Consider the following 450,943-nt stretch of genomic DNA (forward strand, 5'->3'; position numbering starts at 1 on the left):
CACCGATCGTCCCATAGTGTTGGAATTTCCGGCGATCGAAGCACCTTCCCCTGTGTACCGGATCCAGAAATGCAAAAAACGGCAGGTACAGACCTGCCGTTTTTTTGTCTTGAGAGATTGGTCCGCTTAAAGGCGGTAAGCGATACTGTCGTTCCAGAACCGGTCCAGGCGCTGCATCAGCTTGTTGAGTTCCTCGAACTCGCTGGCGCCAATGCCGCCAACCTTGGCGATCGAGTTGATGTGGCGGTCATAGAGCGCGCCGACGGTTTCGGCGATCTCGGCGCCGTGCTCGGTCAGGCTGATGCGCACCGCGCGGCGGTCGACCCGCGAGCGCTGGTGATTGATGTAGCCGAGATCGACCAGCTTCTTGAGATTGTAGGACACGTTGGAGCCGAGATAGTAGCCGCGGCTGCGCAGTTCGCCCGCCGTCAGCTCGGAATTGCCGATGTTGAACAGCAGCAATGCCTGGACGGCGTTGATGTCGGTGCGGTTGGCGCGGTCGAACTCGTCCTTGATGACATCGAGAAGACGGCGGTGGAGCCGCTCGACCAGTTGCAGCGATTCAAGATAGAGATCACGCAGGGCCTCGGACTCGTCGTTTGCAACGGCGGTTTTGGAGCCGGTCGCTACGGCTGAATTGGTATATGACATGATGACTGCCTCACTGTTTGTTATGGCGGATTTTGTTCCCGCCTTGAGACAGACCCTATCGAATACGCATAAAATTCTACTTAAACTGCAGGCTTAACAGGGGGTTACCGGAGACCAAGCGTCAATCAAAGTGAATCAGGTGTTACCTGCCTGGCGTCGTAACGCTGCTTGACGAAGAGCGCGACACGGAACCCGACATAGACCGCGATCACCACGGCGTGCGCCATGACCAGCAACGGCCGCTCGCCGAACCAGAGCGGCAGGCCCTTGTGCATGATGATTTCCGAACCGGCCGCCACCACCCAGAGCACCGGGCCCCAGGAGACCTGCATCCACAACCCGACAGCCGCCACCGGCAGCAGCACGGCGAGCGACGCCGAGGCCAGCTGCCAATAGGACGGGATCAGGTCGAAGCGGTAGGCGCCGCCGTCGGAATAGCCGATCAGCCGTCCCCAGTACTGCAGGCCGGCGAGAAGGCAGCTCAGCGCCACCAGCCGCGTGAACAGCCGGAAACTGGCCTCAAGCGCGCCTGTGCCGACTTCCGGGGCGGTTCCGATCTGCAATATCGCCATCATTGGGACCTCGTTGTCCGGGGCGCGGAGATCATGAGACCTCCCTCGCGGGCCCCTGTCATAGCCAATGCGCAGCCTGCGGTGCAAGCCCGCGCGTGCCTCGGGGAGGACGTGAGATGATTTGTCTGGCTTGACCGCCCGACCTCTGGTGCGGTCTAAAGCGACTGACACCAGCGCCGGCGAGCCTCTACGGGGAATCGGGCGCGAGAAAAGCCAGAGGATGGAAAGATCATGGGCGAGGGCTCGAAGAACACGGCTGCGGGACTGAAGGCGGCGGCAGCCTCCGATGTCGACGAGATCACCGGCCACCGGCGCATGCGCCGCACCCGGATCGCCGACTGGTCGCGCCGGCTGACCCGCGAAACGCGGCTGACGGTGGACGACCTGATCTGGCCGATCTTCATCATTCCCGGCACCGGCATCACCGAACCGATCGACGCCATGCCCGGCGTCAACCGGATGAGCGTCGACAAGGCGGTGGAAGCGGCCAAGATGGCGGCCGATCTCGGCATTCCGGCGCTTGCCACCTTCCCCAATGTGGAGATGGAAAAGCGTGACGAGACCGGATCGCACATTCTCGACCCGGACAATCTGATCAACCAGACCACCCGCGCCATCAAGCAGGCGGTGCCCAATATCGGCATCATCACCGACGTGGCACTCGATCCGTTCACCAGCCACGGCCATGACGGAATCCTGCGCGACGGAGAGATCGTCAATGACGAGACGGTCCGCCAGATCGCCGCGGCCGCCGTGCACCAGGCCGATGCGGGGGCCGACATCATCTCGCCGTCCGACATGATGGACGGGCGCATCGGCGCGATTCGCCGGGCGCTTGACGCGGCCGGGCATCAATCGGTCAGCATCATGTCCTATGCGACCAAGTTCGCGTCCGCCTGCTACGGCCCCTACCGCGAGGCGATCGGCACCTCGGGGCTCTTGAAGGGCGACAAGCGCACCTACTATCTCGATCCGTCCAACGCCATGGAGGCGATCCGCGATGCCGGGATGGACGTCGAGGAAGGCGCCGACATGCTGATGGTCAAGCCCGGCCTGCCCTATCTCGACATCTGCCGGGCGCTGAAGGACACCTACGGCCTGCCGACCTTCGCCTACCAGGTGTCGGGCGAATACTCGATGATCAAGGCCGGCGCTGCCGCCGGCTATATCGACGGCGAACGGATCATGATGGAGAAGCTGCTCGCCTTCAAACGCGCCGGCTGCGACGGAGTGCTTACCTATTTCGCGCCCGAAGCGGCGCGGCTGCTCGCCAAGGGCGGCTGGTGAGCGGGGCGCGCGCGCCTGAAGCCCACGACCTCGTTCCCGGATGGCAACTCCCCCGCCTCCGTCATGCGGGGTTCGACCCGGCATCCAGCCACCGCGCGTCGGCGCGGTGGGAGACTCTCTAAGTCAAGCTGGCAGACTGGAGTGCGGACAAGTCCTCCGGCTCGCGGACGCTCGCCTGCTGGATCCCGGCTCAAGGCCGGGATGACGGAGGAGAGATGTCAGTCCACGGCACCAGACAATCTTGCGCCTTGGTATGTGGGCCTTGGAGTCAAACCACCGGCAAACCCTTTAAGTGCAGGGCCTGACTTCCTACATCTTTCCCGACGCGGCAAAAATGCCCGTGCCTGTGACAGGAGAAACCGATGAACCAGCCGATCCGCGAGAGCGCCGACAATCACGCCATGGGCGCCTACGACGACATCGCGCTCTATGACGGCGTGCGCACCAAGCGCGTGCTGGCGTTCTTCATCGACTACGCCATCGTGCTGGCGCTGTGCGTGCCGGTGGCGGTGCTGATCTTCTTCATCGGCATCTTCACGCTGGGCTTGGGCTTCTTCCTCTACCCGATCCTGTTCCTGCTGGTCGCCATTCCCTATATCGGCATGTCGATGGGCGGACCGAACCAGGCCACGCCCGGCATGCGGATGATGGGCATCCGCGTCGCCCGCCTCGACGGCCGCCCGGTCGATTTCATGCTGGCCGTCGTCCACGGCGTGCTGTTCTGGGCCTTGAACGCGGTGCTCACCCCGTTCATCCTGCTCGCCACGTTGGTGCTCGACCGCAAGCAGACCGTGCACGACTGGCTGCTGGGGACGGTGGTGGTGCGGAGCTAGTTCACACCTCCACCCGCGTCTCGTGCTTCAATTGCCGCAGGATCAGGTTGGTCTTCACCGTCGAGACGCCTTCGAGCGCGAACATGAAATCCTCCAGGAACGCGTTGTAGGCGCTTAGATCGCGGCAGCGGATGCGGAGGTGATAATCGGCGTCGCCGGTGGTGGCGAAGCAGTCGAGCACTTCGGGGCGGCCCATCACCGCCTGAATGAAGTTCTCGACGTGGCCGGCCTGATGGCGCGAGAGCACCACGTGCACCATGGCGTGGAAGTCGAGCCCGACGGCCTCGGGATTGACCAGCGCCGTGTAGCGCTCGATGACGCCGCCCTCCTCCAGCGCCTTGACCCGCCGCCAGCAGGCGGACGCCGACATGCTCGCGCGCTCGGCCAGGTCCTGGTTGGAGATGCGGCCATCGTCCTGCAGCGCCTTGAGGATCTGCCGGTCTGCCGGCTGCATTTCGAATTCCCTCGCCACGAAGGGTAATCCTTTCTCTATCTAAGCAGTTCATGGATATTTCTTTCATATTCATGACTGAAGCCGGCCAATCTGGCAAGACCTGCCAGCGCCGGAGTGGTATATTGGCGGGCAGAGGAGCTGCCCATGACATTCCATACCCCTGCCCCATCCGCCTACACGCTCAACGACCGCTATGCGCTCGCATCCGGTCGGGTGTTCATGACTGGCACGCAGGCGCTGGTCCGCGCGCTGTTCGACCAGGCGCGGCGCGACCGCGAGGCGGGGCTGAAGACCGGAGGCTTCGTCTCGGGCTATCGCGGTTCGCCGCTCGGCGGCCTCGACATGGAATTGTGGCGGCAGAAGGCGCGGCTCGCACAAGGCGGCATCGAGTTCCTGCCGGCGGTCAACGAGGACCTTGCGGCGACCGCGGTGCTCGGCTCGCAGCAGGTGGAAACCAATCCGAACCGGCAGGTCGAGGGCGTGTTCGGGCTCTGGTACGGCAAGGGACCCGGCGTCGACCGGGCCGGCGATGCGCTCAAGCACGGCAACGCCTACGGCTCCTCGCCGCGTGGCGGGGTGCTGGTAGTGGCGGGCGACGACCATGGCTGCGTCTCCTCGTCGATGCCGCACCAGTCGGACGTGGCCTTCATGGCCTGGTTCATGCCAACGCTCAACCCGGCCAGTGTGGCCGAATATCTGGAATTTGCCGAGTACGGCTACGCGCTGTCGCGCTATTCGGGCATGTGGGTCGGCTTCAAGGCGATCTCGGAGACGGTCGAGGGCGCCAGTTCCTTCCTGCTCAAGCCCGACCGCGTCTTCGAAAAGCCTGATTTCGAGATCCCGGCCACCGGCCTGCACTACCGCTGGCCCGACCTCCCCGGTCCGCAGATCGAGGAGCGGATGGAGGCCAAGAAACATGCGGTCTTCGCCTTTGCCGAGGCCAACCCGATCGACCGGGCGATCTATGGCGTAAGCGATGCGCGGTTCGGCTTCGTGACCACCGGCAAGGCGCATCTCGACCTGATGGAGGCCCTGAGGCTGCTCGGGCTCGACGAGGCCCGCTGCCGTACGCTCGGCATCGACATCTACAAGGTCGGCATGGTCTGGCCCTTAGCACGGCGCGATGCCCTGAACTTCGTCCGCGGCAAGCGCGAGGTGGTGGTGATCGAGGAAAAGCGCGGCATCATCGAGAGCCAGTTCAAGGAGTATTTCTACGACTGGCCCGGCGACAAGCCGCAGCGCATGGTCGGCAAGCATGACGAGACCGGCCGGCGGCTGATCCCCTGGACCGGCGAGCTGTCGCCCCGCCAGCTGGTGCCGCTGATCGCCAAGCGGCTCGACGGGGTGTTCCGGGGCGAGAATTTCGCCGCACGCGCAGTCGAGATCACCGGCCAGCCGGTCGTAGCCCTTTCCGATCCCGGCGCGACGCGCACCCCCTATTTCTGTTCGGGCTGCCCGCACAACACCTCGACCAAGGTGCCGGAGGGCTCGAAGGCGCTGGCCGGCATCGGCTGCCATTTCATGGCGAGCTGGATGGACCGCGAAACCTCGTCGCTGATCCAGATGGGCGGCGAAGGCGTCAACTGGGCGGCCTCCTCGCGATTTACCGGAAAGGATCACATTTTCCAGAATCTCGGCGAAGGCACCTGGTACCATTCGGGCTCGATGGCGATCCGCCAGGCGATCGCCGCAGGCGCCAACATCACCTACAAGATCCTCTACAATGACGCGGTCGCGATGACCGGCGGCCAGCCGGTCGACGGGCCGGTCAGCGTTCAAGCCATTGCCCATATCTGCCGCGCCGAGGGCGTCGAGCGGATCGCGCTGGTGTCTGATGATCCGCAAAAATTCGCGAGCGCCGACTTCCCGCGCGGGATCACCATTCACGCGCGCGCCGAGATGGATGCCGTGCAGCGCGAGCTGCGCCAGGTTCCGGGTGTCTCGGTGCTGATCTACGAGCAGACCTGCGCCACCGAGAAACGCCGCCGGCGCAAGCGGGGCGAGCTGCCCGATCCGAAGACATTCGCCGTCATCAACGAGCTTGTCTGCGAGGGTTGCGGCGATTGCTCGACCGAGTCCAATTGCCTCAGCGTCGAGCCGAAGGAAACCGAATTCGGCCGCAAGCGGCAGATCAATCAGTCCAACTGCAACAAGGACTTCTCCTGCCTGAACGGCTTCTGCCCGAGCTTCGTCACCGTCGAGGGGGCCGAGCGGCACAAGCCGAAGCCGGCGGATCTCGACATCGAAAACCTGATGCAACGCGTTCCCCTGCCCGCGCTTCCCACGCTCGACGCACCGTTCAACCTGCTGGTCACCGGCGTTGGAGGCACCGGCGTGGTCACCGTCGGGCAACTGATCTCGATGGCGGCGCATCTCGAGGGCAAGGGTGCCAGCATTCTCGATTTCACCGGCTTCGCGCAGAAATTCGGCGCGGTGCTGAGCTTCGTGCGGATCGGCCGCGATCCCGACGCCATCAACCAGGTCCGCATCGACACCGGCATGGCGGACGCGGTGATCGGCTGTGATGTGGTGGTCTCGTCCTCGCCGAAGGCCTCCGGCACCTACCGCCCCGGCACGTCGGTCGCGCTCAACCTGGCCTCGATGCCGACAGGCGACCTGGTGCTCCGGCGCGATGCCGATCTCAACATCGACGCCCGCGCATCGGCAATTGCTGCAGTCGTCGGCGCCGGCAATCTGGGTGCGTTCGACGCCAATGCAGCCTCCGAGGCGCTGTTCGGCGACGCCGTCTATGCCAATGTGATGATGCTCGGTTTTGCCTGGCAGCGCGGCCTGGTTCCGGTGACGCTCGACGCCCTCAATCGCGCGATCGAACTCAACAATGTCGCCGTAGACGCCAACAAGAGCGCGCTTGCCTGCGGCCGGCTGATCGCGGCCAATCCCTCGGCTCTCGAGGCGCATCTCAACCCGAAACCGGATTTTGCCGCCTTGCCCGAGCACATCATCGCACGGCGGGCCGAATTCCTCGAAGGCTACCAGAATGCGGCATGGGCGGATCGTTATCGCGGCAGAATGGCAGAGTTCGAGGCGAGGATGCCGGTCGACAACCGGGCCGAACTGGTCAGTGCCGCGGCAAAATCGCTGTTCAAGCTGATGTCCTACAAGGACGAATACGAAGTTGCGCGGCTGCATGAAGACCCTGCCTTCCGCAAGAGCCTTCATGACCGCTTCGAAGGCAACTTCCGGATCGTGCATCATTTCGCCCCACCGCTGCTCGGCGGCAGCAAGGACGCGCGCGGGCGGCCGCTCAAGCGCGCCTTCGGGCCAGCCATCCGGCCGGCGCTGTCCCTGCTCGCGCGCCTGAAAGGCCTGCGCGGCACGGCGCTCGATCCCTTCGGCTACACCGCCGAACGCCGGATGGAGCGCGAGCTGATCACCTGGTTCGAAGGGCTGATGGCGCGGTGCGAGCAGGAGGTCGCTCCCGCCAATGCAGACCTTTGGCAGCAGGTCTTGTCCGCGCCGATGGACATCCGCGGCTACGGCCCGGTCAAGCACGAGGCCGTTGACAAGGCGAAAGCCCGGGTGGAAGCGCTTCTGGCCGGATAGGCCACCTTCCACGCCTGTCCGTTACATCTGTCCCCGACACAAGACGGGAACGTTCGTTTCAGGTTTTGACAACCATCGCGGCATCCGTTGCGCCGGATATGCATGGCCTGAAATATTCGCCCTAGGCGCGTGAGCGAACGGCGCGGTAAAGTGGTGTTCCGATCGCGCCACCGGAGTCGCACCGCGTCCATGCCAGATTTCCATCTCATCGCCACGTTTGTCATCATCGCGGCCACCATCATCGCCTATGCGACGGAGCGCTGGCCGATGGAAACGGTTTCGCTGGTCTCGCTTGCCGCCGTGCTGGTGCTGTTCGGCGTTTTCCCTTTCACCGGGCAGGATGGCACGCCGCTGGAACCGGGGCAGCTTCTGGCCGGGTTTTCCAATCCGGCGCTCGCCACCGTCATCGCGCTGCTGATCGTCGGACAAGGCCTGTTTGCCACCGACGCGATGGAAGCGCCGGCGCGCAAGCTGGGGCGGATGGGCGGGGCGGCCACCTTCCGGCCGATCCTGTTCATCCTGGTCGGCGCGGCGCTGTTTTCGGCGTTTTTGAACAACACACCGGTGGTGGTGATCTTCATTCCGATTCTTGTGGTGATCGCGGCGCAGCGATCGATTTCGCCAAGCCGGGTGTTCATGCCGCTGTCCTTCATCACCATTCTGGGCGGCATGACGACGCTGATCGGCTCGTCGACCAACCTGCTGGTGGCCGGCGTGGTGCGCGACTACGGCTACGAGATCGGCTTCTTCGACATTACCGGCATGGGCGTCATCCTGGCGCTGGTCGGCGGCGCCTATGTGCTCGGCGTTTTGCCGCGGCTGCTGCCCGAACGCGTCGCGGAACTCTCGGCGGGGGCAAAATCCGGCGCGCAGTTCATCGGCGAGATCACGCTGACGCGCGATCACCCGTTTGTCGGCATCTCCGCCAAGGCGGGCATGTTTCCCGGTCTGGGGGACCTGACGCTCAGGCTCTTGCAGCGCCGCGACGTGCCGGTTCTGCCGCCGTTCGAGGATCTCACCCTGTCGGTCGGCGACACGCTGGTGGTGACGGGAACACGCAAGGCCTTTTCGAAGGCGCTGGCGCGCGGACGCGCCGGGCTCGAGGCCGATGACGGCCCCACCGAGGACACCCAGCAGGATCAACCGCCCGGCCCGGATTATCATCTGGCCGAAGCGGTGATTTCGCCGGGCTCGCGCTATGCCGGACGCACCATCCAGCTCTCGGGTCTCAGGCCGCAATTCGGCATTTCCGTGCTTGGCGTGCAGCGCAAGAGCCGCATGGCCCGCTCGGCGATGTCGGATATCCGGCTTGAACCCGGCGACACGCTGTTGATCGGCGGGCCGATGGAGGCGATCAAGCTGTTGCGCGGCAATCACGACCTGCTGCTGCTCGAGCACTCGGCCGAAGCCGTGCCGCAGTCGCGCAAGGCGCGCATCGCGGTGGCGATCTTCGCGGCGATCGTGCTCTTGTCGGCGTTCTCAATCGTTCCCATCGTCGTGGCGGCGATCAGCGGCGCGGTGCTGATGCTCTTGACCGGCTGCCTGTCGATCCTGCAGGCGGGGCGCGCCTTTGACCGGCAGATCTTCCTGCTGGTCGGATCTTCGGTGGCGCTGGCGACCGCACTTGAAGCCACCGGCGGGGCGGCGCTGATTGCCTCGGCGTCGCTCAGCCTGATGGAAGGCGCCTCGGCGGGCATCATCCTGTCGGGCCTGTTCCTGGTGATGGCGGTGCTGACCAACATCCTGTCGAACAACGCCACAGCGGTGCTGTTCACACCGATCGCGCTGGGGATCGCCAAGGGCATGGGCGCGCCACCCGAACCCTTCATCGCAGCCGTCATCTTTGCATCGAACGCGTCGTTCGCGACACCGATCGGCTACCAGACAAACCTCCTGGTCATGGGCCCCGGGCACTACCGGTTCAGCGATTTTCTTCGCGCCGGCACGCCGCTTGTGGTTATCATATGGTTGACGTTTTCGTTACTTGCGCCATGGTATTACGGACTGTGACAGGCTCCGAATCCAAAACATGATGAACCAACCGATCAATTCTCCGCAGTTTTTCCTGACCGCTCCCTCGGCCTGTCCGTATCTCGAGGGGCAGAGCGAGCGGAAGGTCTTTACCCACCTGGTGGGAGAAAAAGCCTCGGAATTGAACGACCTTCTGACCCAGGGCGGATTCCGCCGGTCGCAGAACATTGCCTACCGGCCGGCCTGCGAATCCTGCCGCGCCTGCGTTTCGGTGCGCATTCTTGCCAGCGAGTTCAACCCCACCAGATCCATGCGCCGCATCAAGGCGGGCAATGCCGACCTGGTCGCCGCCGAATATCACGCCGAACCCTCGAGCGAACAATTCAAGCTGTTCCGCCGCTATCTCGACAGCCGGCACCAGAGCGGCGGCATGGCGGACATGAGCATCGGCGACTACGCCATGATGGTCGAGGATTCGCATGTCGACAGCCGCATCATCGAATACAGGGTGAGAGCCGAGGGTGACGGGCTGCACCAGCATCCCGCCGGCGAGTTGCTGGCCGTGGCGCTCACCGACCGGATGGGCGATGGGTTGTCGATGGTCTATTCGTTCTACAACCCGGATGCGACGGCGCGGTCGCTCGGCACCTACATGATCCTCGATCACATCGAGCGCGCCCGTACCCTTGGCCTGCCGCATGTCTATCTCGGCTACTGGGTCAAGGGATCGCGCAAGATGGAATACAAGACCCGCTTCCAGCCGCAGGAACACCTGATGGCGCAGGGCTGGCAACGCTACCAGCCGTAGCGTCCGGCAACCGGTTCAGCGGACGGTCGCGTTCCGCGCAATTCCCGCAACATCCGTTTTCACCAGCAAGGCCGCTTTCATGCAGGATTACATTCAACAGGCGGCCGACCATCGCAAGGGTCTGGCAATCACCGCGTTCGGCGGATTGACCCTGACCGTCGACATTCCGCTGATCCGGCTCTCACAAAGCGACGCCTGGTCGGCGCTGGCGGTCAGAAGCGCGCTCACCTTCCTTGCCGCCGTCGTCGCCTGGAGCTTCATCCGCTTCGTGCTCAAGCGCGCCATCCCGATCATTCCGGGCCGGGCCGGGCTGCTGGTGGTCACGCTCTACGGCATTGCCTCGATCACCTTCATCCTTGCCGTCTACAACACCTCGACCGCCAATCTGGTGTTCATCCTGGCGTTCAATCCGATGTTTTCGGCGCTGCTTGCCTGGTGGCTGGCGGGCGAAAAACCCAAAGCCCAGACCTTCGCGGCAATGATCGTGATGATCCTCGGGGTCACGCTGATCGTCGCCGATGGCATGAAGGCCGGAAACCTCACCGGCGATCTGCTGGCGCTTGCCTCGAGCCTCATTCTCGCCGGCGCCATCACCGCCAGCCGCAAGGCCCGAGTCGACATGGGGTTCGCGCCGCTGTTCGCGGCCATCGTGCCGTCGATGATCGGGCTTGCGATGGTGGGCGGACCAGCAGGCCTGGTGCTGGGCGAACCCGGCTGGCTGGTGCTCAACGGCCTCGTCATCATCCCGATCGCCTTCTGGTGCCTGGCGACGGGACCCAAATACATCTCAGGCCCTGAAGTGGCGATGTTCTACCTGCTCGAGACGATCCTGGCGCCGGTATGGGTTTGGATGATCTTTTCCGAAGCGCCGACCCGGCTGGGACTGATCGGCGGCGGCGTCATCGTGCTGGCGCTGGTGGCGCATTCGGTCTGGCAATTGTCGGCGCATCGGCGCGCTGCCCGCAGCCTGGCGCCGCGCCATCCCGTCTGACGGTTGTGCCCATCGGCCCTGCCCGCCGTTCGCACTGGCAAAGCGGTGTTCGCGCCCTATTCTCGTCTCATGGCAGTGATTGAGTGCCACTGACGAAACCGCCTGGAACCGCTGGTGCCCGCATTGAAGAAACTCGTTGTGTTTGTGCTCCTGTGCTTTGTCGCACCGTCGCTGGCCTCGCTTGCGGTCCGCGCCGCCAGTTCGCAACCCGGCTCCTGGCGCACCGCCGACTGGTCGTCGTCCGGCCTGTTGCCCGCTGCCGTCAACCAGCCCGAGGCCGCCGTCTATGTGATGGCGGCGCGAACCGGAGGCCTCAAGGGCGCGCTGGCGGTTCACAGCTGGATCGTAACGAAACCGGCCGGCAGCGCGATGTACACCCGCTACGACAAGGTCGGCTGGGGCAACCCGATCCGCACCAATGCCTATCCCGCCGACGGGCGGTGGTACTCCAACCCGCCGCAAGTGCTTGCCGAGGTGCATGGCGCGGAAGCCGCGCGGCTGATCCCGACGATCGAGGCCGCCGTCAGGTCCTACCCGTTCTCGGGCCGCGGCGACTACACGATCTGGCCGGGTCCGAATTCCAATTCCTTTGTCGCCCATGTGCTCAGGCAGGTGCCGGAGCTGCATCTGGCGCTGCCGCCGGAAGCGGTTGGCCGCGATTTCCGGACGTTTGGCGAATTCGTCACGCTCTCGGATGACTGGCGCAACCTCGAAATCTCGCTCGGCGGCTATGCCGGCCTGGCGGTCGGCACGCTCTATGGCGCGGAAGTTCGGCTCGGCGGACTGGTGTTCGGCGTCGACATCGCGCGTCCTGGCCTGAAACTGCCGGGATTCGGGCGGATCGGGCTGTAGAGGCTCAGGCGCTATTGCCCGGGTGTCAGTTTCTTGTGCAGGCACATGGTCTCGGCGGTAAAATGACCTGTCCCGCCTTTCGGCATCCACAGCGGATAATGCCGACGGTGATCCTCGACCCAGCCGGTCCTGGCATAGAACTTTTCCGCCGGCACATTGCCCACCTGACACAGTAGCCGGGCGACCGCAAAACCGCTCTCGGCAATCTTCCTCTCGGCGAAGTACATCAGTTTCTCGGCGATCCCGGAGCCCCTGGCGTCGCGGGCGATGAACAGCTTGGTCAGTTCATCGCCGTTGATGGCCACAAATCCCAGGATCCGCGCCTCATCCTCGGCGACAAAGAACGTGTCGGTCGATGCCCCGAAAATATCGTCGATGCACTCGAGCGTGCGCAGCGGCAGAACCTCCGGCGGCACCAGGTGGGCATGTCCATCGTGCCAGCCGTGATGCAGGATCTCGACGATGGCGGCGCGGTCGCCTGGCTCTGCAGGCCTGATATCGATCATGACGGGACTTCCGAAACTCCGTGGGGACAAGGCAGCCACGCGCGAGCGCGGGGAGCGGTCGAGATGGGTCCGGTCAGCTGAACTTGCCCGATCGCGGGAAGCCCTTGGGGACAAGTCGGCCGGCTTGGGCGCGGTCGGCGATCCACTCGGTCAGTTCTTCCTTCTTGCGGTTGTGCATGCGCCCGGCGCTGTCTTCCCAGGTCAGCCCGTCCTCCATCGCGAAACAACGGATGTCGGCGACACCGCCATCCTTGTAGCGCTGCAGGCGAACGCCCTTGCCGCGGCTCATCTCGGGCAATTGCTCGAGCGGGAAAATCAGCATCTTGCGGTTCTCGCCGATGACGGCGACATGGTCGCCGCTAACGGGCACGCACAGCCGCATTTCGTCGGGCAGGCTGACATTCATGATCTGTTTGCCCTTGCGGGTGTTGGCCACAAGGTCGCTCTCGGCAACGATAAAGCCGTTGCCGACGGTGGAGGCGACGAGCAGCTTGCGCGCCGGATCATGCACAAAGGCGGTCAGCACGGCCTGGTCGTTGTCCATGTCGACGATGATCCTGAGCGGCTCGCCATGACCGCGCCCGCCCGGCAGCTTGTCGGCGCCGAGCGTGTAGGCCTTGCCGCCGGTGGTAACGATGACCAGCTTGTCGGTGGTGTTGGCGTGGAAAGCCAGCTTCAGCTGGTCGCCGTCCTTGAACTGCAATCCGGCATAATCGGCCATGTGGCCCTTCATGCCGCGGATCCACCCCTTCTCGGAGATCACCACGGTGATCGGTTCCTTCTCGATCATCGCCTGCTCGATGGCTGCGAGATCGGCGACGGGTGCCTCGGCGAATTTCGTGCGGCGGGCGCCAAGCTCGGTTTCCTTGGAGAAGGTCTTGCGGACATTGCCGACTTCCCAGGCGACCGTCTGCCACTGCTTCGCATCGGAGGCGAGCAAGGCTTCGATCTCGGCCTTCTCGCTGCTCAGGCCGTCGAATTCCTTGCGGATTTCCAGCTCTTCCAGCTTGCGCAAGGAGCGCAGCCGCATGTTGAGGATGGCTTCGGCCTGGATATCTGTCAGCTCGAAGGTCTTCATCAGTTCGAGCTTGGGCTCATCCTCCTCGCGGATGATGCGGATCACCTCGTCGAGATTGAGATAGGCGATCAGAAAGCCCGACAGCAGCTCCAGACGCCGCTCGATCGCCGCCAGCCGGTGACGCGAACGGCGCTGCAGCACCTCGCGGCGATGCGCCAGCCATTCGGTCAGAACCTCGGCGAGGTTCATCACCTTCGGCACCTTGCCCATCGACAGCACATTGAGGTTGAGCGGGATGCGGTTTTCGAGATCTGACAGCCGGAACAGCGATTCCATCAACAGGTTCGGATCCACCGTGCGGCTCTTGGGGATCAGCACCAGGCGGACGTCTTCGGCGGATTCGTCGCGGATATCATCGAGCAGCGGCAGCCTGCGGGCGATCAGCAGTTCGGCGATCTTCTCGATCAGCCGCGACTTCTGCACCTGGTAGGGCATCTCGGTGACGACGATCTGGTAGCCGCCGCGGCCGGTGTCCTCGACCTCCCACTTGGCGCGGACCCGGAAACCGCCGCGACCGGTCTGGTAGGCCTCGAGAATGGATTCGCGGCTGTCGATGACCACGCCGCCGGTCGGGAAATCCGGTCCCTCGACATATTGCAGCAGATCCTCGACCGTGGCGTCGGGCTTGCGGATGAGCGCGAGCGCCGCATCGCAGAGCTCGGCGGCGTTGTGCGGCGGGATCGAGGTCGCCATGCCGACGGCAATGCCGGTGGCGCCATTGGCAAGCAGGTTCGGGAACGCGCCGGGAAGCACCACCGGCTCGCTGTTTTCCTCGTCATAGGTGTCGCGGAAATCGACAGCGTCCTCGTTAATGCCCTCGATCAGCAGTTCGGCGACCGCGGTCATCTTCGATTCGGTGTAGCGCATGGCGGCGGCGCTATCGCCGTCGATGTTGCCGAAATTGCCCTGGCCGTTGGCGAGCGGATAACGCACGGCGAAATCCTGCGCCAGTCGCACCAGCGCATCATAGATCGACTGGTCGCCGTGCGGATGGAAGTTACCCATCACCTCACCGACGATCTTGGCGGACTTCTTGAAAGAACCGTTCGACCGCAGCCCCATCTCGCTCATGGCGTAGACGATCCGCCGGTGCACCGGCTTCATCCCGTCGCGCACATCGGGCAGCGCCCGGTGCATGATGGTCGACAGCGCATAGGCCAGATAGCGCTCCTCGAGCGCCTTTTTCAGGTCAACGGCTTGAATGTGGTCGCCCCCACCGGGCGGAAGCAGGCTTTTTCCCATGGGGTGGGGTTAAAGGAAGCACTGATTCGGGGCAAGGGGCAGGCCGCAACAGCGGGCCTTGCACAAATTTTGCCGCTGGCCTCACCCGCACCACAAAGCTGTGGCCGATGACAGGACCGGCGCCGCCCTGTACAATGTCCGGCGCGCGCACCAGATCAGGATGCCTGCCAAGCCGCATCGCCAGCAGAAGGAAGCCCCGATGACGATCCAGTTCAGTTCAATGCGCCTGCTTTCCGCGTCCGCACTCGTGGCGGCGCTTTCGGGACTCGCGACACCGGCCATGGCGCTTGATGCGGATGATTTTGCCACCAGGCTGTCCGCCATGACCAGCCAGACCGGCACCAGGCTGAGTTTTGCGGCGGTCGAACCGGAGGGCAGCACGATCGTGCTCAGGTCGGTGCGCGTGGATTCTCCCGGCCAACCCTCCTTCACTCTGGGCGACGTCACCTTCAAGGGCGTCGAGGAAGAGGACGACGGCAGCTACTTTGTCAACGAGGCGGTGTTTGCCGATATCGAGACATCGGAGGGGGAGAACACGGTCTCCATCGACGGGTTGGAGATAAGCGGCCTGACGGTTCCCGTCGATGGCGCTGCCGGCGGGCTCGACAGCATGCTTTGGTACGAGGGCTTGTCGACCGGCGAGATCAGCGTCGAGAACAAAGGCGTCACCGTGTTCTCGATGGCGGGCCTCGACCTCGATGTCAAACGGGCCGAGGATGCGTCACAGGTCAAGGTCACGATGACCGGATCGGACCTGGAGATCGATCTGAGCAAGGTCGACGACCCGAAGGCTAAGGATGCCTTGAAGCAGCTTGGCTACGAGACCGTGACGGGCGACCTGAAGCTCGATGGGTCCTGGGACAGTCAGTCCGGGATCATCAATCTCGAGGAATACTCGCTTGCCCTGGACGACGTCGGGCGGCTGGCCCTTTCGCTTGAAATCTCCGGCTACACTGCCGAATTCATCAAATCGATGCAGCAGGCACAGAGCGCGGCGGCAGCCAATCCCGACCCGCAGGCGGCTCAGCAGGCCATGGGATTTGCGATGCTCGGGATGCTGCAGCAACTCAGCTTCAAGTCCGCCTCGCTGCGTTTCGACGACGCTTCGGTCACCGAACGGGCGCTGGAATTTGCGGGCAAGAAACAGGGCGTCACCGGCGAGCAGATGCGCCAGGCGGTGAAGTTCATGATGCCGCTGGCGCTGGGACAACTGGGCATTCCGGCCCTGCAGCAGCAGATTTCGGCTGCGGCAAGCGTCTATCTCGATAATCCGCAGAACATCACGATCACGGCCACGCCCGCCGAGCCGGTCGCCGTGCCGGTGATCATGGGCGCCGGCATGGGCGATCCGCGCACGCTGGTCGACCTGCTCAACGTGCAGGTCAGCGCCAACAAGCCGGTCGAGATCTGCTGCAAGCAGTAGCGATGGCTGCCGCCCGGGAACGGTCGGATCAAGGGAGCTTGGCGGCGGATCGTCACGGCCGATGCGATTGGCCGGTCATTCGGGTTGCTTGTTGACCGCCTGGGGCGCAGGGTGATTCTTGAACGCTCAGCGAATTGCTGCCCGATCCGGAGCGCCATTCGCACACCTCTCACCCGCACTGGACCCGCTACATGATCCGTTTCAAGGCCAACGCGCCGGCTGAAAAGCCTGCGCCCGCATCCGCCGCCAAAGCCGAAAAGCCCGCCGGCAAGACCAAGGCGGGCAAATCGGCTCCGAAGGAGGACCTGCTCGATCTCGGCCAGGACGCGCCGGACGCCAAGGACTGAGCGGGAATATCCCGAGACATATCCAGCGCAAGAAAAAGCCCGGGAACCAGATGGTTGCCCGGGCTTCTTGATAATTTGAGTCGGCTAGCTGCCTACTCGGCCTTTGCCGGAATGGCGCGCAGCGACAGTTCGCGCATCTGCGCCGGCGACGCCGGGCTCGGAGCGCCCATCAGCAGGTCCTGGGCCTGCTGGTTCATCGGGAACAACGCCACTTCGCGCAGGTTCTTGGCGCCGACGATGAGCATAATCACCCGGTCGACGCCGGCCGCCATGCCGCCATGCGGCGGTGCGCCATACTGGAAGGCGCGGTAGAGACCGCCGAAACGCTCCTCGACATCGGCCTGGCTCAGTCCGACCTTCTCGAAGGCCTTGACCATGAGCTCGGGCGACTGGTTCCGGATCGAGCCGGAGGCGATTTCGAAGCCGTTGCAGACCAAGTCGTACTGGTAGGCCTTCAGCGTCAGCGGATCCTGGGTTTCCAGCGCTTCCATGCCGCCCTGCGGCATCGAGAACGGGTTGTGGGCGAACTCGACCTTCTTGGCGTCTTCGTCCCATTCGTAGAACGGGAAATCGACGATCCAGCACAGCTCGAAGCGGTCCTGGTCAACGAGGTTCAGCTCCTCACCGGCACGGGTGCGGGCGTCGCCGGCGAACTTGGCGAACTTGGCCGGATCGCCGGCGGCGAAGAAGCAGGCATCGCCATCGTCAAGACCCATCTGCACGCGGATCGCCTCGGTGCGTTCCGGACCAATGTTCTTGGCGATCGGGCCGGCGCCTTCCAGATTGTCGCCTTCCTTGCGCCAGAAGATGTAGCCGAGACCCGGCTGGCCCTGCCCCTGCGCCCAGGAATTCATCCGGTCGCAGAAGGCGCGGGAGCCGCCGGTCTTGGCCGGGATCGCCCAGACCTCGACCTTCGGGTTGTTGGCGATCATGCCGGCGAAGACCTTGAAGCCGGAACCGGCGAAGTGTTCGGTCACCGACTGCATCTCGATCGGGTTGCGCAGGTCGGGTTTGTCGGAGCCGTATTTGCGCACCGCCTCGTCATAGGGAATGCGGCGGAATTTCTGCGTCACCGGCTTGCCTTCGGCAAATTCCTCGAAGACGCCGCGCATCACCGGCTCCATCGTGTCCCAGACGTCTTCCTGGGTGACGAAGCTCATTTCGAGGTCGAGCTGGTAGAATTCGCCCGGCAGCCGGTCGGCGCGCGGGTCCTCGTCGCGGAAGCACGGCGCGATCTGGAAGTAGCGGTCGAAACCGGCGACCATCAACAGCTGCTTGTACTGCTGCGGCGCCTGCGGCAGCGCGTAGAACTGGCCGGGATGGATGCGGGAGGGCACCAGGAAGTCGCGCGCGCCCTCGGGCGACGAGGCCGTCAGGATCGGCGTCGCGTACTCGGCGAAACCGATCTCGGTCATGCGGCGGCGCATGTCGGCGATCACCTTGGTGCGGGTGACGATGTTCCGGTGCAGCGTCTCGCGGCGCAGATCGAGGAAGCGGTATTTCAGGCGCACGTCTTCGGGATAATCCGGCTCGCCGAACACCGGCAGCGGCAATTCCTTGGCCGCCGACAGGATTTCGATTTCCTGGGCGAACACCTCGATCTCGCCGGTGCCGAGATTGGGATTGATGGTTTCGGCTGTGCGTTCCTTGACGAGGCCGTCGACGCGGATCACCCATTCGCCGCGAACGGTTTCAGCCGCCTTGAAGGCGGGCGAATCCGGATCGGCGACGATCTGGGTCAGGCCATAATGGTCGCGCAGGTCGATGAACAGCAGGCCGCCATGGTCGCGTACGCGGTGCACCCAGCCCGAAAGCCTGACGGTGGCGCCTGCATCGCTCTTGCGGAGCGCGGCGCAGGTGTGGGAACGGTAGCGATGCATGGCATATCCTCGGTGGCTGGAAACGGTGGCTCGGCAGGGTGCGAAACAAACGCACATCGCCGCCTCGGCGCACGGTAAAAATCGCGCGGAAAAGCGCATGACCCACCCGGTTTGTCAAGGTGAAACGGCGCAATCGGGCTGTGCATTGGCGGGATTTCATCACGACGGCCAGACAAATTCGATGTAGGACTTGCGTTCGTGTTTCTCGCATCCGGCATGTCATGCATTCGCTTCGTCCCCTGATCCCGCTCCTGACCACCGCCGGCGTCCTGCTGGCGGGCAACGGGTTGCAGGGCACGCTGATCTCGCTGCGCGGCTCGGTCGAGGGGTTTTCGCCCACCGTCATCGGGCTTTCGGGGGCAGGTTATTACCTCGGGTTCATCATCGGCTGCTGGATGACGCCCTGGCTGCTCAGGACGTCCGGCCACATCCGCGCCTTTGCCGCCATGGCGGCGGTCGCCGCCTGCGCCTCGCTTGCCATGGTGATGGTGATCGACCCGTTCTTCTGGTTCCTGATGCGGCTGGTTACGGGCGTCTGCTTTGCCTCACTGTTCGCCAATGTCGAAAGCTGGATCAATGCGCAGACCACCAACACCAACAGGGCCAGAACACTGGCGATCTACCGGTTTGTCGATCTGGGCGCAGTGACCCTGTCGCAATACATGCTGCCGGTGTTCGGAATCGGCGGCTTCGAGATCTTCGCGGTGATGACCATGCTGATCATCCTGTCGATCGTGCCGGTGTCGCTCGCCGACCGCTCCAATCCGGAGGCGCCCGCTCCGTTCTCCTTCAGCCCGAAACGATTGTGGCTGGTCTCGCCGCTGGCCTCGGCAGGCGCCATCACCGTCGGGCTCACCACGGCCTCGTTCCGGGCGGTGGGGCCGCTTTATGCCGAAAGCCTCGGCTTGGGTGTCTCCGACATCGCCTCTTTCATGAGCGCCGGGATCATCGGCGGCATCGTGTTGCAATATCCGCTCGGCTATCTCTCAGACAGCATCGGCCGCCGCTCGGTGCTGCTGCTGGCGACCACCGGCTCCACCCTGTGCGGGCTTTTCATGGTGCTGTTCGCAGGCAGCGGTGTCGGCCTCAATCTGATCGGCATCTTCCTGTGGGGCGCCTTCACCCTGCCGCTCTACTCGCTCTCGGCGGCGCACGCCAACGACAAGGCCGAGCCCGGCGAGTATGTGCAGATTGCGTCGGGACTGATGTTCTTCTGGGCCATCGGCGCGTCGATCGGGCCGCTTTTGTCGGCCGTGCTGGTCGACTGGTTCGGCGCATCGGCGTTCTTCAGCTTCATCTGTGCCATGCACGGTGCCTTCGTGCTCTACACCCTGGTGCGGATCATGCGGGGGTCCCCGGATGAACCCGAACGCGGCCGGTTTGCCGGATTGCTGCGCACATCGCCGGTTTTTGCCCGCATGGCGGCGCAGTCGGTCAACCGCCACATCGAGCCCGGCGCGAAAGACGCCTCCGGGGGAGAAGACAAACCGGAAAAATCCCGCTAAATGCCAAGCATGGACATGATTACAACGACCGAGGCGCTTGCCGCCTTCTGCGCCCGCCTCGCCAAACACGACTTCGTCACCGTTGACACCGAGTTCCTGCGTGAGACCACCTACTGGCCCGAACTATGCCTGATCCAGATGGCCGGTCCGGACGACGAAGGCATTGTCGATCCGATGGCCAAAGGACTTGATCTTAAACCGTTTTTCGAGCTGATGGGAGACCCCTCGGTGATCAAGGTGTTCCATGCGGCACGCCAGGACATCGAAATCGTGGTCAAGCTCGGCGACCTGGTTCCGCATCCGATCTTCGACACGCAAGTCGCGGCGATGGTCTGCGGATTCGGCGAATCGATTTCCTATGACCAGCTGGTCTCGCGGATTACGGGTGCTGCGATCGACAAGTCCTCGCGCTTCACCGACTGGAGCCGACGGCCGCTAAGCGACAAGCAGCTCGATTACGCGCTCGCCGACGTGACCCATCTGCGCGACGTCTACCTGGAGCTGGTCTCACGTCTTGAAGCAGAAGGCCGGGGCGACTGGGTGGCCGACGAGATGGCCGTGCTGGAAGCGCGCTCGACCTACGAAATTGAACCCTCGGACGCCTGGAAGCGGCTGAAGATGCGGGTGAAGAAACCAGCCGAGCTCTGCGTGCTGCAGCATGTGGCTGCCTGGCGGGAGCGCGAGGCGAAATCGCGCAACGTACCGCGCGGCCGGGTGATCAAGGATGACGCGATCTACGAGATCGCCCAGCAGCAGCCCCGGGATGCCGAAGCGCTGTCGCGGCTCAGGACAATCCCGCGCGGATGGGAACGCTCGCAGCAGGGCGCCACGCTGGTCGAGATCGTCAACGAGGCGCTCGAGACGCCGAAGGAGGCGATGCCGCGCCTGCCCCGCCAGAAGCAGACGCCCGAGGGCGCGCAGGCCTCGATCGAGCTGTTGCGCGTGCTCCTGAAGCTGACGGTGGAAAAAGAAAACGTCGCAGCCAAGATCATCGCCAACGCGGATGACCTTGAAGCCATCGCGGTGGACGGCGAGGATGCGGATGTGCCTGCGCTCAAGGGCTGGCGCCGCGAGTTGTTCGGCGAACGGGCGCTCAAGCTGATCCGCGGCGAACTGGCGCTGAGGTTTGCCAACAAGAAGGTCGAGGCAGTGGAGCTGTAGGCGACCACTTGTCATCCGTGACCATCCCGGAAGTCGGGTGCGGCTGGGACGCTGTTAGTTGAGCGTCCTCGTGTGGTGGCGCGCGCGCTGAGGCGATACGCCCGGCCCCTTCCCCCCAGACTTGGCAGAAACAACACGATTGCCGCGAGGCCGATCGCCTTGGCGATCGACTTTGGTTTCCCCGAAGCCCGCCAAACCAGGCATCTCTAGTGCAATTCCAGCGAAAGTGGGAACCAGTTTCGCGTCCGGAATTGCGTGAAAACAATAAGATGGAGCATTTTTCGGTGACTCCGTTTTCACCGGAAATGCTCTCCCCCCCGAAGAGCCCCCCTCCCAAATGGCGCAGCGAAGCCCCATCTTCATCCGGGCTTGACGACATACCAACCGGTTGGTATTTTAACTTCAGAAAAGGGTCCCATATGCAAGCTCGCCCCTCCCAAGCCAGAGAGAAACTGCTGACCTCCGCCCTGTCGGTGATCAGGACCAAGGGTTTTTCGGCCACAAGCGTGGATGAGCTGTGCGCCAATGCCGGAGTTACCAAGGGCGCTTTCTTCCACCATTTTCCGAGCAAGGAAGCCCTCGGGGTCGCCGCGGCCGACTACTGGTCCGAATTCACCGGCGCGCTGTTTGCCTCGGCCCCGTATCATGATCTCGCCGACCCGCTCGACCGGGTGCTGGCCTATATCGAATTCCGCCGCCAGCTGCTGGCCGGAGAACTTCCCGATTACACGTGTCTCGTCGGCACCATGGTACAGGAGACCTACCTCACCGCCCCTGCGATCCGCGACGCCTGCCATGCCTCGATCGAAGGACATGCGCTGACGCTGGCGCCCGACATCCAGGCGGCGATGGATGCGCGCGGCATGCGCGACGTTGGCTGGACCGCAGAAAGCCTGGCGCTGCATACCCAGGTGGTGCTGCAGGGCGCCTTCATTCTCGCCAAGGCGAAGGATTCGGTCTCGGTTGCCATCGACAGCATCAACCATCTCACGCGTTATGTGACGTTGCTGTTTTCAAGGCCACAGGAGGAAGCCCGATGACCAACCCATCCGATTACAAGCGCCTGATGCGGGGCGTGATCCCCTACGCCACCGTCGAAGGCGTCGACAAGGCGATCGAATTCTACACCCGTGCCTTCGGCGCGGTGCTCATGGGCCAGATCGTCCGCAGCGACGACGGACGTGTGCTCAATGCCAGCATCGCGATCAATGACGGGATCGTGATGCTGATGGACCCCTTCCCCGAACACGGCAGCAACCCATCATCGGGCAGCAATTTCCTGCTGCAACTGATCATCGCCGACGGCGACATGTGGTGGAACCGGGCCGTGGAGGCCGGCTGTGAGGTGGTGTCACCGTTCAAGCTCGAATTCTGGGGCGACCGCTTCGGCCGCGTCCGCGACCCGTTCGGGCTGGAGTGGGCCTTCAACGAACCAGCCATCGAAAAGCAGCAGGCCGGGTGAGAGCCTGGCGAGAAGTTTAACAGGGCCCAGACGGCCTCAGGTTACCCGTCGCACCGCGCCGCAAAACACGCCTGGGGCCGACACAACCAAGACAACGGACAACCAAAGAAAACGGCAATGAGCTTTCAAGCCTATCTCGACACCATCAAGGCACGCACGGGCAAGACGCCTGACGATTTCCGCCAGCTTGCCGAAGAGCGCGGACTGCTGGAGAGCGGCAAGGTCGCAAAGGGCGTCAAGGCGGGCGACGTGGTTGCCTGGCTCAAGGACGACTTCGACCTCGGCCGGGGCCACGCGATGGCAATCTGGGCGCTGTTTTCCAACATCAAGCAGATGCCGGAAAAATAGCGGCATCGAATGGGAGAACCTCAATGCCGACCTCTGCCCCTGTTTCAGCACAGAAGATCACACCCTTCATCTGGTATGACCGCGAGGCGGAAGACGCCGCCAAGCTCTACACCAGCCTGTTTGCCGATGGCCGCATCACCCATGTCAGCCGCTACAGCGAGGCCGGACGGGACGCGCACGGACAACCGTCCGGCAAGGTTATGGTGGCAGGCTTTGAAGTCGCCGGATTGCGCATTTCGGCGCTGAATGGCGGCCCGGCGTTCAAGCCAACCCCGGCGCTCTCGTTCTTTGTCCGTCTCGAGAGCGAAGCCGAGGTCAACGCCCTTTGGGAAGGCCTTGGCGAGGGAGGCTCGGTGATGATGCCGCTTGACGGCTATCCGTGGAGCCGATGCTACGGATGGCTGCAGGACCGCTACGGCGTGTCATGGCAGATCGCCGTGCACGAGACAGCGGCCCAGGGCACGACGATCACGCCGTCGCTGCTGTTTACGCAAGGCAACATGGGCCGCGCCGCGGAAGCCATCGAGCTCTACACAAGCGTCTTCCCCGGCTCGGCGAAAGAGCATGTCGAATTGAGAGGCGCGGCTGACGGCGAAGCAGCCGGCACGGTGCTCTTTGGCAGCTTCACTCTTTTCGGACAGCAGTTCAGCATCATGGATGCCCCCGGCGCCCATGATTTCGGCTTTACCGAGGGCCTCTCGCTGATGGTGTCGTGCGAGACCCAGGCCGAGGTCGACCACTACTGGGAAGCCCTGACTGCAGAAGGCGGACAGGAAAGCCAGTGCGGCTGGCTCAAGGACAGGTTCGGCGTCTCCTGGCAGATCACGCCAACCGTCATGGAGGGACTGATGGCGTCGTCCGACCGTGCTGCGGCAGACCGGCTGATGACCGCAATGCTGAAGATGAAGAAACTCGACATCGCCACGCTCGAGGCTGCCGCCCGAGCCCAAACATGACAAGGGAGAATGACCATGACTTACGTGCAAGGATTTCTGCTCGCCGTTCCCAATGCCAACAAGCAAGCCTATACGGAGATGGCCGAGGCTGCTGCCAAGGTGTTCCGTGCCCACGGGGCGCTTTCGGTCGTCGAGACCTGGGGCGTCTCCGTTCCCGACGGCAAGGTGACCTCGTTTCCGATGGCTGTGAAACTGGAGAAGGACGAAACCGTGGTGTTTTCCTGGATCACATGGCCCGACAGGGAGACGGCCGACGCCGCCATGGAGGCTTCGATGAAGGAGTTGGAGGAAATGATGGGCGGCGACATGAGCAAGATGCCGTTTGACGGCATGCGGATGATCTGGGGCGGTTTCGAAACCATCGTCGAGGCCTGATCCAGTTGGAATGGCGTTCATGCCCCTCCCGTGTCCGGATAATTCCCTCCAGGTCCGGGCACGGGAGGGTGGTGCCACCGGGGAACCGCTTCACCTGCCGAGAAATATCGTGAGCCACCCCTTGCATTGGCGCAGGCAAACCCCATATGGTGATCAACAAGGAAATTTGTCTCCACGCTGACCACGGATGTACTGGCAGATGTGTCGAGGCAAGTCAGGAAGGTCGGTGCGAATTTCGCCCGGCCTTTTTCTTTGTCCGCTTTTTGTTCAATGGCCCGGCCTGTCCCGTACCGAACCCGGCGCTGCCGATGATCCGCGTGTCCTGCTGCCGGCAGCGACGATCCGGCAGCCCTTCCGCAACAGACCCAGAACTCAGCCGATCCTGAACCCGAGGCGCTTGCCGGTCAGCTTGGCCAGTTGCTGCAGGCGGCCATCGAGCCGTTCGCCGACGAAGGCTTCGGAGGATTTCGGCACCTTGAGAACAAGGTCGACATCGCCATCGGAGGCCGTGGCAGGCACGAATTCGAGTTGCGGCACCATGCCTGGCATCGAAGCCGAAAACAGGTAGACGACCCGCAGCATGCCGCCCAGCAGCTTGGCGTAATCGAGGTATTTCGGCCCGGCGATCGCCGCCAGTTCCGACGACATGCCGTCATCATTGAGGCCTTCGAAGCGGAAATAGTTTGCCAGCGCGATGTAGGCGCGGCCTGCGTGGCTGATCCCGGTGAAGGTGCCGTGGGCAATGATGTTGAGCGCTTGCGGGCCCCGGTAATCGGGATGCGCGCGCCAGGAGATGTCGGCAAGCAGGCAGGCTGCCTGGCGATAGCGGGACTCCTCCTCGCTTTCCCGCACTCCGAACACCGGGAACATGCGGCCGGTCCAGGCTGCGAGCTCACGGGCATGTTCGGGTGAGCGGGCACGCAGGATTGCAAGTTCTCCAGCTGCGGTCAGCAGCGGATCGCGGGCGGCTTCGGCAGCACCGAGCAGGGAGTAGAGATAGCCTTCGCGCACGCCGAGCGCCGAGAAGCTGACCCGCGCTGCCTTCATGGCGATCAGCGTTTCCTGCAGCGCCACGGCGCCATAGGGCAGCAGGCCGCGGCGGTTCCTGGAGATCGCCTTGATCGCGCTGATCCGCGATTGCTTCATCGCCGCCACTTCGCCGAGGAAGTCGATCGCCGGCTTTGCGTCGATCTCGTAGGCCTGCATCATGTGCAGCGGGTAGCCGGTGATTTCCATGTGCAGCTTGGCGATGTTTCGCCAGGTGCCGCCCACTGCGTAGAAGGTCCGCCCTGCCCCACCCGGAAGCACCGTCGATTGCTTCAGCGACCGCTTGGCGATCACCCTGGCCCTCGAAATAGAGTTGCCGGACATCTCGGCCAGCCTGAGGCCGCCCAGCGGCAAGGTCTGGCCGCCGGAATGGACATTGCCCCTGACATCGACGAGTTCGAGCGAGCCGCCGCCAAGGTCGCCGGCGATGCCATCGGGCTTGTAGTAGCCGGAGATCACCCCGAGAGCCGAGAATCGGGCTTCCTCCTCGCCCGTGAGCACACGGATCCGGCATCCGAGAATGATTTCGGCCGAGGCGATGAAATCGGCGCCGTTTGCGGCTTCCCGGGCTGCCGCGGTGGCGAGCACATGCATCTCGAAGGCACGGGCCTGTTCGGAAAGCGCCCGGAACCGCTTGAGCGCGGCCAGCGCCCGCGCGATGCCGGTCTCGTCCATTCGTCCGGAGGCGGCAAGCCCCTTGCCGAGACCGCACAAAACCTTCTCGTTGAACAGCACGGACGGCGCGCGGTTGAGCCCTTCGTAAATGACGAGACGCACGGAGTTGGAACCGATGTCGATGACAGAAACGGGATGTATGCCCGGCAGCCGGCCTTGCGCTTCCGATTCCACCATATCTAAGGCGCTCTTCGGTTAAGGCGACGCGTTCCGCCTGTGCGGAGCGAGACCAGGGTCAACGAATTCAGCGACCTTATATCTGGCATTAGCCGGAACTGAAACCCGGCAGCACCACTTCTGTAGTGGTTGTCCCACATCAATTCACATAACTTTAGGCACAAGTGACAGCCTGCCTGCAGCCTCTTGATGAGCCGGGCCGCACCATGTGAAAAGGAGACCGCCGGCCCCGGTTCCGGGCCGACGACGACGCGTGACAACAGCTCAGCGCTTGCTGCGGGACGCCCGGGCCAGCCGGTCGGCGATCAGTTTCGGGGCGTTGGATTTCAGGGCCTCACCGCGACCCGAAAGGCTGGGATTGGTCATGAAATAGACCTGCGCATTGAAGGGCTCCTCATCAACACCGGGTTCCACCCGGCGCGAGGTTCCGTCCGGCAGGATCTCGTAGCTCTGCTGGTTGTCGATCATGTTGCCCAGCATGATCTGCGAGAGCACCTGTTCATGCACGGTTTTGTTGACGATCGGCACAAGCGTTTCGACCCGCCTGTCGAGATTGCGCGGCATCAGGTCGGCCGAACCTATATAGACCATGGCTCCCGACGACGGCAGGCCATGGCCATTGCCGAAGCAATAGATCCGGCTGTGTTCGAGGAAGCGCCCGACGATCGACTTGACGTGAATATGCTCGGAAAGACCCGGAACCTGCGGCCTCAGGCAACAGATGCCGCGGACCACCAGATCGATCTCGACGCCGGCCTGGCTGGCGCGATAGAGCGCGTCGATGATTTCGGGATCGACCAGCGAGTTCATCTTCATCCAGACCGCCGCCGGCCGCCGGGCCTGCGCGTGACAAATCTCGGCCTCGATATTTTCGAGGATCTTGTTTCGCAGGTTGAGCGGCGACACCGCGAGCTTCACCAGCCCCTCGGGCTCGCCGTAGCCGGTGATGAAGTTGAAGACATGGGCCATGTCGCGGGCAATGACCGGATCGCAGGTGAAATAGGACAGGTCGGTGTAGATCTTGGCGGTGACCGGGTGATAATTGCCGGTGCCGAGATGGCAGTAGGACACCAGCTTGCCCTCCTCGCGGCGGACGATCAGCGACATCTTGGCGTGCGTCTTGAGCTCGATGAAGCCGAAAACAACCTGTACGCCGGCGCGTTCGAGGTCGCGGGCCCAGCGGATGTTGGCTTCCTCGTCGAAGCGCGCCTTGAGCTCGACCAGGGCTGTCACCGACTTGCCGGCTTCCGCTGCATCGACCAGCGCCCGGACGATGGGGCTGTCGTTGGATGTCCGGTAGAGCGTCTGCTTGATCGCCAGAACGTCGGGATCGCGCGCAGCCTGGAACAGGAACTGAACGACGGCATCGAAGGATTCGTAGGGGTGATGAACCACCAGATCCTTTTCGCGGATCGCGGCGAAGGTGTCGCCGGCATGCTCGCGGATGCGTTCGGGAAAACGGGCGTTGTACGGCTCGAACTTGAGATCGTCGCGCGGCGCCTTGGCGATTTCCGACAGCGTGTTGAGCGCCAGCAGGCCGGGCAGCACCGCCACGCGGTTCTCCGGCACGTTGGTCTCGTGCACCACGAATTCGCGCAGGCTTTGCGGCAGTTCCGAATCGAACTCGATCCGGATCACCGAGCCGCGACGGCGGCGCTTGAGCGCGCTTTCGAACAGGCGGACCAGATCCTCGGCTTCTTCCTCGACCTCGATATCGGAATCGCGAATGATCCGGAACGTACCCGAACCGCGGACCTCATAGCCGGGATAGAGCGAAGAGATGAACAGGCTGACCACATCCTCGAGCGTGATGTAGCGGATGGCGCCATCAAGGTCGGGCAGCCGCAGGAAGCGGTCGAGCGCCACCGGCAGGCGGATCAGCGCGGTCATCGGCTCGTTTGCCGCCTTGGAGGCGAGCTGCAGGCAGATGGAAAACCCGAGGTTCGGAATGAACGGAAACGGATGGGCCGGATCGATCGACAGTGGGGTCAGAACCGGGAAGATCGACTGCAGGAACTCGTCCTCAAGCCAGGCCATGTCGCCCTCCACCAGCACGGAAGGACGCACGATATAGATGTTTTCCGCTGCCAGGTTCTGCTGAAGAATGGCCAACGACGCCTGCTGCTCGAGTTGCAGCCCGTCGATTTCCTCGAGGATCTGGTCGAGTTGCTCGTTCGGCGACAGACCGTCGGGCGAGCGATTGACGATGCCTTCGCGCACCTGGCCCTCAAGCCCGGCGACGCGAACCATGAAGAACTCGTCCAGGTTGGCCGCCGAGATCGACAGGAATCGCACCCGCTCAAGCAGCGGATGGGCGGCGTTGAGCGTCTCCTCGAGCACCCGGCGATTGAACTGCAGCCATGAAAACTCGCGGTTGATGAAGCGTTTCGGACTGGTCAGCAGGTCTTCCGCCGAGATATCCGCCGTGGTCGGATCAATCCGCAGTTCACTTCCGCCCGCACCCTCGTAGTCGACCATCATGCACTCCAACGCCCCGGTTATGGAATCCACCGTCTATAGCACAACAACGAAGGAACTATGACACTTCCGTGTCGCCCGCTCCGCTGTCCATTTCAGCCAGCACCTCGGCCGCGAGCGCCCGGGTGATTTTTGATCCACGCGCCAGCGCCAGCTGGTCAAGACGAGTGACGACCGTGCGGGCGGCGGCGAGCGAACGCTCCATGCGGGCGACAAGCCAGGCGATGATCCTGTCATCGACCACGACCTGACGGTCGGCGAACAGCTTGACCATCACCTTGGCCAGCAGCTCCTCGTCCGGTTCGGCGATCTCGACCACTGTGGCCGCCTTCAGGCGGGAGGCAAGATCCGGCAATGTCACCCGCCAGCCGGCGGGCCAGAGCCGGCTGGTGATCAGGATCGCGGTGCCGTTCTGGCGCACCGCGTTGATGAGATGGAACAGCGCGGTCTGGTCAAAACCCGCATGATCGATGTCTTCGATCAGCACCGGGCCGCGGGCGGCGGTTTCGAGCACCATCGGATCGGGTCTGTCGATATCGATCCTGGTTGCGCCAACGCGGTTGGCCCAGATGCTGGCGAGATGGGATTTTCCCGATCCCGTGGGGCCGGCCAGAATCACCACCGGCGAGGGCCAGTCGGGCCAGCGGTCGACAATCGCCACCGCCGCGTTCAAGCGGTCGGAGACGATCAGGTCATCCCGGCCGGAAGCGGGGTCATGATCGAATTCCAGCGGCAATTGCCGTGTGGCAGGCGGTTTGGCCATCAGTATCCCGGCGTGTCGTCAGCGGATTGGCCCGGCCGCGGAACCGGACGTTGCGTGCCGTGATAGAGATCGCTGTCGAGGTAACGGGCAATGGCAAAGCGCACCAGCACGCCGACCGAGGCGGCCGCCGGCACCGCGATCAGCATGCCGACAAAACCGAACAGGGCGCCGAACGCGAACAGCGCGAACATCAGCCAGACCGGATGCAGGCCCACCGACTTGCCGACCAGCCGCGGCTGCAGGATGTTGCCTTCGAAAAACTGTCCCACCGCAAAGACGGCGATCACCGCGCCGATCATGACGAAATCCGGCCAGAACTGCACCACCGCGACGATCAGGGCAAGCACCAGGCCAACCAGCGAGCCGACATAGGGGATGAAGCTGATCAGGCCGGCGAAAAGCCCGATCAGGAGACCGAAGTTCAGTCCGACGATCGACAGGCCGACGGCGTAGATCAGGCCCAGGATGATGCAGACGCTGCCCTGCCCGCGGACGAAACCGGCAATGGTTGCGTCAATCTGCCGGGCTAGGTGCCGAACGGTGCCGACATGATCGCGCGGCACCCAGTCGTCGACCTTCTCGACCATCCTGTCCCAGTCGAGCAGCAGGTAGAAGGCGACAACCGGGGTGACCACGAACAGGGCGGCGATGTCGAGAAGCGCCATGCCGGAATTCCAGATCTGCTGGAAGATGGTGCCGACCAGACCGGCGCCTTCTTTGAGAAGCGCGGCAAAGCTGTCCTTGATCTGGCCCAGCTGGTCGCCGATCCAGCTTGGCAGCAAGGTGGAATCCGCCGTCAGCAGCGCCTGGAGCTGGGTGATGTAGCCCGGGATCCGGGTTCCGAGGTCAGCCGCCTGCGTCACCAGGATGGGGATCAGGACGACCAGCGAGATGGCAAACAGCGCGACGAACGCGGCCAGGATGGCCAGGGTCGCCATCATCCTGGAAAATCCGCGGCGCTCGAACCAGTCAGCCACCGGATCAAGAAAATAGGCAAGCGCCATGCCGGCGATGAACGGCAGCAGGATGGAACGGAACACCATCAGGAAGGCGATGACCACGGCCAGCGCCAGCAACCAGAAGAATATCTGCCGGCGAAGCGCCGCCCGGTCTATGTGAATGGTCATGATCACCTCGCTTGCGGACCGGCCGCTACCGGCATTTCCGCGCCCAAAATCAATCGGCTTGTTCCACGCCGGCCATGTGCCTGAGCCAGGTGACGAGATAGGCGCTGGCCGAAGCGATGGTCAAGCCTGCAACTGCATAGATCATCCATCCTATGACAGCGTCAAGACGGGCAAGCCCGGCGAGGTCGGCCAGCACCAGGATGAGCAGCATGATCTGGACCATGGTGTTCGCCTTCGAGATCAGCAAGGGCCGCATTTCGACCGGGTTTTCCAGCAGGCTGGACAAGACCACGGCGCCGATGATCAGCGCATCGCGCGAGACGGCAAAGATCACCAGCCAGTTGGGCAAGACGCCCAGCCATCCGAGCATGACAAACACGCTGACCAGCAGGAACTTGTCGGCGACCGGATCGAGCCAGGCCCCAAGCTCCGAGCGCTGATTGAAATTGCGGGCAATGAAGCCGTCCAGGCCATCAGACACGCCGGCCAGCAGGAACAATACGAAAGCCGCGAGCATCTCGCCGTTGATCATCGCAAGAATGACCAAGGGAACCATGATGAACCGGGCAACCGTGATGAGATTGGGCAGTGTCATGAGCTACAAACGATCCTGAACGGTCTGGATATGGCGACTGGTGAGCCCTTTTCCAATGGCTTGCGGCAGGAATAGCACGACCGGGCACAGTTTTCCCGGCGTTTGTGGCATCCCAGCCCAAGCTCCGGCTTGCGGAATTGCCCGCAAAATGCCATCCCCCGGGCATACACAGCTCCTTTGTAACCCGAGAGAGGGGAAGCCAGGATGGCGGATCCGAAGAACGGCCTTACCTATGCCCAGGCAGGTGTCGACATCGATGCCGGCAACGAGATGGTCAACCGCATCAAGCCGCTGGTGCGCTCGACCCGGCGTCCGGGCGCAGACGGCGAAATCGGCGGCTTCGGCGGCCTGTTCGACCTGAAGGCAGCGGGCTTTTCCGACCCGGTTCTGGTGGCCGCCAATGATGGCGTCGGCACCAAGCTGAAAGTGGCGATCGAAGCCGGCATTCACGACACCGTCGGCATCGATCTGGTCGCCATGTGCGTCAACGATCTGGTTGTCCAGGGCGCCGAGCCGCTGTTCTTTCTCGACTATTTCGCCACCGGCAAGCTCGACCCGGAACAGGGCGCGGCGATCGTCGCAGGCATCGCCCAGGGCTGCCTGCAGGCCGGATGCGCGCTGATCGGCGGGGAAACGGCGGAAATGCCGGGCATGTACCGCGATGGCGACTACGATCTCGCGGGCTTTGCGGTGGGAGCGGCCGAACGCGGCCAGTTGCTGCCCTCGGGCGCGTTGTCGGAAGGCGACGTGGTTCTGGGCCTCGCCTCCTCAGGCGTACACTCCAACGGTTACTCGCTGGTGCGGCGGATCGTCGAGCTCAGCGGGCTCGATTACGATGCCCCTGCCCCGTTCGATGCCTCGCGCAGCCTTGGCGCGGCGCTGCTCGAACCGACCCGGATCTATGTGAAATCGCTGCTGGCTGCGATCCGCGAAACCGGTGCGATCCAGGCGCTGGCCCACATTACCGGCGGCGGCTTTCCCGAAAACCTTCCGCGGGTTCTGCCCGAAGGGCTTGCCGCAGAAATCGATCTCGACGCCATCAAAGCGCCGGCGGTGTTTTCATGGCTGGCCCGGACCGGCGGCGTCGCGCCCGAAGAGATGCTGCGCACCTTCAACTGCGGCGTCGGCATGATCGCGGTCACGCCTGAAGCGGACGCAGACCGCGTTGCCGCCGCGCTGGAAGCCGAGGGCGAGGCGGTCATCCGCCTTGGACGCCTGACCCGGCGCGCCGACAACGGCCCCGGCGTTGTCTACAAGGGAACGCTGTCCCTGTGACCGATCAGCCGAAAGTGCCTGTTGCGGTGCTGATCTCCGGCCGGGGATCGAACATGGGCGCGCTGATCGCCGCCTCGCTGCACGGGGATTATCCGGCGAAAATCGTTGCGGTGATCTCCGACAAGCCGGATGCCAAAGGTCTCGACCATGCCCGCGAGTTCGGCATCAAGGCGCTGGCAATCCCGCGCGGAGAGTACGGCAGCAAGGCCGAGCACGAGGCCGCCGTCATCGCCGCTCTCGATGCCTCTGGTGCCCGGATCATCGCACTTGCGGGCTACATGCGGCTGCTGTCGGGCGATTTCGTCCGCCGCTATGCGGGGCGGATGATCAACATCCACCCGTCGCTGCTTCCCGCCTTTCCGGGGCTCGCCACCCACGAGCGGGCGCTGGCCGCCGGCTGCCGGGTGCATGGCTGCACCGTCCACTTCGTCACCGAAGGCATGGACGAAGGCCCGATTATCGAGCAGGCGGCGGTACGGGTCGAGCGAGACGACACGCCCGACACGCTTGCCGCCCGGGTGCTTGAAGCCGAGCACCGTATCTACCCCGCCGCGCTTGCGATGCTGGCACGCGGCGAAGTGCGCATGGGCGGCGACGGCCAGGCAAGGTTCACCAGGTGAAGCCGATGGGGCTTGTCCATCATCATGGCAATCATTTAAAACTGATCAACGGCCCGTTCCCGGGCAGGGTCTTTGGATTTATGTGTCGGCCGTTTTTTATTGAGAATTACTGAGGGAACTTTTTCGATCGGTGAACGTTCCCGCTTTCAATATCGGAGACGTCATGGTTTCGCTGTACGGATTTCTCGACAAGGCCATCAAGACGGGCCGGCTGACGATGACCGACGCCAAGGGCGCGGTGCACGTGTTCGGCGGCAGGGAGCCCGGTCCCGAAGCCGCCATCCGCTTCACCAGCAAGGCAGCCGAGTGGAAGATCCTTCTCAATCCGGAGCTCCACGCCGCGGAAGCCTACATGGATGGCCAACTGGTCATGGACAACGGCAGCATCCATGACCTGATCAATGTGTTTTACGCCAACAAACGGCAATTCGATCGCAGCCCGGGCCAGATCTTCTGGAGCGGGCTGTCGCGCAAGGCCCGGCGGTTCCAGCAAAACAACGTGCTGTCACGCGCCCGCGCCAATGTGAAGGCACATTACGATATCGGCGAGGATCTCTACCGGCTGTTTCTTGACCGGGACATGCAGTATTCCTGCGCCTATTTCCCGGATGGCACCGAAACCATCGAGGAAGCGCAGACGCTGAAGAAGCGCCACCTTGCGGCCAAGCTGTGCCTCAAGGACGGCCAGCGGCTGCTCGATATCGGCTGCGGCTGGGGCGGTCTGGGGCTCTATCTCGCCCATGTCGCCGACATCGAGGTGCTCGGCGTCACGCTGTCGGAGCGGCAACTGGCGGTCGCCCGCCGGCGGGCGGTGATCCTCGGGGTCAGCGACCGGGTGCGCTTCGAGCTGATCGATTACCGCGAGGTCAAGGAGACCTTCGACCGGGTGGTCTCGGTCGGCATGCTCGAACATGTCGGCGCACCCTATCTGCCGTCCTATTTCCTCAATGTGCGCGACCGGCTCGGACCTGGCGGGCTGGCGCTGATCCATTCGATCTCCAGCAAATCGCCGCCGGGCGTGACCGGGCCATTTATCCGCAAGTACATCTTCCCCGGCGGCTACGCGCCGTCACTGTCCGAGACAGTCGCGGCCATCGAGCCGACCGGGCTGTGGCTGCTCGATTGCGAAATCTGGCGCTGCCATTACGGCTACACGCTGGCGCAGTGGCGCGAGCGGTTTCTGGCCAACCGGGACAAGGCCGTAGAGATCATGGACGAGCGCTTCTGCAGGATGTGGGAACTTTATCTGTCGATCGCCGAATGCGTGTTCCTGCAGGGCTCGAGCAACGTGTTCCAGCTGCAGCTTGGCCGCGAACGCGACGTGGCGCCGATCACGCGTACCTACATCGAAGCCGAAGAGGCGCGGATTGCCGATCGCGAGACCGGGTTTCTCGAGCGCGTGGTAGCGAGCGCGCACCAGGCGTTGGGTGAATAGCGAAGACATTCACGCAACGCAGGCCATCCCGGTTTGTGAAGGACTAACTTGAGTCGTCCATACGGTGTATCTTCAATCGCCGCTCAAGCAGGCGCAAGGCTTCTTCGGGGCAGGAACAAAATGCATCCTGGGTCTTGTCCCGGGTGTCACCCTCGCAATAGCCACTGATCGCGTCTTGGGGGGTCAGTTCGCCCGAGAGCACGCGTCTCTCCAATTCCGATACATCCGATTGCGCGAGCACAGGCATGCTGGTCACACAGGCGGCCAGACCGACCAGTGCCCAGCCCAGTTTCATTCGGGTGTGGCCATGATCGCCCGCATGGCCTTGTTGGCCATATAGCTCAAGCCGCTTCGGCTGGCCTTGTTGAAATGGACGATGCTGGTAAAAACGTTTCGGTTGTAGGGCGTTACATTGTTTTGCAGATCCACCTCTATGACAAGCCGCGCGCCCGGAACCGCGCCGGCCTGCATGACGTGAAGCAGACCCATCTTGGGATGCGGGCAGATTTCATAGGGCGTGCCATCAGCAGTCACTATGTCGAAATGGGTATGACCTCCCTTGACATGGTCCGACGCATAGCCGCGGGTTTTCTGCAAATGCGCGGCCCGTTCCAGCACATTCGCCACGTCAAACTGCTCAGCATTGGCAGATGAGCACAGCAACACCATGAACTGTGCAGCGCTGCAGGTCAGCTTCCATGCCATGATCAATCACCGTCGCACGAGTAGGATCAACTTCCAATTGTGAAGTATGCCACATCACAGCTTCAACGCAACCGTGCATACGCAAGCTCTAATGCAGATCACATGCCCTCGGCCTCCCGGAGACGTGCGCGACCTGCTTCAAAGGGCCCAGCGCAAGTGATCCGAGCATCGAAAAACCCGGGCCGCAACCGGCCCGGGCTTTCCATCCCTCACAAGAACCGGGGCGAGCCGTCACGCAAGTTCCGGCGTGATGTTGAGCGTACCTGACGTGGCGTGCGAATAGGGGCAGACCTTGTGGCCGCCGGCGATCAGGTCCTCGGCCACATCCTTGTCGATGCCCGGCAGATCGACCTTGATCTTGACGTCGAGGCCGAAGCCCGGGTCCTCGCGCGGGCCGATGCCGACCGTGACGGTCACCGTGGCATCATCGGGCACCTTCACCTTCTTCTGGCCGGCATAGAACTTCAGCGCACCGAGAAAGCAGGCGGCGTAACCGGTGGCGAACAGCTGTTCCGGGTTCACCCCACCGCCGGGGCCGCCCATTTCGGTGGGAACGGCAAGGCTGACATCAAGCGCGCCGTCGTGGGTCTTGGAGCGCCCATCGCGGCCGCCGGTTGCGGTGGCCGAGGTGCTGTAGACGACTTTCGTTACCATGATCAATTTTCCTTGTTTACGATTTAATCGTGCACGATATATATGACGGAGATCCGCTTGTTGCAAGTGATTGCGCTTCACGATTTGGCGAAATAGGTTCCCACAGACAGGAGAGCGCCAAGATGACCGATGGTAAATTGCCCAATGGCTTCAGGCTAAGGCCCGAGTCGATGCTGTGTTTCGACATCTACGCCACCCACCACGCCGTCGGGCAGGTCTACCAGCCGCTCTTGTCGAAGCTGGGGCTCACCTACCCGCAATACCTGGTCATGATCGTGCTGTGGGAGCAGGACGGTCAGACGGTGGGTCAGCTCGGCGACCGCCTTGATCTCGCCTCCTCCACCCTCACCCCGCTGATCAAGCGGCTCGAGAGCCAGGGGCTGGTTACGCGCAAGCGCGACGCGGCGGATGAGCGCAAGGTCCGGGTTCACCTCAGCCAGGACGGCATTGCGCTGGAACAGGAGGCAAGCCACGTTCCCCGCTGCGTCGCCGAAGCCTTCGGGCTGTCGATGGAGCAATTCGCCCAGATGCATGCCCTTCTCGGGCAGATGCGGCGATCGCTCAAGGCGCGTGCCGACAGCGAGGCCGCCTGAGCAAGCCGGAAACGGGTGTCGGTGACTGAAAGCCGACCATAAACAGAGCGTCCCAACAATGGAGACGCGAAAATGAGACTGCAAGACAAGACAATCATTATCACTGGAGCCAGCAGCGGAATTGGCGCGGCGGCAGCAGACCTCTTTGCCGCGGAAGGTGCCAATCTTGTGCTTGGCGCGCGCCGGGAAACCGAACTGGCGTCGATCGCCGGCAAGATCGGCGAAACCGGACGCAAGGCGAAATGGCTGGCCGGAAACATCGCTGACGGCGGTTATCACAAGGCGCTCGTTGACCTGGCGATCTCCGAATTCGGCGGACTCGATGGCGCGTTCAACAATGCGGGCACGACCGGCGAGATGGGTCCGGTACCGGACATGAAGACGGAGACCTGGGAGATGGTCATTGCCACCAATCTGACCGGCGGTTTTCATGCCGCGCGCTATCAGATTCCAGCGATGAAACTGCGCGGTGGCGGCTCGATCGTTTTCACGTCCTCCTTCGTCGGCCACACCATCGGGCTTCCCGGCATGGGTGCGTATGCGGCCTCGAAGGCCGGTCTGATCGGCCTTGTCCAGGTTCTCGCCGCCGAGCATGGGCCAGACGGAATCCGTGCCAACGCCTTGCTGCCCGGGGGCACCATGACCGCGATGGCGGGAGATGATCCCTCGTTTCACGAATGGGTGAAGGGGCTTCATGCGCTCAAGCGGATGGCCGAACCGGAAGAAATCGCCCGCGCGGCGCTTTTTCTCGTGTCAGACGACGCATCGTTCGTCACCGGCAGTGCTCTGGTCGCAGACGGTGGCAATTCGATCAACAAGACCTGAGCGCATCCGGAGACTCAAGCGCGTGCAGGCCACGTCCGCCCCGGCACTGCATTAAAACCATCGTGCCCATGGCCGCTAAACGGTCATGGGTTGCCTTTCAATCGGGGGAACTGCCATTCATCATGGCACGGTAGGACCGGGGCTCGATCCGCGATGCATCAAGCCCCAGTTTCCGGGCGAATGTCTCGACACGGGTAGCCCATAGCGGCAGGCTATCCGCATCATCGGTCATAACGGCAACTTCCGCGAAAGATCCCAGGCCATCAAGGTGATCAAGCGTCACGTGAAAATCCCCGGCGAAATAGATATCGCGGTTCTTTGCCAGTCGTCCGGTTTCGACATAGCCAAGCGCCGAGAGCATCTCGAGCGCCTTGTCAGAACCATCGAGATCCATGGCCACGCAGCGATCGGCTCCGGGGCCCTTGCAGATCCAGAGGACACGACCCGAAGGCTGCATCAGGCGCAGCACCTGCTGCTGATCGTTTGACGCCAGCCGGCCGTCGGACAGATCCAGGAAGATATCGGTTTCGACGTTGCCAAGGGTGAAGGGGACAGCGCCCATCGACAGGATTTTCGACCGGACCGGTTCGAGCAGGTCGACGCGGTACTTGCGTTCGACCTCATAGCGCCCTTTGAAATGGTCGCCCGGATCGCAGAGCATGCCCCTGATCTGCAATGCCGCAGTCGATGATGTCGGCGCCGCCATGTTCCAGCCTTTCCCGATCGATACCGGCACGAAGTGAACGCGGGGCCGTCATGGACGACGGCACAGGAGCCGGTTCAGCAAGCATTTGCGCCCCGCGCGTTGCCGATACTCACGGACGGCATTCTGCACCTGGCGCTCGGTTTTTCCAGAGCCTTCAGGTCGCGATGAAGAGGATTCTTGTACCCCAGGGATCGAGCGTCTCAAGCGTCTTGCCGGATTCCCGGATATCGGAGCCATGAGCTCTCAACCGCTCGCGCAAGCCGTCCATCAGCGCGGGCTCGATGGAAAAGGCGGCATCTTCGAGCCCCGACATGTTCTGCGGACGCTTGCCCGCATTGCGGCTGTGCCAGATATTGGCGCCAACGTGATGATGATAGCGACCGTTGGAGAAGAAGGCGGCGCTTTCATTGGGTATCAGCGCGGTCAGATCCAGGCCGGTGGCCTTGACATAGAAATCCTGCGCCAGCCGCGTGTCGCCGACGCGCATATGGATATGCCCGATGCGAAAGCCGCTGGGCGCACGATAGGGCAAGGCCGACTCATCGGGCAGACCTGCAACCAGATTGTCGAGATCGAGTTGCTGGCTACCCATGACGATCCGGTTGTCGACCCATTGCCAGCCCTCACGCGGGCGGTCGGCATAGACCTCAATGCCGTTGCCTTCCGGATCGTTGAGATAGAGCGCTTCGGAGACGCGATGGTCGGAAAAACCGGTGAACGGGATGCCATTCATGTAAGCCATGATCAGCCAGCGCCCCAGATCCTCGCGGGTCGGCATGAGAAAAGCGGTGTGATAGAGACCGGCTGTCGCCGGATCGTCGACCTCGTCACCCGGGTGGCGGATGAGCGTGACAAGCGTCCTTCCATCCTTGCCCAGGGCCGTTAGTCCAGGCTCGGTGCTCAGAACATCAAGACCGATGACCGCATTGTAGAAATAGGTCATCTTCTCGAGATCGCGCACCCGCAGCGACACCGAATGGATATGGATCGGCGTGGTGACCGCATAGGAGGGTGCAACCGGCGCGGCCTTTGCCATTGCCGAGTTGGCCATGACCGGCGCGGCGGCCAGGAAATTCAGGGCTGCGCGGCGGGTCATGTCAAATGATGAGGGCATGGTCGGAACTCGACTTTGTTGCGTTGATCTCACCCCAATATCGCAATGGGGCACCGGACATTAAAGCCCACGGTTCAGCGTAACTTCGTTCACAAATGCCGAACAACGGCTTTGCAACGGAACCGTCAGGCCTTCCTGATCCACACCCGCGTGTCGTGGAAGGCGGCGCCGCCATAGGGAGCGCAGGAATCGGCGCCGGTGAGCGTGTTGATGCCCTCGCCGTTCTCAAATGCCGAATTCGGCCACAAGCCTTCATGGATGACAACGCCGCGGCGCTGTCCGGCGTCGAGCTTCGCGTGCATCGAGACTTCGCCGCGGGTGTTGCCGAGTCGGACCCGGTCGCCGTCTGCGATCCCCAATGCCTCGGCATCTTCTGGATGGATCATCAGGTCCGGACGCTTCTCCTTCGCCTTTGACGATGACGTCTCGGCGAAGGTGGAATTGAGGAAGGAGCGCGACGGCGATGTCGCCAGCCGGAAGGGATGATCCGCGTCGGCGCTTTCGATGAGCTCGACGTGATCGGGAAACTCCGGCAATTGCTCCACCGGCCCTTGCGGTCCCATGCGTTTGGGCGGCTTGTTGGCGGCAGGCGTTCCGGTCCAGTCGGGCCGGAAACGGTACTTGCCATCCTTGTGGGCAAAGCCGGTGAGAAAGTGCGCGGTCTCGAAATCGGACTGCACATCGGCCCATTTGTCGGCCTTGAAGCTGTCGAAATCACCCAGGCCCCGCTTGCCCAGCATGATGTCGATATGCTGGCGCTCGCTGAGACCAAAGCCTTCGCGGTCAGCGACGCCAAGACGCTTGCCAAGTTCCTCGATCACATGGTGATTGGGTTTGGGACCTTCCGGCGGATCGACCAGCTTGGGCCCCAGCACGATGTGCTGGTGGCCACCGCCGCGGTAGATGTCGTCATGCTCGAGAAACATGGTGGCCGGCAGCACCACATCAGCGAGTTGCGCGGTGTCGGTCATGAACTGCTCGTGGACGGCAAGGAACAGATCCTCGCGTTTCAGCCCCTCGATCACCTTGCGCTGCTCGGGCGCGACATTGGCGGGATTGGTGTTCTGGACCAGCATGGCGGTGACCGGCGGGCCGCCATTCAGCGCTTCCGCATCGCCGGTCAGCACCCGGCCGATCTTGGACTGGTCGAGCCAGCGCAGCCCGGGATCAAAATGCTTGCGGCCTTCGAGCAGCGACTTGTCGAGACGAAAGATGTCCGAGTTGGAGTGAAACGCGCCGCCGCCCTCATACTGGTAGCTGCCGGTGCAGACCGCGAGCGATAGCGCCGCGTGCATGTTGACCGCGCCGTTGCGCTGGCGGGTAAAACCGTAGCCGAGACGGAAGAAGGTTCGTTTCGTCGTGCCGACCAGCCGCGCAAATGCCTCGATCTCGGCCACCGGCACGCCGCAGATGGCTTCCGCCCATTCCGGCGTCCGGTCCTGCAAATGTGATTCAAGACCTGCCGGGTCGTCGCTGAATTTGCTGAGATAATCCCGGTCGGCGAGCCCTTCGCGGAACAGCACATGCATCACCGCGCAGGCAAAGGCGCCGTCGGTTCCGGGCTTGAGCAGCACCTTGATGTCGGCCTGCTTCATCGTCGGGGTGTCGTAGATGTCGATGACCACGATCTTGGCGCCGCGCTCCTTGCGGGCGCGGATGGCGTGGGTCATGACGTTGACCTGAGTGGAGACCGCGTTGGTGCCCCAGATAACCACACAGTCGGATTTGGCCATCTCGCGCGGATCGGAACCACGCATGGCGCCCGCTCCCATGGCAAAGCCGGTCCAGGCCATGTTGGTGCAAAAACTGTCGAACTGGTTGGAATAGCGCTTGGCGTGCCGGAGCCGGTGGATACCGTCGCGCTGCACCAGCCCCATGGTGCCGGCGTAATAATTGAGCCAGACGGTCTCGGAACCATGGGCTGCCTCAGCCCGGTCGAAACTCTCGGCGATCAGGTCGAGCGCCGCCCCGAAGCTCGCCTCCTTCCATATCCCCTCGCCTTTCGCGCCCGCGCGGACCAGCGGCTTGAGCAGCCGCTCGGGGTGGTGGATGCGCTCGGCATAGCGCGCCACCTTGGCGCAGATCACGCCCGCGGTGTAGCTGTTGTCCGCGTCGCCGCGCACCCGGCCGATGCGGTTGCGCGAGAGCAGTTCCACTTCCAGCGCACAGGTCGACGGGCAATCATGCGGACAGGCCGAATGGCCGATGGCGGTGACCGCAGCGGAATCGAGTGCGGCGGAATCAATGGGGGTCGCGTCGTTCATGCTTTCTCTATAAGAGAATTCGCACCGCCGCGCCACGCCGCGCAAGCGTTGATCAGATCAAATCAGGGACGCATCACGCCAGACGATGAATTATCGCCACAGCTATCACGCGGGCAATTTCGCCGATGTGCTCAAGCACGCGGTGCTGGCCCAGATCATCACCTATCTCAAGCGCAAGGACCAGGCGTTCCGCGTCATCGACACCCATGCGGGCATCGGGCTTTACGATCTGTCCTCGGTCGAGGCGCAGAAGACGGGTGAATGGCGTGAGGGAGTCGGACGGGTGACCGGTGCCGAGCTGTCGCCTGAGCTAAAGGCCTTCCTGGCGCCCTGGCTCGAGGCGGTCGAGGCGCTCAACCCGGAGGGCGGCCTGCTTCACTATCCCGGATCGCCGAAACTCACCCGGCAGCTCATGCGCAAGCAGGACCGGCTGACGGCGATCGAACTGCACCCCGAAGATGCCGCGCAGCTCAGACAGGTGTTTGAGGGCGACTACCAGGTGCGGGTCATCGAGCTTGACGGCTGGCTGTCGCTCGGTGCGCATCTGCCGCCCAAGGAGAAGCGCGGAATGGTGTTGATCGACCCGCCGTTCGAGGAAGCCGGCGAATACGACCGGATGATCGACGGGCTGGCGCGGGCGACCCGGCGGTTTCCCGGCGGCACCTACATGCTCTGGCACCCGATCAAGGCCGACAGTCCGCTCGGCGCCTTCGACAACAAGCTGATCGCGCTCGGCCGTCCGCGAACGCTGACCGTGCGGATGCTCGCGCGCGCCAACCAGACCGCGCCGGGGCTCAACGGAACCGGGCTGGTGATCATCAACCCGCCCTACACGCTGGAAGCCGAACTGCGGCAGGTCCTGCCGGAACTCGCCCGGCTGCTGGCGCAAGGCCCGGGCGCCGGATCGGAAGTGCGGATGCTTGTTGGCGAGAACTGACGCCCTTCCGGCTTGCCCAAGACCAGTGGCACGCCTTATACCGTGACTCGCATCCTGTTTGGAGGACCGGTCATGACCATGAAAAGCCTGATTATCGCAATCGCTGCAACGCTTGGTGTCTCGCTTTCAAGTTTTGCAAGCCCTGCCCTGGCCTTCAGTGGCGGGAACTTCCCGGCCTGCGATGCGCCGCAGGTGCTCAGCTACATCCAGAACCGGTTCGTCTGGACCGATCGCCACGTGCTCAAGCGGGGGCTGGCGATCGACCACATCGAGCGCGTGCACACCAACCATAGCCGCGCCGGGCACCAGTACTGGTCGATTCCCCGGCTTTACTGTCACGGCACCGCGCGGATGAATGACGGTCACAAACGCCAGATCTGGTGGCTGATCGAAGGCGGCATGGGCTTTGCCGGGCTCGGCGACAATCTCGAGTTCTGCATTTCCGGGCTCGATCCGCTCAAGGTTCACGGCGCCTGGTGCAGGTCGGTTCGCTGACCGCGTCATGACGACCGGCCATCGGCTCAGGATCCTGCTGGCCCTGCCGGTGCTGGCGCTTGCCGCCGCGTGCTCAGATCAGGGCGCGCCGCCGGCTCAGGCAGGAACAGGCACGGCCGCGTCCGGCATGACCGGCGTGCCGCTCGGATCCGGGTTCGATTTCTATGTGCTGGCCCTGTCCTGGTCTCCCGCCTATTGCCTCATCGAAGGCGACCGCGCCAACAGGCAGCAATGCGACGAGGACCGGGACCTGGGCTTCGTCGTGCACGGTCTGTGGCCACAATTTGAAACCGGCTATCCTGAATTCTGCCCCTCCCGCGAGCCCGACCGCGTGCCTGCAAGCTTGGGCCGCGCCTATCTCGACATCGTACCAACGATGGGGCTGATCGGGCATCAGTGGCGCAAGCACGGATCTTGCTCGGGACTTTCGCAAGCCGACTACCTGAAAGCGTTGAGGGCGGCGCGGGCGCGGGTGACCATACCGGCGGCGTTTGCGCCCGAGAAGCTTCCGGCCGAGATCGACGCGCTTGAGGCAGAGGACGCCTTCATCGCAGCCAATCCCGGCATGAAGCGCGACACGATCGCTGTCAGTTGCGAGCGCGGCTACCTGCGCGAAATCCGCATCTGCATGACCCCGTCGCTCGACTACCGCGCCTGCGGCGAGGTTGACCGCGCCGGCTGCAAGATCGACAACCTCACTGTTCCCGAGCCGGGCTGAGCGCAGCAGGCCAACTCACGAGAAAAAGAGAAAGAACACCATGAAAATCCTCTATTCGCCTGCCTCTCCCTATTCGGCCAAGGTCCGCATGGCGGCAAAGTTCGCCGGTCTCGACGCGCAAGCGGTGCTGACCGACACCAACGCGGCACCGGCCGAACTGGTCGACAACAATCCGCTCGGCAAGATCCCCACCCTGATCACCGACGAGGGACAGGCGATCTACGACAGCCGCGCCATCATGCAGTTCATCGACCGGGCCGGCGGCAAGCGGATCTTTCCGCGCAACGCCGCCAAGCGGACTGAAGCCGAGGTGATGGAAGCCCTGTGCGACGGAATCTGTGACTGCCTGCTTGCCGTCATCTATGAGCGGCGCTTCCGGCCGGAGGAAATGGTGTATCAGGGATGGATCGACAAGCAGTGGACCAAGGCGACCCGGGGGCTCGATCACCTCGAGGCAAACCTGCCGCGGATTACCAAGGCGCCGAACGGCGGGCACTTCGCCGCTGCCGCGATGATCGGCTATCTGACGCTGCGGTTTCCCGGGCAATGGGAGCGCGGCCGGCCGAAGCTCAAGCGCTGGTATGCCAAGTTCGGTGCGAGCTTTCCCGAACTCGCGGACATGCTGCCGAAAGCGTGACCGAGCGACCGGACAAGGAGGTCGGGATTGCCCACATGTTTGCCGCCGCCCGCTATTCGCTGGGCGGCGTCAGGCGGCTGTGGGGCGAGACCGCCTTCCGGCATGAGGTCCTGGCCTTCGTGCTGATCTCGGTCGTGTTCCTGCTCTCCGGCGCACCGCTGTGGGCCTATATCGGATCCACCCTGCTCTTCCTGCTCACGGTCTCGATCGAAGCCTTGAACACGGCGGTGGAGGAAATCACCGATCACGCCTCTCCGAACTATTCCGAAATGGCCAAACACGCCAAGGATCTGGGCTCGTTTGCGGTGTTCTGCCTGCTTCTGGCCAACGGCATATGGGCGGCATATGTTCTGGCAACGCTCTGGCTGCCATTCATCGCCTGAGCGCGCCGATCGTGCGCAGGCATGAAATCCTGACCGTTGCCGGCCGGCTGAAATACTCGCCGCGGATGCTGGCAATTTCCGATCCACGCATTACCTGAGACCGAACCCACCGATCAAACCCTGGAAAACTGGACCTGTCATGACGGATCAAACCCAACCGCTGCGGATCGATTTCATTTCGGACGTCGTTTGCCCGTGGTGCGTCGTCGGCTACCGGCAACTCGAGCAGGCTCTCAAGAGCACGGCCACCGACTACGAGATCCACTGGCATCCGTTCGAACTCAATCCGGACATGCCGGCGGAAGGGCAGAACCTGCGCGAACACCTTGCAGAGAAGTACGGAGCCACTCCAGAACAATCGCAGGAAAACCGCGCCCGGCTGACCGATCTCGGCGCCACCCTCGGCTTCAAGTTCGCCTTTACTGACGACATGCGCATGGTTAACACCTTCGATGCGCACCGGCTGATCCACTGGGCGGAAACCCAGGGCCTGGGCCACACTCTCAAGCAGGGGCTTTTTGCGGCCTATTTCAGCGAGCAGCGGGATGTGTCCGACGCCGCGGTTCTCATCGACGTGGCCGAGAATGCAGGGCTCGACGCCACCGAGGCCAAGGCCGTGCTCGACGGGCAGCGCTATGCGGCGGAGGTGCGCCAGCAGGAAAACGTCTGGATCCAGAACAACATCCGCGGCGTGCCGGCGATCATTTTCGACAACAAGCACCTGGTCACCGGGGCGCAAGGCGTCGAGAACTACACGCGCATTCTCACCCAGCTTGCACAGATGCGCGCCGCCTGAAGCTGGACGCCCGAAGCAAAGCCGCGCACTGTGATGTGACGGCGGTTCGAAAGCCATGAAAAAAGCCCGGACGGTTTGCCGTCCGGGCTTCTTTTTTCCTTGGTTCCGACTGATCAGAACTTCATGCCGATACCGACACGGACCGAATGATCGTCGAAGCCGGACGACACGTTGGTGCCGCCAAGATTGTAGTTCTTCGACTGATAATCGGTGTAGCGGTACTCGATGCGGGTGGTGATGTTTTCGGTCAGGAACGCTTCCGCGCCCGTGCCGACGGTCCAGCCGACATGGGTGTTGCTGTCGGAACCGGCCGCATTGCTGAGCTTGGCCCTAGTGGCCGCGACACCGCCGGTGGCGTAGATCAGGAACGGATTGATATCCACACCCATACGCGCGCGCAGCGAGCCGTTGAAGCCCTGCTTGCCGGTCAGGGCGCCGGCTGAGAAGTCTGCGCCCGAATAGCCGAGGTCAGCTTCCGCACCATAGACAATGTTGTCGGACTGCCAATTGTAGCCGCCATAGACGCCACCGCCGAAGCCATTGGCGTTCGCAGCCGGAGCAGCGCTGAACTCGCCCCATTTGTACTCGCCGTAACCACCGAGGTAACCGCCGGACCACAGATAGGCCTGTGGAGCAACCTCCGCCACCGGCGGCTGAGGTGCCTGCTCGACGATAGCGTCCGCGGCCAGCACGGGGCCGGCGAGCGGCACGGAAAGGGCTGCGGCCAGCAGTGCCAGTTTACGAATACGCATGTCATTCTCCTTGTTTTTTCCGGCCCGACACGAAACAGCGGGCCTTGAGTACCGGCGGCACTGGGATGCATGCCTCCGACGAGATGCAAGATGGCGATCGAATGCGGCGGACAAGAAGCAGGAATGTGGAAACACAGCGGCCAAAAAAGGGCACAAGGAAGTGTTGTTTTCAGGCAACATTTTTGTCCCTGCCCGTCCCCCGCCTCCATTGCGGATTTGAGCTTACCGCCTATATGGGCAGTGGGCCCACACAAACCGCGAGCGTTGATTCCATAGCATGTTGAGCATTCTGATCCTGATCGCGGGACTGGTCGTCCTTGTCTTTGCCGGTGACTACCTGGTTCGTGGCGCCGTCGGCCTGGCAGAGAAGCTCTCGATCGATCCCCTCATCATCGGACTGACAATTGTGGCGTTCGGCACCTCGGCGCCGGAACTGTTCGTCTCGCTGCAGGCCGCCTTTGATGGAGTGGCCGGCATCGCCATTGGCAATGTGGTGGGATCCAACATTGCCAACGTGCTTCTGGTGCTGGGCGCTCCGGCCCTGCTGATGACCATCAACTGCCGCGAAAACGGATTGGCCACTTCACTCGCGGTCATGGTCGGCATGTCGGTTGTTCTGATGGTGATGATGTGGTTCGGGCCGTTGAGCCGGATCGACGGCGCTATCCTGCTCGCGCTGATCGCCGCCTATCTTGGCTGGCAGATCAGGGCGGCAAAGCATTGCGGATCGGTCAGCGTCCCCGATTATCATGATGAAGTGGCCGACCTGCCGCAGGAAACCTGGAAGACCACGCTGTTCATCATCGGCGGCCTGATCGGGCTTCCGATCGGCGCGTGGCTGACGGTGCACGGCGCCTCCGACATCGCCCGCATGTTCGGCGCGTCGGAAACCGCCATCGGGCTGACCGTCGTCGCCATCGGCACATCACTGCCCGAACTCGTGACATCGATGATGGCCGCATGGCGCAAATCCGGCGCGGTTGCGATCGGCAACGTGGTCGGCTCCAACATCTTCAATATCGGACTCATTCTCGGCGGCACCGCGGTCATCCTGCCGCTCGATGTCGATCCGCGCATCGTCTCGATCGACATGTGGGTGATGCTGGCGGTCAGTCTTCTGGTAGTGGGGCTGGCGCACTGGAACGTGCCGATCAAAAAGCTCGGCGGCACAGCTATGCTTCTGGTTTTCGCGATCTATATCATCTCGGTATTCTGAAACTGAAAGCATGGCTTGCAGCCCTGCCAGCATGAACCGGGACACAGCATGACACATTCCATGGGCACAGTTCTGGTAACCGGCGCCGCGCGCCGCATCGGCAAGGCGATCGCGGTGGACCTTGCAGCTCACGGCTATCATGTCGCCGTCCATGCCAACCGCAGCGGCGCGGAGGCCGAGGCGGTGGCCGGCGCGATCCGCGACGCGGGCGGCGTGGCGGAGGTGTTTCTGGCGGATCTCAGCGATATGAAGGCGGTGAGCGACCTGCATGCGCAGGTGGCCGACCGCATGAACGTACCGGAGATCATCGTCAACAATGCATCGATGTTTCAGGATGACGACGTCCGCGACTTCGATGAAGAGCTGTTCGACCGGCATTTCGCCATACACGTCAAAGCACCGGCGGTGCTTGCGGAAGCGATGGCCGCGGCGTTGCCCGAAGGCGGCGAAGGCCTGATCGTCAACATCATCGACCAACGGGTCTGGAAGCTGACGCCGCGGTTCTTTTCCTACACACTGTCAAAGGCGGCGCTCTGGACGGCAACTCAGACCATGGCGCGGGCTCTGGCGCCGCGCATACGGGTCAATGCCATCGGCCCCGGCCCGACGCTCGCCAATGAACGCCAGAAGGCCGAGGATTTTGCCCGTCAGGCGGCAGCCGTGCCGCTCGGACACGGGCCTGAGCTTGCCGAATTCGGCGCCACCATCTGCTATCTGCACGGGGCCCGCTCGGTCACCGGCCAGATGATCGCGCTTGACGGCGGCCAGCATCTCGCCTGGGAAACGCCGGATGTGACCGGCGTGGGGGAATAGGCTCTCCGCGCTTGATAAACCGCGCTGCTGACGCCAGATGTCATGATCTCAAGAAAACACTCTCTTGCCCCTTCGGGGCTCGAAGTTGATAAGATCGCCCGATGACTCGCACGCCAAATCCGACCAACGCAAAATCCACCAAGACCGCGGCGCCAGCCGATGGCGGCGTGATCTATGAGGAAACCGATGCGGACGAGGACGAGCAGGATGCGACCGATGCTCCCCTGCCCGCCGATGTCGCCTCCGTCGCCGGCATCGAATGGAACGAAAGTCCCGGCGTCACGCCCGGCCTGAAGGGCGCAGAAGTCATCCAGGCCTTCGTCAGGCACCTGCCCAACCAGCCCGGTGTCTACCGGATGATGAACGAGTCCGGCGACGTCCTTTATGTCGGCAAGGCGCGCAGCCTGAAGAAGCGGGTGACGAACTACGCGCAAGGGCGCGGCCATTCCAACCGCATCACCCGGATGATCGCGCAGACGACGAACATGGAGTTCGTCACCACGCGCACCGAAACCGAGGCGCTGCTGCTCGAGGCCAACCTGATCAAGCGGCTGAAGCCGCGCTTCAACGTGCTGATGCGCGACGACAAGTCGTTTCCCTACATCCTGATCACCGGCGATCACGAGGCGCCGGCGATCTTCAAGCACCGCGGCGCGCGGTCCCGGAAAGGCTCCTATTTCGGTCCCTTCGCCTCGGCCGGCGCGGTCGGACGGACGATCAATGCGCTGCAGCGGGCGTTCCTGCTCAGAACCTGCACCGACAGCGTCTACGACAGCCGCACCCGGCCCTGCCTGCTCTACCAGATCAAGCGCTGCTCCGGCCCCTGCACCGGCGAGATCGACGCCGAGGGCTATGGCCGGCTGGTGGACGAAGCCAAGGATTTTCTCTCCGGCCGCAGCCAGGTGGTGAAAGCGCAGCTGGCCACGGCGATGCAGTCGGCGTCCGAAGATCTCGATTTCGAACGGGCGGCGGTCTACCGCGACCGTCTGTCGGCGCTCAGCCACGTGCAGAGCCATCAGGGCATCAATCCGCAGACCGTCGAGGAAGCCGATGTGTTTGCCATCCACCACGATGCCGGCATGGCCTGCATCCAGGTGTTCTTCTTCCGCACCGGGCAGAACTGGGGCAACCGCGCCTATTTTCCCAAGGCCGATCCGTCGCTGGCGCCGGGCGAGATCCTCGGCGCCTTCATCGGCCAGTTCTACGACGACAAGCCGACGCCTCGGATGATCCTGGTCTCCGACGATTTCGAGGACCGGACGCTACTTGAGGAAGCATTGAGCGTGCGGATGGAGCGCAAGACCGCGATCAGCGTGCCGCAGCGCGGCGAAAAACGCGAACTGGTCGAGCAGGTGCTCAACAACGCGCGCGAGGCGCATGGCCGCAACCTGGCCGAAACGGCGTCACAGGCACGGCTGCTGCAGGGGCTTGCCGAGACCTTCAACCTGCCGCATCCGCCACGCCGCATCGAGGTTTACGACAACTCCCACATCATGGGCACCAATGCCGTGGGCGGGATGATCGTGGCCGGGCCGGAAGGGTTCGTCAAAAACCAGTACCGGAAGTTCAACATCAAATCGACCGACATTACCCCCGGCGACGATTTCGGCATGATGCGCGAGGTGATGCAGCGCCGGTTCTCGCGGCTGCTCAAGGAGCATGGCGATACGGGTCCGACCCTGCCCGACAATGCCGACGATCCGGATTCAGCGAGCCCGTCCGGCATGCCGGCCTGGCCGGACCTGGTGCTGATCGATGGCGGCAAGGGCCAGATGAGCGCGGTGCGGACCATCCTCGAGGAGCTCGGCATCGCCGACAAGATCAAAGCCATCGGCGTCGCCAAGGGCATGGACCGGGAAGCCGGGCGCGAACGGTTCTTCGTCGAAGGCAAGCCGGACTTCACGCTGCCGCCACGCGATCCGGTGCTCTATTTTATCCAGCGGCTGCGCGACGAGGCGCACCGGTTCGCAATCGGCAGCCACCGGGCCCGGCGCAAGAAGGAAATGGTGACCAATCCGCTCGACGAGATCGCCGGGATCGGGCCGACTCGCAAGCGGGCGCTGCTGCACCATTTCGGCACCGCCAAGGCCGTCTCGCGCGCCGGAATCGACGACCTGGTCGCAGTCGAGGGGATCTCCCGCACGGTCGCCGAACTGGTTTACAATCATTTCCATGAGGAAAACCGCTGAAAGGCGCCTGCCGCGGCGTCTATCTGCCGCATTCTGGCGTAATGTTGTGCTGCGGCGGTTGACCTTTGAGCTTGCCAGCGCGCATCTTGCGCAAAATCCGGATACCGACGGGGTGCTCCATGGCGTCACGCGCGCTTAACATACCGAATATGCTGACCTATGGGCGGATTCTCGCTGTCCCGCTGATCGTGCTGTGCTTTTTCATCGAGGGCCGGCTGCACGGGTCCGACTTCGCCCGCTGGAGCGCGCTGGCGATCTTCACCATCGCCTCGATCACCGACTTTTTCGACGGTTACCTCGCCCGGATCTGGGACCAGACCTCGAACATCGGCCGCATGCTCGATCCGATCGCCGACAAGCTGCTGGTCTCCGCGATCCTCTTGCTGGTCGCCGCCGACGGCACCATCGCCGGCTGGTCGATCTGGGCGGCGATCATCATCCTGTGCCGCGAGATCCTGGTTTCGGGCCTGCGCGAATACCTGGCCGCGCTGAAAGTCTCGGTGCCGGTCACCTGGATCGCCAAATGGAAGACAACCCTGCAGATGGTGGCGCTGGGGTTCCTGCTTGCCGGACCGGCGGGCGACAAGGTGCTGCCCTACACCACCGAGATCGGCATCGTGCTGCTGTGGATTGCGGCGATTATCACGATTTACACCGGCTACGACTATTTCCGCGCCGGGCTGAGACATGTGGTGGACGAATGAGAGTACGGATCGTCTATTTCGCCTGGGTGCGCGAGCGCATCGGCAAGGGATCGGAAGAGATCGAGCTTCCGGCGGACGTCAAGACCGTGGGCGACCTGATCGCGCATCTGGCGACGCTGGGCGAGGAGTATGCCGCGGCATTCGAGGTGCCGCAGGTGATCCGCGCCGCCATCAACGAGGAACATGCCGAGCATGACGAGGCCATCGGCGATGCGAGGGAAATCGCGCTGTTTCCGCCGATGACCGGGGGCTGAGATGGCGGCGGGCGGCACGATTTCCGGAGATACGGCTGCATTGGTATCCGTGCGCATCCAGACCGGCGATTTCGACATCGCGCAGGAGATCGAAGCGCTCACCGGCGGTCGTGCCGACATCGGCGCGGTGGTGAGCTTCACCGGGCTGTGCCGCGACGAAGGCGGACGGTTGTCGGCGCTCGAGCTCGAGCATTATCCGGGGATGGCCGAACGCGCCATCCGGGCGATCGCCGAAGAAGCGGTGAAGCGCTTCGGCCTCACCGGCATCACCGCCATCCACCGCTACGGGGCGATCCCGCCTGGCGGCAACATCGTGCTGGTGGTGGCGGCCGCGCCGCACCGGCAGGCGGCCTTCGACGGCGCCTCCTTCCTGATGGACTTCCTCAAGACCGACGCGCCGTTCTGGAAGAAGGAACATCTGAAAGACGGCGGTTCGGGCGAATGGGTTTCGGCCAAGGATGCCGACGACAAGGCCAAGCTGCGCTGGCGGACCCCGTGACGGGCGAAGCGTTCGAGCTCGAGGGCAGCTGGAAGACGGCGCTGTCGGCGGAGCTTTCGGCTCCCTACATGGCCGCGCTCCGGACGTTCCTGGAATCCGAGGCCGATGCCGGCAAGCAGATCTTCCCGAAGGCTGCGGACCGTTTCGCTGCACTTAACCTGACTCCGCTCGGCCAGGTCAAGCTGGTCATTCTGGGCCAGGACCCCTATCACGGCGACGGACAGGCACACGGCTTGTGTTTCTCGGTACAGCCGGGCGTGCGGGTGCCGCCGTCGCTGAAGAACGTCTACAAGGAGCTCGAGAGCGACCTCGGCATCCCCAAGGCCAGCCACGGTCATCTCGATAGCTGGGCGCGGCAGGGCGTGCTGCTGCTCAACAGCGTGCTGACCGTCGAGCGCGGACTTGCCGCCTCGCATCGCGGCCGCGGCTGGGAGCGGTTCACCGACGCGGTGATCGCCCGGGTCAACGATCTTCCGCATCCAGTGGTGTTCCTGCTTTGGGGCTCTTATGCGCAGAAAAAGGCCCAGTTCGTCGACGCCAGCCGGCACCTTGTGCTCAAGGCCACCCACCCCTCGCCGCTGTCAGCCCACAACGGTTTTCTCGGCTGCCGGCATTTTTCCCGGGCTAATGCGTTCCTTGAAAAGAACGGCATGGAGCCGATCGACTGGCGCTTGCCGCAAAATCCCTGACAGACTTCCTGCCGCTCGATTTTGTTCAGCCGAAAGGGAGAATCGGCTGGACTTGATCTGAGACAAGTCCTTATGGCGCCAATCATCTTATGACCGGACTGGTTGTGAGCAATGGGGGCCGAGCTCACGATCTCCTCGTCGCTTTACGAGATCTGGGAAAGGACCCTTGCAGTGAAAAATATCAAACTGGTCTTCTGGGGCATGCTGGCTCTTGTCAGCCTTCTCTGGTTCGCCGCCGATCCAGCGGTGTTCGAGGCCCGCAGCGTGTTCGCGCTGCGCGGCTTCATGATGCAATACAGCGGTGTGCTGGCGATGGCCGCGATGAGCGTCGCCATGGTTCTGGCGCTGAGACCGCGCTGGCCGGAGCCCTGGCTGGGCGGGCTCGACAAGATGTACCGGCTGCACAAGTGGCTGGGCATTTCCGCGCTGATTTTCGCGGTCGTCCACTGGCTTTGGTCCGAGGCGCCGAAATGGGCCATCGGCCTGGGCTTGCTTGGGCGGCCAGAGCGCGGTCAACGGCCGGCGTTGACCAATCCGGTCCAGCAATTCCTGTCGGGATTGCGCAGCCCTGCCGAGGGCCTGGGTGAATGGGCTTTCTATCTGACTGTGCTGCTGATCGCCGTGGCGCTGATCACGCTCATTCCCTACCGGTGGTTCTTCAAGACCCACCGGATTCTGGCCGCAACCTATCTGGTGCTGGCCTTCCATTCGGTTGTGCTGACAACATTCGACTACTGGACCACGCCGCTGGGGGGCGTTCTGGCCCTGCTGCTGGCCGCCGGCAGCTTCTCGGCCGTGATCGTGCTGTTCAGGCAGGTGGCGGTGGGACGGCAGGTGACGGGCAAGATCGTGGATCTTGTGCATTTTCCGGGCGTCCGTGTGCTTGAAAGCCGGATCGAACTGCAGCCGGGCTGGCCCGGCCATCAGCCCGGCCAGTTTGCGTTTGCCACATCAGACAGCCAGGAAGGCGCCCATCCCTACACCATCGCCTCGGCCTGGGACCCGGCAAACCCGTCGATCACCTTCATCGTCAAGGCGCTGGGTGATCACACCAGCCGGCTCGCGGAGAAGCTGCAGATCGGCCAGCAGGTCAAGATCGAGGGACCGTATGGCTGCTTCACCTTCGATGACGATGCCCCGCGCCAGATCTGGATCGGCGGCGGCATCGGCATCACCCCATTCGTGTCGCGGATGAAATACCTTGCGCATACCAGAAAGCACGCTCCGGATGCAGCAAGGCCGGTTATTGACCTCTATCACACCACGGCCGATCTTGATGAGACGGCGCTGGAGCGGCTGGCCGCCGATGCGGTCGATGCGGATGTGCGGCTGCATATCCTGATCGACGCCAGGCACGGAAAGCTCACCGGCGCACGCATCCGCGAAGAGGTGCCGGACTGGCGCGAGGCCAGCTTCTGGTTCTGCGGTCCGGTCGGTTTCGGCGACGCGCTGAGGGCGGACTTCGCCGCCCACGGCCTGGACATCGGCTCCCGGTTTCACCAGGAGTTGTTCAGCATGCGGTGAGCGATGGCAGTCAAGCATTTAAGCATCTTGAGGCTACACTGGATTCAAAATTCAACTTTGAAATTCAGCGCGGATGGAAATGTTCTTCGGGATCTCCTGTAAACTACAATTTTTGTAAAACTGATCGATTTGCGAGATATCAAAACAGCGGCCTACCACCAATATAAGTGCACTTTTCCTCGAAAAGCTCACTAATGTGGATATCAAATATTCTTAGGAACGAGACATGGCGGACGAGCAAGACACCCACGGATCCCTTGCTGGCTATCAACAGGCCTTAGGTCAAGAATTCGGTCGCCTATTTTACCACTGCATTTCTGAATGGGTCGATCTAAGCTTAACTTGGCAACAATACGAGCAGCTTTTTGGCCACGGCCCTGAGCGTGTATCCATGCTAAATGAAGCTGGAGCTGCATTCTTTGGACGGGTGCAAAGACATTTTTTCGACGTAGTTGTCCTCGCCATTTGTCGACTGTCTGATCCGGTCAAGTCACGTGGAAAGAAGAACCTCACCGTAAATTCATTTGAAGATTACATGGATACTGATGAACGCCGCAACGAGATGAAAAAGCTCCTAGCCGACATTCGCGAAAAGACACAATTTCATCGAGATTGGAGAAATCGGCGTATCGGACACAATGACCTTGATCTCAGATATGGCACCGCAAAACCGTTAGAATCTGCAACTCGCAACCAAATGAATGAGTCAATTACTGCCATTCATCAGGTTTTCTTTTATATCTTGGGCGAATTTGAAGATTCACATCTTGTAGAGGAGGTGATCGAGCCCCTCGATGGCCCGATGGTGACGCTGCAATTGATCTATGATGCGCGTACACTTCGGGCTAAGGAACAGGACGGTCCATACTCAGTTCTTCAGGACAGGATTGCCTCGTATCCGAAGTGGCTAATGGATCAATAAAAAAGGCGGCCCGCGAAGGCCGCCTTTTGCATGTGGGTCAGGCGCGCCGGAGAACCAGCAGCGCCAGATACCGGTCTCAGCCGACGATTTCGGTGCCGGAGAACCAGTAGGCGATTTCCTCAGCCGCGGTTTCCGGCGCATCCGAGCCGTGCACCGAGTTCTCGCCGATCGAAAGCGCGAAGGTCTTGCGGATGGTGCCTTCGTCGGCGTTGGCCGGGTTGGTGGCGCCCATCAGTTCGCGGTTCTTGAGGATGGCGTTCTCGCCTTCGAGCACCTGAACGACGGTCGGGCCGGAGGTCATGCCTTCGACCAGCTCGCCGAAGAAGGGACGTTCCTTGTGCACGGCGTAGAAGCCTTCGGCTTCGCGCTTGCTCATCCAGACGCGCTTGGATGCGACGACGCGCAGGCCGTTGTCTTCGAAGACCTTGGTGATCGCGCCGGTCAGGTTGCGCTTGGTAGCATCGGGCTTGATCATCGAGAAAGTGCGTTCAATCGCCATTGGAAACTGTCCTGTCATCTGGTTGTGGTTGCGAGACTTGAGCCTGGCACTGGCCTGCGCAAGAATTTCGGGTGCAAAAATCCGCGCTGGACGTTGTCCGGCCCGGAGTTGGCGCCTAGATAGCTGCATGCCCGGCTCTTCGCAAGGGGCACCGGCGTTCTCATGGCCTGTTGCCCTCGTGGCTGGCTGTGTTCCGATCATCCTGCTCTCGCCCTGCCGCCGTACCCGCGTTCCGGGCGTGACTTGGAACAATCACGATTGCGTTGTAGATTTATGACATGACTGACGCGGTGATAGCTTCCGGAGTTGTCGCGGTCGCGGTTTTGGGGTTTGCGCCCCAGAACAACGCGATGCTGACGGCTGGGGCCGAGCGAACCTTCAGGCCGGTGATCGACGGCATGGTCTCGAGCATCTGCGGCTGGCTGTCGCTATTCGCGCTGGCGCTCGGTGTGCTGCATTTGTTGCCGCACTGGGTGAGCGGCACGGCGATGGTGCTGGCGTCGCTGTTGCTGGCGCTGTCGGGGTTGACCCGCTACATGGCCGATCCCGGCAATCCGGCTCAGCCGGAGGCCGGTTTCGTGCACCCTTCCCTGCCGCTGCAGCATCTCAAGAGCCCGGAGAGCTGGGCAGTCGCCTTTTTCCTGGCCGGATCGGCGCTCAGCGGATCGATGACGCTGGCGGCGGCCTTTGCCGGGCTGACGCTGCTGACCGCGTCAGGCCTGGCGCTGTGGGCCGTGGCCGGATGGTCCGGCTGCCAGTACCTGACATCCGGCTGGCACCGGCGTCATCTCGACTGGGGATTCGGCATCCTGATGTTCGTCGCGGCCATCGCCTCGCTGGCGCCGGCAGGCTGAGCCGGATCAGCCCGCCGCGGGCACCGCGCGGCCGATACTGTCATGGAGATCGAGGCAGCGCTCGAACCAGTCGGTCACCGCATCCCCCTCCTCGAGAAGCCTCGCGCCGGAGACAACCCGCGCCCATTGCAGCGCGCCGAAAACGATGTAGTCGGCAAACAGCGGCGACGAGCCGCCGATCCAGGGCTGGGATTTCAGCATCACCCGCAGCGGCGTCAGCCTCGCGGAAAAACCCGCGATCTCGGCATCGCGGCGGGCGGCAACTTCGGCGAAGGTCTTTCCAAGGCGCTCTTCCCGGCTCGGTCTGAAATAGGCCCGGTCTTCCGGCAACAGCAGATCGTGGATTTCCTGGAGCGCGATCACGTTGAGGCCTGGATGCAGCGTCGACTGGGTCCAGGATTCGACGAAGCGGGCCATGGCCTGCCCTCCATCGCCCCCGAACAGCGAAGGCTTGTCGGGGTAGCTCTCCTCAAGATGGGCGGCGATCATGAAACTGTCGGCCACCACCTGGCTGCCGTCACGGATCACCGGCACGGTCTTTGAGACACCGCCCTCGATCGTGGGCACCTTTGTGAAGCAGACCGGCTTGCGCTCGAACGGCAGGCCTTTGTGGGCCAGCGCCATCACCACCTTCCAGCAGTGCGGGCTGAACGGGCGCGCCGGGTCGGCTCCCACGAGTTCGTGCAATATGATGGTCATCGGACAGGCTCACGTTGGAATGACCACATTCCTATGCCGGATTGCCGGTCGTGCCAACAGTCTTTCCGCCGCTCGAAAGGCCTGACCTTTGGCCGGATCATCGAACAGTTTCAGACTTGGCACCGGTGGCGCTGCATCAGCCAACTCAGAGGCACCTTTATTTCAGAACAATCTCATAATTCTTTCACCACAAAACACTGAGTTTCGATTTTCCTTTTGAATTCAACTGTCCTGTCCAGGGCGGCAGCTTCCGGTGGCCTGTATTGAGAAGGGCATCCTAAGTCTTCGTTCACCATTTTCCCATCGTCGCAGGGAACCATCCCTTCCGCGCCAGCATTGTCGGTTCAGTTCCCCGCGTCGAGACCGGGAGCGACCAACAAAAAGATTATCGTGAACAAGGAACAGCGTCATGAAGAACTTCAGGAACAAAATCGTCATCGGACTTTCCGCAAGCGTGTTTGCACTGGCGGTTCCCTATTCAACCCTTGCACAAGATGCCGGCGTGAGTGTTGGCGGCAACGGCACTGGCGGGATCGGTGCGTCCGTGGGCGCCGCCGGCGTCAGCGCAAGCGCCAGTGTCGGTGGCAGCGGCGGCGTGAGCGCCAGTGCGAGCGTCGGCGGCGGTGGTGCGGATGCCAATGCCAGTGTCGGCGGATCCTCCGGCGCCAATGCGAGCGCGAGTGTCGGAACGAGCGGCAATCCCAGCGCCAATGTCGATGCCAATGTCGGCGGCCTGACCGGTGACGTCGATGTGAACACCGGTCCGGGCGCGGGCATTGCCGCGGCGTTGGGCTTTACCAGCGACGACGACGCATCCGGCACAACCGGGTCCAGCGGCACGGCCGCATCGGCAGGCACCGCTGCACCCGGAATTGACCCTGGGACGACGAGCGCGATCAGCGCCATGAGCAATGCAGAACTCGCCGCCTACAAGAAGAAGTGCATCAACGTCCTGCGCTCGCCGGCCAGTTTCGAAAGCGATCTGGTCGACCTGTGCAAGCTGGTCCAGGAAGCTGCCGCCCGCTGACCGGGCAGACCTTCCAAGTTTTGGGCGGCCCGTACGACGGGCCGTCTTTTCGTGCGCGCAGGCGGCGATTGCGACGTCCTCCGAAGCCACCCCCCCATATTTGAAGACTTTCTTCATTGGACTTGCCTGATGGGTCCAACTTCATCAAAGTCCGGCGGAAGCATTCCCGTCCACTGAGCCGAAAAGCGTCCACCCAATGCCTCAGATGAAAAGCGTTGCCTGCACCAACCCCGGCCACCTCGAAATCCGGATGGCCGACCGCCCCGCACGCGGCGACGCCGAGGTTCGGGTCAGGATCCGGCGGATCGGCATCTGCGGCACCGATTTCCACATTTTCGAAGGCAAGCATCCGTTTCTGGCCTATCCCAGGGTCATGGGTCACGAACTGGCGGCGGAGATCGTCGAGACCGGACCGGACAGCGCCTTTGCCGTCGGCGAGCATGTGATCGTCAATCCCTATCTCTCTTGCGGCCAATGTCGGGCGTGCCGCAGAGGCAAACCCAACTGCTGCACGGCAATTGCGGTTCTCGGCGTGCATCGCGACGGCGGCATGTGCGAGGAAATCTGCCTTCCCGAGATCAATCTGGTGCGCTCGGAAGGCCTGTCGCTTGACGCCTGCGCGACCGTGGAATTTCTGGCCATCGGCGCCCATGCCGTGCGTCGCGGCGCCGTCGGGCCTGAAGACCGTGTGCTGGTGGCCGGCGCCGGTCCGATCGGGCTGGGCGTTGCCATCTTTGCCAAACTTGCGGGCGCCGAGGTCTCGATCCTGGATCTGGATCCCGGCCGGCTGGCGGAAGCCTGCCAGATCGCCGCGGGATGCCACCCGATCCGGGCCGGCGACGGGGCCGAGGCGGAAGTCAGCCGCATCACCAGCGGCGACGGCTTTGATGCGGTGTTTGATGCCACCGGGAACCTGGCGTCGATCCAGGCCGGATTTACGAGGGTGGCGCATGGCGGACGCTACGTGCTGGTCAGCGTCGTCAACGAGACCGTGGCGTTTTCCGATCCGGAGTTCCACAAGCGGGAAATGAGCCTGATCGGCAGCCGCAACGCGACGTCGGAGGATTTCCGCACCGTGATCGCGGCGCTCAAGGCCGGCAAGATCCCGCTTGGGCAGATCATCACCCACCGGACCGACTTCGAGAAGGTCATAGAGGATCTGCCGCGCTGGGCACATGACAAGCATGGGCTGATCAAGGCCATGATCACGCTCGACTAATGCATGTCGCGCTCAATTGGATTCAATTGAGCGATAACGAACATGCATCATTTCAAAGTGCTACAGCGTCCTTTGCGCATCCAATTGGATGCGCGGCGCTGTAGGTAATCGGACCGGCGGCGCAGGTCGAATGCGTTGCCGGACGATCACACCGGACGCCGGGCAGCCCGGCTTTTTTCCGCAAGTTGCGCCGCCTCGCCCATCTTTGCTTGCAAATCGGCACAGTTACGGCCAAGAAGCCGCCATGCTTACGATTACAGACCTTTCCGCACGCATCGCCGGGCGGCTTTTGATTGACAGTGCGTCGCTGGCGCTGCCCGCCGGCATCAAGGCCGGGCTTGTGGGCCCGAACGGCGCCGGCAAGTCGACGCTGTTCAAGATCATCACCGGCGAGATGGCGAGCGAGACCGGCCATGTCTCGATCCCGAAGAACACCCGCATCGGCCAGGTGGCGCAGGAAGCGCCGGCCGAGGACACCGCGCTGGTCGAGATCGTGCTGCGCGCCGATCTCGAACGCAGCCGGCTGATGAAGGAAGCGGAAACCGCGACCGACCCCAACCGCATCGCCGAGATCCAGACCCGTCTGGTCGACATCGACGCCCATTCGGCCGAAGCGCGCGCCTCCTCGATCCTGGCGGGTCTCGGCTTCGACCAGGATGCGCAGCAGCGGCCAGCGTCAAGCTTCTCGGGCGGCTGGCGGATGCGTGTAGCACTGGCCTCGGTGCTGTTCTCGGAACCGGACCTGCTGCTGCTCGACGAGCCGACCAACTATCTCGACCTTGAAGGCACCTTGTGGCTGGAAGAGTATATCCGCCGCTATCCGCATACCGTGCTGATCATCAGCCATGACCGCGATCTCTTAAACACCGCGGCCAACGCGATTGTTCACCTCGACCAGAAGAAGCTGACCTTCTACCGCGGCGGCTTCGACCAGTTCGAGCGGCAGAAAGCCGAACGCGACGAACACCAGATGAAGGCTCGCGAGAAGAGCCTGGCTGCTCGCAAGCACATGGAAGCCTTTGTCGAGCGTTTCCGCGCCAAGGCCTCGAAGGCGCGCCAGGCGCAGTCGCGGCTCAAGGCGCTGGAAAAGATGGGCACCGTCGATGCGGTGATCGAGAACAATGTCCGGGGCTTCTCGTTTCCGCGGCCCGACCGCGGCGTCGCCTCGCCGATCATCGCCATCGAGGGCGGCTCCGTCGGCTACACGCCGGGTTCACCGATCCTCAAGCGGCTGGACCTGAGGATCGACGCCGACGACCGCATCGCGCTGCTCGGCTCCAACGGCAACGGCAAGTCGACCTTCGCAAAGTTCATCGCCGGGCGGCTCGAGGCCGAAGACGGCCTGATCCGCACCGCGCCGCAGCTCAAGACCGGCTTTTTCGCCCAGCACCAGATGGACGATCTGAGGCCGAATGAATCGGCTGTCGCCCATGTCAGGGCGCTGATGCCGGACGCGCAGGAAGCCCGGGTCCGCGCCCGGGTGGCGCAGATGGGCCTGACGGCGGAAAAGATGAACACCCCGGCCAAGGATCTCTCCGGTGGCGAAAAGGCGCGGCTGCTGATGGGCCTTTCGGCGTTTCACGCGCCCAACCTGATGATCCTCGACGAGCCGACCAACCACCTCGACATTGACAGCCGCGCGGCGCTGATCCGGGCGCTCAACGACTTCCCCGGCGCGGTCATCCTGATCAGCCACGACCGGCACCTGATCGAAGCCACGGTCGACCGGCTGTGGATCGTCAAGGACGGCACAGTGAGTGCGTTTGACGGCGACCTGGAAGACTACCGCCAGGAAGTGGTGGGATCTTCGGGCAAGGGCAAGAAGGGCGGCGACAGCGACGGCGGCTCCAAGGCCGAGAAGCGCAAGCAGGCGGCCCAGGCCCGTGCCGATCTCGCGCCGATGAAGAAAAAACTCAAGGATTACGAGGCCTTGGTCGAACGGCTTGGCAAACAGATTCAGTCTCTTGACGCCGAGCTTGCAAACCCGGCGCAGTTCGCCGATGCGCCCTACAAGATCGCCCAGAAAACCAAGCAGCGCGGCGAACGGGCGGCGGAACTGGCCAAGGCCGAGGAAGACTGGCTGCTGCTGACCAGCCAGGTCGAGGAAGCCGAAACGCCGGAATAAGGCGCAAGCCAGCTTCCCCGACCGCCATGGCGACAGGGCGGAAGAAATCCGAATAGGCGCCCGAAATCAGGCTGACGGACGGCAGCGGCGGCGTTAGGCTGCCGCCATGTTGTTCGACCTGCCCGATCCCGCCACCCTTTACCAGGCGCTGCTGCAGCGCGACCCGGCTTATGATGGGCGCGCCTATGTCGGAGTGTCGTCGACCGGCGTGTTCTGCCGGCTGACCTGCCCGGCACGCAAGCCGCGGCCGGAGAACTGCACCTTCTATGCAAGCGCCGGCGCCTGCATCCAGGCCGGGTTCAGAGCCTGCAGGCGATGCCATCCGCTGGCGCCCGCCGCCGAAGCCGATCCGGCGGTCAAGGCGCTGCTTGCGGCACTCTCGGAGCGCAAGGGCCACCGCTGGAAAGAACCCGACATCATCCGCATGGGGCTTGATCCCTCCAGGGTGCGCCGATCCTTCAACCAACATTTCGGCATGACCTTCCTGGAAATGGCAAGGCTCGAGCGGCTGCGCAACACGCATGTGGCGCTGTCGGGCGGCGGCAAGGTGATCGAGGCGCAGATCGATGCCGGCTTCGGGTCGGCAAGCGCCTTTCGCGAGGCCTTCGCCCGGCTGATGGGCAAGCCGCCGGGCAGTTTCTCCTCCGAGGCGCTGGTCAGGGCCGACTATATCGATACGCCGCTCGGAGCCATGATCGCGCTCGGCGACCAGACCCATCTGCACCTTCTCGAATTCGCCGACCGCAAGGCCCTGCCCGCCGAACTGCGCCGGATGCACCAGGTCTTCAAGGGCAGGATCGGGTTTGGCCGCCAGGCGCCGCTGGACCGTCTGGAGGTCGAACTCGACGCCTATTTCTCCGGCCGCAGCGCCCGTTTCAGCGTGCCATTGGCCTTTCACGGCAGCGATTTCACCAAGACCGTCTGGCATGCGCTCGTTGACATCCCGGCAGGTGAGATCCGAAGCTACAGCGAGATAGCAACGGGTATCGGACGACCATCCGCAGTCCGGGCGGTGGCGCGCGCCAATGGCGCAAACCAGATCGCGCTTCTGGTGCCATGCCACCGCGTGCTTGGCGCCGACCGATCTCTGACCGGTTACGGCGGCGGATTGTGGCGCAAGCAGAAGCTGATCGAGATCGAGCGCCAATACGCCTGAGCATTGCCGATCGACCGGCGCCAACGAGAGAAGGATCATACGGGCTTCCCGGGCATCATTCGTTTCTGGGGATTGAAAGGGCACGCCAGCGACCTCCGCGGCGCCAGTCGCCGGAAATGCTCCGCCCACGCCGTTGCGGCCGTTGTTTTTCTAGACGTCTGCCGCTTCTCGGCCGCTGCATATCCGGCAGATCAAACACCGATCTTCAGCTTCGACGCGGAGTGCATGCTTGCAGGGGCCAAACGCCATTAAATGGCAAGCCGGATCCGCACCTCCATCAAATCGGTTGCGAGCACAACTTGTCTGCCCCCTAAAACACACCTCAATATTTAGCATTTCTAATATGATATCTCATTAACTTTTCGGCAACTGATGCATGAGACAAATGCAATATTACTGATGCATGAAGCATCGAACGCCGCCCCCGATACAATTCACCGATTTCCACACGGCAGAACGCCGTGCAGGTCACAAGGCTAGTTGTAACTTCTTAGGATCAACGCAATGAGCTTCCCGAGCATCGTCGGCTCTGACGACAAGAATATCATCAAGGCACTGAAAAAGTCACTGGCCGTGATCGAGTTCGATTTGACCGGCAAGGTGCTCGACGCCAACGAGAACTTCTGCCAAGCACTTGGTTACGAATTGTCGGAAATCAAAGGCAAGCATCATCGGATCTTCGTCGATCCCGAGGAAGTGTCCACGCCTGCCTATGCGGAATTCTGGAAGAAGCTTGGCCGGGGCGAGTATGACAGGGCGCAGTACAAGCGCATTGCCAAGAACGGCGACGAGATCTGGATCGAGGCCACTTACAACCCGGTGTTCCGCGGCGGCAAGCCCTACAAGGTGATCAAGTTCGCCACCGACGTGACAGCGCAGAAGCTCAAGGCAGCGGAAGACAATGGCAAGATCAACGCCATTTCCCGTGCACAGGCGGTGATTGAGTTCGAACTGGACGGCACGATCATCACCGCCAACGACAATTTCCTCAAGACGCTGGGCTACAGCCTTGCCGAGATCAAGGGCAAGCATCACCGGATGTTCTGCGAACCGGCCTATACACGCAGCGCCGACTATGTCGAATTCTGGAAGAAACTCGGCGCCGGGGAATTTATCTCCGACGAGTTTCTGCGGATCGGCAAGGGAGGAAGCCATGTCCATATCCAGGCCTCCTACAATCCGATTCTCGACGCGGACGGAAAACCCTTCAAGGTCGTCAAGTTCGCGACCGATGTGACCGAGCGCGTCAACAATGTCATTTCGCTATCACAGGGGCTTGAACGCATGGCCGAGGGTGACCTGACCGTTCAGATCAGCACTCCTTACCAGCCTGCGCTGGAACCGTTGCGCATCAACTTCAACAAGGCCAGCAAGGGGCTTTGCGACGCGATGCATTCGGTTTCCGAAAACGCCAGAATGATCTCCAACGGCTCGGAAGAAATCCGCGCCTCAGCTGACGACCTTGCCAAGAGAACCGAGAACCAGGCTGCTTCCGTCGAGGAAACCGCAGCGGCACTCGAGGAAATCACCAAGACGGTCGCCTCCTCCAGCCAGCGCGCCGAGGAAGCCGGAGCACTGGTTTCCAAGACCAAGAAAGATGCCGAAACGTCGGGCGAAGTTGTCGAGAAGGCCGTGGTCGCCATGGCGGAAATCGAGAACTCCTCGAAGGCGATCACCAACATCATCAACGTGATCGATGACATCGCTTTCCAGACCAACCTGCTTGCGCTCAACGCAGGCGTCGAGGCCGCCCGTGCCGGCGAAGCGGGCCGCGGCTTCGCGGTCGTCGCCCAGGAAGTGCGTGAACTGGCCCAGCGCACAGCAACGGCCGCCAAGGAGATCAAGGGCCTGATCACCGCCTCGGGCGACCAGGTCAAGACCGGTGTGACGCTTGTCGGCGAAACCGGCGAGGCTCTCGCCAACATCGTCGAACAGGTCAAGCAGATCAACGCCAATGTCGAGGCGATCGTCACCGGATCGCGCGAGCAGTCGACCGGCCTTAACGAGATCAACACCGCGGTCAACGCGATGGATCAGGGAACCCAGCAGAATGCCGCGATGGTCGAGCAGTCGACGGCGGCAAGCCACGGCCTCGCCCAGGAAGCCGCCTCGCTGTTCCAGCTGCTTTCGCGGTTCAAGCTTGACGCCGGGGCTGTTCAAAGCGCTCCAAGGGTTGCCAGCGCAGACCGCGCATCGCCTGCCCCGAAGGCAACCGCTCGGCAGCGCCCCGCCTTCAACGGCAACGCGGCTGTCGATATGTCGGATTGGGAAGAGTTTTGAGCATGGCCTGAAAGCCTGCAAAAGACTCTGGACCGAAGACTCACAAAGGCTCCTGGATTGTCGTCCAGGGGCCTTTTCCTTGTCCTGCCTGCCAACACCAGAGTGGACAATGGCGACATCGTCCGATGTTGCCTCAAGACGGCTCCAAACGGGGGAAGGCACCAAAACGCCCGAATTGACCCATGTCAACGGCTAGCGCAGACTGGGATGATAAGGAACTCGCAACAACGGGATTTCCACATGGCACCCTCCAAAACCGACATTGAGACAATCGTCAAAGCTGCAAACGGCGGCCCATCGCTCTGGCGCCGGGCAGGATGGGGACTGGTACTGGTTGCCGTCGCTGCCGGACTGTGGTTGTGGTGGAATTCCGGTTCCAGGCAGGCCCAGCCGCTCTACATCACGCAGCCGGTCGTACGGACCGACATTGTCGTTCAGGTGACCGCCACGGGCACGGTGGAGCCGACCGACCTGGTGGAGATTTCAAGCGAGCTTTCCGGGACAATCCGGTCGGTGGAAGCCGATTACAATGACCTTGTCACGAAGGGCCAGATCCTGGCGCGCCTCGATACCGACAAGCTGGAAGCCAATGTCGAACTGAGCAAGGCCTCGCTGACCGCCAGCAAGGCCCGGATGGCCGAAGCGACAGCCACGCTCAATGAAATGAATGACAATTACGAGCGCGCGCTGCTGCTCGAACAAAAGAAGGTGACCACGCTCGAGGGGCTGCTCAAGGCGAAAGCCGCACTCGATCGCGCCAAGGCCGCGTTGAAGAGCGCGGAAGCCGATATCCGGGTGTCCGAGGCCAACCTGAAAATCAATGAAGCCAACCTGGCCAAGGCCTGCATCTGTTCCTCGATCGATGGCGTGGTGCTGGGGCGCAATGTCGAAGTCGGCCAGATCGTCGCCTCGTCGCTGCAGGCGCCGGTGCTGTTCACGCTCGCCGCCGATCTCAAGAACATGGAGCTGCGGGTCGATATCGACGAGGCCGACATCGGCAAGGTGAAGGTCGGAAACGAAGCAGCTTTCACCGTCGAAGCCTATCAGGGGCGGACATTCCCCGCGGTCATCTCCGAATTGCGGTTTGCCCCGAAGACCGTCGATGGCGTTGTCACCTATGAGGCGATCCTGTCGATCGACAACGCGGATCTGCTGCTGCGCCCCGGCATGACGGCGACGGCGGACATCAAGGTGGCTGAAATCAGGGATACGCGGGCCATTGCCAATGCCGCGCTGCGGTTCGCGCCTCCGGCCGTAGAGGAGCAGAACGGCGGCAGTGGCTTGCTGGGAATGCTGTTCAGAAACGCGCCGGGGCGGCTCGCCTCCCCGGCCGGCCAGACCGATGCAGATGGCCATCGCAGCATCTGGATACTGCGCGACGGGCAAGCCGTTGCAGTGCCCGTTCTGCCCGGCGAAACCGATGGCGAGAAGACCGAGATCCGCGAAGGGGATGTAGCCGAAGGCGATCTGGTGATCACAGATCTGGCGCAGGAATGAACACGGTCACGGCTTCGGCCTCCCGACCGCTGATTCAGCTCCAGGGGATCACGAAGATCTACGGCGCGGGCGACGCTGAAGTCCGGGCCCTGCGCGGCATCGACATGGACGTCAATGCGGGTGAATTCGTCGCCATCATGGGGCCAAGCGGTTCGGGAAAGTCGACCGCCATGAACATCCTCGGCTTCCTCGACAAGCCAACCGCGGGACACTATTTTTTCGGCGGCGCGGCGGTCGACCACCTGAGCCGCGACCAGCTGGCGCTGTTGCGCCGGAGCTTCCTCGGCTTCGTCTTCCAGGGCTACAACCTGCTGGCCCGGACATCCGCACTGGACAATGTCGAGCTGCCGCTGATCTATCAGGGCATGGCCGGCACGAAGCGAAGGCAGCTGGCGCGGGAGGCGCTCGCCAAGGTCGGCCTCGCGGGGCGCGAGGACCACTACCCCTCGCAATTGTCGGGTGGCCAGCAGCAACGCGTGGCGATCGCCCGGGCGATCGTCACCAATCCGGACGTGATCCTGGCGGACGAACCGACAGGCAACCTCGACACCGCAAGAAGCCATGAAATCATGGACCTGCTGACTGGCCTCAACCGCAACGACGGCATCACCATCCTGATGGTCACGCACGAGCCCGACATGGCCGAATATGCCGACCGGATGGTGCATTTCCTCGACGGACGGATCGAATCGGACAACAAGAACAAGAAGGTGGCAGGCGATGCTGTATGAAGCCATACGGCTGGCATTGCAGGCCATCCTGCGCAATGCGTTCCGGTCCTTCCTGACGGTGCTGGGCATCGTCATCGGCGTCGCGGCCGTCATTGCCATGGTCACGGTCGGGCAAGGCTCGACCGATCAGGTGGAGGCCGACGTCTCCACGCTGGGAACCAACCTGCTGATGATCCGGCCCGGGCAGCCATCGCGCGGTCCAGGCTCTGGTGTGGGCGGCAGTACTGCAAGCCTGACAATGAAGGATGTCGATGCGATCGAACAGCAGATCGCCAGCGTCGCTGTGGCGGCCCCGAGCAATTCGCGATCGATGACGGCCATCTTCGGCAATGTGAACTACACGACCACGGTCACCGGGACTGACAACCGCTACCTGACCGCCCGCGACTGGGCGCTCGGCAGCGGCCGGTCGTTTTACGAGAGCGAACAGCGAACCGGCTCCTCCGCCTGCATTCTCGGAGACACCGTGCGGCAGAAGCTGTTCGGCAACGGCAGTCCGCTGGGCGCCAGCATACGGTTGAAGCAGATTTCCTGCCGGGTCATCGGCACACTCGAGGTCAAGGGCGCTTCAAGCTTCGGCACAGACCAGGACGACATCGTCCTGATCCCGATCAAGGCCTTCCAGCGCCGGATATCGGGCAACCAGGACGTCTCGATGATCTTTGCCTCGATCCGTACCGGGATTTCCACAGAGAAGGGAAAAGCCGACATCGAAGGCCTGATGCGCGAGCGGCGGCGGATCGGTCCGTTCGAGGAGGACGATTTCAACGTCTTCGACATGAAGCAGATCAGCTCGATGCTGACCGGAATCACCAGCGTGCTGACCGGGCTGCTTTCGGCCGTCGCCGCCGTCAGCCTGTTGGTCGGCGGCATCGGCATCATGAACATCATGCTGGTCTCGGTGACCGAACGCACCCGCGAGATCGGCATCCGGCTGGCCGTGGGCGCAACCGAGAGCCAGGTGCTGCTGCAGTTCCTGGTCGAGGCGATCGTGCTGTCGCTGATAGGCGGGCTGATCGGCATCGTCTTGGGGCTGGCGCTCGGGCTTCTGGGCTCGCGGCTTCTGTCGATCCCCTTCGCGCCGGACGCGACCATCGTGCTGGCCGCCTTCCTGTTCTCGGCGCTGGTCGGCATCCTGTTCGGCTACTTCCCGGCGCGCCGGGCCGCGCGGATGGACCCGATCGAGGCCCTGCGGCATCAATAGGCGGCCCTTGCGGGGATAAGCCCGGAGCCGGGAGACCTAAGCCTTCTTCTCCCAGCGGCGGTCCGGTGTCTGCTGCCAGTAGGTCAGCGTATGGCCACCGGCCTTGAGGATCTTCCACTGGGCGCGGGCCGCGTCGAGCTGGACCTGGTCATGGCCATCGAACATCATCACCAGCCGCTCCACGCCCTCAAGTGCGGGAACGTCGGCGCCATCGGCGACGAAGCGGACGGTGGCGCCATTCGCAGCCTCGGCCTCGAGCGTGAGGAGCACCGGCTGCCGCTCGGCATGGGGCGATTGCGCGTTGCCGTGCGGCAGGAAGCTCTCCTCGCGCCAGGTCCACAGGTGCGCGTCGAGCGCCGCACAGCGTTCCTCGCTGCTCAGGTGCACCGACACCCGCCAGCCGCGCTCAAGGCTTTTCTCGAGCAGCGGCGGCAGCGCGTCCTCGAGCCGCGACTCGGTCAGATGATAGAACAGCACCTCGGCCATGAGCTGCCCTAGGTCCTGTGGACTGTTATGGTTGTGGTGATGACGAGGCGTGCAAGCCCGACTTGCGTGGGATTTGGCCAGAATCGCCCATGGCCGCAGCCTTCGTCGTCGAATATGCTCGGCATGTCCTTCCTCCTCAGGCTACGACCCTGACCCATTCTGACCAAACCAGCACCGCAACCATAACTGTCCACAGGACCTAGCCCTCGTAGTTGGCGCGCACCAGCTCGTCGAGAAGCCTCACGCCGAAGCCCGACGCCCAGGACTGGTTGATGTCGGTGGACGGCGAGCCCATGGCGGTACCGGCGATATCGAGATGCGCCCAGGGCGTGTCGCCGACGAAGCGCTTGAGGAACTGCGCCGCGGTGATCGATCCGGCGTAGCGGCCGCCGGTGTTCTTCATGTCGGCGAACTTGGAGTCGATCATCTTGTCGTAGGCCGGATCGAGCGGCAGGCGCCAGACCCGCTCCTGGGTCACATCGCCCGCCTTGCTCAGCGCCTCGGACAATTTGTCGTCGTTCGAGAACAATCCTGCATGATGCTGGCCGAGCGCCACCATCACGGCGCCGGTGAGCGTGGCCAGGTTGATCATGATCTCGGGCTTGAAGCGGTCCTGGCAATAGGTCAGCGCATCGCACAGCACCAGGCGCCCTTCGGCATCGGTGTTGATGATCTCGATGGTCTGGCCCGACATCGAGCGGACGATGTCGCCCGGACGCTGGGCGGCGCCGTCGGGCATGTTCTCGACCAGCCCGATGATGCCGATGGCGTTGACCTTTGCCTTGCGGGCGGCGAGCGTGTGCATCAGGCCGGTGACGGCGGCCGCGCCGCCCATGTCACCCTTCATGTCCTCCATGCCGGCGGCGGGCTTTATCGAGATGCCGCCGGTGTCGAAGACCACGCCCTTGCCGACGAAGGCCAGCGGCTTGTCCTTGGGCTTGCCGCCCTGCCATTTCATGATCGCCATGCGCGGCGGGCGGACGGAGCCGAGTGAGACGCCGAGCAGCGCCTCCATCTTGAGCTTCTTCATTTCCTTCTCGGTGAGGATCTCGACCTCAACGCCGAGCGCCTCCAGATCCTTGGCGCGGGCGGCGAACTCGACCGGGCCGAGCACGTTGGCCGGCTCATTGACCAGATCGCGGGCCAGCTTCACCCCATCAGCGACGGCCTGCCGGCTGGCGAAGGCCTTCTTGCAGCCAGCCGCGTCATCGTGCTGAATGACGACGGTGAGCTTGCGCGAGCCGTTCTCATCGTCCTCGGACTTCTTCGTCTTGTAGAGATCGAACGAATAGGCCCGCATCAGCAGCCCCAGCGCCATGTCGGCAGCCGCCTCGGGCGACGTTGCGCCGGTGTCTCCCAGGACCACCGTCATCTTTTCGGCCTTGCGGATCAGGGCGACCATCTTGCCGCCAACCCGCATCCATTCATGCGCGGTCAGCTTGCCGGGATCGCCTGCCCCCACCAGCGCGATGCGGTCAGCCGGCGCATCGACCGGAGCGATGATGTCAGCGGTCGAAAACAGCTTGCCGGTGAAACCAGCGACCTTGACCGCCTTGTCGAGTTGGCCGGCCGGATCCACACTCCGGGCAGCAGCGGATACGGGCTCGGTCAGGGACCCGAGGGCAACGACCAGTCCTCCAGATATCTTTGCTGTTTTGGAAAAACTGATTTCAATGCTCATCGACATGACGGCTCCAATGGATTCGGATGGTTTCGCGTGGCTGGCGATCTTGGCGTTTTCGCGGAAGAAGGCAAGAGCGGAGGGGCGGAACCGGCGGGAAAGGCCGGTCAACCCATGACGAACCGGATTTGCGTCGAAAATTGGGCAATTACGCACAACCGCACGGCCGCACGCTGCAAACCGTCAACCGCCAGGCGCAGCCGGCATTGCAATTGCGATACACCCCGCAACAAACCGTTAACCGCGTTTGTTTGCCACACATTATCCAATTTGCGATTTGATAAGGCCGGTGCATGGTTGGACTGGTCGAACCGGGACACTAACGTGCCGAACGAATCGCGATTCTGCTCGGCCTGCTCCGGAAAGGCGCAATGAAGCAGATTGAACGTTACATATTCCGCCGCATGAGCATGCTGACGTTCTGGTCGCTGTCCGCGGTCACCCTGCTTGTGATGACCACGCAAGTGGTGGTGCGCGTCAATGTGCTGACCACCACAGGACAGGCGTTTGGCGCGTTCGCGCTGCTGGCCGCCACGCTCATCCCCTCGGTGCTGTCGATCGTGGCGCCGTTCGCCTTGCTGATCGGCGTCAGCCAGGTCCTTTCGAGCATGAATTCGGACAGCGAACTGGTTGTTGTGGAAGCGGCGGGGGTTCCGCCGGCAACCGTTCTCAAGCCTGTGCTGCTGCTGTCGGCACTGGTCTCGCTGATGGTGCTTGTCGTGAGCAATTTCGTCGAGCCCTGGTCGAACAACAAGCTCTACGATGTCCTGGCCCAGGCCCAGTCGGACCTGTTTTCGGTCGCCGTGCGCTCCGGCGCCTTCATGAAGCTCGAGGACGGGCTCTACGTTCAGGTCAACGAGAAGCTCGCCGGCGGGCAACTGGGCGGGATCTTTCTCTCCGACAGCCGCGCGGACGACAACGAGACCATCTATTACGCGCGCAGCGGCGTCATCCGGAAATCCGAATTCGCCGACACCAACATTCTGCTTCTGGTCGACGGCGAACTGCAGCAACGCGACCTGTCCAACGACCGCATCTCGATCGTGACGTTTTCTTCCTATGCGCTGGACATGGCGGCCTTCGTGCCGGCCGGCAGCTCGGCGGCGCGCAGGCCCAGCGAACAACCGACATCATACCTGCTCGATCCGGCCCCGGACGACCATTACTTGACCTCCTCGAAAAACCTGATCGCCCAAGAGCTGGTCAAGCGGTTTTCGGGGTGGATGTATCCGCTGGCGTTCGGCCTGGTGGCATTCTCGTTTCTTGGCAAGGCCCGCTCGAACCGTCACGAGCAGGTCCAGAACGGCGCACTTGTCGCGGCAATCGCCCTGGGAAGCCGGGGATTCGGGTTTTACAGCAACGAAGCGTCGGGGATCAGTTCGACCATGGAGGTCCTGTCATACGTGATCCCGGCCGTCATCATTGCGGTGTTCGGTTTTCTCACCCTGACCGGCCGGACACTGACCATCCCCAAGAGCTGGGCCCAGTTGAACGACCGGCTGATGGACATAAGCGCGCAATGGTTCGACCGGCTCCAGGGCGGGCGCGGCAAGCCGGATCAGGGGCCGTCGACATGAGTGTCCCGGTCTCCACCCTTTCACGCTATTTCTTCCGCCGGTATGTCACGACTTTCCTGACCTACTGCCTCGGATTGCTGCTCGTGATCCTGCTGGTGGATTTCAACGAAACCAGCCGGCGGCTTTCCAGGGCCGAGGATTACTCCGTGGCGCTGGGGCTGCTGATCTCGGCCTTGCGGCTGCCCACCGTGCTGCAACTGATCATCCCCTTTGTCGTCCTGGTCGCCTCGATCGCCACTCTGATGCAGCTCAACCGCAAGTACGAACTGGTGGTGACGCGGGCGGCGGGAATTTCGGCCTGGCAGTTTCTGGCCCCGCTGATCATTGCAAACCTGCTGATCGGGGCACTGTCGGTCACCGTTTTGAACACACTTGCGGCCAAAGCCATGCTGAAGGCGGAGGACATCGTGGTCGAACGCAACCTGGGCACCCAACGTCCGACAAATGTCGCCCCCTGGCTGCGGCAGCGCACCGAAGAAGGCGACACCGTGCTGGGCGCCCGCGCCAGTTCCGAGGGCGGCACCAAGCTGTCAGGCGCAACCTTCTTCCTGTTTGACAAGGACCAGCGGATCAAGGAACGTCTGGAAGCAGAGAGCGCAGTGCTCGGGGATGGGGTCTGGCAACTGACGAATGTGAAGAAAATTCGCGGATCGCAGCCGGTGGAGCTTCTGGACTCGGTGAACGTACCGACCACCCTGAAGGCTGAATTTGTTGGCGAATCATTGGCTTCACCGGAGACTGTGCCGTTTTTCGAATTGCGTGGGAAAATTGCAACGGCCAAATCATTCGGCCTTCCAGCGACCAGTTACGAGATGCAATTCCACCGTTTGGTGGCTCTTCCGGCGCTTTTGGCGGCCATGACACTGATAGCGGCAATGGTGTCGCTGAAATTTGTTCGCTTTGGCCAGTCTTTAACGGTCATCCTGGGTGGAATCCTGGCGGGCTTCGTGCTTTATGTCGTCTCCGAGTTGATCCAGGCGTTCGCGAACGCCGGAACCATTCCGCCTGTCGTGGCGGCATGGCTCCCGGTGTTGGTCGCCTCGGCATTGGGGACAACAGTGCTTCTCCACAAGGAGGACGGGTAGTGGCGGGTGTGCGCCGGTCTAGAGTTCATGCGTTGGCTGGCGTCCTGTGCGCCGGCGTGGCCTTTTGCACCATTTTTTCCCTTGCTGCGCCGCGGGCCGCGGCCCAGATCGTTGCGCCCGGCGGCGTCAGTGTGGCCGAAGACGCAAAGATGCTGCTGGCAGCCGACGAACTGATCTACAACAACGATACGGGCGTCGTCATCGCAAGCGGCGGCGTTCAGATCGACTACGGCAACTACAAGCTGGTTGCCGACAGGGTCGAGTACGACCAGAACACCGGCAGGGTGCAGGCCTTCGGGTCCGTCGAGATGGTCGAGCCGAGCGGCAACCGTATCTACGCCGACAATCTCGACGTGACCGATGATTTCGCCGATGGATTTGTCAATGCGCTGCGAATCGAGACGCCCGACAATACCCGCATCGCGGCGGAAAGCGCCGAACGCGGCGGCGGACGGACAGCCTTCAACAACGGCGTCTACACGGCCTGCGAGGCTTGCGAGAAGCATCCGGAGCGCGCGCCCTTCTGGCAGGTCAAGGCCAAGCGGGTGATCCAGAACGGCGAGACCAAGACAATCCGACTGGAACAGGCAACGTTCGAACTTTTCGGCATGCCGATCGCCTACCTGCCCTTCCTTGAGCTTCCGGACTATGATTCCAAACGCAAGAGCGGTTTCCTGACGCCCAGCTACCAGACAGCCGAGAATCTCGGCACCGGCGTTTCCATCCCCTATTACTGGGCCATCTCGCCCACCATGGACGCGACCTTCACGGGCACCGGCTACACCAACCAGGGTTTTCTGGGTGAAGTCGAATTCCGGCAGAATTTCGCCAATGGCGAACACACTTTGCGCATGGCGGGCATCTCCCAGCGCAATCCCGGTGATTTCACTGTCGGCACCTATGACTCGCTCAACACCCGACGCGGCATGATTGCCTCGAAAGGCCAGTACCGCTTCAATCCGCGCTGGACTTTCGGCTGGGACGGCATGCTGCAGACCGACAACAATTTCTCCCGGACCTACGGGATTTCCGGGTATTCGGGCAGCACCGTCAAATCCGAAGCCTACCTGACCGGCGTTTCCAACCGCAGCCATTTCGACCTGCGTGCCTACAGGTTCGATATTCAGAACGCGCTGACGACCAATCTCACGGAGAAGCAGCAGGCCAGGGTTCATCCGTCGCTCGACTACTCGCGCACCTTCTCCGACCCGGTCGCCGGGGGCGAATTGTCGTTCAACGTCAATGGCTACTCGCTGTCGCGCAAGGCCGACGACATCACGGTCCGGACCGGAGCCGCGACAATGGATCCGCTGTTTGCCGACCGTTACAAGGGGTTTGCCGGCACCAATTCGCGACTGAGCACGGAACTTGAATGGAAGCGGACCTTCACTGCGATGAACGGCCTGCGCCTGACGCCGATCCTGGCGGCGCGCGGCGATCTGAATTCGGTCAATGTGGACACGCTGCCTACCGACTACAACGGCGTTTTCGCCGGCAACGGAACGCATGCACGCGGCATGGTGACGGCCGGTGTCGAAGCAAGCTACCCCGTGCTGGTGACCGCGGCTGGATCAAGCCATGTGTTCGAGCCGATTGCACAGGTGTTCGTCCGTCCCGACGAGCAACTGGCCGGCGGCATTCCGAACGAAGACGCACAGAGCTTCGTTTTCGACACCACGTCGCTGTTCGAGCGCGACAAGTTTTCGGGCTTCGACCGGACCGAGGGCGGAACCCGGGCCAATGTCGGCTTTCGCTACACCGGCAGCTTTGACAATGGCCTGCAGACGCAGGCCGCGTTTGGCCAGTCCTATCATCTGGCCGGTCTGAACTCGTTTGCCACGCCGGATCTTTCGCAGGCAACACGGAATGCCGGTCTTGAAGGCCGTGTCTCGGATTTCGTCGGCATGGGCGGGGTGTCCTACAACGGCTTCTCGCTGGCCGCCTCAGCCCGCTTCGACAAGGATGACTTCCGCGCCGAACGCACCGATGTCCGCGCCGGTTTCAGCAGGGACCGGGTCAGCACCTCGATGACCTACACCGAGATCAAGGCGCCGCGGCCCTATGTTGCCGGCGACGAGGACCGCAAGGAAGTCACCGGTTATGCGTCGCTCAAGGTCCATGACTACTGGCGCGTCGCGGCCTCGGCCAGCTACGACCTGGTCGACCGGAAGTTCAACAGGAACGCGTTCGGCCTGTTGTACGAAGACGAGTGCTTTGCTTTTGCGCTGGCCTACGAAAACACGCGGGACGACAGCAATGCCAATGCCCGTGACTGGAAAATTGGCGCCCGCTTGAGCTTCCGTACCCTTGGCGGCCTGGGCGCCGGCGGCATTGAAAGCCCGTTGGTGCAACCCAGTTTCTAGACCGATGCGAAGCAGAACAGGCGCGATGCTGCCGTTTTCGCCTCGTTTTCGCCGCATGCGATGGGCATTTACGTGCGACTTCGGATTTGCAAGACTGCCGACATCCCGTGTGACCGGATAAAAGGACTAGAAAGCATGAACTTTCCCGCGATCTTTCGCCTTACCGGGCTGCTGTTGTCGTTCGTCCTGGTGCTGCCACTGCTGCTTGTGCCGACGAGCGCCGCGCGTGCCGCAAGCGAAATCAAGATCATCGTCAACAACCAGGCGATCACCAGCGTCGATATCGCGCGCCGGGTGGCGTTTCTCAGGCTGCAGCGCACCGGCGGAAACCTTGGCGAGAAGGCCCGGGAACAATTGATCGAAGAAGCCCTGAAGCTTCAGGAAGCCGCGCGCATTCGCGTGCTTGTCTCCGATGAGCAGGTCGATGCCTCGTTTGAACGTTTCGCGGCCTCCAACAAGCTGTCCACCAAGCAGCTTACGCAGGTGCTCAACCAGGCCGGAGTCACGCCCAAGCATTTCAAGAACTTCATCCGGGTCCAGATGAGCTGGCCACGGGTCGTCGGTGCAATCGGCGGCGGCGGCATGTCGACCCAGGACCTGGTTTCCAAGATGCTGGAGCGGGGCAACGACAAGCCGACCACCACGGAGTATTTCCTGCAGCAGGTGGTGTTCGTGGTCCCCGCCAACAAGCGGTCCCAGTCCCTGCTGAACGCCCGCAAGCGCGAAGCCGACCAGTTGCGCGGCCGAATCCAGGGCTGCGACAGTGCCGCCTCGATGATCACCGGCCTGCGCGACGTTTCGCTGCGTCAGCTCGGCCGCATCATGCAGCCGCAATTGCCGCCCGACTGGAAACCCCTGATCGAACGGGCCAAGGCGGGCGGAGCGACAACGTCGCGGATTACGGAGCGCGGCATCGAGTTCATCATCATATGCTCGGCGAAGACCGTTTCCGACGACAAGGCGGCTGAACTGGTGTTCCGCTCCGAGAATGAAGAGACAGGCGACTCCGAAGAAGCCAAGAAATATCTCGCCGAACTGCGCAAGCGTGCGGTTATTGCCAACAAGTAAGGATCTCCCCGTCATGACCGGGCACCGCCGCGCGCTGGCTTTGACCATGGGCGATCCCGCTGGAATAGGCCCGGATCTTGCTCTTGCCGCCTGGATAGACCGCACCCGGCTGGAACTGCCGCCCTTCCTGATGATCGGCGATCCGGCAATGCTGGCGGACCGGGCGAAGCTGCTCGGTCTCGATGTGCCGCTTGTCGAAGCCTTGGCCGAAAATGCCGCGGCGAAGTTCGCCAGTGCCCTGCCCGTGCTGCCGGTGGCGCTTACCAGGCCCGCGGTACCGGGTCAGCCGGATTCGGGCAATGCGGAGGCGGTCATCGAAGCCATCCGGCTGGCGGTGGAGCTGACCACAGCGGCGAGAACCCACGCCGTGGTGACCAACCCGATCGCGAAATCGGTGCTTTACGAGTCCGGCTTCGGTTTTCCCGGGCACACCGAGTACCTCGCACATCTGGCAAGCGAAACCGCGGGCCATCCGGTCATGCCGGTGATGCTGCTTGCCGGGCCGAAGCTGCGGGTCGCGCCGGTCACCATCCATATTCCGCTCAGGCAGGTTGCCGACGCTCTGACCACACGGTCGATCGTGGAAACCGCGCGCATCATCGCGCAAGATCTCGCGTCCCGCTTCGGCCTGAGTGCGCCGCGAATCGCCATCTCAGGGCTCAACCCGCATGCGGGCGAGGATGGCGCGCTGGGCCGCGAGGACGCCGAGATCATCGCGCCGGCAATCGCCGAGCTGCAGGCGGACGGAATCGATGCCTTCGGGCCACTCCCGGCCGACACCATGTTTCACGCCGAAGCCCGCGAAAGCTATGACGCGGCCATCTGCATGTACCATGACCAGGCGCTGATCCCGGCCAAGACCTTGGGCTTTCACGATTCGGTCAATGTGACACTGGGCCTGCCTTTCATCCGCACCTCGCCGGATCACGGGACCGCGTTTTCGCTTGCGGGCAAGGGCCAGGCGCGCTTCGACAGCCTGGTGGCGGCGCTGAAGCTTGCCGCCAGGATGGCCAACACCGAAATCGAATCCGCAACCCTTCAAGCATTGAGCAGGGCATAATGGCCTCGACACCCGACGGCTTGCCGCCGCTGCGCGACGTTGTCGCCACCCACGGCCTGGCGCCGAAGAAAGCGCTTGGTCAGAATTTCCTGTTCGACCTCAACCTGACCGCCAAGATCGCCCGGTCGGCAGGCCCGCTGGAAGGCTTTACCGTGTTTGAAATCGGCCCCGGCCCGGGCGGTTTGACGCGGGCGTTGCTGGCGCAGGGGGCAACCCGCGTGGTGGCGGTCGAACGGGACCCGCGCTGCCTGCCGATTCTCGCCGAAATCTCCGCCCACTATCCCGGACGGCTCGAGGTGGTGGAGGGAGATGCGCTTGAGACCGACCTGGCGGCGCTGGCCGACGGCGCTCCCGCCAAGATCGTCGCCAACCTGCCCTACAATGTCGGCACGCAGTTGCTGATCAACTGGCTGACAGCCGATGTCGATCATCCGTTCTGGACGTCGATGACGCTGATGTTCCAGAAGGAAGTCGGGCAGCGGATCGTGGCTGCGCCGGGATCGAACCATTATGGCCGCCTCGGCGTGCTGGCGGGATGGATCGCGCACAGCGAGATCCTGTTCGACGTGCCGCCACAGGCCTTCACGCCGCCGCCGAAGGTGACCTCGAGCGTGGTCCAGCTCGAACCGCTGAAAGAGCGCCTGCCCTGCGATCTCGCGAAACTCGAGCGCGTTACCCATGCCGCCTTCGGCCAGCGCCGCAAGATGCTGCGCCAGAGCCTGAAGCCGTTGGGCGGGGAAGCCTTGCTGGAACGGGTCGGAATCGAGCCCACGCGCCGCGCCGAGACGCTCAGCGTCGCCGAATTCTGCGCACTGGCCGAGGCGTTGTAGCCATCGGGCGATGCCGCCCGTCAGGCTGCCAGGTTGAGCTTATGACGGCAGCGCCGGAAACACGCCGGTTTTCTTGATGGTTCCGTAGACGATGCTCGTATCGATCGACGCGATGCCGCCGATGGCGTGGATGCGGTTGCGGATGAAGTCCTCGTAATGGTCGAGACCGGCGACCACGACTCTCAGCAGGTAATCCGCCGGTCCGGTCATCAGATGGCATTCCAGCACTTCGTCGATTGCCCTGATTCGGGCCTCGAACTCCTGGATATGGCTGCCGGTATGGCGCTCGAGCCGGATACGGATGAACACCATCATTGGCAAGCCGTAGGCCTTGGCGTCGACATCGACGCTGTAGCCGCGGATCACACCGCTGTCCTCGAGGTTGCGAAGCCGGCGCAGGCATGGCGAGGGTGACAGGTTCACCGCAGCGGCGAGATCCTGGTTGGTCATGCGGGCATTGGCTTGCAGCGCCCGGACGATCTGGCGATCCTTGCCATCCATTTTAAAACTCCTTGGCAGATAATGCCAATTCTGAACTCTATCCGGGCATAAATAGCAATCAAATGCCTTTCGAGATAGGGCAATCTTGCTGCATCACCGGAAAGGATCCCGTCATGAAAACCAGCAGCAAGAACTTCTCCACCCGCGCCATCCACCACGGCTACAATCCGATGGATCACCAGGGCGCGCTGACGCCGCCGCTGCACTTGACGTCGACTTTTGCCTTTGACAGCGCCGAAGCGGGTGGAGAGATGTTTGCGGGCGAGCGGCCGGGCTACATCTATTCACGCATTTCCAACCCGACACTCGACCTGCTGGAGCAGCGCATCGCGGTGCTGGAAGGCGCGGAAGCCGGGCTGGCGCTGGCTTCCGGCATGGGTGCGATCACCGCGGCCCTGTGGACGCTCCTGTCTCCGGGTGACGAGGTCATCGTCGACAAGACGCTCTATGGCTGCACCTTCGCCTTCATGCGCCACGGTCTCGCAAAATTCGGCATCACCATCACCCATGTCGACATGACCGATCCGGCCAACCTGACCTCGGCGATCTCCGAGAAGACTCGGGTCGTCTATTTCGAGACGCCGGCCAATCCGAACATGCGGCTCGTCGATATCGAGGCCATATCGAAGATCGCCCATGCGAGCGGTGCGACGGTGGTTGTCGACAACACCTACGCCACCCCCTTTCTCACCCGCCCGATCGAACTCGGCGCCGATATCGTGGTGCATTCGGCCACCAAATATCTCGGCGGTCACGGCGATGTCGTCGCCGGCCTGCTGGTCGGCAGCGCCGAGCAGGTCTCGCAGATCCGGCTGTTCGGCATGAAGGACATGACCGGCGCAGTGATGGCCCCGTTCAACGCGATGCTGATCCTGCGCGGGCTGAAGACGCTGGCGCTCAGAATGGAGCGGCATTGCGCCAATGCGCAAAAGGTCGCGGCCATGCTGGAAGCGAGCGAAGGCGTGGCGAAGGTCTATTACCCAGGACTGCAGAGCTTCGAGCAGCACGAGCTTGCGCTCCGGCAGATGCCCGGATTCGGCGCGATGATCGCCTTCGAACTCGATGGCGGCATCGAAGCCGGGCGACGGCTGATGAACCGGCTGACCATGATCGGACGCGCGGTTTCGCTTGGAGACGCGGAATCGCTGATCCAGCACCCGGCGAGCATGACGCACTCGACCTACACCGAGGAAGAGCGGGCCGAGCACGGCATTTCCGACGGGCTGATCCGCTTGTCGGTGGGGCTCGAAGATGTCGACGACATCATCGACGATCTGGCTCAGGCGCTGGCCGATGACGCAGTCCGTGCGGCAGCCTGAATCCGCCCGGATGCCAGAAGGTTGAGGCCGGCAGATGATATGGCGATCAACGTGTAGCCAGGTCAGGACTCCTGGGCAAAGAACGGCTAGTCTCCCCGCATTGCAACCAGGGACCCGGAATTGATGTTTTCCATAAATGAGATCGAAGACGCCGCAGCACTTGTTCACCGCCACATGCCGCCGACGCCGCAATACAGCTGGCCGTTGATCAATCGGGAACTCGGTATCGAAACCTGGGTCAAGCATGAGAACCACACGCCGACCGGCGCTTTCAAGGTGCGCGGCGGCATCACTTTCATCGACTGGCTGAAACGGAGTGAGCCGCGGGCGAGCGGGATTTGCACCGCCACCCGGGGCAATCACGGCCAGAGCCAGGCACGGGCCGCGACGGCTGCCGGGCTGAAGGCCAAGATCTACGTGCCGGAAGGCAATTCGCCCGAAAAAAATGCCGCAATGAGCGCATTCGGCGCCGAAGTCATCATCTTCGGCAAGGACTTTGACGAGGCGCGCCTCGAAGCCATGCGGGTGGCCGAAGCGGAAGGCCTTGCGGTTGTGCCGCCGTTTCACCGCGAACTGGCCCGCGGCGTCGCCACCTATGCCTACGAGCTGTTTTCGGCCCAGCCGGAGCTGGACACGGTCTATGTGCCGATCGGCTGCGGCTCCGGAATTTGTTCGACGATCGCGGTGCGCGATGCGCTCGGACTCAGGACAAAAGTCGTCGGCGTTGTTTCAACCGAGGCACAGGCCGCGAAACTGTCGGTCGAAGCCGGAAGGCTGATCGAGACAGAGAGCGCCCGGACCTTTGCCGACGGCATGGCGGTGCGGGTGCCGGTGCAGGCGGCATTCGACATCTATTCGACCGGCGCGGAACGAATTGTCGCGGTCAGCGACGACGAGGTCGCCGAGGCTATCCGCACCTATTTCCGCTGCACCCACAATGTGGCCGAGGGCGCAGGTGCGGCGCCGCTGGCGGCGCTTCAGCAGGAAAAGGCGCGGATGGCGGGAAAACGCGTCGGCGTCATCCTGTGCGGCGGCAACATCGATACCGACAAGCTCATCACAGTCATGCAGGGCGGGACCCCGGAACCATGAACACCACGCATCTCAAGACCATCGAACAGCGGCTGCTGTGGCTGTCGCACTGGATGATCCACAACGCCAACCACATCCGCCCCAAGGTCGATGGGATCAAGATCGGCGGCCACCAGGCGTCGTCGGCCTCGATGGTGTCGATCATGACGGCGCTCTATTTCTCCGCGCTGAGGCCCGAAGACCGGGTGGCGGTCAAGCCGCACGCCTCGCCGATCTTCCACGCGATCCAGTACCTGATGGGCAACCAGACGCGCGAGAAGATGGAGAATTTCCGGGGGTTCGGCGGCGTGCAGTCCTACCCGTCGCGGACCAAGGACATAGACGACGTCGATTTCTCCACCGGCTCGGTCGGGCTCGGCGTCGCCATCACCTCCTTCGCCTCGATCGTGCAGGATTACATCAAGGCCAAGGACTGGGGCCAGGACCTGCCGCTCGGGCGCATGGTGGCGCTGGTCGGCGACGCCGAGCTTGACGAGGGCAATATCTACGAGACGCTGCAGGAGGGATGGAAGAACGACCTGCGCAACACCTGGTGGATCATCGACTACAATCGCCAGTCGCTCGACGGCATCGTGCACGAGGGCCTGTTCCGCCGCGTCGAGAAGATCTTCGAAGCCTTCGGCTGGGACGTGGTGCGGGTCAAATACGGCCATCTGCAGCGCGCCGCCTTCACCGAGAAGGGCGGCGACAAGCTGAAAGACTGGATCGACAACTGCCCCAACCAGCTCTACGCGGCGCTCACCTTCATGGGGGGCGCGGTGTGGCGCAAGCACCTGATGGACGATCTCGGCGACCAGGGCGACGTGACCAGGCTGATCGAGGCGCGCTCCGACCGGGAACTGGCGGAACTGATGGAAAACCTCGGCGGCAACTGCGTCTCGACCATGGCGGACGCCTTTGCCTCGATCGACCATGACCGGCCGGTCTGCTTTCTCGCCTACACGATCAAGGGCTGGGGCACGCCGATCGCCGGTCACAAGGACAATCATGGCGGGCTGATGAACAAGGCCCAGATGGCCGAGTGGCAGCACCATATGGGGGTTCCTGAAGGCGAGGAATGGGAGAAATTCTCAACCGTCGCGGATCCGGCAGCACTTCAGGCGTTTCTCGACCGGACGCCGTTTTTCGCCAAGGGCCGGAGGCGTTATTCCGATCACGTGATCGCCACGCCAGCGATAGAAATCGCCTCGGATCGCGAGATTTCCACCCAAATGGCATTCGGCAAGATCCTCGACGATCTGTCCAAGACCAACAGCGAGCTTGCGGCGCGGATCGTCACCACCTCGCCTGATGTCACCGGCACCACCAATTTGGGCCCCTGGGTCAACCGGCGCAAGCTGTTCGCCCGCGAGGCGCGCGCCGACACCTTCAAGACGCACAACATTCCCTCGACCGCCAAATGGGAGTTCGCGCCCGACGGCCAGCATATCGAGCTCGGCATTGCCGAAATGAACCTGTTTCTGCTGCTCGGAGCGGCAGGCCTGTCGCATTCGCTGTTCGGCAAGCGGCTGATCCCGATCGGCACGGTCTACGATCCCTTCGTCGCCCGCGGGCTCGATGCGCTCAACTATGCCTGTTACCAGGATTCGCGCTTCATGATCGTCGGCACGCCCTCGGGCGTGACGCTGGCGCCCGAGGGCGGCGCGCACCAGTCGATCGGCTCGCCGCTGATCGGCATGAGCCAGGACGGGCTGGCGGCGTTCGAGCCGGCCTTTGCCGACGAGCTGGCGGTGATCATGAAATGGGCCTTCGATTACATGCAGAAGGATGGCGAAGGCGATCCGGATGAACGCACCTGGTTGCGCGACGAGACCGGAGGCTCGGTCTATCTGAGACTTACCACCAACCCGATCGAGCAGCCGGGCACCCGCGCCGACGAAGATTTCCGCCAGGGCGCCATCGACGGCGCCTACTGGCTGCGCAAGCCCGGTCCGAATTGCGAGGTCGTCATCGCTTACCAGGGTGCTGTGGCGCCGGAAGCGATCCGCGCGGCCGGCCGCATTGCCGAGACAAGGCGCGATGTCGGCGTGCTGGCGGTGACATCCGCCGACCGGCTCAACGCCGGCTGGACGGCGGCGCAACGCGCACGGTCACGCGGCAATGCGAACGCCGAAAGCCACATCGAAACGCTGACCGCCGCCCTGCCCCGGCACGCAAAGATTGTCACGGTGATCGATGGCCATCCGGCAACCCTCGGCTGGATCGGCTCGGTGCAGGGCCACCAGACCATCCCGCTCGGCGTCGAACATTTCGGCCAGACCGGGACGATCGGCGATCTCTACCATCATTTCGGCATCGACGCCGAGGCAATCGTGCAGGCCGCAATCGGACTGACGGATGGTCACCGGGGGATGCCAAGGCTGATGCAGCGCAAGGGGTGACAGGCAGCCGTCACGATGCGCCCGTTCAGCTTTAGCCTTCGAGCAGGCCCTGGACGAAATCGAACAGGCCGGGGCGGCGGTCGCGGCGCAGACGCTCGGCCTGGACGATGGCGCGCACGGCGGAATAGGCGCGGTCGAGATCGTCATTGACGACGACATAGTCATATTCGCGCCAGTGCTCGATTTCCGAGCGGGCGTTGGCGAGCCGCTGCTCGATCACCTCTTCAGTGTCCTCGGCGCGGCGGTGCAGCCGGGCGCGCAGTTCTTCCATCGAGGGCGGCAGGATGAAGATCGACACAACGTCGGCGCTCATCTTCTCCTGCAATTGCTGCGCACCCTGCCAGTCGATGTCGAACAGCATGTCGCGGCCCTCGGCCATCGCCACCTCGGCAGCCTCGCGCGGCGTGCCGTAACAATTGCCATGCACCTCCGCCCATTCGAGCAGCGCCTCCGAATCCCGCATCCGCTCGAAATCGCGCTTTGACTTGAAATGATAGTGCACACCCTCGATCTCGCTGCCGCGACGCGGACGCGTGGTCACGCTGACTGACAGGCTGAGACCGGTGTCATGTTCGAGCAGATTGCGAGCAATGGTGGATTTGCCGGCACCCGAGGGCGAGGAAATCACAAGCATGAGGCCGCGCCGCTTGATGCGGGCCGAGGGAAGATGGGCGGGCGGCTGGCTCATCGCTACTCCAGATTCTGAACTTGTTCGCGAAACTGGTCTATCAGGACCTTCAGATCAAGTCCGATCGCAGTGACCGATGCCGCATTGGATTTCGAACATATGGTGTTGGTTTCGCGGTTGAATTCCTGGGCGAGGAAATCGAGCCTGCGGCCGGCGGCGGCCTCGCCTTCGATCAGCGCCCGGGCCGCATCGACATGGGCTTTGAGCCGGTCGATTTCCTCGCGCAGGTCGGCCTTGGTGGCCAGAAGTGCGGCTTCCATGTAGAGCCGGTCGCGATCGAGACCGGCGCCGGTGTCCATCAGGCTTGCCACCTGCTCAGTCAGCCGCGCGCGAATGGCTTCGGGCGAGCGCGACGGATCCGCCTCGACCGCAAGGGTCAGCGCGCCGATGTGATCAACCTGGGCGCCGAGCACGCGGGCCAGGGCCGCGCCTTCCGACAGCCGCATCGCCTTGAGTTCCTCAAGCGCGCTCATGAAGCCGTCGAGCACAGCCTTGTTGCGCGCTTCGCGGACCTCATCGGACAGTTCGGGATCGCGGAATTCGAGTACGCCCTTGATGTTGAGAATGCCGTCGAGCGCCGGCTTGCGGGCGTCGATCCGGTCTTCCAGCCGGTTGACAAGGTCGATGACGGCATCGAGCGCCGCCTCGTTGACCACGGCTTCCACCGCCGTGCCGGTGACGCTGGTTGAAAGCGACACCTGCAGGTTGCCGCGCGTCAGCGCCGCCGCGACGGCCTTGCGGACCGGCTGCTCGAGCGCCTCGAAGCCCTGCGGCAGCCGCAACCGCACATCGAGGTTCTTGCCGTTGACCGAGCGGAGTTCCCACACGAAGCGAAGCCCCGAGGCTTCGCCCTCATGGCGCGCAAACCCCGTCATCGACTGGACAGCCATGCCTCATGCCCCCTTTTCCCCTCGACCTTGGCCCGGACAGGCCACGGTGCTCACACAATCAATTGCCTTGCGTAGTGGCGCCCTGCGTGTTGGCCTCGGCCTCGGCGGCCTTCTCGGCTGCCAGCGCCTTTTCGCGCTCGGCCTCAAGTCTGCGCCAGCGCGCAACATTGGAATTGTGGTCGTCCAGCGTTTCGGCGAACGCGTGCCCGCCGCTGCCGTCGGCCACGAAGTACAGATCCTTGGTCCGCGACGGATTGGCGACCGCCTCCATTGCCTCGCGCCCCGGATTGGCAATCGGCGTGGGCGGCAAGCCGTCGATCACATAGGTGTTGTAGGCCGTCGGCTTGTCGATATCCGACTTGTAGATGGGACGATCCGACGGCTTGCCGGCTCCGCCGAACAGGCCATAGATGATCGTCGGGTCGGACTGCAGGCGCATGCCCTTCTCGAGCCGGTTGATGAAGACACCGGCGACGCGCGGCCGCTCGTCGGCGCGCGCGGTTTCCTTCTCGACGATGGAGGCGAGGATGACCAGTTCCTCGGGGGTTGCAAGCGGCAGATCCGGCGCGCGGCGGGCCCAGACCTGCTCCAGCGCCCTCGTCTGGGCCTTTGCCATCTGTTCGACGATTTCCGCCCGGGTGGTGCCCCGGGAGTATTTGTAGGTTTCCGGCAGAAGAGCGCCTTCGGGCGGCATTTCCGCCGGCAGGTCGCCCTGCAGCATCTCGTCGGCCCTGAGCCGGTCGAAGACCTGCTGCACGGTCTGGCCTTCCGGCACGGTGAAGGAATGCAGGATCGATTTTCCCGACTGCATAAGCTCGATGATCTCGAGCATCGACGAGCGTGCCTTGATCTCGTATTCGCCGGCCTTGAGCGTGTCGTCGCCGAGAACGCCCTTGGCGCCGATCGAGAAGATCCGCTGATTGGTGATGATGCCTTCGCGTTCGAGCCCTGCGGCGATCTGGTTGAGGCCGGCGCCTTCGCGCACCATGAAATCGGTGGTGCGGTCGAGCGGCCCGCGGCCTTCGAACTCGGTCTTGCCGTACCAGAACACGCCAATACCGACGATGGCGACGAAAATGACCAGCGAGAGAATGAAATTGAGGAACACCACGACCTGGTTGCGGGCGCGGCGCGAGCGCTTGGGCGGAGGCGGCGCCTTCTCCGGCTTCAAGGCCTGCGAGGGCGATACCGGTATGATCGGACCGGACGGTGCAGAGCCATTGTCGCCAGCGCGGCCAAAAATACCCTTGCCTTGATTATTGCGGTCGTTCACGGGGTCAATCTCCGCAGGAATTGGATAAGGGGCAGAGCCCGATGCTTCGTTCTTGCCGCTCAATGTGGCGAAATGCCGGATCCTGAGAGGAGCTTCTCAAGCCGGTCGCACCGTCATTGGCCCTCAAAGCGCTTGAGCACAAGCGATGCGTTGGTTCCGCCAAATCCGAAGGAATTGGACAGGGCGACATCGATCTTGCGCTTGCGCGCCACCTTGGGAACCAGGTCGATCCTGGTCTCGACTTCCGGATTGTCCAGATTGAGCGTCGGCGGAGCGACATTGTCGCGGATGGCGAGCGCCGAAAAGACCGCCTCCATCGCGCCGGCCGCGCCCAGCAGATGGCCGATCGACGACTTGGTCGACGACATCGAAATCCCCGACGCCGCGTCGCCCACCAGCCGCTCGACGGCGCCCAGTTCAATGGTGTCGGCCATGGTGGAGGTACCATGGGCGTTGATGTAGTCGATGTCGGCGGGCGTAATCCCGGCGCGCTTGAGCGCCATCTGCATGCAGCGGTAGGCGCCGTCACCGTCTTCCGAAGGTGCTGTGATGTGATAGGCGTCACCCGACAGGCCGTAGCCGACCACTTCGGCGATGATGTTGGCGCCGCGGGCAAGAGCGTGATCCAGCTCTTCGAGAACCACGGTCGCCGCGCCCTCGCCCATGACGAAGCCGTCGCGGTCGCGGTCATAGGGACGCGAGGCCTTTTCCGGGGTGTCGTTGTAGGAGGTGGACAGCGCCTTGCAGGCGGCAAAGCCCGCCAGTCCGATTCGACAGATGGCCGCTTCCGCGCCGCCCGCAACCATGACTTCGGCGTCGCCCAGCGCAATCAGCCGGGCAGCGTCGCCAATGGCATGCGCTCCGGTCGAGCAGGCCGTCACAACCGCATGGTTGGGGCCGCGCAAACCGTGCCGGATCGAGACCTGCCCGGAGATCAGGTTGATCAGGCGGCCGGGAATGAAGAACGGAGACACACGGCGGGGACCCTTGTCGCGCAAGGTGTAGCCGGCTTCGACGATGCCCTCGAGTCCGCCGACGCCGGAGCCTATCATGACGCCGGTGGCGATCTGGTCTTCGCGGGTCTGCGGATGCCAGCCGGCATCCTTCAGCGCCATGTCGGCCGCGGCCACGCCGAAAAGAATGAACTTGTCGATCTTGCGCTGTTCTTTGGGCTCCATCCAGTCATCCGGATTGAAGCCGCCCTCCATCGAGGTGTCGGTGGGAACCGAACAGGCAATCTGGGCAGCGATGTCGCTGACGTCGAAAGCAGTGACGCGGGAGGCACCGTTGTGGCCGCCGATGAGGCGAGACCAGGTGATCTCGGTACCGCAACCGAGCGGAGAAACCACACCTGTGCCGGTTATGACAACTCTGCGCATCTTCTCAAATCCCAGTCATGTCATAAAGCAAACAAACCGGCGCAGGTGCTGCGCCGGTCCGGACAGCGGAATTGGATCCGCCGGTCAATTGAAGTCCAATCAGGCCTGAGCCGACGAGATGAACTTGACTGCATCACCAACGGTCAGGATGGTGTCGGCTGCATCGTCAGGGATTTCGACGCCGAATTCTTCTTCGAACGCCATCACCAGTTCGACCGTATCGAGCGAATCCGCACCGAGATCGTCAATGAAGCTTGCGCCTTCGTTCACTTTATCAGCGTCAACGCCCAGATGTTCGATGACAATTTTCTTTACGCGGTCTGCGATGTCGCTCATGTCGGATTCCTCGACCTGTTTCACATTGTTGTTGCGCCTCGTTACCTGCGCAAGCATGGGTAATCAAGCTCGTTGCGTGTTTTTATGCGCTATGCGTGGTTCCGTCAAAGCCGAAGCTGTGGATTTCAGCATATTCAGCCTTAAAAAACAGGCACGCACCGCGCTTGCAGCGAGGGCGAAGTATCACGGTTTGGCAACCGGGCAAAGCCGGAAAATGCGCCGCAACAGTGATTCCCACCCGCATGGCCAAGGCGCTGTCCGTGCCCGCGCCGCAAGGCCGCGGATCAAACCATCAGCATTCCGCCGTTCACATGGATGGTCTGGCCTGTCACGTAAGATGCCTCGTTCGATGCCAGCCAGGTGACGGCGGAGGCGATTTCCGCGCCATTTCCCATGCGGCGCATCGGAATGGCGCCCATGATCGCCTCTTTCTGCTTGTCATTGAGCTTTTCGGTCATGGCGCTTTCGATGAAGCCGGGCGCCACGCAATTGACCGTGACGTTGCGCGGGGCGATTTCCTGGGCGAGACTCTTGGAAAAGCCGATCATGCCGGCCTTGGCGGCGCAGTAATTGGCCTGCCCCGGATTGCCGGCAACGCCGACCACCGAGGTGATGTTGATGATGCGGCCGTTGCGGCGCTTCATCATCGGGTGGGCCAGTTCGCGGGTGAGGCGAAACACCGCGGTCAGATTGACCTCGAGAACCTGGTCCCAGGCATCGTCGCTCATGCGCACGAACAGCCCGTCCTTGGTGATTCCGGCATTGTTGACCAGGATATCGACGCCTTCGAGCTGCTCTTCGGCCTTCTTGCCCAAGGCCGAGACCGCGTCGCGGTCCGACAGGTCGGCGGGGAACATCATCACCCGGTCGCCGAGTTCGGCGGCAAGCGCCTCGAGCCGCTCGACACGGGTGCCGTGCAGGCCGACGGTCGCGCCCTGGGCATGAAGCTGGCGCGCGATTGCCTCGCCAATACCGCCGGACGCACCGGTCACGAGAGCCTTGCGGCCTGTCAGATCGAACATGGAAAGTCCTTTCGGGATATTTTCAGGTTGAGCCTGAATGCAGGCCGTGAAGTCTTGCGCGCTCGCAAGGTCTATGAAGAGATTGCGGCCAGAAACGGATCGATGTCGTCCGGGCCGGCGACGTTGATGCCGGTCACCGAGCGGTCGATGCGGCGGGCGAGACCGGTCAGGACCTTGCCCGCGCCGATTTCCGCCAGCGTGTCGACGCCGTTTGCGGCAAACCAGGCCACCGTCTCGCGCCAGCGCACCTGGCCGGTCACCTGCTCGACCAGCAATTGCGCGATCTCGTCGGGATCGGACACCGGTGCCGCGCGGACATTGGCGATGACGGGAACCACGGGAGCGGATTTGGTCACGCCCGCCAGCGCCTCGCGCATGGCGTCGGCGGCGGGCTGCATCAGGCTCGAATGGAAGGGTGCTGATACCGGCAGCATCAGCGCACGCTTGGCGCCCTTGGCCGTGGCGGCGGCCGCGGCGGCTTCAACGGCGGGCTTGAGACCGGATATCACCAGCTGGCCGCCGCCATTGTCGTTGGCGATCTGCACGGCTCCGTGAGCCCGGCCTTCGGCGCAGGCGGCCTCGACGTCCTCGGCTTCCAGACCGATGATGGCGGCCATGGCGCCCTCGCCCGCGGGAACCGCAGCCTGCATGGCGTTGCCGCGAATGCGCAGCAGCCGGGCCGTGTCGGAAATCGAGAACATGCCAGCGGCGCACAGGGCGGAGTACTCGCCCAGCGAATGGCCGGCGACATAGCTTGCGGTCTTCGCCAGATCCAGGCCGCGGGCCTCGAGCACCCGGATCAGCGCCATCGACACCGCCATCAGCGCCGGCTGGGCGTTGGCGGTGAGCGTCAGCGTGTCCTCGGGGCCTTCGAAGATCACCGCCGAAAGTTTCTCGCCAAGCGCCGCGTCAACCTCGTCAAAGACGGCTCTCGCTTCGGGGTAGGCTGCGGCAAGATCCTTGCCCATACCGACCGTCTGGCTGCCCTGCCCCGGAAAAGTGAATGCTATGGCCATGTTTCGGCTCCGATGATTGATGTCCCGTTGCCGCTTCAATTCACATTCGCACCGCCAGTGTCAAGGTTGCGACCTGTTTGAAGCCTCGGGCGGGGGCCGTCTGCGGCTGCATCTGCCCGTTTTTCTGGGAGAATCGCCCTCCCCGGCACCGCTCTCGGGCAATTCGCCCAAGGCGGCAGCAAGCAGCCGTCAGCGAAGCAGTCCAAAAATATTTTCCGGATGCGCAAGCCGGCATCTTGAATTCGCCACGGATAGCGATCAGATCTTTCTCGTCGCGCTCGGTATCAGCAGCGCCTTTTTCGGACACAGCAAGATGTCGCATCCCGCGTCACATTCCGCACAGGCCACGTCCGGTGGAAGTTCTGCCACGCCTGCTTCTAAAACAAAATTTGTCGCCTTCCTCACCGCAATCGGCGCCATCGTGCTGATCGGCGCGGAAATCTGGCTCGCAGCGCTTGCAGCGATCTGGGCCGCCGACGGTTTCTTCGACCTGGCGACGGTGGGCGACCTGATCGCGATCGCGATCATCGTCCCGCCCGCAATCTGGGCGACCTGGATGACCGCGAAGCTAGCCATTTCTGCGGAAATGAATCCCGAAAACGCCGACTGAACCGGCGGCGCCCTGCCGCCGCCCTGTCTCCAGTCAATAATGGCAGCGTTGTGCATCGGGCACACGCCCGACAGATGGACTGCGCCTTCAATCCGGTCTGTGACCGAAGGAAAAACCAATGCTGCTCAATCTCCTGTCGCTCGCCGCCGGGCTGGCGCTGCTGACATTTGGCGCCGACTACCTGGTGCGCGGCGCGATTTCGCTCGCCAACAGGCTGGGCATGCCGCCGCTGCTGATCGGGCTGACGGTGGTCGGCTTCGGCACCTCCATGCCTGAACTTCTGGTGTCGCTGCAGGCGGCGCTCGGCGGTGCGCCGGCCATCGCCGTTGGCAACGTGGTCGGATCGAACATCGCCAACATCCTGCTCATCCTCGGCGCCGCGGCGGTCATCTCGCCGATTGCGGCGCGCATTCCCAATCTCGGGCGCGACATGACGGTCATGCTCGGCGCCGCCATCTTCATGCTGGGCATGGGGTATTGGGGCGTCGTCGGCTTCTGGCCCGGCCTGATCATGTTCGCGCTGCTTGCGGCCTATCTCGCCCGGGTTACCTATACCGACCGCCGCAGCCTGACCGAGGAAGAAGCGGAGCTGGTGACCAGGCTCACCGGCTGGAAGGAAGCGCTCTTCATTGCCGGCGGGCTGGCCGGTCTCGTCTTCGGCGCAAACCTGCTGATCGATGCCGCAACGGCGATCGCCCGCGAGTTCGGCATCTCCGAGGCCGTGATCGGGCTGACCATCGTCGCCGTGGGAACCAGCCTGCCGGAACTTGCAACCTCCGTCGTCGCCGCCTTCCGCCGTCACGCGGAAATCGCGCTCGGCAACGTCGTCGGCTCCAACATCTTCAACATTCTGGGCATTCTCGGCATAACCGCCATGGTGGTTCCGGTGCCGGTCGAGGATTCGATTGCCGCCTTCGACATCCCCTTCATGCTCGCCGTGTCGGTCGCGCTGATCGCGCTGATCCTGATCAGCGGACGCATCGGCCGTGGCGCGGGCACCGTGATGCTTGCGGTCTACACGGGCTATGTCGCCTGGCTGTTCTGAGCCCGCTCAACCTGCATCGAGTCACTTGTTTCGACGGGGGTGGGTTGCGCACCGCAATGCCCCCGGTATTGTGCGCGCAACTTACCAGCCAAGGGATACGACGGCATGAAAATGAAGCGGCTCGGACGCACGGACATGATGGTCAGCGAGATCTGTCTCGGCACCATGACCTGGGGCGAACAGAACAACGAGGCGGAAGCCCATGAGCAGATGGATTACGCCCTCGCCCAGGGCGTCAACTTCTTCGACACTGCGGAGATGTACCCGACCCAGCCGACGCGGGCCGAAACACAGGGCCGTACAGAGGAGTATATCGGCAGCTGGTTCCGGGCCTCGGGCAAGCGCGACGAGGTGATTCTCGCAACCAAGATGGGCGGCAGCGGCGTGAGCTGGATTCGCGACGGACAGGGCTTCACCCGGGACTCGGTGATGCAGGCGGTCGAAGCAAGCCTCAAACGCCTCGGCGTCGATCACATCGATCTCTACCAGCTGCACTGGCCCAACCGCGGTTCCTACCATTTCCGCAAGCACTGGGCGTTCGATGCCTCGACGCAGGACAAGACCAGAACCGTCGACGACATTCACCAGACGCTTGAAGGCCTGGGCGACGCGGTCAAGGCGGGCAAGATCCGCGCCATCGGGCTTTCCAACGAAAGCGCCTGGGGCACCATGCAATTTGTCCGGCTGGCGGAGGAGCACGGCCTGCCCCGCGTCGCCTCGATCCAGAACGAGTACAATCTGATCTGCCGCCTGTTCGACACGGATCTGGCGGAAGTGGCGCATCACGAGGACGTCGGCCTTCTGGCATTCTCTCCGCTGGCGACCGGCATTCTCACCGGCAAATACCAGGGCGGCGTCATTCCCGAAGGATCGCGCCGCGCGCGGGTTGAAAATCTCGGCGGCCGCTGGGGGCCGGAGGCGGAAGCCGCGGCACAGGCCTATCTTGATGTCGCCCAAAAGCACGGGCTCGATCCGTCACAGATGGCGATCGCCTTCTGCATGACGCGGCCGTTCATGACCTCGACGATCATCGGCGCAACGACGATGGACCAGCTCAAGACCGCCATCGGCGCCAGGGACGTCACATTGTCGGATGCGGTTCTCGCGGACATCGCCACCGCCCGTCGCGCCCACCCGCTGCCCATCTGACCGCATACGCGTGACGGAGCCGCCCGGGAGGTGCTCCGTCACGCTCAGAGATGAAGCCGCTCTCCCCCTGCGGCGCCTACGGGCTACATCGCCCCACCATCGTGCATTGCCTCACCGGCCTTGTACCGTTTGCTGTTGAATTCCCGGATTGCCTTCTCACATTCCGCCGCCGAGGTGCCGCAATACACTTTCATACCCGGGCCTACGACGGTGTAGACCGCGAAGGTGTCGTTCGGGCTCTTCCGGTCGGGAGCCCTGTTCTCGGTGGTGCGCGAGAGTTCGAAAACCTTGTATGTCGTGCCGCTCACCTTGATCGGCGGCAACTGCTCGTATTCGGCGCCCCGCAATTCGCTCCAGTTTTCGATCCGGGCACAGCCATGCGCCAGTCCTGTCATCAACAAAAGCAAACCGAGTTTTTTGATCATGTCTTCATTGCCTCTGGTTGTTGGGACAGCCGATACTGGTCCACCCGCGCCGGCGCGTAATCATCAGATGTGATGAGGAGGCCAGGTATCAGGCAGTGCCTTTTCAGCTTCATGCGCTGGCCTACAACCTTGCCAACTTCCTGCGCGCGCCGGCAACGCCCGAAGCCATCGAGCGGTGGTCGCCAGCCAGTCTCCGGGAACGGCTGATCAAGACCGGCATCCGGCCTGTGCGACACGCCCGCTACGCCGTCTTCCAGATGACCTAGGCGGCGCTGCCGCGGCAAGTGTTCGCCGGCATCCTTGTAATGCTGGCTAGACGGAAAAGCCCGGACAGTGCTGCCCGGGCTTTTTCTGTCCGTCCTGACATCCGTCGCGTCAGTTGAGGATGAAGATGCCGCGCACCGGGTGCTTGATGCCCAACTTCTTTTCCATAGTGCGGATCGTGCGCTTGTAGTGCTTGATGTTGCGCTCGACCGACTTGATCTCGGCCAGATGCTTGCGAACGTCGGAATTCGTCTTCCAAACCTTCGTCTTGCGCTCCCTTTCGAGCCTTTTAAGTTCTTTTTCGAGGTGCGCCACGTTCTTCTTGGCATCGTTCAGGCGCTTCTTGTCTTTGGCCGTCTGCTTCGCCTTTTTGGCCTCGGCCTCGGCTTTCGCCTTTGCTTCTTTCTTCGCAGCCTGCTCGGCCCGCCGTTCCGCGGCGCGCTGTTTGAAGGTCTTCTTCGCCTTTTTCTTCGCAGCCGGCCGGTTTTCGTTCAGCGATGGGCCGCCGCCTTCATTCGCCATCGTTGGGGCGGCAAACTGAATGCCGGCAACGGCGATGGCAAAAGCGAGAGCAGTTTGTGTAATTCGCTTGGCTATCATGGAATGTCCCCTTCTTCGTTGCTTTGTGGGTCCTGAGGACCGTTGCGATCCTTTCATTGGGTCGTCCGGGCTGATCATCTCATCCCTGCCTCTTGTCGTTGCGATACCAGATACTGGTCCACCCGCGCCGGCGCGTAATCATCAGATGTGATGAGGAGGCCGGGTATCAGGCATTGCCTTTCCGGCGGGCCCTCGCCTTCGCCGGTCGCTGCCGGAACGCCGCTACCAGTACGAGGGAGTTTCGCTGTGCCTGTTCACAATGTCCTCGAGGAGCCGGATAAGAGACCCCCGGGCGGCGTTCTCGTCCTGCATCGTATAAAACTGCTGGACGAGCGGATCGCTGCTCTTCTGGCCGCGAACAAGGTTTCCGGGTGGATTCACGAGCCGCTGCTCTGCTCGTAAGGATCGATAGAGTCTCTCGATCAAGTGCCGCTTCTTGATGTGCGTGCGAGCATGGGTTTCGAGCAATCCTGTTGCTATCTTCAGTCTTGCCGCATCGCTCGTCGCATTTTCCAGCCTGTCAATCAGCCGGGCGGTCGAAACCGGTCTGTCGATAATGGCCGCAATAACGCGACGCGTGTTGTATTCGCCCATCACCCCCTGAATCTTCAACCGGTAGGAATCGTGGGACAGATCCCGCAAGGCCGTCTTGCTCATGCGCATGAGAGACTGGATGGAAACAACCATCCGGCTCGGGCGTTCCCCGCCAGAACCTGAATGTCCATTGTTGGCCAAGGCGGGCCAGGAGGCGGCAAGCATCGCAAAGCTCACCAGGATCACGGCAAGGATCATTGGCCGCTCCCCTGTTCTCTCTGATAAGTTCGTCATCTCTTTTCTCCCGTGAGGTCACGTTGGAACCGGAGAGTGGCGGTGGACTGGCCCCCTCACAGGAATGATGTGGCGAAGAAATCAGGAGGTAATCATCACATGTGATGATCCGCGCCAGCGTGATACGGGGACCGGTGCCTCCCGTCCCCACCGGATCAGGATTTGTGATGAGCCAGACGGATCAGATCGAGTTGACCGCCGCTGCCGGTTTTCTCCAACAGCCGCCGCATATGGGTCCGAGCGGTATTGACGGAAATGCCCTCCCTTTCGGCATGGGCAACCACCGTGAGCCCCTCGATCAGGCTTTCGAGCAGCTTCTGCTCCGCCGGGGAGATGCCGTGCTTGCCTGAAAATGCCGCAAGATCCGGCTGCTTCTCCGCCATCAGCGAACCAAGGCGCTGCGACAAATCCAAAACAGCCTGGTCCGGAAGATGTTCAAATATCTGCTTCATGCGCGCCAGTTCGGAGGGATCGTAGTCGAGATCGAACATCCCGGTGTCACGGACCAACCCGGGAAGCGCCGCGCGTGCTTCAAGCATTTGTTCCTTGCCGACCGGCTGTTGTCCGCCCGGCAAGCCGCCTCTCGCGCCGGTCCGCTTTTCCCGCATGTGTATTCTCGCTCCAGAACCGCGGTTTTACAAACACTTCGCCACTAACTAGAGTGATCGAATAGGTTTGCAGTCGCATTGATCAGATGAACATCCTGCGGGCGATAGAATGTCACAAACTGGGATTAGCGCCAATTCCGATATTCTGAGCACTCTCACGGGCCCGCGCCTGGCGATGCTGGAAGCCACGGATCTGGCCCGCCGCTATACGATCAAGACCGGCCTGTTCGGACGCGGTCTGGAACACCTGATCGCCCGGGCCGAGAACCGGATCATCGAGCGCATCCTGATTTCAAGGCTGAAATTCGCACTCAGGCAAGCCGGAAGCCTTGAAGCAGCCGAACTGCACATCTCCCAGATGCGGGGCGGCTATGAAAGCGGCGCACTTGAAACGCTACCAAGCTTCCTTCCGCGCGGTCTGACGGCAGGCAACCCGGACCTGCCGCGCAAGCCGAACGACAATCCATCTCATTCCAAGCACGCGGCCAGCAACAGGCCCATCATCCTCTATGTCGCCGGTGGCGGGTTCATCATGCCGCCGTCGCGGAAGCAGAAGACCATGGTCCAGCGGTTCTCCGAAGCCGTCAACTGCGAGATCCTGATGGTGGCGCACAGGCTTGCGCCGGAACATCCCTTTCCCGCAGCGCCGCTTGATTTTGCCGCCCGTTACCTCGATCTTCTCGAGCAAGGGTACAGGCCGGAAAACATATTTCTAGCAGCCGACACTGCAGGGGCCTCGATCGTGCTCGGCGCCCTGCAATTGCTTCTTGAAGACGGAACCGATCTGCCGGCCGGCATCATCCTGTTTTCGCCCTGGTGCGACCTGAGTCTCAGCGGCTGGTCCTACATCACCCGCTCGATGTCCTCGCAGTCTCCGTTCCGGATGGAGACTGCGGCGTTTTGCGCCCGGCTTTATCTGCGGGACGAACCGGTCACCTCGCCGCTCGCTTCGCCGGTTTTTGCCAGCCAGTCAGGATGGCCACCGATCCTGATCCACACCAGCGAGAACGACCTGCATTTCGACGACGCAATCCGCATGGCCGAAAACGGCCAGAAGCACGGATGCGACGTCCGCATCAACTATTGGGATTCCCCAAGGCATCACCTGGAGCGGCTGTCGTCAGAAGCAGCGGCGCAGTCGTTCCGCGAAGTCAATACCTTCATCAATCGCCACTGGCGGCCCGGAACCGCCTGAGCCCGCGTCGCGATCAAGCCAGGCGGAGCCGGCTCAAACGGCGGGGCCGGTTATCGGGCCCTCGAGGTGGCCGGTCTTGATGTAGATTGTCGCGGCATCCGGCGCCGACAAGGTGACCGCCATTCCTGCCGGGTAGCGGGCCCAGCCGCCTTTCGATAGCGTCTGCCGCTCGACCTGCAGCCTGCCGTCTAGAACATAGAGTTCCACGCCGCCGCTCTCTTCGGGCAAGCCTATGCTGCCGCCATCGGCAAAGCGCAGCAGGGCGACCTTCTCGGACCGGTACCGGTGCAGTTGCAGCCGCTCGATGCCCTGCCCGACGGCCTGCCAGTCCGCCGTTGCCGTATCGATCACCACCGGCGCGGTATCGCCATCCTCAAATTGCCAGAGCTTGACCAGGATGACGCAACCGTCGCGGCTGCCCGGCGCATGACTTGTGCCGACCGGGTTGCGGACATAGGTGCCCGGACCATAATCGCCGTGCTGGTCGGAGAAGATGCCTTCGACGACCAAGAACTCCTCGCCGCCGGCGTGAACATGGCTCGGGAAGTCCGATCCCGGCGCATAGCGCACCAGGCTCGTCGCCCGCGCCACTTCGCCGCCGATGCGGTCGAGCGGCTTGCGGTCGACGCCGCCAGAGGGAGAAGGGATCCACTCCATGGCCGCGGTGTCGACCAGTTCGATCCTGGAGAAATCGTTCCGGATAGCGGTTGGCGTTGTCATCGGAATCCCCTCATCGATCAATCCACAGGCCCGGCCAACACATGGGGCGGCCGCACAGGGCTGTCAATCGCCGGCGTCCGCTTTGCCGGTGACCGGTCTCAGCGGCGGCGTCTTCCGAGCGCCGGATGGGTGCGCCGCGCCACGAGCGCGCAACCGAGAAGCACCAGGCCCGTGGCGGCGAAGACCCCCTGCACCGAGGTAAAGGCCAGCACGAGCCGGGCAAAGGCCGGCGACCCGACGGCCGCGACATCGCGGAAGGTGGAATAGACCGCCGCCATCTCAGTGCGCTCGGAGGGCTTGACGGTCAGCAGGAACGGCAGGCCCGCACTGACATCGAGCAGGATCAGAAACAGGGTTGCCGAAACCAGAAGCGCGATCGCCGGCCATGCGTAGCCCGAGATCAGCGTTGCCGTGACGAACAGCGCCGCGGCGCCGGCAAACCCGGTGAAAATCGTATTGCGGACGCTGGTCTTCTGCAGGAAACCGAGCATGATCGGCGTGAGAAACAGGAAGCCGTTGGAAATCGACAGCGCCAGCCCGCCAACCTGGTCGCTCAGGCCGGACTTCACCGCGAAGATCGGCACGTAGATGATGTAGATCGACCAGCCGACCGAGCGCATGGTGGCGAAGAACCATCCCGCCACGAGCGAGGGCTGGCGAAAGAACCGCGGGATGTAGCGCAGCGGATTGGTTGGCGGCCTGCGGGCCTTGGTGATGACCTTGCCGTCGCCCAGGCGGAGATGCCAGAAGAATCCGAGCATCGCCAGGCAGGCAGCGATCGAAATCAGGAACGGTATCTGCGGGTGCACATCCATCAGCAGTACCCCGAGGAACGGCCCGATGCTCCATGGTATGCCGCTGAACAACAGCCGCCGGCTTTCATTGCGGCCCATTGATGCGCGCTCGACATAATCCATGACATAGGCGTTGAAGCACACCGCCAGGATCACCAGCCCGACCGAGTTTGCCGCAACAGCGTAAGGCACGAAGACCGGATCAAAGAAGCCGCCGAGCACACTTCCGGAGATCATGATGAGGGCGCCGAGCGTGTAGAGCCAGCGCCGAGGGATATGGCGGGCCAGCATGGGCACGCACAACGCAGATACGAGCCCGGAGAAGCCGATGAGCACGTAGGCCTCCGACACAGAGGCGGCGGTGTCCAGCGCCCGGTACATCAATACCGGATAGACCGAAATCAGCGTCGCCCGTGCGGACGCTTCGCAGGCAGCCAGGATTGCGAATGAATTCACCCCGGGCCTGGCCGGCGGGAATTCGACGAGCGGAAGACGGTTCTGAACCAAAATGGATGCCAATGAGAAAGGAAATGCGAAGCAGACAGGTCAACGGAAACCACCGTCTGCCCGATTTTCGATTCTGGCAAGATACCCGCAAGACTTGCCCCCATCCGCGCGGGCGGTTCGAGGGCGACCGATCCGATGCAGCGCGGGGGCATGGCGCTCGTCCCGTTGACCACGGGACAGGCACAGGTGCACTCAGGCGCGCTCAGGCGCTCAGCGGCGGACTGTATCGACCCGGTTTGCCTCCGTCGACCGGCGTCCGTTCCGCCAGCTTCGCCGCGGTCGCCACGCCGTGAAGAATCGAGACCGTGAAATCGCCGGCAGGAACGGGCCGGCCGAAATGATATCCCTGGATGGTGTCGCAGCCGGCATCCCGCAATATCTCGATCTGTCCGAAGGTCTCGGCACCTTCGGCCGTCACCCTGATCCCGAGCATATGCGCCATCGAGACGATGGAGCCGACAATGGCCCCGGCCCGGTCATCGGTCTCAAGCTCCATGACGAAGGAGCGATCAATCTTCAACTCGTCCCACTCGAACTGCCTGAGATAGCTCAGCGCCGAATAGCCGGTTCCGAAATCATCGAGCGCGATGGATATGCCCATCGCCCTGAACCGGGACAGGGTTTCGACCGCGCGGTCGGCTTCCGAGATCATCAGCGATTCTGTGACCTCAAGCGTCAGCCGGTTTGCCGGAAACCCGGTTGTTTCGAGAACCTCCTGCACGGTCTTGAGCAGATCGTCGCGGACGAACTGAACGACCGAGAGATTGACGGCAATCCCCATATCGGACGGAAAGTTCAGCGCATCGCGACAAGCCTTCTCGAGGATCTTGCGGCCCAGGGGAACGATCAGACCCGATTGTTCGGCGATCTGCGTGAACTCGCCAGGGGGAACCGGCCCCAATGTCGGATGGGTCCAGCGGGCCAGCACCTCGGCCCCGGTGACGCGCCCGGTCGCGACGTCGACCTTGATCTGGTAATGCGGCTTGATGGCGTCGTTCTCGATGGCGCCGGCAAGCTCGGCCTGTATCAGGGCGCGCCTGAGAAACACGTCGTGCATTGCCGGATCGAAGAGCATGACGCGGTCCTTGCCTGATGCCTTGGCCTGCGACAAGGCGATGTCGGCATCAATCAGCAGATTTTCAGGATCCCGCTCCGGCACACTGACCGCTACACCGACCGATGCGCCGACAACCAGAGCGGCGCCATGGATGTCATAGGTTGCGGAGAGGACATTGCGGAGTTCCTCGGCCTGTTCCAGAATAGCTTGAGTTCCGTCCGCCGCATCGAGCATGACAACGAACTCGTCACCGCCAAGGCGGGCCGTCATGATGGCGTTGGCAAAGTTCGCGCCGGTTGCGGCCATTCGTTCGGCCACCTGCTTGAGCAGGGCGTCACCCGTCGCATGCCCAAGCCGGTCGTTGACGGCCTTGAAACCATCCAGATCGATCGCCAGAACCGCCATTTTACCGGCGTCAGGCTGCGCGCACCGTGCGGCTACGCGGGCGAATTCATTGTTGAAGGCCATGCGGTTCGGCAGACCGGTCAGGCTGTCGTGATGGGCGAGATGGGAGAAACCATCGGCATTGCGGACCGCCTCGCGATTGGCTGCGCGCAGAAAGCGGTTCTGCACGGCGGCAATTCCGAGCAACAGCGCGATGGAGCCGAACAGGCCGGAGGCAATCCATTTTTGAAGGTCCTGCTGCCGTTTCAGATCAGTGCGGATCCGGGCCACCTCATTGACCGAATCCGTCTGCGCTTCCGCACCGATGCGGTCGATGGCAGCGAAGATCCTTTCGAGTTCCACCCGAACAGTCTCGCGATGCGGCACGGGAAGCGCGTCGATGGTCTTGAGATCGGCGGCAACAGCGGCATACCGTTCACGCGCCTCATCAAGCAGAGCTCTGCGCTTGGGCTTGCGGTCTAGAAAGGTCTGGAATGCCGGTGCCTCGTAGACATTGAAACGGTTGGCCAGAATGTCGGAGAACAACCCGACGCGGGAAGCCTCGGCCGGATCTGCCGAGACCATGAATCCGGCGAGCGCCTTCTGAAGATTGAGAACCTCCATCCGTCCTGCAGCGCCCACCCAGGCGACATCGTAGCGGGAGGAGCGTTCAACGGCATCGTCGGTAGCGGTCACGAGATTGGAATGAACCGCATAGATCGCCAGGAATGCGACCGCCAAGCCGACTGCAAGCAGATTGAAGACGTTGGTCAACGGACGCATTGGTTCACTCCGGGCCGGGCGCAGTTTCAGTCTTCGACCGTGATCGAACGGACCGGCCAGGCGGAACGCGCGTAATACACCTCGTTGTTCAAGGCGGGGTCGGCGTCGAACGGATAGACGACGAACAATGGCCCCTTGTCGCTGACCGGCATGTAGGCGCCGTCCTGCTTGTAGGCGAGAATGACGCCATGTTTGGCGACGTCGGACACCGGTATTTCCGAGCGGTAATTGTTAAGAGCGAACACGGAGAGGGTCTGGCCATTGGCGCCGGCCTTTTCCAGTAGAGCGGCCAGAGGAACGCCTTCAAAGCTGACCGCCGTCTCGTGCCAGGGCGTCTTGGTGACAATGGTTGCCGAGCCCAGCGCCTCGATGTCCGCAAGGGTCATGTCGACCGGAGCCTGCCCGGCGATGTCGCCATCAATTGTCAGAATGGTATCAGCGGCAGAAGCCGGCATGACAGTCACAGCAAGAAGCGTCGCACAGGCGACCATGGCGGAACGGATATTCGAGTGAATTGCGTGCATATTGTAGCCTTTCAGGAAGTGGCAGCTTGGCCATCATCGATCCTCAAGATTTAGCAGGGTTGCTCTAAGGCGCTGTTAAATGAATATATACAATTTTTCTAATTCATAATTTTCTTTTACAAATCAACAAAGCCGACTCGGCCCGTTCGCGAGACTCCCGGCAAAGCCCTCAGGCGAGGCCGATCCAGCCACCAGCAAGCCGATACCGCGTAACTTGCCGCAGCCGGCAAGCCCGCCCCCCGGAGAATGCGGCTGGCCAGTTGGCTCTTGCAATGCAGCGAAAACCGCGTATAAGCGCGGCTGTTCGAACACCCGGTCATCTGGCTGGTGGCTGAACGGAGGGTGCGATCCGAAAGGATCCTAGGGGCAAAAGCGCTCCGGCCTCCCGTGTCTCCGCTCACGACCGTCTCGATACTACGTCTTTCTTGCCCGGCTACATGCCGCCAGGACAAGTCGCTGGGGCTTAGCGCCGGATCCGGGTGATGTTAAAGCAAGAAAGGCAAGTCAATCATGGCTCTTTATGAACATGTATTCCTTGCCCGGCAGGATGTCTCCAGCCAGCAGGTCGAAGCCCTCGTAGAACAGTACAAGGGTGTGATCGAAGCTAATGGCGGCAAAGTCGGGCGCATTGAACACTGGGGTCTGAAGTCCCTCACCTACCGCATCAACAAGAACCGCAAGGCGCATTACGCGCTGATGGACATTGATGCTCCGGCACCCGCCGTGAAGGAAATGGAGCGCCAGATGCGCTTCAACGAAGACATTCTTCGCTTCATGACCGTTTCGGTTGAAGCTCATGAGGAAGGCCCGTCGGCCATGCTGCAGAAGCGTGACCGCGACGACCGTCCGCGTGGCGGCGACCGTGACCGTGGCGACCGCGATCGCGGCGACCGTGGTGATCGCGGCGACCGTGGCCCGCGCCGTCCGCGCGAAGACCGGGAATAGGAGTTTAGACAATGGTTGATATCAATCAGATCCCGACGCGCCGTCCGTTCCATCGCCGCCGCAAGACCTGCCCGTTCTCGGGTGCGAATGCGCCGAAGATCGACTACAAGGACGTTCGCCTGCTGCAGCGCTACATTTCCGAGCGCGGCAAGATCGTTCCCTCCCGCATCACGGCCGTGAGCCAGAAGAAGCAGCGCGAACTCGCCAAGGCGATCAAGCGCGCCCGTTTCCTCGGCCTTCTGCCTTACGTGCTGAAGTAGGACTGTTTATGGACCCGGCGTTTCGGCGCCGGGTCCACTTCCCATCCCGCGACGGGCGCGGGGTCTGGGCCACCAAAATCCCGGGTTGGGGCGAACATGCCTCTAACTGCGTGACGCAGGACAGCGACTGAGATGACACAGCAAAGCACATCGCTCCTCGTGGGCCTGCTCGCCGGCGTTTCCGCCGCGTTTCTGCTTGTCAGCGCCGGTTCCCCCTCCAGCCTCTCCTTCATTCTTTTTGCCGCAGCGGCGCTCCCGGTGATGATCGCCGGGCTCGGCTGGTCCAATCTCGCCTCGATCGTCGCGGTCCTGAGCGCAATGGCCGTCATCGGCATCGCCACCGCGCCGCAGGCTGCGCTCGTTTCCGGCGTCACCACGCTGGCTCCCGCCGCATGGATCGCCCATCTTTCCAACCTCGCGCGTCCTGCCGAGGAAATCGGCGGTCCCGAGGGTGCCGTCGCCTGGTATCCGCTCTCCGACATCTTCGTCCGCATCGCCTTCTGCGTCTGCATCGGCCTTGTCGGTGTCGGGCTGGCGATGGGATACGGCACGGAATTCGTCAGCGAGCTGGTGGAAGTGTTTGTCGCGTCGATCAAGGACAGCAATGCAGCCTACGAGCCGACGCCCGAGGGCATTGCGGAGATGAAGCAGTTCTTCCTCTACGCCCTGCCCGCCATCCAGGCGGCGATGTGGGTGCTGATCCTGTTTTCCGGCTGGTATGTCGCCTCTGCCATCGTGCGCATGTCGGGCCGGTCGAAACGGCCCAAGGACGACATTCCCTCGCAGCTCAGAATGCCGCGCATGGGCGTGATCGCATTGCTTGCGGGCGTGGCGATGAGCTTCGTCGACGGCGGCATCGGCCTGATCGGCTGGACCATGAGCGGCGCCTTCGGCATCGGCTTCGTGGTCGCCGGCTTTGCCATCGCGCATCACCGCACCCGCGGAAAGCCGGCGCGCGGCCTGCTGTTGTGGACCGCCTATCTGGCGACCGTGATCTTCACCTTGCCGCTGGCATTTTTCCTGTTCCTCGGGCTGTTCGACACCGCCCGCACACTCACGGTGACCGGATCCGGTCCCACTTCCAAACCCTGACAACCCCCTCGAAAGGACAACACCATGGACGTCATTCTTCTTGAACGCATCGCCAAGCTAGGCCAGATGGGCGAAACCGTAAAGGTTCGCGATGGCTACGCCCGCAACTACCTGCTGCCGCAGGGCAAGGCGCTGCGCGCCAACGCCGCCAACAAGACCCGTTTCGAAGCCGAGCGCGCCGTGCTTGAAGCCCGCAACCTCGAGCGCAAGTCGGAAGCCCAGCAGATCGCCGAGAAGCTCGACGGCAAGACCTTCGTGGTCGTGCGTTCGGCCGGCGAAACCGGTCAGCTCTACGGTTCGGTTGCCGCCCGCGACGTCATCGCCGTTCTGGCCGAAAACGGCTTCACCATCGGCCGCAGCCAGGTCGACATGAACAACCCGGTCAAGACCATCGGCCTGCACACAGTGCCGCTGGCGCTGCATGCCGATGTCAGCGTGTCGGTCACCTTCAACGTTGCCCGTTCGGCTGACGAAGCCGAACGCCAGCTCAAGGGCGAAGACCTGTCGTCGGCCGACGCCATCTACGGCATCGACGAGGAAGCCGCAGCCGAAGCGGCCGAAGCCGCCGCCAACGATCCGGACTATCTCGACGACGAAGACGGCGGAGAAAACGCCTGATCCTGCCGTCACCCAAGAGCAGTCAAACAAGCGCCCGGGATGTTCATCATCCCGGGCGTTTTCATTTGATCCTTTCGGCCAAGCTGCTTTCACCGTCCGCCGCTTTGCGGTAAAACCCAAGCATGACCGCCACCGCAGCCGACATCAATCCGCAGGCGCTTGCAGCGCTCCTGTATTTTTACGCCGAGAGCGGCGTCGATGAGTTGTGTGAGGACGCTGCCATCGACCGGTTCGAGCAGTCGGCGAAAATACTTGAGGCACGCAGCCGGCCGCAGCCGAACGCCGCCGCACCGGGCGAAACCGGCCGGACTCCCGCCGCCAAGCCGCCTCTGGCGTCACTTGGCGATGGGCGCAAGAATGCTGCACCACCACCGGTCGCGGCCGCACCGCAAGCCTCGCAACTGACGATCCCCGGCGCAGCCGCATTCGAGGATGCCCGCGCGCTGGCCGCAAGCGCCAACACGATTGCCGAGCTGCGGGCAGCGCTCGAGGGCTTCACCGGCTGCAACCTCAGGCACAGCGCCAAGACGCTGGTGTTCGCCGACGGCAATCCGGACGCCGACATCATGTTCATCGGCGAGGCGCCGGGCCGCGAGGAAGATCTCCAGGGCATGCCGTTCGTCGGCCGCGCCGGACAATTGCTCGACCGGATGCTGGCGGCGATCGGGCTGAGCCGCGACACCGCCTACATCACCAACATGATCCCCTGGCGGCCGCCCGGCAACCGCACCCCGGCGGCGCACGAGATCGAACTGTGCCGTCCCTTCATCGAACGTCACATCGTGCTTGCACAGCCGAAGCTTCTGGTAATGCTCGGAAATGTGGCGAGCAAGTCGCTGCTGGACACGGACAAGGGCATCCTGTCGCTGCGCGGGACCTGGATGAGCTGCAAGGCCGGTGAGACGGAGACCCCGGCGCTGCCGACGCTGCATCCGGCCTATCTGCTGCGCAACCCGGCGCAGAAGCGGCTGGCCTGGGCGGATTTCCTGTCGCTCAGGGAGCGGCTCGACCAGATCAAGGACAGCTGACACGTCAGCCCCGTTGCGGTGCGATGACGGAAATATTTCGGATACGTCGCAATCGGGCCTTGCTGTCGCTTTCGGACATGACAAGGTCATTTCAGGAATCGCTTTTGCAATCTGGTCTGCATGATCCGGGATCACCGGAGATTGGGCAGGCCGCGCTCCGTTGGCAGGGAGAGCCGCCATGATCCAGTCCGTTCGATCGGTGGCGTCGCTGCTGCTTTCGACCTTCTTCCTGCTGACCGCGATGGGGCTGTCGGGGTACCTGATTCCGATCAGGGCCGTGGCCGAGGGATGGTCGACCTTCACCATCTCGCTGATTGCGACAGGCTACGCCATCGCCTTTACCGCCAGCTGCATCATCACGCCGCGCCTTGTGCTCAAGGTCGGTCACGTGCGGGTGTTCGGCGCGCTGACGACGATCATGGCGATGTCGTATCTGCTGCACACGCTGATCGTCGATCCCGTCGTCTGGGTCCTGACCCGCGCGATGGCCGGCTTTTCGATCGCCGGCGGCTACATGATCATCGAAAGCTGGCTCAACGAGAAGGTGGACAATGAAAACCGCGGCGCGCTGTTCTCGGTCTACATGGTGGTAAGCATGTCGGCGGTGATGGTCGGGCAGTACATCGTACCGCTCGGCGACCCGCTCGGAGCCGGTCTGTTCATGGTGTGCACGCTGATCTGCTCGATGGCGGTGATGCCGACGCTGTTGTCGAGCGCCCAGTCGCCGCAACCGCTGACCCAGGTGAAATTCGATGTTCCCGCGCTCTACAGGCGGTCGCCGGCAGCCGTGATCGGCACGCTGCTGGCCGGCCTGATCGCCAGCGCCTGGGGCGGGCTCGGCCCGGTCTACGCGTCGCAGCTGGGGCTTTCGACAGCGGAAGGGGCATCGATGCTCGCCATCGCGATGATCGGCGGGGCGATCTTCCAGTATCCGCTGGGCCGCGCTTCCGACCGCATGGACCGCCGCCGGGTGATGATCGTCGCCGGCCTGATTGGCATCGCCGCCTGCGCCCTCACCGTCTCGTTCGGCGTCGACAACCGGATCATCTTCTTTGCCGGCATGCTGTTTCTCGGCACCGTGCTGTTTCCGATCTACTCGCTCAATGTCGCCCACGCCAATGACCACGCCGAGCCCGACGAGTTCGTCGAGGTGTCGAGCGGGCTGATGATCACCTATGGCGTCGCCACCATGGTCGGCCCCGTGGTCACCGGTGTTGCGATGGACTGGTTCGGGCCGCACGCGCTGTTCGTGGTGATCGCGATCTGCTTTGCCGCCTATTCCGGACATGCCGCCTGGCGCATCAGCCGCCGCGAGCAGCCCACGGAGGACATGCGCTCGGACTTCCTGCCGATGGCGGCCTTGCCCGACCTGACCCCGCAGACAGCCGAACTCGATCCGCGCTCGGACCCGGCCTGGGGCGAGCAAAGTTCCGAGGAAGAGGACGAGAGCGCCGCCTCCTGAAAGTCCGCCGACAACAAACAGGATGGCTGACTGACCAGGGATCTCAGCCCTGAGGCGTCACCAGCTTGCGCTGCGCCTTGCGCTCGAGACCGAGCGCATGCTCGCGCAGGATGACGAACAGCCCTGCCCCGACCACGATCGTGGTGCCGGCGAGCATGGTCCATGTGGGCACGTCGCCGAAGATGAAATAGCCGATGAGAATGCCGAGCACGATCGAGGTGTACTCGAACGGCGCGATCGTCGACACGTCGGCATGGCGGTAGCTCTGGGTCAGCAGGATCTGCCCGAGACCGCCAAAGAAACCCGCAAGCGCCATGAGCGCCAGCGTCTGCCAGTCCGGAACGATCCAGCCGAACGGCAAGGTCGCGAGCGAAAGCACGGTCGCCGTCAGCGAGAAGTAGAGAACGATCGTCGGGGTTTTTTCGGTCAGCACCAGTTTGCGGACCAGGATCATGGCCGTGGCGCCCAGCATCGCGGAGGCCAGCAGCGCCGCCGCACCCAGCGCCTCGTCGGAGCCGAAGCCGTTGCTGAACAGGCTCAGGCGCGGCCAGGAGATGATCATGACGCCGCCGAGACCGACGGCGACCGCGGTCCACCGGAAAACGCGCACGGTCTCGCCGAGAAACAGCGCTGCAAAAACCACCGCCACCAATGGCATCGCGTAACCGATGGCAATTGCATCGGGCAGCGGCAGCCGCATGATGCCGAAAAAGCTCAGTCCCATGGCGGTGACGCCGACCAGACCGCGCCTGACATGCGACAGCGGGCTCGAGGTCCGCCAGGCGGTATCGAGCTGACCCCGCACTGCCAGGAAAATCAGGATCGGAACGATGGCGAAGGCCGAGCGGAAGAAGACTATCTGGCCGGCCGGCATGCCTTCGGCGGAAGCCTTGATCAGAGTAGACATGGTGACGAAGACGGAGACGGAGGCAACCTTGAGGGCGATCCCGATCATCGGCGATCCGGTTTGCTCGCCGCCGGTGGTCTGAGGCTCTGTCTGGCGGGAAGCAGTGGGCGTGGGTTCGGTCACCTGGCTTCTTTCACGATCGGAATTGCGGGAATGCGGCAGTCCACTCTTCAGAATTGCTTCATGGCGGCGACCATAGCCCGATGAACGGTGATCGTCCGATCAAAAATGCTGATGAACGGCCACGCCGCGCTGATGAACGCGAGCAGCCGGTCGCGCGCCGGTTCAGCCGTTCAGGGCTTCCCATACGCGTTGCGGGGTGGCCGGCATCTCGATGTGGCGCACACCGCGGGCGCGGTCGAGCGCGTCGACCAACGCGTTCATGGCCGCCGGGCATGCCCCGATCGTACCGGCCTCGCCTGCCCCCTTGATGCCCATGGCATTGGTGGTCGAGGGAACGTTGCGGGTCTCGAAATCGAAGAACGGCATGTTGTCGGCGCGCGGCACCGCGTAATCCATCAGGCTTGCGGTCAGCAGCTGGCCGTCCTCGGAATAGACGACACCCTCGCTCAGGCATTGAGCGACGCCCTGGACCACGCCGCCATGGATCTGGCCGAGCAGCAGAACCGGGTTCACGGTCATGCCGAAATCATCGACGATGGTGTAGCGGGCGATCTCGACCTGACCGGTCTCGGGATCGATCTCGATTTCGCAGACATGGGTGCCGTTGGGATAGGTGGCCTCGTCCTGTACCACATCGGCAAGTCCGGTGCGGTCGTCCTCGGTCTTTGCGGCCCTGGCCATGTCGGCATAGCTGATCACCCGGTCGGTGCCGACAATGCGGGCTTCTCCGTCGACGAGCTCGATGTCGGCGGCGGAGGCTTCCAGCTCGTCGGCGGCGAGCTTCTTCATCTTTTCGGCCAGAACCTTCGAGGCCGCCGACACCGACACCCCGCCAAGCGGGATCGAACGCGAGCCGCCGGTGCCGCCGCCCTTGGCCAGCTCGGCGGTATCGCCCTGGCGCACCGTGATCCGGTCGAAGTCGATGCCGATCTGGTCGGCGACAAACTGGCTGTAGGCGGTGGCATGCCCCTGCCCGTTGGTCTGGGTTCCTATGTAAAGCGTAATGCCGCCATCGGCATCAAGCGTCAGCTTGGCCGGTTCGGAGCCGGCAAAGGCGCAGGCCTCGATGTAGACCGCCGTCCCCAATCCGCGCAGTTTTCCGCGCGACCGGGCTTTCTCGGCGCGGGCCGGGAACCCGGCCGCATCGGCCTTTTCCAGCGCCCGGGTCATGTGCCCGTCAAACTCGCCGACATCGTATATGCGCCCGCCGGGCGTCTTGTAGGGAAACTGCTCGGGCCGGATGAAGTTGCGGCGCCTGAGCTCGGCGACCGGCATGCCGGTCTCGCGCGCGGCGGCGTCGATCAGCCTCTCGATCAGAAAAGCGGCCTCCGGCCGGCCGGCGCCGCGATAGGCGTCCACCGGCGTGGTGTGCGTATAGACGCCGCGCAATTTGAAATCGAGGTTCTGGATATCGTAGACGCCGGTGGCCATGGAGGCGCCGAAAATCGGAATGAACGGGCCGAACTGGCTCAGATAGGCGCCCATGTTGGCGAGCAGATCAATCCTGAGCCCGAGAATCCGGCCATCCTTGTCAAGCGCCAGCGAGGCCGTGACCTTGTTGTCGCGGCCATGGGCGTCGGCCAGGAAGTGCTCGGTTCGGTCCGACACCCATTTGACCGGGCGGCCGAGCCGGCGTGCCGCTTCCAGCGCCAGCGGATATTCGCGGTAGGTGAACACCTTGGTGCCGAAGCCGCCGCCGACATCGCGGGTGATGACCCGGAAGTCCTCAAGCTCCATGCGGAAGATGTCCTTGGCGATGGTCTTACGGATACCGTGGACGCCCTGCGACCCGAGCGTCAGGGTGAACTTCTTCGCCTCCCCGTCCCATTCGGCCAAGCAGGCCCGGGTTTCCATGTAGTTCGATACCAGCCGGTTGTTGAGATAGTCGATGGTGGTGACGTGGGCGGCCTGAGCAAAGGCTTCATCGGTCTTGCCGGCATCGCCATTGCGATAGAGATAGGCCTGGTTGGTGCCCAGGTCCGCCCAGACCAGCGGGGCGCCTTCCTCCAGCGCCGACTCCAGGCTGGCCTGCGCGTCATCAAATTCCCAATCGATGTCGATGAGTTCGGAAGCTTCCTGCGCCAGGGCGAGACTGTCGGCCACGATGAAGGCCACCGCGTCTCCGACATAACGGACCTCGCCGTCGCACAACAGCGGTATGTGCTTTTGCGCGTGCCTTGTGCCGTCTGGCTGCGTGACGGTGGCCTGGTTCGGCACGGGGCCGAGATGAGCGACGTCGCTTGCGGTCAGGACCAGATGGACGCCGTCTGCAGCCCGCGCCGGTTCCAGATCATTGATCCTGAACCGCGCGGCGGCGTGGGCGGAGCGCAGCACATAGCCGCGCAACTCGCCTTCGGCCCGAACGTCATCGGTGAAGCAGCCCTCGCCCCTGATCAGTTTGAGGTCTTCCTTGCGCAACGCCGATGCGCCCACGCCGAATTTAGGTGTCGCGATGTTCATGGCAGGTCCCGGTGAAGGATTGGATTTGACGGTCGCGGGCGCGACTCTCCCCTCATAATTAGCTCCGGAGGCCGGAATGTCGAGTGCCGTCTTCCGAACTGGCCGGGCATGCCGCCAGCCGCATCCGCCAGCCTGCCGGACCGGGCGCGGGAATCCGCACATGACTTGCAACAATTGGTATCAAAGGATTAAGCATTACCATCGCATATGCACCGGCATGGTTGTGGACAGAGGCGACCGCCTGCTCACGGCCTCCTGGCCGATAGAAAGCAACAACGTAAAGAGAACACGTCCTCTCACCTCATTTTTCCAATAGAACTATATAGACTTTCGAATCACCGCGTACTTTTCATAAAATAATAGTCCTATTTTCGATAGCTGACTGGAGAACACTGAGTTCTTATCAACCGATCAAATCAATAATGGACTTTTATATTATATCATGACTGATTTTACAGTGATTTCCGCTGGCGACCCGCAATCATTCATACTGCTTTTCCAGCCTCGCCAAAAATTGGCTCCCGTCGATTGATGCGGGGATATCTTAACCCGATGTCAGGATCCAACGTGATAGCGTCCCGTCCCATAATGGGAAATTGCGGGGCATAAAGCATATGCGGACTGAAACGGGACAAGTCTACAAGCTCAAGGATTACAAGCCGACCGACTTCGTGGTGGAGCGGATCGATCTGACCTTCGAGCTTGATCCTAAGGAGACAACCGTTGTCTCCCGCGTGATCCTGCATCGCCGCGAGGGCGTTGCGGCAGACGCGCCCCTGGTGTTTGACGGAGACGAACTCGCACTCGACAGTCTGCAGATTGACGGCAACGATATCGATCCGTCGCTCTATGACGCCACGCCCGACAGCCTGACCATTCGCGGCCTGCCCGAAAGCGGCCCGTTCGAGGTCACCGTCACCACGACGATCTCGCCCGAAACCAACACCAAGCTGATGGGGCTCTACCGCACCAACGGCGTCTACTGCACCCAGTGCGAGGCGGAAGGGTTCCGCCGCATCACCTATTTCTATGACCGTCCGGATGTGCTTGCGGTCTACACCGTCACCATCATTGCCAGCAAGGAAGACACCAAGCAGCTTCTGTCGAACGGCAACTTCCTGGGCGGCGGCAATTACGATGAAGGCCGGCATTTCGCCGCCTGGTTCGACCCGCACCCGAAACCGTCCTACCTGTTTGCGCTGGTGGGTGGGGATCTCGGCGTCGTCGAGGACACGTTCACCACGATGAGCGAGCGTGAAGTGGCGCTCAAGATCTATGTCGAGCACGGCAAGGAAGGCCGCGCCGGCTACGCCATGGATGCGCTCAAGCGCTCGATGAAATGGGACGAAGAAGTCTTCGGCCGCGAATATGATCTCGACATCTTCCAGATCGTCGCGGTTTCGGATTTCAACATGGGCGCCATGGAAAACAAGGGGCTCAATGTCTTTAACGACAAGTATGTTCTGGCAGACCCCGACACCGCCACCGACGCCGACTATGCCAACATCGAAGCCATCATCGCGCATGAGTATTTCCACAACTGGACCGGCAACCGCATCACCTGCCGCGACTGGTTCCAGCTGTGCCTGAAGGAAGGGCTGACGGTCTACCGCGACCATGCGTTTTCCGCTGATCAGCGCTCCGCCGCCGTCAAGCGCATTGCCGAAATCCGGCTTTTGAAAGCGCACCAGTTTCCCGAGGATGCCGGCCCGCTGGCGCATCCGGTGCGCCCGGAAACCTACAAGGAAATCAACAATTTCTACACGGCGACCGTGTATGAAAAAGGTTCTGAAGTGGTGCGCATGATCCGCACCATTCTGGGCGCGGAGGATTTCCGCAAGGGCATGGACCTTTACTTCGAGCGGCACGATGGCGACGCCTCGACGATCGAGGACTTCCTCGCCTGCTTCGCGGAAGCCAGCGGCCGCGATCTCAAGCAATTCGCGCTGTGGTACAGCCAGGCCGGCACTCCTTCGGTGTCGGTCTCGACGGACTGGAACGAAGCGGCAAAAACCTTCAAGGTGACGCTCGAGCAGTCGCTGGCGCCGACGCCGGGCCAATCCCGCAAGGCGCTGATGCACATTCCGCTGGCCTACGGGCTGATCCTGCCCGACGGCTCGGAGTTCGACGGAAACCCGGACAGCGGCGACGCCGAGAACGGCGTGTTTCACCTGACAAAGCGCAAGCAGACCTTCACCTTCGCCGACGTGCCGGGCCGGCCGGTGCTGTCGATCAACCGCGGCTTCTCCGCCCCGGTCAACATCGCCATGGAACAAAGCGCTGCCGACCTCGCCCACATTGCCCGTCATGACAGCGACGGCGTCTCACGCTGGCAGGCATTGAACGAGCAGGCCATGCGGCACCTGGTGGCAGTTTCGAAACTGGCACGGGACGGACGCAACCTGCCCTCGGCCAGGGAGCTTGCCGACATCCTCGTCGCCACCGCGGCCGATGAAAGCCTGGAACCCGCCTTCCGCGCCCAGGCGCTGATGCTGCCGGCGGAAAGCGACATCGCCCGCGAGATCGGCTCCAACATCGATCCCGACGCCATCCATACCGCGCGCGAGGCGGTGCTGTCGGAAGTTGCCGGCGCCGGGCTCGAAGTGTTCGCCCGGCTTGCCGACAGCGCGCCGAAGGGCCCCTACAACCCCGACGCCACGGATGCCGGTCTTCGCGCCCTTGCCGGCGTTGCCCTCGCCTATGCCTCGATTGCCGAAGGCCGGCCCGCCCGCGCCAAGGCCACCTACGACAACAGCGACAACATGACCGTCATGGCCCAGGCGCTGCAGGTGCTGGCGCACCAGTTCCCCAACTCGGCGGAAACCGCAGATGCGCTGGCCGCCTTCAAAAGCCGGTTTGCCGATGACCCGCTGGCGCTCGACAAGTGGTACTCGATCCAGGCCATGACGCCGGGCGCAGAGACCTGCGCGCGGGTCGAGAACCTGCTCGACAGTGCCGATTTCGACCGCACCAACCCGAACCGCATGCGCTCGCTGATCGGGTCCTTCTCGGCCGGCAACCCGACCGGCTTCAATGCCGCCGACGGCGCAGGCTACCGGCTGCTGGCGCGCGAAGTCATCGACATCGACAAGCGCAACCCGCAACTGGCAGCGCGGCTGCTGACCGCCATGCGCTCCTGGCGTTCGCTCGAGGCAGGCCGGCAGGAGCTTGCCCGCCTGGCGCTGGTTTCGATCCGCGAGGCCGGTGAACTGTCGCCCGATGTCGGCGATATCGTCGACCGGATGCTGGCCAACTGACAATTCCGCGATTGCCCGATCCACAAGCTCATGCTTCGCCGCAGCCTGCGCGCGGTGAAGCATGAGCTTGTGATCATTTAAGGGCATGCTTTTTCGGCTTCGAACTGCGAAGCCCGAGTTCCGGCATCGGCCCGCCGACTCGAATCCGCCAAATAATAAGCAAATTCAAATTCTTAAAGAATGATTACTTTTAGGACTGGACAAGCCGAATCACCTTTGATTCATTAGGGCAGATTCGGAGATGCGGTAGTCCGGATCCTAACGGGGATTTACGATTAATATGACGGATGCGCAGCACCTACCTGCGGCCGAAGGGTCGAATCATGCTCGCGAGGCCAGTGTGAAGCCTGCTGTTGCAGGAGGAATGTCAGGTCACGCAAAACTGTTTGCACAGCCTGCCTATGAACGGCTGATCGGTGCCGAGCCCTTTCTCAAGCGCCTGATCCCGGTGCTGATCGTCTGCTTTCTGGTGGTAGTCGCTGCCGCGCGCTACATGAACATCAGCGACAACCGCGACCGCCTGTTGGTCGGGGCAGAGCAGCTGACCGCGATGTCGCTCGCCGCGGCGCACGCAACCCTGTCGACGGACCTGGCGCCGGTCGGACAATCGCTCAGATGGGAAACCGAGGCGCGGCTCAACCGCGTGATCAGCGCAATGCCGGACACCGCCGGCCGCTTCCTGCTGGTGTTCGATGCCGATGGCCGCGCGTTTGCAGCCACCGCGGGCGGATACGAGCATGTCGGCAGGCAGATTTCGTCGCTGCTCCAGGAATCCTCGCCGCTCAGGCTGTTCGGCGAACGCGCGGGCGTGCAGACGATCGAATTGAACGGCGAGCCCGTCCTGGCGGCGATGTCGCACCTGGCCGATGGCGTGGGGTCGATCCTCTCGGTCACGCCGGTCGCCGACATGAACGCGGCCTGGCGGCAATCGGTATCGGTCAATGTGACGCTGTTCATCGCCACCTCGTCGATCCTGCTTGTCATTCTCTATGCCTATTTCAGCCAGGCCGGCCGGGCACAGGAGGCCGACGACATCTACCAGGAGAGCCATCGCCGGGTCGACATGGCGCTGTCGCGCGGACGCTGCGGATTGTGGGACTGGGACATGGCGCGCGGCCGGGTCTACTGGTCGCGCTCGATGTACGAGATCCTCGGCCTGCCGCCCCGCGACAGCGTGATCTCGTTCGGCGAGGCCTCGCACCTGATCCATCCCGACGATGGCGATCTCTACGAGATTGCCCAGAAAGTGGCGAGCGGCGACATAAGGCAGGTGGACCATCTGTTCCGCATGCGCCATGCCGACGGGCACTATCTGTGGATGCGGGCCCGGGCGCAGGTCGTCGACCCGAGTTCGGCCCAGACCCACCTGATCGGCATTGCCATGGATGTCACCGAGCAGCGCCACCTGCAGCAGCGCACAGTGGAGGCAGACCAGCGCCTGTTCGACGCCATCGAGAGCACATCCGAAGCCTTCGTGCTGTGGGACCGCGACGACCGGCTGGTGCTGTGGAACAAGCACTACCAGGAGATCCATGGCCTGCCGGCGGAATGCCTGGCGCCGGGAACGCCGCGGTCGGCGGTCGAGGCGGCGGCAACCCGCCCGGTGGTGGAGCGGCGTCTGGCAGTCCCCTGCTCGAAGGGACTGGCGCAAACCTATGAAGTCCAGCTCGGCGACGGGCGCTGGCTGCAGATCAACGAGCGCCAGACACGCGAGGGCGGACAGGTGTCCGTGGGGACCGACATCACACCGCTCAAGCGCAACCAGGAACGGCTGCGCGAAAGTGAGAAACGCTTGATGGCCACCATCGGCGACCTCACCACCTCCCAGGCCGAGCTCAAGCGCAAGGCGGCGGAACTGTCGGCGCTCAACCGCGACTATCAGATCGAGACAGAGCGTGCGGAAGCCGCGAGCAAGGCCAAGTCCGAGTTCCTCGCCAATATGAGCCACGAGCTGAGAACCCCGCTCAACGCCATCATCGGCTTTTCCGAGGTACTGCAGGCGCGCATGTTCGGGCCGCTCGGGTCGGACAAATATGTCGAGTATGCCGACGACATCCACAATTCCGGCATCCATTTGCTCACCGTGATCAACGACATTCTCGACATGGCCAAGATCGAGGCCGGGCAGATGCAGATCGATTGCGAGAATGTGGACCTGGCGCCGCTGCTCGACGAGGCGCTGCGGCTGGTGGCGATCCAGGCCGAGAAGAAGGGCATCGAGGTCGAGCAGAAGATTTCCAAGCACCTGTCGCTCAATGCCGACCGCCGGGCGATGAAGCAGATCCTGCTCAACCTGCTGTCCAATGCGGTCAAGTTCACCGAACCGGGCGGCCGGATCATGGTCAGGGCGCGCCGGACGTCCAGCGCCGTCACCCTGACCATCGAGGACACGGGCATCGGCATTCCGAAGGCGCAATTGAGCCGGATCGGCCAGCCTTTCGAGCAGGTGCAGAACCAGTTCTCGAAATCCACCGGCGGTTCCGGTCTCGGACTGGCGATCTCGCGCAGCCTCGCCGAACTGCACGGCGGCGCGATGAAGGTCCGCTCCGTCGAAGGCGTCGGAACCATCGTCAGCGTGCGGATGCCGGTCGAGTGCTCCCAGAGCGAACCGGCCGCGGCCGAATAGGCGTCAGCGCCGGGCTTGCTTGCGGCAATGCCTCGGAGCCGCCCAATACCGCCGGAGGGCTGATTGCCCGTCTTCAGCCGCGGTCGTGAATCAGGCGGTGGATGAACTCGAGCTTGGCGAAGATCGTGTCCGAGAGCACGAAGGGATAGAAATCCCCAAGCCCGATCGAGCGGTTCATGGCGTTCATCGCCACCGTCAGCGGCACCCAGGCGTCCATCAACGGCTTGAATTCGGCCGCGCCATAAGGACCGGCGTCGGACCAGCCACCCGGCGTGCGGTGCTGCCCCGCATCGGGCGCATGGCCGTCCAGCCCGTACCATCCCGCCGTTTCCAGCCCATCGACGATATGGAAGTAATGCGCCCAGGTTTCGGCGAAATCCTCCCAGGAATGGGCGCAGGCGTAGGCGCTGACATGGGTGGTTTCCCAACCCCGGGGCGCGCCTTGGTCGTAGTGCCGCCCGAGCGCCTCGCCATAGTCGTCGCGCTCGTCGCCGAACAGGGCGCGGAACGGTTCGAGCTTCGGCGTGTCGAACACCAGGTGGTCCCAGTAATAGTGGCCGACCTCGTGACGGAAGTGGCCGATCAGGGTGCGGTAGGGCTCGCCCATGGCCTTGCGGTATTTTTCGCGGGTGGGATCGTCGGCTTCGGCGACATTGATAGTGATCAGGCCGTGCTCGTGACCGGTCAGCACGCGCTTCGTTTCTCCGCCGGGCGAAGGCATGTCCGCCTTGAACTCGAAGCGCAGGGCGGTGGCCGGCTGAGTGACGAGATCTCCGACGCCGAGCCGGAATTTCGCGATCGAGTAGAACAGCCGGCGCTTGGCCTCCTCGAGAGCCGCCCAGTGGGTGCGATTGTCATCTGACGACAGGTCCGGGATGACCAGGGTGTGACTGCAGCTCAGGCAATGCTCTTCCCCCTCCGCATCCCCTTCCTGGACAAGCCAGTTGCAGGCGATCACCTGGCGGTTGGCGCAGGCTTTGTAGGCAGAGGCACCGTCGTGCCAGCGGATGTCACCGGCAGCCGTGGAGAACATTTGATCGCGCCCGGGCACATAGCCAAGCCGCGACCGGCAATTGACACATTCGGTGTTGCGGAAATGCACTTCATTGGCGCAGGTGGGGCAGGCATAACGGCGCATTGGACATTTCCCTTGGACTGGATGGTCTTGGCGTTCCTGTCAGGCCGGCAGGTCGGGCGAGCATGTCACGACGGACCTTTTTTCACCGGCCGGTCGTGCCCTCCCCCGCCAGAACGCGCGGCCACGCAAACCGTTCCCGCCCCGCTTCAGCTTTCGTCACGGGCATTGGCGTCAACCCGCCGGAGCAGATCAAACAGCAGCTGTGCATCGCGTTCATCAATGCCCTTGAGCAGCCGGGCATTCACCCGTTCATGAAAATCGCTGAGATGGGACAGGCTTTCGCCGCGTTCAGTAACATGGACGCGCACCACGCGCTTGTCATCGGGCGACGGCACGCGCCTGACCAAGCCGGCCTCCTCCATCCGGTCGATGATGCGCGAGGCGGCCGGCGCGTTGTTGCCGCTGTAATCAGCGATCTCGCTGATCAGCATGCCATCCTGGCGCCACAGGGCCGACAGGATCACCCATTGGGCCAGGGTGAGATCATGCCGGGCCAGCATGTCCTGACACATCGCCACCGTTGCCCCGGTGGCGAAACTCAGGACCTGGCCAAGCGAGCGAGGGCGATCCAGCGGTTTTTTAGTTGCCATGTAAATATTTCCATGTAAACATTATCGTGTTCCGGCCCGTAGCGCAAGCGCGAACCGGACGCCGGACGACCGACAGGGCGATGGCCTTCCCGGAGATGCAGGATGCGCAGACTAATGGGACCAACTTGCGCCGTGCTGGCGACGGCAGGTTTTCCCGCCAAATCCGCCACCCCGGCATTTCCGGCCGCCGGACCGCCGATCTGCCGGGCGCATGCTCATAACTCCGGATTTTCAGTCAAATGCACATTTACACGAACCGAAGGAACATCACGATGACGAGCAAAAGCAGTTCAACAGCCTATGGCACGGTTGCCGTGAGCCTCCACTGGCTCACCGTCCTGCTGATCATTGCCCTGCTGGGATCGGGCATGCTGGCCGATGAGACCAGCGACCCTGCGGCCAAGGCCCGGATTCTGACCGCCCATGCACCGATGGGGATCGCCGTGCTGCTCCTGACATTGGCGCGGATCGTCTGGTGGTGGCGTTTCGACACCCATCCCGATCCGCTTGCCGGAGACCCCGCCTGGCAGATCAAGGCCGCCAAGGCGGTGCACGGTCTTCTCTACCTCGCCATCCTTGTCATGGCGGCTAGCGGCATCGGCCTGTTCGTGCTGTCCGGCGCGGGCGATATCATCTTCGGCGGTGCACCCGGCCCGCTTCCCGACTTCGGCGACTTCGCCCCGCGCGTCCCCCACGGCATCGTCGCCAAGCTGTTGCTCGCGCTGTTCGTACTGCACGCCGCGGCCGCCCTCTTCCACCATTTCGTCAAGCGTGACGCCACGCTCCGCCGCATGTGGTTCGGCAGCTGACGGAATCAAAAACCGGCGCCTGCGTTTGTCGCAGGCGCCGGTTCTGTTGTTCCAGTCCGGTTGACTGATGACCGGTGTCAGGCCGCGCGGCGGCTTTGCTGACCACGTCCGCCCGACTGCGGCAGACGGAAGTTGCGCAGCATCGAGTTGAGCTGGGCGCTTTCCTGCGTCAGCGTCAGGCTGGCCGCACTGGTCTCTTCCACCATGGCCGCGTTCTGCTGGGTCATCTGGTCCATCTGGTTGACGGCGGTGTTGACCTCGGCAAGCGCATTGGCCTGTTCGCGGGCAGCCGTGGCGATCGAGTTGACCTGCTCGTTGACCTGGGTGACGAACTTCTCGATTTCAGAGAGCGCCTCGCCGGTCGACTGGACAAGCGACACACCGTTCTGGACCTCGTTGGCGGAGCTTGAAATCAACTGCTTGATTTCCTGGGCTGCCGTTGCCGAGCGCTGCGCCAGTTCGCGCACTTCCTGGGCGACAACCGCGAAGCCGCGGCCGGCTTCCCCTGCTCGGGCGGCTTCGACGCCGGCGTTGAGGGCAAGAAGGTTGGTCTGGAAGGCGATCTCGTCGATCACGCCGATGATCTTGCCGATGCGATCCGACTCGTCCTTGATCCGGGTCATGGCCGAGATCGCCTCGGTGACGATCTTGCCGGACTTGTCGGTGCTCTGGCGGGTCTCGCCGACCATGCGGTTGGCTTCCGCCGCACGCTCGGAAGAGCCGCGCACGGTCGAGGTGATCTCGTCGAGTGCAGCCGCGGTTTCCTCGAGCGAGGCCGCCTGCTGTTCGGTGCGCTGTGACAGGTTGTTGGCAGCTTCCGAAATGCCGTCGGCGCTGGCGTTGACCACGTCGGTGGACTGGGCGATCGCAGTGATGACGTCGCCGAGTGCGGTAACCGCGCGGTTGAAATCGTCCCTGAGCTTTGCGTATTCCGGTGCAATGTTGTCGATCTGGACCGTCAGGTCGCCGCCAGCCAGTCGCTCAAGAGCGCCGCCAAGCTTGGCCATGACATCCGCCTGGGACTGGCTGATGTTTTCCTGACGGCGGATGCCGTCTTCGCGCTCGGCATCGAGCTGCCGCTGCTGCTCGGTTTCGCGGACCCGCATCTGGGCACGTTCACGCACCGAGTCACGCAGAACCAGAACCGAGGACGCCATTTCGCCGACTTCATCCTTGCGCTCGGCTTCGGGCACTTCGCCGCTAACGTCCTCGCGGGCAATGGCCTGCATGGTAGCGTTCAGGCTGCGGATCGGACCCACAACGCTGCGCACCGTTGCATAGGCGATGAGCAGGATTGCCAACGCGCCAAGTCCGAGAGTAACCGAGGTCGTGGTCGCATTCTGGCGGAAAAGGGCCGCAAGATCGTCGGCATAGACGCCGGTGCCGACAACCCAGCCCCAGGGCTTGAAGCCCTGCACATGGGAGTATTTGAGCGCCGGCTCTTCTTCACCGGGCTTGTTCCAGTGGTAGTCGACAAAACCCTGGCCATCAGCCTTCACGATATCGATGAATTCCTGGAAGAATTTCTTGCCATTGGCGTCTTCAAGGCCGGACAGATCGCTTTTCTCCAGCGTGGCGCTGAACGGATGCATCAACATGAAATTCGCCATGTCGTTGACCCAGAAATAGCCGTTGCCCTCGTAGCGCATGGGGCGGATCGCGGCCAACGCCTGGGTTTGTGCTTCCTCGGTGGTCAGGGCACCCGACGCTTCCTGCTCCTTGAAGTACTCCAGCATGGTGACGACGGTTTCGTTCATCGCCTTGAGCTTGGCCTTGCGCTCGATCACCATCGAGTTGTGGGAATCATAGAGCTGGTAAACGGCGGCTGCGGTGAAGACCGCCAACGCCAGACCGACAAGGAAATACAGCCGCGTTGAAATTCTAAAGTTCTTCATCATTGCTAATAACCAACCTTTGGAGGAATGCCGAGATTGATAACCAATTGCCCATGCCAATGTTAACAATGGCTAAAAAGGTGATTCCCAAAAGTCATAGATAAAACGGAATATTTCCATTATCGGACATCTGGCCGCGGTTTTGCCGGCCAGGAGTTCTCCCGTCCCGGCTGCTCCAGGGCCGCAGACTGGGCTGCGTGTTCCGAAGTGATCCAATCGATGGCTGTCCGCGTCAGCCGGTGACCTGTTTGAAGATCGCCCGAATCCGTTTCGAGGTGGCTTTGAAATCGGCCTCCAGGCTTGCCAGATCCGGCGCCTGGCCAGCGCGCACGACAAGGTCAATCAGGCCCGCGGGCGCTTCCCTCGGAGCGAAATCACCCTCGGTGCAGAGCCGGACAATCTGGGCGTGACCGCTCCACAGGGCCAGCGCGGTCCTGAGGCTTTCCGTCACCTCGTCGCCCAACGCATCGGGGCCAAGGGTTTTGAGCGTGGCGTCGGTGCTGGTGCATTCATTGTGGTCGATGCCCGCAGCCGCTTGATCGGGAGCGGATCCGGCCAGCAGTCCGGCCGCCTCGTCGTCTTCGGGAGCCGGCAACCAGCCGCTGGCGCGGGCGCTGAGCGAGAGATACTGGGCAATGAATTCGATGTCGATCAGCCCGCCGGGGATCAGCTTGACGTCCCAGATATCACGCGGTGGCTTCTCCTGCTCGATCAGCCCGCGCATTTCGGTCAGGTCGCCGAGCAGCTTGGCCTTGTCGCGCGGCCGTGCCAGCACTTCGTCGATCAGCGCACGGGCTTCGTCGCGCAAGCTTTCGTCCCCCGCCACGGCGCGGGCCCTGGTCAGCGCCATGTGCTCCCAGGTCCAGGCCTCTTCCGCCTGGTACTTCGAGAACGCCCGGACCGAGGTCGCAACCGGCCCCTTGTTGCCGGACGGGCGAAGCCTGAGGTCGACTTCGTATAGGATGCCTTCGGCGGTCGGCGCCGACAGCGCGGTGACCAGTCGCTGGGTCATGCGGGTGTAATAGCGAACCGGATCGAGCGGCTTGGGCCCGTCGGATTCATCGGCGTCGGGAACGTGATCGTAGAGCAGGATAATGTCGATGTCGGATCCGGCAGTCAGCTCGTAGCTGCCGAGCTTGCCCATGCCGAGCACGGCGACGCGTCCGCCGGACACCTTGCCATGCGCCTCCTCCATGCCTTCGCGCACCGCCTCCAGCGCCGCGCCGATGATCAGGTCGGCCAGATGCGAGAAACTGCGCGCGGCGCGTTCGGGCGAGATGGCGCCGGTTAGCAGGCGCACGCCGATCAGGAATTTCTGCTCCAGCGCGACAATGCGCAGCCGGTCGAGGATTTCCTCATAGGCGCTGGCACCTTCCAGAAACGTCGCGAGCCTCTCGGCGAGATAATCGCGGGTCGGCAATTCCGCCATCAGCCCGGGGTCGAGCATCCCGTCGAAGACGTGCGGCTTGTGGGCGATGATGTCGGCGAGCCGCGGTGCAGAGGCCATGATCGTCACCATCAGCGCCATCAGGCCGGGATTGTTGCCGATCAGCGAGAACAGCTGGATGCCCGCCGGCAATCCCGACAGGAAGGCATCGAAGCGGATCAGCGCCTCGTCGGCGCGCTTGGTGGCGCCGAACACCTTGAGCAGTTCCGGCGTCAGTTCGGTCAGCCGTTCGCGCGCTTCGACCGACTGGGTGGCGCGGTAGCGGCCGTAATGCCAGGTGCGGATGATGCGGGCGATGTCGGACGGCCGCTCGAAACCGAGTTCGGCGAGGGTCTTGAGCGTGCCGGGATCGTCGTCGTCGCCGGTGAAGACCAGGTTGCCGACGCCGCCTGAAAGCCCCTGCTCCTTCTCGAACAGCTCCGCATAGCATTCCTCGACACGGGCGAGCACGGCGACATAGGTCTTGCCGAAACTCGCCGTGTCGGCGTCTCCCATCATCAGCGCGATGCGGGCAAGCTCGGCCTCGCTTTCGGGCAGCGTGTGGCTCTGCTCGTCGCGCACCATCTGGATGCGGTGTTCGACGTCGCGCAGATACCAGTAGCTTTCCACCAGCAGCCGGGCGGTCGCCGGGTCGATCCAGCGGGCCCGGGCCAGCGCTACCAGCATCTCGTCGGTGCGGCGCAGCCGGAGCTTGGGCATGCGGCCGCCGGCGATCAGCTGCTGGGTCTGGACGAAGAATTCGATCTCGCGAATGCCGCCGCGCCCGAGCTTGACATTGTGGCCCTTGACCGCGATGTCGCCGAAGCCGCGATGGGCGTGGATCTGCCGCTTGATCGAGTGAATGTCGGAGATGGCGGCGAAGTCGAGATACTTGCGGAAGACAAACGGCACCAGTTCCTTGAGGAACCGCTCGCCGGCATCGATGTCGCCGGCCACCGGGCGGGCCTTGATGTAGGCGGCGCGCTCCCAGTTCTGGCCACGGCTTTCATAGTAGTTCATCGCCGCGTCGACCGGGAACGCCAGCGGCGTCGAGCCGGGATCGGGCCGCAGCCGCAGATCGGTGCGGAAGACATAGCCGTCGCCGGTGCGCTCCTGCATGATCCGTACCAGCCGCCGCACCATGCGGGCGTAGATCTCGCCTGCCTCGTCGCGGTCGCGCACCACGCCGGCGTCAGGATCGAAGAACACGACGATATCGATATCGGAGGAGTAGTTGAGTTCGCGGGCGCCGTGCTTGCCCATGCCGAGCACGATCAGGCCCGAGTTCCGGAACGGCTGGTCCGGATCCTGCAGTTCGAGCTTGCCCGCATCGTGGCCGCCGCGCAGCAGATGATCGAAGGCTGCGGCAAGTGCCGCATCGGCTAGATCGCTCAGCGCTGCCGTGGTGTGCCTGGCATCGATCAGCCGGGCAAGGTCATGCAGGGCCAGCGTCAGCGAAACCCGCCGCTTGGCGCGGCGCAGGTCCCGCATCAGGTCAGCCTCGCTGGCGAGCCCCCCATCAGCGTCGCGCCAGCAGGCGCGGGCTTCCTCGATGGTCCTGGCAACCAGGTACGGCGCAGGCAGGGATACGGCAAGCGCCAGCGACTCGGGGTCGATCAGCGCGGTTTCGCGCAGATAGGGCGACAGGGCGAGCGCCGCGAGCAGAAAATCGCGCGGCGGACCATCAGACGCCAGGATCGCGGCAATCTGGGGATACTCGGCGGCAAGCGGCTTGAGATCAGCCGCCACGGACTTGACGGCGTTCTGGGATGGCGCCCGGATCGGGCTCTGGCCGAGATCTGCAAGCAATCCCGTTTCTGGCGTGTCTGTCATTTCCCCCCCGGCAGCACCATGGTCGCGGCAAGACCGGGATTGTCCCCGGCCTCGGGCTGCGCGTCATCGAGCAACAAGTGCCCACCATGCAGCGCCGCAACGGCATGGACAAGGCTCAATCCGAGCCCGGTGCCGGGTTTTGAACGGCTTTCATCCAGACGCACGAAGCGCTTGACCACGTCCTCGCGCCGGTTGGCGGGAACGCCGGGGCCGTTGTCGGTCACCGCGAGCCGCACCTTGTCGCCGAACCGGCCGAGCGTGACGCCGATCTCGGGCGCGGGCGCGTCGCCGACATACTTGATGGCGTTGTCGATCAGGTTGGACAATGCCTGCGCCAGCAGCTCGCGGTTGCCGCGGATGGTGATGCCGGGAGCGATCTGCGCGGTGAGCTTCACGCCCTGCTCTTCGGCCACCGGCTCGTAAAGCTCGCTGGCGTCCTGGGCCAGTCGGGAGAGATCGACATCGCTCATCTGCGCCGTCGACGATCCGGCCTCGACGCGACTGATCATCAACAGCGCATTGAAGGTCCGGATCAGCTGATCGCTGTCGGCGATCATCTGCTCAAGCGCCTCCTGCTTGGCAGCAAGACCGCCATCATCGACGAGCGCCGCCTCGGCCCGGTTCCTGAGCCGGGTGAGCGGGGTCTTCAGATCATGCGCGATGTTGTCGGAGACCTGCCGCAGCCCCTCGTTGAGCCGCTCGATCCGGCCCAGCATGGTGTTCAATGACAGGCTCAAGCGATCAAATTCGTCGCCCGATCCGTTGACGGGCAAGCGCTGCGACAGGTCGCCGGCAAGGATCTTCTTACTCGCTTCCGACATGTGATCGATGCGCTTGAGCGCCCGTCGTCCGACAAAGAACCAGATCGCCAGCGCGCCTGCGAACATGATCGCCAACGCCATCACCAGCGCCTGGCGAACCAGGCCGCGCACCTGCTCGCGTTCGCCCAGGTCACGGCCGACCATCAGCCGCATGCCATTGGGCAGGAACACCACCTGCGCCAGCGCCCGGTGATTTTCATTGGAGGTTTCGCCGATACGCTGATAGCGGAAGGGAAGCGCGCTCCAGCCTTCGGAATCGAGAACGCCGGGCTGCAGCGATGCGATGTTGCCGGCGATCAGATCGCCGGTGGGCATGGCGATGGCATAGAGATTGGCGCCGGGCTGGCGCGAGCGGCGCTCGATGATGCGGACCAGTCCGGCCACTCCGCCGCCGCGATAGGCTGCCGCCACGATGCGCAACTCGTTGGCAATGGCATTCTGGGTCCGGTCGCGCTGCATGCCTTCGGAGATCGCGGTGACGTAGAACACCAGCGCCACCGCGCAGAGCGCGAACAGGCCGAGGTAGAGGGCCGACAGGCGGACAGCCGTCGTCGAAAGCATGGCGCGAAGCCGGGACACGACCGATCAGCCTCCGGCTTTCATCATGTAGCCGGCGCCGCGCACGGTGCGCAGCAGCGGTTCGCCGAAATCCTTCTCGATCTTCGACCTGAGCCGCGAGATGTGGACATCGATGACATTGGTCTGCGGGTCGAAATGGTAATCCCAGACATGCTCGAGCAGCATGGTGCGGGTGACCACCTGGCCGGCATTCTTCATCAGGTATTCAAGCAGCCGGTACTCGCGCGGCTGCAACGGGATCGGCTGGCCGGCGCGGCGAACCTCGTGGCTCAGCCGGTCAAGTTCGAGATCGCCGACACGGTAGGTGGTTTCCTGTTCGCGTCCGCCCTTGCGCCGCCCGAGGATCTCAATCCGGGCAAGGAGTTCGGAGAATGCATAGGGCTTGGTCAGGTAATCGTCGCCGCCGGCGCGCAGGCCGGTGACCCGGTCGTCAACCTGGCCCAGGGCAGACAGGATGAGCGCCGGCGTCTCGTCGCCCTTGCTGCGCAATTCGCTGATGATCGACAGCCCGTCGCGCTTGGGCAGCATCCGGTCGACAACCAGCGCATCGTAGCTGTTCTCCGACGCCAGGAAGTAGCCCGAATCTCCGTCGCTGGCATGATCGACGGTGATCCCCGCCTCGCGAAAGGCTTTCGACAGGTAGGCGGCAGTTTCCAGGTCGTCTTCGATGATGAGAATCTTCATGGCGCAATCCTACCGGTTCCCCCCCGTCCCGCAAGCCTCCGGCAACGGACGCCGGCTGGCAGGCACACAATACAAAAAACAAAAACGCGGCGGCTATAGGGGCGGCCGCCGCGTCGTTGCACCCGGCCTCTTGCGAGGCCGGATGCGACAAGATCAGGTATGAACTCAGCCCTGATCTATCGGCAGGGCGACGAAGCGCGAGCGGTTCTCGTTCTCGACCTGGAACAGGGCTGCCTTGCGGCCATCCTTGGCGGCGGCATCGATGATGCCCACCACGTCGGACGGCTTGGACACATCCTGGTTGTTCACCGCGACGATGACGTCGCCGGCGCGCAGACCGCGCTCTTCGGCGGCGCTGTCGGGCGCGACCGAGGTGATCACCAGGCCGCTTCCGGTTTCAGACGGAACCACCGTGAGGCCGAAGCTGTCGAGCGTTGCCTCGGCTTGCGGTGCGGACGGAGCCTGGTCCTGGTCCGGGGTGACGGCTGCCATTTCGGTCGGCAGGGTTCCGAGTTCGACCTTCAGGGTTTCGCTCTTGCCATTGCGCCAGACGGTGATGTCGACGGTCTTGCCGGGATCCATGGCGGCGATCTTCTTGGCGAGATCGCGGGGATCCTTGACCATGTCGCCATCGACGGAGGTGACCACGTCACCGGCCGCGATGCCGGCCTTGGCAGCAGGGGCGTCATCCTGTGGTGCAGTCACAAGCGCACCCTTGGCTTCGGCGAGACCGAGCGATTCCGCGATGTCTGCGGTGACCGGCTGGATCTGCACGCCAAGCCAGCCGCGCTCGACCGAACCGTCCTTCATCAGGTCGGTGATCACCGCACGGGCGGTCGAAGCGGGGATGGCGAATGCAATGCCGACATTGCCGCCCGAGGGCGAGAAGATGGCGGTGTTGATGCCGATCACTTCACCGTTCAGGTTGAAGGTCGGGCCACCCGAGTTGCCGCGGTTGACGGCGGCGTCCACCTGGATGAAGTCGTCGTAGGGACCTGCGCCGATGTCACGGCCACGGGCCGACACGATGCCTGCCGTCACACTGCCGCCGAGGCCGAACGGGTTGCCCACGGCAACCACCCAGTCGCCGACGCGCACCTTGGTGTCGTCTGCGAAATCGACATAGACGAACTTGCGGGCTTCCTCGACCTTAAGCAGGGCCAGGTCGGTGCGGCTGTCGCGGCCGACCAGCTTGGCGTCGAGTTCGGTGCCGTCATCCATGATCACGGTGAAAGCGGAGCCGTCTTCGACAACGTGGTTGTTGGTCACCAGATAGCCGTCTTCGGAGATGAAGAAGCCGGAACCCTGGCTGACCGGACGCACACGGCCAGGGCGGCGATTGCCGTCCGGACCGCGACGGTCACGTTCTGCGCGACGGTCGCTGTCTGGTCCGCGCTTGTCGCCGAAGCCGCGGTTGAACTGGTCGAAGAACCGCTTCATCGGGTGATCGTCCGGCAGATCCTCGAAGCCGCGACCGTTGAAATCGAAGCTGAACCCACCGTCATCTGAAACCGGCTTGACTTCCGCCTGCACCCGCACCGAAACGACGGCGGGCGACACGGCCTCAACAACATCGGCAAAGCTCGGCGCCTGCGGGGCCTCAACGCGGACAGCGTCGGCAAAGGCGCCGGAGATCGGCGCGGGAACACCCGTGGCAAGAAGCGCCGCCGCGATACCGGCAATAGCGGTCGTGCTCAGGAATCCCTTGGAAAATCTACGTGGCGTTTTCGACATGTCTCAACCTCTTGTTTGGTGGCAAAGCCGTTGATCCGGCTCTTGAGGTGAAGAGATAGGCCGATTGCAGTTACGGCAAGCTTTCCGGATCATTAAACCTTTGTAATGTTTGCCGCCTTGTCTTCGCCACAATCCGGTTCGCCTGCCCTCCGACAATAGGAAAACACCCGGAATATCACAACGACAACGCCCTTCCGCCGCATGGGTGGGCGCGGCGGAAGGGCGATGGCAACAGAGGCGGATAAAGCGGTCAGCGGACTTTCGTCACCACCTTGGCGCCATGTTCCAGCGTCCGGTGGACCGGACATTTTCCGGCGATCTCCACGATCTTGTCGGCAAGCGCTTCGGGTGCGCCGCCATCGATCGAGATGATCCGCTCGAACCGGTCGATCTTGCCGCCATTGGCGCGTTCCTCGTCGGTGCATTCCAGGCAGTCGGCCGCATGTACCTTGTTGTGACGGACGGCGACCGTCACCAGGCCGAGATCGAGCTTCTTCAGCCGCACATACATGCGCAGGGTCATGGCGGTACAGGCGCCGAGCGCCGCCGACATCAGGTCATAGGGCGACGGTCCGGTGTCGGCGCCGCCGACATCGGCAGGCTCGTCGGCGAGAAACCGGTGCGGCCCGGCCTGGACCGAGACCTGGAAACGCCCCTGCCCGGTTTCGCCGACCACCACATCCTCGACCGGCTCATCCTCGCGCCGCGGCGCCTCGGCCGGCAGGTAGCGCGCCACCCAGGAGGCAATGACGCCGGCCACATAGTTTGCGTCCGCAGGATCGGTCAGCAGGTGATCGGCGCCATCGAGCGAGACGAAGCTCTTGGGATGTTTGGCGGCGGTGAAGATCGCCGCGGCGTTGTCGATGCCAACCACCTGATCGCGCGGCGCATGCAGAATCAGCAGCGCCTTCTTCATGTGGCCGATGCGGTCGGCCAGGCTGGTGGCGCTCAGATCTTCGACAAACTGCTTCTGGATGGTGAAAGTCCGGCCGCCGAGACTGACCTCGGCCTCGCCCTGGGCATGGATCTCGCCGACCTGGTCGCCGAAGTTCTCGATCACGTGTTTCGCTTCGGCGGGAGCACCCAGGGTGGCGACGGCCTTGACCGAGGGAAGTTCTCCGGCAATCGCCAGCACTGCGGCGCCGCCGAGCGAATGGCCGACGAGGATCTCCGGCGCGTTGTAGTGGGCGGCCAGCCAGTCCGCGGCGGCACGCAGATCGGCGAGATTGGAGGAGAAATTGGTCGAGGCGAACTCGCCGTCGCTGGAACCCAGCCCGGTGAAATCGAAGCGCATGACGGCAATGCCGGCACGCGCCAGTTCGCCCGAGATGCGCTTCGCCGCGAGACTGTCCTTGGAGCAGGTGAAGCAATGGGCAAACAGTGCCCAGGCACGAATCGCGCCGGCGGGAAGATCAAGCCGTGCGGCCAGTTTAGCGCCGGAATGGCCCTCGAATTCCGCCTTGATCGTGTGTGCCGTCATGTGATGCCCCTTTCAAGATAATCGGAGCCGTCATATCAGGCTTGCTGATCACGGTCTTTCAACAGTTTCGCGAGCTCGGCCTGTTCGGCGTCCGTGAGCGTGCTGCCACCGGCGGCGGCGACCGACTTGCCGCGGCCGCGGCTGTTGATCAGCATGACGCCCGCACCGACCAGAAAGATCGCGATCGGAGCGCCCCACAACAGCAGCGTCTGCACAGAAAAGCGCGGCTTGAGCAGCACGAATTCGCCATAGCGCGAGACGACATAATCGATCACGTCCTGGTCGCTGTCACCGGCCACCAGCCGCTCGCGCACCAGCAGTCGCAGATCGCGGGCGAGTTCGGCGTTGGAATCATCGATCGACTGGTTCTGGCAGACCAGGCACCGGAATTCGAGCGACAGGGTGCGCGCCCTCGCCTCGAGCGCCGGGTCGTCCAGCACCTCGTCCGGGTTGACCGCAGCAGCCGGGCCGATCAGGCCCAGCATCAGCACGAAAGCGGCAATCGCCTGACGCAGCATCATCACGCCGCCGCCTCTGCGGATTTCTTCGCGCGGGCCCGGTTGGGTGCGCCGATGCGCAGGCGCCGGTCGGACAGCGACAGCATGCCGCCGATCACCATGACGATGGTGCCATACCAGATGAAGGTGACCCAGGACTTCCACCAGATCCGCACCACCAGCCCGCCATTGGCCTCGGGATCGCCGAGCGCGATGTAGAGCTGGCTGGCACCGAAGGTCAGAATGCCGGCTTCGGTGGTAGGCATCCTGCGCGCCTGGTAGAACCGCTTGGCCGACGCGATGTTCGCCACTTCGACGCCGCCACGCAAAACGGTGAATTCGCCGGACTGGGCGGAATAGTTCGGACCGTTGTAATCGCGGATACCGTCGAAGCGCAGCTCATAACCGCCTGCGCTGGCCGTGTCGCCGGGTTTCATGGCAATGACGGTTTCGGTTGAAAACACGCTGGCCGCGACAATGCCGATCACGGTGACGCCCAGGCCCATGTGGCCCAGCGCCGAGCCGAAGGCCGACCGCGGCAGTCCGACAAGGCGCGCAAAGGCGATCCCGGCGCCGACGCGACCGATGCCCGCGCGCAACGCAAGGTCGGTCAGTCCACCCAGGATCAGGAACACGCCGAGCGCGATCCCGAGCCCCGCAAGAACCGGCGCGCCGGTCTCGAGGAACACCACGCCCAGACCGACGAGAAGCGAAATGCCGACGGCGAAATAGAGCCTGTGGGCGGCGCCGGCGAGGTCACCGCGCTTCCACGCCAGCAGTGGCCCGAACGGGACGGCCAGCAGCAAAGGCACCATCAGCGGGCCGAAGGTCAGGTTGAAGAAGGGAGGACCGACGGAAATCTTTGTGCCGGTGACGGCTTCCAGCAGCAGCGGATAGAGCGTGCCGACCAGCACCGTCGCCGCAGCGGTGGTCAGGAACAGGTTGTTGAGGACCAGCGACCCCTCGCGCGAAATCGGCGCAAACATGCCACCGGCCTTCAATGTGCCGGCGCGCAAGCCGAACAGCGCCAGCGCGCCGCCGATGAAGACCACCAGGATGCCCAGAATGAACACGCCGCGCGCCGGGTCGGTGGCAAACGCATGCACCGATGTCAGCACGCCCGAGCGCACGAGGAACGTGCCGAGCAGCGAGAAGGAAAACGTCAGGATGGCGAGCAGAACCGTCCAGATCTTCAGCGCCTCGCGCTTTTCCATCACCAGCGCCGAGTGCAGCAGAGCGGTGCCGACGAGCCAGGGCATGAAGGAGGCGTTCTCGACCGGGTCCCAGAACCACCAGCCGCCCCAGCCCAGCTCGTAATAGGCCCAGTAGCTGCCCATCGAGATTCCGGCGGTCAGGAAGATCCAAGCAGTCAGCGTCCAGGGGCGGACCCAGCGGGCCCACGCAGCGTCGATACGGCCCTCGATCAGCGCCGCAATGGCAAAGGCGAACGAGATCGAAAACCCGACATAGCCGAGATAAAGCAGCGGCGGATGGATCGCCAGGCCGATGTCCTGAAGGATCGGGTTGAGGTCGTTGCCTTCCGCGGGCGCCGGATCAAGACGCAGGAACGGGTTGGAGGTCAACAGCACGAAGAGGAGGAACGCCACGGTGATCCAGGCCTGGACCGAGAGCACGTTGGCCTTCAGCGTGTCGGGCAGATTGCGACCGAACAGCGCCACCAGGGCCGAAAACAACACTAGGATCAGCACCCACAGCAGCATCGAACCTTCGTGATTGCCCCAGACGCCGGTGATCTTGTAGAGCATCGGCTTGAGCGAATGGGAGTTCTCGACCACGTTCTGGACCGAGAAATCGGACACCACATATGCGTGGGTCAGGGCGAAGAACGAGATCGCCACCAGCATCAGCGAGGTCAGCGCCGCCATCGGTCCGACCGCCATCAGCCCCGCGTCACGGCGGCGGGCGCCGATCAGGGGGACGACCGACTGGACGACCGCAGTCGCCAGCGCGAGGATCAGGGCGAAATGGCCGATTTCAGTGATCATGGCGTCATCTCCTCCAATGCCGGGCCCGGTGCCGCGGCGGCATCCGTTTCAGGCAGACCTATTGCGTTTGCGTCCCGACGCCGGGCGTGGGATCGCCTTCCTGCCAAACGCCCTGCGCCTTCAGCGCATCGGCGACTTCCTTGGGCATGTAGTTCTCATCATGCTTGGCGAGAACCGTATCGGCCAGGAAGGTGCCTTCTTCCGGCGAGAACGTGCCTTCGGTGACCACGCCCTGCCCCTCCCGGAACAGATCGGGCAGAATGCCGACATAGCGCACCTTGACCGAGGCATTGGTGTCGGTCACCTGGAATGTCACCGACGAGTTCTCGCCGCGCTGGACGGTTCCCTCCTCGACGAGGCCGCCGAGCCGCACGCGGGTGCCGGGCGCCAGCGGCTGGGCCAGCACGTCGGTAGGCGAATTGAAGAACACGATCTGCTCGCGCAGTGCGGAGGTAACCAGCGCTGCGGATGCGGCAAGAAAGACCGCGCCGGCGGCGATGATGGACAATCGTTTTTGCTTGCGGGTCATTGGCCCTCCAACACAGGTTCCAGGCCGAGCTGAACGGCAAGGTCGGCCAGCACGCGGCCGCCTTCGCTGCCGCCGGGAAATGTTACACTGGCCCGTTCAAGGGCCGTTTCCGCTGCCGTGCGATCACCCAGAACCGCGTAGGAACGGACCAGGCGCTGCCAGCCCTCGAGATTGTCGGGGCTTTCGGTCAGCTTCGCGTCGAGCGATTCGACCATGGTGCGGATCATCGCCGCCCGGTCCTCGACGGACATCTCCGCGGCCGCTGCGACATCTGCCTGCGTCGGTCCGCCCGGAGCCGCGGCAGGAACAGCCGCGTCGCCCGGAGCCTGCTGGGCTGCGGAACCGGCGCCGGTGGCCGGCAGGATGAAGGGTGTCTTCGCCGATGCCGACGGCTCGGCAGCCGGCGCCTGCTCAGCGGGAACGGCGGGCGTCATCGGGACTCCGCCCAGCGTCGACGTGACGGTCAGGCCGAGTTCATTGGCGAGCGCGCCCAGTTGCTGGCTTTCCGGACCCGAGGGTGCAAACACGGCGAAGGCCCGGTCGAGCGCGGCCTGCGCCTTGTCGGGGTTTCCGGTCACCACATGCGAGCGCACGAGCCTCAGCCATCCGGCGACATTGTCCGGATTGTCGGCAAGCTTGGCTTCCAGGCCGTCGATCATCGACGCTATCATCGCCTGCCGGTCTTCCGGGCTCATGTTCTGGGCAGCAGCGATGTCGGCTGCGGTGGGATTGCCCGGTGCTGCGGAACCGGCGCCGGACAGTGGCGCGGTTGCACCGCCCTGCTGCAGCGCGGCAAGCTGGCTTTCGACTGCCGGGATCCATGGCGCATCGGGCGGCGCGGTTTCCAGCATGCCGGAGAAGGCTGCGCGGGCTTCGGTGGTCTTGCCGGCCTGGGCCAAAGCCACGGCCAGGAAGAATTGCGGTCTCGGATCGGTCGAATCAAGCTCGCGGGCGGTCTGGAACGCCAGGCTGGCTTCCTCGGTGACGATCCCGCCCGCAGCGGAGAACAGGGCCTCGCCAAGGCTTGCCAGCCGCGTCGGCGACGGGCCCAGAATGGAAATCGCCTTCTTGAAGGCTGTCGCGGACTCCTCGTAGCGCCCCGTCCGCAGATAGATCGGACCCAGCACGTCCCAGCCGCGCCCGTCCTCGGGATTGTCCGCCAGATGCTGCTCCGCCCGGGCGATCAGCATGGCAATGTCGTTGGTCTGCGGATCCGCCTGCAGCCGCGCCGAAAGCGGCAGTTGCGGCAAGTCCGGGCTTCCCAGTTCGAGATAGGCTGTCAGCGCCGCGAGCGGCATGAAGAGAGCGACCACGATCGCCGCCGCACGGCGCAAACCACTATTTTGCGAGAGTTTGCCCTTGGCATCCGCCGCCTCGCCCTTGCGCGCGGCCGCCAGCAGCCGTCGGGAAATTTCCGTCTTTGCCACTTCGGCCTGCACCGGGTCCACGAGGCCGTCGGCCAGGTCGCGGTCGACCTCGGTCAACTGGTCGCGATAGACCTCGACATCATGCAATTCGGGAGCGTCCGGCGCCTCCTTACGAGCGCGCAGCACCGGCCCCAGCAGGGCCAGGGTCGCAATGGCGGTCATGACAGCGGCGATTACCCAGAACAACATGTCGCTTCAATATCCGAGCATTGTCTGTTTTCCAACATCAATCGGCCGCGAAAACCAGATTGGGGCGTTTGGTCGCGTGTTCGGGTGCCAATCCGCCAGTTTCTGATCGAAACCCGCCGGAAAACCCGATTTTCCCCATGCAATTACATGTAGGTCGCTGAATGGACGATCTCAATCAGGCCTGACCGGTTTGACTACTGGGCGCCCATCGGGGGCAGCGAGGGCAACCAGCGGCTCACTCAGCTGAGCGGGGTCCAGCTGCCATCCTCATTGCGGCAGGCGGCTCCCTGCCCTTTCACCGCCACACCCCTGATTGTGGCATTGTGGACATATTGACGGCAGTTCTGCTGGCCCACCTGGTACGGCGTGCCCGCGGAAACCTGGCCGGCCGTGCCGCTGGTCTGGCTTTGCCAGGCAACGACCTGCCCGAGCGGGGCCTTTTCAAGCGCCTGGTATTCGGCTTCGAGAGCACGCAGCCGGTCAGGTCCGGTCAAGCCGCCGGCGGCGTCAGCAGGCAGAATCCCGCCATTGAGCGAGGCAAGGATCGAATCGCTGCCGGCCGCGGCCGGTGTCGAAACCGGAGCGAACGACAAGGGCCGGACAGTGCCGGTACCGGTGCAGCCGGCGACCGCCGCCGACAGGCCCGCAATAATGCCGAACTTCACCAAACTGTTGACCGAGTGTGCCATGTTGCCGCCGTCCTCATATGTCGCGCGGATGAATTACAGGGCCAGAAATGTCCACGCACATGGTTCTTGCCTCGTTCCTGTGGCGGCATTGTGACGCAACACAGCCTTCCAAAACGAACCTAGCGGAAACCGAACCGGAAAGCCCGCCACTTTGGTTCAAGCCTCCGTGATCAGCGCCGGCAGGGTCAATCGCGCCGACAGGCCGCCGATCTCCGCCCGCGCCAATGCAAAACCGCCCTTGTATTCGGACGCGATCTCACCAACGATCGACAGTCCGAGTCCGGTGCCGGGCTTGGATTCATCAAGCCGCCGTCCGCGTTTCATCGCCTCGCGCATCCCCGCCTCGTCGAGGCCGGGGCCGTCATCGTCGATGTCGATGCGGACCATCGGCCGCTCGGCTTCGGCGGCGGGTTCCGGGCGCAGTCTTACCACCACCTTGTGGCGCGCGAACTTGGCGGCATTCTCCACCAGGTTGCCGAGCGCCTCCTCCAGATCCTGGCTTTCCATGGCCAGCACCGCGTCGCGCGGTTCGATGTCGGTGGCAAAATCCAGGTCCCGGTTGAGCTTGGCCATCACCCGCACCAGCCGCTCGATGACGGGAGCCGCCTCGGTGCGCGCCAGAACGCTGCCGCGCTGGGCGGCGATGCGGGCCCGGTCGAGATAGGTCTGCACCTGCGCCTGCATGGTCTCGGCCTGGGTGCGGACCAGGGCCGAATGCGCCGGCGTCATGTCGCGGGATTCGTTGATCAGCACGGCAATCGGCGTCTTGAGCGAATGGGCCAGGTTGCCGACCTGCATGCGGGCCCGCTCGATCACCCGGTGGTTGGCCTCGATCAGCGCGTTTATCTCGCCGGCCAGCGGCGCGATCTCGCGCGGAAAGCTGCCGTCGAGTTGCTGCGCATCGCCGGCACGAATCCGTCCGAGCGCCTGCCGGGCATGATCGAGCGGCCTGAGGCCATAGAGAATGGCAATGGCGTTGACGATCAGGCTGCCGATGCCGAACAGCGCCAGCGCCAGGTAGAGATTTGCCGAGAAATCGGCGATGTCGGCTTCCAGCACCTCGCGGTTGCCGGCGACGCGAAACCGCGCCGCATGTCCCTGATTGTCGAGTTCCACCTCGGTCTCGATAACTTCCAGCCGGTTGCCGAAACCATCATCGGCGGAATAGCTGCGCTGATAGCGCGCGCCGAACGGCAAGGTCTCGAGTGATGGCGAGGGGATCGTCTCGTCGCCGGCCGAGATCGAGGCCAGCCGCGCCCCCTCCAGGCCGCCCAGCGGTTCAACCAGCCAGATCCAGCCGCTTCCGGGCTGGTCGAACACCAGGTCGCCCAGTTGCGGATTGCCGGCCAGCCGGCCCTGGTCGTTGATCGTCACCGCGTTGATGACGCTGTTGAGGTGGGCGCGAAGCAGGTCGGCGAAGGCGCGTTCGCTGCCGGCGCGGTAGAGCTGGGAGATAACAATGGCGATCGCCACCAGGGCGATCACCGCCCAGACGGATGCAAACAGCAGGACGCGGGCGGTGAGCGACGCTCCCTTCATCCGGACTTGCCGTTGCTATCGCCGTCGGGCGCCACCATCCGGTAGCCCAGGCCGCGCACGGTCTCGATCAGGTCGACGCCGATCTTCTTGCGCAGGCGTCCGACGAACACCTCGATGGTGTTGGAATCGCGGTCGAAATCCTGGTCGTACATGTGTTCGACCAGTTCGGTGCGCGACACCACCTCGCCCATGTGATGCATGAGATAGGAGAGCAGCCGGAACTCGTGGCTGGTCAGTTTCAGCGTTGTGCCGTCGACGCTGGCCTTGGAGGCCTTGGTGTCCAGCCGCACCGGGCCGCAGGTGATCTCAGAAGAGGCATGACCTGAAGCGCGGCGGATCAGCGCGCGGATCCGCGCCAGCACCTCCTCGACGTGAAACGGCTTGGTGACGTAGTCATCGGCGCCGGCGTCGATGCCGGCGACCTTGTCGCTCCAGCGGTCGCGTGCGGTCAGGATCAGCACCGGCATGACGCGGCCGTCGGCGCGCCATTTCTCCAGCACCGTCACGCCGTCCATTTCCGGCAGGCCGATATCGAGGATCACCGCGTCGTAGGGCTCGGTGTCGCCGAGGAAATGGCCTTCCTCGCCATCATGGGCGCGGTCGACCACGTAGCCCTGCTCCAGCAGCGCTTCGGCCAGCTGGCGATTGAGATCCTTGTCATCCTCGACGATCAAGATGCGCACTTGAACTGCTCCCGCTGTTTGTCCAGGCGCCGGCCGGACAAAATTCCCGGCGCGCGCCCTCTTACCATGCACCGACTCGCGCGATCCGCACAGGCCGGGATGACTCATGCATGTCGCGTTCAAATGTATTCATTTGGACGATAACGTACATGCATCATCTAAAAGTGATACAGCGTCCTTTGCGCATCCAATTGGATGCGCGGCGCTGTAGGCCGGCATCGCTTGCGCGCCAGGCCTCGCCGCGATTGGGCGACCGTTGCCTTACTGTGGAACCGTGACGGTGACCTTCTTCGGGCGTTCGCTACCGTTGCCCGGCACCAGCACCGTGACCACGCAGACGGTCTGGCCGCCCTGGGTCTGGGGGGAAGCCGAGAGCAATTGCCCGCCGGTCTGGCCGACAACCTGGCTGGCGGCGCCCGAACAGTCTCCCGCGGTGCGGACAATGGCGGTGCCGTCGGGCGCACGCAGATCCTGCGACACGGTGGCGACCGGCATCATGGTGGCGGCCTGGGCGGCGACTAAGCCTATGCTGAGTAAGTTCATGATCATGGTCAGCCCTGGAGCGGTTCGTATTTCATCTTGGAGCCAGTGATACAAGATCCTGCCTGAACCGCAAATGAATGGAAACCATCATTGCCGCCGACCATCCGGCACAAACTCAGCCGATCCGGCTCTTCGCCTTCAACCGCCCGACAATGGCGATGATGCCGCCAAGAACCACCCCGAGCGAGGTCAGCAGGCCGGTGAGCGTTTCGGCGTCCGCGTCGCCGAGTTCAAGCCCGGCAAGGCCGAACACCGACGAGGCGATCGCGACGATGGCACCCCACAGGGTTTTCGATTGCCACCAAGGTTTCATGTCGGTCATGGCAGAGGTCCTTTCAAGATTTTGGGTCAAGGTTTCGGATATCGGTCGCGGAGGATCAGAGACTGCAGGTCGCGGTTCGGGGTATCCCCCAGGGAACGCGCTTTCCGGCCTGGGCAGCGCGAAAGGTCAGCGACGCAATGGGGGTGCCGAAATCGGCAAGCTCGTCGGCGGCCGGGTAGAGCCACTCCGATGCGGTTGTTTCCACCGTCCGGATCACCGTGGCGCCATCGAGGATGTCGACGCGGTAGCGTTCGAAGCCCTCGTCATTCGCAATCTCGGCGGGCGTCCAGCTGTCCGCCGACAGCCTGCCGCGGCGGATCCAGGACAGGTTCACGCCTTCCGCCCGCCTCTCGGCCCGCAGATGCACCGGCGACAGCGGCGTCAGCGCCCGCTCTCCGCCGGCGAAAACCGCCGGTGCCGGCGTGCCCACCAGTCCGCCGGTTGCCTCGGCGATCCAGTTGAAGGCGCGTCCGGCCTCGTCGATCGAAAGCCCGAGCGATCTGACCGTGCCGTCGAGCACGATGAAAGCCGCGCCGGATGCCGCGCCGGCGCGCATGGCGTCGTCGGTTCCCGCCTGTCCGCGCAACAGGCTGTCAAGCCGCCAGCGGCCCGATGCGATTTCCTCGGCGCTCTCGAACTGGATGATCTCCCAGCTCCCCGCATCCGAGCGCACCGCCACCGCGTTGGCGCCGTTGAGCACCGCCAGTCGGCTGGCGCTCGACAGGCCGCCAAAGCCAAGATCGACGACGAGCACCGCGCTACGATCAAACCGGCCTTCGATGTCCCCCGGCGGCAGGGCCTCGGCCAGTGCGCCGATCCGGGCCGGCGCATCGATGGTCGTGCGCGCGGCGTAGCCTTCGGCCTCCACCGAGCTTGACAGAACCATCTGCCGCCATGGGATCGCCAGCGCCCCTGCCCTTGCCCAGCCGGTCTCCTCGACGCCCGTCAGCACCGGCAGATCGAGAAAGACGATTTCCGGCACGAAGGCCGCATTGGCGTCATTGCCGGCGCGGTCGGCATAGGTCTCAGTGTTGAAGGCCGCCCCGGCTCCGGCATGCGCTACCGCCTCGATGCGGCGGATCTCGCCATCCTCGATCCGGGTGATGCGGAAACGGTTGTGCGGGGCGTTCTCTATTGCGAACCGAAGCGTGTCGCCGGGCTCAATCCCGACGGCCTGAGGCGGCAGCGCGAAGCGCAGCTGGCGGCGCTGCAGCCGATGGTCCTGCAACCAGCGGTCGGCGGTCACACGGGCCAATCCCTGCTCGATCGCCAGACTCAAAGGCAGGTCACGCTGTCGCGCGGCCTCGCCTTCCAGCCTGCGCGAACGTGCCGAGGCCGGGGCATAGTCGCCCATCGGATCGACCGAGAGCAGAACCGCTTCATTGGCGAATTCGCCCTGTTCGCCACGGATCTCCTCAAACAATGGTCCCTCGTCAGGATCGGCCACTGCCTCGATCTCGAGCGGAGCCGCGCCGAAACTCAGCCGCGAGCTAAATACAAGGCCCTCTGGGCCTTCGCGGACATCAATGGCAAACGCCTCGATCAGCGGCTCGAGCACCGCCCGCACAGAGGCGGGGTTCGATATCACGTGGCCGGTCAGCATGCCGTCGACGCGTTCGACATTGAAATCCGTCATCCCGGCCCGGGTCAGGATCGCGGCAATCAGGTCCTTCAGCGCCACCGTGCCCAGGCGCCCGTTGAGCCAGTGGCCGGTGCGCCAGTTGGGACCATCGGACCAGACTTCGGTCGACAGCGGAAAGGCGGGAAACGGTCGTGCATCCCAGGTCCACAGGTGAATGCGGTCGGCCGAAACCATGCCGTCGGCATTCGCCGCCCCGTTCCAGTGATCCAGATGCGCCTGCAGGAACGCCCGCTGGGCCAGGTCGTCGCGCCCGCCCGAGGAGTACCAGGGGATCGCACCTTCCGAGGATTTCGGATCGGGAAACAGGTTCGGCTGGCCCGCCCCCTTGTCGACCGCCGGACAGCCAAGCTCGGGAAACCAGAACGGTTTCGCACCTGGCACCCAGGGGCTGGGGTTCGAAGCCTCGGCTCCCCCGACGCGGTCATAATGCTCATTCTGCCACCAGCCGCGCAGATCCTTGACCCGGTAGACCCAGTGCTTGCCCGCCAGCCCATCGGTGATCGGCAGCCGTTCCCGTGCATCCCGTCCCGCCTTGCCGGCATAGTACCAGTCGTAGCCCTCGCCGCCTTCAATCGCGGCGCGCATTGCCGCCTGATCATTGGCAAAACCCGCCCCGTCGGGATTGCCGGTCGACAGATCCGCGTCACGCCAGTCGCTCAGCGGCATGTAGTTGTCGATGCCGATGGCGCCGATCGCCGGATGCGCCCAGAGCGGATCGAGATTGAAAAGGACATCGCCCGAGCCGTCATCGGGCCGGTGACCGGCATATTCGGTCCAGTCGGCGGCATAGGTCACAGTCGTCGTGCCGCCCAGCATCGCCTTCGTGTCTGCAGCGAGTTGGACGAGATGATCGACAAAGGGAAACGCGCCGGCCTCGTCCCTTAGCCGGGTCAGGCCGATCATTTCCGAGCCGATGACAAAGCCGTCGACGCCACCCGCCGCGATTGCCAGTGCGGCGTGGTGCAAAATGAAGCGCCGGTAACCCTCGTCGCCACCCATCCAGGCAACGCTGTCGCCCGAGACGGCGAGATTTGAGGGCAGCGTTCCACCGCACAGCGCATTGATTTCCGCCCGCATCGCCGCCGTGCCATCGGGCGTTCCCCGCTCTCCCGGTGCGATGCTTGCCGTCATCCGCCCGCGCCAGGGATAGACCTGCTGGCCGGTACCGCCGGTCGGACTTGGCAGGCCGTTGCCGGCGGGCACGTCCATCAGCACGAAGGGATAGAGCACCACCTTGAGGCCGCGGGCCTTGAGATCGCGGATCGCCTCGACGAGCGAAGCGTCGTCCGGCGTGCCGCCATAGGCCGGGCCGCCATTGCTGGTGGAAACCAGATGAGCGGTGGCGCGGCTGAGCCCGCCCACCTTCCATGGCCGGGTCTCGCCGTTGCGGGCGACCACCTCGACACCGGGGCGGAAACGGCAATGGCTGGCGCGCAGATCGTCACCGAACCAGGCCGAGACCAGCGCCACCGATTTTAGGTTGGGGCACAGCGCCTGCAACTCGTCGATCGACTGCCTCCAGTCGGTCGATGCCTGGCGCATGTTGCGGTTGAGCGTGCGGGCTGCACCCACCCCGGTGGTCTCGCGCACCTGCGTCGTCGCATAGCCGTGCTCGGTCGAACCGGGGATCAGCGCCACCGCCTCGATTGCCGGTTCGAGCCCGCCCACCGGCCGTACCACTTCAAACTGTAGCGCCGGGATACGGTTGCCGAAATCGTCGAGCGGCAGCCGTTCGAACACCACATAGGCCAGCCCGCGCCAGGCCGGCGCCCGCCCGGCACCCTGTTTGGCTTCGATCAGCGGGTCGGGCAATTGGCTGGCAGTTCCACGGTGGATCCGCATGTCGAGCGTTTCGAGATCGAGCTCGCGCCCATCCGCCCAGATCCGCCGGATGAAGGCGATGGGGCCCTCGCAGAGCCCGAGCGCGAAATTGGCGTGATAGTGATAATGCTCGACCTTCGGCCCGCCGCCTTTGCCACCCTGGCGCTCCTGGGTCACGGTTTCTTCGAACCGGGTTGCCCAGATCAGCGCTCCGGCGATCCGCATCGAGCCGTGCACGCGCAGGATCGGCGAGCCCTCGTCGGCGGAGGGAATGCGCGCGCCGCTCAAGCCGCGCCCGGCAATGGTCCGGGTGGAGTTGATGAGCGCGGTGTCGAGCATGCCGCCGACGGTTGCGCCGATGGCCGACCCGATCGCCGTGCCCACCGGCCCGAACACGCCGCCAAGGGACGCGCCCGCGACCTGAAGAAGAATTGTCGCCATGGGATGATCTCGCTCTTCAGCCGGTCAGCCGGCCTGGGGAATGCGGTGGACGGCGGCGATCCGCCGCCGCCAGGAGGGAACCAGCGCGCTTTCGATCACGCCCGCGGGCTCGTAGGCGTGGATGAAGCGGTCCGGGCCGGACAGAATGCCTGTATGTTTGGCGGACACGCCGGCGCGCCAGCGAAACAGCACGATGTCGCCGGGCATCGCTTCGGCCGGCGGCACCGGATCGCCGCAATGGAGCCGCGCGGCCGCCATCAGCCGCTCGGTTCCGGATCGTTCGGCCCAGTCCGGCGCGTAGGCTCCAGGCTCCTCGGTCAAACTGCCGGTGACCTCGGCCCAGACCCCGCGCACCAGCCCGAGGCAATCGCAGCCGACGCCCTTGCGCGATCCTTGGTGCCGATAGGGTGTGCCGATCCAGTCACGCGCTGCCGCGACGATGCGTTCGGCTTGAAGATCAGCGCTCATGGCACGATCGGCCTTCCGTCATGAACTGTGTCGGCATCGGCATAGCCATAGGCAAAGTCGCTGCCTGGCAGATAGGGAAAGCCCTGGAAATTGAATCCGTTGCCGAACTTGGCTGAACAGGTTTCAAAACCCTTGTCACAGCCCGCAGTCACGGTCAGCTGATCGCCCGGCGCGGGCTGCCGCGCCAGCGGCGACCACAGTGCTAGCCGTGTACCACCTGCCTCCGTCCTCTGGCTGGAGATGTCTGCGGTCAGCCCGCCCAGGAGCCCGGTCATGAACCGGACCCGGCCATTGTCGAACCAGCCCCCGGGCCGGTCATCGAGGCCGCTGACGATCAGCGTCATCTCGTCTGGCACCTCAACGATGGTTCCAGCCAGCGTAAACGGCGCGCCCGAAACATCCTTGCTGCAGCGCGTGTCCCCAAGGTCGGCATCGCAACGCCTTCCGTAGAGCCGCCCGTGCGGCTGGTCGAGCGAAGCTGCAAGACTGCGAAGCTCCACCGTGAAGGCCTGTCCGGCCGTGCGGACCTCGCCCAGTTCCCGCGTCGACAGCAGCACATGGTCCCCGGGGCTCTGCCAGTTGACCAGGAAGGTCTCGACCCGCGCCCCGTCATAGCGCCCGAGCGCGAGGTCATCGGCGCTGATCGCCGCGTCTGAAAAGGCGCCCGCCACATTGGCGGCATCGGCTTCCAGCCCGAGACCGGTTTCCACCTCGCTGGCGCGAAAGCCGGTGGCGGCGGAAAACACCGTGCCGGCGAATTCGAGATCATGGTCGTGCTCGGTAAAACCCAGCACCAGCCCATCGGTCCGCGTCAGCCGCCAGGCGTGGCAGGTGGTGGTCGAGGTCTGCGCCAGATGGGCTGCGAGGGTTGAGGGTATGTCTCTCATGGCCGGATCTCCACCAGCGGCACGCTCGGCACCGAGCCCGCCTTGAACGCAGCGAGGCTGATCTCAATGCGGTCGGTGTCGAAACGAACAGGAATGTCGAACTCATAGCCGGCGGTCACGATCGCCCCGGGCGCCGGAACGGAACCCGGCTCAATCGTCACCATTCCGGCCGCGTGATCGACGGCATAGTCGCCCGGGTCCAGCGCCAGGCCATCGACAGCCAGCACGACGCTGCCCTCGGTCGGCTTTTCGATCCGGCGGGTGGTCGCGCCGCCCGCATCGGCATAGGTCTTGGTGAGGTCGAACAGGACCTTCACCCCGTCTCCCACCCCGATCTGCTGGTCGATGGGGGTGACCGCCTGCCCCGGCGGGGCGGAAGAGTGATCGACAGGATCGCGGAAGCGGAAGCCGTAGAGCTGGCCACGCCGGGCCTCGAAAAACGCAGTGAGCTGGTAGAGGTCATCGAGCCCGCGCAGGCCGGTGCCCACATCGTAGCGCCGCCGCGCATCGGCCCAGCGAGCGTTGCGGGTTTCGCCGCCATTCGACAGCGCGACGATGTCGGTACGCCGGCCCGGCCCGCCGCTCGCTCCAAGCGACAGCCGGAGTGGAAGCCGCACCTCGTGAAATCCGCTGGTCATGTCTGCCTCCTACAAACCACGGCGGCCGCGGCCGACCGCGCGGGCCAGCATGGCGGTGACCTGGGCCTCGGATTTGGAAAAACTCTGCGCGTCCGGCGTCGTTACGTTGAAGGTGACCTGCACCGGCTGTACCGACCCGCCCGAGGCGACGCCCAGCCGTCCGTCCGGTCCGCGGGCGAGCGGCAGGATCGCTTCCGCCCCGGCCTCGCCCATCAGCCCGACATCGCCACCCTGCATCGGAAAATAGGATGGCCCGCCGACGACACCTCCGTCGGCAAAGGCGTGCATCCGGCCCGGCACGCCGCCCCTTGCGAACGGCAACAGCCGGCCAAGGCTGCCGGTCAGGCCGGCGATCGAATTGCTCATCAGCCGGTTGAGCGGCCGTGTGCCGGCATCCACCGCAATGCCGACCATGCGGGTGCCAAGCGTCCTGAGCACGTCGTCCAGGCCGCGGCCGTCCACCGTCGCGGATTTCAACGCACCCGACAGGGCTCCTCCAAAGGCGTCGGCCTTGCGCGTCAGCTCATCGAGCGCCCGGTCGGCGCCGTTGAGATCGAGGTCGACATTGACGTTGAGGTTTGGTTCATCGGCCATCGGAGTGGTCCTTTCCAAGATCTGGCCCGTGGTTGCGGGCAACCTCCCCCTGCGCGTCCGGGTAAAGCGCCATCAGCGCCCGAAGCGTCGGCCTCGTGGTCACCTCCGGTACCGCGCTTGTACCGAGGAACGCATGGAGTTCGAGGAGGCTCAGGCGCCAGAAGGCATCGGGAGAAAGCCGCAGGTGGCCGAGGCCGAAGCGAAGCACGGACGCCCAGGGGAATAACGTCCGGTCCGTCATCGTCACCTTGCTGCCACCTACGGCACGGGAGGGTTTTCGGGCCTGTCCGGAGCCCCGCCCTCCCGATCTGAAATTGGTCTCTCGGCCCGGTCGGCGTCTGTGCCGCCGAAACTCAGCCAGAGAAGCTCGGTGGCGATCCGGGCAAAGCCTGCCACACCGCCCTCGGTCGACATTTCCGCCACGTCCTCGTCAGTGAGCCGGTTGCCCGCGCCGCGCAGCCCGGCGCCGACGATGCGGATGATGTCGCCCGCCGAGAGCTTTCCGGCCTCGAAGCGCTGCGCCAGTTCGATGAGATCGTCGACGCCGAAGGCGCTTTCGAGCTCGGCCAGCGCACCGAGCGTCAGGCACAGAAGCCGGGTCTCACCGTCAAGCTTCGCGGCGATTTCACCGCGATGGCGGTTGGGATGAATATTCATGGTGCTTCTCACGCGGCCGCGAAGACGAGCGCACCGGCGGATTCCAGAGCGATCTCGAATGTCATCTCGCCGTCATGGCGGCCGGCATATTCAAGGGCGGTGATCTGGAACGGTCCGCTCACGGTTCCGAAATCGGGGATCGCCACCTGCCAGGCGCGGATCTCGCTTGCAAAGAACACGGCCCTGGCGAGTGCATCGCTGGCCTGGTCCTTGAACAGCCCGCCACCCGACAGCGAGGCGCGCTGCATTCCGGCGCCGCCGAGCAGTTCGCGCCAGCGCCCGGCCGATTCCGCATCGGTGATGTCGACTGCTTCGGCGTTGAAGGCCAGCCGCCGGGCGCGCAATCCGGCGATGGTGACGAAACTCCCGCCATCGTCGATCTTGATGAGCAGGTCCTTGCCTTTCTGGGCGGTCATGGATGTGTCCTTTCTGCGTGTGGGATTGAACTGCCGGCGCGAACCGCGATCACGGCTCTGTCACCGCACGGAACCTGAGTCGCGCCACATGCAGCCCGCTCCTGGGCGCTCGGCGGCTGACAGTGCGTTCGTGGCGGAGATTGACCAGCACCACACCGTCAAGCGTCAGATCCGCATCATGGAGTGCGGCGCGGACGGCGTCGGCCAGTTCCACCGCCTGCTTGCGGCCGTTCTGCTTGCTCCAGGCCTCGACCTCGAAACGGTGCTCGCTGGCCGCCTCGTCACCGGTGGAAAAGTCGCTGCTTATGATCTCGCCCAGTACCAGGTAGGGCGGCTCGGCACGGGTGATCAGCCGGTCGAAGATCCGGCCCGCTCCGGTGATTGCGACAATGGCCGGGTCGGTCGAAAGACGCTCGACCACAGCCTGCTGCAGTTGATTGGCGCTCATGGCCGGTTCTCCTCGCAGTCGCAGACCAGGTAGCGGCGGCTCTCGTCGGGATCGCGCACCGCGCGGATCAGAAGCGCGCGGCCGCGATAGACAAAGCGCATGGCATGGCGGACATCGTCGCGATAGCGGATAGTGACCCGGTGGGTGACAGGCGCGAGATCCGCGCCCGCCGCTTCGGCGGAGACGGCACGCAGCGGCTCGATCCGCGCCCAGAGGGCGGCAACGAACGGCCACGCTCCCGCGATGCCACCCTGCCCGTCGTCCGTATCCGGCGGCGTTTCCAGAGTGAGCCGGGCATTCAGCCGCCCGGGATCGACAGATATCCCGGCCATCACAGCGACCTCCGCTGCCAGGGTGCGATCAGCCGGTCATAACCCGGCGGGATCGCCGCAGGCTGCATGTCCGGGGTCACCGCCCCGCGGAATTCATACAGATAGGCGGCATGGATCAGGACCGCGCGCTTGAGCTCGGGCGGCACCTCGGCACCGGACCCGAAGCCTGCGGTAAACTCGATCTCGATGCCATTGATCGGCTGGCCCGGAGAGGGCCGCTGCCGGATCATGAGCCGCGCCGGATGCGCGGTGCCATCGAGCACCAGCCCCGACAGATCGAGATTCTGTTCCACGCCATCGGCGTCGTAAACCAGAATCGCATCAATGGTTTGAACCGGTGTCCTGAGCAATTGAATCACCCCGCCGCGCGGCCAGTCGTCGAGAGCCAGGCGAAAGCCCTGGCTGATCAGCGCCACGCCGGTGACCGCTTCGAGATGGGCGCGGGCAACGCGGATCAGGCCTTCAAGAAGGTCGTTTTCGTCGTCCGCATCGATGCGCAGATGCGCTTTCAGTTCGGCAAGCGTCACCGGTTCCGCCAGCGGCGGGGCGGTCGAAATCAGGGTCATGGCGGTCTCCGGGGCGGGGTCGTGTCGGGGGTTCGAGTCCCTCCCCCGGAGGCCGGGAGAGGGGTTTGCAGCGAGGACCGGAAGATCGGTCAGGCGGCGAATTTCAGCAGCTTGATCGCCTCGAAATTCTGCACACCGCCGCCAACGCGCTTGGTGGTGTAGAACAGCACGTAGGGCTTGGCCGAGTAGGGATCGCGCAGGATGCGCACCCCGGTCCGGTCGACCACCAGGTAGCCGCGGCGGAAGTCGCCGAAGGCGAGTGCCAGTGCGTTGGCCGCCACGTCCGGCATGTCCTCGGCCTCGACCACCGGAAAGCCCATCAGCGAGGCGGCCTGGCCGGCGCCCGCAGGCGGCATCCAGAGATAATTGCCGTCGGCATCCTTGAACTTGCGGATCAGCGCCTGCGTCTTGCGGTTCATGACGAACCGCCCGTTCTGCCGGTGCCCGGCCTTGAGCGCATAGATCAGCTCGACCAGCCGGTCGGACGGATCCGCACCGAACGCGCCCGCAGCCCCCGTGGCGACGAAGCCGAGATTGCCCCAGCTCCAGGTATCGTCGGCGACGCTCGGATAATCGAGGAAACCGCGCGGCTTGTTGACGCCGTCGCCATCCACGAAGGCCGCGCCTTCCTGCTCGGCGAACGCCGCCTCGACCTCGCTTACGATCCAGCCCTCGATGTCGACCGCGCTGTCCTCGATCAGCGAGGCGGTGGCGGCAGGCATGGCGTACAGCTCCATGGTCGGAAACTGCAGCTCGGCCAGTTGCGGCGCGGCGGTCTGCGGCCGGTCGTCGGTCTCGCCGACCCAGCCGGTGGCCATGCCGTTCAAGGCGAACGGCTTCTTCAGCACCGCGCCAGAGACCTGGCGGACGGTGGCGATCGAGCGGATCGGCGAGAGTTCCGACAACCGGCGGCCGATCTCGCTGTCGAGCTCGTCGGGCACCAGGTAGCCGCCGTCGGGGTCGCTGCCCGCCGACATGGCCTTGAGTTCGCCCTGGCGCAGCGCCGCCTCGTCGCCGCGGCGGACATAGGCGTCGAAGGCCTGGCGCACGGCGGACGGCTGTGCCGCGCCACGCCCGAGATCGGGCCGCGCGCGCTTGACCAGCAGCGCGTCGAGCGTGCGTTTCTGCTCGTCGAGCGCCAGGTCGATGCGGGCCATCTTTTCTTCGGTGATCACGTCGGCGCCGCCGCGGCGCTCGATCTCGCTCAGCCGCTCGTCGTTGGATTGCCGGTAGTGCTCGAAGGCGGACATGAAATCCTCGAAGGCGGCGGAAACGTCGGCGTCGACGCTCTTGGTTTCGGGTGCGCGCCCGTTCCTGATGTTGGGGGTCATGCTGTGTCCTTTCAGATGATCGGGTGTGTCAGGTGAAGCGGAATGCGCCAGCGCGGCCGTCAGCGCGCGCAGGTGGCGTTCCATGCGTTTGAGATCCTCCGGTCCGGCATCCCGCCTGTCCGAAAGCGCGCCGTAGCCGCGGGCGATCAGCCCGCGCGCCTGGCGTCTGGTCAGCCCCGCATCCCGCGTGAGCCGGCGTTCGAGTTCGCGCTCGGTCGGTTGCGCCTTCATCCCGGATGCCGCCTTGACGGCGGTCACCCGCGCGCCCGGCTGCATCGGGAAGGTCACCACCGAGATCTCCCAGAGATCGGCGCTCAGGATCCTTCGCACTCCTGCCTTGGCCTCGTTGCGGGCGCGCAAAGTCTGGAAGCCGATCGACAGGCCGTCGAGCGCGCCGGATTTCATCAGCTCGTGCACCTCGCGGGCGCGGGCCACGCCGAGCGCAAGCTTGCCCTCGACATGCAGGCCGCGCTCGTCCTCGCGGATCGACAGCCAGCGGCCGATCGGCTGGTCCGGGTCGTGCTGGTAGAGCATGCGCACATCGCCCGCCCCCCTTCGCTTCAATGAAGCGGCAAAGGCGCCGGGCTCGATCACGTCGCGGCCGAGATCGACCGCGCCGAACAGGCTGGCATAGCCGGAAAAGCTGCCGTCGCCGCTCACATCCTCCAGGGCCAGATCGACGCGTTTTCGCTGCCGTCCGGATGCGCTCCAGTCCGTTGTCATGGTGATGTCCTTTTTGATGTCGAAGTCTGTTTGGCCGCGAGGTGCGCGCTCACGCGCTCTGCGGCGACCCGGCAGTCAGCGTGTCGGGCCGCGGCCGGTCCGGTCGGCGATGCGGGCGAGCGCGCCGAGCACCCACCAGGCGGTCATGCTGGCGGCGGCCGATCCGGCGAGCAGCGTCTCGGCCGGCGACAGCATGTGGCTCACGCCCATCCATTGCGTCAGCGCCACGCCCGCCGGGCCGCCGAAGACCAGGCCTGAGACGATGCCGGCAGTGGCGCGGGCCACGGCTTCGCGCGTTCCCCTGGGCATCATGTAGGCGAGCGAGACCAGCGCTCCTGCCAGCGCACCGGCGATGCGCGTGGCCAGCATCGCCGGATCGGGATCGATGTTGGGCATCGCTTCACCTCCGCCTTTGACGGTCCATTCCGCTTCACAGATTGATTCATCTCGCTGCCGGACTGAATCCGGATCAGCCCGCAACATCTTGATATCCCACGGCTTCCCGCTTCTCCGCATCGGTGAGGAAGTCGGCGGCACCGAGCCGCGCCCAAAGCGCATCGCGCTCGGCAGAAAGCCCCGGCAGCCGGTCGGCGTCGTAGTCGATCTTCAGCCCCGCTCCGTAGACCGGCTGCAGCCAGGCGGTCAGCGCCTGCGCCGTGCGCGCCACCAGCGGCAACACGGTCAGGCGGCAGAAGGCGCGGTTGGCTTCCTGGTAATTGGCGTAGGTCAGGTCACCGGGGATGCCCAGAAGCATCGGCGGCACGCCCAGCGCCAGCGCGATATCACGCGCCGCCCCGTTCCTCGCCTCGATGAAATCCATGTCGCGCGGGGTCAGCCCCATCGCCTTCCAGTCGAGCCCGCCCTCGAGCAGCATCGGCCGCCCCGCCCGCCGTGCCCCCTGGTAGCCGTCCTCGAGTTCGGCCTTCAGCCGCTCGTATTGTTCGGGCGTCAGGTTGCCGCCTTCCTTGGGCTGGTAGACCAGCGCGCCCGAGGGCCGGGCGGAATTGTCCAGAAGCGCCTTGTTCCAGCTCATCGCGGCATTGTGCAGATCGAGCGCCATCAGCGCCGCCTCCAGCGGGGCGAAGCCCAAGTGATCGTCGAGCGGATGAAACAGCTTGAGGTGCAAGAGCCCCGGCCCTTCTTCCGGGTTGGCGGCAAAGCGCTGCCGCCGTCCGCCCGACTGGTGCTCATAGGCAACCGGCCAGCCGTCCGCTCCTTCGATCACCCGCATCCGGTCCGGTCTGAGCAATTGCAGCCCGGCGATGCGGCCGGTTGCGCCGACCGGGTTGATCCAGGCATTGCCCGACAGCACCAGGTGTCCGTAGAGCGTCTCGAAGAACCCGTCGCCGGCGCCCGCCGGATCGGGCCGATTGAGAAGATCCAGCACCGGATGCCGCTCCTGTTCGCGGCCGCCGTCGAACACCACCCAGGGCACCGAGGCGGCGGCCTCGCCGATCATCCGCACCGCGCGATGCGCCACCGGGTTGCGCATGAAGCCTTCGCGCGCCAGCGCCGCGTAGGAGCGCCCGCTCCAGCTCGCGCCCGCATCACCCGAAAGTGCCGCGATCGCGCCGGGCAGCCAGCTCTTGGCGGCGGGCGCCGTCCTGGCCTTGCCCCGCGTGAAGGGAAGCCTCAATCCGAATGCCATGGTCAGATCCTTTCAAGATCGAAAAGCAAAACACTGCCTGTGGTTCGCCGCGGCCGTCCCACCCGTCCGTCACCCCGGACCAGATCCGGGGTCCAGCGACCGCGCGTCGGCGCGGTGAGAGGCCCATGTCGGTCTCGCGCCCGGTATAGAGACTTCCGACTCGCGGACGCTCGCCTGCTGGATGCCGGATCGGGGTCCGGCATGACGGAGGAGGAGACGTTGCCCAGAAGAGATGATCAACCGACCCGCCTTGACCTGCCTACCGCCCCGCTCACAGATGCCGCACCTGCGGTTCACTCCTGCGCCCCAGCAGCAATTCGGTCAGCGCCCAGACCAGCGCGTCGAGCCGGTCGGGAGAGCGGCCGGAGGAGAGCCCGTCGGGGCCGAAGTCGCACATCTGGTCCTCCAATGCCGCGAAGTGCCCGGCGTGGACCACCCTGCCCTGCTCGTAAAGCGCTGCCACCGGCTCGGCGCGCAGCCATTTTCCGCGCGTCGCCCGCACGGTCCTGACCGGCAGCGTCGGCTCGACGGTCCTCAGCACGCTCGTCACCATGTCGCCGCCCTGGTTGATCTCGGCCACCACGCAATCGGCGTCGAAGCGGCGGTAGAGCCGTGCCGCAGCTTCGGCCCAGGCCGTGGGGCTCGCACCCTCGACCGAGCCGTCGGCCAGCACCACCGCGCGACCCTCCGCATCGAGGCCGACGGCGACGATGCCGCAGCAAGAGTGTTTCGCCTCGCCCGAGGCCGGCGGGTCGACCGCCACGACGATGCGGGCGAGCGGCCCGTGGCTGCGCACCACCAGCGCCTCGATCTGGTCGCGCCGCCACAGCCCGTCCTCGCGGTCGGCGATCAGCTCGCCGTCAAGCTCCTGCCGCCCCAGCCTTGTGCCGCCGTAGCGCGCCCGGATCGTCTCCAGAAACCCCGCCGCCAGGTTCGCCGCATTGTCCTCGGTGCGGATCCGCGTCACCCGCGTGGCCTTGTCTTTCACCAGCGCCAGCATCAAGGGCGTCGCCCTCGGCGTCGTGGTGATCAACTGGCGCGGGTGCTGCCCGAGCCTCAGCGCGAATTGCAGCATGTCCCAGGTCTCGCGGGCATGGCGCCATTTGCCCAGTTCATCGCACCAGGCGAGGTCGAATTGCGGCCCACGCAGGCTCTCGGGATCTTCGGACGAAAACATCAGCGCCACCGCACCCGAGGGCCAGACCAGCCGGCGCCGCGTCGCCTCGAAGGCGGGGCGGTCGATCCGCGCCACGCCCATGATCCCGGAAATCCCGTCGATCATCACCTCGCGCGCATCGCCGAAACTCTCGGCCACCAGCGCAATGCGCCCCGTCCGCCCGAGCCCCGGCAGATCGCCGGAGGCGAGCGCATGCACCCATTCGGCCCCGGCGCGAGTCTTGCCCGAACCGCGCCCACCCATCATCAGCCAGGTCCGCCACGCCCCTTCGGGCGGCAGCTGTTCGGGCCGCGCGGCAAGCCGCCAGTCGTGGGCATGTGCGATGAGCGCGCGGTCATCGAAGCTGGCGATACGGGCGGCCAGCAGTTCCGGCAGGTTCAGCCGTTCGCTCGCGTCAGCCGGGGTAACCGGATCAACCGGATCGGCGAGGTCCGTCGGATCGGCAGCGGCAGCGGCAGCCGGATCGGCCGGATCAGTCAGGTCAGAAACCGATTCATCCCTTCGACCCAAGATATTGTTTTCCTTCATGTCCGTGCTCTGGACCGGCGCCGCTTCCGCCTCGAATTGCATCTCCCGGTCCGCCAGTGCTGTCGCATCCGGCAGCCTGTCCGACCGATCACCGTCATCAAGCCGTGTGACCATTTCCGGCGCATCCCCGGACCCGGACACGGGTTCCTCAGTGGCCTCCGCTCGCCGCGGCCTCCGCCCCGGCACATATTCGAGAAGCGATGGCACCCGCCGCCGGCGGCGGGCCGGCCTCGCCCACACGCCGCATTTCAGCGCCGCCGAGAACTCCCGGATATCCATGCCAGGCCTCCTGCCGATCCACGCCTCACGCCTCATGCCTCATGCCTCGCGTCTCAATGAAGATCGTTCCGCGGCACGGTTGCCACTGCCAACCGCCACTGCCGGCCGCGCAGCCTTGCCAATTCAGAGCCACCTCCCCGGAGTTCCCGGGGCACACTCTGTCCCCCGTCATCCCGGCTCCCGAGCCGGGATCCAGCCACCGCGCGTCCGCGCGGTGAGAGACTCACATCCACAATGCAGCCTGCGAAGGGTCTCCCGGCTCGCAGACGCTCGCCTGCTGGATACCGGCTCAAGGCCGGTATGACGGGCCGAGAGACACTGCCAAAGGCACCTGCTGCGTTTGCTTTGCGCGCAGCGCATCCAACGCTTCACCTCGTTTCAGCATCGGTCCGATCCGAAAAATCCTCTGCGACGTCTTCGCCGCCGGACATCGCCACCGCGCCCTCGCCACACTCCGCCACTTCACCAAGCTCCGCCGCCTCACCGGCCTCCTCCGGCCCGGCTGCCCGCTCAACCGCCAGCCGCTCGGCGGCGGCGAGAATGAGTTGCCGCACCGTCTGCCGCAGCTGCTCGCGTTCCTGCGGCCCAAGCCGCCCACCCGCGGCGCGGGCCTGATCCTCGGCGATCAGACGTTCCATCTGGTCGATCTTCTCGAGCGTGCGGGCGATCAGCGCCACCTGATCGACCGCCGCCTTGCCCTCGAGTCCGTCCTCGCCCAGCCGCGCCGCCTCGCGGTCGAGGACAGTGCGCATCCGGGCAAGCATGGCGCGGGTGCTCTCGACCGAGAGCTTCGCTGCATGGTCCTCCGGCTGAGGCCCGGCATCCGCCGCCCCCGCCGCTGCGACCACCGCATCCAGGGCGGCCCCGTTTTGCGCACCCGGCGCGGTCATTGGCGCATCGATTTCGCCGCCCGCAGCCGCGTCGCCGGCTCCCTCACCGGCGCCTTGAGCCGACGCTGGACCGGCCGCTTGCTCCAAAGGCACGACCGACTGCTTGATCTCGAACGGCTCGAGCGCCATGAGCAGATCGATTAGCCGGTCGACCAGCGCCGCCTCGCACACAGAAGACGGGTCCCCCGCCGCAAGCACCTCGTCTGCGGACAGCCCCAGCCGGCCGGCGGCAGCATATGCCTCGGTCATCACACGCCTCGCAAAGATCGAAAAACCCGGCCGCGCCACCAGGCTCCGGCCAACAAAAAAGCGCCCCGGAAAAACCGAAGGCGCCTCGCGCATTCATCCAACTCTCAAACCGGCGCACCCGAAGGCGCCACCGCCCTCGCCGCCGCACCGCTCCCGGCGCAGTTCTGTGACGATGACATAACCCTACCAGAGGACCGTGACACCGTCAAGGATTATTTTCCTATCTTTGCAATCAACATTGACCGATTAGGCGATATCGGACTGACAAATCGGCTACCAATGTCGCGGAGTGATCCCTCTTGTCGCAGACCTAAAAGGTCTTGGCGTCGAATTCGCGATGGAAGAGGTTTATAGTGTTGACGACACCGGCCAGCATCTTTGGCAGTTCGTCAACGACGGATACCATTTTGGTGTTTCCGCATTGCGCGAATGCTATCGTCGGGGCGATGTCGGTCTTTGCCTCAAAGTCCGGCTCAGGACTGCCGAGACGGATCCGAAAGAACTCTTTATTTTCTTTACCAATGGCGACAGCCGCAGCTTCTCCAAAGCCTACGATGGAGGGTACGTTACCGGAGGCGTCCTTTCCGCTCCCCCCAACAGTGACTTGGCTGCCGAGCCTCCCGGTCGAGGCAAGCAGGATCGGAAGTCGGTGTTTGTCTATGGCGTTGAGCTCACGGACTACGGCGAGGATGGTGTCTCTAGGCTTCGAAGCCGTGTAAGGCTGTACGGAGCGTATGATGTCTTGGGCAGAGGGGCTAACATCTTCTATCGCGCCCTTCTTACAGGCTTTCCTGAATTCCTGCGCTTTGGTGTAGACGGGGAAGTAGTGCCGTTTCTCAACCGTTTTGCCATTAATGGTCACGAGGGCGCAGAAGAGATGGTCCAAGCTCGACGCGAGTTGGTGGAGGATTTCTCCGGCGAGCACGGCGAACCGAAGAGGCACTGGCTTAGCCTCCCTGACCAGAAAAATATACTCAGTGAAATTCTTCTGGAATTCGTGGGAGACGATGTACGGTGGAGGGTCGGATGCGAAGAACGCAGAGATCTCAGTATTGAGATTCTTGATCAATTCGTCGGCCCGCTCAATTTTCGCTCGAATTCCGAAAAGCAGTTCATGCATGGCTTACCACGACAAGGACAGAGAGAGACGGAGCAGCTAAGGGACGACACCCTGAGTCGTGCGCAAACCACACCTCCGAAACCTAAACGGGAATTGGACAAGGCGAAAGCCGACAACAACATGGAAGAGCTTTCTTAGTGGGAGGCCCTAACCCTTGCCTGTGTAGTCGGACAAGAACGGATCCTGCTGTCCGTTAACAAAGTCAAACCCCGTGAGAAGGGATCTGGTCCATGACAATAAAGTCAGTTCCTGCATCACGTCCCCATCAGTGTTATCCCGAAACTCCCCGTATGCCGCACGGAGCCTTTCTAGAAACCGTTCTTTAAAAGATGGATCGGTTTCAGCGAGAGTTTGAACGATGCAAGCGGCAAGGACAGCCGTACCCCGCATGGAGTGATCTAGAGCAGTTTTCTTCACCATCGCGTCTTCATCTCTACCCGAAGAATAGAAGTATATACCTTTTTTACCTATACGTAACCAGATTGACTAGTTCGGTTAGATTTCAACAACTTTTCCTCTGCCACCCGTAGCACAACTCGGAACGCTCAGATTTTCTAACAAATCTTGTTAATTCCTATCAACCCGGTTAAACTGCCCACATGAAACACGAGCCGATGAAGACCCTCACCATCTCGCTTTCCGCGCAGCAGATCGCGCGGCTGCACGAGGCCGTCGCGTCGGGGGCCTATGCGTCCAACAGCGAGGTGATGCGCGATGCGCTGCGGCTGTGGGAGCAGCAACAGGAACTGCGCGCGCTCGAAATCAGTCGGCTGAAGCGCGCCTATGACGAGGGCATGGCCAGCGGCGAAGGCCGCGTGGTGGATGCCGGGTCTCTGCTCGCTGAACTGAAAGCGGAGCGCCGTGGCTGAGGCCCGGCTCAGCCCCCGGGCCGAGCAGGATATCCGCGACATCTGGCGCAACATCGCCATCGACAATGAACCGGCGGCGGACGCTGTGCTGCGGCGCATGCTGGAGAAGGCCGATCTTGCCGCAACGCAGCCGAAAATGAGCGTGGCGCGCCCGGAATTGAGTCCCACGGCCCGTATCCTCATCGAAGGCAACTACATCCTGATTTACGAGCCCATGCCCTACGGCATCCTTGTCGTTGCCATTGTTTATGGTGGACGCGATCCCGAGAGCTGGATTTAGTAGCGAGACATCCCCCCCTAATGTCTCGCATCCCCGGCGATCCGCATCGCCTCGTCCATCTCGTCGCGCAGCACCGCGAGGTCGCCCTTGGCGAGACCGAGCGTCAGCTGGCCGCCGCCTTCGACTTCCGGCGCCAGCGCCAATTCGTCGGCTGCGTTCATGGCCAGCCCCATCGTGGTGGTCTTCAGCACCTGAAAATTCGGCCACTCCTCCTCGGGCAGGCTCGCCATCACCTGGCCCAAATGGCTCGCGAGCGCGGCAATCGTCGCCAGCACGACCTTGGCGTCGAGTTCGAGGCCGATCTTCTGCCCACCGGCCAGCGCCTAGGCGGCGCGATCGATGCCGGATCTCTGCTTGCAGAACTTGCGGCAGAGCGCCGTGGCTGAGGCCCGGCTCGGCCTCCTACTCAAGAATCCGGCATTTCATCTTGCCGCCATTGGTGCCGTATTTCACCTCCCATTCCTTGCAATATTTCATCGCATTGGCCCGGGAGGTTGCTGCGCTCTTGCTGTACCAGAAGCCGCAGCCCCTGAGGCGTTTGCCGGCGGCATCGCTCCTGCCGGCAAAGGCCCATTCCCACTCCGGATACTCCTTGCGGTACTGGCGGAACTTCCTTCGCACCTTGCTGCAACCGTTAAACGAGTTGGCCATTTTTTTCAGATCGTCGTCAAAGGCCTTGTCCGCATGCGCCGGCGCCGATTGCGACAGCGCAAGAACGGCGCAAGCCAACAGGATCTTCAGTATCTTCATGATGCCCCCCTGCAACTCTGCGTCCCTCACCCGCCCCAACGGTGACTGGTTTCCCGATCGCCGCCGCCGCATGAGCTCAAGATACGCAAAGGCTACCGCCGCGAGGCCGTTCGGGCAATACTCTGGCATGGCCTTAATGCCGCGAACCCTCCGCGATCCGCATCGCCTCGTCGATCTCGTCGCGCAGCACGGCCAGGTCGCCCTTGGCGAGGCCCAGGGTGAGTTGGCCGCCGCCCTCGAGTTCCAGCGCCAGCGCCAGTTCGCCCTGAGGGTTCATGGCAAGCCCCATGGCAGTGGTCTTGAGCACCTGGAAATTCGGCCACTCCTCCTCGGGCAGCGTCGCCATCACCTGACCCAGATGGCTCGCGAGCGCGGTGATCGTCGCCGGCACGACCTTGGCGTCGAGTTCGAAGCCGACTTTGCCGCCGCCCGCCACGCCGAAGGCAAGCGCCACCGAGCGGTTGCGCGGCCGCGCCTCCCCGGCGAGAAGGATTTCGAGTTTCGGCGGCGTGTCGATTGTGTCTGCCACGGTGCATTTCTCCTCAATTCGGGTCCGAGCCTGGTGGCGTTATAGGTGGGGGCTGCAGGCGCCATCGCAAGCACTTGGGATCCCCCCTCCGTTTAACGCACGAAAAAACCGCCAGAGAGAAAACTCTCCGGCGGTTCGAGCTGTGCTTCAGCTGAAGGATGAAGAACGTGTGGCTCTGGAGCGCCGTGCATCACTTGGACGCACAAAGGCCGCTCTAGCACTTTGAATCCAGAGCATCTTGTCTGCATTCAGACGGTTCCGCCCGAACGCAGGATGCTCTAGGCAATGGCGACGATGCCGAGAACGGCAAGCAGGAACAGGACCAGCACCAGGCCGATCAGGAATTTCGCGCCGGTGAGCGCTGCGCCCGACAGCCGGCCGAAACCGAGCAGGCCGGCGACGGCAGCGACAATCAGCAAAATCAGGATCCACTGGATCATGGAACAACCCTCCGTTTCATTTCACCAAGGCTCAACGCCGACATCGGAAAAAGGTTCCCGCCACCACCTGCTTGTGCCGGGCGTCGCCACCGCCGCGCCGCCTCAGCCGGCCGGCAGCAGGCTCATACCGTCGAGAAGCCCGAGCACGGATCAAACGGGCAGTCCGGTTCAGGGAACCGCCACCGTCTCTCCGATCGGCAGCACCGTTACCTTGACGCCGATCTCGCGTCCGGCCTGCCGGAACCGGCGCACGGTATCGCTGGGCCGCTCCGGCGAGAGCTTGAAGGTGCCCCAGTGGATCCCGATCGCCAGGCGCGCACCCACCTCACGCGCGATCCGCACCGCTTCCTCGGGATTGACATGCATGTCGGCCACCAGCTCGCGCGGTTCATAGGCGCCGATCGGCACCAGCAACAGGTCGACGGGGCCGTGCGACCTGCCGATCTGCCTGAATGCAGGCCCGTAGCCGGTGTCGCCGATGAACAGGATCTTCTTGCGTCCGTCGGTTATCACCCAGGAAAAGGCGTCGCCGGTCTTGAGCGCGGTGAGATTGCGCCTGGTCTCGTGGTGGGCGGGTTCGGCGGTGATCGTCAGGCCCTGGAATTGCGTCGGCGCACCCAGCCGCGGGCGGATGATGCGCACGGGGCCGGCCTGCCGCACGATCCCGGTCACGCCCGGAGGGACAAGGACTTCCAGTTCCGGAAACCGGCGCGCCAGCGCGGTCATCGTCGGCAGGTGAAGGTGGTCGTAGTCGCCATGCGAAAGGACGACCGCGTCGATCTCCGGCAGATCGTCGACGCGAATGGGGATGTCCACGAGCCTTTGCGGCAGGGGGCTGACGGTCGACGGCCTGGGTTCGAGCACCGGGTCGGTGAGGAGGCACCGCCCGCCGATAGAGATGATGGCCGAGGAATGGCCGAGCCATGTCACGGCCGCCCGGTCGCCGCTGCAGGCATCGCTCACCCGCGCGGCTGCGGTGGGCACGATTTCGGCCGCATCGCCCACGCCCCAGTGGTAGCGGCCGAGCGCTATGTTGACATGATGGTGGGCCAGGCCAAGCGCCCTGACGGGTGCTGTGGCGACCTCGCCGCGGCGCTCGCCCGGCCCCTGCCCGGTTCCGGACGCGGCGCACCCCAAAAGCAGCGCGGGCAGCACCAGCATGGCGGCCAGCATCATGCTCATTCGCCGTGTGAGGGGACTTGCCGCCCGGTCCGTCGGTGGACTCAATACACAACTCCGTTCCGGTCCCGCACCGTCACCGGTGACGGAAAATTCCGTTCGCAGCGATCCGAGGTTGGCTGTCGGCCGGATTTTCCACCTCGATGCTCCGGCGCCAATCTGCGGTCATTCCGCCCTCCGATCAAGCTGAATTGCGCCTTGCCCATCGGCCGGCAGGCATATGGCTGTTGCTGTCACCGCAGTGCTGCTGCCTGGTCCGGGCTCACGGCTCCTCGCCCGGCCAGTCGACCAGGTAGTCCTCGAAATCCTCGACATCGATGCCGACCTCGCTCACCGTGCGGCCGCGCACCGAGACGCCGGCCTCGTGCACGGTTTCCGGATCGCCCGAGACCAGCGGATGCCACCAGTAGAGATCGGCGCCCTCGGCCACCAGCCGGTAGCCGCAGGTCGGCGGCAGCCAGGTGATGGTGTCGACCTGCGCCGGCGTCAGGCCGATGCAGTCGGGCACGGTGGCCTGACGGTTTTCATAGTCCTTGCAGCGGCAGCTCTCGCCGTCGAGCAGGCGGCAGGCGATGGAGGTCCAGGCGATCTCGCCGGTGTCCCAGTCCTCGAGCTTGTTCAGACAGCAGCGGCCGCAGCCGTCGCACAGGCTTTCCCATTCGGCCTTGGTCATCTGGGAGAGCGTCTTGGCTTTCCAGAACGGCGTGGCGTCCATGAGCGGCTTCCTTTTTGTCATCTCGGCGCGCGTGCAGGCGCGCTGGCGGCTTGTCCTTTGACTGAAAATGCGCCAAAAGCATAGGCCACAGGGGCAAAAACTGTGGTGACATCATGCACCGCGGGAACAGCAACGCGCGACGATGCAGGTCGCCAACGCCCGCAATGGACCAAGACCCGTGCAAGACCCGTTCAATCAGGAAAACCGGCCGCGCAAGCGCTCCAACATCCTTCTCCGCATTGATTCCTGGATCGATTCGTCGATCTGGAACGCCGGATTCCGCGTTGGCGAGATCTGGGAGGAGATCACCATCTTCTTCCGCCGCTTCCGCACCCGCGGGATCTGGAAGGCGGTGTTCGAGATCGCCGGCGAAGGCATGAACGCCGGCACCGCGGGCTTCGTGCTGCTTCTGGCGCTGGCGCTGCCGGCGTTTGAGGAAACGGCGGGCAACTGGCGGGCGCGCGACGATTTCGCCGTCACCTTCCTCGACCGCTACGGCAACGAGATCGGCCATCGCGGCATCATCCACGAGGATTCGGCCCCCGTCGACCAGCTGCCCGACCATTTCGTCAAGGCGGTGCTGGCCACCGAAGACCGGCGCTTCTTCGAGCATTTCGGCATCGATTTTCTGGGCCTCGCCCGCGCCATGACCGAGAACGTCAAGGCCAACTCCGTTGTCCAGGGCGGTTCCACCATCACCCAGCAGCTGGCCAAGAACCTGTTTCTGACCAACGAGCGGACGCTCGAGCGCAAGGTCAAGGAGGCGTTCCTGGCCTTCTGGCTCGAGGCCAACCTGTCGAAGAAGGAAATTCTCAGGCTCTATCTCGACCGCGCCTACATGGGCGGCGGCACCTTCGGGGCGGCGGCGGCGGCGCAGTTCTATTTCGGCAAGGACATCACCGAAGTCTCGATCGCCGAAGCGGCGATGCTGGCGGGCCTGTTCAAGGCCCCTGCCCGCTACGCGCCGCACATCAACCTGCCGGCCGCGCGGGCGCGCGCCAACGAGGTGCTGTCCAACCTGGTGCAGGGCAATCTGATGACCGAGGGCCAGGTCATCGGCGCGCGGCGCAATCCCGCCAGCGTCATCGACCGCGGCGATCACGAGGCGCCCGATTATTTCCTCGACTGGGCCTTCGACGAGGTCAAGCGCATTGCCGCCAAGTTCGACCAGCATTCGCTGATCGTGCGCACCACCATCGATCCGGGCATGCAGGAAGCCGCGGACGCGGCGGTGGAAGCGGGCTTGCGGCAATATGGCAAACAGTACCGCGCCAGCCAGGCAGCCATGGTGCTGATCGAGAACGGCGGCGCCGTGCGCGCCATGGTCGGCGGCCGCGACTACGGCGAAAGCCAGTTCAACCGCGCCAGCCGCGCGCTCCGGCAGCCCGGCTCCTCGTTCAAGATCTACACCTATTCGCTGGCCATGGAAAAAGGCATGACGCCGGACAGTCCGATCGTCGACGCGCCGATCCACTGGGGCAACTGGAACCCGCACAATTATTCCGGCGGCTATTCCGGCCGCATCGACATCAAGACCGCGCTGGCGCGCTCGATCAACACCATCCCCGTACGGCTCGCCAAGGAGCGGCTCGGCGAGGACCCGATCGGCCAGATCATGGCGCAGGCAAAGAAATTCGGTGTCGAAACCCCGATCCGCCGCGACGTGACGATCCCGATCGGCACCTCGGAAGTCACCGTGCTCGACCAGGCCACGGCCTACGCGGTGTTCCCCACCGGCGGCTACCAGTCGCGCCGCCACGGCATCGCGCAGATCCTGAACTACAATGGCGACGTGCTTTACGATTTCAGCCGCGACGAGCCGGCGCCCGAACGGGTGCTGTCTGAAACCGCCGGCGCCTACATGAACCAGATGCTGACCCGGGTTCCCTATGTCGGCACGGCGCGGCGCGCCGCCGTCGACGGCGTTCTGACCGGCGGCAAGACCGGGACCACCCAGGCCTATCGCGACGCCTGGTTCTGCGGCTTCACCGGCAATTTCACCGCCGCGGTCTGGTTCGGCAACGACGACTACACCTCGTCCAACCGGATGACCGGCGGTTCGCTTCCGGCCATGACCTTCAAGCGGGTGATGGACTACGCACACCAGGGCATTGAGCTGAGGGCCATTCCCGGCGTCGAAAACCCGTTCCCGGAACCCAAGTCCGCGCCGCAGGTGGCCAGATCGGCCACCGACGAGAACGGCAACCCGGTGCCGGCGCGGCAGCGCTCGCGCTCGCTCAACCGGGACACCACCGAGGTCCTGCGCGGGCTGGTGGAGAAGTTCAACAGCGCCATTCCGCTTGGCGCGCCCGAGCGGCTGGCCGCTGTCAGCGACCAGCCGGAACTTGTGCCGGCCACCGCCGAGCAATGATCGGCGGCAACGGGCTCGGGCAGTCGTGCATATCCCGATCTTTTCAGGACGGGTGACTGGTTATTGGCGCGGTATTGTGCTTTTTCGTCACGCGCGATGCGGTTTGCGCGCACCATGAATCCCAAGGCGTGGCCGCGGCCACGCACCCGATCTGACGAAGGAAGCCAAGCCACGTGTTTCGTCTGCCTGCCCTGGTTGCTCTGACGCTGGCGATCGCTTTTGGCGGTGGCGCCTGGTCGGCCTCGTGGATGCTCAAGGCCACCTCCGGCTTCGGCGCCATCACGCTCGGATCGTGGAGCGCCTATCCCGACCTGCAGACTGCCGACGCCGATCCCTTCGCCAAGGCGCACCGCGCCGGCGACGGCAAGATCCTGCTCGGCCGCGCCGAAGGCCTGGTGTTCACCGCCCGGAGCGATGAAACCGGCGCGGCGCTGTCGGGGCGCTGCAGCTATGAAATCTCCGGATCGACACCGCCGTCGCGGTTCTGGACACTCAGGGTCGCGGACGCCGACGGCATGCCGCTTGAGGCGCCCGAGCGGGTTCCCGTCAGCCTGAATTCCTGGACCACGCTGCGCAACATCGACGGCAGCTTCCGCATCCGGCTCGGCGCCGCACCCCATTCAGGCAACTGGATCTGGCTCGATTCGCCAGGCGGGGTCAGCTTCGTGCTGACGCTGATCGACACGCCGACAGCCGCCTCGGTCAGCATGGTCGAGCTCGACATGCCGAAGATCTCGCTCATCGGGTGCGCCGATGCGTAGCGCCCTGCTGGCCATCGTCATCGGCCTCGTGGGTGCTGCGATCATCCACATCGTCATCATTCTGGCGCTGCCAATGTGGACCGGCAAGGATGCCTGGACCCGTGTCACGATGCTTGGCGCGATGAACCGGTTCTATGCGCTCGCCAACGAACCCAACACGACCGGGCTTCACAACGAGGATCCGCATATCCGCAGCGCCGTCTGCCGGTTCGACATTTCCGATGGCCCGGTCCGGATCATCGCTTCGGGCGACGTTCCGATGTGGACGGTCTCGGCCTACGACACCGCGTCAAACGAGACCTACTCGATGAACGACCGCTCGGCCATCGGCACCGGCGTCAACATCACCTTCGTCACCCCGACCCAGATGCTGCAACTGCGCCGCGTCATGCCGCGGGCGCTGGAACGGGCGGTGCTGGTGGAACTCGGCCAGCCCCAGGGCTACGTCGTCCTGCGCGCCGTAGCGCCGACCCCGAGCCAGCAGCCGGCCGCAAGGGCCTTTCTCGACACAGCAGTGTGCACGCGCATCACCATCGATCCGGCCTGACGGCCATCCCATCGGCGCGAGCTGACCGCGGCGCTCAGCCGCGCTCTCTCCAAAACCCGGTCAGGGCAGTCTCAGCAGGACGGGCACATATCCCGCGGCCTGAAGAAGCGCCACGCCTTTGACAACCGGAATGAGCGCAAGAAAGTAGAGCGAATCCCCGAACGCGCGCACAAGCACCTGGGGTGAAAAGGTAATCTCGGAGGGAGTGTGGTAGAGCCTGACATTCGGCCAGAACTGCGGAGTGCCGCTCTCATAGGCCGGGTAAACGTCGGCAAACTGTGTTCGCAGGAACGCGGCCTCCTTTTTCGCCGTGATCGAGAACACCAGATAGCTCATGCCCGCCAGGAAAAGCGCGACCACGATCGAGCCGAACACCAGGCCGACCCCGAAGACGCCGATCGTCGAGAACAGGTAGAGCGGGTTGCGGGTCATCGAATAGGGACCCGCCATCACCAGTTCGCTGTTCTTGCGCGTGCCGACGTAAAGCGTGCTCCACAGCCTGCCGAACATGCAGACCAGAATGAAAACCACCCCGGCGGTTTCGAAGGCGGCACGCAGCAAGGAAGCATCATCCCACTTCGGCCCGGCGACAAACAGCAAGGCGATTGCAGCGACTGCGAGGAACTTGACAATCACCTGCCGCCTTCTCTGGTTGAAGGGCTGCATTGGGGTTGAATCCGTCATGGGGGCATCCTGAATAAAGGCTCGAGTTTCGTGGCGTCTAGCTTTTGCGACACCTGAGCTTCAATGGCAACCAGATTACGGCTTGCCCGATGGTGAATTAAGACGAAAGAACCGCTCATAGGCCTGGCCGGCGCGTCGGTCGATGGCCGTCTGGTCCAGTGGCGGTTCGCGGCCGATGACGCGGCGGATCTGGAGATCCCCGACCAGAAGGCTGAGATAGAGGACGACCGCCTCGCCGGTGTGGTCGAAGGCGAGCGCGCCTTCCCGCCTGGCGCGCTCCAGAACCTCGCCGATCAGCGGCGCGATCGTCTCCCTGCCCCGCTGAGAAATCGCCGCCCCGAGTTCGCCGGTGGGATCGGCCGCGGCGGCGCGGTTGAGCTGGATGGCGCGCGGGCTGACCAGCAAGGCCAGCAGGCGCGGCCCCAAAGCCCTAAGGATATCCAGAGGCGGCCTGTCGCCGGCCAGGCCGTCTTCCAGCAGCTGCCTGACCTCTTCGGCGTTGCGCACGACCAGCGCCTTGAACAGGCCGGTCTTGTCGCCATACCAGTTGTACAGCGTCTCGTTCGACGCCCGCGCAGCCCTGGCGATCGCCAGCATCGAGGTTCCGGCATAGCCCCTGGATTCCAGCACCGCATAAGCCGCGTCTTCGATCTTCTCCTGACGGGACGCCTTGTTTTCATCGCGCATGGGACACTCCGGGTGGTTGACGAAAACCGTAATTCAAATTACGGATAAGCGCAACCGTACACTCAATTACGCTTTTGGAGACGCCTCATGCCCCACCCGACCCAGACCTCGACCGCCGCGCTGGCCGTGCTGATCATCCTGCAGGCCGTCATGCTCGGCGCGCTTTATGCCGGCGTGCCGCCGCATCCGCCGACGGCCACGCCATTGTTCGGCATAGCGCCGTTTCTCGGGGCATCCATGGGCGCGGCCGTTGCGGCCGTGCTGCTCGGCGGCGGATCAAGCCGGTCCGGCCAGGCGCTGTGTCTGCTGGCCGCGTTGATGGCGCTGGTGTCCTTCGGACCGCAGAAGTATCTCGATGCCCAGTTCGGGCTGATCTGGCCTGCGGTGATCGCCGCTCAACTGGCCTGCCTGGCGCTGTTTCGGGACATGCTCCGGCACGCAAGGTCCGCAACGGTCACGGGCCGGCAGGAGGACCAGGCATGATCTCTACCCGGATCCTCCCCCTGACCTCGCTCCTGCTGACAGCGGCCATCTTCGGCTTCTTCTATGCCTGGGTCTGCTCCACCATGTGGGGGCTCGATGCCGCCGATTCGGCGGTTGCCATCAAGGCCATGCAGGCGATGAACGCCTCGGTGCGCAACGCCGTGTTCTTTCCGGCCTTCTTTCTGACGCCCGTGGTGCTTTCGATCACCGCCGCCCTGCTGGTCCGCAGCGGCCGGCGCGGCGCCGCTATCTGGTTTGCGCTGGCAGCCGGCGTCTACCTGGTGGGGGGGCTTGGCGTTACTGTGATCGTCAACGTTCCGATGAACGAGGCTCTGGCGCTGGCCGCAGTGCCCGACGCAACGGAGGCCGCCAACCAGCTTTGGCAAGCCTATTCCCTGCGCTGGCAGGACTGGAACCAGATCCGCACTGCCGCCAGCGGGCTGTCGGTCATGCTGACGGGCTTCGGATTGTTGAAGATCGCCTGACGCCCGGGCCGCACGCCATCAAGACCGCCCGATGCCAGCGGGCATCGAAGCGGATTGATTTCAATCAATGAGTTTCGCTCCGCCTCCCTATATATATTGAACATTGTATATATACGCCGGAGTGGATTTTCCGGCCCAAGGGAGGCTAAGTGCATGAAAAAGGCAGATATTGTTGTCCTCGGCGCCGGTCTCGGCGGCATCTCCATGGTGTTCGACCTCAAGGCCGAACTTGGCAAGGATCACCGGATCGTTCTGGTCAACAAGACCGAAAGCTTCCAGTTCACCCCATCCAATCCATGGGTGGGCGTCGGCTGGCGGACAAAGGGCGACATCACCATCGAGCTGGCGCCGCTGATGAAAAAGCACGGCATCGACTTCGTCCAGGCCTCCGCAAAGAAGCTGCACCCGGAGGAAAATCGCATCGAGATGGAGGACGGCAACTCGGTGGGTTACGATTACCTGGTGATCGCCACCGGGCCCGAACTGGCCTTCGACGAGGTCGAGGGGCTTGGTCCCCAAGGCCACACCCAGTCGGTCTGCACCGTCGACCACGCAACCCAGGCCAATGTGGCGTTCGAAGCTTTCTGCGCCGATCCTGGCCCGATCATCGTCGGCGCGGCGCAGGGCGCGTCGTGCTACGGCCCAGCCTATGAATACGCCATGATCCTCGACAAGGAACTGCGCAACCGCAAGATCCGCGACCGGGTGCCGATGACCTTCGTCACCGCCGAACCCTATGTCGGTCATCTCGGCCTCGGCGGCGTCGGCGACACCAAGGGCATGCTTGAGCACGAGATGCGCCAGCGCAGCGTCCGCTGGATCACCAACGCCAAGGTGGAAAAGGTCGAGGCAGGCATGATGACCGTGTCCGAACTCAATGACGACGGATCGGAAAAGACCAAACACGCGCTCGACTTCAAATACTCGATGATGCTGCCGGCCTTCCGCGGCATTACCGCCGTGCGCGACATCGAGGGGCTGGTCAATCCGCGCGGCTTCATCGTCGTCGACAAGCACCAGCGCAACCCGAAATATCCCAACATTTTCGGCATCGGCGTGGCGATCGCCATTGCGCCGCTCGAAAAGACCCCGGTGCCCACCGGCGTACCCAAGACCGGCTACATGATCGAGAGCATGGTGCTGGCGACCGCCAAGAACATCAAGGCGTTGCTCGAGGACCGCGAACCGAAGGACGAAGCCACCTGGAACGCCTTCTGCCTGGCCGATTTCGGCGACCGCGGCGTGGCCTTCCTGGCGCAGCCGCAGAACCCGCCGCGCAACGTCAACTGGGCCTCGGAAGGCATGTGGGTGCATCTCGCCAAGGTGGCGTTCGAGAAATACTTCATGCGCAAGGTCCGCAGGGGTATCACCGAGACCTATTACGAGAGCGCGATCATGAAGATGCTGGCGATGCACAAGCTGAAATAGAGCGCGCAGGCCAACCGCTCCGGTTTGACAACACTACGGTGGAGCGGCCCGGATTGCTGCAGCCAAATGCATACTCAAAGAGGAATTGCCGTTTCCTCCTTGGCCGTCCTTATGACGATCATCGTGAAGAAGCGCGCGACATTGGTCTGATCCCGGAACAGCCTGTCACAGAGCAGGTCGAACTCTTCCATGTCGCGCAGGCGCAGCATCAGGACCACATCGGTTTCGCCAGTCACGGCATAGGCGTGCGAAACCGCCTCCTCTGCGCTGGCGGTGTCGAGAAAACGGCGCATGTGCTGCTCGCCGTGCAGTTTCAGTTCCACCGTGACGACTGCCTTGATCACCCGCCCTGCCCTGGCCGGATTCAGGATCGCGACGATCTTGTCGATCACGCCGGATTTGCGCAGACGCTGCAGACGGCGCAGACAGCTTGAGGGAGACAGGCCGACTTCATCGGCCATGTCGACATTGGTGCGCGAAGCGTCGCGCTGCATCAGGTTCAGAAGCTTCCGGTCGATCCGATCCACTGCCACACTCCGTCGCATATCGCTGCATTTGCAATAATATTGCACAATATCACAATCTTTGACCACAAATTCGAAGCGGATCCGCCTAGGGAATTCAGGCAACCCCGAAGGAGCCGACGATGCTGCTGTTGATGCTGATGCCAAAGCGGACCGCCACCAAAAACACCGGAGATGAGCTCGAGCAGGAAGACGGGTTCATGCACCAGCATGGCGGACGGGGTCCGCGATTGACCTTCCTGTGCTTTGAAGCGATTTCCGACCTGATCATCCGTGTCCAGGACGCCCTTGCAAGGCGCGAGCGATAACCGCGCCACCCGCGCGCCAAGAGGAATTCCCCATGCCGCTTTTCAGGATCATCTCGCACAACACGCTGGCTTCACTGAGGATTTACTGGGTTCTCGCCCGGATCATGGTCCCGATCACGATCATGGCCGAGGTGTTGTCCCGCATGGGGGCAATTGAAGCAATGGCGCCCGGTTTCGCGCCTGTCATGAAGTTGGTCGGATTGCCGCCGGAACTGGGGCTGGCCTGGCTGACGGCAATGATCGTCGGGATATGGGGCGCGGTCCCGCTGCTGTTCACACTCGTTCCCGTGTCCTCGCTCAGCACGGCGGACGTGACCGTGTTTTCAGCGCTTATCCTGTTTGCGCACGGGCTTCCGCTCGAACAGAAGATCATCCAGATGGCAGGTCCGGGCATGATCGCAACGACGGTGCTGCGGGTCGCGGGAGGATTGCTGTACGCTTTCCTGCTGCACCACGTCCTGCTCGCCACCGGCTGGTTGCAAACACCCGTCAACCCGGCCTGGATCCCGATGACCGCCACGCCCGACTGGGCCGAATTCTTCCACGGTTTGGCGGAGACCATGATCTGGATGCTTGTCGTGCTGGTTGTGCTGTCATGGGGACTTGAATTGCTCAAGCTGACAGGACTGCTGGAGATGATGATGAAAGCTCTTTCGCCCCTGCTGCGTCTTGCCGGCATCAACGGCGAAGCAGGTCACCTCACCGCTGTCGGCTTGTTTCTGGGGATTTCCTACGGCGCCGGTCTTCTGATCCGCGAGGCGCAATCGGACGCGCTGTCACCACGGCAGATCTTCCTGTCCTGCGTGTTCATGGGTTTCGCGCACAGCGTGATCGAGGACACGCTGATCGTGATGGCACTGGGAGCCGACATGTATGGCGTGCTTGTCGGCCGGCTGGCCTTCGCCATCGTGGCCACGGCGGCGATTGCCGCCCTGCTTCGCCACCTGGCCGACGAGACTTTCTTCGCGCATATGTTCCGGCAAAAAGCGTAAATGTCAGCCGGTCTTGCCGCGACGCCTTTTCTTGCCTGTCGGCTTGTCGGGCGCGGTGTCGTCAAACATCGGTTCGTGCCGCACAGGTTGCGGCAGATCTGGCCTTGAAGACAGTGGTTCGCGGCGAATGCCTGTAAACAAGAGCACCTCGGCCGAAGAGCCTGCGGCTATGCTTGCGGTTGCCGCGGGGTTCGTCTTGCGGCATCTCGACTGATCGAAGGTCAATATTGTCGTCATATCTGGACTCCAACTCGGTGGAACAGGAATTACGCGCGACATTCTTCTCCTTATCAATATTTTTCTAATACTCACTTGGTTAACAGCTCGCTAACGGTTTCGGGATAAGTTGATGGGAGTATCCAGTAGCGTTTGAGTAAGGTGTAGCCCGTGTCAGACAGTTTCCGTGATCTCGAACGGCCAGATGGCGCCCGCCGCAAGGATGCGGTGCTGATGGCAGCCATCAGCGGCCTCGAGTGCCTCGACCATCCCACCCGCCAGGACCTGGCGCGGTTTTCCCGCCTCTTCATCCCGCTCTACAAAACCGCCAGCCAGGAAACCCGCCGCACCGCGTCGGCGACGCTGTCGCGGCTGTCGCGGGTTCCCGAGGACGTGGCGGAGATGCTGATCAACGAGCCGATCGCGATTGCCGCCCCCTTCATCGCGCATTACCCGCTCATCAACGAGAACGCGCTGACCCGGGCGGTGATGCGCCATGGCGCGCCGCATGCCCGCGCAGCGGCCCGGCGCTCCGACCTCTCGCCGCAGGCAATCGCCAAGCTGCAGCAGCTGAAGGATCCGTCGGTCGACGGGCTTCTGGTGCTGCGCGGGCTGATCCCCGATCCCGCGGCGACACCTGTGCAGCGACCGGCGCCCTCTCCGGCGGCAACCACGCGGCCGACGGTCGATGCGCCACCGCTCGATCCAAGCGAGCGGCTCCGGGCGCAGCTCAAGGCAATGGTGGCGGCCAGCCCGACGCCGAAATCGCCGCTCAACCGTCCGACAAGCGCACGCAAGCCGCTGGCAAGTGATGCGCTGACGCCCAACACCGCGCCGGCCGTCGCCAGGTCTGCCACCGACAGCGCAACCGCTGCGGCACGGCGCCGGGTCGGCGATGTGCGGCTGGCGCAGCTTGCCCGCCATGCAGCCACCGATCAGGAAAGCTGGTTCGCCACCGCGCTGGCCGACGCCATGGGCGCGAGCTACGCGCTTGCCGAACGCATCATGATGGACCTGTCGGGCCGCCAGCTGGCGACCGCCCTGATCGGCCTGGGCGCGCCCGAGAGCACCATCAAGTCGGCGCTCGAGAGTTTCTTTCCGCACCTCGCGAAACCCTCAGCCCGGCACACGCTTGCAACCGACCTGATCGAGGAGCTCGACAGGGAGAGTTGCACCGCGCGGCTGCAGGCCTGGCAGCGCGCCGATAGCTACACCAATGGCGCGGCCGCGCATGTGCCGGCGCTGGCGGATGGCAAGCCGGTGCGTCAGGACACCGACCGGCGGATCTCGCCGCGCGATGTCCGTCACCGGGTTTCCTCCGCGCGCAAGGCCGGCTGACCCCGGCCCTTGGCTCAAGTCGCGTTGAAAGATTGATTCAAGCGGCTTTCAAGGCGATTCACCAGAAAGGATCAACCTGTTGATCCTGAATGGTTTCTTGCCACAACCGCCGTTGACGCCAGAGACCGGGCGCCAACCGGTTTGACCGGATCGCCGACCGCGGCGTTCGCGATGAGATGGGAGTTCGAGCAGGCCCGTCTACATGGCTGCGAGACGAGGGTCTCGCATCCCGCGACGAGCCGATGAGCGCCATCGCCTTCGCCCACGGCTTCCAGAGCCAGAGCCATTTCCCGCGCGCCTTCCGGCAGAAATACGGATGTTCGCCGAACCAGTTGCGCAAAGCCGGCCTGAGCTGACCGGCTCCCGGCATGGGCCGCACCCAGTTTCCGGACGTAATCGCGACCTACTCTTCAGCGAAGGGAAGATAGGTTTCCGGGCTGTCGGTTTCGATTTCGACCACCCAGATGTCGGGATCGAACTTCGCTTCGCGGGCGATCAGTTCGGAGACTTCGGCCTCAGGAACGCGGGTCTTGCGGAATTCGAACAACCGCCCATCCGGATGGTCTTCGTCGAAGGCCGTCTGCGGTGCGGGGGCGGCCAGGCTTTCACTGCCGTCGCGGTGGCGAATGCGGACGAAGATCGCACCGGCCTCCTCCGATCCGCGCCGTTCGATCGCCGCCATGTTACCTTCAGCAAACAGGCGGCGCGTCAGGGCTGCGACAAAGATGCCGGCCTTGAGCCTCACAGCGCGCCGATCTCGCGCAGTTTCTTGAGCACCGTCTCGTTCGGCTCGCCGGTGACCGGCAGGCGATAGTGCTTCTCGAAGGCGCTGATGGCGGCGCGCGTCTGCGATCCGGCGACGCCGTCGACGGTAATGTCCGCATAGGCGATGTTGGAAAGGCCCGACTGGATCTGCCGCACCAGCTCGCTCGGACCATCGGCGATCAGCGCCGAGATGGTCACCGGTTCGCCGGCACGTGCGTCCGATGCGACAGCCGGCGCAGGCCGGGGTTTTGGCGTCGGGCGTGCCGCGGGCTGGCTGCTCGCCACCTCGACGGGTGCCGCCGGTGTGCTGGCCTTGTCCATGACCGCGAGCAGCCCCGGGCTTGCCTCGCCGGTCTCAACATAACCGTTGTTCTTCTCCCAGGTGCGGATCGCGGCTGCGGATTTGGGGCCCATCAGGCCATCGATATCGCCGGAATACAGTCCCTTTTTGGCGAGAATCGTCTGCATCCGCACAAGCACCGGATCAGCTGCGGACACAGGCCCGGGCGCGGCTTCCGCGACGCTGTCTGCAACCGCCGGCGCGGGCACGGCGTTGGGAACGGGAATGGAGGCGGTCGGCGTGTTGTCGCTGCGTTCGATCCGGTAGGTGGTCACGGTGCGGGACGGCACGCCCTTGATGAACGGCGTCTGCGGGGTGACAGGCCGGGCGGTGGCGACAGGCACAGCCGGCGACGCCGCTTCGCGCGTCTTGAGGATCGGCGCGGGATGCTGTCCGGGCTGATGCCAGATCGCGTTGCTCGCGACGAAGCCGAAGATCACCGCAAACGCCACGCTGCCCCCGGCAAGCGAGGGATGCGCCGACACCAGCGAGCCGAGCATTCCGAGAATGCCGTGGCCCCGGGCGGGTTCATCGTCAAACAAGTCAGGCGATACGCGCTGTCTCGACATAGTCTTCATTCCTGCTTCTTGCATCATTTCGGGCCGGATTTCCGGCCGGTTTGCGGACGGCCTTGGGCAGCAGCGGCGGAAAAACCACTGCGACCCCGTCCGGGCTGTCGCACGTCTGGCTGTTGGCGCCGGAGCCGTCGGCGGGCAGGTCCACGGTCACGACGGTGCCCTCGCCTTCGGCGCTTTCGATGGTGAAGCGGCCGCCGTGCAGGTCCACCAGTCCCTTGACCAGGGACAGTCCAAGACCGGTTCCCTCGTAATGGCGGCCGAGTTCGTTCTGGGCCTGGACAAAGGGTTCGCCGATGCGGGCGAGCTTGTCCGCGGGAATGCCGATCCCGGTGTCGCTGACGACGAGCTGCAGCCGGCCGTCGCGGATGGCCGCGTCGACATTGACCACGCCTCCGGGCTCGGTGAACTTGATGGCGTTGCCGACCAGATTGATCAGAATCTGCTGCACGGCACTTCTGTCGGCCACGACTTCGCTTGGCCCCCGGGCCAGCCTGCGGGTCAGCGTGATGCGGCGGTTGGAGGCCTGCAGACGCAGCATCGCGTCGCAGCTATCGATGACATCCCCGATCGGGAAGGCCTCGACGAAGACTTCATAGCGTCCGGCTTCGATCTTCGACATATCGAGCATGGTGTTGACGAGCGACAGAAGATGCTCGCCCGACTGGTGGATCAGGCCGACATATTCGCGCTGGCGTTCATCGCTGAAAGTGCCGAACATTTCGCGCGCCAAAATATCCGAAAAGCCGATGATGGCGTTGAGCGGCGTGCGCAATTCATGGCTGACGGCGGCGAGAAACCGCGTCTTGGAGGCATTGGCGCTTTCGGCCTCTTCGACAACCGCGTTGGCGCGCACGTAATCGGCAACCTCGGCGGAGATGTCGCGCGTCTGGATAAGAAAGCCCGCAAAGACGCCGTCCGCGTCGCGTTCGGCCGACAGCGCCACGGCGACATGGACGAACTGCGAGGCTTCGCCCGGGCAATCGAACCGCAGTTCGAGCTGGCTGCGGGATTCGCCGCGGCGAAGGCTGTCGACGGCGTCGAGGAAAGCGATGCGGTCGGCCACGTGGATGCGATTGACGAAGCCCTTGCCGGAGACATCGCCGATCTTGCGGCTGAACTCCGCATGATCGGCGCCGGAAACCCGAACCACCTCGCCACGGGCGTTGTGCAGCGTCACCAGTCCGGGCAGACGGTCAAGCACATCTGACGTGCTGATATCGGTCGCCGTGCGGGTTTGGTCTGGCTCCACCGTCCCGGCGGCGACCTGAGCCGGGCGCGGGCTTTCAAGCCCGAAGGCCAGGCCGCGCACCAGGGCATAGAAGGCAAAAGCCAGGACAGAAGCTGCAAGGGCGCCGGCGGGAACGGCTGCCGCGTGGCCGGCCGCGTCCATCGCCGCGACCGCCAGCATGGCCGCTGCCGCGGACATCAGCCCGAGGGTCAACCCCGACAGCCGCCGGGACTGCATCGCCGCCTCAAGCGGCAGCAAGGCCAAGAGCGGCAGAAACGGAGAGGCCAGGCCACCGCTCAGGACCGCGAGAATGCCGAGCGCCAAGGTGACGGCAAATAGCGCGGCGCGACCAGCAAGACGCGTCGACCCGGTGGCGGCCAGCAATCCCGCCGCGGCAACCGGCAGGGCGGCGGCGGCCAGCGCGCCGGCAATCGCATGCGGCCAGGAAAAGGCGATCAGCAGGACCGGAGCGGTGATCATCGGCGCCAGCACAATGCCGGACAGGCAGTGCGTCATGGCGCTGAGGCGGCGCTCGTGGGTTTGGGCATCGGACACAGCGGACCCCAGCCAGGATTCGGCGGTTTGCCGTCCAGCCAGCTTCATTCTGTCGATGAGGTTGTCCAGTTTTGTCACTGCCGAATCCGTACACGCCGCAGTTGTTTGTTGTTGTCGCAACATTGTCATTGCCGGCTTAAGGAAAGGATAAGCCAGCCGTCCGGACACGGCCAAAACCGGCCGAATTGCCGCGACGGCGGCGATGCGGGAGCGGCTTTGGCGATTATGGTTAATCGATGCTTTCCGGAATCTGCAAGGTGTGACAACTGGCCGGCAATCCGCTTCAGAGCCGATAAAACCGCCGAAAGGTCACGCCTGCGCGGTTGCCGAAGACACGCGCCCGCCATACCCGCCGGCGCCGGCGGACGGTTTGATGCGGCACCCGGCGGGGTGCGGACAATTGCCTAAAATTTTCGGCAAATTTGGCTCAAAACCCATCGCCTGCTTCAAATCCGCCTTGAAGAATTTGCTTCATGGTGTGCGCAAGTTCGGGACAACCCGGGCATCTCCGCCCAAAGATGGCGGGAAACAGGAAGGGCTAACACATGTGGTTTCTGATAAAGGGAAGTTTCTGGTTCTCACTGGTGCTGATCGCCTTGCCGCTGCTCGATTCGAATTCGCGGGAGGCGCTTGAAGATGCGCCGCCGCTGGAAGTCGGCCAGAGCATGGCCGCCGCTGTCGAGGCGCTGCAGGACATCAGGCAAATCTGCGTCCGCAAGCCGGATATCTGCGAAACAGGCAGCGAGACCTTCGCCGCTCTCGGAGTGCGCGCCAAGGAAGGCGCCCGCATTGCCTACCAGTTTCTCGATTCCAAATTCGCCGATGGCGAAAGCGACCTGGTAACGGGATCCCTGCCCGTCACCAACTGAGTTTTCCCGGCCGCCCGCTCCATCAACGGGGCACTGGCCGGGGATGTCCGCCGTAAGTTGCATGATGCTAAAAACTGCCAACTCCAGTCGCGTCTGACGCGCCGCCGCCGGGACCAGCCCTTCCCCCGGCGGCGTTTTCTTTTGGCCATGGCCTACTGCCGCCATCCGCACCTGCTCGTGCCCGCATGCAGCGCCCGCTCCACCGCCAGCTTCCTGAACCCCGACATGCAGACAGCGTGACAAATTGCACCCGGACGGGGTGCATAAGCTGTCAAATCCGCCTATATGACTGAGCAATTACAGGAAACACCGATGTCCACGCTGCAAACCATCATCGACGATTTCGAGTATCTTGACGATTGGGAAGACCGCTACCGCTATCTGATCGAGATCGGCAAGGCGTTGCCGGAGATGCCTGAGAGCGAAAAGATCGACGAGAACAAGGTCAAAGGCTGCGCCAGCCAGGTCTGGCTGGTGGCCGAAACCGAACCGGGAGACCCGGGCGATCCGGTGATGATCTACCGCGGCTATTCCGACGCCCATATCGTGCGCGGCCTGGTCGCTGTCGTTCTGGCGGCGACCTCGGGAGAAAAGGCGTCGGCGGTGGAGAAGCTCGACGAGGCGGCCCTGATGTCGCAGCTGGGGCTGGGCGAGCACCTGTCGACGCAGCGGGCCAACGGTCTGCGCTCGATGGTCATGCGGATCAAGGCGCATGCCGCAGCGGCGCGGGCTGCCGGCTAGAGCATTTCCGGTGAAAACGGAGTCACCGAAAACGCTCTATCTTGTTGTTTTCACGCAATTCCGGACGCAAAACCGGTTCCCAGTTTCGCTGGAATTACTCTACAGCATCGCGCATCCAATTGGATGCGCAAAGGGCGCTGTAGCACTTTGAAATGATGCTTGTTCGTTATCGCTCAATTGAATCCAGTTGAGCGCGACATGCATTGGGCTTTCGCCGCGGCGCCGCATAATGCCTGGCGAGTGCTGCGAGAGCCGTGCGCAGCATCAACTTGGCTGACCGGGCTGGCCATTGCCGTTCGCGCTCGACCTCGGCCAGACCTTTCAGAAAACAGCAGACATCGAGCAGGACGCCCGAGAGTTCCGGTCCTACCTCGGCCAGCGCCGCCTCAACGCGCAACCTTGCGGACAAGGCCGCCTCACCGAGTTCCGCCGCTCCTCCGGCGCCGCCCTTTGACCGTCCGTAGCGCACGGGCTCCCAGTTCTGGCCAAGCGAGGGCTGCATCTGACCGCGGGTGAAATCGAGCCTGAGCCTTTCGCCCGCCTCCACCTGCGCCGGCTCAAGGAACAGGGCACCGCCCCGGCCCCTCAGCCGCGTCAGCGCCGCCAGTGGCGATTCGTCCTGATTGATCCGCAACTGCCCGTGATCGGGATCGGATCCGGCCACCAGCGTCCGGTGCTGGTCCTGGAAGGCGCTGTCGGGGTCGGCGAGCCAGCGCTTGAGCGCTGCCCGGCCCTCGGGCGTCGCCGTGCAGGATTGCCCGGTTCGCGAGGATTGCGGCGGGGACGGATCGATGGCGACCAGACCGCGCTGCAGCGCCGCCCTGAATATCCGGGCATCGACCTTTCGGGACGCGCCGTCGTCGCGGATCAGTTCCACCCGACCGGGATGCGGGGGTATGCCCGCCACCGGCACGGTTGCGGGACCGCGCGCCAGGAAGCCGACGAGAGCGGCGAGCGCACGGCGCGACCGGCCTGCCTCAGAGCCCTGCATCATCATGCCCCAGCGGCGCAAAGACAGCCCCGACACAGCGCTCGCACTGTTCGACGAAGCGGTCGTAGCCGGCGTCGTCGCGGCGGTCCTCGACCACCGAGCAGGCATGCATGACGGTGGTACGGTCGCGGCCGAAGGCGGTGGCAATGGTCTGATAGGGCACCGAGAGCACCACGTGGCTGAGATACATGGCGATCTGCCGCATGTGGCAGCGCGGCCGGCGGCGGGCGGCGCCTTCCGGCAGGTCCCGGTCGCAGGCGGCAGCAAACAGTTCCGCCACCAGCCGCCAGGTGACGCGGCAGCGCAGGATATCGACAAATGTGGTCGCTCCGGCCGGTTCGCCCGGACGGGGCCTTGCGGCACCGCCGGCCGGGGCTGAACCGGGGACGCCCGAAAGCCCGAGCAGTGCGCTCAGACCGGCATTGCCGGCAAGGGCTGCCAGCGCCATCGCCGTTTCATCGCCAAGTACAGGGCCGCTCAAGGCATTGACCTGGGCGGCGCGGGCTGCCGGCTCGGGAACGATAGTGTCTGAATGGCCGCTGGTTGGGTTCTTGCGTCGGAAAGCCATGATGAAAATCTCCATTAATAGGAATATTTTCTTACATGATATGCAGATCATGGGGACGTGCAGCCACCCACACCCTACACCCTAGCGTTGATTCTGCATTGTTTTTGGTAATTTTGAACCGAAATGTGAGGATTTTTTTCCTCACATGTTCGCAGATCCCTGATCGCGGCGCCGGCAGCGGCCGGCCGGAACGCAGCTCTGCAACAGGAAGCAGGCAGGTTTGCATGAAAAAACCGTGGCCCCGGGGCCACGGTTTTTCAAGGATCGCATGTCCGGGCTGCCGTCCATGCAAAGATCCGAACTGGTTGGAGCTGTTCCCGGTTGAGGGTTGACGACCGAACCGGAAGAGCCGCCGACCCTTACTTGCCGCGCTTGCGCTTCTGACCGAGACCCATTTCCTTGGCCAGGCGCGACCGCGCTTCGGCATAGGAGGGAGCGACCATCGGATAATCCGCAGGCAGATCCCACTTCTCGCGGTACTGCTCGGGCGTCAACCCGTAATGGGTCATCAGGTGCCGCTTGAGCGACTTGAACTTCTGGCCGTCTTCAAGGCAGATCAGATAATCGTTCTGGATCGACCGGCGAACCGATACTGCTGGCTTCGGCTTCTCAACGACTTCTTCCGTCATCGTGGTAGCACCGCCGAGTGCGGCATGTACCTGCGAGATCACGTTCGGAAGATCATTAGCCGCCACGGAGTTGTTGCTCACGTAAGCAGCGACAATTTCCGCGGTCAGCTCGATGAGCAAATCCGCACCATTGTCCTTGTTTGCTTCTGTCATAGTCTGGTCCTAACTCTTTTTGAAATGCAAGCTGTGTGGGTTTCGGAACAAGATAGTTACAAATAACGCACATTCCGCACGACGTGCTGCAGCGTTGGATTTACATTGTTTTACACCTTAAGCAAGTACTAGTTCTTGTAGAATTTGCTCCCCATTAATACAAATTTACACAAATTTATAAAAAACATGTAATCATGGCGCGAATTTGGCCCCGTAATGAATTTTTAGGTTGCAGACAATATTCAACTACAATTACTTATCTCTATGCGTTATCTTTCGGCTTCATGTCATCCATTACCGCTGACGAATGCAAGCGGTATCCGACCGCATAGGCCGCCTTGGCAAGAAGATGCGAGGACACCGGAGCCGTAAGCAGGAAGAACACCACCCCGGCGAGCGCCCGCGACATGGTTCCGGTATCGGTGGCATGAATGGCCAGCGCGATCAGCATCAGGCAGGAGCCCATGGTACCGGCCTTGGAGGCGGCATGCATGCGGGTATAGACGTCCGGCAAGCGCAGCAGGCCGATGGAAGCAACCAGCGCGAAAAACGAGCCGATGACCAGGAACGCCGCCGATACCAGTGTGACCAGTTCACTCATTGTCTTGCCTTCCCGAAGTCTTGCCAGCCGCAGGCCCGGTATCCATTCCGCCGGATCCGGACCTGGCCTTTGCCGCAGCCTTTGCCTGCCGCCGCGCCGCCGACGCGGCTTCCCGCGCCTCGCTCAGGATATCGTCCTCGGTCTTGCCGCGTGAGAGGACGAAACGGGCAAAGGCCACGGTGGCAAGGAAGCCGACCAGCCCCAGCGCGATCGCCACATCGACATAGAGCGTATAGCCGGTCTTGATGCCGATGACCGCGATGAAGCCGATCGCGATGGCGACCAGCATGTCGAGGCCCAGGATCCGGTCCGGCAGGGTCGGTCCCTTGACAATGCGGTAGATGGTGACCAGGAACGACAGGCTCAGGATTGCGAGCGCAAGGGTGACGGCGTGATCGAAGATGGTTGCGACGCTGATCATCGGAACGCCTCCATGATCTTGCGCTCGAAGCCTTCGGCGATGTCGCGCCGGGCGCCGTCGGGATCGGACGCGTCGATGGCGTGCACGTAGAGAATGCGGCGGTCTTCCGACACATCCACAGACAGCGTGCCGGGCGTCAGCGTGATCAGGTTGGCCAGGATGGTGATCTCGAAATCGCGGTCGACCCTGAGCGGATAGGCGAAGATCCCCGGCTTGAGATCCATGCGCGGCGACAGCACCAGCACGGCAACCCTCCAGGCCGACAGCACCAGTTCATAGACAAACAGCAGCAGCAGCGAGATCACCCGCCGGGCGCGGGAGAAATAGCCGGTGGAGCCCACCTGCTCGCGGATCAGCGACAGGGCGAAGATCGCCAGCACGAAGCCGAAGGCAAAATTGAGGAATGTGAACGAACCGCTGACCGCCGACCAGGTCAGCGCCAGCAGCACATTGACCAGAAACAGGCTCATTGCGATGCCTCCACGGGAAAGACCGAAAGCACATAGGCGGACGGATCGAGAAGCCCGCGGGCGGCATCCTGGGCCAGCGCCATCACAGGTTCGGGCCAGACGCCGGCAGCGACGGTGATGGCGACCAGACCAGCCAACGCCATGGTTGCGCCGACCGGCAACGGGCTGAGGGCGGCCGCATCGGGGTCTCCGGCAGGTGCGGGACGCCAGTAGGCGAGCGCCCAGATCCGCCCGACGGTTATCGTGGTCAACAGCCCGGTCACCAGGATTGCGCCCGCAAGCCACCAGGCGCCGATGTCGAGCGAGGCCTTGACCAGCATGATCTTGGGCCAGAAGCCGGAGAACGGCGGCAGGCCGGCTACCGACAGGAACAGCATCAGCGTCATGGCGGCGATCGCGGCGTTCTTGGTGTAGAGCCCGCCGGCGGAGGTCAGCTCGAAGCTGCCGCCGAGCCGGGCGGCGACGCCGGCGGCGAAATAGAGCGCGGTCATCACCACCATGGAATGGGCGGCGTAGAGGATCGCGCCGGAAAGGCCGGCCGGACTGCCTAGCGCCAGTCCGGCCATCATCACGCCGATGCCCGAAATCACCAGGAAGCCGAGCGAACGGCGGATATCATTCTGCGCCAGCGCGCCCATGACGCCGAGGATCATGGTCAGCGCCGCGGCAATGGCGATGAGGAAGGACAGTTCCTCGCGCTCGAAGGGAAACAGCATGCCGAGGATCCGGAGCAGCGCGTAGATGCCGACCTTGGTCAAGAGGCCGGCGAACAGCGCCGAAACCACCAGCCGCGGCGTGTGATAGGAGGCGGGCAGCCAGAAATTGACCGGGAATGCGGCGGCCTTCATGGCAAAGGCCAGCAGGTAGAGCGTCACCAGCGTCATCAGCGGCGCGGTGCCGCGCAGTTCGGATGCCTTGATGGCGATATCGGCCATGTTGAGGGTGCCGAACAGGCCGTAGAGATAGCCGGTGGCGACCAGGAACAGCGTCGTGGCTATCAGGTTGAGGAAGGCATACTTGACCGCGCCGTCGAGCTGTTTCTTCTCGGAGCCGAGCACCAGCAGGCCGAAGGAGGAAATCAGCAGCACCTCGAACCAGACATAGAGGTTGAAGATGTCGCCGGTCAGGAACGCGCCGAGAATGCCGGCCATGATCAGCATCAGGAACGGGTAGAAGCCGTAGCGGCGGCCGGTGTCATCGACATCCGAGCGGCCGTAGATTCCGGCGCCGAGCGCCACCAGCGCCGAGGTGGCGGCGAAGAAGGCGCCGAGCAGATCGACCGTAAACGATATGCCGAACGGCGGCAGCCAGCGGCCCATGGTCATGCTCAGCGTGCCGCTCTGAAAGACATGCACGAGTAGTCCCAGCGTCATCAGCACCAGCAGCGCCAGCGCCGGAATGGCGATCAGCGGCTGCAGGTCGGTGCGCTTCCTGAGCATCAGCAGGACCGCGCCGATCAGGATGCACCAGATCACCGGAGCGACGATCAGCCAGTCGGCAGCCGCCACCGGCTGCATCACGTAAGCGACGGAAAGATCCTGGAGAGCTTCGCTTTTTCCAGCCATTGCCGGTCTCCCCTCAGTACCCGGCCGGCGGGGACTTGTCCCCCACCGGCTCGGCTACGCGCATGTCGTCGGAGCTGTCGGTCTCGAGTTCCTGGAAGGCGCGGTAACCCAGCACCAGGAGAAACGCGAAGAACGAGAACGAGATCACGATCGCCGTCAGGATCAGCGCCTGCGGCAGCGGGTTGGCGGCGGCCCCCGTCAACGCATCGGCATCGCCCGGAATGATCGGCGGCACTTCGCGGGTGACGCGGCCCGCGGTGAAGATCAGCAGGTTGACGGCGTTGCCGAGAATGGCAGCGCCCATCAGGATGCGGATGACATGCTTGGACAGGAACAGGTAGATGGCGACGGTAAACAGCGCGCCCACCAGGATGGCAAGGATCGGTTCCATCAGTCGCGGTCCCTTTCCTCAAGCGCCAGCGCTATCGACGAGATGGCGCCGACCACAACCAGATAGACGCCAACATCGAACACCAGCACGCTCGACAGCGGGATCTCCACACCGAAGAGGTGCGGGTAGATCCACAGGCCCGACATGTAGGGCACGCCGGCAAAGATCGACAGCACACCGGCCATGGCCGACATGAACAGGCCGAAGGCGGCGATCGCCATCGGATGGAAATAGATGGCGCGGCGGACAGGTGCTACGCCGCAGGCAATGCCGTAGATCGCCAGCGCCGAGGCCGCGATCAGGCCGCCGATGAAGCCGCCGCCGGGCTCGTTGTGGCCGCGCAGCAGAACGAAGATCGAAAACAGCACCATCAGGCTGGTGAGATAGGGCGCGATCGAGCGGAAGATTACCGTACGCATGTCATCTCACCTCCCTGCCCTGTGCAGGACCTTGTGCGGCGCGCCGGTCGGGGTCGTTGTCGGCCACCGTGGCGCGCGGGGTACGGATGCGGATCAGCGAGAGGATGGCAAGGCCGGTGACCATCACAACCGCGATCTCGCCCAGCGTATCCGTGCCGCGGAAATCGACAATGATGACGTTGACGACATTGGCGCCGTGGGCGACGACTTTCGAGTAGGCCGAGAAGAAATCGCTCAGCGCGGTGTTGAACGGCTGCTGGGTCACCGAAAGCAGGTAGAGCGTGAAGCCGCCGCCGCAGGCGATCGCCACACTCATGTCGACGACCTTCTGCAGGGTTGGCCGGTGATCCGAGGCGTGCAGTTTCAATCGGGTCATGACCAACGCCAGGATGACCACCGCCAGCGTCTCGACCATGAACTGGGTGAACGACAGGTCGGGCGCGCCGAACAGCATGAAGATCAGCGCCACGGCAAAGCCCTGGATGCCGAGCGAAACGATGGCCGTCAGCCGGTCGCGGGCATAGATGACGGCGGCCAGTCCGATCAGCACGATGGCCGCAACCACCAGTTCGTGGAACTGAGCGTCTTCGGGCCAGACCGGCATCGCCGGCCATTCGCCGTACCAGGCCATCGGTCCGATCAGGGCCGCGGCGATCATCAGGAAGGTGACGGTCATGTAGATGTCGAGGCGGCCGGGCTGGACAAGACGCGTCACCGCCACCGAGAGGCGCACCGCGCCGCTGATGAACTGGTCGAAGCCGCGGTCCGGGCCCCAGCCGATGGCCGCAAGCAGCCAAGCCATCCCGGCGCGAAGCCGGTCGAGCATGCGATAGGCGATGATGCCGAAGGCGATGGTGACCAGCGACAGGATCAACGCCGGGCCCATGTGCGGGATCACCGAGATGGTCACGGTTTCGGCCTCGCCGGCGATGGCGCTCGCCATCGGCGAGGAGATGAAGCGGTGGGTGACAGGCGAGATCAGCGCGGCAACCAGCGCGGCGATGCCCAGCGTCAGCGGTCCGAGCCAGAGCAGCACCGGCCCTTCATGGGCGTGCTTCGGCGTCTTGACCTCGGGGCCGAGGAACGGCTTGAGCGCGACGGCAAAGCCGATGACGAACATCAGGCCGTTGCCGATGACAGCCACTGCGACGAAGGCCAGCGACCAGGGATCGGTGTGCCAGAGCGCGTAGTAGATCTCCTCCTTAGCGAGGAAGCCCAAAAACGGCGGCAGGCCGGCCATCGAGATCGCCGCGGCAAGGGCTGCGACGAAGGTCACCGGCATGGCCCTGCGCAGGCCGCCGAGCCTGGTGACGTCCCGGGTACCGGCCTCGTGGTCGATCAGGCCAGCGACCATGAACAGCCCGCCCTTGAACAGCGAATGCGCCACCAGGTAGAGCACGGCCGCCGCGATGGCGTGTTCGGAGCCGAAACCGGTCAGCATGACCAGCAATCCTAACGAGGAGACCGTGGTGTAGGCCAGCATCAGCTTGAGATCGGTCTGGCGGATGGCGAGAGCCGTGCCGACGATCAGCGTCGTGCCGCCGAAGACCGGCAGAATGGTCCCCCACCAGACAGTGTCGCCAAGCACCGGATTGAGCCGCATCAGCAGATAGACGCCGGCTTTGACCATGGTGGCCGAATGCAGATAGGCCGACACCGGCGTCGGCGCTTCCATGGCGTTGGGCAACCAGAAATGCAGCGGGAACTGCGCCGACTTCGAAAACGCGCCGCCAAGCACCAGGAGCAGCGCCAGCAAGTAGAACGGGCTGCCGCGAAGCTCGTCGCCATAGTTCAAGAGCAGCGAGACCTGGCTGACGCCGGTGATGTTCCAGATCACCAGCAGACCGGCCAACAGTGCCAGTCCGCCGCCGCCGGTGACCACCAGCGCCTGGATGGCGGCGCGGCGCGAGGCCTCGCGGGCGTGGTCGAAACCGATCAGCAGGAACGAGGTGATCGAGGTCAGTTCCCAATAGACAAACAGCATCAGGAAGCTGTCGGAAATGACCACGCCGAGCATGGCGCCCATGAACAAAAGCATGAACGAGAAGAACCGGCCGAGCTGGTCGTGGCCTTTGAGGTAACCGCCGGAATAGAGAATGATCAGCGCGCCGATGCCCGAGATCAGCAGCGCGAAGGTCAGCGAAAGACCGTCGATCAGCCAGGAGAAACTGACATTGTAGGACGGAACCCACTGGAAACCGCCGGTGACGACACCGCCATCGGCGACATCGGCGGAAAAGCCAAGAAAATGGATGAAGATCGCCACCGGCGCCAAGGCCAGAAGCCATGCTGCATTGTGGCCGAGACGACGTGTCAGCCACGGGGCAATCAGCGCCGCCAGAAATGGCAGCATCAAGACAATAAAAGTCGTTCCAGGCGCGCTGGCGCTCATCAATATTCCCCGGGGGACAGCCCTCTGACATCCGCTTTTCGCGGTTTTGTGCTCGTCACTTAGTCATCAGCTTGGACAAGAACAAGGCAATCCTTTTCATTATTCGTGGAAAAGCAATGGTCTGGCGCGCGGATTTCGACACCTGCGGCAATCTAACCGATTTACCCACAGCAACACGGCCGCCGCACACGCTCCCGAGTCAGGCGAATTCAAATTAGGTCAGCATTATTGACATAAATTACGATTCGTGATCATTGTTGCTCGCAGGCCGTCATGAACGCATTTTTGTTGCGCCCGGACCGGCCCATCAGGCTGAAACGATCAGGACCTGCGGCAAACGGAATGGCATCGACGCGCCATCGCCTGCCGCACTTGGGAGGACGGGACATGAGCACTCAGATGCAGGCCGACGCAAACGGCACCGCGACAGCCGGGCACGGGCTCGACTGGCCGGGACTTTTCGCCACGCGGGCGGAACGGATGAAGGCATCGGAAATCCGCGAACTGCTCAAACTGCTCGACCAGCCCGACGTGATCTCCTTTGCCGGCGGCATTCCCGACCCGGCGCTGTTTCCGGCCGAAGCTTTTGGCGCGGCGCTGACCTCGGCGCTCACCGGCGACACCAAGGGCGCGGCGCTGCAATACTCGGTCAGCGAGGGCTACAAGCCGCTTCGCGACTGGCTGGTCACCCGCATGGCCTCGCTCGGGATCGAGTGCAGCGCCGACAACATCATGATCACTTCGGGTTCGCAGCAGGCGCTCGACTATCTCGGAAAGCTGTTCCTGTCGAAGGGCGATACGGCGCTGGTCGGGTGGCCGACCTATCTCGGCGCGCTGCAGGCCTTCAACGCCTATGAGCCCAATTACGACCGCCTCACCCCGCTCGGCAACCGCTCGGCGGATGACTATCGCGCGACCGCGGCGGCCAACGGCGGGCAGGTGAAATTCGCCTATGCCTCGGCCGATTTCGCCAATCCGACCGGCGAGACGCTGCCCGAAAGCGCGCGCAAGAATATTCTCGACCTGGCCGAAGAACTCGACATCGCGGTGATCGAGGACGCCGCCTACCAGTCGCTGCGCTATGACGGCGACGAGATCCCGCCGCTGCTGGCGCTCGACATCGAACGCTCGGGCTCGATCGAGGCGACCCGCACGATCTACTGCGGCAGCTTCTCCAAGACGCTCGCGCCGGGCCTGCGCGTCGGCTGGGTCTGCGCCGCAAAACCGGTGATTTCCAAGCTCGTCCTGATGAAACAGGCGGCCGACCTGCATTCGGCGACGCTCAACCAGATGGCGATCCACCGGGTTGCTTCCGACGGCTTCGAGGCGCAGGTCGGGAAGATCAAGGCCACCTACCAGGCGCGGCGCGACGCCATGCTGGCGGCCCTCGCCCGCCACATGCCCGACGGCGTGAGCTGGACAAAGCCCGATGGCGGCATGTTCGTCTGGGTCACCCTGCCCGAAGGGTTTGACGGCGCGGCGCTGCTGGCCGAAAGCCTGAAGACGGAACGCGTCGCCTTCGTGCCGGGCAAGGCCTTCTTCGCCGACGGCTCGGGCGCCAACACCATCCGGCTGTCCTTCTCCTGCGCCTCCGAGGTGATGATCGAAGAAGGCATCAAGCGGCTGGGCCGGGTGGTGCGCGGCGGTTAGGCCGGGCGCAAATTGGTGCTGTAAGTGGAGACATGGCAATGGCACTGGAACTGAGACCGAACTGCGAATGCTGCGACAAGGACCTGCCGCCTGATGCGACGGATGCGCGGATCTGCACCTTCGAGTGCACCTTCTGCGCCGATTGCGTGGAGACCGTTCTGTTGAACGTCTGCCCCAATTGCGGGGGCGGGTTTGCGCCACGGCCGATCCGTCCGGCAACGGAATGGCGGCCCGGACTGTCGGTCGCCAAGCGGCCACCGTCGGCAACCCGCGTGCACATGTCCTGGTCCATGGAAGATGCCGCGGTGTTTTCACAGCGGCTCAAGGATGTGCCACCCGAGCAGCGCTGAGGCCCACTCCCCTCACCCGCGCAGGGGATAAGGTCTTTCCGCCGGGATGGATTGGGGCTTGGCGGTATCCGCGCGCGACGGCTGCGACACAGGCGCCTTTTTCCGCCTCACGCCGTTGAACATCAGCATCAGGGCCGCGCTGCGGCTGACGGCGAGGTGGATGGCGTAGGAGATCAGGCCGGCGGAGGTGGCAATGATCGCGAATTCGAGCACCGGCGGCAAATCGACCATCAGGAACAACGTCGCCAGCACATAGATCACCGGGTGGTGAAACAGGTAGATGGTGAACGAGGCGTCGACCAGCTTTCGCACCCGCGCATCGGGGCGGTTGAAATGCCGGTGCGCCAGGTTCGAGATGTAGCCGACGATCATCAGCGCACCCAAAATCGCCGCCATCACCTTCAGGGTGTGATCGATCAGGTTGGCATGCGGCACCTGGGCGTAGAGGACCAGCGCCACGCCGGCGAGCGCGGCCAACGGGCCCGGCCTGAGCAGCAGGTCGTTGAGCTTGCGGCTCGAATAGACCAGCGCGCCGAAGCCGAAATAGATGACATAGAGATTGTAGTTGATCATCGCGTTTCCGTAGTAGGGGCTTGCCCCAACGACGATTTCCTGAGCGCGGGCGGCGAGCTCGCAGATGGCGGCGACGGCGGCGAGCGAGAGGATGCGGTTGTCGCCGACCCAGGCGACGAAGGCCTCCAGCCGGGCGCGCAAGGTTCCGCGGCTCAGCGCCTGCAGGATCGCGAGCCCGATGCAATAGGCGATCAGCACCCAGAGGAACCACAGATGCGCGATCCACGGCTCGCCGAAATGGCTGAGTTGAGCCGCGATCAGGCCCGGAACATCCGATGCCGGCACCGTGCCCTTGACGGCAAGCGCCACCTGCTGGACGGCGATCTGGAACGGCACGATCAGCAGCGTGGCGGAGAGCAGCGGCAGGCCGAGGCGGACCAGCCTTGACCTCAGCCAGGGCCAGGCGCCCTGCCGGTCAAGCAACATCATCGAGAACAGGCCCGCGAGCAGGAAAAAGCCGGGCATGCGAAAACTGTGCAGGAAATCGGCAAGCCAGGTGAGCAGCTGGCTCTTGTCGGGTGAGGCCACCGACCATTCATGGCTCAGCGAATAGATCACGGCGGCATGAAACGGAATGCCGAGCACGAGATAGAGCGCCCGGGAAAAATCCCAGTGGTGCAGGCGTTGTGCCCTTTCGCCTTGCATCAAAGTCATCCGCTATCCGATCGCATTGATTGCCATCCAATCGAGACCGCATTCTGCCTTGCGAAGGGTTAAGGCCAGGTTCGATATGCCGGATGAACTTGTTTCAAATTATTTCTGCCGGTCCCTTGTCCGACGACCGCAGGCCATTTTCACCTTCAAATAGAACCAAATGCACGATACACTCCACTATCGCATATCCGGGAAGACGTGCATTACGTGACGATCTCATCTCATTCCGTAACAGTGGATCAATGAGATGAAGACCGGTGACTTGAATGGGCGAACGCCGCCACTGATGGAGTGGAAGGCTGCACGAAGAGACTGCCGTTTTGTGAGGGGATTGGGAGCCTCGGAAGCCCCTATGCGTTTCACTGAAAATGCTCAACTTGGCATAAAGCAGAATGAGGTCACACAATGCAGATCGATGTTCTCGCGCTCGTTATATCAGTCGCACTTTTCGCCTGCCTGCTGGCACTTCTCATTGCATTCAACTGGCGGAAAATTGAAGTCTCGCCGACTGTAATAGGCGTGTTCCTGCTCCCCATCGTTTTCTACCTGATCCTCAGTGGAGCCATCTCAGAGTTCGCGGGAGGCGGCTTTTCTGTAAAGCTGCACGAGTTATCCTCCAAGCCAGTGGCAACCAAATCGATTGAGTTGGGAAGCATAGTCGGAACAAAGGCCCTTAATGCCGACATCGCTCGTTCGGCCTTTTTCCAGCAGGCCCAAAGGGTCATAGCGATAGATGCCGATGCTTGGGAAAAGGTCCCGGAAGACGATAGAAACGCCCGAGTGCTGGTACTGGCCACCTCAATTTACCAGTCACTACTAAGTGGCGGATTCCATGGCCTGATTGTTCTCGATGACGCGCATAAACCCATAGGATTTTTTGAATCTTCCTACTTTCTGGACCTCGTCCGATTGCCACTTGATGGCGGGGCCATTGATTATAAAGTCAAGCATCTGACGATTACGCCGGACCAAATCAAGGCAAGACTGCAAAAAACAAATTTTGCCGTATTGATGAAAAATCCGCGGATACGCGCAACAAGAGAAGGCAACAAGATCTGGCTGGATTACCGGTCAACATTGGCAGAACTGTTCGCGGCTGTTCGTAAGAACCGGCTTGACGCGGTTGTTCTTATCGATTTTCGGGGCGCCTATGTCGGCGTGGTTTCACGCGACAATCTGGTTGACCAGATTCTGGATGAATTGCTCGGAGCAGGTTCGACGCCTGCCACAAGCGAAACAGCTGACCTAAGATAGAACTTTTGAGACCATAGTAAGAAGCCGTAATCTGCTTGCCGGATCCGGTTGACTGGCAGCCTATAGCTCCATCCCTGCTACACACCGGCTTCCGGCATGAACATTGCAAAAAGGCCGGGATCGCTCCCGGCCCTCATCTTCACAACCCGTAAAGGCTCAGTTCTTCGACTTGTCGACCAGCGCGTTGCCCTTGATCCAGGGCATCATGCCGCGCAGCTTTTCGCCGACTTCCTCGATCTGGTGACGGTCGTTCATGCGGCGGATGCCCTTGAAGCGCGAGGCGCCGGCCTTGTATTCCTGCATCCAGTCGCTAGTGAACTTGCCGGTCTGGATGTCGTTGAGAACGCGCTTCATCTCGGCCTTGGTTTCGGCGGTGATGATGCGCGGGCCGGAGACATATTCGCCCCACTCGGCGGTGTTGGAGATCGAGTAGTTCATGTTGGCGATGCCGCCTTCATAGATCAGGTCGACGATCAGCTTGACCTCGTGAAGGCACTCGAAATAGGCCATTTCCGGCGCGTAGCCGGCTTCGACCAGCGTTTCGAAACCGGCGCGGATCAGTTCGACCAGACCGCCGCAGAGAACAACCTGCTCGCCGAAAAGGTCGGTTTCGCACTCTTCGCGGAAGTTGGTCTCGATGATGCCGGAGCGGCCGCCGCCGACGCCGCAGGCGTAGGAGAGCGCCAGATCATGGGCGTTGCCCGAAGCATCCTGGTGGATGGCGATCAGGCACGGCACGCCGCCGCCCTTCTGGTATTCGCCGCGCACGGTGTGGCCGGGGCCCTTGGGCGCGATCATGACGACGTCGACCGAAGCCTTCGGCTCGATCAGGCCGAAATGGACATTGAGGCCGTGGGCGAAGGCGATGGCCGCGCCGTCGCGGATGTTGTCGGCGATCTCGTTCTTGTAGATGTCGGCCTGCAGTTCGTCAGGGGTCGCCATCATCATCAGGTCGGCCCAGGCGGCAGCTTCGGCCACGGTCATGACCTTGAAACCGTCGGCTTCGGCCTTCTTGACGGTCGGCGAACCGGCCTTCAGCGCAATGGCGACGTTGCCGGCGCCCGAATCCTTCAGGTTGAGCGCATGCGCCCGGCCCTGGGAACCGTAGCCGATGATGGCCACCTTCTTCGACTTGATCAGGTTGAGATCGGCGTCGCGATCATAATATACGCGCATGAGACACTCCCGTTGGTTCGCGTTGTCGTTGTTGGCCGGATGCGGGGCGTTCCCCGCCGCCGGAAGTTCGTGTTTCACCCCCGGCCGTATAGCCTGAGGAATTTCGTCACCGCCTGGGCGGATATCGTGCCGATCTCGGCCTGGTCCGGATGGCTGTCCTCGCCCAGCAGCAGCCGGATCTGGGTGTCGGCGACAACCAGCCCGAAGAGGCTGCGGAAGGCGTCGGCCACGTCGGCGAAGTCAAGCAGTCCCGCCGCCCTGCCCGCCTCGAGCAGCGGCTCGATGCGCCGTTTCATCGCGAACGGCCCGTTGGTCAGCACGATTTCGCCGAGCCGGCTCTTGCCCGATCCCGCGTGGGAAACGGCGGCGCGGTTGAGCGCGATCGACAGATCGCCGGTAATCACCGTGAGCCAGCTCGCGGCAAATCCGGTGAGCGCCGCCTCGAGGCTTTGGCGCGTGAGCCGGTCTTCGGGCAGTTTCGGCATCCGCACCTTCGAGGCCTGCCAGCGCACGGTGGCGGTCAGCAGCCCGTCGCGGTCGCCGAACCACTTGTAAAGCGTCTCCTTGGAGCAGCTCGCCGCACGCGCCACGGCGGCGACCGAGAACCCGTCGCCTTCCGCCACCATCAGCTTGAGCACCGCATCGAGCACTTCGCGCTGGCGCTCAGACAGGGCTTCGCCCGCCGACGCGGCCATGGCGGCATCAGCGGGCGCTGCGGCCGGCCTGGGAGCAATATCTGGGGCAAGGGTCATGTTCATGCGCGGCATGTACCGTACCGTACGGTACTGCGTCAAGTGGAAACATGTGGCCGGGCCCTGGAAAGCAAACTCTACGCCGACCCCCGGCCGCGGGGTGTCGGCCGGCACCGGCACTCAGCGTGGAAGCGCTCAGTTCAGGACCTGGAAATATCGCGCAGGAGCAGAATGAACCCGGCGGCGAGCAAGGTCATGGCGGCGATGAAGAGGGTCGCGATCAGGTTCGAAATGTCGGGCACGAGGTAATCGCTGACAAAGATGGACACGACGACAGAGCAGATCAGGATGGCGGCGGTGGAGTTGCATCTGATGGCCCACCGGAGCCGCGATACACGGGCGGCAAGCAAGCGCGATACTGCCTTGTCCGGCCCAGCCACCGTTCCCTCACCTTCCGGACGCGCGCCAAGCGCGCGGATCTGATCCTGGGTCTGGGACAGGCGATTGAACAGGAGGGCCAACAGCGCGGCAATCGCGGTCAGCATGAAGACCGGCGCGACGGAGAGCTGGATTTCCTGGGCGATCGACAGCGAATCCGGCAAGGCTTGCATTCGGCGTATCCTTTGAAAACAGGTCAGTTCACATCATTTCAGGGTGTTCAGGCGGGAATCATGTCGAAGATTGCGTTGATCACCGCATCGACGGCCACGGCGGCAAGTATCATTCCCATGACCCGGCTGACAATCGCAGCACCGCCCTTGCCGATGACCTTCAGGATCGGGCCGGCGAGCAGCATGAGAACCAGAGCGCAGGCGAGCACAGCCATAAGGATGGCGGCCGTGACAACCTGCTCGGAGATGCTGAAGCGGTTGTTGTCGGTCAACAAAACAACCGCCAGCATGGCGCCGGGCGAGGCGATCGAGGGCACCGCAAGCGGGAAAATGGCCGGCGACGGGGCATCCTGGGCGACGGCCTCGGCCGTTTCGCGCTCGGGCTTGGACTCGCCAAAGATCATGGTCAGCGCAAACAGGAACAGGATGAGCCCGCCGGCAATCTGAAACGCCGGCAGACTGATTCCGAGCGCATCGATCAGGAACTGTCCGGCGACCAGGAAGAACAGAAGCACGCACGCGGCTATCAGCGCAGCTTGCAGCGCGACCCGGCGGTGCACTGCCGGGTCCAGCGCCGCCGTTACGGCAACGAAAACCGGTATCGTGCCGATCGGATCGATCACCACCCAGAGTGTTACAAACTGCTCGAATATACTGGCCATCATTCTGCCGTCCGCGGTTGAGGGATTGCGACACTCGTTCGACGCATCTTGCACCGGCAAAGCCTAACAGTGTCCTTGCAGCCTTGCACAGCCGGTTCGGCCTGCTTCCAGGCTCCCGGTGATGCAAGCCTCCAGCGGCCCCGCAAGCCTGCGGGCGGTCGCCGATGCAATGCCGCTCCCGGGCGAAGAATCGTTGCGCCGCCGGGTTCAGTTCGGCAGATGGCAGCGCACCAGGTTCTGGTCCGCGCCGTCGATGCTCAGCTGCATGGCGCTGCGGCTGAGCATTTCCATGGAGATGGCGCGCTTGATCGTCTTGCGCCCCACCTTGCAGCTTGCTTCACCCTGCATATACCCCTGCCCCGGCGCGCCGGGTTCGAAGCTGCAGGTTTCGCCCGGATGGCGAAGCGTGCCAGGCGTGATCACTGCGAAACCGTCGAAGGCGGTCTGGTCCATCATCGCGCAGCCATCGCCGGACCGGGCCCAGATTCCGACATAGGCGAGCCGGCTTTCATTGCGGTCGTGGGTTCCGGCCTCGATCGTGTCCTCGCGCAACAGGCTCCGCGGCGGCGTCAGCGATTCGAAATTCGGCGGCGCGACCGGCCGCGGCTGCGGCGGGCTGGATTGCGCGGCACAACCGGCCAGCGCCGCGGCGAGCAGGGCCGCGGATGCTGCCGCGATGATCGTGGAGGTGAGCCGACTCATTCTGTTTCCCGCGAAATTATCGGTGTTTTCTGACCGAGCGGCGTCACATTTTCAAGCACCATCGCGCCAAGCCGGACTGGATGCCGGCCGGGAGAGGCAAAAGCGCCTGATCAACGGTTCCTGATCATGCGCGACCGGGCCGCCGCCTGGGCGCGCCTCAGGCCTCCGCGCCGGCGTCGAAGCGCTTGCGGGCGGATTCGACGGCAGCGAAATTGTCCCCGGCCCAGACCACCAGGTCGTTGAGCGGGGTGAGCATTGAGGTTCCCAGAGCCGTCAGGCCGTATTCGACGCTTGGCGGCTTGGTGGCGTAGACCTTGCGGTAGACATGACCGTCACGTTCGAGATCTCTGAGCGTCTGGGTCAGCATGCGCTGCGAGATGTCGGGCACCAGGCGGCGCAACTCGCCGAAGCGGTAGGGCCGTTCGCTGAGCGCCAGCAGCAGCAAGGTGCTCCACTTGCCGAAGATCCCCTGCATGACCTGGCGCACGGGGCAGTTTTCGAAGGAACTATGCTGCTGCAGTGCCCGGAGCCGGTCGGCGAACGAGATATACGCATCCATGGGTGGTTCCCTCGAGGTAACTATAGGCGGCAAAACTGCCTTCTTTCGCATTCCTTTTACATACCATATGTGCAGTAACTCTCAATATGAGAGCTACTGTATTTTCGAGACAGCGCAGCCTGCGATGTCTCCCATGAAAGGAAAAGACATGACTGGCAAACTGCTTATAACGGGCGCTTCGGGAAAACTTGGCTCCGCAGTAGTGCATCACCTGCTCGACAGCTTCAAAGTGCCCGCTTCCAGCCTCATCGCCGGTTCGCGTGACACCGGCAAGCTCTCGGAACTTGCCAGCCGCGGGGTCGAAACCCGCCGGGTCGATTTCGACGATCAGGCTTCGCTGACCGAGGCGCTTGCCGGTGCGGATCGCGTTCTGATCGTATCCACCGATGCGATTGATGCGTCCGGCACCCGCTTGCGCCAGCACCTGGCAGCCGTCGAGGCGGCGAAAAAGGCAGGCGTTGGCCGCATCTTCTACACATCAATGCCAAGCCCGGATGACAGCCTGATCACCTTTGCCCCCGACCATCTGGGTACGGAGGAGGCAATTAAGGCCTCGGGGCTTTCCTACACCATTTTCCGCAATGGCTGGTACATGGAGAACCTGTTCATGGTCCTGCCCACCGCCCTTGCCAGTGGCCAATGGTACAGTTCCTCTGGCGATGGCAAGCTGGCCCATATCGCGCGCGATGATATTGCCCGCGCCATTGCTGCGGGGCTCGCCGCCCCTGCGGCCGAGAATGCCACCTACACACTGACCGGCGAGACCGCGCACACCACCGAGGAAATTGCGGCGCTTACCAGCGAGATTACCGGCAAGCCTCTGACGGTGGTGCATGTCACCGATGAACAACTGGCCCAGGGCATGGCCGGCGCCGGCGTTCCGGCCCCCTACATCCCGACCTTCGTCTCCTTCGACGCCAACACGCGCGAAGGCAAGATTTCCATGATCACCAGCGACGCCGCCAGCCTTTCCGGCAAGGAACTGATGTCACTGGAGAGCTTCCTGGAAGCCAGCAAGGCAGCGCTTGCGGGCTGAGGCCCGCCTCAGCTTCACCAAATGTCATGGTTCCGATCTCCTGCCATGACACTGGCGATGACACTGGCCATGACACCGGCCTCCCTTCATCTCCCGGTGATGCAGGGGGGCCGGGCTCAGCCGCAGGCGCGGACGAAGCGGCGGACGGTTTCGGCCATGCCGTATTCGAGCGCGTCAGCGGTCAGGCCGTGGCCGATCGAGACTTCGAGCAGATTGGGCAGCGCGCGGGCAAGGGCCGGCAGGTTGTCGACCGTCAGGTCGTGACCGGCATTGACGCCGAGACCGAGTTCGGCGGCGATCCTGCCCGAAGCTTCGAGTTTTGCGAGTTCTTCGGCAGCACGGGCGGGGTCGTCATAGGTGCCGCCATACGGCCCGGTGTAAAATTCCACCCGGTCGGCGCCGGTGGCGCTCGCGGCTTCGAGTGCGGCGCGGCTGGCATCGGGATCGCAGAACAGCGAGACGCGGGCGCCGCCCTTCTTCAGCCGCTGCACCACCGAGCGCAGGAAATTGCCCTTGCCTTCGAAATCCCAGCCGTGATCGGAAGTCGCCTGCGCCGGATCGTCCGGCACGAGGGTTACCTGCTCGGGCGCATTGGCGGCGACGAGTTCCATGAATTCGTCTGTCGGATAGCCTTCGATATTGAACTCGGCTTGAGGGAATTCATCGTCGATCAGCGCCCGGATCCCGGGAAGATCGGAGAAGCGGATATGGCGCTGGTCGGGCCGCGGGTGCACCGTCAGCCCGTGGGCGCCGTTCGCGAGCGCGATCCGCCCCAGGCCGGTGACGCTCGGCCATGGCAGATCGCGGCGGTTGCGGAGCATGGCCACGGCGTTGAGATTGACGGAAAGCTGAGCGGGCATGGCGGCCTCACGGACAAGGACAACTGGAAAACCTCAGGCGTTCAGGCCTCAGGTTGCTGCTGCCGTTATCTAAAGCATTGGCGGGCGATGTGAAATGAATTTCGGGAAAGTCCGCATTCCCGGCCTGAATGAATGGAAGGTGCGTCCTGCGAAAGGCCTCTCGCCCTGGCATGGAACAACGGATCCCAGCTCAGCAAGACGGGCTCAGGATCTGCCTTTGCGCAGCCGGCCGGAATAGTCCTGCAGCTGCTCATTGTAGGATTCGATCATCCGGCGCTGGCGTTTTCTTCCAATCCGTAGCGCGATCCAGAAGAAGCCGACCGTGAACAGAGCAATCAGGCCGAAGAGCGGCCAGCCGAGGTCTTTCAGTTCCGCGGAGCCGAAGACCTGGACGAGCAGGCGCTCGTAATCAAAGGCATGGGCAGGACCAGCCAAAGTGACACCGGCCAGGACTGCAATCACGGTCAGATAGCGCATCGAAGTCTTCCTTGTGCGAAACACCGGGATTTGTTCTAGCGCGCGGGCGTTAAGAAATCGCTCACCGGGCAGACGCCGGCGCAAGGCGGGAGACACACTGCGGCCGGCGGATCAATGTCAGAAGGTGTAGCGCTTTATTAGGATATATTACGCAATATACATTTAGCCCTCGCTAATTCCACAGCAACACTTCAACAGGGTTTGCAGGGGCCATTTCGATCCGGCCGGACCATGAGCGCCTCGCAACCAACCAGACGGACATGACATTGCCGACATACCCCCTTCCCGAGCACGAGACCGAGCGAATGGCCAAGCTGCGGGAGTTCGCTGTGCTCGACAGCATACCGCAGGATGTCTACGACCGGGTGACCCGGCTTGCGGCGCGACTTCTTGACGCCCCGATTGCAGTGGCCTCGCTGATCGACGAGGACCGGCAATGGTTCAAGGCATGCAGCGGCGTCGCTGCATCCAACATGCCCAGGGAGTGGTCGTTCTGCGCCCATGCCATCTGCCAGCACGAGGTGTTCGTCATCGAGGATGCCAGTCGGGATGAGCGGTTCAGCAACAATCCGTTCGTCACCGGGGAGCCGGGCCTGAGATTTTATGCGGGCGCGCCGCTCACCGCCAGCGGCGGGCTCAACATGGGCACGCTCAGCGTGCTCGACACAAGGCCACGGACGATCACCGACGATCAGAAGCGGATGCTTGCCGACCTTGCGGCCATGATCATGGATTCGCTCGAGACCCGTCTTATCATCGACCAGGAAGAGAGAACGAAGATCCGGTTCATCGACGCGATGGAATCCCTGCCCACGGGATTTGTGATGTATGACCGCCGCGACCGCCTGGTCGCCTGCAACCAGCGCTACCGGGCCATGCTTCCACGCGTCGCCGAATTCATCGTCGAGGGGGTGGATTTCGAGAGCATCCTGCGACGCGGGGTCGACAGCGGCCAGTTCCCCGAAGCGGCGGGGGATGAGGAAAACTGGATTGCCAGGCTGATGCGGGACCACCAGGCGCCAGGGGCGCGTCATGAACATGCGCTGCCCGGCAACCGATGGATCGCCTTCCAGGAGCGCCGCACCAGCGATGGCGGCATCGTCGGCTTCAGCTACGATATCACGGAGATAAAAAAGCAGGAGCGGCAGCTGGCCCAACTTGCCTGGACCGACAGCCTGACCGGCTGCATGAACCGGCATCGCTTCATGGAACTGGCGAGCATCGAGCTCGAGCGAACCAGGCGGAGCGGCGGAAGCGCCTGCCTGATGCTTCTGGATGCGGATCACTTCAAGCAGATCAATGATCGCAACGGACATGCCGCCGGCGACGAGGTTCTCAAGGGACTTGTGCAGCGGTGGCACAAGGTGCTGCGCTCGCACGATCTCATCGGCCGCGTCGGCGGCGAGGAATTCTGCGTCTTGCTGCCGGATGCGGGCATCGAGGCGGCTTCGGCACTGGCCGAACGGCTGCGGGCCTCGGTCGCGGACTTGCCGTTCCATTTCGAGGGCCAGTTGCTGCGCGTGACCGTGAGCCTCGGGGTGGCTGCGCTTGCCCCGGGCGACGACCTGAATTCGCTGATGCGGCGTGCCGACGTGGCGCTTTACGAAGCCAAGGAAGCGGGCCGCGACCGGTTCATCGTCAAGGCAGCCTGAGAGGCGCTCGCACACTGGCGCCCCCCGTCCGGGAGGACCGGTTGCCTGAGGTTCCGGTGCTTCGGAAATCCTTTTCGAGCGGTTGCCGAAGGGCAGCCTCGGATCGCTCGAAAGGCAAGCTTGCCCGCTCCCGTTGAGAGGCATACGCTGCTCGCCGTGGAGGCGAGCGATGATTTTCGTAGGCACGACGAAGAGCGGGGGCCGCATCGAGTACCGCGACCGGAAACGCGGGCTCTGGATCCTGTCGGTGCTGTCGCCTTCCCTGCCGGGCCTGGCAGCCCTGGCGCTGCTTACGAGCGGTGACGCCTGGTGGGCCGCCGTTCCGATCGTCTTCTATTATGGCGTCTTCGTCATCGGAGACCATCTGGTCGACGTCGATCCGAACAACCCGCCGGAAGAGGTTGTCGAAGCAATGGCCTCCGACCCGTATTACCGGATGCTGCTGTTCCTCGCCGTGCCGGTGTTCTGGTTTTCATTCCTGACTTGCGCGATTGCCGCCGGACAGCCCGGCACCCCCTGGTGGGCCTGGATTGGTCTGGTCGCGGCTGCGGGGGTGAGTTCGGGCACAGCCATCACCGTCGGGCACGAGCTCGGCCACAAGCCGAACCGGCTCGATCAATGGGGCGCAAAATTCGCGAACGCGGTCTCGGGTTACGGGCATTTCTGCATCGAGCACAATCGCGGCCACCATGTGCATGTCGCCACCCCCGAGGATCCCGCCTCGGCCCGGCTTGGCGAAAGCCTGTGGCGCTTCGCATGCCGCGAGATCCCGGGCACGGCGTTGCGCGGCTGGCGGATGGAACGGGCCCGGCTGGCGCGCAGGGGCTTGGGGTTCTGGCACTGGCGCAACGACATCCTGCAGGGCTACGCGATCACGCTTGCGGCGGACCTCGCGCTGATCGCCCTGTTCGGCTGGCCGATGCTGGCGTTTGTGCTGGTTCACAACCTGATCGGCTGGTTTCACCTGACCACCGCCAACTATGTCGAGCATTACGGGCTCAAGCGGGATCAGAAGCCCGACGGGCGCTACGAACCGTGCGAGCCGCGGCATTCGTGGAACACCAACCACATCATCTCGAACCTGATGCTGTTCCATTTGCAGCGGCATTCGGACCATCACGCCAACCCGCTCAGGCCCTACCAGGCGCTGCGCTCCTTCGACGAGTTGCCGACCCTGCCGTCGGGCTATCCCGGCAGCTTCCTGCTTGCGGTCATTCCATCGCTCTGGTTCCGGGTGATGGATCCGAAAGTGATGGCCTGGGCCGGCGGCGATCTCGCCAGGACCAATCTCGATCCCGCGCGGGCCGCCGAGTACCGGGCGCGGTGGCCCGCCTGGCGGACGGCTCAGGCCACCCTTGCGTAACCAGGCTGGCTGAGCGCCTGCGTGCTCTGGCCCGAGACGGTGAACCGGGACGCCAGTTCGGCGAGCGTCTGGTTGATGCCGAGCAGGTTCTGGGTGGCGGCATTGGTCTCTTCGACCATCGCCGCGTTCTGCTGGGTGATCTGGTCCATGGCGCTGACGGAGCTGTTGATCTCGGATATCCCGGTGGACTGCTCCTGCGCGGCCTGGGAGATCGTGGCAAAGTGCTCGCTGATGACCTGCACCTGGCCGCCGATGCTGCCGAGCGCCTCTCCGGTCTTGTTGACCAGTTCGACACCGGTCAGCACATCGGAGAATGAGGCCTCGATCAGTTCCTTGATCTCCTTGGCAGCCGATGCGGAGCGCTGCGCCAGTTCGCGCACTTCCTGGGCGACGACGGCAAACCCCCTGCCCGCCTCTCCCGCGCGGGCGGCCTCGACCCCGGCATTGAGAGCCAGCAGGTTGGTCTGGAAGGAGATCTCGTCGATCACCGAGATGATCTGGGTGATCTTCTTGGACGATTCCTCGATCTTGCCCATGGCGGCGATCGCATCGGTCACTGTCTTGCCCGATTGCGCGGCCTGCTCGGAGGTCTGGCTGACCACCTGGCGGGCTTCTTTGGTGCGTTCGGAGGATTGCCTTGAAATCGTGCTGATCTGCTCGATTGCCGCCGCGGTCTGCTCAAGTGCCGCGGCCTGCTGCTCGGTGCGCCGCGCCATATCGTCGGTTGCACCGGAAAGCTCGCGGGTATCGGACGCAGACTGTTTGATCGAGGCCGCGATGTCGAGAAACGCCTCGTCAAGCTTGGACACCGCGGTGTTGAACTTGCTCTTGAGATCATCGAAATCGGAGCAAAGGTCTTCCGTGATGGAGGACCGCAAGTCACCCTGCGCCAAGGTGGTGAGCGCACGGTCCAGCGCCGCCAGGGCCATGTCCTGTTCGGCCTTAAGGCGCGCGCGTTCGCGTTCAGCCTTGGCGCGTTCCTGGCTCAGTTCATCGAGGTAGACCGAGATCGCATAGTCCATGTCGATGAGCGCGGCCTTGACCACGGCGGACACGTCCTTTGCTGCCTTGTCGGCTTTCTTCCTCGTTCCGAATCCTTTCAGTTCCTTGGCGATGATACGGGTCACCAGTTCTTCAAGGATCAGCGAGTAGCCGCCGATGTACCATTTGGGTTCAAGACCCAGTTTGGCATGGACCTTGCCGATGCGGGTCACGCCTTCGATATAGGCATTGTCGAACTTTCCGGAGGCAATGATGCCCCAGTGATCCACCTGCTTCTGCTTGGCATGTTCGATATGGGAGGCATCGCGGAAATGCCGCGCGGTTTCCGGATTGGATTTGGCCTGACCGTAAAACCGGTCGAGCGCCGGCCCGACTGCTTCCGCTATCAAGGGCTTGAGGGCGCTCAGCGTCGTCATCTGCGCTGAATCCATGCCGACAAAGGTCAGTTTTTCCGATATTTCTTTTTCGCTCATTGCAGCTATTCCGATCCGAGGCCTAGAGGAGGAGCGGAAAATCCGCCGTTGTCAGGCTTGCAACAAGATCATCATGGTCTTGCCGTGATGTTTGTTCGTTTATTACTAAAAACTAATTAATCACTGCGGCAAGATCTCACAATTGGCGAATATAAAACTACAATGTAATCATATGTACGTTACAGTACATTTCGTGAGGACAAAAGAAAGACCAGGCCCTGTTGAAGCAAGAGTCAAGGTTCAGCGAACCTCAACAGCGCCAGGTGGGTCACGCCGCTCTGGCAGTTCCCCGGTGCTCCAACACTTGTCTGCTCTGCCCCGATAATGAGAAGCGCGAAACAAGCTGGCCAAGGGTCTGGTTGATGCCGAGCAGGTTCTGTGTGGCCGCGTTGGTCTGCTCGACCATCGCCGCATTCTGCTGGGTGATCTGGTCCATGGAGCCAACGGCTGCGTTGATCTCGGATATTCCGGTGGCCTGTTCCCGTGCGGCCATCGCGATTACGCCAAAATGTTCGCTGATGACGCGGACCTGGCCACCGATGCTGCTCAACGTCTCTCCGGTCTTGTTGACCAGCGACACGCCCCTGAGAACATCATCGAAGGAGGCGTCGATGAGATCCTTGATTTCCCTGGCGGCTGAAGCCGAGCGCTGGGCCAGTTCACGTACCTCCTGTGCCACCACCGCAAAGCCCCTGCCCGCCTCGCCGGCTCGGGCCGCCTCGACCCCGGCATTGAGCGCCAAGAGGTTGGTCTGGAACGAGATCTCGTCAATCACGCTGATGATCTGGGTGATCTTCTTCGACGATTCCTCGATCTTGCCCATGGCCGAAATCGCGTCGGAGACCGTCTGGCCGGACAGCACCGCCTGTTCCGATGCCGCATCGACAACCTGGCGCGCCTCGGACACACGCTGTTCAGACTGTTTCGAGATGACCGAAATCTGCTCGACCGCCGCCGCGGTCTCCTCGAGCGCCGCGGCCTGCTGTTCCGTCCGCTTCGCCATGTCTTCGGTGGCGCCCGAAAGTTCACGGGTGTCGGCCGTCGATTGGCGGATGGAATCGATTATCTCGCCGAATGTCTGGCTGAGCTTGGCGACGGATGCGTTGTAGTTGGCCTTGAGCTGATCGAAATCCGCAGACAGCGGCTCGGAAATGGTGGAGCCGAGATCGCCTTCGGCCAGACCGCGAAGCGCCTGTTCGAGCGCCTCAAGCGCCTTGTCCTGGTCGGCCTTGAGCTGCGCGCGCTCCTGTTCTGCCTTTTGACGCTCCTCGTTCAGCGCATCGAGATAGACCGAGATCGAGTAATCCATGTCGATCAGCGCAGCCTTGACGACGGCGGCCACGCCCTCTCCGGTGTCCCGGGCCTTGCGGCGCGCTCCGAAACCGCCGAGTTCGCCGGCGACCACCGTTTTGATCATCTCCTCGAGGATCAGCGAATAGCCGCCGATATACCACTGCGGCTCCAGCCCCAGCCTGGCGTGAACCCGGCCGATCCGGGTCACACTCTCGATATAGGCGTGGTCAAACTTTCCGGTCATGATCGTCCGCCAGTGCTCGACCTGCTTCTGCTTGGCGTGATTGATATGGGATGCATCACGGAAATGCCGTCCGGTTTCCGGATTGGCCGCGGCCTGGGCATAAAACCGGTTCAACGCCTGGTCGATCGAACCTTCGATTTGCGGGGCGCGAGCTGCAAGTGCCGCCAACTGCGCTTTACCCATTCCGACGAAATCGAGCTTGGCCGCGATATCGCTGCGCTTGGAAGCGTCATGATGCATGATTGTAGTCCCCGGTAATCAATGATGAGCCGGGGCGGTCATCCGCCGGTTTCAAAGCTCGCAATCAGACCCTCATGATCTGCAGCACATGCCTAGTTTCAATCAGCTAACACCGACTAAACAGCCTTATGCAACATCTTGATATAAGAGAGCATTTTCTAATTTACCACTCTCTCATGCCTGAGGTTTCACGGGCTTTCACCGATGCCGTCTTGCCTCGGGGGGAGCAACATGTGCGCCAAGCCTGTGACAGCCTGTCACGGAGTTCCGCGTGACAGGATCGGACTTATGGACAAGGCAGCCGCCAGCTCCGGTCCGGGTTCAGGGTGTCAGCGGATTGCGGCTGTCGGTGAGGATCCTGCCGCCTATGGCGACGAAGCAGACGCCGGCCGCACGTTCGATCCAGTGCTGGGCATTCTCGAAGCGGGCGATGACCGGGCGCGAGGACATGAACAGGGTGACCACCGCGTACCAGATGGCGGCACTGGCCATCACCAGCGCAATCATCGCTGCCATCACCCACACCGGCATGGCGTCGGTTACCGCCGTGGCGAAGACACTTGCAAACAGCACAATGGCTTTGGGATTGGTGAGCGTCACCAGGAAACCGAAGACCAGCGGGTTGCCCGCCTCAGCGCCTGTCTCCTGCTCGATCGCGATGGATTGCGGCCTCGCCATGATCAGCCGGACCCCGAGATAGCCGAGATAAAGGCCGCCACAGATGCGTACGGCCCAGGCGAGCCATTGATACTGGACAAGGATGGCCGAGAGGCCAAGCAGACTGAGCCCGGCATATAGCCCCAGCCCCATGGTCACACCCAGCGTGGTCATCAGCCCCGCCCGCGTTCCGCGCGCCATCGAGGAGCGGACGACGGCGATGAAATCGGGGCCCGGCAGCATCAGGGCCGGGATGAAGATCGCAAACACGCTGACAAATGCAATGGTCCAGTCCATCGATGCTTTCCCTTTCCCTCGCCGGTACGCTCAGAGGCTCATGGCCAGCACCCGGCTGATCTCGGTCAGCGAGCGGCCGGATTGCTGCATCCAGGTGTTGAAGGCCGCCTGAACGTCCGCAAGGGCCTTCTTCGATGTCGGCGGCTTGTCGACCACGCCCTCGGCGATCAGCCGGTCAACCACGCTTTGCGACAGGATGAAGCTGTCCTTGCCCTGAAAACGCAAGCAATATTGGCCGCTGGTGCCGCCAAGCCGACTGCCGAGGGTCTTGAACAGCTCAAGCAGGCCGATGAAATCGGTCGAAGGCCAGTCGGCGATGGCCTTGGAGGCCGAGCCATGCTCGGCGGCAAGCGACCGCAGAAAAACGGCGTTTTGCTGCACCGAGCGGATCTTGGCGCCGTTGCGGATGATGCGCGTGTCTGAGACCAGCCGCTCGAAATCCTCGTCGGTGAGCATGGCGCAGCGGCCGGTGTCGAAGCCGTCAAACGCGGCCTCGAAACCGGGCCACATGCTTTCGACCACCTTCCAGTTGAAGCCCGCCTGAAACACGGCCCGGGTCATGGCGGCGAGCCAGCGGTCGTCAGGGATGGCGGCCACCTCCGCCGCCGGGAGGGGAGTGGACAGCATGGCCTCAAGCGCCTCGGCGCCACCCTTGCGGGCGGCTGCAATCTCGTAAATCTCATCAAATGAACGCATGGCGCCCTCCGGTGAAAACCGCCCGAACGAAAGACCATTCCGGCAAACTCAACTCTGCCTCCCCGCCGGCGCCGCATGAACGGATGCCGAGGGCTCGAGCCCCATCACTCTCCACAATGGCCATGACCGGACATGCATGTAGCGGCGCACGGGGGTCTTGACCACGATCAGCAGGAAGCCGATCGACAACAGGCACCAGACCGCGGGAACCTCGTTGGGGTTGTCGGTCAGCAATCTGGCCAGCAACGGCCCCATCGCAAGATGGTAGAGCACAATGCGCCACGATCCGAACACAAGCGGCACCACGAACATGGCGATCATGTAACTCAGGAACCCGTGACCGAGCGGCCCCCTTAGGAGCAGGCTTGAGTTGACCCAGGACGAATTGATCTCGCCAAGCGCGTTCAACGGAATTTCCCAGGCAATGTGCCAGTTCCCCGAGACAGAGCAAAGCGCCGGGCCGCAGAGCGAACGCCCCGGCCGGCAAGTCCCTGCCCATTCGAAAGGATAGACCTGCAGGATCATGAAGGCAGCAGAAGCCCCGGCGACAGCGATGGCCCACGGCATGGCCGCGCGCCGTACGTTTTCGGGCACAAAATAGAGCGCCAGCATGCAGCCGAAGAATGGCTGAAAGCAGATATGCAGGTAACCCAGCATTGTGGCGATCTGGTTGGACGGCAGCGCGCACTGGTCGATCACCGAATAGGTGAAGGCCTGCAGCAGTTCCATGCCGGAGAAATAGGCCAACGGTGTCCACAATAGCGGACTTTCGCGCTTGTAGGCCGCATAGGCGGTCGCGGCAAATCCCACCGCCGCCAGTCCGAAGGAGGCCTCGCCACTCCAACACATGCGCACTTCCCCCAATCTGGCCACCCCATCGGCACGTATTTATAATCCTCGTGCGGACCGGAATTCAAGGCAGCCGGAGACCTGCCCGTGTCCGCAAGAACACGCCGGCGCCGCCCATGGCTCGCCTCATCCGGGTCTGGTGGCCAACCAGATCATGTGCCGCGCGCCGCGCTTTTTCGTGCTGGCGCGGGTCGGCACTTCGGCGACCTGAAAGCCGGCCTGTTTCAGCCGCCGGGTGAAGGACGGATCGGGCGCGGAGGACCAGACCGAAAAGATGCCGCCCGGCGTCAGCGCACGATGGGCGAAGGCCAGCCCCTGGGCGGAGTAGAGCGCGTCGTTGCCCTGGCGGGTCAGGCCGTCGGGGCCGTTGTCGACATCGAGCAGGATCGCGTCCCAGGCGCGCTCACTGCTGCGGATCACCTCGCCGACATCGCCCTGATGAAGGCTGACGCGCGGGTCCTCAAGGCATCCGCCAAACACCTCGGCCATCGGGCCCATCGCCCAGGCGATCACCTCGGGCACCAGTTCGGCCACGGTGATGGCCGCATCCGGGCCGAGGCTTTTGAGCGCCGCGCGCAAGGTGAACCCCATGCCGAGCCCACCGATCAGCAGACGCGGCGCCTGCCTGTCCTGGAGCTTCTCCGTGGCAAGGCTGGCCAGCGCCTCTTCCGAACCGCTCAGCCGGCTGTTCATCAACTCGTTTGCGCCAAGCATGATGGAGAACTCGCTGCCGCGTTGCATCAGCTTGAGTTCGACACCGTCTTCAAGGCGGACGGCGTCAAGCCGGTTCCAGGGAATCATCGCGGTTTACCGTTGCTTCGGACAAAGTTGACGCTGCCTATAGCACGCCTGAGCAAAATGCGTAGCCGGTGGCGGCAAGCATGGTGTCATCCCCGCCGCTGAACGCTCACCACGAGGCCTGTGCACTACGGGACGGGCACGGGCCGCAGTGGTCGTCCGTGAGACAGCGGATCCCGCGCGCGGCGCCTGCCGGAAAATTCGAAATCCGGCGCGGTTTTCGACAAATAATGCTGCGCCGCACCCGCATTTGCGACCGGCGAAGACCTTTTCCGATCCGAACGGCGCCGGAATTCCGGATTTCGCGTTAAAATGGCGATCGACGCGCCCGAACGAGCAGTGTGGCAGAAATATGACAAGCCCGCGAATTTGGATGTTCCGCAGCCTTCGCGTTAAAATGGCGCTTGTGAACTCCGGTTTTTTGGCAATTGGATACTGCGTTGCACAATCGTTTTCCGGAGCTTCCCATGAAACCCTTTTCACTGCTTCTCGCCACCGGCCTGCTCGCTGCAGCCGGCGCGACTTCTTCATTTGCCGATGACGCCACGTTCGATGTCGCCTTCGGCGTCGGCGTTGCCAACAACTATATTTCCCGCGGCTCGACCCAATCGGCCGACAAGCCGATCATCGACGGCTACATGGAGGCCACATACGGCATCTTCTACGCCGGCGTCTGGGCTTCGCGCGTCGACATCGCGCCCGACGATGTCGAGATCGATTTATATGGCGGCATTCGTCCGGAATTCGGCCAGCTGTCGCTGGACCTGGGCTATGCCCGCTACATCTACGACACATCCGGCAATGTCAGCGGCGAACTCTACGCCAAGGGTTCGTTCGCACTGACCGACAGCTTCTCGGTCGGCGCCGACGTCTTCTGGGATCCGACCAACAAGACCAACTGGGTGGCGGCAAAGACCGAATTCTCCGGCCTGCCCTACGAGATCTCCTTCTCGGGCTCGGTCGGCTCCGACTTCGGCACACTCAATCTCGGGTCGGACAAGATTGCCTGGGACGCCGGCTTCTCGCGCAGCTTCGCCGATGACACCGTCACGCTCGACCTGCGCTACTACGATTCCAACAAGGATCCGGCACGCTTCGTCGCCCGTCTTGCCTTCGACACGAGCTTCTCGGCGCTCAAGGGCAAGTGATACTCACCAGTATCCCGCCGGATGACCGGCGGGATACCGTGGAAGAGGATTTCAGCTTCAGGCACGCCGATGCAGGCGAAGCTATGAACACTTTACCCGTCGAACCGGGTTATTCCACGCATCGGACTTCAACCCGCCGGTTCATGGACCGGCCGGCTTCATCGTCATTGCTGGCGATCGGCTCCTCCTCGCCATGACCCGATGCCGAGATCCTCGAAGGATCGAGGCCCCGCGCAACCAGTGCGGCGACAACGGCTTCGGCCCGCCGGCGCGACAGGTCGCGATTGTAGTCAGCAGCCCCCTCGCTCGAGGAGTGGCCGATGATCTGGATCGTTGCTCCGCTCTCCCGGTGCAGACCGTCATGCATTGCATTGAGGATCGGGGCGGACTGCTGGCGGATATGGTCAGAATCAAAATCAAAGCCGATACCGTGTACAACCGCTCCGCATCCGAGCGTAGCCGGCTCCGCGGGCAGGCAGACCGGTTCTGATTTCGACGCTTCCCCGTCATAGGGCTTGAACGGCGCTCCGTTGGTCGAGCGCAATCCGCGCAATGATCCGTCCTCGGCCGCCACGACGATGAATTGCGACAGAACGCCCGCAGCATTCTTGCCCAGCGCCCGCAGCACGTTGCCTTCAACTGTACCTGTCAGCAGACTTGTCTTGTCATAGCACCCGGTAACCGAGGCGCCGTCCTGGGCCAGTTCGATGGCGACGCCGCGCCCCTTCCAGACACCATTAAACCCTTTCGAGAGCTCCCGGACCTGCTGCGTGCCGTTGCCGATAAGTTCGGAGAATTCAAAATAGGTCTTGTCCCGCTCGACATTGATCCCGTCGCGGAGCCTCAGGCTGATCCAGAGCACTTCAGGCTGATCGGCAGCGAGCGTCAGCTCCGTCTCCAAGCCGCGTTCGGCATGGGTGGCTAACTGCGCCGATGCGAGGAGTGTATAGGGGCCTTCGACCGATTCCACTGCACCCAGAACCTCGACATGCTTGAAGAAGGTCTGCGACGGGCTCGGGGTTTCGGTTACATTGGGAATGGCAAACCGGTCGAACCGCGTGGGAGCGGGCAAGGCATAGACAATCTCGACGACATCGGACGGCGTACCGGGTTTCGGGGTCAGAATGTGGCTGCCGGCGTTGCCATCAATCACGCCAATCGCATCGGAAATTTTCATCCCCAACAAGGCATCTCCGGTATTGATCGAGACCGGGAGGACACCGTGCGCAAAAGTGACGAGATCATTCCGGGTCGAATCCTGCGCATGCACGGACTGAATGGAAAAAACTGCAAGCAACACAGCGGCCAAAGTCCGAGAGAATGCAAGTTCTATTGGCATCTATTGGTCCAAGCTTGTCTTGTTGTGGAGCTGTTGGACTTCAAACTAACCCAGGCAAGACGGGCCGCGCAAGCAAGTCCCGTCTAGCGGGCCTGAAATGAGCGGAACGATACCGTTGGCAGACTTCAAGGCGGCCTGTGAACCCGACCGGCTTTCTGACGGCTACCTGACAATCACCAGCCGCTCGGCGGCCCGGGTGATTGCGGTGTAGAGCCAACGTTCGCGGCTGTCGCGGAAAGCGAAGCTTTCGTCGAAGAGGACGACCGAGTTCCACTGCGAGCCCTGGGCCTTGTGGACGGTGAGCGCGTAACCGTAGTCGAAATCGTCGTAGCGCTTTTTCGTCTGCCAGGGCACCTCGAGATCGGGATCGTCAAAGGCGCTTTTCAAAAGCTTGATCTTGGCCGAGCCGCGGTCCATGTCGTCGTCCTCGGGCCGGACCAGCAGGTTGATGCCGGGCTTGACGGTTTCCTTGGACGAGGTCATCACCTGCCAGAGCGAGCCGTTGAGCAGGCCCTTGGCGGGGTCGTTCCTGAGGCAGACCAGCTTGTCGCCGGCCTGCGGATAGGTCTGGTCAAAGCCCTTCAATTCGCGCAGGCGCTGGTTGTAGCGGCGGCGGGTGCGGTTGATACCGACCAGCACCTGGTCGGCCTCGAGCACCATGTCGCGGTCAACCTCATTCTTGCCGATGACCTGGGCGGTGCCGTAGTCGCCATGCATGATCTCGCGGCCCTCGCGCACCTGCATGGCCAGATCGATGATCGGGTTGTCGCGGGCCTGGCGGTGGATCTCGGTCAAGAGGATGTCGGGCTCATGCTCGGTGAAGAAGCCGCCGCCGGAGATCGGCGGCAACTGGCCGGGGTCGCCGAGCACCAGGATCGGCGTGCCAAAGCTCATCAGGTCCTTGCCCAGCGCCTCGTCGACCATCGAGCATTCGTCGATAATGATCAGGGCTGCCTGCGCCAAAGGGCTCTGCCGGTTGAGCGAGAACAGCGGCGAGACCGTGGTCTTGCCGGTCTCCTCGTCGGAGACCTCCTCCTCGCCCTTCGGCCGGTAGATCAGCGAATGGATGGTGCGGGCGTTCTTGGCGCCGCGGGCGCGCAGCACCTGCGCCGCCTTGCCGGTGAAGGCGGCAAACAGCACCTCGCCGTCGACATGTTCGGCAAAATATTTGGCCAGCGTGGTCTTGCCGGTGCCGGCATAGCCGAACAGCCGGAAGATCGGGGTGCGGCCATCCTTGAGCCAGCGCGAGACGGCTTTGAGCGCCTCATCCTGTTGGGGTGAAAACTTCATGCTTTCTCATGGCAGATTCGGGAAGGCTAAGCGACCCGGCAAATGCCGGTGTGAGGCAGACGGAGACCGGCGGTCAGAGGATCGATTCCAGATCGTGCTTGCCGAGCGTCTGCAGGAAGGCGAGCTTGGCCTGGCCGAGCGCGCCCTTGAGGCCGCAGCGCGGCAGGAACGAGCACTGTTCGTCGCCGAAGCAGCCGGCGATGTTGAAATCGGGCTCCATGTGCAGTGCCACCGCCCTGAGATTGATGTCGCGCGCGGGCTTGGCCAGCCGCAGGCCGCCGTTGCGGCCGCGCACGGTTGAGACAAAGCCGCCGGCGGTGAGGTTCTGCGCGACCTTCATCAGATGATGTTTCGACACGGAAAACTCGCGGGCCAGATCGTCGACCGATTGCACCTGGTCGGGGGCACGCGCCAACGCCATCAGCACGCGAAACGCGTAATCGGTGTGCAGGGTCAGGCGCATGGACAACCTCGATAGTGGTATTTCGTATATTGCATTTTGGCTTGCAAGCGAATAGTGGTAAATCAAATACCAGAAAAGAGGTCGTCATGAAAACATTGCTCTGGCTGTTTCTGCTCCCGGGAGATCTGGTCCGCCAGAAGCTCGGGATCACCGTTGAACAGGATGGTGGCCTGATCCGCTCTTTCGTCAACATGTGTGTCTGGGGAGCGGTCACCTTGCTGATCGCACTGAAATATTATGGCTGACAAGCCCGCGCCGATCGTCATCACGGCCCGTGCCGGCCAGCCGCGGACGCCGGCGGTGGAGATCTCGCCGCGCGAGATCGGCCTGCTGGTCGACCGGTTTTACGGCGATATCCGCGCCCATCCGCGACTCGGACCGCTGTTCGAGGAGCGGCTGGCGGGCAAATGGGACGTGCATCTCGACCGGATGAACCGCTTCTGGCGCTCGGTGCTGTTGCACTCGGGCGAATATTCCGGGCAACCGGTGGTCAAGCACAACGCATTGCCGGACCTTGAGGAAGACGATTTCCGGCTGTGGCTGGACTTGTTCGAACAGACGACCGCGACCTTGTTTGCACCGCCCACCGCCGCGCCGATCGTCGTGATCGCCCGCCGCATCGCCCGCAGCCTGTGGCTGGCGCGGTTCGGCACGCCCTTCAGCCAGACGCCCACCTGGCTCGCCTGAACCCCAGGATCCCGCGAAGGCTCCGGCCAGGCACTCTGACGGTCAACCGACGGCCAGATCCGCGGCGGAGGAGGCCCCGCCCTTGCCCTCCGGATTGACCACCACCACCGGCAGACTGGCCTTGGCGGCGACGTCATCCGCCGTGAGCGTGACCTCGATGCGGCCGGGCCCCTTGTATGCGCTCGCCCGATCCCCGGCGCCAACGGTTACCCTGGCCTTGGAGTCGAAGTTCTTGCCAATCACGACCAGCGCCAGATCAGCGTCCTTCACAGCCTTCTTTCCCGGCTCAAGCTTGTCGATCACGGGTGATCTAGCCGCGGGCTGCGGCTTGTCGCTGGTGCTGAACACCGACTGGAACACTTCCTCGAGCTTGTCGGAGGCCTCCTTGGCAAACATGCCGGCGAGTGCGGCCAACGCGGCAAACCCGAACGGATTGGCCGTCTGCATGACCTGGTCGCTGTTGCCGACGGAGGCTGTGAACAGCCCGCCGCGGATCACCAGGTAGAGAAACAGCGCCAGCCCCATGCCGATCGGCAGCCGCATCACGTACCACCAGTTCCAGTCCGGATCGTAGCGCTTCAAACCGCGAAAGGTGGCATAGGCGCGGGCGGCGAAGACCGAGCTGCCAAGCGCACCCGAGACCAGCACGATGGCGAGCAACCGGGCCTCGATTCCGAAGCTGTCGGAGAAGGTCCAGATGCTGCAGAGCCTGGTTGCCGCATCCGCCGCCGGCGCGCCGGAGGCCGCTGCCGCTGCAAGCGTTTTCGGATCGACCGGACAGGCCGAAGGCCAGATCAGGACCAGAAGCAGGGTCAGGCCCAAAGTCGAAACGAGCAGGTATATCCCGAGAAGCAAACCGTTCCCCCGAGACGTGGCCGCAGCCCCTGAAACACCGCCATTTGCCTGATTGTCGCCGTCGTCAGCCTGCTGCATCTTCCCCTCCACAAATTGAAGCAAGTATATGCCAACACAAAACGCCGTAACATCATAATACAAATCGGGCGCAACCGCCATGTATGCTTGGGGCGGGATTGTGCAGACCCTCAATCAGTCAGAATTGTCCGCGTGCCGCGGTCAGCGTCCACCGTATATCAGCGTTCGCCCACTTTCAGCGCGTACCGTGCAGGGGATCGTTTTCAAGCCGGATCGGCTGGCCGTGCGGGGTGGCGTGAGCGGCGCGCTGCCAGGAGGCGGAGAGGGCTTCGACCAGTTCCGGACCGGCGACGCCCTTTTCCCGCAAAAGCGCCTCGAGCGCCGCCAGCCAATGTGCGTAGTAATCGCTGCCATCGGCTGCAGCGCCGGGGCTTGCGACTTCTCTCGACAGGGCCGCGGCCCATTCGGTCCAGGTGAACAGCCCGCGCTCGTTGAGCGCCACCGCCAGCGCAAAGGCCTGCGCCTGCCAGGGCTCGGCAAAGACGGGTGCATCGGGGCCGGCGCCGGGGGGCAGTTGAAACGGCAGTCCGGAAGCCGTGGCGGGATCAGGCGCGCTCAAGATAGCTCTCCCAGGCGTCAATCGACACGGTGAGCGCCGGATCGCCCCCCTGCCCCCAGAGTTCACGTCCGTCGAAACAGACGGTGTAGACATGCTGCGGCGCCTCGCCCTTGCCATGGGCATTGGTGTCGGGAAAGACGAAGCCCTCGCGCACCGCCTCGATGACGCCCGACTTGCCGCGGGCATAGCGCGGCAGCCGGGTATGGCCTGACGGATGTTCATTGATGGTGCGAACCCGGTCCCCGACCGCAAATTTCGGCGCCGCCTCGACCTCGCGGTTGCAGGGGCCGCCGCGGGCGAGCACTCCGGCGACATCGCCTGGATGCAGCACGCGCTGGGGTGTGACGCCGGGCCAGATCTTGTGGCCGGCCGCAAGCTCGTCGGCGGAGACGAAGCCGTGACGCTCGAGCAGGATTTCGAGCGCCCGGATCCAGATTTCGTAGTAGCTCGCCGAATAATAGGTCGCCGGATGCAGGCTCTCGCGGGCATGGCGGCTTTCATCGATGGTCCAGGCGCCGAGCGTTCCGGATGCCAGCGTGACGCCGAGCGCGCGGCGCTCCCAATCGGCGTGGAAGACCGGCTCGTCGATTTCCGGCGCGACCGGGCCGAAGCCCATCTGCCCGCCGAGATCGTGCGGGCCGTTCATGTCGCGGCTCCTGAAACGTCCTGCGGTGGCCAGAGTGCATCGGGCGACAGCGAGCCGGGACGGAGTGGCAGGCCGGTGCCGATCATCGAGTCGCGGGTGACCAATCTCGCCAGCTCGTCTTCGCTCAGGCCGTCGGTTTCCACCGGGCGCATCGGCACCACCATGTAGCGCAGCTCGGCGGTGGAATCCCAGACCCTGATGCGCGTGTCCTCGGGCAGTTTTAGGCCGAACTCGGCCAGCACTCCGCGCGGATTGATCACCGCCTGGCTGCGGTAGGGCGGCGCCTTGTACCAGACAGGCGGGACGCCGAGCACCGTCCAGGGATAACAGGAGCACAGCGTGCAGACGATGAGATTGTGGGTGTCAGGCGTGTTGAACACCGCCTGCATGTGCTCGCCCTGGCGGCCGGTGTAGCCGAGCGAGGCGATAGCCGCTGTGGCGTCCCGGGCGAGCCACTCGGCGAACTCCGGATCGGTCCAGGCCTTTGCCACCACCCGGGCGCCGTTGCGCGGGCCGACCTTGTGCTCGTAGGTCTCGACAATGGCGTCGATGGCGGCCGGGTCGATCAGACCCTTCTCGGTGAGGATCGTCTCGAGCGCCTTGACGCGGGCTGCGAACGGATCGAGCTCGTTGTCGTGGTGGTGATCGTGCGGATGGTCGTGATCGTGCGTGTGATGGTCGTGGGTCATGGCATGAACCTAGCTTGCGGCAAGGGGCTCGGCAATATCGCCGTGCCTGATGCCACGGATCTGTATCCCCGAGGGCCGATCCGCTAGGTTTGGCCATGGACATTCTGATTCTGGGCGGCACCGGCTTCATCGGCGCGGCGATCTTGCAGAGGCTGATCGCCGATGGCCATTGCGTCACGGGGCTCGGACGCGACACAAGCCAGGCCACGCACCGCTTTCCGGGCGCTCGTTTCGTGCACGCAGATCTTGCCAGGATGTCCGCGTCCACGGACTGGACGGAGCTCGTGGCGGACCACGCGCTCATCGTCAATTGCGCAGGCGCCCTGCAGGACGGTCCGCGCGACGATCTTGCCGCCGTGCAGCAGCGGGCGATGCTGGCGCTCTACCAAGCAGCCCGGGCTGCCGGCGGGCGGCGGATCGTGCAGATTTCCGCACACACCGGGGGGGGCGGCGGCACCGATCTGCCGTTTCTGGCCACCAAGCGGCGCGCCGACGAGGCGCTGAAAGCCTCCGGGCTTGAGCATGTGATCCTGCGCCCGGCGCTGGTGGTCGGTCGCAACGCCTATGGCGGCACGGCGCTCATCAGGGCGCTCGCAGGCTTTCCCGGCTTCATTCCCGCCATCCATTCGGGCAGCCGGGTCGAGACCGTGGCGCTCGACGATGTGGCGGAAGCGGTGGTCCGCGCCGTAGACGGCCGCCTGCCCTCGGGCAGCGACATCGCGCTTGCCGCCCCCGACGCGGCAACGCTCGGTGAGGTGCTGGCGCTGCACCGGGCCTGGCTCGGGCTTGGCCCCGCCCGCATCGTTTCCGTGCCTGCGTTTTTGGCCCGGCCGGTAACGGCGCTGGCCGATATAGCCGGCCGGCTCGGCTGGCGCTCGCCGCTGCGGTCGACAGCGATGCAGGTAATGGAAGGCGGGGTCGAGGCCGGGAGCGCCGCGCCCGTCCCGTTCCCCCTGCGCTCGCTCGCGCAGACGCTTGGCGACAACCCGTCGGGCGCCCAGGACCTGTGGTTTGCGCGGCTCTATTTGCTCAAGACGCCGGTGCTGCTCACCTTGTCGGCCTTCTGGCTGCTGTCGGGCCTGATCCCGCTGCTTTCGACTGAAACAGCCGCAACGCATTTCCTGCCGCTCCTCTCCCCGCCCGCCGCTTACGCCGCCACACTCGCCACCTGCGCGCTCGATGTCGGGCTGGGTCTGGCCGTGCTCTGGCGGCGCTGGGCGCGACCGGCGCTGTGGGCCATGCTCGCGGTCAGCCTGGCCTATCTGGCGAGCGCCAGCCTCGTAGAGCCCGGCCTGTGGCTCGATCCGCTCGGACCGCTGGTCAAGGTCTTGCCGTCAATGCTGCTCACACTGGTGGCACTCGCCACACTGGAGAACCGCTGATGACTGTCTATGAACTGGTGCTCGTAGTGCACGTTCTCGGCGCCATCGTGCTGCTCGGCACCGGCGCGGGTATCGCCTTCTTCATGGTAATGGCGGTAAGGACCCGCGAGCCTGCCCTGATTGCCCATGTGGCGGGCACCGTTGTCATCGCCGACTCGCTGTTCACGGCGACGGCGGCGATTCTGCAGCCGGTCACCGGGCTGATTCTGGTCCGAATTTCGGGCTGGGAGCTCTCGGAGGCGTGGATCGCACTGTCGATCGCCCTCTACGTGTTCACCGGGCTGTTCTGGCTGCCGGTGGTTTGGATCCAGATCCGGCTCAGGGATATAGCCCGCGGCGCGGAAGAGGCCGGAAGCGCGCTGCCCCACCGGTTCGACCGGCTCTACCGGATCTGGTTCGCCGCAGGCTTTCCGGCCTTCTTCGCAGTTCTCGGCATCGTCTGGCTGATGCTCACCAAGCCGGGGATCGGATTCTGAGACCGGTGTCCGTGCGCTACCGCAGCATCGGCCAGAGGCTCAGGACCAGAAGCACGGCCATGGTAATGTTGAACCATTTGAGCCGGACCGGATCGGACAACCAGGATCTCAGCGCCGAGCCGAAGCCGGCCCAGATCGAGACGCTGGGGAAATTGGTGAGCGTGAAGGCAAGTCCGACGAGCAGCACGGTGACGTTGTGGTTGGCCGGATTGGTGTAGACCGCCATGGCGGTCACCGCCATCACCCAGGCTTTCGGATTGACCCACTGGAACGCCGCCGCCTGCATGAGCGTCATAGGAGAGGCGCCCACCCTGCCGTCGGGCAGCGCCCGCGAACTGCCGATCTTCCAGGCGATGTAGACGAGATAGGCGCCGCCGGCGAATTTGAGCCCGGTGTAGAGGCCCGGCGAGGTTTCCAGCAGCGCGCCGAGGCCGAAGCCGACACCGAGCAGCAGCGAAAAGAAGCCGACGCCGATGCCGACCATGTGCGGCACGGTGCGGCGGATGCCGAAATTCACGCCCGAGGCGAACAGCATCATGTTGTTCGGCCCCGGCGTCACGGAGGTGACGAAGGCGAAAACAATGAGTGACAGAAAGGTTTCCAGAGCCATGGCTGTTCCTGCCGGCGGAATGCCGGCTCCTGCTTGATAAATGAGCTTGCGGGCGAGACAAGCAAATTGTCGTCATGCCCACATTCGCAGATGTGATGGAAGCCGCACAATGGGGCGAAGGGCGGGACGACGCCGAACGAGAGATTCCGTGTGATCCCCGGCGGTCCCTACCTGAGCATCGGCCAGAGGCTCGCCACCAACAGAAGCGCCATGGTGATGTTGAACCATTTCAGCCGCACCGGATCAGCCAGCCAGGACCTGAGCGCCGAGCCAAAACCGGCCCAGGCGGTGACGCAGGGTATGGTGGCGATGGCAAAGGCAAGGAAGATCAGCATCACCGTCCGGGCGTAATGGTCGGGATCGGTGTAGATTCCCATGGCGGTGACCAGCATCACCCATGCCTTCGGATTGACCCACTGGAACGCCGCCGCCTCGAAAAAGGTCATCGGGCGCGCACCAGCCTTGGCCTCGGGCAGCGTGTCGGATCTGGCGATCCGCCAGGCAATGTAGACGAGGTAGCTGCCGCCCAGGACCTTGAGCACCAGGTAGAGGGCTGGGAAGGCGGCCAGCAGCGCACCAAGCCCGAAGCCAATCCCCAGAACGAGAAGCAGGAAGCCGGTCCCGATGCCGAACATATGCGGCACGGTGTTGCGGAAGCCGAAATTCACGCCCGAGCTGAAAAGCATCATGGTGTTTGGTCCCGGCGTGCCTGCGGCGACAAACGCGAAGGCGATCAGCGTCAGGAAGGTTTCGAGTGCCATGTTCTTTCCCTCCGGATACGGGCCAGCCTATGCTTGATAGCCGAGCGGGGAAACGAGACAATCAAAAAAAGCTGATCCGACCGTTTGATAATATTGATAGAACAGGCCGAAGGAGACCGTCATGACCCAGCCGATGCCTCAGGTTCATTTTGCGGACGGGACTCCGGTCCCTGCCCTCGGGCTCGGGACATGGCATATGGGCGAAAGCCGCAAGGAGGCCGCCGCGGAGATCCGCGCGCTGCAGGCCGGCATCGACTGCGGCATGACGCTGATCGACACGGCGGAGATGTATGCGAATGGCGGCGCGGAAAGCGTCACCGGCGAAGCGATCAAAGGGCGTCGCGACGAGGTGTTCATCGTCTCCAAGGTGCTGCCGTCCAACGCCAGTCACAAGGGCACGATCACGGCCTGCGAAGCGAGCCTCAAGCGGCTTGGAACCGACCGGATCGATCTCTACCTGCTGCACTGGCCCGGCCGGCATCCGCTCAGGGAAACCGTGGCGGCCTTCGAGGAGCTGCGCGCTTCCGGCAAGATCGTCCGATGGGGCGTCTCCAATTTCGACACGCTCGCCATGAGGCAATTGTCCGCCGTTCCCGGCGGCGAGAACTGCGCCGCCAATCAGGTGCTTTACAACCTGTCGACGCGGGGCACCGAGTTCGATCTGCAGCCGTGGATGGCGGAGCAGTCGATGCCGCTGATGGCCTATTCGCCGCTCGACGAAGGCCGGCTGATGCGGCACCCGGGACTGGGCAAAATGGCCAAGACCATCGGCGTCACGCCGGCGCAGCTGGCGCTGGCCTTCCTGCTCGGACGCGAGAACGTGATTTCCATCCCGAAGTCATCGAGCCCCGAACGGGTCATGGAAAACCGCGCCAGCGCCGATATCGAACTCACCCGGGATCAGACAGCCGAACTCGACCGCCTGTTCCCGCCGCCGCGCTCACGCGAGCCGCTGGCGATAATTTGAGGCCAGCGCCCCGAGCATCGTGGTCGATGCGGCATCCCTGCCCGCCAAACGCCAGAAGCCGCCGGAGACACATGATCTCCAGCGGCCGTAACCGGGGTCTGCAAGTACGGCGGCACTACCAGTTGAGGCATTTCTCCAGCAACGCCGCATCCGGATGGGTGGCGTTGGGACCGAACTCGGCATAGCAGCCAGCGGTCCAGGCATGGGCGGTATTGTCACGCACGCCATTGTTCGCAATCGGGCTGGGGGCGATCTTCATCTGCGTGCCTGTCGATGGAGCCGGCTTGGATGGGGCACGGGTCTGGGCGCTGGCGGTACCGGCGGCGGCAAGCATGATACCCAGTGATATGGCGGTGGCAGTCAGGATGATCTTTTTCATGGCGTGTTCCTCTCTCTTGATTGTCGCGTTGTTGCGATGATCCGGTTCTAGAGAGGTTCGGCTGAACAGTTCCGGAATGCCATGTTCATCTGGCGTTAACCATGTTTTCGGGGTTTGAGATCCTGACCAGGCAAGGCCGGGGGCAGCCGCAGATTATCGCTTTGATGCACGATCGGTGCCGGCGACACCGCTTGGCGATGCCGCCACAAGCCGGCGTGATGTCACATGCCCTGCGGACCGCGGTTCATGGCGGCGATGCCGGTGCGGCAGATCTCGACGAGGCCGAGCGGGCGCATGATCGAGATGAACTGTTCGATCTTGGAGACGCGGCCGGTGATCTCGAAGATGAAATGCTCGGTGTTGGCGTCGATCACCTGGGCGCGGAAGGCGTCGGCGAGCCGGAGCGCTTCGACCCGGTTGTCGCCGGTGCCCGTCACCTTGACCAGCGCCAGCTCGCGCTCGAGCGGCTTGTCATGGCCAAGCTCGGCGGAGCGCACGGTCAGGTCCACCACCCGGTGCACCGGCACGATGCGCTCGAGCTGCGACTTGATCTGCTCGAGCACGTTGGGCCTGGCGGTGGTGACGATGGTGATGCGCGACAGATGCGCCTCGTGCTCGGTTTCCGAGACCGTCAGGCTCTCGATGTTGTAGCCGCGGCCCGAGAACAGGCCGATGACCCGGGCAAGCACGCCCGGTTCGTTGTCGACCAGTACCGATAGCGTGTGGGTTTCCGGACGGGCGGTTTCGGCGGTCATGAAGTAGGCCGAACCGGTGGGTTGATGCTGAGCGTTCATGTATTCGGTTCCTGTAACGGGCGCGGCTCAGACGAGCGCGCGGCCCTTTGCATCGATGGCGTTGGCGACGGCTTCGTCGGAGGCTTCGTCGGGCAGCAGCATGTCGTTGTGCGCCTTGCCCGAGGGGATCATCGGGAAGCAGTTGGCGAGTGCCGCCACGCGGCAGTCGAAGATCACCGGCCCCTTGGTGTCGATCATCTTCATGATCGCATCGTCGAGATCGGCGGGCTTGTCGCAGCGGATGCCGGTGGCGCCATAGGCCTCGGCCAGCTTGACGAAATCGGGCATCGATTCCGTGTAGGAATGCGACAGCCGGTTGCCGTGCAGCAGCTGCTGCCACTGCCGAACCATTCCCATATACTGGTTGTTCAGGATGAAAATCTTGACCGGCAGCTCATACTGGACCGCACAGGACATTTCCTGGATGCACATCTGGATCGAGGCATCGCCCGCAATGTCGATGACAAGGCTGTCGCGGTGCGCGACCTGAACGCCGATTGCCGCGGGGAAGCCGTAGCCCATGGTGCCGAGCCCGCCCGAGGTCATCCAGCGGTTGGGTTCCTCGAAGCCGTAGAACTGGGCCGCCCACATCTGGTGCTGGCCGACTTCGGTGGTGATGAACGTGTCGCGATCCTTGGTCAGCTCATAGAGCCGCTGGATGGCGTATTGCGGCATGATCACGTCCGGATTGGACGAATAGGCCAGCGAATTGCGGGTCTTCCAATTGGCAATCCGGGTCCACCAGTCGGCGAGCTGCGATCGGTCCGTCTTCTTCGAGGCACGCCACAGCCGCACCATGTCCTCGAGCACATGGCCGACATCGCCCAGGATGCCGATATCGGTGCGGACGATCTTGTTGATCGAGGACGGATCGATGTCGATGTGGATCTTCTTCGAGTTCGGCGAAAACGCATCGAGGCGGCCGGTGATACGGTCGTCGAAGCGGGCGCCGATGCAGACCATGACATCGCAATCATGCATCGCCATGTTGGCCTCATAGGTGCCGTGCATGCCGAGCATGCCCATCCAGTTCTTGCCCGAGGCCGGGTAAGCGCCCAGACCCATCAGGGTCGAAGTGATCGGGAAACCGGTCAATTCGACCAGTTCGCGCAGCAACTGGCTCGCTTCGCGGCCGGAATTGATGACGCCGCCGCCCGAATAGATGATCGGACGCTTGGCGGTCGCCATCAGCTCGATGGCCGCGCGGATCTTGTCGAGATCGCCCGAGACCTTGGGCTGGTAGCTCTTCTGCTCGATCACCGGCGACGGCGGGGTGTAGATGCCGGTGGCGAACTGGACATCCTTGGGGATGTCGACGACGACAGGACCGGGACGGCCGGTGGTGGCGATGCGGAAGGCCTCATGGATGATGCGCGAAAGCTGGTTGACGTCCTTGACCAACCAGTTGTGCTTGGTGCAGGGCCGGGTGATGCCGACAGTGTCGCATTCCTGGAAGGCGTCGGAACCGATCAGCGAGGTCGGAACCTGGCCGCTGAGGCAGACGATGGGGATCGAATCCATCAGCGCGTCCTGGAGTGCCGTGACCACGTTGGTGGCGCCCGGCCCGGAGGTGACGAGAACGACACCCGGCTTGCCGGTGGAACGGGCATAGCCCTCGGCCATGTGGCCGGCGCCCTGCTCGTGGCGCACCAGAATGTGCTCAACATCCTCCTGCTGATGCAGTTCGTCATAGATCGGCAGAACCGCTCCGCCGGGATACCCGAAAATATGCTCGACGCCGTTGTCTTTCAGCGCCTGCAGAACCATTTCTGCGCCTGTCATTTCCATTTGCTTGCCGGCCATATCGCCTGACCCCTTGTTCAGTCTGTTTGTCGGGCTCAATAGCCCGGTTTAAGCCATAAAAAAAGGCCCCCGGAGGAGCCTGTGTTTCGCGCATGGGAGCTTTCGCCGGGTGGCTACGCCACCCTGCCCATGCGCGGTCCTACCACGAGAATGTTCGCGATCTTGTTCATGCTTTACCTCGTACCGCCTCGCAAACCCCGCGTCAATTGATAATTTGTCAGAAAACCGGTGCCAAAACCCTCCGTTCCCGGGAGGCCGCAACTCCCCATTAACCGGGCGATGCGATAGTGGCGGCAATGAACAGTGAACAGAGCACAGACAACAAAATCACATCACCGGCTTCGGACGAGGAGGACGGGCGCGCGCGCCGTGGCACCTACCCGGCCGGAAACCGGCTGATGGGCCGTGTGGTTGGCTGCTCCGGCTCCAAGGCGACGGTCAGCGCGATTGCCGGCAAGGACGGCAATGGTCTGGCCGAGCTATGGTCGGTGGGACGGCTGATCTCGATCAGCGTCGGCGACAACCGGGTGGTGGCGCTTGTCTGCTCGATGGAGACCGCAACCACCGCATGGTCTGAATCCGACGAAAACATCATGCACATCGATGTCGAGCTGGTTGGCGAGATCCGTACCGGCGTGAGCGGAAAGCCCGAATTCAGCGCCGGCATCACCCAGTATCCCTATCTCGGCGCGGTGGCCCACCGCATGCGCTCCTCGGATCTCGCGATCATCTACGACCCGGGCGTCAGCGACACGGCGGTGATCGGCAAGCTGACCCAGGACACCTCGCTGGGCGCGCTCATTCACATTCCGTCGCTTTTGTCGCGGCACTTCGCCGTTGTCGGCACCACCGGCGTGGGTAAGACCACGGCGGTGACGCTGCTGCTCAACAAGGCGCTGATCGCCGACCCCTCGCTCAGGGTGCTCATTCTCGATCCGCACAACGAGTTCGCGGCAGCCTTTCCCAACAAGTCGGTGGTCATCGACACCGATACACTGGACTTGCCGTTCTGGCTGTTCAAGCTCGAGGAATTCACCGAAGTGCTGTTCCGGGGGCGGCCGGCGATCGCCGAAGAGATCGACGTGCTGCGCGACCTGATCCCGGAAGCCAAGCGGATGTTCAAGGGTACCACCGACACAACGCTGATCCGCCGCGGGCCGGAAAAATCGTCGCTGACGGCGGATACGCCGGTTCCCTACCGCGTGGCCGACCTGCTGGCATTGATCGACGAGCGCATCGGCAAGCTGGAAGGCCGGGCGGAAAAGCCGCACCTGCGGTCGCTCAAGGTGAGGATCCAGGCCGCGATCAACGATCCGCGTTATGAATTCATGTTCTCATCGAACACGATCCACGACACCATCCTGACCACCATCAGCCACATCTTCCGGATTCCCGGAGAAGGCAAGCCGGTGACCACGTTCCAGCTGGCGGGCATCCCGTCCGAGGTGGTCAACTCCGTGGCTTCCATCCTGTGCCGCATGGCTTTCGAAATCGCGCTGTGGAGCGCGGGCGGCGTGCGGATTCTGGTGGTCTGCGAGGAAGCTCACCGCTACGTGCCGGCCGATCCGAAGCTCGGTTTCTTCCCGACGCGCCAGGCGATTTCGCGTATCGCCAAGGAGGGCCGCAAATACGGCGTCAGCCTCGGCGTGATCACCCAGCGCCCGGGCGAACTCGACCCGACCATCCTGTCGCAGTGCTCGACCGTGTTCGCCATGCGGCTGTCCAACGACCGCGACCAGGACATCATCCGGTCTGCCATTCCCGATTCGTCGGCCTCGACAATGAGCTTCCTGTCATCGATCGGCAACGGCGAAGCCATTGCCTTTGGCGAAGCGGTGGCAGTGCCGATGCGCATGGTGTTCGAACGGGTCTCGGAGGCGGTACTGCCGCGCGCCAATTCGGGTCTGCAGCCGGTTCACCGGGGCGATCCGAACACTGTCGACCTGGGCAAGATCGTCATGCGGATGCGCCATATCGATGAAACCGCCAAGACCTTTGCGCCTGCAGCAGAGCCGGCCCGGCCGCAGCCGGGCTCGTTCAGGCCGCAAATGCCATCGATCGATCCGACCGAGGAATTCGGCGCCGCAGCGCCAATGCGCCGCGCCACCGATGGCTTTCCCGGTGCAACGACACCGGATCAGGCCTATGCCGGTCATGCCGCCGACCGGGGCACGGACTACCGTCCGGCCGCTCCGGCAGCACACAGCGCCGACAGGAACCCGGAATACCGTCCGGCTGCACCGCGTCCCGAACTCAATTCACTCCGTTCCAGCCTGTTGAAAAAGCCGCTCTCCTCACTGCTCAAGGACTGACGCCACGCGTCTCCCCTGCCCGGGCAGATTTAGGCGCACACAAGGTCGAGCAGCCGGGCTTTCCATGGTCCGAACCCGATTGCCTCCCGGCAATCGCCTCAGGCCCTGTCGCGATGCGTTTTGAGATGTCAGCCTGTCAGGCGGCGCAAACGCGATTGCGGCCCTTGCGCTTGGCTTCGTAGAGCTGCTTGTCGGCGCGGCGGTAGAGTTCCTCGCCGCTCTCGGCACCATCCCAGATCGCCAGACCGGCACTGACCGTGACCTTCAGCGTCACGTTGCCGTTGACGATCCTGAGCTCGGAAACAGCCTGACGGATGCGGTCGGACAGGCTGTAGAGCTGGCTTTCGGTGATGTTGGGCGACAGGATCGCGAATTCCTCGCCTCCAAGGCGGGCGAGAACATCGTGATAACGGGTGAAAACCTTCAGGCACTCGGCGACCTGGCGCAGGACCTCGTCGCCGACATCGTGGCCATGGGTGTCGTTGACCTTCTTGAAATGATCGAGATCGAGGATGACCATGCCGATCGGCTTCTTGATCTGTCCGAACGCAACCAGATATTCGGCCAGTGCCTCGTCGAAATAGCGGCGGTTGTACATGCCGGTCAGACCGTCGGTGACGGCCGCGTGCTCCAGCGTCAGGGAGCGAACCGACAGGGATTCGGTCATGCGCTGGAACTTGCCGCGCTCGCGCAGGCTGCGCGACATGATCGGCAGCACCAGCAGGCAGCCGCATGCCACCGACAGGGCTGCCAGGACAGCGCTCATGAAAGCAAAGCTCGCGGCAGTTTCCACGCCGCCGACCACGACCCCGCCCGTCGCGGCGGAGTAGGCCGCCCACGAGAAGAGCCCGCCGATGGCGACGAGCACTGTCAGCAGAAGAAAGAACAGTTCAGCCTTGTGAAAACGCATTGTCCCAACAGATACCAGCAATCGTGGTGCAAAGATTAGCGTGAACCCCTTATGTTTCGTTTAACGAAGAGCCGGGCGGAGCAAGGGGGAGAACTATTTTTGCCTTACGGCACCATTCTTTCCCATTCGTCGCCGAGCTGATTGCGGAACCAGGTCATCTGGCGCTTGGCGTATTGCCTTGTGGCGGTGCTTGCCAGTTCGACGGCCCGCTCAAGCGAATGAAGGCCGGCGAGATAATCGGCGAGCTGGCTCACGCCAATGGCCTTCATCGCCGGATGCTGGGGCGGTATGCCGAGCCCTATCAAGTGCCTGACCTCATCGAGCGCGCCCTCGTCGACCATCCGGCCAAAGCGCTGATTGATCCGCGCATGCAACAGCGGCCTTTCAGGTTCGAGCACGATGCAGCGGGCGCTGAGCGGATCGACGATTTTCGCGCCGCCGCGTCCCTGGAACTCGATGATCGACCTGCCGGTGGTGCGGACCACCTCAAGCGCGCGCAGGATGCGTTGCCGGTCGGCCGGACGAAGCCGCTCCCCCATGGCGGGATCGAGCCTGGCAAGCTCGACATGCAGCGCCTCGACCCCTTCCGTTTCCAGCCGGGCGCGCAGTTCGTTGCGGATGGGGTCGGGAATGGCCGGCATGTCGGACAGGCCGCCGGTGAGCGCGCGGAAATAGAGCCCGGTGCCGCCGACGATCACCGGAAGAGCGCCGCGCGCCCGGATGGCGGCAATCGCCTCGGTGGCCTGATCCAGCCAGATGCCGGTGGAATAGGCGGTATCGGGCGGCACGTGGCCGTAGAGATGGTGCGGCACCTCGGCGAGATCGGCGGCATCGGGGCGCGCGGTCAGCCGGTCGAGCACCCCGTAGACCTGCATCGAATCCGCGTTGACGATCTCGCCGCCGAGTTCGCGCGCCATCTCGACCGCCAGCGCGGACTTGCCGCTGGCGGTCGGCCCGGCTATCAGAAGCGCCGAGAGATCCTGTCGCTGGAGTTTGTGTTCCATGGCCCTCGTTGCCACGCTTGTCGCCAATCCGTCAAATCCTGTTCTTGCGCCGGCGCTCGGCGAAGCCGCGTTCAACGCCGTTGACGGCGCCGGTCTCTACTGGCTTGCCGATGGTATTGCCTGCGACATAGCGCTCAAGGATGGCGTGGCGGCGGAACGCGCGCTCGGCCAGATCAGGGCCGTGATCGGCGACCTGCCGGTCGACGCCGCAGTGCAGATCGCCGAGACCCGGCGCAAGAAGATCCTGATCGCCGACATGGATTCGACCATGATCGGCCAGGAGTGCATCGACGAGCTGGCCGCCGAAGTCGGGCTCAAGGACAAGGTCTCGGACATCACCGCGCGGGCGATGAACGGCGAGATCGCGTTCGAGCCGGCGCTGAGGGAGCGGGTGGCCCTGCTCAAGGGCCTGCCCGTCGAGGTGATCGCCCAGGTGATCGACAGCCGCATCACGCTGACGCCGGGCGGCCGCGAACTGGTCGCAACCATGCGCGCCAACGGCCATTACACGGCGCTCGTTTCGGGCGGTTTCACCTCGTTCACCTCCGTCGTCGCGGCCATGATCGGCTTTGACGAAAACCGCGCCAATATTCTCGAAAGCGAGAACGGCGTGCTCTCGGGCGCGGTGCGCGAACCGATTCTCGGCAAGCAGGCCAAGGTCGACGCGCTGGAGGAGATTGCCGCCCGGCTCGATCTCGACCCGTCCGATGCCATCGCGGTCGGCGACGGAGCCAATGATCTCGGCATGCTCTCGCGCGCCGGCTCCGGCGTGGCGCTGCACGCCAAGCCATCGGTGGCGGCGCAGGCCGATATCCGCATCGATCACGGCGACCTGACGGCGCTGCTCTACCTGCAGGGCTACCGGCGAACCGATTTCGTCACCTCATGATGCCGCTCAGGACAGAGCGCCTGATCCTGCGCAACTGGGAAGAGCGCGACCGGGAGCTGTTTCACCGGATCAATTCCGACGAGCGGGTGATGGAGTTCTTCGTCATGCGGCGAAATCGCGCGGAATCGGATGCGATGATGGACTGGATCGCCGCCGGGATAGACCGCAACGGCTTCGGATTTGCCGCGGTCGAACTTGCCGAAAGCGGAGACGTCGCGGGATTTTGCGGGCTGCACCTCACCAACGGCATCCCCGGCGTGGCCGACGGCAGCATTGAAATCGGCTGGAGGTTTGCACCGCAATTCTGGGGCAAGGGCATCGCCACCGAAGCCGCGCGGGCCTGGCGCGATTTCGGTTTCGACGATCTTGGCCTCGAGCGGATCATCAGCTTCGCCGTTGCCGGCAATCATCGCTCGACCGCAGTGATGCGGCGGATCGGCATGACGGCCCGGCCGGAGCTCTATTTCGACCATCCGAATGTGCCGGACACCCATCCGGAGCTCATCCGGCATGTGCTTTACGAGATGCTGCCGGGCGATCCGCGCCGCTAATGCCCCTACCCCCGGCCCGGCGGTTCATCGGCCAAGAACCGGTGCCGGTCCGGAGAGTGTTCTGGATGCCGCTGCGGCGCGCGACATCCGTCTCAGCCGGCCTTGGAGACCGCCGTCAGCCGGGCGACGTTCTTCAAATGAGCGACGGCGGATGTTCCGCCGGTGGTCTTGGTCATCAGATCCAGCGATTGATCATCGTCGTCAGTGACCGGCGTCAGGGCCTGATCCATGTACTCCATGGCGCCGTCCCGACGCGAAAGCTTGCGCGCAACGAGCGCAAGGTGAACGATCTTGCCGATGATCTGCGCGTTCTTGTTGAGCGTCTGCCAGGCGAAGCGCGGCCAGAAGACGATCGGGTTTTCACGTGGCAGCCCGGGGCGGCGTTCTGAGGGATGCATCAGTCTGAACAGGCCTGTCTGCAGCGGGTGAATGTTTTCCAGCGGCACGGCGGTGGCGAAAGTGACCAGCAGCTTGACCACGCTGTGCAGCGGGACGCCGGTCGCAATCGCACGCCTGAGCAATGTCCGCATATGTTCGGGCGTGTAGTACAGCGACCACGCCTCGCGGTAGACGTCTTCCCACTCCTGCTTGCTCATGTTCGGATGCTGCATGCAGACGTGCTCGACATCGTAGATGTTCAGGTCCGGGTCCATCTCCCCGCCGGCCTTCCACAGCACCTGGTGATCTTCCGATCCCGGCAGCGGCGTCAGGCAGAAGAACTCGACGATGTCGAGCGGCAGCTCGTTCTGGATGATGGCGATGTCGCGACGGATCGTTTCCGGAGTGTCGGCGGGAAAGCCCAGGATGTACCCGGCAATGGTGATGATGCCCTGCGCCTTCCAGGCCAGCAGCATGCGCCGGTATTCGGTGATCTTGTTCTGGCGCTTCTTGGCGGCGGCAAGATTGTCCGGATTGACGTTCTCGAGCCCGATGAAGACACGGGTGACGCCGGCGCGCTTCGCCTTCTCGACGAAATTCTCGATCTTGTGGCACAGCGTGTCGACCTGGATCATCAGGCCAAGCGGAATGCCGTCCTTCTCGCGCAACTCGATCAGGCGGTCAAAGATGGCCTCCCAGTCCCGGTTGCGGGCAAAATTGTCATCGGTGATGAAGAACTTGTGGATGCCCTGCGCCCAGTTCATCCGCACCAGCTTTTCCACGTCATCGGCCGAGCGGAAGCGTGACTTGCGTCCCTGGACATTGATGATCGTGCAGAAGGAGCACTGGTAGGGACAGCCTCGCCCGGCATCGAAGCTGGTGCTCAATCCCAGCGTATGCTCGACATATTGCTTGGGCAGGAACGGCACGGGGGTGCCGCCGATATTGGGCAGGTCGTTCAAGAAATTGTACACCGGCTCGAGCTTACCCGCCGCCGCGTCGCGCAGCACCATGTCGAGGCGGCCTTCGGCCTCGCCGGCGAACATGGAAACTCCCATGTCCCGGCACTGGTCCAGATCCACGGCCTTGCCGTCGAGCATGGCGAGGCACCCTGAAACGTGAAACCCGCCCATCATGACAGGCAATCCGGCCAGACGAAACGGACGGGCAATATCGAGGGCGCGCGGATACTGGTTCGACTGAACGCCAACGAGGGCTATGAGCCCGAAATTGCCGTTCTGTTCAAACCGTCTCAGCAGCTTTGGAATGTCGATGCGGGTGTTGGACTCGTCGATCGCTGTAATGTCGATGGCGACACCGGGACCAAGCACCTCGCGTGCCGCACAATCGCCGGCAATGCCGTAGACCGCGGCCAGCGAGTTCGACGGGATCATCGATCTCCACCAGCGAATGACATAGCCATCATCGTCGTAGTGGGAGGGCTTGATCAGGACGAGTTGAAACCGCCTGCTCTCAACGCCGCTTGGATCGGTCATGACACAGCTTTCACTCCAGAGGCATTCCAGAAGTACCTGTTCTGGGTAGCACGAAACAAAACCGCGTGTCACGTCCGGCGCCGGGAAGCATCGGCAACCGACCGGATGGAAGAACACGCGGAATAGTCTTCTGTTTCGGCCATTTACGATCACCCTTTTACACAGGACCGGGTGATTTCAACGCGAAACGAGAGCCGGATCCGCAGTTTCCGCGTCAGCAAGCTCTTGCACTTGTCGGGAAATGGATGGGCGTTCATGCAGGCAGACATAAAAAAGGCGGCTCAGGAGCCGCCTTTTCAGTCTATCGCGCGGTTTGTCAGTCCATACGGACGGTGACGAACCTGAGTTCGCCGGTCCGCCCGGCCAGCATCAACAGCGCGTTGCGGCGGCCGTCCTGCCTCAGCGCTGCGATGCGTTCTTCCACATCCTGCGGCGTCATGACCGCTTCCTGGGCGATCTCGACGATGACATCGCCGGGCATGATGCGCTTTTCGGCAGCGGCGGAGTCGGGGTCGACATCAGTTATCACCACGCCTTCGACATCATCGGTGATGGCGAATTCCTGGCGGCCCTCGTCGGTCAGTTCCGCCAGCGTCATGCCAAGCACCGTGACGGTCTCGATCGTATCGGGCAGGTTCGTCGTGCCATCGTTGCCATCCGTATCAGTGCCGGCCTGCTGCTCGCTGTCCTCGAGCCGTCCTAGGGTCACCTTGACGGTCTGCTCCTCGCCCTTGCGGATGACGACGACGTCGACCGCCTTGCCGACCGGGCTTTCGGCGACAACGCGCGGCAGGTCGCGCATGTTGTCGACGTCCTTGCCGTCGAAGCGGACGATCACGTCGCCGGGTTCGATCGACCCGTCATCGACAGGGCCGCCGCGAATGACGCCCGCCACCAACGCCCCTTTGGTCTCGGTCATGCCGAGGCTCTCGGCAATCTCGTCGGTGACCGGCTGGATCCGCACACCGAGCCAGCCGCGGCGGGTTTCGCCGAACTCGCGAAGCTGGTCGATGACATTGACGGCAAGCTCGGTCGGCACGGCAAAGCCGATGCCGATCGATCCGCCCGACGGCGAAATGATCGCCGTGTTGATGCCGATGACCTCGCCGTTCATGTTGAACAGCGGGCCGCCGGAATTGCCGCGGTTGATGGCCGCGTCGGTCTGGATGAAATTGTCGTAGGGGCCGGAATTGATGTCGCGGCCGCGCGCCGAGATGATGCCGACGGTGACCGTGCCGCCAAGGCCGAACGGATTGCCGATCGCCATCACCCAGTCGCCGATCCGCATCTTGTCGGACTGGCCCCAGGGGACCTCGGTGAGCGGCTTGACCGGCTCGACCTTGAGCACGGCGAGATCGGTCTTGGTATCGGCGCCGACCAGTTCCGCCTTCAGCTTGGAGCCGTCGGCGAAATTGACTTCGATATCGTCGGCGCCGTCAATAACGTGATTGTTGGTGACGATGATGCCTTCGGCGGCATCGATGACGAAACCAGACCCGAGCGACGAAACCTTGCGGTTGCGCGGACCCTCACCCTGACGGTCCTTGAAGAACTCGTCGAAAAAATCCTGGAAAGGCGAGCCGTCCGGCGCCTGCATGCGCGGCTGCGTCCGGCCGTCGCCGCCAACGTTTTGCGAGGTGGAGATATTGACCACCGCATCGAGCAGCCCCTCGGCAAGGTCGGCCACCGATGCAGGACCGTTGTTTGACTGCGCATGGGCCGGCAGCATGGCGGGCGAGGCCAGCAGCATGGCCGCAGCGAACGCCATCCGGACCGAGCGTAAGCGAATAGTTCTCATCAAGACCGTCTCCCTGAACGACATTCATTGTTCGGCATTGTGCACCAAATATGGCGCGTGTCCGGCACATCCAGACCCGACCCGCCAACGGCGCCGGCGAGCCGCTTATAGATGCCGCGCCAGATAGACCAGGCCAACGCCGATCGCCAGTGCGGCAACGCCGAAAACTCTCAGATACTCATCGCCCAGCTTGGGCAGTTCTTCCGCCATGCGGCGGATAAAGGAAGGGGCCAGCGCATAGGCCAGCCCCTCCACTACAAGCACAAGTCCGACCGCCAGAAAGAACATGCTCACCGGCGGTCACCCGTTCATCAGTTGGCCGGTGCGGCCGGAGCCGTCGCCGGAGCGGCGGCAGCGGCACCCGCGGCATTGTTGAAATAGCGGAAGAACTCCGAGGTGGGCGACAGCACCATGGTGGTGCCGGAATTCGCCAGCGCCTGGCTGTAGGCGTTCATCGACCGGTAGAACTCGAAGAATTCCGAGTCGCGCGAGAACGCCTCGGCGAAGATCCGGTTGCGCTCGCCGTCGCCTTCGCCTCGGATGATTTCCGCGTCGCGGGCGGCTTCGGAGACGATCTCGACGACCTGACGGTCGGCGATGGCGCGAATGCGCTGGGCCGCCTCGTTACCGCGGGCCCGGATCAGTTCGGCTTCGGCCAGACGTTCGGCCTTCATCCGTTCGAAGGTCTGCTGCGAGACTTCCTGCGTCAGGTCGGTGCGGCGGATGCGGACATCGTCGACGCGCAGACCGAGCGATTCGGCTTCGGGACGAAGCTGGTCGCGGACTTCGCGCATCATCGAGGTGCGCTCGTCCGACAGCGCCGATTCAAAGCCGCGCAGACCGTAAACGGTACGCAGGGCGGAGTTCAGACGGGTGCGGAGCCGGGATTCGGCAGCCACACGGTCGCCGGAGACGGTTTCACGGAAGCGACGCGCATCGGTGATCTTGTAGAGAACGAAGGCGTCGACCTCGTAGAACTTGCCGCCCGAGACCTGGACACGGATGTCGTCGAGATCAAGCCGCAGGGCGCGGTCCTCGACATATTGCACCGTGTCGGCGTCGATGAAGGCAAACGGCAGCTTGAAGTAGAGGCCGGGCTCAGTCTTGACGCTCTGGATCTCACCGAAGCGGACGACGATTGCCTGTTCGCGCTCGTTGACGACAAAGATCGACGACCAGACGACGAAGGCGATAACGGCCAGCAGGCCGCCGATAAGGGGAAGACGGTTAGCCATTAGTTGTTGCCTCCTGCATTCTTGCGGACTTCCGGCAGGGGCAGATAGGGCACGACGCCTGCGCCGCCTCCATTCTGTTCGATGATGACCTTGTCGGATCCGCCGAGAACCTTCTCGAGGGTTTCGAGGTAGAGGCGCGAGCGGGTGACGTCCGGCGCCTTGGCATATTCCTCGTAGACCGACAGGAAGCGGCCGGCTTCACCGGTCGCTTCATTGACGACGCGATCCTTGTAGGCGGACGCCTCTTCGCGAAGCTGGGCGCCCTCACCTCGGGCCTGACCGAGTTTCTGGTTGGCGTACTGGTTGGCTTCTTCGACGAAGCGGTCTTCGTCCTGCTCGGCGCGCTGCACCTCGTCAAACGCGTCAGCCACTTCGCGCGGCGGTGCCGCATCCTCGATGGCAACCTGGTTGACGACAATGCCGGACGGGAAGCTGTCCATCACCGTCTGGATGATGGTCTGCACCTCGGAAGCGATCACTTCACGATTGTCGCGGAAAATGTCCTGGGCGGGCCTGCGGCCGACCACTTCGCGCATGGCGCTTTCAGCGACCTGGCGCAGCGTGTCTTCCGGACGGGCGAGGTTGAACAGGAATGCTGCCGGATCCTGGACCGAATAGAGCAGCTTGAACTCGACATCGACGATGTTCTGGTCGCCCGACAGCATCAGGCCGTCGCTGGAGCCGGTGCGGGACGAGCCACCGGTGCTCATTTCGCGCTCGACGATGGTTGCCATCTCGACGGTTTCGAACGGCCAGAAGACCATGTGCAGGCCCGGCTGGGAAATCTCGTCCTTGGGCTTGCCGAAGCGCAGCTCGACGCCGCGCTCGTCCGGCTGGACCGTGTAGACGGACTGCATCAGCCAGAGACCGACGAGGCCCAGGGCAACGAGGCCGACGATCAGCTTCGAACTTCCCGAACCCGGGCCACCGCCGCCGCCGGGAAGCACCTGGCGCAGCTTGTCCTGGCCACGCCGGATCAGTTCTTCAAGATCGGGCGGATTGCCACCGCCGCGCGGCGGCTGCGGGCCCTTGCCCCACGGACCCTGATTGTTGCCACCGCCATTGCCGCCGCCGCCCCATGGGCCGCCGCCTCCTCCGTTTTGATTGCTCCAGGGCATCAATACCTCTTTCCAAACCGTGTTATGGCGCACACCGGCAAACTCCGGTGCGCGCGCGTTGTCCTCGTTATAGGTATCGCACCCGCCGCTTTCAACGCGGCATTGTGCGATCAGACGCCGATTAGGACCTAATCCTGTCGAATTATCGATTTCGCCGCCGCCAGACGGCAAAACGGACCGTATGGGTGTCCTTTTCCGTCTTTACCGGATCGGACAGGCTGACCTTTTGCCACAGGCTCGAGTCGATTGCCGGGAAGACCGTGTCGCCCTCGATGTCGGCGTCGACCTCGGTAAGCACGAGCTCATCGGCAAGACCGATGGCGAGGGCGTAGATCTGGCCACCGCCGATGACGGAGATCTGGTTGGCCCCGGTCTCGGTGACGTGGCTCTTTGCACGTTCGAGCGCGGCGTCCAGGCTTTCAGCCGTTTCCGTGCCGTCAGCGGAAAATCCGGAGCGCGAGACGATGATGTTGGCGCGGCCCGGCAGCGGCCGGCCGATGGAGCGATAGGTCTTCGAGCCCATGATCACCGGCGTGCCGAGTGTTGCCGCCTTGAAGTGCCTGAGATCAGACGGCAGCCGCCAGGGCATGTCGCCATTAAGGCCGATCACGCCGTTGCGGGCATGGGCTGCGACCAGGACGATTTTCGGATTAGTCATCGGCATTTCCCGGCTTCTTGTCTTCGGGCAGATACTTGAACCATTTCCGCGCAGTGGCTTTTTCCACGTCGATGTCAAAACGGTCTGCGATCAGCAGAACCTGGGCCAGGCAGTCGGCGAGTTCATCCTCAAGCTGTTGCCGGATCACGGCCTCGGTGTCGCCCTTCCGACGTCCGCGGCCGGTCAACCGCAGCCACGCCTGAAGCAGTTCACCGGTCTCTTCCTGCATCTTGAGGAAGTACCAGTCGTCGTCGCGGCGAACATCGCAGTTTTTCGCGTAGATCCGTGAAACGGCTTCCACCTTCTGCTGGATCTGGCGCAATTCCACGGTCACACCGCGATCGGGGCGGAGATCGCCGGGTGCGGATCATAGCCTTCGAGCTTGAAATCCTCGTAGGTGAAGGCGAACAGGTCGGTGATGTCCGGATTGATCCGCATCACCGGCAAAGCCTTCGGCTCGCGCGAGAGCTGCAGATGGGCCTGGTCGAAATGGTTCTTGTAGAGATGCGCGTCGCCGAGCGTGTGGACGAAATCGCCCGGCTTGAGGCCGGTCACCTGCGCCACCATCATGGTCAGCAGCGCGTAGGAGGCGATGTTGAAGGGCACGCCCAGGAAGATGTCGGCGGAGCGCTGGTAGAGCTGGCAGGAAAGCTTGCCGTCGGCGACATAGAACTGGAACAGGCAATGGCACGGCGGCAGCGCCATGTTATCGACCTCGGCCGGGTTCCAGGCCGAAACGATGTGGCGGCGCGAGGACGGATTGGTCGTAATCTGGCGCACGACACCCGCGATCTGGTCGATCGTGGTGCCGTCGGGCCCGGGCCATGAGCGCCACTGCGCGCCGTAGACCGGGCCAAGGTCGCCGTTCTCGTCGGCCCACTCGTCCCAGATCGAAACGCCGTTGGCCTTGAGATAGGCAATGTTGGTGTCGCCCTTCAGGAACCACAGGAGTTCGTGGATGATCGAGCGCAAATGCAGCTTCTTGGTGGTCAGCACCGGAAAGCCCGCCGACAGATCGAAGCGCATCTGGTGACCGAAAATGCTGCGCGTGCCGGTGCCGGTGCGGTCGTCGCGGTCGGAGCCCTGGTCGAGAACCAGGCGGAGAAGGTCGTGATATTGCTGCATGGCCGCCGCTTGATGATTCGAGGAAGTGCGATCCTAGCCGAGTTGGGCGCGGGCTTAAACGGCGCGAGCCGGTTATCCCCGTAACCGGACGGCACAGCTTGTCAGATTGAATCCGGCAACTCGCACAAGGGCCTGTTTTACCATTCCCATTATCCTGAGCTAATACGGATTGCGGTATTCACCGTCACGCCCGATCCAGCACTTCGACAGCCAGCACCGTCGGCAGGTGCCGGGCGATCTCGTCCCAGCTGTCGCCCTCGTCGAGGCTGGCGAAGACGGAGCCCGAGTTGGTGCCGAAATAGATGCCGGCCGGGTCGCGTGCATCTCCCGCCATGGCCTGGCGGAGCACGGTGAAATAGCAACTCTGCTGCGGCAGCCCTTCCCGCAGATCCTGCCAGCTGGCGCCGCCGTCGCGCGAGCGCCAGACCGCGGCGGCGGCATCGGGCGGATAACGGCCCTGGCTGTCACCGTTGAGCGGCAGGGTCCAGATCGTGTCGGGGTCGCGCGGATGCACCCGGATCGGAAAGCCGAATGTCGAAGGCAGCCCTTCGGTGATGTCGTCCCAGTTGCGGCCGCCATCGGGCGAGCGCCAGACGCCGTGGTGGTTCTGCTGATAGAGCACGTCACTGTCGCCCGGAGCGCGCATCATGTTGTGCACGCAGTGGCCGATCTCGCCGTCCTGTGGACCTGCAGGGTGGTCGTGATGGGCGCAGGCGCCGATGTTGGAAAGACGGTTGCGGCGCTCCCAGGTCACGCCGCCGTCCTCGGTGGCAAACACGCCGGCGGCGGAGATGCCGATCCAGAGCTTCTTCGGATCAGACGGATCGGCGACGATGGTGTGCAGCACCAGGCCCGCGCCGCCGGGATTCCAGCTTCCGGCGGAGGGATGGTTGCTGAGCCCCTCGACTCTTTCCCAGGATATCCCGCCATCGGTGCTGGCGAGCAGGCTGGCGGGCTTGGTGCCGGCGTAAAGCGTGCCGTGGGCATAACCCAGCGACCAGATCTGCGAGAACGTTCCGGCGAACGGCAGGGGCCCGCCGCTCCAGTTGATCATGGCCGCGAAGTCCGGATCGTTCTCGGCCCAGTCGTCCATCGTGCCGCGGGTCAACCGCGTGAGATCCCAGCTTTCACCGCCATCAGGAGAGCGCCAGACGCCGGCGCCGTGCCAGTCGCCGCCGCCCGCGGCCCAGAGCGTCCCCGTCGCCGGATCGCCGATGATGTGGTTGATCGGCCAGCCGTCGCAGAACGGTCCGCTGACAGTCCAGCCGTCGCGGTCCTTGCCGCCGGTAACAAGGAAGGCGCCCTTTGTGGTGCCTACGAGGATTGTCACGCTGCGAGAAGACATCCTGGACGCGCTCCGTCAAACCGGATGCAGGATATCATTGACGGTCTGCATTGCCTAGATCGCGGCCGGCCTGCCGCTTGATCGCAGCAAAAACCCCGCCCTGAAAATCAGAGCGGGGCGCGTTCGGGCTCAGGCGGGATCAGAGATCGCCGAGCTTGCCGAGCTGCTTGGCAACCAGATAGTAGAAGGTGACGCGGGCCTTGGAGTTATCGGCCTTCATCATCTCGCAGACCTTGGCCACCGCATCGTCGGCGGCAGCGCCGGTGACGCCGAGCTTCTTGCCGCACCATTTTTCGGACACCCGCGCCAGTTCCGACGGATCCGAGCAAGCAACCATCGAAGAATCGCGGCTTCTCAGTGCAATGCCGAGGTGCTTGACAATCTTGCCGATGATTTCATCGGATGCACCGGCGTCGTATTTCTTCACATCGGCTGCGTAGTCGGTCATGGATATTCCCCTTGAACTGGAAGCCGCCCCTCCCGGAACCGCCTTCCGTTAGCAATTCAACGTCTGCATGTTTGGCGCGGAAGCAGAAGCTGTCAATAGTCCCTCGCGGTGATTAACCCCTTTTCATCGGGGGATGCGCACCCTATATTGGGAGTGCTGCGCAAGCAGCTATGACAATAAACGAGCGTTGCAATAAACCATTCGGACCCGGGGGCGGTACCCGGCGCCTCCACCATGATCCGGCGACATGCCGAAGCGGCCAAGCGGCCGGATGATGATGGGGGCGAAACAGGATCGACGAGGGTGTAAAGAGCGACTTTTTGTTCGGCATTGTACCACCGTTATCGGGCTAAACTTGTAGTTGCAAACGACAACTATGCGGAAGCTCGTCTCGCTGCCTAATGGCGGTGTGACACTTCAAATCAAGTCCTAGGGGGTCGCACTTCTAGGCGGGGTTCGGAGGTACCTGGCAACAGAAACCTCCATTTTCCCCGATGCATGGACCGAGCGAAACACCCAATGCGCCCGTCCCGCCAATCGGGACCACCGGCAAGCGGTATGCGCCGTGGCTGGACCGTTCCTGAAAGCAATCCGGCTTTATCCTGCAACACAGCTTTCAAGCGCATGGGCTTTCCGGTAAGAAAGACAGGTGAATCGGCGTGATCAGACCGCCGTCACGATCAGGAATCGGCTCTGAGCACCGGGCCCAGACAGGAAAGAACGCGCTGATGCCGCAAGACCACATTCGATACGACATTCTTGCCCAGGACGCGCTGCGTGGCGTGATCCGCAAGGTGCTGTCCGAGGTAGCGGTGACGGGATACCTTCCGGGCGAACATCATTTCTTCATCACCTTCCTGACCGAAGCTCCGGGCGTGCGGATCTCGACCGCGCTCAAGGAGCGCTACCCGGAACAGATGACCATCGTGGTGCAGCACCAGTTCTGGGACCTGAAGGTGACGGAATCGCAGTTCGAGATCGGCCTGTCCTTCTCCGACAAGCCCGAAAAGCTGGTGGTACCGTTTGCCGCCATCCGCGGGTTTTACGATCCGTCGGTCAATTTTGAACTGGAATTCGACACCGTGCTCGACGTGGCGGCCAATGATGGCGGCGACGAGGACGACGATGACCGGGCCGAACTGGCCGGCACGATCGAACGGCTGGTCGAACCGGCCGCCAAGGACGACAAGGCCGCCGCAGCCGACGCCAGCGATGACGAAGCCGCCACGGACGCCGAAAAGAAGCCCGGCGCGGATGTCGTCTCGCTCGATTCCTTCCGCAAGAAGAACTGACCGGACGCGCGCGATGAGCGGCGATGTCGTCAATCTGCGCATGGCCCGCAAGCGGCGCGACCGCGCGGCGAAAGAGGCCGACGCCGAGCGCAACCGCTTCGAGCATGGACGGTCCAAAGCCGAGCGCGAGCTGGCGCGGGCCCGCAACGAAAAGGCCGCGCGCGAGCACGACGCCTCCCGGCGCGAGCCCGACAACGGCAGTTCCTGACGCATGACCGGCGGCGAGATCCGCAAACACTCGGTCAGCATTCGCGGACACCGCACCAGCATCACCCTCGAAGACGCCTTCATGGATGCGCTCAGGCGGATGGCCGACGAGCGCGGCATGGCGGTCGCCGCCCTGATCGCCGAAATCGACGCGGCACAGGCGACGCCCGGCTCGACGCCAGCCAACCTGTCCTCGGCCATCCGCGTTGCGGTGCTCGAGTGGGCGCTTGATGGCGCTGGCGAGTGATGAAAGGCTAAATTCGAGAAATCAGATTGAGAGTTCTTAAAATCGAGTTTGCGGCCCGGACGCATACAAAATACTGAACGCCTCTTCTAAATGCGAATCTTTTAAAAAAACCGCCCCATACCAATCATTCCAAGAGCCGACTCCAGAACCTCCCAAGAATACATCTGGCCACTTGATCTTTAAACTCTTCCCCTGAGTTTCACTGTTATGTTTCAAAGTGTTTACCAATAGACGCAATCTTTCCATTCCATTTACGTCCACAGATACGTTGTTTTTTAGAGCGACTTCAATCAATTCTTCATGGTTACCTTTACCACCACCCTGAAGTTTTCCAATCGCCTTTTCCCAGTGATGATATAGAACGATGACACATGCCTTTCGCATATGCATTATCCCCTCTTTGGCGGATATTAGTTCCAAACCCAAGCGCTGATCCTCTGACCAGAGTCGATTGCCGTCTTCATCAAGCTCACCGACAAACACACCAGACTTCTCATAAGCGATAATTTTATCTTCTATGCTCGAAATACTATCACCCAAAGCCTTTGAAGACGCCAGAAAACTGTCACGAATTACTTTCAAGCCTGATTGAAATTGATATCCCTGCAAACTGAAATTTAGCGGTACCATTTCAACCCCAAATGAAATTGTTCTAATTTGTCCCGTCGATAAGGCTGCGGATCGGGTCCTCGACGCCGGGCAGGTCTTCGAACCGCAGTTCGGGAATGGTGATCTGTTGGGTGTCGCCCTCGATGGCGGATGGCGGGTTGGCCAGTGGATCGGCGAGCGGACGGCGCTCGATCGCATCGGGCGCATTCAATTCGCGGCTCTGCCGCGCTGCTTCCTCGGCTGCCTGCCGGGCAGCTTCCTCGGCTGCACGCTGGGCGGCGGCCTTCTCTTCGGCCGCGCGCCGGATCTCTTCTTCGGCCTGGCGCGCCGCCTCTTCCTCAGCCCGGCGTGTTGCCTCTTCCTCAGCCTGTCTTGCGGCCTCCTCCGCGGCAATCCGCGCGGCTTCCTCGGCGGCCAGACGGGCAGCCTCGGCGGCCTCGCGTTGCGCGGCGCGTTCGTTCAGAAGCGCAATCTCGCGCCTGAGCCGCTGTTTCTCCACGACGCCGGCCTGCAGCAGCTCGACCTTGCGGCGTTCGCGCTCGAAGGCCCGCATCGAGAGATAATTGGTCAGCTGACCTGCATCGATCGACACCGCCGGATCGACCAGCAGGCCGCCGAGCCCGAAGACCACCGACGGGTCGCCGCCGGCGATGGCCTCGACACCGGGCTCGAAAGCCAGCCGCCAGTCTGACTGAAGCCGCAGGCCAATCAGATCGACACGCGCGTCACCGGACAATTCGGCGTACTCGTCGCTGATCCCGGTGCCGGCAAAACGCATCACCCCGCCGGTCAGGGTGAACGGCAGGCGCAGGGCCTCGGCCTGCATCGAGCCGCCGGCCATCAACCCGTCGACCAGGCTCGCCACCGCATCCGTCTCGATCTTGAAGTCCTCGCGGTCCGCAGCACCCAGGATGCGGGCGAAGGCCGTGGAGTCCAGTCCGGAGATGGTCAGATCCGCCGCCGTCAGTTCGCCGCCGCCGGCCAGCGAGGCCACGAGTTCCCGCCTGGACTTGCCGGTGCCCTCGAGACTGACGCTGGCGCCGGCGGTCCCGGAGAAGGCCGACGAGCCACGCACCGCCCGGTCCAGCGCCGCCAGATCGGCGCCCTGCCCGCTCACCCGTCCTGACAGGAACACCGATCCATCGGCGTTGCTGAGCGACACCCGGCCGCCCAGACGGCCGCCGAACCAGTCGGCTTCGGCGTTCTCCAGCGCCATCAGCCCGGTGCCGGTCGACAGATCGGCCTTGAAATTCCGTGCCGTTCCGCCGCGCCCGAGATTGATCTCAGCGGCTTCAAGCGCAATCTCAAGGACCGGCTGTCCCGGAGCGGGCGGCAGGAAGGGCTGATCGCTCCAGGTCGCCCCGTCGTCGGAAAACAGCTGCGGACCGAGTGCCAGTTCGCCGAGCCATTCAAGATTGGCATAGTCGATCCGCAGGCTGCCCTTGCCGGAAAGGTCGGTTGCCGAGCGGTCGAACTCGAGCCGTCCGGAAAAGCCATTGTCCTCGGCCTTGCCCTCAATCTCCGAGAGCAGGCTCACCTGATCGTTGACCGCCAGGCTTGCCGTCATCGAGAGCGGCAGGCCCGCGCCGGCCTGGGGCAGCGAATGGCCGAACATGATGACGAACGGCTCGATGTCGGCAGCATCGACGACGAGGTTGAACAGGCCGGTGGCAGGCTCGGCTGCCGGGATCCGGCCATTGCCTTTGAGGGTGAACGATGAGGGGCCGGAGGCAAGGCGGAGATCGATCGCCAGTTCGCCGTTGTCGGCGCCACCGGAGGCATTGAGTTCAAGTTCCGCAGGCCCCTCGCCTTCCAGCGGCAGCACGGCAAATCCCAGTTGCTCGAGAATGCGGTAGGCCTCGGGGTTTTCCGCCTTGACGGCGATGGTGCGCGGCCCGTCGCCGCCGGGTGTCATCCCGGTGCCCGATGCGCTGATCCTGTAGATGCTGCCGCCGGCCATGCCGCTGACCGTGAGGGCGGGGCCGGAATCCGGGTCCAGCTTCAGGTCCACATTGCCCGCCAGATCGTCGAAAGCCGCGCTGTTGGCGCCCAGACGGCGGATGATCTGGTGGCCGCCGCTCATCTGTTCGGCAAGGGCAAACAACCGATCGGCGGTCGCCGCACCGAACGTGCCGCTGATCTCTCCGGTGGGGGCCGAGAAGGAGCCGGCGAGCGAACCGCTGAACGCGCCCGAGGCGCCGCCGAAATCGGCAAATTTCAGCCGCTCGATCGTGAGCTCGCCATTCCGCCAGAACATCGAGGTGTCGAGGCCGGCAAGACGGTAGTCGCCGATGGTGAAGGTGCCGGCGGTGACGCGGCCCGCGAGATTGTATTCGGCAAGCGGACGAACCGCCTTGCTTTCCGCGCCGGCAAGCAGGGCCAGCGCCCGCACGGCGTCGGCATCGAACGTGTCCCCAGTCAATTCAACCGACAGCGAGGGCGCGCCTTCAGCCGGCGTCTGGCGCTCCAGCCGGCCCTTGAGAATGGCCGGGCCGACCGCGACTTCCAGCGCCTCGAAGCGCTGCAGTTGCGAGGACAGGCTGACATTTGCGGAGAAGCCGGCAGCACCCAGCCTGCGGATCACCGGATCGACATCGCCGACGAGCCAGTTGGCCAGCCCCGAGGGCTGGGTCGAGGCCACGGTCAACGTGCCGTCGAAGCCGGCGTCGGCGCCCGACACCAGCCTGCCCCTCGCCTCGACCGTGGTGCGGCCGGGAAGATTGGCCGAGAAGGCGTCGACCAGCCAGGCATCGCCATCGGGCCGGGCCTCCAGCTGGATTTCCCGCAGGGTGGTATCCCCCGCCACGATTGCCGGAAGATTGAGCGAGATGCGTCCCGGCAATGGCGGCGGCGGCAGCCGGTCGATCATGGCGTTGACGATTGCAAGCCGCTCGCCCAGCGGCACGGCAACGGCTGTGCCGTCGGCGGGGGCTTCCTCGCCCGACAGCCGGTCCATGTCGATCTGCTGACCGTCGGCAAGCAGCAGGAATTCGGGGTTCGGCCCGGTGTCGATGGTGGCCTGACCGGTGACGATGTAGGGATCGGCGGAAAAGCCAATCTCGGCCCGCCATTCCTCGATGGCAAGGCGCTCGTTGGTCGCGGCGAAATCGCCCTTGGCGACAAGCAGCGGCTTTTCGGACACGACCGCCCCGGCGCCGGGGTCGGACAGCACGGTCAAGGTGAACAGACCGTCGTAGAGCGGCTTGTTGTCCTTGATCCGGGCCTCGCCTTCGGTCTCCAGAAACACCGGCCATTCATCGGGCACCGTCCTCACGCGCATGCGGATCGAGCCGTCGGCCTGGGCAATGCCGGTGGAAATCGACACGCCGCCGCGATGGCCGGCGATCTCGCCCTCGGCCTCGATCAGCCACGGCCCGGACAGCGATTTGGCCGAGACCAGCGCATTGATGTCGCGAAGGTTGTGGGTGCGGCCGTTCTGGTCGTCGATGATGGTGATATCGGCGTCGGCGATGGTGACGCGCTCGAGCACGACGAGATCGCCGGGCGGCGTCGGCCTGCGCTTGAGCGCCCAGTCGAGCCGTCCGTCCTCGAGCACACGCACCACGGCCTTTGGCGCTTCCACCCGCATGTCGAAGATCAGCACCTCGCCGCTCAGGAAAGGTGCCAGTTCCGCGTCCATCGAAAACCGGCTGATGGTCATCGACGGTTCTGCCGGGTCACCGACAACGACATCGGAAAACGTTACCGAGGGAAACGGCAGCAGGCGGGCGTCCGCATCGCCGCGCACCCTGACCGGCTGGCCGATGATGCGGCTCGCCTCGGCCTCGAATGCCGTCCGGTAGCTGCTCCAGTCGATGAAATAGGGACCGATCAGCGCCGCGAACAGCGCCAGCACAAGCAAACCGCCAATGGCAACGAAAATCCGAATCAGCTTTCAATCCTCCTCTGCGGACAACATAGCCGCTTGTGTCGGTCTCAGCCCTCGAACGAGAAGATCTTGCCCGGGTTCATGATGTTCATGGGGTCGAGCGCCTGCTTGATCTGCCGCATTACGGAAACCCCCTCTCCCATTTCAAGCGAAAGGTATGACCGCTTGCCCTGACCTATACCATGTTCGCCGGTGCAGGTTCCATCCATCGCCAGGGCGCGCGCGTTGAGCCGTCCGACGAAGTCTTCGGCGGCCTTGATCTCGGCCGGGATATCGGTGTCGAGCAGGATGAGCACGTGGAAATTGCCGTCGCCGGCGTGGCCGACGATGGGCGCGATCAGATTGTTGGCGGCGATATCGGCCTGGGTCTCGGCGACGCATTCGGCCAACCGGGAGATCGGCACGCAGACATCGGTGGAGATGCCCTTGGCGCCGGGCCTGAGCTGCAGCGAGGCCCAATAGGCGTTGTGGCGCGCCTTCCACAGTTCAGTCCGTTGCTCGGGATTGGAGGTCCACAGGAACTCGCCGCCGCCGCATTCCGCGGCGATCTCGGCAAACAGCGCCGCCTGTTCGGCGACGCCCGCCTCGGTGCCGTGGAATTCGAGGAACAGCGACGGGCTTTCGGGATTGTTGAGCTTCGAATAGGCGTTGCAGGCCTTCATCTGAAGCTCGTCGAGCAATTCGATGCGGGCCACCGGAATGCCCATCTGGATGGTCATGATAACCGCGTTGCAGGCCGCCTCGACGCTCGGGAACGGGCAGACGCCGCCGGAGATCGCCTGCGGGATGCCCTGCAGGCGAAGGGTGACAGAGGTGAGCACGCCGAGCGTGCCTTCGGAGCCCACGAACAGGCGGGTGAGGTCATAGCCGGCGGAGGATTTGCGGGCGCGGCGGGCGGTGCGGATCTCCTCGCCCGCAGCCGTGACCGCGGTTACCGCGATGACATTGTCGCGCATGGTGCCGTAGCGAACCGCGTTGGTGCCCGAAGCGCGCGTCGCGGTCATGCCGCCGATCGAGGCGTTGGCGCCGGGATCGATGGGGAAGAACAGCCCGGTGTCGCGCAGATAGGTGTTGAGCTGTTCACGGGTGACGCCCGGTTCGACCGTGCAGTCGAGGTCCTCGGCGTTGACCTCGAGCACCCGGTTCATGCGCGACATGTCGATGGAAATGCCGCCATTGGGCGCGTTGACCTGGCCCTCGAGCGACGAGCCGGTGCCGAACGGGATCACCGGGACGCGGTGATCGGCGCAAGCGCGAACGATCAGCTTTACCTCGTCGGCAGAACCGGGAAAGACCACCGCGTCGGGCAGCTGGCCGGGAATGTAGGTGGTGGTGTGCGCGTGCTGGGCGCGCAGCGCCTCGCTTGTCTGCAACTGCTCGCCAAAGCGCTGACGCAACACGCCAATGACCGCTTCGATGCCTTCTTCATTGCGAAGGCCGGGCTCGACATCGCTCAGACCCATGTGCTTTTCTCCGGTCAATCGTGGTTACGCCAATTCCGCCATATGCTTGCTGCTTCGACGTGATGAGGTAATGTGCAAACTGCGGCGCTCTTGTCCAGTGTGGGAGACGCGACAGGCCAACATTAGTGGCGGCAGGTCACCGTAATTGTAAGGGAGAAGCCATGTTGTTTGATGCCCCGGTAATCGCGCCCGCCCGCGGACTGGATCCGGCCTGGCTCGATTACAACGGTCATTTGAACATGGCCTACTACAACGTGCTGCTCGATCAGGGCGCCGATCTCATCTTCGATCTGTTCGGCTGCGGGCCCGGCTATCTGGCCGCGCGCAACATGAGCTTCTTCACCGCCGAGGCGCATGTCTGCTACATCAGGGAACTCAAGCCTGATGCGATGGTTCGCGTCGGCAGCTGGATCCTCGATTTCGACAGCAAGCGGATCCATCTGTTCCAGGAACTCAGGCATGTCGACGGCTGGCTGTCGGCGACCTCCGAGACAATGCAGCTGCATGTCGACATGAGCGGCCCGCGCACCGCAGCAATGCCCGCCGACATTCTCGCCAACGTCACCGCCATGGCCGAGGCACACAAGAGCCTGCCCCGGCCCGCGCAAGCCGGGCGGTCCATCGGCATCCCGCGCGGCCAAGTCCGAGGGGCATGCTGATTCATGCTTTTTGACATACTACGTGCAATGCCGGGGCGCGTCCGGAGCTGGGTGCTCCCGAACATCCGGGCGTTTATCGAGCACCGGCAACCTGCGATCTGGTGCCTGTCGCTGCTGATCGGACTGTCGGTCGCGCTTGCCTCCATCGCCTTCAGGCAACTGATCGGCGTTGTGCAGCTCTACTGGCTCGGCGACGCCACGGAACAGGTCCTCACTGCGGCCCGGCAAACACCCTGGTACATGATCGTCGCCGGCCCGACGCTCGGCGGCGTTGTGGTCGGCATACTGGTATCCCGGTTCATCCCTTCGCGCCGGACCAGCGGGGTGGCCGACGTGATCGAGGCGCGCGCCCTTGCCGGCCGGCGGCTGAGCCTGCGCGAGGGTCTGATGAGCGCCGTGACGACCGCGATTTCGCTGGGCGCCGGTGGCAGCGCCGGCCGCGAGGGTCCGGTCATCCACCTCGGCGCAACGCTTGCAAGTGCCGTGGGCGACCGGCTGCATTTGCCTGACTATGCCCGCCGGACGCTGCTTGCGGCCGGCGTCGCCTCGGCAATCTCCGCCAGCTTCAACGCCCCGATTGCAGGCGTGCTGTTCGCCCATGAGGTGATCCTCGGGCACTATGCCTCCCGCTCCTTCGTGCCAATCGTGATCTCCTCGGCGGCAGGTGCCATCGTGTCGCGGCTCTGGTTCGGCGAGGCAGCCGCCTTTATCGTGCCGTCCTACCAGATCACCTCCTACTGGGAGTTTCCCGCCTTCGCTCTGCTTGGCGTGGTTTGCGCGCTGGTGGCCACAGTCTTCCAGTTCACGCTGTTTTCCGCCGACTACCTGGCGCGGCGCTCGCCGATCCCGGTCTGGGCGCTGCCGATCTGCGGCGGGCTGATCGTAGGGCTGATCGCGGTCCCCTTTCCGCATATTCTCGGCGTCGGCTACGAGACCACCGACCTGGCGCTGTGGGGACAGCTGTCGCTGGGCCTGATGCTGACATTGATCGTGGTAAAGACGCTGGCCACGGCGATCACGCTCGGGGCGCGGTTTGGCGGCGGGGTGTTTTCGCCCTCGCTCTATCTGGGCGCCATGACCGGCGGCGCCTTCGGCATCATCGCCGCTTCAGTGTTTCCGGGGCTCGCATCCAGCCAGGCGCTCTATTCGATCCTCGGCATGGGAGCGGTGGCGGGCGCGGTGCTCGGCGCGCCGATCTCGACCACGGTGATCGTGTTCGAACTGACCGGCGGCTATGCATTGTCGATCGCGCTGCTCCTGACCGTCGCCATCGCCCACGGGGCCAATCTGGCGCTGCACGGTCATTCCTACTTCCAGTGGCAGCTGGAAATGCGCGGGCTTTTCGTCAAGGAAGGCCCGCACCGGACCGAATTGCGCAATGCGCGGGTGATGGATTTCATGACCCTGCCCGAAGACGGCGCCGAGACCGAGTATTACGATCCCGAGCAGGATGTTCCGTCGCTCAAGCCCGCCGACACGCTTGAAACCGCACTGCGCGTGTTCGATACCAGCGGGCACACGCGTTTGCCGGTGGTTGCCGACAGCGAGGAACGGCAGATCATCGGCTGGGCCGAGCAGGTCAAGGCCGTCAGTCACTTCAACCGCCGCCTGATCGCCGCCAGCGAGGAAGAACACCGTTAGGCCCGGCGGTCAGTCTGTCCTTGCCAGGTTGTCCGGAATCAGCCGAACAGGTCGAAACACCAGTCCGGTGCACAGCACAACCGCCCGGCCCAGGACGCCTTCAATCCCAATCAAAGAGACCCCGATGAAACCGATCACCTTCAGCCGCGAGGAAACCAGGGCCCTGGTGGGCGAGATCCAGGAGTATTTCCGCGAGGAACTGGACCAGGACATCGGGGCGCTGCCGGCGGAAATGCTGATGCGGTTCTTCGGTGAGAAGATGGGCGCCTATTTCTACAATCGCGGCGTCTACGATGCGCAGGAACTGATCACCAAGCGGATGGAAAGTCTCTCCTACGACGTCTTCGCGCTGGAGCAGCCGACCAAGCATCTGCGCTGACTCGGCAACGCATTCCTGCACCGCGGCGGATTGCGGCTCTTTTGACCGTTTACTTCCCGGCCGATATCCGGCATCGCCATATAAACCGAAACTCGCGGACTGTTCAGGGACAGTCTACCTTAGGGAGATCCACATGCAGACCCTCATTCCAGCCCTTTCGGCTGTCGGCATCTACACGGCGCTCAACATGGCCATCCTGTTGTGGATCGCCACCGAAACCGGCCGCCTGCGCGGCAAGTACAAGGTCTCGATCGGCGATGGCGGGGTCAAGCATCTCATCCGCATCATCCGCGGCCACGCCAATGCGATCGAGAACATGCCGATGTTCTTCATCATGCTGCTTACCGGCGCGCTGATCGGCATGCCGGTTCTCGCCGCCCATGTGCTCGGAGCTGTCTTTACCATCGGCCGCGGCTTGCATGCCTGGCACTTCATCCAGGAAGACGCGCCGGGCTGGCAGCGCGGCGGCGGCTTCGGGCTGTCGTTCCTGGCGCAGGTGGTGCTGCTGATCGGCCTGCTCGGCCACGGGCTTTGGATGCTGGCGGTATAACCAACACCATCCGGAAATGGCGGGCGAGGCAGGCTCAGCCCGCCATCTTGTCCTTGAGGATCAGGGCCGGCATGGTGTCGGTCGCCTCGGCCAGGAAATAGCGGTCACGGCCGCTGCGCTTGGCGTGGTAGAGCGCCGAGTCGGCGAGCTTGATGGTCTTTTCCAGCGTGTTCTCGTCGCGATGCAGGGCGCAGCCGATGCTGACCGTGAGATTGAGTTCCTTGCCGGCGATCACCCTGCCTTCCTGGCGCATCAGCGCGCAGAGGTTTTCGGCGGCCGAGACCGCCTCCGCATCCGTGGCGCCAGGCAGGAAGACGCCGAATTCCTCGCCACCCAGCCGGCCGATCAGCGCGTCGGTGGTCAGCGCCTTGCGCAGCACCTCTGCGATCTTCTTGAGCGCCTCGTCGCCGATATCGTGGCCGTGGGTATCGTTGATCGCCTTGAAATGATCGGCATCGATCATCAGGAAGGCACCGCCCGATGTCAGCACGTCGCGGGTCTTGCCGAGCAGGTAGGCGCGGGTGAGCACGCCGGTGAGCGTGTCATAGCGGACGTAATGGTCGACCTTGTCGATGGTCAGGGTCTGAAGCCGGAACAGGTTGAGCACGATCAGGGTGATGGGCGGGGTGATCAGAAGCGGGATCAGCGAGGCCGGGATGATCGCGATCAGGAAGATGGGCAGATACCGCTGGCCGTAGAGGAAAAAGGGCGCCGTGAAGGTGAGTACCGGGATCAGCACCGCAAAAGCGGTGACCACCGCCGTGATCTTGTAGACCCGGCCCATGGTCCGGATTTCGAAGAATGTGCTCATGCTCATGGGCCTGGACAACCTGCCGCCTCGGTGTTTTCGCCCGGAACGGTAGCAGGCAAGCGCTAAGGAAATCTGAACCGGACCGCGCCCTCTCAGACGCGGTCCGGGCCGCAATCTGTCGGATCAGGACAGCGCGCGCTTCAATGCCGGGATGCGCGAGAGCACCAGCAGATCGAGAGCCATCACCGTCAGCAGGGTGAGCCCCGCCATCGGGAAGGCCAGCGAGACGGCGAGGGCGACCACCGTGGCGCCCTGCCAGAGCGGCATGTCGCGCGGCAGGGGCGGCGCGGAGAGGCGCAAGCCGCCTGCCCGGCGTTTCCACCACATCACCACGCCGCTTGCGCACAGGAACAGCACCGACAGGCAGACGACCGTGTTGGCGAGCACGCTCCACAGGCCCATGGTACCCATATGCAGGGCAATGCCGACGGCCATGGCCTTGCCGGCGAGCGAATAGTCGTCGTAACGGACGTCGGCGAGGATGTTGCCGGTGTAGCGGTCGACATGGACGGTGCGGTCCGACATCGGATCGGTACTGTCGGTGCTCATCGAATCGCGGCTGAACGTGTAGACGCCGGTTTCGCCGGCGGGAACGTTCATCTGGTAACGGCCTTCAAAGCCGATCGCGCGGGCCAGCTTATCCATCGTGTCGATGCTGACCTCGGTTCCTTCGGGCAGGCCTGCCGCCCCGGCCTGGCTGCCCGATGCCGGCATCGGGGTCTGCTCCAGCGCCCAGGGGACTTCCTTCGGGCCATGGTTCATGCTGGCGTGGATGTCGTCGGACAAGGGCACATTGTCCCATTTCTCCGCCGGGAACTGGCTCCAGGCCTGCACCATCTTCTCGCCCCAGACACCGGCCCAGGAGAGGCCGGAGACGAGGAAGAACACCAGGAACAGCGAGATCCAGAAGCCGAGCACGCCGTGCAGCGAGCGCCACAGCACGCGACCGCCACGGGCGAACGAGGGGACGAGGACCGCGCGCCACCCCGCATTCCGCGGCCACCACATGTAGAGCCCGGTGGCAATCAGCACCATGCCGAGCGAGGCTGCGATCTCGATCATCCGGTCGCCGGTGACGCCGAGCATGAGGCTGCCATGCACATTGTCGAAGAAATCATACCAGCCGCTGCGGCGGGGAAACTCCGCCAGAACGGTGGCGCGGTACGGATCGACGGCGATCATTGTCGCCTGATCGCCGAGATCGACCCGGAAGATCGCGGCAAGGTCGGCTGCGCGCGGGGCGACATATTGTACGAGCGTGCCGCCGGGAATGGCCGCCAGCGCCGCATCGGCCTGCACCGAGACGGCCTGCGCAACCGCTTGCGGCTGAACGGCAATGCGCTCGCCGTCACGGCCGTCGAGATAGGCGATCCAGGCCATGGCCATGCCGGTGATGGCAAGCACGGCGAAGAAGGGGATGACATAGAGCCCGGCATAGAAATGCCAGCGCCATGCCGCGAGATAGAGTTTGCTGGTGCTGGCAGGCACAGCGGCCTGCGCCGGCGCACCGGACGAATCGATCGAGACCATCAGTCTCTCCTCTGACTAGAATTGCTATGAATTTCTGGTGTCAGAGAAGGACAGGCGGCGCCCGCGCATGACGACCGGACTCGATCCTGCCGGAGCGGAGGATGGCTTGTTCGAAGGCAACGGCGCGCACGCGGGGGAACGCCAGCGGCTCGACCGCCGCGGCCGCGGAGGGCAGTGCGGCGGCATGGATCTGCATCGACCAGTCGCAGGGCGAGTGCCCGCGATCTCCGGCCGGATCGCCGTCATCGCCCAGCGCGACCGTCTCGAAGCCGGTCGCTGTGCAGATGATGATCTCCATGCCCTGATCCGAAAACCGCGGCATGGTGTGGACCGAGAAGAACGAGAACATCAGCAACGGAACGAACAGGGCCGCAAAGACCAGTCGTCTCAAATCCAGCGCTCTGAGTGCTTCCATCATGCCAGACTCTCTAGCCAATATCCGGTGCGGGATATAGCGGAAATTTCCAGAGAGCCAGTATATTAGCCAGCCAGCAAAGACATGGCCCTGGCCCGGCGCCAACGGGTGCGCAGCCCTCTCTCACGCAAACGGTGTCCCCGCCCCGGACCGGCTCAGGTGTGGTGCAGGCGGTGGAGCCGGGATCACTGCTCCTGCCAGGAAGCCTGGGTGGCGGTCAGCGTCTGCCCTTCCGGTCGGGATGGCAGCGCGATCAGGCTGGTGCCGCCGCCCGGCCCCGCGTGCTGGGCGGACGTGCCCGCCAGCTTGTGGGACACGTGGCCGAACTGTTGCTTGAGTGCGCTGCCGACGGTTGCAGCGCCGGTGAGAAGCGCCATGGAGAGGATCGACGCTATCAGAGCGTATTCGATCGCTGTAGCGCCGGACTCGCAGTCGGCGGCGCGGGTGCAGAGTACCTTCATCATGGAGGTCCCTTTCAAAACATTGTGCACGCGTCCGATCTATCATTGATCAGAGCCGGTCGATCATTGACCTGGCACGGCAAAGTTGCACACAACCTGTTTCAAAACCGTTGACGATGTGGGTTAACAATGTGCCGGGATGGCACAGCAGTTCCATTATGGGAGATAGGGGCCATCCGGCAGGCGTGGCCGGCGCACACCGACGCCGCCCGGAGGATGCTCCCGGCGGCGTCAACGCGTTGCATCTGCCCAGCTATTGGCGGCAATCCACCGCCGTTACATCCGCCGGATCTTCATCAGCTCCGCGCCGTTGGCAGCCTTGAAGGTCACGGTGCGGCCTTCGCGGACAATGATCCTGCTGGTCGTGAGCGCCCGGCGAAGGCCATCCTCCGCCGCGGTTTCGCCCCGGCCGGCGCACCGCATCTTGGTTTGCATCACCTGCCCGTCGGGCTGGACACGGCCATTGCGGACCGTGATGCGGGTGGAATGACTGTTGCAGCCGATCGTGGCGCTGACCCGGCCGCGATCATCAAGCCCCAGGCGCGCGCGCGCCGCCATCTGCTGGCCGAGTTGAACCAGGAAACCGTTGTCGGCGGCAATGTGGGTGATGCGGTAGTTGCCAACAATGTCGCCCAGATCGACGCCGCCCGGCTGGCTCGCGTTCTGCCCGGCCGCACGTGCATCGACGAAGCGGAAGGTTTCCCATCCGGAAGCGCGCTCGGATACGGCTGCCAGATGCGAGCGTTTGCCAACGCCGGCGCGGACGAATTTGCCGTTCTGGACCGACCGCAGCGCGACGTGGCGTCCGTTGACCCCCATCATCTCGAAGGTTTCCCAGCCCCTGATATGCGGGCTGCCCGCGGCCAGAAAGGTTCCCTGTCCGACCCCCGCGCGGACAAAGCTGCCGGTGGCTAAATCGCGAAACGCGATCCTGTTGCCTTCCAGCCGGACCGTGTCGAGGCGGCTGGCGCTCTGGACGTCCGCGGCGGCGGCGGCAAGCGTGCCGCCGACGATCGTGACATATTTGCCGGACTGGACCGACTCGAGATAGATTTCCTCAGCCTTCGCCATTGCCTGGCCGGCGACGAGAAAACCGAGAGCGAAAAAGCTGCGAAGGATGTTTTTCATGGCCGGAACCCCTTGTTGACCATTGAGCGATGCCCTGTTGTGCCGCCACTCGATTGAACCGGCCTTGAACGGCAAATTCATCCGGCATTCATCGGAGCTTGCCGGCTCGCATGATGCATGAGGAAATCACAATGGCCAAGAGCGCAAGTGAGCCGGTGGCGCCGGCACCGGCTCTCGATGCGCTGCAGTTGATTTCACGGGCGCGCCCTGCCCTCAGCGGCTGTCTCAGCGACCGGGCGCGGTATCGGCCTTGCCTGCCAGCTCAGCTTGCCAGCGCGACCGGGCCGGGCTGCGGTCACCGCGGACAAACCAGCGGCTGCCTACCGGCGCGGTCGGTGGTGCGGGCACACGGGCAGCTTCGAACATGGCATTGGCGATCAGGTTGAACATGGCTCTCTCCTGCGGCGTCTGTTGCGATGGGAAAAGCCTACGCCTCGCTCTACATTCAACAAATCGAAATATTTTGCCCTTTATGTTGAATTTTTCTGAATACGAATGTGGACCGTGATGCTGCCGATGCTCGAGCGGGGCGAGAGCGATATCCTGCTTGCCACCCACAGCTCGGACCAGGTCAAGGGCCGGATCGCGCGCTACGAGCCGCTGCACTGGGTCGCAGCCCCCGACTATCTCGACGACCCCGAGCAGCGGCTGAAGCCGGCGCTGTTTCCGAATGGCTGCGCGGTGCGGCAGGCGGGGCTCGCAGCACTCGAACAGCTCGAACGGCCCTGGCGCATCACCTGCTCGACCCGCAGCGTCGACCTGATCGAGCAAACCGTGCTCAACGGCTCGGCAGTCTCGGTGATGGAAGCCTCGATCATTTCCGAAACTTTACGCGTCCTCGACGGCCAGCCAGGCTTCCCGCCGCTGCCGGAAATCGCCATGAGCGTGCACTACCACAAGGCAGCCTGCGGGCCGCATGTGGGGATTTTTGCGGATTATCTGGTGGGGGAGTTGGGGCGGAGAAGGGGGTAGAGATATTTCCGAAATACTTCGAATATCCTCGTCTTTGATACAACCCCGCAATGACCTAGACAACAATGCCGCCTTGTATACAAGAGCGCACCCTAAAAGCCCGATTACACTGAACGCTCCAAAATCAAAACGCACCGTTACTCAGCTTGTTTCCAAAATTTGATACCGTCGCCCTAGCACCGAAATAAAGCAAAATATCTCTCTACATAATTTTTTGACAAACCTTCTAAATATATAATATTTTAAAAATACATATAATAACTTCCACTCATGCAAATAAACACATTAATATTTTCCATTATCGCCTATAAGCGAATTCAAAAAATGTTTTTATATATATAAATAGGTACTTGCACATTCCATAAAACCCCTTTCCATATGTCAAATCTATCTTCAATCCTTTCAATCTGCACAAATCAATAAGTATATCACGTATACATGGAATTATATCTCCCCTCATAATAAATTCAGACATGTTCCTCGAATTAAACTGAACGCTAATCATATCTTTGTGTTCAAGCGGCTTATCTTTCCCTGTGAGGCTTCTCATTTCTTCAAAAGTGGCATCATACTTACAATAACCGGCAAGGGCTACTTGAAACAAGCTCTTTACAAAAAACACTTGATACACAATCAATTCACCCAACATTGGATCTTCAGGCTTTATTCCAAGCTCCTCATCAGCACCACGCCGAAAACAATTGGATATGGTTACACTTCCACGCCCATAAACAGAATGCGTTACATCAAACTGCGAAAATGCCTCATCGATAGATGAGTCGAATTTTCCAGCATGATCTAAACTGCTATTCGCGTTCGCCGAGCGACGAACAAGAGTTATCTCTCTACCCTCGTCGGTAAACACAAATGCGTTGATCGCAAGACCGGGAATTAGAGGAAAATATTTTCTATTAATGATTCCAAATCCGTCTTCGTCATTGTACTTGACTCCATCAGATGAAATAACACCTTCTTCTAGAAGCTCAAGCGCAACCCTACTCATAACGCACTGGGTAAAATAATCTGTTCTGTAAAGCGAAATATCAATTTTCGGACTTTCTAGATTTCCAATTCTATCGAAATTGATAGAACGCAATCCAAACCCCTTTCCGTTAAAATTTCTTCCCTTCTCTTTGAAATAAAATAGTTTCGCCTCGATCTCGCAAGCTCTAGAAATACGCTCGCGTATATCTGAAATCTCTGTTATTCGCTCCAATTCCGAAATTTCCGACTTCCCAAACACTTCATCGTTCGATGTATTGAAATCTTCAAGTGAAAAGGAAACAGAATTGTCCTGAAATTCATCGACAACATGACCCGGAAATTTCAAACGAAAGACCTGACCAGAATCACGTATTGACTTGTAATCATACTCGAAACCATTCGAATTGTACTCATCTTGGTCTGCGCCAGCTATATCTAGAATTATTGTATCTGTATCATTCGGAAAATAACTTTCACTCCACCTTATGTACGCTTTTCTTCTTACGTACTTGAAATATCTAGGGACGCGTAAAAACAAAACGGTAACAACATAACCCAAAATGAGCGCTATCGTGTAACCAATAGCTTCTTCTCTAATATTATTTATTAGATCATAAAATGCTGATTTAATTTCCATTGAATTTCCGATCTGAGAACCAGTGTATTCTTTTCATCTTATTTTCAAACAATCTAAATATATATTCATGGATATCGTCTACTTTTATCACTCATCAAGAAACCACATGCACAACCTATATTATCAACCTATATTATCAACCTATATTATACTGCGGAACCCACAGCATAATATCGGCCATATTAAGCGACCAATCTAGAATTGATGCCCTATCCCACCCGCTCCACAAACCCGTCCAGCACCCGTTTCTGCCCGGCCTTGTCGAAATCAATCGTGAGCTTGTTGCCGTCGATCGACGCAATATTGCCGTTGCCGAACTTGAGGTGGAAGACGCGGTCGCCGACCGAGTAGGCGGACGTCGTGCCGGTGGACTTGGCGACGAGTTCGCCTTCGATCGTGGAGCCGCGCGGGCCGGATTCGCCATAGGCGATGCGTTCAACGGCGTGGCCGGAGCGGGTGCCCCAGTTGTCGCGGGCGGCGTCGGTCTTGTTGGCCTGGGCGCGTTTCCAGCCCGGCGTGTTGTAGTTGCCGGCAAAGGGCTCGGCCTTGTCGAAGCGCGAGGCGCCGTACGGGCCGCCGGAATGGCCTGACGCGCCGAAGCGCCCGCCGCGGCCATAGCCGCCGAAGCCGGTGTCCATTTCGGCCACCTCGACATGGGCCTCGGGCAGTTCATCGAGAAAGCGCGAGGGCAGCGTCGATTGCCACAGGCCGTGGATGCGGCGGTTGGAGACGAACCAGATGTGGCAGAAGAGTTTGGCGCGGGTGAGCCCGACATAGGCGAGACGGCGCTCTTCCTCCAGCCCTGACCGGCCGCCCTCGTCGAGCGCGCGCTGGTGCGGGAACAGGCCTTCCTCCCAGCCGGGCAGAAACACGGTCTCGAATTCCAGCCCCTTGGCCGAGTGCAGCGTCATGATCGAGACGGCGTCGAGATCGGGGTTCTTTTCAGCATCCATGACCAGCGCTACTTCCTCAAGGAAGGCAGGCAACGATTCACGGCCGGAAATGGTCTCAACCAGTTCCTTCAGGTTCTCAAGCCGGGTCGGCGCGTCAGCGGCGCGGTCGTTCTGCCACATCTCAGTATAGCCGGATTCCTCGAGAATGGTTTCCGCCAGTTCATGCGCAGGCGTCGTTTCGAGCATCGTCTGCCAGCGTGTGAACATCTCGACCACGTCGGTCAGCGACTTGCGCTGCTTGGGCTTGAGTTCATCGGTGAGGATCAGGTCGCGCGCGGCGGCGAGCATGGGGATGCCGCGGGCGCGGGCGGCGTTGTGGATCTGGTGTACAGCCGCATCGCCCAGACTGCGCTTGGGGACATTGACGATGCGCTCGAAGGCGAGATCGTCGGCGGGCTGACTGACGACGCGGAAGAACGCCATCGCATCGCGGATTTCCTGGCGCTCGTAGAAGCGCGGGCCGCCGATGACGCGGTAGTTCAGGCCGAGCGTGACGAAGCGCTCCTCGAACTCGCGCATCTGGAACGAGGCGCGGACCAGGATCGCCATGTTGTTCAAGGCCCGGCCCTTGATCTGCGCCTGCTCGATCTCCTCGCCGATGGCGCGGGCCTCTTCCTCCGAATCCCAGGCGGCGTGGACCATCACCCGCTCGTGCTCGGGATCGGACTGCTCGGTGAACAGGGTCTTGCCGAGACGGCCCTCATTGTGGGCGATCAGGTGGCCAGCAGCGCCGAGGATATGCTCGGTCGAGCGGTAGTTGCGCTCGAGCCGGATGACTTTCGCACCGGGAAAATCCTTCTCGAAGCGCAGGATGTTTTCGACTTCCGCGCCGCGCCAGCCATAGATCGACTGGTCGTCATCGCCGACGCAGCAGATGTTGGGCCGTTCGCCGGCGGGCCGCTGGGCGAGCAACCTCAGCCACATGTATTGGGCGGTGTTGGTGTCCTGGTACTCGTCGACAAGAATGAAGCGGAATTTCTGCTGGTAGTCCTTCAGCACATCCGGGTTGGCGCGGAACATGCGGATCGGCAGGCAGAGCAGATCGCCGAAATCCACCGCGTTCAGGGTCTGCAGCCGATCCTGGTAGGCCTGGTAGAGCGCCCTGCCCTTGCCGTTGGCGAAGCCGCGGCTGTCGCCTTCGGGGATGTCGGCGGGGCCGTAGCCCTTGTTCTTCCAGCCGTCGATCAGATTGGCGAACTGCCGCGCCGGCCAGCGCTTGTCGTCGATGCCCTCGGCCTGGATCAGCTGCTTGCAGAGCCGGATGACGTCGTCGGTGTCCAAAATGGTGAAATCGGAACGCAGGTTTGCGAGTTCCGCATGGCGGCGGAGCAGCTTGACGCCGATCGAGTGGAAGGTGCCCATCCAGGGCATGCCCTCGACCGCGCCGCCGACGAGCACGCCGACGCGCTCCTTCATCTCGCGCGCCGCCTTGTTGGTAAACGTCACCGAGAGGATCTGCGAGGGATAGGCGAGGCCCAGATTGAGGATATGGGCGATGCGGGTGGTCAGAACCCTTGTCTTGCCTGTGCCGGCGCCGGCCAGAACCAGCACCGGTCCCTCGATGGATTCGACCGCATCGGCCTGCTCGGGGTTGAGGCCCGCGAGATAGTTCGGCGTGGGACGCGATGCGTTGCGCGCAGCCATGGCGCGCGCGGCAATCCCGCCGCCCGAGGGGGCAGCAGCCGGGGCGCGGGGTGCTGGATCTTCGTCGCCGAAAAACGGGATATCGTCATCTGGTCTGTTCATACCCCGTGAATGTAGTGATTCGGGGCGGAAAGACCAGCGTTCGCGGTTTATTCCGAGGTTCAGGACGGTCCGCGCGGCAAATTCACGGTTGCCATCGGCGCGGGATCCGACGAAGATCGCCGCACGGCCCGATGCTGCCGGCAATCCGCACCCGAAAGGGCATGGCGAAAGCACCATCTTCTTCGACCGGTTTCATCCTTGATGGCGAAACCGTCAGTAACGCGGATACTGACCCGGATTTCGCCGTTGATAGGGATAGAGACCATCATGCGTACATATCTGGACTCAAAAGCCATGGCGAAAGCCATGCGCGAGCGGTTGGCCGAGAAAGGCATCGACCTCCCCCACGGCGAGGCGCTGGAAATCGTCGCCCGGCAGTTCGGGCTGGAGACCTGGAACATTCTTTCAGCCCGGATCGATGCGGCAGCCGAGGAGAAGACCGAAACCGGCTTGTGGTTCGAGGGGGCGACGCCGATCTTCCGCATCTTCGACGTCGACAAGGCGCGCGAATACTATCTCGGGTTCCTCGGCATGAAAGTGGATTGGGAGCATCGCTTCGAACCCGACCTGCCGCTCTACATGCAGGTCTCGCGCGGCGGGCTGAAGCTGCATCTGAGCGAGCATTCGGGCGACGCCACGCCCGGCGCCAATGCCGTCGTCTTCACAAGCGGGGTCGCAACGCTTCATGCGGAACTCGCCGCCAAGAACTACAGCTACAACCGGCCGGGGCTTCAGGAGCAGGATTGGGGCCTGGAAATGCAGGTGATCGACCCGTTCGGCAACCGCATGCGCTTCATCGAACGCGACGACGGATAATACCGCTTGAGCGCACCGGCGTTTCGCCATCCGCCTTCGCGGCGCTATCGCGAGGGCGGGGATTTCGCTAGATATCGGTTGAACCGGAGACCGCCGCCGCATGGATCACAAGCAATTCCTCGCCAGCCTTTCGCCCGAGCAATGCCGCGAGCTGACCGAGACATCGGATGCGGCAGGGCTTAAGCAACTGGCGGTTCACCTGGGCGCGATCGCGGTGCTCGCGGCGCTGATCCTGGCGCGGGTTCCGTTCTGGCCGGTGCTGATGCTTCCGCTGGGGATCCTGCTCGTCTTCCTGTTCACGCTGCTGCACGAGGCCTGCCACTCGACCCCGTTCCGCTCGCGCTGGCTCAATGCGGCGGCGGCGCATCTGAGCGGCTATGTCATCTTGCTGCCGCCGCGCTGGTTCCGCTATTTCCACTTCGCCCATCACCGCTACACCCAGATTCCGGGCAAGGACCCGGAATTGGCCTCGCCCAAGCCCGAAACCTGGGCTGAGTACCTGCTCTATGTCTCGGGCATCCCGGTCTGGATCGATCATCTTGGCACCATCCTGCGCCATGCCGCCGGGCGCTGCGCGGATGAGTTCGTGCCGCAAGGCAAGCGCTCGATGGTGCGCAACGAGGCATGGGCAATGATCGGCGTCTACGCGCTCCTGCTTGCAGGCAGCCTGGCGCTCGGCAGCACGGCGCTCCTGTTCGTCTGGCTGATCCCGATGGCGCTCGGCCAGCCGTTTCTCCGGCTCTACCTGCTGGCCGAGCATGGCCGCTGCGCCCATGTCGCCAACATGCTGGAGAATTCGCGCACCACCTTGACCAACCGGCTGGTGCGGCGGCTCGCCTGGAACATGCCCTATCATGCCGAACATCATTCCTATCCGACGGTGCCGTTCCACAAGCTGCCGGCGCTGCACAAGCTGACAGCGCAGCACCTCGTGGTCACGGAAAAGGGCTATTCAAGCTTTCACGCCCGGTATGCGCCCGCCATGAATGGCAGCGATGCGGCGGCTGAGTGAAGGGACAGTCTGCTTTTCTCGTCGGGGCTTCACGGCAAACTGACGTTTCAACTACAGGAAAAGTAGACTGACCCCGTCATTGGTCATTGGAGCTGCGGCCCTACATTCGGCGCGGCTTGTTGCCTGCGCTCTCGGCGGATACCAGCATCTGAGGCATGCGCGAGCGGCGGTGCTGCAGGGCCACGACCTTGTAGCCGCCGGCCTTGAGCTGCGCGAGAAGCGAGGGCAGCATCGCGGCGGTACGGCCATGGATATCATGCATCAGGATGATGCCCTTTCGCTTGGCCCGGACCCTGGCCATGGTGTTGGCGGCGATCGTCCCGGGGCTGAGCTTGAAATAGTCCTTGGAGTCGATGTCGACATCGAGGATCACCTGGCCGCGATCGGCAACCGCACGGCGCAGCGCACCGGTGTCGGCCAGATAGGGGAAACGGAAGAAGCCGACCTCGGTGCCGGTCACCCGGGCAACCGCGGCATTGCCGTTGTCGATGTCGGTGAGCGCGCGCGAGGTGCCGGCGCTTGCGAGGTTGGCATGGTTGAAGGTGTGGCCGCCGATGGAATGTCCCTGCCCGACCACCCTTTTGGCTATCGCCGGATAGTTACTCGCCATCTGACCGACCATCAGGAAGGTGGCCTTGACGCCATATTGCCTGAGCGTCGCCAGCACCTGGTCGGTCTTGCCGGGGATCGGTCCGTCGTCGAAGGTCAGGATGACTTCCTTGTCGGCCAGCTTGATTTCGGAGATCGAAGAGACTTTCAGGGTGCGTCCGGCGAGCGAACCGAAGCTTTTGCGGCCCGGCGCATTGCGGAAGGCGGCAAAGGCCGGATCCTCCTCGTCACTCGCTTGCTCGCTACCCGGCAGCGACGGCTTTCCGGCAACCGGGACGTAGGCTGTCCGGGCAGAGTTCGGACCGGTGGGAGGTTTCGAGGCACAGCCGGCCATGGCCAGGCACGACAGGACGCAAACAAGGGCAAGACGCGAGACCATGGCACACTCAACTTGAAACAGTGACGATGCCAGACTTTCGCGGATTATGGTTAACCGAGCGTTGACGCGGTTTCTGTTTGCGCGCCTGAGGCGAGACCGGCGTTAATGGCCCTGCGCGAGTTGAGCGGGATCAATAGCCCTCGTAACTTGCCTCAGTGAAGGAAATTTGCGCGCTCAGCCACAGCACTTCTTGCATTTCTTGCCCGAGCCGCAGGGGCACGGGTCGTTGCGGCCGACGCCGGCTGCGCGCGGGGCCGCGGCCTCGTCGAGCCGGTCCCAGTAGAGCCAGCGGCCCTCGATGCGGCGGAAGCGCGAGGTCTCGCGCAACTCGCCCCCGGCGCCATTGTGGCTGTAGCGGGCAATGAAGCTCACCGTTCCCTCGTCATCGACCGCCCTGCCCTTGCGGGTCCCCGATATCTCGAGCCCGAGCCAGCGTGTGCCCAGTTGAGACCGCTCCGCCTCCTTGAGGTCAAAGGCCGCTGCGGCCTGGCCGGCGCAGGTGGCCGCGATGTAATCGAGCCGCCCCAGCGCATAGGCCGCATAGCGCGACCGCATCAGCGCCTCCGCCGTCGGCGCGGGTTCGCCTGCATGAAAGCGGCCGCAGCAGGCATAGAGGTCGAGCGCGGAACCGCAGGGGCACGGGGGCATGGGGGGCATCCTCGATCGGTTGGCAAAAATCGGAGCTTCAGCCCCGGTAAGGGAAATCCGGCATCACGTCGAGAATACCGAGGTGGCGCATGCTCTCCTTGTCGAACTTCCCCGACACGGAGAGCTGGGCGAAGCCGTGCACCAGGCTCCACAGCATCATCTGGGCGCGCAGGCCGGCGCCGGGTTGATCGGACTTGTCCCAGTCGAGCCCCTCGGCGGCATCGCGAAGAACGAGAAAACTGGCGCCGACCTGCGCCTGCAATTCCGGATCGTTCTTGTTGGTCTTGTCCCTGGCGAACATCAGCTCGTAGAGCGCCGGGTTGGCGACGGCAAACGCCACGTATCCCTCGAAGGCCGCGTTTCTACGTTCGGTGCGGGACGCGCCCTCGCGCAGGTTGCGCTGCATGTAGACGCCCAGTTCCTGATAGCCGCGCGCGGCGATGGCCGAGAGCAGGCCTGCCAGATTGCCGAAATGGTTCTTCGGCGCGGTGTGGCTGACACCTGCCCGTTCGGCGCAATTCCTCAGCGACAGGCCGGCCAGTCCTGTTTCCGCCAGAATATCCAGCCCGGAGGCGATCAGCGCTTCCTTGAGATTGCCGTGGTGATAGGTTTTCGCTTTTGTCATCGCCAGCTTATCCACCAAAATGTTTCCACTGTAAATATCTCCTTGACAGGCCGCATTGCCGCAGGCATGAATATTTCCATTGGAAACATTCACTCTTGGGACGCGCTCATGTCGAACCGCAAGCCTCCGGTCACAAAGCATTACACGGAATTGGTCAAGACCTTCCCCTCGATGAAGGGCAAGACGGTGATGATCACCGGATCGACGTCGGGCATGGGCCTGATCCTGGCCGAGACCTGCGGCAGCCTCGGCGCCAGGGTGGTCATGCTCAACCGTGCGTCCGAGCGTGCCGAGAAGGCGTTGAAGAGCCTGACCGGGAAAGGCATCGACGCGTCGCTCGTGGCTTGCGATCTTCTGGATTTCGCCAGCGTCCGCGCGGCCGGCGCCACCCTGCGCGCTGAATTCGGAGACAGCGGTTGCGATGTGCTGTGCAACAATGCCGGGATCATGGGGACGCCGGACCGGGCCACCGTTGACGGTTTCGACGAGCAGATGCAGGCCAATCACCTGTCGCACTTCCTTCTCACCCACGAAATCTGGCCGCTCCTCGAAAAGGCCGCCGGGCTGCGCGGCGAGGCCCGCGTGGTCAATCACTCCTCCGGGGCCAGGAACCGGCCGAGCCGGCCGCTGATGGCAAAATACCTTGAGCCCAATGGCGGCAATCTCGGCGGCGACGGGTTCCCCGGTTTCGACAAGTGGGTGCGCTACCAGCAGAGCAAGCTTGCCAACCTGATGTTCACCTATGCGCTCGACGAGCACGCCAAACAGCGCGACGGCAACAGGGTCAAGATCCTGTGCGCCCACCCCGGCCCGGCCGACAGCGGGCTTCAGTCCAAGACCACCCGGGCGGGCGGCGACCGCTGGCTTGACCGCTACATTCTCTGGTCAACGCTCAAGATCGCGCAATCGGTGGAGGACGGGACTTGCGGCATCGCAAGGTGCTCGTGCGCGCCCGGCGTCGAAAGCGGTTCCTTCTACGGGCCGGATCCAAAGACCCGCATCGGCCCTGCCCTCCTTCTCGCCCCCGAACGCAACCCGGATGCCGAAAAGCTGCTGTGGGAGAAAAGCATGCAGGCAACCGGGCTGACGGATTTCTTCGGCTGACGAGGTGCCCTGCAGCCATCCGCCCTCAGAACCAGCCCTTGCGCTTGAACCAGAGATAGGGGCCGAGCGCCGAGACCGCCATCACCGTCAGCGCGATCGGGTAGGCCCAGGGCTGGCTCAGTTCCGGCATGTCCTGGAAGTTCATGCCGTAGACGGTGCCGATGAAGGTGGGCGGCAGGAAGATCATCGCCGCCACCGAAAGCACCTTCATCACCTGGTTCTGCTGCACCGAGATCAAACCGAGTGCTGCATCGAGCAGGAAGACGATGTTTTCGGAAATGAAATCGGCATGCTCGGACAGCGACTGCACGTCGCCGGACAGCGAACGGCAGCGCTGCTTGAGCGTCTTGTCGCCCATGATTTCGGGCAGGGTCTGCAGGAAGCTCGACACGCGGGCAAACGACATCAGGCTTTCGCGCACCTTGGCCACCGTGCGCTGGTGGCTGGCGATCACGCCGAGCGTCGCTTCGAGGTCGCGGGTCACGGCCTCGGGATTGCTGGCGGCACCGCGCGAGAACACCTCGGTGGAAAGCGCATCGATGCGCCGCGAGCGGTGCTCGAGAACCTCGGCGCTGCGGTCGATCATCGCTTCGAGCAGGCGGGTCATCAGGTCGTGTGCGCTGGCGGTAGCGATCTCGCGGTGGGCAAGCTCACGGTGGGCGCCCGCGGCAAACATGGTGAAGGCCTTGGGTTCGCCGTAGCGGATGGTGACCAGCCGGTTGCCTGTCAGCACGAAGCCGATATCGGTGATCTCGGCGAAATCGCTGTCGGCCTTCCAGACCACGCTCGCGGTAAGATAGACCGCTCCGTTCTCGATGTAGAGCCGGCTCGAGGGCTCGATGTCGCGCAGTTCGTCGCGGCTCGGTACCTCGACGCCGATCAACGCCTCGACCTGCGCCTCTTCCGGCGGCGTCGGGTGCAGCATGTCGATCCAGCACACCGTTGCCGGCAGCGCCGCATCCTCGGTTTCCGGAGTGTCAAGACAAACGCCCTGACCGTCGTAAAGCCGGATCATATGGTCATCGTCCGGCCTTGCCGGCATCGAACACGTCGTCGACCGGAACCTGTAGCGCAGTCGCGAGCTGGTTGGTCTTGCCGGCCAGCCCGATGATCGCCAGCAGTTCACCATACTGTTCTTCGCTCATGCCCTTGGCGCGGGCCGCAGCCGTGTGGGAATGAACGCAATAGGTGCAGTTGTTGGCGACCGAGACGGCGATGTAGATCATCTCCTTGGTCAGCGGATCGATCGACGACGGCTTGCCGACCACCTCCTTGACTTCCGTCCAGGTGCGCTCCAGCAGGGCCGGGTCGAAGGCCAGCCAACGCCACATGTTGTTGATGAAGTCGGTCTTGCGTGTGGCGCGAATGTCATCGAACACCGCCTTGACGCGGGCATCGGATTCCAGATCTTCGGCGGGTACCAGGGTGGTCATGTTTTTCTCGTTTCCTTTCAGTCCGGCCCCGCGGGCCGGTTGCCGCTAGAGCTTGTATCTGCGTTCCCAGAGCACCCGGGTGTTGCCCTGGTCGCCATCCACATATTCGCCGGTCCTGGCTTCGCGCTGGATCACATTGGCAGCCGCCTGGGCAAACTCGAAGGCAAGCTGGTTGAGCCGTCCCGCCTTGCTGTAGGGCGGCGCCTTCGGCCCGCCGCCTGCAATGGTGATGGCGCCGTCATCGGTGCGGGTGATCGGTCCCGCCATGCCGACGGGTATTCCGGTGGCATTGTCATAGATGACGATGCTGGCGATGAACTGGGCCTCGTCGGGCCGCTTCTGGCCGTTGATGAAGACCTGGGCCCCGGTGAGCTGCTGCAGGCTGGCACGGCTGCGGATAAAGACCGAGCCGATCGTCACCACCGCCCGTGCGGAGCGCTGGCCGCGCATCAGCGGCGTGAACGCATCGCGCACATGCGCCTTGACGTTGTCGGAGATCGCCTGCTCCAGCGCCAGTTGCCTTTCATGCTGGTTGACCACGCCGAGGCGGGTTCCCAGCGCCCCGAGATTGGACCCGGAGACGGATTGACTGATACCGCCGTCGAGCTCCGCCACCAGCAGCGGCCGTTCGGCGCGGGAGAAATCCACGTCGATCTGGGTGATCTGGAACTGTTCGAGATGCGTCGGCTGCTGCTCCACCGGCACGCTTTCGCATCCGCCAAGCAAGACAGCCATCAGCAGGACGAGGCTCGCCGCCCCCCATCGCCCTAACACCTCACCGACATGCACCCCCATGACTTCCCTCATCCCGACCGCTCCATGTCTGCCATCCTTCAAATATCCCATAGCGGAAACGGGCCGCTTCGGAAAGAATGGGATGGTCGGCCACGAAGCGTGAGGCAATTGTTCGCACGTCCGGGCAACGGCTAATAAGGTATCGTTCACACTCGACTCCTAGACTGTGACCACAGGCTTTGGCGAAGCGTGGTGTCCGGCATGGAAACCCGGGGCGCACCTGTACCGGCGCCAGCTCAAAACACCCTGCAATCTTATTGAAAAACGCCACCTTCTTGTCTTTAACGGATACTAATTTAATAAAATCACGTATTGCTATGAGTTGAAATCGGGAGAACCAGCATGGCAGACAAACCCACCGTTACACAGGCCATGATCGAGGCTTACGATGAGTATACCCATCTGACCCTCGACCGGCGCGGTTTCATGGAAAAATTGAGCAAGCTCGCAGGATCAGGTGCTGCGGCTGCCGCGATCGCGCCGCTGCTGGCGGCCAACAGCGCACAGGCCGCAATCGTGGCGCCTGATGACCGTCGGGTGTCGGCTTCCGACGTTCGCTTCCTGGGAGCCACCGGCGTCATGGGCGGGTATCTGGCCATCCCGGCATTTGCAACCGGACGGGTGCCCGGAATCATCGTTGTTCATGAAAACCGGGGCCTGAACGACCATATCCGCGATATCGCACGACGCCTGGCCCTGGAAGGCTACGCCGCATTGGCCGTTGATTTTCTGTCGCCGCTCGGCGGCACGCCGGCGGACGAAGACACGGCGCGCGAGATGGTGAGCGAGTTGAAACCCGCGGAAACCGTCGCCAATGCGATGGCGGCACGGGCATGGCTCGCCGGACACCCGCGCGCCACCGACCGGGTTGCGGCAATCGGGTTCTGCTGGGGCGGCGGGCTGGTCAATGACCTGGCAGTGGCCGATCCGGACTTGCGCGCCGGCATCGTCTATTATGGACGCCAGCCGGATTCCCTCGACGTGCCGAAGATCAAGGCCGCCATGCTGCTGCACTACGCAGGCCTCGACGAGCGAATCAATGCCGGTCTGCAGGAGTACCGCTCGGCGCTGTTGAGCAATGACAAGGTGTTCGCCATCCATGTCTATCCGCGCGTCAACCATGCCTTCAACAACGACACCTCGGCGGCACGCTACAACAAGCAGGCGGCGGATCTTGCGTGGACGCGGACGCTTGCCTTTCTCAAGGGCACGATGTTCTGATCCGTCACGATATGGTGATGTCGGCCTGCCATGGTGATCGCCATGGCAACAATCGCCGGATTATGTGCGCAAATCCGGGCGGTGCAGCTTGCATTGGCGAAAACTGCCGTTTACGCTTACGTTAACGTCACCCATTCGGAGGATACCCTGTGAACGATCTCGTCTCTCGCATTGCAACCAATGTCGGCATCGACCCCGAAATCGCGGCCAAGGCCGTCGGCGCCATTCTGGAATTCCTGCAGTCTGAAGGCCCGGCCGACAAGGTCAAGGAAATGCTGGCCTCCGTGCCGGGCGCCGCGGACCTGATCGCCCAGGCGCCAAGCGGCGGCATGCTGTCGATGGGCGGCGTCATGGGCCTTGGCCAGAAGCTGATGGGCCTGGGTCTCGGCATGGGCGACATTTCCAGCGTCGCCAAGGAAACCATGGGCTACGCCCGCGAAAACGGCGCCGGCGATTCCATCGACGAGATCGTCGCCTCGATCCCCGGACTGTCGCAGTTCGTCTGAGCCACGCGGCGCGGTCCCGCGCCTGCCAGATCACCAAGTGTTCAATCCGGCGATGCCCATCGCCGGATTTTCTGTGTGTTCTGCCGGACGCCGGCGCATTCAAGCTCTCGGTCTTGACACGCATCAAGGCAACGTCCCTGTTTCCGGGGTCTTCTGGTCTGGCTGACTGATCCAGCACGCGAGGCCTGATACGATGAACCGGAGACATCTTCTGCTTGGCGGCGGCGGCGCCGCGGCCGCTTTGGGACTTGGTGCCTATGCCGCCACGCGCGGCCCCTCCTACGACGCTGCGGCGGATGCCGTCTGGGTGAGGCAATCGCCGCAGCAGCTGAGCCAGCTGCACTATCTCGTGCACCACGCGACACTGGCCGCCAACAGCCACAACACGCAGCCCTGGCTGTTTTCGGGCGGCGATGACCGGGTTGCGATCCGCCCGGACCTCCGGCGTGCCACGCCGGTGGTCGACCCGGACAATCATCATCTGTACACGAGCCTCGGATGCGCGGCGGAGAATCTGGGCCTGGCCGCATCGGCGCTCGGCCGGACCAGCAGCGTCGACTTCCTCGCCGGTGAGGACGCTGTGCAGATAAGCCTTGGCGGCAGCGGTGCCGCCCCGGACCGGCTGTTCGAGGCGATCCATGACCGGCAGTGCACGCGCTCGGTCTATGACGGACGCGCGGTCGCGCCCGAAGACCTGAAAACCCTCGAGAGTGCGGCTCGGATTGCCGGCTGCTCGCTGGTGCTGGTGACCGACAGGCCGCGGATGGAGCAGATCCTCGAGCTGATCCTCGCCGCAAATGCCGCGCAGATTGCCGATCCCGCGTTTGTCGCCGAACTCAAGCACTGGCTGCGCTTCAACGCTGCGGAGGCGGTCCAGCATGGCGACGGCCTGTATTCGGCCTGTTCGGGCAATCCGACCATGCCGGGCTGGATCGCCCGGCCGGTGTTCGGACTGGTGTTCACCGCTGACGCGGAAAACGCCAAATGCGCGGCCCAGGTGCGCTCCTCGTCCGGCTTTGCGGTGTTTGTCTCGGACCGCGATGACCCGGAGCACTGGGTCAGCGCCGGCCGCAGCTACCAGCGCTTTGCGCTGGCCGCGACCGCCCTTGGGATCCGGCACGCATTCCTCAACCAGCCGGTCGAAGTCGCGCGCTACCGGCCCGAACTCGCCGCCCTCATCGGCATCGGCGACCGCCGGCCCGATCTCGTGGTCAGGTTCGGTTATGGCGACGCCATGCCGCGCTCGCTCAGGCGACCGGTCGGCGACGTGATCCTGAACGGCCCGGCGTGACGGCAGACGACGGGAGGTCCCGATGACCAGCGCCCTCAAGGCGGCCATCGAGTATTTCGCCGCGGTGTTCGCGGCGGGCTTCCTGCTCGGCGTCGCGCGGACGCTGCTGATTGCGCCACGGACCGGCGACCTGGCCGCGGTGGCGCTCGAACTGCCACTGATCCTGGCTGTCTCCTGGGTTGCCTGCGGCTGGGCGATCCGCCGCCACGACGTCGCCAGCCAAAGCAGAGCCCGCCTTGTCATGGGCCTGACGTCGTTCATTCTGCTGATTACTGCGGAACTCGCCGTCTCGACGCTGATCGCCGGGCGAAGCCTCGACCAGCACTTCGCCCTCTACCGCACCGCGCCGGTGCTGCTCGGCCTGTGCGGACAGCTCGTCTATGCGGCGTTGCCGCTCATTCGCCTGCGTTGAAACAAGGGCGCCTGCGCTGAGGCAAGTCGCGGGCGCTGAGGCAAGCCGCGAGCGCTGACGGAAAAGCAGCGGGGCGGCCGTCCCCACAGCGGCCGGCCCCGCGCTCCCCCCATCCACAGCTCTGAGCCAGGGCAGTTCGCGCGCACCGGGATTTCCGGGAAATTCCGGTGCGGGAGCCGCTGCGTCAGGCCGGGCGGATGACTTTGTTGAGTTTGGCTGCGATCAGCCAGGCCACCGGCAGGGCCACCAGCGCGCCAAGCGCCGCCGCAACCGAGATGGACATCGCATCCATCCGCTCCATCGTCAGCGCGGCCACGACGAAACTGCCCGCCAACATGCTGCCGACGATGATGTAGACCATTGCCGCAAGCTTTAGCATGAGTATCTCCTGTCTTTCCGGTCCAGCGGCCAGAATGGCCCCGGCGTCCCCTGGGACGCAAACTAGACCGGAGAGCAAAGAAAGATTTTGATCTGGCTCAACCGAAATGCAGAATCCCGCCAACTTCAGGACATGAGGGATCATTCGTCGGAGTTGCCTTTGCAGGCACGGCTCCTCTATTCTGTGTCGGCCGATATTGACACTAAGGCAGTTCGCTCCGGCGCAATATTGCGCGCTTCAAGGTGACCTGCATTTTCCGGTCTGCTGCCTGCCCGGCCGGCCAGACCACGACAAAAGGATTGCCCATGCGTTTTGCCTCGCACTCCGTCCCGCCCCTTCTTGCCGCCGCCTGCCAGCTTTTCGCCGCCGCTTCGGCCGACGCTGCGATGGCCAGCCGTTTCGATTGCAGTGGCCCCGGGGTCTCGATCCTGCTGACGCTCGATCCGGACACCGGGGTGGCGAAACTTCTCAGTCCGCGCGGCACCGACGAGTTGAGCCCGGAAAGCGCCGGGATCTGGCGCGACGACACGCAGGAACTGCAGTTCTTCGCCGACGAGATGCCGGCCACGCTATGGATGGGGCCCGAGAAGTTCACCTGCAGGGCGCTGCCCGACGGGAACTGAGACGCGCACATGACCGGCAGCAGCGGCGGCAACGAGATGCCGGCCGCGATCCCCTGCACCTGTGCCATTCCGGCACAGGTGAAACTGGCACGGTTCGTGCAACCGGTACGGCATGAGCACGACCCGTCACATTCCGAGCCGCCGCGCCTTCCTCACCTCGCTTGCCGGGGCAGGTGCTGCAGGCCTTCTGGCGCCGCTGACCGTCTCCGGGGCGCACGCCGACACACTGTTTGCCCAGATCGACCTGCGCGGCGGGCTTGACGCCGATCTGTCCGGCCTGCTGCCCGATGCGGCGGACGACCAGAGCCGGCTGTTCCAACGCGCCATCAATGATGCAGCCGCGGCGGGGCGGATCCTGAGATTGCCGCCGGGCAGCTATGTCGTTTCCAACATCGACCTGCCCGACGGCGCAAGGATTGCGGGCGTGCCGGGCGCGACGCGGCTGATCTATGGCGGGCGCGGCCATTTCATGCTGGCCGAAGGGGCGCGGCGGATCGAGCTCTCCGGCCTGACGCTCGACGGCGCCAACCAGCGGCTGGGCGGCCATGTCTCCGGGCTCGTGCATCTGCGCGGCGTCAGCGAGGCGGTGATCGAGGACATGGCGATCGCCGGCGCCGACGGCCACGGGGTGACGCTGGAAGCCTGCGGCGGACGCATCCATCATTCCGAGATATTTGGCGCACGTCTCGCCGGGATTTACGCCGTCGAGAGCCGCGGACTTGCGATAACGCGGAACGTGGTGCGCGACTGCGCCAATGGCGGCATCCTGGTGCACCGTTGGTCGGTGGGCGAGGACGCCACGCTGATCGACGGCAACCGGGTGATGCGGATTTTTGCACGCGCCGGCGGCACCGGGCAGAACGGCAACGGCATCAACATCTTCCGCGCCGGCAACGTGATGGTGACCAACAACCACGTTTCCGACTGCGCCTTCTCGGCGATCCGCGCCAATTCGGCGAGCAACATCCAGATCGTCTCCAACCAGGCGATCCGCTCGGGCGAGACGGCGATCTATGCCGAGTTCTCCTTCGAGGGCGCGGTGATCGCCTCCAACCTGATCGACGGCGGCACAGTGGGGATCTCGGTCGCCAATTTCAACGAGGGCGGACGCCTCGCCTCGCTCACCGGCAACATCATCCGCAACCTGTCGACCCAGGGCCCCTACCCGGCCGAATATGCCGGCTTCGGCATCGGCATCGCCATCGAGGCGGATGCGGCGGTCACCGGCAACGTCATCGAGGGCGCGCCGAAATGGGGCGTGCTGATGGGCTGGGGCCCGTTCCTGCGCTCGGTCAATTTCACCGGCAATACGATCCGCAACTCGGGCGCCGGCGTCGCCGTCTCGGTGGTCGAGGGCGCCGGCTCGGCGCTGATTTCAGGCAACATGTTCGACACCACCCCCGCCGGCGCCATCATCGGCTGCCGCTGGAACGAGGTGGTGACCAAGGACCTGGCCAAGGTTGGAGCGGGGCGGTATTCGCACCTGACGCTGGAGCGGAATGTGGTGGCTTGAGAGGGTGTGGACTTGTGAAAGCGAACACATCCTGAAGTTGGCTTGGGGAGATAGAGTAGGGAAACGGGCATCCGGCTTAACGCGGCGTGCGACGCTTTCGGCCCTGAGCAGCCGTTCGTTCTCCATGCAATAAAAAGTTGCATCAGGGCAGAACACCAACCCAAGTATCTACAAAAAACTAATTTGGGCTGATAGCATGGCTCGTAATGGTCAAAGTAAAGGATCAAACCATGTTTCGAACGCTATTTTTTCTAGTCGCACTTTTTCCTGCAAACTCATTTGCCGATGTATGGACCTTTGAAACGCCGTCTGAAAACATTCAGTGTGCGGTTGGTCAGGAAGCCAATTATGCCGACCTGACCTGCACTATCATCAAGAGAAGTGGCGCACCTGCAATGCAGCGCCCATCGGATTGCACCGCTGAGTGGGGGCATGTGTTCTTCATGCAAGATCGCGGCCCCGTCGAGATGCAATGCTCCAACGGAAACCACTCCAAAGGCGGCTTTGATCGCGCTGACTATGGCGTGACAGGTAAATTCGGCGGCTTCACATGCCATTCTTCGAAAAAGGGGCTGAAGTGCACGAACCGAGACGGCAACGGCTTTTTCCTATCAAGGAGGCAGCAGACGATTATCGGCACTGCAAAAGAAATTTCACATGCACAGGCTTTTGAAGGCTGGCCCCATGTGAGCAAAGAAGACCAACTAATATCCATAGTTGGAGAGGAAGTCGCGTCAGGCTGCAGAGGAAACGGCGGCACTCTAAAAGCCAAGGGTATAATTCAAATCGACCTGAACTCAGACGAAATAGATGATTTGGTACTGGCGCATCAAAACCTGCACTGCAACGGCGAACATTCTCTTAGCAGCAAGTGCGGCACACAGGTTTGCTCCATAAAGGCATTCGTATACACCAACAACTCCTACACACTGGTAGATGAATTTTTAGGTCGCATCACTGGCTATTCATGGTCACCAGAACCGGTCTTCGAGATCATGGGGCATGGCGAAAAAATTGCACAGTGGAAACCCAATTACGGGAGTGACAGTACCACGCCAAAAGCCAATCCTGTTTCTCTGAAAGTCCCCGTTCTGGAACGGGCTGAGGCTGATGATTTGGCAACATGCGCAACGAGCACGGTAACGGGTGTCAATAGCTTTCTAACCGTCCGTGCTGGACCGGGTACAGAGTATGACGAAATTGATCAGCTTTCCAACGGCGACATCGTTCATGTTTTTGACAGCAGAGGCGATTGGGCGGGTGTCGTGTACGACACTGAAAACGTTGAATGCTCCTCCAAGAAGACGCGCAAAGTGCCTTATGAGCGCAAGGGCTGGGTTCATAAGGATTGGCTGAAGGACTTGGCAGGATAGGCAGGCCGTTAAATTTTCTGGGTAAAGGCTGCCACTACCACTAACACCTTATGACATCCCCGTTACTGCAGCGACACCCATTTGCAATGGTCAGACGTACACAACCAGCGGGCACGGAACTGTCTGCCTGGGAGGGATTAGATTCCTGATGTTTCAACTCATTCTGTTGAGTACCTTGAGACACCGAAGATGCAGGTGGATTGGTTGTTTGATTGCCAATTGGTGCTGGACAAAAACCGTTACTTTGCCGCAACTCCACCAATATGCTTTTTAATTTGCTCTTTGCCGCATTCATACGATTCCGATACCACCCTTCCGATGAAACCACTTCTCCAGTAGGAAGGTAAGTCATAGTTACGGGTGATTGCTTTCCCCGTTGAACAAGCATGTTACGCCGATTATATTCGATTTCCTTCGTCAAATAGGAAACATCTGCACCACTCGTCTCCAGTTGTTTGCGCTCCCCAGCCGACATCGGTCCACATACTATGCCTTGCCCGACTTCATAGGGAATTGTGGACGGCTCAGGGTCTAGAAAGCCTGCGGAACTCGTATTTGAAAACCTATCAGCCCCCTCAAGTGTCGAATTGTCACGAGGCCAATTGTAGGGCGCATCCTCTGGTGGAGCCGTGACAGGTGGATTGTTCTGATCTAAATTTTCGGGAGGAGCAACGTTGAATTGCTCCCTGAGTGCAGCCCTTGAAACATCGGCGAGAGGATCAGCAACGAGATCATCGATTGCTTTGTCAACTCTATAGGCACAGAGGCCCGCTGCGCCCGCAGCAGCAATTGGTTTTAGGCTTCTTGGCACTGCCGGGGACAATGTGGCTCCAGATGCGCACGTTGCAGCAACCCTAGGAACTAGCTTGCGCTTTAGAATTTCTCCTGCAGCTTCTCCAACTGCACCTCCGAAATCACCACGACCAATACTATCACCGATACTTTTACCCGATGCTGCACTTGATGAAACACCCAAGGCTTTGCCCAAATCGGTGGTATCTTCTGCCACTGCCGCGGCAACATCAAGACCTCTTCCGAAATTGCCTTCATCGGCGCTTGCCGCGGAATGACAGGAGATGAAAGCAGCGAGTATGAGTATCGTTGCCGCTAATTTATTGACGGTGATCATGATTGGCTTCGTCTTCCTCATACAATAAATCAATCGCGGCTCTGCCAAACAATTTGGGTGATCCATCCACGATCTTCCAACCTTGTACGATTACTAAACTCTGGTCGATTTCCAACGTATGAAAAGACAACAGGTCATAATCCCTGTCAGAGTCGATTTCGAGTGCAGCCATCAACGTTAACCCGAATTCATCGTCGATTGCTTCAGAAAGCCTCGTTTTCTCCTCGATCTGAGATAAGACTTCGGCATCAATCATTGATGATACAGCATTTTTCTCAAGCAAAAGCTCAATGTCTGCAACCTGGTAATTTTGCTTCACGTGGGCAATGGAATCCCCGCTGCAAACCTCTTCGGTGAATAACTCCTGGAACCGTCGATACTGGTCGTCGAAAGAGAGTTTTAATGCCTCGGCTATGCTGTTTCCGCTTGCATAGTAGTATAGCCATGCCCCGCCCTGTTGGGCAGATTTTTCCTTCATCCCGTCCAAAACCGCACCGGAGAAAACTCCACCGTCCTGGTCGATCCAAAGCGTTATCCAGAGGTTTTGCACTACGTTGTAAAAACCCAAAGCAGTTGTTTGCGTGTCATAGCATCCGACTATCGGAACGGAAGACCGAACAAGCCGCCTAATTGCAGCTGTTAAACTAGTGGGGTCTTGCGCAGATACCTCTTCCGGTCGCCCCAAGACTCTCGCGATTAGGTAGGGCTGCGCTACTACGAGCTTTTGAATATTCTTGGCACGGCTTATTTGTGAGTTTCGAGCATTCAAGGACGGTAAAAACTCATCAAAAATGTAACTCTCAGCTTCCGTCAAACGCTCGTAAGTCGGCTGATCAATTTTTCCAGTCTGTTCAATGCCAGTATCGACTTGAAAACTCATTATCGCTGCGGAAAGATTACTTTTATTTTCTGAAAAATATCCAAGGCGTTTTAAAATATTCTGCGCGCTTTCGAGACTTACGGCAGTATCCCGGGAAGTTTTCAGCGCAATATTTTCTTCTTCACGATCGATGCGCACACCAAAACTGACTTCATAAAATTCATGAAGGAGGTTCCGCCCCTTTTTCGTGAAGATACCGGTGACTGTTAAGCCATTGTCTTCTTGAAATGATCGGATGGCCATGCGTATTGCCGACTCATTCCCGTCATTCTGAGCACCAGCATCATACCCTAAATCGTTGAGCATCCGTTGTGTGGTGCGAAGGTCCTCATTTCTGGGTTGAATGGAGGGAGATTGCGCATGGGCAATTTCGGGCAGTGCAAATGCACAAATTAGAGCGATTAACCCAAGATAACCCTTAACGGTATTCATTTTTGAAATCACTCCACGCCTCGCAATAGTTGCTTGCAAACAATTTCCTGATATCTCCATCAATCCAAACTGTGCATTCTTATTGCGTTCCCACGCCTTCACTTATGACCACTCAGAAGCGGCGCATGGCTCGTTGGCAATAATTCAGCAAGCCCATTAAAAAGCCCAAAGGGGCAGCATTCTGCTTGAAAACTAACGAATGGCTCTAAGACGAGCAAGTGTGGTCAAGCGTTGGCGCGAATCCGACGATGCATTTTCCGGATCAGCGATTGCGTTCGAGCAGCCTGCCTCTACACCCATTTGCTCTATAAGGCATGCAGACGCACGAAAAAGTTGAGCCCTCGCTCATTCAACATGACGAGCGCCACCCACATGACGCGATCGCAATTACCGCCGACTTGGAGCCGACACACATTGGGAGGTCGTCCACAGCGAACGTCCGCTTCCCGCCCTTTTTCGACCTCTAGTCACTCGGCAAGCTGCGCCTTTCGGCAACATCACGGATGGTCGCAATTTGCCGACCCTACCCCCACCCAAACCAAAACGAGCGGGCATTTCTGCCCGCTCGGTGCCGCATCTCCCAGATGCCATCCAAGACGCGCCCTCCCCGAGGCGCGTCTTGGGCTTTTTCATGCCTTACTTGGTGTTGGCGACAATGCGGGCCTTGGCCTGGTCGATCAGGGCCTTGCCGTCGATGCCCTGGCCATCCATCTCGGCGACCCAGCGGTTGATGACCGGCTGGGCGGCCTCCTTCCAGCGGGCGACCTCTGCCTCGTCGAGCTCGATGATGTTGTTGCCGGCCTTGACGGCGATGTCGCGGCCGGGCTTGTCGTAGGCCTCCATCACCTCGGCTGCGAAGGCCGAGAGCTTGGCGCCGGATTCGGCGTCGAGGATGGCGCGCAGATCCTCGGGCAGCGCCTCGTACCTGGCCTTGTTCATGACCAGCACGATGGCCGCGGTGTAGAGCGCCTCGGGGCCGCCGAACTCTGTGTGGTTCTTGACCAGTTCCGTGAGCCTGATCGAGGGCGTGACCTCCCAGGGGATGACGGTGCCGTTGATGACGCCCTTGGACAGCGCCTCGGGAATGGCCGGCAGCGGCATGCCGACCGGCTCGGCGCCAAGCTCGGAGAGCATGTCGTTGATCACCCGTGTGGGGCCGCGCATGGTCTTGCCCTTCATGTCCTCGAGCCTGGTGACCGGGTCGTTGGTGTGGACCACGCCGGGGCCATGCACCCAGGCGCCGAGCACCTTGACGTCGGCATATTCATTGGCCTGGAAGTCGTTTTCGACCATCTCCCAATAGGCCACCGAGGTGGCGATCGGGTTGGTCATCATGAACGGCAGTTCGAACACCTCCGAACGCGGGAAACGGCCCGGCGTGTAGCCGACCAGCGTCATGGTCATGTCGGCAACGCCGTCGCGGGCCTGGTCCATCAGGTCGGACGGGCGTCCGCCCAGCGACATGCCGTCGAAATGCTCGATCTTGATGCGGCCGCCGGAGAGTTCGGCCAACCGGTCGCCCCAGGGCTTGAGAATGTGCTTCGGCACGGTCGCCACCGGCGGCAGGAACTGGTGCAGCCTGAGCGTCACCTCCTGGGCGAAGCTGGTGGCAGGCAATGCGGTCAGCGCGAGCGCGCCGGCCACTACGGAATAGATGAAATTGCGTCTGATCATTTGGTTTCCTCCCTTGATCTTGATCTTGTTCCCCCCTGAACCTCCCAGTTCAGGGCATTTTCTTTCCCCTGTCGTTGTTGTTCAGATCCGGGGCCTTCCTCCCCCTGCCGGTTCAGACCGCGCGCGCATAGTCTACCAGATTGTAGTTGTGGGCTGCGAGATCGGATTGCGCAACGGGCCGCCCCGACGCCAACAGCCGGCGCGCGCTCATGTGCGCCGACGCGGAATTGACGGTCTCGACGCTGATGAGCCGGCCGGCGGCGAAACTGATCACCACCAGCCCGCCTGATTCCGGCTCGAGGGCGACCTGCTCGTCGGCGCCGAGGCCCAGGCCTGCGATCTGCAGCTTGAAATGGCTCTGGTCGCTCCAGAACCAGGGAACGGCGGCATAGGGCGCGGGCTTTCCGGTAAGCCTTTTGGCAATGGCGCGGGCGTGGTCGGTCGCCGCCTGTACCGATTCCAGCCGCACCCGGTTGCCCGACACCGGGTCGGGGAAATTGCAGCAGTCACCGAGCGCCGAGATGGCGGGATCGGAGGTGCACAGGAACTCGTCGACATCGATGCCGTCGGAGACCGCCAGTCCGGCTTCCGATGCGAGCTCGCTGTTGGGGGTGACGCCGGCGGCAATCAGCACCATGTCGCCGTCGATCCGTGTTCCATCGGCGAGCTGGACGCCGGCGACGCGGCCCGTGCCGTCATCGATCAACTCCGAGACGAAGCGGCCGAGCCGGACGGTGGTTCCACGGCCTTCGTGCAGCGCCAGGAAATGCGCGGACACCGCGCCCGAGACGGTGCGCGCCATCAGCCGTTCCGCCCCCTCGATGACGGTGACCCCGACACCGAAATCCGCGGCGACGGCGGCGAATTCCATGCCGATGAAACCGCCGCCGATCACCAGCACATGGCGGACGGCGCTCAGGCGGGCGCGCAGGTCCGCCGCATCGGCGAGATTGCGCAGCGACAGCACGTTGTCGAGATGGAGATTGGCGACAGGCGGCCGGGCGTTGCGGCTGCCGGTCGCCAGCACCAGGTGATCATAACCGATCCCGTCGCCCGAGGCGGTGGTGACGTGCTTGCGGTCCGGATCGATCCGGCTGACCCGCGTCGCGGGTCTCAGCTCGATATTGTTGGTTTCGAAGAAAGCCTGCGGGCGGAAGTGCAGCCGGGCGGCGTCGCCGTCCTTCAGGAAGGCCTTCGACAGCGGCGGCCGCTGGTAGGGCAGGCCCGGCTCCTCGCCGATGAGCGTGATGGCGCCGGCAAAGCCCTCGCTGCGCAGATTGGCGGCCATCTGGAAGCCGCCATGACCGCCACCGACAATGACGACGCGCCCTTCGGTCATATCTGCGCGTCCGGAAGGTGCACGGTGAGACCGTCGAGATCACCGGTGACAGTGATCTGGCAGGACAGCCGGCTCATTGGCCTTACCTCGCTGGCGGCGAAATCGAGCATGCCCCGTTCGTCGTCGGATGCCTCTCCGACTGCCGATGTCCAGTCGTCATCGACATAGACGTGGCAGGTGGCGCACATCATCGCACCGCCGCATTCGGCGACGATCCCGTCGACACCGTTGGCAAGCGCCGTCTGCATGACACTGTCGCCGTCGGAGGCCTCGACCGTGGTGCGGCCACCCTCGGGGCTGACGAATATGATTTTCGGCATTACCGGTTTCCTCGGATCTGCTCGGTTGAGCCGCGCATCTCGGTTGAGCTTGACATTCAGTTCAGCCTGACCGGCAGGCTGAGCGGGCCGCGGAAACCGAAGCCCCACCAGACCACCTTCTCCGGCTCGACCAGCTGCATGCCGGGGAAGCGCTCGAAGATCATCGGCAGCATGATCTTGCCGATGGTGGCGCGCGCCAGGTGCGTGCCCATGCAGTGATGCGGGCCACTGCCAAAACTCTGGTGCGGGCTCTTGGGGCGCAGCGCATTGTAGAGATGGCCGTCCTCGAACAGCTCCTCGTCATGGTTGGCCGAGGCCTGCACGGTCATGATGATCTCGCCCTTGCGGATGTCGACGCCGCGGATCTCGGTATCTTCCCTGGCGCAACGCGAACTGGCCTGGATCGGCGCGACCCAGCGCAGGCCCTCCTCGAAGGCGGTGCTCCAGTTGCCGGTGCGCTTGATCTCGTCCAATTGGTCGGGATTGGTCAGCAGGCCGAAGAGCACCGTGAGCAGGGAATCGCGCGGCTCGTTGATGCCGCCGCCGATGGCGATCTTCAGATTGGCGAGAACCTGGCTGAAGGGGATCGGGTCCTCGGCGTTGATCATGACGGAGAGCGCCGACTGGTCGGGCTCGGCCTTGAGCAGCGGGACGCGGGCTTCCACCATGGCGTTCATCGCGGCATGGCAGGCATCGACGCGGGCGAAGGGTTCGTCGGCGTAGCCGAAGTTGCCGGCGCCGTCGATCAGCGCCTGGCTCCAGTACTGCATCTCCTCGTCGGTGGCGTCGGGGATGCCCAGGATTATGGCGAGAATGCGGGCCGCAAGGGGGCCGGCGAGCGCGGGGAAAAGATCGACGACCTCGTCGCGCGGCAGGCGGTCGAGATACTCGCCGGCGAGCTTCTCGTAGGCCGGGATCCACAGGGTCTTGAGATTGGCCGGCGAGAAGGTCGGGGTCATCGCCATGCGCTCGCGCATGTGCTCCTCGCCATCCTTGCGCATCAGGGTATGGGCCTGGAACGCCCTCTGCATCGGCGTGTTGGGATCGTTGTTGCTGAACAGCGCCGCATTGTCCTTGACCGCGCGGGTGTCGGCCGCCTTGGTCAGCAGGGTCCGGCCGATGGACTTGACAGTGACAACCGGGGCTTCCGCCCGAAGCCGTCGATAGATCGAATAGGGATCGCGGGTCAGCTGATCTATGGTGATGGTTTCGTCCGTTGGCGCAAAAGCCATTGTCGCGTAGCCCTCCCAAGCCGTGCCGCACATCCTCCGTGTCGCGGGCACAACCTTAGGGACAATGGTTCAATCGAACAATTAGATGAATTTGATTTTGAAAATCAGATTTTCTGATAATAGTGTGCGGTTTTGGTCAGCCTCGGGAGCACCGGCAATGAAACAGCCCAGTCTGCTTGCGATGGATTTCGCGGCGTTGCGCACCTTGCGGCTGCTTTACGAAAACCGCTCTTTCACGGAAACGGCGGAGGTGCTGGGGGTCAACCAGTCGGCGGTCAGCTACACCATCGAGAAGCTGCGCCGCGCCTTCAGCGATCCGCTGTTCTTCCGGCAGGGCGGCCGGGTGGTGCCGACCGAGCGCTGCGGCACCATCGTGACATCGGTGATGCGGATGCTCGACGAGATTGAGGCGCTGGCGACGCCGGTGAGCTTCGATCCGGGCCAGGCGGAGCAGACAGTGACGATCGCCTGCAATTATTATGAGCGGCAGATCATCCTGCCCGGCGTCGTCAAGGCGCTGAGGGAACGGGCGCCGGGGATCCGGATCACGGCACTCAATTCGACCACGCAGGGCATTCAGCTCCTGAAGACGTCGGACGCGGATCTCCTGATCGGGCCGCTGCAGGCGGACGGGCACGAATTCTATTCGCGCACGCTTCTGAGCGAACGCTATGTCTGCGTTATGGACCGGAACAACCCGCTGGCGAACCAGAAGCTGGCGCTGAAGCAGTATGTCTCAGCCCCGCACGCGACGGTGACCTATGGCGGCACCTGGCGCTCGCGCTACCTGTTGCAGCTCGACACGCTGGGGATGAAGCTCAACACGGTGCTCGAGGTGCCGAGCCCCGCGGGGCTCGAGAAGGTGATCGCCGGCACCGACCTGATCGCAACGGTGCCGGGCCGCGTCGCCGAGACCTACAGCGACGCGATGCGGATCGTCCAGTCCCCCTGCCCGGCGCCGTTCGAGGTCTACCTGGTCTGGACCACCCGCACCCACAAATCGGCGATGCACGACTGGCTGCGCAAGCTGATCCTCGAATGCGTGGCGGGCCAGCCGCCGGCAGCCTCATCCCCGCTCACGCCGGACGAGTGAGGGGCGCTGCCGGCTCCGGTTGGGGCCGGACGGCTGGCGTTGCCCCGGACGGGCGGTTGGCGATCTGGCCCAGCCAGACCGAGCCCAAGACAATCACCGCGCCACCCATCTGCAGCGGCGCCAGTGCCTGGCCGAGCCAGAGCCAGCCGAGTATGACGGCGGTCACCGGGCTCATCATGCCGAGCATCGAGGCAGCACCCGGCTCAAGCCGCGACAGGCCGCGGAACCAGAGCCAGTAGGTGAGCGCCGCGCCAATCAGGCCGAGCCAGACGAGACCGGCGAGATTGACCGGGGTCAGCGCAGGCAGCGCAGGTTCGAACAGAGCCGCCACGGGCACGAGCAGCAGGCCGCCCGCCGTCAGCTGCCACGCGGTGAAGCTGAGCGCGGAGACCGGCGGCTGCCATTTGCGGCTCAGAACCGTGCCGGCGGCCATCGAGGCAGCGCCGCCGAGGCCTGCGGCAATGCCGACCGGATCAAGCGCCGCCTCCGGGCCAAGCAGCAGCAGCGCCACACCGAACACCCCGGCGATCGCGGCGGCGACCGCACCTGTGCGAATGCGGGTGCCGAGCCAGCCGCGCGCCATGACGATCACCATCAGCGCCTGCAGCGAACCGAGCGTGGCGGCGACCCCGCCGGGCAGCCGGTAGGCGGCAACGAAGAGCAGCGACCAGAACACGGCGAAATTCAGCCCGCCGAGCAGGACCGTGCGGCCGAGCCAGGCCTTGGGCGGCAGGCAGCGGGTGAGTGCCAAGAGCAGCAGGCCCGCCGGCAGGGCGCGGAGCACGGCCAGCGTCACCGGGTAGCCGGCGGGCAGCATCTGGGTGGTGACCAGATAGGTGCTGCCCCATATCGCCGGGGCCAGCGCGGTGAGAATGATGTCGGGAGTCCGTTTCATGTCCTTGTCCTTTCAGGCTCACGCGATCAGGCGGGTTGCGGCGCGAACCTGCGCGCGCAGATCCTCGAGCGGGCCGTTGACCAGCCGGGCGCCGGTGTCGCGGATGATGAGGGCGGGAATGCTGCGCACCTGCAGCAAGCGCGCAGCCCGGCGGTCGGCTTCCACCGCCAGGGCCGTTGCCGGATCGGCAATCGCGCGGGCTAAAGCGGCGCTGTCGAGCCCGATGTCGCGGGCGGTATCGGCAAGCACCTGCCTGTCGGCGATGTCGCGCGCTTCATTCAGGTGGGCGAGCTGGATGCGGTCGAACAGGTCCCAGTGCGCCGCCTGGCCGCCGATCGCTTCGGCGGCCTTGCAGGCGAGCGCTGCCTCATAGCCGTGCGGATAGTCGAAGCGGGCGGCGCGCATGGCTTCCACGTCGATCAGGTCGGGCCGGTCGCTGACCTCGCGGCAGACCGACCAGTGGCCGAGAATGGTCTCCCGCGCCTCGGCGGGCGTGCCCCAGCGCTCGGCCATCTCCTGGCGGCTGGCCTGCAGCACGAAGCTGCGGTGGCGGATGTCGAGGTCGAACTCATCGGCCAGGCTGCGCATGCGCGAGGAAATGTTGAAGCACCAGCAGCAGACCACATCGTGGAAGAAGTCGATGGTGAGCGCGGCCATCACGCGGCCTCCCTGGCAAGGTCGGCGCCGGCGAGCCGGGCGGCGATGCGGGCGACATGGGCGCCCTGGAAGCGGGCGCCGGCGAGGTCGGTGGCGGTCGGCTGCAACGATCCGTCGGCACCGGCGATGGTGCCCGCGCCATAGGGCGCGCCGCCGATGATCCCGTCAGCCGAGGTCTGGCCGGCGAACGTGTAGGGCAGACCGGCGATCAGCATGCCGAAATGCATCAGCGGGATGTGGGTCGACAGCAGGGTCGCCTCGTGGCCGCCATGCTGCGAGCCGGTGGAGGCAAAGACCGCAGCGACCTTGCCGACCAGTTCGTTGCGCGCCCACAGCCCGCCGGCCTGGTCGAGAAACTGCTTCATCTGCCCGGCCATCATGCCGAAGCGCGTCGGCGTGCCGAAGATGATGCCGTCATAGGCGGCGAGATCGGCAGGGGTGGCCACCGGCGTGTCGTCCTCGGCATAGCCCGCGGCGCGGCGCACCGGTTCGGGCACGGTTTCGGGGATGCGGCGGATGTCGACGGTGGTGCCGGCGACGCCGAGCGCGCCTTCGGCCGAGGCTTCGGCGAGCGCCCGGACATGGCCGTAGCTGGAATAGTAGAGAACGAGAATGCGGGTCATGGAATCTTCTCCGGCGTGGTGTTTCGATGCCGGGAAGATCGGTCATGTGCGGCTCGGGAATAAGCCGCGGGCTCACAAAGGATTATTTACGTGGCGTTAGGAATGGCGCTCGAGCGCGGCGCGGAGATGTTCGATGAAGGCTGTGACCCTTGCGTCCATGCCGAGCCGCGAGGCGGTGACGGCAAAAATCTCCGGCGCCGGCAGCTCCCAGTCGGGCAGCACGCGGACGAGGCTCCCGCGCGCCTCGGCCTCGTCGGAGACGAAATCGGGAAGCGTGCCGATGCCGTGGCCGGCGATCAGCAGGTCGCGCAGCACCAGGCTGTTGCCGACCTTGACTTGCGGATCGAGCGCGACCCGGCGCTCACCGCCGGGGCCGGAGAGGGTCCAACCGGTCAGGTGGTCGGCGAGCAGGAAGCCGATGACCCGGTGGCCGCCGATGTCGTCCGGGGCGGCGGGGGTTCCGGCACGTTTCAGATAGGTGGGACTGGCGAAGATCCGCTGCCGGGCGGTGCCGATGCGGCGTGCAACAAGCGCCGAATCGGGCATCGCCGCGCGGATGCGGATCGAGACGTCGAAGCCGCCCTCGACCATGTCGACCACCCGGTCGTCGAGCGACAGGGTGAACTTGAGGTCAGGGTATTGGTCGAGGAATTTCGGCAGCAACGGCGCGATCACCATCTGGCCGAAGGAGCTCGAGGCATTGACCTTGAGATGGCCGCGGACCGCGCCGGCGCTCTGGCGGATGCGGTCCTCGGAATGGCTGACCGCATCGAGAATGGCCTGGGAATGCTCGTAATAGAGCCGCCCGGCATCGGTGAGCGACATCGCCCGGGTGGTCCGGGTCAGCAGCACGCAGCCGAGGCTCTGTTCGAGCAGCTTCAATTCGCGGCTGAGCAACGCCGCCGAGACGCCGAGATCGTCCGCCGCGCGGGCCAGGCTGCCGCGCTCGACGATGCGGCAATAGGCATTCATGACCGAGAGCTTGTCCATGTCCTCTTCCCCTGGGCCGCGCCGGCCGGACCGTTCCATCGGGATCCGGATTAGCACGATTGGGCGAAAGGCCAAATCGGGGGCGGACACGCCAATGGCCCCGCACGGCGCGCCGCCGGGGTTATGGGGAAAGACCGGGTCCGGAGGGCCGCGCGCGGGCTAACGCCTCTGGGAATGGTTTGGGTGTGCATGCGAGGCGCATGCACGGGGTGGCGCAAACCGCGCGCGGGCCCGAGTTTCGCCGGATGATGTCGGCATCCGACAGGCAGTCGCCGCTTCGCTTCTCCGCTTCACGGGCTTTCGCCTCACGCGGGCTTTTCCGGGTTGCCCCGGGCAGCCTCCCCGACAAGGGAGCACTGCGGGAGCTTTTCGCGTGGTCTCCGGCACGGAGCTTCTCCCCATCGCCTTTCGGGTCAAGTCCGGGTGTGAGCACCCGGCGGCCCTGCAGGCAGGACGGGGCAGAACTTCGCCACAGGCCCGGTCCGCTGTCCAACCCGCCCCTCCGCCCTTGAAGATGATGCATGTGCATCAGGCGGCTGCGGATTGCGAGGTCGTCCCGGTGGCTGGCTGGACCGTGCCGTCCTCGCGGTCGGCCAAATCCGCCAGCGGAGCCACGCTGGTTCCTGCCTCCCCCCGCTGCCCGCCGCACGTTACGACGGATTTCAGGGAGCTTTCCTCCCGCCTGGCTCGAAGCGTTCGCGATCCATCCGGCAGCGGGAGCGGCATGAGTGTGGCACGGGGGTAGAGGGTGGGGAAAAGATCGGGGGGATTTTTTTCGCGACGGCGCGGCGCGCACCTTCTCACCCCTGATGGGAGAGAATGCGAATTTCAGCACCTTAGCGCCAGCTAAGTGCCAGAAATTCCAAGAGAGGGGTTCTGTTTCGAGGTCAGAAACTCCCCCTCACCTGAAAAATCCACGACTTGGCGCTGACGCGCCAAGACCGTGATTCGCCTTCGCGCGGCGCCGCGCTCAGGCCTTCGTTCGCTGAGATCAATTTCATTGATTTCCGGCCTGAGGCCGCCGCTCCGAAGCCTCTCTCACCAAGGGAGAGGTTAGCCCAGCCGCAACCTGCCTGCCCCACGCCCCTCATGCCGCGCGGAGGGCGGTATATTTGCCGCCAAAAAGCGCACTTTGATTGGCCCACACACGATGAACGGAATTGGGGCCGGAAACTGCAGTCAGGTTTCCAAATGGCAGGGCTGCAAAGCGACCCTTGATCCAGGCCACGTGCGGCAACACTTTCGGCCCAAAGCCGACCCCTTTGCGTTATCCGCAGCGAAAGACTGCAAGGAGCCCAAAAACCCGGATGCTGCGGTTAAGGCGAATGGCCGCTTCGGTGTCAGTGTTATGCAGTCAAAGATATTTGACGACCGACCAGTGGCCCTTCCATTCAGGCTCTGTCGCTGTTGTCGCAGTTCCATCGGGTGCTAGAGCGACGTGTCCTCGTTCGCAGGAATGCCACCAATCGGACAGGCGTCGGAAAACGGGGCGATCATCAGGATATCGCAGGACGAGAACAGCGCGTTGTTCCTCCGTCATTTGACTTTGTCGCTGTGCCTGCAAGTCAGGAAATTTATGCACTTCGATCTCATCGCCGCCAACATCGAGAAGCGGCTTGCCGTGATAATTTGCGGGGGCGAGATTATCTTTCGTCATGATCTCGCCCCCGCTCGCTCTTGGCATCCGTGTAGAGCGTTCAGATCGTCGTCCAGAGCTGAAACAGAAGACCTGTCGCAAAGGAGCCGGTCAAAGCGATTCCAAGATAGAGGAAGAACACCTTTCGCTTTACCAGCGCCCAGACCGCAATGGCCGCTGGCAGCGAGGTCACACCGCCTGCAACCAAAAACGCGAGGCCTGCGCCGGGTGCCATGCCTTGTCCGATCAAGCCGCCGACCAGCGGCAGGGCAGCGTAGCCGTTGAGATAGGCAGGCACGCCGACCAGCGTTGCGATTCCGATGGGAGCGAGGCCTGTGCCGCCGAGCGAACGGGCCACCAGATCGGCTGGAAGCCAGGCGAGCATCAGGCTTTCCAGCACGAATGCGAGCGTCAGCCATTTGGCGAGGAACAGTGTGGTCTTGATCCCCTCGCGCATAAACTTGCTGACACGCTCATCGTCTTTCCAGAAATTCCAGACGACAGGCTTCGCGGTACGCACTGTTGCACCACCGCACCCGCCATTGCCGACACCCTCGCGCAGTGGATCGGCCAGTTCACCCGCCCGGCTCAGGAAATGGACCACATAGCCGCCAAAGACGCCCAGCCCGACGGCCGCGAGCGTCTTGGCTACAGCGAACTCAAGTCCGAGAACCCCGGTGGTCAGCACGAACATCGAGGGGTCCATGATCGGCGAGGCCAGCCAGAAGGCCATGACGGCCGAAAGCGGAACCCCCATCGCCAGAAGTGCCGCAATCAACGGGATAACGCCACAAGAGCAGAATGGCGACAGACCTCCCGCGAGCGCCGCGATCAAGATCATGATGGCGGTCGATCCGGTGAACGCGCGGGCAATCAGACCGTCCGCACCGGTCGCCCCGGCATAGGCGGCGATGCCGATTGAGAGAACCAGAAACGGCGCGACCTCCAAAAGGTTACGCGCGGCAAACTCTGAGCTGCTGGCAGCCTGTTCCGGCACCAGAACGAACAGGGCAAGCAAGAGACCGGCAATGAACAGCCAAACCTTTTCCTTGCTCCACAGCCGATGAGCGAATTCCGTTGTCCATGAACGGACGTTGAGAGCGAGTTCAGTCATAGCGACATCCTTAGATTAGTCGTTATTTTTGACGAAGAAGAAGGTTGTTCTTCATTATGCGGCGTCCTCCCGCGTGAGCGTGACACCGACGCAGCACTCAGATGTAAGGAAGGATACGGTGCCACGCATCGCGCCGTAATCGACCCGGTTCACGATCTGGCGGCCCTGGCGCTCCTGAATGACCAGCCCCGCATCGACAAGGGTTTTGAGGTGATGCGCGAGTGTCGAAGCTGCCATGTCGAGATGCTGACCGATCTCGCCCACGTTGAGGCCTTCTTCCCCGGCCCGAACCAGAAGTCGAAAGATTGCGAGCCGGGTCTCATGCCCGAGGGCGGCCAAAGAGTGGGCTATGGATGCGTTCGTGTTCATGACGGCTAAAATAACCACAATTCTAGTTTTGTCAAGATATCTGGAGGGCGGTTTCCCCGTGTGCCTGTTGACGCATAGCGGGAACTTTGGCGGTCATTGGTGCGCCTTCGACGAAAGTCAGCAAAATCCGCATAGCTGCCGTTGGTGCAATCTGCAGCAGATGTCCAGTCCCCGCCCCCAAGCTGCCCATCCCTCCCCCGTACTTTTCGCACCCGGAGCGGACGTCGTTGACATGGCTTGTGACAGGCCAATATATGCCTCATGACCGATCTATCGACACAATCTCTGGATGAACTGAGCGTTGACGAGGCTGGGCGGCCCAAGGCGCCGCCGGTGCCCGAGGCAACGGATATAGACCGCCGCCAGGGCCTGCAACTGGCCGCGATCCACAGTCATTACCTCAGGGAAATGGCCCAGATCGGCGCGGTTCTTGTCAGGATCGAGGCGCGGGACGCACCGCCCGAGCACCTCAAGCGGCTCGTGCTTTCCCTCGACATGGCCGAGAATTTCCGGGCGTTCGGATCGCTTTGCGGCCGCGAGTGCCACGTGCTCAAGTTTCACCACGACATCGAAAGCACCGACATGTTCCCCCGGATCGAGGCCGCGGGCGGGGGCCGGTTTCGCGAGGTCGTGGCGAAGCTGAAGGCGGAGCACGAGGTCGTCCATGAGTTGATCATCCGCCTCAGCCGCGCGGCAGATGCGCTCGCGGAAAGCCCATCCGAGGAAAACTTCGTTCAGGCCGGCACCACATTCCGGAAACTGGAAGAGGTGGTACGCTCGCATTTCGGCTATGAGGAAACCGAACTGGCCGAGGCCATCGGATATTACCTCGGATCGATCTGACGCCGCCCCGCCCAGAGCAGTTCCAGCGCAAGCGGGAACAGGTTTCGCGTTGAGAATTTACGTGAAAACAATAAGATAGAGCATAATCGGTGACTCCGCTTTCACCGGAAATGCTCCGGGCATACACCGCGAGACATTGAGCCGATGCGAGCAACGGCCTTCCTCATTCTCTTGCTCCTGCCGGGGATCGCCTTCGCCAATGACTGGGACACGCTCGAGCAATCCGGCTCGATGACCATCATGCGCCATGCGCTGGCACCGGGCACCGGCGCCCCCTCGGAATTCAGGCTGGGCGACTGCGCGACGCAATGAAACCTCGACGTGAGCAGGCCCGGCGCATCGGCGAGGCGTTCCGGGCGCGCGGGATCGCGTTCAGGCAGGTGCTGTCGAGCCAGTGGTGCCGGACGCGCGAGACCGCCGACCTTCCCGATCTCGGCCCGGTCAGCGATGCGTCGTCGCTCAACTCCGTCTTCCAGGATTTTGCCACGCGCGAACGGCAGACCCGCGAGACCGGCGAGCTCATCGGTTCGGCCGAGGGACGGCTGATGCTGGTGACCCACCAGGTCAACATCCCGGCACTGACCGGGCGTGGCACGCGGCCAAGCGAAGCCCTGACTGCCGAGATGATGGCGTGATCCGGGTTTACGCCGCACATGGCCGTCGCCTGCCGCGGCCTCCTCCCCGATTGACACCCCCCTTCCCTCCGGGCCACTCTCGCCGCACCATCAACCGGAGCCCCTTGCCATGTCCGTCGAATTCCTGATCACCACGCTGATCGTGGTGCTGCTGCCCGGGACCGGGGTGATCTACACGCTGGCCGCGGGGCTGACGCGGGGGGCGCGGGCGGCGGTGCTGGCGGCGTTCGGGTGCACGCTCGGGATCGTACCGCATGTGGCGGCCTCGGTGCTGGGGCTTGCGGCGCTGATGCATGCCAGCGCGCTGGCGTTCCAGCTGATCAAGTATCTCGGCGTGATCTACCTGTTCTACATGGCCTGGCAGATGTGGCGCGACACGGGCGCGCTGTCGCTCGAGGCCGGGGCACAAGGACCGGATGCAGCTTCGCGGCCGGGGCGGATCGTCGGTGCGGGCATCCTGATCAACCTGCTCAATCCGAAGCTGACGCTGTTCTTCCTCGCCTTCATGCCGCAATTCGTCGATCCGGAGGCTCAGGGCGCGACGGTTGAAATGCTGGGGCTCGCGGGCGTGTTCATGGCGGTCACCTTCATCGTCTTCGTGCTTTACGGGCTGCTGGCGGCACAGGCGCGCGACCAGGTGATCTCCCGGCCGAAAATGCTCAGGGCGGTCAAGCGGTCGTTTGCCTCTGTGTTCGCGCTGATGGGGCTGAGGCTGGCGCTGGCGGAACGCTGAACCGGGCGCCGAGCCGGGCGCGGTAGGCATCGCGGCGGACCGGTGCCGGACGGCCGGGCTCACCGCTTACTTTAGAGATTGCTTTAACCTTGTTCTAACCCGGGCATGCGACAACAGGGAGAACTTCTGTCACGCCAGATCACATGCCGCAGACGGGAACAAGATCGTGTCCAGCCAAGAGCCGGTTGACCAGCAAGCAGAACCGGATGCCGCCGACCCAAATGCCGACGACCGGGCGCGGCCGCCAAGGTCGCGCGTGCTCAAGGGCGCGCATGCAGCGTTCAACCAGGAATTCAGCGCCATTCCCTGCACGTTGCGCGACATCAGCGCCACCGGCGCGCATGTGGTGTTCGAGGGCGGCTGGTTCGTGCCCGACCGGTTCATGCTGCATGTCGACATCGACGGCTACAAGATCGAATGCGAGCGGGTGTGGCAGAAGGGCAGCGAGTGCGGCGTCAGGTTCATCGGCGAGAGGCTGGTTTCCGGCAAGGCGCGCCAGCAGGTGCTGACGCCCGAGCCCTGGATAGACGACGCGGCGCCGGTGCGCGAGACCGCGCCGCCGCGGCCGGTCTTCGGCGATGCCGCGGCCGCGCGTCCGGTTTCGAGGCCGCGCCCCGGCGGCTTCGGTCGCAGGACGCGCTGAGGGCCAAGGCCCAGAACGGCGCACATAACGAGTTCGAGCGCAGCCGGCTCTGACGTGGCGAGCCAGGGCTGCTCTTGCCTGCCGGCATGCTCTTGTCAAAATCCGCATCCAACCGGAAATGCGAAGGTCACCCGTCAATAGACTGACAGAACGCTTCAGTTTAGCGGCAAAACAATGCTAGTACGGCCCCACGAAATCCAACCATCTGAAAAATCAGCCTGAAGATCCGCCCACTCAGCAACCCGCCACTCCCACTACAGAGCAGTCCCGATGCAAGAAATCACCGTCAATGGAAAATCGTTTTGGGTTGAGCCAAAGGGACATGAAGACTTCTGGTCCCAGGTGAACAATGGCGAATGGGAACCCGCCACCTACAAGACCTTTGACGAGAACATTGACGATACGACCCTGATGCTCGACATCGGCGGCTGGATCGGGCCGACGGCACTCTACGCCGCGCAACTGGCGCAAAAATGTGTGGCCTTTGAACCCGACCCGATTGCATTTGAACAACTGCAGGCAAATGCCGCCCTGAACAGTTCAGCAGGCTGGAGCGGGAACCTTGTCGTTCTCAACAAGGCAGTCGGCACGAAGGCGGGAACGATTCCCTTCGGCAGCCGGAAAGGTGGCGGTGATTCCACCTCCAGCGTGTTGTTTGCCGATGGGCCCACGAGTTGGCTCGTGGAAGCGGTCACACTGCAAAGCGTTCTGGACCAGCATGCCGAGCCCGGCCAGAAGATCTTCCTGAAAATAGACATCGAGGGCGGCGAGTATGATCTGATCCCGGGGATCAAGGATTTTCTGGCACACCCGAACGTGACCGCCGCAATCTCACTGCACCCGACTTTCCTGCGGCGCTCACTCAGAAAATCCCTTGGCCGCTTGCTTGGTTTCCCCAGGTTCATCCGAACGAGAAAGCAGTTCCTTAAAATCAACAAGGACCTTGTCGGGGCCCTGCCAGGCGACAAGACAGTGACGATCAACGGCAAAGAGTACACGGACTTCAGATGGTTCCTGATCAACGCATTTGTCAGGCTTCGTACGCCGACGGAAATCCTGATCAGGAACGATGCCTGATCCGTCAGGCTTCTCGACCGCGGACTGTCAGTGCTGCTTGTCGGCTGAGCCTTGATGCTGTGCCTGGCGGCTTCAGCGACATGCATGCAGCGCGGGCTGTCGGACGGGCGCGCGATTTCGACCGCCTCGCGGAACCTTTTTGGCCTTGACCCGTTGCTTGGAGGAGAAGGCGCGCCTATGTTCTGGCGACGCCGCGGGACGCGCGCCCCGCCGCCAATCCAATTTCCAAGAGGAGAGACCCCATGGCCCTCGAACTGCCAAGCCTGCCCTACGACTATGATGCCCTTGCGCCCTACATGTCGCGCGAGACGCTGGAGTTCCACCACGACAAGCATCACCAGGCTTACGTCACCAACGGCAACAAGGCGCTTGAAGGCTCTGCCCTTGAAGGCAAGTCGCTCGAGGAGATCTGCAAGGCTGCCTATGCCGACAAGAACGCGGCGCTGATCAACAATGTCGGCCAGCACTACAATCACCTGCACTTCTGGAACTGGATGAAGAAGGGCGGCGGCGGCACCAAGCTGCCCGGCGCGCTGGCGAAAGCGGTTGATTCGGATCTCGGCGGCTTTGACAAGTTCCGCGCCGATTTCATCAATGCCGGCACCACCCAGTTCGGCTCCGGCTGGGCCTGGCTGGCGGTGAAGAACGGCAAGCTTGAGGTGATGAAGACCGCCAACGGCGAAAACCCGCTGATGCACGGCGCGCAGCCGATTCTCGGCTGCGACGTGTGGGAGCACAGCTACTACATCGATTACCGCAACGCCCGTCCGAAGTACCTCGAGGCTTTCGTCGACAGCCTGATCAACTGGGACTACGTGGCGGAAATGTACGAGAAGGCCGTCTGAACAAAGACTGCAGCCTGAGCATCAGGACACAAAACCCGGCGACACGATCGCCGGGTTTTTTTGTGACGGCGGGCGGAAAAACCAGCCGAGATCCGATAACAGAGTGTTCACAATCTTTTGACTTCCCTGACATCGACAGAATGTAATCATGTGCTTCAAGAAGACGATCAAACCGTCAAAACCCAGAGGAGAGACTTGATGAAATTCCGGACCATGTTTGCCGCAGCGCTTATCGGCGCTGCCGCGTTTGCCCCCGCGATCGCCGCCGACGAGCCGCAGGTGGTTCGCCAGGAAATGATGAAGAAGGTTGGCGGCGCCACCGGGGCGATGGCCAAGATGGTCAAGGGCGAAGCCGATTTCGATGCGGCGGCAGCGCTTGCGGCGCTGACCGCAATCAGCGAAGTGGCGGGCTCATTCGGCGAACAGTTCCCCGAAGGCTCGGAAACCGGAATGGAAACCGAAGCTGCCCCGGCAATCTGGTCGGACCGCGCCGGATTCGACGCCAAGCTCGCCGCGTTCAAGGCTTCGGCCGACGCCGGTGTTGCTGCCGCACCCGCCGACCTCGACGGGCTGAAGGCAGTGTTCGGACCGCTGACGCAGAATTGCGGTGCCTGCCACGAGACCTATCGCCTGAAGAAGAGCTGATGCCGGGCATCAATCTTTCGACATTTGCCGGGCGCCAACCGTGAAGCGGCTGGCGCTCGGCTTCGCTGTGGCGGCCATCGCCGGCGCCGGCATTGCCTGGACGCTGACTGCGGCGCGGCCGGTGGCCGCTGAGCGGCTGGAAGCCATTGCCGCGATCGACGGCAGCGCTTCGGCAGGCGAGACCCTGTTCTGGGCGGGTGGCTGCGCCTCCTGCCACGCCGCGCCGGGCGCGGACGGCGACGCGAAGCTGGTGCTGTCCGGCGGCGTACGCCTGAAAAGCGATTTCGGCACCTTCATCGCGCCCAACATTTCGCCCGATCCCGACGCCGGCATCGGTGCCTGGTCGATCGCGGATTTCGCCAATGCCATGCTCGCAGGCGTTTCGCCTGACGGCCAGCACTACTATCCGGCGTTTCCGTTCACGTCCTACACGCGGATGACGGATCGCGACATCGCCGACCTGTTCGCCTTTCTCAAGACCCTGCCTCCGAGCCAGGTTGCATCGCTGCCGCACGAGGTCGGGTTCCCGTTCAACATCCGCCGGTCGCTGGGCGGCTGGAAACTCCTGTTCTTCACCGATCAGCCGCGCGTCACGCTCGCCGGCCCGGATGAACAGATTGCGCGCGGGCAATACCTGGTCGAGGGACCGGGCCATTGCGGCGAATGCCACACCCCGCGCAACCCGATCGGCGGGTTCGTCTCCGATGCCTGGCTATCGGGCGCGCAAAACCCCGAAGGCGAAGGGGTGATCCCGAACCTGACGCCCGGCGGCAAGTCGATCAGCGGCTGGAGCGCGTCGGACATCGCCTATTATCTCGAAAGCGGCTTCACGCCGGACTTCGACAGCGTCGGCGGATCCATGGTGGATGTGCAGAAGAACATGGCAAAACTGACAGGCGGCGACCGGGATGCGATCGCCGCCTATCTCAAGGCGTTGCCCGAACGGGCCAATGGCTGGGAGTGACGGCCTGAGCCTCACCCGGCGTCAGCGCCAGGTGGTGAGGACGCCAGCTGGCGCCCCACCCACCCTTGACGCCATCCTACTGGGTCAGCCGTGAATTAAGCTGGGATGCCTGCTCGCCGATGCTCTTGAAGGCTGAGATCAGGTCGGCGCTGCTCTGGGCATCGAAAAAATGGGCCGAACTGGTGGCGCAATAGGACAGCAGTTCCTTGCCGCGCCTGGGTGCCGCGAAGGCAACCGTATAGACCTGAACGCCCGCGCCCTTGGCTTCGTCGCACAGCACCTTGGTGGAGCTGTCGGCGGCGCTGTAATTGTTGTCGCCATCGGTCATGAAGACGATGTAGCGCTGCGGCTCCTGGCCGTTCTTGGCCTTGTGCTGGGTGAACTCCTTCGCCGCGGAAACACTGTCATAGGCCCAGCTGAAAGCGTCGGTGGAATCTGTGCCGCCGTCAGCGGGAAGCGCATTGACGAAATCGCGGGTCTTCTTGGGTTTCCAGTGCAGCTTCTGCGAGCCGGTCATGTAACTGTTGTAACTGGAGGCGCCGATCCGGACGTAGTTGTGTGTGGGGTCGGCCGTTTCGATCTGGTCCAGCAGGCCGCCGACGGCCGATTTCAAGACGTCGATCTTGCGCTGACCATCGAGATCCCAGTCCATCGAGCCGGAGCGGTCGAGCACCAGCGCCATGGAAAAGGCGCCCTGGGTCTTGCCGACGGCGCTTTCGGATTTTCCGAACACGCCGACGCTGATTTTATCCTGGCCCATCAGGCGAGCCATCGGCGTCACCGCCTGCGTTCCGATCATGGATATGGACACGCGCCAGACGGTGGACCCATCCTCCTTGGTTTCGGTGATCTCGACCGTCGGCTTGACGCTCATGTCGGCAAAGGCCGGCAAGTCTTCCTCGACCTGTCCATTCAGGAACGTCAGGGCAAATTCCTTTGCATCATCGAGGCTGAGACCTTCCTCCTGCGCCAGCCTTGTGGAGGTCGCAAGCGCCGCGCTGTCGACCGCGTTCTGCAACCGAACCTTCATCGACATGGCGTTGGTGGTGTCCACCGCGAGGCTGCCCGCGATGAACACGACCGGGATGGTCAACCCTGCCAGCATGGCGAAGTTGCCATTGTTGTTACGAAGCAATTCGGCAATTTTCTTCATCGGTGAAGTGACCATCTCTGGACCCCGTTTCATCTGGAACTCTCCAGGAAAACAAATACACCGGAAGCCATGAGCGTTGGCTTAAACGAAAAGCTCACATTTTATCGATTGCCAAATCAGGACAGTTTTGACTGCTTTTTCCGCTTATGAAACGGCCAATTGCCTGCCTTTTTTCAGTAACGGCACATCGGGAAGAGCGGCATTCGAGCCCGGGAACTTCGGTTGAGCGCACGAGATCTTTCAAAGCCGGGCGCTTGGCCGCCATTCTCGAAAGCCTTCTTCCATTCGCCGGCAAGTCACGAGAAGCCGCTTGCACGGGAACTCAAGCCTTGCCGACCACCTTGAGCGCGAAGGCATATTCGAAGGCCACCTCTTCCAGCCGCTGGAACCGGCCGGAAGCGCCTGCATGGCCGGCGGCCATGTTGATCTTGAACAGCACCGGATTGCCGCTGGTCGACATTTCGCGCAGGCGGGCCACCCACTTGGCAGGCTCCCAGTAGGTCACGCGCGGATCGGTCAGGCCCGCAACCGCCAGGATCGGCGGATAGGCCTGCGCGGTCACATTGTCATAGGGCGAGTAGCCGGCGATGGTGTGATAGTCTTCGGGCGAGACCACCGGATTGCCCCATTCCGGCCATTCCGGCGGGGTCAGCGGCAGCGTGTCGTCGAGCATGGTGTTGAGCACGTCGACAAAGGGCACCGCGGCGATGATGGCGCCGAACGCATCGGGCGCCATGTTGGCGACCGCACCCATCAGCATGCCGCCGGCCGAGCCGCCTTGCGCCACGATACGGTCATGGGAAGTGAAGTTCTGCTTGTCGAGATAGCGGGCCGCGGCAATGAAGTCGGTAAACGTGTTGGTCTTCTTGCCGCGCTTGCCTTCCTCGTACCAGGCAAAGCCCTTCTCCTTGCCGCCGCGAATATGGGCGATGGCGTAGACGAAGCCGCGGTCGACCAGCGAGAGGCAATTGGTGTTGAACGAGGCCGGAATCGAGATGCCGTAGGAACCATAGCCATAGAGCAGGCAGGGCGCCGTTCCATCCAGCGGGGTGTCACGGCGATACAGCAGCGTGACCGGCACCAGTTCGCCGTCGACGGCCGGCGCCATGACGCGCCTGGTGACGTAGTCGGCGGGATTGTGGCCCGACGGCACCTCGTCGCGCTTGAGAAGCCGGCGCTCGCGGGTGACCATGTTGTAGTCGTAGAGCTCGGATGGGGTGGTCATCGAGGAATAGCTGAACCGGACGATGTCGGTGTCGTATTCCATCGAGCCGTGGAAACCGAGCGAATAGGCCTCCTCGTCGAAGGCGATGGCATGGTCCTCGCCGGTGGAGCGGTCGCGGATGACGATGCGCGGCAGGCCGTTCTCGCGCTCCATCCAGACCAGGTGGTTGCGGTAGGCGCTGACCGAGAGGATGAGGCAGCCGGGCTTGTGGGGTACGACCTCGCTCCAGTTTTCCGGACCGGGAGATCCGACCGGGGCCTGCATGATCTTGAAATCCTTGGCGCCGCCGGCATTGGTCAGGATGAAGAAGACGTCGCCGCCCTCGCTGAGCGAATACTCGATGCCGGTCTCGCGGGCCGCCACCAGTTGCGGCTTGGCGCCCGGATCATCGGCCGGCATGACCCAGCATTCCGAGGTCTCGTGATCGTTGATGCCGATCATGATGAAATCATTGAGCCGCGTTCCCGACACACCCATGAAGAAACCGGTGTCGGTCTCCTCGTGGATCAGGACATCCTCGCTCTGCGGCGTGCCGAGACGGTGATGGTAGATCTTGCTGGGACGATGGTTGTCGTCGACCGCGGTGTAGAAGAACCCGGCGCCATCGGCCGACCATGCGCCGCCGCCGCCGGTGTTCTCGATCAGGTCGGCGCTGTCCTCGCCGGTGGCGAGATCGCGCACCTTGAGGGCATAGAACTCCGATCCCTTGTCGTCATAGCCCCAGATCATGGCCGCGTGATCGGGCGAATGGGCGGTTCCGGCCAAGCGGAAATAAGGCTTGTCCTCGGCTTCGAGATCGCCATCGAGCATGATCTGCTCGTCGCCGCCGGACCGGGGAATGCGGAAGTATTTCGGCTGCTCGCCGCCGGTGACGTAGCGGACGCCGTAGAGCCAGGGGCCGTCGGGCGCCGGAACCGAACTGTCGTCTTCCTTGATGCGGCCGCGCATTTCGGCAAACAGGGTTTTCTGCAGCGCCTCGGTGTCGGCCATCGCCTCCTGCTGGTAGAAGTTCTCGGCCTCCAGATGGATGCGGATCGCCTTGTCGAGAAGCGACGGATCCTTGAACATCGCCTGCCAGTTGTCGTCACGCATCCAGGCATAATCGTCGGAGCGCGTGACCCCGTGGCGGGTGTCGGAGACGGGCCGCTTTTCGGCGATCGGGGCAACAGGCAGGTTTTTGAAGACGGACAATTTGGAGGCGGACAAGGAGAACTCCATGTGCGGGAAGGATCAGGGCTTCGAACGAGCCGATAACCCGACATAGAGGCCGCGACAGGACCGATCAAGGCAAGGCGGCGCGAAAACCGCCGATGCCGTGATGTTTACCGGACGACGAGCGCCGCGAGCGTCAACCCTGATGCCAGGAAACAGGCGGCCGTCCGCAGGCTGTTCAGCGTGACCCAGCGGGTCATGTAGGCCTCTTTCCAGAAAGTGAGCGCCTGCGATGTCTCGGGCGCGAGCGCTGCAAGCTGATTGTTGAGCGGCACATTGCCGGCGCCGGTCACGGCGAAGACGCCCAGGAGATAGGAGAGCCCTGCGCCAATCAGCAGCAGGCGCGGCGTGCCCCCGAGGGTGACTGCGGCGTAGATGACGATGACCAGCGACAGGATCGCCAGGCCCATGAACAGAACCATGAAGACCGAGCGCATGATCTCCACATTGAGAACCTGCATGGTCTCGATGCCGGCCTGGTTTCTGACCAGATCGAAGGAGCGCATGATGAAATCGGAGAACGCGAGGAAGATGCCGCCGGTGGCGGCATAGGCGATCAGGGTGAGCGCACAGAGCAGAAGGAACCAGATAGACATCGGCTTTGCTTTCGGGTTGCGGGCCAACGGCCCGGAGAGAGTGAGGAGGTTGGCAGGCGGCCGCCCATCGGCAGCCGCCCGCCGGATCGAGGCATCAGGCCGTCCTGCGCGCGGCGATCAGCGCCGCCAGGCTTGCAAGCCCGATCACCAGTTCGGCGATCATCGCTGCCACAAGGCCTGAATCGGGCTGGCCGTCGAGACCAAGGCTCAGGAACCGGGTCGCGCCGTAGGCGAGAAACATCGCGGCGGCGAGCAGCGTCGACGCCAGGGTGAGACTGGAGATCATCAGACCGGAGAGGATCAGCAGACCGAGCATCAGCACGCCGCCGCCCATCGCCCTGAGTTCGTTTGCCAGGCTGGCGTCGCCCGATAGCGCGATGCCATAGGCCGCGTAGAATGCATCGGGAGAGACGATCACGGATCCGCCGATAAAGAGGGCGGTGGCGCCGGCTGCGAGCAGAACGGCCTTGTGAAGAAGCGAGCGTATCATGACGTTTGTCCTTGTTTGGAGGGGCGCCGGGTCAGGCGGCTTTCTTCCAGGCACCACTTGCAGCGGCGTTCCGGCAGAATTCAGTAAAGTCGCGCGGGGCGCGGCCCAGGGCCCGCTGGACGCCATCGGTGAGATAGGCGTTGTGGCCATCAAGGGTTTCTCGGCAGATCTCGGTGAAGACGTCGGCGATCAGCGGCCCGCCGATCTCGAGCATGCCGGCGTGGAACTGCTCAAGCGTGATCGGCATGTACTGGACCGGAATTCCGGCGGCAGCGGAAATCTCGGCGGCGGCTTCGGCGAAGCTCAGGAGCCGCGGGCCGGTGATCTCGTAGAGCTCGCCATTATGGCGGTCGTCGGTGAGTGCTGCGACCGCGACATCGGCAATGTCATCGACATCGGCGATCGGCTCCTTGATGTCACCGGCCGGCAGCGCCACCACGCCGTCAAGCACCGGCGCCTGAAGGTAGCCCTCGGAGAAATTCTGGGCGAACCAGGCGGCGCGGACCAAGGTGAAATCGAGGCCCGAGTTGCGGATGATCTGCTCGCACTTTCGGGCGTGCGCCTCGCCCCTGCCCGACAGCAGCACCAGCTTGCGGATACCGGCTGCCTTGGCAGCCTCGGTCAGGGCCTCGATCTTTTCGGCGGCGCCCGGGAAGGCGAGATCCGGGAAATAGGAAACGTAGGCCACCTTGACGCCCTCCAGCGCTTCCGTCCAGGTTTCAGGCCGCTCCCAATCAAACGGGATGGCCGAGTTGCGCGATCCTTCGCGGACGGGAAATCCCTTTTCAGCCAGTGACTTTACGATGCGGCTGCCGGTCTTGCCGGTCGATCCGATGACGAGAATGGGTGCGGTGTTCATGAGAGGCTCCTTGAGCTCGATTGACGATGCGCAAGACCTATTGCCGATCCTCTGGATGAACAATGATTACAACGCTTCATTTATATGCAGATAGTCCAGACAGATGGACAATCCGCAAACTCAGCGCTATTAAATCCGCATGACAACACCCGATCCCTGCATCCCCCTCACCTCCGATCCGCTTGCCGAGACGCTGCACATGCTGCGGCTGACGGGCACGCTCTATTGCCGCGGCGAGCTGACCGCGCCCTGGGCGATCGCCATCCCCCGGCTCGAGGGCGTGATGTGCTTCGTGGTCGCCACTTCCGGCGCGCTCTGGCTTGAGCTCGAGGGAATGGAGCCGCGGCTTCTATCTCAGGGGTGCCTGACGCTGATCCCGCACGGCACGCCGCATGTGATCTCGAGCGCACCGGGCATGGCCGGCGAACCGTTGTTCGATCTGCCGGTCGAGAAGGTCAGCGAACGCTACGAGATCATGCGCCACGGCGGCGGCGGCGCGATGACCCGCTCGATGTATGGCGTGGTGCGGTTCGACGATGTCGCCGCCGAGCACCTGTTGAGACTCCTTCCGCAGGTCATCAACATCGATGCCTGGGACGACGAGACCGGCGGATGGCTGCAGAGCACGCTTCGCTTCATCGCCAGCGAGGCGGCATCACTCAAGCCCGGCGGGGAGACGGTGATCACAAGGCTGTCGGACGTGGTAGTGATCCAGGCGATACGCTCGTGGCTCGAAACCGCCCCCACCACCGAGACCGGCTGGCTGGCGGCCCTTCGCGATCCGCAGATCGGCAAGGCCCTGGCACTGATGCACCGCCGGCCCGGCGAGGACTGGAGCGTCGATAGCCTGGCCGCCGAGGTCGGCATGTCACGCTCGGCCTTTGCGGCGCGCTTTGCCAATCTGGTCGGCCAGACGCCGCTTCGCTACCTCACGGACTGGCGCATGCGCCTGGCCCGCGCCCGGCTGATCGATACGGCTGACGGGCTGGCGGCGATCTCGCTGGATCTCGGCTACCAGTCGGAGGCAGCCTTCTGCCGGGCCTTCAAGCGGGTGTTCGGCAAGCCTCCGGGCAGCATCCGCCGCGCGGAACCCGGACGGGCCGGGCCGATCTACCAGCCGGCGCAGGCCGCCGGTTGAGGCTCAGGCCAGGTCGCCGGCGGGGCGGATGGTGCCGACTTCGATGCCGTTCCAGTTCTTCATCGTCTTGCGCGACCAGTCGCCCAGTTTCGCCGACAGATCCTGATCGTCGGCAAACAGCTTTGCCAGCACCGCGCCGATCATCGCTTCGGCGCCGCGGGTGGAGCCGTCCTCGCATTTGAGCGCGACGCCGTAGCCCATCTCGGGAATGGTGGCGCAGAAGACGCCCTCGGCGCCGGTCTTGGCGAAGATCCGGCCCGGCGCGATGCTCATCAGGGCGGTGCAGGCGCGACCGGTACCGGCGACATGCCAAGGCTCGGCCATGCACGCCGCCATCAGCCGCTCGGCGGCTTTCGCGCGCTCGGGTCCGAGGCCCACACCGGACGCCATGCGGGCAAAGCCGTGAGCAATGTTCCTGAGCGGCGCCGCATAGGTGGGGATCGAGCAGCCGTCGGTGCCGCAATTGTCATGGCCGAGCGCGGTGCCGGTGAGATCCGACATGACGTCGCGGACCGAGGCCTGGACGAAGTGATCATAGCCGACATAGCCGTGATGATCGACGCCGGCATGGCAGGCGAGGCAGAGGAAGCCGGCGTGCTTGCCGGAGCAATTGTTGCCGAGCTGGTTGGGCTTGTCGCCGGCGCGAGCCTGCTCGATCATCACCTTCGGCTCGAAGCTCCAGTGGCAGCCGCACTCGAAATCCGGCTCGCCCAAACCGGCGCGGCCGGCCATTTCGCCGGCAAGCTGCATGTGGCCGGGTTCGCCGGAATGCGACGAACAGGCCAGCGCCAGCTCCTTGTTGCCGAAGCCGTAGCGGTCGGCTGCGCCGGTCTCAATGAGCGGCAGCGCCTGCATCGACTTGACCGCCGAGCGCGGAAACACCGGGGTGTCGACTTCGCCCAGGCTCATCACCACCGATCCGTCGCCATCCACCACCACGGCCATGCCGCGATGCCGGCTTTCGACGATCTCTCCGCGGGTGACTTCAACGAGGACGGGGTTTGGCATGGCTTTGTTCCTGGCGGTGGTTGCGGGGGAGCGGCCTGCATCGGCCGGCGCTGTGCTGCGCGTGTGATCGCAGAAGCCGGCGCTTCGGGCAAGAGGCGGGGACAAAAGCGCGGACAGCTTTGGATGCGGAACCCGGCCCTGGAAGACCCGCCACCATCTTTGACCGCATCCGAAGCGGCCGCCGGCGGCTTCGCAAGGCTTTGAACCGGCTTCGGTTTTCACGACACCAGCGATTCTCACCCGCCGGTCCTGCACCATGCCGCGCCAAGGCCTGCGAGCCGCGCTGCCTGCGAATTCGTCCACACCCGCAAGCGCCGACCTAGACTTGCCTGCATCGTTCACCTGACAGTATAGACGGGAGACCCGCATGCCCTGCATCCCATTCCTCGATACCCTGTTCTCCTGGCTCAGGCTGCGGCGGGCGCCCGGCCAACCGAACTCACCCGCCCCCGCGCAGCCAATCAATCCAGCGCAACAGTCCCCGACGCCGGCCCATCAGCACGCGGCAATCGCCTGGGGAGCGCATGTTTCGTCAGCGTTCAGGCAAAAGGTGATCGCCATCACCGGCAGGCTCGCAATGGATCCGAACCACCTGATGGCGATCATGGCGTTCGAGACCGGCCGCAGCTTCGATCCGGCGGTGACCAACCATGCAGGTTCGGGCGCCACCGGACTGATCCAGTTCATGCCGGCAACGGCCAGGGCACTTGGTACCAGCACGGCGGCCCTTGCCCGGATGCGCGCCATCGACCAGCTCGATTATGTCGAAGCCTATCTCGCGCCTTATAAGGGCCGGATGAAGGATCTGCCGAGCGCCTACATGGCGGTGCTCTATCCGCGCGCCGTTGACAAGGAGCCCGGCCACGTGCTGTTTCGAAAAGGCTCGAAGGCCTACAAGCTCAACCGCGGGCTCGACACCAATGGCAACGGCGAAATCACCAAGGCCGAGGCGTCGGCGAAGGTTGCGGCATTGCTCGCCGAAGGCCTGCGGCCGGGATCGAAGGGGTAGCCCGGCGGGCGTTCCCTGCAGAGATTCACACACGGGGCGGATTTGGCGATTGCGCCCGGCCGGCGGATCGCTAAGCTCGCTTCACCCACCGAACCACCCGAGCCCTCATGCTGCGCACGATCCTGATCACCCTTCTGGGGCCCATGCTCTGGGGCACCACCTATGCGGTGTTTACCGAAACGCTACCGGTCAGCCATCCGCTGCTCGTGGGCGCGATGCGGGCGCTTCCTGCGGGGTTGATCCTGCTGATGCTCAACCCGCGCATTCCGCCGGTGGCCGCACTCAAGCGCCATGCGGTGATCGGGTTCACCAATATCGGCCTGTTCTTCGCGCTGCTGTTCGTCGCAGCCTCCCGCATGCCTGGCGGGCTGGCGGCCACGCTGGGCGCGATCCAGCCGCTGGTGGTGGTGCTGATCTCCGCATTCCTGATCCGCCGCGCGCCGCACCCCGTGCAGCTGCTGGCCGGTGTCGCCGGCGTGATCGGCGTCGGCCTGCTGGTACTGTCGCCGGAGGCGCGGCCCGACCCGGTCGGCGTGGCGGCGGCAATCGGCGGGGCGCTGTCGATGGCGATCGGCACCGTGCTGATCGACCGCTGGGGGCGGATGGGGGCACCGCTCGAGACCACCACCTGGCAGCTGATCTTCGGTGGCGCGATGCTCTTGCCCGTGGCGCTGATGATCGAGGGGCTACCGCCGGCGCCGGGCCTGAGCGAGGTGCTCGGCTATGGTTGGCTGATGCTGCTCGGCACTGCATTCGCCTATTACGTCTGGACCCGCGGCATCGGCCGGATCGGCGCCAGCGCCACTTACCTGGCGCTTGCCAGCCCGGTGGTGGCGACCGCTATCGGCGCGGTTGCTCTTGGCGAATGGTTCACCCCTTCGCAATGGGCCGGCATGGCGCTGGTGATCGGGGCGACAGCGGTGGGCGTGTCGATGGGGCGGCGAGGCTGAAGACCGTCCGTCACCTTCCCGCCAGGATCCCCGATGAACTGAACCCGCCGTCGATGACCAGAACGTGGCCGTTGATGTAGCTTGCCTGGTCCGAGAGCAGGAAGAGGATGGCGTCGGCGATTTCGTCGGGGCGGCCGTAGCGGCGGAGCGGGATCTGGGCGGTCCAGCGCTTGCGGTCGTCGATGGTGTGGAGGTTCGAGATCAGCGGCGTGTCGACCGGTCCGGGGGCCACGACATTGACGCGGACGCCCGAGGCGCCCCATTCATTGGCGAGCACCTGACTCATCAGGATGACGCCGGCCTTGGAGGCGCCATAGGCCACCCTGCCCGCATTGGCGCGGATGCCCGAGGCGGAGGAGAGATTGACGATCGACAGCGTGTCGCCCATCTGGTCGAGGCAGGCGCGGCAGGTGATGAAGCTGCCGGTGAGGTTGACATCGAGGATCTGGCGGAAGATCTCGGCGCTGGTCTTCTCCGCCGGGATGTCGCGGGCTATGCCGGCGCAATTGACCAGACCAGTGACCGGCCCGAAGGCATCGACGGCCTGGCTCAGACACTCGGCCACCTCCTCCTCGTCGGTGACATCGCAGGTGAGCGCGAGCACGTCCTCGCCCGCCAGGCGATCCTCGATGCGGACGATCGCTGCGGCGCTTGCGTCGAGAATGGTCACGGCAACGCCCTGATCGATCAGCGCCAGCGCGGTCACCTCGCCGATGCCGGAGGCGCCACCGGTGACAACGACGTGACCGGCGGCGCCCGACGTCACCGGATGCGCTCGAGGATGGAGACGTAATTGGCGACCGCGGCGCCGCCCATGTTGAAGATGCCGCCGAGCGTCGCGTCCTTGACCTGGATGCCGCCGGCCTCGCCGGTCAGCTGCATGGCCGAGAGCACGTGCATGGAGACGCCGGTGGCGCCGATCGGGTGGCCCTTGGCCTTGAGGCCGCCGGAGGGATTGACCGGCAGGCGGCCATCCTTCTGGGTTTCACCGCTCATGGCGACGTCACCGCCCTGGCCGGGCTTGGCCAGCCCCATCGCCTCGTACTCGATCAGTTCGGCGATGGTGAAGCAGTCATGGGTCTCGACGAAGGAGAGATCGTCGAGTGAGGTCTTGGAATTGGCGAAGGCCCGCTTCCAGCCGAGCGCGCAGCCCTCGAAGGCGAGAATGTCGCGCTTGGACATCGGCAGGAAATCCTGCACGTGTTCGGCGGCGCGGAACAGCACGGCACGCGGCGCCTGCATGGCGGTGGTGACATCGGCAAGCACGATGGCCGCGGCGCCGTCGGAAACCAGCGAGCAGTCGGTGCGCTTGAGCGGACCCGCGACGTAAGGGTTCTTGTCGCTCTCGGCGCGGCAGAACTCGTAGCCCAGATCCTTGCGCATCTGCGCCCAGGGGTTGTCGACGCCGTTCTTGTGGTTCTTGGCGGCGATCGCGGCAAGGCCGTCGGACTGGTCGCCATATTTCTGGAAATAGCCGTCGGCGATCTTGCCGAAGACGCCGGCGAAGCCCGCCGGTGTGTCGCCGTCCTCGGGCAGGTAGGAGGCGCGGAGCAGGTTGGCGCCGACCTGGGGCCCCGGCGTCGTGGTCATCTGCTCGACGCCGACCACCAGCACCCGCTTGGCAGCACCCGCACGGATCGCCTTGATGCCCTGGTGCACGGCAGCCGAGCCGGTGGCGCAGGCGTTCTCGACACGGGTCGCGGGCTTGAAGCGGAAGGCGTCATCGGCCTGCAGCACCAGGCTTGCGGTGAAATCCTGGGCGGAGAAGCCGGCGTTGAAATGACCGAGATAGATCTCGTCGATATCTTCGGCCTGAAGGCCCGCATGCTCGACCGCCTCGCGCGCCACCCGCGTGACCAAGCTTTCGACGGTTTCGTCGCTGTGTTTGCCAAAGGGCGTGTGGGCCCAGCCGATGATACAGGCGCTCATGAACTACTCTCCGGGAATCTTGTCCTTGCTGGGGCGCATTTTGATCCCGCGGGCGGCTTTGTAAAGGGGAGAACGGAATCCGCCCCGCGACCGGGCTGTCCGTGCCGGTCGCGGGGAAAGGAATCCGTCGCCTGCAGAGCGGGCTCTATGCGGGCATATGGGCCTGATCGAATTCAAGCACCTGTTTGGCCGAGGGACGGCTCTCGCAGCGCTCTATCCAGTCCCGGATGACCTGCACATCCGGCGTGGCCTGGGGCATCCAGGTGTAGGGCGAGACCAGCAGCAGGTCGGCCGCGGAAAATTCCGAGCCCATCAGAAAAGGCGTCTTTTCGAGTTGGGCGGTCAGCCGCGCCGCCACCTCCGGCGCTCCACGGAATGTGGCGTCGAGATAGGGATGGCTGAGGCCTGCGGCGGTGAAAACCAGGACCGGCTCGACCACATTGCCGTACCAGGCGAGCCAGCTCAGATAGGTTCCGCGATCCGGGTCGCCAATTGAGCGGCCAAGCCCTTTTCCGACAAACAGATCGGTCAGATAGAGAATGATGGCATTGGATTCCCAAATCTCCGTTCCCTCATGCACCAGAAGCGGCACCTTGCCTTCGGGATGCGGATTGGACGGATCGGCGCCACCCGACCCATCATGGCGGCGAATACCGACGATACGGATCTCGACCTGATCAAGCACGCCAAGCTCGATGAGCAGGCGGACGAGGCGGGATGAGCGTGACTGGGGCGAATGATAGAGTGTGAGCATGTCGGATCTCCTTGCCGGCTTGTTGATGCTGGCCACCCGATATCACCGTAATACTGCCAGCTAATGTCAGCATTATCCCGGATTGGCCGATGCTTCCGGAGCGTCATTCCGCCGCCACACTAGACCAGCGGTTTGCCATCACCAAAACTTGATCGCGATCGGGCATTTTCGACTGGAATCGGCCACAGTTGCGGGCAAGAACGCGGGCATGCAAATCCGCCGCGCCCTCTTCATGTGCCTGCTGACCTTCGCCCTTGCGGCGACGGGACCTTTTGCGCGCGGGTTGTCGGGCCAGGCCGCGGCGTTGTCGCAGGCGGTGGAAACGAACCGGCCGCGCACTGCCATCAGCGTGCATACCGGCGCGGCTCCCTTCACGCACTGCCACCGCGGCGCCGTGGCGTGGTCGATCTGCAGCAGCGACCTCGGCTATGTGCGGCGAAGTCTGCAGGTGGGCCCCGCAAGCACCGGCGAGGCATTTGTTGGAATTTTCCCCGGAACAACTGACGACCTCTGGAGTTCCAGACTGTTCAGGCCGCCGCGGTTGAGCTGAATCGACTCCGGGCCTCTCCCTACGGGCCTTTTCCCTTCAGCATCAAAGGACTTCAGTACATGATTACCCGACGCGTATTCCTCAGCGCGGCCTCCGCGGCTGCGCTTTCCGGCTGCACCTCAATCGGCAGCCGCGAGTTGCCTGCAGTTGCGGCCAAGCCTCAACCCAAGGCCATGCCCGCCCATTACGGCCCGGTGCTGGACGAGGGCTACCAGATACCCGCCGTGCCCGCGGGCGTTGTGCCCGAACGGTTCTGGCGCCAGCGCGTGTCCAACCCGTTCCCCGAGGAGGCGACCGGCACCATCATCGTCGACACGAGCACGTTCTTTCTGCATCTGGTCGAGGACGGCGGGACCGCGATGCGCTATGGCGTCGGCGTCGGCCAGCAGGGTTTCTCCTGGGGTGGTACCGCGGTTGTGCAGTACAAGCGCAAATGGCCGACGTGGAAGGCGCCCGACGACATGGTGGCGCGCAAACCGGAGCTCGAACCCTATTCGGTCGCCAATGGCGGCATGGCGCCGGGATTGATGAACCCGCTGGGCGCGCGGGCGCTCTATCTGTTCGACAATGGCGAAGACACGCTCTACCGGATTCACGGCAACCCGGAAGCCCATTCGATCGGCCAGGCGGTCTCGTCGGGCTGCATCCGGCTGCTCAACCAGGATATCATCGACCTTTACGAGCGCGTGCCGAGCCGCGCCAGGGTGATCGTCAGGCAATCCAGCCCGGCGCTGACGGCCGGCCTCGCCTGAAGCCTTCCGGCGACCCGACCTCGCGCGCCCGACCGGTGGACAGCCATCGGTCGGGCGGCAGCCTACGCGTGCCGGTGAAGGCCGGAATGGTGGATCCGGCGCGTCAGCCATTTTCTGATGCCTATGTCGCGGAAAGGCGCGCACGACACTCAAAAATCGGCCAACACTTGCGGATTGCCTGCGCTGTGCCCAGGGGCGTCCGCCCCGTATCCGGTTTCGACAGATTATTGACTACGGGAAATCTACAATGACCGCAGTGGCCTCCCTTGCACCTGCCCAATCCTCCCGTCCGCTTGAGGGCATTGCCTGCGTGCTGGGCGGCGCATGGTGCTTTGTCGGCCAGGACCTCTTGATCAAGGACATGCTCGGCGCGCAGCCGCTCTGGATGCTGATCTTCGCCCGGGCCTGCATCGCCGTGCTGGTGCTTGTTCCGCTGATCACCTGGCTTGGCGGCAAGCACCGTCTCTACACACCGCTGTGGCCGATCCACCTGCTGCGGGCGTTCCTGCTGACCGGCGGCTTCGCAATGTTCTACGCCGCCTTTCCGTTCATGCCGCTGGCGGAAGTCTCGACGATCTTCTTTTCGGCGCCGCTGTTCATCGGCATCCTGGCCGCGCTGTTTCTGGGCGAGCGCATGGGGGTGCACCGGATCGCGGCACTTGTCGTAGGCTTCAGCGGGGTGCTGATGGCCATGGCGCCCGGCCAGGACAGTTTCCAGTGGGTGGCGCTGCTGCCGCTCGTCTGCGCCATGTCCTACGCGGCCTCGATGATCCTGACGCGGCGGGTGGGTGACGGCGAAAGCAGCCTGACCATGGGCCTCTGGACCATCGGCGGCTCCGGGGTGATGATCTGGCCGCTCGGATGGCTGGTCAATACGCTGGTGCCGATGGGGCCGGAGTTCCATCACCTGCGGCTTGAATTCATCGTACCTGATGCGGCACAGCTGGCCGATCTGGCGCTTCTCGGCGTGGTGGGAATGACCGGCTACATTCTTCTCAGCCGCGCCTACCAGGTGGCGAACGCCAGCCTGATCGCCCCGTTCGACTATGCCTACCTGCCGTTTGCCGCGACGGCCGCCTGGTTCTTCTGGGGCGAGGTTCCGGCGCTCAACACGCTTGCCGGGATGGCGCTGATCATCGGCGCCGGGCTTTATATCGGCTACCGCGAGCTGCGTGCGCCAGAGAGGGCCGAGACGCCCGCTCCGGTGGGCGAGACCCTGATCGCCACCGGCGTTCCGGCGGTAACCGAAGACACAGACCTCCCCCCTTCCAGCAGCCTGTAGAGCCGGACTGCGGCAGCCCCGGCCGGATGCCGCCGCGCGAGTTTTTTGTTGATTGACGGCTCAATCAAAACTAGACTTGAGCCGTCAAAGAGGGACCGGTCACCACCCTTCAACTCGCCTGGAGACACGCAAATGCCCAAGATCGGCATGGAACCAATCCGCCGCAAGGCGCTCACTGACGCAGCCATCGAAGCCATCGGCGCGCGCGGTTCGATGGATGTGACCATGTCGGACATTGCCGGCCGCGCCGGCGTGTCGCCCGCGCTGGCACACCACTATTTCGGCTCCAAGGAACAGTTGATCACGGCATCGGTCCGAGCCCTGCTTCGCGATCTGAGAAGTGACACGATGGTGGCCCTGAAGAAGGCGCGGAGCCATCGGGCGCGGGTCTCGGCGATCATCGCTGTCAGCTTCTCCGACAAGCAGTTTTCAGAGGATGTGGTTGCGGCCTGGCTCGCATTCTACGTCGACGCCCAGCGCGCGCCCGAAATCCGGCGGCTGCTTTCAGTCTATGCGCGCCGGCTGCATTCCAACCTGATGAGCGGGCTCGCCCCGCTCTGCGGCCAGTACGAGGCCGAGCGCATCGCTGAAGGTGCCGCGGCGATGATCGACGGGCTCTACATCCGCAAGGCGCTCGGCACAGGACCGGCACGGCACGACGCGGTGGCGCTGGTCGAGGATCACATCGAAACGCAATTGCTGGAAATTCGCGGGAGGACGTTATGACGGACGCACAGGCAGGCGCCAGGAGGCCCAATATTCTCATCCTGATGGTCGACCAGCTCAACGGGACCCTGTTCCCGGATGGTCCCGCAGACTTCCTGCACGCGCCCAACCTGAAGAAGCTCGCCGCGCGCTCGGTGCGGTTTTCCAACAACTACACCGCCTCGCCGCTGTGCGCGCCGGGCCGCGCCTCGTTCATGTCAGGACAGCTGCCGCGACGGACGCGGGTCTATGACAATGCGGCGGAATTCGCCTCCGACATTCCGACCTATGCGCATCATCTCAGGCGCGCGGGCTACTATACCTGCCTGTCGGGCAAGATGCACTTTGTCGGCCCCGACCAGATGCACGGCTTCGAGGAACGGCTGACCACCGACATCTACCCCGCCGATTTCGGCTGGACGCCGGACTACCGCAAGCCCGGCGAACGGATCGACTGGTGGTACCACAATCTGGGCTCGGTCACCGGCGCGGGCGTGGCAGAGACCTCGAACCAGATGGAATATGACGACGAGGTGGCGTTCTTCGCCACCCAGAAGCTGCACCAGCTGTCGCGGACCAGCGACAATCCGGAAGCCCGCCCCTGGGCGCTGACGGTGTCGTTCACCCATCCGCACGATCCTTACGTGGCGCGCAGGCAGTACTGGGATCTCTACGAGGACTGCGCCGAACTCGAACCGCGCGTCGCACCGATCCCCTACGAGGACATGGACCAGCATTCGCAGCGGCTTTACAAGGCCAATGACAGCGAGCGCTTCGACATCACCGAAGACAATGTGCGGCGGTCGCGGCAGGCCTATTTCGCCAACATCTCCTATCTCGACGACAAGATCGGCGGGATTCTGGCAACGCTCGAAGCCACGCGGATGGCGGACAATACCATTGTGGTGTTCTGCTCCGACCATGGCGACATGCTGGGCGAGCGCGGCATGTGGTTCAAGATGAGCTTCTTCGACGGCTCTTCCCGGGTACCGCTGATGATTTCGGTTCCGGGTGCGCAAGGCCGCCGGGTTGCGGAACCGACCTCCAATCTCGACATCACCCCGACGCTGGCGGCGCTTGCGGGCGTGTCGCTCGAAGACGTGGCGCCATGGACCGATGGCGAGAGCCTGGTTGCGGCGATGGGCGGCGAGACGCGGACCACGCCGGTGATGATGGAATATGCGGCGGAAGGCTCGCAGGCGCCGCTGGTGGCGATCCGCGACGGCAAATACAAGTTCAGCCATTGCGAACTCGACCCGCCGCTGCTGTTCGATCTCGAAGCCGATCCGGATGAGCTCAACAACCTGGCGGACGATCCCGCCCACGCAGAAAAGGTCGCCGACTACATGGCCCGGGTCCGGGCCAAATGGGACATGGCCGGTTACGACGCCGAGGTGCGGCAGAGCCAGGCACGGCGCTGGGTGGTCTACGAGGCGCTGAGGAACGGCAACTACTACCCGTGGGATTTCCAGCCGCTGCAGAAGGCGTCCGAGCGCTACATGCGCAACCACATGGATCTCAACATCCTCGAAGAATCCCAACGGTTTCCGAGGGGAGAATGAGATGCTGACTGTCTGGGGACGGGCAACGTCATCGAATGTGCAGGCGGTGATGTGGACCATTGCCGAGCTGGGCCTCGACTTCGAGCGCCACGACCGGGGACACACCTTCGGCGGCCTCGACACGCCCGATTACCGGGCGATGAACCCAAACGGCCTGGTCCCCACCGTACGCGACGGCGACGGTTCGCCGATGTGGGAGAGTGCCGCGATCGTGCGCTATCTCGCCTGCAGATATGGCAACGAGAACTTCTGGCCGCGCGATCCCGCGGCCCGGGTTCAGCTCGACATGTGGGCGGAATGGATCAAGACGACGTTCGCGCCGCATTTCGGCATGCGGATTTTCTGGCCGCTGATCGGTCGGCCACTTCCCGGGGGGCCTGATGCGCTTGCCGACGCAGTCGAAGGGTTGAAACCGCTCGCCAGGATGCTGAACGACCGTATCGGCGACAGCCCCTATCTGGCGGGCGAGCACCTGAGCTTCGCCGACATGATCATCGGTGTGCAGCTTTACCGCTACTACACACTCGACTTCGACCGCGCCGAAACACCGGCGCTCGACGGCTATTACGCCCGCCTTTGCGAGCGCCCGGCCTATTGCGACCACGTGATGGTCTCCTATGAAAGCCTGAGGATCAAACCATGACCGTACAGCCCAAAGCCTCCCACCACATCGGCGGCGCTTACATCGAGGACGACGCCGGCGCGGTGATCGAGAGCATCTACCCGGCGACGGGAGAGGTGAACGCGCGGCTCCATTCCGCGACGCCTGAGATCGTTGAAAAAGCCGTGGCTGCGGCAAAGGCCGCGCAGCCGGCATGGGCCAGGCTAAAGGGCGTCGAGCGCGGACGGATCCTGTTGCGAACGGCGCAGTTGCTGCGCGAGCGCAACGAGGAGCTCAGCCGCATCGAGACGCTCGACACCGGCAAGGCGATCCAGGAGACGCTTGTGGCGGATGCGGCCTCGGCCGCCGACGCGCTCGAATATTTCGGCGGACTCGCCGGAGCGATCACCGGCGAGCATGTCGATCTGGGCGGCGATTTCGTCTACACGCGGCGCGAACCGCTCGGGGTCTGCGCCGGTATCGGCGCCTGGAATTACCCGATCCAGATCGCAGCTTGGAAGTCCGCCCCGGCGCTCGCCTGCGGCAACGCCTTCATCTTCAAGCCGTCGGAAATGACGCCGCTGACGGCGCTCAAGCTCGCCGAAGCCTTCAAGGACGCAGGGCTGCCGGACGGCATTTTCAACGTGGTTCAGGGCTATGGCGATGTCGGCGCGGCGCTGGCCTCACACCCTGATATTGCGAAAGTATCGCTCACCGGCTCGGTGCCGACCGGAGCCAAGGTGCTGGCGGCAGCCGCGCCGACGATCAAGGCGGTGACGATGGAACTCGGCGGCAAGTCGCCGATCCTGGTGTTCGATGACGCCGACATCGATAGCGCCATCGGCGGCGCCATGCTCGGCAATTTCTATTCGACCGGACAGATCTGCTCAAACGGTACGCGGGTGTTCGTGCAGCGCGGCGTGCATGACCGCTTCCTCGAGCGGCTGAAGACCCGCACCGAGGCGATCCGGCTCGGCGATCCGCTCGATCCGGACACGCACCTCGGACCGATGGTCTCCAAGACGCAGCGCGACAAGGTGCTGGGCTATATCGAGACCGGCAAACGCGGGGGCGCGCGGCTCTTGACCGGCGGCGGCGTACCGGAAATGCAGGGCTTCGAGAACGGCGCCTGGATCCAGCCGACCGTCTTCGCCGGCGTCACCGACGACATGACCATTGCCCGCGAAGAGATCTTCGGCCCGGTGATGAGCGTGCTCTCCTTCGACGACGAAGACGAGGCGATCGCGCGGGCCAACGACACCCAGTTCGGTCTGGCCGCAGGCGTGTTCACCGCCGACCTCACCCGAGCGCACCGGGTGATCGCAGGGCTCGATGCCGGCACCACCTGGATCAACACCTACAATCTGACCCCGGTCGAGGCCCCCTTCGGCGGCGTCAAGCAATCGGGCATCGGGCGCGAGAACTCCCGCGCGGCGATCGAGCACTACACCCGTCTCAAGAGCGTCTACGTGGCCACCGGCCCTGTCGACAGCCCGTATTGAGGCAAGCGCAAGATGAGCTTGTCACACAACCAGATCGTCGAGATCGACACGAAGGGCGGTTGCGATGCGCTTGAGCACATCGACCGAGCCAGCCTTCTTGCCGTTTTCGATATCGGAGAGGTGCGGCTGGGAAATGCCCGCGGCCGTGGCAAGCTCGCTTCCGGTCATGCCGCGATACTTGCGATAGGTGCGGATGCGGCTGTCGGTTTCCATGAGTTCATGCACGAGTTCGGAAGGCCAGGTCTCTTCGCCTGCCCTCACGCGCTCCATGATCGCGTGTGCCTCGAGGCTGTCCATCATGTCTTCATAGTCCTCTTCACCGACGAGAACGTAGGTCTTGCCGTCAATGGTCAGTTTCTGAAGTTCGCCCATCGAGTGTCACTCCTTGTAGATGCCGCTGCGCGGGCCGGCGCTGATCACCAAGACGACAACGCCCTGGTCGTCGATGATGACGCGGTCTTGGCCTACCCGGATGCGATACAGGTCGGACCCGGACAGCTTTTTGATGTCGACCAGTTCGCCGCGCGCGAATGCATCAACCTTGGCGAAAATGGCCGCGCGCCGCTTCGGTTGCATCCGGGCAAGGCTTTTTTCCGCTGCCTTGGAATAGACGACCCGCATCATCGGCAAAATATAGCCCTTAGCTATATTCCCGTCAATCATGACACGGCAGGGCAAACCCTCCATTAGAGACGAGCATCACCATGACCATGCAAGCAGATTTCGTCATCATCGGCGCAGGTTCGGCCGGATCCGCCATGGCAGCAAGGCTGAGCGAGGACGGTAGGCATTCGGTGATCGTCATCGAGCATGGCGGATCGGATTTCGGGCCGTTCATCCAGATGCCGGCGGCGCTGTCCTACCCGATGAACATGGGAATCTATGACTGGGGCTACACCACCGAGCCGGAACCCAATCTCGGCAACCGGCGCCTCGCCGCCCCACGCGGCAAGGTGATCGGCGGATCGTCGTCGATCAACGGCATGGTGTTCGTGCGCGGCCATGCCGAGGACTTCAACCACTGGGCGGACCAGGGCGCTACCGGCTGGTCGTTCGCCGACGTGCTGCCCTATTTCAAGCGCATGGAAACTTCGCACCAGGATGGCGGCATCGGCGGCGAGGAAGGATGGCGCGGCACCGATGGCCCGCTGCACGTGCAGCGCGGACCGGCGGTCAATCCGCTGTTCAAAGCCTTCATCGAGGCGGGCCGGCAGGCGGGCTACGGGGTGACCCAGGACTACAACGGCTCGCGCCAGGAGGGCTTCGGCCTGATGGAGCAGACCATTCACAAGGGCCAGCGCTGGTCGACGGCGGAAGCCTATCTCAAGCCGGCGCTGAAGCGCAAAAACGTGAGTCTCGTCAGGGGCCTGGCCCGGCGTGTTGTCATCGAGAATCGGCGCGCCACCGGGGTCGAACTCGAGGTTCGCGGGCAGATTCAAGTTGTTAAAGCAAACCGTGAAGTCGTGATCGCCGCGTCGGCCTTCAACTCGCCGAAGCTTCTGATGCTGTCGGGCATCGGTCCGGGCGCGCATCTTGCCGAAAAGGGCATCGAGGTCGTCGCCGACCGTCCCGGCGTCGGGGCGAACCTGCAGGATCATCTCGAGGTCTATATCCAGCAGGAATGCATCCAGCCGATCACGCTCTATTCGAAGCTCAACCTGTTCTCGAAGGCGATCATCGGAGCGCAGTGGCTGTTCCTGAGGCAAGGGCTTGGCACCTCGAACCAGTTCGAGGCCTGCGGCTTCATCCGCTCGCACGCAGGCGTGCCCTACCCCGACATCCAGTTCCACTTCCTGCCCGGCGCGATCCGCTACGACGGCAAGGCGGCTGCCCCGATGCACGGCTTCCAGGCCCATGTCGGGCCGATGCGATCGCCCTCGCGCGGCGCGGTCACGCTTCGCTCGGGCGAAGCGAAGGACGCACCGGTGATCCGCTTCAACTACATGAGCCACGAGGAGGACTGGCGCGATTTCCGCCGCGCCGTTCGGATCACCCGCGAGGTGTTCGGGCAGAAAGCCTTCGATCCGTTCCGCGGCAAGGAGATCCAGCCCGGCAGCCAGATCCAGAGCGACGCCGAGATCGACGGCTTCATCCGCGAGCACGCCGAGAGCGCCTACCACCCTTGCGGCACCTGCCGGATGGGACGCGCCGACGATCCGACCGCTGTGGTCGACCCCGAGACACGGGTGATCGGCGTCGAGGGCCTGCGGGTCGCTGACAGCTCGATCTTCCCGCGGGTGACCAACGGCAATCTCAACGGCCCGTCGATCATGACCGGCGAGAAGGCCGCCGATCACATTCTCGGCCGGACGCCGCTGGCGCCGAGCAATCTGGAGCCGTGGATGAACCCCGACTGGCGCGAGACCGACAGGCTGAAAACCGCCTGAGCGGCACAAGTCGCGGTCATTTTGGCGATGGGATGTGGTCGCGCCTCAAGCCGCGATCAGCCGGCGGCGGAGGTGTCCGGATGCCGGCCCCAGCAGACGAAGCGGCCGCAATCGAAGTCGGAATTGTCGACGCCGTATTCGAGCGGCAGGCCGTCGAGACCGAGTGTGATGCCGCCCGCGGCGCGCAGCACCGCGTCACCGGCGGCGATGTCCCACTGGTGCAGGCAGACAAGCCGCGGATAGACATCGGCCTTGCCCTCGGCCACCAGGCAGAATTTCAGCGACGAGCCGATATGGGCGGTTTCGTGGGCGGGCAGCTTGTCGAGCCAGGCCTGGGTTTCGGGCTCGCGGTGGCTGAGGCTGACAAGTGCTACCGGTGTCTTGGGCAGAGCGCGGGTGCGGATTTCGCGCCGCTCGCGGATCTCGCCCTCGGCCGTGACTTCCGCGACATGCGCCTTCATTCCGGCGCCGCTCCAGATGCGCCCGAGCGCCGGGGCGTAGACCACGCCCGCCACGGGCTTCAAGTCACGGATAAGCGCGACATTGACGGTGAACTCGTTGCGGCCGGCGATGAAATCGCCGGTGCCGTCGAGCGCGTCGACCAGGAAATAGGAGGCCTGGGTGGAGTTCGGGCATTTGCCGTCTTCGGCCATCTCCTCGGCAACCACCGGGACATCCGGAAACTGCTCGGTCAATTTTGCAAGAATGATGGCTTCGGCGGCGCGGTCGGCCTGGGTTACGGGCGTCGAATCCGACTTGATCGAAACCCTGGCGCCGGCGGCGCGGGCTGCGAGGATTTCCCTGCCCGCCGCGATCGCCGCTTTCTCAAAGGTATCGATCAGGTCCGGCAACGGCTGATGGTCGGTTTCGGCTAGGTCTGCGGCGCCCATCTGCACTTGTCCAGGGTCGGATTGTCGTTGTGTTCTGGCGTCGCATGATTGCAGCGCCCGGTCAATCATCAGTGCAATGCAACAATGGCGGTATTTGGACAGGTTTTTTCGTTGCATCCCGATTGAGCGGAACAACAGACCTCATCGGCCCGGGCAAAAAGACTGTGATGCCTCGCTTTGCCGTGCACGGGAGTTAAAAATTGAGACTTCAATCGGAGCCGCTCCCATGTCGAAAGCCACCACGTCGAAAGCATCCGTCTCGGATCCGGATTACGGTCCCCAGCTCGCCGCGCAACTGAACGCGGAACTTGCCTCGATGGCGCTGCCGGGCCGTATTCTCAGGATCGCATCGCTCGGACGGGCGGTGTTCACGACATCGCTGGGGCTCGAGGACCAGGTGCTGACCTCGATCATCGCGGCGACCAGTGCGGATGTGCGGGTCGTCACGCTCGATACCGGGCGGCTGTTCAAAGAGACCGAAACGCTGATCGGCGAGACCGAGACGCGCTATGGCCTGTCGATCGAGGTCTTCAAGCCGTGGAAAGACGAGGTCGACGGCTTCGTGGCGCTTTACGGCATGAACGGCTTTTACGACAGCGTCGAGGCGCGGCACGCCTGCTGCCACGCCCGCAAGCTGCTGCCGCTCGGCCGGGCCTTGGCGGACGCCGAGATTTGGGTCACCGGGCTGAGGCGCGGCCAGTCGGGCAACCGGGCCAATGCGCCGCTCGCCGAATGGGACGCCGACCGCGGCCTGCTGAAGATCAATCCGCTGGCCGACCAGTCGCTCGAAACCTTGCAGGCGCGCGCCAGGGCCGACGACGTGCCGGTCAACCCGCTGCATGCGAAGGGCTTCCCCTCGATCGGCTGCGAACCCTGCACCCGCGCCATCAAGCCGGGCGAGCCGGAGCGCGCCGGGCGCTGGTGGTGGGAGCAGGACGAGCGCCGCGAATGCGGGCTGCACCTGTCGGCTTCGGTTTCCGGTTCGCGCGCCCAGGGCCAGCCGAAGGTCACGCCATCAGCCTCTAGCGTCCCGGCCTCCCCGGCCGCGACCAACTGAGTTTTCACGAAGGACATGATCATGAACGTGATTGAACACGGGCGCGGCAAGCCGCCGCTCGACCCGCACCTGAAGGCGCTGGAGAACGAGGCGATCCACATCTTTCGCGAGGTGGCGGCCGAATTCGAACGGCCGGTGATGCTCTATTCGATCGGCAAGGATTCCTCGGTGCTCCTGCACCTGGCGCTGAAGGCATTCCACCCGGGCAAACTGCCGTTTCCGCTGGTGCATATCGACACCGGCTGGAAGTTTCCGGAGATGATCGCCTTTCGCGACCAGGTGGTGGCCAGGCACGGGCTCGACCTTATCGCCCACACCAATCCCGAAGGCCTGCGCGACAATGTCACGCCGTTCAGCCATGGCTCGGCGCGCTACACCGACATCATGAAGACGCAAGCCTTGAAGCAGGCGCTCGACATGGGCCGCTACGACGCGGCCTTCGGCGGCGCGCGGCGCGACGAGGAAGCCTCCCGCGCCAAGGAGCGGATCTACTCGTTCCGCACGCCGGACCACGCCTGGGACCCGCGCAACCAGCGCCCCGAGCTCTGGTCGATCTACAACGGCATGATCCATCCGGGCGAAAGCGTGCGCGCCTTCCCGCTGTCGAACTGGACCGAGGTCGACATCTGGCGCTACATCCAGGCCGAACGGATCGAGCTGGTGCCGCTCTATTTCGCCGAGCGCCGCAAGGTCGTCGAACGCGACGGGATGCTGATCCTGGCCGAAGACAAGCGGCTGGAACTGCTTCCCGACGAACAGGTGCGCGAGGAAATGGTGCGGTTCCGCACGCTCGGGTGCTTCCCGCTGACCGGTGCGGTGCGCTCGCAGGCCACCACGCTCGACGAGGTTATCGCCGAGCTCGAGATCGCCACCGTCTCCGAACGCCAGGGCCGCGCGATTGACCGCGACCAGTCCGGCTCGATGGAAAAGAAAAAACGCGAAGGATATTTCTGATGGCCGGCCAAATTCTCTCGCAAAACCTGCTGCCGGGTGAAGACATTCTGGATATCGATCCCCATCCGGAGACAACCGGACGGCAGGCGCGGCCGCTCAGGTTCATCACCTGCGGCTCGGTCGATGACGGCAAGTCGACGCTGATCGGCCGGCTGTTGTGGGACACCAAGGCGGTCAAGGAAGACCAGGCGGCGACGCTCAGGCGCGATTCCACCGGCAAGCAGAACGAGCTCGGGCTGCCGGATTTCGCGCTGCTTCTCGACGGGCTGCAAGCCGAGCGCGAACAGGGCATCACCATCGATGTCGCCTACCGCTATTTTTCCACCGACCGGCGCTCGTTCATCGTCGCCGATACGCCCGGCCATGTGCAATATACCCGCAATATGGCGACCGGCGCCTCGACCGCCGATCTCGCGGTGCTGCTGGTCGACGCCCGCGCCGGCATTCTCGAACAGACCCGGCGGCATGCCACGATTGCTGCGCTGATGGGCATCCGGCAGTTCGTGCTCGCGGTCAACAAGATCGACCTAGCGGACTATGACGAGGCGAGGTTCCGGTCGATCTCGCGCGACTTCAGGGAGATCGCGCTGTCGCTCGGCGTGCGCCAGGTCACGGCGATTCCTGTATCGGCGCTCAAGGGCGAGAACATCGTCACGCGCGGCGACGAGGTGATGGCCTGGTATGACGGCCCGACGCTGGTGGAGACACTGGAAAAGGCGACGCAGCGCACCGGCCAGACCACCGGATTCCGGCTGCCGGTGCAGCGCGTCTCGCGGCCCGGCGAAGGTTTTCGCGGCTACCAGGGCACGGTCGCCGGCGGATCGATCAAGCCGGGTGACAGCGTCGTGGTGCTGCCCTCGGGCGTGGAAGCCAATGTGAAAGCGATCGTGACCTACGACCTCGTGCGCAACGCGGCGGTCGCCGGCGACGCCATCACGCTGGTGCTCGACCGACCGGTCGACGTGGCGCGCGGCGACATGATCGCGGCGATCGACCAGCGGCCGCAGACCGGCCGCGCCTTCAATGCCCGGCTGGTGGCGCTGTCGTCGGACGGGGTCGTGCCGGGCAAGCGCTACTGGCTCAAGGCAGGCAGCCGCCGCCAGCGGGTGATGGTGCGCCCGACCTCGGCGCTGGATCTGACCAGCGGCAACTGGGACGACGCCAGCTTCCTGCCGGTCAACGGCATCGGCGTGGTCGAACTCGACTTCGAGGACACGGCGATCTTCGACGCCTACGAGACCAACCGCGAAACCGGCGCCTTCATCCTGATCGATCCGGAAAGCCTCAACACGGTCGCAGGAGGCATGATCGACGGCAAGCGCTCGAAATCCGGCCGCTTCGACGCCCTGCCCGACGCCGACCGCGCCACGGTGACGCTTCCCGCGCGGCTGCTGGAAGCGTTCCTGAAAACCGATTTTGCCCGCGCGCATGCCGGCGAGATCCGGGTGACGGGTCCGGAGGAGGCAGAAGCCGACTAGAAGCCAGCAACGGCTGACACCAACCAGACCATCCTCGCTTGCCAGGCGAGGATTTTCCTTGTCGCAGTTGCGCCGCATTCCCGCCTGTTCCCGGGCTGGTTTTCGCGTTAGGACGACGCTTGCCAGTCTCCGGCACGGGATCCGATAATGCAGAACGAACCCTTCTTCGGCTTGAACTCCTATCACATCGCGCTGGCGGTCATCGGCGTGATCGTGATCCTGGCGCGATGGCTGCCGCGCCTGGTCTCCAAGCGCGAACCGGCGGCAGCACCGCTGATGATCCTGTTCGGCGCTGCGGCCACGCTGCTGATCCCGGGGATACCGACGATGCCGGATCCGCGCGAGGCGCCGCTGCCCTGGGAACTCTTGAGCGAACTGACGGTGATCGTGGCGCTGTTCGGCGCCGGCATGCGCATCGACAGCCTGCGTCCGTGGAGACGCTGGATACCGACATTCCGCATGCTGGCAATCGCCATGCCGCTGACTATCCTGGCGGTGGCGCTGCTGGGCGTCGGCGTTGCCGGACTGACGGCGGCCGGCGCGATCCTGCTCGGCGCGGTACTGGCGCCGACGGATCCGGTGCTGGCGTCGGATGTCCAGGTCGGACCGCCGCATGAAGGCGAAGAGCCGCCGGTGCGGTTCACCCTGACCACGGAGGCTGGGCTGAATGACGGGCTGGCGTTTCCCTTCGTCTATCTCGGTCTGATCGTGGCCGCGGAAGGGCTCAATCCCGGCGCATGGGCGCTCGACTGGGTGCTTCGCGACGTGGTGTATCGCATCGTCCTGGGCGTCGCCATGGGCTGGATCGGCGGCAGGGTGCTGGGATACGTCCTGTTCAAGGTGCCGAGGGGCGCCGTTCTTGCCGAGACCGGGTCGGGCGTCATTGCGCTCGCGGGCGTGCTCTTGTGCTACGGCTCGACCGAACTGATCGAAGGCTACGGCTTCATCGCGGTTGCGGTTTTGGGTCTGACCTTGCGGCGGATCAGGGAAGAGCATCAGTTCCATCGGCAGCTGCATGACTTTTCGGAGTCGATCGAGCACGCGCTGACAGCACTCTTGCTGATCGCGCTCGGCAGCGTCCTGCCGGTGCTGTTTACGGATCTGACGTGGACGCATTTCGTGGTAGCGTTGCTGCTGATCCTGGTGATCCGCCCGCTGTCAGGCTGGATCGCCTTGTGGAAGACCGATCTGGGCCGCCGGGAAAGGGCGGTGGTTTCCGTCTACGGCGTGCGCGGCATCGGTTCGATCTACTACCTGTGCTATGCGGGCAGCCATATGGAGTTCACCAACGAGGGTGCGCTCTGGTCGCTGATCGCGCTTGTCATCCTGTTGTCGACGATCCTGCACGGCTTCACCGTCGGCTGGGCCATGGACCGGTTGAAGGACAGGAAGGCCGGGCGTAACAAGGCTTGATGACCTGACGCGGCCTGGCGTCGCGGAGTGAAGGCCGGCTGGTGGATGCACTCCAGACGGCGACCATGAACAGGTTAATCCCGCTTCAAGCGATCAATGATCTGCCGGCGCGCGCGTTTGGCTTCCGGACCATAGAGAACCGGGTACACATGCAGCAGGTTCTTTTCCTCGTAATAGACCACCGGAACGCCCGCTGCGCGGGCCTTCTCGACCAGCAGGGCAGTGTCAGGGTTTGTGATGTCCCGCGTTCCGCTAAAGATGGTGAGCGGACCAAGCCCATGAAGATCGGCAAGGATCGGGCTGACCATCGGGTTCTGAAGGGGCAGATCACCGCGCCACATTTCGATGGCGGCACGAATGCCGGGCCTTGCGAGCCAGGGATCACGCGGTTCGACCGCGTCGACTTCGGGATTGGAGAGCGTAAGGTCGAGGGCGGGCGAAATCAGGATCGTATCGCCAATCGGCGCAAGTCCCTGTTCGCGCATCAGGATCACAGAAGAAAGAGCGATCTGACCGCCCGCCGAGTCACCGATTGCAAAGACGCGCTCCGCTCCGTGCGCCTCCACCAACCCTGCCAGCATGTCGCCGACGCGAGGCACGACGACTCCCGCCGTCCCGCTTGGGGCGAGCGGATAAATCGGTACCAGCATGTTGACGCCCGCGCGCGCCACGGTTTCCACAACAAGATTCCATTGCTGGGACACGATCTGGTTTATCCATGCGCCGCCATGCAGGTAGACGCCGTACCGTCTGCCTGTTCCTGACTTCGGCTGCAGGCGATAGACCGGCCAACCCGAAGAATCATCGAGAGTGATATCGACGTCCCGGTGAGCAGATTTGGGAGGCTCAAATGCGGCCGGCTCAATCGCTAGGCGCGCAACTTTCTGCCGGAGCAACTCCGGATCTGAGAAGACGCGCTTTCGACCGCTCGCCTTGAGGAAGAGTGTCAGAAAATGGCTGGTCAGGCTCGGCATGATGGTTCCTCGATCAACGAATTCGTACAAGCTATTTAAATATCTAAGTCAATGCTTTGGTTGCAGCAAAGCCCAGTCACCGGCGGCGGCCAGCGGTCTGCTATCATGCCACAAGAATGCAGATGAACCGGCTCGATTGAACCAGATATGATTTTGTTTGGAAAGCCCATGAAACCGGGTTCAGCCCCTCTGTCATGACCCCGCAGGTTGTTACGGCATAGTTTTTGCCCTCGCCGCTTGCCGATCGATGGCGCGCTGGCTCCGAGAACTCCGGCAACGCTTCAATCTTCTGTCGAACCTCGATCAATCTCGTCTCCGTGTGTATTCGCCGCACCGCAGCAACGATTCCTTAGAAGCTTCGTGGTCTGATTGATTAAAGTTTTAATCAAACCCGGACCCTGGGCTTCTCCTCATGGAACATTACGACTTCATCGTCATCGGCAGCGGCCCGGCGGGGCGGCGGGCGGCCATCCAGGCTGCGAAATTCGGCAAGAAGGTTCTGGTGGTCGAGCGCGGCCACCGGGTTGGCGGGGTTTCGGTTCACACCGGCACGATTCCATCCAAGACACTCAGGGAAACCGCGCTGAACCTGTCCGGCTGGCGCGAGCGCGGCTTTTACGGACGGTCCTACCGGGTCAAGCAGGACCTGACGGCGGGCGACCTCAGGGCCCGGCTCGACATCACGCTCAACCACGAGATCGAGGTGCTCGAACACCAGTTCGCCCGCAACCAGGTCACCACGCTGCGCGGCGACGCCAAGTTCAAGGACAAGACCACCATCGAGGTGGAGGGTGAACAGGGCGAGACTTTTGAATTTTCGGCCAACGCCATCCTGCTGGCGGTCGGCACGGTGCCGTTCCGTCCCGATTACGTGCCATTTGACGACAGGCAGGTCTTCGACAGTGACGGGATCCTTTCACTTGACCACCTGCCCCGTTCGATCGCGGTGATCGGCGCGGGCGTCATCGGCATCGAATATGCGACGATCTTCAGCTCGCTCGACGTGCATGTGACGCTGATCGAGCCGCGCGAGACGATGCTCGACTTCATTGACCGCGAACTGATCGGCGACTTCACCCACCAGCTCAAGGACCGCGGCATGGTGCTGCGCTTCGGCCGCAAGGCGGAGAAGATCAGCAAGCTCGACGACGGCATGTGCGAGATCCAGATGGAGGGCGGCAGGAACGTCCGCGCCGAGATGGTGCTGTTTGCGGCCGGCCGCATGGGTGCCACCGGAAGCCTCAATCTCGAAGCCTGCGGGCTCGAAAGCGACAGCCGCGGCCGGATCAAGGTCGATCCGGTGACGTTTGCCACCGAGGTGCCGTCGATCTATGCCGCGGGCGACGTGATCGGCTTTCCGAGCCTGGCGTCCACCTCGATGGAACAGGGCCGGATCGCGGCCTGCCATGCGCTCGGACGGCAGGCCTACGAGCCGCCGAAATTCTTCCCCTACGGGATCTATTCCGTGCCCGAGATCTCGACGGTCGGCATGACCGAGGAAGAAGTCATCGAGCGCGGCATCGCTTATGAATGCGGCGTGGCGCGGTTCAGAGAAACCTCACGCGGCCACATCATGGGGTTGAACACCGGCATGCTGAAAATGATCTTCTCGCTGAAGACGCGGCGGCTGCTCGGCTGCCACATCGTCGGCGAAGGTGCCACCGAGCTCATCCACATCGGCCAGGCGGTGCTCAACCTGAAAGGCACGCTCGAATATTTCGTCGAGAACACCTTCAACTATCCGACGCTGGCCGAGGCCTACAAGATCGCAGCCCTCGACGCCTGGAACCGGATGCCCGAGAAGTAAGGTCGGAGCATGCCATGCCGAGCGGCATACTGCGGGTGCGCGGCGGGTGACGGGGAGCACAAGATCCTCCATCATGGCGGCTGCCCGGAATGTGAAGCAAGGAGCAGGACAGGTTGCCTTTGACACTGGAAACCAAGCGCCTCACGCTGTCCAAGCCGCGACTGGCGGATGCTCCTTACCTGTTTGAGTTCCTTGGCAACCCGCGGGCAATGATCCACACCCATTGCGACGAGAGCCTGGCACACTGCCGCCGCAGGATTGCCGTCCATGAATGGAAAAGGCGCATCAACGGATATGCGCCGTGGGTGATCAGGGAAAGGAACGCTCCGAAACCGATCGGCTGGGGTGGTCTTTACGACGATCCGTTCGATCCCGGCTGGGGGATCGAACTGGCCTATTACTTCCATCCTGCGTGCTGGGGAAAAGGCTACGGAACGGAGCTGGCCGAAGCTGCGCTCGACGTCGCGGACAATGATCTGGCGGTGCAGCTGGTCTCGGCCTTTGCACACCCTGACAACACGGCTTCGAACCGGCTGCTCGAAAAAGTCGGATTCCGGTGGCAACGCTATCTCCCTGACATGGACAGGAACCTCTACCACCGCCATTCCCCCGACCTCAAACCCAAGCCCATGACTCCCGATCGCGTCGAGTAGCCGGCTTGCATGGCATGGCCGCATGTCCGGGTTAGCGCTTGCGGAACCATTTCGGATTCCGCAAGTTGCGTATCTGGAACCCGACCGGGGTTGCGACGGGTGGTCTTATCGACTATCCCGCGCCCCTCACCGGGCCGCACGATGATGATCATTGGAGCAGGCATGGACAGGACACTTGAAACATGAGCGGATTGCTTGCCCTTCTCGACGACGTCGCAGCGCTGACCAAGCTGGCGGCCGCCCAACTCGACGATATTTCCGCGCAAGCCGCAAAGGTCGGGGTCAAGACGGCGGGCATCCTGATCGACGACACGGCGGTGACGCCGAAATATGTGCATGGCCTGCCTGCAGCGCGCGAACTGCCGATCGTCTGGCAGATCGCACGCGGCTCACTGTTCAACAAGCTGGTTATCCTGCTGCCGATCGCAATGCTGCTCAACGTGTTCGCGCCCTGGCTGCTGTCACCGCTGCTGATGATTGGCGGGGCCTATCTGTGTTTTGAAGGCGCGGAGAAGATCTGGCACCTGTTCCATCCCGAACCGCTGCCGGTCGACGACAGCAATCCGATCGATCATGCGCACCTTGAAAAGCAGCGGGTCGGCGGTGCGATCAAGACCGATTTCATCCTGTCGGCCGAGATCATGACGATTGCCCTTTCCTCCATCGAATCCAGCACCGTCTGGATGGAAGCGCTGGTGCTCGCACTTGTGGCAGTGGGCATCACGGCACTTGTCTACGGCAGCGTCGCGGTGCTGGTCAAAGCCGACGATATCGGCCTGAAGATGGCCCAGGCCGGTTCGTTTGCAACGACCCGCGGTATTGGCCGCGCCATCGTGCGCGGAATGCCCGCCTTCATGGAAACCGTCGCCAGCATAGGCACAGCGGCCATGCTCTGGGTCGGCGGCTCGATCATCATTCACGGTCTCGAAAATTTCGGCTTCACGGCCATCGGGCACTTTGTCCATGACATGTCGGCCAAGGTGCGCGATGCGGTTTCCGTAGCGTCGGGTTTCCTCGGCTGGGCAACGGAAGCCCTTATTTACGGCATCTTCGGGCTTGCGGCCGGACTGGTGCTACTCGGGGTCATCAGCCTGGGCAAGCGCGTGTTCGGGCGCGGCTGAAGCACAGCCTGTCATCGAACGAGGGCTGCGTGTCCGGTACAGTCGTGCAGCGATCCGGTTAGCGCTTCAGTCGCATCGCGAAAAATTCAAGAATGGAATCCCGGGCCTTGATCGTCGGCTCACCCGCCGAATCAATCAGATGCTGGGTGACCACGCTGTGTGGATAGGGCACATGCGCCCGGAAAAAAGGATCGACACCGGTGGCGGCGGCACTGTCTGGCAAAACGGTCGGCTGAAACCCTTCTCCCAATGCCTCCGCATAGGCCGCAAACCGCTCCGCCCGGCATATCCGGTCGCCCGCAAATCGATAGGCACGCACGGACAAGTCCTCCGCCTCCAGCCTGGCTCGCACCGCAGCCAGTTCTCCGGGTGGGCTTTCGAGCGCGGCCGGAACATCGAGCGGCAGGGAGGGCTGGGCGAGAACCGGAGCCAGCACTACCGGCTCCAGCATCATCGACAGCGCGAAATTGCCGGTGAAACACATGCCGATTGCGCCGACCCCCGGACCGCCCGCTTCCGCGTGCGCCAATCGCGCCAACGCCCGCAGCCAGTCGGTGACCGGGCTCGCGCCATGTCCCGCAAACGCTCGGAACTCGGCGCTTATGCACGCGCGCCGAAACACCGCGACCCCCTCATCGGCTGTAGCTGTGGTTCCATCGACGCCGAACAGGGAAGGCATGTAAACCCTGAACCCCGCATCCCTCACCCAACGCGCAAACCGCGCCACCTGCAGGGAAATACCGGGCATCTCGGTCATGACGATAACGGCCGGACCGTCGCCGGATACATAGACCACCTTGGCGGCGCCGTTGAGGCAAATGGTTCGTTTTTCAAGATCCTCCAACCCGTCCGATGGCCCTCCTTTCGACTCCGTCATTGCTCCGCCTCCCACCTAGGTTCGTATTTTGAATTCAGCCATATTTGCGCTACCTGATACCGGATGTCAAACTCAGCTTCAAATACCATTCGGCGGCGGGCGCCTGTTCCAAGGGAAGATTGCCCAATGGCGCTTGCCTCGGAGACCATCGGTGATCGCTGGACAATGCTGATCCTGAGGGAGGCTTTTTATGGTGTGCGGCGCTATGACGACATGCTCGCCGACCTCAACGCGCCCAGATCGATGCTGACCGACCGTCTCAACAGGCTCGTCAACCAAGGCATCATGGCTCGTCAACCCTACAAGGAACCGGGAAGCCGGACGCGGGACGCCTACGCTCTGACGGCGGCCGGAAAGGAACTGGCGCTGACTTTTCTGGCGCTCACGCAATGGGGGGAAGCCCACCTGACCCGGGAACCGGCACCGGTCAAGGCTGTCCACCGCCAGACCGGCAAACCTTTGAAGGTGATCCTGTCAGACGGGTCCGGAGAACCGGTCGACCTTGCCATGGCGTCCTTGCAGAAACAGTGAGATGCCGGAAGCCGACGCTCGGGCCTGACCGTGCATCGCTTTGCGCGCCACAGGCACAGCGAAGGAAGCGCGCTACTCGCCCGGCGACAGTTCGGCCTGGCCGCGCCTCTGGGCGTCCAGTTCGCTGGCCTCGCGCAGTTCCGCGTCGAGCCGCCGTTCCTCCTCGGCGGAAGGCGTGGCGAAACGGGCCAGCAGCAGATAAGCGACCGGGGTCAGGAACAGGGTGGCGATCATCGCCAGGCCGAGACCGCCGACAATCACCCAGCCGAGCGCAACACGCGCTTCGGCGCCGGCCCCGAAGGCCAGGAGCAGCGGCACCGACCCGAGCACTGTCGAGATCATGGTCATCATCACGGGCCTGAGCCGGATGTTGGAGGCTTCCTCGATCGCCGAGCGGATATCCATGCCCTTGTTGCGCAACTGATTGGCGAACTCGACGATCAGGATGCCGTTCTTGGCCATGACGCCGACCAGCAGCACGAGCCCGATCTGGCTGTAGACATTGAGCGACCCTCCGGTCATGACCATGGCAAAGACAGCACAGGCGAGGCCGAGCGGCACTGTCGAGATGATGATGAACGCGCTGACGAAACTCTCGAATTGCGCGGAAAGCACCAGCAGCACCACGATGATGGCAATGCCGAAGGTCACCAGCATGTCGTTTGAGGACTGGTCCAGCGTCGCCGCTTCGGCGAGCGGGACGATGCGCACCCCGCCCGGCATCAGAGGCTCGGCAAGTTCGACGGCCGAAGCCCAGGCGTCACCGAGCGCGAAGGCTGGCGTCAGGCCGGCGGTGATCGAAACCGAACGCATCTGGCTTTCGCGGCGGAGATCGGGTGCGACGGCCTTTTCGGTCAGCGTCGCAATGGTCGACATCGGCACGATGCGGCCGTCGCCTGCCTTGAGATAGATCGATTCCAGATCGGTCGGATCGTTGATCGGGTTGTTGGTCGACATCAGCTTGACCGGGAATGACCGGTCCTGGATGAACACCTGCGCCACTTCCCTGCCGTCGAGCAGGGCCTGCAGCGCCTCGGCAAGCCCGTCGATATTGACGCCGAGATCGGAGGCGCGCGCGCGGTCGATCTGCACCGAGATCTGCGGCTGGGTGGTCTCGTAGGAGAGCTGGATCTGGCGGAACCGCGGATCCTGTTCCAGCCTGTCGACCATCTGACGGGCGACATCGGCCAGTTCATCGTAGCTGTTGCCGACGAAGGCAAACTGCAGGCCGTTGCCGGCGCCCCTAATGCCGAGACTGTTGGGCTGGATGGCGAAGGCGCGCAGACCCGGAACCGTCGCCACGGCACGGTTGAGTTCGGCGACAATATCGGCCTGCGATCGCTCTCGCTCGCCCCAAGGCGCGAGACTTAACACCATGAACCCATTGTTTGAAGAACCACCGGTGCCGGCGATGGCGAAGATGTTCTGCACCTCGCCGCTGTCGCGCAGCGGCATCACGAGGCGCTCGATCTCGGTCATCCGGGCGCGGGTGTAATCGAGGCTGACGCCCTGCGGCGCGGAAATCCGGATAATCGCCACCGCCCGGTCCTCGGGCGGTGTCAGCTCCTGCGGAATGGTCGGCAGCAGAGCGAAGGCGGCGCCGGCAGCCAGCATCGCAATGACGATGACCACCAATGGCGCATCGAGCGCCCGGTGCAGCCATCTCGCATAGACCTGGGACAGGTAGCTGCCGAAAGCCACGAAGCCGCTCTGACTGGCGTTTGCCCTGGACATGTCGCGACGCTTGATCAGCCTGGACGCCAGCATCGGGCACAGGGTCAGGGCGACCACGCTGGAGATCATCACCGTGAAGGCCAGCACGAAGCCGAACTCGGTGAACAGGCCGCCGGCCTGCCCCGGCAGGAACGAGATCGGGATGAACACGGCCGCAAGCGTCGCAGTCGTGGTGATGACGGCAAAGAACACTTCGCGGGTGCCGATGACGGCGGCGGCGCGAACGCCCATGCCCTCGTTGCGCCGGCGGACGATGTTTTCGAGCACGACAATGGCGTCGTCGACGACCATGCCGGTGGCGAGCACCAGCGCCAGAAGCGTCAGGATGTTGACGGAGAAACCAGCCAGCCATATTGCCGCGAAAGCGCCGATCAGCGACACCGGCAGCGTCACCGCTGGAATGATGGTCGCCCGCCAGTCGCGCAGGAACAGGAAGATGATGGCAATGACGATGATGACGGCAAGGATCAGCGTCGAGCGAACTTCGTCGATGGCACCGCTGATAAAAGTGGCGTCGTCGCTGGTCACGCGGATATCGACGCCCTCCGGCAGGATCGCCTGAATGGCCTCGGTGGCTGCACGCACGCCTTGCGAGATCTCGAGCGTGTTGGACGCGGACTGGCGGATAATGCCCATGCCGATGCCGGTGCGGCCATTGGCGCGCAGGACCGAATCGCCGGGATCTGCGCCGAGCGTCACGTTGGCGACGTCGCGGAACCTGACCCTGTCGTTGATGTAGAGATCCTCGAAGCCTTCCGGCGTGGTGACATCGGCGGTGGCGCGAACCACGATGTCGGATGTCTGCGCGGTCAGCGATCCGGCGGGCACGTCGAGCGCGACATTCCTCAGGGCGCTGCGCAGATCGGCCAGCGTCAGGCCGAAGGCCGCAAGACGCGACTGGTCGACATCGACGCGGAAGATCTTCTCGCGGTCGCCATAGACGTTGACGTCGGCTACGCCCGGGACGGCAGCCAGGCGGTCGACCACCAGGTCCTCGACCAGGATGGTCATGTCCTGAACGCTGTAGCGGTCAGAGGTCACAGCCAGGCGCATCACCGGATCGGAATTGGCATCGGCCTTGATGATCCTGGGATCGTCGGCATTGTCGGGCATGTTGTTGGTGACACGCCCCAGCGCATCGCGAACATCGGAAGCGGCGACATTGAGATCGGTGCTGTCGGAGAACTCGATGGTGACGCGGCTGCGGCCCAGCGTAGAGGTCGACGACATCGAGGCGACACCGGCCACCCGCGCCACGGCCCCCTCGACGATCGCCGTGAGTTCGCGGTCGACGGTTTCAGGCGACGCCCCGGTGAAACTGGTGGTGACGGTGATAACCGGGCGGTCGACATCGGGCAGTTCGCGGATTTCCGCGCCGTAGAGGCCGGCCAGACCGGCCACCACGATGAGAAGGCTGATCACCGTCGCAAGCACCGGGCGGCGCACCATGAGGGCGGTGCCGCCGCCGGTCTCGGCTTCACCTGCCGGCTGGCCCGGCTCGACAAAGTCTTCGCTGTGATCGCTCATGCGCCGCTTCCGCCGGTTTTCCCGGTTTCCGACCGCTGTGCCGTCGGTTCCTGGCCTGCGCCCGCGGGCTCGCCGCTGCTCTCGGGCTTGCGGCTGCCGCCGATGACGGTGACTGCGGCGCCCGGCCGAACGCTTTGCACGCCTTCCGTCACCACCTCGTCGCCGGCTTCAAGCTCCGCCTTGACGAGAACGGAATCGGAATTGCGCTGAATGATGGCGACATCGACGCGCTGGCCCTTGCCGTCGGCCACCTTCCAGACATAGGCGCCGGCGGAATCCCACTGGATCGCCAGCGGATCGACGGACGGCCAGCGCTCGCCCGCAAAGCCGATGGTGACCTCGAACGACATGCCTGCGCGCAAGGTGTCATCGGGATTGGCTATCTGGGCACGCACCCGCAAGGTGCGGCTCGCCTCGTCAACGCGGTTGTCGACCGCTGAAATTTCGCCGCTGAAGCGCTCGCCGGGTCGGGAACTGGCGCTTGCAACGACCTCTTTGCCGACGTCCATGCCGGAGGCAAAACGCTCGGGCACAAAGAATTCGATCAGGATCTGGCTGCGGTCATCTATGCTGGCGATCTCGCTCTGGCTGGTGACGTAGTCGCCGGCATTGACGGCGAGGATCCCGAGCGACCCGCCGATCGGGGCGGTGACGGTGCGGCGGGCGAGATCGAGTTCTGCTTCCTTGAGCGCCACTTCGGCCGTGGAAAGCGCATTGCGCGCCTGATCGGCCTCGACGCTGGAGACGGCGCTGCTGGCGACCAGGCTCTGTAGACGATCGACCTTGGCCTTGGCATCGTTGACGGTGAGCTTTGCGCGCTCGACCGCGAGCTCCTCCTCGGCGGCATCGAGGCGGATCAGCACGTCACCGCGTTCCACCTTGCTCCCCGGGCGGACCGGAATCTCGGCAATCTGGCCAGAAACCAGCGTGCGCACCGATACCGAGCGGACCGCCTGGCCGGTGCCGATGGCGGTCAGCTTGTCGTTGACAAGGCCTTCGCCAACCGGTGCGACAAGCACTATTGCCTCGCGCGCGCCGCGGCGGCCGCCCTGACCGCCAGCCTGCTGCGCACCGGAGGCACCGTTCTTCGCAGCATCCGCCGCGGGCGGAAACAGCGAAATCCGCTCGAGCCCCTTGCGGACCAGAACGTCATGCGCACCGGGATAGGCCCACGACCACGTCACGAATGCGACAGCAATCAGGACCAGCGACAAAAGCAATTGTTTCCAGAGTTTCAAATTCGTCTCTTTCAATAAATTGACGCGGATCCCGCAGCCACCGCGCCTGTGGTGATCCGACCGGGTCCCGCATGCCGAAACGTTCCGCGCCAGATTGTTCCTTGCTTCTCGGGAACATAGCGCGCAGTTCGCGGATTACACCTTACCATTTAGACAGGTTTTGAAAATTCTGAAGTGTGCATTTTCGGGGACCCAGCAATCTGTCATCGCCAGGCAACTGCTGGTTCAAAGGCGCAAAGCCTGCATTATCCCGACGGCAATATCGACCAGTGGCTGCGGCCGACCCGGATGATCGGAGAGAATGCCCGTCTTGCCGCCTGGCGCCGGTAGCGGTAAGGGCAAGGTCGAACGCAGGCCTACTTGCGTGAAAGGTGGAACAGGACCATGAGCACAGACCCGACAATCATCCCGGCGATCGCGGCCGACGGGTCCCTGTATCCGGTCGAGAAACTCAAGGCCCACACGGACGGGCTTCCGCATCTCGCCGTTTCGGTCTTCGTCTTTGACGGCGATCACCTGCTCATCCAGAAACGGGCCGTGTCGAAATATCATTGCGGCGGGCTGTGGGCGAACAGCTGCTGTTCGCACCCGCACTGGAATGAAAGCGTCGAGAAGTGCGCAGAACGGCGGCTGGTCGAAGAGCTCGGATTTTCCGTGCCGTTGTCGCGCCGGCAGATGGTTGAATATTCGGCCGATGTCGGAAACGGGCTCTATGAGAACGAAAAGGTGACGATGTTTACCGGCAGGGCCGACCGGACAACACTCAAGATCCTGCCCGACCCGCTTGAGGTCGAGGACACCCGCTGGATAACGCGCGGCGAGCTTCACGCCGAGATCATGCAGCACCCCGAGAGGTTCACGCCCTGGTTCCGGATTTATGTGGAACGCGATCCGGAACTGGCCTTCTGAAGCCAGCCCGGTCCTGCGGACAATCAGTCAGACGAATCCGGGCCGCGCATTCTCAGCGAGAGCTGCACCATCGCCATGGCGAGCGCCGAAAGCGCGACGCAGATCCAGAAGGCGTTGACGCCGACCGCGCCGAAGGCAATGCCGAAGCTCGAGACTACCAGAATCGAGAATCCCTGCATCATCACCCCGAACAGGCTTTGCGCCTCGGCCGAGATGTCCTCGCTGGTGCGTTTGGCGATGAAATAGAGGCACCCGAGATAGGAGAAGGTGAAGGTCACCGCCTGGCCGAGCTGCATCAGGATGATCACCCAGAGCGGCGGCGACAGGGTCATGCCGATCCACCGGAGCACCGAGACGGCGCCGGCGATCAGGATGAGGACGCGGGCGGGAAAACGGATGTTGATGCGCTTCCAGGCGAACATGGTGGCGGCCTCTGCGGCCGCGCCGAGCGCAATCAGAAACCCGATGGTGGATTCGTCAAGGCCCTGCTGTTTCCAGACCAGCGACGAGAACGCGTTCATGACCATGTGGTTGGCAAACAGCACGGCACCGGCGATCACCGGCAGCAGCACCCAGGGCTCAAACGCGGCGATGACCTCGCGCGACAGGAAGGTTCCTTCCGGCTTGCTGCGCGGCTGGTCGACATCGCGCAGCCGCGGCAATCCTATCGCCGCGAAGAACCGGGCAAAGCAGGTTGCAGCGAACAGCCAGACAAACGAGTCCGCACCAAGCCACAGGATCAGGTAGCCGGTGGCGAAGCACATAGACAGGAACCCGACCGTGCCCCAGGCCCGGGTCACCCCGAATGAAAAGCCGAGCCGCAGCGACAGCCGCATGGTGGCGGCATCGGCCACCGGGCCGATCAGCCCCGCAGCGAGGTTGGTCATCGTCCACACCGCAAGGATCATCAGGAAGCCCTCGGCAAAGCCGAGCAGAAGCGAGGTGATCGCGGCAAGCCCGGTGCCGATCATGATCGCCTGCTTCCAGTCCGACGCCCGGTCCGCCAGACGGCCGACGAAGACGCTGAACAGCAGGATGCCCGCCATGGGCAGCGTATTGATGAGGCCGATCTGCGCGTCCGTGACGCCCTGCTCGTTGAGCCAAATCGGCAGATAGGTCACCGTGACGGCGGCCGGCAGGAAGGTCAGCAAATAATAACGGGTCGCCGCAGTTTTCGGCTTTGACATCGGGAGCAGGCCTTGAGCGCGAGCAAACGGGGAGCAATCCGTGCGGAAACCGGGACGACAACGGGAAAATCCACGAAAAGCCGATTCAGCTTTAGTCGATCGCGGCGAGCCGCGCCATGGCCTAGTTTCGCTCTCCCTCAGTCATTTTCAGAGTGCGCCTGACGGCTGTCGTCGGGCGCCTCGGCGCGGTCGTGCAGGCCGTAGTCGCGCAGCACATGGGCGACCCGCAACCGGTAGCCGGCGAAGACCCCGCCCCGGCCCCGTGACTGGGCATTGCGATGCGCCCCGAGCGTGCGCCAGCGCCTGACAGCGTCCTCGTCGCGGAAGAATGACAGCGACAGCAACTTGCCCGGGGTGGTGAGGCTTTCGAACCTTTCGACGGAAATGAAACCGTCGACCTGCTCCAGCATGGCGCGCATCGCGGCGGCGATCTCCAGATATTCCGCGCGGCGGCCTTCGGCTGGCTCGACTTCGAAGATGACCGCGATCATGGCAGCACCCGCGCGGCATGCGGCCCGGAGGCAAGCCTGAGAAAGGTGCGGTCCTCGCGCAGCAGGAATTTTTCGCGCTGGGCGAACTCGTAATTCTCGCGGCCCAGCGGATCTTCGGACAGGCGCTGCCGGTAGGCTTCATAGGCGGCCAGGTGCTCGATCGAATAGACGCCATAGGCCAAGGTCGACGAACCTTCATGCGGACTGAAATAGCCGATCAGATCGGCGCCGCAGCGCGGGATCGCCTGCCCCCAGTTGCGGGCGTATTGCTCGAATTGCGGCTTCTTTGCCGGATCGATGTGATAGCGGATGAAACAGGTGATCATGGGTGCCTCCTTTGTGCGGAGGGTTTCATGCCACATTGACGGGTTTTCATGCTTCGACTAGCATCGAAGCATGAAGGAAGGTCCGGACATAGCCCAGCTCGGCGCGCTGATCGGTGATCCGGCACGCGCCAACATGCTGACCGCGCTGATGGCCGGTGGCGCGCTGACGGCGAGCGAACTGGCGGCGGAGGCCGGCGTGACCATTCAGACCGCCAGTTCCCACCTCAAGAAACTCGAAACCGCCGACCTGCTGATCCAGCGCAAGCAGGGCCGGCATCGCTATTTCGCGCTTGCCGATGACGATGTCGGCGCGCTGCTCGAGACGATGATGGGACTTGCCGCACGGCGTGGGCTGACGCGTACCCGCACCGGCCCGAAGGATCCGGCGCTCAGGAAGGCGCGGGTCTGCTACAATCACCTCGCCGGAGAGCTCGGGGTCAGGCTGTACGACGGACTGCTGGCCTCGGCGCTGCTTTCTGAAACCGACGGCGAGCCGGTGCTGACACCAACCGGCCGCGAGCGGATGATCGAGTTCGGCATCGACATCGACGCCCTTGAAACCCAGCGGCGCCCCCTGTGCCGGTCGTGTCTGGACTGGAGCGCGCGGCGCACGCACCTGGCGGGTTCGCTCGGCCAGAGCCTGCTGTCCCGCTTCGAAGACCTCGGCTGGGCCCGCCGCGAACCGGCGTCACGCGTGGTGCATTTCACCGCCCGAGGCGAGACCGACCTGCTCGTCACCTTTTGCGGGCAGGAACCAGGTTCTCACACCGGTTCCGGCGCGTAGTGCGCCTTGCCTGCGCCAAAGCTCCAGTCGAGTGAGGTGTTTTCGGTCAGCACCACCATGACATCTTCCGGCCTGAAGCCGGCTTTCGCCTGCGCCAGCCGGATGATCTCGCGGTAAAGCGCCTGTTTCTGGGTGTCGGTCCGCCCCATGCGGAAGGTGATTTCGACGATCGCCGCGTCCGCGCTTCGCTGCACTGACGGGAACGCCGGATCGGCGACCAGGGATTTCACATCAAGCCGGTGGACGACGTGGAACAGGTCGTCTTCGGGCACATTGGCGGTCGCTACCAGCGCCTCGTGCACGGCGCGGCGCAGGCCCGCAACCCGGTCATCGGGCAGTGATTGCGGCACATTGAACTTGACCAGGGGCATTGTCGCTTCCTCCTCGAAAATAGCGTGAAAGGCAGGGCAGATGCGGGCTCCCTCGCCCGGCTGGTGCCGCTTGAGGTTCGGCCCGGGTCTCAGGCCGTCCAGAAGGCGGCGTCGCTCTTCTGGCGCGATGTCCGGCCCGCAAGCCGGTTCCAGGCCATGGACAGCGCCCTGTTGATCGCCCGGGTGCGCTCGCGGTGGGCGCGCTCCCTGTAGAGGTGATAGTCCGGCAGCGGATCGAGCGGGCTGATGGCCGAGTGCGGGGTGTGACGGTCGGGGGTGTACATGGCTGTCTCCTTCAAGCGGGCGTTTGGGGTATCGGAGAGAGTTGTATTGTTTTTCTTAATAATGATAATCCTCCATTCAACGGCAACACTCCGGACTACCAGTCATGAATAGAACAGCAGCCTCCGACGAGATCGGCATCTTCGTTCGCGTGGTCGAGCGTGGCGGGTTCGCCGCCGCCGCCGAGGAATCCGGATTGACGCCGTCGGGCGTCTCCAAGGCGGTGACGCGGCTCGAGGACCGGCTGGGCGTCAAGCTTCTGCAGCGCACGACGCGGCGGCTGATGATGACGGCGGAGGGGGAAATGCTGCTCGCGCGCGGCCGCGAGATTCTCGCCGCCATCGAGGCGACCGAGGCCGAAGTGATGGCCGCGCGCGGCAAGCCGAAGGGATCGATCCGGGTCAGCATGGGCACGGCCTATGCCAAGCACAGGCTGGCGCCGGTGCTGCCGAAATTCAGGGAACTCTATCCCGAGATCGACCTCAACATTTCGGTGGCCGACCGGCGCGTCGACGTAATCGGCGAACAGCTGGACGTGGCGATCCGCACCGGTGCGCTCGCCGATTCCAGCCTGATCGCCCGGCAGCTCGGCCAGGCCAGGCGCGTGATCGCCGCGAGCCCCGCCTACCTCACCAGGCATGGCGAGCCAAAAAAGGCCTCCGATCTTGCCGATCACACCTGCCTGCTGATCACCGGTTTTGCGCGGCTGTCGGAATGGCCGCTGAAGGTCGACGGCAAGGTGACGCCGGTTTCGGTCAAGCCGGCGGTGTTGTGCGACAATGCCGATATCCTGGCGGAAATGGCGTTGGCGGGGCTCGGCATCGTCCGGCTTGCGAGCTTCGTCATCGAGGACGCCATCGCCGACGGCCGGCTGAAGCCGCTCTTGGTCGATTGCCATGTCTCGGAACCGGTGCCGATCACCGCGCTGATGCCGCCGGGACGCCAGCACATGCCGCGGGTGCGGGCCTTCATCGATTTCCTGCTCGAGCATGCGCCGGAGCCGACGGGGCAGCAGAGCTAGCGATTCCCCACACAGTATTGCTACGTATCCGAAAACGGTGCGAGCGAAGTTGGTTCAATGCATCTCAAATTTCCGGCAAATTTGGACGGAGTGAGAGCATTCACACCTCAGATCCCATCACCCTGAACAAAATAATATTTCAGTTCATGCAAATTCAATTATTCTCGCCTGCCTTCTTTTCGACTATACCAAAAAACGCCCTAATAGCATCCATCAATCGATTCATAATTGTAATTGTTAATGATGTACTGTAACCAATCACAAAAGGCAAAAGCAAAAGAATTGATTGCTTAACAACCCCCAACGCGTCAGCTTTTTCTTCTAAATCGCTCAACGGGCCACCGCGATAAATTCCGCGAACAAAACTAAGATACTCATAAAATCCAAAGGGTAGTGTCAATATCAAGGCAAAAAGTGATCCAAGCACAATTCGAATTTGTATAATCTTCGTATTACTCAAATCGAATGTAACTTCATCGGATACACTTATTACGCCAAACCCGATGAATGCCAATGAACCCAAGGCACCGAGCGACATAAGCCACACGATGTAAAGAGGCAAAGTACTAGATCCAATACCACTTAGTCCTAGAAACCCGATATCTTGAGCAATAACCGACCACATCAAAGCTCCAGCGGCCAGCAACACTAAAACAATGGCAATCTTCGCAAACCAATTCGGAATCTGAGTTCCTAAAAATCTGCGTCTAAGTGGCTCAGACAGCAAAGAAAATAGCAACTTAGACTTTTTTTCAACAGCGTCCCACTCTTCCGTCGTGGGCTTTCGCCCGTTGGAGTCGAACTGGATTTGATTCAGTTGACCAAGCGAAAATCCATCCGGAAGCTCAATGGCTTCATGATTTAAGAAAGAATGTAGCTCTCGCAGTTTATAGAGACTACGACAAAATTGTGCGTTTGAGATCCCATTTTCATTTGTAACGCTGTCTTTCGCGGTCACGCTTGTATTAACATGAGAAGCTCGACTGCCATCAGGTGCGATTGTCAGAACAGCCTCCTGTTGTTTGATTAAGTATCGACTTATTAAAAACTAACTGCTCACACAGATTCTTAAGTTGGGCTTTAATACACTCAAATTACACCGCGTGCAAATTCGCGACCAGCGAAAACCCGGTTGTCACGCCCCGGATACTATCACTTTCCACATTCTGAATGTCCAGAGCATTTCGCGCCCTAATCCCGACCTTCTTTGTTCCGAACGGCAGCTTACGATGGCACAGCATCATGGCGCACGCTTCGTCTGCGACCGGTCGCTTCTGAATGTCGAACCGCATCAATCTAGATAACGACCTAGCTTTGCAGTCGAAAGCAGCTAATGCCCATTAAGGTTTCTGAACGAAACCCGGACAAAAAAGGGATGGCAATCTAAGCTGTTGAAAATCTGGTCGGAGTGAGAGGATTCGAACCTCCGACCCCGTCGTCCCGAACGACGTGCGCTACCAGGCTGCGCTACACTCCGTGACCAGCGGGTGGCTTATAGACCGGCATAATCGCCGCCACAAGCCCCCTCTTGCGGAAATCCCCGGTGAGAGCCGGTGAATTTCAAGCGCGCGGCGCCTGCCCTACCCGCGCTTGCCCGGATCCGGCTCGTTTTCACCTTCCGGCGGCGGTGTCCGTGCGGTTGCGGCCTCGTCTTCAAGCGGACCATCGGCCTGGCCGGACAGGAAGAAACCCCAGCCGACATAGGCGGAAAGCGCCAGGAAAAGCAGCATCCATCCGGTGGAGCCGGCAAAGAACTCGATCCCGGTCCAGACCACGACAAGCCCGAAGATAATGATCCGCCGCACCAGCGGCCGGTAGAAGGGATGACCGAAGTCAACCAGGGCCCATCTCATGGCTTCATCCTTCCTGGACGTGGTGTTGTGGCGTGCGGCGGATGACGCTGCACCGGGCCTGCCTGCCCTGACGCAGGCGTTCGCCGGACAAGAGACCCGATCCCCGCGGCGCGGTCAACATCCGGCGCAGCAACCTCAAATTATTTTATATTTGCGATCTTATATATAAGCGACTATATAGGTCGCAACACGGCACCGGCCGATTGATCTCGCGCAATGACAGCCCGTCATTGCCCGCCCATGGTTGTACGGTGCCCGCACAGACCCTTTGAAACGAGGCAAACCATGAAAATGCTCAGCTTTGCGCTTCTTCTCTCCGTCTCCGCCACCGTTGCGCAGGCCGAGACAATAACGCTGTCGCCCACCCAGATCACCGAATGGAAAGCCGTCCAGGCCCGGGTCGAATCGCGCGACATAGTGCCGGCACGGGCGCGGATCGGCGGCGTGATCCAGGAACTGACGATCAGCGAGGGCGACCTGGTGAAGGCCGGCCAGCAGCTCGGCCTGGTCAAGGACGACAAGATCGCCTTCCAGATCGCGGCACTCGATGCCCAGCTCGCGGCATTCGCCGCCCAGCTCGAAACCGCGGAAGCGGAATTCAAGCGCGGCGAGACGCTGGTCAGCCAGGGCGTGGTCACACGGCAGCGGCTGGCGCAGCTGTCGACCGATGTCGAGGTGACGCGCAACCAGATCGCCGCAACGCAAGCCCAACGCGCGGTGCTGACCCAGCAGGAAACCGAAGGCGCGGTGGTTGCGCCCGCCGATGGCCGGGTGCTGACCGTGCCCGCCAGCCGCGGATCGGTGATCATGCCGGGCGAACCGGTGGCGACCATCGGCTCCGGCGGCTTTTTCCTCCGCCTTGCGGTGCCGGAGCGGTTTGCAGGCGAACTCGAGGCCGGCGCGGAAATCCGTCTTGCCACCGGCGGCGCGGAAGCCGCCGGACGGCTCGCCAAGGTCTATCCGCAGATCGACAATGGCCGGGTGATCGCCGATGTCGAGGTCGACAAGCTCGACACGGCCTTCGTCAACGCCCGCGTTCTGGTCGAAGTGCCGATCGGTACCCGCACCGCGCTGCTGGCGCCCATGGACGCGGTGGTCAACCGCCACGGCGTCGACTTCATGACTGTCGAGGGCCATGATGGAGCGGCAGTGGAACGTACCGTGATCCTCGGCGCAGTCCAGGACGGGGAAAACTCCGGACTGGTTGAAGTGATCAGCGGCGTTGCGGCCGGCGACAAGGTGGTGCGGCCATGAAAACCACGAATTCCGGATTGGGGATCGCGGGCCAGCTGACGCGTGGCTTCATCGTCTCCCCCCTCACCCCTTTGTTCCTGCTCGCGGCCTTCGCCTTCGGCATCGTGGCGCTGCTGACGCTACCGCGCGAAGAAGAGCCGCAGATCTCGGTTCCGATGGTCGACATCATGCTCGGCGCACCGGGCCTGAAGGCCGATGATGCGGTCAAGCTGGTCACCGAGCCGCTCGAGACCATCGTCAAGAGCATCGACGGGGTCGAGCATGTCTACTCGCAGACGTCGGACAACAAGGTGCTGGTCACGGCCCGCTTCATCGTCGGCACGCAGACCGATTCGGCGATATTGCGGGTGCACGACAAGGTGCGCGCCAATCTCGACCGGATCCCGGTCGGCATTCCCGAACCGATGATCGTCGGGCGCGGCATCGACGATGTCGCCATCGTCTCTCTGACCCTGACGCCGTCCGAAGAAGCCGGCGACGCAGTTTCGGCCAACGACCTGACGCGGGTGGCCCGCGAACTCAGGACCGAGCTTTCGAAGATCGACAATGTCGGGCTGACCTACCTGGTCGGTGACACCGACGAGATCATCCGCATTGCGCCCGATCCGAGGCGGCTGGCACTCAACGGCGTGACGCTGCAGCAGCTTGCCGGCAAGGTCAGTGGCGCCAACCGGGCCTTCCCGGCGGGCGAAGTCACCGTCAACGGCAAGTCTGCCGAACTGATGGTCGGGGAAACGCTCTACGCTCCGGCCGAGATCGGCAACCTGCTGATCACCACGCGTGACGGGCGGCCGGTCTATGTGCGTGATCTGGCCGACATCTCGTTCGCCACTGACAGCACGGCCCGGATCGTTGCGACGGTGACGCGTTCCGAGAACGGGGCGGAAAACGGCATTGACCGCAAGCCCGCCGTCACATTGGCAATCGCCAAGCGAGCCGGCGCCAATGCGGTGCTGGTGGCCGAGCAGATCCTCGAACGCACCGAAGCGCTCGAAGGCTCGCTGATCCCGCATTCGATGTCGGTGGAAGTCACCCGCGACTACGGCGAGACGGCCAACGAGAAAGCCAACGAGCTGCTCTACCATCTGGGTCTCGCCACGGTGTCGATCATCGTGCTGGTGTGGCTGGCGATCGGCTGGCGCGAGGCGCTGGTGGTGGCAATCGTCATTCCGGTGACCATCCTCTTGACGCTGTTTGCCTCGCGGGTGATGGGCTACACCCTCAACCGCGTGTCGCTGTTCGCGCTGATCTTCTCGATCGGGATCCTTGTCGATGACGCCATCGTGGTGATCGAGAACATCGCCCGGCACTGGGGCATGGGCGATGGCCGCGAGCGCAAGCAGGCGGCGATCGAAGCGGTTGCCGAAGTCGGAAACCCGACGATTGTCGCGACGCTGACCGTGGTCGCAGCATTGCTGCCGATGTTGTTCGTGTCCGGCATGATGGGCCCCTACATGAGCCCGATCCCGGCCAACGCCTCGGCGGCGATGGTGTTCTCGTTCTTCGTCGCCGTCATGGTCACGCCATGGCTTATGCTGAAGATCGCCGGCCGCGCGCCGATGCATCATGGCCATGGCCATGGCGAAGGCGCAGAGGGCGGCGGCGTGCTGGGCCGGATCTATCGCGCCGTGGCGCGGCCGATCCTTTCCAGCAAGACCAGCTCCTGGATCTTCCTGCTGGTCGTCGGTGCGATGACGCTCGGCTCGCTGTCGCTGTTCTACACCAAGGACGTGACGGTGAAGCTGTTGCCGTTCGACAACAAGTCTGAACTCTCCGTGGTCATCGACATGCCCGAAGGCACCTCGGTGGAAGCCACCGATGCCGTCGCGCAAGCGGTGGCACGGGAAGTGCTCAAGCTCGAGGAAGTCAAGTCGGTCCAGACCCATGCAGGGACTGCGGCTCCGTTCAACTTCAACGGGCTGGTGCGGCACTCCTTCCTGCGCTCGGAAACGCAGATGGGCGATGTGGCGCTGAACCTGACCGCCAAGACCGAACGGGATCGCTCGAGCCACGATATCGCGCTCGACATCCGCTCGCGCATCGCCGCCATTCCGCTGCCCGTGGGTGCCAGTCTGAAGGTGGTCGAACCGCCGCCGGGCCCTCCGGTGATGGCAACGCTGCTGGCCGAGGTCTACGGACCCGACGCCGAAACCCGCCGTGCCGTTGCGGCCCGGGTGGAAGAGGCTTTCCGCTCCGCCAACTTCATTGTCGACATCGACAATTCCTGGGGACAGCCGGCCGAACGGGTGCGGGTGAAGATCTCGACCGATGACCTGGAGTTCTTCAAGGTCCAGGAACAGGACGTGTTCGACACGATCGGCATCCTCAACACCGGCCAGACCGTGGGCTACTCGCATCGGGGCGGCGGCCGCACGCCGATCGCCATAAGGCTCGAACGCCCGCGCTCGGAACGCATGGTCGACGAGGCGTTTCTCACCACGCCGATCCCGGCCAACGTTCTGCCGGGCGACCGGTCGATCGTCGAACTGGGCGATGTGGTCGACGTCTCCGCAGAACGCTCGTCGTTCCCGGTGTTCCGACACAATGGCCGGGCGGCCGAAATGGTGATGGCCGAAATGGCCGGCGCCTACGAAGCCCCGCTCTATGGCATGATCGCGGTCCAGGAAGCGCTCGACGCGATGGACTGGACCGGGCTTGAAAAGCCGGTGATCGCGCTGCACGGCCAGCCCGCCGACGAGCAGGCATCGACGGTGCTGTGGGACGGCGAATGGGAAGTCACCTGGGTGACCTTCCGCGACATGGGTGCAGCCTTCGGCGTCGCCCTGCTCGGGATCTACATCCTGGTGGTCGCCCAGTTCGGCTCGTTCAAGGCGCCGCTGGTCATTCTCACGCCGGTGCCGCTGACCTTCATCGGCATCCTCATCGGCCACTGGCTGTTCGGCGCGCCGTTCTCGGCCACCTCGATGATCGGCTTCATCGCGCTTGCCGGCATCATCGTGCGCAACTCGATCCTGCTGGTGGACTTCATCCGGCATGCCCATGTTCCGGGCACGCCGCTGACCCCGGTGTTGATCGAGGCCGGCGCGATCCGCTTCAAGCCGATCATCCTGACCGCGCTCGCGGCGATGATCGGGGCGGCGGTGATCCTGACCGACCCGATCTTCCAGGGGCTGGCGATCTCGCTCTTGTTCGGGCTCGCCTCGTCAACGGCACTGACCGTGCTGGTGATCCCGGCGATCTACCGGGTGCTCAGGACCTGAGCCGGACGGCCAACACTCTTGTCTGAACCTGCTTCCGCCCGTCACTTCGACGGGCGGAATGCTTTCAGGATCTCGTCACGGGTCTCGATCCGCCCTGCCCCGATCAGATCGAGGCAGAACGGAATGGCCGGAAACACCGCCGTCAGGCAGGTGTCGATCGAGCCGGGCTTGCCCGGAAGATTGACGATCAACGTCTTGCCGCGCGTGCCCGCGGTCTGGCGCGACAGGATCGCCGTAGGCACCTGTTCAAGGCTGACCTTGCGCATCAGCTCGCCGAAGCCCGGCAGTTCCTTCTCCATCACCTGCTTCATGGCTTCGGGCGTCAGGTCACGCGGGCTGGGACCGGTGCCGCCGGTAGTCAGCACCATGTCGACGCGTTCCTCGTCGCACAGGCGGATCAGCGTGTCGCACACACTTTCAAGCCCGTCGGGAATGACATGCACCACGATCTCTGCGGGAGACGACATCACCCGTTCGAGCCACGCCTTGACCGCCGGGCCACCCAGATCCTCATACTCGCCGCGGCTGGCGCGGTCGGACACGGTGAGTACGGCAATGCGAACGGTCATGGGGTAGCTCCCGGCAGGAATCATAAAAACGGTGATCTGCGCAACAATCATTACTTGGGGCGAAATGGCAACATTCCAACCCTCCCGCTGGCTCATCAGGTTGCAAATCAACCAACAGCCGCACCCAGTACGCGATTTAGTCTATTCTAAATTTTGCATGACTCCCTTATCCATTCATTAGAATATTAATGAAAACCTTAATCACAAGCCCAGTTTCGATACTTCTACATCGAGAATGAAGCAAACACCGAATATTCAAGTAAACAAAGACACACCTTCAGGAATTCATTGCCCCTTCAATTGCCAGGGGATTTTCCGCTTCGCGCCGTAAGGACATCACAATGGCTCTATATTTTGGTTTGAACAACGACTGCACCAGCATCATGGAAGCGTTGTCACGAGCACAGGCGATCATTCAATTTGACCTTACCGGCAAGATCCTGACCGCGAACGAGAATTTCTGCGAGGCACTCGGATACGAACTCAAGGAAATCGTCGGCAAGCACCACAGCATGTTCGTCGATCCGGCCGAAGTCACCAGCCCCGAGTACAAGGAATTCTGGCGCGAGTTGGCATCTGGCAAGTTCGAACGCCGTCAATACAAACGGCTTGGAAAAAACGGACGCGAAATCTGGATCGAAGCCTCCTACAATCCTGTTTTCCGGGGCGGCAAACCGGTCAAGGTCGTCAAATTTGCCACCGATATAACTGCGAGCAAGCACAAGGCCATCGAGGATGCAGCCAAACTGTCGGCGATTTCACGCTCCCAAGCTGTCATCGAGTTCACCCCCGATGGCACAGTTCTCACCGCGAACGAAAATTTCTGCACAGCACTCGGCTACGAGCTTTCCGAAATCACCGGCAAGCATCACCGGATATTCTGCGATCCTGCATACACGGCGAGTCCCGAATACACGACATTCTGGCGGAACCTTGCCGAAGGCCAGTTCTCGTCCAACGAATTCATGCGCATCAGCAAAACCGGCGAGCAGATCTGGATCCAGGCCGCCTACAATCCGATCACGAATGACAAGGGTGAAGTGGTCAAGGTGGTCAAGTTCGCCACCGACGTGACCGCCAGAATGACCGCTATCGCGCTTCTCGCGGATTCGTTGCGGGCACTGGCGAGCGGTGATCTCACTCGCACGCTCAATTCGCCGTTCGTGCCCACGATGGAAAAGATCCGCAAGGACTTCAACGACGTGCTCGCAGAGTTGCGCGTAACCATGGGCGAGGTTGAAGCCAATGCGCGCAGCATTTCATCGGGGTCGGCCGAAATCCGGTCAGCCACCGACGACATGGCGAAGCGGACCGAACGCCAGGCCGCCTCGGTGGAGGAGACGGCCGCCGCGCTCGAGGAGATCACCACCAATGTCGGCGAGGCAACCAGGAACGCTGCCGAATCAGCCACCCTTGTCGCCGAGACTCGTACCGACGTGGAACGCTCCGGTCAGATCGTGACCGAAGCCGTAACGGCGATGAGTGTGATCGAGGCATCTTCGCAGGAAATGTCCAAGATTATCGGCGTCATCGACGAGATTGCCTTCCAGACCAACCTGCTGGCGCTCAATGCCGGCATCGAGGCTGCCCGTGCAGGCGAGGCGGGAAAAGGTTTCGCCGTGGTGGCGCAGGAGGTCCGGGAACTGGCGCAGCGCTCGGCAAGTGCCGCAAAAGACATCAAGCAGCTGATCACATCGTCGAGCGAGCAGGTCAAGTTCGGCGTCTCGCTGGTCGACAAGGCCGGTCAGTCGCTGGGTGAAATCATTGAGAAGATCAAGGGGATCGACCTGAACATTCAGGCCATCGCGGGCAGCGTCAGGGAGCAGTCGGTGGGCCTCAAGGAGATCAGCGACTCCGTTACGGTGATCGACCAGGGCACCCAGCAGAACGCCGCGATGGTGGAGCAAACAACCGCATCAAGCCATGGCCTTGCCAACGAAGCCGAAGCACTGTTTGAACTTGTAAGCCGGTTCAAGCTCGGTGCAGTGTCGCCGCGACAGGCCAGCATGCCCGCCCGCCGGTTGGCAACGCAGGCTCCACGCACCGCCGCCTCGCCGCAGCACCAACTTGCGGCCAGGGTGAGCGCCGGTTTTGGTGGCGCCGCAGCTGCAAAACAGGCGGAAAACTGGACCGAATTCTGAAACCAGCCTGTCCGCAGGCGATGCGGACCTGAGCGAGGCCGATCGGCAGCGGTTAATGGCCGTCTCTGCGTCCGTCAGCCGCGTGCTTGGGCCCTGATCATGTCGGCCGCCTTCTCGGCGATCATCACGGTGGGGGCATTGGTGTTGCCGCCGATCAGGGTCGGCATCACCGAGGCGTCGACGACGCGCAGGCCCTCGATCCCGTGAACCCTGAGCTCGGGATCGGTCACCGCCATTCCATCCTTGCCCATCCTGCAGGTGCCGACGGGATGATAGATCGTGTCGGCGCGGGCGCGGATGTGGGTCATCAGCTCCTCGTCATCCATGCCCTCGCGGGTATAGACTTCCTTGAGCCGGTATTTGCGCAGGGACGGCGCATCCATGATGGTGCGGGTCAGCTTCGCGCCCTTGAGCAGCAGCGCCGCGTCACGCTCGTCGGAGAGATATTTCGGATCTATCCGGGGTGCGCGCATCGGGTCGGGGCCATCAAGCCCGACCTCGCCGCGGGAATGCGGCCTGAGGACGCAGACATGGCAGGAATAGCCGTAGCCCCAATGCAGCTTGCGGGAATGGTCATCCACCAGCGCTGGGACGAAGTGCAATTGCAGATCGGGGCGGTCCAGCCCGGGATCGGACTTGAGGAAAGCGCCGCCCTCGGCGCCGGGTGAGGCCACGAGGCCCGATCCATCGCGTCGCCAGTCGAGGATGTGGCGGACAAGCTTGTAGGCGCCGACAGCGCCGAGCCCCAGCACATCGGTGTCGCGGGTCTTGGCCGTGTAGACGTAGTCGAGATGATCCTGCAGGTTCTGGCCGACGCCTGGGAGATCCCTGAGCACGTCGATGCCGCGCGAACGCAGATGTTCGCCCGGTCCGATGCCCGAGAGCATCAGAAGCTGCGGCGAGTTGAAAGCACCGCCACAGAGGATGACTTCCGACCGGGCGCGCACCTCAAGCTCGGCCTGGCCCTTGCGATAGACGACGCCGTTGGCGCGATGGCCGTCGATGATCACCCGTGTGGCATGCGCGCCGGTGACGACTTCCAGGTTGGGCCGGTTCATCACCGGGTGAAGATAGGCGGCGGCGACCGAGCAGCGCTCGCCCTGCCTGCCGTCCTTCCAGAACTGGGTCACCTGGTAGAGGCCAGCGCCTTCCTGCTCCGGTCCGTTGAAATCGTCATTGCGGCGGATCTGCACTTCCGCCGCGGCGTCGACGAAGGCGCGGCTGATCTTCCGCGGGCTCTGCTGTTCGCCAACCTGCAAGGCCCCGGAAGCGCCATGCAGCTCATCGTCGCCGCGGATGTTGCTTTCGGACCGGCGGAACAGCGGCAACACATCCGACCAGCTCCAGCCGTCGCACCCGGCGCTGGCCCAGCCGTCGTAATCGGAGGGATGGCCGCGAACATAGAGCATGGCGTTGATGGCGCTGGAGCCGCCCAGCGCCCGGCCACGGGGCTGATAGCCGCGCCGCCCGCCAAGCCCCGGTTGCGGAACCGTCTCGAATGCCCAGTTGTTGATTTTCGGCCGTCCGGGAAGCATGGCGACGATGCCGAGCGGCGCGCGCACCAGAATGCCCTTGCCGTCGCCTCCCGCTTCAAGCAGGCAAACCCTGACCTTCGGGTCCTCGCTCAGACGCGCGGCAAGCACCGAACCGGCGGACCCGCCGCCAACGATGACGTAGTCGAACTCCATGAAAGCCTCCTCCCAAAGACCGCCCTGGAGGCGAGCCTAGATCAGAAGCAGACGGTTTCAAACAGAAATTGACGCGAGAGACGCAAACGTAAGGGCGACAGTCTTTGGAACAGACCCGACCGCCTCACCGTTGCGCATCCGACGGAATGCGCGAAGGGCGCTGCAACCCGTCGGATGGCTGCATTTACGTTGTCGCCCAGGTGCATCCACCTGAACGCCGCATGGATCAGAAACCGGCGCGCTCGGACAACCGGGTCAGATCGGGAACCGTCACATGGCGGTTGTTGACGATGCGGATGACATCTTCCTTGCGCAGCTTGGTCAATTGCCGGCTGACGGTTTCCATGGTGAGACCGAGGAAATCGGCTATATCGGTACGGCTCATAGGCAGGTCGTAGGTCACCGAGTCGCTTTCATTGTCCGGATAGGCATGAGTGGCGATGAGCAGGAGAAAGCTTGCAACCTTCTCTCCGGCGGTTTTCCGGCCCAGCGTGAGCATCCAGTCGCGGGCTTCGTCGAGTTCGGTCAGCGTCTGCTCCAGCAGCTTGTGCTCGAGCTCCGGCATTTCACGGATCATGCGCTCGATGGCGGCCTTGGGAAAGGAACAGACCTTGACCTCGGTGGCGGCTTCCGCGCTGACGCCGTTCTCCTGGCGGAACGGGCGGCCGAGAAAATCCGGGGCGAACTGCAGGCCAACGATCTGCTGGCGACCGTCGGACATCATCTTCGACAGCTTCACCACACCCGAAATGATGTTGGCATAGCTCTTGGTCTGCAGGCTCTCGCCCACCAGCTCCGTTCCCGGCTCGACCGTGCGCCGGGTTGAGTGCTGGCTCAGCTGCACGAGCTGATCGTTCGTCAAGGCTCCGCAGACACCGCGATGGCGGCTTTCGCAGGCCTGGCAAAGCACAGGAATGCTCGAATTGTGAACGTCTTTGCGTTGAATATCCATTGGATCCCTCGATCACGTCCATACTACTTCACCGCGCAGTGCTTCAAAGGATACATGATGTCGCAGACCTTGAACACCGTTGGTCTTATGCATCTTTTTGCACAGATGTATGACGCGGACCGAAGGGCCGAGGCCTTGAACCCGGTCGGCTTGACGAGAATCAAGGACAACGGGGGCTGGCAGGTTATCATCGCCGGATGCTAGCTGATTCACCGTCGACCAAGGGCACGATCTTCGACATTTCAGAGCTGACCAAGATCTACCGGACAGGGGAGGTCGAGGTCCGCGCGCTCAATGGTGTCGACCTGACACTGGAGGCCGGCGAAATGGCGGTGTTGCTCGGCCCATCGGGCAGCGGCAAATCCACCCTGCTCAACATTGTCGGCGGCCTCGACCGGCCGACATCGGGCTCGGTGAAGTTCAAGGGCGAGGAACTGGCCGGTGCCAGCGACCGGGACCTGACCGCCTATCGCCGGGACCATGTCGGGTTCGTGTTCCAGTTCTACAACCTGATTCCCAGCCTGACGGCCTGGGAGAATGTCGCGCTGATCACCGAAGTGGCGTCCGATCCGATGACGCCCTCGGAGGCGCTGGCGCTGGTTGGCCTCGAAGGCCGCATGAACCACTTCCCGGCCCAGCTGTCGGGCGGCGAGCAACAGCGCGTGGCGATTGCCCGGGCGATCGCAAAGCGGCCGGAAGTGCTGCTTTGCGACGAGCCGACGGGCGCGCTTGATTCGGCCACCGGCATCATCGTGCTCGAGGCACTGGCGCGGGTGAACGAGGAAACCGGCGCTACCACCGCCATCATCACCCACAATGCCGGCATCCGGAAGATCGCCCACCGGGTCTACTCCTTCCTCGATGGCCAGATCGCCTCCTGCGAGCTCAACGAACAGCGGATCAAGCCTTCGGAGGTGAGCTGGTGAAGGCGCTGAGCATGCTTGACCGCAAGCTGGTCCGCGATCTCGCCCGGCTGTGGGCACAATCGCTGGCGATCGCGCTGGTGATGGCCTGCGGTGTCATGACCCTGATCCTGGCGCTCGGCGCCACGCGGGCGCTGGAAGACACCCGCGCCGCCTTCTACGACCGGACCCGGTTCGGCGATGTCTTCGCCTCGGCCACGCGGGCGCCGGAAAGCGTCAAGGCGGCGATCGCGGCCATCGACGGGGTTTCGGCGGTGCAGACGCGGATCGTCAACGCGGTCATCATCGACATTCCAGGCATGGCGGAACCGGCGACGGGCATGGTGATCTCGATCCCCGATCACGGCGAAGCGGCCGTCAACCGCCTCTACCTGCGGTCGGGGCGTTTTCCCGAACCGGGCCGCGACAACGAGGCGACCATCATCGAAGCCTTTGCAGACGCGCATGGCTTCCAGCCAGGCGACACTTTCGACGTGCTGATCAACGGGCGCAAGCGGCATCTGGCGATTACCGGGATCACCCTGTCTCCCGAATATGTCTATGCGATCGGTCCGGGCGACATGGTGCCGGACCAGAAGCGCTTCGGCGTGATCCACATGCACAGATCGGTGCTCGAGGGCGCCTATGACATGAAAGGCGCGTTCAACGATGTCTCGCTGACACTCTCGCACAATGCCGACAAGGAAGAGGTGATCGCGCGGCTCGACACCATCCTCAAGCCGCATGGCGGCACCGGCGCCTATGACCGGACCGACCATATGTCCGACGCGTTCCTCGATTCCGAACTGACCCAGCTCAGGGCGATGGCACAGGTGATCCCGCCGATCTTCCTGTTCATCGCCGCGTTTCTGGTCAACATGATCCTGTCGAGGCTGATTGCGCTGGAGCGCGAGCAGATCGGCCTCTTGAAAGCTGTCGGCTACTCCAACACCGCGATTGCCTGGCACTATGCCAAGCTGACGCTGGCAATATCCGTTGTCGGGGTGGCGATCGGCGGGATTGCCGGGACGCGGCTGGGGCACGGCATGGCGTCGATGTATGGCGAGTTCTACTCATTCCCTTTCCTGGTGTTCTCCCAGGAACCCGATCTCTACGTCATCTCGACGCTGGTCACCTTCGCCGCCGCTCTGATCGGCGCCGCCAACGCCATCATGGGCGCGGTGCGGTTGCCGCCGGCGGTGGCCATGCGGCCGCCGGCGCCGACCAGGTACCGAAGCCTTTTCGGCGGCTCTGCCGGCGGCTTTCGCCTGCCGTTTTCGCAATTGACTGTGATGGCGCTCCGGCATCTGGTGCGCTGGCCGCTGCGAACCGCTCTGACGACGCTTGGCACCGCCTTGCCGGTGGCGCTGCTGATCACCTCGCTGTTTGCCTTCGATTCGATCGACCACATGATCGACACCATGTGGTTCCGGGCCGACCGACAGGACGCGACGCTGACCTTCGCTGTGGACCGGTCGGAGGACGCGGTCCGCGATGTCGCCCGGCTGCCCGGCGTGCTGGCGGCGGAGCCGTTCCGCGCGGAAGCCGCGACACTGAGGAACGGGCACCGCTCGCGCAATGTCCAGATCATCGGCTCCGACCCAAAGACCGATATCAGCCGGGTGCTTGACGAGGAATTTGCTCCGATCACCCTGCCGCCGGCCGGCATTCTGCTTTCGGAACGGCTTGCCACCCATCTCGGCCTGACGACCGGTGACCAGGTCGAGGTCGAACTCAACGACGGACAGGGGCGCAAGGTGATGGTGCCGTTGGTGGGCGTGACCAACAGCTATGTCGGGCTGACGGCCAACATGAGCCGGCAAGCGCTCGACCGGCTGTCCGGTGAGGGCAGCCGGATATCGGGCGCACGGGTGATCGTGGATGACAACCGGATCCTGGATCTTTACGACGAGGTCAAGCAGACCCCGGCGATCGCCTCGGTGGCGCTGCAGCGGATCTCGCTGAAGCGGTTCCGGGCGGTGATCGAGGAAAATATCGGCATCAGCATCACGATCTACGTCTCGCTGGCCGTCATCATCACTTTCGGGGTGATCTACAATTCGGCCCGGATCCAGCTGTCCGAGCGTGCCCGCGAACTCGCGAGCCTCAGGGTCTTCGGCTTCACCAACCGGGAAGTCTCGAGTGTGCTTTTGACCGAGCTCGGCGTGATGGTGATCCTGGCGCAACCGCTCGGCTGGCTGATCGGCCGCACCTTCTCGGTTCTTGTCGCCAAGGGGTTCGAAAGCGACCTGTTCCGGATACCGCTCATCATCAACCCGCCGACCTACGCCATGTCCAGCCTGATCGTGCTTGCTGGAGCCCTGGTGTCGGCCCTGATCGTTCGCCGTCGCATCGACCGGCTCGATCTCATCCGCGTCTTGAAAACAAGGGACTGAAACCATGGCCTCTGTTGTTGCCCGAAGCCTCGCAGGACTGGCGGTCGCCGCAGCGATCGGCGGGGCGCTGTATGTCGCCTTCAGCGAAAAACCGATCCTTGTCGACCTGGCCACGGTCGAAACCGGGCCGCTGCAGGTGATTGTCGCCGAAGACGGGATCACCCGCATCCGCAATGTCTATGCGGTCTCCTCGCCGATCGCCGGCCATCTCGACCGGGTCGAATACTCGGTCGGCGATCCGATCGCCAAGGGGGAAAGCATCACTTCGATCCATCCGCTCGATCCGCCGTTTCTCGACACAAGGACGCGGACCGAGCTGATGGCGGCGATCGACGCGGCGCGGTCAAGCATAGCCGTGGCGGAAGTGGAACTGGCGCGTGCCCGCACCTCGCGCACGCTTGCCCGCGCCAGCCAGGAAAGGGCACAGAAACTGGCGGAGACGAACATCGTGTCCGAAAGCGAACTCGAGCGGCTGGTCGGCGAAGTCGAGCTTGCCGACGCCCAGGTGCGCTCCGCCGAGGCGATGATCGCGCTGAGGCGTGCCGAACTGGCGAGCGCCCAGGCCAGGCTGACCCAGCCCGGGCAGACGCCGATTGACGCCGCCAGCGGCCAGTGCTGCGTCAACATCGTCTCGCCGATTGACGGGATCATCCTCTCGCTCAACGCCAAGAGCGAGCAGGCGGCGACCGTCGGTCAGCTGATCGCCGAGATCGGCGACCCTTCCGATCTCGAAATCACGGTGGACGTGCTGTCTGCCGACGCGGTCAAGATCCGCCCCGGCAGCCAGGTGTTGGTTACCGACTGGGGCGGTCCGGAGGCGCTTGAGGCGCAAGTCGAGCGCATCGAACCATCCGGCTTCACCAAGGTGTCGGCGCTGGGCATCGCGGAGCAACGGGTCAATGCCATCATCGCGCTGAAGGACCCGCCGCCGGCCGATCTCGGACACGGTTTCCGGGTGATCGCCAACCTGATCATCTGGTCGGGTGAAGAGATCCTGCAGGTGCCGGTGAGTTCGCTCTACCGCGACGGCGGGGACTGGGCGGTGTTCAGGATGGAGGATGGACGGGCACGGGTCACACCGGTCGAGATCGGACACATGACCGACCGCAGCGCCGAGATCCTTTCGGGCCTCAGCGACGGCGACCAGGTGCTGCTCTATCCCGGCGACGCGCTGGAAGACGGCAGCCTGATCGTCGACCGCGCGACAGCGAACTAGAGCATTTCCGGCGATAACGAGATCACCTGAAAAGCCCCAGCTCATCGCTACACGCACTTTGAACGCGAAACAGCTTCCCGTTATCGCCGGAATTGTTATGAGCGGCTCAGGCCGGAGCCGCCAGCCTTCTGAGCTTGGCGATGGCCGTCTCGGGGCTCTCGCCATAGGCGATGGTGCCCTTGAAGACACCGTTCCGGTCGATGAGAAACACGGATGCCGTATGATCCATGGTGTAATCGCCGTCATCGGTGGGGACCTTGGCCGCATAGACATGCCAGGCGGCGACAACTTTGGCGACTTCGTCAGGATCGCCGGTGATCCCGACAACCCGGTCGGTGAAGGCTTCCGAGTAACCCTTCATGATCTCGGGCGTGTCGCGTTCCGGGTCAACCGAGATGAAGAAGGCCTGGAGGTCCCTGCCCTCCTCGCCAAGCGCATCGAGCCAGCCCGCCATCTCGTACAGGGTGGTCGGGCAGACCTCGGGGCAGCGGGTGAAGCCGAAATAGAGCAGCGTCGGCTTGCCCGCGAATGCGGCCTGGGTGATCGGCGCGCCGTTGTGGTCGACAAGCGAGAAGCCGGTTCCGAGCTTCATGCTTGCCGTCAATGACTGGTCGGTGCCCTGGACCACATATTGCCAACCCAGGAATCCCACCACAAGCAGGAACAGGGCGGCAATCGCCGCCCAGATCCCGGTTTTCAGGCCCGGACGCCGGTTGCCGGAGTCCGGTTGAATGGCTGGACCATCCTGCATGGCTTCAGCCGCCCTGCTTCATCTTGCCATGTTCCATCTTGCCATGGTCCATCTTGCCGGTTCCATCCATCTTCATCTGGCCCTGCATCGCCTTGATGTCCTGCACCTGGAACTCGAGGTCGATGCTGCCGGCCTTCTCGAAGGTGAGCTTGACGTTGCGGGTTTCGCCGTCCTTGAACTGGCTGTCGATGCCGATGAACATGACGTGGTAGCCGCCGGGCTTGAGCACGACTTCGCCGCCCGCCGGGATTTCCAGGCCGTCGGCGAGCTGACGCATCTTCATGACCTCGCCATCCATGGCCATCTCATGGATTTCGACGCGATCGGCGAAGGCCGCCTCGCCCGAGATCAGCCGGTCGGCTTCCGCACCGGAGTTGCGAATGGTCATGTAGCCGCCGGAGACCGGGGCGTTGGGCGGCGTTGCCCGGGCATAGGGATGCTCGATCTCGAGCGAACCGAGCTTGTAGTCGTGCGCCCACACCAGGCTGGAGGAGAGGCCGAGAACGGCTGCGGAGAGAAGAATGGCAATGCGTTTCATGGTTTTTGCTTTCTGCTTGAACGCCCGCAATGGGCGCGGGATTGATTTGAAGGCAGTGCCGCTTCGAAAAGCGGTTGCTGCATGCGGGAGATGAAGGGATGACGCAGGTGCGGACCATGGCAGTCGGCTGGCAAGCGTCAGGAACAAGCTCTTGTTCCGCGTCAGACGCGGGACCGGGCTATCGGTGAGGCCAGATCAGGCCGTGACGCGAGGGGGGCCGCGCGGCGAAGCGTTTGCGCGCAGGAAAGGCCGCGTGAACCGTACGTCCTGGGGGACCGCCAGTTCCGCAGCCGCACTCAGGCGGATGACCACATAGCCGTCAAAGGGGGACGGCAGATCAACCGAGGAGACAATGCGGCAGGCTTCGCAATGATTGGCAAGGGAATGGTGTGCGCCGTTTTCCTCACCGGTCAGACAGAGATCGGGAAGGGTTCCGTCAGGCAGAACAAATTCGGCGATGTCGACGCCGGGATAGCCTGATGCTGCAGAGGACGAGACGAGCGGCTTGTGGGCAAAGGCGACAAGCAGCAATGACAGCGCGCAAAGCATGCGCACCAGTCCCGTTCTGCTTACAATCCGCCGTGTAGCGATCATATCCCGATACTGCCTTGGCCCGATAACCGAACTCTTCGAGGATTATATGGTTGGTGCGTCGACGACAAGGCCTTGCATCACATCTGCGTCAACATGCGCGAAAAGCCGCCGGGTTCGGGGGAACTCGGCGGCTGTGCGGATGACCTACTCGGCCGGGATGGCCGATGGCGGCGTCATTGGTCGATTGCCGAGCATCTTGCCATTGAGCCGGAAATAGACGGCGATGGTCTTCATCTGGAGGTAGACCAGCGGTGCATAGAGCACGAACCAGGCGATCGAATACTTGTCGAGCACCCCGACCGGGATGAGGCCGGCATTGATGACGAAATTGCCGAACACGAACAGCGCAACGCCGGGGCAGATCAGCGCGTAGGCGCCGGGGGAGCGGCCCTCGCCCGAGATGAAGTGCTCGAAATAGCCGAAGCGCTTCATCACCATGTAGCCCAGCAGGCCGAACACCAGCTGGATCGAGAACAGGATGGTGAGCAGGGAGAATGCCGATCCAGCGGAAAACTCGACGCCGAAATTGTGTTCAAGCCCCTTGTTGAGCCGGTAGACGGCAATGCCGACCACGGTGATGAAGGGGATGATGATCCACAATGTCGGCGTGGTCTCGCGTTCGGCCGAATGTTCCATCATGGCGCGGAACCCCATGACCAGGAAAATCGCACCGAGCAGGACGGCCGCGACGAGGAAAAAGACCGAGCCCATGAAGGCGATCGCGGAGGTCAGCTTGACATGGCTCATGGCCGCTGCCGCGGAGAAGCCGACGCCAGTCATCGCCAGCGAGAACGCAGCGAGCAACTGGCCGAAGGAATTGTTGCGCGAACAATCAAACCCGCCCTCGGTCAGGACCCGGGTGAAAAAGCCGCCGAAGAACTTCAGCGCGAAAAAGCCCGTCACGCCGAAGGCAACCAGCGCCGCCGGAAACAGATATTCGGCGATCTCCCAAAGCCCGGGAACGAACACCGCGCCGACAATGAAACCGACATTGATCGACATGGCGAAAGCCAGCGGTATGGCCGTGAGCTGGCTCTGATTGTTGGATTTGAGGAAGGCCTGGTAACCCGCAGTGCCTTTCCAGGCAAAATACTCCCGCACATTCCAGATCAGGATTCGCACGTGCAGATAGGTAAAGACCGCGATTGCCAGAACAGCGGCGGCGATCAACGCCTGCATTTCCATGCTGCCGGTCGCAAATGCGGCCTGCAGGGTGGTGAACGAGGGAATCGGCTGGCCCTGGTGAGGGGTCATCCACATCAGGTACATGAAAAACGAAACCGCAAGGCCACCTGCCCCGAGGCTCGAGAGAAAATAGATGGGCGTGTAGGGCGCCCCTTCGGCGCGAGCATAACGCATGGCGGTACCTTTCTTCTCAACATCAACGATCGTTTATATTTAATATAAACGATTGTTGATGTAAAGGCCCGAACTCGTTTGCGTTGTCCGTGTTCCATCACATCGATCCACCGTCCGTCCGGCGGCCACAATGTCGAGCATGACGCACGGATACCGGCCGCGCCGGGCACGCCAGCACAGACCGGAAGCGGTTCCCAGTTTCGCTGGAATTGCCTTAGTGGATGCCGTTGGCGCGCTGCAGCTCGCGCACATACAGGACGACCTTGTCGAGTTCCGGGTCGGTGATTCCCTCGACCGGCGGCATGTTGCCGAACGGCCAGTGATGCGCGCGCACGCCGTTCCTGGCGGCGAGATGGAACGACATGTCGCCATGATGGCCGGGTTCGTAGATCTTGTGGATCAGCGGCGGGGCGATTCCGTCCTGTCCGGCGGCGTTGCGGCCGTGGCAGGACGCGCAGGAGCGGTTGAACAGGGCCTCGCCCTCGCGGGCCGCCGGTGACAGATCGGGCACCGCCACACTCGCCAGGGCCGCGCCTGTCGGAACCGTTTCGGGCGATCCGAGACTGCGGTAAACGAAGACTGCGGCGCCGAGCAGCAACACCGCCATCAGCATTTTTCGCATGGTCATACCCGGCCTGCCCCGGCGATCTCGTCGATGATCGGGCAGTCGGGCCGGTCGTCGCCGTGGCAGTGCTCGGCGAGCGTCTTGAGGGTGGCGCGCAGCGACTTGAGTTCGCCCAGCTTGCGGTCGATCTCGCGGATCTTGTCGAGCGCCAGCGCCTTGACGTCGGAACTGGCGCGCTCCTTGTCCTCGTAGAGCGAGAGAAGCGAGCGGCACTCATCGATGGTGAAGCCGAGGCTTCGCGAGCGCTGGATGAATGCCAGGCGATGAACGTCCTTGCCACCGTAGTCGCGATAGCCATTGGCAGCACGGTCAGGCTTGATCAGGCCAATATCCTCATAATAGCGGATGGTCTTGACCGGAAGGCCGGTCGCCCCGGATGCCTCGCCGATGTTCATCTTCTGCCTCCCTGATTTGTGCGCGTCTTTCGTCCGGACCTTTCATAAGGCTTCCACCGGCTGGAAGGTCAAGCGTCGAGCTTGACCGTGCGCAGCCGCAGCGCATTCGAGATCACCGACACCGAAGACAGGCTCATCGCCGCCGCCGCGATCATCGGCGACAGCAGGGTTCCGGTGAGCGGATAAAGCAGGCCCGCGGCAATGGGCACGCCGAGACTGTTGTAGGCAAAGGCGAAGAACAGGTTCTGCTTGATGTTGCTGAGCGTGGCTTCGGACAGTTTGCGGGCCCGGACGATGCCGCCCAGATCGCCCTTGAGAAGCGTGATGCCGGCGCTTTCGACGGCGACGTCTGCTCCGGTTCCCATGGCGATGCCGACTTCGGCTGCCGCCAGCGCCGGCGCATCGTTGACGCCGTCTCCGGCCATGGCCACCTTGTGACCGGCCTTGTGCAGTTCATCGACCAGCGCCTTCTTGTCTTCAGGCAGGACGCCGGCGCGCACCTCGTCGATGCCGAGCTGACCGGCGACCGCGCGGGCCGTGGTCTCGTTGTCTCCAGTCGCCATGATGATCTTGAGGCCGGCATCGTGCAGCGCCCTGATGGCGTCGCGCGTGGTCGGCTTGATCGGATCGGCAACGGCGACGAGACCCGCAAGCCTGCCATCGATGGCGACATACATGGCGGTCTTGCCGTCCGAGCGCAGGGCGTCGGCCTGCTCGCCGGCGGCCTCGCAGTCGACACCGGCAAACTGCATCATCGCGGCATTTCCGAGCGCCAGGTCGCGCTCGCCCGAACGCCCCGAGACGCCCTTGCCGGTGACCGCTTCAAATCCCGAGACCGGCACCGCCGCAATACCGCGTCCGGCAATCCCCTCGACGATGGCTTCGGCCAGCGGATGTTCCGATCCGGATTCGAGACCCCGGACCATTGCCAGCATCTCGTCTTCCGCGACATCGCCGAGTGCGATGACGTCCGTCAGGGTCGGCTTGCCTTCGGTGAGCGTGCCGGTCTTGTCGACCACCAGCACGTCGACCTTGGCCATCCGCTCCAGCGCCTCTGCATCCTTGATCAAAACCCCGGCCTGGGCGCCGCGCCCGGTCGCCGTCATGATCGACATCGGCGTCGCCAGTCCCAGGGCACAGGGACAGGCGATGATCAGCACCGACACGGCCGAAACGATGGCGAAGACGAAGGCCGGATCGGGGCCGATCAGCATCCAGATAGCGAATGCCAGCACGGCAACAATGACAACCGCCGGGACGAACCAGGAGGCAACGCGGTCGGCAAGCCCCTGGATGGGCGCACGGGAGCGCTGGGCCGACGACACCATGGCGACGATGCGCGCCAGCATGGTCTCGTCGCCGATCTTCTCGGCTTGAATGACCAGAGAACCGTTGCGGTTGAGCGTGCCGCCGGTGACCCGGTCCCCCTCGGCCTTCTCGACGGCGAGCGGTTCGCCCGTGAGCATGCTCTCGTCGACGGAGCTGTGGCCCTCGACAACAATGGAATCGACCGGAATGGCCTCTCCCGGCCGCACCCTCATGCGGTCTCCGGCGACGATGTTTTCAAGCGGCGCGTCATATTCGTCGCCATCCGGGGTGACGCGGCGGGCAGTTTTCGGCGCCAGGTCGAGAAGCGCCCTTATGGCGTCTCCGGTGCGTTCGCGGGCTCTGAGTTCCAGCACCTGGCCGACAAAGACCAGCGCGATGATGACCACCGCCGCCTCGAAGTAGACCGGCATGTGTCCGCCGGGCATCTGCAGGCCCGCAGGGAAAAGGCCCGGAAGGAAGGTGGCGATGGTCGAATAGGCATAGGCAGCGCCGACGCCGATCATGATCAGCGTCCACATGTTGAGGTTCCAGGTCCTGATCGAGGTCCAGCCGCGATGGAAGAACGGCCGCGCGGCCCACAGAACCACCGGCGTCGCCAACAGGAACTCCAGATAGAGTGCGATGGTCTCCCCCAGCCACTGGCGCACCGGCAGACCGAGCATCGGGGCCATGGTGAGGATCAGCAGCGGGATGGCGGCGCCGGCCGAGACCCAGAGGCGCCGGGTGAAATCGACCAGTTCATGGTTCGGGCCGTCGGCCACGCCATCCATCGGCTCGAGCGCCATGCCGCAGATCGGGCAGGTGCCCGGCCCTTCCTGCACGATCTCGGGATCCATCGGGCAGGTGTACATCGCCGTTTTCGGCGCCGCCTTCTTCTTTTTGGCCTTGTTGCCGGAGAGGTAGAAATAGGGATCGCGGCCGAACTTGTCATGGCAACCGGTCGAGCAGAAGTGAAAGTCGGCCCCCTTGTAGCTCAGCGTGGGCTTGCCCTTGTCGAGCGCGACATCCATGCCGCAGACCGGGTCCTTGACCTTGCCGTCGACCGGCACGGTGGCCGATTTGAAAAGCGCGTCGGTGTCCACCCCTTTTTCGTGGTCGTGATGATGTACGTGATCTGAATGCTGCATTGTGCCAATCCTTTCAGAGTTGACACGACCGTAATCCTTCCAGTCAATGGAAGGTCAAGCGGCAATTTCCGCCTTCCGGCGCGGCGTCGGCAGCCGCCGGGATGGCGGCTTCGACGCTGCATGATTTTGGGAAAAGACCGCCCGGCGTCAGGGCTTGCGGGTCAGCACATAGGTCTTTCGGACCTGCTCGTGGATGGTCCATTCGCCTTCCCAGCCGAGCGGCAGAACGAGGACATCCCCGGGACCGATCCTGCGCTCGTCGCCGCCCTCCTTGCCGACAACCGTGGCCGAGCCCGAGAGGATGTGGCAGATTTCCGAGGACTTGGTCCGGTCGGCGGAAAAGCGGCCGGGCGTGCATTCCCAGACACCCACCTGGCTCACGCCGTCATCAGACGCCCAGAGCTGCTTCGCCGCCTCCACCTGACCATCGGTGAAGGTTGTCGGTTTGGGCGCGAAGGCGCCCAGATCGAGGTTCGAAAGGTCGCCGAAGCTCTTGAGATCAATCATCGTCATTCCCTGAAAGTGTCATGTCGTTTTAAAATGCGCATCAACCGTGCCGCGGCCACCGCAACTGGAATCCGGATCCGGGCGGTCGTCCGCGAGGAATATTCCAAGACCTTGTTTTGAAATAAATTTCCCTTGCAACCGGGGTAGGATACCCTGAGAGAGCAGTCAAGAATGAAGTCGGGCGGGCGGATCGGTCCGGATTGGTGCATGCCCCGAACCGATGTAACATCACGGCCGACATGCAAGAGGAATTAAACTTGAGCAACACGATTGCCGGACTGATCCTGGCGGGCGGCCTGTCGCGGCGGATGGGCGGCGAGAAGCCGCTGAAGCCTCTTGCCGGCCAGCCGATGATCAAGCGGGTGATCAACCGGATTGCACCGCAGGTCGAACGGCTGGCGATCAATACCAACTCCGATCCGGCACCCTATCTTGAGTACGGGCTGCCGGTGCTGCCCGACACGATCGGCGGCCATCTCGGCCCGCTGGCAGGTGTGCTGACCGGGATGGAATGGGCGGCGGGACTGCCGGGCGTGACCCATCTCGTGAGCGTGGCGACCGACACGCCGTTCCTGCCGCGCGATCTGGTCAGCCGGTTCAGCGCACTATCGGGCCCTGAACGGATCGTTCTGGCACGTTCGAACGGCAACCGGCATCCGGTGGTGGGGCTGTGGCCGGTGGCGTTGCGCTGCGACCTGGCCGAGTGGCTTGCGTCCAGTGAGACAATGAAGGTGCAGGTCTGGGCCGCCCGGCACGAGTTGGTCTTCTGTGATTTCGAACCGGAGCACGATGGCGCGCCGGACCCGTTCTTCAACGCCAACACACCTGAGGAACTGGCCGAGGCGGAGGCCTTTCTCGGCAGGTTCGATTGATAGCGGGAAGCGACGCTTGGTGCGGAGCGCGGATACCGGATCGGTGGCTGGAACGTGAGGTGGCTGGGGTACCTGGATTCGAACCAGGGATGGCGATACCAAAAACCGCTGCCTTACCGCTTGGCTATACCCCAACGCTTCCCCGGGCATGCGGATCGTCCGCCCGGCGCAAACCGGTAACTCCCGGAAGCATCGGGGGGATAGCAAATGACGCGTCCGATCACAAGCGCGGAAACCGCCCGGGACCGAGGATTATCCACGATGAAAAAACCCGCGCGACTGCTCTGCCGCACGGGTTTCGTATTTTCGGTCCCCGGGCCTCAAGCGGCCCGGCGGTCTGTTTCGGCGGTTAGCGGCGGAACAGGTTGGCGATCTGCCAGCCGGCGGGAACCACGGCTGCGGCGAGTGCCGCCTTGATCACGTCGGTAGCGATGAACGGGCCGACACCCCACGCAAGAGCCTCTTCCGGGCCGAACGCAATGGCGATCCATGCGGCGCCGAGCAGCAGGATGATGGCGGTGCCGGCCAGGTTGACGGCAAACAGCTTGAAGGCGTTGCGGTCAAGTCCGCGGTCCGCGGCCCAGCCGGTCAGTCCGGCGGCGGCGACGAAGCCCGCGAGGTAGCCGGTGGTCGGGCCGGCGAAATAGGCCAGGCCGCCGCCATTGGTGAACACCGGCAGGCCGGCGGCACCCTCGACGAGGTAGGCGGCCAGCGTTGCCAGCGCCAGCTTGCGGCCAAAAGCTGCGGCAATGACGAAGATCGCCAGCGTCTGCAGCGTCGCAGGCACCGGCCAGAAGGGAACCGTGATCTTGCCGGCGACCGCAATCAGCAGGCTGCCGAAGAGGACGAGCGCGCCATAGGTGGCGTAACGTGCGGCAACACCTTCGGGAGCAAGGGTTTGTGCGAACGAACGGGCGGGAACAGTGGCCATGGATCTATCTCCGGAAATTTCGAAAGAGCGCGCCAATGCGACGGCTCATTGCAAGCGGTATATTGACTTAGCCGCCCGACAGCAAGACAGTCCGGCCCAAATCCAGGGCCATCCACAATGGACCGCCCGTCCCGGCAGAGAGGCCGGATACAGCCCCAGACCGGAGAGATGAGTGACCGAACCGCAGTTTGACAAGACTTTCGAGCCCGCCCATGGCGAAGCCGTGCCCGTGGCCAGGGGCATCCTGCGGGTCACCGCGCCCAATGCCGGGCCGCTGACGTTTCACGGCACCAACAGCTACATTGTCGGCCGTGACACGCTTGCGGTGATCGATCCGGGCCCGGAGGACGAAAGCCACTGGCGCACGCTCGAAGCGGCGATCGCGGGCCGTCCGGTGAGCCACATCTTCGTCACCCACACCCACCGCGATCACTCTCCGCTGACGGCGCGCCTGAAAGACAAGACCGGCGCCACGGTGGTGGCCGAGGGGCCGCACCGGGCGGCGCGGCCGCTTTTCACCGGCGAGGTCAATCCGCTGAAGGAAAGCGCAGACATGGATTTCGTACCGGATATTGCCGCCGGCCACGGCCAGGTGATCCGGGGCGACGGATGGGCGATCGAAACGCTGCATACGCCGGGGCACACCGCCAACCACGCAGCCTTCGCGCTCACCGGCGGCGACACCGACCTCGTGTTTTCGGGCGATCACGTGATGGCCTGGGCGACATCGATCATCGCACCGCCGGACGGGGCGATGAGCGATTTCATGGCCTCGCTCGACATGCTGGCCGAGCGTGACGACCGGTACTATCTGCCCGGGCATGGCGGGCCGGTGAAGGAGCCACGGCAGTTCGTCCGGGCGCTGAAGACCCACCGCCGCATGCGCGAACGCGCCGTGTTCGGCCGCGTCGAAAAGGGCGACAGGCTGATTGCCGACATGGTCAAGGTGATCTACCGCGACACCGATCCGCGGCTGCACAGGGCGGCGGCGCTTTCGGTGCTGGCGCATCTGGAAGACCTGGTCGGCCGCGGCGAAGTGGTGACCGACGGCCCGCCAGCCATTCATGGCGAGTACCGCCCCGCATAGACGCGCAATCAGCCGCCGGCAATCCCCAGCAGCCGTACATCGAGATCGTGCAGGAAAGTGCGGATCACGCTGGCGTTGAGCCCGAGATCGTGGTCGCCGTCCCGCGTTGCGGAGCGCATGTCGACAAAGGTGGTCTCCTCCTCTTCCGACAGGCGGACGAGGATATCGAGCGGGACACCGAGCACCAGCGTCTTGGTGCGATACTGGATCAGGGCATAGGTCGGAAGCGGGGCGAGCGGTTCGTTCTCGATATCCGGGCGCGGCGCCGGCAGCGGCGCGCGCGCCGGATCCGCCTCTCCGTTCGATGTGACTGCCCCGGCCTGGGACCCGCTTCCGGCCGCACTCGGCTCCAGCCCGTCGACAAGAGCCTCGACCCCGACATTGGCGACCGGCGTCCACTTCTTCTCCTGCGCAACTGCCTGGACCGCAATCAGCACGCGGTCGATCGCGCCTTCGTAGCGGCGGCCGGTGATTTGCGGATAGGCTCCGGCCTGCAACTGCCGCTTGGCCGGATCCGAACCATCGGAACGCGGCATCCAGGACCGGGCAATTTCCGGCTCTTCGAGCCATTCCGGCGGATTGGCAACGTCGGTCGAGATATCGTGAATTCGGGGGAGCAGCACGAAGCGGCTGGCCGCCAGCCCCATCGGAATGAGGATCAGCAGCGCCATGACCATGCCGCTGAAAGAGGCATGGCCACCCTTCGCGCCGATGTGCCAGAGCATGAAGAAACCGATCATCGACAGGCCCAGCACCAACACCGAGATGAGTGTCGCCATCAGGACGGCCGCGATCGCATTGGGCATGTCCAGCATGCCGATCCGGTGCAGCACCAGGGCCATCAGTGCCAGCAGAACGGCAAAACGGCCGAGCCTGCGCGACCAGGTGGCGGCTATGGAGCGGGGACGGACGGGACGGAAGGGCATGGCGCGGCCAGGGTCTCCGGGCGGGTGGAGCGCGGGATGCGCGACTGGTTGTGGTTGAATTCATTAGCCGTTCATGGCTGCCGCGGCAAGCGCCTCACTTCAGCCATGCTTGATGCCGAAGATCGGCACGGGGGGTAGATCAGACCGGACAGGTTTTGAGGTTCGGAAGGAGATCCACCATGACGGCAGACGCCCAGACAATGCCCGTTTACGGCCCGACGCGGCCCATCGACATGATTGCTGCCGGACGCACGCCCATCGCCGCGCGCGTTTTGGCGGAGCCAGCGCAAACCCCACAGAACAAGCGCCAGGCGCCGCTGGCGCTGGATCTCGTCGAACTCGACCTGGCGCTCGATCTCAGCGACATCGCCGACCGCGGCTTTGCCGACGCGGTGGCCGACGCAGCCAAGGTGATCGGCGGAGAGTTTCTCTTCGACCTGCCCGCCTCCGGGCTGGTGGAGGAAGCGCAGCGGATCGCGGTTGTCTGTCTCTCGCGCGACAATGGCGGGCGCTTCGGACTGGTGCTGCTCAGCGCCGGCGGCGACCGGGTCGAAACCGCCGAAGTCGACGAGGCGACGGCGGGGCTCGTGCAATTTGCCAGGGCGTTCGTAGCGGTGCTGGAAAAGCTCTGACAAGCTCTCGGAAGCCTTTTGCACCGGGCCTTTAGCGGCTAGTCTCGCCCCAACCATGCTAGCGACGGGACCGGGCCGTGGAACTGAGTGAGACTGATCGCGAGATCATCAACGGAGATCACGGCCGCGCAGCGGCGGACGCCCTGCAGCTAGTATTGAAATTCGCCGAGGCCGTCGGTGCGCCGCGGCTGCTGCCCTGCGCCAGCGCCCATGTTGACGGCTGCCTCTATCACGGCCAGGCGAGCCTCGATTTCGTCGAACGCTTCGTGGCGCTCGAAGGCCGGGTCAAGGTTCCAACCACGCTCAATGTCGGCTCGGTCGATCTCATCCATCCGGAGCTGTTTGTCGGCGATTCCGCGCTTGGAGCAGCAGGCAAGCGGCTGATGGAAGCCCATGTCGAACTCGGTTGCACGCCAAGCTTTACCTGCGCGCCTTACCAGACCTTGCTCAGACCCCGCTTCGGCGACCAGCTTGCCTGGGCCGAATCCAACGCCATCGTCTTTGCCAACTCGGTCATCGGTGCGCGCACCAACCGCTACGGCGATTTCATCGACCTTGCCTGTGCCCTGACCGGTCGGGTCCCCGATTATGGGCTGCACCGGAGCGAGAACCGCCGCGCGAAAGCGATCGTCGAGATCCACGGTTTTGACGAGGCGGGACCGGACCAGGCCGGCGGACTTGCGGTGGCGGCCGGACTGTTCACCGGCAAGCATTGCGGCGACGCAATCGCCGCCATCACCGGCCTGCCCCGATCAACCAGCGAAGACGACCTCAAGGCGCTCGGCGCGGCGGCCGCATCCTCGGGGAGCGTGGCGATGTTTCACGCGGTGGGGCTGACGCCGGAAGCGCCGGACCTTGAAACCGCCACGGGCGGGATGGACGTGCCGGTTGCCGGGCGGCTGGGGCCGCTGGAGGTGGCCGAAATTCTCTCTTCGCTCAGCACGGTGAAGGACGATGCCGCGCTGACGACGGTCGCGCTCGGGACGCCACATTTCTCGCTCACTGAATTCGACCGGTTGATGCCGATGCTTGATCTGGCGCCGTTCGCGGTGCCGATCTATGTCAACACGGGGCGGCACGAATGGGAGCGGCTTTGCGCCGACGGGCGCGCGGCAATTCTTGAAAAGGCTGGTGTCACGGTGGTGGTCGATACCTGCACCTATGTCACCGCGATCATCCGGGATCTTTCCGGCGCGGTGATGACGAATTCCGGCAAATGGGCCTATTACGCGCCGGGCAATCTCGGCGTCGATGTCGCCTTCGGCACGCTGGCAGACACGCTGCATTCGGCCAAGGCAGGACGGGTGGTGCGGGCATGAGCATGCGCAGCCTGGTTCACGGCAAGGCCGAAGGGACGTGCCTGAAGCTTGATGATCCCTTGAGTTTCTGGGGCGGGTTCGACAGCGCCAGCGGCAAGGTGATCGACCGGTTTCACCCGCAGCACGGCGCCTGCCTGAGCGGGAAGATGCTGTTCATGGAGCGCGGGCGCGGTTCGTCGTCGGGCGCGTCGGTGCTGGCGGAAGCGATCCGGCTCGGCACCGCGCCGGCGGCGATTATCCTCATCGATGAAGACGCCATTATCGCGACCGGTGCACTGGTGGCGCAGATGCTTTACGGCATCGATTGCCCGGTGATCGCGCTCAGGGACCGGCATGAGTGGCAGAGGCTTTCGGCCTTGCCCCGGCTTTCGGTTGAAGCCGGGGCAGATCTGGTTGTTCTTACTCCGCCGGCATGACCGCGGCGGATGAACCTGACGGCTCGCGGGTGAGCGATCTCAGCACCAGCTGGGTCAGCGCCGCGCCGGTAATCATCGAGGCGAGGCCGAGCAGCGAGGAGACCGCCAGAACCGAACCACCGGTGAGGCCGGCGCCGATGGTGCAGCCGACGGCGAGGATGCCGCCAAAGCCCATCAGCACCGAACCGGCGGCATAACGCCAAATCGATGGCGTGCCCGGCTCGGAGAAGGTCGAGATGCGGAATTCACCCGACACCAGTGCGGCGACGAAGGCGCCAAGGATCGCACCGAGCAGCACGCCCTGGTCGAGCCCGCCAAATCCGCCCTCGAGCGCCAGTTCGCCGGTGGTGGCGAGCGGACGGATGAAGGACAGGCTTTCGGCCTGAATCGGCTCGAAGACCTGGGTCGAGAGCTGCCAGGTGAAGTACCAGCCGGCAGCCACGGTGAGACCGATCAGGATGCCGCCGAGAAGACGCCAGACCGACAGCCGGGCCTTGAAGGCGAAGCCGAGAGCGACCACCGCCAGGACTGCACCGAGCGCAATGCCGAACCAGCGCTCGAGGCCGGCATGGGCCAGCAGGTCGTTGCCGCCGATGGAAGCGGTGTTCCACAAACCGCCGATCCCGTCACGCAGCGGCACCAGCACGCCGCTGTAGGTCGCAAGCCCGGTCACGGCGATGATGGCGATGGAAAAGATGCCGCGCAGGTTGCCCGAGGCGCTGAGCACCAGAAGCCGGGAGACGCAGCCGCGCGCCAGCACCATGCCGGCGCCAAACAGCAGACCGCCGACGAGCGCGCCCGAAAGGCTCTGCGCGGTGGAGAAGAAGCGGGTTTCCGAGACGTCGATCATCTCCGCGCCGAGCAGCGCCTGCACCGCGAGGATGGCCGCAGCGAAGCCCGCGGCCCAGGTGGCGAACGGCTTGAGATCGCTTTCACCCATGACGGAGAGAACCGCCGAGCGGGTGCAGTAGCGGCTGCGCTGGGCGAAAACGCCGAAAGCCAGCCCGAGCACGAGGCCGCCGACGAGCGCGGTCTGCGGCTCGCCAATAAGGTCGATCAGAGGGACGAGGTCCATGGCATCAGTCTCCGTGAAATGTATCTGCAAAATACAATCCATCGGGACCGGTGAGAGGGTCCGGACTTACAGCCCGGACCCCAGGAATGGTTTTTTCTTCTCCCACACCCCGGAATCTTGGAACCGGAATCTCCGGCAGCGATTTATCGCTGCCTTGAACCCCTTTCCAGAGGTTCAGGCATCAGGCTGTGCGCGTCTTGGCGATCGCCGCCTGCGCCGCCGCGAGCCGGGCGATCGGCACGCGGAACGGAGAGCAGCTGACATAGTCGAGACCGATCTGTTCGCAGAAGCGCACCGAGGCCGGGTCGCCGCCGTGTTCGCCGCATATGCCGAGCTTGATGTCGGGCCGGGTCGCCCTGCCCTTGTCGGAGGCGATGCGCACCAGTTCGCCGACCCCGTCGATATCAAGCGTGACGAAGGGATCCTGCTCGATGATGCCCTTCTGCTGATAGGTCATCAGGAAGGACGACGCATCGTCGCGCGAGATGCCGAAGGTGGTCTGGGTCAGGTCGTTGGTGCCGAAGGAGAAGAACTCGGCCACTTCGGCAATGGCATGGGCGCGGATGGCGGCGCGCGGCAGCTCGATCATGGTGCCGACGAGATAGGTGATGTCGACACCGGCCTCGCCGATCACTTCGCGGGCAACGGCATCGATCCGCGCCTTGACGAAATCGAGCTCCTCGCGCAGGCCAACGAGCGGCACCATGACTTCGGGAACCACCGGGGCGCCGGTGGATTTCGCCGCCTCGACGGCGGCCTCGAAGATGGCGCGGGCCTGCATCTCGGCAATCTCGGGGTAGGAGATCGCCAGGCGGCAGCCGCGATGGCCAAGCATCGGGTTGAATTCGTGCAGTTCGTCGACGCGCTGGCTGAGCTTTTCGACCGAGACCCCGATGACGCCTGCAACCTCGGCGATTTCCTCGTCGGTCTTGGGCAGGAACTCGTGCAGCGGAGGATCGAGCAGGCGGATGGTGACCGGCAGGCCCTTCATGATCTCGAACAGCTCGATGAAGTCCGAGCGCTGCATCGGCAGCAGCTTGGCCAGCGCCGTGCGGCGGCCGCCCTCGGAGCCGGCGAGGATCATCTCGCGCATGGCGGTGATGCGGTCGCCGTCAAAGAACATGTGCTCGGTGCGGCACAGGCCGATGCCTTCCGCGCCAAAAGAGCGCGCGGCGCGGGCGTCTGCCGGGGTTTCGGCGTTGGTGCGTACCTTCATGCGCCGCGTGGCGTCGGCCCATTCCATGATCAGGCCGAAATCACCGGAAAGCTCCGGCTGCAGCATGGCCACCGCGCCCTTCAGCACCTGGCCGGTGGAGCCATCAAGCGTGATCACGTCGCCGCCCTTCAGGGTGGCGCCGAGCGAGACCAGCGTGCCGTTGCGCGCGTCGATGCGCAGACCGCCGGCGCCGGAAACGCATGGCGTTCCCATGCCGCGGGCGACAACGGCGGCGTGGCTGGTCATGCCGCCGCGCGACGTGAGAATGCCTTCCGCCGCATGCATGCCGTGGATATCCTCGGGGCTGGTTTCCACCCGCACCAGGATGACCTTGCGTCCAGTCTTGGCGGCCTCAACGGCTTCTTCCGAGGTGAAGACGATCTCGCCTGTCGCGGCCCCCGGAGACGCCGGCAGGCCGGAGCCGATGATGTCGCGCTTGGCATGCGGATCGATGGTCGGGTGCAGCAGCTGGTCGAGCGAGGCAGGGTCAATGCGCATGACCGCTTCCTCGCGGAAAATCAGTCCTTCGCCGGCCATGTCGACGGCGATCTTCAGCGCCGCCTTGGCGGTGCGCTTGCCCGACCTTGTCTGCAGCATCCACAGCTTGCCGGCCTGGATGGTGAATTCCAGATCCTGCATATCGCGATAGTGCTTCTCGAGCCGGTCGCAGATGGCGAGAAATTCCGCAAACGCATCCGGCATCAGCTTTTCCAGCGAAGGCCGGTCGGAACCCGCCTCGATGCGCGCGGCTTCGGTGATCGATTGCGGCGTGCGGATGCCGGCGACCACGTCCTCGCCCTGGGCATTGACGAGAAACTCGCCATAGAGCTCCTTGGCTCCGGTCGAGGGATTGCGGGTAAACGCCACGCCGGTGGCGGACTGGTCGCCAAGATTGCCGAACACCATGGCCTGGACATTGACGGCGGTGCCCCAGGACGCCGGAATATCGTGCAGTTGCCGATAGGTGATGGCGCGGGCGTTCATCCAGCTGGCAAAGACGGCGCCGATCGCGCCCCAGAGCTGCTGGTGCGGGTCCTGCGGGAAAGGAATGCCGAGTTCTTCCTCAATGGTTGCCATGTAGCGGGCAATGATCTCGCGCCACTCGCCGGCGCTGACATCGGTGTCGAGTTCATGACCGAGACGCGCCTTCTCGTCCTCGAGGATTTCCTCGAAGACCTCGTGATCGAGTCCCATGACCACGTCGGCATACATCTGGATGAAGCGGCGATAGCTGTCGAAGGCGAAGCGCTCGTCGCCGGAATCGCGGGCGACGGCGAGAACGGTATCGTCGTTGAGGCCGAGATTGAGCACCGTGTCCATCATGCCGGGCATCGAGGCGCGGGCGCCTGACCGGACCGAGAGCAGCAACGGCTTTTCCGGATCGCCGAAAGCGCGCCCGGCAATGGCGCCGACCTTGACCAGTGCATCGGTGACCGCTGCCTCAAGCCCGTCAGGCATCTTGCGGCCATTGTCGTAGTACCAGACGCAGGCATCGGTGGTGATCGTCAGGCCCGGAGGTACCGGGAGGCCGAGATTGCACATTTCGGCAAGATTGGCGCCCTTGCCGCCCAACAGATTGCGATCCGCGGCGGAGCCTTCGGCCTGCCCGTCTCCAAAAGTGTAGACCCACTTCGTCATCACTCGACCTTCCCTCGTCAGCAACCCGCACCGCCGCCGGCGACTGCTTCCTCTCCCGGGGGACCCGGGCGGCTGGCGATCCGGCAAGACGCTGTTTTCAATAACCTTGCTTGGGGTGCTAAGCGTATGGCGAGCGAAATACAATGCGCAATTTGGCCCAAGCGGCGACTAAATCGATCCAACCGACAAGGAAGATGCCCGCAGTGTTGCGCAGGTGACGCAGAGCGGCAAAATGCCGGCTTGCAGCGGTTTTCCCGCCATTACCGGCCCGAATCGGCTCTCACGGCGCATCACCAAAGGCAACGCAAAGTGATTGTAACAGCGGCACAATCCACGCCGGGCCGGAGAATGATCTATGGACCCGGCCGCAACACCGCATTAACAGGGTTGGAAAATCCGGCCGAAACGGGACTCGCGGCCGAATTCTCTGTCCGTTTGAGTCCGGAGGCACGCAAGCATGTCGTCTGCATCCCGCGCACCCGTTCCCTTTGTCGATCTAGGCGCCCAGAAGGCGCGCATCCGTGACCGCATCGATGCGGCGATCGCCCGGGTTCTGGACCACGGGCAGTTCATCATGGGCCCGGAAGTCGCCGCGTTCGAGGCGCAACTGGCAACCCATTGCGGCGCGCAGCATGCGATCGCCTGCTCCTCGGGCACCGATGCGCTAGCAATGGTGCTGATGGCCAAGAACGTGCGGCCGGGCCAGGCGATCTTCTGCCCGGCGTTCACCTTCGTTGCGACGGCCGAAGTGGTGGCCTGGCTCGGGGCGCATGTCTGGTTCGTCGATGTCGACGCGGACACGTTCAACATGGACCCCGCCTCGCTCGAAATCGCCATTGCATCGGCCAGAGAGGCTGGACAGGAGCCGGTCGGCATCATCCCGGTCGATCTGTTCGGACTTCCCGCCGATTATGACGCGGTGTCGAGGATCGCCGCCCGCGAAGGCCTCTGGGTGCTGGGCGATGCCGCGCAAGGCTACGGCGCGCGATACCACAACCGCCGGGTCGGCACGCTGGCGATGGCGACGGCCACCAGCTTCTTCCCGGCCAAGCCGCTCGGCGCCTATGGCGATGGCGGCGCGCTCTTCACCGAGGACGCCGAGCTTGCAGCGACGCTGCGCTCGATCCTGTTTCACGGCAAGGGCGAAAACCAGTACGACAACGTGCGGATCGGCATGACCGGCCGGATCGACACGATGCAGGCGGCGATCCTGATCGAGAAACTGGCGATCTTCGATGACGAGATCGAGGCGCGCAACCGGATTGCCGCCCGGTACACCTCATTGCTGGAAGGCCGCGTGGCGACACCGAAGGTTCCAAGCGGGCTGCAGTCGGTCTGGGCACAATACACGATCAAGCTGCCCGAAGGCGCCGACCGCGCGGCGATACAGGCAGGCATGAAGGATGAAGGCATTCCGACGGCGGTCTACTATTCCAAGCCGCTGCACCGCCAGGACGCCTACAGCCACTACGGCGTTGCCGGCGGCTCACTTCCGGTCACGGACATGCTCGCAGGCTCCGTTCTCAGCCTGCCGATGCACCCCTATCTCGACGAGGAAACCCAGGACCGGGTGGTCGAGGCGCTGGTTTCGGCGTTGTAAGGCCGGCCGGCGCTGGTGGCTGCACGCCAGTGGCAAGTTATCGAGCCAGCGCTGCCATGCGCCTGATGAAATCGGCGCACGCTTCGGGAGCGGTGACCGGTATCATGTGGCCGCGGCCCGGCAATTCCTCGTATTGCAAGCCATAAGCCTGCATCGAACGTCCGTGCAGATCCGGTGACAACAGCCGGTCATTCGCCCCGAACAGGATGCCACCGGGAACCTTCAGTTCGTCCGCGTAACGTTCCACTTGGCCGGGCATCGATGACGACACGCCTTCAAGATCCGTCGAGGCGCCTATGAAGGACGACGGTCGCAAACCCAGAATGCCGCCTCCCCTCGTCATGAAGTCGGCCGGGGCTTTTTCCGGCGCGAAGACCTGGGCGACGACCGTGTCACTTGTCAGTTTGGCAACCGGTGCCGCCACGGTGTGCCCGATCAGCCGGCGCAGGAATGCGGAGCGGACCACCAACGGCTTGAACACCGCCGGCGGAGCGGGGATGAATGCAGTCAGCGGACACAGAAGCGCCAGCGCCCCGATCCCGTCCCGGCGCTCGAGCGCCATTGCCAGAGACAGCGCACCACCGAGCGAATGACCGACAAGAACCGGCTTCTCGACGCCAAGCTTGTCGAGGAATTCTCCGATCATGCTGGCCTGGGCGGGCAAGGCCGCGAGAACGTCACGGTCGCGTGTCGAGTATCCCGAGCCGGGACGGTCGATAGCGATCACCCTGAACTCGGACGACAGCTGCTCAGCCAGCGCATAGGTGCAATTGTGCATGGTGCCTGCCAAGCCGTGGATCAGCACCACTGCCTGGCCGTCGCGCGATCCTTGATCAGTGTAATGGATCTTACCACCGCGCACCGGCAGGAACTGACCTGCAGGCGGGACCGTTTTCTCTGCACTCGCGGCAAGCTTCCGGGTCCAAAGCCAACAGGCGACCAGAAGCGCAAACACACTGATCAACAACCAGAATAAAACAAACATCAAACAAAACCCACTTCCGGCGATTCACGGCTGAAAACCTCGTATCCGGCAAACGAGTATCGGCAACGGGACAACAAGCGTCAATCAGACCGCCAGCGGCGAATTGTCAATGACCGACCCTGGAGCTCCGCCTTAATCCGCTTCGCGCGACTGCTGGATCATCATCAGATCGACGCAGACTGGAGCCTATCATCTTTAGATGGAATCGTTTGAACGCAGGGATTTCGTGATCTGGCAAGGAGCGTCAGGCGGCGCGGCGCGAACGCCGTTAGCCTCGCGCGACGCAGTCCAGAGCGCGAAAGGCCCAGTTCAGCGTTATGCGGACACGCTTCGCTCCTGGTGCCCGACATACCGGGTGAGATTGCAGGGGATATCGGCCATTCCAATCTTCAATGTGGCTCGTTCGATCCCAAGGGTGCGGATGAAGAGTTTCATCTGCTCAGATGCTGATGGAATGATCAGCACCCGGTCATCTTCGATTCCTTCACCTTGTTGCCAACGATGACCCCAAAGCACTTCCCGTAGGTCACGCGACCGTTTCCATCGCATTTGCTTTTCACATTTTTCTTGCCGCTGAAAACACAGCCATTGCCGCTATTACTCTTTGTCTTGAACTTCGCTCCAACCAGTTTCCCCTGCGCATTCTGGCACTGCACTGTGCAGCTTTGCGCGTAGGCGGAGGAAGACAGCCCGAGAACAAGGGTCGCGGCTAGAATATACCTTGAAATACCCATGATTACCCCTCAACATAATGTCTGCTGATGATTGAATCATTACTGTTTTTTGTCAACGACCAACCTCACCGCTCCCGCCACCTTTCAAGCGCATGCAACGGCTAATCATAACTTGTTTTGATTTGGCTGGGCGTTATCTCAACGCTTCCACCACAGGCCCGGCACATGAACCAGGCGCCTATACCCCCCTGGTTTGATCTACGTACGGTACTCTACGCATCATACCCAACCAGCCATGGGGTGTTGTGGGGGCCCATCGGCCAGCCCAATTCAAGCGATCTCCACTGGCAGGACTATGTCGCCCAAAGCCCCTACCCCGCGTCGCGCAACTGCTCGGCGGTCTGCAGATCGACCGAGACCAGCTGGCTTACCCCCTGTTCCGCCATGGTAACGCCGAACAGGCGGTTCATGCGGGCCATGGTGATCGGGTTGTGGGTGATGATGACGAAGCGGGTCTCGGTCGAGGCGGCCATCTCGTCCATCAGGTTGCAGTAGCGCTCGACATTGTGGTCGTCGAGCGGGGCGTCGACCTCGTCGAGCACGCAGATCGGCGCCGGATTGGTGAGGAACACCGCGAAGATCAGCGCCATGGCGGTCAGCGCCTGTTCACCGCCAGAGAGCAGCGTCATGGTCTGAGGCTTCTTGCCGGGCGGACGGGCAAGGATCTCGAGGCCGGCCTCGAGCGGATCGTCGGATTCAATCAATTGCAGTTCCGCCGTACCGCCGCCGAAGAGGTGGGTGAACAGCCGCTGGAACTGGGCGTTGACGATGTCGAAGGCGACGAGAAGACGATCGCGGCCTTCCTTGTTGAGGCTCTGGATCCCGGCGCGCAGCTTCTTGATCGCGTCGATGATGTCCTCGCGCTCGGTGACGATCAGATTGAGACGGTCGGAGAGTTCGGTCTGCTCTTCCTCGGCGCGCAGGTTGACCGCGCCCAGCCGTTCCCTCTCGATCTTGAGGCGTTCGAGGTTGCGCTCGACCTGGGCCGGATCGGGCAGCGGCGCATCGGCGGCCAGTCCGGTCTGGCGCATGGCCAGATGCGGCTCGCAATTGAGCGCCTCGCGGATGCGGGCCTCGCCTTCCTCGCGCCGTTCCCTGGCGGCCATCAGCCGTTCCTCGGCGCGGCCGCGCGCCTCCCGGCCCTGCGACAGCGCGCCGATCGCTTCGGTGGCGATCTTGTCGGCCTCCCGTGATTTGGTCTCGGCAAGCGCCAGCGCGTCGGCGGCTTCCTGGCGGCGCTTCTCGGCTTCGCTGAGCTGGTTCATCAGCTGGCGGCGGCGGGCGGCAATTTCATCGGGCGCCTCGGCGATGCCGGCGACTTCGGCTGCGGCTTCGCTCGAGCGGGCGGCAAGGGCTGCGAGATGGTTCTCGGCGTTGGCGGCGCGCTCAAGCCAGTTGGCCCGTTCGCTAGCAATCGCCTCGAGCCGGCGGGCGCGGGCAGCGTTTTCGCGCTCCAGCCCTTCATGGGCGGCGCGGGCTTCGGCCAGACCACCGCGATCGGTGGCGACCTGGGCGTTGATCTGGGTGAGCGCGGCGTCAAGCCCGGCCAGATCCGGACAGGCCTTGAGCGAAAGCTCGGTCTGCTCCAGCGCCTCGACCGTCTCGGCCAGTTGCGCGCCGACCTGGGCGCGGGATTCGGTCAGCACCGCGCGGCGGTTGGAGAGTTCGCCTGATGCGCGTTCGGCGCTCGCCAGTTCATCGCGGGCGCGGCTGACATTCTTGCTGGCGTCGCGGATCAGGTCGCGCGCCGCCCGGCTCTCGTTGACGCGGGCAACGACCGCGGCCTCGCTTTGAGTGAGCGTCTCCTCGACCTGGCGCAGCACCTTGGTGGCCTCGACGGCCTCCTCGTTGAGGTCGGCCAGACGGTTCTTCTGCTCGAGCCTGAGTGCGGCGGGCGTCGGCGCATCGGCGGAGGCGACATAGCCGTCCCAGCGGAAAACGGCGCCATCGCGGGTGACCAGCCGCTGGCCGGGCTTGAGCGATCCGTGCAGCGCCCTGCCGTGATCCGCATCGGCCACCAGCCCGATATGGGCAAGCCGGCGCGCAAGCTCCTCAGGCGCCCGCACATGGGTCGACAGCGGCGTGACGCCATCGGGAAGCGCCGCGTCCCCGTCTGGAGGGGACATCTTTGCCCAGTGGGCGGGAGCCGCCGGATCGAGCGGCAGGTCGAGATCGTCGCCGAGTGCCGCGCCAAGTGCTGTCTCGTAGCCACGGTCGACCTTGATCTGCTCGACCACCGGCGGGAACAAGTCCGAACCCTGGCCGGCATTGAGCATGCGGGCAATGGTCTTGGCCTCGGTCTCGATGGCGTTGAGCCGGGCCTTGGCCTCGGTCACCGGCTGGCGGGCTGCGGCTTCGGCTGCGCGCGCGGCTTCGAGCGCCGTCTCGATTTCGGCAAGCGCCTTCTCGGCATCTGCAAGCGCCTTTTCGGCCATCTCGCTGTCGCGGCGCTTGGCAACCGGATCGGGAAGGCCCGCGATGCGCTCGGCAATGGATGCCAGATCCGCATCCTGGCTGGCGATCTGGCGATCGAGCCGCGCCTTGCGTTCCCCGGCCTCGCGGATGACACGCTCGAGCTGGGTGCGTTCGGCGGCGGCTTCGGCGCGCTCGGCGGTGATCACGCCGAGCGAGGTCTCGCTTTCGGCAAGCTTTGCCTGGGCTGCCTCGAAGGCGGCTTTCAGGGCTGCTGAGCGTTCGCCGCTGCCTTCGAGCGCTGCCTTCAGTTCGGCCTCCTCGTCGGAGAGCCGCTGCATGATGCCGGCATTGTCGGCAATCAGGCGCTCCTCGCGCTCGATGTCGGCCTTGAGCTGTGCCATGCGGCGATCCAGTTCCTCGCGGCGGCGGGCAATGCGTTCGGCTTCCTCGTCGATCTGGGTGCGGGCAATCTGCAGCCGCTGCAGGGCGGCCGCCGCGGCTGCCTCGGCTTCGCGCAGCTCGGGCAGTTTGAGCGAGGCGATGGCCTGGTTCTTGGCGGCCTCCATCTGCGCCTGGGCCAGTTCGGCGACCTGCGACGTGGCCTGGGCGAGCGCGCTTTCGGCCTCGCCTTCCTGGCCCTTGGCGAGCGACCACCTCAGATGCAGAAGCGTCGCCTCAGCCTGCCGGACTTCGGCGGAGAGGATCTTGAAGCGGTTGGCCTGCCGGGCCTGGCGCTTGAGGCTTTCGACCTGGGATTCAAGCTCGGAGGTGACGTCGTCAAGACGTTCGAGATTGGTCTCGGCGGCGCGCAGCCTGAGTTCGGCCTCGTGGCGGCGGGAGTGCAGGCCGGAAATGCCGGCCGCTTCTTCGAGCAATTGCCGGCGCGCCTGCGGCTTGGCCTGGATCAGCTCCCCGATGCGGCCCTGCCCGACCATCGAGGGCGAACGGGCGCCGGTCGAGGCGTCGGCAAACAGCAGCTGCACATCCTTGGCGCGGGCTTCCTTGCCGTTGATGCGGTAGACGGAGCCGGATTCACGCTCGATGCGCCGGGTGACCTGGATCTCGTCGGAATCGTTGAAGGCGGCGGGCGCGGTGCGGTCGGAATTGTCGAGGTAGAGGCCGACTTCGGCAGTGTTGCGGGCCGGACGGTTGCCGGAACCGGAGAAAATCACGTCGTCCATGCCCGAGGCGCGCATGTTCTTGTAGGAGTTCTCGCCCATCACCCAGCGCATGGCCTCGACAAGGTTGGACTTGCCGCAGCCATTGGGCCCGACCACGCCGGTCAGGCCGCGCTCGATAACGAATTCTGTCGGTTCGACGAAGGACTTGAAGCCCAGGACCCTAAGCTTGGTAAACTTCATGGCCGGGCCTCCCGGTCATGCGCATCAGGGGCATTCATCGGCGCACCAAAGCATCCCTTGCGGTCGATCCACAAGGGAGTGCTGGGCCTTGCCCGCCTAGAGGAGCGGGTCGATGATCGCCGACATGATGTCAATCGACATATTCCCCGGATACCGCTTGCCATTGACGAAGAACGTTGGCGTGGACTGCACGCCAAACTCGTTTCCGGCCTTGGTTCTTACAGCATTCACATCGTCCAGAAGTTTCTGGTTCGTCAAGCAAGCTTCAAAGGACTCCTGTGTAAAACCTGCCAAACGGGCAATTTGCAGCAGTGCTTCGCGGCCATCGGGCGCTGTCGCCCAGGTCCGTTGCTGCTTGAACAGCACGTCGACCATCGGGAAAAACTGGTTTTCAGGGGCGCAGCGGGCCAGCATGATGGCGGCTGCGGCGCGCGGATCGAACGGAAACTCGCGCAGCACGAACCGTACCTTGCCGGTGTCGACGTATTTCTCGACCAGCGGCTTGAAATTGTCTTCATGGAACGAAGCGCAATGCGGGCAGGTCATCGACATGTATTCGACGATGGTGACGGGAGCGTTTTCATCGCCCATCGTCATTTCCTTGAGCGGGCCCGGTTCCATCAGCTTGGCCATGTCGACTTCGCCATCGGGCTTGGGGGCTTCGACCGCCGATGTGGAAGCGGTGGTTTCCGCCGACACGCCTGCCGCGGCGGTCTCGGTTGACACGGCTGCGGACGAAGTGTCGCTGGCCTGCGGTGTCTGCTCCGACGAGTCCGAGCAAGCCGTAAGGGTCAGTGCGAGCAGCGACACACTCGCGGCAGCGGTCAGTCGGGAGGTCAAACGGAACATGCAAGTCACCCATTCTGTGGAAATTGTGGCCATCAACGCCCGCAAGACAGATACGCAAATGCCGCGCGAACGCCCGGCGCCAGCTCACAAGTGCCGGACGCCAGTCCTGCTCCAAGTCCTATAACGTCAAATGTGACCAAACAAGTGCAAGATGATCACGCAGGCGTGATCAGCAGCCGAAGCGGCGAGATCGGCCGTGCTACCGCTGCCTTGGCGAGCGGCCGATGACACCGGTGCCCAGCCGCTCGAGCGCTTCGCGCAGGCGAGGGTCTTCGACGCCGGCCAGCATCGAGGCAAGGCGGCTTTTTTCCCGCGCGTCCAGCGGCCGCGCCTTTGGCTTGCGGGCCGGGATATTGACTGCCTTCTGAACGATGCGGATCTGGGAGATCGCGCGGAAGCCAAAGAAGCTGTTGACCCGCGAAATCAGCTCCGCCTCCTGATGCATGAGAAACAGCGCCCGCGCGCCTTCGCAGGCGACGGTCAACAGGCCCGGCGCGAAACCGCCGCCGGTTTCATCCGGTCCGTCCTGGCGCGGCCAGCGGATGCGCTCGGGCCGGGAACAGCCGGCAAACTGTTCTCCGGCAATCTCGTCCCAGGAGCCAAGCAGCAGCGTGTTGATGCCGGCGCGCTTGGCCAGGATCGGATCGATCAGGCCGTTGGCGATTTCGGCGATCTGGACGCTGCCCTTGCGGGTGAACGGTTTAGCCAAGACTCTGCCTCTGCTCGCTTGCCAGCCGGCGCAGTGCCGGGCAGGCTTTACTCTGACGAACGGGATAGCGCGAAAAAGCGCCTATTGAAAGCACGGCGCTTTGCCTGACGGAAGACCGTACCGATCAGAACCAGCTTCGGCCGAGCAGTCGCGGTGCGATATCGCGATCAAACGGCGATCATGCGGCCTAATCTTGTCCAACTGATGGAACCTTTTCGGCTGCGGACAGTTTTCCAGACACAACACTTCTATCCCGGCTTCAATCCGGCGCGACCATACCGCGACCATACTTGGAGAAATTGACATGGGTTTTGAATATAGCGGCATACTGGGCATCATCATTTTGATCCTCGATATCTGGGCGATCCTGCAGATCGTCAAGGGCGGCGGTTCCACCGCCACCAAGCTGGTCTGGATCCTGGTCATCCTGCTCCTGCCGGTGATCGGCCTGCTGATCTGGCTGCTGGCCGGACGCAACAGGCTGTAACAGCCCCATGCACACAACATTCGACCGGCACCGCTCAATCGGGGCCGGTCGAATGTCGTTGGTCCGCGCTTGCGCATAGGGGAGACGGACACCGGATGAAACACTCCGGGAAAACGGACAACGCCTGGGACGGCGGGAAAACCATTCCTGTGGATTGCGCACGAGTGATATGCACGACATGATCCGGGCTTGTGTAAGCCATTCGGCGCGCTATCTCACGTTCCCGCCCCCACACCGTTCCATGAGTTCAATGTCATCCACAAAGCTGCCCAAGACCGCGCCCGGGATCGCCACCCCGCTGCTTGCCTGGTATGACCGGCATGCCCGTGCCCTGCCCTGGCGGATCAGCCCGGATGAGCGCGCGCAGGGCGTCGTGACCGATCCCTACCTTGTGTGGCTTTCGGAAATCATGCTGCAGCAAACCACCGTTCAGGCGGTCAAACCCTATTTTGCCGCCTTCGTGACGCGTTGGCCGACCGTTGCGGATCTGGCGGCGGCGGAAACGGAAGACGTGATGAAGGCCTGGGCCGGGCTCGGATACTATTCCCGCGCCCGCAATCTCAAACGCTGCGCCGACGTGGTGGCCCAGGACCATGGCGGCCGGTTTCCCGACACCGAGGAAGGCCTGCTGAGCCTGCCCGGCGTCGGCCCTTACACGGCAGCAGCGATCGCGGCGATTGCATTCGACCGGCCCGCCGCAGTTGTCGACGGCAATATCGAGCGGGTGTTCACACGGCTGTTCGAGATCGAAACACCCCTGCCCTCGGCCAAGGGGGAAATACGTGATCTTGTCGGGGAAGCCACGCCCGCCGGCCGGCCCGGCGACTTCGCCCAGGCGCTGATGGATCTTGGCGCCACGATCTGCACACCCCGGCGGCCGGCCTGCGCGCTGTGTCCGCTCAGCGCGGACTGCCAGGCAAGAAAGTCCGGACGGCAGGAGCAGTTCCCGGTCAAGCTTCCGAAGAAGACCAAACCGGTGCGCCTCGGCGCCGCCTTCGTGGCCGAACGCGGCGATGGCGCGGTGCTGCTGGTCAAACGACCGGACAAGGGGCTGCTCGGCGGCATGACCGGGGTGCCGACCACCAACTGGACGGTGCGCGCCGACGGCGAGACCGGAGCGAAATCCGCCCCGTTCGAGGCCGGCTGGCGCAGCAAGGGCGTCATTTCACATGTGTTTACACATTTTGAATTGCGGCTTGAGGTTTTTCATGCGGTTGTCACCGCCATCCCCGACCATGAGGGCTGGTGGAGTGACAGCGATTCGCTGCCCGGCGAAGCGTTGCCCACCGTGATGAAAAAGGCGCTTGGCGCCGCCTACCCCGCATTGTTCAGAAAAGGCAAGTCATGAGCGAGACAAACCAATCGGTGGGGCGGCCAGTCAGCCACATCGTGTTCGATATCGGCAAGGTGCTGATCCATTACGACCCGAACATTCCGTTCAGCCGGCTGATCCCGGACGAGGCAGAGCGCAATGCTTTCTTCACCAATGTCTGCACCCACGAATGGAACCTGGAACAGGACCGCGGCCGCAGCTGGGCCGAGGCCGAGGCGCTGCTGATCGACCAATTTCCGGGCCAAGCCGACCTGATCCGCGCCTTCCGGCTGCACTGGCACGAGATGGTCAGCCATGCCTATGACGACAGCGTCGACATCATGCTCGACCTGATCCAGCAGGGCCGCGACGTGACGATGCTGACCAATTTCGCCGCCGACACGTTCAAGGAAGCCCAGGAACGGTTTCCGTTTCTCAAGGTTCCGCGCGGCGTCACCGTTTCAGGCGAGATCGGCATGATCAAGCCGGACCGGGAGATCTACGACACCCATGTGGCGAGTTTCGACCTCGATCCGGCCGGATGCCTGTTCATCGACGACAGCGAGAAGAATGTCGAAGGCGCCATCGCGGCGGGCTGGCAGGCGGTGCATTTCACTGGCGCGGAGAAACTGCGCGGTGACCTCAGGGCGCTGAACGTGATCTGATCCCGGAGCGTGGCTCGGCGCGGGCTGTTTCAACCGCAGCCCGCAAAGAACGGACGCCCGGGATGTGCGACACATCCCGGGCGCTGCATGACCGGCGGGGACTGAAGGTACTTGACGCCCGCCGGATCTCGTTGCCGGAGCCTATCCGGCGCGCGCCATTTCCTCGCGGATCGCGGCGCGGAAATCATCGATCAGCTTGAGGCCGTCGGCGGTTTCGACGTGCCAGAAGGTCCAGCCGTTGCAGGCATCAAAACCCTGCACCAGCGCACCGACCTTGTGGATCGAACCGGCCTGGCCATTGGCGACCAGCGTACCATCGGCGCGGACGATCGCCTGGTGCCTGCGCTTGGCATCAAACAGCACATCACCGGGTTTGACATGGCCGGCCTCGATCAGCACGTTGAAGGCCACACGCGGCTCGGCGCGTTTTCCCGTCATGACGGTGAGTTCGTTCTTGCCCAGCGGCTCGACGGCGTCGATGCGGGCGCGGGCCGCGTCGATATAGTCCTGCTCGCGCTCGATGCCGACGAAATGACGTCCGAGACGACGGGCGACCGCGCCGGTGGTACCGGAGCCGAAGAACGGGTCAAGCACCACGTCGCCGGGCTTGGAGGAAGCCATCAGCACGCGCGCCAGCAGCGCCTCGGGCTTCTGGGTCGGATGCACCTTCTTGCCGTCCTCGCCCTTGAGCCGTTCGGCGCCGGTGCAGATCGGAAACAGCCAGTCAGAGCGCATCTGCACGTCGTCATTGGCCGCCTTCATGGCTTCGTAATTGAAGGTGTAGCTCTTGGCGTTCTGGTCGCGCGAGGCCCAGATCATGGTCTCGTGCGCGTTCTGGAACCGGCGGCCGCGGAAATTCGGCATCGGGTTGGTCTTGCGCCAGACGACATCGTTCAAAAGCCAGAAGCCGAGATCCTGCAGCTGGGTGCCGACGCGGAAGATGTTGTGATAGGAGCCGATCACCCAGATGGTGCCGTTGGGTTTGAGCACCCGGCGGCAGGCGAGAAGCCAGGCGCGGGTAAAGGCGTCGTAGGCGGCGAAGCTCTCGAACTGGTCCCAGTGATCGTTGACAGCGTCGACCATCGACTGGTCCGGACGGGCGAGATCGCCGCCAAGCTGGAGGTTGTAGGGCGGGTCGGCGAAGATCACGTCGACGGAGTTTGCGGGGAGCGCCTCGAGCGCTGCAACACAATCACCCTTGATGATGGTGTCGAGCCAGGACTGACGCGTGGCATTGACGGCGGAAATTCCGGAAAGCGAGACAGGTCGGGCCATTTGATACTCACAGTACACTTACGCAACAACTGAGCCTTATGGTTACCGAACAGGGTAAACATCTGGTGAATGGCGGGAGCGCGGTTCCGGTCCGGTCCGGTCCCTCCTGCAAAAACAGCACTTTCGATGGTCTGCCCCCGCGCGTGACCAAGCTTGTTTGCGCGCCTGACCGGCTGTTCGCCCGCTCTCGCAGGCGTCCAGCGGGGCAAAGCCGCCGGCACGACACCGTCGCGCTCCAGGGGCATCCTTCACTTGCCTGTCATCCTGGCATGCTGTAGGTGCGGTGGCACTTTTCCCCCTCCCCGCCTTTCCCAAGGACAGGAACACTTCCATGGCCGGTTTCGACCTCATCATCTTTGATTGCGACGGCGTGCTGGTCGACAGCGAGATCATCGCGGCGCAGGTGGAATCCAAGCTTCTGACCGATGCGGGCTACCCGATCAGCGCCGAGGAACTGGCCGAACGCTTTGCCGGCCTGACCTGGAAGGACATCCTGTTCGAGGTCGAGCGGGAAGCCAGCATTCCGTTCTCGGCGACGCTGCTCGACGCCTCGGAATCGCTCCTCGACAAGAAGCTCGGCAAGGAAGTCCAGGCGATCGAGGGAGCAGCGCAGGCAATCGCGCGGATCGGTGGCAAGCGCTGCATCTGCTCGAACTCGTCATCCCACCGGCTCAAGGCGATGCTCGCGCGCACCGGGCTCGACCGGCTGTTCGGCGCGCATGTCTATTCGGCGAAGGATTTGGGCGAAGGCCGCACCAAGCCTGCGCCGGACGTGTTTCTTCACGGCGCTAAACAGTTCGATGCAAAGCCCGCCAATGTGCTGGTGATCGAGGATTCGGTGCATGGCATCCATGCGGCAATCGCCGCCGGCATGCGGGTCGTCGGGTTTACCGGCGGATCGCACAGCTACCCTGGTCATGCCGACAAGCTGACCGAAGCGGGCGCGGAAACCGTGATCAGCCGGATGGCCGATCTTCCCGCCACCGTGGAAGCGCTGGCGGGCTGGTCCGAACTGCTCTGAGTCGGTTTGCCGTTCATCGCGGCCGTAAGTGTCAGGGCGTGTTGTACGGTCCCGGATCGAAGCCGGCATAGAGCTTGACCGAGCGGGATGCGCTGACCGGGAAGGTCACGGCGGCATTGGTGTAGATGAACTGTTCAGCCGGGCCGCCCGCGGTGATGTTGACCGGCTGTTTCTGCAGTTCGGAATAGAGAACCGTCTCGCCATCGAGCGCAACCACGCGGAGCGGCAGACCGACCTCGCCGCTCTTGGCCTGCGGACCGCCGACGACGCGTCCGGTCACAACGACCGTGACAATCATCTGGTCGCCGCTGACCCGGCATTGCCGTGTCCTGTCGGTGATCGACGCCTGATGGATTACCTTGGCCGGATCACCGTCTCCGCCTTTGGCGTAGGTGGTATAGTAAGCGGTGCCTTCGCGCAGCAACACTGCCGGGCAGGCGCCCTGCACCACTTCTGCACCCAGGGTCGCATCGACCGCCGCCGGCTGGTCGGAACGGTTTGGACTGAGCACCGAACGGGGATCGGCGGAGGTGCAGCCGGCAATCAGCGCAGCGCTGATCAGGACCGGGGCGAAACGCAACAAACTTTGTGACACGATAATCCTACCTTCATACACCCAATGCGAAAGACCAGCTGTCAAACAACTGTGTGGCCTTTGCATGACGACCGCCCATGGTCTATATCAGCCGCGCGGCGTAAAATCGACCGGCGTTATCTCATCTTGCGCGATCCGCGTCCACCACCGGAGAACATGTCTGTGGACTATATTTCGACACGGGGCGAAGCGCCCGCACTCAAGTTCAGCGATGCGCTTCTGGCGGGACTGGCCCGCGACGGCGGCCTTTACGTGCCGCGGGAATGGCCCGGCTTTTCGCGCAAGGACATCCGGGCGATGCGCGGACAGAGCTATCAGGAAATCGCCTTCCGCGTGATCGAGCCGTTCACCGCCGGCGAGATCGAGCCCGCGGACCTCCGCGCGATGATTGACGAGGCCTATGCCACCTTCCGTCATCCGGCGGTCGCGCCGCTGGTGCAGAGCGGCCCGAACGCCTTCTTGCTGGAGTTGTTCCACGGACCGACGCTCGCCTTCAAGGACGTGGCGATGCAGCTGATCGCGCGGCTGATGGACCATGTGCTGGCCAAGCGCGGCGAGCGGGCGACGATCGTCGGCGCCACTTCGGGCGATACCGGGGGCGCGGCGATCGAGGCCTTTGCCGGGCGCGACCGCACCGACATCTTCATCCTGTTTCCCGAAGGCCGGGTATCGCCGGTGCAGCAGCGGCAGATGACCACCTCGAAGGCATCCAACGTTCATGCGCTGGCGCTGAAGGGCAATTTCGACGATTGCCAGGACATGGTCAAAGCCATGTTCAATCACGTTTCCTTCCGCGAACAGGTGCGCCTGTCGGGCGTCAATTCGATCAACTGGGCGCGGATCATGGCCCAGATCGTCTACTATTTCACCGCAGCCGTTTCACTGGGCGCCCCCGACCGGAAGGTGTCTTTCACGGTCCCGACCGGAAATTTCGGCGACATATTTGCTGGATATTGCGCCAAGCGCATGGGCTTGCCCATCGCCAAGCTGGTGATCGCCACCAATGAAAACGACATCCTGGCGCGGACCATGCGCACCGGGCGCTACGAGATGCGCGGCGTCAACCCGACGACATCGCCATCGATGGACATCCAGATCTCGTCGAATTTCGAGCGTCTGCTGTTTGACGCCAACGACCGCGATCCGGAAGCCGTGCGCCGGGCGATGTCCGGGCTCAAGCAGTCCGGCGCTTTCGACATCGCCGAGCCCGCCCTCAAGGCCATCCGCAGGGAATTCCGTGCCGGCCGGGCCAGCGAGCGCCAGGTCAAGGCGATGATCCGCGACGTCCAGGCCGAAACCGGCTATGTGCTCGATCCGCACACGGCCGTCGGCGTGTGCGTTGCGGCACGGATGGAAAAGCCATCGGCGCCGATGATCACGCTCGCAACCGCGCATCCGGCCAAGTTCCCGGATGCCGTAAAAAAAGCCTGTGGTATTGACCCCGCGCTCCCGTCGTGGCTCTCTGACCTTATGCAACGGGAGGAACGGTTCAGCGTAGTGCCCAATGACCAGGACGAGGTGGAAAGCCATATCCTGTCGCTTACACGGGCCACGCGATGAGCCGGGGAAAGTGACAGTATGAAAGTCAAGACGACACGCCTGAGCAACGGCGTCACGGTGGTTACCGAGACGATGCCCCATCTCGAGAGCGTGGCTCTCGGCGTCTGGGTGAAGTCAGGGTCCCGCGACGAAACCGCACAGGAGCACGGGATTGCGCACCTGCTCGAGCATATGGCGTTCAAGGGAACCCACAAGCGCACGGCGCGGCAGATCGCCGAAGAGATCGAGAATGTCGGCGGCGAGGTCAATGCCGCGACCTCGACGGAGACCACCTCCTACTACGCCCGGGTGCTCAAGGACCACGTGGCGCTGGCGGTCGACATCCTGCACGATATCCTGACCAATTCGGTGTTCGACGAGGATGAGCTGACCCGCGAAAAGCACGTCATCCTGCAGGAAATCGGCGCGGCCAACGACACGCCGGACGACGTTGTCTACGACAAGTTCACGGAAGCCGCCTTCCGCGACCAGACCATCGGCCGTCCGATTCTCGGCACGCCTGAAACGGTCAAGGCGTTCACCGCGGACCAGATTCGCGCCTACCTGGCGCGCCATTATACCGGCGACCGCATCGTCGTCGTGGCCGCCGGCGCGGTGGAACACGACACATTCGTCAAGCTCATCGACGACAGTTTCGGACAGAGCATCAAGCCCACCGGCACGTTGTTGCGCACCATACCGACTGCCAGCTACACCGGCGGCGACTACCGCGAAAGCCGCGACCTGATGGACGCGCAGGTACTGATCGGGTTCGAGGGCCGCGCCTACCAGGTGCGCGATTTCTACTGCTCGCAGCTGCTGGCCAACATCCTTGGCGGCGGCATGTCATCGAGGCTGTTTCAGGAAGTCCGCGAGAAGCGAGGCCTGTGCTATTCGGTCTACGCGTTCCACTGGGGCTTTTCGGATTCGGGCCTGTTCGGCGTTCATGCGGCAACCGGCGAGGAGGATCTGGCAGAGCTTGTCCCGGTCATCCTGTCGGAACTCGCAAAAACCACGGATGGCGTCGAGGAGCAGGAGATCAACCGGTCGCGAGCACAAGTGCGCTCCGGCCTCCTGATGGCGCAGGAAAGCCCGGCCGCGCGCGCCAGCCAGATCGCCCGCCAGATGCTGCTGTTCGGCAGACCGGTGAGCAACGAGGAACTGATGGAGCGGCTGGCCAATCTGACGCCACAGAGACTGTCCGATCTCGCCGGAAAACTGTTCTTCGATACCCCGATCACGGTGTCGGCAATCGGCCCGGTGGACAAGCTGCTCTCGGTGTCGGAAATGGCTCAAGCACTTGGTCGGCATGGCGGGCGAACTGCCGCAGCCGAATAAGCCTAAGGATTGTCCCTGCCATGGCGCCTCCGGTGTTTCGTTTCCGCAGCCGGAGTCAGGAAGAGCTCCGGATCGAAGGGAACAAGACCTTTCTGCGCATTCCGGTCATCGGCGATTTCGCCGAGTGGAGTCGGTTGCGTGCCGCAAGCCGGGCCTTTCTGGAGCCCTGGGAGCCGCGCTGGGCCGACGACGACCTGACCCGGACGGCCTTCCGCTACCGCATCCGCCGTTACGACACCGACCGCGAAGCCGGCGTGGCGCTGCCGCTTTTCGTCTGCCAGAAGGCCAATGGCCGGATTGTCGGGGGAGTGACGCTCGGATCGATCCGGCGCGGCGTGGCGGAAAGCTGCTCGCTCGGCTACTGGATGGGAGAACAGCACGCAGGCAAGGGACTGATGGGCGACGCGTTAAAAGCCCTCCTTCCCCATGTCTTTGACAGGATGCAGTTGCACCGGATAGAGGCGGCCTGTATTCCGGACAATGAAAGGAGCCGGCGCCTCCTTGAAAAGGTCGGGTTTCGGCGTGAGGGATACTTGAACGGCTACCTCAAAATCAACGGCGCCTGGCGCGACCACCTGCTTTACGCGCTGATAGCCGAGGATTGGCAGTCGACACGCGCGAAAGGATCCGGTTCCGGCGAATGAAATACATGCCCCGCTTCACTCCGATCAGGCGTCTTGGCGCCATGGCAGGCACTTGCCTTCGGTTGGCACTGAGCCTCCTCGCCGTCTGTATGGTGCTGGGCTTCGCCCCGGCAGCGCAGGCGATCGAGCCGGTGAAGATCAGCCGCGACGACACCGCGCTCGACCTGACGGCAACGACGGAGATCTACAAGGGACGTGGCGAGGCCTTCCAGGTGTCGACGGCAGCGGGCGCGGACGGCATCGTCCGACGGATCGAGGTCCGTTCCAGCTCGCCCGAGCATTCCGGCGACTGGGCGGTTTTTGCGCTCGCCAACGTTACAGACGAACAGATCGACCGGCTGATCGTGGCGCCGCATTTCCGGCTGGTGGGATCCGACCTGTTGTGGCCTGATCTGGGCTCGACCCGGATTCTCTCCATCACGCCCAGCGAAGGCTTTGCACTCGACCAGGTCGAAAGCAGCGAGGACGATGTCTTCCGCATCACCCTCAACCCGGGAACCGTGATCACCTTTGTTGCCGAGCTCGCCGCACCCGACCTGCCGCAGATCTATCTGTGGGAGCCCGAGGCCTACAAGGATACTGTCAACGCCTACACGCTCTATCGCGGCATCGTGCTGGGCATTGCCGGTCTTCTGGCCGTCTTCCTGACCATCCTGTTCGTGGTCAAGGGCACGTCGATGCTACCGGCAACCGCGGCACTTGCCTGGGCGGTGCTGGCCTATGTCTCGGTCGACTTCGGCTTCCTCTCCAAGCTCATCAGCGTGACGCCCGGCGACGAGCGGATATGGCGGGCGGGAACCGAAGTGCTGCTGGCGACCGGGCTGGTGGTCTTCCTGTTCACCTATCTCAATCTCAACCGCTGGCACACAAACCTGTCCTATGTGACGGTGGCCTGGATCCTCGGACTGGGCGGGCTGTTCGCGGTGGCGATCTACGATCCGCCGGTGGCGTCGGGCATTGCCCGCATCTCTTTTGCGGCGACCGCGGTCGCCGGCGTGGCGCTGATCGCCTATCTTGGCTTCAATCGCTACGACAGGGCGGTGATGCTGATCCCGACCTGGGCCTTGATATTATGCTGGCTGTTCGGCGCCTGGGTGACGGTGACGGGACAGCTTGCCAATGACATCGTCCAGCCGGCGCTCGGCGGCGGCCTGGTGCTGATCGTGCTGCTGATGGGCTTTACGGTGATGCAGCACGCCTTTGCCGGCGGCGCCTACCATCAGGGCCTGTTCTCGGACATGGAACGGCAGGCCATGGCCTTGGCGGGCTCCGGCGACACGGTCTGGGACTGGGACGTGGTGCGTGACCGGGTGGTCACCTCGCCGGATCTTTCGCCGCAGCTGGGACTGCCGCCCGGTGCACTCGCTGGACCCGCCCGCACCTGGCTGCCGCGCATCCACGCCGACGACCGCGACCGGTTCCGCACGACGCTCGACGTGCTGCTTGAGCATCGCAAGGGCCGGCTCAATCACCAGTTCCGGATGCGCGCCGAGGATGGGCATTACCACTGGATGGCGCTCAGGGCCCGTCCGGTGCTTGGCTCCAACAGCGAAGTGATCCGCTGTGTCGGCACCATCATCGACGTTACCGAGCAGAAGACCTCGGAAGACCGGCTCTTGCACAATGCCGTGCACGACAATCTGACCGGGCTGCCGAACCGGCAATTGTTCCTCGACCGCCTGCAGACCGTGATCAGCCTGGCCGAGACCAACCCGAATGTGCGGCCAAGCGTGTTCATGATCGATCTCGACCGTTTCAAGCAGGTCAATGACAGGCTCGGCATGTCGGTCGGCGACACCATCCTGCTGGCGCTGACCCGGCGCCTGAAACGGCTGCTGAAGCCGCAGGACACGCTGGCGCGGATTTCCGGCGACCAGTTCGGGCTGGTGCTGGTGTCCGAGCAGGAGGCGGTCAAGGTGGCAGCCCTGGCAGAGGCGATTTCCAAGGCGATTTCCGCCCCGATCGATTTCGCCGGTCAGGAAATCCGGCTGACGGCGTCGATCGGCTTGGTCACCTGGGTGGAGAACAACGCCGTTCCCGACGACCTGATGAAGGACGCGGAGCTTGCGATGTACCAGGCCAAGCGGTTCGGTGGCAACCGGATCGAACCGTTCCGCCCGGCGTTCCGGACGGTGGGGTCGGACCGGCAGCGTCTGGAAAGCGACCTCAGGCGGGCGCTGGAACGCAACGAGCTGACGCTGGTCTACCAACCGATCGTCGAGTTGAAGGATGCGGAGATCGCCGGTTTCGAGGCCCTGCTTCGCTGGGAAGACCCGAAACGCGGAACGGTGCCGCCCTCGGAGTTCATCCCGGTGGCGGAAACCTCCGACCTGATCCTCGAACTCGGCATGTATTCGCTCAAGCGCGCGGCCGAGGATCTGGCGCTGTGGCAGTCGGCGATCGGCGACATCCCGGTGTTCATGTCGGTCAATCTGTCGAGCGCGCAGCTGCTCAAGAGCGACCTGTGCAACGACGTGATCAAGGTCATCTCCGCCACCCAGAACGACCCCAGGCATTTTCGCCTCGAGTTGACCGAGAGCCTGGTCATGCACAACCCGCAGCAGGCGTTGATGACGCTGTCGCGGCTTGCCGACGCCGGCATTGGGCTGACGCTCGATGATTTCGGAACCGGCCACTCATCGCTGTCGTACCTGACGCGGTTCCCGTTCAAGACCATCAAGATCGACAAGGCGCTGGTGGCTGACCAGTCCGAAAAGGGTGGGGTTCTGATCCGCTCCATCGTCAATCTCGCCAAGCAGCTGGAGATGAAGGTCGTCGCGGAGGGTGTGGCGTCTGAAACCGATGCGATGAAGCTCTCGGAAATCGGCTGCGATTATGGACAGAGCTTCCTGTTCGGCCCGCCGATCGGATCGGATTCGGTTCAGAAGCTCCTGAAGGAGCGTTTCCCGGTGGCCCGGCCAAACTGACTGCCGCTACCTGGCGCCCTGCCCGCCGGTTTCCCTGCCCCGGTCAGCCTTCCGGTTTCATCGTTTCATCGGCAATGCGGTCGGATAGAACAGCTCTCAGGCGTGGCCTGCCTGGTTGGACAGCATCGCCGGCTGGATCCCCATATGGGCCAGAACCCGGTCGTATTTTCCGGAATGGTCCTGGTCAAAGACCAGATCGTCGCGTCCGGGGCAGCTCAGCCAGGTATTGGATGCGATTTCGCTTTCGAGCTGCCCGGGCGCCCAGCCGGCGTAGCCCAGAAGCATGATGCCGCGTTCCGGCCCACGGCCTTCCTTGATGGCCCGCAGGATATCCACCGTCGCCGTCAGGCACAGATCGTCGTTCACCGGTATGGTCGACTCGCTCAGGTAATCGTCGGAATGCAGGACGAAGCCGCGGCCCGATTCCACCGGACCACCGAGCTGGATGGGAAAGTCACGGGCGCGATCGCTGACGCCGCCGCGCGAGGCGGGTCCATGGCCCTTCGGGCTGTCGAGATCGAGATTTTCGAGCAACTGCTCGAACAGAAGCGGTTGCGGTCGGTTGACAATGAACCCCATGGCGCCATCCTCGGAATGGGCGCACACGAATATGACAGCGCGCTCGAAGCGCTCATCGCTCATACCCGGCATGGCTACGAGGAAATGCCCATCCAGGCATCCCCGGGGCCCCCGGGACAATTTCCTATCGATCCCGAACATGGATCGAGCCTAGCAAGTTTCAGCATTTTGGAAAGCCCCTTTCGGCTCATGATTGGCTGACGCCCAACGCGTGGAGCGACCGGTCACGGAAAAATGAGAAACCGGTCCGTTGTATTGAATGGATTTGCCGCTGCCGGTTCCGTTAGGATGGCCCCATGTCAAAACGCCCTGCGATATCCCTGCTCCGGCACCTGCTGCCTGTTCTCTTCGGCCAGACGATCGCGCTTGCCGTGACCCTGGTTCCGGCCTGGTCACTCGACAGCGGCTGGGCCGAGACCGAAGGCGGGCGCATGCGCCTGGTCATCGATCCGGCGCCGCGCGACGACGGCACGATTGCCGGTTTTCTCGATGTCGACCTGGAACCGGGCTGGAAGACCTATTGGCGCGATCCCGGCAGTGCGGGGATTCCGCCGACGCTGGATTTTTCGCTGAACAAAGGCGTGGCTCTCCTGTCGATGGACTACCCGGCGCCGGTGCGCGTCGATGACGGCTATGCGATCTGGGCCGGCTATACGGCGCCGGTGCAGTTTCCGCTGACATTCCGGCGCACCGGATCCGGGAACGGGCAGGTCCACGCACAGGCCTTCATCGGCATCTGCGAAAAGATCTGCGTGCCGTTTCAGGCCGAACTGGTGGTCGACCTGCCCGCAGATCCCGCCGGCCATGATGCCGCGCGGCAGGCGGTCGATGCCGCGTTTGCCCGCCTGCCGGAAGCCCCCGGGGCCGATTTCAGCCTCAAGTCGGCGCTGCTTGAGATGAACGGGACGCAGCTGACGATTTCGGCGACCCTGCCCGCATTCCGCCCTTCGGGCGTCGATCCCGAGATATTTGTCGCCGGACCGGACGGTTTCGCCTTCGCTCCGCCGAAGCTGACAAGCAACGCGGACGGGCTGGCCGAATGGACGGTCCGGGTCGAACAGCCTTCCGGAGCGGATGCGGACACCGCTCCCCTCCCGCTCGACATTGTCGTCACGCTGGGTCAGCGCGCCATCGCTCAGACCGTTTCGGTCAACCGCGCCGCCGGGGATTGATTCCGGCCCGATTTTCTTGAAATCAAGACTCGAAATTTCCGCCGCAACGCCTAGATTGCGGCTGATAGCAAAGGCACACAAGGAGCGCCGACGTGACGATTTCAATTGGGGACAAACTGCCCGAAGCCACCTTCAAGGAAAAAACCGCAGACGGCATGACCGAGACAAAGGTCAGCGACCTGTTCGCCGGCAAGAAGGTCGTCCTGTTCGCGGTGCCCGGCGCGTTTACGCCGACCTGCCATCTCAATCACCTGCCCGGTTACCTCGAGAACCGCGACGCCATTCTGGCAAAGGGTGTCGACGAGATCGCCGTGGTGTCCGTCAATGACGCCTTCGTCATGGGGGCCTGGGAAAAGGCAACCAACGGCACCGGCAAGCTGCGCTACCTGTCGGACTGGGATGCGAGCTTCACCAAGGCGATCGGCATGGATGCGGATCTTTCCGCAGGCACGCTGGGCATCCGCTCGAAGCGCTATTCGATGATTGTCGAGGACGGCAAGGTGACGGCATTCAATCTCGAAGAGACCCCCGGCACGGCAGTAGCCTCTGGCGCTGCCGCCCTGCTTGAGCAGCTCTGAGCTCCGCAGACAATGCGAAACATCAAGCGGCGCCCTATCGGGGCGCCGTTCTGGTTTTGAAGGGGGCCATGCCCTCCCGCGCCAGCTCATCGGCGCGTTCATTCTCCGGATGGCCGTCATGGCCCTTGACCCAGTGCCACTTGACCTTGTGGCGCTGGTTGGCCTGATCAAGCGCCTGCCAGAGTTCGGCGTTCTTCACCGGTTTCTTGTCGGCGGTCTTCCAGCCGTTCTTCTTCCAGCCAAAAATCCACTTGGAAATGCCGTCCATGACATATTTGCTGTCGGTGTAGAGGTCGACCTCGCAGGCGCTCTTGAGCGCGTTCAGCGCCGAGATCGCCGCCAGCAGCTCCATGCGGTTGTTGGTCGTTTCGGCCTCGCCGCCCGACATTTCCTTGACCGATGCGCCATGGCGCAGGATGGCGCCCCAGCCGCCCGGACCGGGATTGCCCGAACAGGCGCCGTCGGTGAAAATTTCAACATGCTTCAATGTGTCAGATCCTTGCTGCGAAGGCCATATTCCGAGCTCGATCCGATCCTGCGATGGAACCGCAGCTTGCGCAGATATTCGAGCGGGTCCTTCTTGACCACCAGCGCGCCTTCCGGCGTGGTCAGCCAGTCGTGCAGGCGCGTGAGGAAGAAGCGCAACGCAGCGCCACGCGCCAGCAGCGGCAAGGCTTCCGCCTCGCGTTGGTCGAGCGGACGAACCGACACGTAGCCGTCGATCAGCGCCATGCCCTTTGTCAGGTTGAATGCGCCGTCGGCTTCAAAGCACCAGGCGTTGAGGCAGATGGCGACGTCATAGGCGAAGAAATCATTGCAGGCGAAATAAAAGTCGATCAGGCCCGACAGCCGGTCCTCGATGAAAAACACATTGTCGGGGAACAGGTCGGCATGGATCACACCCTCCGGCAGATTGTCCGGCCAGTTGCTTTCAAGGGCTGCCAGTTCCTGATCGATCTCATCGCGCAGCCCGGGCTGGACCTCGTCGGCCCGGTCGCGCGATCCCTCCCACAGGGGCCGCCAGTTGACCACGGTAAGGCCGTTGACGCGGCGGATCGGGAAATCATTGCCGGCCACATGCATGGCGGCCAGGGCACGGCCCACCTCGCGGCAATGCAGGGCCTGCGGCTTGCGCAGCCAGGCGCCGTCGAGAAACGAGACCATCGCCGCCGGCCGGCCGGCCAGTTCCCCCAGGTGGCCGCCATCCTTGCGCTCGATCGGCAGCGGGCAGCTCAGCCCCTTGAGCGCCAGATGATCCATCAGCCCCAGGAAAAACGGCAGGTCGTCGCGATTGACCCGCTTCTCGTAGAGCGTCAGGATGAAGGTGCCGCCGCTGGTGCGCAGCAGGAAATTGGAATTCTCCACCCCTTCGGCAATGCCCTTGTAGGACAAGAGGGTGCCGACATCGTATTCCTCGAGAAACGCCCTGAGCTGTTCCTCGTTCACATCCGTATAGACGGCCATTCTCAGCGCTCTCCGTTGACGAACGCCATGTCGGCGGTGGTGAGTTCGACATCGCGCAGTTCGCGATTGACCAGGAAGTTCTCGGTCTCCTGCACGGTCTCGGCCAGCTCGATGGTCGCATCGAAACGGGCCTTGAACGCGTCGATGATCTCGGCGACGACGACTTCCGGCGCCGACGCCCCGGCGGACAGTCCGAGCAGGCGAATGTCGCCGATGGCGTCCCAGTCGATTTCGTGGGCGCGCTGCAGCAGGATCGACTTCTTCGCCCCGGCCTTCAGCGCGACTTCGACAAGCCGCTTGGAGTTGGAGGAATTGGGGGCGCCGACAACCACGAACAGATCGCAGCCGGGAGCCGCCTGCTTGACCGCATCCTGGCGGTTGGTGGTGGCGTAGCAGATCGATTCCGCCGCAGGCGCGGTGATCTCAGGGAAGCGCTGGTTGAGCCGCGCGATCACGTCGGCGGTGTCGTCCACCGACAGGGTCGTCTGGGTGACGAAGCCGAGGGCTGCGGGATCGGCGGGCTCGAAGGCGTCGACATCCGTCACTGTTTCGACCAGCGTCACGGCGCCCGGCGGCAGCTGTCCCATGGTGCCGATGACTTCGGGATGGCCCTTGTGGCCGATGAGCACGACGTGCCGGCCCAGCCGCTCGTGGCGCATGGCCTGCTTGTGGACCTTGGAAACGAGCGGACAGGTGGCATCGAGATAGAACAGGTTGCGGGCTTCGGCGTCCGCGGGCACGGACTTGGCGACGCCGTGGGCCGAAAAGATCACCGGCTGGGCATGATGCTCCACCGGAATTTCATCAAGCTCCTCGACGAAGACCGCGCCGAGCGCCTCCAGACCCTCGACAACGAAACGGTTGTGGACGATCTCATGGCGCACATAGACCGGCGCTCCATACTTCTTCAGCGCCAGCACCACGATCTGGATGGCGCGATCCACCCCGGCACAAAAACCGCGGGGGCCGCAAAGCCGGATTGTCAGTGGGGTTCGGTTCATTGGCTCATCAAGTGTTTCAGCCGGTCAAAGTCAACCGGCAATGAGAACGACGATCAGGGCAATCGCAGCTGGAAGCGCCTGGATGACGAAGATCTTGCGCGATGCGGTTGCGCCCCCATATAGGCCGGCGACCAGAACGCAGCCAAGGAAAAACAGCTTGAGCTGGAAGGCAAAGCCGGTATCCGGGTGGAGCAGAGACCAGATCAGGCCGGCAGCGAGAAAGCCGTTGTAGAGCCCCTGGTTGGCCGCCATGACCCTGGTCTGGATCGCCTGCTCGGGCTTGGTGCCGAAAGCCTTCATTCCGCGCGGCGAGGTCCAGAAAAACATCTCGAGCACAAGAATGTAGATATGTTCAAGCGCGATCAGCGCCACCAGGATCAAAGCCAGAATTGCCACCTGATTTTCCTTTCCGATCATCTGCCGTATCCGGCTAGCATGCCGGCATGGTGGAACGCCAGCCGTGATCAGGATTTTCGCTTGAACCATCCGAACAGGGCGACACCGAGCAGGGCGAGCGCCAGACCATACCACGTGATGGCATATTGCAGATGGCTGTTGGGCAGATCGATGACCGTGACGCCGCCGCGCGGCAAGCCGCCGGGAACAGGCGTCGAATCTGCATCGAGGAAGAAGGGCAGCACCTTGTCTGCGGCCAAGCCGGTGGACGCGGCCATCCGGTCGAGGTCCTTCCAGTAGAAGATATTGGCAGCCTCGTCGTTCTCGGGGACCATGAAGGAGGGCTTTTCCTCGAGCCGGGCGCGCGCGAGACCGGTGATGGTCTGCACGCCCTCGACCAGGCTTTGCGGCCGAGTCGACGGCTCTTTCCGGTCATAGGGGACAAAGCCGCGATTGACGAATAGCAACCGGCCGTCATCAAGTTCGAGCGGCGTGTAGACATAGAATCCGGACTGGCCTTCGAAGGTCGCGAAGAAGTGGCGTTCCCTGTCATTGAGGAAGCGGCCGGAGGCGCGGGCCGCGCGGTAGTCGATCGGCTCTCCCGCTCCGAGCGCCGCCTTAATTGCGCTGACATCAACAGGATCGGCCTGGCTGCGCTGTTCGATCGCCGCCAGCAGGTCTTCTTTCCAGTGAAGCCGCTTGACCTGCCAGGTGCCGAGCGAAACCAGGACCGCAAGGGCGATCGGAAATAAAACCAGGCCGAGCCAGAACTTGCCGGTGCGCCGGGCTTTCCCGCTGTCTGCCGGCTCAACCACGATCGATCTGTCCCTCGGCTGCCTTGTGGCGGTATTGCAGCGCGATCATCAGTCCCTTCAGCCCGCGCAGCAGCCCCAGGCAGAGAATGGTCGACAGCGGAATCCACAAGATCAGGTGAACCCAGAGCGCCGGGCTGTAGTTGACTTCGAGCCAGAGGGCGAGGCCAACGACGATAAATCCGATGATGAGAATCACAAAAACCGCCGGGCCGTCGCCGGCGTCAGCGAAGGAATAGTCCAGGCCGCAAACGCCGCATTTCGGCTTCACGCCGAGCAGGCCATCAAACAGCGCGCCCTCGCCGCATCGGGGGCAGCGGCCGCGCAATCCGACCGATACCGGATCGACGGGCGGGTAATGGGCTTCATCCTTGGACATTGGCTGGTTTCCTTGTTGTTTCGGGACCACTCGCCCGCCTCAAACGCAGAGGGCGGCAGGTTTCCCCGCCGCCCCCCTGAATAGCTGGATCCAGGTCTTGATGTCAGCCGTGGTAGATCGGCGCACCCCAAGATGCCCAGACGTAGATCGAGAAGAACAGGAACAGCCAGACCACGTCAACGAAGTGCCAGTACCAGGCAGCTGCTTCGAAACCGAAATGCTGCTTCGGCGTGAAGTCGCCCTTCATGGCACGGATCAGGCAAACGATCAGGAAGATCGTGCCGACCAGAACGTGGAAGCCGTGGAAGCCGGTGGCCATGAAGAACGTGGCACCGTAGATGGAATCTTTGAAGGCGAACGGAGCGTGCGCATATTCGTAAGCCTGGACGCCGGAAAACAGGATGCCCAGAGCCACCGTCAGCGCCAGGCCATTGACCAGGCCCTTGCGGTCGCCATGCAGCAGCGCATGGTGCGCCCAGGTCACCGTGGTGCCCGACAGCAGCAGGATGATGGTGTTGTAGAGCGGCAGGTGCATCGGATCGAGGACTTCGATGCCGGCCGGCGGCCACTGACCGCCGGTAAAGGCGGCGCGGGCAACCTGATGGACCTCGTCCGGGAACAGGCTGGCGTCGAAGAAGGCCCAGAACCAGGCGACGAAGAACATCACTTCCGAGGCGATGAACATGATCATGCCGTAGCGCAGGTGCAGGCTGACCACGCGGGTGTGATGACCTTCATGGGCTTCCTTGATGGTCGCGCCCCACCAGCCGAACATGGTGTAGAGAACGATCGCCAGACCGACGAGGAACAGGACCGGGTTGGTGATCGGCAGACCAAGCAGCGAATCCGCGCCCTTCATGCCCTGCATCCAGCCGATGCCGCCCAGCGCCATGACGAGCGCGCCGATCGATCCGGTCAGCGGCCACGGGCTCGGGTCGATGATGTGATAGTCGTGGTGTTTTTGATGTGCGTCGGCCATGTCAGCTTTTCCCCGATGGTCATCATTCCCGCCCCGGACCACCCGTCCGGTGCAGTGTTGGTCTTACAAGGTGTTCCTGTCTTGCACCGGCTCCGCCACCGCTGCAACGGGTTTTTCCGATGCGTGGGGGAAGAAAGTGTAAGAAAGCGTGATTGTGGTTATGTCCTTGGCATCCAGATCGTCGACAATCGCCGGATCGACGAAGAAGACGACGGGCATGTCCATTGTCTCACCAGGCTTCAGCTCATTTTCGGTGAAGCAGAAACACTGGATCTTGTTGAAATAGGCGCCCGCCGCCATCGGCGTGACGTTGAAGGTCGCCTGGCCGGAGGTGGCCACGTCCGACTTGTTGCTGGCGGTGTAAGAGACCTGAACAGTCTCGCCGATCTTGAGTTCGACCTCGCGCTGAACCGGCTTGAAATCCCATGGCAGACCGGCTGCGACGTTGGAATCGAAGCGGATCTTGATGGTGCGGTCGAGGATCGTATCCGACATCTGCTCGACGCGTTGCGTGGTGCCGCCGTAACCGGTGACCTGGCAAAACAGCTGGTAAAGCGGCACGGCGGCGTAGCTCACGCCGATCATCGAGGCCACGAATGCCGAACAGGCGACAACGATGCGCATGTTGGTTCTGGTCTTGCTGGTATCCGCCGGAGTGCCGCTCATTGCCTCTTCCTCACATCGGACGGTTGAAGATGCCGGGACCGACCTTGATGATGGTCACCACGTAAAACAGCACGGCCAGGACAGCCAGGACAATCGCCAGCGCCACGGATCGCGAGCGCCGCGCCTTCTTCTGCTGTTCGGTGAGTTCGACCCTGTCCATGCTCAAGCCACCAGACCCATGAATTTCGGCGCCAGCGCATCGACCAGCAATGCCGTGAAAATGACGAACAGATAAAGCAGCGAATAGGCAAACATCTTCTTGGCCGGGATCATCTTCTTGTCGCCGTCCGGCATCCGCCAGACCTGGATCGAATACCAGATGAAAGCCATACCAAGGACCGCCGCGACCACGCCATAGGCGAACCCGGCAAAGCCCATGACGGTCGGAACCACGCCGCTGATGGCCGTGAGTACCGCATAGAGGACGATCTGGTTCTTGGTCGTGCGCTCACCCGCCACATTGGGCAGCATGGGAACGCCGGCGCGGCCGTAATCCTCGGACTTGAACAGGGCCAGCGCCCAGAAATGCGCAGGCGTCCAGAGGAAGATGATCGCGAAAAGCGCGATGCTCTCGAGCGAGATCGAATTGGTTACGCAGGCCCAGCCGATAATCGGCGGGAATGCGCCTGCGGCGCCGCCGATGACGATGTTCTGCGGCGTCGAGCGCTTCAGCCACATCGTGTAGACGACCGCATAGAAGAAAATGGTGAAGGCGAGCAGGCCGGCAGAAAGCCAGTTGACGATCAGGCCGAGGGTCGCCACCGAGAACACCGACAGGAACAGGCCGAAGGCAAGCGTGGTTTCCGCAGAAATCCGGCCCGCGGGAATCGGCCGTTTCGCGGTCCGGCCCATCATCAGGTCGATGTCGGCGTCGTACCACATGTTGAGCGCGCCGGACGCGCCACCGCCAACCGCGATCGCAAGAATGGCAATGAAGCCGATCACCGGATGTATTTCACCGGGAGCCATCAGCATGCCGACGAGCGCCGTGAAGACGACAAGCGACATGACACGCGGCTTCAGCAGCGCGAAGAAATCGCCTGCATCGCCATCGACGACAGCCGCCGAAGCGGGAGCGGTCAGAGCATCATGTTCGTTGGTCATTGCCATGGGCAACTTGCCTTTCCTTCATCCCCGGGTTCAACGGTCCCCTTCAAGCGGGGTCCGGGTTTTGTGCTTCCCGGTTGCAAGCATCAGACCGCCGGATCGACCCGGCGGCCTGGATTTCACGCTGACTGCGCCAAGATTACTTGATGCGCGGCAGCTTCTCCCACTGGTGGTAGGGCGGCGGCGACGTCAGCTGCCATTCGAGAGTGGTCGCACCCTCGCCCCAGGGGTTGTCACCGGCAACGCGCTTCTTGGCGAAGGCTTCCCAGACACCGAAGAGGAAGATCAGGACGCCGAAGCCGGAGATGTACGATCCGTAGGACGAGATCGCGTTCCAGCCGGCAAATGCATCCGGATAGTCGATGTAGCGGCGCGGCATACCGGCAAGGCCGAGGAAATGCTGCGGGAAGAACACCAGGTTGACGCCCACGAAGGTGACCCAGAAGTGGATGCGGGCAACCGTCGGGTTGTACATGTAGCCGGTCATCTTCGGGAACCAGTAGTACCAGCCGGCGAAGATCGCGAACACGGCGCCGAGCGACAGCACGTAGTGGAAGTGGGCAACCACGTAGTAGGTGTCGTGCATGGCCCGGTCGAGACCGGCATTGGCGAGCTGCACGCCGGTCACACCGCCAACGGTGAACAGGAAGATGAAGCCGATCGCCCAGAGCATCGGGGTGCGGAACGAGATCGAGCCGCCCCACATCGTCGCGATCCAGGAGAAGATCTTCACGCCGGTCGGAACCGCGATCACCATGGTGGCGAAGACGAAGTAGCGCTGCGTGTTGAGCGACAGGCCGACGGTGTACATGTGGTGCGCCCACACGATGAAGCCGACCGCGCCGATGGCAACCATCGCATAGGCCATTCCGAGATAGCCGAACACCGGCTTGCGCGAGAAGGTCGAGACGATGTGGCTGATGATGCCGAAGGCCGGCAGGATCAGGATGTAGACTTCCGGGTGACCGAAGAACCAGAACAGGTGCTGGAACAGGATCGGATCGCCGCCACCTTCAGGCGCGAAGAATGCGGTACCGAAGTTGCGGTCGGTCAGAAGCATGGTGATGCCGCCAGCGAGAACCGGCAGGGACAACAGCAGCAGGAATGCTGTGATCAGCACTGACCAGGCAAACAGCGGCATCTTGTGCAGGGTCATGCCCGGCGCACGCATGTTGAAGATGGTGGTGATGAAGTTGATCGCGCCGAGGATCGACGAGGCGCCAGCGACGTGCAGCGACAGGATGGCGAAATCCATTGCCGGACCAGGCTGGCCCGAGGTCGAAAGCGGCGGGTAGATGGTCCAGCCGCCGCCGGTGCCGTAGGCGCCTGCAGGACCTTCGACGAACATCGAAAGCAGGAGCAGGATGAAGGCGGGCGGCAGAAGCCAGAACGAGATGTTGTTCATGCGCGGGAACGCCATGTCCGGTGCACCGATCATGATCGGCACCATCCAGTTGGCGAAGCCGCCGATCAGCGCCGGCATGACCATGAAGAAGATCATGATCAGGCCGTGGGCGGTGGTGAACACATTGTACATGTGCTTGCCGCCGTCGATGGCCGCATCACCCTCGAAACCGTAGACCATTGCGGCCAGGCCGTGGAAGATCTGGATGCCGGGCTCCTGCAGCTCCATGCGCATGGCAATGGAGAGAAGACCGCCGATGATGCCCGCGATGATCGCGAAGATCAGGTAGAGCGTCCCGATATCCTTGTGGTTGGTGGAATACATCCAACGACGCACAAAGCCCTGCGGCTTGTGGTCGTGATCGTCGTGAGCGACAGTTGAACCGGCCATTGGTCTCAGTCCCCTCTCTTAATTCTGATCGTTGGCGGCGACATCGACCGACTTCGTGTCGGCTTCGATGGCGGCAACCAGGTTGCGATTGGCGGCTTCGATATCATCGGCCGCTGCAGCAAGCCAGGCATCGAACTTGTCCTGGGCAACCACACGGATCGCGATCGGCATGTAGGCGTGGTCCTTGCCGCAAAGCTCGGAACACTGACCATAGTAGAGGCCTTCGGCGTCCGCCTTGAACCATGTCTCGTTAAGACGGCCGGGCACCGCATCCATCTTGACGCCGAACGCCGGCATGGCGAAGGAATGCAGCACGTCGGCAGCGGTCACCAACAGGCGAACCGTCTTGCCGACCGGAACGACGAATTCGTTGTCGACCGTAAGGAGGCGCGGATAGACGGCCATGTCTTCCTTGCCCGCATCGGCGCGGTCGCCATCCTGCATCATCAGAGAGTCAAACGAGACTTCGTTTTCCGTCTGATACTCGTAGCCCCAGTACCACTGGTAGCCAGTCGCCTTGACGGTGTAGTCAGCGACCGGGGGCGAGTACTGCGCGGTCAGCAGGTTGAAGGACGGGATCGCCAGCGCCAGCAGAATGACCACAGGACCGAGGGTCCAGATCACTTCGATGAGCGAATTGTGGCTGGTCTTGGAGGGGGTGGGATTGGCCCCGGCGCGGAATTTCACCATCACGTAGATCAGAAGCGCCAGCACGAAGAGTGTGATCGGCACGATAAACCAGAGCGTATAGGCTTCGAAGCCGCGGATCTGGGTCATGATTTCGGTGGCAGCGGGCTGCAAGCCCAATTGCCAATCAACCGGCTGCGCTGCCAAAGCGGGGCTCGCGCCCAGCGAAACCAGCGCGGCAAGCCCTGCAGAAAGCTTGTTGGTCACGTTATGTCTCCCTCGAGTATCGTACCGCCTGCGTGACAAGACGGAATCCCTCAATTTGATTGGCGCTTCAAATCACAGAATGACATCGCCCGCAACTGTCGTCACCTGTTGATGATGCGGCATTTTTGCGCGGGGCCTTGTGAAAGCGGCGGGTTTGGACGGCCAGAAGCAAGCCGAACCGCGATTTTCCCCGAAAACCGGCCCGCGGACGCCCTGCTGGCTGAAGCCCTGGCGCATTCGCCGGTCCACTTTGATCCGCCAGCGTTGCCCCGAAGCCGCATTTTTGCCGCACAAAACAGCAGAGAGTGGACGTGAAGGGTTCCAATTTGCCCGCGCCCATCTACAAATTGAGCGATGATTCGGCCGTTCCATGGAGTTGAAATGGCATTTGCACAGATATCGAACCGGAGTCTTGGCGCTGTCCTAGCGTGCCTGATGCTCGCCATCCCCTCGGGCCTTGCAACGCAGGCAGCCGCCCAGCAGGCCGGCAAGGTCAAATCCTCGCACGGCGCCTGGTCGATCGTCTGCGACACGCCTGCGGGCGCGCCGGGAGAACAATGCGCGCTGATGCAGAACGTCATCGCCGATGACCGTCCCGAGGTCGGGCTTTCAGTGGTGGTGCTCAAGACCGCGGACCAGCAGGCCCGCATCCTCAGGGTGCTGGCGCCGCTTGGTGTGCTGCTTCCGTCCGGACTCGGTCTCAACATCGACGGCAAGGACATCGGCCGGGCCTATTTCGTCCGCTGTTTCTCCGATGGCTGCTATGCCGAGGTGATCCTCGACGAAACGCTGCTGACGACCTTGCGCGGCGGCACCACGGCAACCTTCATCGTGTTCCAGACGCCCGAAGAAGGCATCGGCATTCCGGTCGACCTGGCAGGCTTCACCGAAGGTTACGCGGCGCTTCCGTGATTTTAGCTGACGTAGCGTTAGGCGGCTCAACTGGTTTCCGGCTCAGTCCAATCTGCCATCGCGTAAGATCGTTCCCACAACCCGCAAGTACCTGTCATCCGCGATGCTCTCGGGCTTGGCCATATCCACATGGCCGAATGCGGCAAAATTTTCGCTGAACGAGCCGCATCCGGTCGTTGCGCTTAACTGGGACACGACAGCGTCGAGCGGACTGGCGAAGCAATACCACCAGGTCGATACCGGATCACGTGCCGCCGCTTCCCAGTCGGCGTTGAGATCGACAAGGAACTGTGCCCCAGATCCCAGTTCCGCGGTCAATGCTCCGCCGACGCCCAACAAGCTGCCAAGCCTTCCCCAATTGGTGCCGCCGTAGGGGCTGCCAAGACTTAGCATGCCGCGAATCGGGAGTTTGTTGCGGGCCAATTGGTTGCGCATATACAACTTGCGAGCAATGACACCACCCAAGCTGTGCGCCACCAAATAGATCCGGTTGTATTTTTCATCTGCCCCACTGCGTAGTAATTGCCGTCGCAAGACTTCGGCTATATCCGGAACCCGCAGATTTCTCTTTAAGATAAAAACCGGATACAGGAACAATTCCGTATCGAACCCTTGCATGGCGATATCATCGGACACAAGCTGCGGAAACTTGTTGAATGTCGCTTCATCCCCTTTCCAACCATGGATGAATACGATCAACGCCTTGTCATCGATGGCGGCCTGGGCTTGCTGGGATAGGGTCCTCACATCAACAGGTTCAACAGGTTTAACCTGTCGTTCCGGAATGCTGGCGATGATGGCATTTTCTATGCGAGAGAGTTGCTCCATCGTCCCCCGGTACTCAGATGGAACGAGCGACGGTTGAAACTGTAGTGGCGGCAAACCGGCATCCATGGGAATGGGCTTGAACACTACAATAGCGCCGACGGCTAGGGCGACGTAAAGCAACCAGATCCCGAGAAGTCTTGTTTTGCCGCGCTTTTTGTATATTTGAAGAAATAAAAAATTGAAGCCCCCGGGAAGGCCGCCGGTATGAACGGAATACGCAGCAAGGATTAGCAGGCCACCTGCGACCGCGAACGCCGCTAACACACCCCAAAGCGCATTGGTCTGCTGCAGGGCAACCACCACATCCCAAAACGTTCTCTCCATGCCCACCTCCCGATACAGCTGACCTGGGACCGAAACCTGCGCCGTCAACCCTGACCGTAGGTCTGCCGGCGGCTGAGTGTAGCCGTCCCCAATCGTAATTCAATCTTGCCGATCACGTGGCGGGCGCTAATCGCCCGGGTGGCAGGCGGCCGGTATCGCGAAGCCGCCCACCCTGCCCCGCCAACGCCTTCATGGCCGACTTGGCCGGTCCGCCGGTGCGTGGGGCAATCATTGTCTCGCGCCTCGCAAACGCGACGAGGATTTTAGCCACGCGCCGGTCCCCATCGGTTTCAATCGCCGCCGGATAACCTATATACCAAGTCATGATCTCATCAGAAATGGACAAGACCATGCAGGATCCGCTCGCCAGCCAGTTCGACATCTCGGAAGCCAAGGTCGAGAGAATCGTCGCCGATGCGCTCAAGGACGCCGACGATGGCGAGCTCTACCTAGAATACGAGGAAACCGAATCCCTGCTGTTTGACAATGGCAAGCTGAAGTCGGGAGCCTATTCCACGGATCGCGGTTTCGGACTGCGCTCGGTGCTGGGCGAGACATCGGGCTATGCCCATGCGGGTGAATTGTCGGAAGCCGCGCTGATGCGCGCCGCGGACGCCGTTTCGGCGGTGACGCGCGGCGCCAAAGGCACCTATTCGGCAGCACCCCAGCGCACCAACAAGCTGCTCTACACCGCGCAGAACCCGCTCTCGACGCCGGGCTTCGAAGACAAGGTCAAGCTGCTGCAGAGCATCGACCATTATCTGCGCAGCAAGGACGAACGGGTCCGGCAGGTTTCTGTCTCGGTCGCCGCCAACTGGCAGGTGGTCGAGATCCTGCGTGCCGACGGTCACCGGGTGCGCGATGTTCGCCCCCTGACCCGGCTCAACATCTCCGTAGTGGCCGGCGTCGGCGACCGGCAGGAAAACGGCTCCTACGGCATGGGCGGGCGCAAGCTGTTCGGCGATTTTCTGAGCGAGGAAAGCTGGCGGCATGGCGCCGACGAGGCCCTGCGGCAGGCGCTGGTCAATCTGGAAGCCGTCCCCGCACCGGCGGGCACGATGGACGTGGTGCTTGGCGCCGGCTGGCCCGGCGTGATGCTGCACGAGGCCGTCGGCCACGGGCTGGAAGGCGATTTCAACCGCAAGAAGACCTCCGCCTTCGCCGGCCTTCTCGGCCAGCGGGTGGCGTCGAAGGGCGTCACGGTGGTCGATGACGGCACCATCGAGGGTCGGCGCGGCTCGTTGTCCGTGGACGATGAAGGCACACCGTCGGGCTACAATGTGCTGATCGAGGACGGTATCCTGGTGGGCTACATGCAGGACCGGCAGAACGCCCGGCTGATGGGCATGAAAGCCACCGGCAACGGGCGCCGGCAGTCCTATGCGCACCAGCCGATGCCGCGGATGACCAACACCTACATGCTGTCGGGCGACAAGACGCCCGGAGAGATGATCTCCTCGGTGAAAAGAGGGCTCTACGCCGTTTCCTTCGGCGGCGGCCAGGTCGACATCACATCGGGCAAGTTCGTTTTCGGCTGCACCGAGGCCTACATGATCGAGGACGGGAAGATCGGCGCGCCGGTGACCGGCGCGATGCTGATCGGCAACGGCCCGGAAGCCATGCAGCGGATCTCGATGGTCGGCAATGATTCCGCGCTCGATACCGGCATCGGCATGTGCGGCAAGGCCGGGCAGAGCGTTCCGGTCGGCGTCGGCCAGCCGCATCTGCTGATGAACGCCATGACCGTGGGCGGCACCCAGGCCTGAGACGGCGATCCTCGTCGCTCGACCTTCATCGAGACCCAGGACCTGCCATTCAGCGGAAATCCGGGCGCCGGCGAGGAAGCTGTTGCCAAATGAGCCGGCGCGGTGTCTAAGCGACTGAAGATAAATCCATTCTTCCGTCATGCTTGATATTCTTTCCACCACGGTTCCTGTCTTCATCATGATCGCGATCGGATACGCGGCGGTCCGTCTTGGCGTGTTCGAAGCGGCGGCGATGCGAATTCTCGGCAGCTACGTTGTGACGCTTGCCCTGCCCGCGCTGCTGTTCAAGGCCATTTCGCAGCGTCCGCTCGCCGAAGTGATCAACTGGAGTTACATGGCGGCCTATCTCGCCGGGTCGCTGGTGGTTCTGACAGCCGGTTTCTTCTACGCGCGGCGGATCCAGAAGGCTGAAACGACAGCCGCGGCCTTCAGCGCCATGGGCATGGTCTGCTCCAACACCGGGTTCATCGGCTATCCGATCCTGCTCTTGACGCTGCCATCGATTGCCGGCGTCGGCCTGGCGCTGAACATGATGGTGGAAAACATCGTGCTCATTCCGCTGCTGCTCGCCATCGCCGAGGCCGGGCACGGCGGGCCTTCGCCGGTGGGCGCGATGCTGGCGCGGACGTTCAGGGGGCTGGCGCGCAATCCGATCATCATCGGCCTCGTCGCCGGACTTGCCGCCTCGTTTTCAGGCGTGACCATCCCGGCGCCGCTGATGAAGCCGATCGACATGCTGGCCGCCTCCAGCGCCGCTGTGTCGCTGCTGGTCATCGGCGGCACGCTGGCAAGCGTGTCCGTTCGCGGCCTCAGCGGCGAGATCGCGCCGACCGTCGCAGGCAAGCTGGTGTTTCACCCGCTGGCCGTGTTCCTGGCCACATTCGCTCTTCCGCTGGCCGGACTGGCGCCGCTGTCTTCCGAGATGCAGGCGGCAGCGGTCATCCTGGCGGCGGTTCCGATGATGGGGATCTACCCGATCCTTGCACAGCGCTTCGGCCGCGAGCGCTCGAGCGTCGTCGCCATGCTGATGGCGACCGTGCTCTCCTTCTTCAGCCTCAGTGCCGTACTCTGGGCGGTCAACACCTACATCCTGTAAGCGACCCTGTTGGCGGGAGCGGCTGAACGCGCCCCGACGCGGTCCCGGAAATCGCGCTTCCGTCGGGGCCTTGTGCGCTGCGGTTGCACCGGTTCGTATATTACCGCGCGAGATTCAACATCGGTTAAGCCGGCTCTGCTACAAGATCTTTTTACCAAGCGTTTTTTGCGCATTTCGGATCGGGAATATGTTCGGACCCAATACCGTTGCAGCACGTCGAATGCTCAAACGCGCCGCCATCCAGAGCGGGCTCGAGGCGGTGTCGCTGTTTGCCAGGACGGGTCTGATGTCCGGTGCACGCGGATCGGGCGCAATCTTCACGCTGCACCATGTCCGGCCGGCCACCCACAAGGTTTTCGATCCGGTCGCCCATCTGACGATCACTCCCGAATTCCTCGATGCCGGTATTGCCCGGCTGAAGGCTGACGGACATGTTCCCGTGGCGCTCGAAGACCTGCCGGAATTCCTGGCCAATCCGGACCGGCCGGGCCCGGCCATGGTGTTCACGCTCGATGACGGCTATCGCGACAACACCAAGTTCGCCCGTCCGGTTTTCGAGAAACACGGCGTTCCCTACACGATTTTCATCACCGGAGGCTTCGTCGACCGGACCCAATCGATCTGGTGGGAGACGGCCGAACTGCTTCTCGCCCAGATCGACGAGTTCGTTTTCGATTTCGGAAACGGACCGGAAAGGCTGCAAACCCGCAACCCCACCGAAAAATATGCGGCCTTCGACCGGCTGCACAAGGCCCTTGCCTGCAACGAGCAACGGCTGATCGTCGAGCGGCTTGGCGAGCAGGCGCGGGCTGCGGGTATCTGTCCGACCGGGCTCGTCGACCGGGAGGTGATGGACGAGGCAGAGCTTCGCGGCCTGGCGGACACGCCCCTGGCGAGCCTGGGCGCGCACACCATCTCGCACCCCAATCTGGCGCACCTCGACGCCGCAGAAATGCAGCGGGAAATCCGCCAATCCGCCGAGCGGGTGGCCGAAATCACCGGCAAGACGCCGCGCACGCTGGCCTATCCCTATGGCGACAAATGTGCCGCCGGCACGAGGGAATACGAGGCCGCAAAGGATCTCGGCTTCAAGCTCGCCGTGACCACCAATCCGGGCACCCTACGGGCTGGCAGCCTCGATAACCTGTTTTCGCTGCCCCGCATCTCGCTTAACGGCTACTACCAGAAATGCCGCTACGTGGGAGCGCTCGCGTCAGGGATCCCGTGCGCGCTCGCCGGTTCCGCTCAGGGATAGAGCCGGGTCTTTTCCCAGGTATCTCCCGAGCGGCTGAAAACCACCCGGTCATGCAGCCGGAACGGCCGGTCATGCCAGAACTCGATGGATTGCGGCAAGATCCGGAAGCCCGACCAGTGGGGCGGACGCGGAATCTCGCCGATGGCGTGTTTGGCGGTGTATTCGGCGACTGCCTTTTCAAGCGCAAAGCGGCTTTCCAGAGGACGCGACTGCTTCGAGGCCCAGGCGCCGATGCGGCTGCCGCGGGGTCGCGAAGCGTAGTATTCATCGGCTTCCGCGTCGCTGACCTGCTCCACCGGGCCGCGGATCCGGACCTGGCGGCGCAAGGTTTTCCAGTGAAAGCACATGGCGGCCTTCATCGACGAGAGAATTTCCCGGCCCTTGGCGCTTTCGAAATTGGTGTAGAAGACAAAGCCGCGCTCATCGAAGCCCTTGAGCAGAACCATCCGGACATCGGGCAATCCGTCGCTGTCAACGGTTGCCAGAGCCAGGGCATTCGGGTCGTTGGGTTCAGATGCGGTCGCATCTTCAAGCCATTTCGCAAAAAGCCGGTAAGGCTCGGCTTCCTCAGTGAAGTCACCAGTCGTTAACCCTGTTTCTGTCATAATGTATCCTCATGCCTCCAGGCTGGAGTGGCAGTACGTTGGAACCTGACCTAACAGAAGCAATCAACAGGGAAAAGAGCGGCACAGTGCACCGCGCCGTTTTGGCGCTGGCATTGCCGGCCTGCCTTGCCTTGTCGGGCTGCATGGGCGGTGGCTCCTCGGCGGTTTCCGCCCTTGCCCTCGACAAGACCACGACGGCATCGATCGCCCCGCTGTCAGCCGAAAGCGAGATCCTGTCCGACGAGACCGTCATCCGCGACCTTGTCGGCAGCCTGGCCCAGAACCAGCTCGCCACCTCCCAACCGTGGTCAAATTCGCTGACCGGTTCGGCGGGAGTGATCTCGAACCTGACGACACTGGCCGATGGCGCAAGGACATGCCGGCTGTTCCAGACCACGCGGCACAGCTTTGACGGCATTGCGCTTTTCAATGGGCGGGTCTGTCGCCGGCCCGATGGCGGATGGGATCTGGTCAGCCTCGACCGCACCTAAACCATCCTGCGTTCAGGCGGGGATCGTCTGAAAGCAGGATGGTCTATTTTCAAAATTGTAGAGCGTAACTTGTACGCCCAAGTGGACGCTCGGCGCTCCAACGCTGAGTGGAATATTATTCCGAATCCGGGACCGAAATCCGGCTTTACATACACGGATGGTTAGCAAATCTTCGCTAGGCTACCCCGATTAGGCCCATACGGGGATGTAACATGCGTAGTCCGTACACGGTGCTCGGCGTCAACACGACGGCGAAGGCTGAAGATATAAAGAGCGCTTACAGGCAGCTCGCAAAGATTTGGCACCCGGATCAGAATCCCAATGATCCTCAGGCAGGCACCCGGTTTGCGGAGATTGCCCACGCCTACAAGATGCTGATCGATCCCGAAATGCGTCTGAAATTCGACCATGGTCATGTCGACGCCCGGGGCCGCCGCCAGACGCGCCCGGCGCGCGGGTTTTCGGCCAATCCCTTCAAGACATTCAAGGAAACGATGGGCAACGCCCGCGGTCCTCAGGCAAGCACGGCAAGTCAGGCCGCCGATGCCCTGGACGAGGCGAAGTTCGAGGACATGGTGGTCCATATCTTTGGCGACGCAGCCGCCAAGAAGACAAAGGAACAGGCCGCCCAGGACAGGGACCAGCCCGGGCAAAGAGCCAAGACCGACGCGCCGGGCATGGACGAAGATCCGCTGACCACGCTCGACAATCTGTTCAAGAAATGGAAATCGCGGCACCGGTCGAAGACGGTCCTGCCGTCAAGCTATCACCAGGTCGAAATCACCCTGGAGACGGCACTTTCCGGCCTTGAAGAGGAGGTCGTGTTTGGAGAGAGCGAGACCGTCGCCTACACGATTCCGGCCGGAACCGTCGACGGAGCCGAAATCGTCGTCGCCTCGCCCAATCCACAGGTTTACGGCGATGCGATTGTGACCGTCCGGCACCAGCAGCATGCCCGGCTGCGGTCCATGGGCGCCGATATCCACGGAGATCATCCGATCGAACTGGCCGAGGCCGTGCTGGGCGGCTCGTTCGTCTATGAAGGTCTCGATGGGCCTGTGCGCATCGATGTTCCGGAATGGTCGGGCTCCGACACCGTGCTCACGGTCAAGAACAAGGGACTTCCCACCATCTTCGGCAAGCGGGGCACTCTGCATGTCCATTTGCGCGTGATGCTGCCGGAAAAACACGATCCGCACCTCAAGGATCTGATGCGATCGAGCAAGAAGGCTTGGTATCTCTAGACTTTCTGTTTTACAAAACCGAAAGTCTGGCGGTTAAACCAATCCATCGCCTTGACTTGCGGCGGCACGCACCGTGTGCCATAGCCTGCGCGACTATTTCGAGGGAGAATGCAATGGCTGACACTTCCGGCCTGATGAAGGGCAAACGCGGCCTGATCATGGGCGTGGCGAACAATCGGTCGATTGCCTGGGGCATTGCCAAGGCGTGTGCCGATGCCGGCGCGGAGCTTGCGCTGACCTATCAGGGCGAAGCGCTGAAGAAACGCGTCGAACCGCTGGCCACCGAACTCGGCGCGATCGTTGCCGGGCATTGCGACGTGACCGACCTGGACACGATCGACGCGGTTTTCGCGGATCTGGAAGCGCGCTGGGGCAAGCTCGATTTCGTGGTTCACGCCATCGCGTTCTCCGACAAGGACGAACTGACCGGCCGCTATGTCGAGACCACCCGCGAGAACTTCAACCGCACCATGGACATCTCGGTCTATTCGCTGACCGCGGTCGCCAAGCGGGCCGAACCGCTGATGACCGATGGCGGTTCGATCATCACGCTGACCTATTACGGCGCCGAGAAGGTGATGCCGCATTACAACGTCATGGGCGTTGCCAAGGCAGCGCTCGAGGCCTCCGTGCGGTATCTCGCCGTCGACCTGGGCGGTTCCAACATCCGGGTCAACGCGATCTCCGCCGGCCCGATCAAGACGCTCGCGGCTTCGGGCATCGGCGACTTCCGCTACATTCTGAAGTGGAACGAGTACAACTCGCCGCTCAAGCGCACGGTCACCATCGATGAAGTCGGCGATTCCGCGCTTTACCTGGTGTCGGACCTGTCGCGCGGCGTGACCGGCGAGATCCTGCATGTCGATTCAGGCTATCACACGGTCGGCATGAAGGCCGTGGATGCCCCAGACATCAGCGTCGTCTGACAGTTTCGCGTTCGGCCTTTGCCGTCCAGATCACTTCACTTGAACGGGCTTTGCATCTATTCAAGGCGGCGAGCGACTCGCGCGGGCGCAGCCACGCGCCGTGATCGAGGTCCATACTCTCCAACGAGGATCGATGCATGCTTCTCTACGTAATCCGCCACGGGCAGACGGACTACAACAGGGAGGGGCGACTGCAGGGTGCGCGCGACATCCCGCTCAACGACACCGGTCGCGCACAGGCTACGGCCAATGGCCGCACGCTTGCGGGCCTGCCCGATCTCGAACTGCCGCTTGACGATTTCGACTGGGTGGCAAGTCCGCTGGGGCGGACGCGCGAGACTATGGAACTGGTGCGCAAGGCGGCCGGCCTCGATCCCCTCGCCTATCGCACCGATCCGCTTGTGATCGAACTGTCGTTCGGCGACTGGGAGGGGCAGACGCTTGGCGAGGTCGAGGTGCATTCGCCCCATCTCATCGAACAGCGCAACAGGGGCAAGTGGCGTTTCAGGCCACCCGGCGAGCGGGCGGAAAGCTATGCCATGCTGGCGGAGCGGACAGACAGGTTCCTGGCGTCGGTCGAGCGCCCGACAATCTGCGTCGCCCATGGCGGCGTGATTCGCACCCTGTTCAACCGGATCGGCAAGGTCGACGGCGACGATGCCGCCGTCATCGACATTCCGCAGGACCGGGTGCTGAAGATCGCGGGCGATTCGATCGGCTGGGTGTAGACTTCACTCTCACCCGCTTCCCGCAAACAGCGCGGTTCGCCCCGCTGCTTTCACGGCCCGCTCGGGAGCCCCAGAGGCAGGCACCCGCCCAGTTGGGGACGGGTACCGGCGGCCTTGTCAGCCGGCGTGGATCCGCTCGCTCCAGCAAGCATGCAGCGCGTCGACGTCCCCGCTGGTGAGCAACGGCATTGCGTTTTTGAGCTGCTCTTCGGACCAGTCCCACCAGCGCATCTCGAGCAGACGTTCGACGTGGCTGTCGTCAAAACGCCGCCTGACCATCCGCGCAGGGTTGCCGGCGACGATGGTATAGGGGTCCACATCGCGGGTCACGACGGCGCGGGTCCCGATCACGGCGCCGTCGCCGATCCTGACCCCCGGCATCACGATCGCCTCGGAGCCGATCCAGACATCGTTGCCGATCACGGTGTCGCCCGCGGGCCGGTGGCCGTTCACCGCACCTTCGAAGGCTGGCACCTCCGACATCCAGTAGAAGGGAAAGGTGCTGACCCAGTCGTTGCGGTGTCCCTGGTTGCCCGCCATGATGAAGGCAGCGCCGGATCCGATCGAGCAGAAGCTGCCGATCACGAGCCGGTCGACACCTTCGTCAGGCAGGAGGAATCGCGCGCAGTCATCGAAGCTGTGGCCGTGGTAGTAGCCCGAGTAATAGCTGTAGCGGCCGACGATGATGTTCGGGTTGGTGACCTGCTTGTCGAGCGTGACGCCCCGGAAGGGGCTTTCGAAATAATTGTTCATGTTCAGTCCTCTGAATGAATGTCTGTTCGCGCGCACGCGAAACCGGCGCGGTCGCCCGGAGGCGACGCGCTTCAGCCCTGCCCGCAAGGCAGGGCACATTCAGATGGTTCGGTCTGCAGACTTCACTATGGACCTTGGAACACTGAAAAGGAAGTATTGCGGGATCGACCGGCCGCCTACTGCACCACCTCGAGATCGTTGATCATGCGCTTGCCGTCAACGACGGTGTAGAAAATCACCACTTCGACGTTCTTTTCCAGACCTTCGAAATTAAATTCGGCGGGGGTGACGTAGACCTTGCCGTCATTGAGCTTGATGGTCTGATCTGCCGTGGAAACGTCGGCGATCTTGCCGGTGGCGTCGGCGCTCTGGGCCCAGGCGGAGAACGGTGCAAACAGGGCGGAAACAGCCAAAATGGCGGAAATGACGATACGCATCGGGCAGTCCTTGATCAGTTTTTTGGAGTTGCCCCTTTCAAGGGGCAGAATGTGGCAAAATTGATGCCGCCAATTGAGCCGCAAACAATTGCCTTGTCAATGAAACCGACGAGATCGGAGGTCCTGCCAACAAAAAGGCTTCCCCCGAGGCCCCTCGATCCTCTAGAAGTCACCCTGAACCCTCACAAGCGGGCCTGGTCCGCGATTATCTCATGGTTGCAACGCATGTCGCACAACACCTTCGGACACCTGTTTCGGGTCACCACCTGGGGCGAAAGCCACGGGCCGGCGCTTGGCTGCGTGGTTGACGGCTGCCCGCCCGGCATCCGCTTCACCGAGGATGAGTTGCAGTACTGGATGAACAAGCGCAAGCCCGGGCAATCCCGCTTTGTCACCCAGCGCCGGGAAGACGACCTGGTCAAGGTGCTCTCCGGGGTGATGCCCGAGGATGATGGCCACCTGATCACCACCGGCACGCCGGTCTCGATGCTGATCGAGAACACCGACCAGCGCTCGAAGGATTACTCGGAAATCGCCAAGCGCTACCGGCCCGGCCACGCCGATTTCACCTATGACGTCAAATACGGGGTGCGCGACTATCGCGGCGGCGGTCGCTCGTCGGCGCGCGAAACCGCGGCCCGGGTCGCTGCCGGCGGACTGGCGCGGCTGGTCGTTCCCGGCCTGATTGTCCGGGGGGCGCTGGTGCAGATCGGCGAGCACAAGATCAACCGCGACAACTGGGACTGGGCGGAAGTCGAGAACAATCCGTTCTTCGCCCCCGATCCCGAAATCGTGCCCGTATGGGAAGACTATCTCGACACCGTGCGCAAGGCGGGCTCGTCCATCGGCGCGGTGATCGAAGTGGTGGCGGAGAACGTGCCGGCCGGGCTCGGCGCGCCGATCTATGCCAAGCTCGACCAGGATATCGCGTCGAACCTGATGTCGATCAACGCCGTCAAGGGTGTCGAGATCGGCAATGGCTTCGGAGCGGCCTTGATCAGCGGCGAGGAGAACGCCGACGAGATGCGCATCGACGCCAATGGCGATCCGGTGTTCCTGTCCAACAATGCCGGCGGCATCCTGGGCGGCATTTCGACCGGGCAGCCGATCGTGGCGCGGTTCGCGGTCAAGCCGACCTCCTCGATCCTCAACGACCGGCGGTCGATCGATTCCGACGGCAACGAGGTGGATGTGCGGACCAAGGGCCGGCATGACCCCTGCGTCGGCATCCGCGCCGTTCCCATCGGCGAAGCCATGGTTGCCTGCGCACTGGCCGACCATTACCTGAGAGACCGCGGCCAGACCGGCCGCCTCGTTTGAAAGACCGCCCCATGAGTTATGACCAAGCCCGCGTCGTTGAAGCCATCCGCGCCTTTGAGGCCGGTGAAATCGTCGTCGTCACCGATGACGGCGGCCGCGAGAACGAAGGCGACCTGATCGTTGCCGCGGTTCACTGCACACCGGAGAAGATGGCGTTCATCGTCCGCCACACGTCGGGCATCGTCTGCACGCCGATGCCGCGCGAGGAAGCCAAGCGGCTCAATTTGACGGCAATGGTCGCGGAGAACGATTCGGCGCACACCACGGCGTTCACCGTTTCGGTCGACTACAAGCATGGCACCACGACCGGCATTTCCGCCGACGACCGGACGCTGACGGCGCGCAACCTGGCCAATCCGAATGCCGGCGCCGGCGACTTCACCCGTCCGGGGCACATCTTTCCGCTGATCGCCCGCGAAGGCGGCGTGCTGATGCGCTCGGGCCACACCGAAGCCGCGGTTGACCTGTGCAAGCTCGCCAACCTGCTGCCGGTGGCGGTGATCTGCGAACTGGTCAATGACGACGGAACGGTCACCCGCGGCGAGCAGGTCGATAGCTTCTCGGTCAAGCACGGGCTCAAGCAGGTCTCGGTCGCCGACCTGATTGCCTACCGGCAGCGCAAGGAAACGCTGATCGAGCACATTGACAGCTTCGATGTCGACACCGTCGCCGGGAAGGCCAAGGCCTTCACCTACAAGCTGCCCTGGGATCCGATGCATCATCTGGCGGTGGTGTTCGGCGATATCCGCGACGGCGTCGACATTCCCGTGCGGCTGCACCTGGAATCGGTGGTTGATGACGTGTTTTCCAAGCACGACCCGATGACCGCGATCATCAATCGAATGGCGTCGGAAGGCCGCGGCGTGGTGGTCTATCTGCGCGAGGGCTCGGTCGGTGTCGGCCAACGGGCGGCCCGGCGGGTGGTGGCAGATGAACGCGAGGACCATGCCGAAGCGCAGGCGCGCGAGGACGAGTGGCTGGAGATCGGTCTCGGCGCACAAATCCTCAAGGACCTCGGCGTCACCTCGATCAAGCTCTACGCCTCGCGCGAACGGCATTATGTCGGGCTCGAAGGATTCGGCATCCGGATCTCGTCGACCGAGATCATCTAACGCGATCTTCGTGCGCCGCCGTGGAGCTCCACTGCTCTAGCGGCGGTTCCTGTAGGCCCTGACAGCATCGCCGAATGCTTCGAAAAGCGGCCGGTTGACCGGGTTGGTTTGCGGGTCGTATTCGGCGTGCCACTGAACCCCGAGCGCGAAACCGTTGGCATCCCTGACGCGGATGGCTTCGATGGTGCCGTCCTCGGCGATTCCTTCGGCAACAATCCGCGCGCCGACATCGAGAATCCCCTGCCCGTGCAGCGAGTTCACCCGGATCAGGTCACGCCCGAGGATGCGGGCGAAAACGCCATCCGGGGTCAGCCGCACCTCGTGCCGGTCGGCAAAGACAACCGTGGGATCGGGATGGATCTCGCCGGATTCCAGCCGCGGCATGCGGTGGTTCATGCGTCCCGGCAATTCGCGGATTTCGGGATGCAGCGTTCCGCCGCCGGCGACATTCATTTCCTGAAAGCCGCGGCAGATGCCGAACAGCGGCACGGCTTTTTCCAGGCAGGCCTCGATCAGCGGCAGGGCGACGGAATCCCGGCACTCGTCATAGGGTTCATGCTTCGGATCGGGGGTGGCGCCGAACCGGAGCGGGTGGACGTTTGCCCTCGCCCCGGTGAGCAGGATGCCGTCCACGACGGCCAGCAGATCGGCGATGTCGGTGATCTCCGGATTGCCCGCGAAGATTAGCGGCAGGGCATCGGCCACGTCGGCCACGGCCTGAAGGTTGTTCTGCCCGGCCAGTTGAACGGAAAACCGGTTTTCCAGATTGTAGTAGTTGCCGATAACGCCAATGACAGGCTTGGCCATGAACTGGTCCCGCACTCGATTTCCGACGCCGCGACCCGGCGTCCGTATGGGGTGTATTTTTCACACCCTGCGGCAATCAACAACTCCGGGCGCCGAAAATTTTCGGGAACCGGCAAAGACAGAGCGTCACCGGGAATGCGCGCGACCGCTCTCAGAGCCCCCGGTTCCAGCCCTCGGCATAGACGGTTTCGCCGACGCCGGCGAAGCGGGCAACGCGCGCAAACTCAGCGTCGAGCCTGGCCATGCGGCCCGCCGACGCGCGGACTTTCGGCTCGAGCCACAACCGGGTGACATTCAGCACGCCGGCCTTGCGGTCGGCCTTCATGTCGATGCGGCCGATCAGGCGGTCGGCTTCAAGCAGCGGGAAGACGTAGTAGCCATATTCGCGCTTCGGCTCGGGCACGAAGACCTCGATGCGGTAGCGGAAGCCAAACAGCCGCTCGGTCCGATTCCGGTCGCGTAAGAGCGGGTCAAACGGGCTGAGCACCCGGATCCGGCCCGGAGGCTCGGGCCATGCCTCCAGGTCGGGAACGAAGCCTGCCAGCGCAAAGGACGGACGCGGCTTGCCGCCGCCTTCGCATTCGATCTCTACGTCCTGAAGCCGGTCGCGATTGGCCGCGACCCAGTCCTTCGCCTCCTCGGGTGAGACCAGATCCCAGAACGCGGCAATCTCGCCATGGGTGGCAAAGCCGAGCCGCTCGAGCGCGCTCAAGCAGGCCCAGTCGATGAACTCCGTGTGGGAAACCTCCTGCGCCAGGTGATGGCCGGGGATGACACGTTCGGTGAGATCATAGATCTTCTGGAAGTTCTGCCGCCCGCTGATCGCCAGCTTGCCGGTGTGCCAGAAAAACTCCAGCGCCTTCTTGGAAGGGTGCCACTGCCACCAGCCGCCGGACTTGTGGTCGGCCTGCTTGACCTCGCGGGCGAGCACCGCTCCGCCTTCGGCAATCCGTTCATAGGTCTCGCCGAAAGCCTTGTCGAAGTCCTCGCCGTGCCACTTGCTCCAACGCTTGCGCATCGGCTCCTCGCAGCGGCGGAACTTGTGCTTCCAGTAGGGATAGAAATCGCACGGCACGATCGCCGCATCGTGGGTCCAGTGCTCGAACAACGCCCTGTCTTCTTCCAGCAGTTGCCGGAGTTGATCGGGCCGAAAAGTCTGATTGCGGGAAAACAGGATCTGGTTGTGGGCGCGCTCGACGGTGGAAATACTGTCGACCTGGACAAAGCCGAGATCGTGGATGAGCTCAAGCAGCCCGGCCTTGGACAAGGCCCGCGACGGCGATGCCGATAGACCTTGCTTGGCCAGGAAAATCCGGCGCGCGACCTTGTTCGAGACAGGAATCACCATGCGTCGAGCCTACACATGTTCGCGCTTTGTTCAAACATGAAATCCCGAAGACGGCGAAATTGCCCACGCGGCCATCAATTCCGGCAGAGGAGCCCCGATAGATGGCCGGTCAGGGCCGGTTCGCGACGTAGGCGAATCCCGGCTGAGCGTGAACGAAGCCGTTCATCCGCTGCGCCGGGACCCCGACCGCATCCAGTCTGGCATCGAGTTCACCGGCGGAAATCGCGCCATCGAGCAGCTGCCGGTATGCGCTGGCAATTTCCACCATGTCTGAGCTGTGCGGCGAAAGACGGAAAGCGCTCACACCTGCCGCCTGCAGGCCGGCTATTTCAGAGGAAAGGTTGAGATACTTTTCCGACAGGGTCTGGATGCCGTTGACCGAGAGGAAGGGCTTGCCGGAATGGGTCTTCAGATCTAGCCCATCGGGGTCGTTCTCGCAGACGAACAGGCAATTGTCCTTTGTGCGGCCATGGGCGCGGGCATGGTAGCACCGGGCCGAGAGCGCCAATGACACCTTGCCGAACACTTGCACCTCAATGCCCGCATTGGTTTCGCGCGCGGCGCGTGCCAGTTCGGACACGGTCGACAGAGGCAATTCCACCGGCAGGCAGAAATGACTGGCTCCATTGCCCGCCAGGTGGCGGATGGTTTCTTCGTTGTAGACATTGAGATACTGGCCGATCCGGTGCGGCCTGCCCTTGAGGAAATAGAGCGCCGAGACGTCATTGGCCTCTACCTCGTCAAAGCCGCAAAAGGATTCGATCACCTTCCGGTCCAGCTTGCTGACAACTTCAGCCAGCGTCGACCAGATGACCCGCTTGCCGCCACGTTGCAGACGCTCGGCGACGGCCTCAAGACTGTGATCGAAAAACGGGGTGCGCTTGGAGCACACCACTTCCCCGAGATAGACAGTATCAACGGGCGCTTCATCGGCTATGCGGAACCAGAAATCCCGTTTCTGCTGTTCAGGCCAATGAAACAATATAGGCCCCATGGTCAGGCTTGCGGCGGCCACTGTCATCTCCATTTCTTGGTCTTGAACGCGCCCTGGGTTTCCTTGCCGCCTTCGGACAATTGCGCCAGACCGCCGAGATCCGGCTGGCGGCCGGCCGATATGTCATCGACAGCGCGGCGGAAGGCGGACACCACCATCTGCACGTAGGAGCGCGACCGCTGCCTGCCCTCGATCTTCAACGCCGTCACGCCGGCATTCATCAGGTCTGGCAGCAGCGACGACAGGTTCAGTGTCACCGGCTCTTCGAACGCGTAATAGGGATCCGGCCGGCTCACATTGGTGTAGCGCCCCTTGCAGATCGTCGGGTAGCCGGTGCTTTCATCGGCTGAATAGCAATCGATGTCGAACGGACCCAGTTCAGCCGACGTGCTGCCATCCGGCCGGCGCACATACTGCACCGCGCTGGCTGGAGAGCAGACCCCATGCATGTTGGTTGAAATGCCCGTGGCGTAGTTGGTCAGGCTGCAACGGCCTTCCGACATCATGCCTATGTTGCCGAAGACAAAGGCTTCGATCTCACAGGGGATCTGGCGGTGAATTGCGCTGATTTCGGCAACCGTCAATATCCGCGGCAGGACCACGCGCTTGACGCCGAACTGCTCGCAGTAATACCGGATCGCCTCGGGCGAGGATGCGCCTGCCTGCACCGACAAATGCAGCCTCATATCCGGATATTTCTCGGCGACATAGGCTGCCACGCCAATATCGGCGACAATGACGGCATCGGCACCGATGCGGGCGGCGACGTCGACCGAATCCTTCCACATCTGGGTGCGCGGGGCCGTGGCAAAGGAGTTGACAGCCAACAGCACGTGGACATTGCGCTGATGAGCATAAGCGATCGATTGCGCCAGCGATTCCGGCGAGAAATTCAGGCCGGCGAAATTTCGGGCGTTGGTTTCGTTGGCCAGGCCGCAGTAGATCGCGTCCGCGCCGGCATCGACGGCGGTGCGGAGTGCCGCCGGGGTTCCCGCCGGACAGACCAACTCCGGCTTGCGGGGGGATTCAGGGCCGGTCATGCGCGGTCTCCAACCCTGGGTTTGCGGAGGCGGGTCAACGCAAACCGCAACGGCGCATAGAGCGGGCCGCTCATCTGGATCAGATCCTCGACGATGGAGCCATCAAGGTCATCGAGCGCACTGCGCAGGCAGACCGCGGCTTCGGTGTTGCCGCTGATGAAAATGTCACGGGAAAAAAACAGCGCGTCGGAATCGGCGGCTCCATCCATGACGTCAAACAGAGCCGAGAAGGGACCGGATATTCTGGCATCGGCGTTGAGTTGCTCGGAGCGCCGGTGCGCCGACAGTCCGGGGGCGTCCGGGTCGGGGCGCAATCGCAACACGAAGGGCATTTCGGCGACATCAATGACATAGGTGGAATGGATGTGCGGACCAAGCCGTTCAAAAAGCTCGGGCCTTTTCCGCGTCACTTCGAGAACCATGCGGCGCAGGATCGGCTGAACCGGAAACAGCGGCAGCGGCGCCGTCAGAATACCTATCATTTTCGGCAGTTTACCGGATGCAAGACCGAAAGGCTCAGGCGTCTCGTGTGCGGTACGGCTTGTCTGTCGGGGCATGTCGCCACCCTGTTCGAAACTGCGACAGTTCCACTGCGGACTGGGTCAGTTACCGGATCGGGAGTATCATGAACGGGATGGCCGAATTTGATCTAGATCAACAAAAAGGCGGTTAGCACCATGCTGGAAAACAGGTCCCCAACGCGGCCCGCGGACGCTGGCTGGGACAGGTGAAATCCGACTTTCCCGCATCGACCTGCCTGCAGATGGCAAAACCGTTTCAAGTGCGCATCTCCACTGGTATCAACGCCCATTCGTCGCTAAATACATTTCATGACCACATTCTATTACTCCAATCCCATCTGCCTCGAACACCTGGTGCCGGCCGGCCATCCCGAGCGGCCCGACCGGATGAAAGCGCTTGAGGCTGTCTTTGAACACGAGCATTTCAACACGCTGGTCCGGCATCTGGCCCCCGAGGCCCCTGCCGAGACGGTGCTGCTGGCGCATCCCGAGAGCTATCTCGCGAAGATCAAGGCGGCCATACCGGAAACCGGGTTCTCGCGGATCGATTCCGACACCACGGCAAGCCCGCGCTCAATGGAAGCGGCGCTGATTTCCGTTGGCGGCGCGATTGCCGCGGTCGATGCGGTCTTCAAAAAGGAAGCCGATAACGCCTTTGTCGCCACCCGTCCGCCCGGCCACCATGCCGAGAAAAACACCTCGATGGGGTTCTGCCTGTTCAACCAGGCGGCGATTGCGGCACGGCATGCGCAGAAAGCCTACGGCGCGGAACGCGTGGCGATCGTCGACTGGGACGTGCATCACGGCAACGGCACGCAGGACATCTTCTACGACGACCCGAGCGTGATCTACTGCTCCACGCACCAGATGCCGCTCTATCCCGGCACCGGCGCACTGCGCGAGACCGGCCAGGGCAACATCTTCAATGCGCCGCTGTCGGCCAATGACGGCAGCGACCATTTCCGCGAGGCGTTCAAGACCCGAATCCTGCCGGCGCTCGAAGAGGCAAGACCGGACCTTATCATCATCTCCGCCGGCTTTGACGCCCACCACCGCGATCCGCTGGCCGAGATCAACCTGGTGGCCGACGATTTCGACTGGGCGACGGGAAAGCTGATGGACATCGCCGGACGCCACGCAGGCAACCGGGTCGTCAGCCTGCTGGAAGGCGGGTATGATCTGGTGGGTCTGGCCGAATCGGCCGCCGCCCACGTGATCCGGCTGCAGGAGGGTTGATCGATGAGCGAAGCCAACGACATTTCGGCCATGAGCTTCGAAGCAGCCGTGGCTGAACTGGAGCGCATCGTCGAACAGCTCGAACGCGGCGACGTGGCCTTGGACAAGTCGATCGAGATCTACGAGCGCGGCGAGGCCTTGAAAGCCCATTGCGAGAAACTCCTATCCGCGGCTGAAAAGCGAATCGAGAAGATCCGTCTCGACCGTCAGGGCCAGCCGGCGGGAACGGAGCCGCTCGACGCCGAGTAGAGCCCATATCGCAGGAGCATGGCATGAGCTATTTCGGCGGACTGAATGACCCCAATCCCGGCGATGCACCGGCCTGTGACGCGATCGAACAGCTGATCATTCCGTCCTCGCGCGACATTGGCGGCTTTTCGGTCAAGCGGGCGCTGCCGACCGCACGTCGGCGCATGGTCGGCCCCTTCATCTTCTTCGACCGGATGGGGCCCGCGATTCTCAAGGGCGGCGAGGCCATGGACGTGCGCCCTCACCCGCATATCGGGCTGTCCACGGTCACCTACCTGTTTGACGGCGCCATCCGCCATCGCGACAGCCTCGGCACCGAAATGGTGATCAGGCCGGGCGACGTGAACCTGATGACCGCCGGCCGCGGCATCGTTCATTCCGAGCGTTCGCCCGAGGAAATGCGCGGCGGCGAGATGCCGATGTCCGGGCTGCAGACATGGCTCGCCCTGCCCGACAATCTCGAAGAGATCGATCCCGCCTTCTCCCACACCGCCACCACGCAACTGCCGGAAATCAGCGATGCCGGCATCCGGGCGCGTGTGGTGATGGGCGGTTTTGGCGGGCTTGCCTCCCCGGTGCCGCAGCACACCGGAACGCTCTATGTCGACCTGGCGCTGTCGCCATCGGCGTCGGCGCCATTCGACGCGGAGTGGGAAGAGCGGGCGCTCTACCTGCTGGAAGGCGAAATCGAGATCGCCGGCGACCGCTTCGGACCGGACCAGCTCATGGTCTTCCGCCCCGGCGACGCGATCACCGTGACCGCCGGCCCGACGGGCGCGCGGATGATGCTGTTTGGCGGCGACAGCATTCCGACCAAGCGCCACATCTGGTGGAATTTCGTCTCCTCGTCGAAGGAGCGGATCGAACAGGCCAAGGCGGAATGGCGCTCGGGCCGCTTCGACATCGTGCCCGGTGACGCGGAAGAGTTCATCCCGCTGCCGGACAGGTGACAGGGGTTTCATTGTTCAAGCCCAAGAATGATCCAACTATGGAATCGGACTAGAAGTCACACCTCAGGATTGCCAACGCCCTCTCGATGATTACAATCAGCGACTGTAAGTTATTATTCGTACGAGGATGTTAGATGAACAAGATAGCTATTTCCGCCTTGCTGGTCTTGGCAATGGCAACCCCGGCAGCAGCCGGAAATGCCACTCTCAAAAAGGATGGCAAGTCCTACGCCCTGAGTTGCACCGATGCCGGTTGTTTTCTGTCGGAAAAAATATCACTATTCAAATCAGGCCCCAGAAAACGCCTCGGAGCTGGTGGCGCCCAAAACTTCAAAAGCTGGCGCACGAAGCTGAAGAGCCAAGGCTATAAATAGGCCTTGAATTTTAGCGAGCTTGATCAATAAAAACGGCCTTCGACAGATGGCCGTTTTTCTTTGCAACGGGTGTGATTGCGTTGCGACCACACAGGCCTGATAAACCTTAAAGAGCGGACATCTGATCCCGGTTCGGCTAAATTGGCTGCTTGACCTGTGGCAAGTGCGCCCGGACCATACTTCAGACCTTAATCCGGGTTTACACATATACGTTTCCGGGCTACGCCCTGAGAGACTGTGAGGCATGACGTGACACACCCGCCCGTAACACCGCTTCTGGACACTGTCCGGTACCCATCCGACCTGAAGGCCATCGACGACAAGCTGTTGCCGCAACTGGCTACCGAATTGCGTGCCGAGATGATCGATGCGGTGTCGCGCACCGGCGGGCACCTGGGCGCTGGTCTTGGCGTGGTCGAGCTGACGATTGCCATCCACAAGGTGTTCGACACCCCGCACGACCGGCTGATCTTCGACGTCGGCCACCAGTGCTATCCGCACAAGATCCTGACCGGCCGCCGCGACCGGATCCGCACGCTTCGCCAGGAAGGCGGACTCTCCGGCTTCACCAAGCGCTCCGAGAGCGAGTATGACGATTTCGGCGCGGGCCACTCCTCCACCTCGATTTCCGCCGGTCTCGGCATGGCGGTAGCAAGCGAGCTGCAGGGCATCAAGCGCAACGTGATCTCGGTGATCGGCGACGGGGCAATGTCGGCCGGCATGGCCTTCGAGGCGCTCAACAATGCCGGCGCTCTGGATGCGCGGCTGATCGTGATCCTGAACGACAACGACATGTCGATCGCGCCGCCGACCGGAGCGATGAGCGCGTACCTGGCGCGGATGGCCTCGGGCCGGACCTATATGGGGATCCGCGAGGCGGGCAAGAAACTGACGGCCTATCTGGGCAAAAACATCGACCGGGCAATCACCCGCGCCGTCGAGCATGCGCGCGGCTATGTCACCGGCGGCACCATGTTCGAGGAGCTCGGCTTCTATCACATCGGCCCGATCGACGGGCACAATCTCGACCATTTGCTGCCGGTGTTGCGCAATGTGCGCGACAATGCCGACGGGCCGGTACTCATTCACGTGGTCACGCAAAAGGGCAAGGGCTACGCGCCGGCGGAAGCTGCAGCCGACAAGTATCACGGCGTCAACAAGTTCGACGTCGTAACCGGCACCCAGGCCAAGGCCAAGCCGAACGCGCCGAGCTACACCGCCGTGTTCGGCGAGACGCTGGCGCAGGAGGCCAGCTTCGACGACCGGATCGTCGCCATCACCGCCGCCATGCCCGGCGGCACCGGGGTAGACAAGTTCGCCAAGGTCCACCCCACCCGCACCTTCGATGTCGGCATCGCCGAGCAGCATGCGGTGACCTTTGCCGCCGGCATGGCGAGCGAGGGGATGAGGCCATTCTGCGCGATCTATTCCACCTTCCTGCAGCGCGGCTACGATCAGGTGGTGCACGACGTGGCGATCCAGAAACTGCCGGTCCGCTTTCCGATCGACCGCGCCGGTTTCGTCGGCGCCGATGGCGCCACCCATGCCGGAACTTTCGACACCGCCTATCTCGCCTGCCTGCCGGGTTTCGTGGTGATGGCGGCTTCCGACGAGGCCGAGCTCAAGCACATGGTGCGCACGGCAGCGGCTTACGACGAGGGTCCGATCTCGTTCCGCTATCCGCGCGGCGAAGGCGTCGGCGTCGAAATGCCCGAGCGCGGCCAGATCCTCGAGATCGGCAAGGGCCGGGTGATGCGCGAGGGCACCAAGGTGGCGCTGCTGTCGTTCGGCACGCGACTGGCCCAATGCCTGGTCGCGGCCGAGGATCTCAACGCGGCGGGGCTTTCGACCACCGTTGCCGACGCGCGTTTCGCCAAGCCGCTCGATCACGACCTGATCCGCCAGTTGGCGCGGCATCACGAGGTGCTGGTGACGATCGAGGAAGGTTCCGTCGGCGGCTTCGGCAGCCATGTGCTGCAGTTCCTGTCCAATGAAGGCCTGCTCGACGGCGGCCTCAGGGTGCGCTCTCTGGTGATGCCCGACATGTTCATGGACCACGCCTCTCCGGACGCGATGTATGCCCGCGCCGGGCTCGACCGGAAGGGCATCGTCGACACGGTGTTTCGCGCGCTCAACGCCGAAAACCGCGCCGGCGCCCAGGTTACGGTTCTGAAACCATAGATGTTTGCCCGATCCTAACCACGTCCCTTGGGCGTTCTGAAACATCCCGCTGCTAGTCTACCAGCAACAGCACGGGACTTCGGGACGTTTTGAAATGACGATGAAACAGGCGGGAAAATGCCATGCGCGCGGGTTCGCCCTGGCCTTGCTCGCCATTGCAGGACTGGCCTTGCCGGCGAATGCGGACACCAAGCCCACCTACGACAAACGCATCGAGGAAGCCGCGATCCGCATGCTTGTCCCCAAGCTTGGCGAGATGCGCGGATCGCTCGGCGTCGGGGGCGACGACTTCCTGGCGTCCATGGTCAACGAACAGGTGACCGTCAGGCAGCCGATGGTCAGGCGGCCAGAGGTCAAGCTGCCAGAGATCGCCCGGCCCGCGGCGAAGCCGCCGCATGTTGTCGAACACAAGCCAGCCGCTGTTGCAAAGGACGAGCCCAAGGCGCGGCTGGAAGCCAGGCCCGTGGCCCGGCCCACGCAACGGCCGGTGGCCGAGAACAGGGCGGAGACACCGGCGGCCGCGACGACCGGTCGGCACAGCAAGGGCAGCTTCCTGTTCTTCTAAACCGCGGCCATCTGGGGCCGGCGCCCGCACAAAGCGCTTGCCCTCGCCGCCCTTCCGGGCCAAGACGGCTTTCATGGCTGACCCATCTCCCACTTTTCCGCCCGACAGGGACCGGCTCGACCAGATCCTGGTCCGGCTCGGGCTCTACGAGAGCCGGTCGCGGGCGCGCGACGCGATTGCGCGCGGCGCGGTGCTGGTCGACGGCAAGGCGGTCGCCAAGCCCGGTGCGCTGGTGAGCGAGGCCGCGGAGATCACGCTGGCAGACCCGGCGCGGGCCTATGTCTCGCGGGCGGCGCTGAAGCTGATCGCCGGGCTCGACCATTTCGGCTTCGATCCGTCCGGACGGGTGGCGCTCGATGTCGGCGCCTCGACTGGCGGTTTCACGCAGGTGCTCCTCGAACGCGGTGCGGCGCATGTGCTGGCGGTCGATGTCGGCCATGACCAGCTGCATGCGAGCCTTGCGAGCGATCAGCGCGTGAGCAATCTCGAGGGGCTGAATGCGCGGGATCTTGCCCGCGCGCATCTGGGCGGCCGCGAAATCGGTGCCGTGGTGTCGGATGTGAGTTTCATCTCGCTGAAGCTGGCGCTGCCGCCCGCACTGGCGCTTGCCGCGTCCGGGGCCTTTGCGGTGCTGCTGGTCAAGCCGCAGTTCGAGGCGGGACGCGCAGGCATCGGAAAGGGCGGGCTGCTCAAGGATCCGGCGCAAGGGCCGGTCATCGCCGACGATCTTGCCGGATGGCTCGATCAGCAGCCCGGCTGGAGCGCTGTCGGCCCGGTCGCCTCGCCGATCGAGGGCAGCGACGGCAACCACGAATTTCTCATCGGAGGCGTCAAGACATGAGTGCGCGGAAACTCGACATCACAAGGCTTGGCGGACAGGGCGACGGCATTGCCGAAACCCCCTCAGGCCAGATTTTCGTCCCCTTCACGGTGCCGGGCGACGTGATCAATGCCGGGGTGGAAAAAAGCCGCGCCTCGCTGATCGCGGTTCTCACCCCCTCGCCCGACCGGGTGGCGCCGCCGTGCCCGCATTTCGGACCCGACGAGGAAAACGCCGGATGCGGCGGTTGCGCGCTGCAGCATGTGGCGGACGATGTCTACCGCGAGTGGAAGCGCGGGCTGGTGGTGGCGGCGCTGGAAAGCCGCAATATTTCTGCCGAGGTGGCACCGCTGGTGGTGTGTGAACCGCACGCGCGGCGGCGGGTGGTGTTTGCCGCGCGGCGCACCGACAAGGGCGCGATCCTCGGCTTCAATCGGGCGCAGAGCCATCACATCGTCGCTGTCGAGAGCTGCGTGGTCGCCACCGACAGGATCAACCAGGCGCTGCCGGCGCTCAGGCGGCTGGCCACGGCGGTGGCGGTCGGCAAGGAGGCGTTCCGGCTTTCGGTGCTCGACGCCGCCCCCGGTCTCGACCTCGCAGCCGAAGCGCCGTTCAAGCTCACCGAGCCGGACCGGCTGAGGATCATCCAGGCGGTGCGGGCCGAACCCGGCATTGCGCGGCTGACCTTCAATGGCGAGATCCTGATCGAGAAACAGCCGCCGGAGCTCGAATTCGGCCGGGTGATCGTCAACCCTCCGCCCGGCGGCTTCGTGCAGGCGAGCAAGGCCGCCGAAGACGTGATGGGCGACCTGGTGACCGGTCACCTGAAAAAATCCAAGCGGGTGGCCGATCTGTTTTCCGGCTCCGGCACCTTCGCACTGAGGCTGGCCGAGACCAGCCACGTGCACGCGGTGGAAGCCGACGGACCGTCGCTCGCAGCCCTCGACAAGGCGGCGCGGCGGACACAGGGGCTCAAGCCCGTCACGGTGGAAAAGCGCGACCTGTTCCGCCGGCCGCTGATGCTGGCCGAGCTGAAGAGCTACCAGGGGCTGGTGTTCGACCCGCCGCGCGCCGGTGCCGAGGTGCAGGTGGCCGACATCGCCCGCTCGACCGTGACCCGCATCGCCGCCGTGTCCTGCAACCCGGTGACGCTGGCGCGCGATCTCGAGATCCTGATCAAGGGCGGCTACAAGCTCACCTCGGTGACGCCGATCGACCAGTTCCTGTGGTCGAGCCATGTCGAGGTGGTGGCGCTCATGGAGCGGCCGAAAAGGTAGGGGGCATTGCGACAGGCGCTGCCCGGCCCCCTCACCAACATAATCTGCGACTTAGCTGCGCTAAGATCGCGATTTTGTATCCTCTCCCACAGGGGGAGAGGTCAAATTGCGGAACTCGCGTCACCCCTTCCTCGCCCCTCGTGGGAGAGGAAGCAATTTCAGCATCTTAGCGCTAGCTAAGTGCTAGAAATTGCAGGTGAGGGGGAGCACCCGCCAGCCACGCCAAAACCCCGCGCGCGGAAAACCCGCCGGCGGCATGGGGGCAGTCTCCTGGTCCGGACCCGATCCGGACTCGCGGGGCGCGGGCGGCAGGCCCGTGGTGGCTGGTAGAATGTGGCTTGGCGCGTGTCACCCGCGCCCCACCGGTGAGGAACTCCCACGCCTTCCGGGCGCGGGGCGGCTCTCCTTCAAGCGAAACTCGACGCAAGCCCCGGGCGGTTTCGTCACGTTCGATCCTTCGGGGACCGAACACCTCCCTCTCCCACCCGGCGCCAGACAGGATGACCGGTCAGGCGCGGCAGAGACTTGTCAGGCCGGCGTTTGCGGTGACGCCGCGTTCCGCAGCCGGGCAGCCCGCCCGGACAGGGATGCGGATCAAACGCCGCCGGTTGAAGACCGTGCCGCCCTTTTGCCTTTCGTGAGAAAGGCGCATGCGCTGCACTTGCCGCAACCGGTTCCGGCCATTCGCGCGGCAAAACCCTCGGCCCGATCCACCTCGATCCGGCAGGTCCCCGCGCTGACCGGGGTGTCGCTTCGCAAGCTTTCAACGCCCGGGTACGGCCCCCGTGCGCCAAAACTCACCGCCTCCCGCCGGCCCGGGCTCCGTCAGCCCCGGCCATCCGTTCGGGACGGAAGGCGGGGGTAGTGTCGCATGGGGCGGGAGGGTGTGGAAAAAGTTGGGGGACTTTTTGTGTGGGATGGCATGCAATCCACTCGCCGCTCCCTCGCCAGCCAGCCCCAAAGACCCCTCCCCAACCCCTCCCCACAAGGGGGAGGGGCTCGGATCGCCGCCGGGTTCCTGCCAAAAGGCGTAGCATCTCAACCGTTTGGAAGTTCGAAATCGGAATCGCGGCAGATGCCGGGTTAAGCCCCTCCCCCTTGTGGGGAGGGGTTGGGGAGGGGTTTGTTTTTAACAGCTGAGTCTTCCGGCTCGCGGACGCTCGCCTGCTGGATCCCGGAGGCTACGACGTCGCTTCGCTTGTCTGGCTCAAGGACGGGTTGACGAAGGAATTTGGGACGCCCTTGCACCACCTACGCAAACAAAAAAGGCGGCGCCCCCGGTGCGCCGCCTTCCACTTGTCGTCAGGCGTGAGCCTTATTCGCCGGCTTTGAGCACTTCGTAGTGCAGGCCCTTGGCGGTGCGGTCGGGGAAGCCGGTCCAGTGGGTGTGTTCGGGCTTCTCGGTGCCGTCCTTCTCCTTGGCCCAGACGCTGTCGTTGGAGTTGGGGACCAGCTCGAGATATTTGGCCATCGTCTCGTCGCCCTTGAGGTGCAGGCCTAGCCAGGCAGTGACGAAATGCTGCGAGATGTTGTTCATCCGCACCGAGTCCCAGACCGCGTCGGAGTAGTGTTCCGACACGTTGAAGCCGAGATCCTCGTCGAACCTGTTGGCCTCGGCGGGCGCGGGCATCGGGGCCCCGGCATTGTGGTTGGCGTTGTCGAAGGTCAGAAGCGCCCGGTCGACGCTCTTTGCACCCTGCCAGATGGCGCGGGTGCCCTTCTCGTAGCCCGAGACGTCATCAACGGAACCGGCGATGAACAGCGCGGGCTTGGAAATGCCCTTCAGCGTTTCCTCGTCCCAGAAGTTGAGCGCCCTGCCCCAGGGGCCAAAGGCGACGATGGTCTTGACGCGGCTGTCGGGCAGCGCGTTGTGGGTGTCGCTGCCGCTGAGGTGAACGCCCAGCGTGCCGTGCGGGCCGCCCCAGGCATAATCGACGGCGGTCTGGGTGACGCCGCCGCCGGCGCTGATGACCGCGCCATAACCGCCCATCGAGTAGCCGACGATGGCGGCATTGTCGGCGTTGGCGAGACCCTTGAGGAAATTGCCGTCCTCGCCCGAAAGACGCGCCAACTCATTCAGCACGAATTTCTGGTCGATCGAGCGGTTGACCAGGGTCGAACCGAAGGCCGCCTTGGTGCGGTAGGTCGAATCGGTGTGGTCGATGGAGGCCACGACATAGCCCTTGGAGGCGAGGTTTTCGGCCAGGTGCGACAGCAGGAAACGGTTGCCGGGATAGCCGTGCGAGATGATCACCAGCGGGAACGCCTCGGCAGCCGCCACCGGAGCGGCATCGCGCATGGCCTGGCCGACGAGCGTGACCTCGGTCTTGCCGTCGCGCAGATAGGCTTTCAGTTCGTGCGAACCCTCGGCTGCGCTATCGGCGGGATACCAGACCTCGACGGTCAGCGGCCGGTCGTAGCGCGGCCACTCGGCAGGCTTTTCCGCGGCAGGGTCAATCGCCAGGATGTCGATCTGGCCCGGATTGACCATCTCCAGCGTGCGCACGCCGACCTTGTGGTCGCCATAGGCCGACAGTTCCGGCGCATCGGGGCGCTGGGTGTCGATGCGGTTGATGGCGGGCGCGGGCTCGCCCCCGTGGCTGGCTGCGAGAGCGTTGCCGGCAAAAGCTGCAATGGTCATGGCTGAAGCTGCAATGAGTGGGGAAAATCGAAACATGGTATGCCTTTCGCATTTGGGGCGCGTTCGGACAGGTAAACTGCCGGGCAATTCGGTTAGCAGGCTCCCGTAACAGTGATGCGACGCTAACGCAGTCCGCCGCACGACGCCAGATCGCGATCCGGCAAAGGCGGGTTACTTCTTTCGCGCCATGAAGGCCTGGAAGGCGGCCAGCGCCTCGGCGCTCTTGAGCTGGTTGGAGAAATGCTCGGCCTCCTCGCGCATGCGGGCGATCACCGGGGCCGGGTCCTGCCTGACAAGACGGCGGGAAATGGCGAGCGCCTGCGGCGGCTTCTGCGCCAGATGTTCGGCGGCGGCAAACACCGCCGGTTCAAGCTCTTCGGCGCTGACGGTCCTGTAGATCAGGCCGGCGCGTTCCGCCTCCTCGCCGGAAAACGGTATCCCGGCGGCGAGAAGCGCGAAGGCCTTCTGGTGCCCCATAGCGGCGGGCGCGAGCAGGCTCGAGGCTGCTTCCGGCACCAGCGCCAGGTCGGTGAACGGGGTGTGGAAGCGCGAACCGGGGGTGGCGAAGGTCAGGTCGCAATGCATGTGGATGGTGGTGCCGATGCCGATCGCCAGGCCATCGACGCCGGAGACGACCGGCTTGACGGTGCTCGCGAGGCTGCCCAGGAAATCGAACACCTCTGTGCCGCCGGCGCCGCCCATGGCAATTGCCATGAAGTCCTGCATGTCGTTGCCGGAGGTGAAGACGCCGGGGGTGCCGAGCATCACATGCACACGCACGCTTGCATCGCGCTCGCCCTCGATCAGGGCTCTCGCCATCGCCGAATACATGGCGCGGGTGATGGCGTTCTTCTTCTCAGGCCGGTTGAAGCGGATGAGATTGATGGCCCCGGTCCCGCCGGCGCGCTCGGTGATGATGTGATCGGTCATGGGTGTCCCTCTGGATATGGCGCCGGCCGTAAAGGCCGCATGGTTCTGTTCAGGCGAGCGCTGCTGCGGCGTCCGAAAGGCTCTCGACCCCGGCGGTGGCACTTGCGGCAAGGCCGCCGGTCTCGGGCGCCAGGTTGGCCGCGGCAAAGCGGGCGAGCGCCGCCCTGCCCGCCGCTTCCGGCGCACCGGTGTCGGCAAGCGCGCCGCGCACCAGCATCGCCGTGGTCGCGGTCAGGCCGAAGAGCCTGAGATAGGGCGTGGCGCCGGCGAGCGCGTCGGTCTGGCGGCCGTCCGACAGCGCCGACTGCATCCAGGCGGTCGCCGATTCGAGATCAGCGATGGCGCGGTCGAGCTTCTCGGCCACGCCCTCAAGCGCCGGTGCATTGGAGGCACGCGCGGCGTCGGCATCGGCCTTGAAATCGGCGATGAAGGCTTTGACCGTCTCGCCGCCCGACAGCGGCAGCTTGCGCATGACGAGATCGATCGCCTGGATGCCGTTGGTGCCCTCGTAGATCGGTGCAATGCGCGCATCGCGCAGCAGTCTTGCCGCGCCGGTCTCCTCGATGAAGCCCATGCCGCCATGCACCTGGACGCCGAGCGAGGCGACCTCGAGGCCGATATCGGTTGCGAACGCCTTGGCGATCGGGGTGATCAGGCTGGCGCGCTCGGACCAGGCCTTTGCCTCGTCGCCCTTGCTGACGCGGGCCATGTCGAGCGCCTCGGCGCAGGAATAGCAGATGGCGCGCGCACCTTGCGTCAGCGCCTTCATGGTCATCAGCATGCGGGCGACGTCGGGGTGCTCGATGATCGGGCTCATGCCCTCGCCCTTGTGGCCGGGCGCGCGGCCCTGGGTGCGGTCCTTCGCATAGGCCAGCGCCTTCTGATAGGCGGTCTCGGCGATTGCCACGCCCTGCATGCCGACGGCCAGACGGGCGTTGTTCATCATCGTGAACATGCAGGCGAGACCCTTGTTCTCCTCGCCGATCAGCCAGCCGATGGCGCCGGGCCGGTCGCCGAACTTGCCGTCGCCATAGATCATGGTGCAGGTCGGAGAGGCGTGGATGCCGAGCTTGTGCTCGAGGCCGGAGCAGAACACGTCGTTGCGCTCGCCCAATGATCCGTCATCGCCGACGAAGAATTTCGGCACCAGGAACAGCGAGATGCCGCGGGTACCCGCCGGGGCATCGGGCAGGCGCGCCAGCACCAGGTGCACTATATTGTCGGTGAAATCGTGCTCGCCGTAGGTGATGAAGATCTTCTGGCCGTAGATCCGGTAGGTGCCATCGCCATTGGGCTCGGCGCGGGCTTTCAGCGCATTGAGGTCGGAGCCGGCCTGCGGCTCGGTCAGGTTCATCGTGCCCATCCACTCGCCGGTGACGAGCTTTTCGAGATACTTGGCCTTGAGGTCGTCGGACGCGTGCTTTTCCAGCGCCTCGACCGCGCCCATGGTCAGCGTCGGGCCGATGCCGAAGGCGAGCGAGCCGGAATTCCACATCTCGAGCGCCGCCACGGAGAGCAGCATCGGCAGGCCCTGGCCGCCATACTCCTCGGGTCCGGTCAGGCCGTTCCAGCCGCCGTCGATCCAGCTGCGGTAGAGCTCCTTCCAGCCCGGCGGCGTGGTGACCGCGCCGTCTTTCAGCACCGCGCCATGCTTGTCGCCGATTTCGTTGAGCGGGGCGACCTCGTCGGAGGAAAAACGCCCGGCCTCGGCCAGGATCGCATCCACCAGATCCTCGCCCAGATCCCCGAAACGCCCTGTTTCAAGCGCTTTGCGCAACCCGGCAACGGATTTGAGGGTGTGAGCAATTTCGTCTACCGGCGCACGATACATGTGATCTCCTCATTGCTGCCCGCCTGAGCATCGCGGCGGGTGTCTGCCCGCCTCCATGGCTAAGTTGTTTTTACGTAAACGTCAATTTCAGACGTGGAACTTAGCGCGCAATAAAGGAGTTTCAAAGGTGTGAAAGAGGCCCGCTGCACAGCAAGTCGGACGATCCCCTCAGCCACTTTGCCCGACCGGAGGCACCGCAATGGCGAAAGCCCAGGGTCAGGCCTTGTAGATCATCCAGCCGGTTGCCGATCCGGCGTGATCCTTGCTGGAATAGAAGGTGACCCGATCGCCGCCGTCCCTGGAAGACGTGCCCATGGCCTTCTCGGCATGGGCCATGAGCTGGCCGGCCCCGTCGGCAACGCCCGACATGACGATGCCGACGGACAATGTGGCATTGCCGATGCTGCGTCCGGTCTTGGGGTGAATGAGCGGCTTGGATCCGGCCGCGGCGCGAAGCCGGTCGACGGCCCGCATGATTTCCGCCTCATCGGCGGTGTTGATCAGGAAGGCAAAGCGATTGCCGTCGAGGCGGGCGACAAGATCGCCAGGCTGGGTTGCCGCCTTGAACAGGTTGCCGACATGGCGGACGGCGAAATCCCCGGTGCCTCTGTCGTCCGCTTCACTGATGCGCTTGAAATCGTCAATCTCGGCATAGGCCAGGCCGCACAGCATCGGCAGTTCCGGATTTGCGTAGATGCGTGCCGCAGCCTTGTTGAAGGAGCGGCGGTTGGCAAGGCCGGTCAGCTGATCGACGAATTTCATCCGTTCAAAATTCTCGATATCCGCCTTGACCCCGTCCAGCTGCGCCGCCTGCTGGGACGCCTCGGCCACCAGGGCCTCGCTCCTGGACGCCTGGCGTTCGGTGGCCTGGCTTAGCTTCTGGATCGACCGGCTGAGCAATTCGGGATCCACCTCCCCTTCGGCGGAAATGCTGCGCGAGGCTTCATCAATGATCTTGCCGTAGTCGACGAGTGAGGATTTTTCCTCCTCGAGTAGCGACATGAACGAGCTCATCTGGGTGCGCATGCGGTCGTTCGTCTTGGCGACATGCGTCTCTTCGTGGTGATGCGGCAGGTATTTCCTGCCCAGTTCATCGAGTGCGCGCTGAGACTTGGTTTTCCCCAGGCCGACGAATTCCTTGGTCAATTCCGGATTGGCGCCGGAATAGGCTTCATAAACAAGCTCATAATTGCGCGGCAATCCGTCGATACCCATCTGGTACATCGCGGTGGCAACGCGAAGCCCGATAGATGTTGCCGCCGAGGTTTGTTTGTTCATCAAGCTCACTCATCGAAAAAGATGCATGTGAACTGATCTATAGGATAAAGCTTGTGGGCTTGCTAAGTGAATAGCTTCAATTTGATCTTTCACGCATTCAATCGGCAAGTTCCGCAGTGAACAAGGCTGATTGCGCGGCTGCGAGGCGGCTGGTAGAGCGTGCGCAGAAAACTGGACAGGTCATGGTGCGCATTCTCCCGATTTCCGATCCCGGCACACTTGATGCCGCAATCGACGTCTTGCGGCGCGGCGAACCCGTCGCGATTCCGACAGAAACCGTCTATGGACTGGCAGCGGATGCGACCGACCCGACCGCGATCGCCGCGATCTACGAGGCCAAGGGCCGGCCGCGCTTCAACCCGCTGATCTCGCATGTTTCGGATATGGAGATGGCAAGAGCGCATGTGATGTTCTCACCGCTCGCAGCGCGGCTGGCCGAGGCATTCTGGCCAGGCCCGCTGACGCTGGTGCTGCCGCTGAAGGAAGGCGGCATGATCCATCCGCTCGCCACCGCCGGCCTTAACACCGCAGCGGTCAGGATGCCCGAGGGTTTCGCGCGCGACCTCATCGCCGGCTTTGGCCGGCCGCTGGCGGCACCGAGCGCCAACCGGTCGGGCCGCGTCAGCCCAACCACTGCACAACACGTGGCCGACGATCTGGGCGACCGGATCGGCCTGGTTCTGGATGGCGGCCGCTGCCGCGTCGGGGTGGAATCGACGATTCTCTCGGTCGACGGAACCAGGCTGCGGCTGCTCAGGCCCGGCGGCATTCCGGTGGAGCTGATCGAGCAAGCCGCCGGCGCCGTGATCGAACGGCCGGGACCTCAAGCCGAAGACGACCCGGTCATGGCACCCGGCATGCTTGCCTCGCATTATGCGCCCGATGCGCTGTTGCGGCTGAATGCAACGGAAGCCAGACCGGGCGAGGCGATCATACGATTTGGCGGGATTGCGCTGAAGGGCGAGGACCAGGCAAAGGCGATCATGGATCTCTCGCCGTCGGGCGATCTGCGCGAGGCCGCCGCGAATCTTTTCGATCTGCTCAAGCGCGCCGATGCGACAGGGGCGACCGGGATCGCCGTAGCTTCTGTTCCGGGCCACGGGCTTGGCGAGGCGATCAATGACCGCCTTGCGCGCGCTGCCGCACCCAGAAGCTAGAGCAGGTCTCCCGGCCGTCGTCCGGTCAGCGTCCGGATCAGCCAGTGAGCAGCGGTGTGTTGACTATTTTCTTGAAAAGGGTCGTCATCGCATCGCTGATGCCTTCCGAAGGGCTCACTTCGAAAAACAGGTCCGGCGAGGCGCAGGCCTCCATCTTTTTCGGGATTTCGTTCTGGAACGGCTTGATCCAGCTGTTGTACCAGCCATTGGTCGGCAGCGGCAGATAGGTGGTGTAAAGGATGGCGATCTTGTAGCCCTTGTCCTTCAGCGCCGTGCAGTACTTGACGTCGATCGGCTCCTGGCAACGGCCGCCGGTCAGCTTTTTCGTGCAATCGGTCGGCTTGTAGCTGTCTCCCACGCCATCGGAGACAAAGAACAGGATCTTTTCCGGCGAAGAGGCCGTGAGACCGGAGCCCGCAGGTCCCATCTTGTTGCCGATCTGGGTGAACGCCCGGTCGAAATCGGTCTGCTGGTCGTTGTCATAGCCCTGATAGGGGATCGACATCAGCTCGACCTTGGCGGCTTCCTTCTTGGCCTTGGCCAGGTCGATGGTTGAGCTGACGACCTCAAGCAGCTTGGTGTCCTCGGCTTTCTCGCCAAAAGTATAGACCGCCATCTTGTACTGATTGCTGCTCTTGCGCGACTCCATTGCCGTATCCATCAAGCTTGCGGTCGCCTGCGCCACCACGTTGATACGGGTGGTCACGCCAAGCTGCTTCGCAAGATTGTAATAGCTCTTCTTGTCTTCTTTTCCATTGTTGACGATGTGGCACGCAAACGCGCATTTGTCGGAGGTGTTGGAGACCATTGTCGCCACATCCGAGGGTGTGGCGCCGACGCCCATCGACGGGGTGTTGTCGAGCAGCAGGTAGAAATCCCGGTAGATCTCGGTCTGGTATTCTACGATGGCCTGGCCCGCGACCTGGATGAGGTTCTGCCCCAGAACCTTCGACAAAGTGGTCGGCACGGTGACCTTGTAATCCACGATGGAGTAAAGCCGGCCGTTCTTCTTGACGACCTTTGCCGAGATTTCGTCAACCGTGAAATCTGCATCGTTTGCATGCTGGGCCTTGAAGAATTGCAGTGCTTCGGCAACGCCAACGGCAATCTCGCCGTCTCCGGACATTGCCATGGCCTCCTTGACGCCGCTGGAGCTTTCGGCGACCGCCGCCAGGGCGGCCGCATCGGCGGCACCCTGGATCCTGCCCTTGACCGACAGCGCATTTGTGTAGTCGAGCGCCAAACCGGCAACGCCGATGACCGGCACAAGCATCAATGCGGTTAGAATGCCGAAATTGCCGGATCTGTCTTTGAGGAAACGTAGCATGTCGGGGCCTTTCGTTCCTTCCGGCATTTACTGCAAACACTCTAATATTCACTGAATCTGATCAATTGCATTTGAACCGCACGGCTCACAGACCGACCGGAAACAAGCTCCGCATCCTCCTGACCCAGGCTTCCCCGCGGCCATCAACCGCAGCCACGGATTGCCGGCTGGCAAAATGACTGTACCCTCTCGACTTGAGGGAAATGCAAAGATACATGCTTGAGCATGCCTGTTGCCTTGACCGCTCCCTCGCTGATCGACCGTTTCGTGGCCATTACCGGCGCACAGAACGCCCTGACCGCTGCCTCCGACATCGCTCCGCACCTGATCGAGCTGCGTGGCCTCTACAAGGGCGAAAGCCCGCTTGTGCTGCGCCCGGCAGACACCGGTGAAGTCGCGGCCATCCTGCGGCTCGCCCACGAGACGAACACCGCCGTGGTGCCGCAAGGCGGCAACACCGGGCTGGTGGGCGGACAGATACCGATGCCTGGCAAAGGCGAGATCGTGCTGTCGCTGTCCCGCCTCAACAAGATCCGATCGCTCGATACCGTTGGCCAGACCATGGTTGCCGAGGCCGGCGTGGTGCTTCAGCAGGCCCAGCAGGCAGCCAGCGAGGCCGGTCTCTTGTTTCCGCTGTCGCTGGGATCGGAAGGCTCCTGCCAGATCGGCGGCAATCTCTCCTCCAACGCCGGCGGCACCGCCGTGCTCGCCTATGGCAACATGCGGCAACTCTGTCTCGGCATTGAGGCGGTGCTGCCGGACGGCGAGATATGGCACGGCTTGCGGGCGCTGAAGAAGGACAACACGGGCTACGATCTGCGCGACCTCTTCATCGGTGCGGAGGGCACGCTGGGGGTGATCACCGCGGCGGTGCTGAAACTGTTTCCCGCGCCGCGCGGAAATGAGACCATCTATGCCGGCGTCGACAATCCCGAGACCGCATTGCAGCTGTTCCGGCTGGCGCAGGATTATTGCGGCCCGTCGCTGACCGGGTTCGAGCTGATGCCGCGGATCGGCATCGAATTCACCACCCGCCATATAGAAGGCGTTCGCGATCCGCTGAGCGAACCGCACCCGTGGTACGTGCTGATCGACATTTCCTCAGGGCAATCGCAGGATGCCGCCCGCGCCATGCTGGAGGGGCTGTTCGTCGCCGCCGATGAGAAGGGGCTGATCCGGGATGCGGCCGCGGCCGAAACCGAAGGCCAGCGCCAGGCATTCTGGAAACTCAGGGAATCGATGTCCTGGGCACAGAAGCCGGAGGGCGGTTCCATCAAGCATGATGTGTCGGTGCCGGTGGCGCTGGTTCCGGAATTCCTGGCCACGGCCGACAAGGCCGTCATGCAGGCCATGCCGGATGCGCGGATCGTTGCTTTCGGGCACATGGGCGACGGCAACATCCACTACAACATCTCGCAACCACCGGGCGCGGACCGCGAGGCGTTTCTTGCCCGCTGGAAAGAAATGAACGAGATCGTCCATTCGATTGTTCTAAAATTGAACGGGTCGATCTCGGCCGAACACGGCATCGGACAACTCAAGCGGGATGAGCTGGCTGCCATCCGCACTCCGGTCGAGATGGCGCTGATGCACCGGATCAAGCAGGCGTTCGATCCAAGAGGCATCATGAATCCGGGCAAGGTTGTAGCTTCCCGGTAACCTTTCCAAAACGGAAATGGGACGGTGGTCTTTCGCTAACCATCTCCAGAACATAGGTTTTCTTAACCCAAAACCTTAAGCCGACTGGAACGGCTGTGAGTCATTTTGCTTCGTGTGAGAGGGCGAAAAGCCCCGGATGAGAAGACCGGATAACCGGCTCTCAAGAGTTACAGAGGCGACTGACATGACCAATACCGTATTGAAGCCCGTATGGGCCGGGTTCGAACTGCGGCTCAATCCAGGCGATTTCCCGCAACGCGTGTCCTATGCGGCGCGTGATGAACCGGATGAAGTCTCGGTCACGCTCGACAGCCGCGGCGCTGTCCTCAGGAAGCGGCTGTCGAGATCCGGCCTGCCGCTGTCCATCGCCCTGCCGGCACGTGCCTTCAAGGGTGTCGCGGCGCGCGCGATCGACCATGGCAACGGCACGGTGACGGTGACGCTGGAACTGCACCACACGGACACACAATTGTGCGTGCCGCTGCTGGTTGCCCACAATCTCGATGACATAGCCGCCGATTGGCGCGCCTGGTCCGAACTCTACGGACTGCCGATGCTGATGGTCGAAGCCGACGGCGTCGCCCGTCCGCTTGACGACGGATCGGCACACGCTGCAACAACACCGACCCGCCGTCGCCGGCACAGCCAGATTGCCGACCGGCGCCCGCGTTTCCTTGTCCGCCGCTCGACCGGCAAGCTTGGCATTCGCATGAAGATCGAAGGCCGCGAGATCATCGCGCGGCGGTAAAGCTTCCTCCATCAGCGCCCCACAAAGCTGATACCAGAGCCCGGTCGCCTGCCCCACACGGGCGGCCGGGTTTCTCGCATGCCAGAAACGCTATGCCAGGAGCGCGGCGACCAGGCCGAGAAAAACGATCAGGCCGACCCGACTGTTGGCCTTGAACAGCGCCAGACACTGATCGGCATCGTCGATATCGATCACCCGGATCTGCCAGCCGAGCATGACGACGGCCAGGGCAAGACCTACATAGGCCGGCCACGCAATACCGCTCAACCAGAACGCGGCGAGCGCCATGGCCGTGAACAGCCCATAGAAGAAGACAAGCCAGATCTTGGTGTTCTCCGCGAACAACCGCGCGGTGGAGCGTACGCCGACAAGGGCGTCGTCCTCCTTGTCCTGATGGGCATAGATGGTGTCGTAACCGATGGTCCAGGCAATGGCGCCGGCATAGAGCAGCAGCGGCGGCAGCGCCAGTTCGGCAAACACCGCGGCCCAGCCCATCAGCGCGCCCCAGGAGAAGGCAAGACCGAGAAAGAACTGCGGCCAGTCGGTGAACCGCTTGGCGAATGGGTAGATCACGACCACGCCGAGCGAGGCGATGCCAAGCAGGATCGAGAACTGGTTGAACTGGACGAGAACCAGGAGCCCGACAAGCGCCTGGACGACGAGGAAGGCGGTGGCGGCGAAGCGCGAGATCCGGCCCGACGGCAGCGGCCGCGAGCGGGTGCGGGCAACCCTGGCGTCGATCTTGTGATCGACCAGATCGTTCCAGGTGCATCCCGCACCGCGCATGGCGATGGCGCCGGCCATGAACAGGAAGAGATGCCAGAGCATGAGTGTTGGCGACCAGACCGTATCAACGTTGGCGGCGGAACTTGCGACATTGGCGGCCAGCGCCGCGGACCAGAAGCATGGCCACATCAGAAGCTGCCAGCCGATCGGCCGGTCCCAGCGCGCCAGCTGGGCATGCGGCCACAGGGCGCGCGGCAGCACGCGATAGACCCAGTTGCCCGACGGTGCATCGGCAACGCGGGCGTTCTTCTCGGATGTCACGTGTGGTCGGTTGGACATGCTCCGACTGTTGCCACCGAGGCGGTGACAGGTCAAGACGGCAGGTGATGCGGCGTGATCTTTGGTTGTTACGCCCGGGCCGCTCTGGCCGGCTGGTCGAGTTCGGCGACGAAATCCCGGCTGAAGGCCAGCACGGTTTCCAGGAACAGTCCGCCGTCTTCGGAATTGATCCGGTCGGCGAGCGCGTCGCGGGAGATCTCGAACAGCTTCCGGTCTTCCACCATCCGGGCGTCGAGCTGCTTGAAGCCCATGCTCCACTGGGTGAACAGCCGCTTGTCGGCAGCCTGCTCGAGCACCACCATGACATTGCGGTGCCGGTCATCCGCCTGGATCCGGCCGAAGACGCCACGGACCTTTTTCGCTTCGCCTTCGAGGATCTGAATGAAGACACCATCGGCCCAGAGCAGCATGCCCGTGATGCCGTCACGCAGATTGTTGCGCCGGGAGACGGCAAGGATTTGCTGGATCGCGTCATCGGACAATTGCCGGGACGCGCCGCTGACATACAGCATCTGCAACATGACCTTCGCTCCCTCGGCGGTTGGCGGCGTCAAACAACACCAAGACCCGTTGTCGCCCGATATTAGGGGCAAAAATCTTGCGGAACCCTGAATCGGCAGCCCCCGCATTTTCACCGGATCGCGTTTTGGAAGCCGGCAGCCGTCAAGTTCGCTTGACCGTGAGCCCGTGATTTCTTAACCCAAGGCCAACTCGAACCAGGTTGCGCCAGCCAACGGCCAGCGGATGGAGATTGACGATGATGAACGTACTTTTGATCGGTTCTGGCGGACGCGAACATGCGCTCGCCTGGAAAATCGCCCAGTCTCCGATGCTTCAGACGCTTTATGCCGCACCCGGCAATCCGGGCCTTTCCGAGCATGCGACGCTGAGCGATCTGGATATCACCGATCACGACGCCGTCGTCAGCTTCTGCCGGGAGAAGGAAATCGATCTGGTGGTGGTCGGCCCTGAAGCGCCGCTAGTGGCGGGTCTGGCCGACGCGCTCACGAAGGCGGGCATTTCCGTGTTCGGTCCATCGGCGGAGGCCGCGCAGCTTGAAGGCTCGAAGGGTTTTACCAAGGATCTGTGCGCGCGGGAAAACATTCCCACCGGCGCCTACCAGCGGTTCAACAATGCGCCGAAGGCCAAGGCCTATGCGCGGGCGCAAGGCGCGCCGATCGTCATCAAGGCCGACGGGCTGGCAGCCGGCAAGGGCGTGACCGTGGCGATGACGATGGACGAGGCCCTGGCTGCGATCGACGATTGCTTCGAGGGCGCCTTTGGCGAGGCCGGCGCCGAAGTGGTGGTCGAGGAATTCCTGCATGGCGAGGAGGCGAGCTTCTTCTGCCTGTGCGACGGCAAGACGGCGCTCCCCTTCGGCACGGCGCAGGACCACAAGCGGGTCGGCGACGGCGACACCGGCCCCAACACCGGCGGCATGGGCGCCTATTCCCCCGCCCCGGTGATGACACAGGCGCTGATCGAGCAGACCATGCGCGAGATCATCGAGCCGACCATGCGCGGCATGGCGGCCATCGGTGCGCCGTTTACCGGGGTGCTCTATGCCGGGCTGATGATCGACGAGAGCGGCCCGAAGCTGATCGAGTACAATGTGCGTTTCGGCGACCCGGAATGCCAGGTGCTGATGATGCGGCTCAAGGACGATATCCTGGTGCTGCTGAAGGCGGCGGCGGAAGGCGAGTTGGCGCATGTCTCGGCGCGCTGGAAGGACGATGCGGCGCTGACCGTGGTGATGGCGGCCGAAGGCTATCCCGGTACTCCGAAGAAAGGCACCGCCATCTCCGGGCTGGCGGCGGCGGAAGCGGGCGGCGCCAAGGTGTTTCATGCCGGCACGAAGCTTGAGGGCGGCCAGTTGGTGGCCAATGGCGGCCGGGTGCTCAATGTCACGGCCCAGGGTGCGGACGTGACGGCGGCGCAGGCCAAGGCCTATGAGGCGGTCGACGCCATCGACTGGCCGGGCGGATTCTGCCGCCGCGACATCGGCTGGCGCGCGGTTGAACGCGAGGCAAAATTTTAACCTGACGTTAACCGCTTCCAAAAACCGGATCGTAACGGCCCCTTGCTAGTGTGCACTCACCAGAACCGGAAAGTCCGGCTAGAAGGGGAGTAGACACGATGCAAAGATTGATCATTGCCGCTGCGGTGTGCATGGGCGCGGGCACGGCCGGCGCATCCTCGATCGAGCCCTACACCCCGAGCGCGAATACCAAGACCAGCATTGTCGAGATCGGCTGCCCCTCCTGCGCCCGCGAAGCCGCGGCGAAAGCTGCCGAAGAGGCCCAGGTCAAACTGGCGCCCGGCGAGCAGATCGTCGAGGTGCACGAAGTCGGCGGCAAGATGATGATCTACCGGACCGAGAACCTGCTGGGCGGCTCGCCGGTGACAATGGTGCGCAAGGCCAGCGAAGCCGACCTGATCGCGCTGGGCGTGGTCCAGCCGGAAACCAACCAGGTGGCTGAAACCGATGCGCCGGCGGCCGATGGCAGTGACCAGCCGCTGACGGCAGATGCCTCGGACGAGCCGAAACTGTTCGAACCGGTGATTGCCAACAGCGCGCCCGGCATCGACGCCGAGACGATGACGTCGGCTCTGAGCGACGCGCCGCAGGCGGAATTCGATCCCTCGAAATACGAGCTCCGGCTCAACTGACATCACCCGACAGGACGCGGCCCGACCGCCCGTCCCTGCCCCGCAAGCCCTCGTCCGGGTCCGCGATGGCACCCAGCCGGCACCCACCTCCAGGGGTTGCCGGCTTCGGGTTTTGAAGCGGACGCTTATCCGAAAACCTATCCGGCGATCTTGGAGAAATCGGCGACAGCGCCGGTGGCGTCGCGGATCATGGCGAGCAACGCCAGGCGATTGGCCCGGACATTTTCAACTTCCGCGTTTACCAGCACTGCTTCAAAAAATGAATCAACGGGTTCACGCAACGTCGCAAGTGCGCTCATGGCCGCCGAATAATCTTCTTTTTCAATAGCCTGGGTCGCCGCGCTGACAGATTGAGTCACCGCCTTGAAGAGGTTTTTCTCCTCATCGAGCTCGAACAGGGAGGGGTCAACGCTACCCGCAATTGCAGTACCCTTCTTCTCCTCGGCCGCCAGAATGTTGGCGGCGCGCTTGGTGCCGGCGAGCAGGTTCTTGCCGTCCTCGGTATCGAGGAAGGCACCCAGGGCCTCGACGCGACGAGTAATGTCCAAGAGGTCGTCGGAGGCCGGGGTGATCACCGCGTCGATCAGATCATGGCGCGCGCCCTGGTCGCGGAGATAGACTTTCAGGCGGTCGTGGAAGAAGGAGAGGAGGTCTGAATCCACAAAGACTTGCTTGAACTGTTGAAAATTCACTTCACTCGCACGGAGACCCACAACCGTATCAACTACATCAATCGTATCCCGCAGAAGGATTGCTTTGCGTTCACTTTCCGATAGCAGCCTGCCCATCAGCGCAAATGCAAACACGTTCAGCAGATTTTGATTGATGCCATTCTCAACCAGTATCCGGATCACGCCCAGCGCCGCGCGGCGCAATGCATAGGGGTCCTTGGAGCCGGTGGGCTTTTCGTCGATGGCCCAGAAGCCGACCAGCGTGTCGAGCTTGTCGGCCAGCGCCACGGCGATCGAGACCGGATCGGCCGGCACCTGATCGGACGGGCCTTGCGGCTTGTAGTGCTCTTCGGCGGCCAGCGCGACGCTGGCGTCTTCGCCCTGCAGGCCGGAATAGATGCGGCCCATGACGCCCTGCAGTTCGGGAAACTCGCCGACCACTTCGGTGGTGAGATCCGCCTTGGCCAGCATGGCGGCGCGGGTGGCGAGTTTCGGGTCGGCGCCGACGACGGGGGCAAGTTCGGCGGCCAGTTTGGCGATGCGCTGCACCCGCTCGCCCTGCGTGCCGAGCTTAGCGTGGAAGGTGACGTTGAGCTGGTCGAGCCGCGCCATGCGTTGGTCGAGCGGTTTGCTCAGATCAAGGCCGAGCTTTTCAGCCGACGCGGTGAGCTTGTCACGGTCGGGAAGATCTGCCTGGTCGGTGGTCCAGAAATAGAGCGCGTCGGAAAGACGGGCGCGTACCACCTTGCCGTTGCCGTAGGCGATCTCGGCGCCGCCGTCGCTGGCCTCGATGTTGGAGACCAGGATGAACTTGTTTGACAGCCCATTGCCCGGCTTCCTGAGCACGAAGCATTTCTGGTTGGTCTTGATGGTCAGCCGGATGATGTCGTCGGGGATCTGGAGAAAGTCCTCCTCGAACTCGCCCATCAGCACGACCGGCCATTCCACGAGGCCCGAGACTTCCTCGAGCAGGCCCTCGTCCTCGACCAGTTCGAGGCCCGAGGCGAAGGCACGGTTGCGGGCGTCGGCAAGAATGATCTCCTTGCGCCGCTCGGCATCGAGCACCACCTTGGCGCGCTCCAGCTTCTCCACGTAATCGTCAAAACGGCGGACGGTAAAAGTGTCGGGCGCGTGGAAGCGGTGGCCCGAGGTGGTGTTACCGGCAACCAGCCCGTCGATCTCGAAGGAAATGACCGTCGGCTCCTCGGTCTCCGGACCGAAGGTGCAGATGATCGACTGCAGCGGCCGCACCCACCTGAGCGAGCCCGGTTTGGCCGAGGCGGGGCCCCAGCGCATGGACTTTGGCCAGGAGAAGCCGCGGATGATGCCGGGCATCACATCGGCGATGATTTCTTCCGCATCACGTCCCGGTTTCGAGATATGGGCGACGTAGAAATCGCCCTTCTTCGGATCGGTGTGCACATGGGCCTGCGAGACATCGCTCAGCCCGGCCTTGCGCAGGAAGCCCGCCAGCGCCTGCTCGGGCGCCTTGGTCGAGGGACCCTTGATCTCCTCGTGCACGTCCTTCGAGCGCGGCGTCAGGCCACGAATGTCGAGCGCCAGCCGGCGCGGCGTCCAGTATTCGCGCGCCGCCTCGTAGGTCAGGCCCGCCTCGACCAGCGCATCGGTGACGGATTTGCGCAGATCGCCCGCAGCCTTGCGCTGCATGCGCGCGGGTATCTCTTCGGAGCGGAGTTCAATCAACAGGTCGGGCATCAGTTCAACTCCACGCTCAGCGATACGCGCATGCCATTATCCGATTTGCCCGTCCTCACGGCTGCGCCGCTGCGGGCGTGCGGGCGTGCAGGAATTTCCTCGGAGCGAAGTTCAATCAGAAGGTCGGGCATCAGGTCTCACGCGGTCAAAGGTTTGCTGAGCGCGGCTTAGCAAGGGCAGCGCCAAAAGTCACCTTCCCTTACCGCAAAAACGAGCAAGTGCGACCACTGCGGAGACTGACGCCAGGACGACTATCAGGCGCCGGCGGAAACGGCCTTGTGCGAACCATCGCAAAAAGGCTCGCCACTGGTTTGCTTGCAGGCGCAGAAAAATTTGGCCGCGGTCTTGTCCGCCGTCCATTTGACCGGCGCGAACTCCGATCCCTTGTGGCTGCCATCGCAGAAGGGCTGGTTTTTGGATTGCCCGCAGGCACACCAGAAATAATTCTTGCCCTCTTCGACTTCGACGCGAATGGGGGCCGTTCCGGCAACGTGACCCTTGGTCATGAAAACTCCTCGACAGTTGGAGAGATGCCCGCCCACGATAACGATCAGGCAGATTGGCACAAGCGCCAAACCATCAACACTGCCTTGGATGTCAAGAAACCTTGTCGACGAGGTCCCCTACCAGCCGCCGCCGCCGCCACCGCCACCGCCGCCGCCCGACGAGCCGCCGCCGGAGGAACCGGACGAGCTCTTGGGTTGCGGCATCGAGGCGGCCATCGCCGCCGAGACGGCCGCGACCGAGGAGGCCGCGGCTGCCCCGATATTGCCCGGCGACCAGGAACTGCCGTGATACCATTGCGGCCGGTAGTCCTTTTCACGCTCCGGCGCGATGCGGGCAAGCTGCGCGGCCCAGGCTTCCGACCAGGGTTTTTCCACGCCAAGCCCCGCCGCATAGGGCAGGAAGCGCTCGAACAGCTCTTCCGACATCTGAGGCGCATCGCGCATGTTGAGCCGGTTGGTCTCCGCGGTCTCGAGGTAAAGCTTGAAGCCCTTGATATCGGCGAGCACCTTGGCGCCAGTCTCTGTCGGCGCGCCAAGCAACCAGGTCATCATGATGATGGTGACGCAGCCGACGATCACCAGCAGGCCTGCGAAACGGTAGACCGGCATATCGCCGGGAACGAAGACGATCAGGACGCCGATCATGAAAATGGCCGCACCCAGCAGGAACAGCATGCCGCCAATGAAGCGGTTGCCGGCGCCAGCCTCCCTGAACAGGCTTCGTCCGGCAAACCACATGCCGCCGCCGAACAGCGAGGTCATCAGCACCGGGATCAGATAGAGAATGCCGTCTTCCGGCGGGTCCTGCAGCACAAGCCCGATGATGAAGGTGGCAATGGCGAGGATAACGCCGGGGATGAACCAGCCGATATTAGCGTTGTAGTACCGGCCTGAATACTCCCTGGAAATGGCCATCCGCAGCTTCGTCAACGCGCTTTTCAAGGTCGGTCCGTTGTGCTTGTCGAGGATAATTTCCTCGCGGTTTGCCAGCAGGCCGGAATAGAGCGCCTGCTCGCCGGGCGGCAATGCCGGCGCATCCCGCTGCTCCGCCGCGGTTCCGCGCTGCAGCGTCACCGTTCCGCGCGAATCCTCGTCGATGCTGAGGAAGCGTTTCACTCCAAGCGACAGCAGTGCTGCGATAAACGGAAGGTCGACCCCCTTCTTGCCGGAGCGGAAGCCGTTGAAATGGGCAAAGGACAAGGCCGCCGGCGACAGGTTTTCCGGTGGATGAAACAACGGGATGACCGGCGGCGACGGCGGATCACGGCCAACCTTGTTCCAGGCGTAGAGGAAATAGGCCGGAACGCCGAGCCAGCCAAGAATCAGCAGGAGGATGCCGGCATTGTCCACCAGACCCGCGAAGCCAGCGCCCGAGTCGGGCGTTACCACGCCCTCGGTGAAGCCGACCGCGATGGTCATGCCTTCCTCGGGGCCGAGCGGCCGGGTCGTGGCGAAGCGGACTTCGGAGCCGCCGCCAAGAACCGAGCCCGTGTAGTTGCCGCCGGTGGCGCCGAACGGACCGGTATAGGCGGTCACCTGATCCCTGATCGCCCGCGCACCATCGGGCAAAGTGACGCGGGCTTCCGCCTTGAGGATCGGGAAGCTCCAGAAATTGCCGGTGACGTTCCAGTAGAGCTCGTCATACCCGTCAAAGAACCGCAGCTGCCGGGTGGTCACGTAACGGATCGTGTAGGTGTGCTCGCCGCGCGGGATCAACACATCGGCGTCACCGATCAGGATGCGGTAAAAACGGCCCTGCCATTCGGTGTGGTAGGGCGACGGCCGGCCGTTGTGCAGCACCTCGACGAGGTCGAAGCCGTTGCTCGACCAAAGGCCCCAGTCGTCGAGTGCCCGCAGCGGGATATCGCGGTAGATGCCACGACGGATGTCATAGCCTTCGGCGTTGACGGTGATGGTTTCGGTAATCTCGAGAGAGGCATCAGCGCGCACCTCGATGTCGGCGATGAAGGAGCGGATCTCTTCCCTCGCCCAGGAGCTGCCGGTCAGCATCAGCGAAAGCAGCACTGCAGTGATGAGGGAAAGGAGCCATTTCATCGCGGGATCTCCTCAAGATAGGTGACGCCAAGGGACTTAAGCGCGTCCCAGTAGCCGGGATAGGTCTTGCCGACGCATTTGGGGTCGAGAATGGTGACGCCCGAGATCTTCAGGCCGGCCAGCGCGAAACTCATGGCGATGCGGTGATCGGCGAAGGTATCGATCTCGGCCTTCACGGTCTGGCCGGCGAGCGCGGGATCAGCATTGACGATCAGGTCGTCGCACTCCTCCCGCGCAAGGCCTTCGCGGATGGCGTTGAGGCCGAGCGAGAGCGCGCGCACCCGGTCGCATTCCTTGACCCGCAGATTGGCAATGCCGGTGAAGCGCACCGGCGTGATGTTGAACGCGGCCAGCACGGCGATGGTTGGAATGGCGTCCTGCATCTGCGAGCCGTCGATGACGGCGGGCATATGGGGAAAGGCCGAGATCACTTCGAAGGCCCTGGCGTCGGGCTGGGTGAAGTCGGACGCGGCCGTGCCTATGTCGATCTTGCCGCCAGTGAGCGCTTCAGCGGCCCACAGATAGGTGGCGGCCGAGGCGTCGGGCTCGATGTGGAAATCGGCGGCGCGGTAGCCGGTCGGCGCGATCCGCCAGATCGACTGGGTGACCTGCTCGACGTCCGCCCCGAACGCCCGCATGGCGGCCAGCGTCAGGTCGATGTAGCCGCGTGCGCCGATATCGTCGCCGGCAAGTTCGACGGTGAAAGGCTTGCCCGAGCAGGGGGCGGCCATCAGCAGTGCGGAGACATACTGGCTCGACAGGCCGGCGTCGATGATGACGCGATGGGAGGCGAAGCCGCCTGTGCCGTTAATGGTGACCGGGGGACATCCCGTCGGGGCCGATACATCAACGCCCAGCGATTTCAGCGCGTCCACCAGCGGGGTGATCGGCCGCTTGCGCATGTGTTCATCGCCATCGACGACGAAGCGGCCGTTGCCGAGCGCCACCGCGGCAGTGAGAAACCGGGTTGCTGTGCCGGCATTGCCGAGGAACAACGGCCCGGCGGGCGGGCGCAGTTGCCCGGTTCCGCTGACCACGAAGGTGGTGGCGTCAGGCTCGTCAATGCTCACGCCCATGGCGCGCAACGCATCGGCCATGTAGCTTGTGTCATCGCTTTTCAGGGCCCCGGTCAGCCGGCTCACGCCGTCGGCGAGGCCGGCCAGCAGCAGCGCGCGGTTGGTGATCGACTTCGATCCGGGGGGCGCCACGGCGCCAGAGAGAGCATGCCGCGGCGGCACGATCGTGAGTTTTTCAACTGTCATTTTCATTCTCGACAAACCGGCCTTGCGGCGCGGTCAGAACTTGACCTTGGGGACGGCGCGGTCGGCTTCATCCTCGATCTCGAAATACTCCGCCTTGACGAAACCGAACTGTTTGGCGATCAGCATCGAGGGGAAGGTCTCGACCGAGACATTGAGATTGCGCACGGCGCCGTTGTAGTAGCGGCGCGACATCGAGATCTCGTTTTCGGTTTCCTCCAGCGCCTGCTGGAATTCCTTGAAATTCTCGTTGGCCTTGAGATCGGGGTAGCTTTCGGCCACCGCCATCAGCCGCCCCAGCGCGCCGCTGAGCGCGCCTTCCAGCGTCGCGCGCTGTTCGGGCGAGCCGCTGCTGCCGGCCACGGCCTGGCTGCGAAGACGGGTGACTTCCTCGAGAAGCTCCCGTTCGTGGGTCATGTAGCCCTTGACGGATTCGAGCAGGTTGGGGATCAGGTCCGCACGGCGCTTGAGCTGGACGTCGATGCCACTCCAGCCCTCGCCCGCCATCTGGCGGTTCTTGACCAGCGTGTTGTAAAGCGAAATCGCGTAAAGCACGATGCCGACCAGCACCGCCAAAAAAATCCAAGTCCCCATGCGTCCACTCCCGGCTTATGACCAATCGAAAATGCTGTGCGCAGGCCCGACCTGACAGCGCGACGACCTTACGCACAGTCGTCGCAAAAATCCATGGAATAGACCGTCTCCGCGTGCCGAACGCATTATTCCCCGCAAGCAAGGCCTTCAGCGGCACACGCAGGGCGGCGGGACGCATGCCGAAACTCGAGTTTCTGCAAATGGCGTCAAGCAATGGTTTACCATTCCAGCCCCATACTGTTTCAGGCCGCCCCATCCATGGTTCTCGTTTCGATTGCAAGGCGGTTTTGCCGACACAGGACTTATTGCGACATGAAGACCTTTGACGCCGCCATTTTCGATCTCGCGCCGGTTGCCATGTGGATCGAGGATTTTTCCGGGGTGAAGCGCCAGTTCGACCAGTGGCGTGCCGAAGGCGTGGAGGAAATCCGCGCGTTCCTGAGAGAAGACAAGGCGCGTGTCGCCGCCTGCTCGCGTCAGATCAAGGTGCTCAACGTCAACAGCAAGACGCTGGAGCTGTTCGAGGCCAGGGATCTTGAGCATCTCGTTGACAATCTTTCCGTGGTGTTCCGCGACGACATGCTCGAAAGCCATGTCAACGAGCTGGCGGCACTGTGGGAGGGCAAGACCGAGTTTTCGAGCAACGCGGTGAACTATTCGCTCTCCGGCCGGCGGATGGACATCCAGCTCAAGGGTTCGGTCCTGCCGGGCCACGAGGATACGCTCGAGCAGATCCTGCTGACGACGGAGGATGTGACGGAGCGTGAAGATGCACGGCGCAACGAGGCGCAAAGCCGCCGGCACGCCGAAGGGCTGTTCGAGTATTCACCTGTGTCGCTCTGGGTCGAGGATTTCAGCGAAATCAGGAACCTGATCGAAACCGTTCGTGAGCGCGGCATTGTCGACTTCCGGGTGTTCATGGACGTGCACCCGGAATTCGTGCGCCAGTGCATGAGCGAGATCCGGGTCATCGACGTCAACCAGGCAACGCTTGATCTGTTCTGCGCCTCCGATGTGCAGACGCTGCTGCACCGCCAGGTCGAGATCTTCCGTGACGAGATGGAAAAGCCGTTCCGGGAACAGCTGATGGATCTGTGGGAAGGCAAGCTGTTTCATCAGCGCGAAGTAATAAACTACGCACTCGACGGCTCGATACGGCATATCCTGCTGCATTTCGCGGTGCTGCCGGGCCACGAAGAGGACTGGTCGCAGGTGCAGGTGGCGCTTACCGACATCACCGCGCGCAAGAAGGCGGAAGCCTACCTCGAATATCTCGGCAAGCACGATGTGCTGACCAAGCTGCACAACCGCGCCTTCTACATGGACGAATTGAACCGGCTCGAGCGCAAGCCGCTCAGGCCGGTTTCGGCGATCATCATGGATCTCAACGGGCTCAAGGAAGCCAATGACCAGCTCGGGCATGACGCCGGCGACGCGCTGTTGCGCCGCTTCGGCGAGGTCCTGAACAGCGTCGTGTCGCGCCCCAACCATGCGGCACGCATCGGTGGCGACGAGTTCGCCATCCTGATGCCGGGCGCAGACAGGAAGGCGGTCCACACCATGGTCGAGACCATCACCGAACTGCTGCACATCAACAACCAGTTCTACTCGAACGCGCCGATCAGCGTTTCGATCGGCTCAGCCACGAGCATGGAGGGCGAGACCATGGAGGACATGGTCAAGCGGGCGGACCGGGCGATGTATGACGACAAGCGGGCCTATTACAGCGGATTTGCGGCTGATGCCGGGCGGGCCCCCATGTCTGTCAAGGCTGCCAAAGCGTCCGTGTCGGCTGCGTGAAGCGGCAGGCATTGGCCCCGGATGCCGATGCCGCAAGCGTCTAGTCAGCGCCCAGAAGATCCTGCGGCGGAGAACGGGGATCGAAACGCGTTTTCGGCCCCTTCCGGGCTTCCCGCCAAATCAACGGTACGGCGCCGAAAAGCACAAGAAACGCGGGCCATGAAGGGGCCCCTGGCAACGTTGCTGTCGACACGGCCAGGATCGCCACGAAGGCAACCAGCAAACAAACGATCAGCCACAGGATCCACAGCGCGGTGCTGCCCCTGACAAAGACGGAATCGGGAGAGCGGTCGGCAACCCGGACGCAGAGTTCACGGATGAAGGGCGCATAGGTTTGGGTGCGATCTTCGAAATTTCCGAGGCTGACGTAGTGGTGGGAGCGAATCTTGACCGGCTTTCCGCCCCGCCGCTTCAGCCTGGCCTGAAACTGGCGCGAGCCGCTGCCGGCGTAGCCGATCAGCTGCACTGAGGAGATGTCGGCATAGGGGATACGGTCCGCTCCGCCCTTCGCCTCGGCCGAGAGTTGGTCCGACTCAAGGGTGTAGGTGCATTCCCTGTCAATCAGGCTGTTGCGGACGGAATGGTGCAGAGCTTGCGGGACCTCCGGCGCTGGACCCGTGTCTTGTCCCGTCATGACGCCTCCTGTCCACGAACGGCGCCAGGTGCCGTTCGTGTCGCTTCCATCAACATCGCGTCTTGTCA

At 63.3% G+C, this 450,943-nt stretch carries 441 protein-coding genes, 2 tRNA genes, 1 other RNA gene and 1 pseudogene; 194 read left to right on the top strand and 251 right to left on the bottom strand.

What is annotated here, in order from left to right; genetic code table 11:
* Positions 1-126: 126 nt before the first annotated feature.
* Entirely contained in the window at positions 127-651 is a 525-nt protein-coding gene (ldtR, locus tag O4H62_RS03365; protein WP_269385702.1) for a transcriptional regulator LdtR, read from the bottom strand.
* 125 nt (positions 652-776) lie between these two features.
* A complete protein-coding gene (locus O4H62_RS03370) occupies positions 777-1,226 on the bottom strand; it encodes a DUF6163 family protein (RefSeq protein ID WP_269385703.1) in 450 nt (149 codons plus the stop codon).
* Positions 1,227-1,454: 228 nt separating this feature from the next.
* Between O4H62_RS03370 and hemB the strand changes: the two genes are divergently transcribed.
* Both hemB and O4H62_RS03380 read left to right on the top strand, forming a co-directional pair.
* Positions 1,455-2,510 (top strand): porphobilinogen synthase, encoded by a 1,056-nt coding sequence (gene hemB / locus O4H62_RS03375; RefSeq protein ID WP_269385704.1) that lies wholly within the window; start codon positions 1,455-1,457, stop codon positions 2,508-2,510.
* Positions 2,511-2,911: 401 nt separating this feature from the next.
* Positions 2,912-3,343 (top strand): RDD family protein, encoded by a 432-nt coding sequence (locus O4H62_RS03380; protein ID WP_269386291.1) that lies wholly within the window; start codon positions 2,912-2,914, stop codon positions 3,341-3,343.
* 1 nt (position 3,344) lies between these two features.
* On the opposite strand, the gene O4H62_RS03385 is transcribed toward O4H62_RS03380, so the two are convergent.
* Positions 3,345-3,797, bottom strand: coding sequence for an Lrp/AsnC family transcriptional regulator (locus tag O4H62_RS03385; RefSeq protein WP_269386293.1), 453 nt, complete (start codon positions 3,795-3,797; stop codon positions 3,345-3,347).
* Between the two features lie 144 nt (positions 3,798-3,941).
* Here O4H62_RS03385 and O4H62_RS03390 point away from each other — a divergent pair, with 144 nt between their 5' ends.
* The 5 genes from O4H62_RS03390 to O4H62_RS03410 all read left to right on the top strand — a co-directional run bounded on the left by O4H62_RS03390 (position 3,942) and on the right by O4H62_RS03410 (position 11,983).
* A complete protein-coding gene (locus O4H62_RS03390) occupies positions 3,942-7,361 on the top strand; it encodes an indolepyruvate ferredoxin oxidoreductase family protein (protein ID WP_269385705.1) in 3,420 nt (1,139 codons plus the stop codon).
* 189 nt (positions 7,362-7,550) lie between these two features.
* Entirely contained in the window at positions 7,551-9,371 is a 1,821-nt protein-coding gene (locus tag O4H62_RS03395) for an SLC13 family permease (RefSeq protein ID WP_269385706.1), read from the top strand.
* Positions 9,372-9,390: 19 nt separating this feature from the next.
* Positions 9,391-10,140 (top strand): arginyltransferase, encoded by a 750-nt coding sequence (locus O4H62_RS03400; RefSeq protein ID WP_269385707.1) that lies wholly within the window; start codon positions 9,391-9,393, stop codon positions 10,138-10,140.
* A gap of 79 nt (positions 10,141-10,219) precedes the next feature.
* Complete coding sequence (locus O4H62_RS03405) at positions 10,220-11,131, top strand: DMT family transporter (RefSeq protein ID WP_269385708.1); 912 nt, start codon at positions 10,220-10,222, stop codon at positions 11,129-11,131.
* A gap of 114 nt (positions 11,132-11,245) precedes the next feature.
* A complete protein-coding gene (locus O4H62_RS03410; protein WP_269385709.1) occupies positions 11,246-11,983 on the top strand; it encodes a DUF3750 domain-containing protein in 738 nt (245 codons plus the stop codon).
* Between the two features lie 11 nt (positions 11,984-11,994).
* Here the strand turns inward: O4H62_RS03410 and O4H62_RS03415 are convergent, their stop codons facing one another.
* Together O4H62_RS03415 and parC are read right to left on the bottom strand one after the other, a co-directional pair.
* Complete coding sequence (locus tag O4H62_RS03415; protein ID WP_269385710.1) at positions 11,995-12,489, bottom strand: GNAT family N-acetyltransferase; 495 nt, start codon at positions 12,487-12,489, stop codon at positions 11,995-11,997.
* Between the two features lie 73 nt (positions 12,490-12,562).
* Positions 12,563-14,809 (bottom strand): DNA topoisomerase IV subunit A, encoded by a 2,247-nt coding sequence (gene parC, locus O4H62_RS03420; RefSeq protein WP_269385711.1) that lies wholly within the window; start codon positions 14,807-14,809, stop codon positions 12,563-12,565.
* Positions 14,810-15,008: 199 nt separating this feature from the next.
* Here parC and O4H62_RS03425 point away from each other — a divergent pair, with 199 nt between their 5' ends.
* Together O4H62_RS03425 and O4H62_RS03430 are read left to right on the top strand one after the other, a co-directional pair.
* On the top strand, positions 15,009-16,232 hold the full coding sequence (locus O4H62_RS03425) for a hypothetical protein (RefSeq protein WP_269385712.1): 1,224 nt from the start codon (positions 15,009-15,011) through the stop codon (positions 16,230-16,232).
* A gap of 191 nt (positions 16,233-16,423) precedes the next feature.
* Positions 16,424-16,579: a hypothetical protein gene (locus tag O4H62_RS03430; protein WP_269385713.1), complete on the top strand. Its 156-nt coding sequence runs from the start codon at positions 16,424-16,426 to the stop codon at positions 16,577-16,579.
* 92 nt (positions 16,580-16,671) lie between these two features.
* On the opposite strand, the gene aspS is transcribed toward O4H62_RS03430, so the two are convergent.
* Positions 16,672-18,459, bottom strand: a complete 1,788-nt coding sequence (gene aspS, locus O4H62_RS03435) for an aspartate--tRNA ligase (RefSeq protein WP_269385714.1) — start codon at positions 18,457-18,459, stop codon at positions 16,672-16,674.
* A 221-nt stretch (positions 18,460-18,680) separates the two neighbouring features.
* On the opposite strand from aspS, the gene O4H62_RS03440 reads away from it, so the two are divergent.
* The 7 genes from O4H62_RS03440 (at position 18,681) to O4H62_RS03470 (ending at position 24,266) form a co-directional block, all read left to right on the top strand.
* Positions 18,681-19,964, top strand: a complete 1,284-nt coding sequence (locus O4H62_RS03440; protein WP_269385715.1) for an MFS transporter — start codon at positions 18,681-18,683, stop codon at positions 19,962-19,964.
* 15 nt (positions 19,965-19,979) lie between these two features.
* Positions 19,980-21,125 (top strand): ribonuclease D, encoded by a 1,146-nt coding sequence (gene rnd, locus O4H62_RS03445; RefSeq protein ID WP_269386295.1) that lies wholly within the window; start codon positions 19,980-19,982, stop codon positions 21,123-21,125.
* A gap of 419 nt (positions 21,126-21,544) precedes the next feature.
* Positions 21,545-22,165, top strand: a complete 621-nt coding sequence (locus O4H62_RS03450) for a TetR/AcrR family transcriptional regulator (RefSeq protein ID WP_269385716.1) — start codon at positions 21,545-21,547, stop codon at positions 22,163-22,165.
* Complete coding sequence (locus tag O4H62_RS03455; RefSeq protein WP_269385717.1) at positions 22,162-22,587, top strand: VOC family protein; 426 nt, start codon at positions 22,162-22,164, stop codon at positions 22,585-22,587. Before O4H62_RS03450 ends, O4H62_RS03455 begins: the two co-directional genes overlap by 4 nt.
* Positions 22,588-22,704: 117 nt before the next feature.
* The gene (locus O4H62_RS03460) at positions 22,705-22,935 is read left to right on the top strand and encodes a DUF4287 domain-containing protein (protein ID WP_269385718.1); all 231 of its coding nucleotides are present in this window, start codon (positions 22,705-22,707) and stop codon (positions 22,933-22,935) included.
* A 23-nt stretch (positions 22,936-22,958) separates the two neighbouring features.
* Complete coding sequence (locus tag O4H62_RS03465) at positions 22,959-23,891, top strand: VOC family protein (protein WP_269385719.1); 933 nt, start codon at positions 22,959-22,961, stop codon at positions 23,889-23,891.
* A 15-nt stretch (positions 23,892-23,906) separates the two neighbouring features.
* Positions 23,907-24,266 carry a DUF1428 domain-containing protein gene (locus O4H62_RS03470; RefSeq protein ID WP_269385720.1) on the top strand — a complete coding sequence of 120 codons (360 nt, stop codon included), beginning with the start codon at positions 23,907-23,909 and terminating at the stop codon, positions 24,264-24,266.
* A gap of 372 nt (positions 24,267-24,638) precedes the next feature.
* Here the strand turns inward: O4H62_RS03470 and O4H62_RS03475 are convergent, their stop codons facing one another.
* The 5 genes from O4H62_RS03475 to O4H62_RS03495 form a co-directional block, all read right to left on the bottom strand.
* Positions 24,639-26,165, bottom strand: a complete 1,527-nt coding sequence (locus O4H62_RS03475; protein WP_269385721.1) for a Ppx/GppA family phosphatase — start codon at positions 26,163-26,165, stop codon at positions 24,639-24,641.
* Between the two features lie 264 nt (positions 26,166-26,429).
* Positions 26,430-28,643, bottom strand: coding sequence for an RNA degradosome polyphosphate kinase (locus O4H62_RS03480; RefSeq protein ID WP_269385722.1), 2,214 nt, complete (start codon positions 28,641-28,643; stop codon positions 26,430-26,432).
* Between the two features lie 58 nt (positions 28,644-28,701).
* Positions 28,702-29,406: a DnaA regulatory inactivator HdaA gene (gene hdaA / locus O4H62_RS03485; protein WP_269385723.1), complete on the bottom strand. Its 705-nt coding sequence runs from the start codon at positions 29,404-29,406 to the stop codon at positions 28,702-28,704.
* Positions 29,406-30,533 (bottom strand): AI-2E family transporter, encoded by a 1,128-nt coding sequence (locus tag O4H62_RS03490; protein WP_269385724.1) that lies wholly within the window; start codon positions 30,531-30,533, stop codon positions 29,406-29,408. The genes hdaA and O4H62_RS03490 overlap by 1 nt, the downstream gene beginning before the upstream one ends.
* Positions 30,534-30,582: 49 nt before the next feature.
* Positions 30,583-31,128 carry a CDP-alcohol phosphatidyltransferase family protein gene (locus O4H62_RS03495; RefSeq protein WP_269385725.1) on the bottom strand — a complete coding sequence of 182 codons (546 nt, stop codon included), beginning with the start codon at positions 31,126-31,128 and terminating at the stop codon, positions 30,583-30,585.
* A gap of 204 nt (positions 31,129-31,332) precedes the next feature.
* On the opposite strand from O4H62_RS03495, the gene purM reads away from it, so the two are divergent.
* From purM to O4H62_RS03510, 3 genes are all read left to right on the top strand, one after another.
* Positions 31,333-32,403 (top strand): phosphoribosylformylglycinamidine cyclo-ligase, encoded by a 1,071-nt coding sequence (gene purM, locus O4H62_RS03500; protein WP_269385726.1) that lies wholly within the window; start codon positions 31,333-31,335, stop codon positions 32,401-32,403.
* Positions 32,400-33,023 (top strand): phosphoribosylglycinamide formyltransferase, encoded by a 624-nt coding sequence (purN, locus tag O4H62_RS03505; protein ID WP_269385727.1) that lies wholly within the window; start codon positions 32,400-32,402, stop codon positions 33,021-33,023. Before purM ends, purN begins: the two co-directional genes overlap by 4 nt.
* A 163-nt stretch (positions 33,024-33,186) precedes the next feature.
* Positions 33,187-34,458 (top strand): SAM-dependent methyltransferase, encoded by a 1,272-nt coding sequence (locus tag O4H62_RS03510; protein ID WP_269385728.1) that lies wholly within the window; start codon positions 33,187-33,189, stop codon positions 34,456-34,458.
* Positions 34,459-34,501: 43 nt separating this feature from the next.
* On the opposite strand, the gene O4H62_RS03515 is transcribed toward O4H62_RS03510, so the two are convergent.
* The 3 genes from O4H62_RS03515 to O4H62_RS03525 form a co-directional block, all read right to left on the bottom strand.
* Positions 34,502-34,753: a hypothetical protein gene (locus O4H62_RS03515; protein ID WP_269385729.1), complete on the bottom strand. Its 252-nt coding sequence runs from the start codon at positions 34,751-34,753 to the stop codon at positions 34,502-34,504.
* Positions 34,750-35,163, bottom strand: a complete 414-nt coding sequence (locus O4H62_RS03520; RefSeq protein WP_269385730.1) for a hypothetical protein — start codon at positions 35,161-35,163, stop codon at positions 34,750-34,752. Before O4H62_RS03520 ends, O4H62_RS03515 begins: the two co-directional genes overlap by 4 nt.
* Positions 35,164-35,394: 231 nt before the next feature.
* Entirely contained in the window at positions 35,395-35,817 is a 423-nt protein-coding gene (locus O4H62_RS03525; RefSeq protein ID WP_269385731.1) for an organic hydroperoxide resistance protein, read from the bottom strand.
* Positions 35,818-35,939: 122 nt separating this feature from the next.
* On the opposite strand from O4H62_RS03525, the gene O4H62_RS03530 reads away from it, so the two are divergent.
* Positions 35,940-36,410 (top strand): MarR family winged helix-turn-helix transcriptional regulator, encoded by a 471-nt coding sequence (locus tag O4H62_RS03530; RefSeq protein WP_269385732.1) that lies wholly within the window; start codon positions 35,940-35,942, stop codon positions 36,408-36,410.
* 72 nt (positions 36,411-36,482) lie between these two features.
* Positions 36,483-37,235 (top strand): SDR family oxidoreductase, encoded by a 753-nt coding sequence (locus O4H62_RS03535; protein WP_269385733.1) that lies wholly within the window; start codon positions 36,483-36,485, stop codon positions 37,233-37,235.
* A gap of 97 nt (positions 37,236-37,332) precedes the next feature.
* On the opposite strand, the gene O4H62_RS03540 is transcribed toward O4H62_RS03535, so the two are convergent.
* The 3 genes from O4H62_RS03540 to O4H62_RS03550 form a co-directional block, all read right to left on the bottom strand.
* Complete coding sequence (locus tag O4H62_RS03540) at positions 37,333-37,941, bottom strand: class IV adenylate cyclase (protein ID WP_269385734.1); 609 nt, start codon at positions 37,939-37,941, stop codon at positions 37,333-37,335.
* A 154-nt stretch (positions 37,942-38,095) separates the two neighbouring features.
* On the bottom strand, positions 38,096-39,055 hold the full coding sequence (locus O4H62_RS03545) for a VOC family protein (RefSeq protein ID WP_269385735.1): 960 nt from the start codon (positions 39,053-39,055) through the stop codon (positions 38,096-38,098).
* A gap of 125 nt (positions 39,056-39,180) precedes the next feature.
* The gene (locus O4H62_RS03550) at positions 39,181-41,319 is read right to left on the bottom strand and encodes a molybdopterin-containing oxidoreductase family protein (protein ID WP_269385736.1); all 2,139 of its coding nucleotides are present in this window, start codon (positions 41,317-41,319) and stop codon (positions 39,181-39,183) included.
* Between the two features lie 85 nt (positions 41,320-41,404).
* On the opposite strand from O4H62_RS03550, the gene O4H62_RS03555 reads away from it, so the two are divergent.
* The 6 genes from O4H62_RS03555 (at position 41,405) to O4H62_RS03580 (ending at position 45,285) form a co-directional block, all read left to right on the top strand.
* Positions 41,405-42,256, top strand: coding sequence for a 23S rRNA (adenine(2030)-N(6))-methyltransferase RlmJ (locus tag O4H62_RS03555; RefSeq protein WP_269385737.1), 852 nt, complete (start codon positions 41,405-41,407; stop codon positions 42,254-42,256).
* 72 nt (positions 42,257-42,328) lie between these two features.
* Positions 42,329-42,751: a hypothetical protein gene (locus O4H62_RS03560; RefSeq protein ID WP_269385738.1), complete on the top strand. Its 423-nt coding sequence runs from the start codon at positions 42,329-42,331 to the stop codon at positions 42,749-42,751.
* A gap of 7 nt (positions 42,752-42,758) precedes the next feature.
* Positions 42,759-43,469 carry a ribonuclease T2 family protein gene (locus O4H62_RS03565; RefSeq protein WP_269385739.1) on the top strand — a complete coding sequence of 237 codons (711 nt, stop codon included), beginning with the start codon at positions 42,759-42,761 and terminating at the stop codon, positions 43,467-43,469.
* Between the two features lie 40 nt (positions 43,470-43,509).
* Entirely contained in the window at positions 43,510-44,106 is a 597-nt protein-coding gene (locus tag O4H62_RS03570; RefSeq protein WP_269385740.1) for a glutathione S-transferase, read from the top strand.
* Entirely contained in the window at positions 44,103-44,489 is a 387-nt protein-coding gene (locus O4H62_RS03575) for a diacylglycerol kinase (RefSeq protein ID WP_430538365.1), read from the top strand. The genes O4H62_RS03570 and O4H62_RS03575 overlap by 4 nt, the downstream gene beginning before the upstream one ends.
* Positions 44,490-44,628: 139 nt before the next feature.
* A complete protein-coding gene (locus O4H62_RS03580) occupies positions 44,629-45,285 on the top strand; it encodes a DsbA family oxidoreductase (protein WP_269385741.1) in 657 nt (218 codons plus the stop codon).
* Between the two features lie 113 nt (positions 45,286-45,398).
* Here the strand turns inward: O4H62_RS03580 and O4H62_RS03585 are convergent, their stop codons facing one another.
* Positions 45,399-46,037, bottom strand: coding sequence for an outer membrane protein (locus tag O4H62_RS03585; protein WP_269385742.1), 639 nt, complete (start codon positions 46,035-46,037; stop codon positions 45,399-45,401).
* Between the two features lie 277 nt (positions 46,038-46,314).
* Between O4H62_RS03585 and O4H62_RS03590 the strand changes: the two genes are divergently transcribed.
* The 9 genes from O4H62_RS03590 (at position 46,315) to O4H62_RS03630 (ending at position 54,847) form a co-directional block, all read left to right on the top strand.
* A complete protein-coding gene (locus O4H62_RS03590) occupies positions 46,315-47,253 on the top strand; it encodes a calcium/sodium antiporter (RefSeq protein ID WP_269385743.1) in 939 nt (312 codons plus the stop codon).
* 48 nt (positions 47,254-47,301) lie between these two features.
* The gene (locus O4H62_RS03595) at positions 47,302-48,066 is read left to right on the top strand and encodes an SDR family oxidoreductase (protein ID WP_269385744.1); all 765 of its coding nucleotides are present in this window, start codon (positions 47,302-47,304) and stop codon (positions 48,064-48,066) included.
* Positions 48,067-48,167: 101 nt separating this feature from the next.
* On the top strand, positions 48,168-50,255 hold the full coding sequence (uvrC, locus tag O4H62_RS03600; protein WP_269385745.1) for an excinuclease ABC subunit UvrC: 2,088 nt from the start codon (positions 48,168-48,170) through the stop codon (positions 50,253-50,255).
* A 119-nt stretch (positions 50,256-50,374) separates the two neighbouring features.
* A complete protein-coding gene (pgsA, locus tag O4H62_RS03605; RefSeq protein WP_269385746.1) occupies positions 50,375-50,959 on the top strand; it encodes a CDP-diacylglycerol--glycerol-3-phosphate 3-phosphatidyltransferase in 585 nt (194 codons plus the stop codon).
* Complete coding sequence (gene moaD / locus O4H62_RS03610) at positions 50,956-51,213, top strand: molybdopterin converting factor subunit 1 (protein WP_269385747.1); 258 nt, start codon at positions 50,956-50,958, stop codon at positions 51,211-51,213. The genes pgsA and moaD overlap by 4 nt, the downstream gene beginning before the upstream one ends.
* 1 nt (position 51,214) lies before the next feature.
* Complete coding sequence (locus O4H62_RS03615) at positions 51,215-51,712, top strand: molybdenum cofactor biosynthesis protein MoaE (protein ID WP_269385748.1); 498 nt, start codon at positions 51,215-51,217, stop codon at positions 51,710-51,712.
* Positions 51,709-52,401: a uracil-DNA glycosylase gene (gene ung / locus O4H62_RS03620; RefSeq protein ID WP_269385749.1), complete on the top strand. Its 693-nt coding sequence runs from the start codon at positions 51,709-51,711 to the stop codon at positions 52,399-52,401. Before O4H62_RS03615 ends, ung begins: the two co-directional genes overlap by 4 nt.
* A 171-nt stretch (positions 52,402-52,572) precedes the next feature.
* Entirely contained in the window at positions 52,573-53,925 is a 1,353-nt protein-coding gene (locus tag O4H62_RS03625) for a ferredoxin reductase family protein (protein ID WP_269385750.1), read from the top strand.
* A gap of 226 nt (positions 53,926-54,151) precedes the next feature.
* Positions 54,152-54,847, top strand: a complete 696-nt coding sequence (locus tag O4H62_RS03630) for a hypothetical protein (protein ID WP_269385751.1) — start codon at positions 54,152-54,154, stop codon at positions 54,845-54,847.
* Positions 54,848-54,923: 76 nt separating this feature from the next.
* Here O4H62_RS03630 and ndk read toward each other — a convergent pair whose 3' ends face one another.
* Positions 54,924-55,346 carry a nucleoside-diphosphate kinase gene (gene ndk, locus O4H62_RS03635; RefSeq protein ID WP_035526760.1) on the bottom strand — a complete coding sequence of 141 codons (423 nt, stop codon included), beginning with the start codon at positions 55,344-55,346 and terminating at the stop codon, positions 54,924-54,926.
* Between the two features lie 278 nt (positions 55,347-55,624).
* On the opposite strand from ndk, the gene O4H62_RS03640 reads away from it, so the two are divergent.
* Entirely contained in the window at positions 55,625-56,200 is a 576-nt protein-coding gene (locus tag O4H62_RS03640; protein WP_269385752.1) for a hypothetical protein, read from the top strand.
* Between the two features lie 6 nt (positions 56,201-56,206).
* Here the strand turns inward: O4H62_RS03640 and O4H62_RS03645 are convergent, their stop codons facing one another.
* Entirely contained in the window at positions 56,207-56,899 is a 693-nt protein-coding gene (locus tag O4H62_RS03645) for a glutathione S-transferase family protein (RefSeq protein WP_269385753.1), read from the bottom strand.
* Positions 56,900-57,308: 409 nt separating this feature from the next.
* On the opposite strand from O4H62_RS03645, the gene O4H62_RS03650 reads away from it, so the two are divergent.
* The 8 genes from O4H62_RS03650 to O4H62_RS03685 all read left to right on the top strand — a co-directional run bounded on the left by O4H62_RS03650 (position 57,309) and on the right by O4H62_RS03685 (position 68,138).
* Positions 57,309-57,926 carry a hypothetical protein gene (locus O4H62_RS03650; protein ID WP_269385754.1) on the top strand — a complete coding sequence of 206 codons (618 nt, stop codon included), beginning with the start codon at positions 57,309-57,311 and terminating at the stop codon, positions 57,924-57,926.
* A gap of 205 nt (positions 57,927-58,131) precedes the next feature.
* Positions 58,132-59,145: a zinc-binding alcohol dehydrogenase family protein gene (locus tag O4H62_RS03655; protein ID WP_269386299.1), complete on the top strand. Its 1,014-nt coding sequence runs from the start codon at positions 58,132-58,134 to the stop codon at positions 59,143-59,145.
* Between the two features lie 244 nt (positions 59,146-59,389).
* Positions 59,390-61,270 (top strand): ABC-F family ATP-binding cassette domain-containing protein, encoded by a 1,881-nt coding sequence (locus O4H62_RS03660; protein WP_269385755.1) that lies wholly within the window; start codon positions 59,390-59,392, stop codon positions 61,268-61,270.
* A gap of 106 nt (positions 61,271-61,376) precedes the next feature.
* On the top strand, positions 61,377-62,426 hold the full coding sequence (locus O4H62_RS03665) for a bifunctional transcriptional activator/DNA repair enzyme AdaA (protein ID WP_269385756.1): 1,050 nt from the start codon (positions 61,377-61,379) through the stop codon (positions 62,424-62,426).
* Positions 62,427-62,930: 504 nt separating this feature from the next.
* On the top strand, positions 62,931-64,706 hold the full coding sequence (locus O4H62_RS03670; RefSeq protein WP_269385757.1) for a methyl-accepting chemotaxis protein: 1,776 nt from the start codon (positions 62,931-62,933) through the stop codon (positions 64,704-64,706).
* 240 nt (positions 64,707-64,946) lie between these two features.
* Complete coding sequence (locus O4H62_RS03675; protein ID WP_269385758.1) at positions 64,947-66,203, top strand: efflux RND transporter periplasmic adaptor subunit; 1,257 nt, start codon at positions 64,947-64,949, stop codon at positions 66,201-66,203.
* The gene (locus O4H62_RS03680) at positions 66,200-66,934 is read left to right on the top strand and encodes an ABC transporter ATP-binding protein (protein ID WP_269385759.1); all 735 of its coding nucleotides are present in this window, start codon (positions 66,200-66,202) and stop codon (positions 66,932-66,934) included. The genes O4H62_RS03675 and O4H62_RS03680 overlap by 4 nt, the downstream gene beginning before the upstream one ends.
* A complete protein-coding gene (locus O4H62_RS03685; protein WP_269385760.1) occupies positions 66,924-68,138 on the top strand; it encodes an ABC transporter permease in 1,215 nt (404 codons plus the stop codon). Before O4H62_RS03680 ends, O4H62_RS03685 begins: the two co-directional genes overlap by 11 nt.
* 36 nt (positions 68,139-68,174) lie before the next feature.
* Here the strand turns inward: O4H62_RS03685 and O4H62_RS03690 are convergent, their stop codons facing one another.
* Both O4H62_RS03690 and O4H62_RS03695 read right to left on the bottom strand, forming a co-directional pair.
* The gene (locus O4H62_RS03690; RefSeq protein WP_269385761.1) at positions 68,175-68,624 is read right to left on the bottom strand and encodes a DNA polymerase III subunit chi; all 450 of its coding nucleotides are present in this window, start codon (positions 68,622-68,624) and stop codon (positions 68,175-68,177) included.
* A 199-nt stretch (positions 68,625-68,823) separates the two neighbouring features.
* Positions 68,824-70,311 (bottom strand): leucyl aminopeptidase, encoded by a 1,488-nt coding sequence (locus O4H62_RS03695; protein ID WP_269385762.1) that lies wholly within the window; start codon positions 70,309-70,311, stop codon positions 68,824-68,826.
* A 365-nt stretch (positions 70,312-70,676) separates the two neighbouring features.
* Here O4H62_RS03695 and O4H62_RS03700 point away from each other — a divergent pair, with 365 nt between their 5' ends.
* The 6 genes from O4H62_RS03700 to rsmA all read left to right on the top strand — a co-directional run bounded on the left by O4H62_RS03700 (position 70,677) and on the right by rsmA (position 78,288).
* Positions 70,677-71,882: an LptF/LptG family permease gene (locus O4H62_RS03700; protein WP_269385763.1), complete on the top strand. Its 1,206-nt coding sequence runs from the start codon at positions 70,677-70,679 to the stop codon at positions 71,880-71,882.
* Positions 71,879-72,967: an LPS export ABC transporter permease LptG gene (gene lptG / locus O4H62_RS03705; protein ID WP_269385764.1), complete on the top strand. Its 1,089-nt coding sequence runs from the start codon at positions 71,879-71,881 to the stop codon at positions 72,965-72,967. Before O4H62_RS03700 ends, lptG begins: the two co-directional genes overlap by 4 nt.
* 32 nt (positions 72,968-72,999) lie before the next feature.
* Entirely contained in the window at positions 73,000-75,330 is a 2,331-nt protein-coding gene (locus O4H62_RS03710; RefSeq protein WP_269385765.1) for an LPS-assembly protein LptD, read from the top strand.
* A gap of 135 nt (positions 75,331-75,465) precedes the next feature.
* A complete protein-coding gene (locus O4H62_RS03715) occupies positions 75,466-76,398 on the top strand; it encodes a peptidylprolyl isomerase (RefSeq protein ID WP_269385766.1) in 933 nt (310 codons plus the stop codon).
* A 13-nt stretch (positions 76,399-76,411) separates the two neighbouring features.
* Positions 76,412-77,458: a 4-hydroxythreonine-4-phosphate dehydrogenase PdxA gene (gene pdxA / locus O4H62_RS03720; protein ID WP_269385767.1), complete on the top strand. Its 1,047-nt coding sequence runs from the start codon at positions 76,412-76,414 to the stop codon at positions 77,456-77,458.
* Entirely contained in the window at positions 77,458-78,288 is an 831-nt protein-coding gene (gene rsmA, locus O4H62_RS03725) for a 16S rRNA (adenine(1518)-N(6)/adenine(1519)-N(6))-dimethyltransferase RsmA (protein ID WP_269385768.1), read from the top strand. The genes pdxA and rsmA overlap by 1 nt, the downstream gene beginning before the upstream one ends.
* A gap of 39 nt (positions 78,289-78,327) precedes the next feature.
* Here the strand turns inward: rsmA and O4H62_RS03730 are convergent, their stop codons facing one another.
* Positions 78,328-78,789, bottom strand: coding sequence for an Lrp/AsnC family transcriptional regulator (locus O4H62_RS03730; RefSeq protein WP_269385769.1), 462 nt, complete (start codon positions 78,787-78,789; stop codon positions 78,328-78,330).
* 113 nt (positions 78,790-78,902) lie between these two features.
* Here O4H62_RS03730 and O4H62_RS03735 point away from each other — a divergent pair, with 113 nt between their 5' ends.
* The 3 genes from O4H62_RS03735 to O4H62_RS03745 all read left to right on the top strand — a co-directional run bounded on the left by O4H62_RS03735 (position 78,903) and on the right by O4H62_RS03745 (position 83,581).
* The gene (locus tag O4H62_RS03735) at positions 78,903-80,108 is read left to right on the top strand and encodes a methionine gamma-lyase (RefSeq protein WP_269385770.1); all 1,206 of its coding nucleotides are present in this window, start codon (positions 78,903-78,905) and stop codon (positions 80,106-80,108) included.
* A gap of 123 nt (positions 80,109-80,231) precedes the next feature.
* Positions 80,232-81,200, top strand: coding sequence for a threonine dehydratase (locus O4H62_RS03740; RefSeq protein ID WP_269385771.1), 969 nt, complete (start codon positions 80,232-80,234; stop codon positions 81,198-81,200).
* Complete coding sequence (locus O4H62_RS03745; RefSeq protein ID WP_269385772.1) at positions 81,197-83,581, top strand: transketolase-like TK C-terminal-containing protein; 2,385 nt, start codon at positions 81,197-81,199, stop codon at positions 83,579-83,581. The genes O4H62_RS03740 and O4H62_RS03745 overlap by 4 nt, the downstream gene beginning before the upstream one ends.
* A gap of 31 nt (positions 83,582-83,612) precedes the next feature.
* Here O4H62_RS03745 and gmk read toward each other — a convergent pair whose 3' ends face one another.
* The 7 genes from gmk to fabD form a co-directional block, all read right to left on the bottom strand.
* Positions 83,613-84,269 (bottom strand): guanylate kinase, encoded by a 657-nt coding sequence (gene gmk, locus O4H62_RS03750; RefSeq protein WP_269385773.1) that lies wholly within the window; start codon positions 84,267-84,269, stop codon positions 83,613-83,615.
* A 2-nt stretch (positions 84,270-84,271) separates the two neighbouring features.
* Positions 84,272-85,159: a YicC/YloC family endoribonuclease gene (locus O4H62_RS03755; RefSeq protein ID WP_269385774.1), complete on the bottom strand. Its 888-nt coding sequence runs from the start codon at positions 85,157-85,159 to the stop codon at positions 84,272-84,274.
* A 58-nt stretch (positions 85,160-85,217) separates the two neighbouring features.
* Positions 85,218-86,432: an endolytic transglycosylase MltG gene (gene mltG / locus O4H62_RS03760; protein ID WP_430538366.1), complete on the bottom strand. Its 1,215-nt coding sequence runs from the start codon at positions 86,430-86,432 to the stop codon at positions 85,218-85,220.
* A gap of 113 nt (positions 86,433-86,545) precedes the next feature.
* Positions 86,546-87,811 (bottom strand): beta-ketoacyl-ACP synthase II, encoded by a 1,266-nt coding sequence (gene fabF, locus O4H62_RS03765; protein WP_269385775.1) that lies wholly within the window; start codon positions 87,809-87,811, stop codon positions 86,546-86,548.
* Positions 87,812-87,910: 99 nt separating this feature from the next.
* Entirely contained in the window at positions 87,911-88,147 is a 237-nt protein-coding gene (locus O4H62_RS03770) for an acyl carrier protein (protein WP_269385776.1), read from the bottom strand.
* Between the two features lie 284 nt (positions 88,148-88,431).
* Positions 88,432-89,169: a 3-oxoacyl-[acyl-carrier-protein] reductase gene (gene fabG, locus O4H62_RS03775; protein WP_269385777.1), complete on the bottom strand. Its 738-nt coding sequence runs from the start codon at positions 89,167-89,169 to the stop codon at positions 88,432-88,434.
* 71 nt (positions 89,170-89,240) lie between these two features.
* A complete protein-coding gene (gene fabD, locus O4H62_RS03780) occupies positions 89,241-90,185 on the bottom strand; it encodes an ACP S-malonyltransferase (RefSeq protein WP_269385778.1) in 945 nt (314 codons plus the stop codon).
* 19 nt (positions 90,186-90,204) lie between these two features.
* Between fabD and O4H62_RS03785 the strand changes: the two genes are divergently transcribed.
* The 3 genes from O4H62_RS03785 to O4H62_RS03795 all read left to right on the top strand — a co-directional run bounded on the left by O4H62_RS03785 (position 90,205) and on the right by O4H62_RS03795 (position 92,989).
* Positions 90,205-90,795 carry a hypothetical protein gene (locus O4H62_RS03785; protein ID WP_269385779.1) on the top strand — a complete coding sequence of 197 codons (591 nt, stop codon included), beginning with the start codon at positions 90,205-90,207 and terminating at the stop codon, positions 90,793-90,795.
* 118 nt (positions 90,796-90,913) lie between these two features.
* Positions 90,914-91,840 (top strand): calcium/sodium antiporter, encoded by a 927-nt coding sequence (locus O4H62_RS03790; RefSeq protein WP_269385780.1) that lies wholly within the window; start codon positions 90,914-90,916, stop codon positions 91,838-91,840.
* A 105-nt stretch (positions 91,841-91,945) separates the two neighbouring features.
* Positions 91,946-92,989: an aldo/keto reductase gene (locus O4H62_RS03795; RefSeq protein ID WP_269385781.1), complete on the top strand. Its 1,044-nt coding sequence runs from the start codon at positions 91,946-91,948 to the stop codon at positions 92,987-92,989.
* Between the two features lie 83 nt (positions 92,990-93,072).
* On the opposite strand, the gene O4H62_RS03800 is transcribed toward O4H62_RS03795, so the two are convergent.
* Positions 93,073-93,414, bottom strand: a complete 342-nt coding sequence (locus O4H62_RS03800; protein WP_269385782.1) for a hypothetical protein — start codon at positions 93,412-93,414, stop codon at positions 93,073-93,075.
* Positions 93,415-93,509: 95 nt separating this feature from the next.
* Between O4H62_RS03800 and O4H62_RS03805 the strand changes: the two genes are divergently transcribed.
* Complete coding sequence (locus O4H62_RS03805) at positions 93,510-93,680, top strand: transposase (RefSeq protein WP_430538367.1); 171 nt, start codon at positions 93,510-93,512, stop codon at positions 93,678-93,680.
* Between the two features lie 109 nt (positions 93,681-93,789).
* Here the strand turns inward: O4H62_RS03805 and O4H62_RS03810 are convergent, their stop codons facing one another.
* The 3 genes from O4H62_RS03810 to O4H62_RS03820 form a co-directional block, all read right to left on the bottom strand.
* The gene (locus O4H62_RS03810) at positions 93,790-94,278 is read right to left on the bottom strand and encodes a hypothetical protein (protein ID WP_269385783.1); all 489 of its coding nucleotides are present in this window, start codon (positions 94,276-94,278) and stop codon (positions 93,790-93,792) included.
* Positions 94,279-94,500: 222 nt separating this feature from the next.
* Entirely contained in the window at positions 94,501-95,070 is a 570-nt protein-coding gene (locus O4H62_RS03815; RefSeq protein WP_269385784.1) for a hypothetical protein, read from the bottom strand.
* 191 nt (positions 95,071-95,261) lie between these two features.
* Positions 95,262-95,645, bottom strand: a complete 384-nt coding sequence (locus O4H62_RS03820) for a helix-turn-helix transcriptional regulator (protein ID WP_269385785.1) — start codon at positions 95,643-95,645, stop codon at positions 95,262-95,264.
* Between the two features lie 178 nt (positions 95,646-95,823).
* Between O4H62_RS03820 and O4H62_RS03825 the strand changes: the two genes are divergently transcribed.
* Positions 95,824-96,909: an alpha/beta hydrolase fold domain-containing protein gene (locus tag O4H62_RS03825; protein ID WP_269385786.1), complete on the top strand. Its 1,086-nt coding sequence runs from the start codon at positions 95,824-95,826 to the stop codon at positions 96,907-96,909.
* A gap of 33 nt (positions 96,910-96,942) precedes the next feature.
* Here the strand turns inward: O4H62_RS03825 and O4H62_RS03830 are convergent, their stop codons facing one another.
* The 4 genes from O4H62_RS03830 to O4H62_RS03845 form a co-directional block, all read right to left on the bottom strand.
* Positions 96,943-97,629 carry a cupin domain-containing protein gene (locus O4H62_RS03830; protein WP_269385787.1) on the bottom strand — a complete coding sequence of 229 codons (687 nt, stop codon included), beginning with the start codon at positions 97,627-97,629 and terminating at the stop codon, positions 96,943-96,945.
* A gap of 98 nt (positions 97,630-97,727) precedes the next feature.
* Positions 97,728-98,879: an MFS transporter gene (locus O4H62_RS03835; RefSeq protein ID WP_269385788.1), complete on the bottom strand. Its 1,152-nt coding sequence runs from the start codon at positions 98,877-98,879 to the stop codon at positions 97,728-97,730.
* 253 nt (positions 98,880-99,132) lie between these two features.
* Positions 99,133-101,154: a putative bifunctional diguanylate cyclase/phosphodiesterase gene (locus O4H62_RS03840; RefSeq protein WP_269385789.1), complete on the bottom strand. Its 2,022-nt coding sequence runs from the start codon at positions 101,152-101,154 to the stop codon at positions 99,133-99,135.
* Between the two features lie 26 nt (positions 101,155-101,180).
* Positions 101,181-101,678 carry a molybdopterin-dependent oxidoreductase gene (locus O4H62_RS03845; RefSeq protein ID WP_269385790.1) on the bottom strand — a complete coding sequence of 166 codons (498 nt, stop codon included), beginning with the start codon at positions 101,676-101,678 and terminating at the stop codon, positions 101,181-101,183.
* Positions 101,679-102,188: 510 nt separating this feature from the next.
* Between O4H62_RS03845 and rpsF the strand changes: the two genes are divergently transcribed.
* The 6 genes from rpsF (at position 102,189) to O4H62_RS03875 (ending at position 107,083) form a co-directional block, all read left to right on the top strand.
* A complete protein-coding gene (rpsF, locus tag O4H62_RS03850) occupies positions 102,189-102,623 on the top strand; it encodes a 30S ribosomal protein S6 (RefSeq protein WP_269385791.1) in 435 nt (144 codons plus the stop codon).
* Between the two features lie 11 nt (positions 102,624-102,634).
* Entirely contained in the window at positions 102,635-102,883 is a 249-nt protein-coding gene (gene rpsR, locus O4H62_RS03855; RefSeq protein ID WP_007196805.1) for a 30S ribosomal protein S18, read from the top strand.
* Between the two features lie 132 nt (positions 102,884-103,015).
* A complete protein-coding gene (locus tag O4H62_RS03860; RefSeq protein WP_269385792.1) occupies positions 103,016-103,975 on the top strand; it encodes a DUF2232 domain-containing protein in 960 nt (319 codons plus the stop codon).
* 24 nt (positions 103,976-103,999) lie between these two features.
* A complete protein-coding gene (gene rplI, locus O4H62_RS03865) occupies positions 104,000-104,593 on the top strand; it encodes a 50S ribosomal protein L9 (protein WP_269385793.1) in 594 nt (197 codons plus the stop codon).
* Between the two features lie 122 nt (positions 104,594-104,715).
* Positions 104,716-105,621 (top strand): uracil-DNA glycosylase, encoded by a 906-nt coding sequence (locus O4H62_RS03870; RefSeq protein WP_269385794.1) that lies wholly within the window; start codon positions 104,716-104,718, stop codon positions 105,619-105,621.
* A gap of 178 nt (positions 105,622-105,799) precedes the next feature.
* Entirely contained in the window at positions 105,800-107,083 is a 1,284-nt protein-coding gene (locus O4H62_RS03875; RefSeq protein ID WP_269385795.1) for an MFS transporter, read from the top strand.
* A gap of 43 nt (positions 107,084-107,126) precedes the next feature.
* On the opposite strand, the gene O4H62_RS03880 is transcribed toward O4H62_RS03875, so the two are convergent.
* Together O4H62_RS03880 and O4H62_RS03885 are read right to left on the bottom strand one after the other, a co-directional pair.
* Positions 107,127-108,038: a DMT family transporter gene (locus tag O4H62_RS03880; protein ID WP_269386303.1), complete on the bottom strand. Its 912-nt coding sequence runs from the start codon at positions 108,036-108,038 to the stop codon at positions 107,127-107,129.
* Positions 108,039-108,275: 237 nt separating this feature from the next.
* Positions 108,276-110,573, bottom strand: a complete 2,298-nt coding sequence (locus tag O4H62_RS03885; protein WP_269385796.1) for a xanthine dehydrogenase family protein molybdopterin-binding subunit — start codon at positions 110,571-110,573, stop codon at positions 108,276-108,278.
* Positions 110,574-111,187: 614 nt separating this feature from the next.
* Here O4H62_RS03885 and pepN point away from each other — a divergent pair.
* Both pepN and O4H62_RS03895 read left to right on the top strand, forming a co-directional pair.
* The gene (pepN, locus tag O4H62_RS03890; RefSeq protein WP_269385797.1) at positions 111,188-113,830 is read left to right on the top strand and encodes an aminopeptidase N; all 2,643 of its coding nucleotides are present in this window, start codon (positions 111,188-111,190) and stop codon (positions 113,828-113,830) included.
* Positions 113,831-114,110: 280 nt separating this feature from the next.
* Entirely contained in the window at positions 114,111-116,456 is a 2,346-nt protein-coding gene (locus O4H62_RS03895) for a PAS domain-containing sensor histidine kinase (RefSeq protein WP_430538368.1), read from the top strand.
* Positions 116,457-116,529: 73 nt separating this feature from the next.
* Here O4H62_RS03895 and O4H62_RS03900 read toward each other — a convergent pair whose 3' ends face one another.
* Both O4H62_RS03900 and O4H62_RS03905 read right to left on the bottom strand, forming a co-directional pair.
* On the bottom strand, positions 116,530-117,594 hold the full coding sequence (locus O4H62_RS03900) for a zinc-binding metallopeptidase family protein (protein WP_269385799.1): 1,065 nt from the start codon (positions 117,592-117,594) through the stop codon (positions 116,530-116,532).
* Between the two features lie 146 nt (positions 117,595-117,740).
* Positions 117,741-118,184, bottom strand: coding sequence for a MarR family winged helix-turn-helix transcriptional regulator (locus O4H62_RS03905; RefSeq protein ID WP_269385800.1), 444 nt, complete (start codon positions 118,182-118,184; stop codon positions 117,741-117,743).
* A 272-nt stretch (positions 118,185-118,456) separates the two neighbouring features.
* Between O4H62_RS03905 and O4H62_RS03910 the strand changes: the two genes are divergently transcribed.
* Positions 118,457-118,993 (top strand): cytochrome b, encoded by a 537-nt coding sequence (locus O4H62_RS03910; RefSeq protein ID WP_269385801.1) that lies wholly within the window; start codon positions 118,457-118,459, stop codon positions 118,991-118,993.
* Positions 118,994-119,070: 77 nt separating this feature from the next.
* On the opposite strand, the gene O4H62_RS03915 is transcribed toward O4H62_RS03910, so the two are convergent.
* The 33 genes and pseudogenes from O4H62_RS03915 to O4H62_RS04075 form a co-directional block, all read right to left on the bottom strand.
* Positions 119,071-120,888, bottom strand: coding sequence for a methyl-accepting chemotaxis protein (locus O4H62_RS03915; RefSeq protein WP_269386304.1), 1,818 nt, complete (start codon positions 120,886-120,888; stop codon positions 119,071-119,073).
* A 232-nt stretch (positions 120,889-121,120) separates the two neighbouring features.
* Positions 121,121-124,147: a bifunctional [glutamine synthetase] adenylyltransferase/[glutamine synthetase]-adenylyl-L-tyrosine phosphorylase gene (locus O4H62_RS03920; protein WP_269385802.1), complete on the bottom strand. Its 3,027-nt coding sequence runs from the start codon at positions 124,145-124,147 to the stop codon at positions 121,121-121,123.
* The gene (locus O4H62_RS03925; RefSeq protein ID WP_269385803.1) at positions 124,144-125,547 is read right to left on the bottom strand and encodes a sensor histidine kinase; all 1,404 of its coding nucleotides are present in this window, start codon (positions 125,545-125,547) and stop codon (positions 124,144-124,146) included. Before O4H62_RS03925 ends, O4H62_RS03920 begins: the two co-directional genes overlap by 4 nt.
* 6 nt (positions 125,548-125,553) lie before the next feature.
* Entirely contained in the window at positions 125,554-126,231 is a 678-nt protein-coding gene (locus O4H62_RS03930) for a response regulator transcription factor (RefSeq protein WP_269385804.1), read from the bottom strand.
* 165 nt (positions 126,232-126,396) lie between these two features.
* On the bottom strand, positions 126,397-127,965 hold the full coding sequence (locus O4H62_RS03935) for a Do family serine endopeptidase (RefSeq protein WP_269385805.1): 1,569 nt from the start codon (positions 127,963-127,965) through the stop codon (positions 126,397-126,399).
* Between the two features lie 250 nt (positions 127,966-128,215).
* On the bottom strand, positions 128,216-129,445 hold the full coding sequence (locus tag O4H62_RS03940; RefSeq protein WP_269385806.1) for a bifunctional alpha/beta hydrolase/OsmC family protein: 1,230 nt from the start codon (positions 129,443-129,445) through the stop codon (positions 128,216-128,218).
* Between the two features lie 35 nt (positions 129,446-129,480).
* Positions 129,481-129,963 (bottom strand): cytochrome c-type biogenesis protein, encoded by a 483-nt coding sequence (locus O4H62_RS03945; RefSeq protein WP_269386306.1) that lies wholly within the window; start codon positions 129,961-129,963, stop codon positions 129,481-129,483.
* Positions 129,964-129,965: 2 nt separating this feature from the next.
* Positions 129,966-131,948, bottom strand: a complete 1,983-nt coding sequence (locus tag O4H62_RS03950; RefSeq protein WP_269385807.1) for a heme lyase CcmF/NrfE family subunit — start codon at positions 131,946-131,948, stop codon at positions 129,966-129,968.
* A 58-nt stretch (positions 131,949-132,006) separates the two neighbouring features.
* The gene (gene ccmE, locus O4H62_RS03955; RefSeq protein ID WP_269385808.1) at positions 132,007-132,477 is read right to left on the bottom strand and encodes a cytochrome c maturation protein CcmE; all 471 of its coding nucleotides are present in this window, start codon (positions 132,475-132,477) and stop codon (positions 132,007-132,009) included.
* Positions 132,474-134,093: a c-type cytochrome biogenesis protein CcmI gene (ccmI, locus tag O4H62_RS03960; RefSeq protein ID WP_269385809.1), complete on the bottom strand. Its 1,620-nt coding sequence runs from the start codon at positions 134,091-134,093 to the stop codon at positions 132,474-132,476. The genes ccmE and ccmI overlap by 4 nt, the downstream gene beginning before the upstream one ends.
* Before the next feature lie 239 nt (positions 134,094-134,332).
* Positions 134,333-134,782 (bottom strand): hypothetical protein, encoded by a 450-nt coding sequence (locus O4H62_RS03965; RefSeq protein ID WP_269385810.1) that lies wholly within the window; start codon positions 134,780-134,782, stop codon positions 134,333-134,335.
* A gap of 156 nt (positions 134,783-134,938) precedes the next feature.
* Positions 134,939-136,321, bottom strand: coding sequence for a sensor histidine kinase (locus O4H62_RS03970; protein WP_269385811.1), 1,383 nt, complete (start codon positions 136,319-136,321; stop codon positions 134,939-134,941).
* The gene (locus tag O4H62_RS03975; RefSeq protein ID WP_269385812.1) at positions 136,318-137,004 is read right to left on the bottom strand and encodes a response regulator transcription factor; all 687 of its coding nucleotides are present in this window, start codon (positions 137,002-137,004) and stop codon (positions 136,318-136,320) included. Before O4H62_RS03975 ends, O4H62_RS03970 begins: the two co-directional genes overlap by 4 nt.
* A gap of 261 nt (positions 137,005-137,265) precedes the next feature.
* Positions 137,266-137,547, bottom strand: coding sequence for a hypothetical protein (locus O4H62_RS03980; RefSeq protein ID WP_430538369.1), 282 nt, complete (start codon positions 137,545-137,547; stop codon positions 137,266-137,268).
* A 115-nt stretch (positions 137,548-137,662) separates the two neighbouring features.
* Positions 137,663-137,869, bottom strand: coding sequence for a hypothetical protein (locus O4H62_RS03985; RefSeq protein WP_269385813.1), 207 nt, complete (start codon positions 137,867-137,869; stop codon positions 137,663-137,665).
* Positions 137,870-137,924: 55 nt separating this feature from the next.
* Entirely contained in the window at positions 137,925-141,773 is a 3,849-nt protein-coding gene (locus O4H62_RS03990) for a baseplate multidomain protein megatron (RefSeq protein WP_269385814.1), read from the bottom strand.
* Positions 141,774-141,797: 24 nt separating this feature from the next.
* Positions 141,798-142,241, bottom strand: coding sequence for an NlpC/P60 family protein (locus O4H62_RS03995; protein ID WP_269385815.1), 444 nt, complete (start codon positions 142,239-142,241; stop codon positions 141,798-141,800).
* Positions 142,238-143,128, bottom strand: a complete 891-nt coding sequence (locus tag O4H62_RS04000; protein WP_269385816.1) for a DUF2163 domain-containing protein — start codon at positions 143,126-143,128, stop codon at positions 142,238-142,240. Before O4H62_RS04000 ends, O4H62_RS03995 begins: the two co-directional genes overlap by 4 nt.
* Positions 143,125-143,766: a DUF2460 domain-containing protein gene (locus O4H62_RS04005; protein ID WP_269385817.1), complete on the bottom strand. Its 642-nt coding sequence runs from the start codon at positions 143,764-143,766 to the stop codon at positions 143,125-143,127. Before O4H62_RS04005 ends, O4H62_RS04000 begins: the two co-directional genes overlap by 4 nt.
* A 9-nt stretch (positions 143,767-143,775) precedes the next feature.
* Positions 143,776-144,360, bottom strand: coding sequence for a phage tail tape measure protein (locus O4H62_RS04010; protein WP_269385818.1), 585 nt, complete (start codon positions 144,358-144,360; stop codon positions 143,776-143,778).
* The gene (locus tag O4H62_RS04015) at positions 144,350-144,601 is read right to left on the bottom strand and encodes a rcc01693 family protein (RefSeq protein WP_269386309.1); all 252 of its coding nucleotides are present in this window, start codon (positions 144,599-144,601) and stop codon (positions 144,350-144,352) included. The genes O4H62_RS04010 and O4H62_RS04015 overlap by 11 nt, the downstream gene beginning before the upstream one ends.
* Before the next feature lie 17 nt (positions 144,602-144,618).
* Positions 144,619-145,017, bottom strand: coding sequence for a gene transfer agent family protein (locus O4H62_RS04020; protein WP_269385819.1), 399 nt, complete (start codon positions 145,015-145,017; stop codon positions 144,619-144,621).
* A gap of 8 nt (positions 145,018-145,025) precedes the next feature.
* Positions 145,026-145,433 carry a phage major tail protein, TP901-1 family gene (locus tag O4H62_RS04025; RefSeq protein ID WP_269385820.1) on the bottom strand — a complete coding sequence of 136 codons (408 nt, stop codon included), beginning with the start codon at positions 145,431-145,433 and terminating at the stop codon, positions 145,026-145,028.
* A 49-nt stretch (positions 145,434-145,482) separates the two neighbouring features.
* The gene (locus O4H62_RS04030) at positions 145,483-145,881 is read right to left on the bottom strand and encodes a DUF3168 domain-containing protein (RefSeq protein ID WP_269385821.1); all 399 of its coding nucleotides are present in this window, start codon (positions 145,879-145,881) and stop codon (positions 145,483-145,485) included.
* Positions 145,878-146,213, bottom strand: coding sequence for a phage head closure protein (locus tag O4H62_RS04035; protein ID WP_269385822.1), 336 nt, complete (start codon positions 146,211-146,213; stop codon positions 145,878-145,880). Before O4H62_RS04035 ends, O4H62_RS04030 begins: the two co-directional genes overlap by 4 nt.
* Positions 146,213-146,779, bottom strand: coding sequence for a head-tail connector protein (locus O4H62_RS04040; RefSeq protein ID WP_269385823.1), 567 nt, complete (start codon positions 146,777-146,779; stop codon positions 146,213-146,215). The genes O4H62_RS04035 and O4H62_RS04040 overlap by 1 nt, the downstream gene beginning before the upstream one ends.
* An 89-nt stretch (positions 146,780-146,868) precedes the next feature.
* On the bottom strand, positions 146,869-148,110 hold the full coding sequence (locus O4H62_RS04045) for a phage major capsid protein (RefSeq protein WP_269386310.1): 1,242 nt from the start codon (positions 148,108-148,110) through the stop codon (positions 146,869-146,871).
* Positions 148,111-148,359: 249 nt separating this feature from the next.
* Positions 148,360-148,833, bottom strand: a pseudogene (locus tag O4H62_RS04050) (HK97 family phage prohead protease); the annotation flags it as partial.
* Between the two features lie 75 nt (positions 148,834-148,908).
* Positions 148,909-149,229, bottom strand: a complete 321-nt coding sequence (locus tag O4H62_RS04055) for a DUF6107 family protein (RefSeq protein ID WP_269385824.1) — start codon at positions 149,227-149,229, stop codon at positions 148,909-148,911.
* A 73-nt stretch (positions 149,230-149,302) separates the two neighbouring features.
* Positions 149,303-150,481: a phage portal protein gene (locus O4H62_RS04060; protein ID WP_269385825.1), complete on the bottom strand. Its 1,179-nt coding sequence runs from the start codon at positions 150,479-150,481 to the stop codon at positions 149,303-149,305.
* Between the two features lie 271 nt (positions 150,482-150,752).
* On the bottom strand, positions 150,753-151,982 hold the full coding sequence (locus O4H62_RS04065; protein ID WP_331284446.1) for a DNA-packaging protein: 1,230 nt from the start codon (positions 151,980-151,982) through the stop codon (positions 150,753-150,755).
* Positions 151,983-152,833: 851 nt separating this feature from the next.
* Positions 152,834-153,604, bottom strand: a complete 771-nt coding sequence (locus O4H62_RS04070) for a hypothetical protein (RefSeq protein ID WP_269385826.1) — start codon at positions 153,602-153,604, stop codon at positions 152,834-152,836.
* A gap of 310 nt (positions 153,605-153,914) precedes the next feature.
* Positions 153,915-154,724 (bottom strand): hypothetical protein, encoded by an 810-nt coding sequence (locus O4H62_RS04075; protein WP_269385827.1) that lies wholly within the window; start codon positions 154,722-154,724, stop codon positions 153,915-153,917.
* A 614-nt stretch (positions 154,725-155,338) separates the two neighbouring features.
* Here O4H62_RS04075 and O4H62_RS04080 point away from each other — a divergent pair.
* Positions 155,339-155,593 carry a ribbon-helix-helix domain-containing protein gene (locus O4H62_RS04080; RefSeq protein ID WP_269385828.1) on the top strand — a complete coding sequence of 85 codons (255 nt, stop codon included), beginning with the start codon at positions 155,339-155,341 and terminating at the stop codon, positions 155,591-155,593.
* On the top strand, positions 155,586-155,873 hold the full coding sequence (locus O4H62_RS04085; protein ID WP_269385829.1) for a type II toxin-antitoxin system RelE/ParE family toxin: 288 nt from the start codon (positions 155,586-155,588) through the stop codon (positions 155,871-155,873). Before O4H62_RS04080 ends, O4H62_RS04085 begins: the two co-directional genes overlap by 8 nt.
* 17 nt (positions 155,874-155,890) lie before the next feature.
* On the opposite strand, the gene O4H62_RS04090 is transcribed toward O4H62_RS04085, so the two are convergent.
* The 6 genes from O4H62_RS04090 to O4H62_RS04115 form a co-directional block, all read right to left on the bottom strand.
* Positions 155,891-156,148 carry a hypothetical protein gene (locus tag O4H62_RS04090; protein WP_269385830.1) on the bottom strand — a complete coding sequence of 86 codons (258 nt, stop codon included), beginning with the start codon at positions 156,146-156,148 and terminating at the stop codon, positions 155,891-155,893.
* A 127-nt stretch (positions 156,149-156,275) separates the two neighbouring features.
* On the bottom strand, positions 156,276-156,623 hold the full coding sequence (locus tag O4H62_RS04095) for a hypothetical protein (RefSeq protein ID WP_269385831.1): 348 nt from the start codon (positions 156,621-156,623) through the stop codon (positions 156,276-156,278).
* A 133-nt stretch (positions 156,624-156,756) separates the two neighbouring features.
* The gene (locus O4H62_RS04100; RefSeq protein ID WP_269385832.1) at positions 156,757-157,152 is read right to left on the bottom strand and encodes a hypothetical protein; all 396 of its coding nucleotides are present in this window, start codon (positions 157,150-157,152) and stop codon (positions 156,757-156,759) included.
* A 278-nt stretch (positions 157,153-157,430) separates the two neighbouring features.
* The gene (locus O4H62_RS04105) at positions 157,431-157,592 is read right to left on the bottom strand and encodes a DUF1328 family protein (protein WP_269385833.1); all 162 of its coding nucleotides are present in this window, start codon (positions 157,590-157,592) and stop codon (positions 157,431-157,433) included.
* Between the two features lie 168 nt (positions 157,593-157,760).
* Positions 157,761-158,768, bottom strand: coding sequence for an MBL fold metallo-hydrolase (locus O4H62_RS04110; protein WP_269385834.1), 1,008 nt, complete (start codon positions 158,766-158,768; stop codon positions 157,761-157,763).
* A 265-nt stretch (positions 158,769-159,033) separates the two neighbouring features.
* Positions 159,034-159,486 (bottom strand): YcgN family cysteine cluster protein, encoded by a 453-nt coding sequence (locus O4H62_RS04115; RefSeq protein WP_269385835.1) that lies wholly within the window; start codon positions 159,484-159,486, stop codon positions 159,034-159,036.
* Positions 159,487-159,628: 142 nt separating this feature from the next.
* Here O4H62_RS04115 and O4H62_RS04120 point away from each other — a divergent pair, with 142 nt between their 5' ends.
* The 3 genes from O4H62_RS04120 (at position 159,629) to O4H62_RS04130 (ending at position 163,165) form a co-directional block, all read left to right on the top strand.
* Positions 159,629-161,857: a transglycosylase domain-containing protein gene (locus O4H62_RS04120; RefSeq protein ID WP_269385836.1), complete on the top strand. Its 2,229-nt coding sequence runs from the start codon at positions 159,629-159,631 to the stop codon at positions 161,855-161,857.
* A gap of 173 nt (positions 161,858-162,030) precedes the next feature.
* A complete protein-coding gene (locus tag O4H62_RS04125) occupies positions 162,031-162,618 on the top strand; it encodes a DUF1214 domain-containing protein (RefSeq protein WP_269385837.1) in 588 nt (195 codons plus the stop codon).
* Positions 162,611-163,165 (top strand): DUF1254 domain-containing protein, encoded by a 555-nt coding sequence (locus tag O4H62_RS04130; RefSeq protein ID WP_269385838.1) that lies wholly within the window; start codon positions 162,611-162,613, stop codon positions 163,163-163,165. Before O4H62_RS04125 ends, O4H62_RS04130 begins: the two co-directional genes overlap by 8 nt.
* 60 nt (positions 163,166-163,225) lie before the next feature.
* Here the strand turns inward: O4H62_RS04130 and O4H62_RS04135 are convergent, their stop codons facing one another.
* Together O4H62_RS04135 and O4H62_RS04140 are read right to left on the bottom strand one after the other, a co-directional pair.
* Positions 163,226-163,849 carry a methyltransferase family protein gene (locus O4H62_RS04135; protein ID WP_269385839.1) on the bottom strand — a complete coding sequence of 208 codons (624 nt, stop codon included), beginning with the start codon at positions 163,847-163,849 and terminating at the stop codon, positions 163,226-163,228.
* Positions 163,850-163,924: 75 nt separating this feature from the next.
* Positions 163,925-164,536 (bottom strand): TetR/AcrR family transcriptional regulator, encoded by a 612-nt coding sequence (locus tag O4H62_RS04140; RefSeq protein WP_269385840.1) that lies wholly within the window; start codon positions 164,534-164,536, stop codon positions 163,925-163,927.
* A gap of 87 nt (positions 164,537-164,623) precedes the next feature.
* On the opposite strand from O4H62_RS04140, the gene O4H62_RS04145 reads away from it, so the two are divergent.
* The 3 genes from O4H62_RS04145 (at position 164,624) to O4H62_RS04155 (ending at position 166,932) form a co-directional block, all read left to right on the top strand.
* Complete coding sequence (locus O4H62_RS04145; protein ID WP_269385841.1) at positions 164,624-165,019, top strand: hypothetical protein; 396 nt, start codon at positions 164,624-164,626, stop codon at positions 165,017-165,019.
* Complete coding sequence (locus O4H62_RS04150; RefSeq protein WP_269385842.1) at positions 165,016-165,504, top strand: DUF1772 domain-containing protein; 489 nt, start codon at positions 165,016-165,018, stop codon at positions 165,502-165,504. Before O4H62_RS04145 ends, O4H62_RS04150 begins: the two co-directional genes overlap by 4 nt.
* A 153-nt stretch (positions 165,505-165,657) precedes the next feature.
* Positions 165,658-166,932 (top strand): NAD(P)/FAD-dependent oxidoreductase, encoded by a 1,275-nt coding sequence (locus O4H62_RS04155; protein ID WP_269385843.1) that lies wholly within the window; start codon positions 165,658-165,660, stop codon positions 166,930-166,932.
* A gap of 74 nt (positions 166,933-167,006) precedes the next feature.
* On the opposite strand, the gene O4H62_RS04160 is transcribed toward O4H62_RS04155, so the two are convergent.
* The gene (locus tag O4H62_RS04160) at positions 167,007-167,459 is read right to left on the bottom strand and encodes an Lrp/AsnC family transcriptional regulator (RefSeq protein ID WP_269385844.1); all 453 of its coding nucleotides are present in this window, start codon (positions 167,457-167,459) and stop codon (positions 167,007-167,009) included.
* A gap of 119 nt (positions 167,460-167,578) precedes the next feature.
* Here O4H62_RS04160 and O4H62_RS04165 point away from each other — a divergent pair, with 119 nt between their 5' ends.
* Complete coding sequence (locus tag O4H62_RS04165; protein WP_269385845.1) at positions 167,579-167,764, top strand: hypothetical protein; 186 nt, start codon at positions 167,579-167,581, stop codon at positions 167,762-167,764.
* Between the two features lie 32 nt (positions 167,765-167,796).
* Positions 167,797-168,756, top strand: coding sequence for a nucleoside recognition domain-containing protein (locus O4H62_RS04170; protein WP_269385846.1), 960 nt, complete (start codon positions 167,797-167,799; stop codon positions 168,754-168,756).
* Positions 168,757-168,759: 3 nt separating this feature from the next.
* Here the strand turns inward: O4H62_RS04170 and O4H62_RS04175 are convergent, their stop codons facing one another.
* Complete coding sequence (locus O4H62_RS04175; RefSeq protein ID WP_269385847.1) at positions 168,760-168,993, bottom strand: hypothetical protein; 234 nt, start codon at positions 168,991-168,993, stop codon at positions 168,760-168,762.
* Positions 168,994-169,143: 150 nt separating this feature from the next.
* Here O4H62_RS04175 and O4H62_RS04180 point away from each other — a divergent pair, with 150 nt between their 5' ends.
* Together O4H62_RS04180 and O4H62_RS04185 are read left to right on the top strand one after the other, a co-directional pair.
* Entirely contained in the window at positions 169,144-170,310 is a 1,167-nt protein-coding gene (locus tag O4H62_RS04180; RefSeq protein WP_269385848.1) for a DUF2336 domain-containing protein, read from the top strand.
* A gap of 176 nt (positions 170,311-170,486) precedes the next feature.
* Entirely contained in the window at positions 170,487-170,666 is a 180-nt protein-coding gene (locus O4H62_RS04185; protein WP_269385849.1) for a helix-turn-helix domain-containing protein, read from the top strand.
* Positions 170,667-170,713: 47 nt separating this feature from the next.
* Here the strand turns inward: O4H62_RS04185 and O4H62_RS04190 are convergent, their stop codons facing one another.
* Genes O4H62_RS04190 through O4H62_RS04200 form a run of 3 tightly spaced genes read right to left on the bottom strand, consistent with a single transcriptional unit; the run spans position 170,714 to position 173,854 of the window.
* The gene (locus O4H62_RS04190) at positions 170,714-171,055 is read right to left on the bottom strand and encodes a DUF1491 family protein (RefSeq protein WP_269385850.1); all 342 of its coding nucleotides are present in this window, start codon (positions 171,053-171,055) and stop codon (positions 170,714-170,716) included.
* Positions 171,052-171,984 carry a peptidoglycan-binding domain-containing protein gene (locus tag O4H62_RS04195; protein WP_269385851.1) on the bottom strand — a complete coding sequence of 311 codons (933 nt, stop codon included), beginning with the start codon at positions 171,982-171,984 and terminating at the stop codon, positions 171,052-171,054. The genes O4H62_RS04190 and O4H62_RS04195 overlap by 4 nt, the downstream gene beginning before the upstream one ends.
* Positions 171,959-173,854: a sensor histidine kinase gene (locus O4H62_RS04200; RefSeq protein ID WP_269385852.1), complete on the bottom strand. Its 1,896-nt coding sequence runs from the start codon at positions 173,852-173,854 to the stop codon at positions 171,959-171,961. Before O4H62_RS04200 ends, O4H62_RS04195 begins: the two co-directional genes overlap by 26 nt.
* A 467-nt stretch (positions 173,855-174,321) precedes the next feature.
* Here O4H62_RS04200 and O4H62_RS04205 point away from each other — a divergent pair, with 467 nt between their 5' ends.
* Both O4H62_RS04205 and O4H62_RS04210 read left to right on the top strand, forming a co-directional pair.
* A complete protein-coding gene (locus tag O4H62_RS04205; protein WP_269385853.1) occupies positions 174,322-174,645 on the top strand; it encodes a DUF5330 domain-containing protein in 324 nt (107 codons plus the stop codon).
* A gap of 312 nt (positions 174,646-174,957) precedes the next feature.
* Positions 174,958-175,386 (top strand): SufE family protein, encoded by a 429-nt coding sequence (locus O4H62_RS04210; RefSeq protein ID WP_269385854.1) that lies wholly within the window; start codon positions 174,958-174,960, stop codon positions 175,384-175,386.
* 166 nt (positions 175,387-175,552) lie between these two features.
* Here the strand turns inward: O4H62_RS04210 and O4H62_RS04215 are convergent, their stop codons facing one another.
* The 10 genes from O4H62_RS04215 to O4H62_RS04260 all read right to left on the bottom strand — a co-directional run bounded on the left by O4H62_RS04215 (position 175,553) and on the right by O4H62_RS04260 (position 183,986).
* Positions 175,553-176,377: a DUF6456 domain-containing protein gene (locus O4H62_RS04215; protein WP_269385855.1), complete on the bottom strand. Its 825-nt coding sequence runs from the start codon at positions 176,375-176,377 to the stop codon at positions 175,553-175,555.
* Positions 176,364-176,945 (bottom strand): helix-turn-helix domain-containing protein, encoded by a 582-nt coding sequence (locus tag O4H62_RS04220; RefSeq protein ID WP_331284443.1) that lies wholly within the window; start codon positions 176,943-176,945, stop codon positions 176,364-176,366. The genes O4H62_RS04215 and O4H62_RS04220 overlap by 14 nt, the downstream gene beginning before the upstream one ends.
* Before the next feature lie 359 nt (positions 176,946-177,304).
* Entirely contained in the window at positions 177,305-177,727 is a 423-nt protein-coding gene (locus O4H62_RS04225) for a MucR family transcriptional regulator (protein ID WP_269385856.1), read from the bottom strand.
* A 262-nt stretch (positions 177,728-177,989) separates the two neighbouring features.
* Positions 177,990-178,328, bottom strand: coding sequence for a monovalent cation/H(+) antiporter subunit G (mnhG, locus tag O4H62_RS04230; protein WP_269385857.1), 339 nt, complete (start codon positions 178,326-178,328; stop codon positions 177,990-177,992).
* Positions 178,321-178,749: a cation:proton antiporter gene (locus tag O4H62_RS04235; protein WP_269385858.1), complete on the bottom strand. Its 429-nt coding sequence runs from the start codon at positions 178,747-178,749 to the stop codon at positions 178,321-178,323. The genes mnhG and O4H62_RS04235 overlap by 8 nt, the downstream gene beginning before the upstream one ends.
* Positions 178,746-179,219, bottom strand: a complete 474-nt coding sequence (locus O4H62_RS04240) for a Na+/H+ antiporter subunit E (protein ID WP_269385859.1) — start codon at positions 179,217-179,219, stop codon at positions 178,746-178,748. Before O4H62_RS04240 ends, O4H62_RS04235 begins: the two co-directional genes overlap by 4 nt.
* On the bottom strand, positions 179,216-180,784 hold the full coding sequence (locus tag O4H62_RS04245) for a Na+/H+ antiporter subunit D (protein ID WP_269385861.1): 1,569 nt from the start codon (positions 180,782-180,784) through the stop codon (positions 179,216-179,218). Before O4H62_RS04245 ends, O4H62_RS04240 begins: the two co-directional genes overlap by 4 nt.
* 13 nt (positions 180,785-180,797) lie before the next feature.
* Positions 180,798-181,175, bottom strand: a complete 378-nt coding sequence (locus tag O4H62_RS04250; protein ID WP_269385862.1) for a Na+/H+ antiporter subunit C — start codon at positions 181,173-181,175, stop codon at positions 180,798-180,800.
* Entirely contained in the window at positions 181,175-181,594 is a 420-nt protein-coding gene (locus O4H62_RS04255; RefSeq protein WP_269385864.1) for a Na(+)/H(+) antiporter subunit B, read from the bottom strand. The genes O4H62_RS04250 and O4H62_RS04255 overlap by 1 nt, the downstream gene beginning before the upstream one ends.
* A 1-nt stretch (position 181,595) precedes the next feature.
* On the bottom strand, positions 181,596-183,986 hold the full coding sequence (locus tag O4H62_RS04260) for a putative monovalent cation/H+ antiporter subunit A (RefSeq protein WP_269385865.1): 2,391 nt from the start codon (positions 183,984-183,986) through the stop codon (positions 181,596-181,598).
* Positions 183,987-184,373: 387 nt separating this feature from the next.
* Here O4H62_RS04260 and O4H62_RS04265 point away from each other — a divergent pair, with 387 nt between their 5' ends.
* Positions 184,374-185,636 (top strand): PLP-dependent aminotransferase family protein, encoded by a 1,263-nt coding sequence (locus O4H62_RS04265; protein ID WP_269385866.1) that lies wholly within the window; start codon positions 184,374-184,376, stop codon positions 185,634-185,636.
* Between the two features lie 38 nt (positions 185,637-185,674).
* Positions 185,675-185,986, top strand: coding sequence for a DUF1272 domain-containing protein (locus O4H62_RS04270; protein WP_269385868.1), 312 nt, complete (start codon positions 185,675-185,677; stop codon positions 185,984-185,986).
* A 12-nt stretch (positions 185,987-185,998) separates the two neighbouring features.
* On the opposite strand, the gene O4H62_RS04275 is transcribed toward O4H62_RS04270, so the two are convergent.
* A complete protein-coding gene (locus O4H62_RS04275) occupies positions 185,999-187,213 on the bottom strand; it encodes an acyltransferase family protein (RefSeq protein WP_269385870.1) in 1,215 nt (404 codons plus the stop codon).
* Positions 187,214-187,618: 405 nt separating this feature from the next.
* On the opposite strand from O4H62_RS04275, the gene O4H62_RS04280 reads away from it, so the two are divergent.
* Positions 187,619-188,467: a hypothetical protein gene (locus tag O4H62_RS04280; protein ID WP_269385871.1), complete on the top strand. Its 849-nt coding sequence runs from the start codon at positions 187,619-187,621 to the stop codon at positions 188,465-188,467.
* A 156-nt stretch (positions 188,468-188,623) separates the two neighbouring features.
* Here the strand turns inward: O4H62_RS04280 and ilvC are convergent, their stop codons facing one another.
* The 6 genes from ilvC to O4H62_RS04310 form a co-directional block, all read right to left on the bottom strand.
* Complete coding sequence (gene ilvC, locus O4H62_RS04285) at positions 188,624-189,643, bottom strand: ketol-acid reductoisomerase (protein ID WP_269385872.1); 1,020 nt, start codon at positions 189,641-189,643, stop codon at positions 188,624-188,626.
* 74 nt (positions 189,644-189,717) lie between these two features.
* Positions 189,718-190,401 (bottom strand): TetR/AcrR family transcriptional regulator C-terminal domain-containing protein, encoded by a 684-nt coding sequence (locus O4H62_RS04290; protein ID WP_430538370.1) that lies wholly within the window; start codon positions 190,399-190,401, stop codon positions 189,718-189,720.
* A gap of 134 nt (positions 190,402-190,535) precedes the next feature.
* The gene (locus O4H62_RS04295; RefSeq protein ID WP_269385874.1) at positions 190,536-190,946 is read right to left on the bottom strand and encodes a DUF2721 domain-containing protein; all 411 of its coding nucleotides are present in this window, start codon (positions 190,944-190,946) and stop codon (positions 190,536-190,538) included.
* A 47-nt stretch (positions 190,947-190,993) separates the two neighbouring features.
* Positions 190,994-191,611, bottom strand: coding sequence for a MarC family protein (locus tag O4H62_RS04300; RefSeq protein WP_269385875.1), 618 nt, complete (start codon positions 191,609-191,611; stop codon positions 190,994-190,996).
* 204 nt (positions 191,612-191,815) lie between these two features.
* Positions 191,816-192,310, bottom strand: coding sequence for a hypothetical protein (locus O4H62_RS04305; RefSeq protein ID WP_269385876.1), 495 nt, complete (start codon positions 192,308-192,310; stop codon positions 191,816-191,818).
* Positions 192,311-192,467: 157 nt separating this feature from the next.
* Entirely contained in the window at positions 192,468-192,869 is a 402-nt protein-coding gene (locus O4H62_RS04310; RefSeq protein WP_430538371.1) for a winged helix-turn-helix transcriptional regulator, read from the bottom strand.
* Between the two features lie 148 nt (positions 192,870-193,017).
* Between O4H62_RS04310 and O4H62_RS04315 the strand changes: the two genes are divergently transcribed.
* The gene (locus tag O4H62_RS04315; RefSeq protein ID WP_269385877.1) at positions 193,018-193,905 is read left to right on the top strand and encodes an SDR family oxidoreductase; all 888 of its coding nucleotides are present in this window, start codon (positions 193,018-193,020) and stop codon (positions 193,903-193,905) included.
* 116 nt (positions 193,906-194,021) lie between these two features.
* Here the strand turns inward: O4H62_RS04315 and O4H62_RS04320 are convergent, their stop codons facing one another.
* A complete protein-coding gene (locus tag O4H62_RS04320) occupies positions 194,022-194,765 on the bottom strand; it encodes a pyridoxine 5'-phosphate synthase (protein ID WP_269385879.1) in 744 nt (247 codons plus the stop codon).
* 204 nt (positions 194,766-194,969) lie between these two features.
* On the bottom strand, positions 194,970-195,242 hold the full coding sequence (locus tag O4H62_RS04325; RefSeq protein WP_269385880.1) for a hypothetical protein: 273 nt from the start codon (positions 195,240-195,242) through the stop codon (positions 194,970-194,972).
* Between the two features lie 266 nt (positions 195,243-195,508).
* Between O4H62_RS04325 and O4H62_RS04330 the strand changes: the two genes are divergently transcribed.
* Together O4H62_RS04330 and O4H62_RS04335 are read left to right on the top strand one after the other, a co-directional pair.
* A complete protein-coding gene (locus O4H62_RS04330; protein ID WP_269385881.1) occupies positions 195,509-196,894 on the top strand; it encodes a diguanylate cyclase in 1,386 nt (461 codons plus the stop codon).
* A gap of 169 nt (positions 196,895-197,063) precedes the next feature.
* The gene (locus O4H62_RS04335) at positions 197,064-198,257 is read left to right on the top strand and encodes an alkane 1-monooxygenase (protein WP_269385883.1); all 1,194 of its coding nucleotides are present in this window, start codon (positions 197,064-197,066) and stop codon (positions 198,255-198,257) included.
* Here O4H62_RS04335 and O4H62_RS04340 read toward each other — a convergent pair.
* The 6 genes from O4H62_RS04340 to O4H62_RS04365 all read right to left on the bottom strand — a co-directional run bounded on the left by O4H62_RS04340 (position 198,239) and on the right by O4H62_RS04365 (position 204,809).
* The gene (locus tag O4H62_RS04340) at positions 198,239-199,732 is read right to left on the bottom strand and encodes a globin-coupled sensor protein (protein WP_269385884.1); all 1,494 of its coding nucleotides are present in this window, start codon (positions 199,730-199,732) and stop codon (positions 198,239-198,241) included. The genes O4H62_RS04335 and O4H62_RS04340 overlap by 19 nt on opposite strands.
* A gap of 268 nt (positions 199,733-200,000) precedes the next feature.
* On the bottom strand, positions 200,001-201,509 hold the full coding sequence (locus O4H62_RS04345) for a globin-coupled sensor protein (protein WP_269385886.1): 1,509 nt from the start codon (positions 201,507-201,509) through the stop codon (positions 200,001-200,003).
* A 321-nt stretch (positions 201,510-201,830) separates the two neighbouring features.
* Positions 201,831-202,463, bottom strand: a complete 633-nt coding sequence (locus O4H62_RS04350) for a LysE family translocator (protein ID WP_269385888.1) — start codon at positions 202,461-202,463, stop codon at positions 201,831-201,833.
* 30 nt (positions 202,464-202,493) lie between these two features.
* Entirely contained in the window at positions 202,494-203,159 is a 666-nt protein-coding gene (locus tag O4H62_RS04355) for a DNA-3-methyladenine glycosylase I (protein ID WP_269385889.1), read from the bottom strand.
* 48 nt (positions 203,160-203,207) lie between these two features.
* Positions 203,208-204,008 (bottom strand): DUF5765 domain-containing protein, encoded by an 801-nt coding sequence (locus O4H62_RS04360; RefSeq protein WP_269385890.1) that lies wholly within the window; start codon positions 204,006-204,008, stop codon positions 203,208-203,210.
* A gap of 126 nt (positions 204,009-204,134) precedes the next feature.
* Positions 204,135-204,809, bottom strand: a complete 675-nt coding sequence (locus O4H62_RS04365) for a spermidine synthase (RefSeq protein WP_269385891.1) — start codon at positions 204,807-204,809, stop codon at positions 204,135-204,137.
* 464 nt (positions 204,810-205,273) lie between these two features.
* Between O4H62_RS04365 and O4H62_RS04370 the strand changes: the two genes are divergently transcribed.
* The gene (locus O4H62_RS04370) at positions 205,274-205,954 is read left to right on the top strand and encodes a TorF family putative porin (RefSeq protein WP_269385892.1); all 681 of its coding nucleotides are present in this window, start codon (positions 205,274-205,276) and stop codon (positions 205,952-205,954) included.
* A gap of 109 nt (positions 205,955-206,063) precedes the next feature.
* Here O4H62_RS04370 and O4H62_RS04375 read toward each other — a convergent pair whose 3' ends face one another.
* The 3 genes from O4H62_RS04375 to O4H62_RS04385 form a co-directional block, all read right to left on the bottom strand.
* Entirely contained in the window at positions 206,064-207,131 is a 1,068-nt protein-coding gene (locus O4H62_RS04375; protein WP_269385893.1) for an OmpA family protein, read from the bottom strand.
* Positions 207,132-207,455: 324 nt separating this feature from the next.
* A complete protein-coding gene (locus O4H62_RS04380; protein WP_269385894.1) occupies positions 207,456-208,583 on the bottom strand; it encodes an ATP-dependent DNA helicase in 1,128 nt (375 codons plus the stop codon).
* 73 nt (positions 208,584-208,656) lie between these two features.
* A complete protein-coding gene (locus O4H62_RS04385) occupies positions 208,657-209,046 on the bottom strand; it encodes an RrF2 family transcriptional regulator (protein WP_269385895.1) in 390 nt (129 codons plus the stop codon).
* 86 nt (positions 209,047-209,132) lie between these two features.
* Here O4H62_RS04385 and O4H62_RS04390 point away from each other — a divergent pair, with 86 nt between their 5' ends.
* Both O4H62_RS04390 and O4H62_RS04395 read left to right on the top strand, forming a co-directional pair.
* The gene (locus O4H62_RS04390) at positions 209,133-209,291 is read left to right on the top strand and encodes a hypothetical protein (protein WP_269385896.1); all 159 of its coding nucleotides are present in this window, start codon (positions 209,133-209,135) and stop codon (positions 209,289-209,291) included.
* On the top strand, positions 209,284-209,733 hold the full coding sequence (locus O4H62_RS04395) for a group III truncated hemoglobin (protein ID WP_269385897.1): 450 nt from the start codon (positions 209,284-209,286) through the stop codon (positions 209,731-209,733). The genes O4H62_RS04390 and O4H62_RS04395 overlap by 8 nt, the downstream gene beginning before the upstream one ends.
* Positions 209,734-209,775: 42 nt before the next feature.
* On the opposite strand, the gene O4H62_RS04400 is transcribed toward O4H62_RS04395, so the two are convergent.
* The 4 genes from O4H62_RS04400 to nthA form a co-directional block, all read right to left on the bottom strand.
* Positions 209,776-210,666 carry a hypothetical protein gene (locus tag O4H62_RS04400; protein WP_269385898.1) on the bottom strand — a complete coding sequence of 297 codons (891 nt, stop codon included), beginning with the start codon at positions 210,664-210,666 and terminating at the stop codon, positions 209,776-209,778.
* A gap of 175 nt (positions 210,667-210,841) precedes the next feature.
* Positions 210,842-211,225, bottom strand: a complete 384-nt coding sequence (locus tag O4H62_RS04405) for a nitrile hydratase accessory protein (RefSeq protein ID WP_269385899.1) — start codon at positions 211,223-211,225, stop codon at positions 210,842-210,844.
* Positions 211,212-211,871 carry a nitrile hydratase subunit beta gene (gene nthB, locus O4H62_RS04410; protein ID WP_269385900.1) on the bottom strand — a complete coding sequence of 220 codons (660 nt, stop codon included), beginning with the start codon at positions 211,869-211,871 and terminating at the stop codon, positions 211,212-211,214. Before nthB ends, O4H62_RS04405 begins: the two co-directional genes overlap by 14 nt.
* The gene (gene nthA, locus O4H62_RS04415; RefSeq protein ID WP_269385901.1) at positions 211,868-212,560 is read right to left on the bottom strand and encodes a nitrile hydratase subunit alpha; all 693 of its coding nucleotides are present in this window, start codon (positions 212,558-212,560) and stop codon (positions 211,868-211,870) included. The genes nthB and nthA overlap by 4 nt, the downstream gene beginning before the upstream one ends.
* A 95-nt stretch (positions 212,561-212,655) precedes the next feature.
* Between nthA and O4H62_RS04420 the strand changes: the two genes are divergently transcribed.
* Positions 212,656-213,942 carry an SDR family oxidoreductase gene (locus O4H62_RS04420; RefSeq protein WP_269385903.1) on the top strand — a complete coding sequence of 429 codons (1,287 nt, stop codon included), beginning with the start codon at positions 212,656-212,658 and terminating at the stop codon, positions 213,940-213,942.
* Positions 213,942-214,418, top strand: a complete 477-nt coding sequence (locus O4H62_RS04425; RefSeq protein ID WP_269385904.1) for a DUF2269 family protein — start codon at positions 213,942-213,944, stop codon at positions 214,416-214,418. Before O4H62_RS04420 ends, O4H62_RS04425 begins: the two co-directional genes overlap by 1 nt.
* A 16-nt stretch (positions 214,419-214,434) precedes the next feature.
* Here the strand turns inward: O4H62_RS04425 and O4H62_RS04430 are convergent, their stop codons facing one another.
* Complete coding sequence (locus tag O4H62_RS04430) at positions 214,435-215,028, bottom strand: LysE family translocator (protein ID WP_269385905.1); 594 nt, start codon at positions 215,026-215,028, stop codon at positions 214,435-214,437.
* A gap of 167 nt (positions 215,029-215,195) precedes the next feature.
* Complete coding sequence (locus O4H62_RS04435) at positions 215,196-215,789, bottom strand: LysE family translocator (protein ID WP_269385906.1); 594 nt, start codon at positions 215,787-215,789, stop codon at positions 215,196-215,198.
* Between the two features lie 121 nt (positions 215,790-215,910).
* Here O4H62_RS04435 and O4H62_RS04440 point away from each other — a divergent pair, with 121 nt between their 5' ends.
* On the top strand, positions 215,911-216,756 hold the full coding sequence (locus tag O4H62_RS04440; RefSeq protein WP_269385907.1) for an aldo/keto reductase: 846 nt from the start codon (positions 215,911-215,913) through the stop codon (positions 216,754-216,756).
* Between the two features lie 115 nt (positions 216,757-216,871).
* Here O4H62_RS04440 and O4H62_RS04445 read toward each other — a convergent pair whose 3' ends face one another.
* The 3 genes from O4H62_RS04445 to O4H62_RS04455 all read right to left on the bottom strand — a co-directional run bounded on the left by O4H62_RS04445 (position 216,872) and on the right by O4H62_RS04455 (position 219,732).
* Complete coding sequence (locus O4H62_RS04445) at positions 216,872-217,135, bottom strand: hypothetical protein (protein ID WP_269385908.1); 264 nt, start codon at positions 217,133-217,135, stop codon at positions 216,872-216,874.
* 221 nt (positions 217,136-217,356) lie between these two features.
* A complete protein-coding gene (gene ilvN / locus O4H62_RS04450; RefSeq protein ID WP_269385909.1) occupies positions 217,357-217,929 on the bottom strand; it encodes an acetolactate synthase small subunit in 573 nt (190 codons plus the stop codon).
* A gap of 27 nt (positions 217,930-217,956) precedes the next feature.
* Positions 217,957-219,732: an acetolactate synthase 3 large subunit gene (locus O4H62_RS04455; RefSeq protein ID WP_269385910.1), complete on the bottom strand. Its 1,776-nt coding sequence runs from the start codon at positions 219,730-219,732 to the stop codon at positions 217,957-217,959.
* Between the two features lie 398 nt (positions 219,733-220,130).
* Between O4H62_RS04455 and O4H62_RS04460 the strand changes: the two genes are divergently transcribed.
* Positions 220,131-222,044, top strand: coding sequence for an ATP-binding protein (locus O4H62_RS04460; RefSeq protein WP_269385912.1), 1,914 nt, complete (start codon positions 220,131-220,133; stop codon positions 222,042-222,044).
* 136 nt (positions 222,045-222,180) lie between these two features.
* Here O4H62_RS04460 and O4H62_RS04465 read toward each other — a convergent pair whose 3' ends face one another.
* Both O4H62_RS04465 and miaA read right to left on the bottom strand, forming a co-directional pair.
* Positions 222,181-222,954 carry a GGDEF domain-containing protein gene (locus O4H62_RS04465; RefSeq protein ID WP_269385913.1) on the bottom strand — a complete coding sequence of 258 codons (774 nt, stop codon included), beginning with the start codon at positions 222,952-222,954 and terminating at the stop codon, positions 222,181-222,183.
* Between the two features lie 104 nt (positions 222,955-223,058).
* On the bottom strand, positions 223,059-223,958 hold the full coding sequence (miaA, locus tag O4H62_RS04470) for a tRNA (adenosine(37)-N6)-dimethylallyltransferase MiaA (protein WP_269385915.1): 900 nt from the start codon (positions 223,956-223,958) through the stop codon (positions 223,059-223,061).
* On the opposite strand from miaA, the gene serB reads away from it, so the two are divergent.
* Entirely contained in the window at positions 223,957-224,847 is an 891-nt protein-coding gene (gene serB, locus O4H62_RS04475) for a phosphoserine phosphatase SerB (protein ID WP_269385917.1), read from the top strand. The genes miaA and serB overlap by 2 nt on opposite strands.
* The gene (locus O4H62_RS04480) at positions 224,844-225,398 is read left to right on the top strand and encodes a GNAT family N-acetyltransferase (protein WP_269385918.1); all 555 of its coding nucleotides are present in this window, start codon (positions 224,844-224,846) and stop codon (positions 225,396-225,398) included. The genes serB and O4H62_RS04480 overlap by 4 nt, the downstream gene beginning before the upstream one ends.
* A 92-nt stretch (positions 225,399-225,490) precedes the next feature.
* Here O4H62_RS04480 and O4H62_RS04485 read toward each other — a convergent pair whose 3' ends face one another.
* From O4H62_RS04485 to O4H62_RS04530, 10 genes are all read right to left on the bottom strand, one after another.
* The gene (locus O4H62_RS04485) at positions 225,491-227,272 is read right to left on the bottom strand and encodes a B12-binding domain-containing radical SAM protein (RefSeq protein WP_269385920.1); all 1,782 of its coding nucleotides are present in this window, start codon (positions 227,270-227,272) and stop codon (positions 225,491-225,493) included.
* Between the two features lie 316 nt (positions 227,273-227,588).
* Positions 227,589-229,070, bottom strand: a complete 1,482-nt coding sequence (locus tag O4H62_RS04490) for a DegQ family serine endoprotease (RefSeq protein WP_430538372.1) — start codon at positions 229,068-229,070, stop codon at positions 227,589-227,591.
* A 105-nt stretch (positions 229,071-229,175) separates the two neighbouring features.
* The gene (locus O4H62_RS04495; RefSeq protein WP_269385921.1) at positions 229,176-229,364 is read right to left on the bottom strand and encodes a DUF2065 domain-containing protein; all 189 of its coding nucleotides are present in this window, start codon (positions 229,362-229,364) and stop codon (positions 229,176-229,178) included.
* Between the two features lie 17 nt (positions 229,365-229,381).
* Positions 229,382-230,305 carry a protease modulator HflC gene (gene hflC, locus O4H62_RS04500; protein ID WP_269385923.1) on the bottom strand — a complete coding sequence of 308 codons (924 nt, stop codon included), beginning with the start codon at positions 230,303-230,305 and terminating at the stop codon, positions 229,382-229,384.
* On the bottom strand, positions 230,305-231,423 hold the full coding sequence (gene hflK / locus O4H62_RS04505; protein ID WP_269385925.1) for an FtsH protease activity modulator HflK: 1,119 nt from the start codon (positions 231,421-231,423) through the stop codon (positions 230,305-230,307). Before hflK ends, hflC begins: the two co-directional genes overlap by 1 nt.
* Positions 231,424-231,565: 142 nt before the next feature.
* Positions 231,566-232,081, bottom strand: a complete 516-nt coding sequence (locus tag O4H62_RS04510) for a dihydrofolate reductase (RefSeq protein ID WP_269385926.1) — start codon at positions 232,079-232,081, stop codon at positions 231,566-231,568.
* Positions 232,074-232,415 (bottom strand): MazG nucleotide pyrophosphohydrolase domain-containing protein, encoded by a 342-nt coding sequence (locus O4H62_RS04515; RefSeq protein ID WP_269385927.1) that lies wholly within the window; start codon positions 232,413-232,415, stop codon positions 232,074-232,076. The genes O4H62_RS04510 and O4H62_RS04515 overlap by 8 nt, the downstream gene beginning before the upstream one ends.
* The gene (locus O4H62_RS04520) at positions 232,412-233,206 is read right to left on the bottom strand and encodes a thymidylate synthase (RefSeq protein WP_269385928.1); all 795 of its coding nucleotides are present in this window, start codon (positions 233,204-233,206) and stop codon (positions 232,412-232,414) included. The genes O4H62_RS04515 and O4H62_RS04520 overlap by 4 nt, the downstream gene beginning before the upstream one ends.
* Positions 233,207-233,390: 184 nt before the next feature.
* Entirely contained in the window at positions 233,391-234,536 is a 1,146-nt protein-coding gene (locus O4H62_RS04525; protein WP_331284444.1) for a sialidase family protein, read from the bottom strand.
* A gap of 154 nt (positions 234,537-234,690) precedes the next feature.
* Complete coding sequence (locus tag O4H62_RS04530; protein ID WP_269385930.1) at positions 234,691-234,999, bottom strand: DUF2853 family protein; 309 nt, start codon at positions 234,997-234,999, stop codon at positions 234,691-234,693.
* Between the two features lie 116 nt (positions 235,000-235,115).
* Between O4H62_RS04530 and ssrA the strand changes: the two genes are divergently transcribed.
* The 4 genes from ssrA to O4H62_RS04550 all read left to right on the top strand — a co-directional run bounded on the left by ssrA (position 235,116) and on the right by O4H62_RS04550 (position 236,745).
* Positions 235,116-235,486, top strand: a transfer-messenger RNA (tmRNA) gene (gene ssrA, locus O4H62_RS04535).
* Between the two features lie 241 nt (positions 235,487-235,727).
* Positions 235,728-236,291, top strand: a complete 564-nt coding sequence (locus O4H62_RS04540; protein WP_269385931.1) for an SspB family protein — start codon at positions 235,728-235,730, stop codon at positions 236,289-236,291.
* Positions 236,292-236,304: 13 nt separating this feature from the next.
* Entirely contained in the window at positions 236,305-236,499 is a 195-nt protein-coding gene (locus tag O4H62_RS04545) for a DUF4169 family protein (protein WP_269385932.1), read from the top strand.
* A gap of 3 nt (positions 236,500-236,502) precedes the next feature.
* Entirely contained in the window at positions 236,503-236,745 is a 243-nt protein-coding gene (locus O4H62_RS04550) for a ribbon-helix-helix domain-containing protein (RefSeq protein WP_269385933.1), read from the top strand.
* A 36-nt stretch (positions 236,746-236,781) separates the two neighbouring features.
* Here O4H62_RS04550 and O4H62_RS04555 read toward each other — a convergent pair whose 3' ends face one another.
* From O4H62_RS04555 to O4H62_RS04565, 3 genes are read right to left on the bottom strand one after another with little or no spacing between them, the layout of a single operon-like run.
* Complete coding sequence (locus O4H62_RS04555; RefSeq protein ID WP_269385934.1) at positions 236,782-237,375, bottom strand: hypothetical protein; 594 nt, start codon at positions 237,373-237,375, stop codon at positions 236,782-236,784.
* 22 nt (positions 237,376-237,397) lie between these two features.
* Positions 237,398-241,246: an AsmA family protein gene (locus O4H62_RS04560; protein WP_331284447.1), complete on the bottom strand. Its 3,849-nt coding sequence runs from the start codon at positions 241,244-241,246 to the stop codon at positions 237,398-237,400.
* Between the two features lie 44 nt (positions 241,247-241,290).
* Positions 241,291-242,706, bottom strand: coding sequence for an FAD-binding oxidoreductase (locus O4H62_RS04565; RefSeq protein ID WP_269385935.1), 1,416 nt, complete (start codon positions 242,704-242,706; stop codon positions 241,291-241,293).
* A 161-nt stretch (positions 242,707-242,867) separates the two neighbouring features.
* Between O4H62_RS04565 and O4H62_RS04570 the strand changes: the two genes are divergently transcribed.
* From O4H62_RS04570 to O4H62_RS04585, 4 genes are all read left to right on the top strand, one after another.
* Positions 242,868-243,365 carry a thioesterase family protein gene (locus O4H62_RS04570; protein WP_269385936.1) on the top strand — a complete coding sequence of 166 codons (498 nt, stop codon included), beginning with the start codon at positions 242,868-242,870 and terminating at the stop codon, positions 243,363-243,365.
* Positions 243,366-243,368: 3 nt separating this feature from the next.
* Positions 243,369-245,006, top strand: a complete 1,638-nt coding sequence (locus O4H62_RS04575) for a chloride channel protein (protein WP_269385937.1) — start codon at positions 243,369-243,371, stop codon at positions 245,004-245,006.
* 124 nt (positions 245,007-245,130) lie between these two features.
* Positions 245,131-245,385, top strand: a complete 255-nt coding sequence (locus tag O4H62_RS04580; RefSeq protein ID WP_269385938.1) for a DUF2164 domain-containing protein — start codon at positions 245,131-245,133, stop codon at positions 245,383-245,385.
* A 133-nt stretch (positions 245,386-245,518) separates the two neighbouring features.
* The gene (locus O4H62_RS04585) at positions 245,519-245,935 is read left to right on the top strand and encodes an MAPEG family protein (RefSeq protein WP_269385939.1); all 417 of its coding nucleotides are present in this window, start codon (positions 245,519-245,521) and stop codon (positions 245,933-245,935) included.
* Between the two features lie 34 nt (positions 245,936-245,969).
* On the opposite strand, the gene O4H62_RS04590 is transcribed toward O4H62_RS04585, so the two are convergent.
* From O4H62_RS04590 to O4H62_RS04615, 6 genes are all read right to left on the bottom strand, one after another.
* Positions 245,970-246,752 (bottom strand): GGDEF domain-containing protein, encoded by a 783-nt coding sequence (locus tag O4H62_RS04590; RefSeq protein WP_269385940.1) that lies wholly within the window; start codon positions 246,750-246,752, stop codon positions 245,970-245,972.
* A 117-nt stretch (positions 246,753-246,869) separates the two neighbouring features.
* Entirely contained in the window at positions 246,870-248,276 is a 1,407-nt protein-coding gene (locus O4H62_RS04595) for a PepSY-associated TM helix domain-containing protein (RefSeq protein WP_269385941.1), read from the bottom strand.
* Between the two features lie 40 nt (positions 248,277-248,316).
* The gene (locus O4H62_RS04600; RefSeq protein ID WP_269385942.1) at positions 248,317-248,694 is read right to left on the bottom strand and encodes a hypothetical protein; all 378 of its coding nucleotides are present in this window, start codon (positions 248,692-248,694) and stop codon (positions 248,317-248,319) included.
* Between the two features lie 182 nt (positions 248,695-248,876).
* Entirely contained in the window at positions 248,877-249,155 is a 279-nt protein-coding gene (locus O4H62_RS26430; RefSeq protein ID WP_331284445.1) for a Flp family type IVb pilin, read from the bottom strand.
* A 273-nt stretch (positions 249,156-249,428) separates the two neighbouring features.
* A complete protein-coding gene (locus tag O4H62_RS04610; RefSeq protein WP_269385943.1) occupies positions 249,429-250,280 on the bottom strand; it encodes an META domain-containing protein in 852 nt (283 codons plus the stop codon).
* A gap of 225 nt (positions 250,281-250,505) precedes the next feature.
* On the bottom strand, positions 250,506-250,670 hold the full coding sequence (locus O4H62_RS04615; RefSeq protein ID WP_269385944.1) for a hypothetical protein: 165 nt from the start codon (positions 250,668-250,670) through the stop codon (positions 250,506-250,508).
* Positions 250,671-250,775: 105 nt separating this feature from the next.
* Between O4H62_RS04615 and O4H62_RS04620 the strand changes: the two genes are divergently transcribed.
* Positions 250,776-251,252 carry a LysR substrate-binding domain-containing protein gene (locus O4H62_RS04620; RefSeq protein ID WP_269385945.1) on the top strand — a complete coding sequence of 159 codons (477 nt, stop codon included), beginning with the start codon at positions 250,776-250,778 and terminating at the stop codon, positions 251,250-251,252.
* 298 nt (positions 251,253-251,550) lie between these two features.
* On the opposite strand, the gene O4H62_RS04625 is transcribed toward O4H62_RS04620, so the two are convergent.
* Together O4H62_RS04625 and O4H62_RS04630 are read right to left on the bottom strand one after the other, a co-directional pair.
* On the bottom strand, positions 251,551-252,873 hold the full coding sequence (locus tag O4H62_RS04625; protein ID WP_269385946.1) for a hypothetical protein: 1,323 nt from the start codon (positions 252,871-252,873) through the stop codon (positions 251,551-251,553).
* 209 nt (positions 252,874-253,082) lie between these two features.
* Complete coding sequence (locus tag O4H62_RS04630) at positions 253,083-255,572, bottom strand: ATP-dependent helicase (protein WP_269385947.1); 2,490 nt, start codon at positions 255,570-255,572, stop codon at positions 253,083-253,085.
* Between the two features lie 267 nt (positions 255,573-255,839).
* Here O4H62_RS04630 and O4H62_RS04635 point away from each other — a divergent pair, with 267 nt between their 5' ends.
* Both O4H62_RS04635 and O4H62_RS04640 read left to right on the top strand, forming a co-directional pair.
* A complete protein-coding gene (locus O4H62_RS04635; protein ID WP_269385948.1) occupies positions 255,840-256,388 on the top strand; it encodes a glyoxalase superfamily protein in 549 nt (182 codons plus the stop codon).
* A gap of 100 nt (positions 256,389-256,488) precedes the next feature.
* A complete protein-coding gene (locus O4H62_RS04640; protein ID WP_269385949.1) occupies positions 256,489-257,400 on the top strand; it encodes a fatty acid desaturase in 912 nt (303 codons plus the stop codon).
* A gap of 100 nt (positions 257,401-257,500) precedes the next feature.
* Here the strand turns inward: O4H62_RS04640 and O4H62_RS04645 are convergent, their stop codons facing one another.
* The 3 genes from O4H62_RS04645 to O4H62_RS04655 form a co-directional block, all read right to left on the bottom strand.
* Positions 257,501-258,388 (bottom strand): polysaccharide deacetylase family protein, encoded by an 888-nt coding sequence (locus tag O4H62_RS04645; RefSeq protein ID WP_269385950.1) that lies wholly within the window; start codon positions 258,386-258,388, stop codon positions 257,501-257,503.
* 174 nt (positions 258,389-258,562) lie between these two features.
* The gene (locus O4H62_RS04650; RefSeq protein WP_269385951.1) at positions 258,563-259,036 is read right to left on the bottom strand and encodes a YchJ family protein; all 474 of its coding nucleotides are present in this window, start codon (positions 259,034-259,036) and stop codon (positions 258,563-258,565) included.
* Between the two features lie 37 nt (positions 259,037-259,073).
* Positions 259,074-259,661 carry a TetR/AcrR family transcriptional regulator gene (locus O4H62_RS04655; RefSeq protein WP_269385952.1) on the bottom strand — a complete coding sequence of 196 codons (588 nt, stop codon included), beginning with the start codon at positions 259,659-259,661 and terminating at the stop codon, positions 259,074-259,076.
* A gap of 108 nt (positions 259,662-259,769) precedes the next feature.
* On the opposite strand from O4H62_RS04655, the gene O4H62_RS04660 reads away from it, so the two are divergent.
* A complete protein-coding gene (locus O4H62_RS04660) occupies positions 259,770-260,765 on the top strand; it encodes an SDR family NAD(P)-dependent oxidoreductase (protein ID WP_269385953.1) in 996 nt (331 codons plus the stop codon).
* Positions 260,766-260,790: 25 nt separating this feature from the next.
* On the opposite strand, the gene O4H62_RS04665 is transcribed toward O4H62_RS04660, so the two are convergent.
* Genes O4H62_RS04665 through O4H62_RS04675 form a run of 3 tightly spaced genes read right to left on the bottom strand, consistent with a single transcriptional unit; the run spans position 260,791 to position 263,005 of the window.
* Positions 260,791-261,780 (bottom strand): magnesium transporter CorA family protein, encoded by a 990-nt coding sequence (locus O4H62_RS04665; protein WP_269385954.1) that lies wholly within the window; start codon positions 261,778-261,780, stop codon positions 260,791-260,793.
* A 4-nt stretch (positions 261,781-261,784) separates the two neighbouring features.
* Entirely contained in the window at positions 261,785-262,198 is a 414-nt protein-coding gene (locus O4H62_RS04670; RefSeq protein WP_269385955.1) for a carboxymuconolactone decarboxylase family protein, read from the bottom strand.
* 45 nt (positions 262,199-262,243) lie between these two features.
* Positions 262,244-263,005, bottom strand: a complete 762-nt coding sequence (locus tag O4H62_RS04675; protein WP_269385956.1) for a hypothetical protein — start codon at positions 263,003-263,005, stop codon at positions 262,244-262,246.
* A 330-nt stretch (positions 263,006-263,335) separates the two neighbouring features.
* Here O4H62_RS04675 and O4H62_RS04680 point away from each other — a divergent pair, with 330 nt between their 5' ends.
* From O4H62_RS04680 to O4H62_RS04695, 4 genes are all read left to right on the top strand, one after another.
* Positions 263,336-264,214: a dienelactone hydrolase family protein gene (locus O4H62_RS04680; protein WP_269385957.1), complete on the top strand. Its 879-nt coding sequence runs from the start codon at positions 263,336-263,338 to the stop codon at positions 264,212-264,214.
* Positions 264,215-264,363: 149 nt separating this feature from the next.
* Complete coding sequence (locus O4H62_RS04685; protein WP_269385958.1) at positions 264,364-264,720, top strand: DUF2780 domain-containing protein; 357 nt, start codon at positions 264,364-264,366, stop codon at positions 264,718-264,720.
* A 193-nt stretch (positions 264,721-264,913) separates the two neighbouring features.
* Positions 264,914-266,011, top strand: a complete 1,098-nt coding sequence (locus O4H62_RS04690) for an Acg family FMN-binding oxidoreductase (RefSeq protein WP_269385959.1) — start codon at positions 264,914-264,916, stop codon at positions 266,009-266,011.
* A 22-nt stretch (positions 266,012-266,033) separates the two neighbouring features.
* Positions 266,034-266,423, top strand: coding sequence for a hypothetical protein (locus O4H62_RS04695; RefSeq protein ID WP_269385960.1), 390 nt, complete (start codon positions 266,034-266,036; stop codon positions 266,421-266,423).
* 184 nt (positions 266,424-266,607) lie between these two features.
* Here the strand turns inward: O4H62_RS04695 and O4H62_RS04700 are convergent, their stop codons facing one another.
* The gene (locus O4H62_RS04700; protein WP_269385961.1) at positions 266,608-266,802 is read right to left on the bottom strand and encodes a hypothetical protein; all 195 of its coding nucleotides are present in this window, start codon (positions 266,800-266,802) and stop codon (positions 266,608-266,610) included.
* Positions 266,803-267,107: 305 nt separating this feature from the next.
* Here O4H62_RS04700 and O4H62_RS04705 point away from each other — a divergent pair, with 305 nt between their 5' ends.
* From O4H62_RS04705 to O4H62_RS04715, 3 genes are all read left to right on the top strand, one after another.
* On the top strand, positions 267,108-267,425 hold the full coding sequence (locus O4H62_RS04705) for a hypothetical protein (protein WP_269385962.1): 318 nt from the start codon (positions 267,108-267,110) through the stop codon (positions 267,423-267,425).
* A gap of 130 nt (positions 267,426-267,555) precedes the next feature.
* Positions 267,556-268,938, top strand: a complete 1,383-nt coding sequence (locus tag O4H62_RS04710; RefSeq protein WP_430538386.1) for a TIGR03808 family TAT-translocated repetitive protein — start codon at positions 267,556-267,558, stop codon at positions 268,936-268,938.
* Positions 268,939-269,168: 230 nt separating this feature from the next.
* Positions 269,169-270,311: an SH3 domain-containing protein gene (locus O4H62_RS04715; protein WP_269385964.1), complete on the top strand. Its 1,143-nt coding sequence runs from the start codon at positions 269,169-269,171 to the stop codon at positions 270,309-270,311.
* Positions 270,312-270,351: 40 nt separating this feature from the next.
* On the opposite strand, the gene O4H62_RS04720 is transcribed toward O4H62_RS04715, so the two are convergent.
* The 6 genes from O4H62_RS04720 to O4H62_RS04745 form a co-directional block, all read right to left on the bottom strand.
* On the bottom strand, positions 270,352-271,440 hold the full coding sequence (locus tag O4H62_RS04720) for a hypothetical protein (protein WP_269385965.1): 1,089 nt from the start codon (positions 271,438-271,440) through the stop codon (positions 270,352-270,354).
* On the bottom strand, positions 271,424-272,752 hold the full coding sequence (locus O4H62_RS04725; protein ID WP_269385966.1) for a peptidoglycan-binding domain-containing protein: 1,329 nt from the start codon (positions 272,750-272,752) through the stop codon (positions 271,424-271,426). Before O4H62_RS04725 ends, O4H62_RS04720 begins: the two co-directional genes overlap by 17 nt.
* 636 nt (positions 272,753-273,388) lie before the next feature.
* Positions 273,389-274,426, bottom strand: a complete 1,038-nt coding sequence (locus O4H62_RS04730) for a TRAP transporter substrate-binding protein (protein WP_269385967.1) — start codon at positions 274,424-274,426, stop codon at positions 273,389-273,391.
* 112 nt (positions 274,427-274,538) lie between these two features.
* Positions 274,539-275,765, bottom strand: a complete 1,227-nt coding sequence (locus O4H62_RS04735; RefSeq protein ID WP_269385968.1) for an NAD(P)/FAD-dependent oxidoreductase — start codon at positions 275,763-275,765, stop codon at positions 274,539-274,541.
* Positions 275,762-276,085, bottom strand: coding sequence for a 2Fe-2S iron-sulfur cluster-binding protein (locus O4H62_RS04740; protein ID WP_269385969.1), 324 nt, complete (start codon positions 276,083-276,085; stop codon positions 275,762-275,764). Before O4H62_RS04740 ends, O4H62_RS04735 begins: the two co-directional genes overlap by 4 nt.
* A 56-nt stretch (positions 276,086-276,141) precedes the next feature.
* Complete coding sequence (locus O4H62_RS04745; protein WP_269385970.1) at positions 276,142-277,317, bottom strand: cytochrome P450; 1,176 nt, start codon at positions 277,315-277,317, stop codon at positions 276,142-276,144.
* Between the two features lie 157 nt (positions 277,318-277,474).
* Between O4H62_RS04745 and O4H62_RS04750 the strand changes: the two genes are divergently transcribed.
* On the top strand, positions 277,475-278,410 hold the full coding sequence (locus tag O4H62_RS04750; protein WP_269385971.1) for a LysR family transcriptional regulator: 936 nt from the start codon (positions 277,475-277,477) through the stop codon (positions 278,408-278,410).
* Here O4H62_RS04750 and O4H62_RS04755 read toward each other — a convergent pair.
* The 7 genes from O4H62_RS04755 to O4H62_RS04785 all read right to left on the bottom strand — a co-directional run bounded on the left by O4H62_RS04755 (position 278,394) and on the right by O4H62_RS04785 (position 284,694).
* Positions 278,394-279,305, bottom strand: a complete 912-nt coding sequence (locus O4H62_RS04755) for an EamA family transporter (protein ID WP_269385972.1) — start codon at positions 279,303-279,305, stop codon at positions 278,394-278,396. The genes O4H62_RS04750 and O4H62_RS04755 overlap by 17 nt on opposite strands.
* 18 nt (positions 279,306-279,323) lie before the next feature.
* The gene (locus tag O4H62_RS04760) at positions 279,324-279,962 is read right to left on the bottom strand and encodes a DsbA family oxidoreductase (RefSeq protein ID WP_269385973.1); all 639 of its coding nucleotides are present in this window, start codon (positions 279,960-279,962) and stop codon (positions 279,324-279,326) included.
* Positions 279,962-280,585 (bottom strand): NAD(P)H:quinone oxidoreductase, encoded by a 624-nt coding sequence (gene wrbA / locus O4H62_RS04765; protein ID WP_269385974.1) that lies wholly within the window; start codon positions 280,583-280,585, stop codon positions 279,962-279,964. Before wrbA ends, O4H62_RS04760 begins: the two co-directional genes overlap by 1 nt.
* Positions 280,586-280,681: 96 nt before the next feature.
* Positions 280,682-281,575, bottom strand: a complete 894-nt coding sequence (locus O4H62_RS04770; RefSeq protein ID WP_269385975.1) for a LysR family transcriptional regulator — start codon at positions 281,573-281,575, stop codon at positions 280,682-280,684.
* 1,354 nt (positions 281,576-282,929) lie between these two features.
* Positions 282,930-283,232, bottom strand: a complete 303-nt coding sequence (locus O4H62_RS04775) for a hypothetical protein (protein WP_269385976.1) — start codon at positions 283,230-283,232, stop codon at positions 282,930-282,932.
* Between the two features lie 40 nt (positions 283,233-283,272).
* Positions 283,273-284,325, bottom strand: coding sequence for a permease (locus O4H62_RS04780; RefSeq protein ID WP_269385977.1), 1,053 nt, complete (start codon positions 284,323-284,325; stop codon positions 283,273-283,275).
* 54 nt (positions 284,326-284,379) lie between these two features.
* On the bottom strand, positions 284,380-284,694 hold the full coding sequence (locus O4H62_RS04785; RefSeq protein ID WP_269385978.1) for an ArsR/SmtB family transcription factor: 315 nt from the start codon (positions 284,692-284,694) through the stop codon (positions 284,380-284,382).
* Positions 284,695-284,955: 261 nt separating this feature from the next.
* Between O4H62_RS04785 and O4H62_RS04790 the strand changes: the two genes are divergently transcribed.
* The 9 genes from O4H62_RS04790 (at position 284,956) to O4H62_RS04830 (ending at position 291,079) form a co-directional block, all read left to right on the top strand.
* Entirely contained in the window at positions 284,956-285,537 is a 582-nt protein-coding gene (locus O4H62_RS04790; protein WP_269385979.1) for a hemerythrin domain-containing protein, read from the top strand.
* Positions 285,538-285,681: 144 nt separating this feature from the next.
* Complete coding sequence (locus tag O4H62_RS04795) at positions 285,682-285,849, top strand: hypothetical protein (protein WP_269385980.1); 168 nt, start codon at positions 285,682-285,684, stop codon at positions 285,847-285,849.
* Positions 285,846-286,172 (top strand): hypothetical protein, encoded by a 327-nt coding sequence (locus tag O4H62_RS04800; protein ID WP_269385981.1) that lies wholly within the window; start codon positions 285,846-285,848, stop codon positions 286,170-286,172. The genes O4H62_RS04795 and O4H62_RS04800 overlap by 4 nt, the downstream gene beginning before the upstream one ends.
* A 109-nt stretch (positions 286,173-286,281) precedes the next feature.
* Positions 286,282-286,905 carry a LysE family translocator gene (locus O4H62_RS04805; RefSeq protein ID WP_269385982.1) on the top strand — a complete coding sequence of 208 codons (624 nt, stop codon included), beginning with the start codon at positions 286,282-286,284 and terminating at the stop codon, positions 286,903-286,905.
* A 166-nt stretch (positions 286,906-287,071) separates the two neighbouring features.
* Positions 287,072-287,548: a PilZ domain-containing protein gene (locus tag O4H62_RS04810; RefSeq protein ID WP_269385983.1), complete on the top strand. Its 477-nt coding sequence runs from the start codon at positions 287,072-287,074 to the stop codon at positions 287,546-287,548.
* 270 nt (positions 287,549-287,818) lie between these two features.
* On the top strand, positions 287,819-288,625 hold the full coding sequence (locus tag O4H62_RS04815) for an FkbM family methyltransferase (RefSeq protein WP_269385984.1): 807 nt from the start codon (positions 287,819-287,821) through the stop codon (positions 288,623-288,625).
* Between the two features lie 242 nt (positions 288,626-288,867).
* Positions 288,868-289,470: a superoxide dismutase gene (locus O4H62_RS04820; protein ID WP_269385985.1), complete on the top strand. Its 603-nt coding sequence runs from the start codon at positions 288,868-288,870 to the stop codon at positions 289,468-289,470.
* 198 nt (positions 289,471-289,668) lie between these two features.
* The gene (locus tag O4H62_RS04825) at positions 289,669-290,115 is read left to right on the top strand and encodes a c-type cytochrome (protein WP_269385986.1); all 447 of its coding nucleotides are present in this window, start codon (positions 289,669-289,671) and stop codon (positions 290,113-290,115) included.
* Positions 290,116-290,155: 40 nt separating this feature from the next.
* Entirely contained in the window at positions 290,156-291,079 is a 924-nt protein-coding gene (locus O4H62_RS04830; protein WP_269385987.1) for a cytochrome c, read from the top strand.
* 76 nt (positions 291,080-291,155) lie between these two features.
* Here O4H62_RS04830 and O4H62_RS04835 read toward each other — a convergent pair whose 3' ends face one another.
* The 5 genes from O4H62_RS04835 to O4H62_RS04855 all read right to left on the bottom strand — a co-directional run bounded on the left by O4H62_RS04835 (position 291,156) and on the right by O4H62_RS04855 (position 296,614).
* Positions 291,156-292,265: a vWA domain-containing protein gene (locus O4H62_RS04835; RefSeq protein WP_269385988.1), complete on the bottom strand. Its 1,110-nt coding sequence runs from the start codon at positions 292,263-292,265 to the stop codon at positions 291,156-291,158.
* A gap of 289 nt (positions 292,266-292,554) precedes the next feature.
* A complete protein-coding gene (locus O4H62_RS04840) occupies positions 292,555-294,675 on the bottom strand; it encodes a S9 family peptidase (protein WP_430538373.1) in 2,121 nt (706 codons plus the stop codon).
* Positions 294,676-294,779: 104 nt separating this feature from the next.
* The gene (locus tag O4H62_RS04845; protein ID WP_269385989.1) at positions 294,780-295,265 is read right to left on the bottom strand and encodes a DUF1772 domain-containing protein; all 486 of its coding nucleotides are present in this window, start codon (positions 295,263-295,265) and stop codon (positions 294,780-294,782) included.
* A 94-nt stretch (positions 295,266-295,359) separates the two neighbouring features.
* Positions 295,360-295,755 carry a DUF4345 family protein gene (locus O4H62_RS04850; protein WP_269385990.1) on the bottom strand — a complete coding sequence of 132 codons (396 nt, stop codon included), beginning with the start codon at positions 295,753-295,755 and terminating at the stop codon, positions 295,360-295,362.
* Between the two features lie 31 nt (positions 295,756-295,786).
* The gene (locus tag O4H62_RS04855; protein ID WP_269385991.1) at positions 295,787-296,614 is read right to left on the bottom strand and encodes an NmrA family NAD(P)-binding protein; all 828 of its coding nucleotides are present in this window, start codon (positions 296,612-296,614) and stop codon (positions 295,787-295,789) included.
* Positions 296,615-296,753: 139 nt separating this feature from the next.
* Between O4H62_RS04855 and O4H62_RS04860 the strand changes: the two genes are divergently transcribed.
* A complete protein-coding gene (locus O4H62_RS04860; RefSeq protein WP_269385992.1) occupies positions 296,754-297,752 on the top strand; it encodes an AraC family transcriptional regulator in 999 nt (332 codons plus the stop codon).
* Between the two features lie 3 nt (positions 297,753-297,755).
* Here the strand turns inward: O4H62_RS04860 and O4H62_RS04865 are convergent, their stop codons facing one another.
* A complete protein-coding gene (locus O4H62_RS04865; RefSeq protein ID WP_269385993.1) occupies positions 297,756-298,760 on the bottom strand; it encodes an asparaginase in 1,005 nt (334 codons plus the stop codon).
* Between the two features lie 367 nt (positions 298,761-299,127).
* Here O4H62_RS04865 and O4H62_RS04870 point away from each other — a divergent pair, with 367 nt between their 5' ends.
* Together O4H62_RS04870 and O4H62_RS04875 are read left to right on the top strand one after the other, a co-directional pair.
* Positions 299,128-299,769 (top strand): transglycosylase SLT domain-containing protein, encoded by a 642-nt coding sequence (locus tag O4H62_RS04870; RefSeq protein WP_269385994.1) that lies wholly within the window; start codon positions 299,128-299,130, stop codon positions 299,767-299,769.
* A gap of 107 nt (positions 299,770-299,876) precedes the next feature.
* Complete coding sequence (locus tag O4H62_RS04875) at positions 299,877-300,719, top strand: EamA family transporter (RefSeq protein WP_269385995.1); 843 nt, start codon at positions 299,877-299,879, stop codon at positions 300,717-300,719.
* Positions 300,720-300,729: 10 nt separating this feature from the next.
* Here O4H62_RS04875 and O4H62_RS04880 read toward each other — a convergent pair whose 3' ends face one another.
* From O4H62_RS04880 to O4H62_RS04890, 3 genes are all read right to left on the bottom strand, one after another.
* Positions 300,730-301,485: an SDR family NAD(P)-dependent oxidoreductase gene (locus O4H62_RS04880; RefSeq protein ID WP_269385996.1), complete on the bottom strand. Its 756-nt coding sequence runs from the start codon at positions 301,483-301,485 to the stop codon at positions 300,730-300,732.
* Positions 301,482-302,648, bottom strand: a complete 1,167-nt coding sequence (locus O4H62_RS04885) for an acetyl-CoA acetyltransferase (RefSeq protein WP_269385997.1) — start codon at positions 302,646-302,648, stop codon at positions 301,482-301,484. Before O4H62_RS04885 ends, O4H62_RS04880 begins: the two co-directional genes overlap by 4 nt.
* A gap of 145 nt (positions 302,649-302,793) precedes the next feature.
* The gene (locus O4H62_RS04890; protein ID WP_269385998.1) at positions 302,794-303,402 is read right to left on the bottom strand and encodes a glutathione S-transferase family protein; all 609 of its coding nucleotides are present in this window, start codon (positions 303,400-303,402) and stop codon (positions 302,794-302,796) included.
* Positions 303,403-303,550: 148 nt separating this feature from the next.
* On the opposite strand from O4H62_RS04890, the gene O4H62_RS04895 reads away from it, so the two are divergent.
* From O4H62_RS04895 to betB, 7 genes are all read left to right on the top strand, one after another.
* The gene (locus O4H62_RS04895) at positions 303,551-303,952 is read left to right on the top strand and encodes a hypothetical protein (protein ID WP_269385999.1); all 402 of its coding nucleotides are present in this window, start codon (positions 303,551-303,553) and stop codon (positions 303,950-303,952) included.
* Between the two features lie 59 nt (positions 303,953-304,011).
* Complete coding sequence (locus tag O4H62_RS04900; protein WP_269386000.1) at positions 304,012-304,704, top strand: L,D-transpeptidase; 693 nt, start codon at positions 304,012-304,014, stop codon at positions 304,702-304,704.
* A gap of 247 nt (positions 304,705-304,951) precedes the next feature.
* Positions 304,952-305,986 carry a DMT family transporter gene (locus O4H62_RS04905; protein ID WP_269386001.1) on the top strand — a complete coding sequence of 345 codons (1,035 nt, stop codon included), beginning with the start codon at positions 304,952-304,954 and terminating at the stop codon, positions 305,984-305,986.
* 132 nt (positions 305,987-306,118) lie between these two features.
* Positions 306,119-306,712 (top strand): transcriptional regulator BetI, encoded by a 594-nt coding sequence (betI, locus tag O4H62_RS04910; protein ID WP_269386002.1) that lies wholly within the window; start codon positions 306,119-306,121, stop codon positions 306,710-306,712.
* Positions 306,709-308,253 (top strand): choline-sulfatase, encoded by a 1,545-nt coding sequence (gene betC / locus O4H62_RS04915; RefSeq protein WP_269386003.1) that lies wholly within the window; start codon positions 306,709-306,711, stop codon positions 308,251-308,253. Before betI ends, betC begins: the two co-directional genes overlap by 4 nt.
* A gap of 1 nt (position 308,254) precedes the next feature.
* Positions 308,255-308,896, top strand: a complete 642-nt coding sequence (locus tag O4H62_RS04920) for a glutathione S-transferase family protein (protein ID WP_269386004.1) — start codon at positions 308,255-308,257, stop codon at positions 308,894-308,896.
* Entirely contained in the window at positions 308,893-310,356 is a 1,464-nt protein-coding gene (gene betB, locus O4H62_RS04925; protein WP_269386005.1) for a betaine-aldehyde dehydrogenase, read from the top strand. Before O4H62_RS04920 ends, betB begins: the two co-directional genes overlap by 4 nt.
* A gap of 21 nt (positions 310,357-310,377) precedes the next feature.
* On the opposite strand, the gene O4H62_RS04930 is transcribed toward betB, so the two are convergent.
* Positions 310,378-310,728, bottom strand: a complete 351-nt coding sequence (locus tag O4H62_RS04930) for a helix-turn-helix domain-containing protein (RefSeq protein WP_269386006.1) — start codon at positions 310,726-310,728, stop codon at positions 310,378-310,380.
* Positions 310,729-310,734: 6 nt separating this feature from the next.
* Complete coding sequence (locus tag O4H62_RS04935; protein ID WP_331284448.1) at positions 310,735-310,980, bottom strand: type II toxin-antitoxin system RelE family toxin; 246 nt, start codon at positions 310,978-310,980, stop codon at positions 310,735-310,737.
* Positions 310,981-311,066: 86 nt separating this feature from the next.
* Here O4H62_RS04935 and betA point away from each other — a divergent pair, with 86 nt between their 5' ends.
* Positions 311,067-312,743 (top strand): choline dehydrogenase, encoded by a 1,677-nt coding sequence (betA, locus tag O4H62_RS04940; protein ID WP_269386321.1) that lies wholly within the window; start codon positions 311,067-311,069, stop codon positions 312,741-312,743.
* Between the two features lie 56 nt (positions 312,744-312,799).
* Here the strand turns inward: betA and cysQ are convergent, their stop codons facing one another.
* The gene (cysQ, locus tag O4H62_RS04945; RefSeq protein WP_430538387.1) at positions 312,800-313,585 is read right to left on the bottom strand and encodes a 3'(2'),5'-bisphosphate nucleotidase CysQ; all 786 of its coding nucleotides are present in this window, start codon (positions 313,583-313,585) and stop codon (positions 312,800-312,802) included.
* Between the two features lie 274 nt (positions 313,586-313,859).
* Between cysQ and O4H62_RS04950 the strand changes: the two genes are divergently transcribed.
* The 4 genes from O4H62_RS04950 (at position 313,860) to O4H62_RS04965 (ending at position 318,535) form a co-directional block, all read left to right on the top strand.
* Complete coding sequence (locus tag O4H62_RS04950; protein WP_269386009.1) at positions 313,860-314,690, top strand: phosphoadenylyl-sulfate reductase; 831 nt, start codon at positions 313,860-313,862, stop codon at positions 314,688-314,690.
* Between the two features lie 15 nt (positions 314,691-314,705).
* Positions 314,706-315,644 (top strand): sulfate adenylyltransferase subunit CysD, encoded by a 939-nt coding sequence (cysD, locus tag O4H62_RS04955; RefSeq protein ID WP_269386010.1) that lies wholly within the window; start codon positions 314,706-314,708, stop codon positions 315,642-315,644.
* Entirely contained in the window at positions 315,644-317,122 is a 1,479-nt protein-coding gene (gene cysN, locus O4H62_RS04960; RefSeq protein ID WP_269386011.1) for a sulfate adenylyltransferase subunit CysN, read from the top strand. Before cysD ends, cysN begins: the two co-directional genes overlap by 1 nt.
* Positions 317,123-317,269: 147 nt before the next feature.
* Positions 317,270-318,535, top strand: a complete 1,266-nt coding sequence (locus O4H62_RS04965; protein WP_269386012.1) for a cation:proton antiporter — start codon at positions 317,270-317,272, stop codon at positions 318,533-318,535.
* A 74-nt stretch (positions 318,536-318,609) separates the two neighbouring features.
* On the opposite strand, the gene O4H62_RS04970 is transcribed toward O4H62_RS04965, so the two are convergent.
* Both O4H62_RS04970 and O4H62_RS04975 read right to left on the bottom strand, forming a co-directional pair.
* A complete protein-coding gene (locus O4H62_RS04970; RefSeq protein ID WP_269386013.1) occupies positions 318,610-319,509 on the bottom strand; it encodes an alpha/beta hydrolase fold domain-containing protein in 900 nt (299 codons plus the stop codon).
* Between the two features lie 103 nt (positions 319,510-319,612).
* A complete protein-coding gene (locus O4H62_RS04975; protein ID WP_269386014.1) occupies positions 319,613-319,816 on the bottom strand; it encodes a hypothetical protein in 204 nt (67 codons plus the stop codon).
* A gap of 105 nt (positions 319,817-319,921) precedes the next feature.
* Here O4H62_RS04975 and sthA point away from each other — a divergent pair, with 105 nt between their 5' ends.
* The 3 genes from sthA to O4H62_RS04990 all read left to right on the top strand — a co-directional run bounded on the left by sthA (position 319,922) and on the right by O4H62_RS04990 (position 323,090).
* Positions 319,922-321,316 carry a Si-specific NAD(P)(+) transhydrogenase gene (sthA, locus tag O4H62_RS04980; protein ID WP_269386015.1) on the top strand — a complete coding sequence of 465 codons (1,395 nt, stop codon included), beginning with the start codon at positions 319,922-319,924 and terminating at the stop codon, positions 321,314-321,316.
* Between the two features lie 119 nt (positions 321,317-321,435).
* Positions 321,436-321,969, top strand: a complete 534-nt coding sequence (locus tag O4H62_RS04985) for a GNAT family N-acetyltransferase (RefSeq protein WP_269386016.1) — start codon at positions 321,436-321,438, stop codon at positions 321,967-321,969.
* 182 nt (positions 321,970-322,151) lie between these two features.
* On the top strand, positions 322,152-323,090 hold the full coding sequence (locus O4H62_RS04990) for a DUF808 domain-containing protein (RefSeq protein ID WP_269386017.1): 939 nt from the start codon (positions 322,152-322,154) through the stop codon (positions 323,088-323,090).
* Between the two features lie 58 nt (positions 323,091-323,148).
* On the opposite strand, the gene O4H62_RS04995 is transcribed toward O4H62_RS04990, so the two are convergent.
* Complete coding sequence (locus tag O4H62_RS04995; protein WP_269386018.1) at positions 323,149-323,967, bottom strand: dienelactone hydrolase family protein; 819 nt, start codon at positions 323,965-323,967, stop codon at positions 323,149-323,151.
* Between the two features lie 126 nt (positions 323,968-324,093).
* Between O4H62_RS04995 and O4H62_RS05000 the strand changes: the two genes are divergently transcribed.
* Positions 324,094-324,498 carry a winged helix-turn-helix transcriptional regulator gene (locus tag O4H62_RS05000; RefSeq protein ID WP_269386019.1) on the top strand — a complete coding sequence of 135 codons (405 nt, stop codon included), beginning with the start codon at positions 324,094-324,096 and terminating at the stop codon, positions 324,496-324,498.
* A gap of 72 nt (positions 324,499-324,570) precedes the next feature.
* Here O4H62_RS05000 and O4H62_RS05005 read toward each other — a convergent pair whose 3' ends face one another.
* Together O4H62_RS05005 and O4H62_RS05010 are read right to left on the bottom strand one after the other, a co-directional pair.
* Positions 324,571-327,759 carry an efflux RND transporter permease subunit gene (locus O4H62_RS05005; protein ID WP_430538374.1) on the bottom strand — a complete coding sequence of 1,063 codons (3,189 nt, stop codon included), beginning with the start codon at positions 327,757-327,759 and terminating at the stop codon, positions 324,571-324,573.
* Entirely contained in the window at positions 327,756-328,997 is a 1,242-nt protein-coding gene (locus tag O4H62_RS05010; protein WP_269386020.1) for an efflux RND transporter periplasmic adaptor subunit, read from the bottom strand. The genes O4H62_RS05005 and O4H62_RS05010 overlap by 4 nt, the downstream gene beginning before the upstream one ends.
* Before the next feature lie 384 nt (positions 328,998-329,381).
* Here O4H62_RS05010 and O4H62_RS05015 point away from each other — a divergent pair, with 384 nt between their 5' ends.
* Positions 329,382-329,906, top strand: coding sequence for an isopentenyl-diphosphate Delta-isomerase (locus O4H62_RS05015; protein ID WP_269386021.1), 525 nt, complete (start codon positions 329,382-329,384; stop codon positions 329,904-329,906).
* Positions 329,907-329,929: 23 nt separating this feature from the next.
* Here O4H62_RS05015 and O4H62_RS05020 read toward each other — a convergent pair whose 3' ends face one another.
* The 3 genes from O4H62_RS05020 to O4H62_RS05030 all read right to left on the bottom strand — a co-directional run bounded on the left by O4H62_RS05020 (position 329,930) and on the right by O4H62_RS05030 (position 331,910).
* Complete coding sequence (locus O4H62_RS05020; protein WP_269386022.1) at positions 329,930-331,093, bottom strand: MFS transporter; 1,164 nt, start codon at positions 331,091-331,093, stop codon at positions 329,930-329,932.
* Between the two features lie 137 nt (positions 331,094-331,230).
* Positions 331,231-331,584, bottom strand: coding sequence for an antibiotic biosynthesis monooxygenase family protein (locus O4H62_RS05025; RefSeq protein WP_269386023.1), 354 nt, complete (start codon positions 331,582-331,584; stop codon positions 331,231-331,233).
* Entirely contained in the window at positions 331,581-331,910 is a 330-nt protein-coding gene (locus tag O4H62_RS05030; RefSeq protein ID WP_269386024.1) for an NIPSNAP family protein, read from the bottom strand. Before O4H62_RS05030 ends, O4H62_RS05025 begins: the two co-directional genes overlap by 4 nt.
* A gap of 70 nt (positions 331,911-331,980) precedes the next feature.
* On the opposite strand from O4H62_RS05030, the gene O4H62_RS05035 reads away from it, so the two are divergent.
* A complete protein-coding gene (locus O4H62_RS05035) occupies positions 331,981-332,694 on the top strand; it encodes an ArsR/SmtB family transcription factor (RefSeq protein WP_269386025.1) in 714 nt (237 codons plus the stop codon).
* On the opposite strand, the gene O4H62_RS05040 is transcribed toward O4H62_RS05035, so the two are convergent.
* Both O4H62_RS05040 and O4H62_RS05045 read right to left on the bottom strand, forming a co-directional pair.
* Entirely contained in the window at positions 332,673-333,065 is a 393-nt protein-coding gene (locus tag O4H62_RS05040; RefSeq protein WP_269386026.1) for a tautomerase family protein, read from the bottom strand. The two genes, O4H62_RS05035 and O4H62_RS05040, sit on opposite strands and share 22 nt — an antisense overlap.
* Positions 333,066-333,154: 89 nt before the next feature.
* Complete coding sequence (locus tag O4H62_RS05045) at positions 333,155-333,349, bottom strand: hypothetical protein (RefSeq protein ID WP_269386027.1); 195 nt, start codon at positions 333,347-333,349, stop codon at positions 333,155-333,157.
* Between the two features lie 104 nt (positions 333,350-333,453).
* Here O4H62_RS05045 and O4H62_RS05050 point away from each other — a divergent pair, with 104 nt between their 5' ends.
* Positions 333,454-334,368, top strand: coding sequence for a LysR family transcriptional regulator (locus O4H62_RS05050; RefSeq protein WP_269386028.1), 915 nt, complete (start codon positions 333,454-333,456; stop codon positions 334,366-334,368).
* A 154-nt stretch (positions 334,369-334,522) separates the two neighbouring features.
* On the opposite strand, the gene O4H62_RS05055 is transcribed toward O4H62_RS05050, so the two are convergent.
* The 3 genes from O4H62_RS05055 to O4H62_RS05065 all read right to left on the bottom strand — a co-directional run bounded on the left by O4H62_RS05055 (position 334,523) and on the right by O4H62_RS05065 (position 336,221).
* Complete coding sequence (locus O4H62_RS05055; RefSeq protein ID WP_269386029.1) at positions 334,523-335,326, bottom strand: hypothetical protein; 804 nt, start codon at positions 335,324-335,326, stop codon at positions 334,523-334,525.
* A gap of 442 nt (positions 335,327-335,768) precedes the next feature.
* Positions 335,769-335,845 (bottom strand) — tRNA-Pro (locus O4H62_RS05060).
* A gap of 103 nt (positions 335,846-335,948) precedes the next feature.
* On the bottom strand, positions 335,949-336,221 hold the full coding sequence (locus tag O4H62_RS05065; RefSeq protein ID WP_269386030.1) for a hypothetical protein: 273 nt from the start codon (positions 336,219-336,221) through the stop codon (positions 335,949-335,951).
* 285 nt (positions 336,222-336,506) lie between these two features.
* On the opposite strand from O4H62_RS05065, the gene O4H62_RS05070 reads away from it, so the two are divergent.
* Entirely contained in the window at positions 336,507-337,475 is a 969-nt protein-coding gene (locus O4H62_RS05070) for an efflux RND transporter periplasmic adaptor subunit (protein WP_269386031.1), read from the top strand.
* On the top strand, positions 337,472-340,696 hold the full coding sequence (locus O4H62_RS05075; protein WP_269386032.1) for an efflux RND transporter permease subunit: 3,225 nt from the start codon (positions 337,472-337,474) through the stop codon (positions 340,694-340,696). The genes O4H62_RS05070 and O4H62_RS05075 overlap by 4 nt, the downstream gene beginning before the upstream one ends.
* Positions 340,697-340,737: 41 nt before the next feature.
* On the opposite strand, the gene mog is transcribed toward O4H62_RS05075, so the two are convergent.
* Entirely contained in the window at positions 340,738-341,265 is a 528-nt protein-coding gene (mog, locus tag O4H62_RS05080; RefSeq protein WP_269386033.1) for a molybdopterin adenylyltransferase, read from the bottom strand.
* Between the two features lie 341 nt (positions 341,266-341,606).
* Here mog and O4H62_RS05085 point away from each other — a divergent pair, with 341 nt between their 5' ends.
* A complete protein-coding gene (locus O4H62_RS05085; protein WP_269386034.1) occupies positions 341,607-343,406 on the top strand; it encodes a methyl-accepting chemotaxis protein in 1,800 nt (599 codons plus the stop codon).
* Positions 343,407-343,480: 74 nt separating this feature from the next.
* On the opposite strand, the gene O4H62_RS05090 is transcribed toward O4H62_RS05085, so the two are convergent.
* Both O4H62_RS05090 and O4H62_RS05095 read right to left on the bottom strand, forming a co-directional pair.
* Entirely contained in the window at positions 343,481-345,094 is a 1,614-nt protein-coding gene (locus O4H62_RS05090; protein ID WP_269386035.1) for a GMC family oxidoreductase, read from the bottom strand.
* A 226-nt stretch (positions 345,095-345,320) separates the two neighbouring features.
* Positions 345,321-346,046 (bottom strand): Crp/Fnr family transcriptional regulator, encoded by a 726-nt coding sequence (locus O4H62_RS05095; protein ID WP_269386036.1) that lies wholly within the window; start codon positions 346,044-346,046, stop codon positions 345,321-345,323.
* Between the two features lie 197 nt (positions 346,047-346,243).
* Between O4H62_RS05095 and O4H62_RS05100 the strand changes: the two genes are divergently transcribed.
* The 3 genes from O4H62_RS05100 to O4H62_RS05110 are packed head-to-tail and all read left to right on the top strand — an operon-like array spanning position 346,244 to position 350,560.
* Positions 346,244-346,972, top strand: a complete 729-nt coding sequence (locus O4H62_RS05100; RefSeq protein WP_269386037.1) for an ABC transporter ATP-binding protein — start codon at positions 346,244-346,246, stop codon at positions 346,970-346,972.
* An 11-nt stretch (positions 346,973-346,983) separates the two neighbouring features.
* Positions 346,984-349,344 (top strand): ABC transporter permease, encoded by a 2,361-nt coding sequence (locus tag O4H62_RS05105; protein WP_269386038.1) that lies wholly within the window; start codon positions 346,984-346,986, stop codon positions 349,342-349,344.
* A 4-nt stretch (positions 349,345-349,348) separates the two neighbouring features.
* Positions 349,349-350,560 (top strand): efflux RND transporter periplasmic adaptor subunit, encoded by a 1,212-nt coding sequence (locus O4H62_RS05110; RefSeq protein WP_269386039.1) that lies wholly within the window; start codon positions 349,349-349,351, stop codon positions 350,558-350,560.
* Positions 350,561-350,666: 106 nt separating this feature from the next.
* Here O4H62_RS05110 and O4H62_RS05115 read toward each other — a convergent pair whose 3' ends face one another.
* The 8 genes from O4H62_RS05115 to O4H62_RS05150 form a co-directional block, all read right to left on the bottom strand.
* Positions 350,667-351,311 (bottom strand): SCO family protein, encoded by a 645-nt coding sequence (locus O4H62_RS05115; protein WP_269386040.1) that lies wholly within the window; start codon positions 351,309-351,311, stop codon positions 350,667-350,669.
* 4 nt (positions 351,312-351,315) lie between these two features.
* Entirely contained in the window at positions 351,316-351,849 is a 534-nt protein-coding gene (locus O4H62_RS05120; RefSeq protein ID WP_269386041.1) for a copper chaperone PCu(A)C, read from the bottom strand.
* Positions 351,850-352,044: 195 nt separating this feature from the next.
* Positions 352,045-352,398 carry a hypothetical protein gene (locus tag O4H62_RS05125; RefSeq protein WP_269386042.1) on the bottom strand — a complete coding sequence of 118 codons (354 nt, stop codon included), beginning with the start codon at positions 352,396-352,398 and terminating at the stop codon, positions 352,045-352,047.
* Between the two features lie 189 nt (positions 352,399-352,587).
* A complete protein-coding gene (locus tag O4H62_RS05130) occupies positions 352,588-353,802 on the bottom strand; it encodes a TsoY family (seleno)protein (RefSeq protein WP_269386043.1) in 1,215 nt (404 codons plus the stop codon).
* 214 nt (positions 353,803-354,016) lie between these two features.
* Entirely contained in the window at positions 354,017-354,430 is a 414-nt protein-coding gene (locus tag O4H62_RS05135; RefSeq protein ID WP_269386044.1) for a c-type cytochrome, read from the bottom strand.
* The gene (cueR, locus tag O4H62_RS05140; RefSeq protein WP_269386045.1) at positions 354,427-354,822 is read right to left on the bottom strand and encodes a Cu(I)-responsive transcriptional regulator; all 396 of its coding nucleotides are present in this window, start codon (positions 354,820-354,822) and stop codon (positions 354,427-354,429) included. Before cueR ends, O4H62_RS05135 begins: the two co-directional genes overlap by 4 nt.
* Positions 354,823-354,890: 68 nt before the next feature.
* Entirely contained in the window at positions 354,891-357,278 is a 2,388-nt protein-coding gene (locus O4H62_RS05145) for a heavy metal translocating P-type ATPase (protein WP_269386046.1), read from the bottom strand.
* 147 nt (positions 357,279-357,425) lie between these two features.
* On the bottom strand, positions 357,426-357,785 hold the full coding sequence (locus O4H62_RS05150; protein ID WP_269386047.1) for a cupin domain-containing protein: 360 nt from the start codon (positions 357,783-357,785) through the stop codon (positions 357,426-357,428).
* A gap of 257 nt (positions 357,786-358,042) precedes the next feature.
* On the opposite strand from O4H62_RS05150, the gene mobA reads away from it, so the two are divergent.
* A complete protein-coding gene (gene mobA, locus O4H62_RS05155; RefSeq protein ID WP_269386048.1) occupies positions 358,043-358,657 on the top strand; it encodes a molybdenum cofactor guanylyltransferase MobA in 615 nt (204 codons plus the stop codon).
* A 60-nt stretch (positions 358,658-358,717) separates the two neighbouring features.
* Here the strand turns inward: mobA and O4H62_RS05160 are convergent.
* Both O4H62_RS05160 and O4H62_RS05165 read right to left on the bottom strand, forming a co-directional pair.
* Positions 358,718-358,791: transfer RNA gene (locus O4H62_RS05160), tRNA-Gln, on the bottom strand.
* Positions 358,792-359,006: 215 nt separating this feature from the next.
* Positions 359,007-359,588, bottom strand: coding sequence for a biotin transporter BioY (locus tag O4H62_RS05165; protein WP_269386049.1), 582 nt, complete (start codon positions 359,586-359,588; stop codon positions 359,007-359,009).
* A gap of 172 nt (positions 359,589-359,760) precedes the next feature.
* On the opposite strand from O4H62_RS05165, the gene O4H62_RS05170 reads away from it, so the two are divergent.
* Positions 359,761-360,675: an MBL fold metallo-hydrolase gene (locus tag O4H62_RS05170; protein WP_269386050.1), complete on the top strand. Its 915-nt coding sequence runs from the start codon at positions 359,761-359,763 to the stop codon at positions 360,673-360,675.
* Between the two features lie 8 nt (positions 360,676-360,683).
* Here the strand turns inward: O4H62_RS05170 and O4H62_RS05175 are convergent, their stop codons facing one another.
* A complete protein-coding gene (locus O4H62_RS05175; RefSeq protein ID WP_269386051.1) occupies positions 360,684-361,601 on the bottom strand; it encodes a DUF1499 domain-containing protein in 918 nt (305 codons plus the stop codon).
* Between the two features lie 179 nt (positions 361,602-361,780).
* Between O4H62_RS05175 and O4H62_RS05180 the strand changes: the two genes are divergently transcribed.
* From O4H62_RS05180 to O4H62_RS05190, 3 genes are all read left to right on the top strand, one after another.
* On the top strand, positions 361,781-362,233 hold the full coding sequence (locus tag O4H62_RS05180) for a hypothetical protein (protein WP_269386052.1): 453 nt from the start codon (positions 361,781-361,783) through the stop codon (positions 362,231-362,233).
* A gap of 77 nt (positions 362,234-362,310) precedes the next feature.
* Positions 362,311-363,552, top strand: a complete 1,242-nt coding sequence (locus tag O4H62_RS05185) for an aconitase X catalytic domain-containing protein (RefSeq protein WP_269386053.1) — start codon at positions 362,311-362,313, stop codon at positions 363,550-363,552.
* Positions 363,549-363,968 (top strand): aconitase X swivel domain-containing protein, encoded by a 420-nt coding sequence (locus tag O4H62_RS05190; protein WP_269386054.1) that lies wholly within the window; start codon positions 363,549-363,551, stop codon positions 363,966-363,968. The genes O4H62_RS05185 and O4H62_RS05190 overlap by 4 nt, the downstream gene beginning before the upstream one ends.
* Here O4H62_RS05190 and O4H62_RS05195 read toward each other — a convergent pair.
* Both O4H62_RS05195 and ppdK read right to left on the bottom strand, forming a co-directional pair.
* Positions 363,952-365,043, bottom strand: coding sequence for a YeeE/YedE family protein (locus tag O4H62_RS05195; protein ID WP_269386055.1), 1,092 nt, complete (start codon positions 365,041-365,043; stop codon positions 363,952-363,954). The two genes, O4H62_RS05190 and O4H62_RS05195, sit on opposite strands and share 17 nt — an antisense overlap.
* A gap of 181 nt (positions 365,044-365,224) precedes the next feature.
* Positions 365,225-367,897: a pyruvate, phosphate dikinase gene (gene ppdK, locus O4H62_RS05200; protein WP_269386056.1), complete on the bottom strand. Its 2,673-nt coding sequence runs from the start codon at positions 367,895-367,897 to the stop codon at positions 365,225-365,227.
* 457 nt (positions 367,898-368,354) lie between these two features.
* Here ppdK and O4H62_RS05205 point away from each other — a divergent pair, with 457 nt between their 5' ends.
* Complete coding sequence (locus tag O4H62_RS05205; RefSeq protein WP_269386057.1) at positions 368,355-369,497, top strand: DegT/DnrJ/EryC1/StrS family aminotransferase; 1,143 nt, start codon at positions 368,355-368,357, stop codon at positions 369,495-369,497.
* A 37-nt stretch (positions 369,498-369,534) separates the two neighbouring features.
* Here the strand turns inward: O4H62_RS05205 and O4H62_RS05210 are convergent, their stop codons facing one another.
* The 5 genes from O4H62_RS05210 to O4H62_RS05230 form a co-directional block, all read right to left on the bottom strand.
* Complete coding sequence (locus O4H62_RS05210) at positions 369,535-370,359, bottom strand: alpha/beta fold hydrolase (protein ID WP_269386058.1); 825 nt, start codon at positions 370,357-370,359, stop codon at positions 369,535-369,537.
* 581 nt (positions 370,360-370,940) lie between these two features.
* Positions 370,941-371,216 (bottom strand): hypothetical protein, encoded by a 276-nt coding sequence (locus O4H62_RS05215; RefSeq protein ID WP_269386059.1) that lies wholly within the window; start codon positions 371,214-371,216, stop codon positions 370,941-370,943.
* Between the two features lie 311 nt (positions 371,217-371,527).
* Positions 371,528-374,992 carry a chromosome segregation protein SMC gene (smc, locus tag O4H62_RS05220; RefSeq protein ID WP_269386060.1) on the bottom strand — a complete coding sequence of 1,155 codons (3,465 nt, stop codon included), beginning with the start codon at positions 374,990-374,992 and terminating at the stop codon, positions 371,528-371,530.
* Positions 374,993-375,088: 96 nt separating this feature from the next.
* Positions 375,089-375,841, bottom strand: coding sequence for a DsbA family protein (locus O4H62_RS05225; protein ID WP_269386061.1), 753 nt, complete (start codon positions 375,839-375,841; stop codon positions 375,089-375,091).
* Between the two features lie 199 nt (positions 375,842-376,040).
* Positions 376,041-376,550 (bottom strand): DUF721 domain-containing protein, encoded by a 510-nt coding sequence (locus O4H62_RS05230; RefSeq protein ID WP_269386062.1) that lies wholly within the window; start codon positions 376,548-376,550, stop codon positions 376,041-376,043.
* 304 nt (positions 376,551-376,854) lie between these two features.
* On the opposite strand from O4H62_RS05230, the gene O4H62_RS05235 reads away from it, so the two are divergent.
* The 3 genes from O4H62_RS05235 to O4H62_RS05245 all read left to right on the top strand — a co-directional run bounded on the left by O4H62_RS05235 (position 376,855) and on the right by O4H62_RS05245 (position 379,014).
* Positions 376,855-377,037, top strand: a complete 183-nt coding sequence (locus tag O4H62_RS05235; protein ID WP_269386063.1) for a PLDc N-terminal domain-containing protein — start codon at positions 376,855-376,857, stop codon at positions 377,035-377,037.
* A gap of 250 nt (positions 377,038-377,287) precedes the next feature.
* Positions 377,288-378,385, top strand: coding sequence for an A/G-specific adenine glycosylase (gene mutY, locus O4H62_RS05240; RefSeq protein WP_430538375.1), 1,098 nt, complete (start codon positions 377,288-377,290; stop codon positions 378,383-378,385).
* Positions 378,382-379,014 carry an HAD family hydrolase gene (locus O4H62_RS05245; protein WP_269386065.1) on the top strand — a complete coding sequence of 211 codons (633 nt, stop codon included), beginning with the start codon at positions 378,382-378,384 and terminating at the stop codon, positions 379,012-379,014. The genes mutY and O4H62_RS05245 overlap by 4 nt, the downstream gene beginning before the upstream one ends.
* A 141-nt stretch (positions 379,015-379,155) precedes the next feature.
* On the opposite strand, the gene O4H62_RS05250 is transcribed toward O4H62_RS05245, so the two are convergent.
* Entirely contained in the window at positions 379,156-380,289 is a 1,134-nt protein-coding gene (locus O4H62_RS05250) for a site-specific DNA-methyltransferase (protein ID WP_269386066.1), read from the bottom strand.
* Positions 380,290-380,620: 331 nt separating this feature from the next.
* Between O4H62_RS05250 and O4H62_RS05255 the strand changes: the two genes are divergently transcribed.
* On the top strand, positions 380,621-381,310 hold the full coding sequence (locus O4H62_RS05255) for an HAD family hydrolase (protein ID WP_269386067.1): 690 nt from the start codon (positions 380,621-380,623) through the stop codon (positions 381,308-381,310).
* 31 nt (positions 381,311-381,341) lie between these two features.
* Here the strand turns inward: O4H62_RS05255 and O4H62_RS05260 are convergent, their stop codons facing one another.
* Positions 381,342-381,905 (bottom strand): hypothetical protein, encoded by a 564-nt coding sequence (locus O4H62_RS05260; protein WP_269386068.1) that lies wholly within the window; start codon positions 381,903-381,905, stop codon positions 381,342-381,344.
* 156 nt (positions 381,906-382,061) lie between these two features.
* Here O4H62_RS05260 and thrC point away from each other — a divergent pair, with 156 nt between their 5' ends.
* From thrC to O4H62_RS05280, 4 genes are read left to right on the top strand one after another with little or no spacing between them, the layout of a single operon-like run.
* Positions 382,062-383,465, top strand: a complete 1,404-nt coding sequence (thrC, locus tag O4H62_RS05265; RefSeq protein WP_269386069.1) for a threonine synthase — start codon at positions 382,062-382,064, stop codon at positions 383,463-383,465.
* 18 nt (positions 383,466-383,483) lie between these two features.
* Positions 383,484-384,782 carry a M16 family metallopeptidase gene (locus O4H62_RS05270; protein WP_269386071.1) on the top strand — a complete coding sequence of 433 codons (1,299 nt, stop codon included), beginning with the start codon at positions 383,484-383,486 and terminating at the stop codon, positions 384,780-384,782.
* A 20-nt stretch (positions 384,783-384,802) separates the two neighbouring features.
* A complete protein-coding gene (locus O4H62_RS05275) occupies positions 384,803-385,426 on the top strand; it encodes a GNAT family N-acetyltransferase (protein ID WP_269386072.1) in 624 nt (207 codons plus the stop codon).
* A 41-nt stretch (positions 385,427-385,467) separates the two neighbouring features.
* Positions 385,468-388,353 (top strand): EAL domain-containing protein, encoded by a 2,886-nt coding sequence (locus tag O4H62_RS05280; protein WP_269386325.1) that lies wholly within the window; start codon positions 385,468-385,470, stop codon positions 388,351-388,353.
* A 96-nt stretch (positions 388,354-388,449) separates the two neighbouring features.
* On the opposite strand, the gene O4H62_RS05285 is transcribed toward O4H62_RS05280, so the two are convergent.
* Positions 388,450-389,073, bottom strand: a complete 624-nt coding sequence (locus O4H62_RS05285; RefSeq protein ID WP_269386074.1) for a YqgE/AlgH family protein — start codon at positions 389,071-389,073, stop codon at positions 388,450-388,452.
* Positions 389,074-389,228: 155 nt separating this feature from the next.
* Here O4H62_RS05285 and O4H62_RS05290 point away from each other — a divergent pair, with 155 nt between their 5' ends.
* Complete coding sequence (locus tag O4H62_RS05290) at positions 389,229-390,104, top strand: protein-disulfide reductase DsbD domain-containing protein (protein ID WP_269386075.1); 876 nt, start codon at positions 389,229-389,231, stop codon at positions 390,102-390,104.
* A gap of 92 nt (positions 390,105-390,196) precedes the next feature.
* The gene (locus tag O4H62_RS05295; RefSeq protein ID WP_269386076.1) at positions 390,197-390,682 is read left to right on the top strand and encodes a peroxiredoxin; all 486 of its coding nucleotides are present in this window, start codon (positions 390,197-390,199) and stop codon (positions 390,680-390,682) included.
* 34 nt (positions 390,683-390,716) lie between these two features.
* Here the strand turns inward: O4H62_RS05295 and rnhA are convergent, their stop codons facing one another.
* The 12 genes from rnhA to coxB all read right to left on the bottom strand — a co-directional run bounded on the left by rnhA (position 390,717) and on the right by coxB (position 400,175).
* Positions 390,717-391,169, bottom strand: coding sequence for a ribonuclease HI (gene rnhA, locus O4H62_RS05300; RefSeq protein ID WP_269386078.1), 453 nt, complete (start codon positions 391,167-391,169; stop codon positions 390,717-390,719).
* Positions 391,166-392,146 (bottom strand): homoserine kinase, encoded by a 981-nt coding sequence (locus O4H62_RS05305; protein ID WP_269386079.1) that lies wholly within the window; start codon positions 392,144-392,146, stop codon positions 391,166-391,168. The genes rnhA and O4H62_RS05305 overlap by 4 nt, the downstream gene beginning before the upstream one ends.
* Before the next feature lie 2 nt (positions 392,147-392,148).
* Positions 392,149-393,147, bottom strand: coding sequence for a 4-hydroxy-3-methylbut-2-enyl diphosphate reductase (ispH, locus tag O4H62_RS05310; RefSeq protein WP_269386081.1), 999 nt, complete (start codon positions 393,145-393,147; stop codon positions 392,149-392,151).
* 30 nt (positions 393,148-393,177) lie between these two features.
* The gene (locus O4H62_RS05315; protein ID WP_269386082.1) at positions 393,178-393,564 is read right to left on the bottom strand and encodes a DUF1304 domain-containing protein; all 387 of its coding nucleotides are present in this window, start codon (positions 393,562-393,564) and stop codon (positions 393,178-393,180) included.
* A 47-nt stretch (positions 393,565-393,611) separates the two neighbouring features.
* Complete coding sequence (locus O4H62_RS05320) at positions 393,612-394,358, bottom strand: SURF1 family protein (RefSeq protein ID WP_269386083.1); 747 nt, start codon at positions 394,356-394,358, stop codon at positions 393,612-393,614.
* On the bottom strand, positions 394,351-394,734 hold the full coding sequence (locus tag O4H62_RS05325) for a DUF983 domain-containing protein (protein ID WP_269386084.1): 384 nt from the start codon (positions 394,732-394,734) through the stop codon (positions 394,351-394,353). Before O4H62_RS05325 ends, O4H62_RS05320 begins: the two co-directional genes overlap by 8 nt.
* A gap of 103 nt (positions 394,735-394,837) precedes the next feature.
* A complete protein-coding gene (locus tag O4H62_RS05330) occupies positions 394,838-395,713 on the bottom strand; it encodes a cytochrome c oxidase subunit 3 (protein WP_269386085.1) in 876 nt (291 codons plus the stop codon).
* Between the two features lie 63 nt (positions 395,714-395,776).
* Positions 395,777-396,379 carry a cytochrome c oxidase assembly protein gene (locus tag O4H62_RS05335; protein ID WP_269386086.1) on the bottom strand — a complete coding sequence of 201 codons (603 nt, stop codon included), beginning with the start codon at positions 396,377-396,379 and terminating at the stop codon, positions 395,777-395,779.
* Between the two features lie 10 nt (positions 396,380-396,389).
* The gene (locus tag O4H62_RS05340; protein WP_269386087.1) at positions 396,390-396,539 is read right to left on the bottom strand and encodes a hypothetical protein; all 150 of its coding nucleotides are present in this window, start codon (positions 396,537-396,539) and stop codon (positions 396,390-396,392) included.
* 2 nt (positions 396,540-396,541) lie between these two features.
* Positions 396,542-397,483 (bottom strand): heme o synthase, encoded by a 942-nt coding sequence (locus O4H62_RS05345; RefSeq protein ID WP_269386328.1) that lies wholly within the window; start codon positions 397,481-397,483, stop codon positions 396,542-396,544.
* Between the two features lie 142 nt (positions 397,484-397,625).
* Positions 397,626-399,281, bottom strand: coding sequence for a cytochrome c oxidase subunit I (ctaD, locus tag O4H62_RS05350; protein WP_269386088.1), 1,656 nt, complete (start codon positions 399,279-399,281; stop codon positions 397,626-397,628).
* Positions 399,282-399,299: 18 nt separating this feature from the next.
* Positions 399,300-400,175 carry a cytochrome c oxidase subunit II gene (gene coxB, locus O4H62_RS05355; protein ID WP_269386089.1) on the bottom strand — a complete coding sequence of 292 codons (876 nt, stop codon included), beginning with the start codon at positions 400,173-400,175 and terminating at the stop codon, positions 399,300-399,302.
* Between the two features lie 435 nt (positions 400,176-400,610).
* Here coxB and O4H62_RS05360 point away from each other — a divergent pair, with 435 nt between their 5' ends.
* Positions 400,611-401,087, top strand: a complete 477-nt coding sequence (locus O4H62_RS05360; protein ID WP_269386330.1) for an invasion associated locus B family protein — start codon at positions 400,611-400,613, stop codon at positions 401,085-401,087.
* 42 nt (positions 401,088-401,129) lie between these two features.
* On the opposite strand, the gene O4H62_RS05365 is transcribed toward O4H62_RS05360, so the two are convergent.
* Positions 401,130-402,239 carry an esterase/lipase family protein gene (locus O4H62_RS05365; RefSeq protein ID WP_269386090.1) on the bottom strand — a complete coding sequence of 370 codons (1,110 nt, stop codon included), beginning with the start codon at positions 402,237-402,239 and terminating at the stop codon, positions 401,130-401,132.
* 350 nt (positions 402,240-402,589) lie between these two features.
* Here O4H62_RS05365 and tldD point away from each other — a divergent pair, with 350 nt between their 5' ends.
* The 3 genes from tldD to O4H62_RS05380 all read left to right on the top strand — a co-directional run bounded on the left by tldD (position 402,590) and on the right by O4H62_RS05380 (position 406,356).
* Complete coding sequence (tldD, locus tag O4H62_RS05370; protein ID WP_269386332.1) at positions 402,590-404,005, top strand: metalloprotease TldD; 1,416 nt, start codon at positions 402,590-402,592, stop codon at positions 404,003-404,005.
* A gap of 139 nt (positions 404,006-404,144) precedes the next feature.
* Positions 404,145-405,101, top strand: a complete 957-nt coding sequence (locus O4H62_RS05375; RefSeq protein WP_269386091.1) for an AEC family transporter — start codon at positions 404,145-404,147, stop codon at positions 405,099-405,101.
* Positions 405,102-405,321: 220 nt separating this feature from the next.
* The gene (locus tag O4H62_RS05380) at positions 405,322-406,356 is read left to right on the top strand and encodes a polysaccharide deacetylase family protein (protein WP_269386093.1); all 1,035 of its coding nucleotides are present in this window, start codon (positions 405,322-405,324) and stop codon (positions 406,354-406,356) included.
* On the opposite strand, the gene pdxH is transcribed toward O4H62_RS05380, so the two are convergent.
* On the bottom strand, positions 406,347-406,961 hold the full coding sequence (pdxH, locus tag O4H62_RS05385; protein WP_269386095.1) for a pyridoxamine 5'-phosphate oxidase: 615 nt from the start codon (positions 406,959-406,961) through the stop codon (positions 406,347-406,349). The two genes, O4H62_RS05380 and pdxH, sit on opposite strands and share 10 nt — an antisense overlap.
* 38 nt (positions 406,962-406,999) lie before the next feature.
* Here pdxH and O4H62_RS05390 point away from each other — a divergent pair, with 38 nt between their 5' ends.
* The 4 genes from O4H62_RS05390 to O4H62_RS05405 all read left to right on the top strand — a co-directional run bounded on the left by O4H62_RS05390 (position 407,000) and on the right by O4H62_RS05405 (position 410,350).
* Complete coding sequence (locus O4H62_RS05390; protein WP_269386096.1) at positions 407,000-407,452, top strand: RT0821/Lpp0805 family surface protein; 453 nt, start codon at positions 407,000-407,002, stop codon at positions 407,450-407,452.
* A gap of 212 nt (positions 407,453-407,664) precedes the next feature.
* Positions 407,665-408,696 (top strand): DnaJ C-terminal domain-containing protein, encoded by a 1,032-nt coding sequence (locus O4H62_RS05395; protein ID WP_269386097.1) that lies wholly within the window; start codon positions 407,665-407,667, stop codon positions 408,694-408,696.
* Between the two features lie 113 nt (positions 408,697-408,809).
* Positions 408,810-409,622, top strand: a complete 813-nt coding sequence (gene fabI, locus O4H62_RS05400; RefSeq protein ID WP_269386099.1) for an enoyl-ACP reductase FabI — start codon at positions 408,810-408,812, stop codon at positions 409,620-409,622.
* Between the two features lie 137 nt (positions 409,623-409,759).
* The gene (locus tag O4H62_RS05405) at positions 409,760-410,350 is read left to right on the top strand and encodes a histidine phosphatase family protein (protein ID WP_269386101.1); all 591 of its coding nucleotides are present in this window, start codon (positions 409,760-409,762) and stop codon (positions 410,348-410,350) included.
* A 117-nt stretch (positions 410,351-410,467) separates the two neighbouring features.
* On the opposite strand, the gene catB is transcribed toward O4H62_RS05405, so the two are convergent.
* Both catB and O4H62_RS05415 read right to left on the bottom strand, forming a co-directional pair.
* The gene (gene catB / locus O4H62_RS05410; RefSeq protein WP_269386103.1) at positions 410,468-411,103 is read right to left on the bottom strand and encodes a type B chloramphenicol O-acetyltransferase; all 636 of its coding nucleotides are present in this window, start codon (positions 411,101-411,103) and stop codon (positions 410,468-410,470) included.
* 176 nt (positions 411,104-411,279) lie between these two features.
* Positions 411,280-411,540 carry a DUF1344 domain-containing protein gene (locus tag O4H62_RS05415; RefSeq protein WP_269386105.1) on the bottom strand — a complete coding sequence of 87 codons (261 nt, stop codon included), beginning with the start codon at positions 411,538-411,540 and terminating at the stop codon, positions 411,280-411,282.
* Between the two features lie 225 nt (positions 411,541-411,765).
* On the opposite strand from O4H62_RS05415, the gene aroC reads away from it, so the two are divergent.
* Together aroC and ribB are read left to right on the top strand one after the other, a co-directional pair.
* Positions 411,766-412,860: a chorismate synthase gene (gene aroC / locus O4H62_RS05420; protein WP_269386107.1), complete on the top strand. Its 1,095-nt coding sequence runs from the start codon at positions 411,766-411,768 to the stop codon at positions 412,858-412,860.
* A gap of 11 nt (positions 412,861-412,871) precedes the next feature.
* Positions 412,872-413,972 carry a 3,4-dihydroxy-2-butanone-4-phosphate synthase gene (gene ribB, locus O4H62_RS05425; RefSeq protein WP_269386109.1) on the top strand — a complete coding sequence of 367 codons (1,101 nt, stop codon included), beginning with the start codon at positions 412,872-412,874 and terminating at the stop codon, positions 413,970-413,972.
* Positions 413,973-414,008: 36 nt separating this feature from the next.
* Here the strand turns inward: ribB and O4H62_RS05430 are convergent, their stop codons facing one another.
* From O4H62_RS05430 to ubiT, 5 genes are all read right to left on the bottom strand, one after another.
* Positions 414,009-414,779 carry a gamma-glutamyl-gamma-aminobutyrate hydrolase family protein gene (locus O4H62_RS05430; RefSeq protein ID WP_269386111.1) on the bottom strand — a complete coding sequence of 257 codons (771 nt, stop codon included), beginning with the start codon at positions 414,777-414,779 and terminating at the stop codon, positions 414,009-414,011.
* Positions 414,780-414,930: 151 nt separating this feature from the next.
* Entirely contained in the window at positions 414,931-416,127 is a 1,197-nt protein-coding gene (locus O4H62_RS05435) for a winged helix-turn-helix domain-containing protein (protein WP_269386113.1), read from the bottom strand.
* 109 nt (positions 416,128-416,236) lie between these two features.
* Positions 416,237-417,148, bottom strand: a complete 912-nt coding sequence (gene ubiV, locus O4H62_RS05440; RefSeq protein WP_269386115.1) for a ubiquinone anaerobic biosynthesis protein UbiV — start codon at positions 417,146-417,148, stop codon at positions 416,237-416,239.
* Positions 417,145-418,161 carry a ubiquinone anaerobic biosynthesis protein UbiU gene (gene ubiU / locus O4H62_RS05445; protein ID WP_269386117.1) on the bottom strand — a complete coding sequence of 339 codons (1,017 nt, stop codon included), beginning with the start codon at positions 418,159-418,161 and terminating at the stop codon, positions 417,145-417,147. The genes ubiV and ubiU overlap by 4 nt, the downstream gene beginning before the upstream one ends.
* Entirely contained in the window at positions 418,158-418,643 is a 486-nt protein-coding gene (gene ubiT, locus O4H62_RS05450; protein ID WP_269386118.1) for a ubiquinone anaerobic biosynthesis accessory factor UbiT, read from the bottom strand. Before ubiT ends, ubiU begins: the two co-directional genes overlap by 4 nt.
* A gap of 348 nt (positions 418,644-418,991) precedes the next feature.
* Here ubiT and O4H62_RS05455 point away from each other — a divergent pair, with 348 nt between their 5' ends.
* From O4H62_RS05455 to O4H62_RS05490, 8 genes are all read left to right on the top strand, one after another.
* Positions 418,992-419,918, top strand: a complete 927-nt coding sequence (locus O4H62_RS05455; protein WP_269386119.1) for a histone deacetylase family protein — start codon at positions 418,992-418,994, stop codon at positions 419,916-419,918.
* A 3-nt stretch (positions 419,919-419,921) separates the two neighbouring features.
* On the top strand, positions 419,922-420,167 hold the full coding sequence (locus O4H62_RS05460) for an exodeoxyribonuclease VII small subunit (RefSeq protein ID WP_269386120.1): 246 nt from the start codon (positions 419,922-419,924) through the stop codon (positions 420,165-420,167).
* A gap of 23 nt (positions 420,168-420,190) precedes the next feature.
* Positions 420,191-421,117 (top strand): pirin family protein, encoded by a 927-nt coding sequence (locus O4H62_RS05465; protein ID WP_269386121.1) that lies wholly within the window; start codon positions 420,191-420,193, stop codon positions 421,115-421,117.
* A gap of 134 nt (positions 421,118-421,251) precedes the next feature.
* Entirely contained in the window at positions 421,252-421,491 is a 240-nt protein-coding gene (locus O4H62_RS05470) for a hypothetical protein (protein WP_269386122.1), read from the top strand.
* Positions 421,492-421,740: 249 nt separating this feature from the next.
* Positions 421,741-423,672 carry a 1-deoxy-D-xylulose-5-phosphate synthase gene (gene dxs / locus O4H62_RS05475; protein ID WP_269386123.1) on the top strand — a complete coding sequence of 644 codons (1,932 nt, stop codon included), beginning with the start codon at positions 421,741-421,743 and terminating at the stop codon, positions 423,670-423,672.
* A gap of 94 nt (positions 423,673-423,766) precedes the next feature.
* Entirely contained in the window at positions 423,767-424,237 is a 471-nt protein-coding gene (locus O4H62_RS05480) for a hypothetical protein (protein ID WP_269386124.1), read from the top strand.
* A gap of 73 nt (positions 424,238-424,310) precedes the next feature.
* Positions 424,311-425,078, top strand: coding sequence for a TlyA family RNA methyltransferase (locus O4H62_RS05485; protein ID WP_269386125.1), 768 nt, complete (start codon positions 424,311-424,313; stop codon positions 425,076-425,078).
* Positions 425,075-426,334, top strand: a complete 1,260-nt coding sequence (locus O4H62_RS05490; protein ID WP_269386126.1) for a class I SAM-dependent RNA methyltransferase — start codon at positions 425,075-425,077, stop codon at positions 426,332-426,334. The genes O4H62_RS05485 and O4H62_RS05490 overlap by 4 nt, the downstream gene beginning before the upstream one ends.
* 1,315 nt (positions 426,335-427,649) lie before the next feature.
* On the opposite strand, the gene O4H62_RS05495 is transcribed toward O4H62_RS05490, so the two are convergent.
* From O4H62_RS05495 to O4H62_RS05510, 4 genes are all read right to left on the bottom strand, one after another.
* Positions 427,650-428,975 (bottom strand): alpha/beta hydrolase family protein, encoded by a 1,326-nt coding sequence (locus O4H62_RS05495; protein ID WP_269386127.1) that lies wholly within the window; start codon positions 428,973-428,975, stop codon positions 427,650-427,652.
* A gap of 171 nt (positions 428,976-429,146) precedes the next feature.
* The gene (locus tag O4H62_RS05500) at positions 429,147-429,905 is read right to left on the bottom strand and encodes a crotonase/enoyl-CoA hydratase family protein (RefSeq protein WP_269386128.1); all 759 of its coding nucleotides are present in this window, start codon (positions 429,903-429,905) and stop codon (positions 429,147-429,149) included.
* A 49-nt stretch (positions 429,906-429,954) separates the two neighbouring features.
* On the bottom strand, positions 429,955-431,736 hold the full coding sequence (locus O4H62_RS05505; RefSeq protein WP_269386129.1) for an acyl-CoA dehydrogenase: 1,782 nt from the start codon (positions 431,734-431,736) through the stop codon (positions 429,955-429,957).
* A 216-nt stretch (positions 431,737-431,952) separates the two neighbouring features.
* On the bottom strand, positions 431,953-433,014 hold the full coding sequence (locus O4H62_RS05510; protein ID WP_269386130.1) for a diguanylate cyclase domain-containing protein: 1,062 nt from the start codon (positions 433,012-433,014) through the stop codon (positions 431,953-431,955).
* A 182-nt stretch (positions 433,015-433,196) separates the two neighbouring features.
* On the opposite strand from O4H62_RS05510, the gene O4H62_RS05515 reads away from it, so the two are divergent.
* A complete protein-coding gene (locus O4H62_RS05515) occupies positions 433,197-434,171 on the top strand; it encodes an L-threonylcarbamoyladenylate synthase (protein WP_269386131.1) in 975 nt (324 codons plus the stop codon).
* Positions 434,172-434,208: 37 nt separating this feature from the next.
* Here O4H62_RS05515 and O4H62_RS05520 read toward each other — a convergent pair whose 3' ends face one another.
* Positions 434,209-435,498: a TadE/TadG family type IV pilus assembly protein gene (locus O4H62_RS05520; RefSeq protein ID WP_269386132.1), complete on the bottom strand. Its 1,290-nt coding sequence runs from the start codon at positions 435,496-435,498 to the stop codon at positions 434,209-434,211.
* A gap of 225 nt (positions 435,499-435,723) precedes the next feature.
* Between O4H62_RS05520 and O4H62_RS05525 the strand changes: the two genes are divergently transcribed.
* Both O4H62_RS05525 and O4H62_RS05530 read left to right on the top strand, forming a co-directional pair.
* Complete coding sequence (locus tag O4H62_RS05525) at positions 435,724-437,157, top strand: FAD-binding oxidoreductase (protein WP_269386334.1); 1,434 nt, start codon at positions 435,724-435,726, stop codon at positions 437,155-437,157.
* A 184-nt stretch (positions 437,158-437,341) separates the two neighbouring features.
* Positions 437,342-437,905 carry a DUF6101 family protein gene (locus O4H62_RS05530; protein WP_269386133.1) on the top strand — a complete coding sequence of 188 codons (564 nt, stop codon included), beginning with the start codon at positions 437,342-437,344 and terminating at the stop codon, positions 437,903-437,905.
* Positions 437,906-437,995: 90 nt separating this feature from the next.
* Here O4H62_RS05530 and ubiA read toward each other — a convergent pair whose 3' ends face one another.
* Entirely contained in the window at positions 437,996-438,970 is a 975-nt protein-coding gene (gene ubiA, locus O4H62_RS05535; RefSeq protein WP_269386134.1) for a 4-hydroxybenzoate octaprenyltransferase, read from the bottom strand.
* Positions 438,971-439,038: 68 nt separating this feature from the next.
* Positions 439,039-439,491: a BLUF domain-containing protein gene (locus O4H62_RS05540; RefSeq protein ID WP_269386135.1), complete on the bottom strand. Its 453-nt coding sequence runs from the start codon at positions 439,489-439,491 to the stop codon at positions 439,039-439,041.
* Between the two features lie 239 nt (positions 439,492-439,730).
* Between O4H62_RS05540 and purD the strand changes: the two genes are divergently transcribed.
* Positions 439,731-441,008: a phosphoribosylamine--glycine ligase gene (gene purD / locus O4H62_RS05545; RefSeq protein WP_269386336.1), complete on the top strand. Its 1,278-nt coding sequence runs from the start codon at positions 439,731-439,733 to the stop codon at positions 441,006-441,008.
* A 98-nt stretch (positions 441,009-441,106) separates the two neighbouring features.
* Complete coding sequence (locus tag O4H62_RS05550; RefSeq protein WP_269386136.1) at positions 441,107-441,640, top strand: plant virulence effector HPE1-like domain-containing protein; 534 nt, start codon at positions 441,107-441,109, stop codon at positions 441,638-441,640.
* 137 nt (positions 441,641-441,777) lie between these two features.
* Here O4H62_RS05550 and glyS read toward each other — a convergent pair whose 3' ends face one another.
* The 5 genes from glyS to O4H62_RS05575 all read right to left on the bottom strand — a co-directional run bounded on the left by glyS (position 441,778) and on the right by O4H62_RS05575 (position 448,441).
* A complete protein-coding gene (glyS, locus tag O4H62_RS05555) occupies positions 441,778-444,027 on the bottom strand; it encodes a glycine--tRNA ligase subunit beta (RefSeq protein WP_269386137.1) in 2,250 nt (749 codons plus the stop codon).
* A 254-nt stretch (positions 444,028-444,281) separates the two neighbouring features.
* Positions 444,282-444,533: a CDGSH iron-sulfur domain-containing protein gene (locus O4H62_RS05560; protein WP_269386138.1), complete on the bottom strand. Its 252-nt coding sequence runs from the start codon at positions 444,531-444,533 to the stop codon at positions 444,282-444,284.
* Positions 444,534-444,650: 117 nt separating this feature from the next.
* On the bottom strand, positions 444,651-446,588 hold the full coding sequence (locus O4H62_RS05565) for a DUF2207 domain-containing protein (protein ID WP_269386139.1): 1,938 nt from the start codon (positions 446,586-446,588) through the stop codon (positions 444,651-444,653).
* Positions 446,585-447,850 carry a 3-phosphoshikimate 1-carboxyvinyltransferase gene (locus tag O4H62_RS05570; protein WP_269386140.1) on the bottom strand — a complete coding sequence of 422 codons (1,266 nt, stop codon included), beginning with the start codon at positions 447,848-447,850 and terminating at the stop codon, positions 446,585-446,587. Before O4H62_RS05570 ends, O4H62_RS05565 begins: the two co-directional genes overlap by 4 nt.
* A 33-nt stretch (positions 447,851-447,883) precedes the next feature.
* Positions 447,884-448,441, bottom strand: a complete 558-nt coding sequence (locus tag O4H62_RS05575) for a LemA family protein (RefSeq protein WP_269386141.1) — start codon at positions 448,439-448,441, stop codon at positions 447,884-447,886.
* Positions 448,442-448,753: 312 nt separating this feature from the next.
* On the opposite strand from O4H62_RS05575, the gene O4H62_RS05580 reads away from it, so the two are divergent.
* Positions 448,754-450,241 (top strand): sensor domain-containing diguanylate cyclase, encoded by a 1,488-nt coding sequence (locus O4H62_RS05580; RefSeq protein ID WP_269386142.1) that lies wholly within the window; start codon positions 448,754-448,756, stop codon positions 450,239-450,241.
* A gap of 40 nt (positions 450,242-450,281) precedes the next feature.
* Here the strand turns inward: O4H62_RS05580 and O4H62_RS05585 are convergent, their stop codons facing one another.
* On the bottom strand, positions 450,282-450,875 hold the full coding sequence (locus O4H62_RS05585; protein ID WP_269386143.1) for a hypothetical protein: 594 nt from the start codon (positions 450,873-450,875) through the stop codon (positions 450,282-450,284).
* Positions 450,876-450,943: the final 68 nt, after the last annotated feature.

The sequence above is a fragment of the Parahoeflea alexandrii genome (genome assembly GCF_027214025.1).
Taxonomy (GTDB): Bacteria; Pseudomonadota; Alphaproteobacteria; order Rhizobiales; family Rhizobiaceae; genus Hoeflea; species Hoeflea alexandrii_A.

Excerpts from the sequence above, each read along its gene's own strand:
- ldtR (WP_269385702.1), bottom strand. The coding sequence starts at position 651 with ATGTCATATACCAATTCAGCCGTAGCGACCGGCTCCAAAACCGCCGTT.
- O4H62_RS03370 (WP_269385703.1), bottom strand. The coding sequence starts at position 1,226 with ATGATGGCGATATTGCAGATCGGAACCGCCCCGGAAGTCGGCACAGGC.
- hemB (WP_269385704.1), top strand. The coding sequence starts at position 1,455 with ATGGGCGAGGGCTCGAAGAACACGGCTGCGGGACTGAAGGCGGCGGCA.
- O4H62_RS03380 (WP_269386291.1), top strand. The coding sequence starts at position 2,912 with ATGGGCGCCTACGACGACATCGCGCTCTATGACGGCGTGCGCACCAAG.
- O4H62_RS03385 (WP_269386293.1), bottom strand. The coding sequence starts at position 3,797 with ATGCAGCCGGCAGACCGGCAGATCCTCAAGGCGCTGCAGGACGATGGC.
- O4H62_RS03390 (WP_269385705.1), top strand. The coding sequence starts at position 3,942 with ATGACATTCCATACCCCTGCCCCATCCGCCTACACGCTCAACGACCGC.
- O4H62_RS03395 (WP_269385706.1), top strand. The coding sequence starts at position 7,551 with ATGCCAGATTTCCATCTCATCGCCACGTTTGTCATCATCGCGGCCACC.
- O4H62_RS03400 (WP_269385707.1), top strand. The coding sequence starts at position 9,391 with ATGATGAACCAACCGATCAATTCTCCGCAGTTTTTCCTGACCGCTCCC.
- O4H62_RS03405 (WP_269385708.1), top strand. The coding sequence starts at position 10,220 with ATGCAGGATTACATTCAACAGGCGGCCGACCATCGCAAGGGTCTGGCA.
- O4H62_RS03415 (WP_269385710.1), bottom strand. The coding sequence starts at position 12,489 with ATGATCGATATCAGGCCTGCAGAGCCAGGCGACCGCGCCGCCATCGTC.
- parC (WP_269385711.1), bottom strand. The coding sequence starts at position 14,809 with ATGGGAAAAAGCCTGCTTCCGCCCGGTGGGGGCGACCACATTCAAGCC.
- O4H62_RS03425 (WP_269385712.1), top strand. The coding sequence starts at position 15,009 with ATGACGATCCAGTTCAGTTCAATGCGCCTGCTTTCCGCGTCCGCACTC.
- O4H62_RS03430 (WP_269385713.1), top strand. The coding sequence starts at position 16,424 with ATGATCCGTTTCAAGGCCAACGCGCCGGCTGAAAAGCCTGCGCCCGCA.
- aspS (WP_269385714.1), bottom strand. The coding sequence starts at position 18,459 with ATGCATCGCTACCGTTCCCACACCTGCGCCGCGCTCCGCAAGAGCGAT.
- O4H62_RS03440 (WP_269385715.1), top strand. The coding sequence starts at position 18,681 with ATGCATTCGCTTCGTCCCCTGATCCCGCTCCTGACCACCGCCGGCGTC.
- rnd (WP_269386295.1), top strand. The coding sequence starts at position 19,980 with ATGATTACAACGACCGAGGCGCTTGCCGCCTTCTGCGCCCGCCTCGCC.
- O4H62_RS03450 (WP_269385716.1), top strand. The coding sequence starts at position 21,545 with ATGCAAGCTCGCCCCTCCCAAGCCAGAGAGAAACTGCTGACCTCCGCC.
- O4H62_RS03455 (WP_269385717.1), top strand. The coding sequence starts at position 22,162 with ATGACCAACCCATCCGATTACAAGCGCCTGATGCGGGGCGTGATCCCC.
- O4H62_RS03460 (WP_269385718.1), top strand. The coding sequence starts at position 22,705 with ATGAGCTTTCAAGCCTATCTCGACACCATCAAGGCACGCACGGGCAAG.
- O4H62_RS03465 (WP_269385719.1), top strand. The coding sequence starts at position 22,959 with ATGCCGACCTCTGCCCCTGTTTCAGCACAGAAGATCACACCCTTCATC.
- O4H62_RS03470 (WP_269385720.1), top strand. The coding sequence starts at position 23,907 with ATGACTTACGTGCAAGGATTTCTGCTCGCCGTTCCCAATGCCAACAAG.
- O4H62_RS03475 (WP_269385721.1), bottom strand. The coding sequence starts at position 26,165 with ATGGTGGAATCGGAAGCGCAAGGCCGGCTGCCGGGCATACATCCCGTT.
- O4H62_RS03480 (WP_269385722.1), bottom strand. The coding sequence starts at position 28,643 with ATGGTCGACTACGAGGGTGCGGGCGGAAGTGAACTGCGGATTGATCCG.
- hdaA (WP_269385723.1), bottom strand. The coding sequence starts at position 29,406 with ATGGCCAAACCGCCTGCCACACGGCAATTGCCGCTGGAATTCGATCAT.
- O4H62_RS03490 (WP_269385724.1), bottom strand. The coding sequence starts at position 30,533 with ATGACCATTCACATAGACCGGGCGGCGCTTCGCCGGCAGATATTCTTC.
- O4H62_RS03495 (WP_269385725.1), bottom strand. The coding sequence starts at position 31,128 with ATGACACTGCCCAATCTCATCACGGTTGCCCGGTTCATCATGGTTCCC.
- purM (WP_269385726.1), top strand. The coding sequence starts at position 31,333 with ATGGCGGATCCGAAGAACGGCCTTACCTATGCCCAGGCAGGTGTCGAC.
- O4H62_RS03510 (WP_269385728.1), top strand. The coding sequence starts at position 33,187 with ATGGTTTCGCTGTACGGATTTCTCGACAAGGCCATCAAGACGGGCCGG.
- O4H62_RS03515 (WP_269385729.1), bottom strand. The coding sequence starts at position 34,753 with ATGAAACTGGGCTGGGCACTGGTCGGTCTGGCCGCCTGTGTGACCAGC.
- O4H62_RS03520 (WP_269385730.1), bottom strand. The coding sequence starts at position 35,163 with ATGGCATGGAAGCTGACCTGCAGCGCTGCACAGTTCATGGTGTTGCTG.
- O4H62_RS03525 (WP_269385731.1), bottom strand. The coding sequence starts at position 35,817 with ATGGTAACGAAAGTCGTCTACAGCACCTCGGCCACCGCAACCGGCGGC.
- O4H62_RS03530 (WP_269385732.1), top strand. The coding sequence starts at position 35,940 with ATGACCGATGGTAAATTGCCCAATGGCTTCAGGCTAAGGCCCGAGTCG.
- O4H62_RS03535 (WP_269385733.1), top strand. The coding sequence starts at position 36,483 with ATGAGACTGCAAGACAAGACAATCATTATCACTGGAGCCAGCAGCGGA.
- O4H62_RS03540 (WP_269385734.1), bottom strand. The coding sequence starts at position 37,941 with ATGGCGGCGCCGACATCATCGACTGCGGCATTGCAGATCAGGGGCATG.
- O4H62_RS03545 (WP_269385735.1), bottom strand. The coding sequence starts at position 39,055 with ATGCCCTCATCATTTGACATGACCCGCCGCGCAGCCCTGAATTTCCTG.
- O4H62_RS03550 (WP_269385736.1), bottom strand. The coding sequence starts at position 41,319 with ATGAACGACGCGACCCCCATTGATTCCGCCGCACTCGATTCCGCTGCG.
- O4H62_RS03555 (WP_269385737.1), top strand. The coding sequence starts at position 41,405 with ATGAATTATCGCCACAGCTATCACGCGGGCAATTTCGCCGATGTGCTC.
- O4H62_RS03560 (WP_269385738.1), top strand. The coding sequence starts at position 42,329 with ATGACCATGAAAAGCCTGATTATCGCAATCGCTGCAACGCTTGGTGTC.
- O4H62_RS03565 (WP_269385739.1), top strand. The coding sequence starts at position 42,759 with ATGACGACCGGCCATCGGCTCAGGATCCTGCTGGCCCTGCCGGTGCTG.
- O4H62_RS03570 (WP_269385740.1), top strand. The coding sequence starts at position 43,510 with ATGAAAATCCTCTATTCGCCTGCCTCTCCCTATTCGGCCAAGGTCCGC.
- O4H62_RS03580 (WP_269385741.1), top strand. The coding sequence starts at position 44,629 with ATGACGGATCAAACCCAACCGCTGCGGATCGATTTCATTTCGGACGTC.
- O4H62_RS03585 (WP_269385742.1), bottom strand. The coding sequence starts at position 46,037 with ATGCGTATTCGTAAACTGGCACTGCTGGCCGCAGCCCTTTCCGTGCCG.
- O4H62_RS03590 (WP_269385743.1), top strand. The coding sequence starts at position 46,315 with ATGTTGAGCATTCTGATCCTGATCGCGGGACTGGTCGTCCTTGTCTTT.
- O4H62_RS03595 (WP_269385744.1), top strand. The coding sequence starts at position 47,302 with ATGACACATTCCATGGGCACAGTTCTGGTAACCGGCGCCGCGCGCCGC.
- uvrC (WP_269385745.1), top strand. The coding sequence starts at position 48,168 with ATGACTCGCACGCCAAATCCGACCAACGCAAAATCCACCAAGACCGCG.
- pgsA (WP_269385746.1), top strand. The coding sequence starts at position 50,375 with ATGGCGTCACGCGCGCTTAACATACCGAATATGCTGACCTATGGGCGG.
- moaD (WP_269385747.1), top strand. The coding sequence starts at position 50,956 with ATGAGAGTACGGATCGTCTATTTCGCCTGGGTGCGCGAGCGCATCGGC.
- O4H62_RS03615 (WP_269385748.1), top strand. The coding sequence starts at position 51,215 with ATGGCGGCGGGCGGCACGATTTCCGGAGATACGGCTGCATTGGTATCC.
- O4H62_RS03630 (WP_269385751.1), top strand. The coding sequence starts at position 54,152 with ATGGCGGACGAGCAAGACACCCACGGATCCCTTGCTGGCTATCAACAG.
- ndk (WP_035526760.1), bottom strand. The coding sequence starts at position 55,346 with ATGGCGATTGAACGCACTTTCTCGATGATCAAGCCCGATGCTACCAAG.
- O4H62_RS03640 (WP_269385752.1), top strand. The coding sequence starts at position 55,625 with ATGACTGACGCGGTGATAGCTTCCGGAGTTGTCGCGGTCGCGGTTTTG.
- O4H62_RS03645 (WP_269385753.1), bottom strand. The coding sequence starts at position 56,899 with ATGACCATCATATTGCACGAACTCGTGGGAGCCGACCCGGCGCGCCCG.
- O4H62_RS03650 (WP_269385754.1), top strand. The coding sequence starts at position 57,309 with ATGAAGAACTTCAGGAACAAAATCGTCATCGGACTTTCCGCAAGCGTG.
- O4H62_RS03655 (WP_269386299.1), top strand. The coding sequence starts at position 58,132 with ATGAAAAGCGTTGCCTGCACCAACCCCGGCCACCTCGAAATCCGGATG.
- O4H62_RS03660 (WP_269385755.1), top strand. The coding sequence starts at position 59,390 with ATGCTTACGATTACAGACCTTTCCGCACGCATCGCCGGGCGGCTTTTG.
- O4H62_RS03665 (WP_269385756.1), top strand. The coding sequence starts at position 61,377 with ATGTTGTTCGACCTGCCCGATCCCGCCACCCTTTACCAGGCGCTGCTG.
- O4H62_RS03670 (WP_269385757.1), top strand. The coding sequence starts at position 62,931 with ATGAGCTTCCCGAGCATCGTCGGCTCTGACGACAAGAATATCATCAAG.
- O4H62_RS03675 (WP_269385758.1), top strand. The coding sequence starts at position 64,947 with ATGGCACCCTCCAAAACCGACATTGAGACAATCGTCAAAGCTGCAAAC.
- O4H62_RS03680 (WP_269385759.1), top strand. The coding sequence starts at position 66,200 with ATGAACACGGTCACGGCTTCGGCCTCCCGACCGCTGATTCAGCTCCAG.
- O4H62_RS03685 (WP_269385760.1), top strand. The coding sequence starts at position 66,924 with ATGCTGTATGAAGCCATACGGCTGGCATTGCAGGCCATCCTGCGCAAT.
- O4H62_RS03690 (WP_269385761.1), bottom strand. The coding sequence starts at position 68,624 with ATGGCCGAGGTGCTGTTCTATCATCTGACCGAGTCGCGGCTCGAGGAC.
- O4H62_RS03695 (WP_269385762.1), bottom strand. The coding sequence starts at position 70,311 with ATGTCGATGAGCATTGAAATCAGTTTTTCCAAAACAGCAAAGATATCT.
- O4H62_RS03700 (WP_269385763.1), top strand. The coding sequence starts at position 70,677 with ATGAAGCAGATTGAACGTTACATATTCCGCCGCATGAGCATGCTGACG.
- lptG (WP_269385764.1), top strand. The coding sequence starts at position 71,879 with ATGAGTGTCCCGGTCTCCACCCTTTCACGCTATTTCTTCCGCCGGTAT.
- O4H62_RS03715 (WP_269385766.1), top strand. The coding sequence starts at position 75,466 with ATGAACTTTCCCGCGATCTTTCGCCTTACCGGGCTGCTGTTGTCGTTC.
- pdxA (WP_269385767.1), top strand. The coding sequence starts at position 76,412 with ATGACCGGGCACCGCCGCGCGCTGGCTTTGACCATGGGCGATCCCGCT.
- rsmA (WP_269385768.1), top strand. The coding sequence starts at position 77,458 with ATGGCCTCGACACCCGACGGCTTGCCGCCGCTGCGCGACGTTGTCGCC.
- O4H62_RS03730 (WP_269385769.1), bottom strand. The coding sequence starts at position 78,789 with ATGGATGGCAAGGATCGCCAGATCGTCCGGGCGCTGCAAGCCAATGCC.
- O4H62_RS03735 (WP_269385770.1), top strand. The coding sequence starts at position 78,903 with ATGAAAACCAGCAGCAAGAACTTCTCCACCCGCGCCATCCACCACGGC.
- O4H62_RS03740 (WP_269385771.1), top strand. The coding sequence starts at position 80,232 with ATGTTTTCCATAAATGAGATCGAAGACGCCGCAGCACTTGTTCACCGC.
- O4H62_RS03745 (WP_269385772.1), top strand. The coding sequence starts at position 81,197 with ATGAACACCACGCATCTCAAGACCATCGAACAGCGGCTGCTGTGGCTG.
- gmk (WP_269385773.1), bottom strand. The coding sequence starts at position 84,269 with ATGAGCCAGCCGCCCGCCCATCTTCCCTCGGCCCGCATCAAGCGGCGC.
- O4H62_RS03755 (WP_269385774.1), bottom strand. The coding sequence starts at position 85,159 with ATGGCTGTCCAGTCGATGACGGGGTTTGCGCGCCATGAGGGCGAAGCC.
- fabF (WP_269385775.1), bottom strand. The coding sequence starts at position 87,811 with ATGCGCAGAGTTGTCATAACCGGCACAGGTGTGGTTTCTCCGCTCGGT.
- O4H62_RS03770 (WP_269385776.1), bottom strand. The coding sequence starts at position 88,147 with ATGAGCGACATCGCAGACCGCGTAAAGAAAATTGTCATCGAACATCTG.
- fabG (WP_269385777.1), bottom strand. The coding sequence starts at position 89,169 with ATGTTCGATCTGACAGGCCGCAAGGCTCTCGTGACCGGTGCGTCCGGC.
- fabD (WP_269385778.1), bottom strand. The coding sequence starts at position 90,185 with ATGGCCATAGCATTCACTTTTCCGGGGCAGGGCAGCCAGACGGTCGGT.
- O4H62_RS03785 (WP_269385779.1), top strand. The coding sequence starts at position 90,205 with ATGTCCCGTTGCCGCTTCAATTCACATTCGCACCGCCAGTGTCAAGGT.
- O4H62_RS03790 (WP_269385780.1), top strand. The coding sequence starts at position 90,914 with ATGCTGCTCAATCTCCTGTCGCTCGCCGCCGGGCTGGCGCTGCTGACA.
- O4H62_RS03795 (WP_269385781.1), top strand. The coding sequence starts at position 91,946 with ATGAAAATGAAGCGGCTCGGACGCACGGACATGATGGTCAGCGAGATC.
- O4H62_RS03800 (WP_269385782.1), bottom strand. The coding sequence starts at position 93,414 with ATGATCAAAAAACTCGGTTTGCTTTTGTTGATGACAGGACTGGCGCAT.
- O4H62_RS03810 (WP_269385783.1), bottom strand. The coding sequence starts at position 94,278 with ATGATAGCCAAGCGAATTACACAAACTGCTCTCGCTTTTGCCATCGCC.
- O4H62_RS03815 (WP_269385784.1), bottom strand. The coding sequence starts at position 95,070 with ATGATCCTTGCCGTGATCCTGGTGAGCTTTGCGATGCTTGCCGCCTCC.
- O4H62_RS03820 (WP_269385785.1), bottom strand. The coding sequence starts at position 95,645 with ATGCTTGAAGCACGCGCGGCGCTTCCCGGGTTGGTCCGTGACACCGGG.
- O4H62_RS03825 (WP_269385786.1), top strand. The coding sequence starts at position 95,824 with ATGTCACAAACTGGGATTAGCGCCAATTCCGATATTCTGAGCACTCTC.
- O4H62_RS03830 (WP_269385787.1), bottom strand. The coding sequence starts at position 97,629 with ATGACAACGCCAACCGCTATCCGGAACGATTTCTCCAGGATCGAACTG.
- O4H62_RS03840 (WP_269385789.1), bottom strand. The coding sequence starts at position 101,154 with ATGCGTCCGTTGACCAACGTCTTCAATCTGCTTGCAGTCGGCTTGGCG.
- O4H62_RS03845 (WP_269385790.1), bottom strand. The coding sequence starts at position 101,678 with ATGCACGCAATTCACTCGAATATCCGTTCCGCCATGGTCGCCTGTGCG.
- rpsF (WP_269385791.1), top strand. The coding sequence starts at position 102,189 with ATGGCTCTTTATGAACATGTATTCCTTGCCCGGCAGGATGTCTCCAGC.
- rpsR (WP_007196805.1), top strand. The coding sequence starts at position 102,635 with ATGGTTGATATCAATCAGATCCCGACGCGCCGTCCGTTCCATCGCCGC.
- O4H62_RS03860 (WP_269385792.1), top strand. The coding sequence starts at position 103,016 with ATGACACAGCAAAGCACATCGCTCCTCGTGGGCCTGCTCGCCGGCGTT.
- rplI (WP_269385793.1), top strand. The coding sequence starts at position 104,000 with ATGGACGTCATTCTTCTTGAACGCATCGCCAAGCTAGGCCAGATGGGC.
- O4H62_RS03870 (WP_269385794.1), top strand. The coding sequence starts at position 104,716 with ATGACCGCCACCGCAGCCGACATCAATCCGCAGGCGCTTGCAGCGCTC.
- O4H62_RS03875 (WP_269385795.1), top strand. The coding sequence starts at position 105,800 with ATGATCCAGTCCGTTCGATCGGTGGCGTCGCTGCTGCTTTCGACCTTC.
- O4H62_RS03880 (WP_269386303.1), bottom strand. The coding sequence starts at position 108,038 with ATGATCGGGATCGCCCTCAAGGTTGCCTCCGTCTCCGTCTTCGTCACC.
- O4H62_RS03885 (WP_269385796.1), bottom strand. The coding sequence starts at position 110,573 with ATGAACATCGCGACACCTAAATTCGGCGTGGGCGCATCGGCGTTGCGC.
- pepN (WP_269385797.1), top strand. The coding sequence starts at position 111,188 with ATGCGGACTGAAACGGGACAAGTCTACAAGCTCAAGGATTACAAGCCG.
- O4H62_RS03895 (WP_430538368.1), top strand. The coding sequence starts at position 114,111 with ATGACGGATGCGCAGCACCTACCTGCGGCCGAAGGGTCGAATCATGCT.
- O4H62_RS03900 (WP_269385799.1), bottom strand. The coding sequence starts at position 117,594 with ATGCGCCGTTATGCCTGCCCCACCTGCGCCAATGAAGTGCATTTCCGC.
- O4H62_RS03905 (WP_269385800.1), bottom strand. The coding sequence starts at position 118,184 with ATGGCAACTAAAAAACCGCTGGATCGCCCTCGCTCGCTTGGCCAGGTC.
- O4H62_RS03910 (WP_269385801.1), top strand. The coding sequence starts at position 118,457 with ATGACGAGCAAAAGCAGTTCAACAGCCTATGGCACGGTTGCCGTGAGC.
- O4H62_RS03915 (WP_269386304.1), bottom strand. The coding sequence starts at position 120,888 with ATGAAGAACTTTAGAATTTCAACGCGGCTGTATTTCCTTGTCGGTCTG.
- O4H62_RS03920 (WP_269385802.1), bottom strand. The coding sequence starts at position 124,147 with ATGACAGACACGCCAGAAACGGGATTGCTTGCAGATCTCGGCCAGAGC.
- O4H62_RS03930 (WP_269385804.1), bottom strand. The coding sequence starts at position 126,231 with ATGAAGATTCTCATCATCGAAGACGACCTGGAAACTGCCGCCTACCTG.
- O4H62_RS03935 (WP_269385805.1), bottom strand. The coding sequence starts at position 127,965 with ATGTCGAAAACGCCACGTAGATTTTCCAAGGGATTCCTGAGCACGACC.
- O4H62_RS03940 (WP_269385806.1), bottom strand. The coding sequence starts at position 129,445 with ATGACGGCACACACGATCAAGGCGGAATTCGAGGGCCATTCCGGCGCT.
- O4H62_RS03945 (WP_269386306.1), bottom strand. The coding sequence starts at position 129,963 with ATGCTGCGTCAGGCGATTGCCGCTTTCGTGCTGATGCTGGGCCTGATC.
- O4H62_RS03950 (WP_269385807.1), bottom strand. The coding sequence starts at position 131,948 with ATGATCACTGAAATCGGCCATTTCGCCCTGATCCTCGCGCTGGCGACT.
- ccmE (WP_269385808.1), bottom strand. The coding sequence starts at position 132,477 with ATGACCCGCAAGCAAAAACGATTGTCCATCATCGCCGCCGGCGCGGTC.
- ccmI (WP_269385809.1), bottom strand. The coding sequence starts at position 134,093 with ATGTTGTTCTGGGTAATCGCCGCTGTCATGACCGCCATTGCGACCCTG.
- O4H62_RS03965 (WP_269385810.1), bottom strand. The coding sequence starts at position 134,782 with ATGGCACACTCGGTCAACAGTTTGGTGAAGTTCGGCATTATTGCGGGC.
- O4H62_RS03970 (WP_269385811.1), bottom strand. The coding sequence starts at position 136,321 with ATGAAGGGAGCGTCGCTCACCGCCCGCGTCCTGCTGTTTGCATCCGTC.
- O4H62_RS03980 (WP_430538369.1), bottom strand. The coding sequence starts at position 137,547 with ATGAACTTACTCAGCATAGGCTTAGTCGCCGCCCAGGCCGCCACCATG.
- O4H62_RS03985 (WP_269385813.1), bottom strand. The coding sequence starts at position 137,869 with ATGACCGACATGAAACCTTGGTGGCAATCGAAAACCCTGTGGGGTGCC.
- O4H62_RS03990 (WP_269385814.1), bottom strand. The coding sequence starts at position 141,773 with ATGGCGACAATTCTTCTTCAGGTCGCGGGCGCGTCCCTTGGCGGCGTG.
- O4H62_RS03995 (WP_269385815.1), bottom strand. The coding sequence starts at position 142,241 with ATGAGCGCTGATCTTCAAGCCGAACGCATCGTCGCGGCAGCGCGTGAC.
- O4H62_RS04000 (WP_269385816.1), bottom strand. The coding sequence starts at position 143,128 with ATGAGAGACATACCCTCAACCCTCGCAGCCCATCTGGCGCAGACCTCG.
- O4H62_RS04005 (WP_269385817.1), bottom strand. The coding sequence starts at position 143,766 with ATGACCAGCGGATTTCACGAGGTGCGGCTTCCACTCCGGCTGTCGCTT.
- O4H62_RS04010 (WP_269385818.1), bottom strand. The coding sequence starts at position 144,360 with ATGGCCGATGAACCAAACCTCAACGTCAATGTCGACCTCGATCTCAAC.
- O4H62_RS04015 (WP_269386309.1), bottom strand. The coding sequence starts at position 144,601 with ATGACGGACCGGACGTTATTCCCCTGGGCGTCCGTGCTTCGCTTCGGC.
- O4H62_RS04020 (WP_269385819.1), bottom strand. The coding sequence starts at position 145,017 with ATGAATATTCATCCCAACCGCCATCGCGGTGAAATCGCCGCGAAGCTT.
- O4H62_RS04025 (WP_269385820.1), bottom strand. The coding sequence starts at position 145,433 with ATGACCGCCCAGAAAGGCAAGGACCTGCTCATCAAGATCGACGATGGC.
- O4H62_RS04030 (WP_269385821.1), bottom strand. The coding sequence starts at position 145,881 with ATGAGCGCCAATCAACTGCAGCAGGCTGTGGTCGAGCGTCTTTCGACC.
- O4H62_RS04035 (WP_269385822.1), bottom strand. The coding sequence starts at position 146,213 with ATGGCCGGGATATCTGTCGATCCCGGGCGGCTGAATGCCCGGCTCACT.
- O4H62_RS04040 (WP_269385823.1), bottom strand. The coding sequence starts at position 146,779 with ATGACCCTGATTTCGACCGCCCCGCCGCTGGCGGAACCGGTGACGCTT.
- O4H62_RS04045 (WP_269386310.1), bottom strand. The coding sequence starts at position 148,110 with ATGACCCCCAACATCAGGAACGGGCGCGCACCCGAAACCAAGAGCGTC.
- O4H62_RS04055 (WP_269385824.1), bottom strand. The coding sequence starts at position 149,229 with ATGCCCAACATCGATCCCGATCCGGCGATGCTGGCCACGCGCATCGCC.
- O4H62_RS04060 (WP_269385825.1), bottom strand. The coding sequence starts at position 150,481 with ATGGCATTCGGATTGAGGCTTCCCTTCACGCGGGGCAAGGCCAGGACG.
- O4H62_RS04070 (WP_269385826.1), bottom strand. The coding sequence starts at position 153,604 with ATGACCGAGGCATATGCTGCCGCCGGCCGGCTGGGGCTGTCCGCAGAC.
- O4H62_RS04075 (WP_269385827.1), bottom strand. The coding sequence starts at position 154,724 with ATGCATGAACTGCTTTTCGGAATTCGAGCGAAAATTGAGCGGGCCGAC.
- O4H62_RS04080 (WP_269385828.1), top strand. The coding sequence starts at position 155,339 with ATGAAGACCCTCACCATCTCGCTTTCCGCGCAGCAGATCGCGCGGCTG.
- O4H62_RS04095 (WP_269385831.1), bottom strand. The coding sequence starts at position 156,623 with ATGAAGATACTGAAGATCCTGTTGGCTTGCGCCGTTCTTGCGCTGTCG.
- O4H62_RS04105 (WP_269385833.1), bottom strand. The coding sequence starts at position 157,592 with ATGATCCAGTGGATCCTGATTTTGCTGATTGTCGCTGCCGTCGCCGGC.
- O4H62_RS04110 (WP_269385834.1), bottom strand. The coding sequence starts at position 158,768 with ATGATGCTGGCCGCCATGCTGGTGCTGCCCGCGCTGCTTTTGGGGTGC.
- O4H62_RS04115 (WP_269385835.1), bottom strand. The coding sequence starts at position 159,486 with ATGGACGCCACGCCGTTCTGGAAAGCCAAGACGCTCTCCCAGATGACC.
- O4H62_RS04120 (WP_269385836.1), top strand. The coding sequence starts at position 159,629 with ATGCAGGTCGCCAACGCCCGCAATGGACCAAGACCCGTGCAAGACCCG.
- O4H62_RS04130 (WP_269385838.1), top strand. The coding sequence starts at position 162,611 with ATGCGTAGCGCCCTGCTGGCCATCGTCATCGGCCTCGTGGGTGCTGCG.
- O4H62_RS04135 (WP_269385839.1), bottom strand. The coding sequence starts at position 163,849 with ATGACGGATTCAACCCCAATGCAGCCCTTCAACCAGAGAAGGCGGCAG.
- O4H62_RS04140 (WP_269385840.1), bottom strand. The coding sequence starts at position 164,536 with ATGCGCGATGAAAACAAGGCGTCCCGTCAGGAGAAGATCGAAGACGCG.
- O4H62_RS04145 (WP_269385841.1), top strand. The coding sequence starts at position 164,624 with ATGCCCCACCCGACCCAGACCTCGACCGCCGCGCTGGCCGTGCTGATC.
- O4H62_RS04150 (WP_269385842.1), top strand. The coding sequence starts at position 165,016 with ATGATCTCTACCCGGATCCTCCCCCTGACCTCGCTCCTGCTGACAGCG.
- O4H62_RS04155 (WP_269385843.1), top strand. The coding sequence starts at position 165,658 with ATGAAAAAGGCAGATATTGTTGTCCTCGGCGCCGGTCTCGGCGGCATC.
- O4H62_RS04165 (WP_269385845.1), top strand. The coding sequence starts at position 167,579 with ATGCTGCTGTTGATGCTGATGCCAAAGCGGACCGCCACCAAAAACACC.
- O4H62_RS04170 (WP_269385846.1), top strand. The coding sequence starts at position 167,797 with ATGCCGCTTTTCAGGATCATCTCGCACAACACGCTGGCTTCACTGAGG.
- O4H62_RS04175 (WP_269385847.1), bottom strand. The coding sequence starts at position 168,993 with ATGACGACAATATTGACCTTCGATCAGTCGAGATGCCGCAAGACGAAC.
- O4H62_RS04185 (WP_269385849.1), top strand. The coding sequence starts at position 170,487 with ATGGGAGTTCGAGCAGGCCCGTCTACATGGCTGCGAGACGAGGGTCTC.
- O4H62_RS04195 (WP_269385851.1), bottom strand. The coding sequence starts at position 171,984 with ATGTCGAGACAGCGCGTATCGCCTGACTTGTTTGACGATGAACCCGCC.
- O4H62_RS04205 (WP_269385853.1), top strand. The coding sequence starts at position 174,322 with ATGTGGTTTCTGATAAAGGGAAGTTTCTGGTTCTCACTGGTGCTGATC.
- O4H62_RS04210 (WP_269385854.1), top strand. The coding sequence starts at position 174,958 with ATGTCCACGCTGCAAACCATCATCGACGATTTCGAGTATCTTGACGAT.
- O4H62_RS04215 (WP_269385855.1), bottom strand. The coding sequence starts at position 176,377 with ATGCAGGGCTCTGAGGCAGGCCGGTCGCGCCGTGCGCTCGCCGCTCTC.
- O4H62_RS04220 (WP_331284443.1), bottom strand. The coding sequence starts at position 176,945 with ATGGCTTTCCGACGCAAGAACCCAACCAGCGGCCATTCAGACACTATC.
- O4H62_RS04225 (WP_269385856.1), bottom strand. The coding sequence starts at position 177,727 with ATGACAGAAGCAAACAAGGACAATGGTGCGGATTTGCTCATCGAGCTG.
- mnhG (WP_269385857.1), bottom strand. The coding sequence starts at position 178,328 with ATGAGTGAACTGGTCACACTGGTATCGGCGGCGTTCCTGGTCATCGGC.
- O4H62_RS04235 (WP_269385858.1), bottom strand. The coding sequence starts at position 178,749 with ATGATCAGCGTCGCAACCATCTTCGATCACGCCGTCACCCTTGCGCTC.
- O4H62_RS04240 (WP_269385859.1), bottom strand. The coding sequence starts at position 179,219 with ATGAGCCTGTTTCTGGTCAATGTGCTGCTGGCGCTGACCTGGTCGGCG.
- O4H62_RS04245 (WP_269385861.1), bottom strand. The coding sequence starts at position 180,784 with ATGGCTGGAAAAAGCGAAGCTCTCCAGGATCTTTCCGTCGCTTACGTG.
- O4H62_RS04250 (WP_269385862.1), bottom strand. The coding sequence starts at position 181,175 with ATGGAACCGATCCTTGCCATCCTGGTGGGCGCGCTGTTTACCGTCGCC.
- O4H62_RS04255 (WP_269385864.1), bottom strand. The coding sequence starts at position 181,594 with ATGCGTACGGTAATCTTCCGCTCGATCGCGCCCTATCTCACCAGCCTG.
- O4H62_RS04260 (WP_269385865.1), bottom strand. The coding sequence starts at position 183,986 with ATGAGCGCCAGCGCGCCTGGAACGACTTTTATTGTCTTGATGCTGCCA.
- O4H62_RS04265 (WP_269385866.1), top strand. The coding sequence starts at position 184,374 with ATGAGCACTCAGATGCAGGCCGACGCAAACGGCACCGCGACAGCCGGG.
- O4H62_RS04270 (WP_269385868.1), top strand. The coding sequence starts at position 185,675 with ATGGCACTGGAACTGAGACCGAACTGCGAATGCTGCGACAAGGACCTG.
- O4H62_RS04275 (WP_269385870.1), bottom strand. The coding sequence starts at position 187,213 with ATGACTTTGATGCAAGGCGAAAGGGCACAACGCCTGCACCACTGGGAT.
- O4H62_RS04280 (WP_269385871.1), top strand. The coding sequence starts at position 187,619 with ATGCAGATCGATGTTCTCGCGCTCGTTATATCAGTCGCACTTTTCGCC.
- ilvC (WP_269385872.1), bottom strand. The coding sequence starts at position 189,643 with ATGCGCGTATATTATGATCGCGACGCCGATCTCAACCTGATCAAGTCG.
- O4H62_RS04290 (WP_430538370.1), bottom strand. The coding sequence starts at position 190,401 with ATGAACATGACCCTTGCCCCAGATATTGCTCCCAGGCCGGCCGCAGCG.
- O4H62_RS04295 (WP_269385874.1), bottom strand. The coding sequence starts at position 190,946 with ATGCAAGCCTTGCCGGATTCGCTGTCGATCGCCCAGGAAATCCAGCTC.
- O4H62_RS04300 (WP_269385875.1), bottom strand. The coding sequence starts at position 191,611 with ATGATGGCCAGTATATTCGAGCAGTTTGTAACACTCTGGGTGGTGATC.
- O4H62_RS04305 (WP_269385876.1), bottom strand. The coding sequence starts at position 192,310 with ATGAGTCGGCTCACCTCCACGATCATCGCGGCAGCATCCGCGGCCCTG.
- O4H62_RS04310 (WP_430538371.1), bottom strand. The coding sequence starts at position 192,869 with ATGGATGCGTATATCTCGTTCGCCGACCGGCTCCGGGCACTGCAGCAG.
- O4H62_RS04315 (WP_269385877.1), top strand. The coding sequence starts at position 193,018 with ATGACTGGCAAACTGCTTATAACGGGCGCTTCGGGAAAACTTGGCTCC.
- O4H62_RS04320 (WP_269385879.1), bottom strand. The coding sequence starts at position 194,765 with ATGCCCGCTCAGCTTTCCGTCAATCTCAACGCCGTGGCCATGCTCCGC.
- O4H62_RS04325 (WP_269385880.1), bottom strand. The coding sequence starts at position 195,242 with ATGCGCTATCTGACCGTGATTGCAGTCCTGGCCGGTGTCACTTTGGCT.
- O4H62_RS04335 (WP_269385883.1), top strand. The coding sequence starts at position 197,064 with ATGATTTTCGTAGGCACGACGAAGAGCGGGGGCCGCATCGAGTACCGC.
- O4H62_RS04340 (WP_269385884.1), bottom strand. The coding sequence starts at position 199,732 with ATGAGCGAAAAAGAAATATCGGAAAAACTGACCTTTGTCGGCATGGAT.
- O4H62_RS04345 (WP_269385886.1), bottom strand. The coding sequence starts at position 201,509 with ATGCATCATGACGCTTCCAAGCGCAGCGATATCGCGGCCAAGCTCGAT.
- O4H62_RS04350 (WP_269385888.1), bottom strand. The coding sequence starts at position 202,463 with ATGGACTGGACCATTGCATTTGTCAGCGTGTTTGCGATCTTCATCCCG.
- O4H62_RS04355 (WP_269385889.1), bottom strand. The coding sequence starts at position 203,159 with ATGCGTTCATTTGATGAGATTTACGAGATTGCAGCCGCCCGCAAGGGT.
- O4H62_RS04360 (WP_269385890.1), bottom strand. The coding sequence starts at position 204,008 with ATGTGTTGGAGTGGCGAGGCCTCCTTCGGACTGGCGGCGGTGGGATTT.
- O4H62_RS04365 (WP_269385891.1), bottom strand. The coding sequence starts at position 204,809 with ATGATTCCCTGGAACCGGCTTGACGCCGTCCGCCTTGAAGACGGTGTC.
- O4H62_RS04370 (WP_269385892.1), top strand. The coding sequence starts at position 205,274 with ATGAAACCCTTTTCACTGCTTCTCGCCACCGGCCTGCTCGCTGCAGCC.
- O4H62_RS04375 (WP_269385893.1), bottom strand. The coding sequence starts at position 207,131 with ATGAAAATTTCCGATGCGATTGGCGTGATTGATGGCAACGCCGGCAGC.
- O4H62_RS04380 (WP_269385894.1), bottom strand. The coding sequence starts at position 208,583 with ATGAAGTTTTCACCCCAACAGGATGAGGCGCTCAAAGCCGTCTCGCGC.
- O4H62_RS04385 (WP_269385895.1), bottom strand. The coding sequence starts at position 209,046 with ATGCGCCTGACCCTGCACACCGATTACGCGTTTCGCGTGCTGATGGCG.
- O4H62_RS04390 (WP_269385896.1), top strand. The coding sequence starts at position 209,133 with ATGAAAACATTGCTCTGGCTGTTTCTGCTCCCGGGAGATCTGGTCCGC.
- O4H62_RS04395 (WP_269385897.1), top strand. The coding sequence starts at position 209,284 with ATGGCTGACAAGCCCGCGCCGATCGTCATCACGGCCCGTGCCGGCCAG.
- O4H62_RS04400 (WP_269385898.1), bottom strand. The coding sequence starts at position 210,666 with ATGCAGCAGGCTGACGACGGCGACAATCAGGCAAATGGCGGTGTTTCA.
- nthB (WP_269385900.1), bottom strand. The coding sequence starts at position 211,871 with ATGAACGGCCCGCACGATCTCGGCGGGCAGATGGGCTTCGGCCCGGTC.
- nthA (WP_269385901.1), bottom strand. The coding sequence starts at position 212,560 with ATGACCCACGACCATCACACGCACGATCACGACCATCCGCACGATCAC.
- O4H62_RS04420 (WP_269385903.1), top strand. The coding sequence starts at position 212,656 with ATGGACATTCTGATTCTGGGCGGCACCGGCTTCATCGGCGCGGCGATC.
- O4H62_RS04425 (WP_269385904.1), top strand. The coding sequence starts at position 213,942 with ATGACTGTCTATGAACTGGTGCTCGTAGTGCACGTTCTCGGCGCCATC.
- O4H62_RS04430 (WP_269385905.1), bottom strand. The coding sequence starts at position 215,028 with ATGGCTCTGGAAACCTTTCTGTCACTCATTGTTTTCGCCTTCGTCACC.
- O4H62_RS04435 (WP_269385906.1), bottom strand. The coding sequence starts at position 215,789 with ATGGCACTCGAAACCTTCCTGACGCTGATCGCCTTCGCGTTTGTCGCC.
- O4H62_RS04440 (WP_269385907.1), top strand. The coding sequence starts at position 215,911 with ATGACCCAGCCGATGCCTCAGGTTCATTTTGCGGACGGGACTCCGGTC.
- O4H62_RS04445 (WP_269385908.1), bottom strand. The coding sequence starts at position 217,135 with ATGAAAAAGATCATCCTGACTGCCACCGCCATATCACTGGGTATCATG.
- ilvN (WP_269385909.1), bottom strand. The coding sequence starts at position 217,929 with ATGAACGCTCAGCATCAACCCACCGGTTCGGCCTACTTCATGACCGCC.
- O4H62_RS04455 (WP_269385910.1), bottom strand. The coding sequence starts at position 219,732 with ATGGCCGGCAAGCAAATGGAAATGACAGGCGCAGAAATGGTTCTGCAG.
- O4H62_RS04460 (WP_269385912.1), top strand. The coding sequence starts at position 220,131 with ATGGGCCGTGTGGTTGGCTGCTCCGGCTCCAAGGCGACGGTCAGCGCG.
- O4H62_RS04465 (WP_269385913.1), bottom strand. The coding sequence starts at position 222,954 with ATGCGTTTTCACAAGGCTGAACTGTTCTTTCTTCTGCTGACAGTGCTC.
- serB (WP_269385917.1), top strand. The coding sequence starts at position 223,957 with ATGGCCCTCGTTGCCACGCTTGTCGCCAATCCGTCAAATCCTGTTCTT.
- miaA (WP_269385915.1), bottom strand. The coding sequence starts at position 223,958 with ATGGAACACAAACTCCAGCGACAGGATCTCTCGGCGCTTCTGATAGCC.
- O4H62_RS04480 (WP_269385918.1), top strand. The coding sequence starts at position 224,844 with ATGATGCCGCTCAGGACAGAGCGCCTGATCCTGCGCAACTGGGAAGAG.
- O4H62_RS04485 (WP_269385920.1), bottom strand. The coding sequence starts at position 227,272 with ATGACCGATCCAAGCGGCGTTGAGAGCAGGCGGTTTCAACTCGTCCTG.
- O4H62_RS04490 (WP_430538372.1), bottom strand. The coding sequence starts at position 229,070 with ATGAGAACTATTCGCTTACGCTCGGTCCGGATGGCGTTCGCTGCGGCC.
- hflC (WP_269385923.1), bottom strand. The coding sequence starts at position 230,305 with ATGGCTAACCGTCTTCCCCTTATCGGCGGCCTGCTGGCCGTTATCGCC.
- hflK (WP_269385925.1), bottom strand. The coding sequence starts at position 231,423 with ATGCCCTGGAGCAATCAAAACGGAGGAGGCGGCGGCCCATGGGGCGGC.
- O4H62_RS04510 (WP_269385926.1), bottom strand. The coding sequence starts at position 232,081 with ATGACTAATCCGAAAATCGTCCTGGTCGCAGCCCATGCCCGCAACGGC.
- O4H62_RS04520 (WP_269385928.1), bottom strand. The coding sequence starts at position 233,206 with ATGCAGCAATATCACGACCTTCTCCGCCTGGTTCTCGACCAGGGCTCC.
- O4H62_RS04530 (WP_269385930.1), bottom strand. The coding sequence starts at position 234,999 with ATGACCGACTACGCAGCCGATGTGAAGAAATACGACGCCGGTGCATCC.
- O4H62_RS04540 (WP_269385931.1), top strand. The coding sequence starts at position 235,728 with ATGCCGCAAGACCACATTCGATACGACATTCTTGCCCAGGACGCGCTG.
- O4H62_RS04545 (WP_269385932.1), top strand. The coding sequence starts at position 236,305 with ATGAGCGGCGATGTCGTCAATCTGCGCATGGCCCGCAAGCGGCGCGAC.
- O4H62_RS04550 (WP_269385933.1), top strand. The coding sequence starts at position 236,503 with ATGACCGGCGGCGAGATCCGCAAACACTCGGTCAGCATTCGCGGACAC.
- O4H62_RS04555 (WP_269385934.1), bottom strand. The coding sequence starts at position 237,375 with ATGGTACCGCTAAATTTCAGTTTGCAGGGATATCAATTTCAATCAGGC.
- O4H62_RS04565 (WP_269385935.1), bottom strand. The coding sequence starts at position 242,706 with ATGGGTCTGAGCGATGTCGAGCCCGGCCTTCGCAATGAAGAAGGCATC.
- O4H62_RS04570 (WP_269385936.1), top strand. The coding sequence starts at position 242,868 with ATGTTGTTTGATGCCCCGGTAATCGCGCCCGCCCGCGGACTGGATCCG.
- O4H62_RS04575 (WP_269385937.1), top strand. The coding sequence starts at position 243,369 with ATGCTTTTTGACATACTACGTGCAATGCCGGGGCGCGTCCGGAGCTGG.
- O4H62_RS04580 (WP_269385938.1), top strand. The coding sequence starts at position 245,131 with ATGAAACCGATCACCTTCAGCCGCGAGGAAACCAGGGCCCTGGTGGGC.
- O4H62_RS04585 (WP_269385939.1), top strand. The coding sequence starts at position 245,519 with ATGCAGACCCTCATTCCAGCCCTTTCGGCTGTCGGCATCTACACGGCG.
- O4H62_RS04590 (WP_269385940.1), bottom strand. The coding sequence starts at position 246,752 with ATGAGCATGAGCACATTCTTCGAAATCCGGACCATGGGCCGGGTCTAC.
- O4H62_RS04595 (WP_269385941.1), bottom strand. The coding sequence starts at position 248,276 with ATGGTCTCGATCGATTCGTCCGGTGCGCCGGCGCAGGCCGCTGTGCCT.
- O4H62_RS04600 (WP_269385942.1), bottom strand. The coding sequence starts at position 248,694 with ATGATGGAAGCACTCAGAGCGCTGGATTTGAGACGACTGGTCTTTGCG.
- O4H62_RS26430 (WP_331284445.1), bottom strand. The coding sequence starts at position 249,155 with ATGATGAAGGTACTCTGCACCCGCGCCGCCGACTGCGAGTCCGGCGCT.
- O4H62_RS04610 (WP_269385943.1), bottom strand. The coding sequence starts at position 250,280 with ATGAAAAACATCCTTCGCAGCTTTTTCGCTCTCGGTTTTCTCGTCGCC.
- O4H62_RS04615 (WP_269385944.1), bottom strand. The coding sequence starts at position 250,670 with ATGTTCAACCTGATCGCCAATGCCATGTTCGAAGCTGCCCGTGTGCCC.
- O4H62_RS04620 (WP_269385945.1), top strand. The coding sequence starts at position 250,776 with ATGTGGACCGTGATGCTGCCGATGCTCGAGCGGGGCGAGAGCGATATC.
- O4H62_RS04625 (WP_269385946.1), bottom strand. The coding sequence starts at position 252,873 with ATGGAAATTAAATCAGCATTTTATGATCTAATAAATAATATTAGAGAA.
- O4H62_RS04630 (WP_269385947.1), bottom strand. The coding sequence starts at position 255,572 with ATGAACAGACCAGATGACGATATCCCGTTTTTCGGCGACGAAGATCCA.
- O4H62_RS04635 (WP_269385948.1), top strand. The coding sequence starts at position 255,840 with ATGCGTACATATCTGGACTCAAAAGCCATGGCGAAAGCCATGCGCGAG.
- O4H62_RS04640 (WP_269385949.1), top strand. The coding sequence starts at position 256,489 with ATGGATCACAAGCAATTCCTCGCCAGCCTTTCGCCCGAGCAATGCCGC.
- O4H62_RS04645 (WP_269385950.1), bottom strand. The coding sequence starts at position 258,388 with ATGGTCTCGCGTCTTGCCCTTGTTTGCGTCCTGTCGTGCCTGGCCATG.
- O4H62_RS04650 (WP_269385951.1), bottom strand. The coding sequence starts at position 259,036 with ATGCCCCCGTGCCCCTGCGGTTCCGCGCTCGACCTCTATGCCTGCTGC.
- O4H62_RS04655 (WP_269385952.1), bottom strand. The coding sequence starts at position 259,661 with ATGACAAAAGCGAAAACCTATCACCACGGCAATCTCAAGGAAGCGCTG.
- O4H62_RS04660 (WP_269385953.1), top strand. The coding sequence starts at position 259,770 with ATGTCGAACCGCAAGCCTCCGGTCACAAAGCATTACACGGAATTGGTC.
- O4H62_RS04665 (WP_269385954.1), bottom strand. The coding sequence starts at position 261,780 with ATGATCCGGCTTTACGACGGTCAGGGCGTTTGTCTTGACACTCCGGAA.
- O4H62_RS04670 (WP_269385955.1), bottom strand. The coding sequence starts at position 262,198 with ATGACCACCCTGGTACCCGCCGAAGATCTGGAATCCGATGCCCGCGTC.
- O4H62_RS04675 (WP_269385956.1), bottom strand. The coding sequence starts at position 263,005 with ATGAGGGAAGTCATGGGGGTGCATGTCGGTGAGGTGTTAGGGCGATGG.
- O4H62_RS04680 (WP_269385957.1), top strand. The coding sequence starts at position 263,336 with ATGGCAGACAAACCCACCGTTACACAGGCCATGATCGAGGCTTACGAT.
- O4H62_RS04690 (WP_269385959.1), top strand. The coding sequence starts at position 264,914 with ATGAACCGGAGACATCTTCTGCTTGGCGGCGGCGGCGCCGCGGCCGCT.
- O4H62_RS04695 (WP_269385960.1), top strand. The coding sequence starts at position 266,034 with ATGACCAGCGCCCTCAAGGCGGCCATCGAGTATTTCGCCGCGGTGTTC.
- O4H62_RS04700 (WP_269385961.1), bottom strand. The coding sequence starts at position 266,802 with ATGCTAAAGCTTGCGGCAATGGTCTACATCATCGTCGGCAGCATGTTG.
- O4H62_RS04705 (WP_269385962.1), top strand. The coding sequence starts at position 267,108 with ATGCGTTTTGCCTCGCACTCCGTCCCGCCCCTTCTTGCCGCCGCCTGC.
- O4H62_RS04715 (WP_269385964.1), top strand. The coding sequence starts at position 269,169 with ATGTTTCGAACGCTATTTTTTCTAGTCGCACTTTTTCCTGCAAACTCA.
- O4H62_RS04720 (WP_269385965.1), bottom strand. The coding sequence starts at position 271,440 with ATGATCACCGTCAATAAATTAGCGGCAACGATACTCATACTCGCTGCT.
- O4H62_RS04725 (WP_269385966.1), bottom strand. The coding sequence starts at position 272,752 with ATGAATACCGTTAAGGGTTATCTTGGGTTAATCGCTCTAATTTGTGCA.
- O4H62_RS04730 (WP_269385967.1), bottom strand. The coding sequence starts at position 274,426 with ATGATCAGACGCAATTTCATCTATTCCGTAGTGGCCGGCGCGCTCGCG.
- O4H62_RS04735 (WP_269385968.1), bottom strand. The coding sequence starts at position 275,765 with ATGACCGAAGGGCGCGTCGTCATTGTCGGTGGCGGTCATGGCGGCTTC.
- O4H62_RS04740 (WP_269385969.1), bottom strand. The coding sequence starts at position 276,085 with ATGCCGAAAATCATATTCGTCAGCCCCGAGGGTGGCCGCACCACGGTC.
- O4H62_RS04745 (WP_269385970.1), bottom strand. The coding sequence starts at position 277,317 with ATGGCTTTTGCGCCAACGGACGAAACCATCACCATAGATCAGCTGACC.
- O4H62_RS04750 (WP_269385971.1), top strand. The coding sequence starts at position 277,475 with ATGAAACAGCCCAGTCTGCTTGCGATGGATTTCGCGGCGTTGCGCACC.
- O4H62_RS04755 (WP_269385972.1), bottom strand. The coding sequence starts at position 279,305 with ATGAAACGGACTCCCGACATCATTCTCACCGCGCTGGCCCCGGCGATA.
- O4H62_RS04760 (WP_269385973.1), bottom strand. The coding sequence starts at position 279,962 with ATGGCCGCGCTCACCATCGACTTCTTCCACGATGTGGTCTGCTGCTGG.
- wrbA (WP_269385974.1), bottom strand. The coding sequence starts at position 280,585 with ATGACCCGCATTCTCGTTCTCTACTATTCCAGCTACGGCCATGTCCGG.
- O4H62_RS04770 (WP_269385975.1), bottom strand. The coding sequence starts at position 281,575 with ATGGACAAGCTCTCGGTCATGAATGCCTATTGCCGCATCGTCGAGCGC.
- O4H62_RS04775 (WP_269385976.1), bottom strand. The coding sequence starts at position 283,232 with ATGACGAAAGATAATCTCGCCCCCGCAAATTATCACGGCAAGCCGCTT.
- O4H62_RS04780 (WP_269385977.1), bottom strand. The coding sequence starts at position 284,325 with ATGACTGAACTCGCTCTCAACGTCCGTTCATGGACAACGGAATTCGCT.
- O4H62_RS04785 (WP_269385978.1), bottom strand. The coding sequence starts at position 284,694 with ATGAACACGAACGCATCCATAGCCCACTCTTTGGCCGCCCTCGGGCAT.
- O4H62_RS04790 (WP_269385979.1), top strand. The coding sequence starts at position 284,956 with ATGACCGATCTATCGACACAATCTCTGGATGAACTGAGCGTTGACGAG.
- O4H62_RS04795 (WP_269385980.1), top strand. The coding sequence starts at position 285,682 with ATGCGAGCAACGGCCTTCCTCATTCTCTTGCTCCTGCCGGGGATCGCC.
- O4H62_RS04800 (WP_269385981.1), top strand. The coding sequence starts at position 285,846 with ATGAAACCTCGACGTGAGCAGGCCCGGCGCATCGGCGAGGCGTTCCGG.
- O4H62_RS04805 (WP_269385982.1), top strand. The coding sequence starts at position 286,282 with ATGTCCGTCGAATTCCTGATCACCACGCTGATCGTGGTGCTGCTGCCC.
- O4H62_RS04815 (WP_269385984.1), top strand. The coding sequence starts at position 287,819 with ATGCAAGAAATCACCGTCAATGGAAAATCGTTTTGGGTTGAGCCAAAG.
- O4H62_RS04820 (WP_269385985.1), top strand. The coding sequence starts at position 288,868 with ATGGCCCTCGAACTGCCAAGCCTGCCCTACGACTATGATGCCCTTGCG.
- O4H62_RS04825 (WP_269385986.1), top strand. The coding sequence starts at position 289,669 with ATGAAATTCCGGACCATGTTTGCCGCAGCGCTTATCGGCGCTGCCGCG.
- O4H62_RS04835 (WP_269385988.1), bottom strand. The coding sequence starts at position 292,265 with ATGAAACGGGGTCCAGAGATGGTCACTTCACCGATGAAGAAAATTGCC.
- O4H62_RS04840 (WP_430538373.1), bottom strand. The coding sequence starts at position 294,675 with ATGGAGTTCTCCTTGTCCGCCTCCAAATTGTCCGTCTTCAAAAACCTG.
- O4H62_RS04845 (WP_269385989.1), bottom strand. The coding sequence starts at position 295,265 with ATGTCTATCTGGTTCCTTCTGCTCTGTGCGCTCACCCTGATCGCCTAT.
- O4H62_RS04850 (WP_269385990.1), bottom strand. The coding sequence starts at position 295,755 with ATGATACGCTCGCTTCTTCACAAGGCCGTTCTGCTCGCAGCCGGCGCC.
- O4H62_RS04855 (WP_269385991.1), bottom strand. The coding sequence starts at position 296,614 with ATGAACACCGCACCCATTCTCGTCATCGGATCGACCGGCAAGACCGGC.
- O4H62_RS04860 (WP_269385992.1), top strand. The coding sequence starts at position 296,754 with ATGACAACACCCGATCCCTGCATCCCCCTCACCTCCGATCCGCTTGCC.
- O4H62_RS04865 (WP_269385993.1), bottom strand. The coding sequence starts at position 298,760 with ATGCCAAACCCCGTCCTCGTTGAAGTCACCCGCGGAGAGATCGTCGAA.
- O4H62_RS04870 (WP_269385994.1), top strand. The coding sequence starts at position 299,128 with ATGCCCTGCATCCCATTCCTCGATACCCTGTTCTCCTGGCTCAGGCTG.
- O4H62_RS04875 (WP_269385995.1), top strand. The coding sequence starts at position 299,877 with ATGCTGCGCACGATCCTGATCACCCTTCTGGGGCCCATGCTCTGGGGC.
- O4H62_RS04885 (WP_269385997.1), bottom strand. The coding sequence starts at position 302,648 with ATGAGCGCCTGTATCATCGGCTGGGCCCACACGCCCTTTGGCAAACAC.
- O4H62_RS04890 (WP_269385998.1), bottom strand. The coding sequence starts at position 303,402 with ATGCTCACACTCTATCATTCGCCCCAGTCACGCTCATCCCGCCTCGTC.
- O4H62_RS04900 (WP_269386000.1), top strand. The coding sequence starts at position 304,012 with ATGATTACCCGACGCGTATTCCTCAGCGCGGCCTCCGCGGCTGCGCTT.
- O4H62_RS04905 (WP_269386001.1), top strand. The coding sequence starts at position 304,952 with ATGACCGCAGTGGCCTCCCTTGCACCTGCCCAATCCTCCCGTCCGCTT.
- betI (WP_269386002.1), top strand. The coding sequence starts at position 306,119 with ATGCCCAAGATCGGCATGGAACCAATCCGCCGCAAGGCGCTCACTGAC.
- betC (WP_269386003.1), top strand. The coding sequence starts at position 306,709 with ATGACGGACGCACAGGCAGGCGCCAGGAGGCCCAATATTCTCATCCTG.
- O4H62_RS04920 (WP_269386004.1), top strand. The coding sequence starts at position 308,255 with ATGCTGACTGTCTGGGGACGGGCAACGTCATCGAATGTGCAGGCGGTG.
- betB (WP_269386005.1), top strand. The coding sequence starts at position 308,893 with ATGACCGTACAGCCCAAAGCCTCCCACCACATCGGCGGCGCTTACATC.
- O4H62_RS04930 (WP_269386006.1), bottom strand. The coding sequence starts at position 310,728 with ATGGGCGAACTTCAGAAACTGACCATTGACGGCAAGACCTACGTTCTC.
- O4H62_RS04935 (WP_331284448.1), bottom strand. The coding sequence starts at position 310,980 with ATGATGCGGGTCGTCTATTCCAAGGCAGCGGAAAAAAGCCTTGCCCGG.
- betA (WP_269386321.1), top strand. The coding sequence starts at position 311,067 with ATGCAAGCAGATTTCGTCATCATCGGCGCAGGTTCGGCCGGATCCGCC.
- O4H62_RS04950 (WP_269386009.1), top strand. The coding sequence starts at position 313,860 with ATGTCGAAAGCCACCACGTCGAAAGCATCCGTCTCGGATCCGGATTAC.
- cysD (WP_269386010.1), top strand. The coding sequence starts at position 314,706 with ATGATCATGAACGTGATTGAACACGGGCGCGGCAAGCCGCCGCTCGAC.
- cysN (WP_269386011.1), top strand. The coding sequence starts at position 315,644 with ATGGCCGGCCAAATTCTCTCGCAAAACCTGCTGCCGGGTGAAGACATT.
- O4H62_RS04965 (WP_269386012.1), top strand. The coding sequence starts at position 317,270 with ATGCAGAACGAACCCTTCTTCGGCTTGAACTCCTATCACATCGCGCTG.
- O4H62_RS04970 (WP_269386013.1), bottom strand. The coding sequence starts at position 319,509 with ATGCCGAGCCTGACCAGCCATTTTCTGACACTCTTCCTCAAGGCGAGC.
- sthA (WP_269386015.1), top strand. The coding sequence starts at position 319,922 with ATGGAACATTACGACTTCATCGTCATCGGCAGCGGCCCGGCGGGGCGG.
- O4H62_RS04990 (WP_269386017.1), top strand. The coding sequence starts at position 322,152 with ATGAGCGGATTGCTTGCCCTTCTCGACGACGTCGCAGCGCTGACCAAG.
- O4H62_RS04995 (WP_269386018.1), bottom strand. The coding sequence starts at position 323,967 with ATGACGGAGTCGAAAGGAGGGCCATCGGACGGGTTGGAGGATCTTGAA.
- O4H62_RS05000 (WP_269386019.1), top strand. The coding sequence starts at position 324,094 with ATGGCGCTTGCCTCGGAGACCATCGGTGATCGCTGGACAATGCTGATC.
- O4H62_RS05005 (WP_430538374.1), bottom strand. The coding sequence starts at position 327,759 with ATGAGCGATCACAGCGAAGACTTTGTCGAGCCGGGCCAGCCGGCAGGT.
- O4H62_RS05015 (WP_269386021.1), top strand. The coding sequence starts at position 329,382 with ATGAGCACAGACCCGACAATCATCCCGGCGATCGCGGCCGACGGGTCC.
- O4H62_RS05020 (WP_269386022.1), bottom strand. The coding sequence starts at position 331,093 with ATGTCAAAGCCGAAAACTGCGGCGACCCGTTATTATTTGCTGACCTTC.
- O4H62_RS05025 (WP_269386023.1), bottom strand. The coding sequence starts at position 331,584 with ATGATCGCGGTCATCTTCGAAGTCGAGCCAGCCGAAGGCCGCCGCGCG.
- O4H62_RS05030 (WP_269386024.1), bottom strand. The coding sequence starts at position 331,910 with ATGATCACCTGTTTCATCCGCTATCACATCGATCCGGCAAAGAAGCCG.
- O4H62_RS05035 (WP_269386025.1), top strand. The coding sequence starts at position 331,981 with ATGAAGGAAGGTCCGGACATAGCCCAGCTCGGCGCGCTGATCGGTGAT.
- O4H62_RS05040 (WP_269386026.1), bottom strand. The coding sequence starts at position 333,065 with ATGCCCCTGGTCAAGTTCAATGTGCCGCAATCACTGCCCGATGACCGG.
- O4H62_RS05045 (WP_269386027.1), bottom strand. The coding sequence starts at position 333,349 with ATGTACACCCCCGACCGTCACACCCCGCACTCGGCCATCAGCCCGCTC.
- O4H62_RS05050 (WP_269386028.1), top strand. The coding sequence starts at position 333,454 with ATGAATAGAACAGCAGCCTCCGACGAGATCGGCATCTTCGTTCGCGTG.
- O4H62_RS05065 (WP_269386030.1), bottom strand. The coding sequence starts at position 336,221 with ATGAGATGGGCCCTGGTTGACTTCGGTCATCCCTTCTACCGGCCGCTG.
- O4H62_RS05070 (WP_269386031.1), top strand. The coding sequence starts at position 336,507 with ATGAAAATGCTCAGCTTTGCGCTTCTTCTCTCCGTCTCCGCCACCGTT.
- O4H62_RS05075 (WP_269386032.1), top strand. The coding sequence starts at position 337,472 with ATGAAAACCACGAATTCCGGATTGGGGATCGCGGGCCAGCTGACGCGT.
- mog (WP_269386033.1), bottom strand. The coding sequence starts at position 341,265 with ATGACCGTTCGCATTGCCGTACTCACCGTGTCCGACCGCGCCAGCCGC.
- O4H62_RS05085 (WP_269386034.1), top strand. The coding sequence starts at position 341,607 with ATGGCTCTATATTTTGGTTTGAACAACGACTGCACCAGCATCATGGAA.
- O4H62_RS05090 (WP_269386035.1), bottom strand. The coding sequence starts at position 345,094 with ATGGAGTTCGACTACGTCATCGTTGGCGGCGGGTCCGCCGGTTCGGTG.
- O4H62_RS05095 (WP_269386036.1), bottom strand. The coding sequence starts at position 346,046 with ATGGATATTCAACGCAAAGACGTTCACAATTCGAGCATTCCTGTGCTT.
- O4H62_RS05100 (WP_269386037.1), top strand. The coding sequence starts at position 346,244 with ATGCTAGCTGATTCACCGTCGACCAAGGGCACGATCTTCGACATTTCA.
- O4H62_RS05105 (WP_269386038.1), top strand. The coding sequence starts at position 346,984 with ATGCTTGACCGCAAGCTGGTCCGCGATCTCGCCCGGCTGTGGGCACAA.
- O4H62_RS05110 (WP_269386039.1), top strand. The coding sequence starts at position 349,349 with ATGGCCTCTGTTGTTGCCCGAAGCCTCGCAGGACTGGCGGTCGCCGCA.
- O4H62_RS05115 (WP_269386040.1), bottom strand. The coding sequence starts at position 351,311 with ATGCAGGATGGTCCAGCCATTCAACCGGACTCCGGCAACCGGCGTCCG.
- O4H62_RS05120 (WP_269386041.1), bottom strand. The coding sequence starts at position 351,849 with ATGAAACGCATTGCCATTCTTCTCTCCGCAGCCGTTCTCGGCCTCTCC.
- O4H62_RS05125 (WP_269386042.1), bottom strand. The coding sequence starts at position 352,398 with ATGCTTTGCGCGCTGTCATTGCTGCTTGTCGCCTTTGCCCACAAGCCG.
- O4H62_RS05130 (WP_269386043.1), bottom strand. The coding sequence starts at position 353,802 with ATGCGTTATGCTCGCGCCGAAGGGGCGCCCTACACGCCCATCTATTTT.
- O4H62_RS05135 (WP_269386044.1), bottom strand. The coding sequence starts at position 354,430 with ATGACCATGCGAAAAATGCTGATGGCGGTGTTGCTGCTCGGCGCCGCA.
- cueR (WP_269386045.1), bottom strand. The coding sequence starts at position 354,822 with ATGAACATCGGCGAGGCATCCGGGGCGACCGGCCTTCCGGTCAAGACC.
- O4H62_RS05145 (WP_269386046.1), bottom strand. The coding sequence starts at position 357,278 with ATGCAGCATTCAGATCACGTACATCATCACGACCACGAAAAAGGGGTG.
- O4H62_RS05150 (WP_269386047.1), bottom strand. The coding sequence starts at position 357,785 with ATGATTGATCTCAAGAGCTTCGGCGACCTTTCGAACCTCGATCTGGGC.
- O4H62_RS05165 (WP_269386049.1), bottom strand. The coding sequence starts at position 359,588 with ATGGCCACTGTTCCCGCCCGTTCGTTCGCACAAACCCTTGCTCCCGAA.
- O4H62_RS05175 (WP_269386051.1), bottom strand. The coding sequence starts at position 361,601 with ATGCCCTTCCGTCCCGTCCGTCCCCGCTCCATAGCCGCCACCTGGTCG.
- O4H62_RS05180 (WP_269386052.1), top strand. The coding sequence starts at position 361,781 with ATGACGGCAGACGCCCAGACAATGCCCGTTTACGGCCCGACGCGGCCC.
- O4H62_RS05190 (WP_269386054.1), top strand. The coding sequence starts at position 363,549 with ATGAGCATGCGCAGCCTGGTTCACGGCAAGGCCGAAGGGACGTGCCTG.
- O4H62_RS05195 (WP_269386055.1), bottom strand. The coding sequence starts at position 365,043 with ATGGACCTCGTCCCTCTGATCGACCTTATTGGCGAGCCGCAGACCGCG.
- ppdK (WP_269386056.1), bottom strand. The coding sequence starts at position 367,897 with ATGACGAAGTGGGTCTACACTTTTGGAGACGGGCAGGCCGAAGGCTCC.
- O4H62_RS05205 (WP_269386057.1), top strand. The coding sequence starts at position 368,355 with ATGTCGTCTGCATCCCGCGCACCCGTTCCCTTTGTCGATCTAGGCGCC.
- O4H62_RS05215 (WP_269386059.1), bottom strand. The coding sequence starts at position 371,216 with ATGGGTATTTCAAGGTATATTCTAGCCGCGACCCTTGTTCTCGGGCTG.
- smc (WP_269386060.1), bottom strand. The coding sequence starts at position 374,992 with ATGAAGTTTACCAAGCTTAGGGTCCTGGGCTTCAAGTCCTTCGTCGAA.
- O4H62_RS05225 (WP_269386061.1), bottom strand. The coding sequence starts at position 375,841 with ATGTTCCGTTTGACCTCCCGACTGACCGCTGCCGCGAGTGTGTCGCTG.
- O4H62_RS05235 (WP_269386063.1), top strand. The coding sequence starts at position 376,855 with ATGGGTTTTGAATATAGCGGCATACTGGGCATCATCATTTTGATCCTC.
- mutY (WP_430538375.1), top strand. The coding sequence starts at position 377,288 with ATGTCATCCACAAAGCTGCCCAAGACCGCGCCCGGGATCGCCACCCCG.
- O4H62_RS05245 (WP_269386065.1), top strand. The coding sequence starts at position 378,382 with ATGAGCGAGACAAACCAATCGGTGGGGCGGCCAGTCAGCCACATCGTG.
- O4H62_RS05250 (WP_269386066.1), bottom strand. The coding sequence starts at position 380,289 with ATGGCCCGACCTGTCTCGCTTTCCGGAATTTCCGCCGTCAATGCCACG.
- O4H62_RS05255 (WP_269386067.1), top strand. The coding sequence starts at position 380,621 with ATGGCCGGTTTCGACCTCATCATCTTTGATTGCGACGGCGTGCTGGTC.
- thrC (WP_269386069.1), top strand. The coding sequence starts at position 382,062 with ATGTCTGTGGACTATATTTCGACACGGGGCGAAGCGCCCGCACTCAAG.
- O4H62_RS05270 (WP_269386071.1), top strand. The coding sequence starts at position 383,484 with ATGAAAGTCAAGACGACACGCCTGAGCAACGGCGTCACGGTGGTTACC.
- O4H62_RS05275 (WP_269386072.1), top strand. The coding sequence starts at position 384,803 with ATGGCGCCTCCGGTGTTTCGTTTCCGCAGCCGGAGTCAGGAAGAGCTC.
- O4H62_RS05280 (WP_269386325.1), top strand. The coding sequence starts at position 385,468 with ATGGCAGGCACTTGCCTTCGGTTGGCACTGAGCCTCCTCGCCGTCTGT.
- O4H62_RS05285 (WP_269386074.1), bottom strand. The coding sequence starts at position 389,073 with ATGTTCGGGATCGATAGGAAATTGTCCCGGGGGCCCCGGGGATGCCTG.
- O4H62_RS05290 (WP_269386075.1), top strand. The coding sequence starts at position 389,229 with ATGTCAAAACGCCCTGCGATATCCCTGCTCCGGCACCTGCTGCCTGTT.
- O4H62_RS05305 (WP_269386079.1), bottom strand. The coding sequence starts at position 392,146 with ATGGCCGTCTATACGGATGTGAACGAGGAACAGCTCAGGGCGTTTCTC.
- ispH (WP_269386081.1), bottom strand. The coding sequence starts at position 393,147 with ATGAACCGAACCCCACTGACAATCCGGCTTTGCGGCCCCCGCGGTTTT.
- O4H62_RS05315 (WP_269386082.1), bottom strand. The coding sequence starts at position 393,564 with ATGATCGGAAAGGAAAATCAGGTGGCAATTCTGGCTTTGATCCTGGTG.
- O4H62_RS05325 (WP_269386084.1), bottom strand. The coding sequence starts at position 394,734 with ATGTCCAAGGATGAAGCCCATTACCCGCCCGTCGATCCGGTATCGGTC.
- O4H62_RS05330 (WP_269386085.1), bottom strand. The coding sequence starts at position 395,713 with ATGGCCGACGCACATCAAAAACACCACGACTATCACATCATCGACCCG.
- O4H62_RS05335 (WP_269386086.1), bottom strand. The coding sequence starts at position 396,379 with ATGAGCGGCACTCCGGCGGATACCAGCAAGACCAGAACCAACATGCGC.
- O4H62_RS05340 (WP_269386087.1), bottom strand. The coding sequence starts at position 396,539 with ATGGACAGGGTCGAACTCACCGAACAGCAGAAGAAGGCGCGGCGCTCG.
- O4H62_RS05345 (WP_269386328.1), bottom strand. The coding sequence starts at position 397,483 with ATGACCAACGAACATGATGCTCTGACCGCTCCCGCTTCGGCGGCTGTC.
- ctaD (WP_269386088.1), bottom strand. The coding sequence starts at position 399,281 with ATGGCCGGTTCAACTGTCGCTCACGACGATCACGACCACAAGCCGCAG.
- O4H62_RS05360 (WP_269386330.1), top strand. The coding sequence starts at position 400,611 with ATGCTCGCCATCCCCTCGGGCCTTGCAACGCAGGCAGCCGCCCAGCAG.
- O4H62_RS05365 (WP_269386090.1), bottom strand. The coding sequence starts at position 402,239 with ATGGAGAGAACGTTTTGGGATGTGGTGGTTGCCCTGCAGCAGACCAAT.
- tldD (WP_269386332.1), top strand. The coding sequence starts at position 402,590 with ATGCAGGATCCGCTCGCCAGCCAGTTCGACATCTCGGAAGCCAAGGTC.
- O4H62_RS05375 (WP_269386091.1), top strand. The coding sequence starts at position 404,145 with ATGCTTGATATTCTTTCCACCACGGTTCCTGTCTTCATCATGATCGCG.
- O4H62_RS05380 (WP_269386093.1), top strand. The coding sequence starts at position 405,322 with ATGCTCAAACGCGCCGCCATCCAGAGCGGGCTCGAGGCGGTGTCGCTG.
- pdxH (WP_269386095.1), bottom strand. The coding sequence starts at position 406,961 with ATGACAGAAACAGGGTTAACGACTGGTGACTTCACTGAGGAAGCCGAG.
- O4H62_RS05395 (WP_269386097.1), top strand. The coding sequence starts at position 407,665 with ATGCGTAGTCCGTACACGGTGCTCGGCGTCAACACGACGGCGAAGGCT.
- fabI (WP_269386099.1), top strand. The coding sequence starts at position 408,810 with ATGGCTGACACTTCCGGCCTGATGAAGGGCAAACGCGGCCTGATCATG.
- O4H62_RS05405 (WP_269386101.1), top strand. The coding sequence starts at position 409,760 with ATGCTTCTCTACGTAATCCGCCACGGGCAGACGGACTACAACAGGGAG.
- catB (WP_269386103.1), bottom strand. The coding sequence starts at position 411,103 with ATGAACAATTATTTCGAAAGCCCCTTCCGGGGCGTCACGCTCGACAAG.
- O4H62_RS05415 (WP_269386105.1), bottom strand. The coding sequence starts at position 411,540 with ATGCGTATCGTCATTTCCGCCATTTTGGCTGTTTCCGCCCTGTTTGCA.
- aroC (WP_269386107.1), top strand. The coding sequence starts at position 411,766 with ATGTCGCACAACACCTTCGGACACCTGTTTCGGGTCACCACCTGGGGC.
- ribB (WP_269386109.1), top strand. The coding sequence starts at position 412,872 with ATGAGTTATGACCAAGCCCGCGTCGTTGAAGCCATCCGCGCCTTTGAG.
- O4H62_RS05430 (WP_269386111.1), bottom strand. The coding sequence starts at position 414,779 with ATGGCCAAGCCTGTCATTGGCGTTATCGGCAACTACTACAATCTGGAA.
- O4H62_RS05435 (WP_269386113.1), bottom strand. The coding sequence starts at position 416,127 with ATGGTGATTCCTGTCTCGAACAAGGTCGCGCGCCGGATTTTCCTGGCC.
- ubiV (WP_269386115.1), bottom strand. The coding sequence starts at position 417,148 with ATGACAGTGGCCGCCGCAAGCCTGACCATGGGGCCTATATTGTTTCAT.
- ubiU (WP_269386117.1), bottom strand. The coding sequence starts at position 418,161 with ATGACCGGCCCTGAATCCCCCCGCAAGCCGGAGTTGGTCTGTCCGGCG.
- ubiT (WP_269386118.1), bottom strand. The coding sequence starts at position 418,643 with ATGATAGGTATTCTGACGGCGCCGCTGCCGCTGTTTCCGGTTCAGCCG.
- O4H62_RS05455 (WP_269386119.1), top strand. The coding sequence starts at position 418,992 with ATGACCACATTCTATTACTCCAATCCCATCTGCCTCGAACACCTGGTG.
- O4H62_RS05460 (WP_269386120.1), top strand. The coding sequence starts at position 419,922 with ATGAGCGAAGCCAACGACATTTCGGCCATGAGCTTCGAAGCAGCCGTG.
- O4H62_RS05465 (WP_269386121.1), top strand. The coding sequence starts at position 420,191 with ATGAGCTATTTCGGCGGACTGAATGACCCCAATCCCGGCGATGCACCG.
- O4H62_RS05470 (WP_269386122.1), top strand. The coding sequence starts at position 421,252 with ATGAACAAGATAGCTATTTCCGCCTTGCTGGTCTTGGCAATGGCAACC.
- O4H62_RS05480 (WP_269386124.1), top strand. The coding sequence starts at position 423,767 with ATGACGATGAAACAGGCGGGAAAATGCCATGCGCGCGGGTTCGCCCTG.
- O4H62_RS05485 (WP_269386125.1), top strand. The coding sequence starts at position 424,311 with ATGGCTGACCCATCTCCCACTTTTCCGCCCGACAGGGACCGGCTCGAC.
- O4H62_RS05490 (WP_269386126.1), top strand. The coding sequence starts at position 425,075 with ATGAGTGCGCGGAAACTCGACATCACAAGGCTTGGCGGACAGGGCGAC.
- O4H62_RS05495 (WP_269386127.1), bottom strand. The coding sequence starts at position 428,975 with ATGACCATTGCAGCTTTTGCCGGCAACGCTCTCGCAGCCAGCCACGGG.
- O4H62_RS05500 (WP_269386128.1), bottom strand. The coding sequence starts at position 429,905 with ATGACCGATCACATCATCACCGAGCGCGCCGGCGGGACCGGGGCCATC.
- O4H62_RS05505 (WP_269386129.1), bottom strand. The coding sequence starts at position 431,736 with ATGTATCGTGCGCCGGTAGACGAAATTGCTCACACCCTCAAATCCGTT.
- O4H62_RS05510 (WP_269386130.1), bottom strand. The coding sequence starts at position 433,014 with ATGAACAAACAAACCTCGGCGGCAACATCTATCGGGCTTCGCGTTGCC.
- O4H62_RS05515 (WP_269386131.1), top strand. The coding sequence starts at position 433,197 with ATGGTGCGCATTCTCCCGATTTCCGATCCCGGCACACTTGATGCCGCA.
- O4H62_RS05520 (WP_269386132.1), bottom strand. The coding sequence starts at position 435,498 with ATGCTACGTTTCCTCAAAGACAGATCCGGCAATTTCGGCATTCTAACC.
- O4H62_RS05525 (WP_269386334.1), top strand. The coding sequence starts at position 435,724 with ATGCCTGTTGCCTTGACCGCTCCCTCGCTGATCGACCGTTTCGTGGCC.
- O4H62_RS05530 (WP_269386133.1), top strand. The coding sequence starts at position 437,342 with ATGACCAATACCGTATTGAAGCCCGTATGGGCCGGGTTCGAACTGCGG.
- ubiA (WP_269386134.1), bottom strand. The coding sequence starts at position 438,970 with ATGTCCAACCGACCACACGTGACATCCGAGAAGAACGCCCGCGTTGCC.
- O4H62_RS05540 (WP_269386135.1), bottom strand. The coding sequence starts at position 439,491 with ATGTTGCAGATGCTGTATGTCAGCGGCGCGTCCCGGCAATTGTCCGAT.
- purD (WP_269386336.1), top strand. The coding sequence starts at position 439,731 with ATGAACGTACTTTTGATCGGTTCTGGCGGACGCGAACATGCGCTCGCC.
- O4H62_RS05550 (WP_269386136.1), top strand. The coding sequence starts at position 441,107 with ATGCAAAGATTGATCATTGCCGCTGCGGTGTGCATGGGCGCGGGCACG.
- glyS (WP_269386137.1), bottom strand. The coding sequence starts at position 444,027 with ATGCCCGACCTGTTGATTGAACTCCGCTCCGAAGAGATACCCGCGCGC.
- O4H62_RS05560 (WP_269386138.1), bottom strand. The coding sequence starts at position 444,533 with ATGACCAAGGGTCACGTTGCCGGAACGGCCCCCATTCGCGTCGAAGTC.
- O4H62_RS05565 (WP_269386139.1), bottom strand. The coding sequence starts at position 446,588 with ATGAAATGGCTCCTTTCCCTCATCACTGCAGTGCTGCTTTCGCTGATG.
- O4H62_RS05570 (WP_269386140.1), bottom strand. The coding sequence starts at position 447,850 with ATGACAGTTGAAAAACTCACGATCGTGCCGCCGCGGCATGCTCTCTCT.
- O4H62_RS05575 (WP_269386141.1), bottom strand. The coding sequence starts at position 448,441 with ATGGGGACTTGGATTTTTTTGGCGGTGCTGGTCGGCATCGTGCTTTAC.
- O4H62_RS05580 (WP_269386142.1), top strand. The coding sequence starts at position 448,754 with ATGAAGACCTTTGACGCCGCCATTTTCGATCTCGCGCCGGTTGCCATG.
- O4H62_RS05585 (WP_269386143.1), bottom strand. The coding sequence starts at position 450,875 with ATGACGGGACAAGACACGGGTCCAGCGCCGGAGGTCCCGCAAGCTCTG.